The sequence below is a fragment of the Cardiobacteriaceae bacterium TAE3-ERU3 genome (genome assembly GCA_019218315.1).
Taxonomy (GTDB): domain Bacteria; phylum Pseudomonadota; class Gammaproteobacteria; order Cardiobacteriales; family Cardiobacteriaceae; genus JAHUUI01.
Map to the genome: position 1 here is coordinate 115343 of JAHUUI010000003.1, position 344370 is coordinate 459712.

A 344370-nucleotide genomic window follows, 5' to 3' on the forward strand; every position below is an offset into this window, starting at 1 on the left:
CCATCAAAATACCAGATCCAGGCAAAATTAAATAACCCCACGGCGAGCAAAATCAATATGCCCTGCAAGGCAACGCTTCTTTGGAATTTGAAATGCGAATGGGTAATATCGGAGGCTTTACGCACTTTCATCCCGGCCCATACGGCACCAATAATGAAAGCGAGAAAGCCAATCAGCCAGCCGATAAAGTACAAACTATAAATATCGTTTGCAGCTTTATACAGCGCATCTTCATCGTAGCGTTCTTTATTCATCATTTTAATGGGTATTTTTATTAATCAAATCCTGCTTAAGCTGCCAAAGCGGCTGCGACAGATCCACATAGTAACCGTGAGGATTTTCCAGACGCCGTACTTCCGGCCAAATATGGCTCTGCTCGGCCTGTGCATGAGCGCGAACTTCTTCGAGCTCTGGCGATGGAGCTACACGCTCACCATTTTCAATAACTTTATTCAAGCGTGGTTCAGCATAAAAACCACTGATTTCTTTTTGCTTCCAAGGATATTCAGGATCGAACAGCAAATAAGGCTGAGTGGTATCGATCTGTTCGTCACGCAGTGTAATCAGATCTGCAATTGCCATACCTTCTTTGTCATATAAACGATAAACCTGCTTAAACCCTGGCGTCGTTGTCTTAATCACATTTTCGCTAATTTTGATCTTTGGCGTAAACACCCCATTTTGATCCAGTGCGACGATTTTATACACACCGCCAAATACCGGCTCACTGCGCGCCGTAATTAAACGCTCACCAACGCCAAACGCATCAATTTTCGCGCCTTGCTGGACCAAGTCCTTAATAATGTACTCATCAAGCGAGTTGGATGCGGATATTTGCGTATCGTGCATACCGGCCGAGTCGAGCATTTCACGCGCACGGCTGCTCAAGTAGGCCAAATCTCCACTGTCAAGACGAATGCCTTTGAGTTTGTAACCTTTAGGCTCAAGGTATTCCTTATGCACACGAATCGCATTAGGTACCCCCGATTTCAGCGTGTTATAGGTATCAACCAGTAAGATAGTGTTATCAGGGTAAGTTTGTGCATAAGCGAGAAATGCCTCATATTCGCTGTCATGGCTCTGCACAAAACTGTGCGCCATCGTACCCAACGCAGGCACACCAAAACGTTGCTCAGCCAAGGTTGTGGCCGTCCCCGCGACACCGCCAATATACGCTGCTCGCGCCCCGAGTAATGCCGCATCAGCACCATGAGCACGCCTTGCGCCAAACTCTAGGATTTTTTTGCCTTCTGCCACGCTCAGCATACGTGCCGCTTTGGTGGCGATCAAAGACTGGTGATTGAGGCTTAGCAATAAAAAGGTTTCCATCAGCTGACAATCAATCAACGGTGCGTGGACAGTCAACAGTGGCTCAGATGGGAACACCACCGAACCCTCAGCAAAGGCATAGATATCGCCGCTAAAACGGAAGTCGCGCAAATACTGCAAAAAGCCTTTGGAGAACCCACCTTTAGCGCGTAAAAAGGCAATATCTTCATCCGTGAAGCGGAGATTCTGTGCGTAGTCCAGTACCTGCTCCAGCCCAGCGAATACGGCATAACCACCGCCATCTGGTACACGGCGGAAGAAATAATCAAAGCACGCCGACTCACCGGCTCGCCCCTGTTCGTAATAGGCATTGGCCATGGTCAGTTCGTAAAAGTCGACCAGCAAGGCTGTAGATAATTGGGTCATGCAACCGCTCCAGCAAGCAAAACGTGCATCATACCACCAAGCCAACAATAAAATAACGCTAGCTTGGCATTAAGCAAAAGTTAACACCACATCTACAGGCAATCGCGTTTTCTGCACATAACGCGCTATAGTTGGCTGGCAATAGCGACCAACATGACCGGCTGGTACGACGCCGGTAAATCAAAATTCTCCTGATTCAAAGGAAGCGTTCATCACGCGCGAGACCAATCCAAACGACGGTTGCAGTCTGTTGGTCAAGCTGACAGAAAAAGGGTTAAAGGTAGTTGAGGCATGCGTCGCACAGCACATTAAATTAAAGGACAGACTGCTTACAGGCATAAAAAGTGAAGAAGTAGCGCAACTCAATCAGCTAATTAAAGTGCTAGAAACACAACTGCCGCAGACATAAGCTGCGGCAGTTGTGGGTGTCCCGTTATGACAAGCAATAGGACTATGGGTTGATTACAGTGAACCCTCAATCACGGCGACGTGGCTGCTCATCGTGCTCAATAAACTCGCCTTTAATGACTTTGCTTTCACTGCGAGACTGTGACTGGCTGGCTGAATCACTGTCATTAGCTGCCACTTCACCTTCATAGACATTACCACCCTGCTGACGGTAGCCAAAGCGCTGCACCACCACATCAGGACGGAATACTTTCATCAATAAACCACCGAACATGCCACGCAGTGCAGGAATCATGCAGATGATCGCAAATACGTCGCTAATAAAACCAGGCATGAACAGCAAAGTACCGCCCATGACGCGAAACAGGCCGTCTTTCATATTCGTATTACTAAGCGAGACCTGCCCACCACGTCGCATCTGCTCAGCAAAGCGCAAGCGTTCTTGCTTGAGTATCATGATACCGGCAATCATACCGAGCAATAAAAGCCCCAAAGTTGCCATTGCCCCGATCGCACCAGCGACCAAAACAATCACAATCAGCTCAATAATGCCCCATAAAAACAATACATATAACATCGCGATTATCCTCGTTGGTTGTTTATCCACAGTATATGATGGCAAACAATGCAAATTACAAGTTCACAGAAAATAAACTGCCTTGCCAAACATTGAGTATTTTTTCAGGATTGCTGTGCTAGCATGCCGCAATATCAATGAACCAAAGGATTGAATGTGGCGTTAATTAACATAATGATAAGAAAGCTGGGAAGACTTTTACCACTATTGGCATGCGTACTGGTGCTAAATGCTTTTGCTGACCCGATCCCCGTCAAGCAGGCATTCATACCTTCGATTACCACCGCAACCGAGCCAGATGGTGCATTACGCTACGACATCACAATAGATTTCGCACCGCACTATTATCTATATGCTGACAGAACGTCACTCAGTCATGATGGCGAACAGTTGTCCGGTGATGCTACGCCGACCTCGACCAAATCCGATCCGTATTTTGGTGACGTCAAAGTATGGGCGACACCACCGACACTGACCGTCAATAGTGATACGCCACTCGACAGCATCACCTTACGCACACAAGGTTGTGAGGATGGCGTGATTTGCTACCCACCAACTGAGTGGACGCTCACACCACCCACCGCTGCACCGGCCACGCAAAGCAATGCATCCGCCAATTCACAAGGTGGCTCGCTCAACGCCCTGTTTGGCGCAAAACAAGGCACTACGTCAGGCGCAGCCGCCGCCCAGAACCGCGCACCGGTGAGCAGCAATGGTGACGACATTCTGCCTATTGAAGCAGCATTCGTCACGGAGGTCACACCCGACCAGCAAATCAGCATAACCATGCCAGATGGCTATTATGTTTATAAAGATAGCCTCACGCTAAGCAATGCCGGACAAGACCTCACCTCACGCACCCAATTTCCAGCAGCGGAATCACACGAAGACCCTTTCCGTGGTGCGCAAGATGTTTACCATGGCCAACTCATCCTGACCCCACCCGAATTGCCTGAGTACCCTGCTACAATCACTCTATCCCTGCAAGGCTGCGCAGAAGGTAAAATTTGTTACCCACCAGACAGTCGTGAGTTATTACTCAACGCATCAACCCCCATCGCCGGCACCAATGCCGCAGCGGCTACGCCAGCGAATACAGCCAGCACGGCACTTGCCAGCAACAGCGATGACAGCGACATCGCAGCCAAGCTTGCTGCCAATTATTGGACGACCCTACCGCTGATTTTTCTACTTGGTATTGCACTCAGCTTTACTGCATGCATTTATCCATTAATCCCGATCGTCACCAGCCTCGTGGTAGGTAAAAACAGTACAACCGGTCGCAGCTATGGCTTGATTGGAATTTACGTTCTGTTTATGGGGCTGGCCATGGCTGCACTTGGTGCTATCTTTGGCTTGTTCCAAATCAACTTGCAAGTCGTCCTGCAAACGCCGTGGATTACCGCACTCGTTGCCGCGTTTTTTGCTCTGCTCGCATTGTCTCTGTTCGACGTATTCACCCTGCAAGCCCCTGCATGGTTGCAAACACATATCGACAAACTCAATCGCCGCCAACAATCCGGCTCATTCATCGGTGCTGCAGTGATGGGCGCTTTATCAGTGCTTGTAGTCAGCCCTTGCGCGACGCCAGTACTCACCGCACTACTACTGTTCAGCGCTCAAACCACGCCATTTAAAGGCGCATTGGCACTATTTTTGTTTGGCATTGGCACAGGCTTGCCGCTACTGCTATTTGCCGGTGCATTGCGTCGCTTCATGCCGCGTGCTGGTACGTGGATGAACGTCATCAAAAAAGGCTTTGCCTTTGCTCTGCTGGCCATAGCCGTATGGTTGGTAGCGCGCATTTTGCCAACTGGTTGGGCACTGCTGATCTGGGCAGGCTACAGCGTCCTGTTTGCCAGCTTCGTCTTTCCGCTTGAAGGTATAAGCGTACGCTTCGCACGTATGCGCTTTGCACTTGCCAGCGCGGCCTTGATTGCCGCACTACTACTCGGCCAACGCGCCACAAATGATTTACTTGGTAATCCACATAACGCTGCAGCGGTACAAGCTGAGCATGCCAGCTTCACTATGGTGAATGATGCGACTACCGTCAGCGAAATCATTAGCGCGAGTGACAAACCAGTCATTCTCGACTTTTATGCAGACTGGTGTATCGCCTGCAAGGTATGGGAGCGCGATATTTGGACGAACGCTGCATTCGCTACCCCACTTGCTGACTACACCTTACTCAAAGTGGACGTCACCGACTTTACCGACAAACACAAGCAGCTGTTTCAAGAATTAAATCTCGTTGGCCCACCGGCTGTGTTGATCTACCCTCCACACGGTGATTTTACCCAACCGGAACAACGCATTATTGGCGAAATCCCGGCTGATTCATTCATGCAAATTCTAGCCAAAAATGCCAATCCATCTGACTGACATATATATGAACAACGCCGTACCGCTTGCCCTATGCAAAAGCTGCAAGACAGGTGCGGCGCTGTTATTCCGTAGCGCATGGTATATAATGCGCTCCTTTAACCGCATGAAAGACCATGCGGCAGCGCGAAATGCCATCAATAAGCAGGCCCAGTACACTGAATAAAACACTACTGTATGCGCTTGATGGATTTAACGATAACCCAAATTTCCCACAATAACTGATAGCTTTATGCCACAAATTTTTGTCATCAACGGTCCGAACCTTAATTTACTCGGTACCCGCGAGCCTGACCAGTACGGTCACGACACCATTGAAGACCTCGAAAACCGTCTTGTCGAACTTGCCGGGGCCTTTGATCATGAACTCGAATTTATCCAGCACAACCACGAAGGCGCACTGATCGACCTGATCCATGCCGCCGGTGCGCACAAAGTCGACTTCATCATCATTAATCCTGCTGCTTTTACCCATACCAGCATTGCCTTACGTGATGCACTGGCAGCAGTTAAAATCCCGTTTATCGAAGTACACATTTCAAACATCCACGCCCGTGAACCCTTCCGACAGCAATCCTACTTCAGTGATCTGGCTGAAGGAGTTATTTGTGGATTGGGTACTCATGGTTATGAACTGGCGGTGATCGCCGCACACCAATACCTGAACAAACACAACACCTGAGAAAGTGAGGACGCATGGACATTCGCAAAATAAAAAAACTGATTGACCTGCTTGAAGGCACCGACGTCACCGAAATTGAAATCAATGAAGGTGAAGAAACTGTACGCATCAGCCGCCAGCAAAATGCACCGGCAGCCGCACCACAATATTTCAGCGTGCCGCAGCAACAGCAGTACGCACCCCAACCAGCGCAAGAAGCACCTGCTGCGCCCAGTGAACCAGCTGCTGCCAAACCACTCAGTGGTAAAATCATTCGCTCACCGATGGTCGGCACATTTTACGCTGCTGCATCACCTGATGCGGACGATTTCGTATCAGTTGGCCAACAAATCAGCGCTGGCGACACTGTATGTATCATCGAAGCAATGAAAATGTTTAACCGTATCGAAGCTGATTTTGGCGGGCAAGTCGTCGAAATTTTGGTCGAGAACGGACAGCCAGTCGAATACGACGAGCCACTCTTCGTCCTACAATAAGGAGGACGTATGTTTAACAAAGTCCTGATCGCCAACCGCGGCGAAATCGCCCTACGCATCTTGCGCGCATGCAATGAAATGGGGATTGAAACCGTTGCTGTACACTCAAAAGCAGACGCCGACCTCAAGCACGTCTTATTTGCGGATGAATCAGTCTGCATAGGCCCTGCGCCATCGAGCGAAAGCTACCTCAATATGCCGGCGATTATTGCCGCAGCCGAAGTCACCAATGCTGATGCCATCCACCCCGGCTACGGCTTTTTGTCTGAAAATGCCGACTTTGCCGAGCGCGTTGAGCAGTCCGGGTTTACCTTTATCGGCCCACGTGCTGAAACCATCCGCATGATGGGCGATAAGGTAGAAGCGATCAAAGCGATGAAAGCAGCTGGTATTCCTTGCGTTCCTGGCTCAGACGGCCCACTAAACAATGACCCTGAGACCATCAAAGCGACTGCTGAACGTATCGGTTATCCGGTTATCGTCAAAGCAGCTGGCGGTGGTGGCGGGCGCGGTATGCGCGTTGTACGCAGTGCCGAAGAAGTCGTTGATGCTGTACGCCTGACCAAGACCGAAGCACGCCAAGCATTTGGTAATGACATGGTATACATGGAAAAATTCCTTGAAACACCACGCCATATCGAAATTCAAGTACTTTCCGACAAACACGGCAATGCCATCCACCTCGGTGAACGCGATTGCTCACTACAGCGCCGCCACCAGAAGGTTATCGAAGAAGCACCAGCACCCGGCATCACCGAGCAGCAGCGCGCTGAGATCGGCGATATCTGCGTACAGGCATGTAAGCGTATTGGTTACCACGGCGCAGGTACATTTGAATTCCTTTACGAAAAAGGCGAATTTTTCTTTATCGAAATGAACACCCGTGTGCAAGTCGAGCATCCTGTTACTGAAATGATTACCGGGGTCGATATTGTTCGCGAGCAGATCCGTATCGCAGCTGGCTTGCCACTGTCATACACACAAGAAGACATCGTTATTCGCGGCCATGCTATTGAGTGCCGCATCAACGCCGAAGATCCGGAAAAATTCATCCCTTCACCGGGCAAAGTTACTGAATTCCACGCTCCAGGCGGCCTCGGTGTGCGCGTTGAATCCCACCTATACGATGGCTACAAAGTTCCGCCACACTACGACTCAATGATCGGCAAGCTCATTACTTGGGGCGAAGACCGCAACACAGCGATTGCTCGGGGTCGCATGGCACTGTCGGAAATGGTCGTTGAAGGCATCAAAACCAACATTCCATTGCACAAAGACTTACTGGAAGATCCTGTCGTCTGTGAAGGTGGTATGGATATTCACTACCTCGAACACAAACTTGGTCTGTCATGAGCGAACACACACAGCAAACCGACTGGCTGCAAGTAACGCTCAAAGCCGATAACGAAGAAGCCATCGAACGCATCGAAGCCGCTCTTGAAGCGGCTGGTGCAATTGCCGTCACCTATCAAGCCGGCGATGAAAGTGAAATTTATGAGCCACCAATTGGCAGCATGCCACTTTGGGCGGACACAGCCGTCACAGGCCTATTCGCACGTGATTGCGACCCTGAGTACGTCATGAGCACTTTGCGCCAGCAACTAGGTGATGAGATTGCGCTCAACGACCACATCCTCGCTGATAGTGAATGGACGCGAGCTTGGCTTGATCACTTCAAGCCTATCCAGTTCAGCGAGCGCTTTTGGGTTGCTGCCAGTGAGCACGTCATCGACGACCAAGACGCAATCGTACTGCGCCTTGATCCCGGTCTCGCTTTTGGCACTGGCACCCACCCTTCTACAGCAATGTGTATCGACTATCTCGCGCACTGTGAATTAAGCGGTAAAACCGTTTACGACTACGGCTGCGGTTCAGGTATTCTCGGCATTACCGCTGCCTTGCTCGGCGCTGAGCATGTGTGGCAAACGGATATTGATCCGCAAGCGATGACTGCGAGCCGCGACAATGCTACAAAAAACCACGTCAGCGAACAGATCACTTGCTGCGATAATCCTGATGATGCACCGGTTGTTGACCTATTGATCGCTAATATCTTGCTCAAACCACTGTGTGCCTTGCAGCCACAATTTGCACAGCATACTAATACAGATTCAACCTTGATCTTTGCTGGCGTGCTAGCTGAACAAGCCGATATTTTAATCGAACACTATCAAGCTACCCACAATGTGCGCGTCATTAATCAACGCGAAGGCTGGGTGTTGCTCGAAGCACAGCCACACCGCAACGACTAAGGCAATACCATGATCACGCTTGGCCGATTTCATTATCCTGATCCCGTCATCGTCCTAGCACCGATGGCTGGCGTCAGTGATCGCCCATTCCGTGAACTTTGCCAGTACTACGGCGCAGATTTCACTGTAGCGGAAATGATCAGCGCCAAGCCTGACTTAATGGATACTGAATTATCGCGTACCCGACTACAGTTTGGGGACGATGATCGTTACCCAAAAATCATTCAGCTGGTTGGTGGTGATGCTGCATTGATGGCTGAAGCTGCACGCATGATGCAAGCGCGTGGTGCCGACATTCTCGACATCAACATGGGTTGCCCATCAAAAAAAGTGGGCAAATACAGTGCTGGTTCTGCATTGATGGCCGACCCACAACGCGTAGCAGAGATCCTTACTGCGACGGTGCGCGCGGTAGATATTCCTGTGATGCTCAAGACACGCCTAGGCACTGACGACGGCAACCGCAACATCAGCGACATTGCCCATATTGCAGAAGACAGCGGTATTAGCTTACTTACCGTACACGGCCGTACTCGGGCGCAGCGCTTTAAAGGCGAAGCCAGTTACGAGGACATCGCGGAAGTCAAAGCCACACGCAACCTGCCAGTTATCGTCAATGGTGACATCACCAGCGCCACACAAGCTAAAGACCTTATTGACCGCTACGGATTCGATGGCGTCATGATTGGGCGTGGCGCACAGGGAAATCCGTGGTTATTCGCCGAATGCCAACACGCTATTAATCGTCGTCCAATGCCAGCCAATATAGATACCATATCGGACATCTATCGCCACATCGACGGCCTGCACGATCTCTATGGTGAGCACGGCACTTTAATCGCGCGCAAACACCTGCACTGGTACGCGCACGCATTACCCAATTACCGTGACTTGCGCGATGCCATCAATCAAGCACGCAATCGCTCACAACAGCTTTCCCTAATTCAATCCATGACCACAGCCAATATGGCAAGGATGGCATCATGAGCCAACTCATCATCAAACAGGCCATGGATCAAAGTATTGCTGAATATCTCGATCATCTAGATGGCGAAGCTGCTCCCAAGCTCTACAATCTGATGATGGGAGAAGCAGAAGCGGCCTTGATTGCCAATGCTCTGACACGCTGCAACGGCAATCAAACCCATACAGCCAATATGCTCGGTATTTCACGCAACACACTGAAGAAGAAAATGCAGCTGCACGGGCTCGACGAGAGCTGAAATTTGTTGACGTATTCAGCTTAATTAACACGCACTGAATCTAGAGTTTGCCTCTTTCCATATTCTTACAAATCGTCTCTTGCTGGAATAGTTCGCTGGTTTCGAGGCTTCCATGCCCGTTTGAATCGCCTCCATGTATTTGAAGTACAACGCTCTGAATATTGGATACTTAAGGTATACCGTGCAATTGCCGCCCGAATCTCTTGAGTACTACGGTGCTTTTTTTATATATTTCTTCCAAGCCATTTTCGCATATAGACGATAGAATAGGCTGTTCTCATGACTCATACAATCATGATATTTATAGTCAGCACTGGTAAAGGCTGGGCGGTAGCTTTACAAAGTGGCATTTAAAGTATCTATTTACCGCCAGAAAATATAGGCAAAACAACATGACAATACACTTTAAAAAACTGTTGCTTACCTGCTTTTTCGGCGCAATCTTATCTTGCCACGCCAACTCTCCTACGCCACAAACAAAGCTACCAACCATGTGGATTAGCGATGGTGATCGCATCTTGCATGTCCGTATCGCAGCTGATGAACACAGCCGAGCACGTGGGCTAATGTTCAAGCCATATCTACTGCCCAACGAAGGGATGCTGTTTGTGTTTAACCAGCCACGCCCTGTCGCTTTCTGGATGAAAAATACCCTCATTCCCCTCGATATACGTTTCTACGACAGCGCAGGCAATCCTATAGCCTATTATCCTTACGCTACGCCATGTATCACGGCACAATGCTCCACTTATCCGGCACAGGGAGCCGTCCGCTACGTTCTCGAACAACGCCCATCCTCTCTGATACCAAAGTCGATAAAATCGCTTCAAATAATACATCCATAAAAAAGCCCTACAATTAATGTAGGGCTTTGAAGGTCAAGTTCAATAAGATTATTTATTGGACTTATTAAGCTCATCATGTTCGAGAAGGATTTCAGCCAAATTATCTGGCTTAACAAAGCCCGGAATCAACGTGCCATCTTCCAAAATGATCGCCGGAGTACCGTTCACCCCAATACTGATACCCATATTGTATTGATCGCGGACGGGGGCAGCACAGTTTTCAGACTGAACCGTATCACCATTTTTAGCATCAGTCATGGCGCTATTACGGTCATCTGAACACCAAACTGCGACTGCTTTATCGTAGCTTTCAGAGCCGACACCAGCCCGCGGGAACGAAAGGTATCGAATTTCGATGCCATTTTCATTGTATCCATCAATATTCTCATGCAGCATTCTGCAATAGCCACAGTCGATATCAGTAAATACATACACTGCATGCTTTGTGTCGCCACCTGTTGCAGGGAAGATGATCATGTCTTCTTTATCTACACTGTGAAGCAAATCCGCACGGGCTTTTGCGCGGTTATTTTCAGTCAAATTTTCCCTAGTCTGCAAATCAATTAGCTCACCACGGATTAAATAGCGGCCATCGTTACTCAAATAAAAGACTTCCGAGCCAACATTGAATTCATGCAGTCCTTCTACTGGCGATGGGTCAATATGGTCAATCCGATTGCCTTCCATTGCTTGAGTCAGTAGCGTCAAATCCGGTTCAGCCATAGCTGGTAATACAGTCATGAGCGAAACAGTCAACGCAGCACCCACTCGCCGCTTCATATGCAACATAATTCTTCCTGATTCAGTGGTTAAAAATGCACATCATACTCAGGGAAAATAATTCTGCAATGACAAAAGCGCCATTGTTACATCAATTTAGGTTATCTTCAGGCTCGCGGGTGGTGGGCATTGTGTATTGCAGCCAGTCTGGCTTCAGCAATATGGGTATAAATCTGCGTGGTTGATAAATCTGCATGACCCAGTAACATTTGAACAATTCGCAAATCAGTTCCGTGATTGAGCAGGTGCGTTGCAAACGCATGGCGTAGAGTATGCGGTGAAATCGACTGTTCAATACCAGCGAGTTTTGCATAAAATTTAATCCGATACCAAAAGGCCTGCCGCGTCATTGCACCACCTCGAGCCGTCACAAACAATGCATCTGCAGCCTTGCCATCGAGTAGCCTCAGGCGTGCTTGCTGACAGTAGTTCGTCACAGCTTCTGCTGCGATATCACCCATAGGCACAATACGCTCTTTGCTACCTTTTCCCCATACCCGTACGAACCCTTCCGCGACTGATACTGCTGATACTGGCAAACCAACCAACTCACTGACACGCAGACCACAGGCATAAAGTAGCTCAATCATCGCATAATCACGGATGCCAATATCATCTTCAAGATCCGGCGCAGCGAGTAATGATTCAACTTGCTCTTCGTCCAGTACTTCTGGTGAATAACGTGGGGCGCGCGCCTTACCCAGTTGCAGTACAGGATTATCTTCCCGATCCCCTCTATTTAGCACAAACTGATAAAAGCGTTTGAGGCTGGTTCTCAACCTCGCCAACGTTGAAGGTGCGCGACCAGCATCCAGTAAACTGGCAAATAAGTGCTGAATATCTTCAACTGTAGCTGATGACAATAGCTGAGGATGAATTTCTTTTGCTGCTTGGTATAAGTCACTGCGATAAGCAGCAAGCGTCGCATCACTCAAGCCATCCTGCATCCATGCGTGACTTAAAAAATCCTCAATTAATGGAAAATCTGCAATCTCATGTTCCGCCATTCATCCTGCCTCATAAAATTTGCGCCAAGACGCAGCCGATGACGCTACATCCATTTTCCCTTACAATAGCGTTTTTTGCTCGCGACATGAATAACCGCCGATTGTACCATTTACTGCTCTTTATTCTGATCGGCATCTCAGTGCTTCTCGCTGGGTGGTTATCTTTTGTCCATCCGTATAATATCGACTTACGGGACCAGCCTACTTGGCAAATCTCAACAGCACAAGCTGATACATTAAAGACTCTGCCTGATATAACCATAGAAGTATTTGCGACCCGTAACCCACACTTGCGTCGCAGTATTAATGAATTACTTGCCCCGCTGAAATTACACTTACCAACATTACAGGTCATTTTCTACAATCCCGAAACTGAACCGGTATTGGTGCGTAAACGCGGCATTAGTCGAGAAGGACAACTTTACATTCGCGATGATCATGACCGAGGGCAGCTCGTGGCCACGCCAAGCCCAGCTAATATCCTTCAAGCGATTCTCGCCTTACAACCTGAACAAACACGACAAGTTATCCACTTACAAGGTGCAGGCGAGCGTGGCTTTCTCAGTGACGATGCTGGTTCATGGCGTGAGAGTTACCGTCATATGAGGCAAGCTGGCATTACAATTGCCGCTGCTGATCAAGCTTCTATCGCCACTATTCCGACCAATACCAATGTACTGGTCATTGCTGACCCTCAGCCGAATAGCCTGAATAACTCACCATTAATCACGGACTATATCCAGCAAGGAGGCAATCTACTTTACACAACAGATCAGCCACACCCCTATTTACCCAAATGGCTGGCAGAATTAAGTGGACTAACCATTATGCCAGGGTATATAAGCGATCCCGATGGACAACAGTACGGCATCGAAGATCCACAAATGCTATTGATCACCACTCTGGGAGACTCTGAAATCGTCAGTACACTTGGCAATTCACCACTACTCGCACAAGCTGCCGCAATCATGCCTCATGGTGATCCCGCCCCCGGATGGCAACGCCAGCCACTACTCTATACCTCAGAGCAAACTATCGTCCAAAATAACGGCCATAGCGTAAAAGGTACCGTGGTCACTGGCTGGTTACTGGAGCGAACTCATGCTAATCACGTTCAGCGCATCATTATTCTTGGCGACAGTGATTTATTCAGCCAACACTATCGGCAAGTTGCCGGTAATGCAGCATTAACAGACAACATCATTAATGCGCTCTTACCGGATAATAGCGTCCTCGCTGCGGCCAAACCTACCCCCCTCACCGACCAATACATCCAATTGAGCAAGACGTATTTATACGCCCTTGCAGCATTGCTACTATTGGCTTTACCGCTTGGATGGGTACTCTATTACCAATACTATCAGCGGAAACAGCGATGCCGTTATCAATAAAGTGGATTATATTGTGGGGAGTGTTACTCTCAAGTATGGTGATTTATCTCAGTTTTCCATCGGCCTCTCAGCCAAACCCGATCCCTGCAAGTATCACGCAAATTAGCACGACAACGACCAAACTTAATCTGATACTAAATAGCGCAAATCAATGGCAAAGCCCGAATGGCGAGATCAGTGCAGAACAACAAAAACTCATTCATCGCTGGGTAAACGATTTACAAACTGGTTGCAGCAAAAATGCCTACCCCGAACAAAGCATCAAGCCCCATCACCAACAAGATGACTTCTCTTTCCACATCAATGGCAAAGCGTATCGTTTCGGCACATTCAACACTTATGCAGAACAACACTATCTTTACCACAATGGCCAAGCATACCTTTGCCAACCTACCTTACGCCCCCGTCTGGAAAATGCACACCAACTATGGATAACGACTAATGCCTGAATTACCTGAAGTAGAAACTACCCGTCTTGGTTTGACGCCACTAATCGCTGACAAAACCATCACAGATATAAATATCCGACAGGCATCTCTTCGCCGCCCTGTAGACCAGAATGCATTACAGCAGTGCAAAGGCTTATCTTTCACGAAGCTAGAACGCCGCGCCAAATACCTTATGTTACATACATCTGATGCTAAACGAAGCTTGCTCATTCATTTAGGGATGTCCGGCAGCCTACGTGTTAATAACAAAAATGAAACCATCAAAAAACACGATCACATTCTGCTGGAACTGGATAAGGAATATTCATTGCGCTTTCACGACCCTCGCCGCTTCGGTCAATTTGAAGTTATTGATCCTACACAATGGCCAGATTACTTACTGCGCTTAGGCCCTGAGCCACTCGAAGAGAGTTTTAACGGCGATTATCTTTTTGCACGCTCAAGAAAGCGAAAAATTGCTGTTAAAGCATTTATCATGGATCAGCTCATCGTGGTCGGCGTTGGCAATATCTACGCCACAGAAGCACTATTCCATAGTGCCGTTCACCCAGCATCAGTCGCCGGAAAAGTGCCGCGTAAGGCCTATCAATTGTTGGCTGATGAAATAAAAAAGGTGCTTGTAGAAGCAATCAGACAAGGGGGCACAACCTTGCGTGATTTTCTGCACAGTGATGGCCGTGGTGGCTATTTCCAACAAACTCTATCAGTCTACGGAAAAGTAGGCGAAGCATGCCCCAAATGCAACCAAAAACTCGAATCAGCTGTCATTGGCGGACGCAGCAGCGTCTATTGTAGCCACTGCCAGCGCCTCTATCGCTAAGCTGACATCATTTCACACCAAGCAACATATGCTGTGGTAAATGCTCCTCAAAATATCTTTCAATGCCATTGGCAATCCCCTGGGCTAATTTCAGTTGATAAGCAGGAGAAGCCAATAAGCGAGCTTCATCTGGATTGGAAATAAATGCCGTCTCAACCAGCATTGAAGGTATTTCGGGCGAGCGTAAGACGACGAAGTTCGCCCGTTCAACATTGGCTTTATGCACATTCCCGATTCTTGCCAATTCTTTCAGCGTTTGCCGAGCCAATACGTCGCTAGACTCCAAAGTAGCCTCCTGCTGGATATTGAGCAGTGCTTGCTGGATCTCGTTATCGTATTTACTCACATCCACCCCCCACTTCAAGTCGACCGCATTTTCTTTATTTGCAAGATACTTGGCCAGCTGTGATGAGGCACCACGCGTAGAGAGAATGTATACAGATGAACCTTTAGGCGCTGAACTCTCTACTGCATCAGCATGGATAGAAACAAACAAATCTGCACCATGACGACGGGCAATTTCCATTCTCTGGCGCAGAGGAATAAAGATATCACTATCTCGGGTCATAACAGCGCGAAATCCGCGCTTCGCATCAATCTGCTGCTTAAGCTTCAAACCAATTTGCAAAACAGCATCTTTTTCACGTAGCCCTGTCGCTTTACTGTATGCACCCGGATCTTTGCCGCCATGTCCCGGGTCAATTGCGACAATAATATCGCGCTTTGATACTACAGCTTGTGGTGCAGGCATCGTCTTTTGTACCTTTACCTTCCCTGTAGGGCTGACCGCGCGCTCCACGGTTAGAAGATTGGTTTTATCTTCTGGCTTAGCTACAGGGCGAATATGCGATGCACTTGGCAAGGGCTCACCAGCAAAAATAACGTATGGAGATTGTGATGCGCCCGGCAAAGATTCAAGTGTCAATGCTGGGGCAATATTTTGGTCATATACATCGATAACAATACGGTTACCGCGTCCTCCCCCTGGCTTGACAGGGTAGATATTGGCCTTGGCTGGATAATTAAGATCAACGACTACACGTACCTTATTACTGTCCTTATAGCCAGTACGCACTGTACTCACAGCACCTTGATTCACTTTTAGCCCAGCACGCCCAGAGCGCTTACTGTTAGGAAAATCCAACACAATACGCGGAGGATCAGCCAAGCTAAACTGCTCAAACTGGGTCGCTGCACTTATATCGAGAACCACCTGAACCTTGTCTGGTAATCTATTACTACGCACATTTTCCAATGTCACGGCAAAAGCGCTGTTAAAAACGGCAAACAGCGACATAAGAAGAAACAGCAGTACGGTTCTAGTCATTCGGGCGATCCTGATTATTGGCGACTCTCGTGTTAGTTTGCCACAACAGCTTCCGACGATCACCCTCTAAGGACAAATTACAACACATAGTGGGCTCAGGAATATAGCCCTCCCCACGATCAGGCCATTCGATAAGTATTAATCTGGCGTGCTCGCACCATTCACGAGCATCCAGATAAAGCAATTCTTCTGGATCTGAAATACGGTATAGATCAGCATGAATATATCGCCCATTCGGACTTTCGTATTCGTTAAGAATATTATACGTCGGGCTCGGAATCGCTCCACTAACCCCCAAGTACCGTAGCCAATGCTGGGCAAGGGTCGTTTTACCGCAGCCAAGATCGCCAGTTAAATAAACTACAGTACTGGCTTCAACACCTAATGCAGCTGTTAAGTCAACAACGACTTTTTCAAGCTGATTTAGCTGAGTAATATCAAATTCTTTTTTATAAGAGAAATTAACCACAGTTATAACTCACCATACCTAATTAAAATAAATCGGTTAGACAGTCCACCGCCTTCAATGATACATTATAGAGGCCTTTTTACTGGCTATTTTTAAGGAGAAAAATAATGGCAAAATTGGACTTAAGCAGTTTAGAAGATATTGATGGTTTCAAAGCCGCTGCACTGGTTGATTCAGATAGTGGATTAGCACTTGCAACTGTTGGTGGTGGTATCGACTTAGAGCTGGCCGCAGCAGGTAACACAGAAGTATTAAATGCTAAACGTCGTGTAGCAAAAAATCTTGGCCTCAATGATGGCATAGAGGATATTCTCATTTCTCTCTCAACTGGTTACCACTTACTACGCCCATTAGAACGGAACGATCAATTGTTCCTGTATCTTGTACTTGATCGTCAACGCTCAAATTTGGCGATGGCACGTCATCAGCTTCGATCTTTCGAAAAAGAACTTGATTTTTCTTAATCAGAAAGCATTGAGCCGTAGTTTTGTAAGCAAAACTACGGCCCTCATGTTCAGGAAAAATTATGATGCATACAAAAAATATCTGCTTGCTCGGCTTTTCTAAGCAGGCGGAACTGCTCATCAAAAATCAGTTGGAGCAGAAATGCCATGAATTCGATCTTATTTGGGTATCAGCTAATGCCAAAGCACTTGATGGGATTATTATCAATGCACTATTTCTTGATACACCACAAATAGAAAAATATGTGGCTACAGTAAACGCACCTTGTGTATCTATTTACACACAACCATCAGGTCGAGACATTGCTCAAAAACACCATATGCTTACTCTGCCACTCGAAGATAAACTTAACTTCAGCAATGACTGGCTAAATAAATTACTAAGCCTAAACCAAACAGCACTAGACACTGCTCACTCCGATACAGCGAGCCTTTCAAAGGAATACAGCACGCTCATTGAAAGCATCAAAAACAGAGATGCAGTGTACATACAAACATCATGTGATGAAAAAATCGCTTATTTATCTCCAGCTGAACAAAGTGCCTATATCAACTTTGCACGTAGTGATATCCCTGGTATTGAGAATTGGCGATGGAAAAAGATCGAACAAATTCCTCATCCCGAAGCAATGCGAAGAATCAATATTGATCAGTGGCTATTTGAAACACTATGGCAATCTCAAACAGAGACTTTCAGCATCGACCCAGCCATGTTCTATAAATTAATTCGTTGGCCACAGCCTTTTTCACAGCATCGTCGTAGCGAAGCGCTCCGTCTAGCGGCACAGATTAAATTTCATCCTGTCAAAATTGAAGATTTAGTCGAAAAGACTAGATTCGCACCAGAACTGATTGAGCAATTTCTATATGCAACCAATCAGGCTGGGCAGATTGAAGTTATTGAGCCAACTGAAGAAACGGTGCTCGAAAATAAACGCATTGATACACTTAAAAGTGATCCAGACCGAGAAACAAAGAAAAGTTTCATCGGAAGGCTTCGCTCCAAGCTCGGACTCTAACCTAATGGGTAATCATTAATTATGAAAGAGTTTAAAATCATATTTGCGGGCAGCATGGGTGCGGGAAAAACCACTGCGATTGAAGCTTTGTCTGAAAAATCTGTGGTTAAAACAGATGTTGCCAATACAGACCGTCAAGCACACAACAAGCTCCTCACGACAGTTGGCATTGATTATGGGCAAATTATTTTGCCTCCTGATATCAAAATTGGTCTCTACGGCACACCTGGGCAAAAAAGATTTGAATTGGTTTGGCGTATTGTCACTGTAGGGGCTCTAGGTGCTATTATTCTCATCGATGCCTCTGGCAAAGAAGCAAAAGATGAGCTGATTTACTATGTTCAACGCTTTTCGAAAAGTGAACTTGATCATATTGTTATAGGACTAACACACTGCGACATACCAAATTCACTTCAGGCAATGGACTGCTTTGACATTTTAAGCGAGCACAAAATTGATTTTCCTATTTTTGAAATTGATGCACGGGAAAAAGAAGATATTATGCTGATCGTTGAATCATTGATTGCATCAATAGAAGCAGATTTAGCTCGTTAATACAGGATTAAAAAATGAAATCATTAGAAGATTATAGAAAGGTAGAATTTACGTCAGCCTGTGAAAAAGAATTAGAGTCTTTTGCTCAAACTGTTCCAGCTATCCAAAATGTTCTTTTGGCTACACCTGATGGCTTTGATATAGCCTCATATATCACCAATGATAGTCACAGCAAAGATAACCTTGCTGCGGTTGGTAGCTCTCTTTTCGCACTGGCCGTATCTTTAACAAATGAACTGTCACTAGATGATTGTCAATCTATCACCATAGATAGTGAGAAAGGTAAAATCTATATCCGCGCAGTAGAGCACAACGGACACTCGCTAGTATTATTGATCCAAACTTCAAAGAAAGCCATGCTAGCACATGTCTTACATGGCTCGGCTAAGCTTGCTGAAGCAATCAAGACACACCTATAACCCTATGCCCATCATCCTTGCAGCAGAATCCTCATGTGATGAATCTGCAATCGCTATTTATGACACGACTCGTGGCACATTAACAAACCAGGTTTACTCACAAATCCCATTGCATCGCAAGCATGGTGGTGTAGTGCCCGAATTAGCGGCTCGTGATCACATCAAGCGCTTACCCATACTACTGAATTCGGCACTTAAAGAAGCGAAAATAAGCCTTAACAATATAGACGTATTTGCTTATACCGCAGGGCCAGGGCTACTAGGAGCCCTCATGACTGGCGCCTCATTTACAAAAAGTCTGGCTTTTGCCTGTGCAAAACCCACACTGGGTATTCATCACATGGAAGGCCACTTGCTTTCACCAATGCTCGGTGAAGATAAGCCGCAATACCCTTTCATCGCACTCTTGGTCTCTGGAGGGCATACCCAGCTAATGGCTGTCAAAGCCCCCGGAGATTACCAACTACTGGGTCAAACATTGGATGATGCTGTCGGGGAAGCTTTTGACAAAACTGCAAAATTAATGGGACTCCCCTACCCCGGTGGCCCTGAGCTCGCAAAAGTGGCACAGCAAGGTAATGCCCGTCAATTCAAGCTTTCAAAGCCCATGGTAAATCGGCCTGGTATGGATATGAGCTTTAGTGGGCTCAAAACCCAAGTACGCCTGTTGATCGAAGCACAGGGCGAAGCTTCATATCCTGATATTGCCGCTTGCTTTGAACAAACAATAGCTGAGACATTGGTCATAAAATGTAAACGTGCATGGATTGAAACAGGCTACCGTGACTTAGTTGTCGCCGGCGGCGTCAGTGCCAATCAAACATTACGTGAAAAATTGAGTGCCACGGCAAATAAGCTTGGAAAAAAAGCTTATTTCCCTCCGCTAAGCTTATGTGGTGATAATGCGCTAATGATTGCTTATGCAGCAGCACAACGGCTATCAGAAGTACAGCATAGCAGCTTGGCTATTAACGTTAGAGCCCGCTGGCCGCTTAACCAAATTGCAAAAATCAGTCAAAGCTAAATAATCAATTATCTTGCTCATCAAAAATAATATGGTCTGAGAAGACGGCCTCTAGTTGATGGGCATTTTCCACTTATTGCAATCAATCAGTTGACCGTTAGTTAACTTAAACGAGCAACACCTTACCCTCTCCTTTCTTTTACACCCAGCCTATAATTTCTCATCAAATCCAATACGGATATAAATATGGTTTGGCGTAATTTTGGCGTTACTTTACTGTTTGATACAAGGAGTAAGAAATATAAAGAATCGTGCAGAACACAAAATACATACCATAAGTATTTATTATTGTTATAAATATAAAGAAAAATTGGCTTTTATGTATGGTGTCCCCGACAGGAGTTGAACCTGTAACCTTTCCCTTAGGAGGGGAACGCTCTATCCAATTGAGCTACGGGGACGGGTTGAGCGAGCCGATAAGCCGGATTCTGTCGTGGACAATCATTCATCTGCGATGGTTGTTGCCAACCACCTGAAGCAACCTACCCGGAATCACGACGGGCCGCCGCAAAGATTCCCTATTTGGTCTTGCTCTGGGTGGGGTTTACCATGCCACCTGTGTTACCACAGGCGCGGTGCGCTCTTACCGCACCATTTCACCCTTACCTGCAAAGCAGGCGGTATATTTTCTGTGGCACTGGCCGTCAGCTTGCGCTGCCCGGGCGTTACCCGGCACCCTGCCCTATAGAGTCCGGACTTTCCTCCAACTTTTCGTCAGCGATTGTCTGGCTCGCTCGGGGCGAGATTCTAAGCTATAAACAGGCAAAACCCAAGCACTTTAAGGAACATCATAAATTTTATAATTAAATGAGGTGGAAATAGCCACTCCATCAAACATATTGAGCACAACAATTGCTGTTGTACTCAATATGTTTGATGGACTAACTTCCTATTTTATGCACTTATCCACGGCGCAGAATAACATTGATACCAAGTATCACCATTGCCCCTCCAAGCACACGGTCGACCCAATGTGCCGAGCGCTGAAAGCGACGATTGACTACCGGGAGCGATAACAGCATCACCACCGTCGAAAACCATGCCATTTGCAGCACCATCATCCACATACCATAGACACTTAACTGCCATAGTGGTATATCCGGTGACAATACCAGCGTGAACAATGTAACAAAATATACGGGAGCTTTTGGATTAAGGACATTACAGAAAAAACCACGACGAATCACTAATGCAGATATATTACTACGATGCTTCACCGCACCAGTTGCAAAAACTATATCATCAACAACCCGTGGCTGCGCACGCAGGCCATGGATACCAAGATAAATCAGATATGCCCCCCCAACCATTTGATCGCCGTCAATAATGGCTGGGAATGGGCAATCACGGCCGCCAATCCCAGTACTGAATACACGATATGAACTGCCAATCCTAATGTAATACCGAAACTACACAGCAAGCCCATACGCCGACCACGTGCTAACGTCTGTTGCGATACCAGTACAAAATCCGGGCCAGGCTAAGCAACCGCCAATAAATGCACTCCCGTGATTAATAAAAAGCCGTGCCAGAAATCCATACCGCCTCACTTGCATTGATTTATATAAAGCCATTATGCGATAACATTCAGTGACATTAAACACAGCCACAGCAATTTTTATCAAACTCAAAATAAGCTATCTAGCTGAGTATCAGCACCGATTCATTCCCCCTTCTTCGCCATAAATTCTGACATCCTAATATATACTTTAGTTAGCTTTTTATCATAAGGTTAACCAGCCAATATCTGACATAGCAGATATCGAGAGTATAGAATTAACATTGGTTTATCGATCTCAGCGCTTTACAATGTTGCATAAACTAATCGCTTCAACAGGAAAAAATGCGTAAAGGTACAGTCAAATATTGGAATGACCAAAAAGGCTACGGTTTTATTAGTCCAGACGACAATGGACAGGATGTCTTTTTCCATATAAGCAAGTGGGCACTGAATCAGCGGCCAAAGAAAGGACTACGTGTCAGCTTCGACCATCAACTGGAAGGTAACGGCAAACCCAGTGCCACTGAAGTATGCGCAGAACATGACAGCCACAAGAATGCCATCAAAGGCACACCAAATGGCCGCACAATAAGGCGTAGAAAATCAAAAGGACTATTCGGTGGCATAGCCGCATTGGGTCTAATTGCTGCCGGGCTATTCAATGCATGGCCTCAACTCGAACAACAGATTTTTCCACAAGAAACGTCGCAAGTTTCTGTTACAGAGCAGGATAGCACAACCCACCAGATCACTGGCGACCCAAATATTGACCGAACTATCTCCTTAATCAAGCAAGGTGGCCCTTACCCGTACCCACATAAGGATGGTAGTACCTTCGAAAATCGCGAACGCCTATTGCCACAAAAGCCATACGGCTACTACCGCGAATTCACCGTCCCCACACCAGGTTCACAAGACAGAGGCCCCCGCCGCATCGTTACTGGCGGAAAGCCACCCGTCATCTATTACTATACTGCCGACCACTACCGCAGCTTCAAAAAACTGGATGTACCAAAATAACCCGTGCCATAATATTGCATACCAACCGCGATCAGGATTATAGTATCTAAATTTAGGCGGGTGTAGCTCAATGGTAGAGCAGAAGCTTCCCAAGCTTAAGACGAGGGTTCGATTCCCTTCACCCGCTCCAAACTTCCTTTACTCTATTACTTACTTCACTGTAGGTATATCCGACCATTTGGTCGTATAGGCTGGAGAGAGATGATCGCGTGTCATACCCCATCGCTGCTCTATCCCCTGCGCCGCAAGGCGAACAGAGTGGCGCTTTGCTTGATTAAGGTAATCAATGACCGACATCAAGCACCTATCATTACGAATGTCGGATCGCCGAAATAACGATTGCTGAAGGTTATGCGGGCTGACCAGTTCAGACAACATCACACCAGCTTTCTTATATGCTGTACCCTCTTGAAATATTGTACCTATCTGTGACAGTGCGGCTTTGACTAAATCGCGGGTATCACAGGTAGGTTCAGCTAATATCACAGAACGCCCCACATTCCGATATGGCTGCCCGTAGGACTGCCCATAAACATGGATCATTGAACACAGCCTGTCTTCATGGCGCAGCTTTTCAGCGGCACGAGCTGTATATTCAGCTACTGCTTCACTTAAGTCTTCAATTGCGGTCACAGGCCGGCCAAAGCTGCGTGACGCAATGACTTGTTGCTTAGCTGCAGCCATTTCTTCTATGGCAAGGCAAGATTTTCCATTAAGTTCGCATACTGTTTTCTCCAATAACACGGAGAAGCGCTTGCGTATCCATTTTGGATCAGCATTAGCTAAATCCGCTACAGTTCTAATTTTATATTCTCCCAGCTGGATCGATAATTTACGTCCAACGCCCCACACTTCATCCACGGGAAGTAAATGCATGAGGCGCTTTTGCCGAGCTGGATTGGATAGATCAACTACGCCACCTGTTGCTGGCCATTTCTTTGCTGCATGATTGGCTAATTTTGCCAAGGTTTTTGTTGGTGCAAAACCAATACCACAGGTTAGCCCAGTACATTGATTAATAATTGCCCGCCATTCACGACCAACTACGCAAAGATCGCCAATACCGCGAGTATCTGCAAAGCACTCATCAATTGAGTACACTTCAACTTGAGGAGCCAGTTCACGCATAATATGCATCATACGGTTACTCAGATCCGCATAAAGCGCATAATTACTCGAAAAAACCACCACACCATGCTGTCTAAGCTGGTTACGAATTTTAAAGTACGGCTCAGCCATACCAATACCTAGTGCTTTTGCTTCAGCATTCCGGGCAATGATACAGCCATCATTATTCGACAGTACAACAATAGGCTTACCCTGTAAGTCAGGACGAAATACCATCTCACAGGAAACATAGAAACTGTTCGCATCAATCAGAGCAAATGACATTATGGCTACTTCAGCACTTTTGCCCTTGCCAAGGGAAGCGCCCTTCCAGTTCAACTTGTAATGAGAAGCTGAGGATCGTACGAATAAGCACAATTACGCCTAAGATAGCAACTGATTGCAATGTAGGTGCCGTCACGATAGTAGCCATAATATCTGCTGCAATCAGTACTTCCAATCCTAAGAGGATAGATTTACCAAGCGACTGCCGTAATGCGACATAACCAAATTCTTCGGATTTTCTAAGAGAGATCAAGAAGCGGGCTAATGAATATACGATACCTACAAAAATGATCAGCACACCAATCATCTCGACAATACCAGCAATATGATCAATCATCATTTTCATATTTTCCATGGGACTCCCACTCCAAAACGGTTATTACTTTGATCGGCGCTTTATTTTTCGTACCACACTTACGACCACACCAAAAATCACCAACTCAGATTCATTATTAACTTCAATAGTGGGATAGGCATCATTACGTGGAACTAATGCCAATGGTGATAGCGATAGCTCCTTGACTGTAAAATCTCCATCTAACTGAGCAATAACAATATCGCCATCAACAGGCCGAATAAAACGGTCAACGACCAGATAGTCACCTGGATAAATACCGGCATCGATCATGCTATCTGCATCGGTATCAACACGTAAAAAATAAGTAGCAGCAGGATGCTCAATGCACAGCTCATTCAGATCCAGCAGCTGCTCAACATAATCATCTGCGGGTGATGGAAATCCTGCTCGTATCCCCGTTGAGAATAACGGTAATTGTAATTCTCCCGGATCTTCACTAGCCGCAGCAATAATAGTAACTTTATCTTTCATGCCGTCATTATAAGAGATCAGAGCAGCAATAATATTTCAAAAGTATTGCATGGAGACACTTCTAACATTTGTACGCCTCCTACAAAGTAGTCCTTCAAGTATTCAAACGAACACCACATAACCGTGACCCAACAAAGCGATCGCACAATATTATTACTTGGCTACCAGTACGTAGTATCACTTTCCAGTATGGGAAAGTTTTGGCCATAGCTCATGAACAAGAATTGCAGCCAGCACCATTGCCCCACCAAAAAGTTGCATACCAGCTGGTAGCTGGGCAAGAAAAATGAGTCCGAATAATAAGGCAAACACGGGCTCAAGCAGCTCTATTAGCTGCACTGATTGGCTTGAGAGCAAAGTCAAAGCCTTCGTCGTGAACCAAAAGCCACCAATGGTAGGTAAAACCGCAAGGCTTAATAAACCAAGCCATACTTTTGGCTCGGAGGGAATTGTTAGTTCAGCATTCAAAATGACAGGAACAGACAAAAATATACTTGCAAAAATAGTTAGGCTAGCAATGACGACCATACCAGAACCTAAGCGGTAATATTTTGCCAGCACCATAAATAGTCCATAGCCCCCTCCGGCAAGACAGGCTTTAATCAATCCAGCTATAGGTCGACCCGCTATGTTGTGAACTTCTTCTGTATTGGCAAGAAATAAACAGTACATCCCGATAAGAGCAAGAATAATAGAGACGGTTTCTCTAAAACTCAGCCAACGACGCTGAAGCAATGCAGAAATCATAAAAGTAACCAATGTTGCACTGCCGATAAAACAAAAAGCAACTACAGCCACAGGAACGGTCAGATATGCTGCTGTTTCAAAATGATACAGTACAAAAAAACCAAAAAAAGCGCATACTGCACTGAGCAACCATTTTTGACGCAAATAATTTTTGAGTGCTGCACTTTTACCACTCAGTAGAACAATACTAATAGCAACGAAACATGCCAAAATACATTTGAGAAAGGCGACATCTGATGAACTTAGATCTCTGCTAAACAAAAAAACACTCAAGACCCCTACGCTACCATTCACAAAAGCAGCTAAACCTGCAAATAGAATACCGGCTAAAGGTGTTTTTTTAAGCATAAGAAAATGTGTCCGATCATGATAAGCAAATGCGAAAATTCTTGAGATATACCCCGAATCAAGATTGCATATACAGCTATTTTAATTTCTTACCTTTACACTGGACTAGGGAATACAATATTGCCCATGCCCCAACCATACAATTGCTATTGATGGTCATTCAAAACAGTTAAACGGTATAAGAAATACCACGATAAACTCAGAGAAAACTGACGTCATCTAGCTTTAGATGGGCCAATAGGTAAAGGCCAATACAAATAGCGAGGCACTACTCACCTCAATAATACAACAATAAATTATTTAATGATTTTAAGATGAGAAGCTGATTTAGTATTTGCTTTCTTGTCTTTCTGATTAGACTCAAGTAGATCCGCTTTCGGCCCTTCAGCGACATGCTCTTCAACACCGAATTGAATCCCTTCTCCATTTTCCCGCGCAACCAAAGAGTGGATTGCAGGCATTGCAACGCTAACAGAACAGGCCTTGCCCTGAAAACGGGTTTCAAAATAACAGGCATCAGCATCTATGTGCAATGACTGAGTGGCTTGAGGAGAAATATTCAATACCAAAACATCATCTTCCAACAAATGCTGTGGCACACCGCTCACCCACCCCTTTCCAGGATGGGCGATAACCAAGTGCGGTGTGCAATCATTGTCCACAATCCACGCATAGATTGCTTCCAATAAATACGGCTTACGCTCAGTCATGGCGGATGCCGCGCTCATAGCTTGACAGTGCTTCCGTAAAGTAAGGCTGCTTGAAATGATAATCCATATATTTTTGGATAGGCTGAGCAGCTTTTGGAAGCTCTATTTCATAGAGTGGCAAACGCCACAAAATTGGCAAAATACAGCAATCCAGCAAGGAAATTTCATCGCCAACAATAAAGTTTCTGCCTTTAAAGAACGGCGTCAACAACAAAATATTTTCACGCAATGTCTTTTGCATTTTTTTGCGCTTTGCTGCTGCGGGTTTTCCATGCTCAAGAAAGTCAGCATCCGGATACCAATTTTTTTCGATCTCATATGCAAAGAGACGAATTTTCGCTCGCATATTTGCCTCAATCGGCATCAATGCCGGATGAGGAAAGCGCTCATCAAGATACTCACTGATCACGCGCTCATCATAGAGCACAAGATCACGATCAACGAGTACAGGTAAGCGACCATTTGGATTGATCTCCAATAAATCACCCGGAATATTATCCGGGTCAATTTCGAGGTACTCCATTTCCAAATCTTTGCATGATGCAATGATACGGATACGATGGCTGGCTATATGCTTAGGGCTGGCAAATAGCGCCAGCCCCCCTTTTTTTAGATTAATTAGACTCATGGGCAACTCAATGTTTTATATCTCGCCAATATTCTTTCTTCAGTAAGTAGAATATGATGGTCAAAATAAACAAAAACGTCAATACCCAAGGACCAATTCTCATTCTATCCAACGCTGAAGGATCAGAAACATAGGTCAGGAAATTGGTGAGATCAGCCGTAACAGCCTTGTAAGCTTTATCGTTTAACTCACCTTCGGTAATTGACTCAAAGCCACTTAGTACCGATTTTTCTTCACAGTGCTTTTCACCATCAACAGTTTCGCAATGTTCTGTAGTCTCGAATACTGGCTTGCGTAACCCCTGCAGCTGCCAAAGTGGATTCGGCATACTTGCACCAGGAAAAACAGAGTTATTAAATCCAAGTGGACGAGAATCATCTACATAAAAAGCATTCAGGTAGTTGTAGATAAACTGGCTTCCTTTAGCACGTGCTGTTAACGAAAGATCTGGTGGTGCTTTACCAAACCATTGCTGAGCATCTTCAGCATCCATGGCGTTATGCATCTGATCAACAACTCTTGCGCCAGTAAAAATCAGGTTCGCTTCACCTAGATCTTCAGGAATACCAAGATCTCTAAAGGTACGATTATAGCGCTGATACTCTACCGAGTGACACCCAGAACAATAGTTCATGAAGTACTTGGCACCACGCTGTAACGATTCCTGATTGCTGACATCGGCACTATAAGACTCATTAGGAAATGTAGCACCACTGTTTGCTTGGATATGGCCGACTGCAAAAAAACCGGCCAGTAATAATACGGTCTTTTTCATCATTTGGTCACCCGATCCGGAACTGGTTTGGTCTTGTCTAACTTGCTGTAAATAGGCATCAACAGGAAGAAAGCAAAATATACTGCCGTCATGACCTGTGCCCAGAAAGTTACAGCGTCAGTTGGTGGCATTGTGCCAAGTGCCATCAGTACGCAGAAAGCGATAACAAACAATGTCAGAGCCGTTTTAAAGATCCAACCTTTATAACGGATCGATTTAACTGGTGAACGATCAAGCCATGGCAAGATAAATACCATAGCCACCGCACCAAACATCGCAATAACACCCCACAATTTTGCAGGAACTCCGAACCAATCCCATGTCATTGCACGCAGAATGGAATAGAACGTACCAAAGTACCAACTAGGTGCAATGTGTTCAGGAGTTACTTGCTGATTTGCAGGCTCAAAGTTGGCATGCTCAAGGAAGTAGCCCCCAAAATCAGGAATATAGAAAATGATCGCAGTAAAAATCAGCAAGAACACGCCTACACCAACCAAATCTTTGACTGTGTAGTACGGGTGGAATGGGATGCCGTCTAATGGAATACCATTTTCATCTTTCTTGGCCTTGATTTCGATACCATCCGGGTTATTCGAGCCAACTTCATGCAAAGCAATGATGTGTGCTGCGATCAACATGATCAATACCAGCGGAATCAAAATAACGTGCAATGAGAAAAAGCGGTTCAATGTGGCATCTGAAATATAGAAGTCACCTTGAATGAAAGTCACCAAAGGATCACCTATCACCGGTATGGCACTGAACAGCGAGATGATAACTTTTGCACCCCAAAGAGACGTTTGGCCCCACGGTAAAACGTAACCCATGAATGCTTCGGCCATCAGGCATAAGAAAATCAAAGCCCCAAACAGCCATACGAGTTCACGTGGCTTACGGTATGAGCCGTAAAGCAATCCGCGGAACATATGCAGGTACACTACAATGAAGAAGAATGATGCGCCGGTTGAGTGCATGTAGCGAATCAACCAACCAAAATCAACGTCACGCATGATGTATTCAACACTAGCAAAAGCATCGGCTGCGCTTGGCTTGTAAAACATCGCCAGCCAGACACCAGTCAGGATCTGATTAACTAGAACCAGGATGGCGAGTGAGCCGAAGTAATACCAAAAGTTGAAGTTTTTCGGTGCGTAATAACGCGCAAGATGATCGTTCCACAAAACTGTCAGAGGGAAGCGATCATCAATCCAACCGACAAAGCCGGTCGTTTTATAAGGATTAGACTTTATGGCCATACTTAAGCACTCCCTTCACTATCATCACCAACGACAACAACGTCATCCGATGCGAATTTATATGGTGGTACAACCAAGTTGATTGGTGCAGGGACACCTTTGAAAACACGCCCTGCATAATCGAACTTAGAACCATGACATGGGCAGAAAAATCCACCTAACCAACTGGTATCACCACGGACTTCACGACCTTCTTCCTTAGATTGCAGCATTGGTGCACACCCTAGATGTGTACAAATACCCAACATCACCATCACGTCTTCACGCTTGGCACGTGTTGCATTAGCTGCATATTCTGGCTGATCGGACTCCTGCGAATTAGGATCACGCAGTAAATTATCGAGTTCTGGAAGGGATGCCAGCATTTCAGGGGTTCGCCGTAAAATATAGACGAGCTTACCCTGCCACAAAGTGGTTTGTAGCGCACCTGGCTTAAGTTTTGATATGTCAACGCTCACCGGTGCACCAACTGCTTTCGCACGTTCGCTTGGCAGCCACGATGACAAGAATGGTACGGCTACAAAGGCTGCACCCACGGCGCTAACGCCACTGGCCGTTGCTATGAGCATCTTACGACGCCCAAGCTTGTTCGAACCAGCACCGGGCGTAAATGCCGCTCCGGCTATTGTTTCTGCATTGCTCATGATTATTTCTCCGCGCATCGATTGCAATGATCAATACGGCTTTATTGCCTCTATGAGATCCCCGCAAATTCTGTGATTGCAACCTAAAATCATGACCAATTTTAGATCTCATCCAGCATTATTTGCTGAGTCTTGGATTTATTATAAACAGATCGACAACATTATCAAATTTTTATTATCAAGAGACATCAATGATTCTCTTTTCGTAAAGATTAATTTCAAGTAGCTGTTATTTTAATTAATACCAAAATAGTACGCTTTAAATCTAGACATACATTTCAAAGATAATAAACAACAATGATAAATTATTCATGCGAAGATAATCTTAATAAATATGTAGCAAAGTGCGGTCGAGCAAGGAAACCGCTACAATAACGCGCTACTCTAAATAATTTAAGTATGCTACATAAGGATATTTTGTGAAATTACTGTGGTTTATCGGCGGTATAACTGCTTTCATACTTGGCCTAGTTGGTGCTGTATTACCGGTGATGCCTACCGTACCTTTTATGATTCTAGCGGCAATCTGCTTTGCCAAGGGCTCACCTAGATTTCATCAGTACTTACTTAATCACAAAACTTTCGGTCCACCGATCAGAGCATGGGAAGAGCATCGTGCCATCCCGCGTAAAGCTAAAATTCTTGCCACTGCAATGCTTTGCATCTCTCTTCCTATCACAACCTATATCCTTGGTACACATTTGTGGTGGATCAGTGCAACAGTCATTTTAGTGTGCATTGTTGTGATGGTCTGGATATGGCGGTTACCCGATGCATAACTGCAATCAAAGAGATATATGAAACATTTGCTACATCCACATGACAACTTCCCTGACCCTAATCAAGCCGATGAGGATGGATTATTAGCAGTTGGCGGCCTACTGACTCCGGAGAGAATTTTTGAGGCACACTGCAAAGGCATCTTTCCGTGGTATGAAAATGATGCATTACCATTGTGGTGGTCGCCTGCACAACGCGGCGTACTGCCCTGCGACAATATTCATATCAGCCGCAGTTTACATCGGCGTATGCGGCGGCTAACGTTTACATTCAAAATAGATCATGATTTCACTTCCGTGATTCACCATTGTCAAAATAGTCATGGCGAAACCTGGATCACCAATGGTATGCGCCAAGTTTATCAGACACTCCATCACGAAGGTCGCGCGCACAGTTTTGAACTATGGTGCAATGATAAGCTGGTCGGTGGGTTGTATGGTGTCGCATTAGATCGTGTATTTTGCGGTGAATCAATGTTTAGCCATATTCCCGATGCATCAAAAATTATTTTGGTCTTAATGTGCCAAAAATTACCACAGCTTGGATTCAGCCATATTGACTGTCAATTCGTCACTAATCACCTAAAAAGTATGGGGGCAGTGGAAATTAGCCGTAACAAATATCTGGATTTACTTGGCGGGAATCCTGATCGCCTGCGCGGTAATTGGTCAAAGTTACACTAGCGAAACGCTCATTTAATCCAACTAAGTATCAATTTATTAAAATTTAACTCGACGGATTTTTCTATTCCCCAGATGTCTGCAAATTATCCAGTTCACGCAATTTCATCAACTTATCAGCCAGCTTGATTTCAAAGCCGCGGCGATTAGGTTCGTAAAACACCGTTCCAGCAATCTCATCCGGCAAATAAGTCTGCCCAGCCGCATAAGCTTGCGGCTCATTATGGGCGTAGCGATAGGCTTTTCCGTAACCTTCATTACGATGCACTTTAGTCGGTGCATTGCGTAAATGATTGGGGACAGCATAAGCAGGATGCTGCCGAACTAAAGCAAAGGCAGCATTCATTGCCTTATAACTTGCATTGCTTTTTGGCGCCATCGCCAAATAAGTAATTGCTTGAGCCAAAGCCAAATGCCCCTCAGGACTACCCAAGCGCTCATAAGCCATATAAGCATTTAAAGCAATATTGAGTGCCTGAGGATCAGCATTACCAATATCTTCACTCGCGACACACAGCATCCTACGTGCAATGGTGAGAGGATCAGCACCACCTTCAATCATTCGTGCAAACCAATACATTGCACCATCAGCGTTCGATCCCCGCAATGATTTATGGAACGCCGAAAGCATTTCATAAAACCAGTCGCCCTGCTTATCTATCGCCTTAGGCTGCTCGGCAAGCACCTGCTCACGTGCTTCTTCAGGATCAATATTGCGTGACCGCAGTAAAGCCCATTCCTCCAACCACGATAATGCTTTACGTACATCTCCCGCCGCTTGTACAGAAAACGCATCAATTGTTTCTTCATCGACTGTAATACCATCCAGCATCTTTTCCGCATCGCGCAATTTACCTGCAATATCTTCACAGCTTACTGGCTGTAAATGGAAAATACGCAGGCGTGACAGTAATGCATTATTGAGATGGAAAGCAGGATTTTCAGTTGTGGCACCAATTAGGACAATCGTACCATCTTCCACGTAAGGCAAAAAGGCATCTTGCTGCACCTTGTTGAACCGGTGAATTTCATCGATAAACAGAATTGTATCAAGTCCATGATCACGGTCTCTTTGTGCTTTTAAAACAGCTTCTCTAACGTCCTTGACGCCACTAAATACCGCTGAAAGGCGCACAAAATTCGCATCTGCATACTGGGCACAAAGTAAAGCCAGTGTCGTCTTCCCACAGCCCGGCGGTCCCCATAAAAGCATTGAGAGCAGTTTGCCCTGCTCCAGCAAACTAGAAAGAGGCTTCCCCTTACCTAGTAAATGCGCCTGCCCTATATATTCTTCGATAGAATGTGGCCGCAGGCGCTCTGCCAATGGTTTATGTGCTGTACCACCGAATAAAGCTGGTTGATCAGTCACCGATGACATCGACCCCAGCTGGTGGCGTGAAATTAAATGCATTGTTTGCAATATTGGCATTACGCTTTACATCATGCAATACAATCAAGCTTTGCTGGCCAACGCCAGTATCGACATATACGCCAGTAATAACCCCATCAAGCATCACAATCCACACTTGATCTATTTCATCACTGCTATTTTTGGGCTTAAGCTCATAAAACGTCACGCCTGGTTCATCACTACGTAAGCGTGCAGGAGCCTTTGATGCAGGTTGCGCACTGACATCAAAAGACTCTAGCAATTTTTTATCACCAACCAGCAAGTTCATTGCGATATCTCCAGCCAGCTCGCTACGCGGACGGATGGTGATCTGTTCGAGATCTTGGTCATAATGATAAACCTTAGTGCCATTACTAATGATCCGCTGCTCACTAGGCTCAGTGTACTGCCAGTCAAACATTCCTGGTCGCTTTAGACGGAAACTACCACTGCTAACGTCTTCACCACGATTTGAATAAACGATTTGCTCAAATTGACCAGACAAACTCTGCGATCCATCTATATAAGCTGCCAAAGCACTCGCATCACCTACACTACGATCCGATGCATTTACCTCCACAGTGGATTCACTTGTCGACGTGCTATTTGCTCCAGCCATATTGTTAAATAATTGTGCAGAGGCTGGCAGAGTATATAAGCCCAAGCCTGTTGCAGCCATGAGAGACAAAATTTTATATCGCATAATTTTTCCTAATTAGTATTTCAGTACAGCCAAAGACTGCCACGACTATCATTGGTTTGCCATGACAAATCCCTCACGATTTAGTCGGCCATCAAGATAAACTCGTCATGGAGTAGCTTTATTGTTCCATAGTTTCTATTGTAGTTAAAACTCAATCTAGATAAATTATTGCTTGAATAAGTTCAGTATATCTAAACTCGCCAATCAATTTAGATTAAAAACCCTGCGCATATTGCATGAAATAAAATTCACTTTCTATGCACGCGAAAAGGTATGCGACGTAAGCATCGATCGCTTCGGATAGATTAGTGAACCCTTTGGTTTCCATGACATTGGCACGAAACACAGCAACCGGCTACCAACAACAAGAGGGGCTTTTCCGTTCGTTCAAAAGGTGGAAGCACGATAGTGCTGCGTGCTTCCAGTCAATACTTGTTTTATTGCATAAAAGACTGAAAAATAATCATCTTTTAATTTTCTATTTATCTCATCAAATCATACGAAACATTTCCTGTTTCCAAAAACTCTATAAATACTTTTTTACAAATTCAAAGTTTTTGGTTACATTACAAATAGGATATACATCACCCTCAAAAAGTGCCAAATTCTCAAATAATTCAGACTCATCAAGTTCATTAATACCATCAGCTTTCATACGGATAATAGGCTCACCATCCTCGGCATACTCAAACAAATCAAGTTAATATTTTTCTCCATCGCATCTGACTTTGATATATGACACCCCAATATCCGGTTCAGGCTCAACAACTAATCCTGCTGCCCCTGCTTTTCCTCGAAGAATATCTAAAAAATCAGATACCTCTTGTTTTTAAGGATCCATTGTATCAATTAATACATTGTATTTTTTATCTAATCCTCTTCCTTCATATAACGTACAGTAAAAAATTAAGATTCATTTTTCCTTCCTCAGTTTTATTGATCTCATATAAGGATTCACCTGAGCTAACTGTCACTGATCAGCATATTTATATGCACTGACTTTGCGCTCGGCAAGATCAAACAAGCTGTCGGTAAGCATCGCCAGCAAAGCAACAATTGCTGCGCCCTGGATGACGTAGGCAGGGTTACTGTTGACCAGTCCGGCGATGATTGGCGTACCGAGGGTTTGTGCGCCGACGGTTGAGCCGATGGTTGCGGTGCCGATATTGATCAGTACCGAGGTGCGGATACCGGCGAGCATGACCGGAAACGCCAGCGGCATTTCTACCCGCCACAATTGCTGCCCGGCTTTCATCCCCATCCCCCGCGCAGCTTCGCGTACTGCGGAATCGACACCTTTGAATCCACGGATGCTGTTTTCGATAATCGGTAGCAAACCATAAATCACCAGTGCAACCAGCGCGGGCATAAAACCAAAGCCAACCATCGGTACTGCGATTGCCAATACAGCGGCGGGCGGGAACGTCTGCCCAATTGCGCTGACCGAAGCCAGCAAGGGCTGGAAATCGCGCCCGATCGGGCGGGTAACGAAAATGGACAACCCTACACCAATCAATATACACAGCAAAGATGACGCACCAACCAGCAACACATGACTCCCCAGCAATTCAGCAAAGCCTTGCCGGTTATAGAGTGGCGCGCGCAACTTCGGGAACCATTCGGCAAATGTGCTTTGGCTATGCGGCAACCAGTAAATCAACGTGACCAATGCCGCTGCGAGCAATCCCGTCCACAGATACGGCCATTTACGCATGGGCTTTCGGCCTCGCCAGTACTGCGTCAAGCGATATTTCGCCGATCAGACGACCGCTGTCGCTATCGACGACCGGCAAAAACAACGTACGATGCCAGACCATGCGTGACAATGCTTCCTTGAGCGTGGTTTGCTCTGTCACGACAACGGTACCATCCATCACCAGTGCATCACTGTCACCCGGCATTCTGCCACCGACCAACTGCTGTGGTTGTCCGTCTACATCGCATTGCCATTCGTGCCCTTCGCCATCCGCTGCTGTTATCCGTTCACCTACCAAGCGCCTGTCGAGCAGCTTCAAGCCCAAATCCGCCTGCCCGACAAAGTCGCGCACGAAATCATTGGCCGGACGCGTGAGTACGGTAATCGGATCGGCAAATTGATCAATTTTGCCATCGTGCATGATGGCGATTTTATCCGCCAGCATCAGTGCTTCATCCATATCGTGAGTGACGAAAATCACCGTTTTGCCGCTGCGGCGCTGAATACTGCGCAGCATGTGTTGCAAATTGCTGCGCGTCACCGGATCGAGCGCACCAAATGGCTCGTCCATCAGCAGGACATCGGGATCAGCGGCCAGTGCCCGCGCCACACCGACACGCTGTGCCTGCCCGCCGGACAGCTGGTGCGGATGTTTGTCGGCGTAGAGATCGTAATCCATATCCATCGCTGCCATCACTTCGCGTACGCGTGCATCAATCTGCGCTTTGGGCCAGCCGAGCAAGCGCGGCACCGTACCGATATTGCGCGCAACCGTCCAATGCGGGAATAACCCTGTGGACTGGATGACGTAGCCAATGCGGCGGCGCAATTCAGCTGGTTTCATGGCACTCGCTACTTCACCGTTAAACAGCACTTCGCCGCTGTCGGGCTCAATCAAGCGGTTAAACATGCGCAGCAAGGTTGATTTGCCACAGCCCGACGGGCCAATCAGTACCACCAGCTCGCCATTGGCAATATCGAGATTCAAATCATCAATCACCTTGCGTCCGGCAAAGCTTTTGCTCAAGTGACGGCATTCAAGCATGCTGCCTCCCTGTATCGGTTACATTCATCAGCCATTGCAGCAGTGCATCGACCGCCAACGCCAGCAAAATCGTCGGAATCGCGCCGAGTAAGACCAAATCCATCGCGTACTGCCCCAGCCCCTGCCACACAAACGTACCCAGCCCGCCTGCACCAATCAGCCCCGCAACCACGGCAAGACCAATTGCCTGCACCAGCACAATACGCACGCCGGACAAAATCACCGGTAGCGCCAACGGCACATCGACCTTGCACCACACCTGCCACGCCGTCATGCCCATACCGCGCGCGGCTTCGCGCACATCTGCATCAATGCCGTGGAAGGCGGCATAAGTATTGCGCACCAGCGGCAACAGTGTATACAGCACCAACGCAATCACTGCCGGTACCACGCCAATGCCGCCAACGCCCCATTCAGATAACTGCGGATAGCGTTGTGCCAATGCTGCCAGCGGCGCGAGCAACAGCGCAAACAGCGCAATCGAGGGAATGGTTTGAATAATATTGAGCACCGCAAATGATGGCGCGACTGCCCATTGCTTGCGGCTCAGCCACCAGCCAAGCGGAAAACCGAGCAGCGCAACCAGCGCAAAGCTCACCGTTACCAACAGCATATGCTGGCGCAATTCGGCGGCAAAGCGGCTCGCCTGATTGTGGTATTCCTTGATTAACGACACCGTCGACCACTCGCCACTGTAAAGCAACACCGCGGCAAACAGCACCACAGCGAGCAATGCAATACTGCCCGCGCGGCGCTTACCATCACGGCGTACCGCATCAACAATCAGCAATAGCGCACACAAAAGAAGCAGCCAAAAGCTGCTTGATAAGGTTGCCCGTGCCGCTGCACCGGCGCCCTCAGCCAAGCCTTGCGACGTACTGCCAACCTGCCACAAAACCACCATCGCTAACGCGAGCGCTGCCCACAAAGTCAAAGCAGGTACGGCTACACTACCCAGCACCAGCAATAACGCCGCCACGGCTGGCAACCATTGCCAACCGTGTAATGCGTCTTGCCAATAGATTGCTTCACCGGAAAACAGGCGGTTAGGGGCAAAATTGAGCAGCGGCAAACACACCGCCACCAAGACCAGTAGCGCCAAAAAGGCGCGTACCGGATCGATGCGGCGCATCAGTCAATCAAGCCTTTTTCTTTGAGATAATCCGCAGCGACTTGTTGCGCAGAAAGTCCCTCAACCTGAATTTTGCTGTTGAGTTCTTGCAAGGTTTCGTCATCAAGCGTGGCAAATACCGGCTCGATGATTTCCGGCAACTGCGGATACGCTTCCAGCACGCTGGCGCGTACCACGGCTGCCGGCGCATAAACCGACTGTGCGCCCTTCTGGTCTTTCAGCACATGCAGATTGGCCGCGGCAATCGCGCCATCCGTGCCATAAACCATCGCCGCATTCACGCCATTGGTACCCATCGCAGCTGCGCGAATCGTCGCCGCCGTGTTGCCGCCGGAAAGCACCAGCAGCTGGTCATCATTTAGCTCAAAGCCATAAGTATCCTGAAATGCCGGAAGTGCCACCGGACTATCGATAAATTCCGCCGATGCCGCCAGCTTCAATTCGCCACCATCAGCCAAATACTGCTTGAGTGCATCAAAATCGCTCACCCCTTGCTGAAACAGCGCATCATTGACCGCGATGCCCCAAGTATTGTTGGCCGGTGCAGGCTTGAGCCACACCAATTGATGGTCTTTCTCGTCCGCTTCCTTAATAAAGGCATAGCCCTCGTCGGCATTGCGCCAGCGCTGGTCATCCGCAGTCTCGGTGAAAAACGCACCGTTACCAGTGTATTCCGGATAAACATCAATCTCGCCACTGACCAGTGCTTCACGCAGAATATTGGTCGTACCCAGCTCGGTCTTGTCGACCAAATCAACATCATGCGCCTGTAGCGTCTGTACCAAAAACTGACCAAGCAAGCCGCCTTCGGTATCAATCTTCGACGCCACCACAACCGGCTCGGCTGCATAAGCTGCCGTCGCCGCCAAAGCCAATGCTGCACTTAAAATGGATTTTTTCATCTTGCTATCCCCGATTTAAAAAATACAATGTGCGGCATTGTCGCAAAACTCACAACCAATCACAAAGATAGACCCGCAGTTAAACATGTCAAAATTCTCATCTTTTCATTTGCTATAATCTTTTCCTTTGCACGGACATCACATGTCACTGGCCAGTATCCATTCCCGCGCCCCGTTCTCGCTCGATGCCCCACTGGTGCGCGTAGAAGTCCACCTCGCCAATGGCCTGCCACAACTCGCCCTCGTCGGGCTACCGGAAAAAGCAGTCAAGGAAAGTAAAGACCGCGTACGCGCCGCCATCCTCAACAGCGGCTTCGAATTCCCGCAAAAGCGCATCACCATCTCGCTTGCCCCCGCCGACCTGCCCAAAGACGGCGCCCGCTACGACCTCGCCATCGCCCTCGGCATTCTCGCTGCATCAGGCCAAATCCCCGCTACCGGCCTTGAACAATACGAATTTCACGGTGAACTTGCACTCAGCGGCGCTTTACGCCCTGTGCGTGGTGTCCTGCCCTGCGCATTGGCAAGCAGCAATGCCAGGCGCTTTATCGTCGTCCCTGAAGCAAACGTCAGCGAAGCCAAACTGGTCGCCGGTGAGCAGGTACGCGGAGCGCACAGCCTTGCACATATCGCCGCCATCCTGCACGGCCAGCAGGATTGGCTCGCCGACAACACTACAAGCGCTGCGCCAACTATTCCCGACTACCCTGATTTCAGCGACGTCATCGGCCATACCCAAGTCAAACGCGCCCTGCTCATTGCCGCCGCAGGCGGCCACCATATATTAATGAGCGGCCCACCCGGTACCGGCAAATCCATGCTCGCGCAACGTTTTCCCGGCATCCTGCCGCCAATGACCCGCGACGAAGCCATCACCAGCGCCGCTATCCGCTCGATTAGCCAACACGGCTTCGACCCCGACGACTGGCAACGGCGACCATTCCGCGCACCGCATCACAGCAGCTCGGCAACCGCGCTGGTTGGCGGCGGCTCGATTCCGCAGCCCGGCGAAATCTCGCTCGCTCACCACGGCGTACTGTTTCTCGATGAACTGCCCGAATTTGAACGCCGCGTCCTCGAAATGCTGCGCGAACCACTGGAAAATGGTCATATCACCATTTCACGCGCCGCAATGAAAAGCGAATTTCCCGCCCGCTTCCAGCTTATCGCCGCGATGAACCCTTGCCCGTGTGGTTATCATGGTGACGATGAACGCAATTGCACTGATACCCCCGACCAAGTCGCGCGCTACCGCCAGCGCCTGTCCGGCCCGTTACTCGACCGCATCGACCTGCTCGTACACGTCGCGCGTTACACCCCGCAACAATTGCGCGAAGAAAACACCGGCGAGCAACACAGCGCCGAACTGCGCCAGCAAGCCAGCGCCGCCCGTGAACGACAAATTACGCGGCAAAACTGCGCCAATGCACAACTCGACAGCAAAGCACTCAAAGCCCATCTGCACGCCGATGCCGACATCTATCCCCTGCTCGACCGCGCTGCCGCACAACTGCAACTCTCGATGCGCGCCTACCACCGTCTGCTCAAAGTCGCGCGCACCATCGCCGACCTCGACGCCAGCGATAACATCAGCAAAGCACACGCTGCCGAAGCCCTGCAATATCGTGGCTGGAACACATGACCACCATCAGCCGCCTGCACATCAGTGGATTGCGCAATCTCGACGGCCTCGAATTGCACGCCCATCCGCACATCAACCACATTCACGGCGCCAATGGTGCGGGCAAAACCGCTCTGCTCGAAGCCCTGTATATCCTCGGGCGCGGGCGCTCGTTCCGCAGCAGCAAAACCCGCCACATCATCAGCCACGACCACGACTACTACCGTCTCATTGCCCACCTTGAACGCAACGGCGACCAGCACCTGCTCGGCATCGAGCGCCACGCCAACGCGCATCAAATCCGTCTCGACGGCGAAGACCTCAAAAGCCTTGGCGACCTCGCCAGCCTCGTGCCGATTCAAATCATCAATTCCGATCACTTCTCGCTGATTGACCAAGGCCCCGAACACCGCCGCCGATTCATCGACTTTGGCCTGTTCTACCACGACGCCAACTTCCTGCCACAATGGCAGCGCTACCAGCACGCGCTAAAAAGCCGCAATGCCGCCTTGCGCGACGGCTGGGCAAACCAGCATATTCGTCCATGGCACGCCATGCTAGACAGCACTGCCAACCACATTGACCAGATGCGCCACGATTACCTCACACAGCTCGAAGCCGCACTCAACGGCTTCCACGCCAAGCTCGGCGGCCTGCAAACCATCACCATTCACTACCAGCGCGGCTGGCATCAGGACAAAAACCTGCGTGAACTGCTCGACGACAATCTCGACCGCGACCGCCTGCTCAAGCACACCCGCGACGGCATTCACCGCGCCGACCTGCGCTTCCATTCTGACGGCCACGACATTGCCCACCACTACTCGCGTGGTCAGCAGAAAACCCTCATCAGCGCACTGATTCTCGCCCAAGCACGCCTGATTGCCGAAGCCAGCGGTCAGCATCCGATCATGCTCGTCGACGACCTCGCCGCCGAACTCGACCCCGAAAGGCAAAACCTGCTGCTCAACTTCCTCTACGACAGCGGCGCACAGCTCTTCATCACCTCGATCACCCCTGACCTCGACCTCGGCCAGCGCGACCACCACATCCTGCACCTCGACAACGGCCGCATCATCAGCGACGCATCATGAAGCACAGCAAAATCCTCTTTTTTGACCTCGAAACCCATGACCACGACGACATCCTCAAAGTCGGCGCACTCCTTAGGCCTGACCAGCAAGAACTTGAGCGCAATACCAACAGCAAATGACACCTCGACAAACTCGCCCAGCTGGCTCAAAATGCCGATTTCATCGTCGGCCACAATATCTTCCACCATGACCGCCCCATTCTCGCTGCATACCCCACCATGCAGCACCTTTGCACCCAACCGGGCATCGACACCCAGCAACTCTCACCACCGGCGCTCCCACAAAACCCTTATCACCGCCTAATCAAAAACTACAAACTCATCAACGATAGCCTCAATTCCCCATTGGCCAACTGCAAAGCCACTGCGACTCTGTTTGACGACCAAATAGCCGCCTTTAGCACCATGCAGCAGTGCGCCCCACAGCGCCTGCGCATCTACCACGGCCTGCTCGCCACAAACAGCGGCTACGACCAGCTGTTTCGCCACATCCGCCAAAACAACGCCCCCGCCCCTGACACCCTTGTACAAGACATCAAGCACCTACTAGAACAAAACCATATTTACAACCCAATTTCACCTCGAAAAAAGCCATAAATCAGGACCACAGCTATTAAAAAACTTTGTTGAGTGGGATATATAAATAGCTAGTGACGGGAGTATTTTGACTTAAGTTATATCTTTATTTTTTGTAGCCAATCCTGCTATCCGCCCATATCTGCTCAGCTAGATGTGGCAATGGTACGGTTTGGAGCATTCCATCTAAATAAGTGACTACCCTGAGGAGGGAAATAGCAAGTATTTGGGGTACACTTGCCCCGACGCAAGAGAAAATCTGTGATTTTCTGATAACACACCTAGTCGAGCAGGATAACCGCTACTATCAGGGCTAAACCGTATTTTAAGATAACCAATAATTAACTTTACAAATTAATAAAGTAGTTAATTTAGAACTTTTACTGAATTAGCTAAACGTTTTTCTCCTCCAAAAGAAGTAGTATAAAAACGCTCTTGTATACCATATATAAGATTTTTTAAATCAGAATCTGTATTGATTAAAAACTGCCCATTTTTTTTATCATAAGGAAGTCTATCACCACAGTAGCCATTTATATATAAACATATTTCCTGTTTCTCATTAGAAGAGAATTTTGATAGACTATCTATTATTAAACTAATTCTCTTACGATTAGGTTTTGATACGTTCTCTGCTTCATAAGAACCGCCTAACTTAATAAAACTTTCATTTAGAAATTGTATAACTTCAGTTTCTGTAGCTTCTCTATATAAAGTATCTATACCTTCAAAGATGGTATTAATAGTAGCTAAACTTTTAAAGATTAAGGCATCTAAATCTTTAAAGTAAACGGCGTCAGGTATTTCTTTAATTAATAGGCGGTTATTATTTTCCTCTAGTTTAGTGGATTCACCAAAATAGATAAGTGATTTTTGTCGTAAAAAAGTAGATTTGTTAACCTTTTGAAAGTAAAAATTATTATCTTGTACTGAAATAAGGTAAGAAATTTTGTTAAACTCAGACCTTTCTATATCATCATGATCTTTAGAGTCAAAATCATTTTTTAATATATCAATACAAAAACTCTGTGATTTAAAATTATCTATTTTGAACCAAGAGTCTTCATCTAGACTATGATCAGGAGCATAATTAATACAATCTATATCAGACAAATTGAGATTATCAAAAACTATTGTCTCGGATATTAACTTTCGATAAGAGTTTACTCTAAATCTTTTTATTTTTGCAATAAGACAGTTCAAAATTTACTCCTTCAATATATGTGTAGCTATTTATTCTATTAGCTTTAAGTGCTATAGCTTTAGGTTCTCGTAAATCTTTCTTACTAATTAGAAAAAATGACATTCCCTTAACAGTAGTAACATTGTAAAATTTATATCCAAATATAAGAAACAATGGATTAAAATATAAGGCTTGAGAAAAAAAAGTAAATACAAATAATATCATATATATAAATATCAAGGTATTAAAATCATTAATACTAAGTGCTACAAAAAAGTACCCAAGATAACTAGGTAAAAAACTATTATTTGCATATTCTGTATTAACTATTTCACCAGCCTTAAATCTATCAGACCTTAGTTTTGAACTAAGAATGATACTAATACCTGTAAGGCTTACTAATATAAGTATATATAAAGAATAGGATATCCAACCAGAATAATTAATAAACCATTGATACCTATTTAAGTAAGATATTTTTGTATCTAAAGTAACATCTTCTTTCACTAAGTAAATGATTATTAGTAAAAAGGTAGAATTAAAAGTAAGCAAGCCACGAAATAAAAAGTTTAGCATAAGTTAATCTCTACCTACTAGTCTAAGATATTATAGAATCAATTATGCCTAATAGCTAACTAGCTTACAATCTAGATTAGATACTACAAACAAGTAGTGACGCATTACATATATTACTGTATTAAGGAGATATGTATCCCCTCACACCATACCCCGCACCCTCGCCATAATTCCCTTTTTAATCGCCAAGTTAACATAGCTAACTGCTATAATCAGTAACACCGTCAGCAATGCCACACCACCCATCACGAAACTAGCCAACGGCACACTAAAGCGTAAATCAAACCACTGCGTAATCAGCACCCAAGCGGTGATACTCACCCCGACCACGACAATCAGCCCCGCACTGACACCCAATAAACCAATCTCTAAAATATTAATCGCATACAAGTTGCGAGTCTGCATACCGAGCAAGCGAAACGGTGCACTGTCTCGCAGGCGGTCTTGTGACGATGACAACAGCGAGGTAATCAGCACCATCATACCCGTAAGCAAAGTAAACACCTGCACCAATCAGCTCATCTAAACCACAACGCTTTAGATTTGTTTGGCAATCGCCCCACCATCAATACTCGTAATTACAGGGAACTGGCACACGCAAGCTCCACCATCAGCAAAAACAAACGATAATGACTCTGTTTAATTGCCCCAATGGACTCACTCAACGCCGACGAATCGCAGTCGCCCGTTGCCCTAAATCCACAAATGCCTTCACCGACTTAGCAAAGCCATCGCAGACAAAAATAGCACCGTAATCACCAACAACTTCAAAAACCGTAACACATTATCCGATCCTCCCAGCACCGACGTATCTGCACTATCAGCATCACTCATCGTCACATCAGGCTGACTCACCAACATCTCAGCCAACCGAGTCTGCTCAACTCAACGAAGTCTTCATCGACTAAAGCAGCCGGCAAGAGATCAATGCAGCCACCCACCAGTACATCAACCAACTTGCCATCGGTGATCCGCTAACCCTGCGCAGTAGCAACTACGGCTGCAACATCCTCGACAAACATGGCAATACTGTCCTCAAAACCAGCAGAAAATACTATCCCGCCCCCCCGAAAAATCCTCATATCTGCCCACATCGCAGATATTTACATCCGCAAGCAAAGCGGTAATTAGGATGAACGCTACCATGAAAAGCTGTACTGCGAGCAATTCGCCGTAGTCATCCCGAACTGACCCTAAAACGCTAGACATAAAAAAGCCCGGTGAACCGGGCTTTGTAAAAGCAGATAAGGTTTACTTTTTCTGCATTTGATCAAGCATATCTTTCATTTGCTTCATCTGATCTTTAGCAGCGATACATTGTTGCTTAGCTTGCTCGCGCTGCTCTTTACTCAATGTTTTCCATTGTTCACGAGACTGTTCCATCTGCTTCTCAAATTGCTCCATTTGACCCGCAGGTGCATCTTTGCCCATGTCCTTGACCATATCGGCTACTTCTTCACACTCTTTAGGGAAATCAGGTTCGCTTGAGCAACCAGCCATCGCAACACCAGCCGCAGCCATCATAATCATCCAAGATTTCATACTTAATATCCTTAAGGGTTAAAAATAGAGCTAAATACTATCATCAATTAATTTAATTGGTGTAAAAAATTGCTGAGCATAACTTTAGCCCCTTCAGTTGCAAATGATTCCGGATGAAACTGCACGCCTTCAAGTGGATATTCGCGGTGACGAACGCCCATTACCGCTGCATCAGCTTCAGCCAACTGGGCAAAATCATCATCTTCAGTACCAACTACCGCAGTAATTTCAAGGCATTCCGGCAAAGGCTGTGCCGCGCGGAGCGAGTGGTAACGCATGATTTGGACGCCCTGCGGCAAGCCGTGAAATATGCCTTTACCATCGTGCAGAATCGGTGAGGTTTTACCGTGCATTGGTGGATCATCGCGAATAATCTTGCCGCCAAACACATGCACGATTCCCTGCATACCAAGACACACTCCGAGCATCGGGATCTTTGGCGCAAACTCGCGAATCGCATCAGCACAGACGCCAAAATAAGCAGGATCATCCGGTGAACCTGGTCCTGGAGAAATCACGATGCGATCAGGCCGCATCGCAGCAATGTCATCAATGGTTATTTCATCGTTACGGCGCACGATCACTTCGCTGCCAGCCTCTCCTGGATTTTCACTCTGTAAAATCTCACCAATATACTGGTAGAGGTTAAACACAAAAGAATCGTAGTTATCAATCAGAAGCACTTTCATGCGTTGTTCTCCTTTTGCGGCATAAATTCACTCAGTACATTACGCATTGCCGCCAGCTTGCGCTCGATTTCAAGGTATTCATCAGCTGGATTGGAATCGTACACGTTACCGCCACAGGTTTGCGCGTAAGCTTTTTCACCACGCACAAATAGGCTACGGATCGGAATAGCAAAGATACAGTCGCCGTTAAAGCTGAACTGTCCGACTGCACCGCCATATGGCCCGCGACCATCGGGTTCGAGGCGGTTGATGATTTTCATCGCTTCTACTTTAGGCGCGCCAGATAACGTGCCAGCAGGGAAATTGGCCGCCAATGCGGTGAACATGTCTTCTTTTGGTGCAAGGATACCGACGATTTCAGAGGAAATATGCTGCACGTGTGAAAAGCGCTTGATGTCCATCAGGTTACGCACCTTGACCGTGCCAAAGCGTGCTACCCGTCCAATATCATTGCGGTGCAGATCAACCAACATATTATGCTCAGCGATTTCTTTCGGATCGTTGAGCAAGGCGCGAGCGAATTGGCGGTCTTCATCGCTGTCTTTACCGCGTTTAGCCGTACCGGCCAGTGGGAAAGTTTCGAGCTCATCCTGACGCAAACGCAACAGCAGTTCTGGCGACGCACCAATAATCTGCTGTTCGCCAAATTTGACGTAGAACATGTGCGGCGACGGATTGACTTCACGCAGGCGGGCATAGATCGGCATTTTGCTGCCGCGAATACGATAATGCGACTTAAAGCCAACTTCACACTGAAAAATCAGCCCTGCTTTAATATCTTCTTTAACTTGCTCGACTGCTGTTGCATGTTGTTCACGGCTCATACCGTCGCCAAGCCATTCAACCTCAGGGAGTGGATCATCCGGCAATGGCGATTGCAATAAAGACTCAATCAATGCCATGCGGTTTTCATTGTAGTAGAAGTAGTACAACTCGCCAGTCATCTTATCGTAGGTCAGGCCATCGAGATATACGCCAAATTTAAAAGGCTCAAAATCCTCACTGCTTTTAGCACCAACCGTTGGCTCGAAAAAATTGATCGAGTCATAGCCCGCGTAACCGAACAAACCGCCAGTGTGTTGGCGCGCCAAAACATGTTGCGGCGTCATTTCACGCAACAATTGATAAGGATTATTCGTCGGGTAATCAACGGTTTCGCCGCTATCACGGTAAGTAATCGACAGCGTTTTTGCATCTTTGGCAAAAATAATCGCTGCTGGATCAAAGCCAATACCGTGATAACGCGAAATATGGCTTTCCTCACCCAAGGATTCCTGCAAAAAACAAGTATCGAAACGTGCTTCAATACGCTTAAACAGCGCAAAAAAATCGATATCCTCGGTAATCTTACGCAGGTGTGGTTTACCTGCAATATTTAGTATGTCAGGAATCATGATTTATCCTTATCGAGATGCTTTTCGAGGTTAATGTGTTGCAAATGCGGCAATAGCTCTGCAATGCTGTGTTGCTGATAAGCACGTGCACCACGAGACACCGTTGCAATACCTACACCAAGCTGCTCAGCAATTTCACGCTGGGTATAATCCTGCGCCAGCAAAGTAAAAATACGCAGGCGATTAGTCAACTCATGTTGCTCGCTATCAGTCAAAAATGCGGTCAACAGTGCCTGCACTTGTACCGGCGTTTCAGCAGTCACAAATATATCAAGCAGCGCAGCCTGCGCCGCATCTTTAGCATTATTCATGTTACAAATGTTTCAATAAACTAGTACACAAGAATATGGCAAAAAAATGTGTCTGTAAAGCTGCATTTTACAAATCAGGGTTTGCGCGCAACGATCAATACGCGTTTCGGAGGTGGAAGACCTTCTTTTGTCGCCTGATAGTCTGGCTGCATGAAATCATCAAGTGAGAATCGATCCATCCATGCAGTACGTCGCTGTTCCTCAGCAATAGTTGCTACAGGCTCACTACAATATTCAACTTCTAGCCCCAGTCTCGTCAACCATTGGCATAGCGCCGCCGGGCTGGGTAAAAACCATACATTGCCCATACCTGCATAACGATCTGGTGGCATATAGACGGTTCGCTCGTCGCCTTCAACGACCAATGTTTCGACCACCATTTGCCCACCCTTACGCAAGGTTTCACGCAGCTGCCACAAGTGCTGCATTGGGTCACGACGGTGATAGAGTACGCCCATCGACATCGTAATATCCATATCATTGAGCAAAACATCATCAAGGGTTAGCGGCAAATAGACTATACGCTCAGCCTGATAAAGTTTTTGCAAGGCAAGAAACTGGGCAAAGTAGTGCCACGAAGGATCAACGCCAACCGTCAATGCAGCACCATCGCCGAGCATACGCAGCATGAAATAGCCATTGCCACAGCCAACATCCAGCACGTGCTTGCCACTAAAATCAATACCGCTGGCTTTTAGGCGTTCGTATTTGAAATCACTACGCCACTCACAATCAAGATCAATGCCACACGGTGCAAACGGCCCTTTGCGCCACGGCATTAGTATTTGCAGAGTTTGTTGTAATACCTGTTGTTCATCTACAGACAGGTCTTTTTTGAGCAATGGTGCAGCGCAACTTAGGTCTATATCGCCATTCTCACCACTTGGCATATCATCTACTGCAGCCAGCCAGTCGTTAAAATGACCATGACGGCGTTGCCACGCAGTTTCAAGTACCGCTGTAGCTGTATCATCCAATTTTTCGAGGGAAGTTTTTGCCGCGAGCAACTGCTTCCATTGTTGCAAAGCCAGATTATTCATTTAATCGCGACCCAGCCGCAAAATTGCAGCGCCTGAAAATAGCGTTCAACGCGACTAAACCCAGCATTGTACAAGCGTGCTTCACTGGCACTGACGCAATCAGTCTGCATGACGTTTTCCAGCGATTCCCGCTTTTGTGCGATCGCCATATCAGAATAGCCTTGTGCACTTTTGAATGCTTCATGCCACACACGTAAGTCATCGTGTTCGGGGCGGGTTTTCTCACTAAGCAATAATGCACCACCAGATTGCAGTGCTGCGTAAATACGCTTGAGCAGATCATCACGTAAATCTGGCGCGATGAATTGCAAAGTGAAATTCATCATCACCAAATGACACGGCTGCAAATCCAGTTGTAAGATATCACCCTGTGCCACATGGACGTTGCTCATGCCATTACCGGCAACAAACTCACTAAAGCGGTCAACCATTGCTGGCGACAAATCCACTGCATCAATACGCACTTCTTCTGGCAAATGCGGGTAAAGTGCAATGGTCGCACCACCCAGCGAGCAGCCAAGATCATAAACATGACCACCAGCTGGCACAAAGTGCTTACCAACTACCGCCAGCAATTGCAGTAAAGTCGCATAGCCTGGTACGGAACGGTGAATCATATCGGGAAAAACCGCCGCTACCCGCTCATCAAAACGAAAATCGACCACGGACTGTGGTCGATCAAAAATATCGTCACGAATAAAGCCAGCCATTACAGCACCGCTTTCGCCGACATGTCCGCGTGATAAGATGAGCGTACCATAGGGCCTGAGGCAATATGGCTAAAGCCCATTTCCATGCCCTTGACGCGGAAGTCTTCAAATTCTTCCGGGGTGTAGTAACGCTTGACTGGCAAGTGATGCACACTTGGCTGCAAATACTGGCCAATGGTCAGCATATCGACATTATAACGGCGTAAGTCCGCCATCACTTCAAGAATTTCATCGGGCTCTTCGCCAAGCCCTACCATCAAGCCAGACTTGGATAATACTTTCTTACCACAAGCTGCTTTGTAGTCGCGCAACAGTTCCAGTGATTGCTCGTAGTTCGCACCAGGGCGTGCTTCTTCGTAGAGGCGTGGAATGGTTTCCATATTGTGGTTGAACACATCAGGCGGTGTTTCAACAAGAATATCAACCGCTTTAGCGACACGACCACGAAAATCCGGGGTCAAAATTTCAACGGTCATGCGCGGTGCCGCAGCGCGGATTTCGCGAATACAGTCAGCAAAGTGGCTCGCACCACCGTCAATCAGGTCATCGCGGTCAACAGAGGTAATGACAACATGGTGTAAGCCCATCGCAGCAACTGTCTCGGCAAGGTGTCGTGGCTCATCCTTATCTAACGGATTAGGACGCCCATGGCCGACATCACAAAACGGACAACGGCGCGTACAGATATCGCCCATGATCATAAATGATGCCGTACCGTGACGGAAACACTCACCTAAGTTTGGGCAAGAGGCTTCTTCACAGACACTGTGCAGCTTCTGCTCACGCATCACACCCTTGAGGCGCTTAACCTCAGGCCCACCAGGAAACTGTGCACGAATCCAGCTCGGCTTGCGCAGGCGCTCTTCACCAACATGCTCGACATTAACCGCTATTTGACGGATTTTATCTGCGCCCTTTTTTTTGACGCCCATCGATTTCGGCTTAGGCCTCTCGCGCCCCTCTACGCGAACCGGAATAGAACCCAATCCGCCACTTTTCCCTGTGGGACGATCTTTGACTGTGTTATCGCTCATGATTCAGCCTTCAAAATTGTATGTTGCCCATTATAAACATATCCGCAAAAGCATACAGCTGAACATCTATCGATATATACATATCTATTTTCAACAGTATGCTTAAATCAGGCATTTAGTTAGACAGACTTCAACGCTGCAGTAGGGCAAGTAATGCACGTTGCTCGCCGCTATCAAGCTTGCGGAATTTCCCTGGAGCAAGCGGCTTTGGCAGCTCAACAGTGCCATAGCGTGTACGCTTCAAGCGACTAACCTGACAGCCAACAGCTTCCCACAGGCGACGCACTTCACGGTTACGCCCTTCGTTTAAAGTGACGCTGTAATAACGATTGTATTGCGTATCGTCATCGTGTGGCGAAAAGAGTGGGATGACATCGTTAAACTTGGCAAAGCCGTCTTCGAGCTCCATGCCATTGCGCAGTGCTTCGATCATTTCTTCGGTTACTTCACCGGCTACGCGCACCCAATATTCACGCTCAATATTGGCACTCGGATGCATAAGTTTATTCGCAAGCTCACCATCATTGGTGAATAAGATTAGACCAGCCGTATTCATATCCAAACGACCAATACTTACCCAGCGCCCTTGGCGTAACTTTGGCAAGCTGTGAAACACACTGCGCCGCCCCTGTGGGTCTTTACGCGTGCAAATTTCGCCTACTGGTTTGTTATACATAAGAATTTGGCGTGGTGCATCTTGATCCGGCGACACACGCAGCGGGCGGTTATCTAAGCTTAAGCGCTCATGACCATTAATTTTTTGCCCCAATTCAGCGGGCTTGCCATTGACGCGCAAGCGCCCTTCCTTGATCCAGCCTTCAATTTCACGGCGTGAACCGAGACCGCGTGCTGCAAGCCACTTTTGGATGCGTTCGTATTCTTCTTTCATGGTTTTTCCTGTCGCCTACCCGGCAGACGTTTTGTGTAAGAACGCGGCATTATAACGCTTTAGCGCGTTTTAAGCATTAACACAATGCCTATTCAAAAGCCAATAACCCTATTTATCAATACTGTCTAACGCTTCTTTCTGCTTCGCAAGTGCAGCATTGACAGCATCTTCCGCTTTTTTGGTTGTTTCATCCTGCATTTTGAGCAAAGGGTTATCAGCACGCTGCTCGGCAGTTGACTCGGCTTTTGTCACTTTTTCATCGTCGCCACAGGCTGATAATCCCAAAACGACGGCAAGCATCAAAATATATTTCATGGAAACCCATTCCTTTTCTTGATATGACACATCATCGTGTGCTGTTGACAAAGACTTGTCAAGGCATAGAAATGAATGACCTTGTCACTTCATTGAATCAGCTACTTTCGCTCAAAAATCGGATGAACCAACCAATGCACCGAATCAGTGCATTTAATTACCCATATCGCACAACTAACGATCATATTTTGCACATCAGAATAAAAAGATTTTTTAACTCATTTAAAATCAGACTGTTGAAAGATCATTGCATTTGGCACACTGCATGAATAAGAAAGGCACAAAGCTGCGATATGCGCTTTGCCTATCATTACAACCCGGAGTGCCCATGAAACTGATCACCGCCATCATCAAACCGTTCAAGCTCGACGACGTGCGTGAAGCACTCGGCGAACAAGGCATCAACGGCATGACCGTTACCGAAGTTAAAGGCTTTGGACGACAAAAAGGACATACGGAGCTCTACCGTGGCGCTGAGTATGTGGTTGATTTTCTCCCCAAGATCAAGCTTGAAATTGCAGTCAGCGCTGCGCAAGCAGACGAGGTCATTCAGTGTATTCAGCAAGCTGCGTGTAACCATAAAGTTGGTGACGGCAAAATTTTCGTCCAGCAACTCGAGCAAGTCGTGCGTATCCGCACCGGCGAACTCGACGAAGACGCACTCTAAATTAAGGGAACCCATCATGAACGACATTCTTGAACTGCGCTTTGCACTTGATACTTTTTATCTGCTTATTTGTGGCGCTCTGGTGCTGTGGATGGCGGCGGGCTTTACCATGCTCGAAGCCGGTTTGGTACGCGCCAAAAATACCACAGAGATACTGACCAAAAATATTGGGCTATTTTGCATAGCCTGCTTGATGTACTACCTTTCTGGCTATGCCATCATGTACCCTGCTAATGCCAGCAATGCTTATTGGCCCGGATTCGCTACGCTTATTCCGAGCAACCTTGCCAGCGGTGAATGGCTCGCGCAAGCCGAACGCGGTGAAACCAGCCTTTCTTACGCCAATATGGCGGACTTCTTCTTTCAGGTTGTCTTTGTCGCTACTGCGATGTCAGTTGTCTCCGGTGCTGTTGCCGAGCGTATGAAATTATGGGCATTCTTTACCTTTTCAGTTGTCATGTGTGGCTTGATCTACCCTATTCAAGGTTTTTGGAAATGGGGTGGCGGCTTTTTGGATCAAGCCGGATTCGTTGACTTTGCAGGCTCGGGCATTGTGCATCTTTGTGGTGCAAGTGCAGCGCTCGCCGGCATCATCACCCTCGGTCCGCGTATGGGTAAATACAGCAAAAATGGCCGTATCAATGCGATTCCCGGTGCCAATCTGCCGCTGGCTGCATTAGGTACAATCATCCTCTGGTTCGGCTGGCTTGGCTTTAATGGTGGCTCAGAACTGGCCATTTCAAATATTGATGAAGCCAATACAGTCGCACTGGTTTTCGTCAATACAACGCTTGCCGCTGCAGCTGGCGGTATCGCCGCAACCTTGACCGCCCAGCTCGTTTTGAAGAAGCCGGATCTGACCATGTTACTCAACGGGGTACTCGGCGGGTTGGTTTCCATCACTGCGGCACCAGACAGCCCTGCACCATGGCTGGCAATTGTGATTGGGATTATTGGCGGTGTACTGGTGGTCCTGGCTGTACTCGCTATCGACCGCATCAAGCTTGATGATCCTGTCGGTGCATTATCAGTACACGGTGTCTGTGGCATTTGGGGATTGCTTGCCGTTCCACTCAGTCAGGCTGATGCCAGCTTTAGCGTGCAGTTACTCGGTATTGGATCTATTGCTGGATTTGTCTTCTTCACCAGCCTGATTTGCTGGCTGATACTCAAAGTGACTGTCGGTATCCGTGTTGCCGAGCAAGTCGAATACGACGGGCTGGACCTACACGAGTGCGGTATGCATGCTTATCCTGAGTTTATGCACAAAGCTTAAAGTTCAATCTGTACTGTACAAAAGATAACCCGGCACCATGCCGGGTTATCTTTCTAAAATAGAATGATGTGATCAAAAGTCATGACCTCATCAGCCCAAACCTTAATTAACTGGACTGCTTCTCTTTATTCGCCAACTTTGCATCAAGCTCTTTTAAGGTCGCTTCATACTCAGCCATTTTTTTCGCTTTTTCTTCTGCAGAAACCGTGTCGTCATTCTTGAGGTTGCTCATGTCTTTAAACACAGCAAGCTGACGGATTGGAATCAGTTGATCGTTATCTGACGTCTGGAATGGCGCCCACTCCAAGCCCAACAATACTTCTTTTTCCTGTTCGTCTTGCGTGCCGTAGTTGAGGAAGAAGTTTCTGACTTTTTCCTTGGTTTCATCGTCCAGATCTTTATTCCACACAATTGGATCACCAGGAATCAGCGGCGATTTCCATAATACCTTGATCAATTCAGCTTTCTCTGGTGCGGTTGCCTTCAGGCGTGCCAAGCTTTCAGTGTTGTTGGTCGCCACGTCAACTTGCTTGTTGGCAACCGAAAGAAGATTTGCTTCGTGGTTAGCATTCATGCTGCGCTTGAAGTCGGATGGGTCGATGTTGTTGAGTGCAAACACATAATAAGCAGGCACCAAATAACCAGATGTTGAGTTCGGGTCACCGTTACCGAAGGTTAGCTCTGCACGGTGCTCAATCATATCTTCAAGGCTGTTGAGCGGGCTGTCCTTGTGCGCCACGATCAACGACCAGTAGCCTGGCGAACCATCAGCGGCAACCGTCTGGGCAAAAATTTCTCCATTAGCACGGTCGACCGCTTCCATCGCTGATTTGTTGCCATACCACGCGATGTCGACCTTCCCAAAACGCATGCCTTCGATAATACCGGCGTAATCCGTGGCAAAAAATGGCTTTACTTCCATACCGAGCTGCTCGGACATATCCTCAAGAAAAGGCGTCCAAACTGTTTTGAGATTACTGGAAGATTCCGTTGAAATAATGCCGAAATTCAGTTCTTCAGCCGATACTACGCTGCTAAACGTCAATGCCGAAGCGACAACTACCGCCAGTTTTTTAACCATGCTTTTCATAAATAACAACTCCTGAGATAAAACAAAAGTGACTCGATAAAAACACTTCCAGCAGAATCATTTGTGTATTCAATCTACTGTCAGTAACCTAGATAAACCGCTTGCGTAAATACTGCGAGACAAAATCAAGCAAAATGACCGTGACCACAATAAAAATCATGATGGCGCACGTCTGTGCATACTGGAAACTGCGAATGGCTTCATAAAGCACCATGCCAATGCCACCCGCACCGACAATGCCGAGGATCGTTGCTGAGCGCACATTGGACTCAAAGCGATAGAGTGAATAAGACACCCAAAGAGGCATAATCTGCGGAATAACCCCATAAATGATTTCTTCGATCTTGTTTGCACCTGTTGCGCGAATGCCCTCAACCGGTCCGTCCTCAATCGCTTCCACTGCTTCGGAAAACAGCTTGGCCAACACACCGGTAGTATGGATAAAGATCGCCATCACCCCGGCAAATGGCCCTAGCCCAACTGCGACGACAAACAGCATCGCAAAGACGATCTCATTAATCGCACGAAACGCGTCCATCAAGCGGCGTGTTGGCTGCACAACCCACCACGGTGCAATATTTTCCGAACTCATTAAGCCCAGAGGAATAGAAAAGACGATGGCCAAAGCCGTTCCCCACAAAGCCAACTTGATGGTTATAATCATTTCTTCGAGGTAAAGCTTCCAGTAGCGAAAATCAGGGGGAAAAAATTCGCTCAAGTATTCGCCCATATTATTGCGGTCGGTCCACAGCATTGGCAGGCGATTCATTTCCGCTCCGTGCCACGCCCACATCAATGCCACGGCAACCAAACCCAGAGCAAGAAAATCCAACCAGCGCTTTCTTTGCAATTCTGGCGGTAATTTTATGGATTCGTGGGTGAGATTACGTGCGGCTGCGTTAAGCGTCGTCGTTTCGGTAGTCATCAGGTAATCATTCCTGTTCATCGTATTACGCGTAAGCTTTGGCTTGCGCTTTGATCAATGACGTCGGCTCATCTGCTTCTGATATAGCTTCCGGCAAATCATGATTTAATTCCTCGCGCTCAATACGATAGAGCCGCTCGAGGTATTCTGGGGTTAACTCGGAAGATAATCCTTGATAAAAAATAGTCCCTTTTTGTAAGGCAACCACTTTTTCGCAATAGGCCAATGCATGCTCAACTTGATGCAGCGTCACCACCATCGTGATGCCGTCACGCTTACAAATATCCCTCAATATGGTTATCACGATCCGCGATGATTCAGGATCAAGAGAGGCAATTGGTTCATCAGCCAAAATCACCGATGCGCCCTGCATCAACGCGCGTGCAATAGCGACGCGCTGCTGTTGCCCGCCAGATAAAGTCGATACGCGTTGAAAAGCGTAATCTGCCATCCCAACCCGCTTCAGTGCATCCATTGCCTTTAATTTCTGCTGCAAGGTAAAGCGCTTAAAAAACGTACGCCAAAAAGGTGTGGAGCCAAGCGCACCGACCAACACATTTTCCAATGTGGTTAGGCGATTGACCAAATTAAACTGCTGAAAAATAAGCCCTATATGGCAACGCTGCTGGCGGATACGACGGCTGAGACGCCCTTTTTCCTGAACGGTATTGCCTGCAACCGTAATACGGCTCGCGCTACTTGAATCTCCAGTAATCAATCCGCTGAGATGGCGCATCAAAGTTGACTTACCGGAACCTGACGGCCCGAGCAGCGCAACCATATCCCCTTCATGAATCGTCAATTCAGGAATATCCAAAACCTGCTTGCCATTAAAGCTTTTAACAAGGTTCTCGACCCTGACAGCAACGGCACCAGCAGTAGTATGCGTAGCTCGCTCCATCACTCCACCATTAATGCGTTATGAATTTAATAGCGGGCAATGTAACGGTATATTGTTACGACTTTATGTCAGTAGAATCTCACGATACATATAACTATGCATCAAAAAATGTACGCAATATCAATTTCACCATATTGTTTTTACTAAATTAATATTAAGCGTAGAGCTTGATCACAGCAATTCGCTGCTTAGATTAGGCGTCTAGATCATCTGCATTGGGCAAAATAGGCAGTTCATCAGCCGAACGCAGTGAAAAATCCTGTAAAAACCGTTCGGTGGTTGCGAGTAAATCCGGCCTTCCAGGCACTTCGCGCTGCCCGATCACTTCAATCCACTGCACATCAAACAACTGGCGATAAACACCACTGCTGGTCGTCACCCCGCGAACCGCATCAATATCCGCACGGGTGACGGGTTGATTGTAGGCAATATAGGCAAGCGTTTCCCAAAATGCACGTGAATAGCGCACCGGCTGTGCTGCTGCAAGTGCAGCTGCATCGTCAAAATAGGCTTCACGCAACTGCAAGCGCCAACCGCCGCGCACTTCCATAACCACCATCGCGCTGTTTGCGTAAGCAACGGTTAACTCGCCAAGGGCATCACTAACCGCAGCCTCATCTGCAGCCAATACACCAGACAGAGTTTTGAGCGATAACGGCTCATCACGGGTAAAGAGCAGCGCTTCAATCCGACGAAACAATGGCTGTGCCACTACGCCACCTCCGCTCGTGCTTGCATATAGACTGGCGTAAACAGCGCCTCCTGCTGCCACTGCAACTGCTGGCGCTTGTCGAGTTCTAGCATTGCCATCAACGACACCACTAACCCACCACGCCCCTCATCTGCCGTATAAAAATCGTGCAATCCGTGCCATTCATCTTCATTAAGTGTTGCCATCATCATGTCCATACGTGTAGCCAGTGACCAGCGCTCCTTTTCTACAGCATGCGCCTTGCGCAGCGCTTGACGCGACAATAAACGCTGCATCGACAACGCCAGCAAATCCAAATCAGCTGTCGGTGGTTCAGGCGGCGCACTATTAACTGGCACACTGTGTGCCGACAACAACGTTCCATCACCGACAAATGCCATCAAAGACAGCTGCTCTGCCGCTTTACTGTTCTGCGCATATTCAAGCAATTGCGCCGCGAGGTCCGCGCGTGGATCTTGCTCAACATCATCGTCATCACTCATCGGAGGACGTGGCAACATCATGCGTGCCTTGATTTCCGCTAGCGTGGCCGCCATCAGCAAGTATTCTGCAACCACAGTCATGTCGCTTTCCTTCATTGCGTCCACATAAGCAAGATACTGCTCGGTGATCATCGCCACCGGAATGTCGAGAATATCAATATTGTGCTTGCGAATCAGATAGAGCAACAAATCCAGCGGCCCTTCAAACGCGGTCAGCAGGACGCGCAGCGCTTCCGGCGGGATATATAAATCCTTCGGCATACGCTCAAGTGGCTCGCCAAAAACGAGTATTTGTTGTTGCATTTATTTATCCATAGCAGTATTTATAGAATCGATCATTCTCAGCAAGCAAGTGGCTACCCCATGAGATATAATACTGCACTTGTTTTCGCTACCGGCAATATTATGCAACGACACAGCCCTCTTTTCCTCGCAATAATACTGATTGGAAACTTGGCCTTCGCACAAACTCAACTAGATAATGATCTACTCATCCCCTCAGACTCACCCAAGCCTGGTGATAAAGATTTTGTGCCTCCACCAAAACAGCCGAAAGAAGAAAACATCATCGATGAAGCCATGTTACGCAGCAACCCTCTATTGCTTGCTAAACTACTAGATCAAGCTGTCATGACTGGGCAAATCGAAGCTGTCGTCGCACTCTTACCATTATATGAAGAAGTCTCCAATAAAGATGAACAACTGGCGCGTTACGCACGTGCAGCAGTAGCGCAGCGCGATGGTCGCACCAAGGATGCCATCCAGATTTACCGAGAAATGCTCGCTGAAAATGGAGATCTCCCGCCAGTACGACTACAACTCGCAATGGCACTTGCGGCAGATCGACAAGATGGCGCTGCTGAGGATCAATTCATGCGCCTGCGCCATGAAGAGCTGCCAGCCGAAGTGAGCCAACTCATTGACCAACAGCTAACCAGCCTTCAAGAGCGCCGCGAATGGTCATTTAACTTTTCTTCATACTATCAGGCTGATAACAACATCAATAACGCACCGCCACAGCGGCAAATGGCATGGGGAAATGGCACACTAACCTTTGCCGAACCAGTCAAAGCAAAGGGCTTTCATTACTACGTTAGCGCTGACAAGATGATTCCTATTGATGGCGGCGTCTTTGGAGGTATCAATGCCAGCATCAGCGGCGACCATTGGAATAAATCCGACTATAATGATATGAATATCACACTTGGCACGACACTCGGCTGGCGTGATACACGGCGTAACGCTCGTGTAAACCCCTTTGTTCGTCGGCGAATCTTTGCTGGAGAGGCCTATTCAACCAGCGTTGGAGTGAATCTTGGCGGTGATTACTGGGTAACGCCAAACTGGCGTCTATCAACCAATGGTTTACTGAGCAACACCAAGCACGACAAGCGAACATTCCTTGACGGCAACCAATACTACGGTGGCATCAGTGCCCTATACGCACCAACAGCCGGCCGTTACTTTTTCGGCGGTGTAGGTGCTTACCGAAATGCAACCGACGATCCATCCGATACTTATAACCGCCCTAGTATTAACCTAGGCTGGGGAGAAGAGTGGTCACATGGCATATCTACCCGCCTCTCTGGCAGTATCAGCAAACGTAGTTATGCAGGCCCTGATATCTTCAATATCAAACGTGAAGATAGAGAATATAGCGTAAGCTTCAGCATTTGGAAGCGAGACTGGCACTTCTGGGGAATCACCCCCAAGCTCAACCTTGATTGGTCAAAAAGCACCAGCAACCACTTTTACTATGATAATAAACAAAGTAAAAATGCCTATATTGAATTTTCTAAGCTTTTCTAAATAAGGTTTACGCCATGATTACATCTGTTGCTATTAATAACCAGCTGACCATCGCCAACGACCGTCCATTTACATTATTTGGCGGTATGAATGTGCTCGAGAGCCGAGAGCTCGCGCTGAGTATTTGCGAACACTACGTAAAAGTGACTGACAAGCTCGGTATTCCTTATGTATTCAAAGCCTCATTTGATAAAGCCAATCGTTCATCCATTCACTCCTACCGTGGACCTGGTATGGACGAAGGCCTGGAAATTTTCGCCGCAATTAAAAAAGAGTTTGGCGTCGCACTGATCACCGACGTTCACGAACCACACCAAGCTGCACCAGTTGCAGAAGTGGTTGACGTCATTCAGCTGCCCGCTTTCCTCGCACGACAAACTGACCTCGTCGTTGCCATGGCCAAGACAGGCAACGCAATCAACGTCAAAAAACCACAATTTTTGGCAGCACATGAAATGCGCCATATCATCAAGAAATTTGCCGAAGCTGGTAACGAGCGCGTCATGCTCTGTGAGCGCGGCAGCTGCTTCGGCTATAACAACCTCGTCGTCGACATGCTCGGCATGGATGAAATGAAAACACTCGCGCCAGTTGTCTTTGACGCAACCCACGCGCTACAAAAACCCGGTGGTCGTGCAGACAGCGCTGATGGGCGCCGCCAACAAGCAGCTGAACTTGCTCGCTCAGGTATGGCTCTTGGGCTTGGAGGCCTGTTTATTGAAGCACACCCTGACCCTAGCCAAGCCAAATGCGACGGCCCTTGTGCGCTACCGCTCGACCAACTCGAGCCTTACCTGCGCCAAATGCAGGCCATCGATGAGCTGGTCAAGTCCTTTCAACCACTCAACATAAGCTAATCATCATGACTTCATGGCGCATGCTGCTTTCTGCACAAAGAATTGGGCAAGCAGCACAACCCGAAGCTTCTGTACGATCTGAATTTCAGCGCGATGGCGACCGCATTATGTTCTCTGCGGCCTTCCGCCGCATGCAAGACAAAACTCAGGTCTTTCCACTGGAAAAGAATGACTATGTGCGCACTCGCCTGACGCATTCACTGGAGGTTTCATGTGTTGGGCGAAGCCTTGGCAGTAGCGTCGGTACGCAACTATTAAAACGCAATCCTGACCTCAGAGACCACGGTATCCACGCCTCCGATATTGGCGACATTGTCGCCGCTGCCTGTCTTGCACACGATATCGGCAACCCACCATTTGGTCACTTCGGTGAACAAGCCATGCGTGATTACTTCATCAGCGGCAATGGCAAAAATATCATTCCACTGCTAGACAGTGAACAAGAAGCCGCAGATCTGCACGCTATTGAAGGCAATGCACAAGGGTTTCGCATTATTAATCGTCTTGAAAGCCCTGATACCCGTGGAGGACTACGCCTTACCGCCGCGACACTGGCAGCGACCAGTAAATACCCTTGCACAGCCTACGCCCAACGCGAGGTTGGGCTGAAAAAAAATGGTTGCTACCAAGATGACATTGAAGACTTTTCCAGCATTTTCAACTCACTTGGCTTGGCTCAGATACACCCGCAAGCATGGCAACGCCATCCACTTTCTTTTCTCATGGAAGCCGCTGACGACATCTGCTATCTAATTGTTGATATCGAAGATGCCTATCAAGTAGGCCAAATCGACCACCAAACTGCGCTTAAGAAGCTCGAAGCACTTGGAGGGGATCTTGTTGATCCTAGCCGCTATAGCAGCATGAGCAGCAAAAGCGACCAACTCAGTTACTTGCGCGCCAAAGCCATCGGTAAACTCGTGCACGAAACCGTTGATCAATTTTGGGCTGTTGAACCAGGATTGCTGAATGGAAGCCATACAGACGCTCTGCTCAAAAATATTCCTTCCATTAATCAGCTCAGTGAACTACGCACCTACGCAGCAAACTACATTTACGTCTCACGCCCTGTCGTCGAAGTACAAATTGCCGGGCACCGTATTCTCACTGGCCTACTCGATTTCTTTTGTACCGCAACAGTTAACCGACACCGTGAACTGACCACTGGCAAGCGCCATGATGAAATGATACTTGCCCTGCTACCACAGCGTTACAAGCGCTATAACGACAGCCTTTACCAAAAGCTACTCGGCGTCTGTGACTATATCACTGGCATGACTGACTCTTATGCAGTCTCACTGTATAAGAAACTCACCGGCATTTCCTTACCAGTTAACTAAGGACTTTTATGAATAAGCCTACTACCGGCTGGATCATTGGTCATTTTGAACCTCTGCATCAAGGCCACATCAAGCTGATACAACACGCCGTCGGCTTGGTAAACCAGCTTCATATCGTCATATTGAACCATCCGAATCCAAACCCTGATTATCCAGTTACTTTGCAAGACAAAGCCCGCTGGTTACAGCGTGCATTCCGTGCCTTCGACTTTGTACAGCTGCATACTTACGACATGATCAACATTGATCCGAGTGCCAAAGATGCCCAAGCCAAGCTCAAACAGCTACGAGAAGCCTGCGGTATCAGTGCCAAAGCGCGCCTGATCAGTGACGAAAGCCACCCGTGGCGTGAGCACTTACCCCCTGAGCGGCTTATTTTGTTACCACGCCACGACCGCTACGACACAGACACCATCCACAACGACCCAGTCAACCACTGGCACTATATTCACCCTACCGCACGACGCAACTACACACAAACCGTCGTCGTTGCCGGCGGCGAAAGTTCCGGCAAAACCACGCTGGTACACAAACTTGCCAACCGCTTCCTTGCCGACTACGTCCTCGAACTTGGTCGCCTCTATGTCGACTACGACCTCGGCGGCAGCGAACTTGCCCTGCAATACAGCGACTATCAGCGTATCGCCATCGACCATGCCAAAGCAGTCAATAACGCCCTCGAAGCACCCAAAGCTCCGGTCACTATTATCGACACCGATTTCGTCACCACTCAGGCATTTTGTGAAATCTACGAAGGACAAACCGATCCTACCGTTGCAACTTTCATCGATCAAATGCGCTTCAGCCACACCATCCTGCTCAATAACAACACCGTGTGGGTAGATGACGGATTGCGCTCACTCGGCAGTGAGCAACAACGGCAAACGTTCCAAAACAAACTCAAGGAAATCTATACCCGCCACAGCATTAAATGCCATGAAATACACGATAGCGGCTACCACGCTCGCTACGAAAATGCCGTAGATTACATCGTGCAAAATATCTATAACGGCAAATCCTAAACCTTTGCAACCCCATCATGGCAAAACTATTTTTTACGATATTTCTGCTATTTATTGCCACTACCACGTGGGCTGAAGATCCTGCCACGACCCTCTACCTGCTCGGCTACGACATTCCGACCGAGCAGCGTCAGCAAGTAGTTGCGCAAGATGTCGCTGCGATCAAAACCGATATTGCCGAACGTAGCAAAGCCCCATTGTGGCGCATCATTCAAGGCAAAGAAGCACCTCCCTACCCACAACCCAGCCGCGATACCTATCCCAATATCGATCTCCGTCCTTTAACGCTGTGCCGTAAAGTTAATGATTGTCCGCAAGATATTGCACAAAATCCACAATCTTTCCACGATAGCCTTAAGACACTTGCGCCCGTTCTGCGTGATATTGACGACCTACAGCACAGCCCGAGTGCTGCACTGCATACGCCATTTCAGGGCGAACTCGCCACCTTTCACAGCCCTATCCCTGCGTATCAATACCTCATTCAACCACTTGTCACCCGCAACGCCATTATGCTGCAAGATGATCTCGAACAAGGCACTATCCAAGCCTGCATCAGTATCAACTTCGGCAAAAACCTCATTCGCAGCCAAAGCAACCTCGTCCAATCCATCATTGGCGCGACGCTGATCGACTACAACCTCGATCTACTCGCACATTACCCTCAACGTAACTTACCTGAGCAATGCCAAAGTGCATTACAACCACTCGATAGCACTACCATCAGCCTATGCCCACTGATGCAATACGAGACAAACCTGAATACCAACATCATCCATACCTTGCCTAACATTCCTTTCCTGCTCAGTCATAACCACACTATTGCCCTTATGGACGAACAGTATGCACAGTACTGCAGCAATATATGGCAACAAAATATTTCCCTTGATCACATTGCAACCGCAGTGATCACAGACCACACACCACGCAAACAGTGCCTACTCAATACCATTGGCTGTATCTTGAACGACATCGAAAAACCCGATTACAGCGCCTACCAAAACCGCCTGCAAGACAGCAACGCCTACCTGCGCCTTTGGCAAGCTGCACATGACCCTGATTGCCAGCAAGACCCCACTGCCTATATTGCAAAAATTGCCCCCACCTGGGCTGAACAACGCAACCTTCATCTTGACGACAATCGCCTTACAATCAACACATACAACAGGCAACGCCGTAAACACATCAGCGTCGCTTGCCAACCTTAACCCTTTCTTTCTCTGACTCACACAAGGAAACTACGCATGAATATCCTCGATAAAATCACCGGACCTTGGCAACGCCAATGGGCTATTCTTTGGTTCATTTGCGGCGCTATCGCGCTCAGCGCAGGCTTTTGGTACAGCACCGATCACAGCCAGCTTGAAATTATCAAGCTCATCGTTGCGCTGATTGGGCTGGTCTGCGTTGTTGCGCTGGCCTTCCGCCGTAACATTGCCGGTAACGGCCTTGGTATCACCGCCAACGTCGGCGAAATCTTCGTACAGGGTCGCAGCGGCGCAACCGGGCTGATGCTCGCACCCATTTTCTACCTCACCACCCATCTCTACGGCCTCTACTACTGGCATAAAAATGAAGATGGCGACGGCAACATGATTCCACGCAAAGCTAACGCTACCGTGTGGATCATCACCGCCATTTTTATCGCAGCTGGGCTTGCCGTATTCCCTTGGGTCAACGAACAGCTTCAACAATACAGCTTCATTGAAAGTGGTAGTGATACTGCGATCAGCTTTGCTGGCATTAATTTAAGCTGGTATGCAATTAACGTGATTGCATTCGTTCTCGGCGTCACCGCACAAACTACCATGATTCTGCGCTATTCATTTTCATGGGGCATCTGGATACTGGTTAATTGCGTGTGGCTAGCAGTCAATATTGCCAACCACAACACCATTTTTGCCATCCAAACCATCGTCTATCAAATTAATGCATTTATCGGCCTTTACGAATGGTGGCAAAGCAGCCGTAAAACAACTGTGAAGCGCTAAATTTCACGTTTAAAAACATAATGCTATTTTGACAACAAACGGGCATATCCAGTACACGGATATGCCCGTTTTATGCTATAATGCTCCTTTTTGCCGGATAACAAAAATATGAGCTACGATTCGTCCAACATTCGCGTCCTGAAAGGCCTCGAAGCGGTGCGTACGCGCCCAGGCATGTACATCGGTAACACAGACGATGGCACAGGCCTGCACCATATGGTTTTTGAAGTCGTGGACAACTCAATTGACGAAGCATTAGCCGGCTACTGCTCGGAAATCAACGTCATTATCCACCAAGATGAATCAATCACCGTACGTGATAATGGCCGTGGTATCCCAGTCGATCACCATGCCGAGGAAGGCCGCTCTGCAGCCGAAGTCATCATGACTGTCCTGCACGCCGGTGGTAAATTTGACGCCAACTCCTATAAAGTTTCAGGTGGCCTGCACGGCGTTGGTGTTTCTGTCGTTAACGCCCTCTCAGAACGCCTGATTCTGACCATATGGCGCGATGGCAACAAGCATCAGCAGACCTACATTCACGGCGAACCACAAGCACCACTGGCCGTCATTGAAAGTACCGATCAGACTGGTACAGAAATCAATTTCCTGGCCAGTACAGAAACCTTCGGCACCGTACAATTTGACTACGAACAATTAGCCAAGCGTTTACAAGAACTCTCCTTCCTCAATGCCGGTGTCCGTATCGTCCTTACTGACGAACGCACCAGCCAGGAAAAAGTCTTTGAATACGATGGTGGCGTTAAGGCATTCACCGAATACCTCAACCGCAATAAAACCCCAATCCACCCAACAATTTTCTATTGCAGCACTGATAAAGATGATGTCACTGTCGAAATCTCTCTGCAATGGAACGACAGCTTTGCTGAAAACGTCTACTGCTTCACTAACAACATCCCGCAGCGTGACGGCGGCACCCACATGGCTGGCTTCCGCGCCGCCATGACGCGCACCTTAAATGGCTATATTGAAGAAGAAGGGCTCAATAAAAAACATAAGATCAGCACTTCTGGTGATGATGCACGTGAAGGACTGACTGCTATCGTCTCAGTCAAAGTACCCGACCCAAAATTCTCCTCACAAACCAAAGACAAATTGGTTTCTTCTGAAGTCAAAGGTATCGTCGAAAGCGTCCTTTCTGAAAAGCTCAAAGAATTCCTTTACGAACACCCACAAGAAGCCAAAATCATCGTCAATAAAATGGTTGATGCGGCCCGTGCGCGTGAAGCTGCACGCAAAGCACGTGAAATGACAAGACGTAAAGATGTCCTCGACATCGCAGGCCTGCCCGGCAAACTTGCAGACTGCCAGGAAAAAGACCCTGCACTCTCTGAAATATTTATTGTAGAGGGTGATTCGGCAGGTGGCTCGGCCAAGCAAGGTCGCGACCGTAAATTTCAGGCCATTTTGCCGCTTAAAGGCAAGATCCTTAACGTCGAAAAAGCGCGCTTTGATCGCATGCTTGGCTCTGCTGAAATTGGCACGCTCATCACAGCATTAGGTACCAGCATCGGCAAAGAAGACTTCGACCCGGACAAACTGCGCTATCACCGCATCATCATCATGACCGATGCGGACGTCGATGGCGCTCACATCCGCACCCTGCTACTGACCTTCTTCTATCGTCAGATGCCGGAGCTGGTTGAGCGTGGCCATATCTATATTGCCCAGCCGCCACTCTACAAAGTCAGTAAGGGCAAACAGAAGCAATACATCAAAGATGACAATGAACTAAACGAATTGCTGCTCACTCAAGCATTGGACGATGCACGGCTACACGTAAGTGCCGACGCACCTGCAATCAGTAAGGAATCTTTTGAGCAACTCGCGAGAGACTACATTACCCTTGAAACCATGATTAAACGCTTATCGAGCCGCTATGACCAGCGCGCTCTGAAAGCATTGATCGAGACGACGACTTTAACTCGCGAACACTTCAATGATCGCGACGCACTCAATGAATGGCTAGTCAATTTCCAAAGCCATCTTGATCGCTTTGCAGAACCCGGCATCACTCTGAAAGCTGAAATAACCGAAGGTAGCAGCGCTACACCACGTATTCATATTCAGATAGAGCAACACGCCAACCTGATCCACAATTATTTTGACGTCAATTTTGCTGATTCACCCGAATACCGCAAAATTGCTGCGTATGGCCAAGAATTGACTGGGCTACTGCAAGAAGGCGCATACTTTGAAAATAGCAAGAACCGCGTTGAAGTCGCATACTTTAGCGATGTCATTAAAGCGCTATTTGCTGAAGGTAAAAAAGCTTACGACATCCAGCGCTATAAGGGTCTTGGTGAAATGAACCCGGAACAGCTTTGGGAAACCACCCTTGACCCGAACGTACGCCGTATGTTGCAGGTTAAAATCAACGATGCGCGCCTCGCGGATGAACTCTTTACCACACTGATGGGTGAAGAAGTTGAGCCACGTCGCGCCTTCATTGAGGACAACGCCATCAACGCCAGCAATATTGATATTTAAGTTAAAGTATCACACTTGCAAAAAGCCCCCACTTGCCGCAAGCAAGTGGGGGCTTTTTTTGATCTATCTCAAAACAACGTCAAACGCTAGATTAGATACGATCTAGCCCTAGCTAGGATTAGCGTGAACGGGAACGCTTGGCAAATGACGGTGCTTTACGGCGCTTATTAGATGGATCGCGCTGCTTATCGACCGGCTCTTTACGCGCAGATGACGGCTGCGCCAAATTAGGCACTTTACTTGCTAATTCATCAAGAGCCTGCTTGTATACTTTACGCTTGAAATGTACCACTTGATTAGCTGGCGACCAGTAATCCACCCAGCACCAATCATCAAACTCAGGCTTTGAGCAAGCTGCCAAATTCACATCATTATCGCTGGTGCGCAAACGCAGCAAATACCATTTTTGCTTTTGCCCAATACACTGCACCATACCGGGGCGACGCCGACGACGATAACGCACAGGCAAACGATATTTAAGCCAGCTTGACGTCTCAGCAATAATCTCAACATGCTCGCCTTTTAAGCCAGTTTCTTCGTATAGCTCACGCAACATTGCCTGCTCAGCCGATTCACCAGCATTCACACCACCTTGTGGAAATTGCCACGAATCTTGCCCACGACGCTTGCCCCAAAAAGCTTGGCCGTGCTCGTTGACGATAATAATAGCTACATTAAAACGATAGCCCTGCTCGTCAAAAATACTTTCTTCTAGTTGATTATTATCCATGTCGGTATTGTTTCACAAGTACCTGTTTAGCACAATAAGACAGCCCTTAAAGGACGTTATAAATAGGCAAATAGATAGGCCAGGAGAAAGGCATTAAGATTATTTTTATGGTGAAAGTAGTGGCTGCCCAAATAATACGCGCGTAATCAACGACACAATAACCTATAAATTAAAGTAAACATTATCTAACAAGCCATAAACATGACAAATCATCACAATAAAACGGATTAATTCTTTACTTGATTTATACCCAGATCAAAGGTTAGGATGCATCTTTAATTAATAATCCATCCTATTAAGATCATCATCCGGTTTTTCATGTATATCTGCATTTGTCGAAAAATAAGTGACCACGCAATTATCAAAGCCATTGAACATGGCGCGGATAATCGCGTTGCGCTGATTAATGCGCTCGGCGTTGGTACCGGCTGTGGAAAATGTCTGGACGCCGTGGACGAACTAATCAGCGAATACGCTCATCACGGCAAAAACGCCGGCCAGCCTCAAGCCGTACCGACGTTATTCACACCTAAGACAGCAGCGTAATTACAACTGCTATATTTAGCTTGCTGAGGAAACTGCCCTTTGCAGGTAGTTTGGCAAGCTTAGATTTTCAATCAGGTCTTGCTGTGTTTCTAGCCAGTCGACATACTCTTCAACGTCGTCAAACAGCTTTTCGACCAAATCACGCGAGACGTAATCTTCTTCCTTTTCCAAGGTCGTAATCGCATCGCGCAAGCTCTTGTGCTGATCACGCGCAACTTTCAAATCGCATTCGATCGCTTCTTGCACATTCTCACCAATGAATAACTTGCCGAGATCCTGCAGATTAGGCAATCCTTCAAGCAGGAAAATACGCTCAATCAAGTCATCAGCGTTCTTCATCGCCTGAATAGACTGCTTATACATCACTTTACCGAGTGATTCATAGCCAAAGTTCTTCAGCATGCGTGCATGCAGAAAATATTGGTTAATCACCGTCAGTTCGTGGCGTAACAAGCCATTGAGGGTGTCAAGTACTTTATCCGTCGTTTTCATGGCGCAATCCTTACGACTGGCTTTGCAGATAGTTTTGCAAGCCCATATCGTCAATTAGGCGCAACTGCTGCTCAAGCCAGTGTGCGTGATCTTCTTCTGTATCTTTCAATTGAACAACAAGCAGATCACGGGTGACATAGTCCTGATGTTCTTCGCACAACTTGATACCGCGCTTGAGGTTATCGCGTACGCGGTATTCCAACTCAAGGTCTTTTTGCAACATTTCAGGTACGCTGCTGCCAATATCAAGTTTTTCAACCTGCATATTTGGCGTACCTTCAAGCATTAATACACGGCTGATCATGGCGCTGGCATGCTCAGTTTCATGCTCCATTTCGTGGTTATTGGCTTCATACAACTTGGTATAGCCCCACTCCTGATACAGGCGTGAATGGATGAAATACTGATCACGCGCAGCCAGTTCGCCGCCGATCATTTCATTCAAATATGCAATAACTTCTGGATGACCTTTCATGTTTTTTACCTTTACTAATTTAAGTGTGCGGCGAATATGACGCACAAAACAGCAAAGGTCAAAAAAACTTTAAAACTCAATAGTTTCAAAAAAGTCATTATTTATATCCATTTGATTAAAAATGGATTTTAATTCTTATCAAGAACCATTATCTTGTCTATTTCTAATTGCAATAACTTTTACTGAATAAAAATAACTTTTAATTGAGCTTTATTTAACAACCATTCTTATTCTTCAATCCGCCATTCCCATGTCAGCCCGGCCAAGAATGGTACAATTTCACTATCGCCATAAGGTAATGAGTCAGGGAAGGTATTAGCCTGCCTTACCAACGTGACCTCACCTGAGTTATATGGCAAGCCATAAAAGTCGGCACCATAGCGGCTGGCAAAATTTGCTAATTTATCCAGTGCATTCATTTCGTCGAAGACTTGTGCGTACAGTGCCAGAGTCGCATGTGCGGTATAGCAGCCCGCGCAACCACAAGCATTTTCTTTAGCGTGACGCGCATGTGGGGCACTGTCGGTGCCGAGGAAAAAGCGCGCATCGCCACTGGTTGCCGCTTCGCGTAAGGCTTGGCGGTCATCTTCCGTTTTAAGGATCGGTAAACAATAGTAATGAGGTTTCACCCCACCGACCAGCAACGCATTGCGGTTAAACAGCAAATGCTGTGCGGTAATGGTCGCAGCTGTGTTGCCATCTGTTTGTGCCTGAACAAACTCAACTCCGTGCCGTGTAGTGAGGTGTTCAAGTACCATTTTGACGTTCGGGAAACGCGCGCGCAGAGGCGTCAATACGCTGTCAATAAACGTCGCTTCACGGTCAAAAATATCAATATGATCATGCGTCACTTCACCGTGAATCAACAACAAAAGCCCCGCTTGCTCAATTGCTTCAACGATGGGATAAATCGCTTCGACACTCGCCACACCTTGTGCGGAATTGGTGGTTGCGCCTTTGGGATACCACTTCACCGCGACGATGCCGGCATCCTTCGCCGCTCTGATGGTTTCAGGTGTCAAACTATCGCTTAAATACAAGCTCATTAGTGGCGTAAAGTCCGTACCATCAGGCACATGCGCCATGATGCGTTCGCGATAGGCAAGCGCTGCTTCAACTGTATCAACAGCCGGCGTGAGGTTTGGCATCACCAAAGCCCGTGCACATTGCTTTGCAGCATCAGGCACGGTGCGCGACAGTGCATCACCATCGCGCAAGTGAATATGGAAATCGTCTGGGGTAGGAATGGTGATGCGGTTCATGATGATCTATCCTTCAGTCTATCTATAGATGGAGCGTACAAAATGGGTACAGCAATTCATAATGGCTTGGCATTAAGCTACAGTTTAAGTCAGCCATACCCGTTTTGTAGGCGTAACGGTCAATCTGCTTGTTTCAACCAAGCGCGGCGGCGTGCTTGCGTAGCTGCATCAGCTTCGCGTACAGGCTCAATACAGGCTTTGTCTTTCAGCGCGCCTTCAAGCTCAACCGTAAAGTGATGCAAAATGCCGTCTCGGAATACGTGTATATCAGCATCGCGACCTGATTCACTCTCAAGCAGACAGCGGCGCAACATTGCTTCGCTGGCAACAATATTATCAACCGCAACCAACTCATCATCAACGGCAATACCTGCTCTAGCAGCAGATGATCCCTCATCAAGGCGGGTCACGCGCAATTTGCCATGATCATCACGCCAACGGAAGCCCGGCTCACTGCTCGCTGCTTTGCCCTGTACACTATCAGCTTTCATGGAAAGGTGCATGCCGACCGCAGCCAAGCTTTCAGCCAGCGGTAATGGTTCTAGGCTGTGCAAGCCTCGCTGCAAGAATGCGGTAAACTCTCCCTCAACTTCTTTTGGCAACTGACCAGAAACAATCTCAACAAAACGTGCCTCGGTCATGCCCTGTCCATCTTCGCTGTACTGCTGCCAAGCACCGCGCAATACACTGGCAAGGCTGATATCGTCATCACTTTGGGTACGCAAGAACATATCTAGGCAAAATGCAAACAGCGCGCCATGCACGTAGTAATTGGTGCTGCTGTTGAGTGCATCTTCACCGCCGTTGTAGAGCTTCGTCCACGCTTCATAGCTGGAATGAGCCAGCGTTTGATGCTTGTGCCCGCGGCGACGAGTGTGGTTGGTGATGTCATCAGCGAGCAACTGCCAATAGTGCTCTTCTTTAATGACGCCACTTTGCACCAGCAGCAAATTGTCAAAATAGGCGGTAAAGCCTTCGAAGAACCACAGCATTTCGCTCGGCTGTTCTTGGCGCACATCATAAGGCTGGTAATCGGCTGGTTTGAGGTCTTTGACGTTCCAAGTGTGGAAGTATTCATGCGAGAACAAACCGAGCAGACGGATATAGTTCGGGCTAATCGTACCATCGGTACGCGGCAATAATGCGCGCGGTGCCATTAGCATGGTTGAACTGCGGTGCTCCAACCCACCATAGACGTTATCTGTCGCATGCAACATAAAGCAATAATCTTGCGTCGCCTTCGGCCAGCCGCCAAACATGTCGTGTTCCGCGATACAAATTTTGCGCGCATCATCCACTAAACGCTCAAAATCATAATCCCACTTCGCACCACTGACGACCAATTCATGGCGCTTGCCGTACACATCAAATTCTGCGTGTTGCAACGCTGCACCAAGCATCAGTGGCGTGTCAATCAAATGATCGTAGTCATCGCAGCATACGCGACCATTAAGCGCCTCTGCACCATACCATTGCCAACCATCGGCAAGTGCCAATTCGATACGGTGCACCATATCTTCCATGCCTTCCACGGCAATGCACGTGCAGCACGGGTTAATGATACCGCGCTCATGATCGAGATAATTACCACGCACGGAAATATCACGCGCATACACGTTATAGGTCAGTACCAGCTCTTTTGCACCTTGCGGCACAGATACTTGCCATGTACTCGGATTGATCATCTGCCACGGCAAAACTTCACCACCACTTTTTGCCGTCAAGTTGCGTAGGTACTTGGAAAAGTCGCGGCGAGTATAACTACCGGGAATCCATACCGGCAAATATAACGTATATTCTTGCCCGCCACTAACCGGCACACGCTGCTCAACATTAAAACGATGTCCACCGTCAGCTGCTGTAATTAAATAATCAATCATTATTCTGCCTATATGTTTCGCAAAGTGCGCATTCTAACGCAGTTAGAAACGCTAAAACACAGCCAATCAGTAACCGTTCTCAAAAGTCAGTGAACAATATAAAGCCCAATGGCAAGAGCAAAAAGATGGCGTACCACAGCGCAAGGGAATCACCAAAACGCCGCAGCAGAACGAAATATCCCCAAGCGAACAGCCCCTTAACTGCAAATGCAGTCAACGCTGCATTCACGGAAAAAGTACCAGACATCACTAGAGCCAATAATCCCGCCAATACCGCAAATCCTAAAGCCCAATAAAAGGCTGGGGCATCATCCAATTCCCCTTGATAGCGCCCTATCCCCATCATGATCAACATTTCCAGCATATTAAGCGCCTGTATATTGTTTAAACTGATCAGTATTATAGATCAACCCCTAACCTAACACATTGGCAAACATCAAAAGCATGTAGCCGCTTGCAAAGTACAATTTTGCCTCCATAATAAACTGACGATAAAAAGGATTGCATCCATGAGCAAATACCAGACATTTACTGACGCAGAAGCCGATACCCTACTTGACGAACCTGAACTGGAAGAACCACAGCTCTACGATGTACTGCTGCTAAACGACGACTACACCACGATGGACTTCGTGATTGATGTCCTCATGCACTTCTTCCGCAAACCCTACAGCGATGCTGAGCGGATCATGTTCGAAATACACGAGCAAGGATCAGCCATTTGCGCCACGTACTGTCGTGAGATTGCCGAAATGCGCGTCAAGCAGGTCATTGACCACGCTCGCGCGCACGATTTCCCACTGCTTTGTGTGATGCAGCCGCACTGAACCGGAGAACACCATGCTATCAACCGCATTAGAACAAGCCATTGACCGCGCTTTCCGCAGTGCGCAAAGTGCACATCACGAATTTTTAACCCTCGAGCACCTGCTACTTGCCCTGCTCGATGAAGCAAGCGTCACCGATGCCATACTCTCACTTGGTGGCGATTTGGTTGCCCTGCGTGAGGACATCAACCGCTATATCGAAGAACACAGCCCCAAGCTCGACATCAGCGATGGCGAGCGTGCAACCCAGCCGACCATCACCTTTCAGCGCATGATCCAGCGTGCCGTCCTCCATGCGCGCAATGCAGGAAAGAAAGAAGTCAGCTGCCTCAACGCACTAGTTGCGATCATGAGCGAACGCGACTCTTATGCCGCATTTTTTCTACGCAAGCAAAACATCCAGCGCCTCGACCTTATTACTTACGCCACCCACGGCCGCCCACAAGAAAGCAGCGACAGTGAAGAGAGCAGCGAAAATGGCGACGAGAAAGCCAAGCCTCAGCGTAAAAGTGCTTTGGAAGAATTTACGGTCAACCTTAACGCAAAAGCCGAGGCCGGCAATATCGACCCGCTAATTGGCCGCCAAGCCGAAATCGAGCGCACCATCCAAAGCCTGTGCCGCCGCCGCAAGAACAACCCTATCTTGGTCGGTGAGGCAGGTGTGGGTAAAACTGCAATCGCTGAAGGATTGGCCAAAGCCATCGTCGATGGTGACGTACCTGATATTCTCAAAAAAGCCACCATTTACAGCCTCGACATCGGCAGCCTGCTTGCCGGCACCAAATACCGTGGCGACTTTGAAAACCGCATCAAGGCACTACTAACCGAGTTAGCCAAAATCAAAGGTGCAATTTTGTTTATTGATGAAATCCACACCATCATTGGTGCCGGTGCGACTTCGGGCAGCACCATGGATGCATCGAACCTGATCAAGCCGGCACTATCAAATGGTGAGCTGCGCTGCATTGGCGCAACCACTGATCAGGAGTTCCGCCAGATTTTCGAGAAAGATCACGCCCTAGCGCGCCGCTTCCAAAAAGTGGACGTCACCGAACCGAGCATTGACGACGCCATTGCCATCCTGCAAGGGCTCAAGTCGCGCTACGAAGACTTCCATGACATCACCTACCTCGATGAAGCACTCGACGCAGCCGTGCGCCTCTCGAACCGTTATCTCAACGAGCGCCGCCTGCCAGACAAAGCCATCGACCTCATCGACGAAGCCGGTGCACGCACCCATCTCGCGCCTCAAGACGAGCGCGAAAGCGTGATCAATGCGCTTATGATCGAGCAATTGGTCGCTTCAATGGCGCGTATTCCTGAGAAGAGCGTCAGTCAGGATGACCGCAATTTGCTGCGCACCCTTGAGCGCGACCTCAAAACCGTCGTTTTCGGGCAAGACGAAGCAATCGACAATCTCGCCTCAGCAATCAAGCTGTCACGAGCCGGATTGCGCGATCCTGAAAAGCCGATTGGTGCTTTCCTGTTTACCGGCCCGACTGGCGTTGGTAAAACCGAAGTTTGCCGCCAGCTTGCACATGTGCTTGGCATTAAACTCTTGCGTTTTGATATGTCCGAATACATGGAATCGCATACCGTGTCGCGCCTGATTGGTGCACCTCCAGGCTATGTCGGCTTTGAACAGCAAGGTCTGCTTACCGAGCAAATTCTCAAAAACCCGCACGCGGTGCTGTTGCTCGACGAAATTGAAAAAGCACATCCGGACATCATGAACCTGCTGCTGCAAATCATGGACCACGGACGCATCACCGATGCTAACGGCCGCGAAGTGAACTGTCGTCAGTTGATTATCGTGCTGACCAGTAACGTCGGCGCCTTTGAAATGGACAAAAACCGCATCGGCTTTGCGCAAGCCAACAGCAAAGATGCTGCCAACGCGCAATCCGAGGCTGCGATCAAGCGCTATTTCAGTCCGGAATTCCGCAATCGCCTCGATGCAATGATTCGCTTCGCACCACTCGACAGCGACACTATTGTTCACGTTGTTGACAAATTCATCATTGAGCTTGAACAGCAGCTCGAAGAAAAGCGCGTCACCATCAGCCTCAACCCTGAAGCCAAAGACTGGCTTGCCAAGCATGGCTACGATCCCAAAATGGGCGCACGTCCAATGGGTCGCCTGATCCAGAAGCACATCAAGCAGCCACTTGCCGAGCAATTGCTGTTTGGTAGCCTTGCTGAGCACGGTGGGCACGTCGATATTGTGATCAAGGACGACAAACCCGAGCTGGAGTGTCGCGCAAATCGTGGCGAAGAAAATACAGAAGCTGAAGAAACCGATAACCGTTACGTCTAGGAGAAAATCATGCTATTTCTCGTTACCGGCGCCAGCGCAGGCTTTGGTGCTGCAATTACTCGCCGCCTCGTAAGCGATGGGCATCGTGTCATCGCCACTGCTCGTCGCTTGGATAAGCTGCAAGCCCTCGCTGACGAACTCGGTGATGGCGTCCTGCCGTGGCAACTCGACGTCTGTGATTATGACGCCGTCGCAGCACTTCCAAACACGCTACCCGAAGCATGGCGCAATATTGATGTACTGGTCAATAACGCCGGGCTCGCACTCGGTCTCGAACCTGCGCACAAAACAGAGCTTGATGAATGGATGACGATGGTCGATACCAACGTCAAAGGCTTAATTGCCCTCACCAGAGCAATCCTGCCATCGATGGTCGAGTGTAAAAACGGATTGATCATCAATATCGGCTCTATCGCCGGTACATACCCCTATCCCGGCGGCAACGTCTACGGCGCAACCAAAGCCTTTGTCCACCAGTTCAGCCTCAATCTACGTGCCGATTTAAGTGGCACCGGTGTGCGCGTCAGCAATATCGAGCCGGGACTGGTCGGCGGTAGTGAATTTTCCAACGTCCGCTTCCGTGGTGATGACGCAAAAGCCGCTGCGCTCTATGAAGGCGCACATGCCCTGCAACCGGAAGACATTGCCGAAACAGTGGCATGGATTGCTGCCCTGCCCACGCATATGAACGTCAACGCAATCGAGATTATGCCAACCACACAATCCTTTGCACCATTGACTGTTTTCAAAGAAAACACTTAACGGACACTGACAGCTACCTGTAGAGCCCACACCGCGTGACGGATGCCACAAAACACATTATCGGTTTTGAGTGCATCCGTACCATAACTTGGACTTGCTAGCGGGTTAATCAGTGTCTTTCTTTATACCTTGATAATACATCAAATTGATAGATTAACACTTTATTCATAAATATAAGCTCATGCAGATTTATAATATCCGCATGAGCAAAAAATTCCCCTTACATCCATCACAACCAGAAAAGCGCTGTTGGGGCTGTGAACTGTATTGTCCCGCACATGATCTGCAATGTGGTAACGGGCAATCGCGGATGCAACATCCTTGTGAAGCACTCGGTGATGATTGGTATGAACACGGTGATTGGGGCATCGAAATCGACCCAGACGACCCAACCAGCTGCCGCTTTGTTGACCCTAAAACCGCTAATCAGAAATCACGGCATTAACATTGCCGGAGACCTGACAGCATCACTGATGTAAATTCCCTAAAAAAATTCGTAATGCCTCGCTATATCCCGCCATTTCTGGCACTTGCGCATGGATGCAGGCAAAGCCTTCACGCTGTTTGATTTTGGCCGCACTGGCCTTGAGTAGCGCACGCGAATGCCACGGGCGGATCAGCTGATCTTCTTTGGCGTAGAGAATGAGCGTCGGCGCATGGATTTTTTTAATCCGTTTGCCATTTTGTAAATGCCCATTCAGCGTCCACAACAAATCAGCATAGACGCGCAAACCATCCCACATCGGGACTTCCAGTATCAATGCGCGCACCGGATCATGATCAAAAGCCAGTTGTGTGGCGTTACTCGTACCGAGTGAGCGGCCATAGACGACAATCTGCGCCGCACTATAGCCCTGCTCTGCAAGATACTTCCACGCCAATGCACCGTCCTCACGCATATTGGTTAGCGTCGCTTTGCCATCGCTGTAACCATAGCCACGGTATTCATAGGCGAGCACTGGCATGCGAACAATCTCACTCAGCTGTGCCAAGCGCTCGCCAATATCACTCAGTAACTCACCATTGCCGTGCTGATAGAGCAATACGTTGGTACTGTCTGCATAAGTATCACGACCGAACCAGCGCATTTCAATGCACTCACCATTACGGTGCTCTAGACAGAATGTATCCTCAGATAATTGGCGACTGATCAATGGCGGATTAAAGCTCAAGCGTGGTGCCAGAATCCAAAAAGCAAAGCCCCACACCAGCAAATACACGGCAAGTGCGATCAATATCAGCCATACAATCACCATAGCTCTACCCGCTTATGTCCGTTCAGCATTTTTCCAGCTTGGCATACGCCAATACCAGCCATTTTTCCCCGGCATCGCTAAAGTTAACAAGTACCCGCGCATGGTCACCACTGCCTTCGAGCATCATCACAAAGCCTTCACCAAATTTGGGATGGCGCACCGTATCACCGTGACTAAATGGCGCGCTGCTGCCTTGTGGCGTCTCCGAACGTGGTGCTGCATACCGTGCGCTGGTAATGCCGGCAAATACCATTGGGCGTACGGAAATGACCAGTTTGTCGGGAATTTCGTGGATAAAACGCGATGGTTGTGGATAGCTTTCCTGGCCTTGGAAACGGCGACGCTCGGCAAAGCACAAGGTCAGCTTGCGCTCGGCACGAGTCATGCCCACGTAAGCCAAGCGGCGTTCTTCTTCAAGCCGCTGTGGCTCTTCCAATGAACGCGAGCTCGGGAATAATCCTTCCTCAACCCCGACCATAAATACATTGGGAAATTCCAGCCCTTTAGCGCTGTGCAAAGTCATCAACTGTACACTGTCGCTACCTTCTTCGGCCTGTCCGTCACCGGCATCGAGCGCTGCTTCAGCGAGGAAATCCATGATCCGGTCACTGTCCGGATCGGTGCTCGCATCGACGTAGCTACCAGCGTTGATCAATTCATCGAGGTTATCACGGCGCGTTTCGCTTTCTTCTTTACCACTCTCCTCATGCATTGCGTACAGGCCGCTGTCCTGTACCGCTATTTGCAAAGCTCGCTTGAGCGATTTGTCCTGCGCGACTGATTCGGTCATGCGGCGAATCAAATCAACGAAGCCCAATAAGGCATTACGCGCACGACCACTGAAATGACGGCTCAACATCGCGTCATCAGCAATAATTGCCCACATTGACGATCCGGCTTCGCGCGCCAGTTCACGTACTTGCGCGATAGTCTTTGCGCCAATACCGCGCGTCGGTGTATTAATCACCCGCTCCAACGCACCATCATCAGCGGGCTGCATGGTCAGGCGTAAATATGCCAGCGCATCCTTGACTTCGGCACGCTCGAAGAAGCGCAAGCCGCCGTAAACGCGATACGGCAAGCGGTTTTGCAAGAACAGTTCTTCAAAGACGCGTGATTGTGCATTAGAACGATACAGCACGGCACATTCGCTAAAGCTACCGCCATTATTCACCCAATGCTGAATCTGCTCGGTGACATAACGCGCTTCGTCGTACTCGTTGATTGCCGGATAAATGGTGATCTGCTCACCCGACTCGCCATCACTCCACAGCGTTTTGCCGAGTCGCGCGCTATTCTGCGCAATGACGGCATTGGCTGCGTCTAGAATGGTCTGTGTCGAGCGGTAATTCTGCTCAAGGCGGATGGTTTCGAGTTTAGGAAAATCATTTTCAAGGCTCAAGATATTCTCGACCCGCGCACCGCGCCAGCCGTAAATCGACTGATCGTCATCACCAACCACAAACAGCTTTGCCCCGCCCGCACAAAACAACTCAACCAGACGAAACTGCAATGCATTGGTATCCTGAAACTCATCGACCAGCACCGACTGAAAACGGCGCTGATAATCCTTGCGCACGTCTTCATGCTCACTGAGCAACTCAACCGTCAGTAGCAGCAGTTCGGAAAAATCCATCGTCCCTTGTCGGCGACAAACCTGCTCATACTCTTTATACAAGTCGCGGATCGCTATATCCATCGGATGCGAAGAAGCTGGCACGTCATCCGCGCGCAAACCTTCCTCTTTATAGGCATTGATTTGCCATGCCATCTGCTTGGGTTTCATCATCGATTCATCCCAGCTGCGCGCGCGCATCAAGCGCTTAACCATACGCTGCTGATCATCGCTGTCCATCACCACAAACTGCTCCGGCCAGCCCATACGTGGTGCATGGCGGCGCAGAATGCGCAGGCAAATACCGTGGAATGTGCCCATCCACAGCTGCCCCATCGGTCTTGCCAAGGCTTGCTCAAGGCGCTGACGCATCTCACGCGCTGCCTTATTGGTAAAAGTCAGTGCCAACAAGCCGTACGGCGAAATACCATCAACAGCCATCAGCCATTGCATGCGCTGCACCAATACGCGCGTCTTACCACTGCCCGCACCGGCAATCACACGCAACGCTCGTGCCTCACTGGTTACAGCCTGGCGCTGCGCATCATTTAAGCCCTCAAGAATCTCACTAACATCCACTATACTGCCCCGGTCAAATCCAATACGCCATTGTAGCCGATGCACGATATAAGAAAAAATGTAAAAAGCAGTTGACTTGCGCTCACTCACTCGGCATAATGCCGCGCTTTCAAGATGGCTACGTAGCTCAGCTGGTTAGAGCACATCACTCATAATGATGGGGTCCCCTGTTCGAATCAGGGCGTAGCCACCATCTTGAAAATGCCAACAGACATTTCGCATTGCAATATCTTCGCATGCACGTTATATTACCAAGCTGAATAAAAAACACGGTAAATTTATGACGCAATCTCACGAGCATCATCCCGTCACTCATGCAGATTTTGAACACGGTTCAGAATGCCCCTGCTGCTCACGCTCACACCGTCGCACATTCATTAAAACCCTTTCCGTTGCTAGCGCTGGTATTATTTTGCCCAGCGAATGGGTTAAGGCTGCGACAACGCGCGAACGCCTGATCAAGATGCACAACCCTCACACTGGTGAAAACTTGCGTACCATCTATTGGGCGCCAGAATTTGGCTACATTCAGCCGGCCATGAATCAGATCAATAAATTTTTTCGCGACTTCCGTGAGAATGCAATCGTTCCGATCGACATCGACCTGCTGAATATTCTTAACTATATTCAGGTCAACGTTGGTCAGCGTCGCACACTTGAATTACACAGTGGCTACCGCTCCCCAGCGACCAACCGCAAACTCGCCAGCCGTTCGAACAATGTTGGCAAGAAAAGCTACCACATGCGCGCGCAAGCGGCCGACATTTCAGTCAAAGGCCTCAGCTCTCGTGAATTAAAAGCCATTGCCAAGCGTATTAACGGCGGTGGCATTGGTCAATATCGTGGTTCTAATTTTATCCACGTTGACAGTGGCCCAGTTCGTGAATGGTACTATTGATTGCTCGACTAAATACAACCATCAAAAAAGCGCCCGTTTAAAGGCGCTTTTTTTACATCTCAATTTTATTGCTCTAAAGAGCAAGCGCCAGCTTGGCTGGCGCCACCTTCAAGAGATCAATCAACAAATGTCAGCCAGTTATGAGTATCTTCACTACGTCCGTACTGAATATCCATAACTGCATTGCGCAATGCCAAGCTCTTGTCTTGTGCTGAAACATCAATGCTCGCCTCACCGTCAAAGATAAATGACGTCACTGGCGCAATCACTGCGGCAGTTCCAGTAAGCGCTGCTTCCGCGCCATTTTCAATGGCACGGCGCAAATCCCCTACGCTAAATTGTTCTTCGCGGATGTTATAACCCATATCTTGCGCGATAGTCAGTACACTCATTCGAGTCACGCCGTGCAAAAATTCATCGCTCAATGGCTTGGTGATGATGTCATTACCATCAATGAGGATGAAGTTTGAAGCACCAGTTTCCTGAACATCTTCATCAGGGCAAAACAACACTTGCTGCGCACCGTACTCGGCTTTCGCCTGCATTTGCCAATACAGGGCTGAGGCGTAGTTACCACCACTTTTCACGCTACCCATATGTGGCGCACAACGCTGATGACGCGTCTCAACGAGGATTTTCAATGGCGTACCTGGAACAAAGTAGTCCCCAACCGGCGAAGCCAAAACATACAATAATGCGGTATCTGATGGTGTACCAGCTTTACCGATTTGTGGCTCATCACCAATCAGTGTTGGGCGCAGATACAAAGATCCAGGAGCGTCAGGAATGATATCGACCGTACGAGCGACAATATCCAAAATCATACCTTTTAATAATGCAGCGTCAGGCACAGGCAAATATAGACGCTTGGCGCTGTTTTCTATACGCTTAACGTGATCATCAATACGAAACACCGCTGTACGACCACTTTCTTGACGGAATGCCTTCAGACCTTCAAAACACGTACTGCTATAGTGCAATACATGTGCACCAGCATGCAGCGTCAGTGCATTACTCGGCTGCCATTTGGGTGGCTGCCAGCCATCTTCATAACGGCTGATAACCATTTCATCGTAGAAAGTACTGCCAAAAGTTTGGGGGATAACTCGCGCCATGATCCGATCCTGTTTGATAAAAAATAAATTAGACCAAAAATAGCCCACATAAGCAATTAACACCAGCAATCATTACCATACTATACGTTGCCATGCGATATGCCTAATACATAACAATCATCTCATATAAATTCTTATCTTTTTTATCTTCAAAATATTAGCATTGCAATAAACGAACACACTGATAAACCACAAGGTTATACTAAGCAGTAAATAGAGGAGACATCTATGCATGCTTTATCTCTGAATCAGCCACCTTTTGATCTACTTAGCGAGCACGACCGCACATTATTACAACGCCATGGTGAAGTCGTCTATCTCGCTAATGGGGAAACCCTAGCCAAAGACATGTGCCATGATTTTTTTGTCGTCATTAAAGGTTCACTAACCCAACGTTGCCCAGATAAAGACAACCTCTATCACCAAGCAAATGACTGGTTTTTAGGTAATGAGCATGCTGATTTTCACAGCAGTGAAAGCACCCTACTCTACAAAATCGCACGACAGGCAATCAATACAGTTTGCGCCCGCAATGACGGCTTTGCATCACTGTTCAGCCATACCTTGCGTGACCGACGCCACACGCAACAAACAGCCGATGACAATGAAGCACTTATGCTGCGCAAAGTCAAAGAGGCTTACCTACGCAAACCTGTCTTTATTCAGGCTTCTGCCAGCATTGTTGAAGCGACACAGGCAATGCACAAAGCAGGTCAGGGACATGTATTGGTTCACCACCATAAACGCATTGGTATCTTCTCAAACAGTAATCTGTCTGCTGCTGTGATGGCTGGGGTTAACTTACGTGAAACTGAAGTTGGTGAATTTACCCAGTTCCGCCTGATCACCATCGATGAAAACAGCGAGCTGAGCGAAGCATTGCAAAAAATGGTCGCCAACCGCATTCACCGCTTACCTGTAACAGATGAACAAGGGCAAATTATTGCCACACTTGGTCAGACAGACCTGATGAGCTTTTTCACCAACCACTCACACTTAATTGCCCTTGATATTGAACAAGCTGACAGTATTGAGGCACTTCACCGTGCAGCCGGACAAATTGGCCCTTATATCCGGAGCCAATATGAGCGTGGAATCCGTGTCCATATTATTGGATCAATGGTACAAACTCTCAATCTGCAAGTATTCAGCCGCTTGTGGCAACTGATTGCACCAGCCGAAATCATTGCCAATACTTGCGTCTTCGTGATGGGTTCTGAAGGTCGTGGTGAGCAGATTTTGCGTACTGATCAGGACAATGGCCTGATTATTGCTGACGGGTTTGAGCACCCACAGCTCGAATCCTGTGCCAAACAGTTCAACACCCACCTCGCACACATGGGCTACCCTCTTTGCGACGGCAATATCATGATGCAAAATCCACTGTGGCGACAAAATGCAACAGGCTTTTGTGCTTCAATTGACCAATGGCTGTCACTAAGCAGCGGAAAGGATATGATTTATCTCTCTACCTTTACTGATGCGACGTATGTATGTGGGCAAGAGCAGCTACTCAAGCAATTGCGCCAACATCTATATCAACGCCTAGCCCAACAACCAACTGGGCTCATCCGCCAGTGTATGCGCGCAGCTTTGCAATTTGGTGATCCGCAGCATTGGTGGCAAAAATTCTTGCCAGGCGGCGAGCAGAACGATCTAGACTTAAAAAAGGCTGGTATTTTCCCCATCGTTCACGGTATACGTACGCTTGCACTTGAATATGCTATTGAAGCAACATCAACCCAAATGCGACTGCAAATTCTCGCTGAGCAGGAACATCTCGATGCAACTTTGGCACTTAACCTTGGAGAAGCACTTGATTTCTTTATCTCACAGCGCCTAAAAACAACAATTGCAGCCAGCAGTAAATCACAGCGACAAGGCGTTAACCCAACTATGATGAGTGCTATGGAACGAGATATCCTCAAACACAGCTTAAATGTCGTCCGTGAATTCAAAACAGAATTGACCGGACGCTATCATTTAGATCGGATCTGATATGTTTGGTTCATGGCGAAACACGCAGCGCATCAAGCAAAGTCAATACAGTGATGTCTTGCTTGGCAACAAAGTGAAAGATGAGTGGATCTGTATCGACTGTGAAATGACCGGACTCAATCCACGCCATGATTTTCTGCTCAGTGTCGCAGCCATCCCGATCAAAGGGCAACGCATCCTAACCGGTCAAGCTGGTTACTGGATTTGCCGGCCACCAATCATGCCTACAGCTGAAACCATTTGTATCCATGGGCTACGCCCAGAAGACGTTGAAACTGGAATCAGTTATGCCACATTGTTCGATGAATTATTACCGATGATCGCTACGCGCCCGATCGTCGGCTATCACACACCGCTAGACAAAGGCTTTCTCGATAGCCACTGCAGGCAAATTCTTGGCTTTACTCCTCCCAATCGCTGCTTGGACATTGCTACACTATTTGCACAATATGAGCAGCAGCGCAACGGACAACCGTGCAGTAACCTAAAATTTACTCATATTCTTGACTCATTAGGCGTCCCCACCCTACCCGCACACAATGCATTTAATGATGCACTCATGACGGCAATGGCTTTTCAAATGCTCAAGCGAAGCTAAATCAGATAATGATGAACAATAAAAAAGCGCCGACTAGCGGCGCTTTCCATGGTTAACCCATTAAGTGATCAATAAATATCTTCAGAGAAATAGGCATCGTTGATGGTTTTATACTTACCACTCTCACGAATACCCTGAATCGCTTCATTGAGCTCTTCACGCAACTGATCGTCGCCTTTACGCACAGCAATGGAAATACCCTCACCATAGTATTGTGGATCACTGAATACAGGCTCAGCAAATGCATAGTCAGCGCCTTCTTGTTGATCGAGGAAACCGGTCAACATAGCAACCTGATCAGCCAAGGTCAGGTCAACGCGGCCAGCCTGCATATCCAGGTTAACTTCATCTTGAGAGTTATAACGGCGAATTTCTGCCACTTTATCTGCCAACTCAGCTGTCGCAAAACGGTCATGCACAGTCGCACGCTGTACGCCCAATACTTTGCCGCTAAGCGACTCAGCAAGGTTGTCATCATTAATCGCACTTGCTTGACCTGATTTCAATACCAAGCGGCCGTTACTTGAATAATATTTATCGGTAAAATCAACGCTTTTTTTACGCTCATCAGTTGCGCTCATTGAGGCAACGATAGCATCGATCTTGTCTGTTTTTAATGCAGGGATCAAGCCATCCCAGCTGACTTGCACCAATTCGCATTGTTTGTCCATCTGTTCACACAGTGCTTTGGCAATATCAACGTCAAAACCGATCAATTCACCCTCTGGGCTCACTTCACTGAATGGAGGATACTCACCTTCGATACCGATGCGTAGATTATCTGCTGCCAATGCAGGGAAAGACAGCGCGGCCAAAATGGCTAAAGATAATGATTTCATCATGTTCTCCTGGTTGCTAAATGTCGCCCGAGCCTATGCTCAAGCATTTGAAATGTGAATACAATCACCGAAGTAATGATCAAGTACAAAATACCGGCGGTAATAAACGGTACAAATGGTTCGTAGTAAATGGCATAGAGATTACGCGCAACACCGGTAATATCCATAATCGTCACCACAGCAGCAATTGCTGAACCATGCAGCAAGAAAATGACTTCGTTACCATAGGCTGGCAATGCACGCCGCGCGGCATTAGGCAATACAATACGTCGTGCAATTAACCCTTTACTCATACCCATGGCGATCGCGGCTTCTACTTCACCTTTTGGCGTCGTTTCAATCGCACCACGTACAATCTCCGAAGTATAAGCAGCAGTATTCAGAGTAAAGGACAGCAACGCCCAAGGCCAAGCCTGACGCAAGATCGGCCACAGTGAGCTACTACGAATACCTTCAATATCACCAATTTGCTGGCCAAGAGCATAATAGATGAGGTAAAGCTGGACCAACATCGGTGTACCGCGAAATACATAGCTAAATGCCATGGGCAATGCTCTAACCCAAATGGGCAATCGTGATGCGAGAATCATCCCCAATGGCAATGCAATAATTAAACCGAGAAGCAACGATAATCCGACCAGCCATACCGTCGTCCACACACCACCCAATAACTCAGGGACATGATCAGCGACAATCGGCCATTGGTTTTCAACGAACTCAGACCATAATCCTAAAACAGGTTCTGCCATTATGCCCTCCGCTCGGTAAAGCCAACAGAATAACGGCGCTTAAGCCACAGCAGTACGGCAATTGAAATACTGGTCAGTACGAGGAAGCCTAGTGCTGCTGCACCGAAAAACAAAAATGGTTCTCGAGTGCTTTTTGCAGCAAGGTTAGCAAAGCCGACCAAATCCTGTAATCCAATAATTGAGACCAAGGCTGTAGTCTTCAACAATACCAGCCAGTTGTTGCCTAAACCCGGGATAGCGTAGCGCATCATAAGCGGCCAGGTAATTCGCCGGAAAATGGTTCTCGGGGAAAGCCCATAAGCACGTGCTGCTTCTATTTGCCCATGAGGGATGGCAAGAATAGCACCACGGAAAGTTTCCGCCATATATGCACCGAATATAAAGCCAATCGTCAAAATACCACTAATAAATGGACTCATATCAACGTAGCCCCAGCCCATTCTTTTAGCTAGCAGGTTAAGCAAAAATTGCCCACCATAGTAAAAAAGGAATAGCTGCACCAAATCAGGCACACCACGGACTACGGTTGTGTAAAAAGTTGCAGGCCAACGAAAAATCCTCATTTTCGATAAGCGCCCCATACAGGCGACAATACCGATCAACAGAGAAAGCGCCAACCCGGCCAATGAAAGCTCGAGGGTGATCAAAGCACCCTCGAGCAAGTTACTCGAATAGTCGAGTAACAGCGTTATTTGCTCTGAGAGCATAAGCCTTATTGCGCGCTTTGACCGTCAAGGCCGTAGATGTCGTAGTCAAAGTACTTGTCGTTAACTTCTTTGTACGCACCATTTTCGCGAATAGCCTGAATGGCTTGTGAGAATTTGTCAGCCAGTTCTTGCTCATCTTTACGTACAGCAATCGAAATGCCTTCACCAAAGTATTTCTCGTCAGTCAGTTCAGGGCCAAATTGCTCAAAACCTTCGCCAGTGTCACGATTCAAGAAACCGTCTTGCAATACGATCTTGTCTGCAAAAAGCAAATCAAGGCGGCCAGCTTGCGCGTCAAGGTTCGCTTCATCTTGCGAGTTGTAACGCTGAATATCGACCCAGTCACCAAGTTCCTTGGTCGCATAGTCATCAAATACTGATGCACGCAATACGCCAAGTACTTTGCCTTTAAGCCCTTCTTCACTGATTTCGACATCTGTACCTTTCGGACGTACAAATACACCCGGGTTGGTGTAGTAAGGAGCTGAGAAGGTCACACTCTTACGACGCTCATCAGTCGCGTTCATTGAAGCGATAATCGCATCAATTTTATTGGTTTTCAGCGCAGGAATGAGACCATCCCAATCAATTTGTTTGATTTCACATTCAACTTCCATCTGCTCACATAGCGCCATAGCGATGTCGATATCAAAACCACTCATTTCACCATTGCTGCCAAGCTCAGAGAAAGGTGGGTAAGTGCCATCTGTAGCAATGCGCAGAGTTTCGGCGTTAGCAATAGTGAATGCACTTATTGCGGCAATAGTTGTTGTCAGTAGAATTTTTTTCATGTGTTACTCCTTAATGTTGTTCTAAAAAGATAAATGGACATCAGCCTTTTAGGCTATTAGATAAAAACTGTCGGCATCGCTCGGATGTCGCGTGCTGGAAAACCTGCTCGGGCGTGCCTTCTTCTTCCACCATTCCTTGGTGCAAGAAGACAACTTTAGAGGAAACTTCACGCGCAAAACCCATTTCGTGTGTGACTACGATCATGGTGCGCCCTTCAGCCGCAAGATCTTGCATGACGCGCAAAACATCACCGACCAATTCAGGGTCAAGTGCAGAAGTCGGCTCGTCAAAGAGCAGTGCATCAGGCTCCATCGCCAATGCCCGTGCAATCGCTGCGCGCTGCTGCTGACCGCCTGAAAGGTGCGCAGGATAGTAATCTCGGCGATCGTAAAGCCCGACTTTTTGCAATAAGGCATCAGCTCGTTCAATGGCTTCTTTCTTTGGCACGTTAAGGACATGCGTCGGTGCTTCAATCAAATTCTGCAGCACAGTCATGTGCGACCAAAGATTGAAGTTCTGAAATACCATGGATAGCTTGGAGCGAACACGAGCAATCTGCTTAGCGCTGCCAGCAATGCGATCACCACCACGACCTTGCTTGATGTGTACGGTTTCGCCGGCCAGCCTCACTTCACCGTAATCCGGCATCTCAAGAAAGTTCAGGCAACGCAGAAAAGTACTTTTACCTGAGCCAGATGAACCAAGAATAGATACAACATCACCTTTGTTCGCGGTCAGTGATATACCTTTAAGAACTTCATTATTTCCAAATGATTTATGTATATCAATTGCTTGCAGTGCTGGTGTCGTGCTCAAACCCTTACTCCGACTAGATAATAAACAGTGCTTAATTGTACACAAAGTGTGTTGCCTGTCTATCTATTTATTAATCAATGCTATCATACTGCGTTTGCAATCAATATCTACGCATGAACGACAATCCTACTTATTCTTTGCTTATCCAATTACTTGCACGCGCATCACTAACTCCCAATGATGCCGGTTGCCAAGCGCTGATCGCAGACCGCCTGTCTGCTCTCGGTTTTTCCTGCACAACGCACCAAATAAACGAAACCACTAACCTGTGGGCAACTCACGGCAGTGGCCACCCTATTATTGCTTTTGGAGGCCATACCGACGTTGTGCCAGTTGGCAATGAAGCAGACTGGGTTAGCCCACCATTTATTCCAACTGAGCGGGACGGAAACCTTTACGCACGTGGTGCTGCGGATATGAAGGCTGGCGTTGCGGCAATGGTTGTTGCGCTAGAGCGTATCGTCCGTGACTATCCCGATCACCCGGGTACACTAGCCATTTTACTGACCAGTGACGAAGAAGGCGTGGCTGTAGATGGCACCAAAGCCGTCCTGCCCATCCTTGCAGATCAAAGCGTACAAATTGACTACGCCATTGTTGGCGAACCAACCTGCAAAGACGTACTCGGTGATACATCGCGTAATGGGCGCCGTGGCTCGCTGCATTTGCACCTTACGATCAAAGGTCGTGAAGGCCATGTTGCCTATCCAGAGCACATTGCCAACCCCATTCATGCACTCAGCCAAATCGCTGCCGCGATCAGCGCTATAGAATGGGATAAAGGCAACGCACACTTCCCGCCAACTTCTTGCCAAATCAGCAATATTCATGGTGGTACAGGTGCAGATAATGTCGTTCCCGCAACCGCTCAACTGATGATGAACTGGCGCTACAATACCGAGCACAGCGCCGAATCCATAGAGGCGCGAACCAATACCATCATCGACCGGATCGCTACTGAACACGGCGTAGAAGTCATCCGTGAATGGCGCTTATCTGGCGAACCATTTTCTACCGATAATAAAAAACTCACTGCAGCATTAAAGCAGGCAATTGCCACACATTGCGGTATGAACGTCGTCTTTAATACTGCTGGCGGGACATCAGATGCACGCTTTTTTGCCAAGTACGGCGCTGCAACGATTGAGTTTGGCCCATGCAATGCCACCATCCATAAAAACAATGAGTACGTCCGTATCGCAGATCTTGCACCTTTAAGTGATATCTATACCGATACCGTACGTCAACTATTGGGCCTGACTGAATGATGAGCGATTACCAGCAGCAACTAAAAGACAAGCAGTCACGCTTACAAACCTTGTTAGCACCCTTTTTTCAGGGTGACTTAACCCTCTATGCATCACCCGCCGAGTATCACCGATTACGCGCCGAGTTCAGGGTTTGGCATGATAATGGGCAATGTAGCTACGTAATGACCCCACCGGGCGAAAAACCGCGCCCTGATACCATCATCCGCCTTAAGCAATTCCCAACCGCAAACCAGCGCATCAATACGCTGATGCCGCAATTGCTCGATGCTATCCATGCTGACAGCATACTACGCGAGCGCCTGTACCAAGTGGAGTTTCTCAGTACCCTGAATGGTGACGACCTCATCACCATGATTTATCACCGCAAGCTTGATGAAGCATGGCAACAAACCGCACGCCAATTGGAAGAAAGATTGGGCACAGCCATTATTGGCCGCAGCCGCAAGCAAAAAGTCGTCTTAAGCCGAGATTACGTCACTGAGACGCTTAATATAGACGGCATATCATTCCAATATCGTCAGTATGAAGGGAGTTTTACCCAACCTAACGGGCATATTTGTGAGTCGATGCTCAGTTGGGCAACCCAACATAACCACCAGCCACAACGCGACCTGCTTGAGCTCTACTGCGGGAATGGAACATTTACCTTGCCTCTCGCTCACAACTACCGTCGAGTATTGGCAACGGAAATCAGCAAAACGGGCGTTCAAGCATTACGTGACAATATTTTACTCAACGGCATCAGCAATATTGCTGTTGCACGCTTATCTGCACAGGAATTCACCGAAGCCTGGCAAGGAGAACGTGAATTTAACCGACTCAAACAGGATAACATCTCCCTGTCCGACTACGACTTTGCCGCCGTATTCGTCGATCCACCACGCGCAGGCATTGACGACGACACACTAAACTTGCTCAGCAACTTTGAGCAGATCACCTACGTGTCGTGTAACCCTGAGACACTTGCGGCAAACCTGCATCAATTGACCCGTACCCACGACGTAACAGCAGCTGCATTATTCGACCAATTTCCATTCACGCCACATATAGAATCTGGCGTCATTCTGCAAAAGAGGAATGATTAACAATTATTAGCTGACGCCAAAATCATAAAAGCTTACGATGAAGAGGTTGAATAACCAAACTGGAGAATGGAATGACAAAGTTATACGAAACCAATGTACACGTCAGCGGTGGCCGAAATGGCAGCGCCAAGTCTGACGACGGTAAACTGAATGTCAACCTGCAAATGCCCAAAAGCATGGGTGGTAATGGCGAAGGAACAAACCCTGAGCAACTGTTCGCCGCTGGCTATGCAGCGTGTTTTATGGGGGCAACCCAGTTAGTCGCCAAAAATAAAGGCATTGAACTGCCACAAGGCTTCACCATTGACAGCCACGTTGAGCTCGGTAAATGCGACCAAGGCAATCTCGATATTTCCGTCGTCTTTGGTATCAACCTCCCGGGCATGGACGCAGCACAAGCAGAAGAAATTGTCGAAGCTGCTCACGAAGTGTGCCCTTACTCGCGAGCAACCCGCGGTAATATTGATATTGACTTTAATATCAACCTGTAAAGCTACGCACCCAACTAAAAAGGCCGCTTATAAGCGGCCTTTTTATTAGCGGTATTAAGCAAAATTACTTTAAGTACTGCACTGCCGCAGCAGTGTATTTCCACATTGAAAGCAAAGTGAGCACTGCGGCAATAATCAGCAATACTTGACCGATCTGCCAAATGGGAAAGCCGAAAAAATCATCTTGATAAATCAAAAATCCAAGTGAAAACATCTGCGCTGTTGTTTTCCATTTACCAATGTTTGACACAGCCACAACATTGCGCAAATCAAGTGCGGCCATCCACTCACGCAATGAAGAGATCCACACTTCACGCCCAATAATAATCAGTGAACACAGCATTAGCCACCACTCTGGCCTACTTTGCAGTACAACAATCAAAACCGCAGCAACCATCAACTTATCAGCTACCGGATCAAGAAAAGCTCCAAGCGGACTGACTTCTTTATTGATCCGTGCCAAATAACCGTCAAAATAATCAGTGATACACGCTGTAGCGTAAACGATCAATGCCGGCCACTTACCCAAGACTTCGGGGTGAACATAAAACAAAAGAATAAACAGCGGAATCATCCAAATACGTGCTTTGGTCAATTTCATTGCGAGTCCGGCTGTTTGCATAAACTTATCCTTGATCGTGAAGAGTGGCGTAAATATCTCTGGCAAGTGCTTCACTGATGCCCGGCACACGTGTCAGATCATCAATGCTGGCGCGCTCAACCATCGCGAGACCGCCAAAGTATTTTAACAGGGCTTGACGCTTTTTGGCACCAATACCGGGGATTTGTTCGAGAACCGACTTTTGACTACTTTTTGCACGTGCATTACGGTGCCCCGTGATGGCAAATCGGTGCGCCTCGTCGCGAATCTGCACAATCAGCTGCATGGCCTGACTGTCTGACGGCAAGAAACGTGCAATCGACTCTCCGGGAAACCAGAATTGCTCCAGGCCTGCTTTGCGCCCCTGACCTTTAGCAACTCCGATTAGCTGCATATCATCAATGCCCAGCTCGGCAAATACCTCAATCGCCTGGCGCAGCTGCCCCTTACCACCATCGATAAAGACGATATCGGGTCGCTTGCCACTGTGATCTTCGCTACCCTCATCACGCTGCGCCTGCATCTTACTGTAGCGGCGCATAATCACCTGACGCATCGCTGCATAATCATCACCAGGGGTAATACCTTTGATGTTATAGCGACGATAATCACTTTTGACCGCACCACGCTGATCAAAGACAACGCATGATGCAACTGTCTGTTCACCTTGGGTATGGCTGATATCAAAGCACTCCATGCGCTCAGGAATTTTTTCCAGCAAAAACGCCTCGGCCAATGCAGCAAAGCGCTTATGCATCGCCATTTTTGCAGCCAGTTTCAGTGCCAAGCTCTGTTTGGCATTCTCAATCGCCATATCCAGCCATTTACGCCTTGCTTCTCGTGGTTGGCTAGTTATCATAACCTTATGCCCTGACTGCACAGTCAGATAGTCACTCAGTGCCGCTTTCTCGTCCAAATCAGCATTAACCAATACCTGCTTTGGTGCGCGACGTTGGTTGTAAAACTGGGTAATGAAAGCCGTTAAAATATCACCTTCGGATGATTCTTCAGGCAACTTTGGGTAATAGGCCTGCGAAGTCACATTATGACCATCGCGATAAAACATCACCTGAACACACGCTTCTCCATAAGCTGTCGCCACTGCCAATACATCGGCATCAGCCTCACCGGAAACCATATTTTGCTGTGTTGTTACCTTGCGTAACTGAATCAACTGATCACGCAACATCGCCGCTTGTTCATATGCCTGCTTTTCCGCCGCTTCAGTCATTTTTTGCGACAATTCTTCAAGCAAAGTCTCGCTGCGACCACTTAAAAATTCACGCGTATGCCGTACAGTCTCTGCATAGTCTTTTTCGTTGATATAACCTACGCACGGCGCATAGCAACGCTCGATCTGATACTGCAAGCACGGTCGGCTGCGATTGGCGAAGTAGCTATCCTCACATTGCCGCACACGAAAGACCTTTTGCAAAATATCCATCGCATAACGAGCTGCACCAACGCTTGGATAAGGACCAAAATACTCACCCGATTTGCGCGCACCACGGTGAAAAGTAAGCCGTGGAAAAGCATGTTCGGAGAGGTGGATATACGGATAGGATTTATCATCTCGCAGCAGGATGTTGAAGCGTGGGCGATGTGCTTTAATCAAGTTCCCTTCGAGAATCAACGCCTCGGTTTCACTTTGGGTGATGGTGGTGTCGATATCGACCACCTGCTCCATCAGCGCTGCTGTTTTACGGGTTAATCCTGTTTTGCGGAAGTAACTCGATAAGCGCTTGCGCAAATTCTTTGCTTTACCCACATACAGCACTTTGCCATCGCCATCACGCATTTGATAGACGCCCGGCAGCGTCGATACGTGGCTCAGAAAAATGTGATGGTCAAAACGACGCTCAACGCTCATCGCAAAATATAAAAATAGCTGTCATGAGAATAATATGGAGGCGGAATAACAGCAAACAAGCTGCAGCAAGTGAGAATGAATTAATTTGTGCCGCGCAGCACTACTTCTACACGAGCAAGATCTTCTGCACAATCCACGCCTGGTGGTGGTGCTGCATCAATCACGCCAACGGCAATATCAATACCGTGTTCAAGAAAACGCAGCTGTTCCAGCTTTTCTGCCTGCTCTAATGGCGTGCGGGCAAGCTGGGGATATTGGTGCAACACTGCAACCCGGTAGGCATAAATACCAATGTGACGCAAATATGGGTAGTCACCAGCGACGCCATCAGCATCGCGAACATAAGGAATTGGTGAACGGCTAAAATAAAGTGCACGACCACGCTGATCACAAACCACTTTTACTGTGGTTGCCGCAGCTGGACTATGCATACGGTCAAAAGGAGCAGCTAGCGTCGCCACACCAGCCCACGGTGCATCAGCCAAAGCTTGGGCAACGCTGTTAATCAGTTCGGGCGGCAATAGCGGCTCATCACCCTGCACATTAACGACGATAACCTCATCATCCCAGCCTTCGCGCGCAGCAACTTCACCAAGCCGCTCAGTACCGTTATCATGGTCTGGGCGAGTCATGACCACGTTCACATCAAGTCCTTCAAGGGCCACTGCAATGCGCAGATCATCATGAGCCACCCATACCGGCAAACCACTTTTCACAGCCTGCAATGCAGTTCGCCGGATCATCGGCATACCGGCAATATTACGCAGCGGCTTACCGGGCAAGCGACTTGCGGCATAACGCGCCGGAATGACGACAACAGCCTGACTCATGATTCTGCGTTCGGTAGAGTCGGCTCTGTTTTCTGTGCGTCTTCTGGAAGCAACATGGCAATGCCCCCCTGAACAGGGTAGCGATAGCTGCCGTCACTTGTTTGCAAGTATGGCTGCTCGCCATCATGAAAAGTCAGAGGCTGCCCGGTAATCGGGCAGCGTAGTGCTGAAATAACGGCCTTATTCATCGTCAGATTGCTCCTCTGAGGCTGAAGAATCACTCTCTGAATCTACAGATTTTGCTTCAGCAGACTCATTAGCAGCTGGTTGTGCCGCTTCACTTTTCTGCTCTGCTGCACGCAGTGCATCAATCTTCTCTTGCAAAGAATTGAGCAAATCAGCAAATGATGCTTCGAATTGAGCCACACCCTCTTTCTCAAGAGTATCGGTAATCTCATCAACATTAACCCCTGCATCACGTACAGCCTGAATAACCTCACCTGCTTTATCAATATCACGCATCAACGTAACAGACGCTCTGCCGTGATCTTTGAAAGCCGCGTAAGTTGCTGGTGGCACAGTGTTAACCGTATCAGCACCGATCAGCTGATCAACGTAGCGTACATCCGAGTAATTAGGGTTTTTAGTGCCCGTAGATGCCCACAGCAAACGCTGAACTGCAGCGCCCTTTTGCGCCAGCGCAATCCAATCGTCATGGCTGATACGCTCCAAATAATAAGCATAAGCCAACTGCGCATTTGCTATGGCGGCACGGCCACGTAAATCGGCATGCTCATCACTCAATGCATCGTCAATCTTGCTATCAACACGGCTGACGAAGAAGCTGGCTACTGAGCGGATCATATCAATCGACTTACCTGCTGCGACACGCTGCTTGAGGCCTTCGATATAGGCTTCAAGAACTTCCTGATAACGCACAACTGAGAACAACAAAGTAACGTTGATATTCAACCCTTCAGCGGTCAGTTCTGTGATTGCTTTCAAGCCTGCTTTTGTACCCGGCACCTTAATCATCACATTTTCACGGTTGACGCGCTTATGCAATGACAAAGCTTCTGCGATTGTCTTATCAGCGTCGTGTGCGATATCTGGTGAAACTTCCAAAGAAACCATGCCGTCAGTGCCATCAGTTTGCTCGTAAACAGGCTTCATTTGATCGCAAGCTTGCTGAATATCTTCGATAGCTAACGCAAAGAAAGCTTCACGAGGATCATTGCCATTTTCCGATAGCCATTTGTTCAGGCCTGCATCATAGGCATCGCCATCAGTCATCGCTTTTTGGAAAATTGCCGGATTTGACGTCACACCACGCAGATCGTCTGTTTTGATCATCGCCGTGAGTTCACCTTCAGCGAGCATACGACGGTGGATGTTATCAAACCAAATACTTTGACCAAGAGCTGGTAACTGATTCAACGGGCTAGTAGCCTGGGGCTTGGCACTTTCTTCTTCACGCTCAGCCACATCAACTACAGCAGGCTCAGATTTTTTACTGCGCCGCTTAGCTGGTGCTTCAACTGGCTCCTGCTCTACAGCTGTATCAGCAGTATCTGACTTTGCTTCAGCTGCTGTTTCAGCCTTAGCTGAGTCAGCTTGCTTATCAGCTTTTGCTTCCACTTCAGCAGCATTTTGTGCTTTCTTGCTCGATGCTTTGCTGCGCTGGGCTTTTGCTTTTTCACGCTCTGGTGCTTGAGCCTGCTCCACCGCTGTATCGTCTTCTTGCTCTGCCAGCAGTGAAACCATACCTGGTGCATTACTCTGTGCTCCACTTGGCGCTGCAGTGAGTTTTTTACTTTGCTCATCATTCTGCGCTGCTTTGTCATCACGCGGTTCATCCTGACGATCTGCAGCTACATCATTTTCTTGAGATGTATCTTGCACACCATCATAACCGCTATCGCCTTGCTCAGCCGCAGGCTGATAGCCAGCCTTGCCTTGCCCACGCACCGCATGCACATCACGCGGTCGACCTTTGCGTACTTGGCGTCCATCAATTTCACTCGGTGGATTACTCAGTTCTTCAATGCTTTGATTAACATCATCTTGAACAGGTTTCTGCTTGTTATTGCGCTCATTATCTTTGTGCGCTTTCTGCTCATTGCGCTTTTGATCATCGCGATCACGAGATTGCTCACGAGCTTTCTTATCAGCTTGCTGATTGCGCTGCTGATTATCATCGCGAGTTTCCTTGTCATCACGTTGGTTGCGACGGGAATCGTTTTTGTCGTTACGCTGCTGACGCTGCTCATTGCCATCTTCACGTTGATTATCACGATCATCACGGCGCTTACGATCATTTCTAGCGTTCTTGTCTTTGTTGTTACGATCATTATTGTTGCGATCGTTGCCATTGTCGTTACGCTCATTGCGCTCACGACGGCGATCATCATTACTTTCACTGCCTTGCTGACGATCGTCATTATTTCTACGGCGGCGATTGTTCTGACGCTGGTTACGATTACCATTACGACGCTCGGACTGCGCTTCATCATCACTCGAAGGGTTGATGATTGCATCGCGCTTTTCTTTTACTTCATCTTTAAACAACGCAACCACTTTCGAAAACAGAGAAGACAGCCCACTTTTGCTGGTGGCTGCTTTTTCTTCACGCACTTCTTCTGCACGCTGTGGCAATGGTGATTTTGGTACAACGCCCTGCACAGCCGGCTTTTCAATCGAAGCTGGCTCAATGTGCTTTGCATCGACCTCTTCAGCACTTTCAGCAGTAGTCTGTAAGCGATAGCTTGGTGTTTGGCTACCTTCATCACCAACTTCATCGTCACGCAGACGCTCAATTTGGTAATCAGGTGTATGCAAATTGGCATTCGGCACCAATATCACTTCAACCTTATTGCGTTGCTCAATCAGCCGTATTGCCGCACGCTTTTCATTGAGTAAATATGTCGCGATGCTCACAGGCAACTCACCAGTGATACGACTGGTGCGGTCTTTCATCGCCTCTTCTTCAATCAGACGCAACAGCGACAACGCCATTGATTGGATGCCGCGAATACTGCCCTGCCCTTTACAGCGAGGACACACACGGTGGCTTGCTTCATCAATCGATGGACGCAGGCGCTGGCGCGAAAGCTCAAGTAGACCAAAGCGTGAAATACGCCCAATCTGAACGCGTGCACGGTCAATTTGGGTCGCATCGTAGAGACGCTGCTCAACGTCTTTACGGTTGCGTGATGAGCCCATATCGATGAAATCGATAACCAAAAGGCCGCCGAGGTCACGCAGGCGCATTTGGCGCGCAATTTCATCGGCTGCTTCAAGGTTGGTCTGATATGCAGTTTCTTCGATATCACCGCCCTTAGTTGCCTTTGACGAGTTGATATCGATCGAAACCAATGCTTCGGTGTAATCGATCACCAACTCACCACCAGATGGCAACTGCACATTGCGCTGGTATGCAGATTCAATCTGCCCTTCAATCTGATAACGGGTAAAGAGCGGAATATTGTCTTCGTAGAGCTTTAGCTTGCTGACATTGTTTGGCATGACCAAGTTCATGAAATCAGCTGCCTGCTGATAAACACGCTCGTCATCAATCAAAATTTGTGTAATATCAGGGCGCAAATAATCGCGCAACGCGCGAACGATAATGTTGCTTTCCTGATAGATCAGGCGCTGAGGGGTCGCTTTGACGTACTCCTCAGAAATAGCTTCCCAAAGCTGCAACAGAAAATCGAGATCCCACTGTAACTCTTCCTGAGAACGACCAACACCTGCGGTACGCACGATAACGCCCATATCGCTCGGCGCATTGAGTTCGTCAAGCGTTTCACGTAATTCACGGCGTTCATCACCTTGAATACGGCGTGAAACACCACCAGCACGAGGATTATTGGGCATCAAAACCAAAAAACGGCCAGCAAGAGAGATGTAGGTCGTGAGAGCTGCGCCTTTGTTACCGCGCTCTTCCTTATCAATCTGTACCAATACTTCCTGCCCTACTTCAATCATGTCCTTGAAGCTAGGCTGATCATTACTGCTGGCGTTGGTCGAGCCGGTCAGGTATTCCTTACTGATTTCCTTGAATGGCAAAAAGCCATGGCGCTGCGAACCGTAGTCAACAAATACTGCTTCTAGCGATGGCTCGATCCGAGTAATTTTTCCTTTGTAAATATTGGCTTTTTTCTGTGCAGAATAAAGGGTTTCGATATCTAGGTCGTAAAGCTGCTGCCCATCGACGAGCGCTACACGCAGCTCTTCCTGCTGTGTAGCATTGATTAACATTCTTTTCATTATAAGTCTTTCCTTTACCGGTATTGATCAAAGGCATGAAGGCCATGAAAGACAATCCGGACTGTTGTTGTATACAAAAAATAAAACCACCGCCTGCCCAGCTCGCAAGCCGGTCAAGCGATAGCAAAAAATTCAGGATGGTAATGCGTTTTAAATACACGTTATGCATCTTGGCTCTAGGCCTTATATTTGAGGGATGAACTATAGCAATTTGCGCGTCTACTTGCAATGTACGATGACAAGCGCAAGCAATGTAGCTATGCTGTAGCGCCATTATCAGGAATCGGAAATTTACATGCTTGCTTTGTCCATTTACGAACAGCCCCTCAATGAAAGAATGCGCCTAATGATGCGCCTGGAGTCGATGTTTAGCCAAATGCGCCTATTCAATCAGGCCAAAGACTATTATGAAATCCAGCTTTTTCTCGACGCGCTTTTCGATGTATTGGATTTTCTGCACCGTTATGAGATTCGCTCGGAATTAATCAAAGAATTGCAGCGTTACAAAGCCTTGTTAAACCGTGAAGATAGCGAATACCGTCCGACACCCTGTTCATCTGATACGCTAGAATCGGAGATAGAACAGCATTTAGCCTCTATTCACAACATCAATTTCAATTTAATTAGTGCCCTGCGTGAAAATGAATTATTCAACAGCCTCCGCCAACGTAACTTTCACAAAAGTGGCAACTGCTTATTCGAAGTACCGGCTTATCAGTTCTGGCTAGGCCACCGCAACAGCGAAGGCCGCGCCTTTTTAACTGACTGCTATGAGCGCTTTCTGCCCATTGAGCATTGCGTCGAGCTAATTTTACATTTGGTACGCACTGGCAATGAAGAAGTACAAACTTCATGTGACGACGCTATATTCGTCAAAACACTAGATAGCCGCCGCACCAATCAAATGATCCGTATCCACATGCCTGAAGGGGTAGATACATTTCCCCGGGTCAGTGGCGATAAACACCGCTTTGCCATTCGTTTTATGCGCCAAGATTCTCCTATTGACCGCGCCTATCAAATTAACACACCGGTAACATTCGGCTTGCAGATCTGCGCAGCATAATCCGCGGAGTTAGGCCTGCAAATACTGCTCCTTGCCAGCTAGCCAACGCGCAGAAAGTGACTCGACAAATTCAGGCTCAGCAACCAACCACGTTTCGCTGAGCCTGTTAACCAGCGGTAGCAAATCTGCATCGCGCTCCAAATCTGCAACACGCATCATCGCCTCTCCCGTCTGACGTTTACCCAGCAACTCGCCTGCGCCACGGATACGCAAATCTGCCTCTGCAATCACAAACCCATCATTACTCTCGCGCATAATCGATAGTCGCTCTTTCGCCACTGCTCCCAGCGGCGGCTGATACATCAGCAAACAATAGGACTGCAAATCACTGCGCCCGACCCGGCCGCGCAGTTGATGTAATTGCGCCAAGCCAAAGCGCTCCGCATTTTCAATGATCATCAACGTTGCATTGCCAACATCAACGCCCACTTCGATCACAGTTGTCGCCACCAATAGATGCGTCTTTCCAGCGACAAAATCAGCCATCACGGCTTGCCGCTCAGCCGTTGTCATACGTCCATGCAACAGCGCAACATGGAGATCAGGTAGTTCCTGCTGTAGTTGGGCGGCCGTCGCTTCAGCATTTTCACACTCAATGACTTCGGACTCTTCAATCAGAGGACACACCCAATACGCCTGGCGTCCCTCTCGACACACCGCACCTACACGCTGCACAACGTCCATACGTTTAGCATTGCTCACCACTGCAGTCTCAATTGCTTTACGCCCTGCAGGAAGCACATCAATCACTGAGACATCCAATTCACCATACTGACTCATGGCCAAGGTGCGTGGAATCGGCGTTGCGGTCAATACCAATTGATGAACAGCCTGACCATCAACGCCTTTTTGTTGTAAAGCCAGCCGCTGATGCACCCCAAAGCGGTGTTGTTCATCAATAACCACCAGACCGAGGCGATGATAATCTACCTGCTGCTGAAACAACGCATGTGTACCGACGATAATATGCACGTCTCCTTGCGCAATACGCTGTAAAACCTCGCGCTTATTTTTGCTTGCAAGCTTACTAACCAACATACCTATCTGCACGGGAAGGTCGCCGAGTAGTTTACGCAAGCTGGCTGCATGTTGCTCGGCAAGCAGTTCCGTGGGCGCCATTAATACAGCCTGATAACCAGCACTAATGCATTGCAAGCAAGCAAGCAATGCAACCAATGTTTTACCGCTTCCGACATCCCCTTGCACCAAGCGCAACATTGGCTCGGCTTGCTGCAGGTCATCGGCAATCTCTTGGCTGACACGCTGTTGCGCCGTCGTTAATGCAAATGGCAATTGCGCCTTAAGTGCCTCGACCAGCCCAACACCGCCGCCCAATATTGGCGCTGGGGTACTGCGCAAGCGGATACGCGCCTGCTGTATAGACAGCTGATGCGCGCACAACTCTTCAATTTTTAACCGTTTAAATGCAGGATGATGACGCTCCCGCAGATCCTGCGCACTGATCTCGGCATCAGGCTGATGGATTGTACGCAGCGCACGAGGCAAGCTCAGCAATCCTTCTTTGGTTAAAGGGTCTTCAATCGGCAAGAGCTTATCCGCCGCAAGCAGCGCTTTATCCATTAATGCACGCCACCGCGATTGACCAAGGCCTTTAATCGTTGGGTAAATGGCACTCAAGCCCTCACTCAGTACAGGCTCCTCACCGGCAGCAAGCCATTGAATCTCAGGATGATGCACTTCATAGCCATAGGCTGAATAAACAGCTTTACCATAAAACAGACCACGACATGCTGAAGTAAACTGCCGTTGCTGATTAGGATAGAAGCGGAAAAAACGTAAACTGCACTGCCCTCCTTGGTCATCACGTACCGTCACAACTAACAAGCGGCTGCGCTTTTGAATCACTTTGACATCAACGACTTCAGCAACAAATTGCACCATCGCACCATCGCGGAAGTCACTGATCGGAGTTAATTGCGCTCGGTTTTCATAGCGCAATGGCAAATAAAACCATGCCTGCCCCAGAGTCTCAACCCCGGCACGGGCAAAGGCAGCTGCCGCCTTATCGCTGATACCCAGCGTCTTTTCTAACGGTTGATCAGCTGCCGAAGACACATCAATCCAACGAAAGAACGGCTTCCATCTCTACCAATGCCCCTTTAGGCAATGCCGAAACCTCTATCGCTGCACGTGCCGGATACGGCTCAGCAAAGCGTGCGCTCATGATTTCATTGAGTACGTCAAACTGACCAAGATCAGTAAGATAAATATTGAGTTTGGCAATATTGGATAAAGCACCACCAGCAGCAACGCAAACTGCTTCAAGGTTATCAAAGACCTGACGCACTTGCGCTTCAACCCCCTCAACCAACTCCATCGTCTCTGGGTTGAGCGGAATCTGCCCGGAAAGGAAGACTAAATTACCGCAGCGTACAGCTTGCGAATATGGGCCGATAGCTTGAGGTGCTTGGTCAGTATGAATAACAGAACGGGTCATGATTTTTCCTTTCAGCTAAAAATAGAATCGTCAGTACATATACCGACGGCAAAAATACTACAGACGCTTGATCTCGACGACACCACGCTGACTCCGCAATTGACGGACGATTTCAGCCAGGTGATCGCGATCATGCACTTGGAAATAACAGCGCAGAATGCGCATACTCTTGTTGTGATCGGCCGGCTCAATATCCATGCCTGTAATATTGGCATTTGCATCGCCAATAACACTGGTCAAATCAGCCATCATACGGCGACGATCCTCAACCAGAATACTCAACGCAGCATCAAAGAAGCCTTGGGTTTTCTTCGCCCATTCGACCCGGACCCAATCACGCGTATCGGAATTCTGCGCACGCACACAATCCCGGCGGTGAATTTTGACTCCAAGCCGCGGCTTCATATGGCCCAAAATAGGCTCATATGGCAAAGGATAACAGCACTCACCAAAATGTATGGCGCTATCGAGTGCACTACTAACCTCAAGCACTTCTTCCCTATCGTCAACCACCTGTTGACCAATCAAGCTTGAAGCAATCAATAGCGGCTGACGCTTATCGTGGCCAATTTCTGCGAACAACGCATCGCGGCTCAGGTCATGCTCATTTAAATACTTATCAAACGCTTCATCATCAATGCTTTCAAGGCTGCCACCAAGGCGGCGCAGCGCTACATCAAGCAACCGCTTGCCCAGCATAATAGCTTCTTGATCAGCCATATTGCGGATATGGTGGCGAATTGCAGCACGTGCTCGCGCTGTCACGACAAAACGCAACCAGCCGGCTTGCGGCTTACTCTTGCTGTTGCGGATAATCTCCACTGTCTGCCCCGGACCAAGCGGCTGATAAAGTGGCCATTTTTCACCATTAACGCGTGCCGCAACACACTCATCACCAATTTTCGTGTGCAAGGCATACGCAAAATCAACTGGCGTCGCGCCACGTGGCAAATCAATAACCTTACCCTGCGGGGTGTAGGCATGAATATCACCCTGAGCAAGCTCTTTTTTGACCGCATCGTAGAACTCAAGCGGATCATGGGTTATGTTCTGCACATCTTTCAGGCGCAGTAACCAATCACGCATATACTTTTCTGCTTGTAGCGTATGGGCTTGTTTGGTAACGCTACGGTCTTTAATATGCTGATGCCAGACGGCAATAATGCCGGTTTCAGCAAGACTATGCATTTCTTTGGTACGGATCTGAACGTTAAGCACTTCGCTGTTATCGAGCAACACACTCGTGTGCAATGAGCGATAGCCATTACTTTTCGGCGCAGCAATAAAATCTTCAAATTTTCTTGAAACCGGGCGGTATTTACTGTGCAAACAACCGAGAACCCGATAACAGTCGTCCTCAGTCTCAGTAATAATTCTGATCGGAATCGTATGGCACGCAGCAGCAAAATTATTGTGCTTGCGCTTCATGCGCTGATACAAACCCCATAAATGGCGCTGACGTTTATTGATTGACGCTTTAATACCCAACTCTTTGAGTAGCGGATTCAGGTCACTGCGAACACGCTCAAGAATTTCATTGTGAACAAAACGTTCCATATAGCGCTTCTTGAGCACTGCATAACGCCAAGGATAAAGGTGGGAAAAAGCGAGATCTTCAAGCTGAATACGAAAATAAAACAGCCCCAACTTACCAGCAATTGAGGAATAGACATCCAGCGTTTCTTTGGCTTTACGAATACGCTTATCAGGGCGCAATGCGCCAAGTGTCTGCATATTATGTAAGCGATCGGCAAGCTTAATGATAATAACGCGCGGATCATCAGTCGTGGCGACAAACATTTTTTTGAAGCTCTCGGCTTGAACTTCCATCACGCCTTGATCACCAAGCCGCTCAAGCTTACTTACGCCGTCAACCATTGCTGTAACGGCTTTACCAAAAACGGCCTCCATTTCAGCATTGGTTACCGCAGTATCTTCCAATACATCATGCAAAAGTGCGCCTTGCAAAACAGGCAAATCAAAGCGCTGCAATGCCAAAATTCGGCAAACTTCTATCGGGTGCGTGAAGTACGGACCACCAGATTGACGCATTTGGCCTTCATGCGCCCGCGCACCATAAGTTGCGGTCTCACAAAGTACCTTCTGCTCATCTTCATTTAAGTACGCATCTGTGACCTGCCGCAGACGGTCAAAGCTTTCATAAAGCGCCTTTTCGCCAGTCAAGCCCGAGAAATCAAGGCCCTCAGATAAAGCCGAACTGGTAGCTGACTCCGACCCCGTACCCATGTTTTATGCCTTATTCGCTAATACTGTCGCTGTCGCTAGAAAGGATATGACCAATACTGGTCTTCCCGTCTTCAATCTCACGCAATGCAATTACGGTTGGCTTGTCATTTTCCTCGCTGACCATTGGCTGATGCCCCAAGCTGATCTGGCGCGCACGTTTAGAAGCCGCAAGTACTAAGCGAAATCGGTTATTTTCTGTTTTAAGACAATCTTCTACAGTAACTCTTGCCATGATAATTTCCTATTAAAAACACTAAACTATTAGTGTATCAAAATGCAGCAGTACCAGTGCGGCTTTTTTACCCAATGGAAATAAATTTGTTGTCAGCGGCCATCAAGCTGAATAATTCTGAAAACCACTCAGAGATACCAACAAAGCCCTTATCCTAGAGCCCTCACACTATTTTTTGCCAAAAATCCCACCAAAGTTCACATGAAGATTACCCTCATCTTCTTGTGTGATTGCACGACAATTATTGAGCAATACGTTTTCACCATCACTAAGTGAGAACATTACGCCATCTATGCTTGCCCAGCGCAGTGGTGCTAATGTAGCAACAACCCCCTCACTGCCTCGCTCAACCACATCAAGCACTTGCTTGCCGTCTTCCGTCTCAACCGTTGCTGTATAGCGGCCAGCACGATTAGCGTATTCGACCGCGACTTTACCCACCTCACAGTGATAGAGCCAGCGCGACTGCGCACCATCAGCCACCTCAGGAATCCCGCGCAAAGCAACTTGCTGCGCACAGCCAGCAAAAACAAGTACTACGGCGAGCCCCATAGAAATTCTAGTAAACATTAAACCCTTCCTTTTTCCACTCAAAACGCCCAGCTTCAACAGCATGAATCCACTCCATAGTACGCGCAAAGCCGCCCAATGGATAAAAATGCAAGCCGGTAATACGGTGCTGAGGCTCAGCTGCACAAAACCCGGCCAATTGCATGATAATTTCATCCGGCGCTGAGGTAGACATTAAATGCCGTAAGCCTCTATTGTTTTTCAATAAGTAGGACATCGACGGCCCAATACCACAAGCTTTGGCATGCTTAACAAGCGTTGCCACGGTTGCCAAACCTGCAATACCGACACGCAAAGGAAGTGTAACGTTGCGCTCAAACAGTTGGTTTTGCCACGCAATGACTGGCTCTACTGCAAAGCAAAATTGCGTGACAAACCAGTATTTTCTCGGATGCTCTGCAGTATAAAGCTGCTTAAAGATCTCTGCATAGCGCAAATCATCCCTTGCTATATCAGGGCTGCCTTCAGGGTGGCCGGCAAAGCCAATGCCAGTAAAATCATACTCTTCGAGCAAGCCGTCTTGAAGCATTTTTTGCACAGAATAGTAAGGCCCCTTGGACTGACTCAGAGCACCCGCAATCAATAAAATATCCTTTATTTCCAGATCATTGAGCCTACCAAGCACTTTACGCAATTGTGCCTCGCTCTCAATACTGCGCAAAGCCAAATGCGGCACGGGCCGCATTCCCTGCTGTTTTAAAACAGATGCCGTTTCGATCGTATCTTCCACGGAAGATCCGGGTAAAAAGGTCACATAAACTTGCGTAGCGGGTTTCAACCAGCGGTTAAAATCACCAATATCACGTGCGGCTTTAGGAGTTACTTCTATAGAGTAATCTCGCAATAGCGCCTGAATATCTTCTTTACTTGGGTGGTTATTCACTTATTCTCCTCTAAGGCGCCAGCCGGTTAATGAACCAGTCTTTTTCTGATGACAGCTGATAAACGAAACGGTCATGGAGTCTATTCGGCTGCCCTTGCCAAAATTCAATGCTATGTGGACGAATTCGGTATCCTCCCCAAAAGTCCGGTAGCGGAACATCTCCTTCAGCAAATTTTTCTTTCATTTTAGCCCACTGCTGCATCAACAGTGTACGCGAATTAATCACTTGGCTCTGTGGAGAAGCCCATGCCCCCAATTGACTGTCTTTAGGTCGACTTAAAAAATAGCGTAAGCTTTGCGCTCGGCTGACCTTTTCAGCAACGCCTTCTATCTTTACCTGTCGCTGCAGTCCAAACCAAGGGAATAACATGGACACTGCCGCATTTTCAGCAATCTCTTTCGCTTTACGGCTGTGGTAATTAGTGTAAAAAACGAAGCCATCGTGATCAAAATACTTCAGCAGTACCGTACGTTGTGAAGGTCGACCATCGGGGCCGACCGTAGCCAAGACAAACGCATTGGGTTCAGCCATCGCTGAGCCCAATGCCTCATCAAACCACTTGGCAAATTGCACAATAGGATCGTCCGCAAGCTGCTCGCGCTCGAGCGGCTGATGGTCATTAAAATCATGGCGAACGTGCCCGATATCCATTATTCGAGGTTGGCTAGGACGTGGTCAAAGGCGCGTAAAGTCGCCTCGATTTCTTCATCACCATGCGCAGAAGAAACAAACAGCGTCTCAAAGGCTGATGGCGCAAGATAAATGCCTTCTTCAAGCATAGCGTGAAAAAATGCTGCGTAGCGCTTTGTGTCGCACGCCTGAACAGCTGCAAAATTATCAACCTTATCCGCATCGGTAAAGAAGAACCCAAGCATACCGCAAACCTGATTAACCACCATCGGCACACCGTGCTTTTCAGCCGCCTTGCGGATACCGTCAGCCAGTTTTTCCGTAGTCGCATTCAGGCGATCGTAAAAGCCTTGCACATCGGTCAAATTCAAATTAGCGATACCGGCCGCCATAGCGACTGGATTACCCGAGAGCGTACCCGCTTGATAAACGCCACCAATAGGCGCGAGCTTATCCATAATATCTGCACGGCCGCCAAAAGCACCAACTGGCATACCGCCGCCAATGACTTTACCGAACGTACTCAAATCAGGCTTGATACCAAACAACTCTTGCGCACCGGCCTTAGCCACACGGAAGCCCGTCATTACCTCGTCAAAAATCAATACCGTACCGTATTCATCGCACAGAATACGCAAGCGCTGTAAAAACTCTTGTGAAGGCGGCACGCAATTCATATTGCCGGCAATTGGCTCAACAATCACCGTCGCCAATTTATCGCCATGCTCGGCAAAAGCCTGCTCAAGCGCGTCAATATCATTGAAAGCAGCAGTAATCGTGTGCTTGGCATAAGCCGTCGGGACGCCCGGTGAATTAGGTACGCCGAGGGTCAATGCGCCAGAACCAGCAGCGACCAGCAACCCATCCGAATGACCATGATAACAGCCAGCAAATTTCAAAATATCATCTCGGCCAGTGTAAGCGCGCGCCAAACGGATCGCGCTCATGGTTGCTTCTGTGCCTGAGTTACACATCCGCACTTTATCTACCGAAGGTACGCGCGCAACAATCATCTCAGCCATCAGTGTTTCAGCTTCTGTCGGCGCACCAAAACTCAAACCATCCTGAGCAGCATTAATCACCGCCTCACGGACTTTCTCATGGTTATGGCCAGCGATCATTGGGCCAAATGAGCCGACATAGTCAATATAGCGCTTACCATCAATATCAAATATGTATGCACCCTGCGCACGAGCAATGAAGCGCGGCGAACCGCCGACTGATTGAAAAGCCCGCACAGGCGAATTCACACCACCCGGGATGACTTGACTGGCACGTTCAAAGGCCTGTACTGATGACATAAAAAATACACCCTGATCTGAAACTAAAGTTGCTATTTTAATATAAAAAACCTATAAATTTAAGTTTATTATCCAAATGCAGGCATTTCCACCATGATTGACATACGCTGATTTTTCAGGCATTATTCGCGCCCTTAGTGCCCACCAGCATAACCAAAACATCGTCATTAACAACAATATTCTGGCGATTATTTTTTATTTAACAGATTGTTCTAATAGGAGTTTACATTGGCCAATTCCGTCCAAGCGAAAAAGCGCGTCAAGCAGGCTGAGAAAGCCCACGCACGCAATGCCAGCCAGCGCTCAAGCATGCGTAGCGCTGTAAAAAAAGTTCTGCGTTCTATCAATGAGAACGACAAAGATGCAGCACAAAAGAATTACACTTATGCTTGCAGCTTACTTGATCGTGCTGCTGGCAAAGGTCTGATTCACAAGAATAAGGCTTCACGCCTGAAGAGCCGTATCAACGCTAAAGTCAAAGCAATGGCTTAAGCCTTTCGGCAATAGATATAAAACCCGCTTTAGCGGGTTTTTTTCTATCCAACCATATTTTTAATCATAAAAAACAATGGACACCCCAAAGAAACAGGACTACGCCTCAACCCTCAAAGGCAAACACGGCATTAAACGCCTGATTAATGCTATAGGCTATTCTCGTGATGGTATCAAAGCCGCCTTTGAAGAAGCCGGATTTCGAGAGCTACTGCTCCTGCACGCTGTTCTGTTAATTATTCTGTGCTTCGTCCATTTTTCTCTACCCGTCAAAATGATATTGGTCATGGCTTCATTTATGTCGTTGATTGTTGAGCTATTCAATACCGGCATCGAAGCTTCGGTTGACCACACATCACTTGAAAGACACCCTCTTGCCAAGCGCGCCAAAGACGTGGGCTCAGCCGCACAATACACCAGCTTAACCATGATCGCCGTATTGTGGATTATGGCGGCTACACTTGGCTAATTGATCTAATTAGAAAGGCTCGGCACAAGCTTGCTCGATTGCCTGACGTGAGAACATCAGCTGCCATCGACTACCGCCATTTGCGCGCCATAGTGCGACCACGCGCACTGCACACAACAACAGCGCACGCAGCATTTCCACCACATATTGTTGCTGCAAATAATCTGGCGAACCATTAATCATGATCTTTGGCGCAGCCTCACTTGCCGTACGCTGATACAGCCCCGCAATATTGGCAATCACATTTTCATGGGTCAGATTGTAATGCTCATGTTGACGGCGCACATCACCCAGCCCGCGAATCAGAATATCCATCAGCTCGCTATTTTTACTCAATTTCTTTTCAACGTGCATCAGCTGCACGCTATAGCGTACGTAGTCAGTATCAATATCCTGAGCTAACACTTTGAGCAATAGCTCGCGACCGCGATTAAGCGGCTCAATCTCACCAAAATAGCCTTCGATCGACGAACAATCATGGCGAACCAGCGTTGGCAGTAAGGTGTTGACCACCCCACCATCGACCTTACCAGTAGTCGCCAGCTTACGCACCCCATCAATCGCTAGAAATAGTGCAGACAAACACATTGCCTGTGCGCGCAATTCCTCATTCACCACCATCTTGAAACCTCTCTTCAATCACGCCACCGCCAAGACAACGTGCGCCGTCATAAATCACCACATACTGCCCCGGTGTCACGGCGCGCTGTGGCTCATCGAACGTCACCATCATCACATCGCCATCTATCACAACACGGCAAGCCTGATCCTGCTGACGATAGCGCACTTTTGCCGTATAACTGCGGCCAGCTTCAGGGACTTCGTTGAGCCACGACAACTGCCCGGCGCGCAAACGACGGTGATACAGCAATGGATGCTCACCTTGCCCGACGACCAACACATTGCGCGCCAAATCCTTATCCAGTACATACCACGGCTCATCGCTGGCACCGGCAACCCCGCCAATACCCAACCCTTGGCGCTGACCAATCGTGTAATACATCAGCCCCATATGCTCGCCAATCCAGATACCTTCAGCAGTTTCCATTTTGCCCGGTTTGGCTGGCAAATATTGCGCCAAGAACTCACGGAATGGGCGCTCACCAATAAAGCAGATGCCCGTAGAGTCTTTTTTATCAAAAGTAATCAGCCCGGCCTGTTCGGCAATGCGGCGTACTTCACTTTTTTCCATGCCACCGAGTGGGAACAGCGCCTTGGCAAGCTGTGCAGGCGTCATTTGATGCAAGAAATAGCTTTGATCTTTACCGGCGTCCACACCTTTAAATAACGCTGCTTGCCCATCGTGCTGCCCACGCCGTGCATAATGCCCGGTCGCGAGATAATCCGCACCAATTTCTGCCGCATAGTGCGCCAGCTCAGCAAATTTAATCTCACGGTTACACAATACATCCGGATTTGGCGTACGCCCGGCTGCGTATTCATCGAGAAACAGCTTAAACACACGCTCGTGATATTCCTTGACGAAGTTGACCGTGTGCAACTCAATGCCGAGCGTCTCGCACACATCACGCGCGTCTTCAATATCTTCCTCCACCGTGCAATAACCGGCGGAAAAAGACTCCTCCCAATTCTTCATAAAGATCCCGACCACGTGATAGCCTGCTTCTTTGAGCAGATACGCCGTCACCGACGAATCAACTCCGCCGGAAATCCCTACCGCAATTGTTGCCTGCTTGTCAGGTATAAAATCATTCATTGTTGCCTCAATGTGACGCACAAAACGCGCTATTGTAACGTCATCGAGGATTATTTGGCGATTGCCAAGCTTTTATACGCACACTTTTGCAGCCGTCAGCAGGCAATTAATCGTGTCGGTACTGCACAAAACAACCATTGGATAAAGGAAGAGGGTTTTCTGTATCAAATTGATAGCAAGTCAGATAACCACCTTCAAGTGCCGCAGAATAATCCACACAGACCACCTGCTCACTCAATATTGCCGGTTCACCATGCGCCCAATAATGGCCGATAAAAACCGGCTTATCTGTTTTTAATTCAAAGTCGACAACAGGCACCGGTACATCTTCCGGCACTTGCGCCAGATCTGATGGTGCGGCCATGCTGACTTCGCGCAGCGTTTTATCATGCCGATCCATCCACCACTTCATGCGCATGCGGCTACGCGAAATACCATTCTTATCCTTAAAGCGAATACCATCGGGCAGCTGCATTTCAATTCCTTTCAGCACGTTTTCCAGCGCATCGAACGCTGGCGTACGCTTTTGCCCTGTAGCCTGCAGTGCTTGCGGCGTCAGGCAATGTTTTTTGGTTAACAGCGGCTTGAGCACAGCCATACTGTCGCTATCCCAGCAGGCATGAACAAAGCACGCTTCTTCTGTTTCAATCCACAGCGGCAGCTCATAAAAACGCTGCAACCAGAATTGATGTAACTCTGAACCAAATGGTGCTTCACGCAAAAAAGCCTTATGCTGCTTATGGTTACTCTCTTTGTGCTCGCGCAAATAGCTGCCATCATTTGCCACTTTATCCAGCGTGGCATAAGCCAAAGCATTGTATTCATGATTGCCCATCACCGCTTGCGCCACACCAGCATCAAGCATTGCAAAGACGATTTGCAACGTTTCCAGTTCCTTGCCGCCACGATCAATAAAATCGCCAATAAACAACGCTTGATGATTGGCTGGTGGTACAAAATACTGCCCATTATGGCGGTAGCCAAGCTGTTGCAATAATCCCTTGAGTTTATCCGCCTGACCGTGAATATCGCCAATAATGTCGTAAATCATCCGTTTTACCTCTCAATCGATAATGAATAATGAAACACTCCACTTTCACGCTGATAGCCAAGTGATTCGTAGAGCCTTTGTGCAGTGTGGTTATCGGCCGCAGTTTCCAGAACCAAGCGTCGTGCGCCGGTCTGTTTGGCGTATGCTTTAGCGGCATTCATCAATGCGCGCCCAACACCCTGACCACGCGCAGCTTGCACGACAAATAAATCATTGAGCGTCCATACCCGGCAGGCTGATACTGATGAAAAGTTGGGATAAAGTTGGGTGAAGCCAAGCGCATTGTTTTCTTCATCCAAAGCGAGCAATAAAACTGACTCGTTATTATCCATGCGCTCGCCGATAAATGCTTTGGCTAACGGCAAATCTGTTGCCTGCCCGTAGAATACACGATACTGATTGAATAAATTCGCAATTACGTTGATGTCCGCCAGCTCTGCTTGCTTGATGTGTATCATATCCGCCTCTCATTAAGACATAAACCAGCAGGATATAGTCAAGCAGATTTACATTTCACACAAGCCACCAAGCATCCACTAAAAAATATTGCATCTTTTCAGCAAGCTGGTGCAACGCAGCATGAAGTTTGCAAGTAAAGAATAAAGGCGTATCCAAATAGCTCGGGATACGCCTTCAATAGACGGGTTAGCTAGCCAATAAATACATTAGACAGCATGACGCCAATAATACAGGCCGTTACAACACCAACCAAGCCCGGAGCCATAAAGCTATGGTTAAAGTAATATTTGCCGATTTTAGTTGTACCGGAAACATCGAAGTTGATGGTTGCGATATCTGACGGATAGTTCGGAATAAAGAAGTATCCGTAGGTTGCTGGCATCAAGCCAATAAGCAATGGCGCAGGTAACCCAAGCCCAATCCCGACGGGCAATAGCATACGCCCGGTAGCGGCTTGGCTGTTAATCACGACTGATACGGCAAACAATGCAAACGCAAATGCCCATGGATATTGGCTAACCATCTCCATGACGGCACCTTTAAACTGCGGCATCGCATAGCTGAAATAGGTATCACTCATCCACGCAATACCGAAGATGGCGATAGTCGCAACCATACCTGACTTGAACACCACACCATTTGGTACTTTCTGCACATTGGTTCTGGTCGCAAGCAAGATGACGCCGCCAAAGCCCAGCATCATCATCTGAATGATTAGCGTCATGGAAACCGGCTTGTCAGCACCACGAGTTAGGACGACATCAGTCGGCTCAGTTTCGCCTTTTTTGATCAGGCTAACTTGGACGGTCTCACCCGGCTTGACGCGCTCAGGAACGTTAATCGTAAAGATACCATTTTTTTCTGCCACGCTAGCGCCCTCGCCAGTCACACGGAGCGCCCCCTCTTCCAGAGCATAAGCAGGCAGGGAAACGCTGGTTTTACCAGCAGCGACAGCTGGCACAACAGCTGCGTCACTTGAAGCCCACGGTCCTTGCTCTGCATTGAGCGTGCGAATACTCGGTACCATAGCAACGACCACAATAGAAATTAAAGCAAGGATAAACAGCAGCACCGCATTACGCGCTGATGATGGCAGTTTTTCATCAAGTGTGGTGCTGGTGGTATTCATAATGCGTTCACGCCAGGTAGGATCTTGCAAACGACGCTGATATTCAGGGTCATCTTTCAATTCCTTACCACGGCGCAAGCTGTAAAGTGACAATGCAATCACGCCACAAAATGTAGCCGGAATAGTGACAGCGACAATATTGAGCAGCGTCACGTTCTCAAATCCCGGCAAACGAATGATCTCACCAAGATAGTAAATAACTGCAGCTGAAATTGGGCTACCGGTAATACCAAGCTGTGAGGCAACTGAAGCCGCAGCCATTGGGCGCTCTGGGCGTATATCATTTTTCAATGCGATATCGCCAATAATCGGCATCACGGAATAGACTGCATGGCCAGTACCAAGCATCAAAGTCATTAAATAGGTCACAATTGGGCCGAGAATCGTAATCCGCTTTGGATTGCTACGCAGAATGCGTTCTGCAATTTGCAGCATGTACTTCAAGCCTCCAGCAGCTTCAAGAATAGAAGCACAAGTCACAACTGCCAAAATAATCAACATAACGTTAATTGGAGGTGCCGTTGGTGGCATACGCAGAACGAATACCTCGAACAACAAGCCAATGCCCGAGACGACGCCCAAGCCAATTCCCCCAAAACGGCTACCTGCATACAAGAACAGTAGCAGGAGCATAAACTCAAATATAAGCATGGTAACCCCCTGGATTTGATTATCAGAATAGCACCATAATATACCTGCAAATTGATACATTCAAAGAAATATTAAATATCAAATTTATGGTAAATAGAATACAATTAGTCCGGATTAAGTCGTTGATTGTTATTAATATATGAAAAAACCCGATTATTTATTTTCCAACACCAAATTTTACTTTTAATAAAATGAGTTTTCCAAAAGCGATAATTAATTTATTAAAAGATCAAACAAACATTTTATAAAAGCAGTATTTCACCCCACTACCTTAGTAACACTATTACACCTCTGAGCTTGTGCTCAACACAAGGATTACAGCAGTATCAGAAAGCCGAGTATCGGATTCAATACAGGCACTAGCCTATCCCCTGATTATTGCAAGCATTGATGCACTTGCTCCAGAAGCTCCCCCAGCCCAATAAGTACACAGCGCACTGTGCTGAATGTTATGCACAGTCTTCTTGCGCAAGCTTATAGCTTACGGCCAATGCGTTTTTCCACTTCACGGCGTTCCCAATCATCGCCCAAAATCCGCCAAGGCGTAAACAAGGTCACCCCGCGCAGAACGATAGCCAAGCCCCAGCCCAATGCTGGCCATACCACCCACCAATAATCTGGTGAGATCAACCAGTTAACCACCAACAAAAATAACATCACAGCAGCATAGCGCATCAAGCCAATATACCAACCGCGCAAGCGGCGCACCTCTTGTAATGCTCTGGTTTCTTCCTCTGCTAATCGCGTATTTTCTACTGTCGTATTCATGTCGTTTTCTCCTTGCAGGTCACGAATCGTTGTTTCAAACACCGCAGCAAGGGATTTCCACGATTCCAGTCCGGCGCGTTGCCCGTTTTCAATGCGCTGAATGGTGCGCGTACTCAAGCCGGCCATTTCCGCTAGCTGCTCTTGCGACCAGCCGTTGGCTTCACGCATTGCTTTGACTTTGGACTGCATGGATTTCCTCCTCAACTACGATGTGGCGCATCATGCCCAAACACAGGGAAAACAAACACGACACCAGCGCGACGAACACCCGACAGCAAACATAACACACTGCTTTGCAACGAATTATGACAAAGAAAGATAATCAACGCCGCCAATCGCGTCAATAAAATGGCGATCGTGCGACACCACAACCAGCACACCTTTATAGTCGTGCAATGCTTGCTGCAACAGCTCTTTTGACTCGATATCGAGATGGTTATCCGGTTCATCGAGCAGCAACAAAGCTGGTGCCGTCGGCCCACAAAACAAACACGCCAACGCTACTTTTAACTGCTCACCACCACTCAAATAGTGTAACGGTTTGACTGCCGCATCACCGCGCAAACGCAACTGCGCCAATCGGGTGCGATACGCATCATCTGTCCAACCTGCTGCCAAACGGCGAAAATTCTCCAGCGCTGACTGCTGCTGATCGAGAAAAGAAAAATGCTGATTCATCAAGCGGTGCGAAGGCGTAACCGATACATCGCCCGACTTCGCCGCCATTTGACCAGTCATCACACGCAGTAAAGTCGATTTCCCGCAGCCATTATCACCGACCACTGCCAAGCGCTCACCCTTGTTCAAGGTCAGGCTTAACCGCTTGACTGAACCAAAGGGCAATTCCAATGCCGCAAGCTGCAATAGCGGATTATTTGCCGCTTCCGGTTCGGCCGTAACAATCGCTAATGGCGCAACCCGTTCCAGCAATACGCGATCATGCGTCACCAGCAACGCACCGCCAGAAAAGTGACCCAACCAATCAGCAAGCCATTGCCGCCCTGCTGCGTCCTAGTGGTTACTTGGCTCATCAAGAATCAGAAAGCCGCACCCTTGTCGCTTGAGCGCCAATAATTTAACCCGCGTTTGCTCACCGCCGCTCAATGAAGCCATATCGCGCGTCAAAATATCCGCGGCCAAACCACCTTCAGCGAGCAAAGCAGCAATATCCGCTTCCCACGTCCATTTATCGGCCATAAAATCCAGATCAGCCGCACTACCCTCACCAGCCAAAATCCGTGCACTCGCTTGCTGGATAGTGCTCACACCTAACACACCTGCGACACGACCCACCGCGGCATGATCATTTTGCGCCAAATAGCCCACGCTGCAAAAATGCTATACCTTGCCAATACTCGGCGCTAATTGACCGGCTAATACCGCAGCAAGGCACGACTTGCCTGCACCATTGCGCCCGATCAACGCCTGCACACCAGCGGTGAGGAACATATCAATACCGCTGAACAGCGGCGTAGATTCGCCAGGAAATTGCACGCCAAGTTGTCGTGCTTCAATCAGATTTGCATTATGTGACCCCGCTTGAGCATAAATCTTACAGCCTGTAAGCAAATCTATCGCAATAGATAATACAGCTGGATTGGCAAGTTTTTTAACAGTTTATCGAAATGTCGTTTTCATCCTTATTCGAGAATAAAAGCTTGTTAAATGGACGATAGATTGGTACTTTTCAGAAGACTAAGCGCAGTTAATTTTGCTTTATTCGAGGTATTCAATATTGTTTGCACGGCAGAAAAATGAAGTTCGAACTTGAAGAAATCGATGAAAAAGACAAGTGGCCCAATAACCTTCCTGTACGGGATCCCGATTGGTTGTACGAAGAAGGTGGAACTACTGTATCTGACCTCAGCCAAGAAGAGCTGGCTTTCATACCAACCTTACTCCGCAATCAATCCCTGTGGCATAAGATTGCCAAAAGCCGCCTCAAGCCCATCGATTTACGCTACGAACACTATTTTGATGTATATACCAAATTACAAGCCAACCCGCCGCATACAAAATGGATGGAAATATTTGCCCTCCAATATGTATTGCCTGCAATGCTCTTGATGTCCCTGGTTGTGATGCTACCAAATGCCTTTTTATCGTTAGAGTTCTTTGCGCAAGTAACTGCTGCTTTTGGCCTCGAAACGGAGCTGGCACGTACGCACGGCATCGTCTTCTTTTACTACCTGATCTTTTTCATAATGACCGCTCTCATTTTTATTCGGTATGTCAAAAAAATTGGCTTCATGAGCAAATTTGTCAAACCTGAACATCTCTTTTACTTCTATCGTTATCGAATACTTTTCCTGCTGTTACTCATTCCACCCATTTTTTTGACATCTCCACTGGATCCACTACCGTCACGAGGCAGGCTTTGGTTTTCAAATAATGTAGAAACAGAACCGACAATATTGGTTACCAAGATGCTTGGTTTAACGTGTATGAGTTCTATACTTATCATTACATGGATGGATTTTCCCAAAAAATTGATAACAAAATCCTACATGACAATCATTATGAGAAATGTTTTCTACAAGTCGGAATTAATAGAAGAAGTGAAACGTCATGCAAAATAAATTTCCTAATAACAAAACTATACATCAGTGTTGCCAAAAATCCTTAATCACAGCAGCGACAGTTTCTGCGTCGTCCATGTGCACATGATGACCGCCAGCTAGACGCTCGACGCGAATATCGGCGGTGCACTCGTAGCGCCCGGGCATGAAATCCCATTTCGGCAATAGTCCTTCTTCAGCTTCAATCACCAGCACTGGTGCGCTGATGCGCTCAAGAAAGGTCGTCAGCTGTGCTTCGCTGAGAAGTACAGGTTGTGCGACGGTTAGGCGGCGATCGCTGATGAAGCGGAAGCCATCCGGCGTTTCTTCGAGATTGCGGCGCAGCAGTATTTCCGCGGATTCTGGCAACATCTCCCCCGCTTGTCGTCGCGCGCGAATTAGTGGGCGAATGTCGGGATAAACAGTCTCCGAACGGCTACGCATCACATCGAGTTTGGGCAGGCGCTCGGCAAAGCGCTCGGGCAGCGGATGATCGTCGGACACATACGGCACACCATAGCATTCAATAGCCACCAATGAATTGACCTGCTCGGGAAATGAGCCGGCATACAACGTGGCAATCGCTGCTCCCATTGAGTGGCACACAAAATCAAAGCGCTCGATACCGAATTGCGCCAGTGCGAGATAGACGTCGCGCAGGTAGTCGCTGAAATGGTAACCACTGCCCAGCGGGCGGTGATCGCTGTGCCCATGCCCAGCCAAATCAAGCGAGATCAAGCGCGTCTGTTCATCAGCCAGCAACGGCGCAAGTGGCGCAAAGCTCATCGCGTTATCAAGCCAGCCGTGCAGGCAAACAATCGTGCGCTGAGCATGGTCGGCATCTGCGCCCCATGCCACGCCACGCACGACCATATGCGCCAAATCAATCCGAATTGGTTTCATCAAAAGTTCCTGTGATGTCTAACGCACTTTCTCAATATTGATGGCGAGCAGGACGACACCCGCACGCCATCAGCATATACGCCCGATTTATGGACAAGGATTGCTGATTTCAGCGTGTACCGCATCAATCGCTGCAATGGTGTCATCGCTCAATGTGACCTCTGCGCTGGCAATATTTTCCACCAATTGCTCAATGCTGGTCGCACCAATGATGTTGCTGGTCAGGAATTGGCGGCTGTTGACGTAAGCAAGCGCGAGATGAGTCAGAGAAATACCGGCATCGTCGGCGATTTTGGCGTAACGCTCAACTGCTTCTTTGGCTTGTGCGCTGCTGTAGCGCTGGAAACGCTCGAACAAGGTCAGGCGTGCACCTTCCGGTTTGGCGCCGTGGCGATACTTGCCAGACAATACACCAAATGCCAGCGGCGAATATGCAAGCAAGCCGACTTGTTCACGGATGGACATTTCAGCCAAGCCAACTTCATAGCTTCGGTTGAGCAGGTTATATGGATTCTGCACGCTGACCACACGAGGCATACCTTGTTGCTCAGCCAAGCGCAGGCACTGCATCACACCCCACGGTGTCTCATTGGACAGCCCGATATGGCGCACTTTGCCCGCATCGACTAGTTCTTTCAGAGCTGACAGCGTTTCTTCAAAAGCCACGGCTTCGGCGTGATCATTCACTTCACTCAAGCCCAAACGGCCAAAGAAGTTGGTATCGCGCTCTGGCCAATGTAGTTGATACAAATCCAGATAATCAGTTTGTAGGCGCTCAAGGCTGGCATCACAAGCGGCAAGGATGTGTTCACGGGTAAAAGTCGAGCCGCCGCGGATATAATCCGTGCCATTATTGCTGCGCCCCGGGCCAGCAATTTTACTCGCCAATACGATATCGTCACGTTTGCCACGCTTACCCAACCACGAACCGATATACTGCTCTGTTCGCGTATAGGTTTCTTTGGATGGCGGCACCGGATACATCTCTGCCGTATCGATGAAGTTCACGCCGTGCTCAAGTGCGTAATCAAGCTGCGCATGCGCCTCTGCTTCGCTGTTTTGCTCGCCCCACGTCATCGTGCCCAAGCAAATTTTACTCACTTGAACGTCAGTTTGTCCCAGTTGACGAAATTCCATAAAATAGCCCTCCAAAAATTCTGAGCCTCTTATACCATGCACCAGCTAAACCCTCAACAGCGCGAAGCCGTCGCCTATCTCGGCGGTCCCCAACTGGTTATCGCCGGTGCGGGAAGCGGTAAAACTGGTGTCATCACGCAAAAAATTGCTTATTTGGTCAATGAAGCCGGTTACCAGCCGCGCAATATCTACGCCGTCACCTTTACCAACAAAGCCGCGCGCGAAATGAAAGAGCGAGCCGGCAAGCTGCTCGGCAAAAATGGGCGTGGGCTGCGCATCTCCACCTTCCACCGCCTCGGCCTCGACATGCTGCAGCGCGAATTTGCCGCCGTCGGCCTGCGTAAAGGATTTAGCATTTTCGATGCACGCGACACTGGCAGCGTCATTAAAGACATCGCCAAAACCGAAGACGACGCCGACGTGCGCAACCTGCAAGGCATCATCTCCAACTATAAAAATGCCCACATCACCCCAGCTGATGCTGCGCGACTCGCGACCAACGACCAGCTTATCCTCGCCGCGCATGTTTATCAGCATTACAGCGAACGCCTGCGTGCCTACAACGCGGTCGATTTTGACGACCTACTGCTCCTGCCGCTGACCATCCTTAACCAATCGCCGGACATCCGCGCCAAATGGCAAGGCTACGTGCGCTACATGCTGGTTGATGAGTATCAGGACACCAACACCTGCCAGTACGCCCTCTTGCGCCTGCTTACTGGTGCGGGCGCAGCCTTTACCGCAGTTGGCGACGACGACCAATCCATCTACGCATGGCGTGGTGCGCAACCGCAGAACATCGCACAACTGCACGACGACTACCCCAACCTGAAAACGGTCAAGCTCGAGCAAAACTACCGCTGCGACCAGAAAATTCTCTCGGCCGCCAACGCCCTGATTGCCAACAACCCGCATATCGTCGAAAAGCGCCTGTGGTCCACCATCGACACCGGCGATAAAGTGCGCGTCATCAGCGCATCCAACGAAGAAGCTGAAGCCGAGCAAATCGTGCACGACCTCTACAGCGCACAAGTGCGACACAACGCCAAGCCCGAAGACTTTGCCATCCTCTACCGCAGCAACTTTCAAGCGCGCATCCTCGAAGAAAAGCTGCGTGAGCTGAATATTCCGTACAAAATCAGCGGCGGCACCAGCTTCTTTGCGCATAATGAAATCCGCGACCTACTTTCCTACCTGCGCTTGATTAACAATCCCGAAGATGACGCGGCCTTCCTACGCGTCGTTAACGTACCCAAGCGCGAAATCGGCTCGACCACCGTCTCAAAGCTCGGCGAATACGCGGGCAAGCGCCAGCAGTGCCTGACCTACTGCGCAGGTGAAATGGCACTCGCACAAAGCCTCGGGCAAAAAGCCTACGCCAACCTGCAAATGTTCACCCAATGGCTGCACAACCTACGCCGCGAAGCTGAAAGCGCCCTGCCCAGTGAACTGCTTGAAACCATCATCCACGACACCGAATACAACGACCATCTGTTTGAACTACACAAACAACCGGCGAAAGTAGAAAAACGCGTCACCCGCGTCGGCCAGCTCAAAGCGTGGATCAAAAAGCTCGAAGAAGACGAACGCTACCAAACGCTGGACGGACTGATGCAGCACCTCACCCTGCTCGACATCCTTGACCGTCAAGATAGCGAGCAAAGCGCCGTACAGCTCATGACCTTGCACGCAGCCAAAGGTCTGGAGTTTCCACACGTCTATATTGCTGGCGTCGAAGAAGGACTCTTGCCCCACGCCAACAGCTGCGAAACGCCCGAAGGTATCGAAGAAGAACGACGCATCCTCTACGTCGGCATGACCCGCGCGAAATACCGCCTCGTCCTCTCTTATGCCAAAAAGCGCCGTAAAGGCGGTGAATTACAAGCCACCGAGCCAAGCCGCTTCCTCGATGAACTGCCCGTCGATGAAATTGCCTGGGAAGACGGTCGCACCCCGCTCGACCCCAAGCAAGAAGAGCAACAGCGCGACGACATGTTTGCAAGCATGCTCGCCATGCTACGCGGCGACTAACCTAGGCAAAATCATTCTTTCATCTGGTTTTCAAATGCTTGCAAGCGCTTCCGGATAGACACAAGCTCGACAATCGTGCTCCAGGAATGGACCAGGAACTGAAATGCACCTTCAACTCGACCGAATGCACGAACTACCTGTTGCATAAGCCCCAGCGTAATCGTGCCCGCGATTAAGGTCGGGCCCAGCGCAAGGTAAGGAAATAACACGCTGGCTTGGAGATAAGTCCACTTCACCAAATCAAAGTACAAATAATTTATGTATAAGCGAAAATAGTTCTTCTGAACCGCGTCATAAAGGTGACATAATGTCGGAAGCTGCGCTCTATCAGCAAAGTCTTCCCCATAAACCAATTCCTTACGATACGCCGCCTCAACTTTTTGGTTATTGAACTCCAGCCCGGGCAAGCGTATCCCTGCAATAGCCAATAACACCGTTCCCCCAGCCGCCGTAACCAATGCAATCCAAACCAAAGAATGTGGCACTTTAGGACAGCCCTTATTCCCCAATAGCCACACAGTAATACGCAGTTGAATGATCGGATTGCCAAGCAGTATTCGTTGCTTTTTTAGAGAGGTGTAGATTTGCAACGCACACGTCACACAATACCCCTTGAACCACATAATCACATCTGTTAATGTTTCCCTAGGTGGCATTAGCCGCCAATCGTTGCAGCCACACAGGCTGTATTCGCGATAAACAAGGAGTGAACCATGCAATATAATATAACTGGCAAGCATCTCGATATCACCCAGCCTATGCGTGATTATGTAGAGGAGAAGCTCAACCGCATCGAAGGTCATCACGATAAAATCACCAGCGCACAAATCACCCTCAAGACAGATAATCACCAAAAGATTGCCGAGGGTACTTTACACGTCACTTCAGGCAAAACCTTCCACGGCGATGCCGCACATGACGACATGTACGCAGCCATCGACTTACTTGCGGATAAGCTAGACAAGCAGGTTCGCCGCCACAAGCGAAAAATCACCGATCACCGCGAGTAATCAGAACTTGAACCATAAAAAAGCCGCTCAAACGAGCGGCTTTTTGCGTATATATACCAAATCTAGATCACGTGCATCACGGCACGCACAAACTCACGCATTCTACTCGTGCACTTTCTCCCCGGCGCTGATTCAATGCCTGAGCTGACATCTACCGCATACGGTCGGCATTGTTTTATAAGCTCACCAACGTTGTCGCTATGCAGACCACCAGCAATAATCAACGGGCGATCACTTTGCGGCAAGTTCGACCAATCGAAGGTTTTACCACTGCCGCCAGTCTTGCCGCCACCAAACGCATCAAGCAAAAATCCACTGGCATAGGGATATTGCGCCATATAGTGCTGCACCGCAGCCACATCGGCCATTTCATTCATCGGCACCGCTTTGGTAAAACGATAGCCAAACTGCGAGCAATAATCAGGTGATTCACCGCCGTGAAATTGCAGCTCATCGAGTGCAACTTGCGCACATATTTCGCGCACAAACGCCGCATCAGCATCGACAAACAGCCCAACCACACTGACGTAGGCAGGTACAGCTCGGGCAATCTCTGCGGCTTGAGCAATCTCAACTGCGCGCTTGGACGGCGCGTAAAACACCAGCCCAAGCGCATCTGCTCCAGCATTCACCGCAGCTAGCGCATCAGCCACACTGGTGATGCCACACATTTTGATTCTGGTACGCATGATTAAAAACGATAGCTCAGCGTTAGCGCACCAAAAATCTGCGTATGCGCCAAAGGTGATTTAAATTCTTTGCTACGCCAGTTGGCACTGTAGCTGGCGCGCCAATTTTTATAGCTGTATGCCAGACCAAAAGCCAAGTCGTGGACGAAATAATTTTTATCAACGCTGTGGCTGTCTGTAAAGGTATTGCCATCAAGGAAAATATTGCGCGCCATCAAGCGCGTATCCCATCCTGCGTAAACCATCCAGCCGTGATTGCTATCGCTATTTTCAAAGAAGCCACTGCCGGGAATGGCTGGGCGTACGCGCACTGGCTGAGATTGCCAGCGTGAGGCGGTCGGAGTCAGATCGATGGTCGCACCAACGTTAGCGTAAGTATAAATATTGCCGACCGTCACACCGACATGCGGCGCAATACGGGAAAATAAGCGGTTATCCCACTCAGCTGTCACATACTCCGGCCAAACGCGCTCCCACGAAAGAATCACACCCGGCTCATCTTTTAACTGGTGTTCCCAACCTTGCGGAATTGGGCTACCTTTCAGCTTGTGAAAACCGGTCTGGATTTCCTCACCTTGTGCACCTGGGCCTACCCATCCCAACGTCAGCTCAACGTTATCCATATGGCGGTCCGTCACCGTTGAAACGCCAGCCGAACCATAGGCAAATGCAGCATACGGACGATCACGCGGATCAAATTCTGTTCTCGTGATGTCGCTTGGGGAATAGAGATTATGACCAAAGGAGAAATACGAACTGGTGGTTTTATTGGTCTCAAATGCAGGTACTAGCCTGTCAATCCAGTCAACGTAAAATGGCTGATCCGCGCCAACGTTAAAGTAGGTAAAACGCAGACCATTAGTGTACTCGCGATCCACTCCACTGCCGAAAAAATCATTCTCGACGTTGATGGTCAGAAAGCGATCATTACTGGCAAGAATATGTGGCGGTATTTCTTCCTTAAGCGGTTTATCGCTAACCTCAATATCAAGTTTGTTCAGCGCAGGGACGACTAACGCACCATCTTTCTGCTTGACTGATAGAGCATCGTCGCCATCTGCCACAGCAGCAGCGGACATTAATAACAAACCCACAGCGATATATTTCATATATTTCTCCAAATACCGTTCATCACACCAACCTCACCTTTATCATCAATATCTGAAAAAGCCACATGACTTATATCTAAATAATAAAAATAAAACAATGTATTATTTCATCTATCCTATCTATTTTTCTCACAACAGCGGGCTAACCAAGCGCACACAACGCTCAACAAAGTGCTGTACCACATGCCGTTCTTGCCAAGAAGATAAATTAACCGGTTCACTCGCGGCAAGATAAGACTGCTGCAAGCGCCCAATGTTTGCGACTGTTTCACGATCATAGACCGCCAGCGATAGCTCCATGTTTAAGTAAAAGCTGCGCATATCCATGTTCATCGTGCCAAACAGTGCGTATTGGTCATCGATCAGCACCGTCTTGGTATGCAGCAAGCCATCGTTAAACATTGCCAGCGTTACCCCAGCATCAAGCAGCGGCTTGTAATACGTCTTAGAGGCTTGGCGCACTAGCCATGAATCTACTTTCCGCGGCATAATCAAGGTGACGTCAACCCCACGCCAAGCCGCGTGCTCAATTGCTGAGAGCAGTGGTTCGTCAGGCACGAAATAAGGTGTCGTGATCACGACACTGCGCTGCGCATTATAAAGTGCCCCCATTAAGGTATCGTACATGACCGAAGTTTCGCGATCCGGCGCAGATGGAATAACTTGCAATGCCGCATTGCCTGCGCATTCGGGTAAATACAGCTCATTTAATGATGCGTAGCCGCGCAGGCGCGCAAGTGTTGCCTGCAAATTATCGTCATTTTCAACAGCCCAATCACCATAAAACACACCGGATAATTCATAGACAACCGGCCCGCGGCAGCGCACCATCGCATCGCGCCACTCACCAACGCCTGCATCGTGCTTGAAATAAGCCGGGTCAACCAAATTAAAACTACCGGTATAGGCAACGTCGTAATCAACCACCAACAGCTTGCGATGATTGCGCAGATCACTGCGCACAAACAAAGTTTTAAACAAGCCGACCGGCAAAGAGCGCGTCACCAACACACCGGCCTCACGTAGCTTACCCGGCCAAGCACTACGGAAAAAAGCCTTACTACCCACATCGTCGGCAAGTAATTGACAATTAACCCCACGCCGAGCCGCAGCCATCAATGCCTCAAGCAGCTCATCAACCATGCCATGTGCATCGATGATATAAAACATAAGCAAGCACGAATGCTTGGCTGCTTTAATATCAATGATCATATTTTCCACGATCACACCCGCATCGCTATAAAGCACGCATTGATTGCATTCACTGATCGAAAACCGCCCTTTGCGCTCTGCAAGCTGGCTGAGCAAAGTAAAGCGTTTGCTGATGTCCGTCTGTGCTTGTGAGTAATCAGCGGGCACAAAATGATGTTGAAAATCATCATAGAATGCTTCCACTTCTGCGGTACGCCGCGCACGGCGATTACCGAGGCGTGGCTCGCCAATCAGCAAATAGAGCACCGTTCCCGCCAAAGGCAGAGCAAACAGCATTACCAGCCAGCCCAAAGCCGCACTCGCTGCGCGTGGTGAATAAATGACGCGTAAAGCAATCACCAGATTCAGCGCAAAATGCAGTATGACCAACAATTCGGTAACGGTTAATCCGGCAAACATAGATAGAGACAACGCAAAACGGCACAGTATAATTGCACACTGTAAAGAAAACGAGTTAAACAATCGTTTTACATATAAAAAACCACCGTTGGGAAATCAGATATGCGCATTGTCAGTTACAACATCCAAGCCACAATCAACGCATCGAGCTACTTTTCGTACAGTTACCAGTGGCCGCGCCAGTTCCTGCCCTCGCGCGGCAAAGATGCCACCCGTGAACGCATCGCTCTTTTTCTCAAGCAATTCGACGTCGCCTGCTTGCAGGAGATTGACCTCGGTGGCCTGCGCAATGGCTTTAAAAGCCACGTCGATCAGTTTTCCGAACTGACCGGCTTTAAACACTATTGCGCACAAACCAACCGCAAGCTCGGCAAGCTGTCTTTGCACGGCAATATGATCTTGAGCAAACAACCACTCAATCTCGTTTTGGACAGCCCTCTGCCCGGCAAAATCAGCGGCCGCGGCGTGCTTGCTGCTGAAATTGATGGCATCGTCATTGCCAATGTGCACCTCAGCCTCGGTATTGAAGACCAGCTCAAGCAGCTCGAATTTATTGACAACCAGCTCAAGGATCACCCCAATATCGTCCTCTGCGGCGACTTCAACACCACGCCACTCGGCAAGCCTCTACAAGCATTAAAAGAGATGGGCTGGCACTGGTGCCGTGAAGATACACCAACCTTCCCAAGCTGGAAGCCGCAAAAAAACCTCGACCATATTCTGATTAAAGGCAACATCAGCGCCAAAGCTGAAGTCAGTGATTTTGATCAGTCAGACCATTTACCGGTCATAGCAGACGTCCAAACCCAGCAATAATTGGTTACAATGCCTGTGCACGGTTTAAAAGCCGGCATAACATTTGTAACTAACCCTGAGTCATCAAGCGGAATACGCCATGAAAACCCAACACATCAGTACTACTCCTTTCACTGACCAACGCCCTGGCACGTCCGGCCTACGCAAGCCGGTGCAGCATTTTCGCCAGCCCAATTACAGCGAAAATTTCTTGCAAGCCGTATTCGATACCCTAGGGATTCATGGCAAAACTATCGTCATTGGCGGTGACGGACGATTTTTTAACAGCACAGTCATCAAAGCAGCAATTCGCATGGCTGTTGCCCAAGGCGCGCACAAGCTGATCGTCGCACAAAATGGGCTACTATCGACACCTGCCGCCTCACACCTGATTCGCACGCATCAAGCAGACTACGGCATCATCCTTTCAGCCAGCCATAACCCCGGTGGTGAAGACGGCGATTTTGGCATCAAGGTCAACCTGCAAAGCGGCGAACCAGCACCGGAATCCATCACTGAAGCCATTTACCAAACTGCTTGTAAAACTACTGGCTATACGATTTGCGACAGTGAGATCGCAGATATTGCCGATTGCGGACAATACACCCTTGGCATGACTGAAGTATCCATTGTCAGCTCAACCGATGACTACCTCAAGCTGATGCAACAATGCTTCGATTTTCCTGCAATAAAAGCATGGTTAGCGCAGCATGACATGGCTTTTGATGCCCTGCACGCAGTCACCGGTCCTTACGCTACAGCGATATTCTGCGATGCTCTTGGCATCAGCCGTGATCACATTCTCAGCGCTGAACCACAAACCGACTTTGGCGGTCATCACCCTGATCCGGCACCTGATCGCGTCAGTGATCTGCGTCAGCTGATGAAAAGCAACGACCAAATCGTGCTCGGTGCGGCCAGTGATGGTGACGGCGACCGCAACCTCATCTGCGGGCAAAAATACATCATCAACCCTTGCGACAGCCTTGCCATCATCGCAGCCAATCATCAGCATATTCCTTGCCTGCAAAAGCTCACTGGCGTTGCGCGCAGTATGCCGACCAGCCGCGCCATCGACAAAGTCGCCGAGCACCTCGGCGTCAGCTGCTATGAAACCCCAACCGGTTGGAAATTCTTTGCCAGCCTGCTCGACGCAGGGCTCATCCAGCTTTGCGGCGAAGAAAGCTTCGGCACTGGCGGCGCACACATCCGCGAAAAAGACGGCATTTGGGCGATACTGTGCTGGCTGAATATCCTTGCCGCAACCGACAGCACACCGGATCAGCTGCTCGAAGCACATTGGGCGCAATACGGCCGTCATCATTTCAATCGCTATGATTACACCGCACTTGATCGCGACGCAGCGCAAGCCATGCTTGCCAAGCTTGAAAAAGACTTACCGAAATACATCGGCCAGACCCATCACGGCCTGACCATCACTACCGCAGGACAGTTCAATTACACCGACCCAGTAAATGGCGAAAAATCGCCCGGCCAAGGGCTGCAAATCAAGTTTGGGCAACAGGCGCGCATCATCCTGCGCCTCTCCGGCACCGATACCCGCGGTGTTACGCTGCGCATCTATTGCGAATACTGGCAGCAAGATGCCCACAAAACACCTGCGCTGTTCGGCACGACCGCAACCCTTGCCAGCTTTGCCCAAGGGCTACTCAACCTCTCGCACTTCTGCGACCGTACCCAGCCTGACCACATTATCTAGCCCAAAATATTTTAAGCACCGACACGGAAGACAACATGAGCACTATCAACGAACAACTTCAAGACAACGCAGCCAAGCTACAGCACACGCCACTAACTGCACTCTTTGCAGCAGATCCTGAGCGCGTCAACAAGCACACCACGCACGCGGCTGGCCTGTATGTGGACTTCAGCAAGAACCCACTTGACGACCATACCCTGACCTTATGGCAACGCTGGCTGGACGCTCAAAACGTCGAGCAATCACTCGACGCACAATGGCGCGGCGAGCACGTCAACACCGGCGAAGACCGCCCAGCTCTGCACCACCGCTTACGCGCACCAACCGATCAAGCATTTAACGTTGATGGGCAAAACATCAGTGCCGATATCGCAGCCGCTCGCGACAAAATGCGCAAACTGAGCGATGCCGTGCGCAATGGTGAATGGCGTGGCTACAATGATGAAGCGATCACCGACGTCATCCACATCGGCATTGGCGGCTCGGAGCTTGGTCCACGTTTGCTCTGCCAAGCCTTTGACCATCTCGCTGATGGTCCACGCATCCACTTTCTCGCAACGCCTGACCCGATCCGCATTCAGACCTTGCGCCAGCGCCTCAACCCGGCAACGACGCTACTGATCATTGCCTCAAAAACCTTCACAACCGAAGAGACCCTGACCAATGCCAACCTGATGCGCGACTGGCTACGCGAACACGGTGGCGAGAAAGCCGACCAGCAAATGATCGCCGTCAGTGCCAACCTCGAACGCACCGCCGCATTTGGCATCGATAGCGAGCGCGTCCTGCCCTTCTGGGATTGGGTCGGCGGGCGCTTCTCGCTGTGGTCAGCAATCGCCATGCCATTCATCCTGCAAAATGGCTATGAAGCCTACGCGGCACTACTCGACGGCGCACATGCCATGGATAACCACTTCCGCGAAGCCGACACCGCGCACAATATCCCCAAGCGCCTTGCACTGCTCGATGTGTGGTTCAACCACTATTGGCACATAAACAACCGCGCCGTCATTACCTACGCTAACCCACTTGAGCCATTCCCTTCATACCTGCAACAGCTCGACATGGAAAGCCTCGGCAAGCGCAGCCAAGCAAACGGCAAACCACTAACTAAACCTACCGGCATGATCATCTGGGGCGGCACCGGCACGGAATCACAGCACGCCTTTTTCCAGCTGATTCACCAAGGGCAGCGCCAAATTCCACTCGATTTCATCACCATCAAAACCACACCTAAAGGTCTCGAAGAAGCACAACGCATCATCCACGGCCACTGCCTCGCGCAAAGTGAAGCCTTGATGCGCGGTCGTGATGAAAGCGACCTAGGCGATCTGCCAAAAAATGAGCGCTACCAGCGCACTAGCCCTGGCAATCGCCCATCGACTACCGTCATTCTCGACGATCTCACCCCGCAATGCCTCGGCGCTCTGATTGCCGCTTATGAGCATAAAATTACCGTCAGTGCCCTACTCTACGGCATCAACGCCTACGACCAGTGGGGCGTTGAGCTTGGCAAAGTGCTGGCTAAAGGCACAGAATCAAGCTTACGCGGTGAAAATGGCCAGCAGCACGACGCATCAACCACTGCTTTAATACAGCACTTAAGAAAGTAACCAAAAAACAACAACACTGATAATAAATAATACTTAATCGCATGACGACCTGTTCGTCATGCGATTTTCTGTATATTAGTGTGCTTTGAAACCACTTGGAGAGAACTCGATGAAGAAATATATTCTCACTGCAATCGCTGCTGCATTCACTATCTCAGCTGCACATGCTAATGACTATCCGCAAGAATGCATCGACCTCGAAGCACTTGGCACCGAACTCGCCGAGCTGGTACCTGAAATGAAAGCAGAGATCGAAGCAACCGGCACCACGCAAGAAGAACGTGTTGCTGCGGCAAGCGAAGAATGGGCGAAGCTGAGCGATGCTGAAAAAGATCAAGCACGCGCCAGCTGTGAAGCTGCGCTGCCACAGGTCAAAGAAATGATCGAAGCAATCAAAGCACAGCAATAATCGCTGATTAAGCATGTATTATTTGCTTGCTTAGCAAAACCATCGTTGACTAATCAAGCAAAGATTAATGTTTCAAATCCCAAATAACAGGGATATGTAAGCTAATCAAAAAATATCATCCACGGCAAAGATTCGCGTCTTTGCCGTTTTTTATATGGCTGAGCAATTTTAAATGTCATACGAGGCCGGAACGTTCGACAAAATACTGGTGTATTTTCATGGATAGTTGCATTGGCGCAAGCCGTACGGCTAGTGCGATGGTCTCACTAAAAAGCCCGTCGCATCGGAAAAATGCCAGCTATAAGACTTTTCTAAAGCCTAAGATGAAGATAGTCAATTAGAAATTTTGAGGTGTGATCCATTCAATACGCCACCCTAAGACGTCTTCTTTCATTCCATATGCCGCAACTAACGATTTGATTTACCTATACATGCTTCCGCGTTTTGACCTAACGCGGTCAATCGATGTTTCTCGTGCTACTATTTGCAGCATAATGAAGAAAATATATTTGAGGGTATGTAAAAACTATATAGGGGGAAAGATGAACATTAATGACATTTACGAACATAACAAACGCATGGATAACTTGGTAAAGACCGAGGTGCAAAATCTAGCCAAATCAGTAAACAGCATGAGTACAGGTAGAATGGCATTAGCCATGTTTGCCCTTGGATGCCTAACAGTTGCGCTTGCGACTTGGGTGTTTTTATAAGCGGTCAGAGATCAGCATACACGCAGCAAAATTGATTGATCCACTACGTTATGAGTTTGGGAGAATTCACTGACTACGCTTCTAGTTCAGGGCGAAGGTTCAGGCAACGCTAGGCAGTATCACCCCAACAATCCCGTATGATGAAGCCGTCGCAAGCAGCCAGTGGCATTACTACCATCATTGAATACATAGCCGCCAGCCATTGTGAAGTGCAAATAACAGCGCCCCCTTTCAAATAACCCAAAAACCAATACCTTTGGGGCTAGTGGCACAAATAGTGCGCCGCGTACCATGCTCCATGGCTAAGATGATATGGATTATTGGGCAGTAGAGAAGGAATTCGATGCGCTATCCTTGTTCCACAGTGTGGATATTAACCTTTGACGAAGAGCCTAATAATGATGGCAGCACTAATAGAATAAACCTTAATGAAGGCAGGGAAAATGTTGCCGAATTCAGAATGACAAAAAAGGCCTTTTTAAATTCATAAAGTTGATTAATGATGAAACAATCATTTTTTACCCTTCAAAACAAGAATATTTCTTATATATGGCTTTTTAGTATTTGCCTCTATACGGGAATGTGGCTATCAAAGTATTTCCACCCGCTTTTATTTAATGCTCATGATGCATTAAAAAACTTCGGAATAAGCTACTCAGTCATGGCTATGACAGGAGCCTTTTCTTTTTTCTACGGAAAAATTATTGCAAAGCATTCACTTCAAAAAGGGTTGTTTGTAGGCTGTATTCTTTATTCTATTGGCATGTTTCTAAGGATATACACTGACTTAACAGCTTCAATTTTTTCAGGAATGATAGCTGGAATGGGTGCGTCAATATCCCTAATATGCTTATCATCATGGCCATTTTCAGAAACAGCAGAGAATGCGCGAAATAAACTTTTTGAGCATTCACTGCATGCTGCAAATATGGCAAGAGGCCTCATAGTAACTATTGTTGGGGTTATCTTTATCAGCCTTACCGAGCTGATTGATGTAAAGAAAATAATGATCATGGCATCATTATTACCTATTACAGGATTTATTTTGTGCAGAAGCCACATTCCCAACCATCTTCCCAAGAAAATACAGCAAAAAACAGCCAGCATTGATGCTATCAAAAAGACTGGAGTTCTACATTTATGTATTTATTCCGTGATATCGGGTTTTTGTACAAGCTTCATCATTCCTTACTTACCTATACTATTAGAAGAACAGGCCATTTCAGGCGGTCAAATTTTGATAGTACTGGGGGTTAGCTCCCTCATAACTGCTACAACGCAGCCTTATATTGTAAAGCAGATATCCAATAGAAAAATCACCCATTTTTTTCTTATAAGTACGATATTTTTGGGCACTTCCACATTTCTTTTAGTTATCTCTAATTCGGGAATACTACCTTTAGCAATGATAATTACTCTTCGCTTTATTTCAGCTAATGCTGTCTTTTATACGCAGAGAGTTATTGAAATGCGATTAGTTGATAATGATAGAGCGAGCGAAAGAATGGGGCTTATTCAAAGCGCGTTCTTAATTGGAGATATGTTTGGAGGAGGCATAGCAGGAATATTTTGGAGCACGGGGCAAATAAAGTTTATTATCATGGCTATAGGGATATTTATAATAATAAATGGAATTTATTTGCTAAAAGTTTACAAACATTACAAGAAGCATGAAATAAAAGAAGCAACTAGCATTTAAAAAATTTTAGTTTGGATTCCAAAATCAGGTTGAGCTTATCCTACAAACTATTCAATAATTAATTTAATGTCTGTACTGAAATTATCCACAAGAGCACTCCTTGTAGTTAAACCAATCAACCTCCTGTGGCTGACTTTACACCAGCAGTTCTGCTTGCCATAAATTCTCCAGCCATTGCTTTTTACACTCTGCACGCTTTCTATGTGCTTTATAAACGACACATATATCAAATCCAATTTGACCACCTCTTTACAGCATACCTTTTGAAAAACACCACCCTCACATTCGGGTTCTTTGGGCTTTTGAGTGCCGAGGCATCCAGTCCTCCGTATTTTGATTTTCAGCTATAGTAAGTTGTGTTTGCGGCAAATATCTTCACCAGCGCCATTCCAAATAGCGATAATTTGTGCCTCGCTGAACCGTGATATCTCAATACTTCTTCCCCAAATAACCAAAATCTGGTTTACTCAAGTTCGGTTTAGGAATCTCACATGTCTTTCTCAGCTTCATTTATCCAGTCACTATCTATTTATTTGCATAGCTTACGAAGCCTAAAAGCACTTGCTTTTGTTTGCAAGGAGCTCTAATTTCAGAGGAACGGTCGTAAAGCAATCCAAAAATAAACACAAGAACAATGCCTTGTTTTCTACGCTAGAACCATTTTTCTGGAATCCTGTAATAAAAAGTATCGTATAGATACGATTGATAAACATCAATTAGGGGCAATCATCTTAAATCCTCCTTGCACTGCACTTACTATTATTATAAATTGTTTATAAATAATTTTAATGATTCTGGGGAGTTTTTCATGCAACAACCACCTGTTAAGCGCCAGTGGCTCAGTGCACTGGTCATGTCTTTTCTTGCGCTGCCGATTATTTGCGTACTCTTTATCTGCGCCTATGGCTTCATCTTGTGGTTTGGGCAAATGTTGTTTTGGGGCCCGCCAAAATAATTTAGATCACAACTAGCGACATCTCATTGCACCACGACTATGCGCTATTAAGAATAGTGCAAGTCGGTTACATATACATATCGCCGTAAAAATATAAGAAGCGTTGTATCCACCTCTACGCCACCCAACTAAACGGATACAACAAAAAATAACAAGCAAAAAGGAAATATCATCATGAACGCAATCAAGCGCCTGTTCAGCTGGCTCGGTCGGCTATTATTCAAACCATCGACCCAAATCGGCCTCGGCATCCTGATTATTATCGGCTTTGCCGGTGGTGTGTGGTTCTGGTGGGGCTTTAATACTGCACTCGAAGCGACCAACAAGGAAGAGTTCTGCCTCTCCTGCCACACCATGCACGACAACCTCCTCCCTGAATTACAGAAAACCGTTCACTGGAAAAACCGTACAGGCGTACGCGCGCGTTGCCCGGACTGCCACGTACCGCACGATTTCAGCGACAAGATTGCACGCAAAATGCAGGCGTCACGCGAAGTGTGGGGGCAAATTGTCGGCACGATTGATAACCGCGAGCTGTTCAAGGAACACCGCCTGACACTGGCGCAGCGTGAATGGGCGCGCTTCAAAGCGAACAATTCCAAAGAGTGCCGCAACTGCCACGATTACAACAGCATGGATTTCAGCAAGATGCGCGTCACCTCGCAGATGATCATGCGCAGCGCCGCCGAGCGTAACGCTAGCTGTGTTGATTGCCATAAAGGTATCGCGCACCAGTTGCCGGATCTGAGTGGTGCACATAACCCAGCGTTTGATTCCCTGCTTTCTGAAGCAGCAAGCAGCACCATCAGCGTAGGCGAAACCTATTACAACGTCGTACCACAAGATTTGTTCACCGGCGCTGACAAACAAACCAAAGCCGGTAGCATCGAAGTGGCAACACCAGTCAAAGTGCTCGCCCACGAAGACGGCGCAACCCAGATCGAGCTCGAAATGTGGCGCAAGAACAAAGGCTTTGGCCGCGTGTGGTACGGACATTTCGGCCTCAATATTGTTGATGTGGTTATCGAGAAAGACCTCGCCCGCGACGACAGCATCGTCGAAGTATTGGAAAGTCAGGAAGATCCGCTTACCGGCCTTGAGTGGCAAAGAGTGCGCGGCCAGTTCTGGGTTGCCGATGGCGGCCTGATGCCAAGCATCGAACCAGCATGGGATATTGCCCGCCAAAGCTACAGCGACAGTTGCAGCGTCTGTCACCGCCAGCCAAACCCTGCTGGACATGATGCCAACCAGTGGCCGGGCTTGTTCGCAGGCATGGTCGGCTTCACTAACCTCGATAGCGATAGCGCCAACCTCGTCCTCAAGTACCTACAGCTGCATTCGTCCGACTTCACCAGCGGCGAACACGGTGGTGGCTCACCAGAAAATGCCATCCAGGGCGCAAGACCATAATTAAAAAGAGAGATAACCATGAATAGCATTAAACGCAGAAACTTCCTCAAATCCCTTGCGGCACTGTCCGGTTCGGCATTACTACCCAAGCCACTATTGGCAGCTGACGCCGTGGTCACCGCTGCTAATGGCGGCCGCCCTGATACCAGCGGATGGAAAGTATCCGGCGCACACTGGGGCGCATTCCGCGCCAAAATCGAGGGCGACAAACTGGTTGAAGTACAGCCGTTTGAGTTCGACCAATATCCGAGTGATGTGCTGCAAGCCGTACCGGGAGTGCTCTACAGCTCATCGCGGGTACGCTATCCGATGGTACGCCTCGACTGGTACAGAAACCGTAAGGACAGCGACACCAGCCAGCGCGGCGACAACCGCTTTGTCCGCGTCAGTTGGGATACCGCGCTCGATATGGTCTATGACGAACTAGAGCGCATCCAGAACGACTACGGCCCGTGGGCATTGCACACCTCACTGGTCGGCTGGCGCTCGGTCGGGCAAATCCACAGCTGCGGCAATCACATGCTGCGTGCTGTTGCCATGCACGGGCGCAGCGTCGGCACCGCCGGAGACTACTCGACCGGCGCAGGGCAAATGATTTTGCCGTATGTCCTCGGCTCAACGGAAGTTTATTCACAAGGCACATCATGGCCGCTGATTCTCGATAACTCGAAGGTCATCATTTTCTGGTCAAACGACCCGATTAAAAACCTGCAAATGGGCTGGAACACCGAAACCCATGAATCTTACGAATACTTTGAAAAGCTGCGCGACAAAGTGCGCAATGGCGAGATTGAAGTCATCAGTATTGACCCAGTAAAAAGCAAGACGCAAAACTACCTCGGCTGCAAACAGCAATACATCAACCCGCTGACTGACGTCGCCTTCCAGCTCGCACTGGCGCATACCCTCTACACCGAAGAACTTTACGACAAAGACTTCATCAAGACCTACACCCTCGGCTTCGATGAATTTACCCCGTACCTGATGGGTAAAACCGAGGACATGGTCGAGAAAACCCCGGAATGGGCGGCGCCAATCTGCGGCATCGAGCCAGAGCGTATCCGCGAACTCGCGCGCCTGATGGCAAATAACCGTACCCAGCTGATCTTTGGCTGGGCGATCCAGCGTCAGCAACACGGCGAACAGCCTTACTGGATGGGCGCAATTCTCGCCGCCATGCTTGGTCAGATTGGTCTGCCCGGTGGCGGCATCAGCTACTCGCACCACTACAGCTCGGTTGGCGTACCGGCATCGGGTGCATCCATGCCCGGCGCATTCCCGCTCAACCTCGATACCGGCCGCAAGCCTAAATACGACAATGAAGACTTCAACGGCTACAGCTCGGTCATCCCTGTCGCGCGCGCGGTTGATTGCCTGCTCGAACCCGGCAAAGTCATCAACTTCAATGGCCACGAAGTCACCCTGCCGCCGTATAAAATGGTCGTCTTTTCCGGCTGTAACCAGTGGCACCGCCAGCAGCAAAAGAACCGCATGAAAGAAGCCTACCGCAACGTCGAAACCGTCGTCGCTGTGGACTACAACTGGACGGCAACTTGCCGCTTTGCCGACATCGTCCTGCCTGCCTGTACCCCGTACGAACGCAACGACCTCGACGCTTACGGCTCGTACAGCAACCGTGGCGTAATCGCCATGCACAAACTGGTTGACCCGCTCTATCACTCGAAGCCCGACTTCGACATCTGGTACGAATTCTGCAAACGCATGAACCGCGAACAGGAATACAGCCGCGCCATGACCGAAATGCAGTGGTTAGAGCAAATCTATGAAGACTGCCGCGCTGAGAACCTCAAAAAAGACTACTTCATGCCGCCATTTGCCGAATTCTGGAAAAAAGGCTACGTTATCTTCCCAGAGGGCGAACTGTGGACGCGCCACGCGGCATTCCGCGAAGACCCCGAAGTCAACGCACTCGGCACACCATCGGGCTTCATCGAAATCAGCAGCCGCAAAATTGCCAACTACGGCTACCCTGACTGCAAAGGCCATCCGATTTGGATGGAAAAAACCGAACGCTCGCATGGTGGCCCTGGCTCGGACAAATTCCCACTGTGGCTACAATCCGTCCACCCCGACAAACGACTGCACTCGCAAACCTGCGAAGCTGAAGAATGGCGCTCGACCTACACCGTGCAGGGGCGCGAACCCTGCTTCATTAGCCCCGAAGACGCAGCTGCACGCGGCATTGCCGACGGTGACCTGATTCGCGTCTTTAACGACCGCGGGCAAGTATTGGTTGGTGCTGTCATCTCGGACAACTTCCCGCCCGGTGTCGTACGTATTCAGGAAGGTGCATGGTACGCCCCGACCGGTGCAGAAATTGGCGCACTCGATACCTACGGTGACCCCAACACACTCACCATCGACATCGGTACATCGAGCCTCGCGCAAGGCCCAAGCCCCAACACTTGCATCGTGCAAATGGAAAAATGGGTTGGTGAAGCACCGGCAGTCACCGCCTTTGGCGGCCCAACATTCGTCAACCCAGACGGAAGCCCGGCTGAAAAAATCTAACCACTAAAAATAGGCGGCATTGGTTGTGCTCATGGCACAGCCAATGCCGCCTAATCCATAGCGTGATTTGTCACCTTTAGCAAACCATGCCACGATACCCATGAAGAAATACAATTCCCAAAATACCATGAACACAAATGAACAATGGCAAGCAGCCAACACCGCCCGCGCCGCACTCTATCGCTGGTTTGCTGAACTCTTTGCCCACGAACTCACGCCTGCTACTCTCGATCAGTGGCAACACGGCAACGCCTACACCAGCATTCACGAGGCATTTAGCAGCCTAGGATTAGAAGAAGAAAGCCAGCGCGTGCAGAACGCAATTAATGATCTTGAGCAACTGCCCGAAAGTGAGCGCGCGCTCGAACTCGCCGCCGACTTTGCCCAGCTCTTCTTACTCAGCGGCCGAGACAGTGCACCTCCCTACGCCTCGTACTACCTTGAAGATGATCAGCGCCTCTACGGCAAACCGGCCGACGACATGCGCCGCTTCCTTGACCAACATCAGCTCACTCTGCACCCCAACTTCCGTGAGCCAGACGACCACATCAGCGTCTATCTCATTGTCATGAGCCTGTGGATTGGTAATAAGGAACAGGATGCAGCTACCAATGTCCACGAACAAGCTGAATTTCTCGACAACGCCCTACTACCGTGGCTTGCCGACTTCAGCGACCGCTGCCAGACCATCCGCAGCCAAAACGACTTCTACCCCGCCATCACCAGCCTCGCCACGCAGTTCATCCGCTGCGATCGCGCGATTCTTGATGATATTTCGGTATCTGGCTAACTACCAAATATAGGTAAACGATTTTAAATTTCATACAAGACGTAGAATCCCGCGACAAAATACCAGTGTATTTTTCGTAGACTTCCACATCAGTACAGACAGTGCAACACTTTCTGAAGTTGGTAGAGGCCAAGCTTCTTTCCTAATCAAATACAGTTTACAGAAAGCACCAAGAATTACTGAGACAAGTTTAACTATCGATTGCATTTATTAAGGGGAGGCTCGATAACATAAATTATCTAGGATACTCACATGAGAAAGAGTCGTTTGAGCCATTTATAGCAGGTGCAACAGCACGAATAGCAGCCGCTTTAGTTGGTATGAATAAGACGACAGCAGCATATTACGTTCATCGTCTAAGAGAGCTGATCTATCAGCACATCGAACATATGGAAATGCTTTGTGGTGAAGTTGAAACTAATGAATCTTATTTTGGTGGCAAGCGCAAAGGAAAGCGAGGTAGAGGTGCGGCTGGAAGGCATCTATATTTGGATTACTTAAGCATGATGCAAGGTTTATACAATTGCTATAGCAAAACTCACACAGCAACACTATTACCTATTATTCGTGAGCATGTTAAACCTGACAGCATTGTTTATACTGATACCTACCGAAGTTATGGTATGGCTGATGTGAACGAGTTTTATCACTACCGGATAAAATCACAGCAAACCGTTTGCCAACAAGCACAATCACATAAATGGTATAGAGAACCTTTGAAATCAGACTAAACGCTATTTACGCAAATTCAACGGTATACCGAAAGAGTATTTCCAGTACTTTTAAAAGAATGCGAGCGTTGCTTTAATAATAGCGACCTTAAATCCCAACTAACCTTTTTTAAATACTAACTAAAGGGCGTTGAAACTAGTTATCTATGACAGCCCCTTAAGTTTTAATAAATGTGATCTCGAATGCCTTGCATGGGCGATATTGCTGCAGACGATTAGCAAAAGTAAAACTATCCTTCATTTCATATTGCTGGAAAACATCAAGACCACGATCAAGGGAAATTTTCCAACCATGATCGGTGACAATATGTCGGGCATGAATTGTACCGGTAGTATCAAATTCCCAAGTAAAGTCCACACCTGTACTCTTTGCTGACTTTTGTATCTGCTCAAAGTTTTCTTTTTGTTGCTCACCTCTAAAATCATCTTCTACTGTTATCAAGTGCACAGCTACTTCTTCATCTGGCCCCTTATGCTTCACTATAGTCTCAAGAAATTCCATAAAATTTCGTATCTGATAGAACAGACGGATATAAGGATCCGTTACAGTGAATTTAGTCGCTCCTTTGATATAAGGGCCTAGTAATGTATCAAAGGAGAGCCCCTTCTGGTTTTCCTGAAAAGTAAGATGTTTTTCTTTGAGAACAGGTTCATCTGAAACATTATGCGCAGGAGAACCTGGATGCTGGACTGATTGTTCAACTCCCAGTATTTCACTATCTTCTTCCCCTATAATGGTTTTGTGGTAGTAGCTAGGATATTCCTCTTCTTCAAGTGTAGTAACAGGCGTTGCTTTGCCATCAAGAGCCTGATAAGAAAAATAAACATCACCATAAGTTGAATCAATGCGCATTAGTTGATCTTTGACGCGTTTACGGCCTTCAATTGCGAACCGTAAAAGTTCCTCTGTCTCTTCCCTTGTTGCCTCTCCATGCGGGAATAGTATTTTCATCAGACCAGAGAAAGTCTTATGAATACCATCGCGATCCCGTGTAGAGATATCGGAAGATAGAGAGAAGTACTGCTTATAGCGATCCGAGTAATCGTGATTGCGCAGTGAGCGTAGAATCTCGGCCAAGTAATCAACCACAAAACCATAACCACTGGAGAACATTTCACCCCGAATGATATCTACCTCCCAGCCTGGTATATAGAAGTGAATACGATCCAAAAATGCTGAATCGTAGAACTTATCAGGCAATTCGCAAAATAGATCAGAATGCTTAAGCATATAAGGGACGGTGTGCTGTGTGTTCCCCACAAATACCATAGAGGCTTCAGCACCCAAGGTCTCAACGCCTCGGGAGAAAGACTTGTTGGCCATATAGTTTTTCATGATATCAACCAAAGCCTTGTCTACTCTTTTTTGCTTTCCGGCAAACTCATCAAAAGCAACACAGTCCCAGTAGCCAACCAAGCCAATCTTTCCGGATGAATTATTCACAAACAACTTTGGTACTGTTACTTCGCCACCAGAAATCAAAATCCCGTGAGGTGAGAACTCTGAATAAATATGTGATTTGCCGGTTCCCTTAGGACCAAGTTCAATCAGGTTGTAGTTGCGTTCGCAAAAAGGGATCAAGCGAATTAACTGGGTAAGCTTGCTGCGTTTGCCGAACATCTCAGGATTAAAGCCGATACTTTGTATCAGTAAATCAATCCACTCATCAGTAGTAAATTGTTTGCGTGCCTCAACATAAGTATCAAAATCGAAGTGTGAAAGCTGAATTGGCTTGAGAGTTGAAAGTATCCAAGGGCTAGTACCCTTATCTTCAGTAAACTCATATTCCAGATCCGCAATGCACCATACTCCTCCGACCAAAAGTTTGGGATGCTTTTTTACTGTTCCGGAATCGACTAGTATTTCTTTAATACCCAAATTAGAAAAATGTGCTTCATAGACGTCTTTCTTATCATTCAGACTAACGCTGATTTTATCGATAACCTTATAGCGTCCTTTTTCCTTGATATTGGAGCGAACTAATCCTGCTTCATTGCGGTGTACATAATGCCTGGCAAGGATCTCCTTAACCGTCTCAATACCTGTCTGAATAGTTGCTTCATCGCTGGTAGCACAGTATTGGCCAAGCAAATATTCCAGAACATAAGAGGGAACGATGGCATTGCCTTTAACGGCCTTGACGAGGTCTTTGCGTACGACTAGCCCTGGAAAGAGTGAATTTATTTTCTGATCTAGTTTGTTCATCGTTCCCTATCCTTTAAAAATCAAAATCACTGGTAAACGAGCGTTGCATCCGATAGCGGAGTGATTTGTATTCTTTATAATGGGATGTTCCGCCATGCTTTTCTTCGAGCCGAAGAATAACCTCTTGACCATTAACTTCATCAGCTTTGCGCGTTAATACAAATCGAACTTGCAATTCCCGTTCCCGAGCATTGTCCGAACCAAGATCAAAGATTAAATCATGGCTATCAGAGATTAAATCACCCGCTTCGGTATAAATACCGGCTCGTAGAACTCTTGGTTGAACCTTATCTGTCACTGGTGAGGACTGATACATTGTCACAGCCAATTGACCGGATGTTATCACTGAACTTGACCCGCTCAGAATATCAACATCGACAACTGTCACATCACTCTGACGCTTTTTATTGACTTTAAGTACCGGGATAACAACTTCTTGTAAAGATGCGCCACCATGAACGAAGCGACTACCTGCGCCCTGCACGCGTAGACGGTTAATTGATTTAGGAATTTGGATCTCAATTTCGCCAGCAAGACCTATCTGTTCGGCATTGAATTTACGCAGACTTGATACTTCAGCAAGGCCTTCTCCAATAATATAGCGTCTGCTACGAGAAAAGATTTTTTCACCTTGGGGTGCAACCGTAGAAAAATCACTTTCGTCAATAGGGCGATTCTGGTAAATAAAGCCGTGATCTGCAGTAACAAGAATATTATTGGCATTCGCTGCTGTCAGCTTTTTAATTAGTTTAACAATATCGTCTAAAGTTTTTTCGGCAGCCTCAAAAGCCTCTACTTCCGAGTGTTTGTCATCTCCTGTATGGTCTATACGATTGTGATAGATGTAAACTACATCGTTGGCCTTCAGCAATTCTCGACCTGCATCGCGGTTAAGTGCCATAAAGTTTTCCGCAGAAACCGCTGCACCTCGACCATCCAATGCCATTTGTAAAATTTTGTTTCGGTTAGCTGTACCTTGAGAACTTTGATCATCAACCAGTACGGAGCCTAAGTCGTTATCAGTAATAGTCAGTGTTTTATTAGGCAGTAATGCGGCCATGCCAAGCTGAGTGTAGCTGGGCAGCATTGAAAGTACAGACTCCAGCTCAGCACTGTAGCGATCTTCCTTACGTATTAAGCTGAGCAGCTCATCACCAATTTCATAGCGTAAGGCGTCCGAGATAATCACACAAATCTTGTTATCTCTTTGTAAAAAAGGTTTAACCCAGTGCTCAAAAAACTCATTTTGTTTACGTACAGGCAAAGCTTCCCACTTGGGTACATTATCTACAAAACTTTGAAAGCGATCTCCCAGTTTTAACAGATAGTTATTAGAATAGAAATTATCAATCTGCTCGGTTAAACCACTCATCAATTCTGTCGTATTTGACATCCGTACATGGTAAATAAATTTTCGATAAAATTGATCAAGCTGGTACCAGAGGTTGCTATAGCATTGAATGCCTTCTACAAGGCTATTCATTGTTAAATCAACCTCTCCAAGAACATGCATAAACTGTGCTGCATAATCAATTGCTTCATACGAGTACTTATAATCATGATACCAGCGACTTTGACGCCGCTGACGAACCCAGATTGCCACATCTCCCTTTGATACTGTACGGGCTGCCACCGCACGTACAAGATCACTGATTATTTTTAAATCAATCGAGCGGAAATAATCCAACTCCAACAACTCACGAAAATCTCGCTTGATTAAGTCCTGTTCAATATTAAGTGCTTCAGCATACCGACCTGATAGCAATTCGAAACAGTCTTCAAATTGACGGCTGTCCTTCCAGCGTTTAAGGAAAACCAAGGCATCACCAGTTAATTTTGCCTGCCGATCAGTACCCATAAAGTAGCAAGACTTGAACAACTCAATCGCAAAATCTTCGATACCCGCCTCATCGGACTTGTAGCCATAGCAGCGATCCATCTGATCCCACAAGAAATCATTTAAGCCGCATCTATCTATCAGCTTAATTTTATCTTCACGTTCGTCTGATAACTCTTGCAGCAAATTTTCTACAACTGTATCCATGCGCGGCTCACTCCCCGCACAGACAGCCAGCATTTTCAGACGAATTTGTCCAGCCGAGTCATCGGGCTTCAAGAGCTTCTTAAGTGCATCTTTACGTTTGTTTGCTTGAAAAAATGCCGTATGTCGAGTGACTATATCTGCAAATTCCAAACCAAGCTCGAGCTCGGATAGCCAAATGGCTGCTTGATCGGTACGGAGTTCGGCATGAGCAAGCTGCACGTCCAATAACCAGTTGTCAATATCAGCAGGCTCTGGCCCCTCGCGGTAAAGCAAAAATTTTTGTTCTGGCTGTTTGCGCAAAATTCTATATTTGATGCCGTATTCATTATTAGCAAGTTCGAGCTTCTCAATGCCTACCAGATCAAGTACCTCAAAAGCATCCCGCAGCTCCCGTTTCTCGTCGTACCAAAATACAATTCTGTGCCGATTGAAGAGTTTGGTTAATGTATTTGCTATTTGCTGATTCACAAAATTTCCTCTTCAAATATCTCTTCATCAGAATCTTCTGCAGGCGTTTCCTCCAGCATTGATTTAGCAACATACACACGAGAAATTAAACGTTGCTTAAGATTTGCCCGACGGATTTGATAAAAATCTTCAAAGTCAGAAAACTCAAAACTGACATCATCCGCCAATAAATCTCCCCTTGTAATATGAATAGATGGATCATTAAACCACTCATTTAGGCTTCTTGTACCTTTTGACGCATTCTGGGAGTCATTCAATAAATGGAGATTTGCAATCGAATTCCAGTGAGCAGAATCTTTATAGAAATCAAATAATTTTGAATCTACTGATAGAAATGAATGCTTCTTCAATGCTTTTTTATCAAATTCAGATTTAGGATGGAGGTGATCAATATGATAGATCCTATTGGGATCCATTTCAGGAAATAAAAGATGCAAAAGCGCTCTACAGCGCCTTTCTCCGTACTGGATATTAAGCATACTTTCAATATAATCGTCATCAAACCGAAGGTCTTTATTGGTTGCTTTGTAGCGTTCAATAATTGCATCTAGAGGAAATTCCGGCTCATTTATATTCGATCTCAGCACCTCTCGCATACTGGTGAGAATACTATCTGCCTGGCCACCAAAAATACCTTTAAGTAGAACCATATAAAGCCATTGACTAATTTTGGCTCTCTGGTTATCTACTTTTGCAGGATTATTTATTACATTATAAAGTGGTTTTTCATTAAAAATATGCTTATATAAATAATAGCAAATAGGTATAACTGCATTTTTGGAAGTGAGAGATTGTGGATTAATACCGAAACTTTTAATTAAAATAAAAGTTGCTTTGATGCATTCTTGAATTGACGACCATTGATCTTGAATAATGGCGACCTGTTCTGACTTAAAATTCTGGACTTTAAATCTCACGTCAGTATCAGTGAGCATCAGACATGTTTTTAAAATCCAGTCTCTTTCAATATAGAAACCCATATTCACGTTTTGGTGAATATATTTTATCAGACTATCTATTTCTTGCCGGAAATCACCATCCCAGTTTGCTACTGCTATAGACATTAGCAGATCAGCAAAATCAAGCTTTGTTCCGCCACTATTGGTTCGAATAAAAACATCCAACACATGGTCTATCTCTTGGCTGGTTTCTTTAAAATAATGGATAATTTTCTGTATTCTTATGGTGTTATAGACTTTTAGGAGTGTCTTGCGCGCAAAATCATTATCGAGTAGGTTTCGTTTTTCAAGCTCAGGCAAGACAATATCCATAAGAATATCATCCGAACTTGATTTCTCAGCCATGTTTAATACGTCATGCATACAAAACCAATGGTGTGCAGCCGCAGGATCAGATCTCGCCTCCTCATACTGACGCTCTGTTAAAAAGCGGAAGTTATAGTACATTAAGGAGTCATCCTGCTCTCTATCAACAGGTCGCTTCAGATCAAGGTACAACTTTCTGGGCGGGAGAACCTTATTGTCTTGTGTACTTGGCCACCACACCCTTGGTTGCTTATAGGCATAGGTACTACAAAGCCCTATGTAAAGTGAGGTAAGTCGCTGCTGTCCATCAATAACAGCATTAAAATCCTTGGAACTTGCATTGGTTATATAGTGGGGATTTTCCTCTTTGAATCGTTGACAATATGCATTTAAAAACTCGTAAAATTTATATCCTTGTTTGATATGAGAGTTCTTAACTTCCCAAAACATACAGGTATTAATCGGGTAGCCTCGCAAAATAGAATCGAATAACACGCAAATCTGACGAGTACTCCAGACAAACTTACGCTGGATTGCAGGAAGTAAAAGTTCTCGACTATTAATGCTATCGATCGCTTGTTTGATAGTAATGGGTTTTTCGTATTCACCTGCCATGATCAATCCTCTTTTGCTTCAAGACCCACAATTTTCTTCAACGCTGTGCCAAATTTAGGGTAGTTTACTTTCACGCCATCATCGAGATCGATCGCTACTTGTTCAGTCGCTAGTGGGTAGAGTACCTCATGTTCGTATTCTTCCATCTCGGTAATCACCTTGCTGATTTTTTCGATCTCTTTGAGCGCCTTGGTTTTTTCGCTCTTACTGCTATTGGTGTTAATGCTGACCGCTTCGAGATGGCGTTTATGCGATATGAGTTTGCTGTGGAATTCACGTAAATAATTATTGAGCACGACACTAACAGTATCCGGCTGATAACGGTGCATATAAATCAATGCATTGAAATTTCCTTTCGGGCTGGAAAACAGCCAATAAATCGGACGCTTTTTATAGCGCTTGACGTGATCATTGTAAAAATCCTTCTGGAAGTATTTGCGAATATCCTTGCCCAAAGCATTTTCAATAAACGCCAGATTATCAACGTAATGTTCCTCGCCGAAAGTTGTTCGTAAAAATTGACGGAAACGTTCAACGATATCATCAGTAAACCAGTCATTGTCGAGAATTGGGATAACATTATCCTTATCCGGCATAAAGCTTGGCTCTGCATTCTGTGCCAAATAATCCTCTATGCTCTCACCTTGATTGGCCAGTATCAGTCCCGGCTGATCAAGGCTGTAGCGACCGAACATACAACCGACAGCATAGGAAATCAATTCACGTATGGTATCGGCAAGTAACAGTGCTTCTAGTTCCTCGTCTGTTTTATTACCGCCATAACGGTAGTGCGGATTGCAGGTCAAAGTAATCTCATTCAGCGGAACATCTGGCGTCAGTTCATCCTGCAAGCCATAAGCATCAATAAAGATTCGGTTATTCTCTTCTTCTAGACGCAGCATCTCTTGTGTCATTTCATGCCAATGTTGACGCAATGTGTTATATGTTTCTTGTAGGGTATCTTGGCGGTATTCAGGATTAAGCAGTGGTAGTGCGGTGAAATCCCATGAGGCTTCGTAGGCATCCCAGTCTTTAGATGATAGCTTGATAAGGGCTTCTATTATGTTTAAATTTTTTATTTCTTCTTTAAAAGGTAACTTTGAAATGGTTCCTTGTTCAAAATTTAGTGTTTGACTAAGCAAAGATAAAAAAAATGAACATACCTTAGAATTTAAATATTGAGTTACTTTGAGTGTATCAATACGATTATCAGTAGGAACTTTCGATCCTGCATCACTAAAAATAAATCCACTATCAGTATAACGACATGAAAAATTAGAAGATGTAATTTTTCCCCATGTGACACCTGGTTTAAAATAATAGAATGTATTTTTTGCTACGAATTCTGGATTTCCATTTAAATAGGGATATTTTAATACAATAGTATTTTTTATATCTTCTCCATTACATTCCCAGTTAACAATAGATGTATTATTTCCGTACCATTTTCTAAATCCCCCTCCTTTATCCATAGGAAACCACTTCATTTTTGATTCAAGAGCCATTTCACAAGTTTCCATACCAAATCCAATCTTTCTGATTGGAACTTCGAACCAATTTCTAACAAATTTATTATTATCTGTAGTAGTTAATCCCTGTCTTGGCATATATCTTTGAGACAAAGAAATAGTATTTTCAAATGAAATAAAAGCATTTGAGTGAATCCAATATACAACAGGACTTCCAGGAATCTTTTTAAAGTCCGCTGCAGAAGCACGGTAGAACCAGCCACAGTCTGTATTTTGGATTGCCTCAAGTGCGCGTGGAGCCTGATTTTCAGCACCACGGAAATCAGATAAGCGTACGTATCCCCCTTTATATTCTTCGCGATGAGCATTTTCTAAAGTAAAGGTGCAAATTGGTACTGTTGCCCCATCAAATCCTGAATACTCCAGTTGAATAAGTGAAGTAATTGTTTTTTTGTCAATAATAAAGTGGCGCAACTTCTCATAGGAGGAAATAAACATCCATACAAAAGGTGTCATAAATCCTAGTTGCCCTTTGGCCAGAGCTAATTCGCTATTGCGCACAACAAATGCAGCAAATAAATCCGACTTCATATCCTGATAGTGATCTTTTAACCACTTTGCCAATCTCGGATTCATACCTTTCCCCCCCATATACGGTGGGTTAGCAACAACCACATGATATTTAGGGCTTAGGTAATCAACCTGATGCAGGACTTGCAGCACTTTTTTATGTGTATTGCTTAAAAATAGTTGTCCGGAAATATCTTTTGCCCGGAGCATATTGAGTGCTTCATTGACTTCGGTCACTTGCGGGCGAATTAGAGCACCAAAGTTATCGGCCTCTTCGAATTGACTCAGTGTTTTTCTCAGTGGCAAAGTGAGCAAATCTCGCCCAACAAACTCCATATAGGCATCTAACTCGTTATCAGCAAAATGGACGTTTTCCAGTACACAGATGTTGGGTTTGATTTTTTTAGTGAAGAAACGTCGCTGTTTGGCACGTGCTTTCATGGTCAGGGCAAAAGCAGCGAGCTCTCCGGCACGCTCGTCAATCTCGATACCGTACAAGTTATGGGTGAGGATTTTTTCCGGTATGTCACGAGCATCGTAGCCTTCTTCTTCGTAAATGGCGTAGAGCAAGTCAAAGGCATAGGTCAGCATATGACCGGAACCGCATGCGGGATCACAAATTTTGATTTCTTCCGGTTTGGTGATGCGCAAGAAATCATCCTCAGCCTGCTCGGGTTTGATGTAGTAATCCATCTGTTCTGCCAACTTTGAGTTGGGACGATTGAGCAGCCACAAGCGACCAAGAGAGTTTTCAACCAGATAGCGAACAATCCAGTGCGGCGTAAATAATTGGGTTGCAGCGGGAATATTTTCCGGTGTGATTTTTTTATTTTTTTTCAGCCCATCAAATACTTCGTCTTTTTTTTCAGAAATGTAGAACTGGTAGAGCCAGCCGATCACCTCAACATCTTCACAGGCATCACGTGTCATGGCTTCCCGTGTGTTGGCAAGAATGGAGTTGTCCGAAAGTAGATTATCAGGCATCAATAATTCGGTGTAATCATCGATACGCTGGAACAGGAATGGCATAGCTGCGTTCAAGTAGTTACAAACAGCAACTACCAGTAAGCGGTATGCTTCTCCTTGTGGATCGCGGCTGGGTGCTTTACCGCTGAGCAAATCGGTGACATATTGCCGGACATCATCACGAACCATTGTTTCATCTATGTGTCCCATTTTGGCTTCAGCGAGAATTTCTGGCTGGGTTTGCCCTTCAGTCGGCGATACCACACCAATACGGGTATAGTGGTTCACGTCCATAAAACGTAGCGCACAAAATCGGTTGAACCAAATGTATGCTACGCGTTCAATAATTTGTTCCTTGCTGTGCTCTTGAATTGCTTCTTCGAGTTTTTTTACGGCTTCCGCATTTTCGCGTCGGGCGGCACTGTCTTTGATCAGTACCTGTTCCAGTTTGCCCGAAACCTGTTCCAGTAGGCGGCGGCGAGCCGACTGAGCAAATTTTTTAAGTTTAGCTGTTTCCATTATTCATCCTTTGACTCAGGTGCGCGTCAGTTATCAACTTTCTCTGCAATTACCTGTTATTAACTCGAAGCATTGATACAATCCAGCAATCTAGTCCGATTTAGTTCTTCAGAGTCCATCATTGTAATCGAGCTATTTTCTCTATTTACAATTTAAGTTCTGCCAGAGCAAGCACTTAAATTTGAATGCGTTTTCCTTTGCGGATTTCTTCCAACAATGTTTCACGCATGGCATTAAGGTATTGCTCTACGTCTGCTTCATCACTCAACAAAGCTTTACCGAAAGAAACGCTCACATTACGGGCATGCACAATCTCGGTGCTGGCTTTTTGATCCAGACTTTTATCTGCTCTATCGGTTTGGCTGGATTCCGGTACTGTTTCTGATTTTGTCCAAGACTCCATCTTAATAAGCAACTGCCGATATGTGTTTTCTTCAAATCGATTGTGGTTATCACGAATAACTGCAATTAATTTCTCTCCCTCAATAGCTTTATTGAATTCATCAAAGGCATGCATAAGTTGTGCTTGCTGTTCATCTTCCAATGCTTTGAATTCAGGCATACCGCAGAGTCGACTGTTAAGTACGGAAATTGCTTCTTTGGCCTTGTCAATTTCAATCTTAATTTGGTCATCGACCTTCGCCTGTAAAATTTCAACCTGTGCTTTCATCTGCTGTATATGACTGGCTTTGAAGCACTCAGGATCACTCAAGCTATTTTCCAGTTCTTTGCTCTCGTCACTATTAATATAAGGGAAGTTGGATTTTTGCGTTGCAATAAACTCACGAGTACTATCATAGATAGCTTTTTGAGATCCATTCATGAATTTGAGGATGGGATCAATGATGTTTTCCTTCATCTCAAACAGCTCGTCTTCCTCATGGAGAAACTCGCCTAGATACCACGTATAACTTTTTCCGGTCAGCTTATTAAGCTTTTCAAGTACCGGCTTCAGCGTATACAAAAATGGATAGCGGCCTGTTTGTGTTGTGAGCGTATCAAGATGACTTACAAGCTCTTTGAGTTCGGAAGCCGTTTCTTGCCCCAGTGGTTTCGCCTCACTGGATTGAGGAGGCTTGTCAAAAAAGTCCTCGAAAAACGCTTTAAGGGTACGGATCTGTGACGCAGTAAATTCGATTTGCGGCTCGAGTATTATGTTGCTGTGTTCGTTGTTATTGCGTAACGCCTTCTCTAGCTTCTCGTCTTCTAACAGATTGCCGTCAGAGCGAACTTCCACTTTACCTAGCATACATAGCTTTGCCAGTGTACAAAGCACTGCTGCATAGCTCCAACCATAAGGTTTTCGCTCAAATTGCTCTAGTAGTTTCTTAAGTGTTGTACGTTCACCCTTATTCTGATTTCTTTGGATAAACGCCAATATCTCTTGTTCCGGTTCTGGCAAAGCAGAAATGGTATCTTCTCCAAGCAGTTCTCCTTGTGAAGACTTAAGGAGTTTGGCAATGTCACTTTCACTGTAAGCCACGTTACGAAGCATGCGAAGGTTGGGGTAGGCGCTGGCGATCAATCCATTAAATCCACGTACTATTCGCGTTTGCGCATCCCCGGGATTCATATCTATATCACTGCCCTCAACGAATAATTTCGCTTTACCTAGTAAATTCTGAATGCGTTCTTTCAGTTCGGCATGGCGTTGCTGATTTTGTGTACCCTTGTCAGAAAGGATACGTTTTATTGCTTCTTGCTGCGTGATTGAAAAATTCTGGCGAATATATTTATCTGCTCGTTTATACATAAGCAGGTCACTGACGAGTCGATCATCTGCGGGCATAAGAACAAAGAGTTCATCGGCTTTATAGCTGGAATTTATCTTAATTAGTTTCTCGTTATCCGCATGCTCATGGTATGGACTAATAATATGGATAGCCAATTCATATCCACGTCCATACAGTTTTTCATCAATTTTTCTGGAAAATGGATAATCTTGTCCATTTTCGTCATAACGGATCTTTCGAGGCCTGATAACTTGCTCAAAAATGATTTTTTCAAGTTCAGCAATGACATCTGATGTCTCAACGTCCGTATTTTTAATTTCCTGTTCGATGTCTTTCTCTTCATCAGTCAGATATTCGTAGGTTTCACCATTACGCTGAATATATGTCTGTTGCTCGAGAAGATTGAGCGCATCTTCAACTTGTTTGCGTAGTGCTGGCAAATCTTGCTTAAAACTATCCAACATGAGGACGCACAGATTGCGAATAGTTGACTTGAACTCCTTCACGTATTTGACCAGAAACAATGCTTTGAGCAAGCGAATCGCAAAGGGAGCATCGAGATGATTTTCTGCTTGAATGATCGCGCGCTGGATATTTGATTTTAATGTGGTCCGAATACCCTCGAACATCAAGTCAAAAGTAGCCAATTGTCCGATTTGATGCCCTCCAATCTGAATGGCAACTTGCTGAAATACGCCAAGCATTGAGCGCTCACCCACCGAACTGTGCTTTCCTTCGAAAGCATTATGTTCCGACAAGCTCTGAATGGCTGATTGAAATAATGCAAACTGGTAGGGAATAAATGGGTAACTAAGAGTGAAACTATCCAGATCCTGATAGTTACGATAAGTTTGCGAGCCATCCGCAAAATCAAATAGAGTCTTGAAGTTATTGCGCTGCTCATCATAAATACCCGACAGAATCTCTTCACCCTGTTCTGTTTTCATTAACAGGCGCTTTTGAATCACTTCTGATACATCGGCACTGGTTAACTTCATGCGATTGGCGAATCGTGCCTGGATCTTGGAAAAATCGTTACTTTGTTGCTTACCCATTTCACCAACGACCGTATTCATATCTTCTTGAGCCGTCACGATAACCCAGGCACGCCCCCGACATTTTGTTGCTAAGCTCTCGGCAATGGTCTGCAAGTTGGTCATGAGTTTGACATTTTCAGCAATATATTGACCAACTTCATCGACAAAGAAGTTCAAACGGAAGTTAGCTGGTTGTTTCTCGATATAGGCATGCACCTGTTCAGCAAAATCTTCGATTGATACATGATACTGACTGCGGTATTTGTCGAGTATACCCATAGCAGATGTTTCATCATCACCAGTAACCTGAGCATAAGCTTTGGCAATATTTTTTGCTTCAAGCAAAGCTTGTTCACGCCCTTTCTGCCATGTTCTGCCGGCAATGGACTCATAAGCCAACTTAAATTCTTCATACAATCCACGGCTATCAAGTTCGCGCTCAAACTGGGCAATATGCCCTTGTTTACCGTAATAACCACACATCTCATCAAAAACTTTGACGAAAACGGCGAGGAGAGCATCGACCTGTGTCTTGCTAATCACATCAGCTTTTTGATCGATGTTAAAGAGTATGCTTTTTGATGGGAGAGCAACAGCCCGCTTGAGACTAGCACTAAGAAGTGCATTGCCATCACATTTGGGTAGGAAAAGATCAAGTGCAGATGCACCGTCAATTTGCCTGTTTTCCAACAGTAGTGCCAACATTTTCAATAAATGAGATTTACCTGATCCAAAGAATCCCGATACCCACACGCCATTAGCGCCTTCATAGTTGTTATAGGCATCAAGAAAAGACTCCAGCCGTTTTTCAACCTCGTTAGTAAGGACGTACTCTTCAATCTCAAGTCGTAGGCTGGCTTCATCATCGGCTTTAATCACACCTTCGATCGGGCGATTAACTTCTTTTAAAAAAATCTCATTAAGAATCATCATGCTTTCCTTGTCTATGCTTCACAGTGAAAGATATTAAATGCTCGATAGTATTTGTCATCATGCAGTCTTCCAAAGAGATCGAGCGATGCTCCGGAGTCTGGAGAATGCGTATATTCTCCAGGAAAAAACATGACAGTCGGTTTTTCCTTTGCAGTACTTTGCAGATTATTCAGGACATTGTGTGAACGTATATAGGGGAAAACTTCTCCAACACCAGAAAGGAAAAGCACCTCGAAATCGCTGTTTGCCAGCTTGGTGGCAATTGCCGGAACCAAATGAGCCTCAGGATCGAGTACGCCTTGTAATAGCTCTTTGAGTTCTTCTTTAGAAACAGAAGATTCCATTTCCAGTATCTGATCCCAGATGTCACGATCTCTAAGAATTTCTATTGAAAGATCATATAAATTAATTATCAGGGTTTGGATCCCATTCTGCTCAAGGCGATTGGAAAGTTGACGCTGAAGTCGCTCTATTTCAACGGACTCCTTCGGTTGATAAGGGCAAATAAAGAACGGAACTTCGTTACCAAGACCTTGTTTTTTTAGAAAACGCTGACCTGATATGACGCTATAGAGATGTTCCATTCTCTCCGAAATCGGAGCTTTCGCTAAATCGGCAGACACTTTTTCATCTCCTTTACATCAGATTCAAACACAGGGAAAAACAAAATATCACTTTGCCTTATTTGGTTAATCATATCCAGCATTCTTGGGCTTAATAAAGCTGTTTGTATCAAATTATCAGAAGTCAAAAGATCCGTTTCACGTAATATTTTGAAGAGAACTTGCCGAAGTTTAGCTCTGGTTGCAGGAGTAATCTTATCCAGTTCTGGATGCCATTCAGACTTTCGGTTAAAAAAAGCGTCAAAATCTTCGTGGGTTAGGGTGCCCTTTAATGTGATATGACGCTCTCGAAGTACTTCAATAGCGAAATCAGCGACAAATCTATATCTGCGACAAATCGCAAGCCAAAGTATGTAAGACTGCTCTTGATAGCTACAACTAGCTAGGAATTCTATTTCTGTTAACGTCAAGGTCTGCAACCGAGAGCTGGCTTCTCGGTAGATTCTTTGCAGGGTACTTAATGTTCTCGTCTGTAAGGTGTTTTCTACAATAACCTGCGTTCGAACAGAATCCCAGTTGCCAAGGTCAAGATACAATAAAGCTAACTCAACCGACTCACGGTGCAAAATTCCCCCCGTAGTAAATGACATACTGTATCTATCGTTATTCATTTAGATCCAAGTCCCATTAGGTTATCCATGCAAAATCATAGGATTCTACCATTCGTTTTAGATCTCAGATCATCTGGTTATCAAAATTATATTTTTTAAGTCAAGTATGCGGAATCCTAGTAAAGCAAAGCTAGATCAGTTTAAAAGTTAATATCAAAATACCCTTCAATTCATTTTTACTGCCCCAAAAGTCCTTGTCAGCTCCATTTTTATAAATCAATCATAAAAAATGGTATCTATCACCATACATCAAGTAATTTCTAAACTGTATAGATTTTAAGGCAGTAAAATCTGGCTTTGTTATCCGATCTTTTCCGCCAACAATGCTTCCAGTTTTTCCTGATCAACGGCAAATTTGCGGATGCCTTCGGCGAGTTTTTCAACTGCCATTGGGTCGCTGTTGTGTTCCCACAGGAATTCGGCTTCACTCATTGGCTGAGGCTTATCGATCGAAGCGGTTTCCGCATTGAGCTTGCGTGGTAGAGCTTCGTCACTTGCTTGCAGCTGTTCGAGCAATGCCGGTGCGATGGTCAGGCGGTCGCAGCCTGCAAGTTCGGTGATTTCACCGGTATTGCGGAAGCTTGCGCCCATGACGATGGTGTCGTAGCCGTGCTGCTTGTAGTACTGATAAATCTTGCTCACCGACAATACGCCGGGGTCTTCTGCCGCTGCGTACTCGCTTTGCCCGCTGTTGGCTTTGTACCAGTCGAGTATCCGCCCGACGAATGGTGAAATGAGATACACGCCTGCTTCAGCGCACGCACGCGCCTGTGCTTGCGAGAAGAGCAAGGTCAGGTTGCAGTTGATGCCTTCTTTTTCGAGCTGCTCGGCGGCGCGGATACCCTGCCAGGTCGAGGCAATTTTGATCAGGATACGGTCATTTTCAATACCGGCATCGTTATAAAGCGCAATCAGCTTACGTGCTTTGGCAATGGTTTGCTCTGTGTCGTAGGAAAGGCGCGCATCAACTTCGGTAGAGATACGCCCTGGAATAATTTTCAGAATTTCCAGCCCGATATTGACTGCGAGTTTGTCTTGCGCATCAACCAGCTGCTGCGCTTTGTCGTCACTTTGTGCTTGTGCATATGCCACTGCTTCGTCGATCAAGCGCGCGTATTGTGGCAATGAAGCGGCATTTAAGATCAAAGACGGGTTGGTCGTCGCGTCTTGCGGATGGTATTTTTTGATCGCTTCAATGTCACCAGTATCGGCGACGACGACGGTCATTTCGCGCAATGCGTCCAATTGATTCATGGATTTCTCCTGACTGTTACTCATGGTTGATCAGCGCCCATGATAGGCATTTTTGCCACATCAATACAACTCGTCTTTATTGCGTCCTTCTAACCAAAAATAAAGCGACTATATAAGATTCTAGCGCGAGCCCACGGCCGTTCTACGCCACACTGGCAGCCAACGTAGCGCAACGATAATCCACAAGGCGAAAATCCAGCCAAGATCTCCTGCATTGACTATTTTCAATGACCACCAATAATGTATGCCAACCAGTAAAGCTATGGCATAGATACTGCGGTGCAAGGTTAACCAGCGCTTGCCGAGGCGACGCTGCATACCACGCGTTGAGGTAACCGCCAGTGCAAATAGCAGTACCCACGCCGCCATACCAACCAGCATATAAGGGCGCTTGACGATTTCCTGCGCAAGAAATGCGACGTCCCAGCCCAATTCCAGCCAGGCAAAGGCGAGCACATGCGCGCATGCCCAAAAGAACGTCCACAGCCCGAGCAGGCGACGAATTCCGATCAGTGGTGCAAGCTTGCGAAACTGCTTGCGCAGTGGAGTGACGAGCAGTGTTGCCATCAGCAGCAATACCGCGGAGAAGCCCAGCGCATGAATCAGTTCCTTGACCGGATCAAAACCAAGCCGCCCGCTTACGCTCAGCCACACGATATAGCCGAGCGGTGCAATACCGAGCAAATGGCCGCCGATTTTCCACGGCAGCATACGTTTATTGATCTTCATGCTTAGAAATTCCGACGCAGATCCATGCCTTGATACATATGGGCAACTTCTTTTTCGTAGCCATTGAACATCAGCGTATCTTGGCGCTTGACCGACCACAACGAACCACCATCCACAATTCGCTCACTTGCTTGCGACCAGCGCGGATGTGAGACTTCAGGGTTGACGTTGGCATAAAAGCCGTATTCACGCGGTGCGAGATCCATCCAGGTTGTGCGCGGCATATCCTTGACGAAGCTAATCTTGACGATTGACTTAATGCTCTTGAAGCCATATTTCCACGGTACAACCAGACGAATTGGTGCACCATTTTGCTTAGGCATCGGCTTGCCGTACACGCCGACGGCGAGCAGTGTCAGAGGGTTGGTTGCCTCATCGAGGCGCAAGCCTTCTCGGTATGGGAAATCAATGCCGCTAAAGCCGCTTTGTCCCGGCATTTGCTCAGGCGCATAGAGCGTCTCGAATGCGACAAATTTTGCATCAGCAGTCGGGCGCACAGCATCAACCAAAGCAGCCAGTGGAAACCCAACCCATGGAATCACCATTGACCACGCCTCAACGCAGCGGAAGCGATATACGCGCTCTTCTAGCGGAAAGCGCTTGAGAATTTCATCCATTGAAAAGGTCTGTGGATTTTCGACCAAACCACCAACTTCCACCGCCCAAGGCGAAGTTTGCAAGCTGTGCGCATGGCGGGCCGGATCGCCTTTGTCGTAGCCAAACTCGTAGAAATTGTTATAGCCGGTGATGACGTCATACGGGCTTGGCTCAAGCCCGGCACCATATTCCCCATTGCGTGCCACGTTAAATATTTCCGCCTCTTCTGCAGTGAGCGGTAATGAATTTTGCTTGGCATTGAGAATCTGATTAAAGGCCAATCCCCCTGCTGCACCTACTCCTGCGGCACCAGCAAACTTGAGAAATCGGCGGCGGCGTTGAAAAACCACTTCTGGCGTTATTTGACTACGATCTGACATGAATACTCCTTTTAACCTATTGCCGACGCCAAGTGGCTCATGATGGCAATGCTATGGCTGATTGTTTTTAAAATTATGCAGACATAGTTTGCCACGCTTTGCGGTTATTACTAATTGCGTTAATGTTAGAAAAATAACTGTAAGATTTATTATTTTAATCAACTGATTTATTTTAACATGATGTACTAGCGTAAAATTCAATAACAACAGCACATTAAAAATAAAGACCGACCATTATCGTAGAAAAGTGGCCTATTCACGCACTTTAAAATTTATTCAAAGCCGTACAACACAAGCAGCATTTTGGCTGCAAACTAAACAACGGGCTTATTGCGGTAGAACAATAACCCCGGCAATGCCAGCCCAAACACCATCGCGGACAATAAAAATCCAGCCTGTACGAAGTTATCAACCAATGCAGTGAGGCGAAGATCAGAAAAGCCGAATTTCTGGATTTCCAATAAAGCAATCATCGCACGATAAGCATAGACGCCCGGGATCATTGGAATAATTGCTGACACCGTAAACACTTTAGGATGGGCACGATAGCGCCGCCCTAGCCATACGCCAATGAAACCAATCAGTGCAGCAGCAAAAAAAGTCGCAAATACAGTCGTCAGCCCAGCCATTTCCATCGCCGTCCGACTGCCATGGCCAAGTGCGCCGAGAAATGCACAATAGCGCAAAGCATGGCGTGGTACGTGAAACAGCAAGGCAAAGCCGACGGCCGGTATCGCGGCGAGTAACATATCTTGAAAAATCGTCCAAAGAATCATCGCGGCAACACCACCCCACTATCTAGCCCTAGAACAAGCAGCGCAAGCACAATGCCAAGGCAAGCGCCGAGTGTTAGCACCGTCGCCAGCATCCAGCGCCCAACGCCCATATTCATATAACCTTTAAGTGCATCAGATAACGCATTGATCAATGGAAATCCGGGCACAAGCATCAGCACCGAAGCAGCCATCATTTGATGAGGGCTACCATCGACGCCCAACTTCAACGCCAATCCTGCAACGCAGCTTGCACTAAATGCAGTAAGGATAAACACGATCAACACATTGAGCCGATAGCGCGTCAGTTGCTGGCGAACAATCATGCCTACCCATGCCGCAAAAAATGCCACCACACATGACAACCAATCAGCAGAAGCCAATCTGGCAAAGCAGGCACACGATAGCGCCACCATCACCGCAACCAGCCAGCGTGGGTAGGCAGGATACGGTAAGCGACCAAGGATTTTTTCAACTTGACGATAATCAATATGCCCGGCCTCAGCATTCAGCACCATACGCTGGATGGCGGCTACCGTGGTCATATTCACACCGTGCTCGGGAACGCGATGCGCAGTAGTAACGTAATGATGGCCAACCAACACTGACAACACAATTGAGTTAGCTGTCAGCGTACATTCAACCCGGTCAACACCTAAAGCGAGGCCCAAACGCGTCGCCGACGACACAATCAACTCACTTTCAGCGCCATTGGCCAGCAGTAATTGCGCCGTCAGTGCGCAGAGGTGAGTAATTTTATGGTGAGTAATTAAATCCATGATGTCGCAATATGCCTGAAGGTGGTGCGCATGTTGATGGTGCGCAATATTATAATCTCGCGAAATGTTTACATTTCATATTCTGCGCAAGAAACGCCACTTGAGCACGAGTAGTTGCACAAAACATACAAGCGTCACAGTCACGACAAAGTAGCCACACAAGTGCCTTCAATGATTTACCCAAATGGCTTCAATAGTGCGAACAAAGGCTTGCCCATCATTCGCACCTGATGACGTATTAAAGACAATAATCATCAACCACACGCTGCAAGAACGTCTCGCATTGCGTCAATTGTACTTTCTCGATCCATTCATCAGGCTGGTGTGCCTGCTCAATGCTACCCGGGCCAAGAATCAACACTTCAAAGCCATGTTGCTGGAATGTACCTGCCTCAGTTGCATAAGCAACGTATTTAGGCTCGGCATCTTGCGGCAAGTTGCGACTGACCACATCGAGAATATGATCGTTATCGCGGTTTGCAAGCCCGGGCACGGTATGACCAATCATATCGGTTTGCACCCTGAGCTGAGGATACTCGACCTGCAAGCGCGCTATAACTGCATCAACCCGCGCCATGATTGCTTCCATGGTTTGGGTTGGCAAGTGGCGAATTTCCCATTCAAATGAACACTCGCGCGCCTTGACATTGATCGCCGTACCACCGCCAATAATCCCGACGTGCAGCGAACTGAATGGTACGTTAAATCCTTCGTCCACTTCGCCATCTTCGACCAGTGCAGCCATTACTTGCTCGATTTCAGTTACCAGCCGTGCGGCAATGTGTACCGCAGAGACGCCCTGCCCGACCTGGCTGGAATGCGCAGCTTCACCATAGACCGTGGTGCGGAAGCTGGTGATCCCCTTTTGTGCGACCACCGGCTGCATTGAAGTCGGCTCACCGACGATCACCAGCTGCTTTTCATCCCCGCGTGCGTTGAGATAAGCCGCCATTGCCTCAGCGCCGAGGCAGCCAATTTCTTCATCACGGGTAAACGCGAGATAGATCGGGCGGCTTAAAGCTTTCTCCGTCCAAAATGGTACTTGCGCCAACACGCAGGCGATAAAGCCTTTCATATCGCAAGTGCCGCGTCCGTAATAGCGCCCATTTTCTTCGTGCAAGGTAAACGGATCACGCGACCACGGCTGACTGGCGACCGGTACCACGTCTGTATGGCCGGAAAAGACCAACCCGCCTGGACCATCCGGCCCGATACGCGCAATCAAGCTTGCTTTGCCTTCCACTTCATCAATACGCTTGCTCTCTACGCCGTAATCACGCAGATAATCCTCAATCCACGCGAGCAAATTCAGGTTGCTGTTGCTCGATACGGTATCAAAGCCAATCAAGCGTTCGAGGATGGCTTTTGTTCTCAGATTACTCATAGTACTGCACTCCAATTAATTGCAACGGCAACCGCCAAAAATACCCAACTCAGCACATAGGCTTTAACCACCATTGGGAACAAAAAACGTACCCAGCGATCATACGAGACACCAGCCAAGGCCAGCATCGCCAGCGTACCACCTGAGGTTGGCGCGATCATGTTGGTAAAGCCATCACCTACCTGGAATGCCAAAATAGCCGTTTGTCGGGTCATGCCAATAAGGTCGGATAGCGGGATCATGATCGGCATCGTCACCATCGCCTGCCCACTGCCCGACGGAATAAAGACGTTGATGATGCCGTGCACAAGCGTCATCAAAATCGTTGACAGCATCAGTGGTAAATCCGAAATAGACGCTGCCAGTGCGTTAATAATCGTGTCACCTATATTACCCTGCTCAAGTAAAACCTGAATTGCGCGCGCCAAACCAATCAGCAAAGCACCGCCGATCACTGCGGATGCGCCTTCAACAAAATGCTCAGCAATGCGCTTACCACTCATACCCAACAGCAGACCGCTGACTACTGCGATCATCAGGAAAATACCGGCGATTTCGTTGATGTACCAACCGTGAGCGAAAACGCCATACAGCAGCAAAGCCAGTCCGGCGAGGAACGTAATCAACACTTTCCAGTCCTTCGCTTCAATCCGGTACTCGCTGATTGGCTTACCAAGCTTCATCCCTTCGGTAGACAATCCTTTGGTCAGGCTTTTTTCCGGATGCTGCTGGATTTTGTGTAAATAGCGCGAGGTATGGTGTGCCATGAGTGCCAACACCGCTATGGCAAACACGGAGCGCAGCAGTACACCGGAAAAGAGCGGAATTTCAGCAATATCTTGCGACACGCCAACGGTAAACGGGTTGATGGGAGAAGTGGCAAAGCCAAAGCCGATACCGCCAATGGCAATACCCAGCCCGACCATCAAATCACCGCCAATCGCCAGCCCGATCAAGATGGCAATCGGTACCAACGCGATGTTGTTCTCATAGCCAACTGTCACGCCGAGCAAGCCGAATACGTAAGTCATCACCCACACCAGTAGCGTACGGCGCTTTGGCCCGATTTTATTAACCACGGTACCGACCAGATTTTCCAGCGCTCCAGATGCTGAAAGCAAATGGAACAAGCCACCGGCAATCAAGGTAATAAAGACGATATTTGCCGCGGCAACCAACCCTTCAGGGATGGCAAAGAACAGCGCCAAAGGCGAGAGACGCGCTGGCTCAGTGGTATGGAATGAATCTGCGACCACCGCCATACGGCCATTCATTTCAACGCGGTCAAACTCACCGGCTGGAATGATCCACGTCAGTATCCAAACAAACACCAGAATCAGGAAAATAAGCACCATCGGATCAGGGATATAGTGATACCAGCGCTTTTTTGATGAGGTTGCAGATTCATTATTCGCCATAAACTGTTCCTTTGCATCAAGTAGTGAAGGATCACCTATCGCTTTCGGGCATTATTGCTGCATTACGGTCTTACTTTGCCAGCGCAGTAAAAATATTGTGGATGACATACGCACCTCTGCGCCACACCTGCATAAAATGCGAAATTGACCAGCGATCACGATTAGGAAATGAACAAAATTTATTCCCTCTCAGTACAGACTTTACTGAAACCATTTTGGCAAAGCAATTGCAGCTGCACAGATCACCGTAAAAAACGTAACCATATAAAAATAAAGCCGTATATACTCATATATATACGGCTTTAGATTAAAAAATTATAATATAAATTATATATTAGCTGATCATGAAGCCGTCTGTCGGAAGCGGTAAATCACGCTGAAGCGCTGCCAAATCAGAGCGACGACAAACAGTGCAGCTTGAGTCAGAACAATACAGGCGCTGGTCGATGCATCAGCGTGGAAGCTGAGCAATACACCAAATACGCCGGAAAATACCGATACAGCACAGGCAACGATCATCATGCGCCCAAAGCGGCGGCAAACCAACTGCGCGGTAATGCCCGGCGCGATCAGCATCGCCACAACCAACACCACGCCAACAGCCTGAATAGCCGCGACCGAAGTCAGCGCGAGCAAGATCAACAGCCCATAGTGCAGCCATTTAACCGGCAACCCCGCAACGCGTGCATGCGCTTCATCAAAGACGAACAGCATCAGATCACGCCACTTGAGCAAAATCACCGCTGAAACTACTGCCCCAATCACATAAACCTGAATGCGGTCGGCTTTTTCAATGCCGAGGATATTGCCAAACAGGATATGGGTCAGGTGTTGCTCAGTATCGATGTAGGTAAACATCAAAATACCGAGTGCAAACATGCCGGCAAAGACGATACCGAGCGCAGTATCTTCCTTGATGCGGCTGTTACTGCGCACATATCCGGTCGCAAGTGCACACAAAAGCCCCGATACAAATGCACCGATACTGAGCGGCAGACCGGCAATACTGGCAAGTACCACACCGGGCAAAATCGCGTGCGAAATCGCATCCCCCATCAGCGACCAACCTTTAAGCACCAAAAAGCACGACAGCAACGCGCAAACGATACCGACGATGACCGCAATCACCAACGCTTGCTGCATGAACGTGTAATGCAGTGGTGCAGTGAAAAAAGATTGCAACATACTCATACCGCCACCGCCTTACGCAAGCGTATCTTGCGTGGAATCAGTCCGTACTTCGGCGAGAACAGGAAAGCCAAAATGAACAGCGCCGTTTGTAGTACGACAATCAGTGCACCGGTGACGCCATTGACGAAGTAGCTCAGATACGCACCAAAAAAGCTGGTCAGCAAACCGATCAGCATTGCAATCACCAGTACGCGGCCAAAGCGATCGCTGAGCAGGTAGGCGGTCGCACCTGGCGTGATCACCAGTGCAATCACGAGGATCGCACCAACGGCCTGCAACGACGACACCACTGCCGCGCTGAGCATGGCAAAAAAGATGATTTTCCAACGCGTCACGTTAAGCCCTGCGGCGACTGCTTGTGTCTCATCGAAAAACATCAGCATGAAATCGCGCCACTTGAGTGCGAACAGTACCAGTGTGATCGCTGCGATAAACATGATTTGCCACAGGTCGCTATCACTCATGCCGAGAATATTGCCGTAAATAATTGCGGTAATACTTATGGAAGTCGGATTCAGCGATATCAGCAGCAAACCGGCGGCAAAAAATGCCGAGAATACGAAGCCGATGACCGCATCTTGCTTGAGGCGCGCAATCTGGTTCAATCCCAAAATAGCAGTAGCGGCGAGAAAGCCGGTAAAAAATGCGCCCATCGCATAAGGCAAGCCCAGTGCGTATGCACCCGCAACACCCGGCACAACCGCATGCGACAGTGCATCACCAATCAGCGACCATCCCTTGAGCATGAGAAAAACAGACAGCAAGGCGCAAACGGTACCAACCAGCGCACTTGCCGCCATCGCCTTGACCATGTAGTTATAGGTAAACGGTTCGAGTAGCCATTCAATCATTGCGCTTGTCCTCGCCCTTTCCACCATAATTGGCCGGATGATGGCGACCACCGAGAAATACCGCCGGACGTTCGTCGTCTGTCACGATCGTTACAGATTCCGATGGCGAAGTCTGCCCATCGATACTGATGTGCTTCAAGATGCCACCAAAGGTCTTTTCCAGGTTTTCATGGGTATAGACCGTTGCCGTATCACCAGCCGCAATCACCGTGCGGTTGATCATCACCACCTCATTACAGTAATCCGGTACCGTACCGAGGTTATGGGTCGAGACGAGGATCAGATAACCTTCGCGACGCAATTCCTGAAGCAATTCCATGATCGCATGCTCGGTTTTAACGTCCACTCCAGTAAATGGTTCATCAAGCAAAATAATCCTGCTTTCTTGAGCCAGCGCACGCGCGAGGAACACGCGCTTTTTCTGCCCACCGGACAGCTCGCCAATCTGGCGCTCGGCAAGCTGCTCAACGCCGAGGCGCTCCATTGCAGCCTGTACGATTTGATGGTCGCTGCGGTGTGCGATGCGCATAAAGCCCATGTGGCCATAGCGCCCCTGCATCACCACATCGCGCACCAAAATCGGGAATTGCCAGTCGATATTTTCTGATTGCGGCACATACGCGACGCCATTTTGCTTGACCGCTTGCGCAGCCAACAAGCCGCTGAGGCGGATTTCGCCGGTCTGCGGGCGCACAATGCCCATGATTGAATTAAACAGCGTTGATTTACCGCTGCCATTCACCCCGACCAACGCGCATACTGTGCCACCATTTAATGAAAAGCTGACATCGTGAATCGCGGTATAGCCATTGGCATAAGTCACGCGCACTTCCTGCGCGGTAAGAGAGACTTCCTGCATTACTCACTCCTGCTTCTGCTGAAGCATTCGTTGTCAAACAGCAAAAGCGCGGCACTTTTCGTACCACGCCACTTGCAATATTTGACGTTAATTTGAGTTCTGTGTTGCTGCGTCACAGCAGCAACACAGAGCCATTACACAGCCAATTACTTAGCAGCTTTACCAGTCAGGCCCTTGAGTACTGTGCCGGTTGTTACATCAAGCAGGTCGAGGTAAGTTGGTACCGCACCATCTGGCTCAGACAATGAGTCGACGTAAAGCACACCACCATAAGCAGCACCAGTTTCTTTAGCGACCTGACGCGCAGGCTTGTCGGAAATAGTACTTTCACTGAACACCACTGGAATGTTGTTCTCACGAACCTTATCGATCAGCGCACTGACCTGATCCGGAGAACCTTGCTGCTCAGCGTTGATCGGCCACAGATACGCTTCTTTCAGGCCATAATCACGAGCGAGGTAAGAGAACGCGCCTTCACTGGTCACCAGCCAACGCTGCTCTTCTGGTACGGTTTCAAGCTCAGCACGGATGCGCTTGTCCATGTCGTCAATTTTGGCTTTATACGCTTCGGCATTAGCGGCGTATTGCTCAGCGTGCTCAGGGTCATATTCAGCCAGCGCTTTTTCAATGTTATCGACATAAATTTTGGCGCTAGTGGTAGACATCCACGCATGTGGATTCGGCTTGCCATCATATTCACCACCACTGATCGACATTGGCTCAATACCTTCAGTCACAACGACAGAAGGAACACCATCAATATTGGCAAAGAATTTTTCAAACCAACGCTCAAGGTTCATGCCGTTCCAAAGAATCAGATCGGCTTCTTGTGCGCGCACGATGTCTTGGGGAGTCGGCTCGTAGTCGTGAATTTCAGCGCCTGGCTTGGTAATAGAAACCACTTCAGCGCTATCGCCAGCAACGTTTTGCGCCATATCGGCAATGACGGTGAAAGTGGTTGCAACGGTAAACTTGTCATCTTTGGCATAACCAAATGCGCAGACAGCAGAAATAACCACAGCCAAAATAGATTTTGAGGTCACAGACATAATAAAAATGCTCCAAAAAAATTAAACGGAGCGGATACGGTATAAAAAACAATAATGATTGGCAACTACAACTTGGTAAAATTTTTCCAGTAAACTTAACAGACTGCACTTACCCATGTAATTCATTAAAAATATTGAATATTGAACATACTTTTCTGATGCATATAGCGGCCACCTTCATTGTCGTGTCACTCACTCTTCTCCCCCGTAAATACAGTCATTCGATACCAATCAAAAAACTATCGTGCTGCAATGTATATTCATTTGCCATCAATACTTGAGCAGCGCGACATAAATCCGTATCATTCGCCTGTTAAATCATGGTAGTCGGGTAATTCTTTGTTCAAAAACAGACAAGCAGGCATCACAACCATCACACTGGATAGTGATGATCAGGCACTGATGCAAGCACAATTGGAAAATGCTGTAGGCAAAGCCCCCCAAGGCTTTTTCACCAGCATGCCTTTCGTTGCAGACCTAAATCAGGCTGCAATTGACTCAGCAGAACGCTTAATCGCGATCAAAAAGCTGTTTCTCGAATTTGGCTTGACGCTGATCGGCATCAGCAATCACCGCTGTGACGCATCAGTATTACAAGCAGCCGGGCTAGCTGATATACAGCTTGCCCAAACGGCCGAAAAGCGCATGCCAACGGCTAGCGGTCGCGAGAAGGCAAATCAACCAACTCCCGAATACCTCCCAGAGCAACCAGCCGCGTGCAATGCCAAAATCATCCGTCAGCACGTACGTTCAGGGCAACGTGTTTATGCCAAAGGCTGTGATTTGATCGTGATCGGGACGGTTGGTGCTGGCGCAGAAATCATCGCTGATGGACATATTTCTGTTTATGGCAGCTTGCGTGGGCGCGCTTTCGCCGGTGCAAAAGGCGATCACGACTGCATTATTTTCTGTAGTGAACTGGCAGCCGAGCTGGTTTCGATTGCCGGCTGCTATCAAAACATGGAACAACTCGAGCCGTATAAAGGGCAAAAAAATTGCCTGATAACACTCGATTCTGATGAGCTCATGTCCGTGCGCTCACTAATGCCAAAATAAAACCCATTGCTTAAATTAAGGACGTCTACATGAGTAAAGTAATTGTTGTCACATCGGGTAAAGGCGGCGTCGGTAAGACCACGACCAGCGCAAGCCTCTCTGCCGGCCTCGCATTGAAAGGACATAAAACAGCCGTCATCGACTTCGATGTTGGCCTGCGTAACCTCGATTTAATCATGGGCGTTGAGCGCCGTGTGGTCTATGACTTGGTCAACGTCATCAATAACGAATCTACCCTGCACCAGGCGCTCATCCGCGATAAGCGGGTTGAAAACCTCTATATCCTGCCTGCTTCACAGACCCGCGATAAAGACGCACTGACCAAAGAAGGCGTCGCCGCTGTCATTGATGAGCTTAAGGAAATGGGCTTCGAATACATTATTTGCGATTCTCCAGCCGGTATTGAGCGTGGTGCATTGATGGCATTGTATTTTGCTGATGAGGCTATCATTACCACTAACCCTGAAGTCTCATCCGTACGCGACTCAGACCGCATCCTCGGTATTCTTGCCAGCAAATCCAAGCGTGCTGAAGAAGGCCTTGAGCCAGTTAAAGAGCACCTCATCATCACCCGCTACAGCCCAGAGCGAGTCAAGATGGGCGAAATGCTCAGCGTTGAAGACGTCATCGACATTCTTTCTATCGAACTGCTCGGCGTTATTCCTGAATCGGAAGCAGTACTCTCTGCATCAAACCAGGGTGAACCGGTCATCCTGAACAGCGACAGCCATGCCGGCCAAGCTTATTCTGATGCGGTTGAACGTTTACTCGGCAATAGTGCGCTGCCGCATCGCTTCCTCGATGCCAAACGCAAAAGCTTTTTCTCTAAATTGCTGGGAGGCTAAGCATGGGTTTTTTAGATCACCTCTTTCGTCGCCAAAGCAATTCAGCCAAAACTGCTAAAGAGCGCCTGCAAATCATCGTCGCCCATCAGCGCGATGGTCGTAATGGCAACAAGCGCAACGAACCAGCGTTCATGGAAGACATGAAGCGCGAAATTCTCCAAGTAGTGAAAAAGTACGTCAACATTCATCCAGACGATATCGAGGCCAATATTTCCAAAGAAGGCGAAATGGACGTACTTGCTTTGAATATCAATTTACCTGAGAGCACTGACGGAAAGATCACGACCAGTTAACCATGAGTCAAACTGAGCAATCAGTCCGATTAGATCAATGGCTGTGGGCGGCACGTTTTTTCAAAACCCGCCCACTTGCCGTCTCTGCGATCAAAAATGGCCGCGTGGACGTCAATGGCCAACGCGCCAAGCCAGCGCGTAGTATCTCAGCCGGAGACGTCCTCCACATCCGCAAGCAAGCCGAGCTCGAATTTACCGTCACCGTGACAGACGTCAGCAGTAAACGGCTCTCAGCAAAGCTGGCGCAAAACCTTTATGAAGAAAGTGCTGAAAGTATCGCCTTGCGTGCAGCCCTGCGCGAACAGCAGCAAATTGCGCGCAATATGGTTGATTTTCCCGACAAGCGCCCCGATAAACGTGCGAGAAGAGACATCCGCGCGATCAAACATCAGGAGTAATATTTAATGAGCAAAGAATTTGACCTTATCTGCATTGGCGGCGGCTCCGGCGGCATTGCTACCGCACGTCGTGCAGCTGAATACGGTGCAAAAGTCGCCGTCATCGAAGGTGCAAAGCTCGGCGGCACTTGCGTCAACGTCGGTTGCGTGCCAAAGAAGCTGTTTTGGTATGCAGCAAACACCGCGGAAGCGCTCGAAAATGCACCAAAATTCGGTTTTGAAGGCATGGATAAGGCGCATCCATTCAACTGGGCGCAATTCAAGAAAGATCGCGATGCCTATATCGCCCGCCTCAACCACATCTACGCCAACAACCTCGATAAAAGTGAAGTAACTTTAATTGAAGGTTTTGCGCGTTTTAATGGCCAAAATAGCGTCGAAGTCAATGGTGAGACCTACCGTGCCAAGCACATCGTGATTGCCGTTGGTGGCAAGCCGGTCGTTCCTGATATCGAAGGCGCAGAACTCGGCATCACTTCAGATGGATTTTTTGCCCTGGAAGAGCAGCCCAAGCATGCTGTGATCGTTGGCGCTGGCTACATCGCCTGCGAAATTGCCGGCGTCATGCAAGCACTTGGTACACAGTGCGAACTCGCTGTACGCAAAAACCGCGTCTTGCGCACACTTGATGAAGACATCACAGACACTCTTGCAGAAGCCATGGTCGAGCAAGGCATCAAACTGCGCTTTGAAACCCAAATCAGCAAAGTTGAGCAAGTCGCAGACACCTTACACATCCATTACGACAATGGTGACATGGTCGAAACTGATTGCCTGCTATGGGCAACCGGCCGTATCCCACTGACCGCCGAGCTTGGCCTCGAGCAAGCCGGAATCAAAGCCAATGACGATGGCACCATTACGGTGGACGACTACCAAAATACCAGTGTGGATGGCATTTACGCGCTTGGCGACGTCACCGGGCAAATTGACCTGACGCCGGTCGCTATTGCTGCTGGCCGCCGCTTGGCTGCACGCCTGTTCAATGATCAGCCTGATGCCAAACTCGACTACAACAACATCCCAACCGTGATGTTCACCCATCCACCAATTGGTACAGTTGGCCTTGGTGAAGCCGAAGCCATCGAAGCCTTTGGCGAAGAAGAAATCAAAGTTTACCGCGCCAAGTTCACGCCTATGGCTCGAACCTTTGCCGTTCACAAGCCCAAAACGCTGATGAAGCTGGTCTGCCAAGGCAAAGCCGAACGCGTGATTGGTATTCAGATGATCGGTGACGGCGTTGATGAAATGCTGCAAGGCTTCGCAGTAGCGGTCAAAATGGGGGCTGCAAAAGCAGACTTCGATGATACCGTCGCGATCCACCCAACCAGCTCGGAAGAGCTCGTCACCTTGCGCTAACACCAGCATAGAATAGACGCATAATTTGCGGCAAACATATTAGCGGGCAGTCATTTAACGACTGCTCGCGAACCACCCTACAAGCAAGGAATCATCATGCAACAACCTATACCTCACACCTCACAGCCGGAAAAATTTCCCCAAAGCTCACACAGCATCGTCATGGGCTACCTATTATGGATCTTCGGCTTTATTGGTGCGCATCGCTTTTACTACGGCAAAACCATCAGCGGCGTCATTTACTTTTTTACCCTAGGGCTATTTTTCATTGGCTGGATCATCGATTTATTCCTGATTCCAGCGATGGACAAACAAGCTGATAACCGCTTTTTGACCGGCCCAATCAATTACAGCATTGCATGGCTACTGCTGACCTTTCTCGGTGTATTTGGCGTTCACCGCTTCTACATGGGTAAATGGATTACCGGCTTGATCTATCTGTGCAGCGCTGGGCTATTCGGCCTTGGCATTCTCTATGATTTCCTCACCCTCAACGAGCAAATCACCATCAAGCACCGCGAAGCAGGCCTGCGTTAGGTCTTTTTGGCATTGATGTCCGGGGTGCGTATGCAGCGCACCCCGAATCTCATTCTCGCTGCAACCCGGCGGCAATAAGCAGTACAAACAACTGACTGAGATAAGCCGCAGATTTTCATCAAACTGCAATCTGCCCAACGCATTTTTGTACTAAACTCCAGCGTGAAGAGTGCAACAACAAAGAGCCAAGAAGCGAATGATTTTCATCAACTTTTTAAAAAATGTGCATTGTATTTCAAGATAGATATCCTCAAATACAATCAAAATTTTAATTTATCAAAAGTTGTCTTATAATGCCGCACATTCTAAAAAGACAATCATAGAGACCACATGAGTACATGGCAGCGCATCCGCAAATGGGGACACCAATGGGCAAGCCCGGCTGGGTTTGATCGGCTCACCGGCTATATCTTGCCGTGGTTAACGCCGCTAGGCTGGCTCGCGCTCATCGTTGGTATTATTTGGGGGTTGGCTTTTGCGCCTGCTGACTACCAGCAAGGCAACAGCTTCCGCATTATCTATATTCACGTGCCTGCTGCCGCGCTATCGATGTCGATTTACGTCATGATGGCAGTCGCATCTGCGGTTTTCTTCATCTGGCGCGTACGCACTGCCGCGATCTTTGCCCGAGCTGCTGCACCTTATGGTGCGATTATTACCGCACTGGCGCTCATCACCGGAGCGATCTGGGGCAAGCCAACCTGGGGCGCATATTGGACGTGGGACGCACGCCTCACTTCGGAACTCATTCTTCTGTTTCTCTATACCGCCTATATGTTGCTGCAAACCAGCATTCCTGACCGCCAGCAAGCTGACCGCATCTGCGCCATCCTTGCCGTGGTCGGCGTCATCAATATTCCGGTTATCCACTATTCGGTGGTGTGGTGGAATTCGTTGCATCAGGGCGCGACGATTTTCAAGCTAGACACACCGTCAATCAGCAGCAGTATGCTTTGGCCACTGCTGATCTGCCTAGCGGCTTATTACTTGCTGTTCTTCGCTTACGTCCTCAAGAGTATGCAAAATTTGATATTACAGCATCGTATCGACCGCTTACTCGCCCGCCAATAAAATAACGACATAAATAAAATGACACCATGAGGCCAACGCCATGTTTTTTGACAACTTCACCGAATTACTCGCCATGGGGCGACACGCTCCTTATGTTTGGAGTGCTTATGGCATCTCGCTAAGCGTGATCATCATTGCCCATATCGCCGTCCGTGCACGCCACCGCCGCCTGCAACGCACCCTTGAAGCGCTGAAGGTGGCATCATGAAACCGGTAAAAAAGAAGCGTTTGACCTTGATCCTGACCATCTTTGTCGTCGCGGCTACCGGCATTGGGCTGTTGCTCTACGCCATGCAAGAAAACCTCAATCACTACTACTCTCTTGAGGCGCTGGCCAAAAACGAAATGCCAGCAGAGCAGGACGGCATCCGCGTTGGTGGCATGGTTGAAAACGGCTCATTACAACGTGAAGGCGATAGCCTCAGCGTGACGTTCCGCATTACTGACTTCCAGAATCCTCCACTAACCATGCACTACACCGGCATCCTGCCCGACCTGTTCCGCGAAGGCCAGGGTATCATCGCCACAGGCAAGCTTGGGGCAGATGGTGAATTCCGCGCCACCACCATCCTCGCCAAGCACGATGAGAACTACATGCCGCCAGAAGTCGCCGAAGACATGAAACGCAGTGGCTACGACCACAAGCAAGGCCAAAAACAGGGGCAGTATTAATGACAGGCGAAATTGGTCACCTCACCCTGCTGCTCGCAGGCGCGCTCGCTTTTTTACAATGCACTCTGCCGCTGCTCGCAGCGCGTAATCCTCGCGCACAAAGCCTCGTTGTCGCTTGTGCCAAAGGGCAGTTTTACCTGCTCAGCATCAGCTTTATCGCCCTCGGCTACGCCTTTTACGCCAACGACTTCTCACTGATCTACGTCGCAACCAACAGCAATGCACAGCTACCGTGGTACTATCGCCTCTCAGCAGTTTGGGGTGGGCACGAAGGCTCGCTGCTGTTATGGATATACATCCTCAGCATTTGGACGGCAGCAGTCACGTGGCGCAGTGCAGCACTGCCTGCTGACTTCCGCATCCGCGTCTTGTGCGTCCTCGGCTACATCGCACTCGGTTTTATCGCCTTTATTGCCCTGACTTCAAACCCGTTCGACCGCCAATTCCCAATTCCTTTTGACGGCCGCGACCTCAACCCTCTGTTGCAAGACCCCGGCCTCATCTTCCACCCGCCGCTACTTTACGCAGGCTACGTCGGCTTTGCCGTCGCCTTTGCGTTTGTCGTCGCTGGGCTGTGGCAAGGCCGCCTCGACAGCCTGTGGATCAAGCGTGCCCGCCCGTGGACGCTTGCTGCATGGCTCACCCTGACCCTCGGTATCGCACTTGGCAGCTACTGGGCGTATTACGAACTCGGCTGGGGCGGCTGGTGGTTCTGGGATCCGGTCGAAAACGCCTCACTGATGCCATGGCTGATCGGCACTGCACTCATTCACTCGCTCGCCGCCAGTGAACGACGCGGTATCTTCATGATTTGGACCAGCCTGCTCGCTATCCTCGCCTTCTCGCTGAGCCTGGTCGGTACATTCCTCGTGCGCTCAGGTGTCCTCACCTCAGTACACGCCTTCGCATCTGATCCGACCCGCGGTATATTTATTCTCGCGCTACTCGTCGCCATCACTCTGCCGGCATTGGTTCTGCTAATCACCCGTGCCTCAACCCTATCGCGCCACGCACCATATAACCTGTTGTCACGCGAAACAGGGCTGCTCGCCAACAACTGGCTGTTTTCCGGTGCGTGCCTCATCGTCTTGATCGGCACACTCTACCCACTCGCCGCTGACGTACTCAACCTTGGCAAGATCTCGGTCGGCGCACCGTATTTTAATCGCCTCATTGTACCTCTCGCCCTTGTCAGCCTTGCCCTGCTCGGCGTCATGCCGCTGTTGCACTGGCGACGTGACCGCTTGCCGCGCGTCATTCCGCGCATCCTCGGCGGACTTGGCTTTGCTCTGGCTTTCACAATCTTGCTTGCTATCAGCATCATCCCCGACAGTAACCCGATGACCCTTATTGCGGTATTTATCGCTGGTTTTGCCCTTGCCGCCGTACTCATCGACACAGTCGACAGCATCATCAAACAGCGCGGTAACATCCGTCGCAGCCATCTCGGTATGCTCCTTGCACACCTAGGGTTTATTGTCATGGCACTCGCCATCACCGCCACCGGCACTTATTCCAATGAGCAGGATTTGAGTATCCACAAAGATGACCAAGTCAGCATTGCCGACTACCGCATTACCCTGCTCGGCCTGCGCGATGTTGATGGCCCCAACTATCACTCGACCAAAGGTCTGTTCCGCATTGGCAAAACTGATGACGACAGTTTCTTTGAAGTACTCGCCCCGGCCAAGCGCCAATATCATTCCTCGACTATGCCAATGACTGAATCAGCGCGCCTCGTCACGCCAACCCACGATCTCTACATCGCCATGGGTGAACAAATTGGCGACGGCGTTTGGGCGATCCGCCTGCAATACAAACCCTTTATTATCTGGATATGGCTCGGCGGCGTATTGATGGCGCTCGGCGCACTTATCGCCGCCACTGACCGCAAATACCGCCAAGACAAAGGCAGCAAATGAAACGAAGCAGCATTATTCTCACCATCCTCATCGCCGTTACCTTTACCGCTCTGATTGGCTTCTTCGCCCTTGGGCTGGGTAAAAACCCGCAGGAGCTTGATGCCGTGCGCCAAGGCAGCCGCTTTGGCACGGGCGATGGCGACATCCACTTCACCCTGCCCGCGCTCGATAATGATCGCGAGCGCACCGTTGCCGACTTACCCGATGGTTATTTCTTGCTCAACGTCTGGGGCAGCTGGTGCCCGGCATGCCACCAAGAGCATCCTTATCTTATGCAGCTCGGCAAAACCATTCCCATCATCGGGCTCAACTGGCCAGCCGACAACCCCAATGAAGCCCACGATGCCAAGCGCTTTCTGCGCGAACTCGGCAATCCGTACAGCCTCGTCCTCACCGACCCGAAAGGCAGCCTGATTATCGACCTCGGCGTGTACGGTGCACCGGAAACCTTCCTCATTGCACCGGATAAGACCATCCTCTACCGCTACGCCGGCCCAATGAACGCACAAATCTGGCAAAATAACTTTTTGCCTCTGATTAAGGAACATTGATATGACCGACACCATCAACCTCATCCACAACCACCGTTCCATCCGCCGCTTTAAGCCTAAAGCGCTCGACCAAGCAACTGTTGAGCGCCTCGTCGCAGCCGCACAAATGGCGTCTACTTCAAGCTACAAACAAGCCTACAGCATCATCGGCATCACCGATCCGGAGATCAAGCAAGCCCTTTCGGAGATTGCCACCCAGCAGCATGTTCGTGACAACGGCCACCTCTTCGTCTTCGTCGCTGACTACTATCGCCACCACCTCATCTGCCAGGAAGCTGGCTATGAGCACAGCGAAAGCCTCGACACCACTGAAGGCTACAGTGTTGCCGCCATCGACGCGGCACTGGCCGCGCAAAACCTCGTTCTCGCTGCTGAATCATTAGGGCTTGGCGCGTGTTATATCGGCGCACTACGCAACGATCCACAGCGCATCATCGAATTGCTCGACCTTCCCCAATACACTTTGCCGCTGTTCGGCGTCGTCGTTGGTTATCCTGATAGTGAAGGCAGCCAAAAGCCACGCCTCTCGCTTAATGCCGTTTACCACGAAAACCACTATCAGCACGACCCCGCTGTCGTCAAAGCAGCACTCGATGAATACGACCAACGCATCGCCGACTATTATGAGCAGCGCAGCAGTGGTAAACGCCCTGAAAGCTGGCGCCAACTCATGGTCAAAGCACTGCACCCAGTCAAACGCAAAACCCTACACGCCATCGCCAAAGCGCAAGGATTCCTGCAACAATGAAACTGAGCAATACCATGCACACTACTCAGATCACATCAGCACAATCTCGGGGCGTTTACCTGCAAACGCCCCCTAAATTACTTGGCAACATCTTCAAAGCAGCCGCGCTGTTCGTACTCGCACTACTCTCCACAACCTTGTGGGCCGCCATTGACGACGCACCTGAATTCAGCACCCCTGAGCAAGAAGCGCAATACTACGCCTTGATCAAAGAAATTCGCTGCCCGACGTGCCAAAACAACAACGTCGCCGAATCTAACGCACCACTCGCACGCCAGCTGCGCCAGCAAATTGCTGAGCAAATCCAGCAAGGCAAGAACAATAGTGAAATCAGCAGCTATCTCGTTGATCGCTACGGTGATTTCATCACTTACCGCCCACCATTTAACGCACGCACATGGCTATTGTGGCTTGCCCCAGCCGGGCTGATGCTTATCGCGCTCATCGTATGGCTTATCGTGCGCGGTCGCCAACGCCAAATCGCCGCCCTCAGCCCCGAACAACAAGCCGAACTGCGCAAATTACTGATGGAAAATCGCTCGCCATCCAAGGCCACCAACGCAAATCAGACTGAGCAAAACAACAACCAACCGCCACAATAACCAGCGCGAGAATCCCGCATGACCGTCACCATCATCATTGCCACAATCGTCCTCACTGCCGTATGGCTGCTCATTGCCAGCCGTCGCCCACTCACGCCACCTGACCAAAAGCGTGAAGCGCGCGACCTCGTTGCGCTCTACGATGCACAGCCCGAAGCAGCAGATCCGACGCAGCAAAGTGAACGTGACTACCGCCTCTATCATGAACTCAAGCGCCTGCAACAGCATCGCACCAGCCAGCACAGCGGGCGTCTGCCAATATGGATTGTACTGCTCACCATCACTGCACTCGGCGCCGCCGGATACGCATGGTATATGCTCGGCGGTAGCAATACCCTGCAATGGCAAAAGCTCGACAGCACCCTCGACGCACCACTAATCCGCAGCCAATACCTCGGCGAACAAACCCCACAATTGCCCGCTGAAGACCTAAACGCTTACTGCCAGCTTCTACAAACCCGCATCGACCGCAATGACCCCGATCAGCTCGATACCCTTGCACGCTGCTACCTGCAATACAACAACTTCCCTTACGCTGCTGCCGTCTACCACAGCCTTTACCGCTTGCAACCAGATGACGACAAAACTGCGCTCAACTACGCACAAGCAACTCTGTTCGGCAGCCGTAACCGCCCGATGAGCGAAGAAATCGAAACCATCTTGCAGCGCATCATCCACAACGACCCGCAAGACATCATGCCGCAAATTCTGCTCGCTGCGGGCTACCGCCAATCTGACCGCAACAGCGAAGCCCTGCCCATGTGGCAAGCACTTGCCGACAACACTGCCAAAGACCACCCGCTTTACCCGATGATCGAGCAAACTTTGGCCGACACCAAACAAGCCATCGCACAAGATCAAAACGACAGCCTGCCTGTTTCACAAGCACCCGAAGCAGCCAGCACAAGTAGCAATAGCAGTGCCAACGCAGCCTCCACAGCGAATACGGATAGCGCCAATACTGACGCTGCCAAGATCCGTACTGAGATCAGCATCAGCCCCGAACTGCTTGCCCAGATCACACCGCAAGCCAAGCTCTACCTTATTGCCAGCCCGGTCGGTAGCCGTATGCCGCTCGCAGTCAGCCGCCACGACCCGCAAGCACAGCAAACCATCACCCTTAGCGATGAAGACAGCATGAGCGGCGCAACTCTCGGCGACCAACCAAGCATCACTCTGCGCGCCAAACTCAGCCCCGACGGCAACGCCATGAGCCAGCCACTCGCCGAGAGCGAGCAAACCGTCACTCTGCCCGCAGCAGACACCATCCACATCGAGCTGTAACATGGCACAACTCATCAGCGCGACCAATCTCACCATTCTGCGCGGCCACACCCCAATTCTGCGCCAGCACAATATCAGCGTCGAAAAAGGGCAAGCCATTCACCTCAGCGGCGACAACGGCAGCGGCAAAACCACCTTACTACAAGCCCTTGCCGGGCTGCTCACTGCACAAGGCGGCAACATCGAACGCCATAGCGACATGCTCTACCTCGGCCATCGTCCCGGCATCAAAGCATCACTCACTGCACGCGAAAACCTGCAGCTCATCGCCCGCCTTTATCACCGCATGCCACGCCAAAACCTCGACGAACGCATCAGCCATGCACTCGAACAAGTCGGGCTAGAGCGCGTCAGCGATCGCCCTACCCGCCAACTCTCAGCCGGCCAACAGCGCCGCTGCCAACTCGCACGCCTGTGGCTCGACACCCCGCCACTATGGCTACTCGACGAACCCCTAACCGCGCTCGACGTCCACGCCATCGCACGCCTTGGCGAGCACTGCGCCAATCATCTCGACAGCGGCGGCGGCATCATTGTCACCTCGCACCAGCCCTTTCCAATTCCCAATCACACGTTAAGCCAGCACCCTCTAACTTAATTCACGCTCACTGCACGTTATCGATATACTAACGCCAAACTTTTTAGTACCTCATCCTATCAACTATGCTCACCCTACTCATCAAACGCGAATTACTCAGCGCATGGCGCGAACCACATCAGCTGGTTCAGCCAGTGCTCTTTTTCGCACTCACTATTGTTCTGTTTCCCATTGCCTTGGGTAGCGATGAAAATACCTTGCGCGCCAGTGCGCCGGCTGCTTTATGGCTGGCCTTGCTACTCGCAGCATTGCTTGCCGGTGAGCAACTGTTCAGTGAGGATTACCGCGACGGCACGCTCAGCCAAGATCGCGTACATCTGTCCGAATTTTGGTTGTTAGCGCTGGCCAAGCTCGGCGCTGCGTGGCTGCGCTTTTCGCTGCCAATTCTGATTTGCTTACCGCTGCTTGCACTGATGCTGCATATACCGCTGGCGACCCTGCCAGCACTGGCAGCACTGATTGTGCTTGGCAGCCTGTCGTTGCTGCTCATTGCAATGCTTGGCGCTGCGCTGACCGTCAACCAGCAGCAAAGCACTTTTTTGCTGTTTCTGATCGTGGTGCCGTTCTATATTCCTATCCTGATTATCGGCGTCACTGCTGCAAGCAGTATTTTGAACGGGCTAACTTATCAAGGCCACCTTGCCCTGCTCGGTGCATTTGCTCTATTTGCCTTGCTAACTATGCTGCCATTTACTACCTTAGCACTTAAAACCCAATCATTGCCCTAAGCATACGAACGTAAACCATCATAAAAGGAGTAGTAGATCATGGATGAATCTAGCAACTACCTCGATGCCAAAGCATCTGATCCTGTCAATTTTGGCTGGATGCAGGGCTTTCCACCACCCAAAGAGTGCATACTTTCAGCTGTTGACGGCAGCTTTTTCAAATTTCCGGCACTGCGCTATTCCGTATGCCACATGCGCCAGTTCTTCCCGACGGCAGTTGTGCCAGCAGCTACCGAAAAACGTCATGAATTTAGTGAACAACTTGACCCCAATATCGATGCTCTAACCTTCCAGCCACTCGATGGCTCAGCGGAAATGACATGGGCTGATTCACTGTACAAAAACTATACCGATGGCATCGTCATCCTGCACCGTGGCAAGCTCGTTTACGAGCGCTATTTTGCCGCCCTCAAGCCTAATCATGTACACGCAGCGATGTCCGTGAGCAAGACGTTTGCCGGAACACTTGGCGCAACCTTAGTCGCAGAAGGCGTACTTGATGCGCAGCAAACTTGTGCGCACTACATTCCCGAACTCAAAGGCTCCGGCTTTGCTGATGCAACTGTGCACCAAGTGCTCGACATGACCACCGCGCTCAAGTACAGCGAAGACTACGCCAACCCAAAAGCCGAGATCTGGACGTATTCTGCTGCTGGAAATCCATTCCCAAAACCAGCCGACTACCACGGCCCACAGGATTATTGCCAAGCCCTGCAAGGGATTCAAAAAAGTGGCGAACACGGCAAATCTTTCGGCTACCGCACACCCAATGCCGACATGATTGGTTGGCTGATTTCACGCGTATTAAATCAACCGTTGCCACAAGTGCTATCCGAACGTATCTGGCAACCGCTCGGCTGCCACATCGATGCGTATTATCAACTCGACAGCGTCGGCATGGCCTTTGCCGGTGGCGGCTTCAACGCCAATATCCGCGACATGGCGCGCTTTGGCGAGATGATCCGCTGCAAAGGTGCGTTCAATGGCAAGCAGATCTTGCCAGCCAGCGTCAGTGAAGACATTGAGCAAAATGGCGATCCTGAGCTATTTGCGCGTGATCCTGAACACCAAAGCCTCAAGGGCTGGAGCTACCGCAATATGTGGTGGAAAACCAATAACGAACACGGTGCTTTTGCTGCACGTGGTGTATACGGGCAAACCATCTATATTGATCCCGTTGCGGAGATGGTCATTGTGCGCTTTGCCTCCTACCCCATCGCGGCCAATGCGGCCAACGATGCTCATTCCCTACCGGCTTACCACGCTGTTGCAAGATATCTTAAAAGCAAATAAAAGCGGATCATACATACCTATATGATCCACTTGTGCGTACGTTAAGGCTGATTATCTAACGCCGAATAATGTGAGAGGTATGACTGCAAGCAGTACTACTTGTACTGAAAAATGCCCACCATTTTTCAGTGGTCTTGGTAAGGCAGGGTGTTTAGCTATGCCGCTAAACACCCTTCAAATTCATACAAAAACAGCCAAATACCAAAGGTATTTTTTAGGCGCTGCATGGATGTAGCGAAAGCGCTGCTGTATCACAGCCCTTTTGCCAAAGCACGGCAAATATCATCAGCATTTTCCAGCCCGACTGAAAGCCGGACAGTACCATCAGTAATCCCAAGCAATGCTTTGTCTTCAGCACTGACGCGACCATGGGTCGTGGTATCAGGATGGGTGATGATGGTACGCGCATCGCCAAGATTACCGGAAATACTCAGCCAATCGCAGTTGTCGATCAAATGCCACGCAGCATCTTTACCGCCTTCAACGTTAAAAGTCACCATACCGCCGAAGCCATTATGCATATAGCGCTTGGCAAGCTCGTGCTGCGGATGTGATGGCAAGCCGGGATAATAAACGCGCTCAATCTGTGGCTGTGCTTCAAGCCACTTGGCGACATGCAAGGCATTTTCCGAATGGCGTGCCATACGCACCGGCAAGGTTTCAAGGCTCTTGACGAACACCCACGCTTCAAACGCACCCATACTGGTACCGATGGTACGCAGCAAGCGATAAAGTTGATCGCCATCGTCAGCATCACGACAAATCAATGCGCCACCAAGTACGCGCCCCTGCCCATCAATATATTTGGTCGCTGAATGTACGACGATATCTGCACCGTGCTTAAGTGGCTGCTGCAAATACGGTGTTGCGAAACAGTTATCGACGACGAATTTTGCACCTGCCTGATGAGCAATCTCTGCCAGCGCATCGAGGTCAGCAATACTCAGCATCGGATTTGCAGGGCTTTCGAGGAAGAACATTTTGGTACGCGGTGTGCAAGCATTGCGCCATGCATTGAGGTCGTTCAGATCAACCAGCGTCGTTTCAATCCCAAACTTGGATAGAATTTGGTTGAACAAAAACAACGTCGAACCAAAGCTGTTACGCGCACAAACAACGTGGTCGCCCTGCTCTAAAAAAGCCATGCTCATGGCGAGAATAGCGCCCATGCCGGTCGATGCGGCAACGCAACGCGCACCATCTTCAAGCTCGTTCAAGCGTTGCTCAAACATATGTACGGTTGGGTTGCCAAAGCGGCTATAACTGAACGCACTCTTGCGCTCAGCAAATATATCAGCCGCTTCTTCGGCACTTTCAAACATAAATGACGACGTCAGAAACAGCCCTTGAGAATGCTCATTGGCTTGTGATTGCCACCATCCTGAGCGGATAGCACGGGTTTCAAAATCCTGACTGTGGTCTTCATGGTTCATTGCACAGACTCCAATTGCAATGGTGGGGTAGATAGCGCATCATCAGATTGAGGCGCATTCGTAGAAGATTGATCCGGTTGCTCCTGCTGTGCAGGTGGCTGAGGAGATTGTAGCTGCTGATCGGACGCTGACTCATTGCTCAGCGATTCAAGGCGCAGCTCGGCATCACTCATGTCACTGATGGCGTTGCGTTGCTGACCTGAGACGCGCAATCCGGGTCGGTCAGCAGAAGCGCTCTGTCCGGTATGCTCTACGCCAAGCTGATCGGCTGAAATACCAAATTGGTTGCCGGCTTCGGCGACTGTTTCACCACCATTTCGCAGCATGTCGCGTACATTTGGTGGTAATCTTTCCCAGCCCCATGCACCAACGCTTTCAAATCCCGGGGCCAAACGCGATGTCAGCCACCAATTTTCTTTGGTCAGTGGCGTCAGGCCGATCACGAATACCACCAAAGCACCTATCACCAAGCCGCGCGCCAAGCCAAACAGCATACCGAGGAAGCGGTCAAAGCCGCTAAGGCCGGTACTGGTCAGGATCTGGGCAATAATCATATTCAGCAAGCCGACGACAAACAGCGTGACCAAAAACAAAATACCAAATGCTGCGAGATAGCTGATCAGTGCATCATCAATAAATTTACGTATATGATCATTAGCCACTACCTCGGCAAAGCGCCACGCCACATAAATGGCAACGGCCCATGCAATCAGCGATAGTACTTCTTTGACCAATCCTCGAGCCAAGCCAATCAATGCTGACAGGATGACAATTCCCCCCAGCACGACATCAAGATAATTCATATTTTCCATGCTTATTCCTTAGCGGTTAATTTCGCGAGCGCTGATGCCCATCGTATTTAATTTATCCAAATAGCCTTTGACCTGACCACTCGTCAACGGGCCAACATAGACGCGATAAAAGGTTTTCCCTTCAACCACAGCAGGTTCAATCTCGGTTGACCAGCTTTGTGCTTTCAAAACCGCCGCACGCTTTTCGGCATTAGCTCGCTCCCCAAAGCTGCCAGCTTGAAGCCATACATTGGCTCGCTGTGAGTCTGGATTGCTCAATACAGGAATATTCTCAGCCTCTTCCAAAGCTGTTAGACCAATTTTAGGCTGCTCATTGGCGGCTTGATTGGTCTGCGCTGGCTGAGCCTGAGAGGATGGCAAAGCCGGGTTACTCTGCTGAGTATCATCGCTGCCCTCCAATGAAGTCAGGCTCAAAGGCGGAACTTCTGGTGCATCCTGCGGCGGTGCTACATTGCCCTTGTCTCCTTCGGTACGTACATCCACACCGCGCTCAATATACTCAGGAACATCCGGATTGAGAAAACGATCCAAAAACAATAATGCGATCAAGGCGACCACCAATAACCCGGTCAGGCGAAAAACCCATTTACTCATATTCGTTCAACCTCTCCAATACTTCAGCAACTGTCACAAATGATCCCATCACTACCACCAAATCGCCTTGTTCGGCACCATATTCCACAGCCTGCAAAGCAGCAGTACTGTCTGAAACTGTCTGCACTTGCGCTGATGCAATACCTGCATCTCCAGCTGCAATACCAAGCTGCGCCGCGCTATATCCGCGAGGCCCATCAAGGCCACATAAAACCCATTGATCAACCACATCTTTAAGCATTGCGAACACGTCTTGGTGCGCTTTATCACGCAACATACCACACACGCACCACACCTTGCCGTAATGCTGCTTTAATGGCGCAAGAAAGTCGCGCAATACTTCGGCGCTATCCTGATTATGCGCCACATCGAGCAGCCAATCAGCGCCATGTTTCGGATGCTTATACCACATCAACCGCCCCATATGCGCTGTCCGGCGTATTACCTGAGCCACCTTTTCCGGCTCCAGCGTAAACCACTGTGCCAGCACAGCAATACACGCAGCCAGATGACCATGCTGATGAACACCCGGCATCTGCTGCGGCTGTGGCAGCTTGGCGCTAAAACCCGGTACATCCAAGGCAAAGCCATCATCTGTAGCGCGCACTGACAAGACATCGCGGCGCGTCCACAGTTTCGCACCCAGTGCTTTGGCTTGATCAAAAATAGCCTGAGGAGGATGCTGATCTGCCAAAGCGACCGTCTGCCTGGCACGCATCACACCTGCTTTTTCACACGCAATAGTTTCTACGTCTTGCCCAAGCCAATCCTGATGATCCAGCCCGATACGGGTAATGATCGCGGCATCGGCATCAATCAAGTTGGCGGCATCCAATCGCCCACCGAGCCCGACTTCAAGCACTGCCAATTGAGGCTTGCGTTGCACCATCAGGTAAAAAGCAGCCAAAGCGGCCCATTCAAAATAGGTTAGCGTGGTTTCTCCGCGCGCCGTATCAATCGCTTCAAAGGCACTAACCAGCTCATCAGGATCGACGTATTCACCATCAAAGCGAATACGCTCGCGATAGTCGTGTAAATGGGGTGAGGTGAACGTCGCCACGGAAATACCGTGTTCAACCGCCAATGCCTCACACCAGCGCACACACGAGCCTTTGCCGTTGGTCCCGGCAACGATCACAACGTGCTCAGCGATGCTCCGGCCGCCAAGCGCCTGCCATACGCGGCCAATGCGCTCTAGCCCAAGATCCCACGACTTCGGATGGCTCTCTTCCTGCCATCGCAACCATTGCGCCAAATTGCGTGTGCGCTGATCACCCATGAATGCGCCCAGATAAAAAATCAAACAATGCCTGATTAATCCGCTTTCTTTGCATCGCCGTTACCCGAAGCATGCTCTGAAGCGTTATCCGTATGGCTGGTATCAGCGTCAAGCGGCTTGGCCAGGTCAGCGGCTGGTGTTGCTTCTGGAGCGCCTTGTGCTGCGCGCTTTTCTTCGCTTTCAATCATCACCGCTTCCACCACAGCTGCCGGCTCAGGCTTGTGCAGTGGGAAGTCTTGCTTGAGCAGCAAGGCAAATAAACTTGCCAACTCATCACGCATTTGGCGACGGTCAACAATCATGTCAATAGCACCCTTCTCAATCAGGAACTCACTGCGTTGGAAGCCTTCAGGCAGCGTCTCACGAACGGTCTGCTCAATGACGCGAGGGCCGGCAAAACCGATCAAAGCACCTGGCTCGGCAATGATAACGTCGCCCAACATAGCAAATGATGCAGATACGCCACCCATGGTCGGATCTGTCAGTACTGAAATATACGGCAATCCTGCCTCACTCAACTGCGTCAATGCTGCGCTGGTTTTTGCCATCTGCATCAGCGAAGTCAAGCCTTCCTGCATTCGCGCACCACCACTAGCGGCAAAGCAGACGAATGGCGTCTTGTGCTCGATAGCATGGTCAACCGCACGCGCAAAGCGCTCACCGACGACTGAGCCCATCGAGCCGCCCATATAATCAAATTCAAAAGCAGCAGCAGTCAGCGGCCTGCCGTGCAATAAGCCATACATCGCAATCAATGCTTCATTTTCACCACTGCGCTTTTGCGCCTGGGTGATGCGATCTTTGTAGCGCTTGCTGTCTTTAAACTTGAGGAAATCTACCGGTTCAAGCTTCTCGCCAAGTTCATGGCATTCACTACCTTTATCAAATAACTGCTCAAGGCGTTTGCGTGCTTTGATCCGCATGTGGTGTCCGCATTTCGGGCAAACACCCTGATTAAAGGCCAAATCTTCTGCGTAGAGCACTTCATTACAGCCATCGCATTGGCGCCACAAGCCATCTGGTACTTGCTGATTTTTACTTTTGGTTTTGATGCGCGAAGGCATCAAGCTGTCAAACCAACTCATGGTTATCTCCCGTTTCGTTATCTGTTATGCGTCCATCGCTTGGCGAATTTCTGCCACAAAATCCCGTGCGGTGGTCGTCAAATCATCATTACGCTCAGCGCTGTCGTGCAGTTTTGCCACCAATGCCGAGCCAACTACAGCACCATCAGCAATGGCAGCCATTTCTTTGGCCGTCTTGCCATCGCGAATGCCGAAGCCAATGCACACTGGCAAATCGGTTTGGGTTTTCAACTGGCTAACTTCATCGGCAATTGCATCAGCTGCTGCTTGCTGCTTACCGGTGACGCCACGCAGAGAGACGTAGTATATAAAACCTTGTGCTTCACGGGTAATCGCGGCCAAGCGCTCTTGGGAAGTGGTCGGGGCTGCAAGCAAAATTGGTGTAATACCGGCATCATTGAGCGCATTGCGATAATCCGGCAATGCCTCAACCGGGCAATCAACCAAAATCACCGCATCTGCGCCAGCTGAGGCAAGATCATGCACACTACGCGAAAATTCCCGGCGCTCAAAGCTATTCAAATAGCCCATGACGATTAAAGGCGTTGTGTCGTCTTTTTGCCGGAAATCAGCAATCATTTTCAGCACATCGGCAAACGTCACACCGCGCGCAAGCGCTCGCTCATTGGCGAGCTGAATCGTCTCACCATCAGCAGCAGGATCGGAAAACGGAATGCCGAGTTCGAGCAAATCTGCGCCACCTGCGACCAATGCGTGTAGCACATTGACCGTCTGTGCCGGATCAGGATCACCAGCGCTGATATAGGGAATTAATGCCTTACGCCCAGCCTGTCTCAGTGCTGAGAAGCGCTTTTCAATACGTTGTTCGTTATTCACAGTTCTATCCCGTCCATTTTAGCCACGGTATTAATGTCTTTGTCGCCACGACCGGACAAATTCACCACAATGCGCTTGCCTGCACCCAGCTCTTTCGCCAGCTTCATCGCATAAGCCACTGCGTGCGAGCTTTCCAGTGCCGGAATAATGCCCTCAAGGCGGCATAAGTCATGGAATGCCGCCATCGCTTCATCGTCGTTTATTGCGACGTATTTAGCGCGTGATTCGTCTTTTAGCCATGCGTGCTCAGGGCCAACACCAGGATAATCCAAGCCAGCTGAAATTGAGTGGGTGCCGGAAATCTGCCCGTCTTCATCACTCATGACATAGGTCCGGTTACCGTGCAAAACACCCACTGGCGTCTTCTCATCAGAAAGTGGCGCAGCATGTTCGCCGGTTGCCAAGCCATGCCCACCAGCTTCAACGCCATAAAGCGCCACATCATCCTGATAAAACGGGTAGAACATACCGATCGCATTTGAACCGCCGCCGACGCAAGCAACCAACGCATCGGGTAATGCGCCAAATTTATCCAGCGCCTGCGCGCGCGTTTCTTCACCAATCACTTTTTGGAAATCACGTACCAGCATCGGGTAAGGATGCGGTCCGGCGACAGTACCGATAATGTAGAACGTGCTGTCGACATTCGCAACCCAATCACGCAACGCCTCGTTCATTGCATCTTTCAGCGTACGACTACCAGCCGTGACTGGCACAACCTTCGCACCGAGCAATTTCATGCGATAAACATTCGGTGCCTGACGCTCAACATCGTCCGCCCCCATATAAACCACACATTCCAGCCCCAGACGCGCGGCAACCGTTGCCGTTGCAACGCCGTGCTGACCTGCGCCAGTTTCGGCGATCACGCGTGGCTTACCCAAGCGCTCGGCAAGTAACGCTTGACCAACGGTATTATTGACCTTGTGTGCACCGGTGTGATTCAAATCTTCGCGTTTAAGCCAGATTTCTGCACCACCAACTTTCTCACTCAGCCGTGCCGCATGATAAAGCGGCGATGGGCGACCAACGTAATCAGCCAGTTCAGCGCGAAACTGCTGCCAGAACTCAGGCTCATCGCGCGCCTGCTCGTAAGCTTGCTGTAGTTCAAGAACAGCCTGCATTAGCGTTTCCGCTACAAACTGCCCACCGAAGCGACCGTAGTAACCGCGCGTATCGGGAAAAGCGTATAAATCTGCCATGCTGATGATCTCTGCCTTAAACACAAAACAGCGTATTTTAACAGAGCCGCAGCGCTTTTGTTGTTGCGTAAAATCAAATTATTCACGCGCCGGGGCGCTGTATGATATCCCTCTTGAAAACAAGCCTAAAGAAGTGCGGTATGACATATAAAGCCCTATCCTTTTTTGCCCTAACCATCGCGACAAGTGCAGCCCATGCCACGGACATCACCGTATCCGCCGCAGCGAGCCTCACTGATGCATTCAACGATATTGCCCAAGCCTATCAAGCAGAGCATCCTGAAGATACCGTCCACCTCAATTTCGCCGGATCAGGGGCACTCTTACAGCAGCTGCTCAACGGTGCACCAGCAGACGTCTTCGCCTCAGCTGATCAATTACGTATGGATAAAGCCGCCGAAGCAGGGCTGCTGATCGACGATTCACGACGCAATTTTGCAGCCAATCATCTCGTTGCCATCGTGCCCAGCAGTGATGACAGCAGCTACGACAACCTTGCAAACTTCGTTAATGCAAGCAACATCAAGCGCATTGCCATTGCCAACCCTGAGCACGTCCCTGCTGGTCGCTACAGCAAAAACGCACTGGAAGCCGCAGGTTTATGGGCAAGCATCGCCGATAAAAACATCCCGGCACAAAACGTTCGCCAAGCACTCGATTACGTTGCGCGCGGTGAAGTCGACGGCGGCTTTGTCTATCAAACAGATGCAGCACTGATGCCAGAAAAAGTTCGTGTCGTGCTTAACATCCCACTCGATGAACCACTCACCTACCCTATCGCGGCTCTAAATAGTGGCAACGCAGCAGAAGGTGCACAGGCATTCATCAACTTCGTCACTGGCGATGCTGGCCAGGCCATTCTCGCCAATTATGGGTTTGCACCTGCTGCAAATTAATATCAATTGATCCCAAGTGTATTGCCAATACAGCGCTTATCTCATCAATAAGCCCATTACTGCGGCTCAGATAACTGGCCGCTTTTTACCAATAAAGCCTTATTGAGCAATACACCCTTGCCCCTAGACTTAAGCTGCACAAGCTCATCAAAAATATCATTTATGTTGCAGTACACACATTGACGTGCAATATCACACCACTTGGCCAGATCCTCTTCTACACACGATTCAATCACTTCTTTTAGATACCTCATATCGCCATATCTATATGGATTAGAGCAGCAAGTAAACAAGCAAGCTGGTGGAGAATCAATCGTAAACCCTTCATATTTTTGATTAATGGTAAAACGCCCATTTTCAGAAAAGGTCACCGGCAAATAAAAGTGGAATTTGATATCACCATAGCCACTCCGGCAGCAAAAGCTCATAGCCACCCTGATATGTAACTTACTTTCCTCACTATCTGCTGTCGATATCAGCCTTAATCTGAGCGCCCCCTCATCATGCATGCCGCCCAAAATAATATTCCCCAGCTTCGCCTCAGTAATCACCGGTATATTAAAAAACTTAATAAGTTCATCAAGAAATATATAGTCGTCTATACAATCACGTGGATGCGGTGCTTTGTCGAGATGCTCGAAAATATAGCGAATGAGCGCACTATCGCGCTCACTGGCTGGCGTGTAAGAGCCATATCTCATTGCTTAACCTCCTCCACATCAATAACAAACCAACTATCTTTCACTGCTTGGCTTACAGCGGATGCCTTGTCCAAATTGATGTACAACATACCTTCACTTTCCTCATTAACTTTATCCAAAGCCCAATTATAGGCGTGTATCAACAGTTATAGGGAAAACGTCCCTGAACTCCTTATATACTGATTAATAGACAGTTTTAAACTCATTAATTCTTAATTTCGCATCTCAACAGTTAAATATTTGATAGCGATATGCCTCAAACTTGCGGCAGAATCAATCTAAAGCAAAATAGCCAACACACTATTTACGGGGACATACATGGAACTCAGCCAATCTATCCTGCCAATGGCACTGTTTGCCCTCGCCACCTCTGCCACACCCGGCCCGGTCAACCTGATTTCCTCCATGTCTGGCGCACGCTTTGGTGCCCTATGCACCCTGCCGTATGTACTTGGCGCAACCATCTCTTTCGACCTCATTCTGCTACTGATGGGCATCGGCGTTAACTCACTGCTCAAGGTCGTCGAGCAATACTCGCTCGCTTTAATGCTGATTGGCTCTGTCTACATGCTCTATCTCGCCATAAGTATCGCAGCTGACAGTGGCGACATCTCGATCAAAAAAGCGGAAAAACCTTGCCCCGGTTTCATCGCCGGCGTGGTCACACAGGCCACCAACCCCAAAGCGTGGTTCGTCTCTCTTTCTGCGGTCACCATCTACCTCGCACCTTATCCACACTACAGCTGGCGCATGGCACTGTTTGCCACGCTATTTTTCTTTATCTGCTTTGCCTCGCTGACACTTTGGGCGTATATGGGCGAGCGCGTTGCACGCTTCACCGGTAATCTAGCCCTGTTCAACCGCTGCATGGCCGCCCTACTCGCAGCCTCAGTGATTTGGATACTGCTCGAACAGCTGGTTTTGGCATGACATTATGTATGCACTATTTATAAATCTGTACTCATAATAAGCGCTCAAGCCTTGGAATAGCCAAAAAGCGACTACAGAACAGCATTGTTCTTGTTTTAATTTTAGCTCTTCTGTGCCATTTTTCTCGCATAAATATGAAAATTTATAAGTCATAAAAAACCCACCATAAGCTTCATTTTTACAGCGGGTCTTTTATTTATATAGATAGTAAATTACTTGACGATTTCGCCGCGCTTTCCACCCAGTCCTACTGTCCATTTATCATCACTATTAGCCTTGACAGCACCAGCTGCTTCTTCTGCATGTGGTCCATATAAACCAATCATATAACGCCCTACAGTCTGATCAGCAACGGCAACATTCCCTCCAAACATCACTTGAGTTTTATCACCGTTAAGCAAAACACCCTTACTAAAATCTTTAATCGCATCAGCACTAGCGAGCATACCTTGATCTAATGTAACCCGAACGTTATTGAGCGAATACGATCCATGTCCACTCTTTTCACCAAAATCCACAGTGTAGTTAAAATTACCATGCCATGTACCTGCATCATTTGTATTCAGGAAAGCGATCCCTCTATACGTAGCTTTACCTTGTGCTGGAAGTTTATCAAGTGGAGTAGGTAAACCAGTAATAACTCCAATACCAGCCAATTGCTCATCTTGAGAAACCAAGCTGCCATTTTTGTACTCCTCTAACTCTCGAGTTGCAATAACAGTTGAATAAAATTGATTATAAGAGACCACTCTATCCTTAATTTGATAATGATCACCATCATCTTCATCAATTGTGATAAGTGAATCAGTCTCACTTAATCCCGATTTTAATATAGAAAAATCAATGAGGTTTTTATTATCAACCATGTTAAAGCGGTGCCCATTAATTTCGACAATATGATTGATTACCAATTCATCATATTCCCGATCAGGATCATTTAATGTTACAATTATTGTTTTATCAACGATTTCTTGTGGTTTATCACTTTTGTGATCCTGATCTACCATATTATTGCCACCAGAGCCACCACAAGCACTTAGTAACAGCGACAGTGATACTATCGACGATATATATAAAACTTTATTCATTATTTCCTCTTTATCTTAATCAAATAACCCACAAAATCAGCGGATATTGCATGATTATATGGTAAAACAGCATGAACCGTATTGATATCATAACCTGCATAACCATCATCAATGCCACACCTGAGCAGATTTTGTGCTGACGCAAGATTATGCCCAGAATCAAGCATGAGACAAATTCAGCAGTCACTCACGTCCGATCAATCACATACAAGCCGCCGAAAGCGGCATGTATGCGTATGGTGCGCGGCTCGGCAATCTTTGCCCACTTTACCGGCAACTGGCGCTTCGACGGTATTGACGACAAGTGCAGCAAAGTCACCTTCAACTACGATCTCGCTGCCAATCCCCGTTGGCTGAGCTGGTTACTTACTCCAATTATCGCCGCTGCATTTCGCCGCACCACACAAAAGCGCCTAGATGGCCTGAAGGTTTACATCGACGGACAACTAACTAAAAAACAAATACATTCAGAAAAGCATAATATTTAGTAACCTATTCGCGCTATAATTCCGCTGTTTTTTGCTTCCGGATCACGCTCATGCCATTTTCCTTTAAAGAAATCCTCGTCGGCATTCAAATGCTGTTCGTCGCCTTTGGCGCATTGGTACTCGTGCCACTGCTCACCGGCATCAGCCCTGCTGTTGCCCTGCTCTCAGCCGGTATCGGCACCCTACTGTTCCAATGGATAACCGGTCGGCAAGTGCCGATTTTTTTGGGCTCGTCATTCGCCTTTATCGCACCGCTCTCTATCGCCATCGGCCAATGGGGGCTTGCAGCGACTCAAGGCGGTATCATCGCCGTCGCAGGCGTTTATCTCATCTTCGCCTTGCTCATTCGCATCCTCGGTGTCGGCTTTATTCACCGTATTTTCCCGCCAATCGTCATTGCACCAGTAATCATGGTCATCGGTTTATCACTCGCACCAGTCGCAGCCAATATGGCGATGGGGCTGACTGGCGACGGTAGCACCGAGCTGATTGCAAAAAATCCTGCTATGCTCACCGCATTGGTCGCACTGATGACGACCATCATCGTCGCACTTTACACCCGTGGCCTGACCAAATTGCTCGCCGTATTCGCTGGCATCATCGCCGGTTATATTGCGGCATTTGCCTTTGGCATTGCTGACTTTGACGCTGTGCGTGATGCTGCGTGGTTCGCCCTACCGCCAGTGACGATGCCATCATTTAATCTTGAAGCAATGCTGTTCCTGATCCCTATTGCCATTGCACCGGCGATTGAGCACCTTGGTGATGTCGCGGTAATCAGTGAAGTATGTAAAAAGGATTTCTTCAAGAAGCCCGGTCTGCACCGCACCATGGCTGGCGACGGTGTCGCGATAGCCTTTGCCGGGCTGGTCGGCGGCCCGCCGGTCACCACCTACTCAGAGGTAACCGGCGCAGTCTCAATCACTGGTGCCAAGCAGGCTCGCATCATGATTTACGCAGCCTGTGCTGCTATCGTGCTCGCCTTCTGCGGCAAACTCGCAGCTTTCCTCAGCAATATGCCAACCCCGATCATGGGCGGCATCATGATGCTGCTGTTCGGTACGATTGCCGCAATGGGTGCACGTACTTTGCTTGACTCACGCACCGACCTCACCAGCGAACGCAGTGTCGTCATCATCGCGGTAACGCTGGTCGTTGGCTTGGGTAACGTCATCATCCAGCTCGGCCCGATCAATCTGCAAGGTATCGGCCTGTCTGCGGTGACCGCGATTATCCTCAATCTGGTTCTGCCACACAGAAGCAGCGTAAACAAAGCGCAATAACATCTCTATACTGGCGGCATGCTTAACGGCATGCCGCCTACTCTCTTTACGACAAGTTTAAACCTTCCACATTCACACTTCGTGGGACTTGTTATTTCTTTTTTGAAGAAATCAATCCGATTGATTGAGGCCCGCCATAAATGCGCGGTATTTCAGTGCCGCGACAAAGAACGCACCGCCGCAGGCATTGCCGCCGAGCGCAAGGGCAAGAAAGATAAAGTAGTCTGACCAGCCAATAGAATCGCCGGCAAGTAGCCCTGCCGCTACCTCGACATTCCCGACAATACTGTGGTGCAAACCGAGAAAACCAATCCCCGAGGTGATGATAAACACCAGCACAATGCGGCTAATGGTGTCTTTCGCCGAAGTAACCAGCCACGACAGCAATCCCATCAACCAACCGGCAAGTACCGCACTGGTGAATAGCACTAATGGCGGAATATCGGTTGCGTGTTTGGCAAGCGTCGCCATCTCTTGGTGGCTGAACCAGTCCATCTGCGGTGCAAGCCACAATGCGCCAATCGCGAACAGCCAGCCGCCAATCAGGTTACCGGCGATGACGATGCCCCACAGCTTGAGCAAGCTACCGACACTGCGCAGTTTGTTGAGTACTGGCAAGGTCAAAAGTGAGGTTTGCTCGGTGAACAGTAGTGCCTGACCGATGACAACGATGATAAACCCAACCGGATAAAACAGCCCCGAAGCACGGAATGCCCATTCGGCGGGTAGAAAGGTATTCGCGACATGAAATGCCAACATCAGCAGCAAATAGCTGAAGCCGATTTCCAGTCCGGCTGTTAGTGCGCTGGTGAACAAGCCTCTGGTCGAACGGTCAAAGGTATCCTGCGCGTGAAGAATTTGCTCAATCAGAATCTCGCCATGGGTTTTCGGTTCAGTGACCTCACTGCCTTCTTCGTGAATCTTTTGCTTGACCGCTTCTCGGCGTTCTTTACTGTCGCTCATGGGAATACTATCCAAAAGTAAGGTTGTCGATTAAGCGGGTTTTGCCTAGGCGGGCAGCCGCAAGCAAAACGACTGGTGCAGATGCGTCATGTGCCACGCCGAGGTCAGCCTGTGTACGCAGTTCGAGGTATTCAGGGGCAAAGCCTTTGTCACGCAAAATGGTTTGCGCGCGCTCGAGCACCGCCGCGACGGGTTTGCCTTGCTCAATCAATTCACGGCAACGCTGCATGACTTTATAAAGCAGTGGCGCAAGTTTGCGTTCTGCGTCGCTCAAATACTGATTGCGCGAACTGAGTGCAAGTCCATCTTCTGCGCGTACCGTATCACCACTGACAACATCGACCGGGAAATGCAGGTCATCGACCATGCGGCGGATGATCCACTGCTGCTGATAGTCTTTGGCGCCAAATACCGCGTGCTTGGGCTCGACGAGGTGAAACAGGCGTGAAACAACCGCCACTACGCCGTGAAAATGTCCCTGCCGCTGCGCACCACAGAGAATATCGGTATAGCGTGACGGCAAGGTGTAGCCGATGGCATCATCTTTACCAAACGGGTAAATCAGCGCATCGTCGGGCATAAATACCGCTTCGACGCCGAGCTGGTCAAGCTTGTCGATGTCGTCCTGCGGTGTGCGTGGATAGTTGGCGAAGTCTTCATTCGGCCCGAACTGGGTCGGGTTGACGTAGATCGATGCGATAACGCTGTCGGTACGGGTGAATGCCTGTCGCATCAGCGCGAGATGACCGTCGTGCAGGTTGCCCATGGTTGGCACCAGCGTCCACGCACGGCCGGCATCGCGGTGATTGAGTTTCCATTCGGTGAGGCTTTTGATGTCCTTAATCACGCGCATGTTGCTGCTCCGGAAATTGCCCTGCACGCACTGCGTCGCAATAGGCGCGGAAGGCATCAAGGATGCTGGCGTTGCCTTGCAGGAAGTTACGAGAAAAATACGGTAAATGTGGTGAAATGCCGAGCACGTCGTAGCAGACCAATACCTGTCCATCGGTGTCCGCACCGCAGCCAATGCCAATCACGGGAATATCCAGCGCTGTACTGATCTCAGCGGCAAGACCACGCGGGATACATTCGAGCACCAGCATATCTGCACCGGCTTTCTGTACAGCATGGGCTTGCTCACGCAAGGTATCTGCTTCGCCCGCGCGCTTGCCAATCGTGCGGTAGCCGCCGAGTTTATCGACGGTTTGCGGGGTCAGCCCGAGGTGCGCACAAACGGCGATATTTTGTTCACTCAAGGCGCGGATAACGCCAAGCTGAGCCGCTTGCCCGCCTTCGAGCTTGAGCATATTGGCTTGCCCTTGCTGCATGAGCATACGCGCCGTGGTGAGTGCATCGTCAACTGTGGCGTAACTCATGAACGGCATATCGACCACACGCCAACAGTTGGGGGCGCCACGCGCAACTGCGGCGGCATGGTACGCCATGTCGGCAACCGTGACTGCCGTGGTGTTGTGCTGTCCGGCAACAACCATGCCCAGCGAATCACCGACCAATAAGCAATCGACGTCAGCCTGCTGCGCTAAGGCTGCAAAACTGGCGTCGTAGGCGGTGAGCATGGTCAGCTTGTCACCGTCGCGGTATTTCTTTTGTAATGCGGTTAGCGTACTGCCCATCGTGCGTCTTCCACGGTTGGCAAAGGCTCGGCGTGCAATGCGGCAAGACAATCGCATACCGTGCCGTGCTGCGCTATGACCGCATCAGGGTCGATCGCTGCCAACGGCTCAAGCACAAATGCACGCTCGTGCATCGCCGGATGAGGAACGCACAGATCAGGTGTGTCGATTTGCTGCTCGTCATAGAGCAATACGTCGAGGTCGAGGGTGCGCGGACCATTTTTGATCGTGCGTACCCTGCCCTGAGCCTGTTCGGTCGCCATCATCAATGCCAATACATCATGAGGTTTGAGGTCCGTCTGGTAGCGCACCACGGCATTGATGAAATCAGGTTGTTCGGTGATGCCGAATGGCGGCGTACGGTACAGTGGCGAAGCAGCCTGCTCGTCCATTTTTGCAGCAAGCGCGGTACGCGCTTCGACCAGTTGCGCGATGGGATCAGCCTGATTGCTGCCAAACGCAATCCAAACCGACGCACTCACGAACGGCTCCGGCGTTTGCGTCCGCCACGGCGGCGCGGCTTGCCATCGCGATTATTGCCACGGTTATCACGGTTATCACGGTTATTTTGGCCGTGACGGCGATCATTGTGATCGGGAATCATGTCGCTGTTTTCTTGAATATCGGTCCACCACTCGACCATATCACCCAGTGGTTCACCGGCGGCGTGGCGGATAAGCATAAAGTCGTAAGCGGCACGGAAACGCGGATGGCTGAGCAAGCTCTGGATTTTCTTGCTGCTGTTACCAACCAGTTCAAAGCGCGCTTGCAGCGTCCAAATTTCGCGGATCATGCCGCGCAAGCGCACGGGAATGGAAATACGGTCAGCGGCGGCAAGGTGAACGACGTCGACTGCTTCGTGCATTGCGGCGTGCCAGTTATCGTGTTCCTTGAGCAATCCTTGATAGGAAAGCTGATACACCGGCCACAAAATAGCAGCGAGCAAGAAAGCGATAGTAACGGGCTTGCCTTCGGCGAGGCGCTTGTCGGTATTAATCAGTGATTGCGCGACCATACGCTGCGCATAAGCGGCGTAGCTCTTGTTCGGATGGGTAAACACGCGCGCAGCATCCGGGAACAAGGCACTGAACAGGTCGTAGCGTTGTAGCGCAGTAAAGCAGCGCTCACCGTAGCCGCCGAGGAACAACTTTTGCGCTTCATCGAACAGGCGCGCTGCGGGTACGGCTTTCAACCCTTCAGCGCAACGGGCAATCGCCGCTTCGCTGTCGTGATCAATGTCCATGCCGAGCTTGGCGGCAAAACGCGCCGCGCGCAACATGCGCACCGGATCTTCCACATAGCGGGTATCGGGATCACCAATTACGCGAATACGTTTGGCATGAATGTCGTCCATTGCGCCGATGTAGTCGAGAATTTCGCCCGTCTGCACGTCGTAGTACAGCGCGTTAATGGTGAAATCACGGCGCACCACGTCGTCTTCAATCGTGCCGTAGTGGTTGTCTTCAAGCACGTGCCCATGCGGGTCGGTTCGCGTTTCACGGTCCGGCGGGGCGCGGAACGTGGCGACTTCAATGATCTCGCGTCCGTAGTGAATGTGCGCAAGGCGGAAGCGCCGCCCGATCAGGCGACAATTGCGGAACAGCCCGGCGACTTCTTCAGGTCGCGCGTTAGTGGCAATGTCAAAATCTTTCGGCTCTTGTCCGAGTAACAAATCGCGGATACAACCGCCGACCAAATAGGCATCAAAGCCCGCATCGGTCAGCTGGTTAACAATCTTGATCGCACGGCGATCGAATTGGTCGTTGGTGACGCCGTACGCCTTGCCGTCAAGGCGCGTACATTGTGGTTCATTGGCTTGGCTCATGTGCCATCCTCGTCAATGTTCGCAGCCACGCCATAGCCATACCAACCAAACCGATTGGCAGAGTGTTGCAATGTAGGATTCCGTTTATGCAATCTATAGCGTAGTGCGATGGTTGAAATGATGGCAGTGGATGCCGGTTGGCTCGCCCAACCCGCTTCACTGCCTCCTTTGCGTTATTCTGCTGCGCGAAGCCCCATCATGCCATGAGGGGCATCGGTGGGCGCTTATTGCCCACAACCGCAGTATCAAGAATCAGTAAACGTCTCTGACGTAACGCTTTTCTTTCTTCAGTGCCGCGACGTATTCCTTAGCCGCAGCGGCGGACATATTACCATGTTCTGCAATAATGTCATGCAGTGCTTTGTCCACATCTTTCGCCATGCGCTGTGCGTCACCGCAGACGAAGAAATAGCCGCCGCGTTCCAGCCAGTCGTAGAGTTCTGCACCATGACGACGCATCAAATCCTGCACATAGACTTTCTCTTGCTGGTCGCGCGAGAACGCCAATTCAAGGCGGTCGAGTACACCACTTTTCTGCCAATTATCGAGTTCGTCGGCATAGATAAAATCGTGCTCACGGGTACGATCACCGAAGAACAGCCAGTTGTCACCTTCTGCGCCACGCACGCTGCGCTCTTGCAAAAAGGCTCGGAACGGCGCAATACCGGTGCCCGGCCCAACCATAATCATCGGTGCTTTGTCGTCTGACGGTACAGAGAAATGCTTGTTGGCAGCGAAGTAGCAGCGAACCGTATCGCCTTCCTCAACTTCATCAGCGAGCCACGTTGATGCGACCCCGTGGTGCATACGCCCTTCCTGCTCATAGCGCACCGAGCCGATCGTCAAATGCACTTCACCATTGTGGTGATTGTGGCTTGAGGAAATTGAGTAGGCGCGCGGTGCGATCGGCTTGAGCACATCGACCAATGTTTGCGCGGTAAAGCCCGCATCGGGATAGGCGCGCAGGAAATCAACGATATCCTTGCCGTACAAAAATGCGTCGAGTTCTTCGGCCGGGTCCTGATTAAAGCGCTTGTGCAGGTCATCATTTTTCGCAGCAAGCAACAATGCCTCAAAGAAGCCTGATGACGGCATACGGATATCGAGCTGGTCGCGCAGTAACCCGCCGATTTCGTGGTTTTCACCTTGCCAACTGACTACATCAGTCGCATCAGCACCAACCGCAGCCAGTACTTCATCGACCAGATCCTGACGGTTACGCGGCAACAAATGCAGAATGTCGCCTGCTTCGTAGGTTTCACCACTGCCGACCAAATCAATTTCATAGTGGACAATTTGCTTGCCCGAGCCTTCACCACTCAATACGCGCTTGGCCTTGAGCTTGGCTTCGAGCGGATTATTGCGGCTATACCCTTGCGGCTTGGCACTGCTGCTGCCGCCAGCCGGTGCCGCAACGGTTGCAGCATCCTGACTGCCTTTGGCGCTGATCGCGGGCAGAACCGCGTCCATCCACGCTTTTGCCGCATCGTCAAAATCAACGTCGCAATCGACCCGTTCACCAACGCGCTCTGCACCCAGTGCTTCAAGGCGCGCATCCCATTGCTTGCCCGCAAGGCAAAAATGCTCGTAAGCAGTATCGCCGAGCGCCAATACGCTGAAAAAGGTCTTGTCGAGTTTTGGCGCTGCTTCGCCGTTGATGTCTTCCCACAATGCTTCGGCATTATCGGGCATTTCACCCTCGCCATACGTTGAGGTAATGACCAGCAAACGCTCGGTTTCGGCAAGGCTGTCCAGCGAGCAATCATCCATATCGACAACCAGCGCGGCCAAGCCGTGTTCCTTCGCCAAATCCGCACATTGCCACGCCAAATCTTCGGCATTACCGGTCTGTGAGCCGTAAAGAATGGTCAGCGGTTTGCCTGCATTGCCGCCGTCCATGCCATTGGCACGCAGTGCTGCGTAGGCGGTGTTGAGTCCGGTCAGGTAGCCGTCCAGCCACTGCTGCTGCGCACCGTCAAGCGGCAAGTCTTCGGGGAAAAAAGTCGTCAATTTTTGCGTGCTCAATTTCTTTTGGGTCATGGCTATCCTTTTATGCTGCACTGTTGTCTTGCTGGTACATCGCCTCAGCCATCACGCCGGCAAAGGCGACAGACAACACTTCGTTAAGTGGTTGATATTGCTGCTGCGCCAAGCGATTTTCGTGCTGGCGGTGCATAATCCATGCGTACGTACCGAGGGCAAACGAATCGAAGTTGGCGCGCAAAGCCAGTGCGCGGCAATAATCATCGACGCGCTGTCCGGCAAGCAAAGCGGCAAGTGCTTCATCGCTGTAGTCAGCAAGGGCACGCTGTACATCGCGCTGCAAGGCATCGCTCAAGGCACGGTCATCATTCATGACCAGCTTTTTCGCCGCGTGGTCAATGTCAGTGACGCCACGCGCACGCGCCTGTTCCTGCGCACGGAACAGCACACCGGCAGCAACCATGTAGTCAGCAGCCTGAGTGTTGCCCTGCCCTGGCAATTTGCCGTCGAACAGTACCGTGCCGCGCTCGTAGTGTCGTTGCAGGTCGCGCAGCAGTTTGTCCTTGATACCAACCGCCAGTTCGCCAACCATGTCGTTGCGCGCACAATCGGCGGCTACGGCTGTGTGGTCATGCGCGGCGAGCCACGCCTGCGGCAACAGGCAATAGAAGTCTTGCAGCGCATTCGGCCAATCGGCAAGGATGGCTTCGGCAACCGGTGATTCGGTGTAAGCAGCGTGACGGGCGAGATACCAGAACAGCGCTTCATCCTGCCCGCTCAAAGCCGGATCATCACTGTTCATACGGATCGCTTTGACTGAGTCCTTCGAGCATGCTTCAACAATTGTGCCATCAGGGTCGTATTGGTAAGCAACGCCACCACTCATGCCGTTGCCAAAGCCGCGCCCGAAGCTACCGAGGTTAACCACCGCACCGTTGGTCATGTATTCACAACCAAAGTCGCCGACGCCTTCAATCACCGCAACCGCACCAGAGTTACGCACCGCGAAGCGGTCGCCAGCTTCGCCTGCGGCGTAGAGTTCGCCGCCGGTCGCACCAAACAAGGCAAAGTTACCGAGCAGAACGTTATGCCCTGCTTCACTACTGCCGCCACCCGGGTTTTGCACCACGATGCGACCACCGCTCATGCTCTTGCCAACGCCGTCGTTACACGTACCGCGGTGCAGCAAGGTAATGCCGGTGTTGTTAAATGCACCGAAGCTTTGCCCTGCCGAGTTGTGGCTGCTGATTTCAACGCTGCCGTCAGCAAGCACGCGACGACCATCGGTCAAGTTAATGACCTTGGCGTGGTCGTCTTTAAATGAGTAATTGAGGTAGCGCTCGACATCGATGCCGAATTGTCCACCTGCGGTTTTGTGCGTATTGCTCAGGCGGTCAACATCAATCGCGAGGTAGTCGTCTTCACCCATGCCGCTGAATGCTTGCTCGAATTGTTCCCAAACGGCATCGTCGTAGCTGAAATCGGCTTCCAGCGCGATGGCCGGTTTACCAAGGTCAAACTGGACGTGCTGCAACATACCGTCCATGCGGTAACGCCCAATCAGGTTAGGATGGTCAATCAGGTGCAACAGGTCAGCTCGGCCGCGCAATTCCTGTAAGGAGGCAAAACCGAGTTCGGCGAGCAAACGGCGCACGTCGTGCGCAACGTTCATGAAATACTGCGCCAGTGCGCGTGGGTCACCGTCAAATACTTCGTGTGGTGTGGTCAAGCCAACCGGACACTTGATGTTGCAGTTTTTCGCCATCACACATTTGAGCATCATCAGCGCAGTGGTACCAAATTCAAACGAATCACCGCCGAGCATGCACGATTTGATCACGTCGCTGCCGGTCTGGTGCGCACCTGAACAACGCAGTTCGACCTTATCGCGCAGGCCATTGACGGTCAGTGCCTGATGCACTTCGGCAAGGCCGAGTTCGGCGATGCGTCCGCTGTGCTTGAGGCTGGTAACCTGCGCCGCACCGGTACCGCCAGTGTTACCGGCAATATTGATGATGTCCGCACCGGCTTTGGCAACACCGACTGCAATCGTGCCGACGCCTTCCGACGACACCAGCTTAACAATCACCTTGACCCGCGCAGCTTTACAATCGTGAATCAGCTGACCCAAGTCTTCGATGGAATACGTATCATGGTGCGGCGGCGGCGAAACCAGCTCTACGCCCGGAGTACCACCACGTGCTGAGGCAATTTCAACCGTTACTTTCTGCGCTGGTAACTGTCCGCCCTCGCCGGGCTTCGCACCCTGTCCAATTTTGATTTCCAGCTCTTCGAGCATCGGGTCGGCGAGATAACCCGCCCACACGCCGAAACGCCCCGAGGCGATCTGTTTGATTTTACTCGCGCGGATGGTGTTGTAGCGCGATGGATGCTCGCCACCCTCGCCGCTGTTGCTCTTCGCGCCAACCATGTTCGCGCCAATCGCCACCGCCTGATGCGCTTTAAACAGCAATGAACCATGACTCATCGCACCGCCGGTAAATACGGCGGTAATCTCGTGTGCCGGTTGTACGTCATCAAGCGCGATGCTGTCGGGTGCACGGCACAAGGTCGCGAGGAATGTTGCTGCTTCGTGATTACCAGCGCTCAGCTGTACTGCGTCTGCATCGGCACTGATGATTTCAATCGCATCAAGCTTGTCCTGCAACGCTGCGGCCAGTGCTTTGTGGCGTGCTTCGCTGCCATCGTCGAGACGCAAAACAAAGCGTTCACCGTCACGGCTAACATCCAGTCCGCGTACCGCGCTATGGACGCTGGCATCAGTTTTGAATGTTGCCAACGCCGCAGTGAATGCCGCCTGCGAGTCGGCACGGCGAACATCGGCCGGAAAACCGAGAATATCGCGCAAGGCTGATGGGCGCTCGCGGCGTTCTTCGTCCATCGCGTCGATGAATTGCTGATACGCGGGGGTGATTTTGTGTGCGTCAATTTGCGCTGCTGTACGCGGCTGATGGCTCTGGAACAGATAGCTGTCGTCCTGCGGCAAAATGTGCAGGCGTTCGCCTTCAGGCGAAGTGCTGTCGGCAAAGCTGATTGCTTCTTCGGTCATCTCGCCAAAGGTGCGTACGGCAACATGACCGTAGCTGTGTCCTGCGCCGTCGCCACGTTCCTTGAACAAACCGAGCAGCGGTACGTCTTCGCCATCGTGGTGTTTGATGGCGCTGTCGTGCCATTGCCATGCGCTGTAACAAATGTCGCTAAAGCCAACACCGCCTATCGGGGCATGGCTGTTGGGGAAATACGGTGCTAGACGCGGGTCGGCTGTGTCGAGAAACGCCGGTTCAAAGAATGCGCCGCCGCTGTAACTTTCCACCGTACACAGACCAAATTTGCCCATGGTTTTGAGCAGTGCCTTGTGCAACGCTTTTTTAAATGCGTACATCGCTTTGGGTACGTCTGCATCCGCGTAGAGTTCGCGTGCACGGTTATAAACCGTCGCCGGGCACACCGCTGACGCACCCAAGCCGAGAATCAGCGCTGCGTCGTGGGTGCTGGCAATTTGTCCGGTGTGATAAACGATACTGGTGTGGAAGCGGAAGCCGTTTTCAATCAGGTAACGATTGACCGCAGCAATCAGCAATGGTGCAGGCAATGCCGCGCGTTCTTTACTCACGCCGCTGTCGTCGAGAATGATGATGTCGGTGATTTTTTTGCACAGTGTCCAGATTTGTTCGCACACCGCTTTAATGCCTGCTTCAATCGCCGCTTCATTGGCTTCGGAATCGGTATTGAAGTCATAAAGGGTTTCAATTTTACCAACCCGCAGGGTTTCGTTGCGCCCAGCCTGCTCAATAGCAGCCAATTCCTGCGGCAACAGTAACGGGCTTTCCATCACCAACTGCTTGGTGCTGCGCTTGACGAAATGCGGCTTACCGCCAAGGGTCACGCGTAGGGTCATGCCCTCGGTTTCACGGATTGAATCGAGCGGCGGGTTGGTGACTTGCGCAAAACGCTGGGTAAAGTAGCGCGACATGCCACCCTCGATACCGGTCACGGCATTGATCGCCTGACCGTAACCCATCGCCGATACGCGCTCGGCGCCGTTTTCCAGCATCGGATCGAGCAAGAAGCGGAAGCTTTCCTGATTGAGGCTATAGGCAATGTGGCGGCTGGTAAAATCAAGCGGCGAGGCATCTGCAACATCAGTCAAAGCCACGGCATCAAGGCTGGCAAGGCGTACCCGCGCATCGGCAAGTAAGTCACCGTAAGGCTGCTCGGCTGCCATGCGTTCGAGAATATCGGCTTCTCCACTAAGCGTTTTGCTGGCATGGTCGAAGACGAACATACCACCCGCCTTGATACGTCCACGGCTGGTAACGGTTTCCGGCGGGAAATCAATCTGCCCTGCTTCACTCATCGCGGCAATGTAGTCATTGGTTTCAACCGTACGCAACGGGCGCAAACCGAGGCGGTCGAGTGCCGCACCGATTTTGATACCATCGCAGAACACCAAGCCCGCAGGACCGTCGTTCTTTTCTTCCGACAGCGAAAAATAGGCAAGCATGTCGCGCACATCAAGCGGGTAAGCATCCTGCTTGTTTTCCCACGCCGGCGGCATCATCTTAACCATGATGTCGTCAATCGGTTGGCGGTCTTCCCACAGGCGACGGGTCAGGGTCTGGTCAAGGCGTGCAGAGTCCGATTGTCCCGGTGGAAAAGCGAGTTTGTAGCCGGAATGACTGGCAACTGCCAACTCACTGATACGGCTTTTACGATCAGTATTGAGTTCGCCATTGTGTGCCAAATGACGGAACGGCTGAGCAAAAGCTGGATTTGGTGCGGTATTGGTCGAAAAACGGGTATGAAACCACAACATGCTCACTTCGTGCTCAGGGTGACGGAGATCATCGTAATACGGCACAACCTCCCATGAATTGAGCAGGCCTTTATAAACTTGTGTGCGCGAGCTGAGCGACAGCGGATAAAAACCCGGATACTGATTTTCATTGACTGCATTTTCTTCGATTTCCAGCAGCAAACCATTGAGGAAATGCTCGAAGCTGTCCCAATCAGTGCAGCTATCAGGACGACCCAATACCCACTGCACAATCGGCAATTGTGCTTTCTGGCTGGCTTCATTCAGCGCACTGTTACTAACCGGCACATCGCGGCGCAGAATAACCGGTACATCGTACTTGTCGAGCGTTGCCTGCAAATAATCAAGTACGTCGGCACGGATTTTTTCATCACTGGGCAGGAAGAAATTGCCCACTGCAAATTCCCCAGCTGCCAGTTCTTTACCCGTCAAATGGCGATAAAAACGCGGCGAAAGGTCAAACCCAACGCCGCCGCCATCACCAACCCCTTCTGCGTTAAAGCCGCCACGGTGCGGTACTTTGCATAGCGCCTGATTGGCGAGTTCGAGTAATTCATGGGTCTGCACACTGCGCTTATGGGTAATAAAACCTACCCCACAGCTCGATCGTTCATCATTCAGGTCGTACAGCATCTGCCCCATAATCATTACCTCATTTATTGTTTTGCCCAAAACTCATCTGCTTAGAGCATGTACTAAGCAGATGCCGCTCTCATTGCCCTGGCGGCGAACCGTCCTTTATACCGTTATTACTTTTTGTTTACAAGTATTAATAATAAGTTTTTGTGAAATTTTGCATCGGCTTAGCAAATATCGCCCAGAATTATAGATGATAGCGCCGCCATTTTCGCGGGTCTTGCTGATCACCAGGCTTCGACCAAATACCCAGCTTCGCTACTTTAGCTTGTTTCTCAGCTTCATAATATCTTTGTGGTGTATCTCTGCCTCGATAGGCAACCGCCATACCCAACTCAATCATCTGCAAATTAATATCCTGATCACCAGCATACAATGTACCCAAGGTACGCTGATACACATCTTGCCCATGATTTTCTAGTGTAAATACTTTGGGTAAGCGTGCAGCAAGTGCCCGTTTACTGCGCTCCCCCCAAGGCTTTTGCCCCATTTCAGGGGTATCAATCCCCATCAAACGGATTCTCAAATCGTATGCCGCACAGTTGGCAACCACGGTATCTCCATCTGCAATATGCTTCAGCCGACAAGATAGCCTATCAGGCAATATTTCTGGTTGAACCGAACTTTGGTCGAAATGGCCTAGTAATTCATCACTATCGATAAAAATACTGATCAATATCATCAACACACCACTGATCTGCATCACACCAACTTTGCCTGAAAACGAAAACGACGCCTTACGGCGCCGCTTTACTTTGGGTCGTTTACGCGATATCAAATGACATCTACCCGCTCACGCAATTCCTTACCTGCTCGGAAATAAGGAATGGATTTTGCTGGCACTTCGACCGATTCCCCAGTTTTAGGGTTACGACCAACACGCGCTTCACGATAATGCAGAGAAAAGCTGCCAAATCCACGTATTTCTACGCGATCGCCTTTCTCCAGGCTTTGACAGATTTTTTCGATCATGAGCTTAACCGTTTCTTCAACGTCCTGAGCGCGTAACTCTGGGTAACGCATCGCAAGCCGTTCAATCAATTCTGATTTGGTCATTATTCTCTCCTTACCAAACAGTCTACCCGTTGCGATTAAACAACGGGTAGTCAAGCAATCCTTTTAGGATTAATCGTCTGCGTTCAGTTCTTTGAAGATATCACCCAATGAGGTAGCAGCATTGCTGTCCTTACGGGTGTAGTCCTGAATGACGGCTTTTTCTTCCGCAACGTCTTTAGCACGGATAGAAAGGTTCAAGCTCTTGTGCTTGCGGTCAACATTGATGACTTTGGCTTCAACTTCATCACCAACGCTCAGGATTTTGGTCAGATCTTCAACACGCTCAATAGCTGCTTCAGAAGCTTTCAAAGTACCGGTTACGTCGTCAGTAATCTGGATCACTGCCTGACGCTCGTCGACTTCAACGACTTTACCATTGACAACTGAACCACGGCCATTGGCGCTGGCGAATTGTGCAAAGGTGTCTTGAGTGAGCTGCTTAACGCCGAGTGAGATACGCTCGCGCTCTGCATCAATGGCAAGGATGATTGCTTCAACATCCTGGCCCTTCTGGTAGTTACGAACAGCTTCTTCGCCAGCTTCGTCCCAAGAGAGATCAGACAAGTGGATCAAGCCGTCGATGCCGCCATCAAGACCGATGAAGACACCGAAGTCAGTGATTGACTTAATTTGGCCAGTAACGTGGTCGCCTTTGCTGTGGTTCTTGTCAAAGTCTTCCCAAGGGTTAGACTGGCACTGCTTCATGCCCAGTGAAATACGGCGACGCTCTCCATCGATGTCGAGAATCATGACATCAACTTCTTGGCCAACGGCAACGAATTTACGTGGGTTGACGTTCTTATTGGTCCAATCCATTTCAGAAACGTGTACCAAACCTTCAACGCCATCTTCGATTTCAACGAATGCGCCGTAGTCAGCAATGTTGGTAACTTTACCGCTAACTTTGGTATTAACAGGATAACGCTCAGCGATGTCGCCCCATGGATCTGCGCCCAGCTGCTTAAGGCCGAGTGATACACGAGCGCGCTCACGATCAAACTTCAGTACCTTAACTTCAACCTCGTCACCGATATTCACAACTTCTGAAGGATACTTGATGCGCTTCCACGCCATATCAGTAATGTGCAACAGGCCATCTACGCCGCCAAGATCAAGGAACGCACCGTAGTCAGTGAGGTTCTTGACCACAGCCTTGACCACATCACCTTCTTGCAGGTTCTTGAGGATTTCTTCGCGCTCAGCACGGTATTCATGCTCAAGTACTGCGCGACGTGAAATCACGATGTTGTTACGACGCTGATCAAGCTTGATGACCTTGAATTCAATTTCTTTGCCTTCGATGTAAGCCGGATCTTTGACCGGACGAACATCTACCAGAGAACCTGGCAGGAACGCTTTAACACCTTCAACGTCAACGGTGAAACCACCTTTAACGCGACCGGAAACAACACCTTTAACGGTTTCTTCGTCGTTGAACTTCTGCTCAAGCACTTCCCAAGTACGGATGCGCTGTGCTTTTTCGTGCGAAATACGGGTTTCGCCGAAGCCATCTTCAAGTGCTTCAAGCGCAACTTCTACTTCGTCGCCAACTGCTACAGTCAGCTCACCTTGGTCGTTGGTGAATTGCTCAACAGGGATGAAGCCTTCAGACTTGAGGCCTGCATTCAGTACAACGAAGTCTTTACCGACTTCTACGACTTCTGCTTTGATGATTGAACCCGGCTTGAGTTCGGTGTTTTCGATACTTTTTTCAAAAAGTTCTGCAAATGTTTCTGCCATGAATAAAAATCTCTGGTTTAAATATGTTCAATAAATTATGTGCCCGGCAAGCTTTTTGACTTGCTCGAGTACCTCACTGATCGACAACGCACCCGTGTCAATCACCACCGCATCCGAAGCTGGTTTGAGCGGTGCCACCGTACGGGTACTGTCACGTTCATCACGCGCCGCTATCTCAGCAGTCAGGCGCGCTAAATTAACACAATCGCCTTTATCCTTCAACTGCTTATAACGCCGTTCGGCACGTACTTCAGGTGTAGCGGTTAAATATACTTTCAAAGCAGCGTCCGGAAACACAACCGTACCCATATCGCGACCATCAGCGACCAGTGATTGCCCAGCGGCAAAATCGCGCTGTTTATCGAGTAAAGCACTGCGAATAGCTGGCTTCGCAGCCAGTGTTGACGCCATTGCCGCACAGGTTTCGGTGCGCAATTCACTGCTTACGTCTTCACCGTCAAGCAATACCCGTACGCCATCATCGCCAGCGGCAAAAGCAATATCGAGCTTGGCAAGTAATGCCGTTTGTGCCGGTTCATCATTTTCAGCAATACCGTCACGCAAAACAGCCAACGCCAATACGCGATACAGCGCACCACTGTCGAGATAAGCCCAATCCAGCTCACGCGCCAAAGCTTGGCACAACGTGCCTTTACCAACACCACTTGGGCCGTCTACTGTAATGATTTTACGCATCACACACCTCAATACTCATACCAATCTGCGCTGCAAGTTCGCGAAAATTCGGGAATGACGTCGCGACCGTCGCACAATCCTCAATCACGATCGGCTGCTCGGCAACAATACCCGCCACAGCGAAGCTCATCGCAATACGGTGATCGCCAATGCTGTTCACCGTACCACCACCGCGAATACCGCCACCATGAATGGTCAGGCTGGTTTCGCCTTCTTCGCAATCGACGCCGTTGGCGAGCAACCCGCGCGCCATCGTCGCAAGGCGATCACTTTCTTTAACCCTTAATTCACCCAAATCGCTGGCGTAAGTTGTGCCTTCGGCGCACGCCGCAGCAATAAAAATCACCGGAAATTCATCAATCGCAATTGGCACATGCTTCGGATCAATTTCAATACCTTTTAGTTTTGATGCTTTAACGCGCAAGTCTGCTACCGGCTCACCACCACTTTCGCGCTGGTTGAGAACCTCGATCTGCCCACCCATGGCCTGCAAAATATCGATCACTGCGGAACGGGTCGGGTTCATACCGACGTTATTGATCAATACCTCGCCGGCGGGCGCAATCAACGCAGCAACGATAAAAAATGCCGCCGATGACACGTCACCCGGCACAATCACATCAGTCGCGGTCAGGGTCTGCCCACCGTCAATAATGATGGTGTCGCCGTCAATATCGAGTTGTACACCAAAGCCACGCAACATGCGCTCACTGTGATCACGACTGCGACCACAGTTACGCAGCGTGGTTCGCCCTTGCGCGTACAATCCGGCAAGCAACAGGCAAGACTTCAACTGTGCGCTTTCCACTGGTAAAGCGTAATCAATACCGTGCAATTCACTTGGCGCGATATTGAGCGGTGCGGTGCCTGCTTCACTGGCAGTAATATTCGCCCCCATCAGCCTGAGTGGATCAGTGACGCGGCGCATCGGGCGCTTCATCAAAGAATGATCACCCACCAATTCACTGGCAAAATTTTGCCCCACCAGCACACCAGCCATCAAGCGCATACTGGTGCCGGAATTACCGACGTCCAGTGCGTGCTGTGGTGCGGACAATCCATTTAACCCTTTGCCATTAATGGTCACACGTCCCTCACCGTGATGGGTAATCGGCACACCCATCGCCTGGAATGCACGCATGGTAGAAAGGCAATCCTCACCTTCCAAAAAACCACTGACCTCGGTTGTGCCTTCGGCAAGTGCGCCAAGCATAATCGCACGGTGCGAAATGGATTTATCCCCCGGCACGGTAATATTGCCTTGTAACGTATTTGCAGGTGCAGTTTGCCAATGGATGATTGCGGTCATAGTTATCCTTACGAAATGATTTGATAGTGGTTGTCGCGCGCAGTTTTAGCTGACCTGAACAGTGCCTCGATACGCTCACCGTCAGCATCATCGAGCAACTGCTCAAAGGCCACCAACCTGCTGCGGTAATTGGCAATCAATTTTTTTAATACTTTGGGATTGTGCAGGCAAATATCGCGCCACATCACCGGGCTACTTGAAGCGATTCGGGTAAAGTCGCGAAAACCGCCTGCCGCGTAAGAAAAGATTTCCTCATTGTGCAAATCTTTGTTGAGCATTTCTACCAGCAGATAGGCAAGCACATGCGGTAGATGGCTGGTCGCACCCAGCACTTCGTCATGCTCGTCAATTGAAAGAAACGTCACCATCGCGCCAGTTGCATGCCACATACGGCTAACCACACCAAGCGCCGCATCGTCTGTGGACGGCAAAGTGGTCACAATCACTTTATGCTTGTTGAATAAGTCGGCAATTACAGCACCAATACCACTGCGTTCACGCCCAGCTATCGGATGCCCCGGCACGAACCACGACGGCACCTCACCATAAGCTGCTTCCATAGCAGCCAACACTGAACCTTTGGTACTGCCAACATCAGTAACGACTACGCCGTCTTTTAGCGCCAAGTCATGCAATCCCTTGCAAATACTGAACAATGCATCGACTGGTGTTGCCAAAACGATCAAATCGGCACGGGCCAAATCATCCCATTCACCAATTTCATCAATCGCACCCAAGTCGAGTGCCTCATAGAGCGAAGCGCGATTTTGATCAACACCGATCACACTATCTACGACACCAGCCTGCTTAAGCGCAAGTGCCAAAGAGCCGCCGATGAGACCAATACCGACAACTGCGACAATGCCGAGACTCGCCGCATCGCAACTTCTTACTGAACCATCGTTTAATGCTGCTGTTACCAAAAGATCTGCACTCCCAAAATATCAACGCAGTGAGTAACTCGAAAATACGGGACAATTAGAGCCCCATCAAGATATTTATTTCAATACTGCTGTTGGGTATGAACCCAGTACGCGGAATAAACTCGCCTCATCGCGCAATTCTTCAAACAACGCGGTCAGGTGTGCTTCATTCTGATGACCTTCAAGATCAATAAAGAACACGTATTCCCACATACCTTTTCGGCTCGGACGCGACTCAATTCGCGTCATATTGACTCCATGACGCGAAATGGGTTCGAGCAAGCGATACAGCAATCCGGGACGGTTATGCGAGGAAACCAGCACCGTGGTTTTGTCCTTGCCCGATGCTTCAATGGTTTGACGTCCGATAACGAGGAAACGCGTGGTGTTGTTTTCCTCGTCCTCGATTCCGCTGAAGAGGATCGGCATATCGTAGCGCTCTGCGGCCATTTTACCCGCGATTGCGGCCGCTTTCGGGTCAGCTTTGGCAAGCTTTGCGGCCTCGGCATTGCTAGACACCTGAATTTGCTCGGCATGTGACAAGTGCTCATTGAGCCAGCCGCGACACTGGGCAATGGATTGCCCATGTGAGTAAATGCGCTCAATTTGTTCAGGCGACTCAGCCAAAGTCAGTAAATTCTGACTGATCCGCAAATGCACTTCACCACAAATATCGAGGGTTGAAGTCACAAACATATCCAGCGTATGCGTGACCATGCCTTCGGTAGAATTCTCAACCGGCACGATGCCATAATGACAATCGCCATTTTCTACGGCCTTAAATACATCGCCAATACTGCGTTGCGGACGGGTAAGCACACTGTGACCAAACTGTTTAAGCGCGGCCGACTCAGTAAACGTTCCCTCCGGCCCGAGATAAGCGATCTGCAATGGCTGTTCAAGCGCAAGGCAAGCAGACATGATTTCGCGAAACAAACGTACCACTTCTTGCCCAGGTAAAGGCCCTTTATTCAAAGCCTGAATACGCTCCAGCACTTGTCGCTCACGCTCAGGCCGATAAAAAATAATATCATCGCCATCCTGAGCGCGCTTTACCTCACCAACCAATTGCGCACAGCGTGCTCGCTCTGATAAAGCATGCAATATGTCACGATCAAGCTGATCAATTTGCTGGCGCAGTTCCTCTAGCGTGGGCTTATTCGTCACTGCTGTCTTCCGTATCAACACTTCCTACATCCGCAGCATTATCGCTATCGTCATCATCATTAACCACTTTAGCCACTGCAATGAGTTTTTCAGCGTCACTGGTACGGATCAAGCGGACACCTTGGGTATTGCGCCCTGATTGCGAAATACCATCAACACCAGTACGGATCATGGTGCCATTATTAGTGACGAGCATAATTTCTTCTTCCGGTAAGACTTGCATGGCATAAACTGCCTGACCATTACGCTCACTACAAGCAATAGAAATCACGCCTTTGGTACCACGACTCTTGGCTGGATAGTCATCAGAACGGGTACGCTTGCCATAACCATTTTCTGTCACAGTAAGAATATCGCCTTCTTCTTCAAGTACGCACAAAGCGATAACCTGCTGCCCGTCTTCAAGCGACATACCGCGTACGCCACCAGCAGTACGACCCATACTGCGCACCATTTCCTCGTTAAAGCGTACTGCCTTACCAGCATCTGAGAACAGCATAATGTCTTGCTTTCCGTCAGTCAGCGCCACACCGACCAATTCGTCATCATCACGCAGATTAATGGCAATAATACCGTTAGCACGCTGGTTTGAATAATCAGACAATGGTGTTTTCTTCACCGTACCATTACGGGTCGCGAAGAACAGGAACATATCGTCAGGATATTCACGCACCGTACGGATCGCATTCAGACGCTCACCCTTTTCAAATGGCAGCAGGTTAACTACTGGTTTACCCTTAGCATTACGACCAGCTTGAGGTAATTCATAGACCTTGAGCCAGTAAACCTTGCCTTTATTCGAGAAGCACAACATTGTGTCGTGGGTATTGGCAACAAATAGCTGCTCGACAAAATCTTCATCCTTAACCGCTGTCACTGAACGCCCTTTACCACCACGACGCTGCGCTTCATAGTCATCCAAAGGCTGTGCTTTGATATAACCTTCATGAGAAATCGTGATTACACGCTCTTCTTCAGCAATCAAATCTTCAAGACTAAGATTCAAATGCGTATCAAGAATTTGCGTCCGGCGCACATCATTAAACTGCGCTTTAATTTCTTCCAATTCTTCACGTACCACTTCGACCAAACGCTCGGGAATTTGCAGAATATCGAGGTAGCCCTTAATCGCATCAATAATTTCTTGGAATTCTTGAATAATTTTATCTTGTTCAAGGCCCGTTAGGCGATGCAAGCGCAAATCGAGAATTGCCTGAGCCTGCTCTGGAGACAAGTAATATTCGTCCTTATGCATGCCATATTGCTTGGCCAAGCCATCAGGACGGGAGTTTTCTGCGCCAGCACGTGCGAGCATATCGAGCACCTGGCCAGGATTCCAGCCACGCTCAATCAACGCAACTTTTGCTTCAGCCGGCCCACTCGACGCTTTAATCAGTGCAATGACTTCATCAATATTGGCCAGAGCAATCGACAACCCTTCCAAAATATGTGCACGCTCACGTGCTTTGCGTAATTCGTAAATCGTACGGCGTGTCACCACTTCACGGCGATGCGCAATAAAGATACTGAGCAATTCTTTGAGGTTCATCAACTTCGGCTGGCCACCGATCAAGGCTACCATATTGATACCGAACACAGTCTGTAGTTGCGTGAGCTGGAACAAATTATTAAGAATAACCTCAGCCACTTCTCCGCGGCGCAACTCAATCACCATACGGATACCGTCTTTATCAGACTCATCACGCAGCGCTGTAATACCTTCTATCTTCTTTTCTTTGACCAATTCACCAATTTTGACCAACAAATTGGCCTTATTGACCTGATAAGGCAGTTCATCAACGACAATCGCTTGCTTACCGTTACTCTCATCGGTCTCAATATGGGTTTTAGCACGAATATGTACACGGCCACGGCCCGTTTCATAGGCTTCACGAATACCCTTGGCACCATTGATAATCGCACCAGTCGGGAAATCAGGCCCAGGCAAATAATGCATCAAGGCTTCTGTATCAGCATCAGGATTTTCGATCAGATACAAGCAAGCATCTAATGTTTCACCAAGCTGATGTGGAGGAATATTGGTTGCCATACCCACAGCAATCCCTGCTGAGCCATTGAGTAACAGGTTTGGCAAACGAGTAGGCAATACCGTCGGTTCTAACTGTTGACCGTCGTAGTTAGGCACAAAGTTAACCGTTTCTTTCTCTATATCAGTTAGCAGACTGTGCGCAATCTTGGTCATCCGCGCTTCCGTATAACGGTGCGCAGCTGGCGGATCACCATCTATCGAGCCAAAGTTACCTTGACCATCAACGAGTGGATAACGCAATGAAAACGGCTGCGCCATACGCACCAGCGTATCGTAAATAGCACTATCACCATGCGGGTGATAACTACCCATCACGTCCCCGATGATACGTGCAGACTTAACGTACTTTTTATTCCAAGCATTGCCGTTTTTATGCATCGAATAAAGCACACGACGATGAACAGGCTTCAAGCCATCACGTGCATCAGGCAGCGCACGCCCGATGATGACGCTCATTGCGTAATCAAGATAGGAACTACGCATCTCATCAACGAGATTAATCGGCAAAATTTCTTTGGCAAAATCGCTCATTGTCAGCAAACCTTCATGTAAATTTAATTGCGTTACGGACTGTACTCAGCCGCTTTTTTGCAGTCCTACATCATATCATGATGCTATAATTCTGTCGCTTGTATCATTTTCACAACACAAATACCCCCTATTAGTTGCATTTATAATACGCAGCCTTTGCATTTTTACGACAAAGCGCTTATGATAGTTCGTGGATGGGTATTCATACCTATATACGGCATTAAGCTGAATATGGTTGTGGAACTGTCGTACGGACGGATCATCCGTCCACCAACCTGACAATAAACTTGCAAGTTTTGTTAATGGGAGACTTAACTATGAAACTGACTAAAATCCTTGCTGCTGCTATTATCGCAGCTAGCGCATCTTCAGCTTTCGCTTTGACAGCTGACGATGACCTTACTACTAACTACAACATTGTTGTACGTGACAGCTCTGGCAACTGTGTCAAAGTTCTGGGCAACGTTCAAGCTCCTGAGTGTGGCGCTCCAGCTACTGAAGTTGTTCAGCAAGTTGAAGAGATCTCTCTTTCAGCTGATACATTCTTCGCTTTCGACAAGTCTGACCTCAAGCCACAAGGTCAAGAAGTTATTCGCCAGCTCGCAGCTGACGTAAATAGCCGTGGTGCTAACGTACAGAAAATCACTATCGTAGGTAACACTGACTGGGTCGGTACTGAACAGTACAACCAAGGTCTGTCTGAGCGTCGTGCTGCCTCTGTTGCAAACTACATGGTAGAAAATGGCGTTCCACCACAACTGATCGAAGCATACGGCGTTGGCGAGTCTAACCCAATTGCGACAAACGAAACAGCTGAAGGTCGTGCACTTAACCGTCGCGTAGACATCACTATCAATGGTACTATTGAGCGTGAAGTCGTAGAAACTGTCACCACTAATTAATTAACCATTCAAATTTGCCTGCCTAATCCAACCCCGCTCATGCGGGGTTTTTTTATTATACAGACCAATACAGGTACTCTCTCGAAACACATAATTGATGCCGTAAAACATCAGAAGTAGGCAAAACACTTATTTCTTATCAATACCATTTGGTGCAGCATTTCGGCATTTTATCTCTGTTAACGACACTTTTAGTCCTACAAGGTTTTGTAGTACCATAAATAGTACTACAAAATGCGTGGAATGTGGTGTGAATGCTTGTGAAGCCTAGAGACTAAAAAACCCTGCAAGTACTTAGACTTTACAGGGTTTTTGTGACACTGAGTAAATCAGTGAAAAGGTAATCTGGTGGAAGCGGGGGGATTTGAACCCCCGTCCGCGAATCCGCCACTTTCGGTACTACATGCTTAGAGCCATTATTTGGTTTAACATCCATTTCGCCAATGGTCAGGCTAAATAAATGCGAGTCTACTTAGTTTAACTGCTACGCGGCAGACGCGTGCAACAGCGGTTCTGTGAAGTTAACACTCGGTAGAAACCCACAGACAGATCTCAGCGAGTGGCTAGCGGGGATTAAGCCGCTAAAGCGTAGTTGTCGTCGTTTGCAACTATATATTTGACAGGGTTTAACGAAGTTCTGTCATCTTCGGCATGCACCTAGAGCTTTGTGATCCCCGTCGAATCCAGGAACGCTCCCTAAGTGAGGCGCGCATTATACCAATAATCAGCCTTGGCGTCATTAAGTAAAATCAACCACCCAAGAGCTCTATTTACAGGTTTAGCTTATTGTTCTATCAATGCGATGCTTACCTGGCAACCAGTGCTCTAAGGCTTGATAAAAAGCAGTAGTATCTGGCTCGTGGTGTAATTCATGGTATGCGTCTTCAAAACATTGAGCAGTAACCACTTTTTGTGGTGCAGCTTGAACAAACTCAGTACTACCTTGAGGATTGACCAACTGATCGTCTCCTGCGTAGAGTAATAATGTAGGTACTTGCCAAGATTTTGCTCTACTGCGCACCCGCTCACCAGCAAAGAGAATATATTGCGCCAAGCGCGGTGTTATTTTTTCATGCACCAACTCATCTTGTTTATATGCAGCAATTACTTCGCTATTGCGACTTACTCCTGATATTGGCAAGCCATTATTCAGAGCAAGATCCGGCACTACTTTCAGCATAATTGGCAAAAACAAGCCCTTGATACCTGAGCTAACTTTCAATGCTGGTGATAAAGCAATAACACCAGAAATTTCATCGGAGTGGGTCAACGCACAATCCAAAACGAGCAAACCACCCATACTGTGCCCCAACAAATACAGTGGTACATCCTTAAACCGTTCCTTTACTTGCGACACCATCGTGCCAAGATCCTCAAGCAGTTGCATCTCATGCGTCAGCACTCCACGCTTTCCTGGAGAACGGCCATGCCCATACTGGTCATATCCTAAGACAGCATACTCATGTAGTACGAGCCAGGAAACCAGCTCATTATAGCGCTTGCTGTGCTCTCCAAGACCATGGACCAACATAATCACACCCTGCACATCACCCAAGGGAACTTCGATCCACTGCCATAATTTATCAGCCATTTTTATGCCCCATAGCAAAGTTAAGAAGCCTTCTCGTTGGTACCATACGCAACAAAATTTTTATCATTTATGAAAATTGACGGCTTCATAATGCAGCACTTCCGGAAATGGATCATAAAAATGATGCAATAACGCTTTCCATTGCTGATATTCAGGAGAGCCACGAAATCCCTCAGTATGGCTTTTTAAATCACGCCAGCGTACCAGCAAAACATAGCGATGTTCGTCTTCCAAACAACGTTGTAATTCATGTGACAGATAGCCATCCATCCCCATAATGATGTGCTGAGCCTCAGCAAATGCTGCTTCAAACGCAGCACTCTGTCCGGCTTTTATTTGCAAAGGCGCCACTTCTAATATCATTATTTTTCCCCAAATAAAGTAGACAGCGCTACGAGACCTCGTACATCAGCCGCATGAAGGGCTATATGTTGTTGTGGCAAATAGCCAAGGGAGTGTTCAAAGCGATCAAGAATATCTTGCTGGCGATCAGCGCGCTGCTGCCAAAAGCTATCCTGCTGCTTTACAGCCATCACCTGATTGACGAATAACCCAGCGCACGGCATACCACTTTCAGCCAGCTGTGCCACAGCCCTTTCAGTCTCAGCCAAAGGCAAAGCTTCAGGAATCAATACCAGCACGATCGCTGTCTGCGCCGTATCGTGCAATACATCACGTGCATGGGCAAATAACCTACGGCGCTTTTCCAATACATCAACGGCATCAGCCCAGCGGTCTTTACGTGCTGGTGCAAGCGGATTGAGCTTTTGTTTGTCCAGTGCATCTACAGCACCACGCAAACGGCTTTGCCGACGTTGCTGTGCCAATAAGCCATCTGTCCACGCTTGCATCATTTCCGGTAAGCTGAGCAGACGTAAAGTATGACCTGTTGGTGCAGTATCAAAAATCACATGCTGATACCCTTGAACACGTGCACCAAGAAGATGTTGACACAACGCCTCAAGCATCGCAGCTTCTTCCGCACCCGGTGCATGACGAGACAACCGCAAAAAATCGCGCATTTTTGCCATCATTTCCGGCTTAGTATAGCCTTCAAGTGTACGCTCAACCTGCTTGAAATGTTGCTCAAGAATAACCTGGGGATTGAGTTCCAGCGCATCAAGGTTTGCACAAACTGCTTTACTTCGGTGTGACAATGGCTCTCCAAAAGCATCACCAAGACTGTGTGCAGGGTCTGTAGAAATCACCAGTGTTTTCCGCCCAGCATTGGCGAAACGCAGAGCCAGCGCAGCTGCAGACGTCGTTTTACCTACCCCACCTTTTCCACCGACAAACAACACACTTTTTTGTGCCAATGTATCAAGTAACGACATCAGCAACACCCAAAGTGGTCAAGCGGTGAATGCTCCATACCCATACGTGTATGCCAATCATGAAATGCCTCAAGAAAAATAGGCTGCAATTCCAACGCGTAAAATGCCACAGGATTAGGCACACCAAGGCTTTCAGCAAATAACATCGTCATCAGCAAATCCTCCTCATCACGTACTGCACGTGCCATCGTTTGCCGATATGGAGCATGGTAAAACGCATCCAACCCATCAAAAAATGCCTTGAGTTTTTCCTTCCAGTGGCGCAACTCAGTATCACTCATATCTACCCCATAATAGCATCGCCCGAATACAAGACTGTATCCGGGCGACAAACTAGCCAAGCAGTACAATCAAGTTATGCTTTTGCAGCACCCGATTTTGGCCACTCTTTACGCAGTACAAAAGCGCACTCCAAAGACACCAGTATCGCTGCAATCAAGATAACGATATCAAGGAATAATAGCAGCCATTGTTCTTTGCCGTAGAAAGTTCCAAGCTGCATCAATAGTGCAATCACCGTCATCAGCAGCAAGAAGACCATTGGCAGCAATGTGTACCAGCTCTTGATACCACGGCGCAGCAGCATGACTGACACAATCAGCAACGTCAGTCCGGCCATTAATTGGTTGGTTGTGCCGAACAGTGGCCAAATCGTCAAACCACCTTGACCGTCACTACCGCCAGTACCAAAGACCAAGCCAATGCAAATACCGACTGCGGTCAAAGTCGCCACTGTGCCATTCTTCAGGAACGGCAAGTGATAAATTTCACCAACTTCCTGAACAATATAGCGTTGCAAGCGCACACCAGTATCCATCGTTGTACCGGCAAACAACGCAGCCATAACGGTCAGCATGGTCACAGATAGCTCTTTACTCAAGCCTACGCCCTGACTCATGATTTCACCACCACCATTGATAAATGCGCCGATACTACCTTGGCCAAAAGCAGTATAGACAGCTTGCCAATCAGCAAGCGTGGCAAAGCCGGCTGTGGTTGCCAGAATAGCGCCAAGCGCAAGCATGCCCTCGCCCATCGCACCGAAATAACCAACGAAGCGAATGTCGGTTTCTTTGTTAATCTGCTTAGACGTCGTACCAGTGGAGACCAGACCATGGAAACCAGAAATAGCACCACAGGCAATAGTTACAAACAACAGTGGCATAATCGGCGCCGTACCAACCGGTAAGTCATGGTTATACGCTGGTGCAACCACATTTGGCGCAACGATAAAAATAGAGACATACAGTACGCCCAAACCAATGAACAACTGCAAGCCATTAATATAGTCACGCGGTTGCAACAGCATCCATACTGGCAGCAAAGAGGCCACTGCCGCATAAGCAAACAAAATAATAATCCACCAACCAACGCTATTCATGCCCAGCATTTCTGTTGGCAACGCAATTGGCACTTTAGGCCCAAGCCAAATCAAAGCGTATAGCGCGATAACACCCAGCAGAGAAACGATCGGCAGTGATAGTTTAAAGCGGTAGATACACTGCCCGATAATAAACGCAACCACTAAAGCACCCCAGACTGGCAACACAGCCGATGGAGTATTCACCATCATGCGCGCGATAACCGTACCAAATGCAGCATTCACCATTAACAGCAACAGGAAAATAACGACCATCAATAATGCTCGAGCACGTGCGCCAATCACATTACCAACAATCGTACCCATCGACTGACCACGGTTGCGTACACTCGCCCAAATTGCGGACATATCGTGCACACCAGCCATAAAAATCGTACCAAATACGACCCACAAGAATGCAGGTAACCATCCCCAAATAACTGCAATTGCCGGGCCGATAATTGGTGCAGCACCTGCTACAGAAGTGAAGTGATGCCCCCATAAGACGTATTTATTGGTCGGTACATAATCCACGCCATCACGCATAACATTAGCAGGCGTATCGTAATTGGGATCAAGTTTAAAAATTTTGCTCGCAATAAAGCGAGAGTAGAGGAAATAGCCTGCAGCCATACAGCCCAACCCTACCAGCAGCAGCACAACACTATTCATAAATAAGTTTCCTTGAAATTAATCATGGTTAATATTATGCCGTAAAAAAGCCAATTCAAGCAATGGCTTTTATCTCTCCGTCCAACGAAAAATAGCAATGCGATCAAGCATTGCTATTTTGGTTCAGGCAAATATTGATCAGCTTCGCAAAGCGTCTGCGCGATCAGTTTTTTCCCATGTAAAATCATCCAGTTCACGGCCAAAATGACCATATGCTGCTGTTTGCTGGTAAATTGGGCGGACCAAATCGAGCATTTCTATGATGCCGTATGGCGTCAGGTCAAAATTCGCACGAACACGCTTAACGATATCAGCGTCATCAATTTTGCCCGTCCCGAACGTATTGACCCAAATAGAAGTCGGTTCAGCAACGCCAATTGCATAAGAAATTTGCACTTCACAGCGCTCCGCAAGACCAGCCGCCACTACATTCTTGGCCACATAACGCGCAGCATATGCTGCACTGCGGTCAACCTTGGACGGATCTTTACCCGAAAATGCGCCACCACCATGATGCGCTGCGCCACCATAGGTATCAACGATAATCTTGCGCCCGGTCAATCCACAATCCCCTACCGGGCCACCAATAATAAATTGACCGGTTGGATTGATGTGATATTTGGTCTCTTTACTAATCCATTCTTTCGGCAATACTTGCTCGATAATCAACTCTCGCACCGCTTCCTGTAAATCAGCCTGTTTTATATCAGGATCGTGCTGGGTAGATAAAACCACCGTATCAATACTGGCAATTTTGCCATCTTCATAGCGAAATGTGACCTGACTTTTTGCATCAGGACGCAACCAAGGCAATACCTTTTCACGGCGCAATTGCGACTGACGCTCTACCAGACGGTGTGCATAAGTAATTGGTGCCGGCATCAGTGTATTGGTCTCGCGACAAGCGTAGCCAAACATCAAGCCTTGATCACCAGCACCTTGCGAACGTGCCTCTTCACGATCCACACCCTGAGCAATATCCGGCGACTGTTTGCCAATTGCATTGAGAACCGCACAAGTTTCGCCATCAAAACCAACTTGCGAGCTGGTATAGCCAATATCTTTTATTGTCGAGCGAACCAGCTCCTCAAGATCAACCCATGCTTTAGTCGTTACTTCACCGGCAACAACCACCATACCGGTCTTGATCAACGTTTCACACGCCACACGAGCATGCTCATCCTGTGCAATGATTGCATCAAGCACTGCATCTGAAATTTGGTCGGCAATTTTATCCGGGTGACCTTCTGATACCGATTCAGAAGTAAACAAATAACTGGTCATAATTTTTCCTTTAATATCAAAATTCGTAGAAAACAGGTATATAAGCCGTTTGTTCTGGCATCCATAAACAGGAATTTAACGCCAGTTATATCACCGACGGCGGTAGCGTGGTGCCATACATATGGTAGAGATGACGTATACTGCGTTTAGCTACAGCTTCACCGCGCACCTGATTAACTAGTAATGCAATACGGGCACGACAGACGGCTAATCCTGAAGTAGCCAATTCTTTATCAGATTTATTGATTTTAGGTGATTTCGTGCCGTGTTGATCCTTTGCAACAATGCTAACTGCATCGTATGAAGGCACCGAGCGCTTATGCTTCTGCCCTGATATAACCCAAGAGACGAAGCAATGCTTTAGATTTTGCACATAATAAGAAGACATGGTGATTCCTTTCCATACCCTGACTGCTTCATGAAACCACACCAGCAACCTTTCAGGGCTAAAGGAGCTTGCGCTTTACCAGTTTTATTTAACATCGTGCTGGAAGTTGCCGCTGCAACGCGAAACGTTGCACCATTAAACCCACGATGACACTTACATAATTTTATGGCGCAATATTCTACCTACAAATCAACCGCACTGCCAACTCTCCATTTCCACTCGCTTTACTCAAAGCATATATTTGGGCATCATACGCCAAGGGGTGCTGTCATCTTGGCGGCTGAGAACAAACCCTTAAACCTGATGTAGATAATCCTACCGGAGGGAAAATGAAGCACATCATCTTAAGTGCAGCCATCCTTGCTGCCTCACTGAACGTCGCACATGCTGCCGACAAACAACTCAACGTCCTCACCTACAGTTCTTTTGACTCAGACTGGGGGCCAGGCCCCAAAATCACTGCTGAATTTGAAGCACAATGTGACTGCACCATCAACTGGCTCACGGCTGAAGACAGCGTCATGATGCTGCGTCGCCTGCAACTTGAAGGCGACGCACTTGAAGCGGATGTCATTGTCGGGCTCGACAATCAAAGCATTGCCGATGTACTTGATACTGGATTGGTTGCAGACCTCAAAGAACCAATTGCCACCCGCTTTGGCGACGCAAAAGATGCCATCCCGTTTGACTACGGCTATCTTGCCTTTATCAAGCGCAAGGACAGCGACGTTCCGGCACTCAATAGCTTGAACGACCTCGCCAACGCCAGCAACGACCTCACTATCGCTATTGAAGATCCGCGTACCAGTAGCGTTGGTGCATCCATGCTTGCGTGGGCGGAAAGCGAAACAGAAAATCCCGCTGAATTCTGGCGCAACCTTAAGCCGAAATTAAGCGCGATTACCAGCGGATGGTCAGAGGCATACAGCCTGTTTACAGGTGGCAACGTTGACATGGTGCTTTCCTACACTACCTCGCCGATTTACCATCAAATCGTCGAAGACGACAACAACTACGAAGCCATACTTTTCGATCAGCCACACTACGAGCAAATTGAATACGCCGTTGCACTCAAGCACGCCGCCGAGCCACAGCTTGCCGAAGACTTCCTGCACTACCTGATTAAACCTGAAACACAGGAATCCATCGCCCTGACCAACTGGATGTATCCGGTAGTTGATGGAGTCGAACTGCCTGCGGCATTTACTGATGCACCACGTCCTGAAGGGGAAAACCTACCACCAGCTGAAGTCGCCAAAGATATGCCAAAGTGGCTCGACACATGGAAAAGCGTCATTCTTGCAGAATAAAATCATCTTTGCGCAGCGGTGAGCAAGCACCGCTGCATTGCGCCACAAACAGGAACCAATATGATCCGTACACTACGCCTCAGCATTGCAGCCATCGCCTGCACCAGCCTTACAATTGCTCATGCCAGTACATGGACACCGATTGACAAAGATTTAGAGCAACTGATTGCATTAATTAATGACACTTACTCAGGTGAATACCGTGAAGCACGTACTGTGCTCTACCCCGATGACACACACAGCTATGTACTAACCTTCTTTGCCATTGAAGGCTCAGGTGGTGGTAATAACGGCCAAATGTATATGGCGCAATGGTGGCCTAACTGGTCTAAAGAGGACGATATGGCAGGTGAAAACCAACCTGATAAAGTCACTAATTACTCACTCAATGGCTTAATCAATTTCGGCAATTCGTATACGATTGATCCCCAGCAAACACAATTTACTGATGACTATCATATCGTGGTACACGGCACGACCTACGGCCAAGATGATGCTCGATGCTGCCCGTCTGTGCCCATCACACTTACCTATGACATTGAGAAACTGGAATTAGTCGATTCAACCGTTCCTAAAGAGCAGTAGACGAATACATGCGGCTACTCGCCAACATCTTTCGCCTGCTCATCGCAGGCTTTATCCTTATCACCCTATGGCTGGTGTGGGACTACAGCCCCTCGACCACCAGCTTCAGCGACCTGTGGCACGACCCGTGGACGCGCCACATCGTCACTTTCAGTCTTGAGCAAAGCATTCTCTCCACCCTGCTTAGCATTATTTTTGCCATTCCGCTGATTTGGGCGGCATACCGTGGACGCTGGAAAATCCTGCGCCACCTCTTGCCGATCACCACCATCATGCCAACCCTGATATTTATCCTCGCTTTACTGCAAATCAGCGTCACTATTACCAGCTGGTTAGGCAGCAGCTGGCGACTCAACGGCTTTCACGGCATCATCATCGCCCACGTCGCGCTCAACGCACCACTGATTGCCCTGCTCACCTTACCGGCCGTTGATGCCATCCCCGAACACTACCAGCGCCAACGCCGCATTTTGCGTGTATCTGTGCTCACCTACTTTACTCGTGTAGTCATTCCATTAACCCGCCCTGCCCTGATGCACGCCACCGGACTCGTCTTCATGCTCTGCTTTACCAGCTTTACCGTCCTGCTCGTCCTCGGCGGTAGCCCACGTAATGCCAACCTCGAACTCGCCATCTACCAAGCCGTCAAATACGAATTCAACCTGCCGCAAGCCGCACAACTCGCCATTGTGCAAACCGTTATGCTGCTTGCTTTTCTCGCCATTTTGCCCAATAAAAACCCACCTCAACATCACACATCACACGCCACACCGCGTCCCAGCCGACTCGCCAATATTGCTGAACCGCTATTAATTGCGCTCATCTGCCTACCGCTGCTGGTACTCATCATTAACACCATCCACCATTTCAACCCTGACCCACCTACCGCCCTGTGGCAGGCACTTGGCAACAGCCTGTGGCTATGCAGTGGCGTTGCCCTAACTGCCACCAGCCTGCACATCCTCTTTGCAAAAACAGCCACCCTCAACCCACGCATCAGCACCATCAGCCAGCACCTCATCAACGCTATTTATCTCGCGCCCGTCCTCATCCTCTGCCTTGGCCTATTTCTACTCTTGCGCCCCGTCACCAACGCTTTTCGCCACCCGATGACCCTCAATATCCTCATGCTCATCGTCCTCATCCAGCCCTACCTGTACAAACTCGCCTACCCGACATGGGCTGCGCATGCCGCGCGCACCCAACGTCTCGCTCGTACCCTACACCTCAAACCGTGGCAGCAACTCATCCACATTGACCTTCCCGCCCTCGCACCACTGCTCGGAAAAGTATGTGGCTTTGCCGCCATCATCACCCTTGGTGATGTCGCCGTCATCAGCTTCTTTGGCAACAACCGCTTTCAAACCCTCGCCTCCTACCTCGTAGCCGAACTCGGTCACTACCGCCAAGCGCAGGCATGGCAAACCACGGGTATACTGCTTATCACCGGGCTAGCGCTCTTCCTTATCCCACAAATCCTCGTCCGTCTGTGGCAAAAAATACGGTAAAAGCAACATGACTATGCTCACCCTCGACAACCTCACTTACCAACGCGGCGACTTCACCCTGCATGCCGATCTCGCCCTTGAATCCAATAAGCGCTACGTCCTCAGTGCACCCAGTGGCAGCGGCAAAAGCACCCTGCTTGACCTCATCGCCGGATTCATCCAGCCACAACAAGGGCGCATCCTGCTCAACGAACAAGACCTCACGCCCAAACCGGTCGAACGACGCCCTGTCAGCTACCTGTTTCAAAAGCACAACCTCTTTGACCACCTCACAGTACGCAAAAACCTGCGCCTCGCGGCGAAAAAACTGCCGGAAGAAAGCCTGATTGCAGCGCTCGACAACGTCAGCCTGCCCACCAACTATCTTGACAAACTGCCCGACCAACTCTCCGGTGGCGAACAGCAACGTGTCGCACTGGCACGCACCCTGCTCATGAACCGCCCCATCATGCTCCTCGACGAACCCTATTCTGCCCTCGACCTCGACACCCGCATCCACATCACTGACCTCACCCGCCGCCTGCAAGCCGAACACGGCTGGCTGCTGCTCGCCGTCTCACACGATCCCGATGACTGCAAACGCCTTGACGCACAATCACTCACAATTAAAAATCAGTACGTTATCATGCAAGGAAACAGCAAATGATTGGTACAGACCTCACCGATAAACGCCGCATTGCCGCAGCTTACGCTCGTCACGGGCAACGCTTTGCGGAAAAAGTCCTACATCCGGATGAAATCAAGGAACTAGCAGAAAAAAAAGACCCTGTACGCTATCTTTCCATGCGCTGGGCTGCCAAAGAAGCATTCGGCAAGGCACTTGGTAGCGGCTTGCGTGATCCTGTGTTGATGCCCAATATTCGCATCATCAAAAGCGAACTTGGCGCACCATCTTTCGCTTATAGTGACACCATTGAGGCTATCATCAAGCAGCAAGGCTTTACAACCTTACACCTAAGCCTAAGTGATGAAGCCGACTATGCACTTGCGTTCGTTATGGCTGAAAGAAAAAGTAAGTAACTTAAACCCATCACTATTGCTGTACCAATACCATAGTAAGGCCATCAGAGATGGCCTACCAACATAAAGAGTATCTAACGAATACTAGGGCTTTTAAAGTAAAATATACAGAAAGTATCATGTAGAGAAATAAAAAAAACGGCCTGTACAATGCACAGGCCGTTTTGATTTGGCTCCCGGAGACGGGCTCGAACCGCCGACCCAATGATTAACAGTCATTTGCTCTACCGACTGAGCTATCCGGGAATTAATTGTCTATAGTACTTTCATACTATATCTGAAAACTACATTATTATCTGCAGCCTTCTAAAAACTGGCTCCCGGAGACGGGCTCGAACCGCCGACCCAATGATTAACAGTCATTTGCTCTACCGACTGAGCTATCCGGGAATCTCAAAAGAGGCGCGCATTTTAGCCGTCCTTGTGCTGCTCGTCAAGACAAGCATCGTTTCAAGCTAATTTTTTTATTTAAAAATCTATTTTTGCTTATAATTTTCCATAAACTCAGCGAGTTTAAGCAGAGCAACACGCAGATCAGACTGATGCGGTAAAAAGACCAAGCGGAAATGATCTGGCTCTGGCCAGTTAAATGCTCGACCATGGACCAACAACATATGTTTTGCACGCAATAGATCCAACACAAATTGTTCATCATCATGAATATTAAAGCGTGCGGCATCAATTTTCACGAAGCTATATATAGCGCCTCTCGGCTTTACAGCAGACAATCCCTCAATACTTTCGATCAACTCATGTGCAAGGTTGCGCTGCACATATAGGCGGCCTCCCGGGGCAACAAGGTCGTTAATGCTCTGATAGCCGCCAAGAGCCGTCTGGATAGCATATTGCGCTGGCACGTTGGCACATAACCGCATAGATGAGAGCATATTCAATCCCGCAATAAACCCTTCGGCCATCCGCTGATTACCTGAAAGGAACAACCATCCCGCACGGAAACCGGCTGCACGATAGTTCTTGGACAACCCATTAAACGTCACACAAAGTGTATCTTTAACCAATGTCGCCATCGGAATATGCTGTGCGCCGTCATAGACTATTTTGTCATAAATCTCATCAGAAAAGACGACCAAGCCATGCTGTTCAGCCAAGGCTGCGATCTCTCTTAAAATGGCTTCACTGTAGACTGCACCAGTTGGGTTATTTGGATTAATCAACACAATAGCTTTGGTTTTGTTGCTAATTTTACTACGAATATCATCAACATCCGGTTGCCAACCATTTGCTTCATCGCAGTAGTAATGCACTGCACTGCCACCACCCAAATGTGCTGCAGCCGTCCACAGTGGATAGTCAGGCATCGGCACCAATACCTCATCACCATTATTGAGTAAAGCCTGCATGACCATCACAATCAGCTCAGAAACGCCGTTGCCGATAATAATATCGTCAACACTGACACCTTTAATGCCTATACGCTGCGTCTCATGCATAATCGCTTTGCGCGCCGCGAATACACCCTTGGACTCACTATAGCCCTGCGCCTTATTCAAGTTCGCGATCAAGTCTTCACGCATCTCATCAGGCGCGTTAAAGCCAAATGGCTCAGGATTACCTATGTTGAGTTTAAGAATGGAATAGCCTTGGCGCTCAAGGCGATTAGCCTCATCAAGCACTGGACCCCGAATGTCGTAGCAGACATTATCTAACTTATGGGATTTATCAATTTTACGCATAATCGCTGTTCTTTTTCCCTAATAGCACTGAATTTTGTCACAACATATTAGCAGCGATTTATGGCTTGATTCACACTATTTTTGACCGTAATACAAACACAGTTAAGCAGGCATAATAAACACTATGACCACAAAATACCGACAGCATGCCAAATAGTTGAAAGAATTTAGAATCGATACCCGACTGTCGCCATGACGCCTGCTGCAGCAAAAAATTGTGCTTCAGCAAACCAGTGCTGCTTGTAAGACCAGCCCAACGTAGGTAATAAAACTGGTGCGACCCCATACTTATTCAGCGGGATTTTATTTTTGTATTCACCTTTATAGCCATGCAGTAGCCCACCAGTTAGCGACGCATGCATTTGCCAATCCTGATTAGACCACAGCGTCCACTCATACCCTAAATAAGCATACTGCGACGGCTGACCAAAAGAATTTGAATACAAAGCGATACCAACAGACCAGTCATCCTGACGCTGGTACTCCACATTAAGTAGCTTCTGGTGATTATTGTGTTCCGGCTTTGGATTGTAATGACGGGTATACAGGCTTGTGCGCACTTTCCACGATCCATTTGCCCAGCCGGCTTTATTGGTAAAATCAGGAAGTAGAGTGCTATCTGATGCCATAGAATACGGCGTACTGAGCAAAAGAAATGAAAAGGAAATGAGGCGAAGTAATTGCATTGGGAATAAAATAAGGGGTAAGAACCATAATGGCTCTATTTAGAGAGAATACTTAAAACCAAGTGCTATATAGTGTGCTGTATTAACTAGATCATAACACTATATAAAATATAGATATATCAAACTATTTCGCTATGACACCATATTTGAAATGGCGTCCCCAAGGGGATTCGAACCCCTGTTACCGCCGTGAAAGGGCGATGTCCTAGGCCTCTAGACGATGGGGACTTTTAAGTCCATAGTTACACAACACAGCGAGGATAAATTGGCGTCCCCAAGGGGATTCGAACCCCTGTTACCGCCGTGAAAGGGCGATGTCCTAACCGCTAGACGATGGGGACGCTACTTAAACTACTTTGTGGTGGAGCTAAGCGGGATCGAACCGCTGACCTCCTGCATGCCATGCAGGCGCTCTCCCAGCTGAGCTATAGCCCCGTCGCTGTGTGCGAGGCGCGCATTTTATGCAGATGCGCGCCCGCTGTCAACGGTGCGGCGAACAAAAAATAAAACAATTTGTTTATTCTTTGTTTTCTCTAATGTATTTAGATGCCACTTGAAGGCGTTTAATGCTCGATTCAATACCCGGTAGCAAAATAGTAATCGCTAAATCTGGTGATGGCGCGCCCCCCGTGACGGCCAGTCGCGCAGGCTGCCCTACTTTCCCGAAGCCAACCTGATTCTCTTCAACGCAAGCAGCAATAGCGTCATGAACAGCTTGTTCATCAGCCTTATCGAGTGCAGCAAGGCGCTTGGCAAGATCATCGAGCAGCGCAGCAGTTTCTTCGCCTTTAAATGCTTTTTTGGCGGCTTTCTCTGGGTATTCAGTTGGCGCAACGGCAATCCAGTGCATATTTTCCGCCATTTCTTTTAACGTCTTACTGCGCTCCTGATAGTGCGGTATCGCAGCGAGTAGCGCATCATCACTGAGCTCTACGCCAGCCTCAATCAAATGTGGGCGCAGCGGTTCAATCAAGTCGGCGGCGCTGCGCTCTTTCATGTAATGCTGATTGAGCCAACGCAGTTTTTCCGTATTAAATGCCGCTGCAGCACTATGTACATCGTCAATACGGAAATATTTAAGCATTTCTTCTTTGCTAAAGATTTCCTGATCGCCATGCGACCAACCGAGGCGCAACAAGTAATTCAACACAGCTTCTGGCAAATACCCCTGCTTGCGATAATCTAATACGTTGGTCGCGCCATGACGCTTGGATAGGCGCTTACCATCATCACCAAGAATCATTGGCACATGCGCAAAATCCGGTTCTTTATAGCCAAGCGCGCGGTAAATATTGATTTGGCGCGGGGTGTTATTGATGTGATCATCGCCACGAATCACCAGCGATATTTCCTGCTCAGCATCATCGACCACAACACAGAAGTTATATGTCGGCGTACCATCACTGCGACGGATGATAAAGTCATCCAATTCTTTGTTACTGATGGTTATTTTTCCTCGCACTTTGTCATCAAAGCTGACCACACCTTCAAGTGGATTTTTAAAGCGAACCACAGGATTCACACCCTCAACAGGCTCACCACCATTGCGGTATTTACCGTTATAGCGCGGTTTTTCACCTTTGGCTTTTTGCTCTTCACGCATGGCATCAAGTTCTTCTGGCGTACACCAGCAGTGATACGCCAAGCCATCTTCAAGCATTTGATCAATGATCGCGTTATAGCGATCAAAGCGCTTGCTTTGATAAACGATTTCACCATCGTGCTCTAAGCCAAGCCAGCTCATGCCATCCAAAATAACTTGCGTAGATGCTTCAGTTGAGCGGGTTTGGTCAGTGTCTTCGATGCGCAAGCGGAAGATACCGTCGTGCTGGCGTGCATGTAACCAACAAAATAATGCGGTACGTACACCGCCAATATGTAAATCACCAGTCGGGCTGGGTGCAAATCGGGTAATGGTCATAATTCCTCAATCAAATCACGTACAATAAAGCCACATATTGTAACGCAGGAAGGCTTATGCAAACAGAACACCTCAATTTGCCGGCTGGCTCACCCGGCACTCATAGTAGCCTGACAGTTTGGCGCTACGGCCAGCCCGGCGGCAAAAAAGTCTATATTCAAGCCGCACTACATGCTGACGAATGGCCTGGGCTTCTGATGCTCCATCACCTGCACAAGCATTTGGAGCACGCAACGATTAACGGTGAAATCGTGATCGTACCTTATGCCAACCCGCTCGGCATGCGCCAGTTCCTCGGCGGCTACCAGCTCGGACGTTTTGACTTTGATTACAGCGGCAACTTTAACCGTGGCTACCTCAATCTCGGCGAAGCAGCCCTACCTTACCTCGATAAAGAACGCCTGCGCCTCATGGATGACAGTGACGCAGTCATGGCCGTACGTCATGCCATGGGGCAGGCACTTAACGATTGGCAACCACAACTCGAAAGCGAACACCTGCGCAAAACACTCCAACTCCTCAGCTTCGATGCAGATTACGTCATTGATGTGCATTGTGATGCCAATGCCTGCGCCCATGCATTCGTCAATGTTCGCCATCAGCAAACCGGTGAGGCACTGGCACAAGCCATGCAACTTGATGCCCTGATTCTTGAAGATGATCCCGGCTCTATCGCCTTTGACGAAGCGGCATGTAGCCCGTGGTGGAGACTAGAAACCGCACTCGACACAACTCTTCCCTACCCCACCTTTGCAACCACGCTTGAGTTACGCGGCGAACGTGATATCAGTGATGAGATTGCCAGCAATGATGCGGCTAATTTCATGAAATTCCTTGCCCATATTGGCATAGTAGATGGCGAACCTTTACCAGATAGCGATACAGAACTCGGCACCCCGCTTGCTGGTGTCTCGCGCGTCCTCGCACCACACAGTGGACTACTTGATTTTAAAATCGAAGCAGGAGAGCGTGTAGCAGCTGGTGCACTGGTCGCTGAACTGATTAATCTCGACGATCCGTCAGCAACGCGAACCGCATTACACGCACCAATTGATGGCACTGTTTACGCATTGGGTCGCAACCACTTAGTTCGCCCTGGCCATGTCGTTGTCCAAATTGCCGGTAAAGAAGCGATTGGCGACGGCAAGCTTGCTTATTGATCACAACGAGCGCACCATATTGGTGCAAACAAAAAAGCACAACGTGCAAAAACAGGGCAAAACAACCAGACAAAACTGACAACCACTTGAAATAACTTGATATTAATTTTGGCACAAAGTCTGCTAAAAACATATCACAGATTGACATCATTTGAATTTATAAACAGGAGCTCAATATGACCCCGCAATCCATCATCGACCGCATCAAAGAAGAAGAAATCCGCTTTGTAGATATGCGCTTTACCGATACCAAAGGTAAAGAACAACACGTCACCATGCCCGCAGCTGGCGTTGACGAAGACTTCTTTGAAGAAGGCAAAATGTTCGATGGCTCATCTATTGCCGGCTGGAAAGGCATCAATGAGTCAGACATGATCCTGATGCCTGATCCTGAAACTGCGTTCATCGACCCGTTCAGTGAGCACAAAACACTTATCATTACTTGTGACATCATTGAGCCAGACACCCTGCAAGGCTACGTCCGCGACCCGCGTTCACTCGCTAAACGCGCTGAAGCTTACCTCAAGTCATCTGGTATTGCCGATACTGCCCTGTTTGGCCCTGAAAACGAATTCTTTATCTTCGACGGCATCAAATATAAAACCAGCATCAACAAAACCAGCGTTGAAATCCTTTCCGAAGAAGGCTTCTGGAACAGCGACAGCGACTTTGGCGGTACCAATAAAGGCCACCGTCCTGGCCTCAAAGGTGGCTACTTCCCGGTTGCTCCTGTTGACTCACTCAACGACATCCGTGCAGATATGTGCCTCATTCTTGAGCAAGTTGGCCAGACAGTTGAAGTGCACCACCACGAAGTTGCAACCGCAGGTCAGTGCGAAATCGGCGTCAAGTTCCACACCCTGACCCGCAAAGCGGACGAAGTCCAGCAGCTCAAGTATGTGATTCACAACGTTGCAGACGCTTACGGCAAGACCGCAACCTTTATGCCTAAGCCACTCGTTGGCGATAACGGTTCAGGTATGCACGTACACATGTCTCTCGCTAAAGATGGTAAAAACCTCTTTTCAGGCGACGGTTACGGCGGTCTTTCAGAAATGGCGCTGTATTACATTGGCGGCATCATCAAGCACGCCCGCGCGCTGAATGCGTTTACCAACCCGTCAATCAACAGCTACAAGCGCCTCGTTCCGCACTTTGAAGCGCCGGTCATGCTTGCTTATTCTGCGCGTAACCGCTCGGCTTCAATCCGTATTCCATACATTTTCAACCCTAAAGGTCGCCGTATTGAAGTTCGCTTCCCGGATTCGACTGCAAACCCATACCTGTGCTTTGCCGCATTGCTAATGGCTGGTCTTGACGGCATTAAGAACAAGATCCACCCTGGTGACGCCATGGACAAAGACCTCTATGACCTGCCACCAGAAGAAGCTGACAACATCCCACAAGTTGCCTTCTCACTTGAGCAAGCACTTGATGCACTTGAAGCAGATTGCGACTTCCTCAAAGCCGGCGATGTCTTCAGTGAAGATCTGCTCGAAGGCTATATTGCCCTCAAGCGTGAAGAAGTTGAGAAGCTGCGCCTGCAGGTTCACCCACTTGAGTTTGAAATGTACTACAGCTGCTAAACAGCAACGTGATGCACATACAGGCAGCAGCACCCGCTGCTGCCTTTTTATATAGTGCCAAACAAAGCAAGGAGCAACATCTGAGATGAGGTTTTTATTTCTAATTTGCGCAGCAATTCTGATTTATTTTGGTTACCAAAAATATCAAGAGCATCAAACAGAGCAAGAGAATAAATCTTATATTCGCATGGGCGACAAACAGCATTTTTTCCGGCACAGCAATCATCTAAGCAGTCAAAACCGTCACACAATCAACCCTCCACTACAGCAAAATACAAATGCGATGGCCGACAACATTGCTCACAAATGCGTTCATGTGATGAAGCGAAATATTTTATTCGCCATTGCCCCAATACAAAAATGGATGGTGATGGTGATGGCATTCCTTGTGAAAGACAATTGTGTGGGCATTAACCCAATGATGTTAGCTAATAAGTCACATGTCCATCGAACTCACTGACCATCTCACCACCGCCATCATCGTCACCGATGTTCAGGCACGAATTGACAGCCTAAACCCAGCGGCGGAAGACCTCGTTCAGCGCAGTGGTAATGCCTGTTATCAGCATCCACTAGACGAACTCATCTATCACCCCGACGGCTGGCGAACACTGCTCGAGCTTGCTGCATATGAACAGCGCAGTATCGTTGCACGCAATATTGCCATTGACGTCAGCAATACCCGCCAGCGTCACCATGCAGATATTGCAGTCAAACAAATCAACACCAACCAATACCTGATTGAACTCCACACATTCACCCGTGCACACAGCATCATGCACAGTCAAGCTCTACAACACCAAGCTGAGCACAACCGCCTCCTGATCCGCAATCTTGCTCATGAAATCCGCAACCCACTCGCGGGCATTAAAGGAGCCGCACAACGCGTCCGAGATTTGGTAGATGAACGCGCCACCCGCTATCTAGACATCATCATCACCCAAAGCGAACGACTAAACCAATTATTAAAAACCATGACCGGAGAAGGCAAACCAGAGCTGCGTCCGGATAATATCCATCGCACCATCGAGCAAGCCATTGCCGTATTTACCAGTGCACCTGAAAACACAAACATCACTATTCGTCGTACCTACGACCCCAGCATTCCCGATATTCCACTGGACGATAATCAAATCCAGCAAGTCATACTCAATTTGCTCAGCAATGCCACAAAAGCCAGTGATTACCACGGCGACATTACCATCCAAAGTGAAATTGTTCACCAATACACCATTGGTAATATCCGCCACCGCCAAGTCGTCGCCATCCGCATCAGCGATCACGGCTGCGGCATCCCCGAAGCACTACACACTGCAATTTTCCAGCCCATGATCAGCCACTTCCACCAAGGCAGCGGACTCGGGCTTGCGATCGTGCAAAATATCATTCACCAGCATCATGGCGCCGTTGAGCTCGACAGCGAACCTGGCCACACAACCCTATCCATCATCCTGCCGACCACATCATGAACACACACAACTCTGCCATTATTTGGGTCATTGACGACGACGACGCCATCCGCTTTATCATTGAAGACAGCCTGCAAGCCTGGGGCTATCAAACCCGCTGCTGGTCTAATGCACTTGAAGCACTTGATGCCATCGCACAAAGCCACCGCGCCCCTGACCTCGTCATCAGTGACGTACGTATGCCCGGTCTCAGCGGGCTTGAATTACTCGAACACAGCCACCGCCGCTATCCCGACCTACCCTTTATCATCACCACTGCCTATTCAGACCTCGACATCACCGTCAATGCCTACGAACAAGGCGCTTTTGACTACCTCCCCAAGCCCTTTGATTTGGATCAGCTCAAGCATCTCACTGAACAAGCCTTGCGCCCTAAAGCACGGCAAATCAAAACTCCATCACAAACCACAAAAAACAACAACCGCGACATCATTGGCAATAGCCCTGCGATGCAGCCGCTGTTCCGTGCGATTGGGCGCTTGGCAAAAACCACCGTCAATGTCCTCATCAGCGGCGAAACCGGCACCGGTAAAGAACTGATCGCGCGTGCTTTACACAAACACAGCCCCGTTGCCGATGGCCCATTTATCGCACTAAACATGGCGGCCATTCCGCCCGAACTTGCTGAAGCAGAACTCTTTGGGCATGAAAAAGGTGCATTTACCGGCGCAACCAGTACCCGCGCTGGGCGCTTCGCACAAGCCGAAGGTGGCACACTCTTCCTCGATGAAATTGGCGACATGCCTCTTCCACTACAGGCCAAGCTACTGCGTGCGCTAGCTGAAGGTAGCTACTACAGCATTGGCGGGCAGACACTCAAAACCGCCAACGTACGCATCATCGCAGCAAGTCATAAAAACCTTGCCGAACAAGCCGAACTAGGGCGTTTTCGTGCCGATTTATACCACCGCCTGAACGTTATCCACCTGCACCTACCTGCGCTACGTGATCGCCGTGAAGACATCCCCGCACTGATTGACTATCACCTCAGCCAGGCGGCCAAACAACACAATCTACCGCGTAAAAAAATAGACCCCGCCGCACTGCACCAGCTGCAACAGCGCCCATGGCTCGGCAATATTCGTGAACTCGAAAACCTCTGCCATCAGCTCACCATTCTCAGCGCTGGCGACACCATCACCCTCCATGATTTACCAGATGACAACCATAGCAGCAGTAATCTAATCAAGCAGCCGGAAGCACATACAGAAACTGAGCACCAAGATTGGCAAGCCGCGCTCAACCAAGCAGCACGACACGCCCTAAACCATCATGCAGGCCACGCCTACCAGAAATTACTCGACCAATTTGATCAAACCCTCATTGATGCAGCCCTGATCCAAACAGACCACCACATCAGCCACGCAGCAGCACTACTCGGGATCGGGCGTAACACCCTCACACGTAAACGTACGCAAAAAAAATCACAGGCAGATGAATAAATCATTTATATTCAATTAAATTTATACACAAATTCAGCTGACCAAATCTCCATGCAATCTGTGGATATCAATAGCTGTATTCGTGACAAATATTGCAAAACTATCAATAAAATAATATATTTTAAATGAAAAAACAATTAGTTATATTATAAAAATCACATCCTTTACAATTATAAATTTAGCAATTTCTTAGTCAACATAAGTTAAATAAATATCTGCTCACCAAATCTAATAATCTTAGCTATTTAATAACTCATAAGCATAAATTAAACAACATATTATTCAGCTATAGTTTACTCACAAAAAGATTTAGTAACAAAAAAACATTATTATATTGACAATCTATGTTAATTAGATGTATTGTAATAAGCAGAAGCAAATGGTTAACAGTGAATCTTAAACAGAACACTATAATAATTTGCTCCTAAGACACGGAGTACCAATTGGACAAGGATGTCCTTTTGTTACTTAACAAACACAATCATTTAGTGATTTTAGCCCAGAAAACATATAGTTAAATAACTGCTATAACTAAATATTTTGATCCCACTGAAACTCGTGATCTCTATGATCCTGATAATGTGATGTAGTTCATACGAGCCTAACCCCCAATAAAAAAGCAGGTCATATGACCTGCTTTTTTCGTCTGTTGAAAACTTATTTTGACTGCAAGTAATCAATCATTGTATTGACGTCGCTGCACTCAAATGGGTCAGTTTCGCAGTTATCACTGAAGCCATCTTCACAGAAAACCTGCTTGACCACGCCATCTTCGACGTACATTGAATAACGCCAGCTGCGCTCACCAAAGCCGAGGTTTTCTTTCTTGACCAGCATACCCATGCCACGAGTGAAGTCGCCATTGCCATCTGGCAGCATTTTGACTTTCTCAACGCCCTGATGCTTAGCCCACTGGAACATGGTGAATGCATCATTGACGCTCAAGCAATACACCTCATCGACGCCTAAATCTTTAAGCTTGTCGTAATTTTGCTCAAAGCCAGGTAAGTGAGTGCTAGAGCAAGTCGGGGTGAATGCGCCCGGCAATGCAAAGACAACGACCTTGCGACCATCAAAGATTTCATTGCTTTTAACATCCTGCCAACGGAACGGATTTTCACCTTCAACACTTTCATCGCGTACACGCGTCTTAAAAATCATTTCAGGTACTTTTTTGCCAATCATATCGCTCATGACGAACTCCTTTGTTAAGTAAAATGCGCCATCATTATAAGCAAAACTTACTACTGTTCAATAACATTCAATAAAAATGATGACATACCAATACATTAATTTAAATCGTTCAATCGAGCTGTATTTTCCTTATATAAGAGTTTGAATGATCTAAAAATATGTCTATACTACTTCTCCCGACACCTGCTCTCCAGCCCTAATTTCTGTCAGTAAAATTATGTCTACCCTATTCACGCTCATGCCAATCGTTGTCGCTATTTTATGCGGCTTTATGATCGCCCGATTTATTCCGGACAATTGGCAACAGTGGATGGTCAGTATTATTGGACCATTGGTCTGGGTATTGTTATTTTTGATTGGTGCTGATTTTGGTGATTTGTTGGTATCAGCCGAAGCACTCGGTAAAGCATTGCATACAGCACTCTACTTCACCATATTCAGTACCCTGATTCCTGCTGCGATCATTGCATGGATTTATGACCACCACATGGTCAGCAAAAGAAACATCAAGCCCCGCCAAGACGTCTCTCCGACCAGCCTGTGGAAGCCATTGCGCTCTTGCCTGGTTGCCTTATCCATGGTTGCGCTCGGTGCAGCCATGCATTTACTCACCACCTATACCTTGCACATTCATTTGCCATTGCCATCCGTCAACAGCATATTGATTGTGATGGTCTTTCTCGCCGGCATTGACCTCTACCGCCTTGAGCTAAAACGCACCCATTTCGCACCACGCATCTTTATTCTTCCCTTTATGATCATTGCGCTTGGTCTCGCGGGTAGTCAAATTGCTGCTTATATCACCGGTATGGAATGGCATAACGCCATGGCACTGGTCAGCGGCTTTGGCTGGTTTACCTTATCAAGCGTCATGGTCGGTGATGCACTCGGCGCCTATTACGGCACCACCGCATTGCTGATTGACCTAACCCGTGAATTACTCGGCATCATCGTGCTCTATTTGATCGGCATCCGCTACGGCTATATGGCAATGAGCATATCCGGAGCAGGTACGATGGATACCGTCTTACCGATCATCAAAACCAATTGCGGTACCGATAAAGTGCCGCAAGCACTGGTCAGCGGCATTACCTTGAGCCTGCTTGCACCACTCCTGATTGGATTGTTCCTGATCTAATTCAAGATGCTAGGCCGTCTTCCTCAACCAGGCTGCGGATAATATGCCCTGCAATCATCATCCCGAATAGCGCCGGCAAGTAGGAAATCGTGCCGTTTACCGCACGGGCACGACCCGGTTCCGCGCCTTCGATCGGCTGATGCGGTAAAGGCTGACGGCGTGGCTCGTCAGAAAACACCACCGGATAGCGCAGATTACCGCCAAGGTTTTTCAGCGATTTGCGCAGCTCGCGTGCCAATGGGCAACCGCTGGTCTGATTCAACGTTTTTATTTTCACCTTGGTCACATCAAGGCGGTTACCCGCACCCATCGCCGACATCACTGCAATACCGCGCTGCTGTGCGGCGTGAATCAATGCCGCCTTGCACGCAATCGAATCAATACAATCGGCGAGAAAATCAATCTTGCCGAGCGGCTCAAGCAGTGCATCAGCACCATCAGGGCGCAAAAACTGCTGTACCACGACCAGATCAAGATCAGGATTAATATCGCGCAGGCGCGCCGCCATGATGTCCGTTTTGCGTTCGCCAATCGTCGAATGCAGCGCCAGTAACTGGCGATTGAGGTTGGACGGCGACACCACATCGTGGTCAAGAATAATCAAGCGGCCAATACCTGCACGGGCAATTGCTTCTGCGCAGTAACCGCCAACCCCGCCGAGTCCGGCAATCATCACGGTTTTGTCGCGCAATGCGGCTGTGGCTTCAGTGCCTAATAAAATTTCGGTGCGGGCTTGGGCTGTGGGCATGGTGTTACTCTTTAATGGTTAATTGATAGGGCTAAATATTCTTGAATAATCGGCTACAGGGCAAAAAAAACGTCGCGCGTTGTCACTGGTTTGTGCAGCGACCTCATCACGCGATAAAGCGCGCAATTCTGCCACAACACGCGCCACTTCGCCAACGCGCGCCGGTTCGTTGCGCTCGCCCTGATACCCGCAAAGCGGCTGATCAGGCGCATCGGTTTCCAGCAGCACGCGCGAAAAATCCATAGATGACACTTGCCGCCGCAAGCGCTGCGCACGCTCATACGTCACCGTACCACCCACGCCAATATAGCCGCCGAGATCGAGCAATTGCGCCAACTGCTGATCCGAGCCACTGAACGCATGGACGACAAAGCGCACATCAGGATACGTTTTTAACGTTTGTAATACCTGCTCTAGCGCACGGTGCGCATGCAAAATAATTGGCAAATCCAATGATTCTGCCAGCTCAAGCTGCGCCGTAAAATAGCGCTGCTGTAGTTTACGATCTGCATCAATGGCAAAATCCAGCCCTGCTTCACCCACTGCTACCGCGTCGTGATGATCCAGCCAGTCAGCGAGTACATCAATATCCTCTACTGCATGCTGATCGAGAAAATAAGGATGCAAACCATACGCTGCATGGCAACCCGCCACATCCCCGCATAATCTCGCCACATCGGCCCAACTCGCGCGCGACACCGCAGGCACAACAATCTGCGCCACACCCGCTTCACGCGCTCGCTTCAGTACTGCATCGCGATCGGGATCAAACTCGGCAAAGTCCAGATGGCAATGGCTGTCGATTAACATATCAAGCAACTCTGTAAACAAAAGATGCAGTGTACCTTTTGCGCATGAAACACCCAATAACCAAGCGGTAACTCGAATATCTAACTACACTAGTTTAAATTTCATACAAGGCTTATTGCCGTAGCCAATACTTCTAGCACAGCAAGATACGGCAACACCCTATAAAGTTTAGAAAGTGTGTCAATCCAATGGCTGCTGCCCTTTTGGAGAGATAAAATATCCAATGGCCGACATCACGACGAAAGGCATGATCCACCCCAGCCCTAGCTCAGCCAATGGCAGCTTATCGAGTAATGATTGCCACGGTAAAGTAATAGACAAGCTTGAGAGCAGGTCTTGAAAAGCCATCAATACCGTGACACCGACACCCAGTGTATACGTCCAACGGCGGTATCTGATCCATGGATGCAGCATTGAAAGCACAACCAAAGCAATGCTAATAGGGTATAAAAAGACCAGAATCGGAATGGCTATTGCCAGAATACGTTGTAAACCCAAATTTGAAAAAATTGCACCGGTAACGGTAAAGAGCAACACATAATAAGCGTAATCAATTTTTGCATAAAGACGCTTGGCAAAGCTCGCACATGCATTGATCAGGCCGATGCAAGTCGTCAAACAGGCCAGCATAACGATAATTCCAAACACCACGTGCCCCGCTTCTCCCATTAGTTGGGCTGACACGGCTGAGAGCAAGTCTGCACCATTGGCATAACCCGCTGTCTCAGGCACCGTCAGCCCGATCCATGCCAAGCAGAAATAGATGATACCGAGACACAGTGCCGCAACGCATGATGCCTGCACCATGATTGCCACACTATTTGCCCCCTTGCCTTCACGAGCGATCACGGCATTTGCCAACACGGAACCAAAAGCCAGTGCGGCCAAGGCATCCATGGTGAAATATCCTTCGATAATGCCAGCGGTGAAAGGATTTTCCGCAAATTTTGCTGTCGGCTCATGCCCCGATGGTGCTAGCGACATAAACGCCAATACACACAGCAAAGCAATGCTGAGCAACAACAAAGGAGTCAGCATTTTACCAATCAGCTCAACCAAATAACCCGAATGAAGTGCAGCAAAATAGCAAACCGCAAAAAAGACGACTACATAAACAACCAGCCCAATAGAATCAGGCAGATCGGTCAAATGTTTGAAGCCTATTTCATAACCCACATTGGATGCTCGCGGAATGCCATACATTGCCCCGATAGATAAATAAATCAGGATCGCAAATGGCAAAGCAAATATAGGATGCACGCGTCTGCCAACCCCCATCAGTCCGTCAGGTGAGCGCACAATGACAATAACCGTCATCATCGGCAAAGCAATTGCGGTCAAAATAAATCCGGTTACGGCCTGGGGGAACAGGGTTCCTGAATCCATGCCCAACATTGGCGGGAAAATCAGGTTTCCGGCACCAAAGAAGAATGAAAGCAGCATAAATCCATAAAAAACTGGCTGGATATGACGAGAGGTATTCATTAGTAAACTTATGTGTGGATATTTGTTAAAATATTAAAACTATTTTATTTAATTGTCTATATTTTGGTGTTTTAAGTGTATTAACATCAAAAAATCACATCTCAAGCAGTACTTTTAGGAAACCTATAAAATATATAAAACAGAAGTTTATTATTTTAATATCAATTATTTAAACAAGATCAATTCATGTAATATTAGTCATTCTCATCTAACATACAGGAATAACTCTTCAACAGCTATTCATAAGGCTGGAATGAATAATTTATATTGCTTTCTTATTGGTGCATTGAGTTGTTTTGGGCGCAACTGTTAGGTGCGTAGAATCATTACGGCATCGAGCCTTCCAAAGAGCAGCGCAAAATAATACACAACCTATAAAAAGATAATAATTATTTACCCTTAGCATACAAGCAACCAATAGTGGCAACATAACGTACACTGTAAACGCAAATGAAGCCACTTTGGTTTTATTGATGTCTTGGCCAATAATGCAAGCTTTAATTTGCTCGGCAAACCAAAAGAGCTACCGTGGTTGACTATTGAAGTCAAATGCAAGATCAATGTATTTGGTGTTCGAATACAAGCTAGGGGCTGGTCAATGCTTTTACCGTGATAGCAACATCATCAGCCTGTGTAATCGCTGAAATCACCGCAACCCCATCGGCACCGGCACTGCGAACCGCCGCCGCATTTTCCATGCTGATGCCGCCAATACCGACCATCGGCTTATCAATACCTGCTGCACGGATCGCTTCAATCAACCCCGTACCGGCCGGTGCTTTGGCATCGGCTTTCGAGGTTGTTGCATAAATTGCCCCGACACCGAAATAATCAATACCGTCAATATGGCTTGCTGCTTTGGCCTGCTCAAGGGTATTGATGGTCAAACCAATTAACAGCTTTCCCTGGCAACGCGCAATCACGCGCTCGATCGCTTCATCGCCCTGCCCGACGTGCACACCATCCGCGCCAATCGCCAACGCCAAATCGACATCGTCATTGATAAACAACGGCACGCCGTACGCACGACAACGCCGCAAGCACGCTTCAGCCAACTGGCGAATATCATCAGGGTATTGCAACGCCTTTGCGCCCTTCTCGCGCAGCTGAAAGCAGCCAATACCAGCATCAAGCGCACGATCGAGTAAATCGAGTAGCGCAGCCACGCGGTCAGCCGGCTCGCCGACCACATCCTGCGTACCGGCAATAAAATAGACGCTTAAATCATTGAGTGGTGTTTTCATCTCATTACCTCAGCCAAATCGGGCAAGTTTGCATACAAGAATAGCTATCAAAAGCTGTGTTGTGATGCAATTTGAATACTCAACGATACGCCCAGTGGTTGGTCGGGCCGTGCCCATGCCCGATGCCCAGTGGATTGCTGATCGCAGCGGTAATGAAGGCTTTGGCGGTGCGGATCGCTTCCTCGACGCTTCGCCCTTGCGCCAGTTCAGCGGTGATACACGCCGAGAAGGTGCAACCAGTGCCGTGGGTATGTTGGGTGTCGAAGCGCGGTTCGCTGAGGGTAAATTCGCCATCAGGGGTGACGACCAGATCGCTGCTTTGCTCACCACTGCTGTGCCCGCCTTTGATGATGACGGTACGCGCGCCCATATCTTGCAGGATTTTTGCCGCTTTGTGTGCATCGTCCTGATTGGCTATTTTGATGCCGGATAGATGTTCGGCTTCGGGGATGTTCGGCGTAAGTACGTCGGCGCGTGGCAATAGCTGCGTTTTCAGTGCATCAATCGCGTTGTTTTCGAGCAATGGCGCACCGCCTTTGGCGATCATCACCGGATCGAGCACGCACAGGCCGAAGTCGTGCGCCTGCAATGCTGCAGCGACACACTCGATGATTTCTGCATTACCCAACATACCGATTTTGAACGCATCGACGTTGAAATCATCGGCAATGGCGTCGAGTTGTGCGCGGATGGTTTTGGTTGGAATGACGTGAATGTCGTGTACGCCGAGGGTGTTTTGTGCAGTCACCGCGGTGATGGCACTCATGCCAAATACGCCACGTTCCTGAAAGGTTTTCAAGTCGGCTTGAATGCCAGCGCCGCCGCCGCTGTCCGAACCGGCGATGGTGAGTGCTTGAGGGATAGTCATGGTTTGCTCCTTGGATTAAATGATCCGTACTTTTTCTGCTGTGATGCTGCTGGCTTGCAGCTGTGCGAGGCTGTCGAGCAATGCTGTGGTAAAGCTGCCGTTGGCAATGTTATTTTGTGCGGCGTGTTCGCCAGCCGTGGCATAGGCAGCGCAGGCGGTAACGCAAGCGGACAAGGCGTCATCAGCGATGGCAATAAACGCGGCACACACTGCGCCGTGCAGGCAACCCGAGCCGGTAATCAGCGGGAACAGTGACGTGCCGCCGGTAACCTCAATAATCCGTTCACCATCGCTCAGTACATCCACTTCGCCGCTGATAACGGCAACCGTGCGATATTGCCGCGCGACTTGTTTGGCAATGGCGTGTACGTCAGCGCTACCGCTGCCTGCGTCTACGCCTTTACTTTGCCAGTCCACGCCCGCCAGCGTTGCCATTTCACCGGCATTGCCACGAATGGCGGCAAATTGCACGTTGTCGAGCAGATTTTGCACCAGCTCGCGGCGGTAAGCGGTTGCACCAACGCCGACCGGATCAAGCAATAGCGGTTTGCCGTGCCGATTAGCAGCTTTGCCAGCAGCCATCATCGCCGCGACTTGCTCGCTGGTCGGTGTACCAATGTTAATCGCAACAGCGCTAACGATACTGGCCAATTCGTCCATTTCCTGCGGTGCGTTGGACATAATCGGCGATGCACCAATGGCGAGTAAACCATTGGCAACATAATTGGCAACCACGATATTGGTCAGGTTGTGAATCAGCGGATTATCGCTGCGGATGCGGTTGAGTAGTTCGAGTTGTAACATATTTTTTCCTAATCCAAAACCCCGTAAAAACAGGCATTAAAGAGATAATGACAAAATTCAGCATCCTGTTTCCACGGGGAAACCATTAAAACTTGACGTAAAAATACAGCACCAACATGGCAACGAGATACGCCAGTCCCAGCCATGCCCACGCCGACAACCAACGGTTGCCCTTACCGTCGCGGTACAAGGTGAAATTGAGCCACGCGAACATCGGCGCAGAAATAAACGACATGGTCATCGCGAACGGAATCATTTTGCCCACCGAGCTTTGGAAAAAGACGATGATGACAAACGACACGATACTCGCACCGAGCATCCAGTAAAACACTTCGTTGCGCGTGGTGTGCGGGCGCTTGAGCAGCAAATGCACCGCAGTCATGTTGGTGCGCGAATAGCCATCCACAGCGGTCAAAGTCGTACCGTAGATGCAGACAAAGGCGAGCAAGCCGATAAACCAGCGCGTCCATTCGCCAATCGCCTGTGCGTACATATTGACGAACTGCGCGACGTATTTGCCGCCAGCAGCCTGCGGGAAATCCTGCCCGTATTGCATCAATGCACCGAGGGTCATGAACACCAGCGCAAGCACAATGGTCACGCCATAGCCGACGTTGAAATCAAGCATACCGTCACGCAAACTGATTTTGTTCAGGTGCTGCTTTTCCACCACCCACATCGACGTGGCGACACTCAATTCCATCGGCGCGGGCATCCAGCCCATCAGCGCAATCAAGAACGGAATGCTGGCAAACGTCCACGGTGACGGCTCGACAAAGCTGTCCGGCACACGGCTGCCTTCGGTGGCAACGCTCCACACCGCCATCACCAGCGCGATAATGGTAATCACCGTAAGGATTAGCATCAGGTTTTTCGACAGCATGTCGAGAATCGGATATTGCTTTTTCGCCAATATGAGCAAAAAGCTGATTAACACGCCAATGCTCAGCCACGTCAGCGACCAGTCAAACGGCAACAGCGGCGACAACAACGCCGCCGACAATAATGCACCACCGGCAATATTGACCACCGTGGCAATACCGTTGAACAGTAAAAACAGCCACAAATACACATTGCCCTGCGCGGCGTAGCCTTGCAGCACGCTTTGCCCGTTTTGCAGGGCGTAACGATAGGCGAAACGGTAAAACGGATATTTGAGCAGGTTCACTGCGATGATAAATCCGGCTAGTTGCAGGCCGAATTGCGCACCGGCCTGCGTCGAGGCGATGATGTGCGAGCCACCAATCGCCGACGACGCCATAATCAGACCAGGGCCAAACCGGTTGAGGGTTTGTCGTAGCCGCACAGCTTATTCCTGCGGTAATTGCACGGCGTAGTCAGCCAGTGGCTGTACCTTATCAATCATGCCGTTTTCCTTGAGGAACTCTGCCATACGGATGTAGCTGTTATTGTCCAGCGCACGCGGACGCAAGGCCAGACGCGGTAAAGTGTCGCCCCAAGCGCGGCGATTGAGCTCATTGTCGAGATCGTCGGGCTTATACGCCTGAAACGCATCCCACGATTCATCCGGATGATTGAGGGTATAGACGGTCGCTTCTTCAACCGCGGTGAGGAAGCGCTCGAAGCGTTCATCATTGACGTTATTGGCATTGGCGACCAGCACCAGCTCGTCATAAGACGGCACGCCGTGTTCTTCGGGGTAGAATGCCAGCCCCGGATGCCCTTCCAGATCCAATGTGTTCAACTCGAAGTTGCGGTAACCGCCAAATACGGCATCCACCTGACCGGCAATCAGCGAAGGCGCAAGCGAGAAGTTGACGTTAACCCATTTCACGTCGTCCGTAGTCAGACCGGCACTGCGCAGCATGGCACCGAGAAGACTTTGCTCGAAACCGCTGACCGAATAACCGATTGTTTTGCCTTTGAGCTGGGCAATTTCGCTGATACCGCTGCTTTCGAGTACGGTCAGGGTATTGAGTGGTGTGGAAATCAGCGTACCGATGCGCTTGATTGGCAAACCTTCGGCAACCGCCATTTGCAACTGCGGCTGGTAATCGACCGCCAGATCGCCTTGTCCGGCAGCGAGCAACTTGGGTGGCATCGACGGGTCAGCCGGTTCGATAAATTCCACGTCCAGATCGTGCTTGTCGAAAAAGCCCTTTTGCTTGGCAACAATCAGCGCGGCATGGTCGGGATTGACGAACCAGTCGAGCAACACCGTCACTTTATCGGCTGCGAACGACGCGGAGGCTGAAGCAAGTAGTGCTGTGGCGAGGATGGATTTGATAATGGTTTTTTTCATGGTTTAGTCCTTAAGATTGTTCATAAGCATAAGTAAAGAAGTCACGTTCCAACTTGCAACAATGGCGGAACAGCTCTTTGAGGCGCTGCTGCTCCGCTTCCGGCAATTCAGCCATGGCATCGAGTTCACTACGCAACCAGATAACAAACTGCTCGAATTCGGGATTGTTGTGCAAGGTAATCCATTCGTTGAAATAGAACGCTTCAGGCTGATGGTCGCGATAAGTGTCTGCCCACGTCCAGTACGTCCATTCCGCGCACGCCAATGCCACAATACAATCGTAATAGCCCGCTTTTGTTGATTGGGCAATTACATCTGCAAATCCCTGCATTACCGGATTCAAGGCTGGATCAAGGTATTCATCTTCACTAACACCAAGCGCGGCAAACGAGCGCAGGAAGTAGTCATTTTCACCATCGGTGACCACGCTCAAAAAGCCCGACAAACGGTGCATTTGCTCCATGGTTTTGGCGTGAACAATCGCATAAGACACAATGTCTGAAAAATGGCGGAAAAAGGCATAATCCTGAATCAGGTAATACTTGAATGCTTGCTCACTCAAGCGCCCTGTAACCATCTCCTGAATAAAAACGTGATCGGTTGCTTCGCGCCAATAAGGTTCGGCGTGTGCGCGAACGGTTTCCGAAAAAGATTGTTTCGTCATATTTTTGCTCCTTAAGATAAATCCAAACCCATTTGCCAGAACGCCACTTCCATGCGTGTGGCGGTGTCAAAAATATGCTGCAAACGCGCAGCTTGCGTTGGTGATACGTCTTTGGCTAAATCGTCAAACATCTGCCGCGACGCATCGGCGCTGGCAAAAAATTCATCGCTGCTGTACATATCAATCCACGCCTGATAGGGGTTGTCGGCAACCGCGGGCTGTGCGGCGAGTTCGCGCCCGATTTCTGCGTAACCGTAAATGCACGGCAGCAAAGCAGCGTAGAGTTCGGCGAGACCGCCGGTCATGCCACAATCGAGTACATAGCGGGTATAGGCGACGCAGGCCGCAGATTCAGGGACATGTTGTAATTCGGCTTCGCTGATGCCCCATTCGGCGCAGTAATCAATGTGCAGGGCGATTTCCATGTCGAGCATGGCGTTGATACCGGCTTGTCCGGCACGCATTTGCGCAAAGCTGTCGCTTTTATATACCGCCAGCGCCCATGCGCGGGTGAATTGCAGCAGGAACAGATAATCCTGCTTGAGGTAATGCTGGAAACTGGCTTTGGCAAGCGTGCCGTCACCGAGTTGACGCACAAATGCGTGGCGCGTGTAATCCGGCCACGCGGGGCAATTGGCTTTAAGGTCGGCAAAGGTTGTCATGGTTTCTCCTTGGGTTCATTTAGAGATGCTTTTGCCACGGAATCCACTTTTTCAGCAGCGTATCCGTGGTGAAATAGAGAGTCAGGGACATCAGCACCAAAATCAGCAGTGCGGCAAACACCAGCGCCGATTGCATACGTGCATTGGCCTGCAACATCAGGTAACCCAGCCCTTCGGCCGAACCAACCCACTCGCCGACAATCGCGCCAATCGGTGCGCAAGTCACGGCAATGCGCAAACCCGATGCAAGCGATGGCAGCGCGGCAGGTAAGCGGATGCGGGTGAGGATTGCCCAGCGGCTGGCGTGCAAGGTGTGGGCTAGGTCTATCCATTGCGTCGGGGTATTGCGCAGGCCGTCGTAGCACGATGCGGTCACAGGGAAATAAATAATCAACACTGCCATCATCACTTTCGAGCCCATGCCGTAGCCAAACCACAGCACCAGCAACGGCGCGATAGCAAATACCGGTACGGCTTGTGACAACACAAACAGCGGCATCATCACCGCCGACAGGCGCCGCGACAGCATCAGAATCAGCGCCGAACACAAGCCGAGCGAAAAGCCGAACACCAATCCGAGCAGGATTTCGAGCAGCGTGACCTTGGCATTTTTGTATAGCAGAGGCCATTGTTTGACCAGCGTTTGCGCCACGTCCCACGGCGAAGCGACGATATAGCGCGGCAAAGAAAAAACCGTGACCACGAGCTGCCACAGGGCAATCAGCGCTACGGTAATCAAGAGGATTTTGCCGACCTGCTTCATGACAACGCCTCAAGGAGTTTGGCTTGCAACACCGGTTGTGCCGCTTCGGGGGCAAAGCGCGGGCGTGCGCCGTCAGGGATAAATGGCGTACTGATACCGCCTTCGTGCATGACGTAAATCACATCGGCGAGGCGGATGGCTTCGAGCGGGTCGTGGGTAATCAGCAGCACGGTTTTATCGCCGAGCAGGTCAACTGCAAGGCGTTGCAATTCCAAGCGGGTAATTGCATCGACTGCGGAAAACGGCTCGTCCATCAGCACAATGCTCGCTTCAGACATCAAGGTTCGTGCCAGAGCGGCACGCTGCCTCTGACCGCCGGAAAGCTGATACGGTGGCTTGTCAGCGTGTTCGCCAAGTCCGACTTTGTCGAGCATCGCGCGTGCTTGTGTCGCAGTCGTTTTGCTTTGCGAGCCGTGCAGGCGGTGACGCAGTTGCACGTTATCGAGAATGCTTAACCACGGCAATAGCGCATCTTTTTGCGCCATATAGGCAATGCCGTCGTTGTTGTTGAGGGTAATATTGCCTTGTTGGCTTGCGCCGTGGTCGAGCCCGGCAATCGCTTTAATCAGGGTTGATTTACCGCAGCCAGAACGGCCAAGCAATGCAACCCACTGCCCCCGCTCGATATGCAAATCGAGACCGGCAACCAGCGGTTCAGCACCATAGGCGAGTGATAGATTGGATAATTGAATCATCTGGCTTTGCCGGAAAGGCAAAGCAGCGTGTTTTGATAAGACGGCAAGTGGTTCATGCTTGTTTCCTACGTCAGTACTAACTGCTTCAGGTTCACGGGTATGATCTCAGTCCACTCAAGGACACCCCGACAAGTTCACCCTGCTATCGCGCAAGGTGTGCGCATACTCTAACAATCAATGAATCTCAAAATCAAGTACAAACTGTTTTTTATATTCACATTAATAGGTTATCTATGTTATGTCTGTAGGCGAGAAGCCATAAGTTGTGCGGAATACCCTGCTGAAATAGCCACTATCACGATAGCCGACATACCATGCGGTTTCTTGCAGGGTTTTGCCTTCATCGAGCAACAGGCGCATTGCTTCGCGCATACGCAGCTCGCGGACATAAGCGGCGATGGTGCTGCCGGTGCGCTGTTTGAACTGATGTTTGAGATAACATTCATTAAGGCCAACCCGCACAGCAAGCGCACTGATGGTCAAATGGCCGTGGTATTCGCTGTGAATAATGTCAATCACATCATCGATTTTGTTGCTATTGCGGCACTGGTCAGCGGCAAACAATTCACCACACAGATTCAGATACAGGCTTTCGAGCCTGAGCCGGTCGAATAAGGTCGTAGCGGGCTGGGCGATGATTTGCGCGGCCCGTGCCATGGCACGCGGATGACAGGTCAGCTGTGGCAAAGGCTCTAATGGCGCACTGCTACCGCGCTGCAACCATTTTGGCAAAGCAGATTGTTCGTGCCAGCGCTCAAGTAATACTGCGGGGAAATACAATGAGATGGCACGGTTACGGCTGTTGCGCTGCCATGATGCAGTGATGTCGCCCAAGTCACCACGGCAACACCAGATACTGCGATTGTGCACGTCGATATTTTTACCGACAGCGCTGCTATAGAAAGTGTAATCAGCTTCAACCGCAATGTGCAGGCTAAAATGACAGGAAAACGGGATAGCTGGTTCACGTGCCGCGTTACTGGTGTTGATATTAACGCGGCTGAGCAGAGCCCCGTTATCCATCAGATGGTGGTCACCAAATCCCGACCAACCACGCAACAGTGGCTTGACAGTGGTGATGTTGGCGTCGGTTTGTTCGGTTTGCCAATGGGTCGGATCGTAGTGGTTATGTCGTTGACGGCTCATATTTGCAGATGATAATCAATACACAAAATATTGTAGCGCAACGCCACTATTTTCTCACTGCATCAATATCCTCTACAGTCTAATTGCAGAAAAACGGCCACAGAGTAACCAAAAAATAAAAACAAGAACAATGCCTTGTTTTTATGTGCTGTAACCGTTTTTCTGGAGTCCTACTATACTTTGTAGCGCTAAAACGTCACCCCATCAGCAGGATATTACGCAAATGCCTCGAACAATTTTTCATATTGCGGATAGCGCGGTTCGTGCTGCGGGGAAACATCGAGTTGCTCGATATCATCCATTTGCCAATGGCCGGTAAATTCGCGGTGAATTCGGTCGATGTCGTGTTCGGATTCGAGAAAAATTTGCACGGCGCGTTCGTGATTGTCGCAATCCATAACCCCGATGAGGAACAGTTTGCCGTGCTCACGGCCAAGATACCAGACTTCGTGGCGCACGCCTTCACGTTGCAAGGCTGATTTGAGGGTTTGCGGGCAAACAGTCAGGTCATCTACCCACTGGCGAATAATGGTTTCGTCGCACGAAACAGGAATTTTGGCGGCACGGTAGTTCATGTTTGGCGTTCTCCTTTAATCAACAGGATGGCTATAAAGAAGGCGATGATGGAGATCACAATCGCGAGCAGGATGAGTGTGCGATAACCAAAAGCGGCGGCAAGGTTGAGTGCAAGTGCGGAGGCACCGAAGCCGACCAGCATATATACGCTGTATTGCACGGTGAAGATACTGCCGGGGCAATCGCTGGGCGCTGCGTTATCCATCATCAGCGTACTGAGGGTTGCGACGACGCAAGGATAGACAATAAAAAACGCGGTCAATGCGAGGTAGGCGGTTATCGGCGTGACGTGATAGGTAAGCGGCAAGATAGCAACCAGGCCAATAATTTGCACGATAGCAGTGGCCATAATCGCACGATGACGCGCTACGCCGGCAATGATACGACCAGAGGCAAGTGCGGCAATGACGCCTACGATGGCACCATAGCCGTTCATGGCCAAACCGATGTCGGTCAACGCCCAACCGCCGTCAATCAGCATCGGCGTGAGAATACCGTTGGCAAGGCAAAATGCCATTGGCATGGTGATGAGTAACAGCAACCACAACCACTGCTTGCGCCATAACACGAGCTGGGCGATGCCAATTTGGCGGATGGTCGGGCGCACGATGGGTTGCTGTGCCTCCGGTTCACGAAAACAGGCAATTTGCAACCAGCACACGGTCGTCAGTGCGGCGAGGAAGTAAAACACGGTTGCCCAATCACTGACGCTGTAGATAAGCAAAACAAGCCCGCTGCCAATCAGGTTGCCAAGGAAGCCGCCGGCGGTCTGGATGCCGTTGACCATACCGTGCTGCCGGTGCGAGAACAAAATAGTGGCGAGTGCGTCACCGGCGATATCCTGAGTTGCCGAACAGCAGACAAAAATAAATCCGGCGATGGCGATGAGGTGCATATCTTCATCGAGTGACAGTTGGCTGATCCACAGCAAGCAACAAACCATTAAACCTTGCATGAGCAACAGCCAGCTGCGGTAATGCCCGCGCCATGGCAAATTAAAGCGGTCAATCAGCGGCGCCCACAAAAACTTGAAAATCCACGGGAGACCAAGCAGGTAAATCCAGCTCAAATCAGCGAGATCCGCACCACGCTCGCGCATAATGGCGATCAAGGCGATGGAGAGAAACGCCATGCCGAGGCTTTGCGTGATGTAAATACTGGTAATAAGCAGCCAGTGCGCGCGAGGAGCTTTGTGCATGGTCATCTTCAGAAGTGATAGCGGAAGCCGACCCCGACGCTGCGGCCACTGTCCATTGCCCCCATTTTCGCGTCGCGTCCGGTGCCGCCATATTCTGCAGGCAAGGCCGGGAAGTAATAGCCATGCGTTTCGCGGCGTTCGTCGAGCAGGTTATTGCCCCATACATAGAGGTCGAGGTTGGCATTTTCCACGCCAATACGCGCATTGACTTGATGGTGTGCTTTGAGATCAAGCTGATTTTCGATGGTCGCGGCGCGTTTATCGCTGTATTGATAGCTGATGAAGCCAACGAGGTTGCCGTTGCCCATGCCTAATGGCAATGCCATGGGTTGGCGGTATTCAGCGGCGAGCCCGCCCGACCATTTAGGAACATCAGGTACACGGTTGCCAATATCAATCGCCGGCTTGATGCTGTTTTGCGGTTTGCCGCTGATGCGTGCGTCAGTATAGGCAAGGTTGCCGTGCAAGGTCAGGGTGTCGACTGGCTGCCAGCTCAGCGCGAGTTCCATGCCTTTGCTTTTGGTGTCGTAGTTTTCGGTGATGTTGGCGTAGGATACGGTCGGATCAGGGGTGACGAAAACATGGTCGTTTTTGGTGCGGTTATAGAACAACGCAGCACTCGCTTGAATGCGCTGATCAGGGAAGTCGCTTTTCACACCCCACTCAAAGCTATCCACCGTTGCTGGCTTATACGCTGCCGCGGGCTTACCGCTGACGATACCGGTATCCCAGTCGCTGAAGCCGCCGGGTTTGTAACCGTGGGCATAAGTGGCATAGGTGTGTACGTCATCGGTTAAGGCATAGTTCAATGCCACGCGACCGGTGAGGAAGTTATCCCTGAGCTTCTGTGCGTCATGCTGCGTAGTGGCACCCGGAACCGCGTAACCGGCGTTTGGCGTCCAGTCCGCCTGGTAGTCGAGGTTATTCCATGTATAGCGCAGGCCGGTGGTGACATCGAGGCGCTCAGTGAGCGGATAAGTCGCCTCACCGAAGACGGCAAAGCTGTCTGTGGTGTAATGGCGATTGAGTTCGGCAAAAAACGGGTTATAACTGCCCAGCGGATTGTCGTCATAAAGGCCGTGGTAATGGCTCAAGCGCTTGCTGTGATAATAGTTTGCGCCGAGCAGCCAGAAAAATGGCGCATCTTCGTTCGAGCCAAGATGGAATTCCTGAAACCACTGCGTCATGTCACTGTCCAAAACGTTTTTTGAACGGTAGTCCTTGCCGTAAATATGCTCGGAAAGTGTTTTACTGAAATTCGGTGCAATGACCTGATTGCTAAAGTCCCCCCAGCCAGTCGTGCTTTGCAAGTGGAATTGCTGCCAATCATGGCGCCAATTAAGCGAAGCGTTGCTGTGCGTGGCACTGCTATCAACATCACCGGGCTGCAGTTTAGTCACAGCATTGCCGTCAAGCAGGGAAAAGACGGCGGCAGAATCCCGCTGGCGATCGTGTTCTGCACTAAATAATACGTCATCACGTTCGCCCTGCCAGCGCAATGATGCGCGGCCAAACAAAGTATTCGGCTCACTGACAGGTTTACCGGTGAGGCTATTGTGATAAGCGTGGTCATTGTGGGTATAACGCAGGGCAACACGGCCAGCAAGGTTATCGCTCAAGTCATCATTGATTACGGCTTCACCAAGGTAATGCCCTTCCGTACCGATTTCTGCACCGATGTGCCCTTCAAAGCCCGCATGTGGTTTGTTTGGCGTGATGTTGATCACGCCAGCATCACTGTTGCGCCCGTAGAGCGTACCCTGCGGCCCTTTGAGTACCTCAACCTGGGCAATATCCACGGTCGAAGTTGCTGCTTTGTACTGTGGCAAGGGTACACCGTGTTCGTAGAGGATCACCGATGTATCATCAAGGCTGACCTGATTGAACGGGCCAACACCACGAATTTTGATCGCCGTCTGCCACGGCGCACCGGATGCATTTGGTTCAACGCCGGGCGTTTGCCAAAGCAGCTCGTCGAGCTGACCACGATATTGATCTTCCAACTGTCGCTCGGAAATGCTGTTTACAGTAAACGGTACATCGAGCAACGGTTCAGCAGTGTGCCGCGCTGTCACTGTAATTGGATTAAGCACGATGTTTTCCTCGGCTTGTGCGGATAAAACTGTACTGACAGCGATAAATAACACATTACGAGCAAACATCGAGCACCTCCAAAAAATGAAAACACTTATTGTTCCATCTCATGACCATGAATTTTGGGAAAAGGATTGGACAATCGGGAATTTTTTGCGTGTAAGCCTATTCAAGCAGGCAATAAAAAAGCGCCTTCGTGGCGCTTGTGGTTCAGGTGTTTGGCTTTGCGGCTGTATGCCCCTTTGCCCTTCTTGGGTTTAACGACCTGTTTGCGGTATTTGCCGCTGTGTAACAGGTCGCGATTGAGTTGATTTCTGGTCATTCAATGCTCCTGTTCGTTCAATAATGGCCAGTCACTACGGCTGGCTGCCGCGCATCATAGCACAGAATTATGCCTTTTCTGTGGCAAAGCAACCATATACGGCATGATCAACTACCCGCCCCTCTGATAACGCTTCAGCGCGGGTGATGATGCCTTCGAGTGTCATACCAAGGCGTTCGGCAACCGCGCGGCTTGCCTGATTTTCGGCGGCGGCTGAAAGCTGGAATTTTTTCAGGCCGTAGTGGTTAAATGCCCAATCGCGCAAGGTCGCCACTGCATGGGTCGCAATGCCTTTACCACGATATTCACGGCTCAGCCAGTAGCCAACTTCAGCGACGCCCCGCTGATGGTCGATGGTATTCAGGCTAACGTTGCCAACAACTTTCCCCTGATAAATCATCGCACAGGTCAGGCTTTTGCCATCGGCATAATCGTGCAATGAACGGCGCACAAAGTCTTTAAAAAACTGTTCGTCCTTTGCCTTATCCGGCCATGCCAGCCACTGGCGCAAATCATCGCGTTCACTATCCACAATACGCCAATAATCCTTGGCAAATTCTGGCTGTACCAGTGCCAACTTGAGTTCAGGCATATCCGTAGCACCTGCTTCAAAAAGCATCATATATTTTCCTTATTCGACACGAAATTCAATCGGCACGATTGCTTTTGAACGTACTGGTTTGCCATCAGCCAGCCCCGCCTTGAAGCGCATTTTTTTCGTATTGCGCAAGACGTAGCGGTCTATTTCCCGGTTACCGGATGATTCAATAATCTCAGTTGTTTGCGGTACGCCGTCTGCATCCATAATAATTTCGACTTTGGCTTTGAATATATCGCCGGCATTTGCATAGCGCTGCGCACGTTGCGGCATCGTCCACTCAGGTTGAGAAAGTAGCTCAGGCGGCGTCAGTACCGGTTTTGCTGGCGCACAGGCCAATACGGCAAATATTGCCATAATAGGTAGTAAAAATAAGCGTATTTGTTTCATGGTGATCCTCCAATAAAAAAGCCGATCATTCACGATGATCGGCTCACAATCAATCCTAAACCATATTACAAGTCAAATGCTGCATTGATCAGCGTTTGCGTGTATTCGGTTTGTGGATGATAGAAGATTTGCTGCGCACTACCGCGCTCCATCACTTTACCTTTTTGCATGACGATCACTTCGTCACTCATCGCGCGCACGACGGATAAATCGTGGCTGATAAAGATATAGGACAAATCAAACTTCTTCTGCAAGTTTCGCAAAAGCTCGACCACTTTGACTTGAATTGAGCGGTCAAGTGCCGAAGTTGGCTCATCGAGCAGAACAAATTTGGGTTCTAGGATGACCGCACGCGCAATCGCAATTCGCTGACGCTGACCACCAGAAAATTCGTGTGGATAGCGGTTGATCATCAGCGGGCTGAGCGAGACCTCTTCCATCATCGCCGCCACTTTCGCGACGCGGTCTTTCTTGCTTAGCTGCGGCTGATGCACTTGCAAGCCTTCACCGATGATTTCGCCGATGGTCATGCGCGGCGACAGCGAACCAAACGGATCCTGGAAAACGATCTGGCGATCCGCTTTGAGTTTTTGACTCTGCTTGTCGTGTGCTGTAGTGAGCTTCTGCCCTTCAAAGATGATTTCACCTTCATAAGGCAGCATCTGCATGATCGCCTTACCAAGCGTCGATTTACCCGAGCCAGATTCACCAACGATGCCGAGCGTCTGCCCTTTTTGCAGGCTCAGGGAAATATCGTCAACCGCTTTGAACGTCTTGCGCGGCTGACCAAAGAAGCTGCGCTCGATCACGAACTCGACGGTGACGTTATTTGCTTCAAGCAAGACTGGTGCATCAGCAGATACCGGCTCTTTCAAGCCTTTTGGCGTCGCATCAAGCAGCATTTTGGTGTATTCATGCTGTGGGTTATTGAAAATTTCCTTGATATCGCCCTGCTCGACTATCTCACCTTGGCGCATCACACAGACTTTTTCTGCATAGTGCTCAGCAAGGCCGAGGTCGTGGGTGATAAAGATAATTGCCATTCCCATCTCACGCTGCAAATCGTGTAGCAAGTCGAGAATTTCTGCCTGAATGGTAACGTCAAGTGCGGTAGTTGGTTCATCAGCAATCAGCAGATCAGGCTCGTTAATCAGGGCCATTGCGATCATGATGCGCTGCAACTGACCACCGGAAAACTCATGCGGATACGCTTTCATTCGGCGATCAGGCTGATCAATACCGACCTTACCGAGTAAGGTTATCGCGCGCTGGCGAACTTCGCTTTTTGGCGTGTTCGGGTAATGCGCAAGAATTGCTTCACCAAGCTGACGACCGATGTGCATAAATGGGTTAAGTGAGGTCATCGGCTCTTGGAAAATCATCCCAATACGGTTACCACGCACACGGCGCAGTTCTTTTTCAGGCGCATCAAGCAGTGATTTGCCTTCATAAGTAATGGTTGAGTCTGCACCATATTCAGTGATGTTGTCCGGTAACAGGCGCACAACTGCCATCGCAGTGACAGACTTTCCTGAGCCAGACTCTCCAACCAGTGCCAACGTTTGTCCTTTTTCAACGACAAAGCTGGTGCCTTTAACCGCATTCACGGTTTCATGATTGAGCGCGAAATCGACTTTGAGATTATCTACGCGTAATAAAATATCATTCATAATGGCTATTCCTTAGCGGTCTCTCGGGTCGAGGGCATCGCGCAGCCCATCGCCGATAAAGTTAAAGCAGAACAGAATCAAAGCAAGGAAAATTGCCGGGAAAATCAGCGTCCACGGGGTGCTTTCCATTTGCTTCGCACCTTCTGAAATCAGCACACCCAAGCTCGTCATTGGCTCTTGCACACCAAGGCCAAGGAAGCTCAAGAAGCTTTCAGTGAGGATAACGACAGGAATGGTCAACGTGACGTAAACAATCACCGTACCCAACGTATTGGGGATGATGTGGCGGCGAATGATCGCACCATTGGATACACCCATCGCCTCAGCGGCAACGACGAACTCCTTATGGCGCAGCGATAACGCCTGACCGCGCACAATTCGCGCCATGGTCAGCCATTCAATCGCACCGATTGCAGCAAACATCAAGAAGATATTGCGCCCGAAGAACACCATCAGCAGGATGACGAAGAACATGAACGGCATGGAGTACATGACGTCGACAAAGCGCATCATGACGTTATCAACCCGTCCACCAGTGAAGCCGGCAATCGCGCCATACGTCACACCGATCAGCAAGCTAACTGTAGTCGCCGCGAGGCCGACCAATAGCGAGATACGAATACCGTACATGGTGCGCACAAACAAATCGCGACCATTGCCATCGGTACCGAACCAATGTCCGTTTTCGATGCTTGGCGGCATTTGATAATAATCCCAAAAGATTTCATCAATAGCGAACGGGCGAATCATTGGCCCAAAAATTGCCATCAAGGTAATTAGAATAAGAAGAATCAGTGACGTCATCGCGGCCTTGTTTGCACGCAAGCGACGCCATGCGCTTTGCCATAGGCTTTGGCCTTTTGGCGCTTGAACGATCTCAGCCGTTTTTGCAGCATTAATGGTCATGCTTACAACCTCACTTTCGGGTCGAGCCAAGCATAGGCAAGGTCAACCAGCAAATTAAACAGAACAATCAAGGCACCGTAAAACACCACTACGCCCATCACCAAGGTGTAATCGCGGTTCAGCGCGCCTTGCACGAAGTAACGACCAATGCCGGGAATACCGAAAATCTGTTCGATAACGACCGAACCAGTCAAAAGTGCGGCCATCGCCGGGCCGAGGTAACTGATCACCGGCATCAGTGCTGGCTTTAAGCAGTGACGCATAATAACTTTACGCTCAGAAAGCCCTTTAGCACGTGCGGTACGCACATGGTTAGCGCGTAGAACTTCGATCATCGAACCACGCATCAAGCGGGAAATATAGGCAATCTGCGGCAATGCCAGCGTCACGATTGGCAAAATCATTTGCTCCCAACTCGCCCCCCAGCCACCAGCGGGTAACCAGCCTGCATAGACGGCGAGCAACAGGATCAGGATCGGCGCCATGACAAAGTTCGGTATGGTGATACCAGCCATAGCTATCCCCATTACCGAGTAATCTACCGCCGAATTCTGGCGAATAGCGGCAATTGATCCAAGCGTACAACCAACCAATACCGCAATGATCATTGCCAGGCCACCAAGGGTCATAGACACTGGGAAACCATAGCCAATTAGCTCAGTGACACTGCGGTCCTTGTACTGGAATGAAGGGCCAAAGTCGCCCTGAATGATATTGCCGAGATAACGGAAATACTGTTGATAAAGTGGCTCATCCAGATGATACATCGCATTGAGATTGGCCTGAATTTCCGGCGGCAGAGTGCGCTCCATATCAAATGGACCACCCGGCGCAACACGGATCAGGAAAAATGCCAGCGTGATGATGATCAAGAGCGTGGGTATCGCGACCAACAGTCGCTTGAAAATATATCGAATCATAAGTTCTACGCACGACCAAAGTTATATTTTTAACGAATAACATCAACCATTGTCATAAGGTTGATGTCGCCTTGGGGTCAGCAATATACCACAGCATGTACTCATTCATGAGTACGCAGCGCAGAGAAAAACATATTTTTTGGCAAAATCCTGACCGCTGCTTAGATACTCTGAACTAAAAACACTCTCAAAAACAAATAATAAAAATTAAACACATACACTTAACAATAACCATTTCGTAAATAAGTAAGTACAAGCAAACAATGACTGTATGACTTCAAGCATAATCACTCACCAACCACCAAACAAATAAACATTTGTTTTTTAAATATTTATAAAAAATCATGGTTGCAGATGCTGATAATTGCCCATACATACTTATAAATTTCACATAATTCATGCTAATCTGATAAACCGTGGTAACACAACTATGCTAATTCAACAGGAGACAATCTCTATGTCGTTTAAAAAGAAATCCCTGACACTTGCTTTGAGCAGTGCCCTTATTGCCAGTTTCTCTCTTAGCGCCCACGCAGAAATGGTACTCAAACGCGGTAACGGCAGTGAGCCACAAAGCCTTGACCCACAAATTGCCGAAGGTGTGCCTTCATCGCATATTCAGCGTGACCTATTTGAAGGTCTGACTGCTGAAGATCAAGAAGCCAACATCATCCCTGGCATGGCTGAAAGCTGGGATATTTCTGAAGACGGCAAGACCTACACTTTCCACTTACGCGATGCAAAATGGACTGATGGCGCTCCAGTTACAGCCGAAGATTTCGTCTATGCATGGCAGCGCGGTGTTAATCCAGCTACTGGCTCGAACTACGCATTCATCCTTTACCCAATTAAAAATGCCGAAGCGATTGCCGAAGGCAAAATGCAGCCAGAAGAACTTGGCGCCAAAGTAATTGACGACAAAACCATCGAAGTTGAGCTGGAAGGCCCTACCCCATACTTCCTCGGCATGCTTGCCCATAACGTTGCTTACCCTGTACCAAAGCAAACCGTCGAAAAATACGGTGATGACTGGACTCGCCCAGAAAACATCGTTTCAAACGGCGCGTTCAAAATGCAGGAATGGACACCACAATCAAACATCACTCTGGTCAAATCAGACTCTTACTGGGATAAAGATGCCGTCAAGCTAGACAAAGTTATCTTCTACCCAACAGAAGACCAAGGCAGTGAACTCAAGCGTTACCGCGCTGGTGAAATTGATTGGACGTACGAAATTCCTAACGACCAGATCAAATGGATTCAAAGCAACCTTGCTGACGAGCTGCAATCAGCCAACTACCTCGGTACTTATTACTATGGCTTTAACACCAGCAAGCCACCTTTCGACAACAAAGACCTTCGTGAAGCTCTGACTCTCGCTCTTGACCGTGACGTCATTACTGAAAAGGTCACTGGTGCTGGCGAAACTCCTGCCTACAGCATTGTTGTACCAGGCGTAAATAACTACGACGCGTACAAGCCTGAGTGGGCTGACTGGCCACGCGCTGAGCAAATCAAAAAAGCCAAGGAACTGTATGCCAAAGCTGGCTACGGACCTGATAACCCATTGAAAATCGAATTGATTTACAACACCAGCGATAACCACAAAAAAATTGCCATTGCAGCTGCATCTATGTGGAAGCAAATTCTCGGTGTTGAAACCGAGCTGGTTAACCAGGAATGGAAAGTCTTCCTCTCTACCCGTAAGCAAGGCAATACCGAAGCATTCCGCGCTGGCTGGATTGGTGACTACAACGATCCAAACTCATTCCTTGAGCTGTTCGTCAGTAACTCAGGCTTGAACGACGTATTCTTTAAAAATGAAGAATTTGACAGCCTGCTCAAGCAAGCTGCAAGCGAGCAGGATGCAGGCAAGCGCGCTGAAACACTGCGTCAAGCTGAAGAGGTCTTCACCGACAGCTATTCATTAGCACCGATCTACCACTATGTGACCAAGCATATGGTTAAGCCATACGTTAAGGGTTACACCAACAACGTTATGGATCACAACCGCTCGAAGTACATGTATATCGAGAAGTAAATCCCCTCTTCAGGCCCTGTTAAACTCAGGGACTACACTGCAAAAAGATCCAGCCAAATGGCTGGATCTTTTTTTATCACAGTGCAACCAAATGCCCACTACTCTGATCTCATCATAAGGCTAGACGTCCACCACAAAACGCCCACTGCTCAAAATTAACAGCCTATATGCTGCTTAGAGCGTTTAATTGCCTACACATCCTGAAGTAATCCCCCCATTAACCAGTCCTGATACAAACATTAGCAGCTCTACTTCGCCATAAAATTGATGAACTATGTGGCACAAATATTATTTACAAACATTTCGTAAAGTAATTTTTAACACATTTTCACAAAATAAAGTATTATTTTGCATAGAAGTACGCGTGGCACCTTAACAATCTAATCACAACCACGACAACCTTACTTCGCTATGTCAATTGTCATCATAAAGGAAATGTATGAAACGCTTTTTTCCCACCGCATTGGCGCTCGCAATCGCCATTGCAGGATCTGCTCATGCCGCAGGCATGTTACAACGCGATAATGGTGCAGAACCAGCCTCGATTGATCCTCAGCTTGCTTCAGAAGATGCCGGCCACCGCATTTTGATTGACACCTTTGAAGGCCTAACGGCAACAGGCCCTGAAGGCGGCATTATTCCCGGTGTCGCAGAAAGCTGGGAGACGAGTGAAGACGGCAAGACATGGTTATTCCACCTGCGTGATACCACTTGGTCAGACGGCACGCCGCTCACTGCTCATGACTTCGTTTATGGTTGGCAGCGCGCTGTTGACCCAGCTACTGGCTCAACCTATGCCTTCGTGCTGTTTCCCGTTAAGAATGCCGAAGCCATTGCCAATGGTGAGATCAAGGATCTTGATCAGCTAGGTATTAAAGCGCTAGACGATCATACCCTGCAAGTTGAGCTGGAGAATCCGACACCTTATTTTGCGCAATTACTCAACCATTACACCACCTACCCTGCGCCACGCCACGTCATTGAGCAATACGGCAAAGAATGGACTCAGCCTGAACACATCGTCAGTAACGGCGCATTTCACATTACTGATTGGACGCCTCAAGCCAGTATCACCGCAAAAAAATCCGATACCTATTGGGATAAAGACAACGTTAGCTTGGATGGCGTCGTCTATCATTCCATAGAAAATCAAAGCTCTTCTTTAGCCCGCTATCGTGCAGGCGAACTCGATATTGGTTCCGTACCTATCGATCAGCTGGATTGGGTAAGAAATAACCTTGCAGATGAAGTACTCACTTATGATTTCCTTGGTACTTACTTCTACGGCATGAACCTGACTAAGGCACCATTTAAGGATAATCCCAAACTGCGTCGTGCGTTAAGTATGGCGATTGACCGCAACATTCTGATCGACAAAGTAATTCGTGGCGGCCAAACACCAGCCTACAGTATCGTTCCTCCACTGACGGACAACAGCAAGCCTTACCAGCCTGAATGGGCATCATTACCACGTGGCGAACAAATTGCCGAAGCGAAGAAACTATTTGCAGAAGCAGGATACGGCCCAGACAACCCACTTAAGCTGGAGCTGCTCTACAACACCAACGAAGACCACAAGAAAATTGCCATTGCCATTGCCAGTATGTGGAAGCAAATTCTCGGCGTTGAAACAGAGCTACTCAATCAGGAATGGAAAGTCATGCTTTCTACTTTGCGCCAAGGTGACAGCCAAATTTATCGCAGCGCATGGTATGGCGACTACAACGACCCAAATACCTTTCTTGAAGTTTTTACCAGTGGCTCGGAAGAAAATTATGGTCGCTATAGCGATCCACAATTTGATCAGCTGGTCAGCGATGGAGCAAAAGAGCAGGATTTACAAAAGCGCGCACAGATCCTCTACAACGCAGCTAAAACTTTTGCTGATGCTGATGGCATCATCCCTCTCTATCACTACGTCAAAATCAATCTGGTCAAGCCCAATATCAAGGGCGTCAACCCTGATATTATGGGCGTAATCCCAGCACGCTACATTACTAAGGAAGAATAATTTTTTCGCTCAGCCTGCTGCCTTTGCAGCAGGCATCTATCTGATCACAATATTTTCTTGATCTTATCCCCTGATAAATGGGTACAAAGAATAAAATAATTCGTTGTATTATTTTATTCTTTTGTTATTTTCCTTATTCATATTACAGAGAATTACATATGAGTTAACGCATTATTCAGCAAACCAGATAACGCTATTACTATCCTTGGAGTATTTTCCCTCTCAACACCTATAACATAAGAAAAGTTCTCTATGCTATATTAATGCAAGTTCTATTCTGAACTGTTGTTAATCGTACAGGAGTAGCTATGACCCACTCATCACCCAAGGCGGCTGTTATTGCCGTAGGACTAGTAATTCAGATGCTATTTACCCTCCCCGTATTGGCTGAGGATAAAGCAGTATTTCACCGGGCTAATGAATTTGAGCCTGCAACACTTGATCCACATCTAGCTACAGACACCGCCAGCCACACTATTCTGCGTGATACTTTTGAAGGGTTGACCAGCGTCAATGGTGCCGGAGAGGTCATTCCTGGTGTTGCAGAAAGCTGGGATATTTCCGAAGACGGTACAACTTATACTTTCCATCTTCGAGATGATGCACGCTGGTCTGATGGTAATCCTGTGACGGCGACAGATTTTGTCTATGCCTGGCAACGTGCTATCGATCCTGCTACAGCTTCATCTTACAGCTTTATTCTCTATCCAATAAAAAATGCACAGGAAATCAATGAAGGTAAGATGGATAAGAGTGAGCTTGGTATTCAAGCAACCGATGATCATACGCTGATGGTCAACCTCGAAGCACCCACACCTTATTTTCTCGAATTGTTATACCAACCGGCAACTTACCCCGTGGTGCGTAAAAACATAGAGCAGTATGGAGAGAAATGGACACAACCTGATCATATCATCAGCAACGGTCCATTTACTTTAAGCGATATAGTGATGCAGACTACGATCAGTGCAAAAAAATCAAACCAGTACTGGGACAAAGACAATGTAGCCCTAGACGAAGTCGTCTACCACACGGTTGAAAATGCCAATAGTGGCATGCTGCGCTACCGTTCTGGTGAACTAGATATGGTCAACGTCCCACAAGAACAAATAGAGTGGGCTCGTGAAAACCTCCCTGATGATCTACACATATACACACGACTGGGTACTTACTATTTTGGATTTAATCAGGAAAAACCACCATTTAAAGATAACCCTGAACTCCGCCAAGCACTCTCAATGGCCATAGACCGCAATATCATTAGCGAGAAAATATCCCGAGGTGGTCAAGAGCCGGCCTATAGCATTGTTCCACCACAAACAGCACGCCATGAGCCATTTATGCCAGAGTGGGCTAAGCTACCTCGTGACGAACAAATTGCACAGGCCAAAAAACTCTATCAAGCAGCCGGATATGGTCCGGATAACCCGCTCAAGCTGAACTTGACCTACAATACCAGCGAAGATCAAAAACAAAATGCAATTGCCATTGCTTCGATGTGGAAATCAGTTCTTGGCGTTGAAACCTCGCTACAGAACATGGAATGGAAAGTATTGCTCTCACAAGTAAAGAATAAAAATAGTGAAGTATTCCGTATGGGCTGGAGCGCAGATTACAATGATCCGTTTACTTTTTTGGAAATTTTCCGCAGCACCTCTGGTAATAACTATACAGGATTTGCCAATATGCAATACGATGCACTACTTGATGCGGCTGCCCATGAGCCAGACTTAAAAAAACGCACTCAAATACTGCATGAAGCCGAAAAGCAATTTAGTGACGACCACGCAATAATGCCAATTTTCTATTACAACCAAGCTATTCTACTCAAGCCAAATATTGAAGGCTTTACACCAAATGCGGTAAACGTCATCCCATCACGCTTTATTCGCTTTTCAAACCACTAAGCCATAACCAATAGGAACGAACATGACACGACTTCCATTTATTATTCCTCTAGTACTGACCACAGCCATTTCTACTACTATCTCAGCAAATGCCGCAACTGTATTCAATCGCAGTAACGACGCAGAGCCTTCAACACTTGATCCACAGCTCGCTCAGGGCACATCAGAAATGCATATTTTGCGTGATATGTACGAAGGGCTGGTCACAGAAGACCCCGCGGCTGAAATCATTCCTGGTGCTGCCGAAGCATGGGACGTCAGTGACGATGGCAAGGTCTATACATTCAAACTACGAGACGCAAAATGGTCAGACGGCGAACCTGTCACCGCTGACGACTTCGTCTATGCATGGCAGCGAGGTGTTGATCCGGCCGTTGGCAGTAACTACAGCTTCATGCTTTATCCTGTAAAAAATGCGCAAGCTATCGCTAAAGGCGAAGCTGAACCCGATACACTTGGTATTAAAGCAATCGACGACCACACCCTAGAAGTCACCCTCGAAAACCCGACCCCATACTTTATTGGCATGCTCGTTAATGCCGTCGCCTACCCCGTGCCTAAACACATTGTGGAGCAATACGGCGATCAATGGACACGCCCGGAACACAGCGTCAGTAATGGCCCATTTTCTCTTGAAGAATGGACACCGCAATCCACTATTACCCTACAAAAATCCCCAACTTACTGGGATAGTGCAGCAGTCAATTTAGATCACGTCGTTTATCACGTTGCTGAGGACAAAAATGCCGAGCTGCAGCGCTATCGCGCTGGCGAACTCGATTGGACGGCTGATGTACCCGGTGAGCAAATGAAGTGGATTCGCGCCAATCTAGACGACGAACTCAATATCCATAACTATCTCGGTACGTATTACTACGGCTTCAATCTGACCAAAGAACCGTTTAAGGACAACAAGCCACTACGTGAAGCCTTGACGCTCGCTATCGACCGCGACCTGATCGTTGAGAATATCACTGGCGCAGGTGAGACGCCTGCATACAGCTTCGTCGTACCAGGCGTATCAAACTACGATACATTCACCCCTGAATATGCACAAATGAGCGCTGAAGAACGCCACGAGCGTGCCAAAGAGCTCTATGCCGAAGCTGGATATAGTGCAGAAAACCCACTCAAGATCGAACTGCTCTACAATACCAACGACGACAACAAGCGCATCGCTATCGCTATTTCACAAATGTGGAAGCAAATACTTGGTGTTGAGACCGAGCTCGTCAATCAGGAATGGAAGGTTTATCTCAATAACCGCCGCGAGAAAAATACTGAAGTCTTCCGCGCTTCATGGCTAGGCGACTACGATGACCCCAATACCTTCCTCGAACTGTGGACCAGTGGCGGTGGATCAAACAGCATCGGCTACAGCGATCCTGAATACGACAAGCTGCTCAATGACGCCGCAGCCGAGCAGGATATGAGCAAACGCTCAGCACTACTGCGTGAAGCTGAAGAGCGCCTACTTGCCAACTACAGCCTGATCCCGATTTACTTCTACGTATCCAAGCACATGGTTAAGCCATACGTCAGCGGCTATGCCGGTAACGTCATGAACCACTGGCCATCGAAGTACATCACAGTCGATAAGTCAGCAAAATAAACCATTATTGATCCAATGCAAAACGGGAAGCAAAAGCTTCCCGTTTTTTATACGCTGGTTATTTAAGAAAATCCTATTGCACATCAAAACAATAGCGGGTTTGGTGATGATAAGGCTGCTCAGCAGTCGTGCGCACCAACTCAGGATGACGGTTCGCGCTATCCGGCGGTGCTTGCGTTTCTAGTGCAACCCCGGCACATGCTTGATAAGGATTACCATCACAGCCTTTTTCACCGGCCAGCCCTTGCCCTGTATAAAGGTGCAACGCAGGCTGAGTTGTATGGATTACAAGGCGTAAATCGCTATCCACACTTTCGATTACCGCGGCTTGTTGGTCCTCAAGCCAAAAGCTATGGTCATAAATACCTTCGTCAATTGACCGCATTACCTGAAAGTCAAAATGTGTTCCGGCCACAGGCTGACTGTCAGCAGTTGGAATACCAGCCGCATCGACTGCTACATAGCGCTTGGCATTGATTGAAAGCTGCTGAGTCAATGCAGGCTGGCCTACCCCATTGAGGTTGAAATAGGCATGATTGCACAGATTGAATATCGTCGGCTGATCCGTTTGTGCATGATAGTCAATCGTGACGCAGTTATCGTCATCAAGCCGATACGTTGCACGAACAACGACATGACCGGGAAAGCCACCTTCTCCGTCTGATGATTCAATCGCTAAAATCAAAGTATCGGCTGTTTTTTCCAGCAATTGCCAGCGGCGGCGCGAGAGTCCGTCAAAGCCTCCGTGCAAATGATTGGGCGCTTCATTGGCATCAACATCATAGCTGCGCCCGTCCAATGTAAACGTAGCATTGGCAATACGCCCACAATAACGCCCTACCGAGCTACCAAGATAAGCACCACTCTGGCTCATACGCACAGGATCATCGCTACCGAGTAATACTTCCCGCAATGTGCCATCTCTCATGGGAATCTGGCACGACAACCATGCTGCGCCCTGCTCACTGACACCGATGCGCATGCCCTGCTTATTTTCAAGCCAATGCAACATGCCCGCCCTCCACGGCATGGAAGACGTGAACTTCAGCATCAATACCGCCGCTGTGCTTAGGATATTCACGCGCGATCACTGCACGCACGTCATCGACAAGATGCAAAGGCACTAATGCCACCACACAACCACCAAAGCCGCCACCAGTCATGCGCACGCCACCTTGTTCGCCAATGACCCCATCGACCAAACTAACCAGTGCATCAATCGCCGGTACTGTAATTTCAAAATCATCACGCATTGAGGCGTGGCTTTCAGCCATTAGCTTACTGATTTGCGCAACATCGTGATGACGTAATGCGCCGCGCATATTCAGGGTACGCGCGTTTTCGGTAATCACATGACGGGCACGGCGATAATCGACTTCATCAAGCTGATCGCGATGTGCGTCCAATTGCGCCATATCCGCATCACGCAATGCTTTGACGCCGAGTGCTTGCGCTGCACGCTCACATTGTTCACGGCGCAAATTGTATTCACTGCCAACCAAGCCACGCTTGATTTTGGAATCGAGCACCATCACTGCTAGCGCTTCTGGCATCGGCACAGCCTCATGAGCCAGCGAGCGGCAATCTATCAATAAAGCACTGTTCTTTTCACCTAGCGCACTGATAAATTGATCCATGATCCCGCAGCGGCAACCGACAAATTCATTTTCGGCACGCTGAGCAAGCAAAGCGAGATCTTCTCCGCTAATTGTCCAGCCATAAAGTCGGCAGAGTGCCGAGCCTACAGCAATTTCCAGCGAAGCAGATGAGCTCAGGCCGGCACCCGTTGGCACGTTCCCACTGATCACCATTTGAAACCCCTGATCAGGCACGCCAAAGCGCTCAATCAAAAGCCAGACCATGCCACGCACGTAATCAGCCCAGCCATCCGTTTTTGCTGGCCGCGCTGCGGATAGCTCATAGCAATCCTCTCCATCAAAATCAGCTGCCAGAATGCAGTTCTGCTTGTCGTTACTTAGCGAGACACTGACTTCCGTGTAGCAATCAATAGCACAAGGCAAGACGAAACCGTCGTTATAGTCTGTATGCTCACCGATCAAATTAACGCGCCCGGGGGAACGGGTCACAACAACAGCATCTTGTCCGTAATGTTCGCGCAGTAGCGCAGCAGTATCTTTAATCATTATTTTGCTCGCGGTAATGGATATCAGAAAGAGATTGCAGCTTTGCCGCTGCCTGTTCGGGCGTTAAATCACGCTGCACTTCGGCAAGCATTTCATAACCCACCATGAATTTTTTAACACTCGCCGAGCGCAGCAATGGCGGATAAAAATGCGCATGGCATTGCCAGTGTTCCGTTTCATCTGCATCAAAAGGTGCACCGTGAAAGCCCATCGAATAAGGGAATGAGCACTCGAACAAATTATCGTAGCGAATCGTCAGGCGCTTGAGCACAATTGCCAAATCATGCTGCACGGCCGCATCAGCCTCAGTCAAACGTGGCAAAGGCACTTTCGGTAGTAGCAGTATTTCATACGGCCACACAGCCCAGAACGGCACCACAGCGAGCCAATATTCACCTTCCACCACCGTACGCTGCCCATCAGCTTGTTCGCGTTTGGCATAATCAAGCAACATGGCACTGCCGTATTTCCGGTAATAGTTTCGCTGAGTCAGATCAGCTTTAGCTAGCTCATTAGGCAGAAAATCACTCGCCCAAATTTGCCCATGAGGGTGAGGGTTAGAGCAGCCCATGGCCGAGCCTTTGTTTTCAAAAACCTGCACCCAGCGATAACGTGTACCAAGTATATTCATTTGTTCTTGCCACGTACTGATGACCGCCTCAACTTCGGGAATACTCAGCTGCGGCAGCGTTTTGGCATGATCAGGAGAAAAGCAAATTACTCGGCTTTCCCCTTTTACTGACTCAAGGGCAAAAAGTGGATCATCCTTCTGCTGATAAGAAGGCGTATCAGGCAGCAGCGCAGAAAAATCATTGGTAAAGACATAAGGCTGTGAATAATCAGGATTTACCTCTCCGGTAATACGGGTATTGCCAGGGCAAAGATAGCACTCTGGATCATAAGAGGGCTTTACGCTGATATCGGGGGCTTCTTTTTGCCCCTGCCACGGCCGCTTGGCGCGATGCGGCGAGACCAAAACCCAGCTGTCTGTCAGTGGGTTATAACGACGATGAGGATGTTCACTTAGCTCAAACATATCAAGTATCCTGCTAAAAAACTGCTAGCAGTTTAAATCAACCGATGACCATCTTCTAGCGTGAAAAAATCCTTTAACACAAAATTGAGTTTTATAAAAATAAACTTTATTAAAATCAAGATAACTTAAATAAACAATTGCAAAACATAATCAAATCAGTTAAAAATAAACACACCGTGTGCTATTAACTACACACGTTATATTCAACTAGGAATTAGGTGGTTTGAAAATGAAAAAAGTATTGACCAAGACTCTTCTGGCAACTGCTGTCACCGCAACACTCAGCGTCAGCGCACAAGCTGCTGACCGTATTGGTGTCACTATCTACAAGTACGATGACAATTTCATGTCCATCATGCGTAAAGAACTCGAGCAAACTGCTGAAGAGCAAGGATCACTTGAGCTGCTGATGAATGACTCACAGAACAACCAGTCAATGCAGAATGATCAGGTAGACATCATGCTGGCAAAAGGCGTCAAAGGCCTTGCGATCAACCTCGTTGACCCAGCAGCTGGCAGCACTATCATTTCCAAAGCAAAAGGCGCCGACATTCCTGTTGTCTTCTTCAATAAAGATCCAGGCCAAGCAGCCATTGATTCTTACGACAAAGCTTACTTCGTTGGTACTGATCCAGTACAGTCTGGCGTAATCCAAGGCGAACTGATCACCAAGTCATGGCAAGAAAATCCTGAATGGGATTTGAATGGCGACGGAAAAATCCAGTATGCATTACTCAAAGGCGAGCCAGGTCACCCAGATGCTGAAGCCCGTACAGAGTGGGTCATCAAGACGCTGAATGAAAACGGTATTGATACTGACGAACTCTACCTCGATGCAGCTCTTTGGGATACAGCTAAAGCAAAAGACATGGCTCAAGCATGGCTTTCTGGCCCAAATGCAGACAAAATTGAAATGATCATCGCCAACAACGATGCAATGGCAATGGGTGCCAATGAGGCTGCCAAGTCGCAAGACCGCAAATTGCCAATCTTCGGCGTTGATGCACTTCCAGAAGCACTCCAGCTGATCAAGCGTGGTGAAATCACCGGTACTGTCCTCAATGATGCACAAGGTCAGGCACAAGCCATCTACGACATCACTGCGAACCTTGCAGCTGGCAAAGATGCAGTTGAAGGCACTGACTACGAACTCGACAACCACTACTTGCGCGTTCCTTACGTTGGCGTAGATGAGAACAACCTGGATGAATTCTTAAGCAATTAATTTCCATTGCGTTCGCAGAATGCCGTTGTCAGACAACGGCATTTCTGTATTCTGCCAACCTGAGGACATTAATATGCAAACAGCAGCAACAACAACTCCACCCTCGGAGCCTGCGCACGACTCCAGTTATATTCTGGAAATGCGCGATATTCACAAATCCTTCCCCGGCGTCAAAGCGCTTGATGGCGTCAATCTCAACATTCGCCCCCACTCCGTCCACGCACTGATGGGTGAGAATGGTGCAGGTAAATCCACCCTGCTCAAGTGCTTGTTTGGCATTTACCACAAAGATCAGGGCGAAATTCTCTTTAACGGCAAATCCATATCCTTTACGACCTCTAAAGAAGCACTGGAAAATGGTATATCCATGGTGCATCAGGAACTCAACCTCGTTCTTGAAACCACGGTCATGGATAACCTCTGGCTTGGCCGCTTCCCACAGATTGGGCCTTTCGTTGACCATAAAAAAATGTACAACGAAACCAAGCGCATCTTTGATGAACTCGATATCCATATCGACCCCAAACAAAAAGTCAGCAAGCTCTCGGTATCAGAGATGCAGATGATCGAAATTGCCAAGGCTTTTTCGTATAACGCACAAATTGTGATTATGGATGAACCGACTTCTTCTCTGTCCGACAAAGAAGTCAATCACCTCTTCAAGATCATTCGCAAGCTCAAAGAGCGTGGCTGCGGTATCGTCTATATCTCACACAAGATGGATGAAATCTTCCGCATTTGTGATGAAGTAACGGTACTTCGCGATGGCAAATGGATTGATACGGTATCCGTCGACGGCATCACCATCGACGACATCATCACCATGATGGTTGGCCGTGAACTCGGCGAACGATTCCCGGAAAAGAGTAATACTCCCGGCGACGTCATCCTCGAAGTCCGCAATCTCACCGCGAAAAATCAACCTTCGATCAAAGACGTCAGCTTTGACTTGCGACAAGGAGAAATCCTTGGCATTGCAGGCCTCGTCGGCGCACGCCGTACTGATATCGTTGAGACCTTATTCGGCGTACGCGATCAATCAGATGGTGAAGTCATTCTGCATGGCCAGCGTGTGAACAATAAAAACAGCGTTGCAGCAATCAGAAACGGCTTTGCACTGGTTACAGAAGAGCGGCGTTCGACTGGTATCTTTGCCGGGCTTCCCGTGAGCTTCAACTCACTGATTGCCAATATGGAAAGCTATAAAACTTCTATTGGCCTGCTCAGCCCGAAGCAAATGCAAGAAGACACATCATGGGTCATTAAGTCCATGAACGTCAAAACACCGGGGCCACATACCTTTATCAGCTCTCTTTCCGGCGGTAACCAGCAAAAGGTTATCCTCGGCCGTTGGCTACTCACCCAACCTGATGTACTCATGCTCGACGAACCGACACGAGGCATCGACGTTGGTGCTAAATTTGAAATTTATCAGCTGATTATTGATCTGGCGAACAAAAACAAAAGCATCATTATGATCTCTTCGGAAATGCCCGAACTGCTTGGCGTTACAGACCGGATCTTGGTCATGAGTAACGGGCGGGTCGCTGGTATCGTCAATACCAAAGAGACCAACCAAGAAGAAATCATGCAGTTGTCCGCTGCCCACTTGTAAGGAATAACACTATGAACCAACTCAGCGGCCAAAATATGGCCAACTTTTTCAAAGAGAATGCCCTTTACTTCGTACTGGTCATTTTGCTTGCTGTAATCATTATTCAGGACACCAGCTTCCTCAATATCATCAACCTCAGTAACATCCTTACTCAGTCATCTGTGCGCGTTATCATCGCACTTGGTGTCGCAGGCTTGATCATCACCCGCGGTACTGACCTTTCGGTCGGTCGTCAGGTTGGTTTGGCAGCCGTCGTCTCCGCGACGATGTTACAAGCCGCAGACAACGTCAACAAAGTCTTCCCTGAAATGGGGCCAATCTCGATTCCACTCGTCATCCTTTTGGTTTGCGCTATTGGCGCACTGATTGGCTTGATCAACGGCTTGGTGGTTACTTATTTGAACGTAACCCCGTTTATTGCCACCTTGGGCACGATGCTGATCATCTACGGTGTGAACTCTCTTTATTATGATTTTGTCGGTGCTGCACCGGTGTCGGGGTTCGATAACGCCTTCTCGGAGATGGCGCAGGGATTTTTTAGGATAGGCAACTTCAAGCTATCGTATATAACGATATACGCCGCGGTTGCAGCCGTCGTCACTTGGATCATTTGGAATAAAACCCGCTTTGGCAAGAACCTTTATGCGATCGGTGGCAACCCTGAAGCAGCACGCGTTTCTGGCGTTAACGTTACTAAAAATCTACTGATGATCTACATGCTCTCAGGCGTATTCTATGCCTTCGGTGGTATGCTCGAAGCTGGCCGTATCGGATCTGCGACCAACAACCTCGGCTTCATGTACGAACTTGATGCGATTGCTGCCTGTGTTATCGGCGGCGTCTCATTCAGTGGTGGCGTTGGTACAGTTGCCGGCGTCGTTATCGGGGTAATCATCTTTACCTTGATCAACTACGGCCTGACCTATATCGGCGTCAACCCGTACTGGCAATACATTATCAAGGGTTCAATCATTATCTTCGCGGTTGCGATTGACTCCCTCAAGCACGCCAAGAAAAAATAATTCTTCGCGAACCAGTATGCAAAAAGCCCGTGCAATACGGGCTTTTTGCTATGCTCACAGCACGATATTATTCTTAAACGTATACCGAATATGGCATCCGCTATATTTTGATCGCCCTTTTAAGCAAGCCCTATCAAAAACCCCGTCTTAAACCCCATTATAGTTATGAATAAATCTCACCTATAAATGAAATAAACTAATTTCTATTCATTTTTTTATTCGGTTAAGATGCTGGTCAATCGCAACTTTATTGAAATGGATACCATCATGACTACCGCAATCAAAAACAACGAACAAACAAGTGTGAATAATGAATTTACATTCACCGTCAGCAGCATCTCTTTTGATGAACACTACATTCCTTCAGATAAAACACGCACCACGACCAACTTTGCGAACCTCGCACGCGGGGAAAGCCGGCAGGAAAATTTGCGCAATACTCTGAATATGATCAATAATCGCTTTAATGCTTTGGCGCACTGGGATAATCCAAAGGGTGACCGCTACAGCCTTGAGCTTGAGATCATTTCAGTCGATATGGCTTTTGCTAAGGGGAGTGAATCATTCCCATCAATTGAAATCCTGAAAACACATATTTTTGACCGCAAAACCGGCAAATACATTGAAGGCATTGTCGGCAACAACTTTTCCTCTTACGTTCGCGATTATGACTTTAGCGTACTGTTGCCGGAATATAACAAGGATAAGCCGGTGTTCAGCGTGCCTGATAACTTCGGCGAGCTACACGGCAAGCTCTTCCAGTATTTCGTTCGTTCAGAGAGTTATCAGCAGAATTTCAATAAACTTCCGGTGATTTGCCTGAGTGTGTCTGAGAATAAAACCTACCAGCGTACCACTAATCATCACCCTGTTTTGGGCGTGGAATATCAGCCTGACCAATCATCGCTGACCGAGCAATATTTCCAAAAAATGGGCTTGCAGGTGCGCTATTTCATGCCGCCAAACAGCACAGCGCCACTGGCATTCTTCTTCTTTGGTGATTTGCTCAGCGACTACACCAATCTTGAGCTGATCAGCTTGATCAGCACGATGGAAACGTTCCAAAAAATTTATCGTCCTGAAATATATAATGCCAATTCAGTTGCAGGCGAGTATTATCAGCCCAGCTTGAAAAACCAGGATCATTCGCTGACCAAGATCGTTTATGATCGTGAGGAGCGTACGCGCTTAGCGACTGAGCAGGGGCAATATACCGAAGCGCATTTCATCAAGCCCTATCAAGACGTACTTGAGCAGTGGTCCAAGAATTACAGCATTTAATGGATGAACATCATGAATATACTACTTCCTACATCAACCGCCGGCAGCTTGCCTAAGCCGGCTTGGCTTGCGACACCTGAAAAACTGTGGTCGCCCTGGAAATTAGATGCAGAGACCTTGCTCGAAGGCAAGCAGGATGCGCTGCGTGTTATCTTGCAAGAGCAGGACCAAGCGGGCATTGATATCGTCAGCGATGGTGAGCAAACCCGCCAACACTTCGTCACTACCTTCATTGAGCACTTAAGCGGCGTTGATTTTGAAAACCGCAAAACCGTCAAAATCCGTAACCGTTATGACGCGAGCGTCCCAGTTGTCGTTGACGCTGTAGCGCGCACGCAGCCAGTATTCGTTGAAGATGCCAAGTTCTTACGCAAGCTGACTGACAAGCCGATCAAATGGGCATTGCCGGGTCCTATGACGATGGTTGATACGCTTTATGATGACCACTACAAAAGCCGAGAAAAACTCGCTTGGGCGTTTGCTGAAATTCTCAATCAGGAAGCCAAAGCCTTGGCTGCAGCCGGCGTAGATATTATTCAGTTTGATGAACCGGCTTTTAACGTCTTTTTTGATGAAGTACACGATTGGGGTGTCGCTGCACTTGAAAAAGCCATTGAAGGCGTGGAATGCGAAACAGCAGTACACATCTGCTACGGCTACGGCATTAAAGCCAATAATGATTGGAAGAAGACCCTTGGCGATGAGTGGCGCCAATACGAAACCATCTTCCCGATGCTGCAACGCTCAAGCATCGATATCGTCTCTCTTGAGTGCCATAACTCTCGCGTCCCGGTTGATTTGATTGAGCTGATCCGCGGTAAAAAAGTCATGGCTGGGGCGATTGATGTTGCAACCAACAACATTGAAACACCCGAAGAAGTCGCGGAAACCTTGCGCAAGGTCTTGGCATTTGTTGATGCCGACAAGCTTTATCCCAGCACCAACTGCGGCATGGCACCTTTATCGCGCAGTGTTTCAATGGCGAAACTCCAGGCATTAAGCCAAGGCACTGAAATTGTGCGTAAGGAGCTGGCTGGATAAGCATCTCTAGCTCTTTTAGGTTCCGCTTACACTCTGCTCTCAATAAATAGCAATCATCGTAAGCGGAATCGCTGCTTAATTCATCTTCTGAACTTTTAAGCTAATCAACACATCGTTTCTTTACATTCATACAGCCCACTAAAGGTCAGGCGACTTTGGCTGGAGCAGCTTGAGGCAATACTGCTCCGTAGAAACTTTAGCTATAACCATAACGCTACAGCGCAGTAAAGTAGCCCTAACACCACTGCATAATGTACCCCGACCAATGCGCGAGGCCGATTGAGCAAGCGACGCAAACTTTGCCCGCCCGCAGCCCACACACTGACGCATAAAAAATTCAGTGGTACATACACGGCAATTACCGGCCAGTTATCCAGCCACGGTGTTGCACTCGGTATCAGCACATAGCCCGGCAATAATACCGTCTGCAACAATACCTTGGGATTGAGCCACTGAAATACTGCTGCTTGCCACAAACTGAGCGGCGGCAACCATTTATTTTCTGACGCACAAACGGATTCATCTTCTTTGATTCCCAATCCAGTTTGCCAAATATGCCACGTTAACCACAGTAAATACGCGCACCCCAATCCTTTCATCAATAAAAATGCCGCTGGCAAAGTGTGAAACAGTGCTCCCATACCTGCATAGGAACACACAATCATACTCACCGTACCCACTTCAATGCCGATGATGTGCATTATGCAACCACGATACCCCTTACGCAGCCCACCTTGCAGCAACATCAGGTTATTGGGCCCCGGCGTGATTGAATTGATCACGATAAAAACCACCAGCGCTTGCCACATCGAGAAAGTAATGCTTCCCATACATTCATCCTTGTTTTTATAAAATGAATGCTTAATGTAAATATAATTAGCAGTACAATACCGATACAATTAAGAGATCAAATAACAAACTGTACCGGCAATCCCAACATGACAATCAGCATGCAACCAAAGACCACACAAGTCCGCCACTGGCTTAGCCAGCGCATTGCAACGCGCCAATACCCACCCAATAGCCGCGTACCGTCGATTCGTGCACTAGCCAAACAGCTCGGCTTTTCACCCTACACCGTCACCCAGGCCTATGAACAGCTGGTTGCGGAAGGCATATTGCACGCACGCAGCGGTTCTGGATTTTACGTTTGTCCACCCAAAAACCACGTGCGCCTGCCAAACCCAACTCAACACAATATCAACGACAATGTATTCGACAGCGGCTGGCTAATGCGCCATCTCTTCCATGGCTTTTCTTGCCAGCGCGCACCGGGTAGCGGCCTTTTGCCTGACGCTTGGCTTGAGCAGAGGCACCTCGGCAAAATCGTCCGCCAAAATGCTGAACGTGCGGCACAATACAGCTATGGCTATGGTCAATTACACGGCTACATCGGCCTGCGTGAGCAGTTCTGCCGCCAACTTGACAACGTCGGTATTCTCGCCCACCCAGAGCAAATCCTCACTGATAATGGCGTCTCTGCCAGTATCGTCAATATAGCTACCACCCTGCTGCAACCCGGAGATCGCGTCATCGTCGATGATCCGGGGTGGTTCTGGCTAACCGCGTGCCTACAAAATTGCCAATTTGACGTCATCGGCGTACCGCGTGATCAGTACGGCCCAAATATTGACCTCTTTGAAGCGGCACTGCGCGATCACGGTGCTCGCCTTTATATCAGCAACAGCGTTCTACATAACCCTACTTCGCACAACCTGCATCCTGCGCGTGCGCACCAAGTGCTCAATCTGCTGCACCGCTACGACGCATGGCTGGTTGAAGATGATGTCTATGGCGCATTCGATCAACACGCCCTGCGCTATGCCACCCTCGATCAGCTTGATAGAGTATTTTACGTCAGTGGTATTTCTAAAATACTCGGCGGCAGTTGGCGAGTTGGTTGCATCGCAGCCCCGACCAAGCACATCGAAGCCCTGCTACGCCAAAAAATGCTCAGCAACATGACCTGTAGCGAACTCAACGAACGCATCGTTACTGATCTCAGCACGGGTAGCCACTACCGCAAGCACATTCACGATCTGCAACAGCGCCTTGGCGAGGCACACGACAACCTACGCCATTGGCTACACGACAGCCCTTTCCAACTTACAGACAACCAACAACCCGGGCTATTCGTGTGGCTCGATACGGGCATGGACAGCAACGAACTTGCTCTACTCGGCAAAGACGCAAATTGGCTGATCGCACCGGGGTCACTATTTCATCCCGACCAACGCGCCAGCACGTATATTCGCCTCAATATCGCTAATACCAGCCGTGGATTTATTCAGTGGCTGGGCTGCGTGTCAAAAACGTAATCTTTATAAATTAATAGTTTTAAAATAAATCATTGTTATAAATAATATTTAAATACTCATTTAGTGACTTAACATGAAGGTAAAATGACCAATTTATCATCCGTCATATAGATGATTTTTCCTAAAATAATCACAGATTTACTTCTATAACTACGGAGGTTCCCATGGCCAAAACCATTACTAGAGAAACCATCAAGCAGCTCCAGCAACAGCGCAATTACCCAAGTGTTACCCTGACCATGCCGACCCACCGCACTGCACCGGATAACGAAAAAGACCATATCCGCCTGAAAAATCTTGTCAGCGAAGCGGAAACACGCCTACACGACACATTCGGCAAGCGCGAAAGCGAAGCTCTGCTTGAAAAGCTGCACGAACAAGCTGATGCGATTGACCACCAATACAACCGCGACGGCTTGGTCATCTGCGTCAGCAGTGACTTTGCTGAAACCTACAAACTGCCTTACCGCTTACCTGAGCGCGTTGCGATTGACGACAACTTCTTCACTCGTGACTTGGTCCACGCCATGAACCGTGATTACGTGTACTGGCTACTGGTACTCGATGCAGAAGATACCCGCCTCTACATTGGCCGCCGCGAGCATCTGCACCAAGTTGATGAATTTGGCTTCCCATACGCCATCGACGGCGGTGCCCCGGGTGCCAATATCGGTAAAGATGAAACTCAGGCTTACCGCGATGAAATGACCCGTATGCTGCGCGAAGCCGGAGAAGGCCTCAGCAAAGCAATCCGTGAAGTCGATGCGCCATTGGTTGTTGCCGGTATTGAGCGCAACCTCGGCTACTTCAATGAGAGCATTGCCAATGATCACGACGTCATGCTGACCATTGATGGTGGTTACGCAGACCACAGCGCCCACGAACTTGGTGAGCTGGTCTGGCCTAAAGTCAAAGAAGCATTCACCGCCAAGCGTCAGGAAATTTTTGAGCGCATCGGTGCGGCGAAAGGCAACAACCAAATCGTCACCAGCCTCGACGAGTGCTGGCAGGCCGCAATCGACGGTCGCGTTGATACGTTGGTCGTTGAAACCGGCCTCAGTATTCCGGCTGAAGTCAGTGAAGATGGCCGCAGCCTTAAAGTACTCGATGATGCCAATACCGAAGGCGAGCGTGCCTACGCAGACATCATTGACGAAATGATTGAGCACGTCATGGCTGCTGATGGTCATATCGTCTTCGTCGATGAAGGCAAGCTCGACGAATACAATAGCGACAAAGGTTTGGTTGCAATCACTCGCTACTAAGCTCTGAATCACTGATCCTGCTATAGCGAAGCCCGTGGTTTTCCACGGGCTTTCTTATCTATACAGCAAGATCTTTAGCATACCAATACAGTCATTGGTGCAGGTATTGCGTTAGGTTGAATAAGTTGGGTACCCTGTATTTGCTTAACAGGGCAGCTTAATAGCAACCAATGCCCCAAAATACAAAGGATAAACCATGAATATATTTATGCTGAGTAATGGCCAAATGCCAGAATCAACAACCCTACTGGATTATGCCCTCCCCTCACTGAAAGAATCCTTGCGCGAGCATCACGCCAAAAACATCATCGTCATACCATATGCCGTGATTCGCCTGAGCTATGAAGCGCGTGTGGAGAGTGTGCGCGAAGCTTTTGCCGGCTTGGATGTCAATATCAGTGGTATTCATGAGCATACTGATCCCATCGCCGCCATAAATCAGGCCGATGCCATCCTAGTCAGTGGCGGCAATACTTGGTATCTGAATAAAGCTTTGCATGATAACGGCCTGATTGAGCCCATTCGCGAGGCCGTCATGAACCGTGGGAGCACTTATATCGGTTGGAGCGCTGGCTCTGTTATCTGTGCGCCAAATATGTGCACTACCAACGATATGTGCATCGTCGATGCCCCCATCACCGACGCATTGGCTTTCCTGCCTTTCCACATCAACGCTCACTATATCGACGCTGCCATTGAGCACCACATGGGCGAAACCCGGGACGAACGCATAGAAGAGTTTTGTATCCACAACCCACGCAAATCCGTCATTGGCATTCCGGAAGGAACGTGGCTACATCTTGACGATAACGGCCTGAGCTACCACGCGCCGAAAGATAAGCCGCTAACCTATTTCCACTTTGGCGAAGAAAAGCGCACCTTTACAACCAACGACGACATAAATCACTTTATGCAATTATAGTGCCTCTACAAAGCGCTGAAACGGGCATATACGCAGCCTTATTGGCTTAACGCGCTACAGCCAGCATCACGTTCGGCGCTTTGATCACTGCATACACCGTTTGACCTTCAGCAATAGCGAGGTTTTCCGCGCTGCCGTGGGTAATGGTTGCGGCCAGCGTGACACCATGGCCAATATCGACAATCACCTCGTCATTAACCGCACCTTTTTCAATGCGCTGCACCGTTCCAGATAACTGATTGCGCGCTGACAGCACTCCGGCCAGTGACTCGGTTGCGAGCATCACATCCGCAGCATTAATCAGCGCAACTACGTCCATACCCTCACTAAGCACCAAGCGCTCAGCACTGCCTTTGCTGATCATGGCCGTCAGTATTTGCCCCTTCCCGACAGCAAGCTGCACCTCACAGTTCACTGCACCATCCAGTACTGTGACAATCTTGCCGCGCAATTGATTATGTGCACTGGTTTGCCAATAGCTATTCATTAATACCTCACGTTGCTGGCTGGAAAGATGCGCGATAAAGCGCTGCTGTCGCCCTGTGGCTTGCTGATAATTCTCTAACCACTCTTGCCCGGCTGCGCTCACTCGGTAGTTATAATCACCATCATCACTATCGCGCTGCACCAATGCCGTCCCGGCGAAATTATTCAGCGCATCAATACACTGCCGTGCGGTACTTAACGTCATTCCCAGCTTATCCGCCGCCTGCATCAAATCGCCGTATTCTTCCACTGCAGCGAGTAAACGCAGGCGTATATCTGCGCCATCATCATTATCTTGCGCCAAACGCTGCAACGAACCACGCCCATCTTCGCGCACCATCTGCCACACATCATCACCAAATATTTGGGCATCATCAGGATCGTGGGTAATCATCAACAGCGGCAAATTAAGCCGCGCCTGCCACTCTGCAAGCAAGCGACGCATCTGATCGCGCAAGGTCGTATCAAGTGCAGCAAACGGCTCATCGAGTAACAACACTTCCGGCTCAGAGACCAACGCACGCGCCAATGCAGTACGCTGTTGCTGCCCACCCGATAGTTGCGCCGGATATTGCCCGGCCAAATGCTCTATTTCCAGTGCTTCAAGCCAGTAGCGCACCCGCTTATCCTCAATCCGCTGCCGCGGATTCAACCAGCCTTTTTTTGTCGCAAATGCGACCTGCTGCGCAACGGTCAAATGGGGAAACAGTGCATAATCCTGAAACAAATACGCCACGCGCCGCTGCGCCATGTCCAGCCCATCGAGCACACGACCATTGACCTGAATATGCCCTGCATCCGGCGTCATCATGCCCGCAATTGCCTTGAGTAATAATGATTTCCCAGTGCCCGACTGCCCAATAATCACGCAACGCTCAGCGTCGCTCTGCAAACTTGCATCAAGGGTAAATCCCCCCAATGTCTTTTTGACGGTCACACGCCACATCAGCGCAACCCCGAGCGAACAATTTTGCCACCAGCCAGCGCACCGACTGCGAGCAATACCACCACGCACAGCACCGATATCACCAATACCAGCATCACCGCATCGCCATCGCGCCCAGCCTGTACAGCTTCATAAACGGCTGTTGAAAGCGTCTGCGTCTTGCCCGGAATACTGCCGGCCACCATCAGGGTAGCGCCAAATTCACCCAACGCACGCGCAAAAGCGAGCAATACCCCAGCGAGAATGCCACGCCATGCCAGTGGTAACGTCACGCGGCAAAAGGTTGCCATACGCGACAAGCCGAGCAATCGCGCCGCCGCTTCCATATTTGGGTCAACTTGCTCAAATGCTGCACGCGCTGGCTTGAATACCAATGGGAATGACACAATCACCGCGGCAATCACTGCACCCTGCCAAGTGAAAATCAGCTGAATACCGAATACCTCATTGAGCCAGCTTCCCAGTGCACCATTACGCCCAATCAAGACCAGCAAATAATAACCGAGCACCGTTGGCGGCATCACCATCGGCAAAGTCAGCAATGTATCGAGCAGATCCCGCCCCCAAAAGCGCCCACGCGCAAGTACGAATCCGCATGCAATACCAAGCAACAGATTAATACCCACCGCCCACAGCGCAACTTTTAATGACAGTAATAAGGGAACCCAGATATTCATTGCATAACGATTTTCCGAAAAAAGACATATTACCAGCGATAGAGAAAAACACGATCAATGCGCAATAAAAAAGATATCTATATAAGCTTTATTCAGAACACGCCCCAGCCCAGCAATACGCTAATACCAGCGCATTTTATAAAACAAAGAATCCCACACCGCAAAATGATGAAGATAGAGGTTGCCTTCGACATAAGCAAATTTAGTGCAGCGGCAAATTTTGGATAGCTTTACCGACCCTCAACAAAAAGCTAAATAGCGGAAAAATAACAAATTACACTCTTGAAACAAACTGTTAATTATAAATTTTTTACATATTATCATTACTTTATCCACCTGTTAAATTATACCAATCACCCACTCACTTTAACGACAAAAACCCTTTGTTATACTCATTTCAGGACCTAAAAAGCAGCTTTTCTGGTCCACTAGCGTCATTCAAATCTCATAGGAGACACATATGAAACGCTCTACGCTTAGCCTTGCACTTTGTGCGGTATTCACCTCTTCTTTCGCCATTGCGGCTGATAATTCATCCTTACCCGGCATCACCTCGCCAACAGATCCAGAGCAATCGGGCTGGAAATTGCTCTACGAAGAGACCTTTGACGAAGCTGATCCTGCGCTCACCGAAGCACAATGGCAAATTGATCCACTCGGTGAAAATTCTCCCTGGTACGTCGATGAATTTTCTGACGATGGCGAGTACTACAAGATATTGGGTGGTGAGGATTTTGACCGCGTCATGGACTCGCTCAACCTGATGCGTAAACGCGTGGCTATCGGCACGGACGGATGGCTCACCGTAGAACACGCTGCGCAGGATCTCAATAAAGACGGCAAGCCAGACTCAGAGCCAGCACTAATTATCGAAAATGGCGAAGCAACTATTGACGTACCAGCATGGAACGCCGGCTTGGTGCTGACCGCCAGTGAGCCTTTGCCAGCAGAATACCGCATTGAATACGACCTCAAAGCAGTCGATTTTGGTGGTAAACGCGACGGTGAATGGGAATATGACGGCAAATACAATGGTCATAAACCCACAGACACCTGCAAAACCAACTTCCCGTGGGTACGCAAAGGTGACTATAGCCAAGGCGGCAATGCAGAGATTGACCGCTGCGCAGAGCCGTGGGGCGATACCACACGTGAAAACGGCTATTACCTGCTCTCAATCATGGACTACGCAAACCCTGCACCGCACAACAACATTTTCATCCACAGTCACCGCAAAGTTGGTATGGATACATACTCAGTTGATGCATCTTGGGCGAAGAACTACAAATCATGTAACCCCGTTACCGGCGAGGTTTATCCATTCACCGAGTCCAGCGCTAATGGCATTAACCAAATCTTCTTTGATGGTCACTCATTCCGCGACCCGGCCTTTGCCTACAACCAGTTCGTGATGCCAACTCCTTGTGGCTTACGCGTTGGTGACGTACCGGATGCAACCATTGTTTCAGTCGCTGAATTACAGCCGGAACTGATGCCCGGCGAAACCTACAAAGTCGCGATCGAGCGTAACAAAGATGGCTACGCCACCGAGCTGACTGGTAAATTCAAGTACAGTGATGAAGTGATCACCATCCGCAATGAGCGCCCATTTATCTCTGATGACGGCCACTCAATCTGGCACTACAATCAAACCCCAGAAGAGTACGATGGCAGCCTCAATCAAACCCTGACCTTCGAAGGCCCATACGGCTCATTCAGTAAGGAAATGTGGCCGGAAGGATCAGCATACCCAGACAATTTTGCCATCGGTGATCCGCACCTCAACTACTACGAAGGTACAGCGGTGATCGACAATCTGCGCCTCTATGGTAAGTAAAGCGCTAACTTCGTCACACAAAAAAGGCAGTGGTTCTACCACTGCCTTTTGCTTTGCCTTTCAGCGTCAGCACTACGGCGCAAGACCGTATCAATTTAGGTTATTTCGCTTGTGCGTACTGCTCAGCGGCGTACTCCCAATTAACCACTTTCCACCACGCGTCGATGTAATCTGGGCGGCGGTTATTATAGTTCAGGTAGTAGGCGTGCTCCCATACGTCACAACCCAGGAGAGGTGTGCCGCGTTCTTCAACGACATCCATCAACGGATTATCCTGATTGGCCGTGTTGGTGATGGCAAGTTTGCCCGCTTCATCAACAATCAGCCAAGCCCAACCTGAGCCAAATTGACCTGTTGCTGCTTCTTTGAATTTCTCTTTAAACCCATCAAAGCTGCCAAAAGTTTCTTTAATGGCTTCCGCGAGCTCGCCAGTAGGCTCACCGCCACCATTCGGGCTCATGCTGCGCCAGTAAACAACGTGGTTAAAGAAGCCACCACCGTTATTGCGCACTGCGCCACTGGCGCTTGAAATATTGCCAAAGATTTCCTCAAAGCTTTTGTCTTCAAGTTCAGTGCCTTCAATCGCTGCGGTGAACTTGTCGAAGTAGCCCTTGTGGTGCTTGTCGTAATGCAAGTGCATGGTTTCGCTGTCAATGACAGGCTCTAGTGCCGCATAATCATACGGCAGTTCCGGGAATGTAAATGACATGTATTTGCCTCATGTGTTGTTTTTAAATGTCACCACATAAAGTAGTTACCGCGATGACAAATTTCAAGCACATGGCAATGTGTTAATCAGAGATCTTGTCCAATTTATAGCCAACGCCACGGATAGTGGTCAGTGGTAAGTCGTAGCCAGCTTCTTCAAAAGCTTTACGCAAACGGCGAATCGCAACATCCACAGCGCGATCACCAACGTCTGCATACTCGCCCCATACTTTCTCAAGCAATTGCTCACGCTGATGCACTTTGCCCGGCTGTGAGATAAACGTGGTGAGAAGTTGGTACTCACGGCGATGCAATTCAATGGGCTGACCGTTGTAGCATACTTCGTGGCTATCGGTATCAACGGTGATCGCTTCATAAGTCAGGGTGACCGGCTTTCCTTCATTGCTGCGCCTTAGCAAAGCACTGACTCGTGCCTTGAGTTCCGCGACGGAGAATGGCTTGGTCAGGTAATCATCAGCACCATTATCAAGGCCTTTGATGATGTCTTCTTCTGCAGAACGAGCAGTAAGCATGATAATTGGCAATTTGGCCGTGGCTTTACGCTGGCGCAATTCACGCAGCAGTGTAATGCCATTGCCATCGGGCAACATCCAGTCGAGGATAATGAGATCCGGTTTGGCTTCATTCAAAGCGAGATTAGCGCTTTGCAAAGATCTGGCTTCGCTAAACTGATAACCACCTTCCGCAAGCCCAAAGGTGATCAGCTGGCGAATACCACTTTCGTCTTCAACAATGAGAATATGCGCACTCATGATTAGAATCCTGATTATGTACCTGTGAATTATTTACTTGAAAACATGCTGCCGGTAATGGCGTAACTCATCAATGGAATCTTTAATATCGGCCAATGCAACGTGGGTACTCTGCTTTTGATAAAGCTTATCTGGATACCAGCGCTTGACTAGCTCTTTGAGCGTCGACACATCGAGGTTGCGATAATGGAAATAGTGCTCTAAATCAGGCATCAGCCGCGCCATAAAGCGGCGATCTTGGCAGATACTGTTACCGCACATTGGCGATTGACGTTGTGCGACGTGCTGCTTTACGAATTCCAGCGTCTCGGCCTCGGCCTGCGCAGTGCTGTAAGTACTCGCCTTAACGCGATCAATCAAGCCGGACTTACCGTGATAATGGGTATTCCATTCGTCGAGATTGTCCATAATCTCGTCAGGCTGATGAATGGCGATAACGGGACCTTCTGCGAGGATATTGAGCTCACCATCAGTAATGATGGTCGCGATTTCGATAATCTGATCATTCTGGCTGTCGAGGCCGGTCATTTCCAGATCAATCCAGATGAGATTGTGTTTTGCAGACATGAAGTATGGTGTAACTTAAAATAAAACGGCAGTTTATCAGATTCACCAGACAGACATAAGCAAGCTTCCCTACTTATATACGTAAGTGAATTTAATTATAATTTCCGGCATCCCAAATGGGTGCATTGGCCATCACAGTAACAAGAACTTCTCCCACACCTCACCAAAGCCACATAAACAACACACACTATCCGCTATATGTTTTATTTAACCTTTCTCGGCACATCCGCAGGTGTACCCACCAAACAACGCAACGTCTCAGCCTTGGCTGTGGTGTGCTTTGACCCGTATGCGCACCATGCCAAGCGTAAAGCCGCGCAAAAGCATCGTCCGTGGGTGCTAATTGATTGCGGTGAAGGTACACAGCATCAGCTTTTGCGCAGCAAGTTGTCTTTGTTGGACTTACAGGCTATTTGCATTACCCACGTACATGGTGACCATTGCTACGGCCTGCCGGGTTTGCTGGCGAGCATGGCAATGGCCGGGCGCAGTGAACCGCTAACCTTGATTGCACCCAAAGCAATTGGCACTTTACTCGATACCTTACGCCAAGCCACAGAACTATTCTTACCCTACCCCGTCACCTTTCTCGCAATAGAGGATCTACTGACAAATAGCGCAGCACCACATCACCGCCTGAACTTTACTGAGCAACACCATCTCGACATCAGCATCACACCACTATCACACCGTGTTGCGTCATTTGCATTCGCGCTGACCCAGCACACCGACCACCAAAAGCTCGATACCGCAAAGCTCGAACACGCAGGCATCGCTCGTGGTGTAATCTGGGGGCAACTGTTTAAGGGGCTAGATGTCCATACGGAAACCGGTGAGCAGTTACGCGCAGCTGATTACATCAAAGTAGAAACGCATAGTTTGCACATTGTTGTCGCAGGCGATAACGACGATGCCGACTTATTATTGCCATTAATAGATAATGCCAGCTTGCTGGTACATGAAGCGACTTACACCCAAGACGTACACGAACGTATTCAAGCGCGTATCGATAGTGGTCAGCAGCTCGATCCAAAGCATAGCACCGCTGCACAAGTGGCTGCTTTCGCACAAAAAATTCAATTACCAAACCTCATCTTGACCCACTTTTCCGCACGCTATCAGCTATTTGAGGACATCGCACACAAGACGGCAAACATGGCGCATATTCGCGCAGAAGCCGAAGCGCAATATCATGGCAACTTATGGTTGGCTGAGGATTTTGCCCAATTCGAGATTAGCCATGATGGCGAAGTCAAGAGAACAGATATTTCTTAATGGCGCTCTACCAATATTGTTAGGCTTTCGGGAAAATCAAATATCTTGTCTTTCAAAAACAGTAGCCATGAAGGTGCGGCCTCTCACCAATAAGTCATCACACGCTTGCACTAAAAAATACACACACAATTCATGATAATCTTTGCCGCCATCAGCCTCGTGAAAAATGACTGGCTCAGCCATAAAGGGTGCTCAATTTGTGCACTGATGTGAAGATCTTCTTTGAGTTCACGCATGATGGCTGGCTCTGCTGCTTCTCCCATTTGCACACGCCCACCAGGCAAATATAAATAACTGCTTTGGCTATCGCGCATAGCAAGCAGCTTGCCATCAGAGACCATCAGCGCAGCCACGCGGTAATTATTTTTTTGATCACCACTGGCAAATGAAATATCAACCTTGCTTTGTGATTCCATAACTCAATTACCAAGTAATTAAGACACAAAAAAGCCCGCCGAAGCGGGCTTTTTCAGTATTGTTAGCGGATCAGGCAAACCAGCCAACGTAAAGTGTGATCAGCAATGCCGCAACCGCAAAGGCGTAGAACCCCCAGCGGGTTTTACTGCCAACATGGATGTGCATGTCGTGCAGGATATAGTAAAAGCGGTGTACACCATGCCACAGGAAGGTGAATATCAATCCGGCAGCAATGAGGTAAACGAACCAATTGCTCATCCAGCCGTGCGCATTTTGATAGAACGTATCAGGGTTGCCAAGCGTGCCGAGTGGCAACAGAATGCACATAATCAGCACCAGTGGTGCAAGGAACAATGCCGCTGTAGTACCGCCGACCGAGAACAATCCCCAATAAATTGGCTTCATATGTTTGTGTTTCATATCGAACTCCTTATGCCAATAGGATGAAGACGATCAACATCACCACGCTGATACCGGCAAAAGTGACCCAGTTGCCCATAATCATGAGGTTATCAGGGACGAATTTTTCACCCTTCTGAATACGGATCGCTTTTGGCATTGCTTCAAACCATTTCACCGAGTTAAACAGCGCGGCGATGATGGCAATGATGTTAAAGATGATAAACAGCGGACTGGTCTGCAACGCGAGCCAGCTGTGCCAAGCGTCAATAGTTGGCCGTGCCAATGCGGCAATGCCCCAGAACAAGTTGAGCGCGGCAAGCGCGACCGGCACGCTGGTCAGTTCGCGCAGCATGTACACCTTGAAAAAGGTATTTTCCATATACCAGTTAGCTGGCTGCGGCTTTTTATATGGCTTGCGTTTCATGATGTAGCCTCCTCTTCTTCACGGTCAGCCAGCGACATCAGCCAGTGTGGTACGGCTGCGGCTTTCGCTTGCTGGATAGCACCGGCAGGATCGACGTGTTTCGGGCAGACTTCCGAGCAGTAGCCAACAAAGGTGCATGGCCATACGCCATTTTCCTTGTTCAACTCATCAGCCCGGCGCTTATCACCGCCGTCACGGTTATCGAGGTTGTAGCGGTGTGCGAGTGAGATTGCAGCCGGGCCGAGGAAGTCGGCATTAATACCCACCTGCGGGCACGCCTGATAGCAGAGCATACAATTGATGCACATGGTGTATTGCTTGAATTTAGCGAGCTGCTTCGGCGTCTGTTTGTATTCTTTTTCTTCTAAGCTGCGTGCTTTTTTCGGCACGATATAGGGCGTGACTGAAGCAAGCTTTTCAACAAACGGGTTGACGTCGACGATTAGGTCTTTTTCAATCGGCATCTGATCAAGCGGTGCAATGGTGATCTTGCCTTCGTCGACGTAATCGCGCACGAAGGTCGAGCAGGCGAGCTTGGGCACGCCGTTGACGACCATGCCGCACGAGCCGCACACTTCCATACGGCACGACCAGCGATAAGCGAGCTCAGGTTCCATTTCGTCTTTGATCAGCCCCAATGCGTCGAGGATGGACATATCTTGCGTCCATTCAACGTCAAAGCTTTGCGCCCAAGGCTCGTCGTCCTGTTCGGGGCGGTAGCGCATAACTTCTATTTTAATTTTGCTCATGATGTTTCTACCTTATTCGTTCAAATCCATCTTGATAACAGTGCGGCGACACGTTCAATCACAGCGTTTGTACGCAATGAACGTGAACACAGCAGCTATCATTTCTTGTCGCCTGCGGCACCGTATGCCCGCTGCGCCGGCTGTGATTTGGTGATCAGGACATCACTGTAATCAATACGCGGCGCACCATCGGCGCTGTAGAACGCGAGCGAGTGCTTGAGGAAGCGTTCGTCATCACGATCAGGATAGTCGAGGCGCTGATGCGAACCGCGCGACTCAGTACGGTTGGCAGCGCTGTAAATCATTGTTTCGGCAACGTCTAGCAGATAACCAAGCTCAATCGTGGTCAGCCAATCGGTGTTGAAAATGGCGCTATGGTCACTGACGCGAATATTCTGATAACGCGCTTTGAGCTCTGCTATTGCCTTGATTGCGTCTTCGCTGTTTTCCGCGCTGCGGTAGATACCGACGTTGGCTTCCATCATTTCACCCAGTGCATTGCGGATGTCGGCCGGTTTTTCTGTGCCATTGCTGCGGTTGAGCAATTCGCCGTATGGCTGGTACGCCTTTTCAGCGAGCTGTGTAAATTGCTCTTTGCTCATTTCGGCTGAGTGAGCTTTGGCATGCTCCAGCGCGGCTTCACCAGCAACTTTACCGAATACGCACAGTTCAGCAAGCGAGTTCGAGCCAAGGCGGTTCGCGCCGTGCAAACCGACCGACGAACATTCACCTACCGCAAACAGACCATTGATGCGGGTCGCACAACGCTGATTGGTTTCGATGCCGCCCATGGTGTAGTGCGCGGTCGGGCGTACCGGAATCGGATCAGTCACCGGATCGACGCCGACAAATTTCTTCGCCAGCGAGCAAATAAACGGCAGGCGCTCTTCAAGGTAGTCCTTACCGAGATGGCGCAGATCGAGATTGACCACATCACCGCGCGGATTCTGCACGGTGCGGCCTTTCTTCCACTCATGGTAGAACGCTTGCGACAGGCGGTCACGCGGGCCGAGTTCCATATATTTGTTCTTCGGCTCGCCAACCAGCGTTTCAGGGCCAAGGCCGTAGTCTTGCAGATAGCGGTAGCCATCCTTATTAGTGAGGATACCGCCTTCACCACGACAACCTTCGGTCATCAGGATGCCCGAACCCGGCAAGCCGGTCGGGTGATACTGAACAAATTCCATGTCACGCAGCGGTACGCCGTGGCGATACGCAAGCGCCATGCCGTCGCCGGTCACAATACCACCGTTGGTATTAAAGGCATACACGCGCCCTGCACCGCCAGTCGCAATGATCACGCTTTGCGCCTGAACGCCGCGCTTGACGCCGTTTTGCACGTCGTAGCACAGCACACCGGCAACTGCGCCGTCTTCGATGACCAGATCAAGGGCGAAATGCTCGTCAAGGCGGTGAATATTGGGGAACTGCATCGAGGTTTGGAACAGGGTATGCAGCATGTGGAAGCCCGTCTTATCCGCCGCAAACCAGGTGCGCGGAATCTTCATCCCGCCAAAGCGGCGTACGTTGGCGCGACCATCGGGCAAGCGCGACCAAGGGCAACCCCAATGCTCCATCTGAATCATTTCTTCGGTAGCGTGCTCGACGAAGTATTGCACTACGTCCTGCTCGCACAGCCAGTCACCGCCAGAGACAGTATCGTTGAAGTGATTATCGAGTGAGTCGTCATCACGCACAACACCTGCCGAGCCACCCTCAGCGGCGACAGTATGGCTGCGCATTGGATACACTTTAGAAATCAGGGTTACGGTCTTATCCGGTGCAGCGCGCGCAATTTCAATAGCAGCCCTGAGTCCGGCACCCCCGCCACCGATGATGGCGACATCTGTTTGGATAATATCCATATTCGTTGGCCTCATATTGTATTTTTGAGATTATTATAACAAATTACATATACATTTATATAATTATCTACTTACAACAATAGAGATAAGATGCAATATCATTTAGTTGTTTATTAAATATTAACATTATGTTTATAAAGGTTAATCTCATACGATGAAATAAATTTTTCGGATAGAATAAGCAAATAAATAAAATATTTATCATTAAGTCGTTATTATTTTGTAGTAATTTACTTACTGATATCAGAGGTGGGCAATGTGTTGGATGCAATCAATAATTTCGCTATCCATTCATTATTCACGACGTTGCCTATGCAAACGGGATTCATGCAAAGCAGCCAGTAGCGGCTGTTTCAGTGGCCAGCCAAATAAAAGCCACAGCGGTATTGTGACTGCCATCATGCTGCTGTATTTCTTGCCAAGATCACTATCTAACACGCTATTTGGAATCACCACGCTCAGCAACAAAGGAGTAACGCAATGCCTTTTAAACTCATACCAACGCTTGTAGCAATCGCTATCGGGTCATTAATTTGGTTCGTTATTCCAGTACCACAAGGCGTCGATACAAATGCTTGGCACCTACTCGCCATTTTTGTTGCGACCATCGCTGCAATTATCGGCAAAGCACTGCCCATTGGCGCACTCGCCATCATCTCCATGGCTATTGTCGCGGTTACCGGGGTTACGGCTGATAATTCAGCTGACTCGATCAAAAACGTCCTGTCGAGCTTTTCCAGCCCACTAATTTGGCTGATCGGGTTTTCGATTATGATTTCTCGCGGCCTGATCAAAACCGGCCTCGGCGCACGGCTCGGCTATTATTTCATTTCTCTGTTTGGCAAAAAGACCATTGGCATCGCCTACTCGCTCACAGCCGCGGAGCTGGCGATTGCACCGATTACACCGTCCAATACCGCACGCGGCGGTGGCATCATCCATCCCATCATGCGCGCGATTGCAGGCAGCTTCAATTCATCACCCGAAGCAGGCACCAGCGGAAAAATCGGGCGCTACCTCGCACTAGTCAATTTCAACACCAACCCAATCACCTCAGGCATGTTCATTACTGCGACCGCGCCCAACCCACTGGTGGTAAAATTCGTTTCTGAGCTGACGGGTGCGGAAATAGAGCTGACTTGGACGACTTGGGCGCTGGCAATGCTACTCCCCGGCCTCGCCTGCCTGATCCTGATGCCCTTGGTGCTCTATATATTCTTCACCCCTGAAATAAAATCCACACCGGACGCTTCCAAATTTGCCAAAAGCAAACTGAGCGAGCTCGGCAAGATGAAGCGCGACGAATGGATCATGCTTGGGGTATTTGCCATTTTGCTGCTGTTTTGGGCTGATGTACCTGCGCGGATACTTGGTGACGGATTCAAGCTCCACTCTGCAACCACTGCATTGCTCGGCATATCTCTGCTTTTGATCAGTGGCGTTTTGCAATGGGAAGACGTACTCAAGGAAAAATCGGCATGGGACACCATCGTGTGGTTCAGCGCCTTGATCATGATGGCAACCTTCCTCAACAAACTCGGCCTCGTCACTTGGTTTGCCAACAACATGCAGGCTGCTATCGGCTCTTTGGGTCAAGGCTGGGTTGTTGCCGTCGTTATTCTGACAGCCGTCTACCTCTACTCGCATTATTTCTTCGCCAGCACCACCGCGCACATCACAGCAATGTTTGCCGCATTCTACGCAGCCGGCTTAAGCCTTGGCGCACCACCAATGCTATTTGCGCTGATCCTTGCCGCAGTTGGCAACCTGATGATGAGCCTTACCCACTACGCCACCGGGACAGCACCAGTCATCTTCAATTCTGGCTACGCTACACTCGGTCAATGGTGGCGTGCCGGCTTTATCATGAGTGTGGTTAATAGCGCCGTATGGATCGGTACTGGTCTAGTGTGGTGGAAATTACTCGGGTACTACTGAGGCAATACTCATACCACTATTCATATAAATAACGTAAATAATCCATTGCCGCACAATTAATTTGCCGTCATAATAAAAAGTTGTGCGCCGGATATTGGCGCTTTCATATTTTGCCAGCACATCATAATTTTTCGAGGAAAAAGAAACATGTCGATAAACCAACAACACTCCCATGCCCAATGGGGCAGCCGTATGGGCTTCATACTGGCTGCGGTCGGCTCTGCAGTCGGTCTGGGCAATATCTGGAAATTCCCTTACATGGTCGGACAAGGCGGCGGCTCAGCGTTCGTATTCACCTATTTGATCTGCATTGCTGTTGTTGGCTTCCCTATTCTCGTTGCTGAGTGGTTAATCGGCCGTCGCGGACAAAGTAACCCGATTGCTGCGATGAGCAGTGCTGCAGAAGATAACCTTCGCCCCAAAGCATGGGCTGTTTTTGGGGTCAGCGGTGTACTTGGTGCATTTTTGATTTTATCTTTTTACAGCGTTATCGGCGGCTGGGCATTGAACTACATCATGCAAGTTGGCTCAGGTCACTTTAACGGTATGAACAGCGAAATGGTTGGTAATTCATTTGGCGCCATGCTCGCCAGCCCACAAGAGTTGCTGACTTGGCACAGCGCATTTATGGCACTAACCATTATTATCGTTGCCATGGGTGTCTCAGGTGGCCTTGAGCGTGCTGCTAAATTCCTGATGCCCCTGCTCGGCATCTGCCTGCTGATTTTAGTCGGCTATGGCTTCTTCAGTGGCGGCATGGGACAAGCCGTAGATTATCTCTTCACGCCAAACTGGGGGGCGATCCAAAAAGACACCATCCTCTCGGCACTTGGTCACGCCTTCTTTACCCTCTCGCTCGGTATGGGCATCATGATGAGTTACGGCTCTTACCTTGGCCGCGAAGTCAACTTGCTGCGTACCGCTTCAGTGGTCATCATCATGGATACCGTCATCGCGCTGATTGCCGGCCTTGCCATCTTCCCAATCGTCTTTGCCAATGGCCTGCCTACCAATGAAGGCCCAGGGCTGATCTTTACTACTTTGCCAATTGCCTTTGGCAACATCAGTGGCGGCCTTATTCTCGGCATGCTGTTCTTCGTCCTGCTGACCTTCGCTGCACTGACATCAGCCATTTCTTTAATGGAACCAGTCGTTGAAATGCTTGAAGAAAAAACCCCGCTCAATCGTGTCGCAGCTACTATCGTAGGCGGCCTCGGAACATGGGCTCTGGGTATTGCAGCATTGCTGTCATTCAACCGCTGGTCAGAAATCAAACTTTTCGACCTCAATATCTTTGATCTACTCGATACCGTCACTGCTAAATTTATGCTGCCAATCACCGGCCTCGGTATCATCATCTTCTTTGGCTGGTTCATGCGCCAGCAAAGCATCAAAGATGAATTGCAATTGCGCGGCTTTGCATGGGCTCTATGGATATTTGTTGTCCGCTTTGTTGCACCAATTGCCGTACTCGCGATCTTTGCCAACCAGCTGGGCTGGCTTGATTGGCTGTGGGCAATGCTAGATAGCTCAACGGCTACTGCATAACCTTGACACACCTCACAAAAAACCGGCGTTTATCGCCGGTTTTTTATTGCTTTTTTAGTAATGGACAAGCTATAGCGTGCCACTAAATTGATATGCCGCGCCGGGATGCCACATCACAACGTGTGTCACAACCTTTCCTTGAGAACAAGTTGCACGTCGTAGTACCAGCGCCGGATTATCTACGCCAATATTGAGCAGATGCGCAATATCAGGCGGTGCAGTTAGCGCCTCAACGGTATAACGACCACTTTCAAGTGGAACATGCTCAATAAGCCAAGCACTGGTATTAACGGCGGTAAAATCCTGTTCGATAAACGTTGGAGCAATGGCTGGATTGACCCAGCGCTGCTCAAGTTGCAATGCCTCACCGTTATCGTAGTGCACGATAAATACCTCAGCCAAAGCAGCGCCCTTTGCCACATCAAAAATCTGCGCCAGTTCATCATCGGCTTCGATCATACGCTGTGTGACCACTTCAGCACGATAAGCATGCCCTCGCTGGATGATTTCTTCAGCCAAATTGTGTATTTCAATCAGCGTAGTATTGAATTTTTGTCGAGCAACAAATGTACCTGAACCCTGTATTCGTTCGAGCACACGCTCTGAGACCAACTCCTGAATAGCACGATTAACCGTCATCCGCGAGACATCAAAATCCGCAGCCAGTTTCAGCTCCGTCGGGATCTGCTCACCAGACTTCCAGTGCCCATTATGGATATGCATCAAAATATGCGCCTTGATCTGTTGGTAAACTGGTGTGCGATGGGTGTTTTTTTTCATATCTAGGGTTGCGTGTACGGGGCAATCAGTCACAATAGCACTTTTTTGCGCCCAAGGAGAAAGTGCCATGACACTCTCGAAAAAATTAACCCATGCCATGCGTTATATGTTCCAGCGCAACATGGTCATATACTGGGTCGGTTCAGGTATTGCCGTTTTCCTCCTTCAGCATTTCATACTCAGCGAGGCGGCCCAAGTATTACTGCAACAATCATCGACTATTTCGGCTGCCAATGAGGCATTACTGGAGCAGCTCAACGCCGTGAGCGGCGAACTAAGCCTGTACGTTATATTGTCTCTAATGGTTACCGTACTGATCGTCGCCAAATCCCTCGACAGTGCCAAGCGCATTAGCGAAGGTGATATGACGACTGACAGCCTGCACCCGGTTGGGCGTATCGGCTGGGGTGGCATTGGCAAATTTATCGGTGGATCAATTGTGATCAGCCTGGTTCTCACCATGATCATCATTACTTTGATGATATTTATCAGCATGCTCGCCACTATGCTCGGTGCAAGTGTTGCCATATTGCTGAACTCCTTGTTCATGCTGGTCGCCATTGTCGCGGTGTGTTACGCCATGTATGCATCAACGCTCGTCTTTCTTGAGACGCTCAGTTACCGCGCAATGATTCGCCCAAAAAACTGGCTACAAAAAATCAAATTACTGGGCAAATGGGAGCTGGCAAAGATCATCTTGTTGCTATTCGTCATTGGTTTTGTTTTTGGCCTGATAGCAACATTGTTTGACGCACTCTTTGGCCAACTCTCCACAGTTGCCGTTATCTTTACTTTGATTGGTGGGCAATTTTTGACCATGTTTGGTTTTGTCTGGCTTGGATATTTTGTCGAAAGCGACGTAGCAGAAAATACCGCTGCAAACGAACATGTTGCTCGCCTGCTCTATGATGCCGACACCCGCGACATGAGTAATAGTGAAAAAGAGCGCCTTGCTCATGACCTGCATCAGGCTGATAGCCACTGGGCACGGCGTGAATACGATCAGGCAATTGCCTTGCTTGAGCCATATACGCGCTCGGAAACCCACGCGCCGCGCTATTTCCCTGCTTACCAGCGACTTTACAACTGGTACCCACAAAATGGCGAACAAGGAAAATTCTCAGCTTTGCAAGCACGCATTATTCATATTGCAGCCCAAGGTCACGAACGCTTTTATCAGCTCGTTGACGAGGCGCTATTCGAGCTCGCAAGTGAAAACAACGCGCAAATTGCCGCCAACGACATCTACCCTTTGGCCGCACAAGCACTCGCGCACAAGCAACCGGATACGGTATTGGCACTGGCCAAGGATTTCCGCAAGCGTCAAGATGATCATCCGGATGTGGTGAAAATTTACGGCTGTGTAATTCAGGCACTGATGCTCAAGGGCAATTATGATATTGCCAGAGAAGTGACGGCCACAATGATACAACAATATCCCGATCATCCTGATATTGAAATCATTCGCGAACTTTCATCCAAGCGAGATTAATCCTGATATTTCATCATGCATAGTACCCCTGTTACTTACCGCCGTATCGTCGCGATTGCCTTACTGGTCATCGCGGCAAATATTTTGCTGCCTCTACAAGGTTTGGTCGATACGGCGATCATGGGGCACTTTCCGGATCCAGCCTACCTCAGTGCATTAGGCTTATCTGCAGCGGCCTTCGCCCTACTCTATGCAAGCCTCAATTTCCTGCAATACGCCACATCGGGCCTCAGTGCGCAAGCACTCGGCAATGGCGACCACGGCAAAATTCAGCGTATTCTGTGGCGTGCACTGATCATTGCCGCCCTGCTTGCGGGCATCATTATTGCCGCACAAGCCCCCATCGTCCGCCTTGCACAGTGGTATTTCAATGCCAATCAACACACAGGAGAACTGATCGCCGAGTATATGCACACCCGCATGTGGGGCGCAGCCTTTGAGCTCGGCATTTATTGCACCATTGGCTGGTTTGCAGGGCAATCAAAAACCGTATACCTGCTCATTCAGCAAGCCATTCTTACCAGTGCCAATATTGTGCTGAGCCTGTTGCTGGTTTATGGCTTCGATCTCGGTATTAAAGGCGTTGCACTCGGTACCGTTTTTGCCAATACGCTGGCATTCAGTGCCGGTATTGTCATGGTCGTGCGCCATCAACGACAACATCAATATCACTTCCTTCGCCCCGACTGGGCGCGCATCTTCCGCTGGACGGAAATCCGCGCTGTACTTGGGCTTAACCGCGACCTGTTCATCCGCACGACCATGCTCGTTTTGTGCATGAGCTGGTTCCAGCGCATGGGCAATCAGCTTGGTGAAACGATACTCGCAGCCAACGTCATTTTGCTGTGGTTGCTCACCATTGCCTCTTATGCGCTCGACGGCATCGCCGTTGCTGCGGAAAGCCTCACCGGGCAAAGCATCGGCGCAAACGACCGCCAGCAACTGCGCAACGTCATTCGCCGCACCACAATTGCCAGCATCACTGCAGCCAGCCTACTGACGATTATTTACGCTTTGGCATTTCCACACTATTTACACCTGATGACCGATATTCGCGATGTTGCCAGAATTGCTGTTGAATACCGATGGTGGGCGATTTTGCTCCCTCTTGCCGGCGTCGGCGGTTACCTGACTGACGGCTACTACTTCGGCGCTACCGCAGCCGCCCCACTACGAAATGCCATGCTCATCATTGCCATGATTACCTTGCCACTGACATGGCTACTGACCCACCAATTCGGCAACGACGGTCTGTGGCTCGCGATCTACGTTTTCTTGCTGCTGCGCCCGATCATACTTGCCCCACGCCTCAAGCACCACCTTTACCCCTAGCGCACCATGCTCAGGCTCAGCCTCTTAATTACTGTTACTACTAAAATATTTACCACTTCCACACTCAGGAATTTATCAAATAATAGCTAAATAATCACTAATTACTCTTTGGCTTCTATCCCCCACATATCTCGTTCCCATGAGCAGCAAATACGCTATTTGCTTAAATATGGATTTCCTACTTTCATAAGCTGACTGCGCCTCTATAGAAACCAATTTTTCTATTATTGTTGTATAGCGCATGACTATCAGGCACCTTGTCATACACTCTATCTATACTTAAAAAATATGGGAAATTAGAGCCTAAGCCTGGGGATTTACATGGTCTCAAGATTATTTTCATTGATAAAAACTCAAAAATTGCTGATTGTGATCATCAACTGTAAATTGCATAATGCAACCAATCAGATTAATTAAGGAGAGCTCATGATCTGGATTGTTTTACATATCGCCTGTGTTGCAGCATTAACCCTTCGCCTGCTTTTACGCCGTGATATCGCTGCTGATGCACGTATGGCATGGTTTATGGTTTTAATTTTGGTCCCTATTGCTGGCTATATTGCCTACTTTTTATTTGGCGAAGCACGAATGGACAAACGTGCACGCCAGCGCCATGCCACTATCTTTACCCGTTTACGCGAAGCTGCACCACAAGTATTTAGCAGCAAAAACGACAGTATCGACCAACTTATTACAAAACAATGGCGAAATGCCTTCCGCTACAGCAGGTCCATCAATCAATTTATCCCCCTTGATGGCAATAATGGAGAATTGATGGCTGATGGCGCAACTGCTCGTGCACGTATGCTCGAAGACATGCGCAATGCAACAAAAGAAATTAACGTCCTGTACTACATTTGGCTCAACGATAAAACGGGTACTGATATTGCTGAAGCAATGATTGATGCAGCAAAACGCGGTGTTACGTGTCGAGCCATGGTAGATGGCTTAGGCTCTCGCGCCTTCATTCATTCGCCTCAATGGCAAGCAATGAAAGATGCCGGTGTGATCACCGAAATTGCGCTGCCATTCCATGACTTTTTCCGCACACTTCTACGCCGCCGTATCGACCTGCGCAATCACCGAAAAATCACCATTATTGATGATGAAATCGTCTATTGTGGCAGCCAAAATTGTGCTGATGAGGCCTTTGCTGTCAAAGCAAAATTCGCCCCATGGGTCGATATACTTTTGCGTTGTAGCGGGCCACTTGTCGCACAAAGCAAATTGCTGTTTGCCAGCGATTGGCTTCTCTATCATGATGAGCCAATAGAGAATTTCGTCATACCGATCAAAGAGCAGAGCGATGGGTTCCCTGCTGCTGTCATGGGCTTCGGGCCAACCGAACGCCAACGAGCCACACCACAGCTGTTAATGACCCTGATTGACAGTGCAAAACACACCCTCACCATTTCTACACCTTATTTTGTTCCTGATGCACTATTACTAAATGCACTTTGCTCAGCAGCTTTACGCGGTGTCAACGTCACCCTGATCTTTCCTGAGCGCAACGACTCCTGGATTGTTGCAGCAGTCAGCCGCAGTCATTATTACAACCTACTGAGTAGTGGCATTACCATTCACGAATATCAGGGAGGACTACTGCACGCAAAAACCCTAACCATTGACGATCAAGTCACCCTCATCGGCTCTACTAACCTCGACTTGCGCAGCTTTGACTTGAATTATGAGAACAATATTCTGCTACAAGATGAAACAGTGACCCATGATGTACTGGAACGTCAGCAATATTACATTTCAAAATCACAGCCTGTCACTTTCACAGAAGTACAGCAGTGGTCATACTTCAAGCGCATGTGGCACAACGCCATGGGCGCAATCGGGCCACTACTTTAAGGATAAAAAAATGCCCTTGTGCACACAGCACAAGGGCTTTCCATACTATTTCCCAGGTCAATAACAATCAAGGGCGATAAACTTCTGGGGATTGCCCTTCATCAGCTGCTTCAACCTTTAAAGGTGCATTTTCCTGCTCACAAACTTCTGTACAGCCACAAGCGCGCTCAACGCCAACGTTGTTCAAGCCGCCACAACTACCTTTAATTGGCGCACGACCAAAGATAACCCCAACAGCCATAATGACTACAGTCAACATCATGACTGAAAAAACCACAATAAATACTGTAAACATTGCCTATCCTCCGAATCGTTCTCGCCACGCGGTACTTTGCACGACTTCAAAGCCCTCGCCAGCCTCTTTAGCTGCATAGATAAACAATACTGCAAGATGCTCTTTTTCTGCGAAAGCTTCAGCACCATCTGCACCAATTGCCATCATCGCCGTGGCATAACCATCAGCATACATGCAATCATCGGCAATAACGGTTACCGAGAGTAAACGCGACTGACTACTATGCCCAGTGCGGGGATCAATGGTATGTACCGCATGAGTGCCCTCGTAGTCGACAAAATTGCGATAATTGCCAGATGTGGCCAATGCAGTTTGCCCACCTTGGCCGTCATTAAGCTCAATGACCTGCTGCACATGACGCCCATCGACAGGCTGCTCAATTGCCACGCGCCACGGATCACCTTTTTTATTCCCTCGCGCTAACAGCTCACCACCAATATCAACAAGATAATTTTGGTAATTCAAATCAGCAAGTCGTTGCCCTACTGCATCAACGCCATAACCTTTGGCGATTGATGACAAATCAATCTTCATATCCGGGTTTGCTTTAGCAATCGTGCCAGCCTGCTCATCAATCAATAGCTGCTGATAGCCTACTTTGGCCAATGCCTCGTCAATTTGCGCTTGTGTTGGCGCGACCGCTACCTTATCAGGGCCAAAGCCCCATAAATTAACCAACGGTCCAACCGTAATATCGTAGCTACCGTCACTCGCTTCGCTGATTTCACGAGCAGCGAGCACGTTTGCCATAAATCCCGCGCTAATCTTCTGTGCTGCACTGTCATTGCGCTGGTTAAATGTACTGATTGCAGAATCAGGAATGTAAGTGGACATATCCTGATTCACCTCTAGCAATACATCTTCAATCTGGCGCTGAACTTCTTCTCCGTCTGCAACCGGATCGGCAATGCTAACCTGCCAATAAGTGCCCATCGTTTCGCCATGGAGCTTGGTAACAACAGCATCATCTTGATGTTGTGCAATTTGAGAGCCTTTTTTTTGCGCATTCTGATCATCACAAGCCGCACAAAATAATGCCACTGCACAAAGCAGTGGCATAAAGGCTGTTTGTTTTAGAGCAAACATTTAGCCTCCAAAATCATCCAGAAGGATATTTTCATCTTCAACACCAAGATTATGCAACATCTCGATAACAGACTTGTTCATAATTGGCGGACCACACATATAGTATTCGCAGTCTTCCGGTGCAGGATGGTTTTTCAAGTGGTTCTCATACACAACGTTGTGAATGAAGCCCGTGTAACCATCCCAGTTATCTTCCGGCAATGGGTCAGAAAGTGCGACGTGCCACTCAAAGTTATCGTGTTCTTCAGCAAGCTTGTCGAAATCTTCAACATAGAACATTTCGCGCTTCGAGCGAGCACCATACCAGAATGTGATCTTGCGCTTGCTATTGAGTCGCTTCAACTGATCGAAAATATGCGAGCGCATTGGCGCCATACCGGCACCGCCTCCGATGAAGACCATTTCTGCATCAGTATCTTTGGCAAAGAACTCACCAAACGGACCTGAAATAGTTACCTTGTCACCTGGCTTGAGGTTAAAGATGAAGGAAGACATCTTACCCGCAGGAACATTAGGGTTGCCTGGCGGTGGTGATGCGATACGGACGTTAAGCATGATAATCCCCTTCTCGTCCGGATAGTTCGCCATAGAATAAGCACGTACAACATCTTCGTTGTTGACAGCATTAATCTTGAACAGGCCAAATTTCTCCCAGTCCTCACGGTACTCATCTGCAACATCGTAATCGCTGTAGTTGATGTCATACGGGCCACACTCGATCTGAATGTAACCACCAGCGCGGAAAGGTACAGATTCACCATCAGGAATTTTAAGCTTCAGTTCCTTGATAAAGGTCGCTACGTTGTCATTGGAAATGACTTCACATTCCCATTTTTTAACCCCGAATACTGCTTCATCAACTTCAACTTTCATGTCGCCCTTGACGGCCACCTGACAAGACAGACGCTCACCTTCTCGCGCTTCACGCTTGGAAATATGGTTGAGCTCAGTTGGCAGGATTTCACCGCCGCCTTCATGTACTTTAACCGTACACTGGCCGCAGCTACCGCCACCACCACAGGCAGAGGAAACATAAAGGCCACCTTCGGCCAACGCACCAAGAAGCTTACCGCCAGCCGGCACCTTAATTTCTTTTTCGTCATTGACGGTGATAGTGACATCACCTTCAGGTACAAGCCATTTTCGTGCTGCAAGGATAATCGCTGCAAGAATTAAAATCAGTAGAGTAAAGACGACTACGCCATAGAGTATTTCCACAGTTGTCTCCCCTTAAAGTTGTACACCGGAGAACGACATAAAGCCGATCGCCATCAGGCCAGCTGAAATAAATGTGATGCCCAATCCCTCAAGACCTTTAGGGATATCGGCATAGCGCATTTTTTCACGAACACCTGCAAGTAAAATAATCGCCAATGCCCAGCCGGCGCCGCTACCTACGCCGTAGACGACAGATTCAGGGAAATTGTAGTTACGCTCAACCATGAACAGTGATCCACCGAGGATTGCACAGTTAACCGTAATCAATGGCAAAAACACACCCAAAGCTGCGTAAAGTGCAGGAACGTATTTATCCAAAAACATTTCAAGAATCTGCACCAACGCGGCGATTACACCAATATAGGCAATCAATCCCAAAAAGCTGAGGTTGACGTCAATGTTCAGCCACTGCCACAAAATAGCGTTGTCTTTAAGCAAAAACTGATAAAGCAAGTTATTGGCTGGAACTGTGATTGCCTGTACGACAACGACAGCTACACCCAAACCAATTGCCGTCGGGATTTTCTTGGATACAGCGAGGAATGTACACATGCCCAAAAAGAAGGACAGTGCCATATTCTCGATAAATATCGATTTAACAAATAAGCTAATGTAATGTTCCATGTCGCCCCCTTATTGATGCGCCGGGTGACCGCCAACAAGTGGCTTGGTCGCTTTAGCTGGCTGATAATCACGCTCTTCTTCCTGCTCAGGCTTCCATGTACGCAATGCCCAAATCAACAGACCAATGAGGAAGAACGCACTAGGTGGCAACAACATGAGGCCATTTGGATAATACCAACCACCGTCTTGCACTGTAGGCAAAACAGTCAGCCCAAACCAAGTGCCGCTACCGGTGATTTCACGAATCGTACCGACAACCAGCAAAAGTACGCTGTAGCCAAGTCCGTTACCAATACCATCCAAGAAGCTTGGCAATGGAGGATTAGACATCGCATAAGCTTCCAAACGACCCATAACAATACAGTTGGTGATAATGAGACCAACGAATACTGAAAGCTGCTTGGATAATTCAAATGCAAATGCCTTAAGCATTTGGTCAACCAAAATAACCAGCGATGCGACGACTGTCATCTGCACGATAATACGGATATTGTTCGGGATCTGCTTGCGAATCATACTGACAAACAAATTCGAAAATGCCGTTACCGTAGTCAATGCCAAAGACATCAAAAAGGCTGTCTTCATATTACCCGTGACTGCCAATGCCGAACAAATACCCAGCACTTGCAGCCCAATTGGGTTCTTATCGAATATCGGGGTCAGCAATATCCGACGATAGTTATACTCTTTGCTACTCATAGTTATTCCTCACGATGATATCGTTTAAGAGCGATTCCCAGCTTCTTTGACCGTCTCTGCAGTGATTTCACCTTCTTGGATACGGTGCAAGAAAGGCTCATAGCCTTGCTCACCCAACCAGAAGTTCATCAAGTTCTGTACGCCACGGCTGGTCAGGGTTGCTCCTGAAATAGCATCAACCTGCCAATCTTTATCTGGGCTGGCATTCTTGACTACTTCAACTCTTGGCTTACCTTGATCGTCATAAGGGCTAACGCCATCCCACTCTGCCTGCCAAGCAGGCTCAGTAATGCGAGCGCCCAGTCCTGGTGTTTCACCTTGTTGGTAGAAAGTCAGGCCTTTAATCGTTGCATGATCGCCCTCATCTTCATAGCTCAATGCAGTAAATCCATACATGGTTGACCACAGACCATAACCTTGCACCGGCAAAATCACACGAGCAATTTTGTCATCTTCGATTAGCAGGTAAGCCGAACCATCTTCTGCAATGCGCTTGATGTTGGCCGGGTCATTCGTTAACGCTTTGCCTTCATCTTTAGATTCTGCAGCCTGATACATATCGTAAGTTGCAGGGTCTTTATCTGAAACCAACTCACCAGATTTAAGATTAACTACGACTGGAGTGATTTTTTCAAAGCGCTCCTCGATTTCTTTAGCAGTCATTTTTTTGCCCGCTTCCGCGAGCCCCGCTGCGATCAAGATATTGATGCGCTTTTCGTTCAGTGCATTCTTTTCCTGAATGCTACGCAAAGACACTGCTGCTGCAGAAACGACCAGCGAACATACCAGGCAGATAATTGCGGCGAAACGAAATACCGCAAAGTTTGAATTAGCTTGTTTTGACATGGGTTCTCACCTTGCGACGTTTGATGTTCGCATTCATCACAAAATAGTCAATGATCGGAGCAAAAATGTTCGCAAACAAAATTGCCAACATAATGCCTTCAGGGAATGCCGGGTTAACCACGCGGATCAATACCGTCATCGCACCAATCAAGAAACCAAAGATATAGCGTCCTTTGTTGGTCACCGATGCAGAAACTGGATCAGTCGCCATAAATACTGCACCGAAGGCAAAGCCCCCAAGGACGAAGTGCCACCAGAATGGCATTTCAAACATCAGGTTGGTATCGCTGCCAATAGCATTAAACAATAATGCCGTTGCTGCGCCACCTGCGAAGACACTTACGATGATCCGCCAAGATGCAACGCCAGTCGCTACGATAATGAATGCGCCCAACAAAATTGCCAATGTAGAAGTCTCACCAATTGAGCCTGGGATATTGCCAATGAATGCATCCCACCAGCTCCACTGCTCAGTAACTCCTTTCATACCGTCACTTGCAGCCTTGGAGAGTGCTGTCGCACCTGAATAGCCATCGACGGCTACCCAAACTTGGTCACCTGAGATTTGTGCAGGATATGCGAAATACAAGAATGCACGCCCAGTCAGTGCTGGGTTGACGAAGTTACGGCCAGTACCACCAAAAATTTCTTTACCAATAATGACGCCGAAAGAGATACCCAAGGCAACCTGCCATAGCGGTATAGAGGCTGGCAAAATCAACGAAAATAGAATAGAGGTAACAAAGAAGCCCTCACTGATTTCATGTTTTCGGATCAGCGCAAACAACACTTCCCAAAATCCCCCGACAGCAAACGCCACGAGGTAGATAGGTAATTGCAGTTTTGCTCCATACCAAAAGGTATTCCAAATACTCCACTCGACATTCAGCGCTTGCTGCGCCTGTAAGCCGACAAAATACCAACCAAAAATCATCGCTGGGATAGCTGCAGCCCAGACGATAATCATCACTCTCTTGAAGTCAATCGGATCACGGACATGCGAAGGACGCGCTGTCTTGTAATCAGGACTATAGAAAATGGTTGCTGCTGCCTCATACAGCGGATAGAAATATTCTAGCTTGCCGCCCTTCTCAAAGGTCGGAGCCATTTTTTCCAATATTTTATATAATGACATTTGTTAGCCTTCCTGCTCAATCTGCGTCAGGTTTTCGCGCAAAATCGCTCCAAAATCATTTTTACCCGGATCGACATAGGTCAAAAGCGCAATATCTTCTTCATCGAGTTCCAAAGCACCCAGTTTAACTGCCGAGTCAGTATCCTTAACGGCTAAAGCCTTAAGTAACAAAACTGGCAAAATATCAATTGGAGTGACATCTTCATGGATACCGTAAGGAAGAATTGCCCGTGGCGAACCTTGTACAGCCGTGGTAAAAGGCAGTTTTTTGCCTTTCAAAAAATGACCTAAATAGGCGCGTGTCCGCGAGTAGCTGTTAAGTCCGGGACGAACGAATTCAAGAAACTCGACATTACCACTTTCAGGCAGCACTGAGATCTGCTGATCATAGCCACCCAAAAAGTAAGTTTGTTCTTCGAGCTTACGTCCGGCAAAGACAGAACCAGAGATAACGCGCTGCTCGCCTTCTTTTAAATTGCCTTCGAGTAAAGCGTGCGCATCAGTACCACGAATGACTCGAATGAGTTTTGGTTCGCGAACACCAGGGCCTGCGATGGCAACAATACGGCGATTATCAACCACACCCTCACGGAATAACTTGCCTACTGCGAGCAAATCCTGCAGTTTGATATGCCAGACATGCTTTTCCATGCTGACTGGATCAATAAAGTGAATATGCGTGCCAACCAGCCCAGCCGGATGAATACCACCAAAGGCATGCTGTTGTACGCGTTCGAGATTTGCATCTGGCAATTGTACGCCAGGCTTATGGCATACATGCACAGCGCCATCAGTCAGATGCTGAAGGACCTTCAACCCTGCAATATAGTCATCACTTCTTCCTTCTAGCGCAATAAGCGGATCAAAGGAAAGAGGATTAGAATCCATGGTATTGACGAAAATAGAATGCGGTTTTGCATCAAGTGCAGGTGTCTTACTGAATGGTCGTGAACGTAGTACTGGCCACATTCCTGCGAGTCGCAAACGCTCAACGACATCTTCACGCTTGATGCTGGCCAGCGCCTGATCATCAAATGCGTCAAATGTTTTCAAACCGTCATTACCGTCGGGCTTGATCACGACTGAGAGCAATCTACGGCGCTCACCACGCTCGATGGCTTCAACTGTGCCAGAAATTGGTGCACAGAGAATTACGCCAGGATTTTTCTTGTCTTCAAAAAGAGTATCACCCACATCGACATGATCACCTTCAGCGACATTCATCGTGGGTTTTAAACCGATGAAATCATCACCTAGAACGGCTACATTGGCGGGGGACGTGAATTCGTGAATTTCGGTGTTTTCGACGGTTCCTGATATAGGAAGGTCGATACCTTTTTTTATGGATATCATGCTTATAATACCTTACCTCAGACGTAACAAAGTTGTTATCGTGTTGGTGCCGACGGCGAGACTCGAACTCGCACGAGCTATGCTCACTACCCCCTCAAGATAGCGTGTCTACCAATTCCACCACGTCGGCTAAACGTTTTATTTTTGCTCCGCAGGCAAGCTTGGCGCTGGCCCAGGAACTTCGGTATTCGAAGCAGGTGCGCTATTATCCGTACTCGGAGGGGGTACGTCAACAGTTGCTTCAACTTTTTTTTCAGCAGCAGCATTATTAACAAAAATGCTGTCCTGATTGGCTGCTTTATTTTGCAAATAACCCAAGCTTAACGCACTGACAAAAAACAATGCTGCCAAAACGCGGGTCATTTTATAAAGAAATGACCCGGAGCCTTTTGCACCAAATACCGTACCGGAAGCACCAGAGCCAAAAGAAGCCCCCATGCCCGCACCTTTTGACTGCTGCAGGAGGATAATCACCCCTAGCGCAATCGCTACAACCAAAAATATTACTTGAGCGATGGTGACACTCATAACATTGCCTCAATAATTCCAGTGAATGACTGCGTATCCAAAGAAGCACCACCAACCAAAAATCCATCGATATCTTCAGCCGCAATTAATGCGGCAGCGTTATCGGGTTTGACGCTGCCTCCGTACAGAACACGCAAGGAATTCGCTATTTTAGCATGTTTTTCAGCGACAATCTGACGAATTTCTTGGTGTGCTTTTTGAGCGTACTCAGGCGTTGCAGCCTTGCCAGTACCAATGGCCCATACTGGCTCGTATGCAACCACCGTATGCTCATCAAGCAAATCTGCTTCAAGAATTGGTTCCAACTGTGCTCTTAATACAGCTGCAGTTTCACCGTTATCATGAGCTGATTCTGATTCACCGATACAGTAAATCACGCCAAGCCCCGCCGCTTTTAATTGACGCCATTTTTCAATCAACAGCGCTTCGTCTTCACCGTGATCACTACGGCGTTCCGAGTGCCCGATAATGGCGTATGCGCACCCTGCTTCTTTCAGCATCGCAGCAGAAAGCTCACCAGTATGCGCGCCAGACTCATGTGCACTGACGTCTTGGCCTGCAAGCTTGCCCAAGCCTTTCTCGTGCGCCAAGCTAAGCAGCGTTGCGGGCAATCCAAAGACCACTTCAACTCCGTCGCGTTGCCAGTTTTCATCAGCAAACTTTTGTACCAGTTCGCGATTACCATTCATTTTCCAATTAGCCGCAGCCATTACCTTACGCATTACTATCCTCCTGCTGAATTACCGCAGCGAGCTTTTCCGCAACACTGCGCATCAAATCTTCATCATCCCCTTCCGCCATCACCCTTACTTTGGGTTCAGTACCTGAAGGCCTTACCAATATTCTTCCCTTATCACCCAGCTCAGCCGTTGCTTTGTCAACAGCTTCTTTCACTGCAGGTTTATCCATCACTGTTGCCCGGTTCGCTACGTGGATATTTTTCATCACTTGGGCCGTAAGGTGCAGATCAGACGTCAGCTCAACGAGCGACTTATTCATCTCAAGCATCGCTGCCAGCACCTGCAGTGCCGCAACAATACCATCACCGGTTGAGTTACGATCCAAACAAATAATATGACCAGAGTTCTCACCGCCAATTCGTGCATCAAGCTCATTAAGCTTTTCCAAAACGTAGCGGTCACCAACCTTGGTTCGGTGCAGCGTGATACCCATCTTGGCAAATGCTTTTTCGAGACCAAGATTCGTCATCAAGGTGCCTACAACATTATTGAGCGGCTCTTTCTTCCACGCACGATACTTGGCAATAATATAGAGAATGACGTCGCCATCGAGCACTTGACCACGGCTATCAGTCATAATGACTCGGTCACCATCGCCATCAAATGCCATACCTGCATCTGCTTGCTCTTCGCGAACCTTGCGCTGCAGGGACTCAGGATGTGTAGAGCCAGCACCCGCATTGATGTTACAACCATCTGGATGGTTATTGATGACAACGACTTTTGCGCCTAGCTCACGAAAAACATCCGGGGCGATGGCATAAGTAGCGCCATTCGCACAATCGACAACGATCTTCAAGCCTTCAAAAGGCAGCCCCGTCGGGATGGCGTTTTTACAGAATTCAATATACCGCTCACGCGCGCCATCAATCCGGTAGGCTTTACCAAGCTGTGCTGATGGAACAACTTTCACCGGCTGCTCCAGATAGCGCTCAATCTCCCGCTCAGCATCATCATTGAGCTTATAGCCGCCACGGGCAAAAACCTTCACACCATTATCGTGATAAGGGTTGTGTGAAGCACTGATGACGATACCAGCAGCCGCATGAAATGTCTTAGTGAAATAAGCGATCCCCGGGGTTGGCATCACGCCGAGCAGATGCGCGTCCATTCCGGCCGCTGACAGCCCTGATACAATCGCATTTTCAAACATATAACTTGAAATACGGGTATCTTTACCGATAATAACTTTTTCACCGCCATAGCCTTGGTCGTTTAATACTTTACCGACCGCCCAAGCAAGGTGCATGACCCACTCTGGCGTCATCGGCAATTCACCGACTTTTCCGCGCACGCCATCAGTACCGAAATACTGCCTTGATCCTGCCATACTCTAGCCCCCTATTTTATTGTTAACATTCGGGCCACCAGCAACAAATCGCAGCCAAATATAACCCAGCACGCCCATTGCCATTGATGCGAACAAAATGGCAATTTTGGCTTCATTCAGTACATCACTCTGGCCACTAAAGGCCAGCTCGGCGATAAAGATCGACATCGTAAAACCAATCCCGGCCAACATACCGATCCCGACCACATGTCGGTAGTTCATTCCTTCCGGTAACTTGGCGACCCCAGATTTGGCACAAAGTGTAATCGCCAATGAGACGCCCAGCGTTTTACCCATCATCAGGCCGCAGATAATGCCTAGTGGCACACCGTTTTGGAACACATCACCGATTTCATCTACCGCTATCGGCACACCCGCATTGAAGAAGGCGAACAGCGGAATAATCAAAAAATAAACAATATGCTGTAAACCATGCTCAAGGCGTTGCAACGGTGTCTCTGCCTTGTGGATACCAACCGACAGCGTGTGCAACACACTATTGAGATTATCTGCCGAAACAAATGCCCGTTCACGCTGACGATAAACATCGAATTTATCCAGCAATTTACGTGCATCACGGCTGAACTCATCAGGGTTGTACACAGAATTAACCGGAATTGCCAGCGCCGCCAGCACCCCGGCAATCGTCGCGTGGACGCCGGAAAAGAGCATGAAAAACCACATAATGACCGCAATAAAACCATACGTCCACGCCTGGCGGATACCCGAGCGGTTCATAACCATCATGAAGACAAAGCAGCCCAGTGCTGCAATCAGCATCGACCAGTCCAGTGAATCGGTATAGAACAGCGCAATAACCAGTACCGCGCCAAGGTCATCGACAATCGCCAACGCGACAAGAATCGTCATCAATGCTGCGGGGACGCGATTACCGAGCAGCACCAATACTGCAATGGCAAAAGCAATATCCGTCGCCATCGGTACGCCCCAACCATTAATGCCCTCGCCACCAAGATTGAGCAGAACATAAATCAGCGCCGGTACGACCATCCCCCCCATTGCTGCAGCAATAGGCAACAGTGCCTGCCGGAAAGAGGACAGCTCACCGACCATCATTTCGTGCTTGATTTCCAGCCCAACAAGAAAGAAAAACACCGCCATCAGACCATCATTAACCCAATGGTGCAAAGTCAGCGACACTTCATGTGTACCGAACGTCAGGGTCAATTTTTCATGCAGCAAATGCTGGTACGGCCCAAACAATGGTGAGTTGGCAACAATCAGCGCCAGCGTCGTACATGCAATCAGCAGCAAACCACTCCCTGAGCTGCTTTGCACAAAGCTTTCAAACGGTGTCATCAGACGCCCGAAAGTACGCTCCCAGGAATTTGCATCCTCACTGCGGTATTTTTTACGTTGAAAAGGCTTGGCCATGAATATCCTCAAAATAATCGAACTATGATACCGACAATACCCTGCAGCTTCAATTTATTCACCGCGTCGGCTTGTCGTCCTGATGGCGCAAAAAACGCGCCACCTGCTTGTGATCACGCTGTGCAATCAATCCCTTACCTGCAACTGCCGCCCGCGCCAACATATGCGACGCAACCGGTAAAGTCAGTAGCATGAACACCACAATCAACAACAGGCGCAGCGACCAACCCCACGATGCCGCCATCACACCAGCACCCAATGCAGTAACAATCACTGCCAACGTTGCCGCCATCGTTGCTGCATGTTGCCGCGACAGTGCATCGGGCAAGACATGCAGCCCTAGCGCCGCCGCAAGCAACACCAGCGCACCTAACAACAGCAATAAAGCGGCCAATACCGTCATCATGACTGCGCCTCCTCGTCACGCGCGTTGCGCCGTGCATTTTTTTCCAAAATCAGTGCCCAGCCGACTGTGCCAATAAATGCCACCAATGCCAACCCCACTGCCACATCGACAAACACGCCGCGCCCACTCATCAAACCAGCCAGTACACACAGCATCACCGCTGCGGCCAGCAAAACATCCAGCGCAATCACGCGGTCAATATCCCGCGGCCCCAGCACCACGCGCACCACCGCACACAGCATGGCTGCTAAAATCACCACTACTGCTACCGCATAAACTATCGTCATGACTCCCTCCCTGTACCGCACAGCACTGCCAGAGGCGCCTCAAAATCTCGGCGAATATCGGCAACCGTCTGCGCCAAATCACGCGCATCGAGTACATGAATCAATAACTCGTGATGCTCCATATCAATATGGATTGTGGTCGTGCCCGGTGTCAGCGTAATCATCGCCGCCATCATCACCGCACCGCGCTCGCTCATCGGCGTGATTTCAAGGCGTACAAAAGCCGTTTCCGGCAAAGCATCACGCCGCCGCCAGTAGCGCAGAATAATCAACAGCGTACCAACGCCAGAAGCCAGCAAAACCTGTACAAAACGCAGCAACAACAGCACTGCGGCATAACTTTTACCCATCACGGCCCTCCTGCCAATGCTTCGGCGGCCGCCTGTGCAAAGCCATACAGAGCTTGTGGCCACACACTGATCCACAGCGTCAATCCTGCCAGTATCACCACCGCCAATACCGCAGGCGCAGGGCGCGACACTGCGCGCGGTTGCCACAAACCTTCTTCAGCCGCATTTGGATGCGCCTTAACGAATGCTTCCAGCCAGATTTTCATCATCGAGTACATCGTCAATACACTCACGAGCAGTGCTGCCACCGTCCACCACACATGGCCAGTGGCAATCGTCTCGCGCAACAGCAGTAGTTTCGCCCAAAAACCGGACATTGGCGGAATCCCCACCAACGACAGCGCTGGCACCGCAAACAGCAGCGCCAACCACGGCTTCGCGTTGTACAGCCCGCCAATCTTGCGCAAATCATGACTACCGGCATAAGCGCAAATCAGCCCCGCGATCAGGAACAAATTGGCCTTGACGATAATATGGTGAACGATATAAAAAATTCCCGCCGCGTCAGCCAGCACCCCGCCAAGCGCCACCGCAAGCAAAATGTAGCCGATCTGCGAAATAATATGGAACGCGAGAATCCGGCGCATGTCCCAGTGATACGCTGCACCGATCACACCAAACACCATCGTCGCCACCGCCAGCCAACCAAGCACCTCTTGCACCAGGGCAATATCTGGCTGAAATACCTCACCCAGAATACGCAGCAGTGCATAAGCACCGACCTTGGTCAGCAGCGCGGCAAACAGCGCCAGCAGCGGCACCGGCAAAGTATGGTAGGACGCAGGCAACCACGCAAACACCGGAAAAGCCCCGGCTTTAACCAAAAATGCGATCACCAGCAGCGCCAGCAGCCACATCCCCGTTCCCTGCGGCAACGGCGCCTGCGCCTCGTGCAGCGCAGCAAAATTGAGCTGCCCGGTCGCACCATAGACCATCGCCACCGCAAACAGCATCAGCAGCGTGCCCGGCAAATTCAGTGCCATGTATTTAAACGCCGCGTCGAGCTGCGCACCGCGTTGCCCGATCGCCAGTAGCCCCAGCGAACAAATCAGCATCACCTCGAACCACACGTACCAGTTAAAAATATCAGCGGTGAGAAATGCGCCATTCACGCCGGCAATCATGCCAAACAGCAACGACAGCAACAGCGGATGGCGCGGCGCATCGCCAAGATCAGCGCACATATACACCAACGTGACCAATGTCATCAGTGCAGTCACAGCCAACATCACCGCGCTGAGGCGATCAACCGCGAACACGATCCCGTACGGTGCTGGCCATTCACCGAATGCTACCTGTGGCGCAGCATCGGCATGCGACAGCAACACCACCGCAACCAGCAACATAGCCACAGCCGCTACCAGCGACACCGCCATTTGCATACTGGCGCGATTGCGCAGTAGCACCAGTAGCGCCGCTGTCAGCAATGGCAACAGTACTGGCATCACCAACCACAGCATCATGACTCACCCCGCTGCGGCGAACAGTCGCGCGCCAGCACAGGCTCATGCGCCGCTTCGCTGTGCGGCTCAGCCTCGCGCCAACGATCCACATCATCACTGCGCTGGCGCTTGATCAATTCAATCATCAGCACCACGGCAAAGCAGGTCAACGCAAAGCCGATCACAATCGCGGTCAGCACCAGCGCCTGTGGCAATGGATTTGCTGCCGATGGCGATAAAACTTCTGCCCCCGCTTCCATCACTGCCGGTTCGAGTAAAGTCAGGCGACCAGCAAGTAACAGCGCAAAATTGACCGCATTACCGAACAGCATCAAGCCAATCACCACGCGCAGCGCTTCACGGCACAGCATCAGATACGCCGCTGCGACCAGCGTGATCCAAAATGCAAACACCAATAGCAGCGTCATAGCTCGCCTCCTTCGCGCCCAAGGTCAATCAGCGCCAGCGCATAGCCGCTCACCGCACCCCACACGCACAAAAACACACCCGCATCGAACAGCAACACCGTCGAAATCGCATAATCGGTGAAGCCAAGCGGCAACGTGCCCCAATAATGGAACAAAAACGCCTTGCCCAACACCAGCGCAGGCAAACCGGCTGTTGCCGCACACAAAAGCCCCACCGCTGCCAGCTTGAGTGGACTGCCAAGCGGCAAACGCCGCTGTGCTGCGGCCGCAGAAAAGGCCAGCGCCCACAAAATACTCGCAGACGCCGCCAGCAAACCACCAATAAAGCCGCCGCCCGGAGCATTATGACCGCGCAACAGCACCACCAGCGCCATCAGCAATACCAGCCAATACAGCGGACGGGCAATCGTTTCCAGCAACACAATCCGTTCATGATTACGCATCAATTCGCCTCCTGCCTAGCTTGCACCCGGGCGCGTAGCCCCGCGAGCAATGGCCACGCCGCCAATAACGACAGCAACAGCACACTCACTTCACCAAAAGTATCCATTGCGCGGAAATCGACCAAAATAACGTTGACCACATTGAGGCCGTGCGCAGCCGTATAGCTCTGTTCAGCAAAAAAGTCCGACAACTGCGTATCAAACGGCAATGCCAGCATCAGCAGCAATGCCAACGTCATCACCGATGCAAAACACAGCGCCAGCAGCAAAGTCAGCGGCCGCTTCTCGGCGCGACGGCGCTCGTGGTAATAATCAACGCCGCTACGCTGCAACAACATCAGGATCGACACCATCACAATCACCAAAATCGTTTCAACCACAAACTGGGTCAGCGCCACATCAGGCGCCCCGAGAAACAAAAACAGCAGCGCCGAGCCATAACCAACCAGCCCCGACGCCAACAGCAGCAAAACCGGGCGACTCGCCACCATCGTCAGCACTGCACCGCAAGTGAGCAACGCTACCGCAGCAGCCACACCAGCATCCGGCTGCACCAACAACGACGACCACGACGGCAACACCAGCCCACGCCCGTACCACGCCGTCCACAGCAGCGCCGTCCCCAATGCCAGCGTAGTAAAGCCCACCAGCCACAGCGTATAGTCCGACAGCGCCCCATGCTGTAAACGCCGCGTCACAGCCGCACTCCAGCGTGGAATCCGCACCACAATGCGCTGATAAACCGCCGCACCGCCCCAATTTGGCAACCAATGCAACACACGCTCGAATCCGTTATGCAAGCGATCCCAGCCATAAAATACCGCTGCGCCAAGCAGCAGCGTCATCACCACCGTTCCCGCAGCGGAACGCAAGACTTCAGCGTCAAATCGCACGCTTGCGAACACCGTATCTAGCGGCTGAATTGCCTGCGCGGCGGCCTGCAAATGTGAGGTAATCCATTGCGGGAACATCCCGAGCAGTAAACCCAGTAGCGCAATAACCAGCGGCGCAATCCGCATCGGCCAAGCTACCTCGTGCGCCGTCGCAGGCGTCACATTCTCGCCCGGATGCTGCCAGAAAATCCGCACTGCCGCGACGCCTGCCACAGCCACCGCAATCGCGCTGAACACCGTGTTCGCAGCCACAGTCAGGAAGAGCGTATCCTGCACCGCCTTCGCCGTACCCAGCACATCTTTCGCGACAAACCCCAAAGACAACGGCACACCCGCCATCGACAGACCGGCCAGCATTGCCACCAGCGCCGTCCACGGCATCTTGCGCTGCAGCTTGCCAAGGCGATCAATCACCCGCGTCCCCGAGCCGTGATCGACGTTACCGGCAACAAAAAACAACGGTGCCTTATATAAGGCATGCGCCACAAGCAGCGTCACCACACCGAGCGCAGCATACGTACCCGGCAAGCCGATCATCACCACCATCGTGCCCAGCGTCGCCACTGTTGACCACGCCAAAATTCGCTTCAAATCGCGCTCACGCAGCGCCAGCATCATGCCCCAGCCGGCCGTCAGCGAGCCAATCGCCTCCAGTGAAAACTGCCAGAACGTCCAGCTATCCAGCCCTGCATCAAAGCGCGCCAGTAAATACACCCCGAGCTTGACCATCGTCGCCGAGTGCAAATATGCCGATACAGGCGTCGGTGCAGACATCGCATTAGGTAACCAAAACTGAAACGGAAACTGTGCACTCTTGGTAAACGCCCCGAGCATCACCAGCAGCACCGCCCATTTGAGCAACGGCATATCAAGCATCGTCGGTAACACTTCTGCCAACTCACTGAGGCGTGCCGTCCCCGCCAATTGCCACAGCCACAATCCGCCGCCAAGCAAGCACAAACCGCCCGCACCAGTCACCAGCATCGCCTGCCGTGCCGACTGCCGCGCCTGCTTATTGAAGCCGTCAAAGCTGACCAATAAAAACGACAGCACACTGGTCAATTCCCAAAACACAAACAGCAGCAGCAAATGATCAGCCAGTACGCAGCCGGTCATCGCCAGTGCAAATGCGGTGAGCAAAACGTACAAACGCCGCAACTGCGGATGCCCATCGAGATACGCACCCGCATAAACGAACACCGCCAACCCCACGCCGTAAATTAAGGACAGCATCAGCAGCGCCAGCCCGTCCACGCGCAGTACCAGCGGCAAATCAATCGCCGTAAACCACGAATAACTCAGCGTATAAGCAGATTCGTAGCCCGACCACAGCCATAGCACCACTGCCAGCCCACACAGCGGAAACATGCACCACAACCACTTTTCCGGCGCCGATAAAGGCGAGCCATATAAACGGGAATCCACTGTTGCCACGGGTCAACCTCTCTGTTACAAACAAGCTGCACGACTAAAATGCCAACAAAAAACAATCATTTTTTAAACGCGGATTGTATTCAACATACAGCTACTTACCGCCACATCCGCTTGGCTTTATTATGAAAAATGATAAAAAGGGGCGCATGATAACAGCCATTGCATCACGGTAACCTTACCTTTCGATTAAGGTCTACCAGCAATAACCGCCACAACAACTTATGATAGCCACGCCGCAAAATATCAACTCCCCCGATACAACGCACCAGCACAGCAGCCAAAAAACAAGCAGTACTATATAATGCCGCCCTTTGAACACCATTATGGGCAAACACATGGAACTGAAAAACTTTATCGAACAAGCCTTTGACAACCGCACTGAGATCACCCCGGACAACGCAGACGCCAAGCTGCGCGACGCCGTCAACGATACTCTCGCACAACTCGAATCTGGTGAACTGCGTGTCGCCGAGCCAACAGCTGATGGCTGGCAAGTGAATGAATGGGCAAAGAAAGCCGTACTGCTTTCTTTCCGCTTGAACGACAACGACATCATCGAGCACGGCTACACCAACTACTTCGACAAAGTCGACAGCCGCTTCGTCAACCACAGCGAAGAAGACTTCCGCCGCGAGGGCATCCGCGTCGTTCCGCCGGCAGTCGCACGCCGTGGCAGCTTCATCGGCAAAGGCGTGGTAATGATGCCGTCATACGTCAACATCGGCGCTTATGTCGGCGAAGGCACAATGGTCGATACATGGGCAACCGTCGGCTCATGCGCGCAAATCGGTAAAAACGTACACCTTTCCGGCGGCGTTGGCATTGGTGGCGTGCTTGAGCCACTGCAAGCTGCGCCAACCATCATTGAAGATAACTGCTTCATCGGTGCGCGTTCAGAAATCGTCGAAGGCGTTATCGTCGAAGAAGGTGCTGTCATTTCAATGGGCGTTTACATCGGCCAAAGCACCAAAATCTACAACCGCGAAACCGGTGAGATCACTCGCGGTCGCGTACCGGCCGGCGCCGTCGTCGTACCAGGCAGCTTACCTGCTGCAGACGGCTCGCACAGCCTCTACTGCGCCGTCATCATCAAACAAGTCGACGCCCAAACCCGCGCCAAAACCAGCATCAACGAACTGCTACGCGGCGCCTGATTCACATCAAAACCCGCAAACAAACGGCCACCGCATACCAGTACGGTGGCCGTTTTCATTTGACTTAATTAAAAAAAGCGCTATGATGCGCCGCCCCGTGGTTCGCAATGCCGCCCACATAAAAAAACTAGGTACCCCAATGACAAATAAATACCAATTCACTGCCGCCCAGCGGCAAAAAGCCCTATTGTGGCTCTCTTTCTGGCACATCACCGTAATTGCTGCCAGCAACTTCCTCGTCCAGTTTCCGGTGGAAGTCTTCGGCCTGCAAACCACATGGGGCACGTTTACGTTCCCATTCATCTTCCTCACCACCGACCTCACCGTACGCATCTTTGGCGCACCACTGGCACGCAAAATCATCTTTTTTGTCATGTTCCCGGCGCTGATCATTTCCTACGTCGTCTCGGTGCTGTTCCAAAACGGCAGCTTCACTGATCTCTCGTCTTTGACCACGCTCAATACTTTCGTTGCGCGTATCGCCATTGCCAGCTTTGCCGCCTACATCACTGGTCAGTTACTCGATATCGGCGTCTTTAACCGCTTGCGCCAAAATCGCCGTTGGTGGGTCGCCCCAACCGCCTCAACCGTGATCGGCAATGCCGTGGATACCGCTGTGTTCTACCTCATCGCGTTTTACCAAAGCAGTGACCCGTTCATGGCTGCAAACTGGGTAGAAATTGGCGTCGTGGATTACATGTGGAAGCTGATTATTTGCGCTCTGTTCTTCCTACCTGCCTACGGCCTACTGCTGCGCTACCTCACCCGCCGCCTCACCGCATTGGAAGCGGCAGCACCGAAGCAGCAATACGTCACGCAGTCCTGATTACCTTTTGCTGGGATGGCTGCATTGCCACAGCCATCTCACGGCTACGCGCCAACAGCACAAATACTGGCTCGGGTACGCAGCCGTGCATTTGCTGATACGCCAGCGCATTGCCATGATCGGCAAACAAATGCACAAAGCGGCAAAACGCACTACGCAGCGCTGCGCCGCTGTTCTTCTGCACCGGAAAACTTGCCCATAATGCCCCTTCTACTTGCCAACGACCGGCCACAAACTGCGCTGACAGCGACTGCTGACTAACCGGATCAACCGTTTCAATTAGCGCATCTTCGCCCAGTGCTTCGGCAATAAAAAAAGCGTCCCAAATGCACCACGTATAACGGCGTACCCCATTTATGGTCAACTGGTGCGCACACGGGCGGCGATCAAGCCCGAAAATCGCCATCACCTGCCCCGCCTCACACACCACGTACGGCAACGCTGCGGCCAATTCCGCTATTTCTTCCTGCGCCATCACCCTGTCGCTAAACAAGCACCGATAACCATCAAGCAGCATCTGCTTATGCCCGTCATCCAGCGCCGCCACCTCATCAATCAACATTCGGTACATAAATCACCTTTCAAAACGTTATATCATAACATCTAGATTGCGTAAAAAGCCATTGGGCAGTATTGTCTGTAACTTACTCACAGATGGATCAAGAAATGAGCCTGCCCGTTTTCAAAGATATTGACGCAGCACTCGCAGCATTAAGTGGCATTGAGCAGCCACAATATAAACGCACTACCGCCAGTGGCGGCTGCATTCACGACAGCGCCGTATATACCCTTGAAGACGGCCAGCGATTTTTCATCAAACAAAATACCGCGGACCGTTTCGATAGCTTCAGTAACGAAGCCGCCGGCCTGCAAGCACTCGCTGCCGGTAACGTCATACCTGTCGCCGAACCGCTGGCTTTGGGCAAAAATGACACATCTGCATTTCTCGTCTTGAAATACATCGCCAGCGGCCAACCGCACCGCGACACATGGGCACAATTCGGTGCGCGGCTCGCCACCCTGCATTTAGAACACAGCGCAATACAATACGGCTGGGAAACTGGCAATCAAATTGGCGACAACCCACAAAGTAACCAATGGCACGACGACTGGATCACCTTTTTTGCCGAACAGCGCCTGCAACCAAAACTCGATAAAGCCCGCACTGCGCTTGATGCGGAAACACACCGCAAAGGCGAACAACTTATCGCCACCTTGGAGCGCTACATCACCCCACCACCACGCCCGCAACTGATTCACGGCGATTTGTGGTCAGGCAATGCAATGATTAATGCAGACGGTGACGGTGTACTTATCGACCCTGCCGCCTACTATGGCCACGGCGAAGCCGACCTCGCCATGACGCAACTATTCGGCGGCTTTCCGCAGGACTTTTACCGCGGTTATCACAGCATCAACCCAATCACTGACGGCTTTGAGCAACGCGCCACAGTCTATAACCTCTATCACCTGCTCAATCATTTGAACCTGTTTGGTCGTGGTTATCTCGGTGCGGTCAGAAATGCGATTCACAGCCTCGTTTAGAACAAGTATTAAGCCATCATACTATCGAGTTGTTGCACCAGTGCCTCACCCAAGCGCTGATGTGCTTCCGGCTCGAAATGGATACCGTCCACAGTCGATACTTCTATTACTGAACCAGCGTCAAAAAATGCCAAGCCGCGGCGTTCGGCAATCGCAGCATACAGTGCAGCGAGATGGCGTGATTTTTCCGCACCACCTTTGAATGCCGATTCTTCTGCGCCGATTTCCAGAATTGGCGGTGGCGCGACCAGCAAGATCTTCGGTTGTTTACCGTCTCTGCCAATTTGTGCCTCGGTGATACCGTCGAGCAAGGTTTCAATACCTGCGGTAATGTCTTCGGGGCTACGCGCAAAGTGCGCTTTGAGGTCGTTGGTACCGAGCATCAGTACAATGATGTCAATCGGGAAATGGCTGTCGAGGCATGGGCGCAGATAAGTGAGTCCGTTTTTTGGCGCACCTTTGATAGGGTCATCCACGCAAGTTGTACGCCCCGGCAAACCCTCTTCGATGATGGCAACCGCATCGTCCAGCAGCTTTTGCACCACACCCGGCCAGCGTACATCACGACCATAACGACCACGCACCGGCGCAAGTGCATCGGCAATTGGCGTCATGCCGTGGGTATTGCTATCGCCGTAGCATAAAATGACTTTCTGATTCATCGTATTCTCCAAGCACTATAGCCAAACTTATATCGCAAGATTAATGAGCTATCAAAAATAACCATATCATCACTAAGAAACTGAGATATTTTACGAATCCTCAAGGAAATTCTTTAAAATGTTAGAAATATAATTTCCACGTCTTCTATCCAAACTAGATGTAACAAGCGTTATTGGACACTTAATATAAGCACCTAGTCTTATAATAGGGATATTATAATAAGCATTATCTGTATCATCTAATTCAATAGTCCATTTTGTAGGTTCTATTTTAGTTAGAGACTTTGCTACTTTTCTAAAAGTTTCACCCACATAAATTGCGTATCCATTTATTATATCAGGTGGTTCTTGGTCAATTTCATCAATGCTAGCATACTGACTGAGCAGATACGCTTCTAAAATATCCAATGATTCAATAGAATAATCAAGCCGATTTTTGACTTCTGCCGGCAGTCTATCCATCATTCTTTCTTTCGCATCAGGCATATCCATAAGCCAATACTGAAATAAATCAAATGCTTCTTCTTTATCTACCATCTTCTTGCTCATACTGTTTTCCTGATTATCAATAAATTTGTACGGTAAGTGAAATAAGAACCATCAAGCCCTATGAATAGTTTTAAGTAGGCAATAAATAATAGAATTTAAATCAGCTTAAGCGAAAGTTAAATCACGTATTTTGTGCTCTCTTGAGAAAATTCTTTAAAACAGTAGAAATATAGTCACCACGTCTTCTATCTAAACTGGCAGTGACAAGTCCCATTGGGAAGTTAGTATAAGCACCTATTTCTATAACAGGTAAATTATAAAAAACATCGTCTGTATCATCTAATTCAATACTCCATATAATAGGCTCTCTTTTAGTTAGATACTTTGCTACTTTTCTAAAAGTTTCACCCACATAAATAGCGTAACCATTTAGTATATCAGGTGGTTCTTGTTTGATTTCATTAATGCTAGCATACTGACTTAGTAGATACGCTTCCAAAACATCCAATGATTCAACAGAATAATCAAGCTGTTTTTTTACTTCTGCTGGTAGTCTATTCATCATTCTTTCTTTTGCATCAGGCATGTCCATAAGCCAATACTGAAATAAGTCAAATGCTTCTTCTTTATCTACCATCTTCTTGCTCATACTGTTTTCCTGATTATCAATAATTTTTAAGGTATGTTTGTATTCTCAAGTGCGTCAAGCAAAGGTGTAGATGCAGCCCGTCAAATATCCATTAGAAACTAACAAGATTTACTATGATTATTTTTTAGAGATTAGTACCAATATAAGTATTTGATGGCCAGCTAATTTCAGACACTGGCTTTATGTACCAGCAACTCGCCTTTACCAACCGGTACCAGCGACACCGTCAAATCAGGCTGTTTTTCTATCCACGCAATAAATAGCTGTAGTTCATCGCGGTGCGATACAGCGTTATCACACACCAGCAGACCGCCTTGAGCCAACAAAGCAAAAATTTGTTCTGCCAAAGGCAAGTATTGACTGCGGTCGGCATCGAGAAAAATAAAGTCATAAGTTTGCTGCAAGGTTGGTAAGCATGCAGCAACATCGCCCTCAAGTTGCACGATGAACTCTTTCAATCCGGCACGTTCAAAATTGATCCGCGCCGCATCAAGTTTGCGCGCATCACATTCGATCGTGGTCACTTTGCCATTCGATGGCAATGCAGACGCCAGCCATAAGGTTGAATAACCATTGGACGTGCCAATTTCCAGAATGTGTTGTGCTTTACACGCTTGGACCAATACGGCGAGAAACTCACCCGTATCACGGGTGATATTGAGGTATTTTTCAGCCTTGTTTAGCGCACGGGCATCATTTTCACTGCCCTGCGCTTCCAGTTCACGCAATAGCGATGCGAAATCATGACTTACATCAGTCACTGATTTCACCATTACACACGCGCTGTACCAGCGGGTTAAAACCAATCATGTACGAGAGGTCAGCCGGGCGGTCGATTTGCCAGATGGCAAAGTCGGCGTCGTAGCCGGGGGCGATGATGCCTTTGTGTTCACCCAAGCCCAAGGCGTGCGCGGCGTGGACGGTCGTGCCTTGCAGTGCTTCGAGTGGCGTCATGCGGAACAGGGTGCAGCCCATGTTCATGGTCAACAGCAGCGAGGTCAGTGGTGAGGTGCCGGGGTTGCAGTCGGTCGCCAGTGCAATACGTAGTCCGGCGGCACGCATGGCGTCTAGTGGCGGATATTGTGTTTCGCGCAGGGTATAAAACGCGCCCGGCGACAGTACCGCTACGGTGTCGTGCTTTGCCATAGCGGCAATGCCGTCGTCACTGAGGTATTCGAGGTGGTCGGCGGACAGTCCGTGGTAGGTGGCGACGAGTTCCGCACCGCCCTGGTCGCTGAGCTGTTCGGCGTGTAGCTTGACCGGTAAACCCAATGCTTTTGCTGCGTCAAAAACGCGCTGCATTTGTGCCGCAGAAAAGGCAAGGTGTTCGCAAAAGCCGTCCACAGCATCAATCAAGCCTTCGGCGGCGAGTGGCTGCATCCATTCGCATACTGCATCGACGTAATCATCGGCACGGTCTTTGTATTCAGTGGGCAAGGCGTGTGCGGCGAGGTAAGTGGTACGCACGTTGACCGGCAATTCCTGCTCGATACGCCGCGCGACGCGCAACATTTTGTGTTCACTTTCCAAATCCAGTCCGTAGCCGGATTTTATTTCCAAAGTGGTCACGCCTTCGGCAAGCAGGCTTTGCACGCGCGGCAAGGCTTGCGCAAACAGTTCGTCCTCGCTCGCGTTACGGGTGGCATTAACGGTTGCGAGGATACCGCCGCCATTGGCGGCAATTTCGGCATAATCGACGCCATTCAGCCGCGCTTCAAATTCATTGCTACGGTTGCCGCCATAAACAATGTGGGTATGGCAATCAATCAGCCCCGGCGTCAGCCATTTTCCGCTACAATCATGCACCATTTGCGCCTGATAGTAATCGCCGAGGTCGGCGCTGCGCCCTACCCATGCGATTTTGCCGTCACGCACCGCAACCGCGCCATCTTCGATGATGCCGTATTCTTCTCCATACATGGTGGCAATGTTGGCATGTACCCAAAGTGCGTCCCATTGCGCCATGCCGCTGTCGATAATGATGCTCATCTGCTTACCTCAAATATAGTGGAACTCCAGAAAAACGGTTACAGCACATAAAAACAAGGCATTGTTCTTGTTTTTATTTTTTGGTTACCCTGTGACTGTTTTTCTGGAATTTGACTGTAGTGCTTCAATCGCGGTTGCCAGCAAACGTGCGGCAACCCGTGCGCCGCGCGTGTCGATGTCGAAGCGTGGATTGTATTCGGCGACGTCCATCATACGCACTTTGCCACTGGCAATAATCTCGCGCAACAGCCAGTCAATCACGGCAACCTCAACGCCATACGCCGCCGGTGCACTGACCGCTGGCATAGCCGCAGCGGGCAATACGTCCAAATCAAGGGTCAGGTAAATCACGTCCTTGTCGGCAATAAAGTCAGCGACAAATTGCGCCATTGCTGTGCGGTTACCCAAATGACAATCGCGGTCTTCAAGCCACTGCACGCCGAGTTCGTCAGCGCGGTCAAACAGCGAGACGGTGTTGGCGTAGCGGCTGACGCCAATACAGGCGTAGTGAAAATCCCAACCGCGAGCGGCACAGTCTTCCGCCATTTGCCGGAATGGTGTGCCGGAACTGGGGCGGTGGTCGATGCGGATGTCGAGATGCGCGTCAAGGTTGATGATACCAATACGCGGCGGCGCATCTTGTGCAGCAGCAAAGTCGCGTACACCGCTAAAGCTGGCGTAGGCAATTTCATGGCCGCCGCCAAGTCCGATGACGGTTTTGCCCGCCTTTAACCGTGTGCAAACGGCGTCACCAAAGCGCTCTTGTGCTGCTTCCAAATCGTCATCGCCACTGCATACCACGTCGCCAGCGTCAGCAAGGGTTTGCTGTGGCAAGGCAGGCAACCCTGCCAATGCACGGCGCAATAATGGCGGCGACGCTGCCGCACCGATGCGCCCCTGATTGCGCGCGACACCGGCATCGCAGGCAAAACCGAGCAATACCAGCGGCTGCGAACCGTCGTCGGCGCATACTTGTTGATGCCAGCGCTGCCCGCGTTCGCCTTCTTCGGCGTCGATACGCCCCTGCCAATTATCCGGCGTAAACGGCCTCATGACACGGCGTACCAATCTTGGCGGATGGCTTGCCAGTTGGCGGCGAGTTTGCCGCTCAACACCAGTTGTTTGGCGGCTTCGATGTCGGGGGCGAACAGGCGGTCGCAGTGGTAATGCTCGACCTGTTCGCGTAATAAGGCGTGTACTTGTTGCAGCGGTTCGGCGGTGGTGAGTGGTGCGTGGAAATCAACGCCCTGCACTGCTGCCAAATATTCAATCGCAACGATGGCGGCGGTGTTCTGCGCCATGTCGTAGAGGCGGCGGCCGGCGTAGGTCGCCATTGATACATGGTCTTCCTGATTGGCCGAGGTCGGCAAGCTGTCAACGCTCGACGGATGCGCCAGTCCTTTGTTTTCCGAAGCAAGTGCAGCGGCGGTGACGTGAGCAATCATGAAGCCGGAATTGACGCCGGCATTTTTGACCAGAAATGCCGGCAAGCCGGATAAGGTAGCGTCAATCAACAGGGCAATGCGGCGCTCGGATTGTGCGCCAATTTCGGCAATCGCCAGCGCGAGGGTATCGGCAGCAAAGGCAACCGGTTCGGCGTGGAAATTCCCGCCCGACAGTGCAACTGCGCCGTCTTCATCAAAAATGAGCGGGTTATCGGTAACGGCATTGGCTTCAATCAATAAGGTGCGCCCTGCCTGATTAATCAGGTCGAGACACGCGCCCATGACTTGCGGCTGGCAGCGCAGGCTATATGGGTCTTGCACGCGGTCGCAGCAGTCATTTTGGTGCGAGGCACGGATGGCGCTGCCTTTGAGCAGATCGCGGTAGGCTTGCGCAAGCTGGATTTGCCCGTGGTGTCCGCGCACGGCATGGATACGCGGATCAAACGGCGCATCACTGCCCTTCGCAGCGTCAATCGACAATGCGCCGATGGCGGTGGTCGCTTCGAGCAGGTCGCAAGCGAGGAACCAGCCTTGCAATGCCAATGCGGTACTGACTTGTGTGCCGTTAATCAACGCCAGTCCTTCTTTGGCGGCAAGCGTGACCGGCTCAAGCCCGACCGAACCCAGCGCTTCGGTCGCTGGCTTGATCTCGCCATTGACACGCACGTTGCCTTCGCCAATCAGTGCCAGCGTCATGTGCGAGAGCGGCGCGAGGTCGCCCGATGCGCCAACCGAACCTTTCGCGGGTATCAATGGCATGATGCCATGATTGAGCAGCGCCAGTAGCCCGTCAATGACCACACGGCGCACGCCGGAATATCCGCGTGCGAGGCTCGCCGCTTTCATGGCGATAATCAGGCGTACAACATTGTCGTCAAGATAATCCCCCGTACCGACCGAGTGCGACAAAATCAGGTTGCGTTGCAGCAGTTCGAGCTGGTCGGCACTGATGCGCGTTTTGGCAAGCAGACCAAAGCCGGTATTGATGCCGTACGCACTTTTGTCGCGCCCGATGATTTCAGCCAGCACAGCGTGCGAGGCGTCGATAGCGTCATAAGCAGCAGCATCGAGCTCAACTTGTTGTGGTGCTTGCCAAATAGCGCGCAGCTGCGCCAGCGTCAGTTGTTCGGGTACGAGAGTTATCATGTCATCTCCTAAAAAATAATATGCGTTGCGAGCGCAACCAGCGGAATGCCGATCAGTGTGCGCAACAAGAAAATTACCAGTAAGTCGATTAGTTTGAGTGGAATGCTTGATTCAAGCATCGCATTAGCACTTTCAGTGAAGAAAATGATTTGCACGGTAGTCAGGGTACAGACGAAAAACGCTGCCATTTGCGAGGCTTCACTACCGGCAATCAGCACCGCTGGCAAGAGGATTTCCGAGATTGAGATCAGCACCGTAGGCGCAATTGCTTCCGGATTAGGCAGTTGCATTAAGGCAATGTATGGCTCAACGATTTTTCCGAGGTAGTTAAAGGTTTCGGTATAAGTGGCGATCAATAGCGCAATGGTTGCAATCGATACGACATAAGCAACGATTTTGACGCCAAAGCCCAATGCATCCGCACCACCGCGCCACATGTCTTTCATCTGGACTTTTGCACCACGTGCGGCGGCAGCTTTGCAAGCACGGACAAAAATATGGTCGTGGTGTTCTTCGCGCTGGCTTAAATCCTGTTTGCTGCCATCAATATAAATATCCTTTTTACGCGACAGTGGCGGGATGCGCACCATAATCGCGGCAAGCAGGAAGTTGACGATGAACGACACGATAATCATGTACGGCAGGTAGTCGATGATATTGGCAGTGTCGGCAAGTACGGCGAAAAAGCCAAGGCTGCAAATACTGAAACTACTCGCTACCGCTGCCGCTTCACGCTGAGTATAAGTGCCGCGTTCATACAATCGATTGGTAAAGAAGATACCCACCGCTGCAGCTGAAACAAACGAGGTAATCGCATCGACCGCCGAGTTCCCCGGCAAACGATAAAGCGGACGCATCAGCGGCTCAAGCAGCGTACCAAGAAATTCGAGGAAGCCGAACTCGGTCAGGAAAACGACGAAGAAACCAGCGATGGTCACAGTCAGTAACACGCTACCACTCAAATACAGCACCAACCCGCCAACATCTTTATTCAGCAGCCAGTCCGGCCCGATATTAAAGACCAGCAGAATGTCGATAAACAAGGCAATGATAAACAGCGTACCGACCAACCAGTTGTCCTTACGGTGGAACTTCTGCAGACGCTCGGGTTGCTTGCGCAAGAACAGCAGCCAACTGACGCAAAGCAAAAATAAAATCAGCAGTACCACATACGGCAATACGCCACTGACCGCCCCTTTCACCGCCCCGATAATAGATACCAGCGGAATTTTGCTACCGCCATCTCCAGTCGGTAAAGGAATAAAAAAGACCAATATGCCGATGAGGCTACCGATGATCGCCTTGATCGCGCCACTGCGATTGATGGTTGTGTGCTCACTCATGCTGGTTTCCCCTTGATGATTGCCTAAAGGGATAGATTGTAGCGGATAATATTAACAATACATAATATACCTATAGCCAAAATCTACCCACTACATACAATCAGTCAATCATTGGTAATTTGAGGCCAAATTTTTGCGCCGTCTCAACCGCCAATTCATAGCCGGCATCCGCATGGCGCATCACGCCACTACCACAATCGTTCACCAGTACGCGAGCGAGGCGCAGCTCCGCTTCATCGCTACCATCAGCCACAATAACCATGCCGCTGTGCTGCGAGTAACCCATGCCAACCCCGCCACCGTGATGCAAAGAGACCCACGTTGCGCCGCCTGCAGTATTGAGCAAGGCATTGAGCAGTGGCCAATCCGATACCGCGTCAGTACCATCGTGCATGGATTCGGTTTCACGGTTAGGGCTGGCGACTGAACCGGTATCGAGGTGATCGCGACCAATCACAATCGGCGCTTTCAGCTCGCCATTTTTGACCATCTCGTTAAATGCCATACCGGCAAGGTGACGTTCACCCAAGCCGAGCCAGCAAATACGCGACGGCAAGCCTTGGAAGCTAATGCGCTCTTTTGCCATATCCAGCCAGCGATGGACGTGCTCATTTTCAGGGAACAATTCTTTGATCTTTTGGTCAGTTTTGTAGATGTCTTCCGGGTCGCCAGAAAGTGCAACCCAGCGGAATGGCCCTTTACCCTGACAGAACAACGGGCGAATGTAGGCTGGCACGAAGCCGGGGAAATCAAAGGCATTACTGATGCCCTCGTCATAAGCGACCTGACGAATATTGTTGCCATAATCAACTGCTTTTGCACCCATCGCCTGCAAATCAAGCATTGCCTGAACGTGCTGCGCACACGATTTTGCCGCGTCTTGGGTCAATTTGTCGTGCTGTGACTCATCAGCCTGTGCCGCTTTCCACTGCTCGACCGTCCAGCCAATCGGCAAGTAACCATTAATTAAGTCGTGCGCGGAAGTTTGGTCGGTGACCAAATCCGGCATCAAGCCACCAGCCTTGGCGCGCTTGACGATTTCCGGCAATACCTCAGCCGCATTACCGAGCAAAGCAATCGACACTGCCTCACCCTTGTCGCAATATTCTTTGACCAGTTTCAGCGCATGATCAAGATCATCGGCCTGCATATCGACGTAACGAGTGCGCAAGCGGAAATCAATGCTCGACTGCTGGCATTCAATATTAAGCGATACCGCACCGGCAAAGGTCGCTGCAAGCGGCTGTGCGCCGCCCATGCCACCCAAACCTGCGGTTAGAATCCACTTGCCAGACCAGTCGCCACCAAAATGCTGTCTCCCTGCTTCAGCAAATGTCTCGTAAGTCCCCTGAACAATGCCCTGCGAACCGATATAAATCCAGCTACCAGCGGTCATCTGCCCGTACATGAACAAGCCCTTGCGGTCCAGCTCATTAAAGTGCGACCAGTTCGCCCATTTCGGTACGAGGTTGGAATTGGCAATCAGTACCCGTGGTGCATCCGTGTGGGTTTTGAATACGCCAACCGGCTTACCAGACTGCACCAGCAAGCTTTCGTCTTCCTCAAGATTTTCCAGTGATTCCAAAATCCGGTCAAAGCACTGCCAATTACGCGCCGCACGACCGATACCGCCGTACACGACCAAATGCTGCGGATTTTCCGCCACTTCATCATCAAGATTATTCTGAATCATGCGGTAAGCTGCTTCGATCAGCCAGTTTTTGCAGGTCAGCTCACTGCCACGCGGTGCTTTAATCACACGGCTTTCATCAATACGGGGATTATTACCGGACATCATCTTCACCTTGAGTTATTAAATTTGTATAGACAAATATAAACCCAATAGTAAGTGAGTGCAACTATTATTTGACTCAGATAGTTGTGAATCAATCTAAATATGAGAGGAATAACATAGGCGCAACCACGCTCTGCCAGCAAATAACGTGCACCACTTATTTTGCCAATACACTCAGGCTAAATGCGACGTTAGAGAAAAGGTGATTTACAACGAGAAGACAACGTTAGCTGTGTACACGTAATGTTACAAAGCAAAAAAAATTGCGACAGATGCAAGAGTCTATAGTGATAAAAGCTTTTGGTGCGATTTTTTGGGCTGAAGCCAGAGAGAATGATGGTGCCCGGAGCCGGACTCGAACCGGCACGGAGGTTAATCCGAGGGATTTTAAGTCCCTTGCGTCTACCAATTTCGCCATCCGGGCAGGATGTGAAGCGGGGCATAATAGCGATAAGGATCGAATACGTCAATCCTTATCGCAAAAAGCTGTTGTCAGCTTCAGATAACAACAGCTTTTCCAGTGAAGTTATTTACTCAGTAGTGGTCACATTCAAGCGCTTGAGTAGCTCAGCTTGTACATGCGGTGGCAACTCATCGTAGTTCAACGCATCCAGCAGCTTGCGCGTCGGCGCATCAAAACCACCACTTACCGGTGCACGAGGTGCTTCTCGCAGGCTGATCGCACGCAGCTCTTGCCACTGACGATGCTGCTCAGTAAATGGCTGACCCAGTGCAGCCAACGGCAGCAGCAGATTGTCATACGTTTCGGTAGAGAGTGTGTGCGGCTCGGCGGTGATGACACGCTGCTCTAACTGCGTAAGGGTTGCTATCGCATTGTCCGCTGCTTGTTCATCAAAAGGCTTACCCAGCGCTTGATCGGCGTAAAGCACTTTCAATTGTGCGGCTGCAACGTTCACGTCCTGCTCAAGCCCCGGCTTTGCTTGATAACGCTCAGCCAGCGCTTTTAGCGCCTGAACTTGTGCGCTAAGTGCCGCGCTATTTTCTCGAACATTTTGGCTCAAGTCGTCATTAATCTGGCTACCAAGCTGTAGTAGTGCACCCAAATAAGGTGCGGCCTGACCCAGTTCTTGTTTCAACTCCTCACTTCTCGCGGCATCAACCAATTCATCAATGACACGCTGATTGAGCAGTTCTTGTGGATTGTCTCCGGGCGATAATCCATTGAGCGCACGCAGTGCTTGAGCAAAGTCGTAGCTAACTGAGCCTTGGTTCTCACTTTGCAAGCGGTTCAAAAAACGGCCAAGCTCCCGGATATCAATCTCACCATCCGCTTTGACCATCTTCTGTAGCTCACTTTGGTAACGAACCAGCGTATTTTCCAAAGGCTGCAAATCTTTACGGTCAATGGTTTCTACGGTTGTGCCACTGTTTTCAGCAGCAGCTTTGGCCGCGCCGTTATATGCACCGACCAAAATATTGAGCGCATCGCTGATATTTTTTGGTGCTTGATCCGCCGCTAAACCATAACTACTAACCGCCAGTGAGACGGCCAATACTGCACCACGAAAAATCTTTTTACACATAGTGTTACCCATTTCTCAGCAGCTGCTTGAGGTCAGTAATCGCGGCATTCGCACGTGAAAGATACGATGCCATGACCAACGAATGGTTAGCGGTAAAGCCAAACCCACGACCGTTGAGAATAATCGGGCTCCAAACCGGTTTTTGTGCTTTTTCCAACTCAGCGATGATTTGATCTAGCGAGGCCAAAGCGTTTTTGCTTTTCAGCGTCTTGGCAAAATCAATACGGATCGCTTTCAGCTCAAGCAACAAGGCCCAGCTGTAACCACGCGCTTCGTAGAAGATATTATCGAGCTGCATCCACGGCGTCCGTGCGTTCTGCGCAACCGGTGCTTTGGTCGAAGCATCGGTGTCGTCACTTTGCTGATCGATATCCATGACTACATCACCAACACTCGCCCCAAGGCGCTGAGTGAGATCACCCATGGTCTTGTTAGCTAAATCGAGGTAACTGACCAAGTTGTCGGCGCGGGCATAGAATTGTGCCTGACTGTTTTTCAAATCAGCGATACCTTGGCCGTATTGCTTGAGTAAGTCGCGCGCTTCGCTGTATTTGCTTTCGGGGCTAGGCAAGATCCACTTGCTGGCATCATTGCGCAGATTACTTTCGGCTGTTTCCAGCGCTTTCATTTGTGCTGACTGTGACTGCGAACGGCTGAAATCATTGCGCATCGCAAATGTGACTTCGCGCAATTGCTTGAGCACGCCCCACTCCCACGAAGGGATGTTATCCATCAGCAATCCGGGCGGTAATTTATCGTTCATGGTAAAGCCGCCGGGCTTATCGAGCAGGGTATCAATGATGGCAATAGTCGTGCCCGTAACCGCAGACCCAACAACCGGCTCCTGCCCTTCAGCAAGGTACGCAGTACGTGCTTCCTGGACATCAAATTGCTTCGGCTCGCTGCTCCACCAAAACATCAATAAGCCAATGATGATGCCGAGCGTGAACAGCAGCATGAATATGCGCCATCCCCAGCCTTTATTGCGCCATGTGCTTGGTTTATAAGCATCGACGACTTTTTTCGCACCAATTTTGGAGCGTGAGGCGACTGTCATGGATTTTCTCCTAATCTGAATATTGTATTTTAAGGTTTAGCCAGAAACGCTAAAACTGGTACCGCAGCCGCAAGTCGCGGTTGCCTGTGGATTATTGAAGGCAAAAAACTCATTCAATCCCTGTTTTTTAACTGCCAATTCCAAGCCTTCGAGCAAGGCGATATCTTCTTTATCAACCACAACTTGAAAACCGTCCTGCGCAAAGGCCAACTGATCTTCACCAATGCTATCAATAAAGTCAATATGATAAGAATAGCCTGAGCATCCCGATCTCACGACGTCCACATGTACGCCGATGCCTTCACCACGCTTGGTGAGGTGCTTTTTTACCCGGGCAACGGCTTCCGGTGTTAAATGTATCATTGCTGCCCTTCCAATTTAGTGAGGAAATCAATCAGCCTAGCGAGTTCAGCGGAGCTGGTCAAATGTGAGAGTGTAATGCGCACACTTTGGCTTGCTCGCTCACCGAGCCCCATTGCCTGCAAAACGTGCGAACCTTCGCCGCCTGATGAACACGCTGACCCAGCAGACAGTGCCAAACCAGCAGCGTCTGCCAATGCCAAGACTTGGGCAACGGGTAAGCCGGTATGAATATTGATAATGTGTGGTACGCAAGGTGCATCGCTGTTCAGCGCCATTGGAGGCGGCAATTGATCAATCAATTGCTTGTGCAGGGTTTCGACTACGGCATTACGCGCTTCACGCTCTGCAACGGCCAGCTTCATTGCTTCAGCAAAAGCCAAAATCAGCGCGATGGGTAGAGTCCCGGAACGCATACCGCGCTCCTGACCACCACCATGCATCTGCGCTTGCAAGCGCATTTTTGGCAAACGCCGCACATACAGCGCGCCAATGCCCTGTGGGCCAAAAATTTTCTGCGCTGCAAAGCTGACCATATCAGCTTGCCAATCCTGCATATTCACTGCAATGCGCCCTGGTGCTTGTGCAGCATCGACGTGCAATTTAGCTCCCGCTGCATGAACGCGCTCGGCTATCTCGGCAATTGGCTGTATCACCCCGGTTTCATTATTCACCGCCATGATACTGACCAACGTGGTCGGCTTTTCAGCCAGTGCCGCATCGAGCGCAGCCATATCAACCAAACCATTGCGCAAAGGCGGTAATACAACTACTTCAACGCCCTGCTTGGCCATAATAGCCGCTGGGTCAAGAATTGCCTTGTGCTCAGTTTGCATGGTGATCAGGCGTGGATTTTTGGCGCCGTGGTAAGTCAACGCACCTTTGATGGCAAGGTTATCGGCCTCACTGGCGCCACTGGTAAAAACGATCTCACGCGGATCAGCACCAATCGCAGTGGCAAATTCTTCTCGCGCATGGTTAATCCGTGCTCGCGCTGCTAGCCCACGCTGATGCGTCGCACCAGCATTACCAACCGGCATTTGCTCAAAAGCCTCACGCAGAACGCCAGCAACCCGAGGATCAACCGGCGTCATCGCAGCGTAATCAAAGTAAGCAATATCAGTCATTTTTATGTTCCGATTGATCGGTCAGACGCGCTTTTTTCAGCCGTGTATTTTCATCTTCAAGAATGCAAATACGTTCATTGAGCTGATTGAGCAAGTTCATGATTGGGTCAGCAATATCACTGCTTTGTGCATAAGCCTCAAAACGATCACAATCGGCTCGGCGCTGTGATGGCTCACGCGCAGCTTTATCCTCACCGACCACTTTTGCCGGAATCCCGACCACAGTGCTACGCTCGGGCACGTCTTTAACTACCACAGCATTCGAGCCGACTCGGGCATGATTGGCGACAAAAATCGCACCGATCACCTTAGCGCCTGCACCAATAATGACGTCGTTGCCAATCGTCGGATGGCGCTTGTGTTGCGCCCAGGACGTGCCACCAAGCGTTACACCCTGATAGATACTGACGTCATCGCCTAATTCAGACGTCTCTCCAATCACAATACCCATGCCATGGTCAATAAACAGCCTTCGCCCTGCTTTTACAGCAGGATGCAATTCAACGCCAGTCAGCCAGCGCGACAAATTGGCGAGAAACCGTGCCAGCCAGCGCCAGCCGCTGTGCCATAACGCATGCTGCAAGCGATAGCTTGCCACCGCCCAAAAACCGGTATGTAGCGTCAAAATTGCCCATGCACTCTGCGTCGCGGGGTCGCGTTCGCGCACCACTGCAAAGTCTTCCTTAATGTATTGATACCATTTCATGCCATATTGTCCAACGTAGCCAGGTCCAAAGTTATGGCGTCAAACAGGCACAATCTCAAGAGCTCAGTTAGGCTCACTTCTTATAATCCTTTTTCACAAACGGCAATGGCGCAATCGAAACTTTGATTGCCTTGTTGCGCACCATCGCAAACAATTCTTCAGGATTGGCTTCTGCCACATCACGATCAAGGTAACCCATAGCAACAGGCCCATTAACCGTCGCACCAAAGCCACCACTGGTTACTTCACCAACGGTCTTACCATCAAGATCCTCTATTTTTGCGCCAGCACGTACCGGTACACGTCCATCAATACGCAACCCCACGCGCTTGCGCGGCGCACCATGCTCGATCTGCTCAGCGATAACATCCGCACCGGTATACCCACCTGCGCGCTCGCCCCCCGGACGACGTACTTTTTGAATCGCCCATAGAAGTCCGGCCTCGACAGGAGTCGTCGTCGTATCAATATCATTGCCGTACAGACACAGCCCTGCTTCAAGGCGCAAACTGTCGCGCGCGCCCAAGCCAATCGGCTTCACCCTTTCATCAGCGAGTAATTGATCAGCAAGCTTTGCCGCAATCTCGTTAGGCACCGACAACTCAAAGCCGTCCTCGCCTGTATAACCCGAACGACTTACCCAACAAGGCTTGCCAAGCAAGTCAAACTCACCACCGCGCATAAAGCCCAGCTCAGCCACTGCAGGATTCAGCTCACTCAGCACAGCAACAGCCTCAGGACCTTGCAGCGCGAGCAAGGCGCGATCCGCCCACCACTGCACATCGCAACCCTGCAAACCATCGCGCAGTTTCGCAAAATCATTATCTTTACACGCAGCATTCACCACCAAATAAAAGTCATCGGTGCGGCGGGTGACCATTAGATCGTCATCAATAGTGCCTTGTGCATTGGTCAAGAGTGCATAACGCTGCTGGCCTACTGCCAAGCCCAGTGCATCAATTGGTAACAGCTTTTCCAGCGCCTCAGCGACAGCATCACCTGTAACGAGAATTTGCCCCATGTGTGAGACATCAAAAAGCCCTGCGTGTTCGCGCGTCCATTGGTGCTCTTTGACGATACCCTCAGCATACTGCACAGGCATCGCATAGCCTGCAAAACCAACCATCTTCGCACCATGTGCCACGTGCCAGTCATATAATGCTGTTTTCGCTAGATCAGACATTCAATCACTCCTTATTTTTCATTGTGCATAGCCTATCATGGTTTATGTTGTGCGGCATATGGTCAGAAAATCAGCATTACCTTGAATACTGCGCTGCAAGTTGTTAAAATCGCGCCGTTTTATCTAACTTTAAACAGGAATACATGTCCAAAGAAGAAAATATTGAGATGATGGGCACCGTCATCGAAACCCTACCTAACACCATGTTTCGCGTCGAATTGGAAAATGGTCATCAGATTAACGCTCATATCTCTGGCAGAATGCGTAAACACTACATCCGCATCCTCACTGGTGATAAAGTCAAAGTTGAAATGACCCCTTATGACTTAACCAAAGGACGTATTGTTTTCCGCGAAAAATAAATTCTAACGTTACAGTTTAGATCTCAAGCAGCCATACGGCTGCTTTTTTATTATCGAAAAGTCACGCTTTTTGGTTGCATCCCACTCAATAAAGCCTATAATAAACCAACAATTCAACACATGTTGTAATGATGAAACTAGAACAACCTGATTGCCAAGCTGATGAACACAACATCAATACACTAAGCAGCATTAATGATGACGTCCTTGAAAATACCGTCACCATCCTTAGTGCTATGGCTGATACGGCTAGACTAAGCATACTTATACTCTTGCACGAAGGTGGCGAAAGCTGTGTTTCAGCACTCGCTAAACGCCTTGGTGATAAAACAAATACTGTTTCGATGCGCCTTAAAAAGCTCCACGATGCAGGGCTGGTCAACAAACGACGCGATGCCAAACATATTTTTTACAGTTTAAAAGACGACCATATCGTTACGATTGTGCGCAACGCTATAGAGCACGCACAGCACTACAGTCAATAATCCAAAATACTTCAGGAGCATAAACATGAGCTGCAATACCCACGATAATCATCCTCACACTCACGGCAAAGATTGCGAGCACACTGCGATCAAGCACAATGACCACATCGACTACCTGCACGACGGCCACCTTCATCACCCACATGCCGACCATGTAGACGAGCATAAGCTCGAAGTCGACAGCACTAATCCAGCAGATTGCACCCAGCCCAAGGCTTGTGGCTGTGTCGCTGGTTGTGATTGCGACTGCAGCAACGATTGCAGCTGCGACTGCGCAGAAGACAACGCTCAAGGCTGCCATACAGCTGACCATACTCATGGTCCGGATTGCGGTCATGAAGCCGTCCCACATGGTGACCACGTTGACTACCTCGTCAATGGCCGCCTTCACCACCCACATGGTGACCACTGTGATGACCATGGCCCGGTGGAAGTAGTGAGCTAAACTACGCAACTCTATTGATATAGATATGCAAAAAGCCCGATTATTCGGGCTTTTTGCATTTTGTAAGTCAGTTTTTATAAATTGGGTACGGCTGGCACGGAAAAATGCAGCACCACATGATGCCTAAAAACTTGATAACTATCACACGCTTCTAAACACCACTATCCTCACCAAGATACCCGCCAGTCTGCCTCGCCCACAGCTGCGCATAAACGCCGCCCTGTTTGAGCAGTTCAGCATGTGTACCCATTTCAATAATCCGCCCACTATCCATCACCACCAACCTATCCATCGCCGCAATCGTTGATAAACGGTGAGCGATGGCAATGACGGTTTTACCCTGCATCAAACGGTTCAAGCTCGACTGTATCGCTGCTTCTACTTCACTATCAAGTGCTGAGGTTGCTTCGTCCAAAATCAGAATAGGGGCATTCTTTAATAAGACCCGTGCTATTGCGATTCGCTGCCGCTGGCCGCCCGAAAGCTTGACTCCGCGTTCACCAACTTGAGCATCCAGGCCTTTATTTCCCTGTGGATCAGTTAAGTGATCAATAAAATCATGTGCCTCAGCATCGCGTAGAGCTTGCTGCAATTCAGCCTCACTGGCATCAGGTCGCCCGTAAAGAATATTGTCTCGCACAGAGCGATGCAATAAGGAAGTATCTTGGGTCACCATCGCAATATGACGACGCAGACTTTCCTGCGTCACATCGGCAATATTCTGCCCGTCTATGCTAATTTTCCCGGATTGAATATCGTAGAAACGCAGCAGTAAATTGACCAAAGTGGATTTACCGGCGCCACTGCGCCCGACCAAGCCAATCTTCTCCCCCGCCTTAATACTCAAAGATAGATTATCAAGCACTGCAGGTGGTTTACGTTCTTCGCTATGAGCGCCATGGTAATGAAAGCTGACTTGCTCGAAATCTATCGTACCTTTTGTCACCTCAAGTGCTTTGGCATCTTTCTTATCTTGGACCAAAGTCGGCTGCGACAAAGTCTGCATGCCATCCATCGCTGTGCCAAGGTTTTCAAATAGCCCGCTAATTTCCCACAGAACCCAGTGCGACATACTATTGATCCGTAGTGCCATTGCCACAGCTACAGCCAATGCGCCAACACTCAATGATTCATTAATCCACAATGCAATCCCCAGTGCGGCAATACTGAACGTCAGTAAGTAATTGATGAAGTCAATACAGAAATCCAGCCCTGTGACGAGGCGAAATTGACGGTAAACGGTGTGCAAAAATGACGACATCGAACGCTGCGCATAATCAGCTTCTCGCTCAGTATGGGCAAATAATTTGACTGTCGCAATATTGGTATACGCATCGACGATACGCCCTGTCATCGTAGAACGCGCATCAGCCTGAAGCTGTGAGACGCGCTTGAGGCGAGGGACGAAATAGCATTGGATAGATACATAAAGTACGAACCAAATGACGATCGGAATCATCAGCAGCCAATTCATCTGCGCCAGTAACAGCAACATAGTCAGAAAATAGACGCTGATATAAACAAACAAATCGGCTGCTTTAAGCAACAACTCTCGCACTGCAAGCGCTGTTTGCATAACTTTGGTCGCGACGCGCCCCGCAAATTCATCCTGATAGAATGCCATGCTTTGCCTGAGCAAGTGGCGATGCATACGCCAGCGTATAGCCATCGGGAAATTGCCCATCAAAGACTGATGCCGCAATACTGAGCTTGCAAGTGTTAGAAGTGGCAAAGCGACCAATACGACCAAGCCCATTTTCCACAAGGTTGCGGACTCTTGCGCAAGAAAAGTATCGCGATCATATCCACTGAGCCAATTAACGATATCGCCCATAAAGGAAAACAGCATTACTTCGAGTGCACCTTGCATGGCACTGATCACAGTCAAAACCGCAATGAAACGCTTAAAGCCTTTTGTGTAATGCAAACAAAAAGCGAGCAACCGGTTTGGCGGTTGCTCGTCATGAATAGGCGGGAATGGTCGCGTCAGACGCTCAAAAAATCGCAACATGAGTTATTACTCTTGAATTGACTCCAGCTGTAACGGTAATGGTGTGACCGGGAGAATTTCTGTCGTCGCAGGCACGCCCCCGGCATTAGTTTCAATAGATTCCAGCTCAATCGATGACTGATCAGGATTTAAAATTGCAACTGGATCTGGCGCTAACCCAGGCACATCAGGTAAGCTTGCCAGCTCACTATCGGGCAATACGAAATACGTTTCATTTTGCCCGATCATGCCATAATCTTCACGCGCCTTTTCTTCGTACGCAAAATACGCATCTGGTGAGCGGAGGTTTTCCACTTCGACCAACAAGGCATCATTACGATCAGCTAGCGATTTATTTTCTGACTGATGCAATTGGATCTGAGTCTGCAAACCTTCAATACTCTGCTTTTTTTCATGCTGTGTGACCCACAAATAATAGTTGAGCCACACCAGCGCAGCAATGATCAACAGCATCAGACCATATAGCACCGCTCGTTTCATTCGTACTTACTTAATCTTGCCAAGTAAACCGGCTTTACCCGCGTAGCGTGCCTTGTCACCAAGTTCTGCTTCGATAGTCAGGAGGCGGTTATACTTTGCAACACGATCTGAACGGCACAGTGAACCAGTCTTGATTTGCGTCGCGGTTGTTGCAACAGCAATATCAGCAATTGTGGTATCTTCGGTTTCACCAGAGCGGTGTGAGACGATTGCAGCATAGCCAGCGTCATCAGCCATCTTGATCGCATCAAGGGTTTCACTCAATGAGCCAATCTGGTTAGGCTTGATCAGAATGGCATTAGCAATGCCCTTATCAATACCTTCTTTGAAAATACGGGTGTTGGTCACATAAAGATCGTCACCAACCAACTGGATTTTGTCGCCAAGCTTTTCAGTCAAAACTTTCCAGCCATCCCAGTCACTTTCATCAAGGCCGTCTTCAATTGAGACAATCGGATAACGGTCAGACAAGTCTGCTAAGTAATCAACAAATTCTTCGCTGGTATAGCTCTTGTTTTCTGAGGCAAGAACGTACTTACCATCTTTATAGAATTCAGAAGCTGCAGCATCAAGTGCGAGGAATACTTGCTCGCCAGCCTTGTAGCCTGCTTTATCGATGGCTTCCATGATGATCTCCAACGCAGCTTCGTTAGATGGCAGATCAGGTGCGAAACCACCTTCATCACCAACTGCAGTCGCCAAACCACGATCATTGAGCACTTTTTTCAGTGCATGGAAAATTTCAGCACCAGCACGCAGTGCATCATGGAAAGAATCAAAACCGGCCGGCATGATCATAAACTCCTGAATATCTACAGAGTTATCAGCATGCTCACCGCCGTTGATGATGTTCATCATGGGGACTGGCAAGGTGTGGCTGTCACCAAGAATTTCATACAAGCCCTTACCTTCAGCATTTGCTTTCGCATGCGCAAGTGCCAAAGATACACCCAAAATAGCGTTTGCACCGAGGACGTCCTTATTCTCACTGCCATCAAGATCAATCATAACCTTATCAAGGCTGCGTAGATCATCAATTGACTTACCTTTCAGTGCTGGTGCAATTTTTTCATTGACGTGTGCAACTGCTTTGGTCACACCTTTGCCGCCAAATCGCGCCTTATCACCATCACGCAATTCAAGTGCTTCACGTGAACCAGTTGATGCACCTGAAGGCACACCTGCAATACCTTTGCTGCCATCAGTTAATACGGCAATGACCTGTAAGGTCGGATTACCGCGTGAATCGAGAATTTCCAGCGCCTGGATACGTTCGATAGTGTTACTCATGGTTAGACTCCTTGAATTAAAGGCACGGTGAATTATTCGCCAAGCCTGTGTTGATACTCTATTGCAGCATTGACAAATGAGCGGAATAACGGATGTCCGTCACGCGGTGTCGATGTGAACTCTGGATGTGATTGACATGCGATGAACCACGGATGGTCTGGAAGCTCAACTATTTCCACGAGCCCGTTATCTTCCGAACGACCTGAAATCCGCAAACCAGCAGCTTCAAGCCGCTTTTCATAATTACTGTTCACTTCATAGCGATGACGGTGACGCTCATTAATAATTTCAGCACCATAAATCTGCGCTACGCGGCTGCCTGACTTCAAGCGGGCAGGCAACGCGCCAAGGCGCATCGTGCCACCAAGATCGCTATTTTCACTGCGCTCTTCTTTTTCACCGCGCTCATTCACCCATTCATTGACCAATGCAATCACGGGCTCTTCGACCTTGTTATCCCACTCAGTACTACCGGCACCTTCAATGCCCAGCACATTACGTGCATACTCAATGACAGCAATTTGCATACCCAAGCAAATGCCGAGATATGGAATTTTGTTTTCTCGGGCGTAGCGTACAGCAAGCAATTTGCCATCAATACCACGGTTACCAAAGCCACCTGGTACAACGATACCGTCCACACCTTCAAGCATTGATACGCCCTGGCGATATAAATCTTCTGAGTCAATGAAACGAATTTTCACTGCTTTACCACAGTGAATAGCAGCATGGTAAAGTGCTTCGTTAAGCGACTTATAAGCATCTGTCAAGTCGACATATTTGCCGACCATCGCAATGGTCACCTCACCATCGAAGTTCTCGATAGCATGCATGACCCTCTCCCACTGGGAAAGGTCAGCTGGTTTTGCATCCAAGCCAAAGTGATCCATCACCAACTGGTCAACGCCCTGGCGGTGATAGAGCAATGGAATTTCATAGATATTTTTGACATCCAAACCAGCAACCACAGCTTCAGCCGGTACATTGGTAAACAAAGCTATTTTACGGCGTTCTTCTTCGGGAATATCGCGGTCAGCACGGCAAATCAACATATCAGGTTGAATACCGATTGAACGCAGCTCTTTGACTGAGTGCTGAGTCGGCTTGGTTTTCAGTTCACCTGCAGCTGGAATATAAGGCAGTAATGTCAAGTGAATAAACATACTGCGCTTGCGGCCTAGCTGAGTACCTAACTGGCGAATAGACTCCATAAATGGTAAGGACTCTATATCACCAACGGTACCACCGATCTCAACCATTGCGATATCTGATCCTTCTGCAGCACGAAGTACATAGGATTTAATTGCATCGGTAATATGTGGAATTACCTGTACTGTAGCCCCCAGGTAATCACCTCGGCGCTCCTTGCGGATGACTTCGGAATAAATCCGCCCTGTCGTACAGTTGTTGAATCTGGTCGCGCGCATGCGCACAAAACGTTCATAATGCCCAAGATCCAAATCAGTTTCTGCTCCATCATGGGTAACAAATACTTCACCATGTTGGAAAGGGCTCATCGTGCCCGGGTCAACGTTGATATAAGGATCGAGTTTGATCATTGTCACGCGGAAACCGCGTGATTCTAAGATTGCTCCCAAAGAAGCTGCGGCGATGCCTTTTCCCAATGAGGAAACGACACCGCCGGTCACGAAAATAAACTTGGTCATGGTCAGTCCGAGGCCTGTAAAGTAGGCGCGATATTAGCAGAAAATGGTATTTTTTGCCAGTCAATCACCAACCCTTGAAATTTATCTGCAACGCCAATACCGCCCACCCAAGCCAGCTCACCATTGCACCATAACAATGGTGTACGCCTACGTATTAAAGGTGGAATACCAGCTTTCTGAAACCAATCTTTCAGTGGCTTACGATGGCTAGCCCCATCTGGCTGAAAATTTGCACCAGGTGGATACAAAGACCACCGCCACTGTTGGTAATCCATCCCTTCTCCCATCTGGACAACTAACCGGCCAATACCTTTCCAGTCAGTATTATTGCTAAATTCCGGTGCTGCTTCAGGTTCAATGTGATCAATAACAGCTAACTTATCCCGGTAGTAAAAAAGCACAACGCCATCGTACACCAATTCAGCATAGCCACTACCCTCGGTGATTTGACGCAACAATTCTTCTAGACGTAGGTGCCCTGGCACACGCAAACCCTGCCGCTGCAACCAACGCCTTATCACCGTTTTCTGCCACTCAGCACTGATCTTCTTTACTTTATCCCAATCCAATGCAGCAAATAGATCATTTTCCAGATAAGCATCCGCAGCCTCATCAAGTAAGACTTTTGTCTCAGCCAACCAATTAGTACTACGTGCAATTTGATGCGCAGCATTAGGAAATCCTTCGCTAATGACCGGCATTACCTTATGACGCAAAAAGTTTCTTTTGTAGCGGATATCTGCATTACTAGGGTCATCTATCCAGCGCAGGTCATTTTTTATAGCATAGGCATGCAAGTTTTCACGAGAATACGGTAAAAGAGGACGCCAGTGCTCACCTTGCCCAAATACCTTACGGCTTGGCATGGCCGCCAATCCAGCTACGCCAGCACCACGCAACAATTGCAAAAGGAACGTTTCAGCTTGATCATCCTCATGGTGTGCCGTGAGTAAAACACCGCGCAAACGCAGTCTCTTTCTCAAGGCGTCATAGCGTGCAAGTCTTGCTTGAGCCTCACGCCCACTATCAGATTGAGCTGATAAATCCAAGTGAACCAAAGAAAAGGGAATACTGTGATGAGCGCATAGATTTGAGCAAAAAATTACCCAATGATCCGCTTCTTCTGCCCACCCATGATTCACATGGCAAACCCCAATTGGCGCAGTTAGCTTTTCTTTCTCTTGAATAAGTAAATGCAATAGGACGACACTATCTAACCCTCCACTGAGTGCAAGCAGGTAGTGAGAAGGACAGAAAGCCTCTTGCCAATCCCAAAAATCATCATCCAAAGTAAGCATTGCTTAATTAACTATCCAACTGTAAAAGTGCAGCATACAGTACTGTTCAAACTACCTATACGCAATATTTAAAATAAAACTAATTAGCTTTAGAACGCATTGGCTTTGTATTGTATTTCACTCCCGCTAACTAGAAGTTGCAATTTTAAGCGTAAGGCACTTATACGGTCAGTTTTGTATGTGTTCCAAATAGAGCCATCACTAGTAAAACAATACTTTAAATTCTTCACTTGTGGAGCATAACCAACCTCAGTTCCATTTTAACTTTCATCTAGGGTATTAGCGAAGCCTGCATAGTCTGGTAGAGCAAACGATGTCATACAGGGAATCCCAAAAGTGTTTGGGTATGTATGTCTGGCTTGAACCTGCTACACGTAAACGTA

General features: G+C 48.9%; 329 protein-coding genes, 10 tRNA genes, 2 other RNA genes, 2 pseudogenes and 2 riboswitches (1 of these 345 running past the window's edge). Of the genes and pseudogenes, 119 read left to right on the forward strand and 224 right to left on the reverse strand.

Translation table 11 applies throughout. The features are described from left to right. The 3 genes from KRX19_06760 to KRX19_06770 form a co-directional block, all read right to left on the reverse strand. A protein-coding gene (locus KRX19_06760) for a hypothetical protein (protein ID MBV7434727.1) crosses the window boundary here: on the reverse strand, nt 1-257 show its 5' portion. The gene continues 175 nt to the left of window position 1, outside the view; 257 of the gene's 432 nt are visible here — the first part of the coding sequence; the start codon lies at nt 255-257; its stop codon lies off the left edge, out of view. Between the two features lies 1 nt (nt 258). Further along, nucleotides 259-1695, reverse strand: a complete 1437-nt coding sequence (locus KRX19_06765; GenBank protein ID MBV7434728.1) for a nicotinate phosphoribosyltransferase — start codon at nt 1693-1695, stop codon at nt 259-261. Nucleotides 1696-2170: 475 nt separating this feature from the next. Continuing rightward, on the reverse strand, nt 2171-2680 hold the full coding sequence (locus KRX19_06770; GenBank protein MBV7434729.1) for an FxsA family protein: 510 nt from the start codon (nt 2678-2680) through the stop codon (nt 2171-2173). A 174-nt stretch (nt 2681-2854) separates the two neighbouring features. Between KRX19_06770 and dsbD the strand changes: the two genes are divergently transcribed. From dsbD to KRX19_06810, 8 genes are all read left to right on the forward strand, one after another. Then, nucleotides 2855-5065: a protein-disulfide reductase DsbD gene (gene dsbD / locus KRX19_06775; GenBank protein ID MBV7434730.1), complete on the forward strand. Its 2211-nt coding sequence runs from the start codon at nt 2855-2857 to the stop codon at nt 5063-5065. 232 nt (nt 5066-5297) lie between these two features. Beyond that, complete coding sequence (aroQ, locus tag KRX19_06780) at nt 5298-5747, forward strand: type II 3-dehydroquinate dehydratase (protein MBV7434731.1); 450 nt, start codon at nt 5298-5300, stop codon at nt 5745-5747. 14 nt (nt 5748-5761) lie between these two features. Further along, nucleotides 5762-6223 carry an acetyl-CoA carboxylase biotin carboxyl carrier protein gene (gene accB / locus KRX19_06785; GenBank protein ID MBV7434732.1) on the forward strand — a complete coding sequence of 154 codons (462 nt, stop codon included), beginning with the start codon at nt 5762-5764 and terminating at the stop codon, nt 6221-6223. 9 nt (nt 6224-6232) lie between these two features. After that, entirely contained in the window at nt 6233-7576 is a 1344-nt protein-coding gene (accC, locus tag KRX19_06790) for an acetyl-CoA carboxylase biotin carboxylase subunit (protein ID MBV7434733.1), read from the forward strand. Then, nucleotides 7573-8475 (forward strand): 50S ribosomal protein L11 methyltransferase, encoded by a 903-nt coding sequence (prmA, locus tag KRX19_06795; protein ID MBV7434734.1) that lies wholly within the window; start codon nt 7573-7575, stop codon nt 8473-8475. Before accC ends, prmA begins: the two co-directional genes overlap by 4 nt. 9 nt (nt 8476-8484) lie before the next feature. After that, nucleotides 8485-9462 (forward strand): tRNA dihydrouridine synthase DusB, encoded by a 978-nt coding sequence (gene dusB / locus KRX19_06800; protein ID MBV7434735.1) that lies wholly within the window; start codon nt 8485-8487, stop codon nt 9460-9462. Continuing rightward, entirely contained in the window at nt 9459-9698 is a 240-nt protein-coding gene (locus tag KRX19_06805) for a Fis family transcriptional regulator (GenBank protein MBV7434736.1), read from the forward strand. Before dusB ends, KRX19_06805 begins: the two co-directional genes overlap by 4 nt. Nucleotides 9699-10090: 392 nt before the next feature. After that, nucleotides 10091-10543, forward strand: a complete 453-nt coding sequence (locus KRX19_06810; GenBank protein ID MBV7434737.1) for a DUF192 domain-containing protein — start codon at nt 10091-10093, stop codon at nt 10541-10543. Between the two features lie 48 nt (nt 10544-10591). Here the strand turns inward: KRX19_06810 and KRX19_06815 are convergent, their stop codons facing one another. Both KRX19_06815 and xerD read right to left on the reverse strand, forming a co-directional pair. Then, entirely contained in the window at nt 10592-11332 is a 741-nt protein-coding gene (locus KRX19_06815; protein MBV7434738.1) for a DsbC family protein, read from the reverse strand. Between the two features lie 98 nt (nt 11333-11430). After that, the gene (gene xerD, locus KRX19_06820; GenBank protein MBV7434739.1) at nt 11431-12330 is read right to left on the reverse strand and encodes a site-specific tyrosine recombinase XerD; all 900 of its coding nucleotides are present in this window, start codon (nt 12328-12330) and stop codon (nt 11431-11433) included. Nucleotides 12331-12368: 38 nt separating this feature from the next. Between xerD and KRX19_06825 the strand changes: the two genes are divergently transcribed. From KRX19_06825 to mutM, 3 genes are read left to right on the forward strand one after another with little or no spacing between them, the layout of a single operon-like run. Further along, complete coding sequence (locus KRX19_06825) at nt 12369-13721, forward strand: GldG family protein (protein MBV7434740.1); 1353 nt, start codon at nt 12369-12371, stop codon at nt 13719-13721. Further along, the gene (locus tag KRX19_06830) at nt 13706-14170 is read left to right on the forward strand and encodes a hypothetical protein (GenBank protein ID MBV7434741.1); all 465 of its coding nucleotides are present in this window, start codon (nt 13706-13708) and stop codon (nt 14168-14170) included. The genes KRX19_06825 and KRX19_06830 overlap by 16 nt, the downstream gene beginning before the upstream one ends. Further along, nucleotides 14163-14990: a bifunctional DNA-formamidopyrimidine glycosylase/DNA-(apurinic or apyrimidinic site) lyase gene (mutM, locus tag KRX19_06835; GenBank protein ID MBV7434742.1), complete on the forward strand. Its 828-nt coding sequence runs from the start codon at nt 14163-14165 to the stop codon at nt 14988-14990. The genes KRX19_06830 and mutM overlap by 8 nt, the downstream gene beginning before the upstream one ends. Nucleotides 14991-14997: 7 nt before the next feature. On the opposite strand, the gene KRX19_06840 is transcribed toward mutM, so the two are convergent. Further along, nucleotides 14998-16317, reverse strand: a complete 1320-nt coding sequence (locus KRX19_06840; protein ID MBV7434743.1) for an N-acetylmuramoyl-L-alanine amidase — start codon at nt 16315-16317, stop codon at nt 14998-15000. Then, entirely contained in the window at nt 16310-16786 is a 477-nt protein-coding gene (tsaE, locus tag KRX19_06845) for a tRNA (adenosine(37)-N6)-threonylcarbamoyltransferase complex ATPase subunit type 1 TsaE (protein MBV7434744.1), read from the reverse strand. The genes KRX19_06840 and tsaE overlap by 8 nt, the downstream gene beginning before the upstream one ends. 107 nt (nt 16787-16893) lie before the next feature. Here tsaE and KRX19_06850 point away from each other — a divergent pair, with 107 nt between their 5' ends. The 5 genes from KRX19_06850 to tsaD all read left to right on the forward strand — a co-directional run bounded on the left by KRX19_06850 (nt 16894) and on the right by tsaD (nt 20267). Beyond that, entirely contained in the window at nt 16894-17250 is a 357-nt protein-coding gene (locus KRX19_06850) for a roadblock/LC7 domain-containing protein (protein ID MBV7434745.1), read from the forward strand. Between the two features lie 62 nt (nt 17251-17312). Further along, on the forward strand, nt 17313-18269 hold the full coding sequence (locus KRX19_06855; GenBank protein MBV7434746.1) for a hypothetical protein: 957 nt from the start codon (nt 17313-17315) through the stop codon (nt 18267-18269). A gap of 21 nt (nt 18270-18290) precedes the next feature. Continuing rightward, nucleotides 18291-18824, forward strand: coding sequence for a GTP-binding protein (locus KRX19_06860; protein MBV7434747.1), 534 nt, complete (start codon nt 18291-18293; stop codon nt 18822-18824). Between the two features lie 14 nt (nt 18825-18838). Next, nucleotides 18839-19243, forward strand: a complete 405-nt coding sequence (locus KRX19_06865) for a roadblock/LC7 domain-containing protein (GenBank protein MBV7434748.1) — start codon at nt 18839-18841, stop codon at nt 19241-19243. Nucleotides 19244-19247: 4 nt separating this feature from the next. After that, the gene (gene tsaD / locus KRX19_06870; protein MBV7434749.1) at nt 19248-20267 is read left to right on the forward strand and encodes a tRNA (adenosine(37)-N6)-threonylcarbamoyltransferase complex transferase subunit TsaD; all 1020 of its coding nucleotides are present in this window, start codon (nt 19248-19250) and stop codon (nt 20265-20267) included. A gap of 324 nt (nt 20268-20591) precedes the next feature. Here tsaD and KRX19_06875 read toward each other — a convergent pair. The 4 genes from KRX19_06875 to KRX19_06890 form a co-directional block, all read right to left on the reverse strand. After that, nucleotides 20592-20668, reverse strand: a tRNA-Arg gene (locus KRX19_06875). After that, an RNA gene (gene rnpB / locus KRX19_06880) (RNase P RNA component class A) lies at nt 20669-21004 on the reverse strand. 165 nt (nt 21005-21169) lie between these two features. After that, the gene (locus KRX19_06885; protein ID MBV7434750.1) at nt 21170-21577 is read right to left on the reverse strand and encodes a LysE family transporter; all 408 of its coding nucleotides are present in this window, start codon (nt 21575-21577) and stop codon (nt 21170-21172) included. Beyond that, a complete protein-coding gene (locus KRX19_06890; protein MBV7434751.1) occupies nt 21556-21729 on the reverse strand; it encodes a LysE family transporter in 174 nt (57 codons plus the stop codon). The genes KRX19_06885 and KRX19_06890 overlap by 22 nt, the downstream gene beginning before the upstream one ends. Nucleotides 21730-22110: 381 nt before the next feature. Here KRX19_06890 and KRX19_06895 point away from each other — a divergent pair, with 381 nt between their 5' ends. Further along, nucleotides 22111-22788, forward strand: coding sequence for a cold shock domain-containing protein (locus tag KRX19_06895; protein MBV7434752.1), 678 nt, complete (start codon nt 22111-22113; stop codon nt 22786-22788). A 56-nt stretch (nt 22789-22844) separates the two neighbouring features. Continuing rightward, a tRNA-Gly gene (locus tag KRX19_06900) sits at nt 22845-22918 on the forward strand. 20 nt (nt 22919-22938) lie between these two features. Here the strand turns inward: KRX19_06900 and umuC are convergent. The 9 genes from umuC to petA form a co-directional block, all read right to left on the reverse strand. Continuing rightward, nucleotides 22939-24180: a translesion error-prone DNA polymerase V subunit UmuC gene (umuC, locus tag KRX19_06905; GenBank protein MBV7434753.1), complete on the reverse strand. Its 1242-nt coding sequence runs from the start codon at nt 24178-24180 to the stop codon at nt 22939-22941. A 10-nt stretch (nt 24181-24190) separates the two neighbouring features. Then, complete coding sequence (locus KRX19_06910; GenBank protein MBV7434754.1) at nt 24191-24535, reverse strand: DUF1622 domain-containing protein; 345 nt, start codon at nt 24533-24535, stop codon at nt 24191-24193. 24 nt (nt 24536-24559) lie between these two features. Then, nucleotides 24560-25009 (reverse strand): translesion error-prone DNA polymerase V autoproteolytic subunit, encoded by a 450-nt coding sequence (gene umuD, locus KRX19_06915; GenBank protein MBV7434755.1) that lies wholly within the window; start codon nt 25007-25009, stop codon nt 24560-24562. A gap of 177 nt (nt 25010-25186) precedes the next feature. Next, nucleotides 25187-26104, reverse strand: a complete 918-nt coding sequence (locus KRX19_06920) for a DMT family transporter (GenBank protein ID MBV7434756.1) — start codon at nt 26102-26104, stop codon at nt 25187-25189. A gap of 296 nt (nt 26105-26400) precedes the next feature. Next, on the reverse strand, nt 26401-26832 hold the full coding sequence (locus KRX19_06925; protein ID MBV7434757.1) for a starvation protein B: 432 nt from the start codon (nt 26830-26832) through the stop codon (nt 26401-26403). Next, complete coding sequence (locus KRX19_06930; protein ID MBV7434758.1) at nt 26807-27442, reverse strand: glutathione S-transferase N-terminal domain-containing protein; 636 nt, start codon at nt 27440-27442, stop codon at nt 26807-26809. The genes KRX19_06925 and KRX19_06930 overlap by 26 nt, the downstream gene beginning before the upstream one ends. 7 nt (nt 27443-27449) lie before the next feature. After that, entirely contained in the window at nt 27450-28220 is a 771-nt protein-coding gene (locus KRX19_06935) for a cytochrome c1 (protein MBV7434759.1), read from the reverse strand. Further along, the gene (locus tag KRX19_06940) at nt 28217-29476 is read right to left on the reverse strand and encodes a cytochrome bc complex cytochrome b subunit (protein ID MBV7434760.1); all 1260 of its coding nucleotides are present in this window, start codon (nt 29474-29476) and stop codon (nt 28217-28219) included. Before KRX19_06940 ends, KRX19_06935 begins: the two co-directional genes overlap by 4 nt. A 2-nt stretch (nt 29477-29478) precedes the next feature. Then, the gene (gene petA / locus KRX19_06945) at nt 29479-30120 is read right to left on the reverse strand and encodes a ubiquinol-cytochrome c reductase iron-sulfur subunit (protein MBV7434761.1); all 642 of its coding nucleotides are present in this window, start codon (nt 30118-30120) and stop codon (nt 29479-29481) included. 419 nt (nt 30121-30539) lie between these two features. Here petA and KRX19_06950 point away from each other — a divergent pair, with 419 nt between their 5' ends. Together KRX19_06950 and aat are read left to right on the forward strand one after the other, a co-directional pair. Continuing rightward, on the forward strand, nt 30540-30899 hold the full coding sequence (locus KRX19_06950) for a YbaN family protein (GenBank protein MBV7434762.1): 360 nt from the start codon (nt 30540-30542) through the stop codon (nt 30897-30899). 18 nt (nt 30900-30917) lie between these two features. Then, the gene (aat, locus tag KRX19_06955; protein ID MBV7434763.1) at nt 30918-31583 is read left to right on the forward strand and encodes a leucyl/phenylalanyl-tRNA--protein transferase; all 666 of its coding nucleotides are present in this window, start codon (nt 30918-30920) and stop codon (nt 31581-31583) included. 61 nt (nt 31584-31644) lie between these two features. On the opposite strand, the gene KRX19_06960 is transcribed toward aat, so the two are convergent. The 6 genes from KRX19_06960 to KRX19_06985 form a co-directional block, all read right to left on the reverse strand. Beyond that, on the reverse strand, nt 31645-32958 hold the full coding sequence (locus tag KRX19_06960) for a replication-associated recombination protein A (protein MBV7434764.1): 1314 nt from the start codon (nt 32956-32958) through the stop codon (nt 31645-31647). Then, nucleotides 32942-33673, reverse strand: a complete 732-nt coding sequence (gene lolA / locus KRX19_06965; GenBank protein MBV7434765.1) for an outer membrane lipoprotein chaperone LolA — start codon at nt 33671-33673, stop codon at nt 32942-32944. The genes KRX19_06960 and lolA overlap by 17 nt, the downstream gene beginning before the upstream one ends. Nucleotides 33674-34643: 970 nt before the next feature. Next, nucleotides 34644-35387, reverse strand: coding sequence for an ABC transporter permease (locus tag KRX19_06970; GenBank protein MBV7434766.1), 744 nt, complete (start codon nt 35385-35387; stop codon nt 34644-34646). Beyond that, nucleotides 35380-36414 (reverse strand): ABC transporter ATP-binding protein, encoded by a 1035-nt coding sequence (locus KRX19_06975; GenBank protein ID MBV7434767.1) that lies wholly within the window; start codon nt 36412-36414, stop codon nt 35380-35382. Before KRX19_06975 ends, KRX19_06970 begins: the two co-directional genes overlap by 8 nt. Further along, the gene (locus KRX19_06980) at nt 36407-37546 is read right to left on the reverse strand and encodes an ABC transporter permease (GenBank protein ID MBV7434768.1); all 1140 of its coding nucleotides are present in this window, start codon (nt 37544-37546) and stop codon (nt 36407-36409) included. The genes KRX19_06975 and KRX19_06980 overlap by 8 nt, the downstream gene beginning before the upstream one ends. Continuing rightward, complete coding sequence (locus tag KRX19_06985; GenBank protein MBV7434769.1) at nt 37546-38448, reverse strand: hypothetical protein; 903 nt, start codon at nt 38446-38448, stop codon at nt 37546-37548. The genes KRX19_06980 and KRX19_06985 overlap by 1 nt, the downstream gene beginning before the upstream one ends. 142 nt (nt 38449-38590) lie before the next feature. Between KRX19_06985 and KRX19_06990 the strand changes: the two genes are divergently transcribed. The 3 genes from KRX19_06990 to KRX19_07000 all read left to right on the forward strand — a co-directional run bounded on the left by KRX19_06990 (nt 38591) and on the right by KRX19_07000 (nt 41759). After that, nucleotides 38591-40090, forward strand: coding sequence for a YifB family Mg chelatase-like AAA ATPase (locus tag KRX19_06990; GenBank protein ID MBV7434770.1), 1500 nt, complete (start codon nt 38591-38593; stop codon nt 40088-40090). Then, nucleotides 40087-41163, forward strand: coding sequence for a DNA replication/repair protein RecF (gene recF, locus KRX19_06995; protein ID MBV7434771.1), 1077 nt, complete (start codon nt 40087-40089; stop codon nt 41161-41163). Before KRX19_06990 ends, recF begins: the two co-directional genes overlap by 4 nt. 218 nt (nt 41164-41381) lie before the next feature. Next, a complete protein-coding gene (locus tag KRX19_07000; protein ID MBV7434772.1) occupies nt 41382-41759 on the forward strand; it encodes a hypothetical protein in 378 nt (125 codons plus the stop codon). A 345-nt stretch (nt 41760-42104) separates the two neighbouring features. Here KRX19_07000 and KRX19_07005 read toward each other — a convergent pair whose 3' ends face one another. The 12 genes from KRX19_07005 to KRX19_07060 all read right to left on the reverse strand — a co-directional run bounded on the left by KRX19_07005 (nt 42105) and on the right by KRX19_07060 (nt 51421). Then, complete coding sequence (locus tag KRX19_07005; protein ID MBV7434773.1) at nt 42105-42941, reverse strand: ATP F0F1 synthase synthase; 837 nt, start codon at nt 42939-42941, stop codon at nt 42105-42107. Then, nucleotides 42907-43497 (reverse strand): hypothetical protein, encoded by a 591-nt coding sequence (locus KRX19_07010; GenBank protein MBV7434774.1) that lies wholly within the window; start codon nt 43495-43497, stop codon nt 42907-42909. Before KRX19_07010 ends, KRX19_07005 begins: the two co-directional genes overlap by 35 nt. Nucleotides 43498-43638: 141 nt before the next feature. Further along, nucleotides 43639-43992 (reverse strand): hypothetical protein, encoded by a 354-nt coding sequence (locus KRX19_07015; protein MBV7434775.1) that lies wholly within the window; start codon nt 43990-43992, stop codon nt 43639-43641. A 756-nt stretch (nt 43993-44748) separates the two neighbouring features. Next, entirely contained in the window at nt 44749-45039 is a 291-nt protein-coding gene (locus KRX19_07020) for a hypothetical protein (protein MBV7434776.1), read from the reverse strand. Between the two features lie 47 nt (nt 45040-45086). Further along, nucleotides 45087-45728, reverse strand: coding sequence for an aminodeoxychorismate/anthranilate synthase component II (locus KRX19_07025; GenBank protein MBV7434777.1), 642 nt, complete (start codon nt 45726-45728; stop codon nt 45087-45089). Further along, nucleotides 45725-47122, reverse strand: coding sequence for an anthranilate synthase component I family protein (locus KRX19_07030; GenBank protein ID MBV7434778.1), 1398 nt, complete (start codon nt 47120-47122; stop codon nt 45725-45727). The genes KRX19_07025 and KRX19_07030 overlap by 4 nt, the downstream gene beginning before the upstream one ends. Then, entirely contained in the window at nt 47119-47433 is a 315-nt protein-coding gene (locus KRX19_07035; protein MBV7434779.1) for a helix-turn-helix domain-containing protein, read from the reverse strand. Before KRX19_07035 ends, KRX19_07030 begins: the two co-directional genes overlap by 4 nt. Nucleotides 47434-47507: 74 nt before the next feature. Then, nucleotides 47508-48473 carry a tRNA 5-methoxyuridine(34)/uridine 5-oxyacetic acid(34) synthase CmoB gene (gene cmoB / locus KRX19_07040; GenBank protein MBV7434780.1) on the reverse strand — a complete coding sequence of 322 codons (966 nt, stop codon included), beginning with the start codon at nt 48471-48473 and terminating at the stop codon, nt 47508-47510. Next, a complete protein-coding gene (gene cmoA, locus KRX19_07045) occupies nt 48470-49183 on the reverse strand; it encodes a carboxy-S-adenosyl-L-methionine synthase CmoA (GenBank protein ID MBV7434781.1) in 714 nt (237 codons plus the stop codon). The genes cmoB and cmoA overlap by 4 nt, the downstream gene beginning before the upstream one ends. Further along, nucleotides 49183-50217, reverse strand: coding sequence for a lipoyl synthase (gene lipA, locus KRX19_07050; GenBank protein ID MBV7434782.1), 1035 nt, complete (start codon nt 50215-50217; stop codon nt 49183-49185). Before lipA ends, cmoA begins: the two co-directional genes overlap by 1 nt. 130 nt (nt 50218-50347) lie before the next feature. After that, on the reverse strand, nt 50348-51106 hold the full coding sequence (locus KRX19_07055) for an rRNA pseudouridine synthase (protein MBV7434783.1): 759 nt from the start codon (nt 51104-51106) through the stop codon (nt 50348-50350). A 108-nt stretch (nt 51107-51214) separates the two neighbouring features. Beyond that, nucleotides 51215-51421, reverse strand: a complete 207-nt coding sequence (locus KRX19_07060; GenBank protein ID MBV7434784.1) for a hypothetical protein — start codon at nt 51419-51421, stop codon at nt 51215-51217. Nucleotides 51422-51749: 328 nt separating this feature from the next. Here KRX19_07060 and KRX19_07065 point away from each other — a divergent pair, with 328 nt between their 5' ends. Together KRX19_07065 and KRX19_07070 are read left to right on the forward strand one after the other, a co-directional pair. Further along, complete coding sequence (locus KRX19_07065; protein MBV7434785.1) at nt 51750-52088, forward strand: P-II family nitrogen regulator; 339 nt, start codon at nt 51750-51752, stop codon at nt 52086-52088. Between the two features lie 16 nt (nt 52089-52104). Further along, entirely contained in the window at nt 52105-53364 is a 1260-nt protein-coding gene (locus KRX19_07070) for an ammonium transporter (GenBank protein MBV7434786.1), read from the forward strand. A 106-nt stretch (nt 53365-53470) separates the two neighbouring features. Here the strand turns inward: KRX19_07070 and phnD are convergent, their stop codons facing one another. The 5 genes from phnD to KRX19_07095 form a co-directional block, all read right to left on the reverse strand. Beyond that, on the reverse strand, nt 53471-54454 hold the full coding sequence (gene phnD, locus KRX19_07075; GenBank protein ID MBV7434787.1) for a phosphonate ABC transporter substrate-binding protein: 984 nt from the start codon (nt 54452-54454) through the stop codon (nt 53471-53473). 88 nt (nt 54455-54542) lie between these two features. Continuing rightward, a complete protein-coding gene (gene phnE, locus KRX19_07080) occupies nt 54543-55379 on the reverse strand; it encodes a phosphonate ABC transporter, permease protein PhnE (protein MBV7434788.1) in 837 nt (278 codons plus the stop codon). A 25-nt stretch (nt 55380-55404) separates the two neighbouring features. Further along, nucleotides 55405-56280 (reverse strand): phosphonate ABC transporter ATP-binding protein, encoded by an 876-nt coding sequence (gene phnC / locus KRX19_07085; GenBank protein MBV7434789.1) that lies wholly within the window; start codon nt 56278-56280, stop codon nt 55405-55407. A 193-nt stretch (nt 56281-56473) separates the two neighbouring features. Further along, nucleotides 56474-56980: an SMC-Scp complex subunit ScpB gene (locus KRX19_07090; GenBank protein ID MBV7434790.1), complete on the reverse strand. Its 507-nt coding sequence runs from the start codon at nt 56978-56980 to the stop codon at nt 56474-56476. 11 nt (nt 56981-56991) lie between these two features. Beyond that, nucleotides 56992-57777 (reverse strand): segregation/condensation protein A, encoded by a 786-nt coding sequence (locus KRX19_07095; GenBank protein ID MBV7434791.1) that lies wholly within the window; start codon nt 57775-57777, stop codon nt 56992-56994. A gap of 102 nt (nt 57778-57879) precedes the next feature. On the opposite strand from KRX19_07095, the gene KRX19_07100 reads away from it, so the two are divergent. From KRX19_07100 to gyrB, 7 genes are all read left to right on the forward strand, one after another. Next, nucleotides 57880-59283, forward strand: coding sequence for a DUF560 domain-containing protein (locus KRX19_07100; protein MBV7434792.1), 1404 nt, complete (start codon nt 57880-57882; stop codon nt 59281-59283). A gap of 14 nt (nt 59284-59297) precedes the next feature. Then, nucleotides 59298-60140 (forward strand): 3-deoxy-8-phosphooctulonate synthase, encoded by an 843-nt coding sequence (gene kdsA, locus KRX19_07105; GenBank protein ID MBV7434793.1) that lies wholly within the window; start codon nt 59298-59300, stop codon nt 60138-60140. 20 nt (nt 60141-60160) lie between these two features. Then, a complete protein-coding gene (locus KRX19_07110) occupies nt 60161-61480 on the forward strand; it encodes a deoxyguanosinetriphosphate triphosphohydrolase (protein ID MBV7434794.1) in 1320 nt (439 codons plus the stop codon). Nucleotides 61481-61488: 8 nt separating this feature from the next. Next, the gene (gene nadR, locus KRX19_07115; protein MBV7434795.1) at nt 61489-62502 is read left to right on the forward strand and encodes a multifunctional transcriptional regulator/nicotinamide-nucleotide adenylyltransferase/ribosylnicotinamide kinase NadR; all 1014 of its coding nucleotides are present in this window, start codon (nt 61489-61491) and stop codon (nt 62500-62502) included. A gap of 17 nt (nt 62503-62519) precedes the next feature. Continuing rightward, nucleotides 62520-63710: a hypothetical protein gene (locus KRX19_07120; protein ID MBV7434796.1), complete on the forward strand. Its 1191-nt coding sequence runs from the start codon at nt 62520-62522 to the stop codon at nt 63708-63710. A 36-nt stretch (nt 63711-63746) separates the two neighbouring features. Continuing rightward, complete coding sequence (gene pnuC, locus KRX19_07125; protein ID MBV7434797.1) at nt 63747-64493, forward strand: nicotinamide riboside transporter PnuC; 747 nt, start codon at nt 63747-63749, stop codon at nt 64491-64493. Nucleotides 64494-64601: 108 nt separating this feature from the next. After that, entirely contained in the window at nt 64602-67004 is a 2403-nt protein-coding gene (gene gyrB, locus KRX19_07130; protein MBV7434798.1) for a DNA topoisomerase (ATP-hydrolyzing) subunit B, read from the forward strand. A 118-nt stretch (nt 67005-67122) separates the two neighbouring features. Here the strand turns inward: gyrB and KRX19_07135 are convergent, their stop codons facing one another. After that, nucleotides 67123-67707, reverse strand: a complete 585-nt coding sequence (locus KRX19_07135; GenBank protein ID MBV7434799.1) for an RNA pyrophosphohydrolase — start codon at nt 67705-67707, stop codon at nt 67123-67125. Between the two features lie 345 nt (nt 67708-68052). Between KRX19_07135 and KRX19_07140 the strand changes: the two genes are divergently transcribed. Beyond that, nucleotides 68053-68280: a (2Fe-2S)-binding protein gene (locus tag KRX19_07140; protein MBV7434800.1), complete on the forward strand. Its 228-nt coding sequence runs from the start codon at nt 68053-68055 to the stop codon at nt 68278-68280. Between the two features lie 15 nt (nt 68281-68295). Here the strand turns inward: KRX19_07140 and bfr (KRX19_07145) are convergent, their stop codons facing one another. The 5 genes from bfr (KRX19_07145) to KRX19_07165 all read right to left on the reverse strand — a co-directional run bounded on the left by bfr (KRX19_07145) (nt 68296) and on the right by KRX19_07165 (nt 72753). Then, the gene (gene bfr, locus KRX19_07145) at nt 68296-68772 is read right to left on the reverse strand and encodes a bacterioferritin (protein ID MBV7434801.1); all 477 of its coding nucleotides are present in this window, start codon (nt 68770-68772) and stop codon (nt 68296-68298) included. Between the two features lie 10 nt (nt 68773-68782). Continuing rightward, on the reverse strand, nt 68783-69247 hold the full coding sequence (gene bfr, locus KRX19_07150) for a bacterioferritin (protein ID MBV7434802.1): 465 nt from the start codon (nt 69245-69247) through the stop codon (nt 68783-68785). Nucleotides 69248-69474: 227 nt separating this feature from the next. Beyond that, the gene (gene pyrC, locus KRX19_07155) at nt 69475-70509 is read right to left on the reverse strand and encodes a dihydroorotase (GenBank protein ID MBV7434803.1); all 1035 of its coding nucleotides are present in this window, start codon (nt 70507-70509) and stop codon (nt 69475-69477) included. 119 nt (nt 70510-70628) lie between these two features. Further along, the gene (locus tag KRX19_07160; GenBank protein ID MBV7434804.1) at nt 70629-72389 is read right to left on the reverse strand and encodes a PDZ domain-containing protein; all 1761 of its coding nucleotides are present in this window, start codon (nt 72387-72389) and stop codon (nt 70629-70631) included. Nucleotides 72390-72468: 79 nt separating this feature from the next. Continuing rightward, nucleotides 72469-72753 (reverse strand): hypothetical protein, encoded by a 285-nt coding sequence (locus tag KRX19_07165; protein ID MBV7434805.1) that lies wholly within the window; start codon nt 72751-72753, stop codon nt 72469-72471. Between the two features lie 145 nt (nt 72754-72898). Here KRX19_07165 and KRX19_07170 point away from each other — a divergent pair, with 145 nt between their 5' ends. From KRX19_07170 to KRX19_07185, 4 genes are all read left to right on the forward strand, one after another. Further along, entirely contained in the window at nt 72899-73216 is a 318-nt protein-coding gene (locus tag KRX19_07170) for an ATP-dependent Clp protease adaptor ClpS (protein ID MBV7434806.1), read from the forward strand. Between the two features lie 13 nt (nt 73217-73229). Beyond that, a complete protein-coding gene (gene clpA, locus KRX19_07175) occupies nt 73230-75533 on the forward strand; it encodes an ATP-dependent Clp protease ATP-binding subunit ClpA (protein MBV7434807.1) in 2304 nt (767 codons plus the stop codon). A 9-nt stretch (nt 75534-75542) separates the two neighbouring features. Beyond that, on the forward strand, nt 75543-76295 hold the full coding sequence (locus KRX19_07180; GenBank protein ID MBV7434808.1) for an SDR family NAD(P)-dependent oxidoreductase: 753 nt from the start codon (nt 75543-75545) through the stop codon (nt 76293-76295). 202 nt (nt 76296-76497) lie between these two features. Further along, nucleotides 76498-76740 (forward strand): DUF3079 domain-containing protein, encoded by a 243-nt coding sequence (locus tag KRX19_07185; protein ID MBV7434809.1) that lies wholly within the window; start codon nt 76498-76500, stop codon nt 76738-76740. Between the two features lie 22 nt (nt 76741-76762). On the opposite strand, the gene KRX19_07190 is transcribed toward KRX19_07185, so the two are convergent. After that, nucleotides 76763-77551: an alpha/beta hydrolase gene (locus KRX19_07190; protein ID MBV7434810.1), complete on the reverse strand. Its 789-nt coding sequence runs from the start codon at nt 77549-77551 to the stop codon at nt 76763-76765. Nucleotides 77552-77573: 22 nt separating this feature from the next. After that, on the reverse strand, nt 77574-79745 hold the full coding sequence (uvrD, locus tag KRX19_07195) for a DNA helicase II (GenBank protein ID MBV7434811.1): 2172 nt from the start codon (nt 79743-79745) through the stop codon (nt 77574-77576). Nucleotides 79746-79861: 116 nt separating this feature from the next. On the opposite strand from uvrD, the gene KRX19_07200 reads away from it, so the two are divergent. After that, a tRNA-Met gene (locus KRX19_07200) sits at nt 79862-79938 on the forward strand. An 87-nt stretch (nt 79939-80025) separates the two neighbouring features. Next, a complete protein-coding gene (locus tag KRX19_07205) occupies nt 80026-80643 on the forward strand; it encodes a DUF882 domain-containing protein (protein MBV7434812.1) in 618 nt (205 codons plus the stop codon). A gap of 116 nt (nt 80644-80759) precedes the next feature. Here KRX19_07205 and ilvE read toward each other — a convergent pair whose 3' ends face one another. Then, a complete protein-coding gene (gene ilvE, locus KRX19_07210) occupies nt 80760-81758 on the reverse strand; it encodes a branched-chain-amino-acid transaminase (GenBank protein ID MBV7434813.1) in 999 nt (332 codons plus the stop codon). 228 nt (nt 81759-81986) lie between these two features. On the opposite strand from ilvE, the gene KRX19_07215 reads away from it, so the two are divergent. Next, nucleotides 81987-83756, forward strand: a complete 1770-nt coding sequence (locus KRX19_07215) for a CBS domain-containing protein (GenBank protein MBV7434814.1) — start codon at nt 81987-81989, stop codon at nt 83754-83756. A gap of 1 nt (nt 83757) precedes the next feature. After that, the gene (locus tag KRX19_07220; GenBank protein ID MBV7434815.1) at nt 83758-84354 is read left to right on the forward strand and encodes a 3'-5' exonuclease; all 597 of its coding nucleotides are present in this window, start codon (nt 83758-83760) and stop codon (nt 84352-84354) included. 68 nt (nt 84355-84422) lie between these two features. On the opposite strand, the gene KRX19_07225 is transcribed toward KRX19_07220, so the two are convergent. From KRX19_07225 to KRX19_07245, 5 genes are read right to left on the reverse strand one after another with little or no spacing between them, the layout of a single operon-like run. Then, entirely contained in the window at nt 84423-85196 is a 774-nt protein-coding gene (locus KRX19_07225; GenBank protein MBV7434816.1) for a transporter substrate-binding domain-containing protein, read from the reverse strand. After that, nucleotides 85193-85942: an ABC transporter permease subunit gene (locus KRX19_07230; protein ID MBV7434817.1), complete on the reverse strand. Its 750-nt coding sequence runs from the start codon at nt 85940-85942 to the stop codon at nt 85193-85195. The genes KRX19_07225 and KRX19_07230 overlap by 4 nt, the downstream gene beginning before the upstream one ends. Continuing rightward, on the reverse strand, nt 85942-86628 hold the full coding sequence (locus KRX19_07235) for an ABC transporter permease (GenBank protein MBV7434818.1): 687 nt from the start codon (nt 86626-86628) through the stop codon (nt 85942-85944). Before KRX19_07235 ends, KRX19_07230 begins: the two co-directional genes overlap by 1 nt. Nucleotides 86629-86654: 26 nt before the next feature. After that, on the reverse strand, nt 86655-87440 hold the full coding sequence (locus KRX19_07240) for a transporter substrate-binding domain-containing protein (protein ID MBV7434819.1): 786 nt from the start codon (nt 87438-87440) through the stop codon (nt 86655-86657). A 40-nt stretch (nt 87441-87480) separates the two neighbouring features. Continuing rightward, a complete protein-coding gene (locus KRX19_07245) occupies nt 87481-88257 on the reverse strand; it encodes an ABC transporter ATP-binding protein (GenBank protein MBV7434820.1) in 777 nt (258 codons plus the stop codon). Nucleotides 88258-88370: 113 nt separating this feature from the next. On the opposite strand from KRX19_07245, the gene dapE reads away from it, so the two are divergent. From dapE to KRX19_07260, 3 genes are all read left to right on the forward strand, one after another. Further along, the gene (gene dapE / locus KRX19_07250) at nt 88371-89525 is read left to right on the forward strand and encodes a succinyl-diaminopimelate desuccinylase (GenBank protein MBV7434821.1); all 1155 of its coding nucleotides are present in this window, start codon (nt 88371-88373) and stop codon (nt 89523-89525) included. Next, complete coding sequence (trmA, locus tag KRX19_07255) at nt 89525-90613, forward strand: tRNA (uridine(54)-C5)-methyltransferase TrmA (protein MBV7434822.1); 1089 nt, start codon at nt 89525-89527, stop codon at nt 90611-90613. The genes dapE and trmA overlap by 1 nt, the downstream gene beginning before the upstream one ends. Nucleotides 90614-90684: 71 nt before the next feature. Further along, nucleotides 90685-91104, forward strand: a complete 420-nt coding sequence (locus tag KRX19_07260; GenBank protein ID MBV7434823.1) for an organic hydroperoxide resistance protein — start codon at nt 90685-90687, stop codon at nt 91102-91104. A gap of 64 nt (nt 91105-91168) precedes the next feature. Here KRX19_07260 and pgsA read toward each other — a convergent pair whose 3' ends face one another. The 5 genes from pgsA to tal (KRX19_07285) all read right to left on the reverse strand — a co-directional run bounded on the left by pgsA (nt 91169) and on the right by tal (KRX19_07285) (nt 96877). Continuing rightward, on the reverse strand, nt 91169-91726 hold the full coding sequence (pgsA, locus tag KRX19_07265) for a CDP-diacylglycerol--glycerol-3-phosphate 3-phosphatidyltransferase (protein MBV7434824.1): 558 nt from the start codon (nt 91724-91726) through the stop codon (nt 91169-91171). A 4-nt stretch (nt 91727-91730) separates the two neighbouring features. Next, the gene (gene uvrC / locus KRX19_07270; GenBank protein ID MBV7434825.1) at nt 91731-93575 is read right to left on the reverse strand and encodes an excinuclease ABC subunit UvrC; all 1845 of its coding nucleotides are present in this window, start codon (nt 93573-93575) and stop codon (nt 91731-91733) included. 80 nt (nt 93576-93655) lie between these two features. Further along, entirely contained in the window at nt 93656-94405 is a 750-nt protein-coding gene (gene kdsB / locus KRX19_07275) for a 3-deoxy-manno-octulosonate cytidylyltransferase (GenBank protein MBV7434826.1), read from the reverse strand. After that, nucleotides 94402-94593: a hypothetical protein gene (locus KRX19_07280; GenBank protein MBV7434827.1), complete on the reverse strand. Its 192-nt coding sequence runs from the start codon at nt 94591-94593 to the stop codon at nt 94402-94404. The genes kdsB and KRX19_07280 overlap by 4 nt, the downstream gene beginning before the upstream one ends. Then, nucleotides 94586-96877: a transaldolase gene (gene tal / locus KRX19_07285; protein MBV7434828.1), complete on the reverse strand. Its 2292-nt coding sequence runs from the start codon at nt 96875-96877 to the stop codon at nt 94586-94588. Before tal (KRX19_07285) ends, KRX19_07280 begins: the two co-directional genes overlap by 8 nt. Nucleotides 96878-98912: 2035 nt before the next feature. On the opposite strand from tal (KRX19_07285), the gene KRX19_07290 reads away from it, so the two are divergent. Then, a complete protein-coding gene (locus KRX19_07290; GenBank protein ID MBV7434829.1) occupies nt 98913-99683 on the forward strand; it encodes a cell division protein ZapD in 771 nt (256 codons plus the stop codon). A 9-nt stretch (nt 99684-99692) separates the two neighbouring features. Here KRX19_07290 and recG read toward each other — a convergent pair whose 3' ends face one another. The 8 genes from recG to hemL all read right to left on the reverse strand — a co-directional run bounded on the left by recG (nt 99693) and on the right by hemL (nt 108005). Then, nucleotides 99693-101759, reverse strand: coding sequence for an ATP-dependent DNA helicase RecG (gene recG / locus KRX19_07295; protein ID MBV7434830.1), 2067 nt, complete (start codon nt 101757-101759; stop codon nt 99693-99695). Nucleotide 101760: 1 nt separating this feature from the next. Further along, complete coding sequence (locus KRX19_07300; protein ID MBV7434831.1) at nt 101761-102141, reverse strand: RidA family protein; 381 nt, start codon at nt 102139-102141, stop codon at nt 101761-101763. Nucleotides 102142-102198: 57 nt separating this feature from the next. After that, entirely contained in the window at nt 102199-104388 is a 2190-nt protein-coding gene (locus tag KRX19_07305; protein MBV7434832.1) for a RelA/SpoT family protein, read from the reverse strand. A gap of 10 nt (nt 104389-104398) precedes the next feature. Beyond that, nucleotides 104399-104620, reverse strand: a complete 222-nt coding sequence (rpoZ, locus tag KRX19_07310; GenBank protein MBV7434833.1) for a DNA-directed RNA polymerase subunit omega — start codon at nt 104618-104620, stop codon at nt 104399-104401. Between the two features lie 168 nt (nt 104621-104788). After that, nucleotides 104789-105190: a hypothetical protein gene (locus tag KRX19_07315; protein MBV7434834.1), complete on the reverse strand. Its 402-nt coding sequence runs from the start codon at nt 105188-105190 to the stop codon at nt 104789-104791. Next, entirely contained in the window at nt 105180-106073 is an 894-nt protein-coding gene (locus KRX19_07320; protein MBV7434835.1) for a methylenetetrahydrofolate reductase, read from the reverse strand. The genes KRX19_07315 and KRX19_07320 overlap by 11 nt, the downstream gene beginning before the upstream one ends. Before the next feature lie 10 nt (nt 106074-106083). After that, nucleotides 106084-106725 carry a pyridoxamine 5'-phosphate oxidase gene (pdxH, locus tag KRX19_07325; GenBank protein ID MBV7434836.1) on the reverse strand — a complete coding sequence of 214 codons (642 nt, stop codon included), beginning with the start codon at nt 106723-106725 and terminating at the stop codon, nt 106084-106086. Further along, nucleotides 106725-108005, reverse strand: a complete 1281-nt coding sequence (gene hemL, locus KRX19_07330) for a glutamate-1-semialdehyde 2,1-aminomutase (protein ID MBV7434837.1) — start codon at nt 108003-108005, stop codon at nt 106725-106727. The genes pdxH and hemL overlap by 1 nt, the downstream gene beginning before the upstream one ends. A 228-nt stretch (nt 108006-108233) precedes the next feature. On the opposite strand from hemL, the gene rpsT reads away from it, so the two are divergent. Both rpsT and KRX19_07340 read left to right on the forward strand, forming a co-directional pair. Further along, entirely contained in the window at nt 108234-108497 is a 264-nt protein-coding gene (rpsT, locus tag KRX19_07335) for a 30S ribosomal protein S20 (protein MBV7434838.1), read from the forward strand. Nucleotides 108498-108573: 76 nt separating this feature from the next. Then, nucleotides 108574-108966 (forward strand): diacylglycerol kinase, encoded by a 393-nt coding sequence (locus tag KRX19_07340; GenBank protein ID MBV7434839.1) that lies wholly within the window; start codon nt 108574-108576, stop codon nt 108964-108966. Nucleotides 108967-108975: 9 nt separating this feature from the next. Here KRX19_07340 and hflD read toward each other — a convergent pair whose 3' ends face one another. The 9 genes from hflD to KRX19_07385 all read right to left on the reverse strand — a co-directional run bounded on the left by hflD (nt 108976) and on the right by KRX19_07385 (nt 116310). Beyond that, entirely contained in the window at nt 108976-109587 is a 612-nt protein-coding gene (gene hflD, locus KRX19_07345) for a high frequency lysogenization protein HflD (GenBank protein MBV7434840.1), read from the reverse strand. Further along, the gene (mnmA, locus tag KRX19_07350) at nt 109574-110683 is read right to left on the reverse strand and encodes a tRNA 2-thiouridine(34) synthase MnmA (GenBank protein MBV7434841.1); all 1110 of its coding nucleotides are present in this window, start codon (nt 110681-110683) and stop codon (nt 109574-109576) included. The genes hflD and mnmA overlap by 14 nt, the downstream gene beginning before the upstream one ends. 106 nt (nt 110684-110789) lie before the next feature. Further along, nucleotides 110790-111734: a metallophosphoesterase gene (locus KRX19_07355; GenBank protein MBV7434842.1), complete on the reverse strand. Its 945-nt coding sequence runs from the start codon at nt 111732-111734 to the stop codon at nt 110790-110792. Between the two features lie 5 nt (nt 111735-111739). Continuing rightward, nucleotides 111740-112192, reverse strand: coding sequence for a GNAT family N-acetyltransferase (locus tag KRX19_07360; protein ID MBV7434843.1), 453 nt, complete (start codon nt 112190-112192; stop codon nt 111740-111742). A 191-nt stretch (nt 112193-112383) separates the two neighbouring features. After that, nucleotides 112384-113973, reverse strand: coding sequence for an anaerobic C4-dicarboxylate transporter (locus KRX19_07365; GenBank protein ID MBV7434844.1), 1590 nt, complete (start codon nt 113971-113973; stop codon nt 112384-112386). A 474-nt stretch (nt 113974-114447) separates the two neighbouring features. Further along, nucleotides 114448-114930 (reverse strand): helix-turn-helix domain-containing protein, encoded by a 483-nt coding sequence (locus KRX19_07370; protein ID MBV7434845.1) that lies wholly within the window; start codon nt 114928-114930, stop codon nt 114448-114450. A 114-nt stretch (nt 114931-115044) separates the two neighbouring features. Next, entirely contained in the window at nt 115045-115719 is a 675-nt protein-coding gene (locus tag KRX19_07375) for an ATP-binding cassette domain-containing protein (protein ID MBV7434846.1), read from the reverse strand. 33 nt (nt 115720-115752) lie between these two features. After that, nucleotides 115753-116007: an ATP-binding cassette domain-containing protein gene (locus KRX19_07380; protein ID MBV7434847.1), complete on the reverse strand. Its 255-nt coding sequence runs from the start codon at nt 116005-116007 to the stop codon at nt 115753-115755. 72 nt (nt 116008-116079) lie between these two features. Beyond that, nucleotides 116080-116310 (reverse strand): ATP-binding cassette domain-containing protein, encoded by a 231-nt coding sequence (locus KRX19_07385; protein ID MBV7434848.1) that lies wholly within the window; start codon nt 116308-116310, stop codon nt 116080-116082. Nucleotides 116311-116495: 185 nt separating this feature from the next. Here KRX19_07385 and KRX19_07390 point away from each other — a divergent pair, with 185 nt between their 5' ends. Further along, the gene (locus tag KRX19_07390) at nt 116496-117320 is read left to right on the forward strand and encodes a hypothetical protein (protein ID MBV7434849.1); all 825 of its coding nucleotides are present in this window, start codon (nt 116496-116498) and stop codon (nt 117318-117320) included. 24 nt (nt 117321-117344) lie between these two features. Here the strand turns inward: KRX19_07390 and KRX19_07395 are convergent, their stop codons facing one another. Together KRX19_07395 and KRX19_07400 are read right to left on the reverse strand one after the other, a co-directional pair. Beyond that, nucleotides 117345-118202, reverse strand: a complete 858-nt coding sequence (locus KRX19_07395) for an alpha/beta hydrolase (protein MBV7434850.1) — start codon at nt 118200-118202, stop codon at nt 117345-117347. Nucleotides 118203-118289: 87 nt separating this feature from the next. Continuing rightward, nucleotides 118290-119339 carry an NADP(H)-dependent aldo-keto reductase gene (locus tag KRX19_07400; GenBank protein ID MBV7434851.1) on the reverse strand — a complete coding sequence of 350 codons (1050 nt, stop codon included), beginning with the start codon at nt 119337-119339 and terminating at the stop codon, nt 118290-118292. Between the two features lie 36 nt (nt 119340-119375). Between KRX19_07400 and KRX19_07405 the strand changes: the two genes are divergently transcribed. Next, nucleotides 119376-121370 carry a UvrD-helicase domain-containing protein gene (locus KRX19_07405; GenBank protein ID MBV7434852.1) on the forward strand — a complete coding sequence of 665 codons (1995 nt, stop codon included), beginning with the start codon at nt 119376-119378 and terminating at the stop codon, nt 121368-121370. 11 nt (nt 121371-121381) lie between these two features. Here the strand turns inward: KRX19_07405 and KRX19_07410 are convergent, their stop codons facing one another. Then, a complete protein-coding gene (locus tag KRX19_07410) occupies nt 121382-121972 on the reverse strand; it encodes a hypothetical protein (protein MBV7434853.1) in 591 nt (196 codons plus the stop codon). Nucleotides 121973-122083: 111 nt separating this feature from the next. On the opposite strand from KRX19_07410, the gene raiA reads away from it, so the two are divergent. Then, entirely contained in the window at nt 122084-122380 is a 297-nt protein-coding gene (gene raiA, locus KRX19_07415; protein MBV7434854.1) for a ribosome-associated translation inhibitor RaiA, read from the forward strand. 62 nt (nt 122381-122442) lie between these two features. Here raiA and KRX19_07420 read toward each other — a convergent pair whose 3' ends face one another. From KRX19_07420 to cls (KRX19_07430), 3 genes are all read right to left on the reverse strand, one after another. Beyond that, entirely contained in the window at nt 122443-123069 is a 627-nt protein-coding gene (locus KRX19_07420; protein ID MBV7434855.1) for a phosphoribosylanthranilate isomerase, read from the reverse strand. A gap of 2 nt (nt 123070-123071) precedes the next feature. Next, nucleotides 123072-124178 carry a lipid A deacylase LpxR family protein gene (locus KRX19_07425; GenBank protein MBV7434856.1) on the reverse strand — a complete coding sequence of 369 codons (1107 nt, stop codon included), beginning with the start codon at nt 124176-124178 and terminating at the stop codon, nt 123072-123074. A 129-nt stretch (nt 124179-124307) separates the two neighbouring features. Next, complete coding sequence (gene cls / locus KRX19_07430) at nt 124308-125789, reverse strand: cardiolipin synthase (GenBank protein MBV7434857.1); 1482 nt, start codon at nt 125787-125789, stop codon at nt 124308-124310. 102 nt (nt 125790-125891) lie between these two features. Between cls (KRX19_07430) and KRX19_07435 the strand changes: the two genes are divergently transcribed. The 11 genes and pseudogenes from KRX19_07435 to KRX19_07485 all read left to right on the forward strand — a co-directional run bounded on the left by KRX19_07435 (nt 125892) and on the right by KRX19_07485 (nt 139276). Continuing rightward, nucleotides 125892-126605: an endonuclease/exonuclease/phosphatase family protein gene (locus tag KRX19_07435; GenBank protein MBV7434858.1), complete on the forward strand. Its 714-nt coding sequence runs from the start codon at nt 125892-125894 to the stop codon at nt 126603-126605. A gap of 79 nt (nt 126606-126684) precedes the next feature. Further along, nucleotides 126685-128304 carry an alpha-D-glucose phosphate-specific phosphoglucomutase gene (locus KRX19_07440; protein MBV7434859.1) on the forward strand — a complete coding sequence of 540 codons (1620 nt, stop codon included), beginning with the start codon at nt 126685-126687 and terminating at the stop codon, nt 128302-128304. 35 nt (nt 128305-128339) lie between these two features. Continuing rightward, nucleotides 128340-129917, forward strand: a complete 1578-nt coding sequence (gene pgi, locus KRX19_07445; GenBank protein MBV7434860.1) for a glucose-6-phosphate isomerase — start codon at nt 128340-128342, stop codon at nt 129915-129917. Nucleotides 129918-130026: 109 nt separating this feature from the next. Continuing rightward, nucleotides 130027-130326: a hypothetical protein gene (locus KRX19_07450; GenBank protein MBV7434861.1), complete on the forward strand. Its 300-nt coding sequence runs from the start codon at nt 130027-130029 to the stop codon at nt 130324-130326. Nucleotides 130327-130868: 542 nt separating this feature from the next. Continuing rightward, nucleotides 130869-131039, forward strand: a complete 171-nt coding sequence (locus KRX19_07455) for a hypothetical protein (protein MBV7434862.1) — start codon at nt 130869-130871, stop codon at nt 131037-131039. A 499-nt stretch (nt 131040-131538) separates the two neighbouring features. Next, complete coding sequence (locus tag KRX19_07460) at nt 131539-132738, forward strand: MFS transporter (protein ID MBV7434863.1); 1200 nt, start codon at nt 131539-131541, stop codon at nt 132736-132738. Between the two features lie 808 nt (nt 132739-133546). Continuing rightward, entirely contained in the window at nt 133547-133693 is a 147-nt protein-coding gene (locus tag KRX19_07465) for a hypothetical protein (GenBank protein MBV7434864.1), read from the forward strand. Nucleotides 133694-133867: 174 nt separating this feature from the next. Continuing rightward, nucleotides 133868-135103, forward strand: coding sequence for a pentaheme c-type cytochrome TorC (torC, locus tag KRX19_07470; protein MBV7434865.1), 1236 nt, complete (start codon nt 133868-133870; stop codon nt 135101-135103). An 18-nt stretch (nt 135104-135121) separates the two neighbouring features. Further along, the gene (gene torA / locus KRX19_07475) at nt 135122-137635 is read left to right on the forward strand and encodes a trimethylamine-N-oxide reductase TorA (GenBank protein ID MBV7434866.1); all 2514 of its coding nucleotides are present in this window, start codon (nt 135122-135124) and stop codon (nt 137633-137635) included. 127 nt (nt 137636-137762) lie between these two features. Beyond that, the gene (gene torD, locus KRX19_07480; GenBank protein MBV7434867.1) at nt 137763-138425 is read left to right on the forward strand and encodes a molecular chaperone TorD; all 663 of its coding nucleotides are present in this window, start codon (nt 137763-137765) and stop codon (nt 138423-138425) included. 230 nt (nt 138426-138655) lie between these two features. After that, nucleotides 138656-139276 (forward strand): annotated as a pseudogene (locus KRX19_07485) (IS1595 family transposase). A 37-nt stretch (nt 139277-139313) separates the two neighbouring features. Here the strand turns inward: KRX19_07485 and brxL are convergent. The 18 genes from brxL to KRX19_07575 form a co-directional block, all read right to left on the reverse strand. After that, entirely contained in the window at nt 139314-141362 is a 2049-nt protein-coding gene (gene brxL / locus KRX19_07490) for a BREX system Lon protease-like protein BrxL (GenBank protein MBV7434868.1), read from the reverse strand. 13 nt (nt 141363-141375) lie between these two features. Beyond that, nucleotides 141376-143874: a BREX-1 system phosphatase PglZ type A gene (gene pglZ / locus KRX19_07495; GenBank protein MBV7434869.1), complete on the reverse strand. Its 2499-nt coding sequence runs from the start codon at nt 143872-143874 to the stop codon at nt 141376-141378. Next, the gene (locus tag KRX19_07500) at nt 143871-145754 is read right to left on the reverse strand and encodes a DUF262 domain-containing protein (protein ID MBV7434870.1); all 1884 of its coding nucleotides are present in this window, start codon (nt 145752-145754) and stop codon (nt 143871-143873) included. Before KRX19_07500 ends, pglZ begins: the two co-directional genes overlap by 4 nt. A 2-nt stretch (nt 145755-145756) precedes the next feature. Next, nucleotides 145757-149278, reverse strand: a complete 3522-nt coding sequence (gene pglX, locus KRX19_07505; GenBank protein ID MBV7434871.1) for a BREX-1 system adenine-specific DNA-methyltransferase PglX — start codon at nt 149276-149278, stop codon at nt 145757-145759. A 175-nt stretch (nt 149279-149453) separates the two neighbouring features. Next, on the reverse strand, nt 149454-152981 hold the full coding sequence (brxC, locus tag KRX19_07510; GenBank protein ID MBV7434872.1) for a BREX system P-loop protein BrxC: 3528 nt from the start codon (nt 152979-152981) through the stop codon (nt 149454-149456). A gap of 11 nt (nt 152982-152992) precedes the next feature. Further along, nucleotides 152993-153565, reverse strand: a complete 573-nt coding sequence (locus tag KRX19_07515; protein ID MBV7434873.1) for a DUF1788 domain-containing protein — start codon at nt 153563-153565, stop codon at nt 152993-152995. Between the two features lie 23 nt (nt 153566-153588). Next, a complete protein-coding gene (locus KRX19_07520) occupies nt 153589-154215 on the reverse strand; it encodes a DUF1819 family protein (protein ID MBV7434874.1) in 627 nt (208 codons plus the stop codon). 300 nt (nt 154216-154515) lie between these two features. Beyond that, the gene (gene tal / locus KRX19_07525; GenBank protein MBV7434875.1) at nt 154516-155469 is read right to left on the reverse strand and encodes a transaldolase; all 954 of its coding nucleotides are present in this window, start codon (nt 155467-155469) and stop codon (nt 154516-154518) included. Nucleotides 155470-155589: 120 nt separating this feature from the next. After that, the gene (locus KRX19_07530; GenBank protein ID MBV7434876.1) at nt 155590-156198 is read right to left on the reverse strand and encodes a sulfoxide reductase heme-binding subunit YedZ; all 609 of its coding nucleotides are present in this window, start codon (nt 156196-156198) and stop codon (nt 155590-155592) included. Between the two features lie 2 nt (nt 156199-156200). Further along, complete coding sequence (gene msrP, locus KRX19_07535) at nt 156201-157175, reverse strand: protein-methionine-sulfoxide reductase catalytic subunit MsrP (protein MBV7434877.1); 975 nt, start codon at nt 157173-157175, stop codon at nt 156201-156203. A 314-nt stretch (nt 157176-157489) separates the two neighbouring features. Next, the gene (locus KRX19_07540; GenBank protein MBV7434878.1) at nt 157490-157951 is read right to left on the reverse strand and encodes a threonine/serine exporter family protein; all 462 of its coding nucleotides are present in this window, start codon (nt 157949-157951) and stop codon (nt 157490-157492) included. Beyond that, on the reverse strand, nt 157948-158727 hold the full coding sequence (locus KRX19_07545; GenBank protein ID MBV7434879.1) for a threonine/serine exporter family protein: 780 nt from the start codon (nt 158725-158727) through the stop codon (nt 157948-157950). Before KRX19_07545 ends, KRX19_07540 begins: the two co-directional genes overlap by 4 nt. Before the next feature lie 238 nt (nt 158728-158965). Then, on the reverse strand, nt 158966-160111 hold the full coding sequence (gene argE, locus KRX19_07550; protein MBV7434880.1) for an acetylornithine deacetylase: 1146 nt from the start codon (nt 160109-160111) through the stop codon (nt 158966-158968). Beyond that, entirely contained in the window at nt 160108-161529 is a 1422-nt protein-coding gene (locus KRX19_07555; protein ID MBV7434881.1) for a TIGR00366 family protein, read from the reverse strand. Before KRX19_07555 ends, argE begins: the two co-directional genes overlap by 4 nt. A gap of 342 nt (nt 161530-161871) precedes the next feature. After that, the gene (locus KRX19_07560; GenBank protein ID MBV7434882.1) at nt 161872-162720 is read right to left on the reverse strand and encodes a metal ABC transporter permease; all 849 of its coding nucleotides are present in this window, start codon (nt 162718-162720) and stop codon (nt 161872-161874) included. Next, nucleotides 162717-163571, reverse strand: a complete 855-nt coding sequence (locus KRX19_07565; GenBank protein MBV7434883.1) for a metal ABC transporter permease — start codon at nt 163569-163571, stop codon at nt 162717-162719. The genes KRX19_07560 and KRX19_07565 overlap by 4 nt, the downstream gene beginning before the upstream one ends. Further along, nucleotides 163564-164430: an ATP-binding cassette domain-containing protein gene (locus KRX19_07570; protein ID MBV7434884.1), complete on the reverse strand. Its 867-nt coding sequence runs from the start codon at nt 164428-164430 to the stop codon at nt 163564-163566. The genes KRX19_07565 and KRX19_07570 overlap by 8 nt, the downstream gene beginning before the upstream one ends. 146 nt (nt 164431-164576) lie before the next feature. Next, nucleotides 164577-165479, reverse strand: coding sequence for a metal ABC transporter substrate-binding protein (locus KRX19_07575; GenBank protein ID MBV7434885.1), 903 nt, complete (start codon nt 165477-165479; stop codon nt 164577-164579). Nucleotides 165480-165818: 339 nt separating this feature from the next. On the opposite strand from KRX19_07575, the gene minC reads away from it, so the two are divergent. The 17 genes from minC to KRX19_07660 all read left to right on the forward strand — a co-directional run bounded on the left by minC (nt 165819) and on the right by KRX19_07660 (nt 179436). Further along, nucleotides 165819-166535 carry a septum site-determining protein MinC gene (minC, locus tag KRX19_07580; protein ID MBV7434886.1) on the forward strand — a complete coding sequence of 239 codons (717 nt, stop codon included), beginning with the start codon at nt 165819-165821 and terminating at the stop codon, nt 166533-166535. Nucleotides 166536-166564: 29 nt separating this feature from the next. Continuing rightward, nucleotides 166565-167380, forward strand: a complete 816-nt coding sequence (minD, locus tag KRX19_07585) for a septum site-determining protein MinD (protein MBV7434887.1) — start codon at nt 166565-166567, stop codon at nt 167378-167380. 2 nt (nt 167381-167382) lie between these two features. Then, complete coding sequence (minE, locus tag KRX19_07590) at nt 167383-167673, forward strand: cell division topological specificity factor MinE (protein ID MBV7434888.1); 291 nt, start codon at nt 167383-167385, stop codon at nt 167671-167673. A 2-nt stretch (nt 167674-167675) separates the two neighbouring features. Beyond that, entirely contained in the window at nt 167676-168071 is a 396-nt protein-coding gene (locus KRX19_07595; protein MBV7434889.1) for a heat-shock protein, read from the forward strand. Between the two features lie 6 nt (nt 168072-168077). Further along, nucleotides 168078-169430, forward strand: coding sequence for a glutathione-disulfide reductase (gene gor / locus KRX19_07600; protein MBV7434890.1), 1353 nt, complete (start codon nt 168078-168080; stop codon nt 169428-169430). A gap of 96 nt (nt 169431-169526) precedes the next feature. After that, on the forward strand, nt 169527-169967 hold the full coding sequence (locus tag KRX19_07605; GenBank protein ID MBV7434891.1) for a TM2 domain-containing protein: 441 nt from the start codon (nt 169527-169529) through the stop codon (nt 169965-169967). Nucleotides 169968-170297: 330 nt separating this feature from the next. Next, nucleotides 170298-171038: a heme ABC transporter permease CcmC gene (ccmC, locus tag KRX19_07610; GenBank protein MBV7434892.1), complete on the forward strand. Its 741-nt coding sequence runs from the start codon at nt 170298-170300 to the stop codon at nt 171036-171038. Nucleotides 171039-171078: 40 nt separating this feature from the next. After that, nucleotides 171079-171246 carry a heme exporter protein CcmD gene (ccmD, locus tag KRX19_07615; protein ID MBV7434893.1) on the forward strand — a complete coding sequence of 56 codons (168 nt, stop codon included), beginning with the start codon at nt 171079-171081 and terminating at the stop codon, nt 171244-171246. Next, nucleotides 171243-171710, forward strand: coding sequence for a cytochrome c maturation protein CcmE (ccmE, locus tag KRX19_07620; GenBank protein MBV7434894.1), 468 nt, complete (start codon nt 171243-171245; stop codon nt 171708-171710). Before ccmD ends, ccmE begins: the two co-directional genes overlap by 4 nt. After that, nucleotides 171710-173632 carry a heme lyase CcmF/NrfE family subunit gene (locus KRX19_07625; GenBank protein ID MBV7434895.1) on the forward strand — a complete coding sequence of 641 codons (1923 nt, stop codon included), beginning with the start codon at nt 171710-171712 and terminating at the stop codon, nt 173630-173632. Before ccmE ends, KRX19_07625 begins: the two co-directional genes overlap by 1 nt. Further along, a complete protein-coding gene (locus tag KRX19_07630; protein MBV7434896.1) occupies nt 173629-174183 on the forward strand; it encodes a DsbE family thiol:disulfide interchange protein in 555 nt (184 codons plus the stop codon). Before KRX19_07625 ends, KRX19_07630 begins: the two co-directional genes overlap by 4 nt. Nucleotide 174184: 1 nt before the next feature. Beyond that, nucleotides 174185-174931 (forward strand): oxygen-insensitive NADPH nitroreductase, encoded by a 747-nt coding sequence (gene nfsA, locus KRX19_07635; protein MBV7434897.1) that lies wholly within the window; start codon nt 174185-174187, stop codon nt 174929-174931. 14 nt (nt 174932-174945) lie between these two features. After that, on the forward strand, nt 174946-175533 hold the full coding sequence (locus KRX19_07640) for a cytochrome c-type biogenesis protein CcmH (protein ID MBV7434898.1): 588 nt from the start codon (nt 174946-174948) through the stop codon (nt 175531-175533). 18 nt (nt 175534-175551) lie between these two features. Continuing rightward, the gene (locus KRX19_07645) at nt 175552-176817 is read left to right on the forward strand and encodes a hypothetical protein (protein MBV7434899.1); all 1266 of its coding nucleotides are present in this window, start codon (nt 175552-175554) and stop codon (nt 176815-176817) included. Nucleotide 176818: 1 nt separating this feature from the next. After that, on the forward strand, nt 176819-177415 hold the full coding sequence (gene ccmA / locus KRX19_07650; GenBank protein MBV7434900.1) for a heme ABC exporter ATP-binding protein CcmA: 597 nt from the start codon (nt 176819-176821) through the stop codon (nt 177413-177415). A gap of 65 nt (nt 177416-177480) precedes the next feature. Further along, nucleotides 177481-178143 carry a heme exporter protein CcmB gene (locus tag KRX19_07655; protein MBV7434901.1) on the forward strand — a complete coding sequence of 221 codons (663 nt, stop codon included), beginning with the start codon at nt 177481-177483 and terminating at the stop codon, nt 178141-178143. Between the two features lie 39 nt (nt 178144-178182). Then, nucleotides 178183-179436, forward strand: coding sequence for a beta-lactamase family protein (locus tag KRX19_07660; protein ID MBV7434902.1), 1254 nt, complete (start codon nt 178183-178185; stop codon nt 179434-179436). Between the two features lie 251 nt (nt 179437-179687). Here KRX19_07660 and KRX19_07665 read toward each other — a convergent pair whose 3' ends face one another. From KRX19_07665 to trpB, 7 genes and pseudogenes are all read right to left on the reverse strand, one after another. Beyond that, a complete protein-coding gene (locus KRX19_07665; protein ID MBV7434903.1) occupies nt 179688-180869 on the reverse strand; it encodes an O-succinylhomoserine sulfhydrylase in 1182 nt (393 codons plus the stop codon). Continuing rightward, nucleotides 180866-181681 (reverse strand): CvpA family protein, encoded by an 816-nt coding sequence (locus tag KRX19_07670; protein ID MBV7434904.1) that lies wholly within the window; start codon nt 181679-181681, stop codon nt 180866-180868. Before KRX19_07670 ends, KRX19_07665 begins: the two co-directional genes overlap by 4 nt. Nucleotides 181682-181690: 9 nt before the next feature. Next, on the reverse strand, nt 181691-182275 hold the full coding sequence (locus KRX19_07675; GenBank protein MBV7434905.1) for an SPOR domain-containing protein: 585 nt from the start codon (nt 182273-182275) through the stop codon (nt 181691-181693). Continuing rightward, nucleotides 182268-183554 carry a bifunctional folylpolyglutamate synthase/dihydrofolate synthase gene (locus tag KRX19_07680; GenBank protein ID MBV7434906.1) on the reverse strand — a complete coding sequence of 429 codons (1287 nt, stop codon included), beginning with the start codon at nt 183552-183554 and terminating at the stop codon, nt 182268-182270. Before KRX19_07680 ends, KRX19_07675 begins: the two co-directional genes overlap by 8 nt. 227 nt (nt 183555-183781) lie before the next feature. Further along, nucleotides 183782-184639 (reverse strand): annotated as a pseudogene (gene accD / locus KRX19_07685) (acetyl-CoA carboxylase, carboxyltransferase subunit beta). 24 nt (nt 184640-184663) lie between these two features. Continuing rightward, nucleotides 184664-185476 carry a tryptophan synthase subunit alpha gene (trpA, locus tag KRX19_07690; protein ID MBV7434907.1) on the reverse strand — a complete coding sequence of 271 codons (813 nt, stop codon included), beginning with the start codon at nt 185474-185476 and terminating at the stop codon, nt 184664-184666. Further along, the gene (trpB, locus tag KRX19_07695) at nt 185473-186678 is read right to left on the reverse strand and encodes a tryptophan synthase subunit beta (GenBank protein ID MBV7434908.1); all 1206 of its coding nucleotides are present in this window, start codon (nt 186676-186678) and stop codon (nt 185473-185475) included. Before trpB ends, trpA begins: the two co-directional genes overlap by 4 nt. Nucleotides 186679-186818: 140 nt before the next feature. Here trpB and modA point away from each other — a divergent pair, with 140 nt between their 5' ends. Further along, entirely contained in the window at nt 186819-187574 is a 756-nt protein-coding gene (gene modA / locus KRX19_07700; protein MBV7434909.1) for a molybdate ABC transporter substrate-binding protein, read from the forward strand. A 56-nt stretch (nt 187575-187630) separates the two neighbouring features. On the opposite strand, the gene KRX19_07705 is transcribed toward modA, so the two are convergent. Beyond that, the gene (locus KRX19_07705; GenBank protein MBV7434910.1) at nt 187631-188275 is read right to left on the reverse strand and encodes a hypothetical protein; all 645 of its coding nucleotides are present in this window, start codon (nt 188273-188275) and stop codon (nt 187631-187633) included. A 318-nt stretch (nt 188276-188593) separates the two neighbouring features. Here KRX19_07705 and KRX19_07710 point away from each other — a divergent pair, with 318 nt between their 5' ends. Continuing rightward, nucleotides 188594-189205: a LysE family translocator gene (locus KRX19_07710; protein MBV7434911.1), complete on the forward strand. Its 612-nt coding sequence runs from the start codon at nt 188594-188596 to the stop codon at nt 189203-189205. Between the two features lie 212 nt (nt 189206-189417). Here the strand turns inward: KRX19_07710 and KRX19_07715 are convergent, their stop codons facing one another. Continuing rightward, nucleotides 189418-190293 carry a factor H binding family protein gene (locus KRX19_07715; protein MBV7434912.1) on the reverse strand — a complete coding sequence of 292 codons (876 nt, stop codon included), beginning with the start codon at nt 190291-190293 and terminating at the stop codon, nt 189418-189420. A gap of 230 nt (nt 190294-190523) precedes the next feature. Between KRX19_07715 and KRX19_07720 the strand changes: the two genes are divergently transcribed. Then, a complete protein-coding gene (locus tag KRX19_07720) occupies nt 190524-190781 on the forward strand; it encodes an SRPBCC family protein (GenBank protein ID MBV7434913.1) in 258 nt (85 codons plus the stop codon). A 50-nt stretch (nt 190782-190831) separates the two neighbouring features. Further along, a complete protein-coding gene (locus tag KRX19_07725; GenBank protein MBV7434914.1) occupies nt 190832-192064 on the forward strand; it encodes a uracil-xanthine permease family protein in 1233 nt (410 codons plus the stop codon). Between the two features lie 111 nt (nt 192065-192175). On the opposite strand, the gene KRX19_07730 is transcribed toward KRX19_07725, so the two are convergent. The 15 genes from KRX19_07730 to gyrA all read right to left on the reverse strand — a co-directional run bounded on the left by KRX19_07730 (nt 192176) and on the right by gyrA (nt 213414). Next, entirely contained in the window at nt 192176-193027 is an 852-nt protein-coding gene (locus KRX19_07730; protein MBV7434915.1) for a formate/nitrite transporter family protein, read from the reverse strand. A gap of 7 nt (nt 193028-193034) precedes the next feature. Beyond that, complete coding sequence (gene panC / locus KRX19_07735) at nt 193035-193880, reverse strand: pantoate--beta-alanine ligase (protein MBV7434916.1); 846 nt, start codon at nt 193878-193880, stop codon at nt 193035-193037. After that, entirely contained in the window at nt 193867-194718 is an 852-nt protein-coding gene (gene panB, locus KRX19_07740; GenBank protein ID MBV7434917.1) for a 3-methyl-2-oxobutanoate hydroxymethyltransferase, read from the reverse strand. The genes panC and panB overlap by 14 nt, the downstream gene beginning before the upstream one ends. Beyond that, entirely contained in the window at nt 194646-195143 is a 498-nt protein-coding gene (gene folK, locus KRX19_07745) for a 2-amino-4-hydroxy-6-hydroxymethyldihydropteridine diphosphokinase (protein ID MBV7434918.1), read from the reverse strand. Before folK ends, panB begins: the two co-directional genes overlap by 73 nt. Continuing rightward, entirely contained in the window at nt 195140-196486 is a 1347-nt protein-coding gene (gene pcnB, locus KRX19_07750) for a polynucleotide adenylyltransferase PcnB (protein MBV7434919.1), read from the reverse strand. Before pcnB ends, folK begins: the two co-directional genes overlap by 4 nt. A 252-nt stretch (nt 196487-196738) precedes the next feature. Further along, a complete protein-coding gene (locus tag KRX19_07755; protein ID MBV7434920.1) occupies nt 196739-198526 on the reverse strand; it encodes a sulfite reductase subunit alpha in 1788 nt (595 codons plus the stop codon). A 10-nt stretch (nt 198527-198536) separates the two neighbouring features. After that, the gene (locus KRX19_07760) at nt 198537-203948 is read right to left on the reverse strand and encodes a hypothetical protein (protein ID MBV7434921.1); all 5412 of its coding nucleotides are present in this window, start codon (nt 203946-203948) and stop codon (nt 198537-198539) included. Nucleotides 203949-204129: 181 nt separating this feature from the next. Continuing rightward, nucleotides 204130-204648 (reverse strand): thermonuclease family protein, encoded by a 519-nt coding sequence (locus tag KRX19_07765; GenBank protein MBV7434922.1) that lies wholly within the window; start codon nt 204646-204648, stop codon nt 204130-204132. Nucleotides 204649-204716: 68 nt separating this feature from the next. Beyond that, entirely contained in the window at nt 204717-204998 is a 282-nt protein-coding gene (locus KRX19_07770; protein MBV7434923.1) for an integration host factor subunit beta, read from the reverse strand. A 69-nt stretch (nt 204999-205067) separates the two neighbouring features. Beyond that, nucleotides 205068-206738, reverse strand: coding sequence for a 30S ribosomal protein S1 (gene rpsA / locus KRX19_07775; protein ID MBV7434924.1), 1671 nt, complete (start codon nt 206736-206738; stop codon nt 205068-205070). 27 nt (nt 206739-206765) lie between these two features. Next, nucleotides 206766-207434 (reverse strand): (d)CMP kinase, encoded by a 669-nt coding sequence (gene cmk / locus KRX19_07780; GenBank protein MBV7434925.1) that lies wholly within the window; start codon nt 207432-207434, stop codon nt 206766-206768. Next, a complete protein-coding gene (gene aroA, locus KRX19_07785; GenBank protein ID MBV7434926.1) occupies nt 207427-208743 on the reverse strand; it encodes a 3-phosphoshikimate 1-carboxyvinyltransferase in 1317 nt (438 codons plus the stop codon). The genes cmk and aroA overlap by 8 nt, the downstream gene beginning before the upstream one ends. 8 nt (nt 208744-208751) lie before the next feature. Next, nucleotides 208752-209666, reverse strand: coding sequence for a prephenate dehydrogenase/arogenate dehydrogenase family protein (locus KRX19_07790; GenBank protein ID MBV7434927.1), 915 nt, complete (start codon nt 209664-209666; stop codon nt 208752-208754). Nucleotides 209667-209741: 75 nt separating this feature from the next. After that, nucleotides 209742-210833, reverse strand: a complete 1092-nt coding sequence (pheA, locus tag KRX19_07795; protein ID MBV7434928.1) for a prephenate dehydratase — start codon at nt 210831-210833, stop codon at nt 209742-209744. Next, the gene (gyrA, locus tag KRX19_07800) at nt 210823-213414 is read right to left on the reverse strand and encodes a DNA gyrase subunit A (protein ID MBV7434929.1); all 2592 of its coding nucleotides are present in this window, start codon (nt 213412-213414) and stop codon (nt 210823-210825) included. The genes pheA and gyrA overlap by 11 nt, the downstream gene beginning before the upstream one ends. Before the next feature lie 317 nt (nt 213415-213731). Between gyrA and KRX19_07805 the strand changes: the two genes are divergently transcribed. Further along, a complete protein-coding gene (locus tag KRX19_07805; protein ID MBV7434930.1) occupies nt 213732-214316 on the forward strand; it encodes an OmpA family protein in 585 nt (194 codons plus the stop codon). A gap of 346 nt (nt 214317-214662) precedes the next feature. Here the strand turns inward: KRX19_07805 and ssrA are convergent. The 8 genes from ssrA to KRX19_07845 form a co-directional block, all read right to left on the reverse strand. Then, nucleotides 214663-215013: a transfer-messenger RNA gene (ssrA, locus tag KRX19_07810) on the reverse strand. Nucleotides 215014-215094: 81 nt separating this feature from the next. Then, nucleotides 215095-215907, reverse strand: a complete 813-nt coding sequence (locus KRX19_07815; GenBank protein MBV7434931.1) for a lysophospholipase — start codon at nt 215905-215907, stop codon at nt 215095-215097. A 63-nt stretch (nt 215908-215970) separates the two neighbouring features. After that, on the reverse strand, nt 215971-216270 hold the full coding sequence (locus KRX19_07820; protein ID MBV7434932.1) for an antibiotic biosynthesis monooxygenase: 300 nt from the start codon (nt 216268-216270) through the stop codon (nt 215971-215973). Beyond that, nucleotides 216270-217241 (reverse strand): ArsA family ATPase, encoded by a 972-nt coding sequence (locus tag KRX19_07825; GenBank protein ID MBV7434933.1) that lies wholly within the window; start codon nt 217239-217241, stop codon nt 216270-216272. The genes KRX19_07820 and KRX19_07825 overlap by 1 nt, the downstream gene beginning before the upstream one ends. After that, entirely contained in the window at nt 217241-217522 is a 282-nt protein-coding gene (locus KRX19_07830) for a hypothetical protein (GenBank protein MBV7434934.1), read from the reverse strand. Before KRX19_07830 ends, KRX19_07825 begins: the two co-directional genes overlap by 1 nt. Nucleotides 217523-217596: 74 nt before the next feature. Beyond that, nucleotides 217597-219273 (reverse strand): carbon starvation protein A, encoded by a 1677-nt coding sequence (locus tag KRX19_07835; GenBank protein MBV7434935.1) that lies wholly within the window; start codon nt 219271-219273, stop codon nt 217597-217599. A gap of 138 nt (nt 219274-219411) precedes the next feature. Continuing rightward, a complete protein-coding gene (metK, locus tag KRX19_07840) occupies nt 219412-220557 on the reverse strand; it encodes a methionine adenosyltransferase (protein MBV7434936.1) in 1146 nt (381 codons plus the stop codon). Between the two features lie 85 nt (nt 220558-220642). Beyond that, entirely contained in the window at nt 220643-220945 is a 303-nt protein-coding gene (locus KRX19_07845; protein ID MBV7434937.1) for a hypothetical protein, read from the reverse strand. 248 nt (nt 220946-221193) lie between these two features. Beyond that, nucleotides 221194-221289, forward strand: a riboswitch (TPP riboswitch). Here KRX19_07845 and KRX19_07850 point away from each other — a divergent pair. From KRX19_07850 to acpS, 5 genes are all read left to right on the forward strand, one after another. Next, nucleotides 221275-222255, forward strand: a complete 981-nt coding sequence (locus KRX19_07850) for a thiamine ABC transporter substrate-binding protein (GenBank protein MBV7434938.1) — start codon at nt 221275-221277, stop codon at nt 222253-222255. Its footprint overlaps the riboswitch before it by 15 nt. 60 nt (nt 222256-222315) lie before the next feature. Next, a complete protein-coding gene (locus tag KRX19_07855) occupies nt 222316-222840 on the forward strand; it encodes a hypothetical protein (GenBank protein ID MBV7434939.1) in 525 nt (174 codons plus the stop codon). 8 nt (nt 222841-222848) lie between these two features. Beyond that, a complete protein-coding gene (locus tag KRX19_07860) occupies nt 222849-224348 on the forward strand; it encodes an ABC transporter permease subunit (protein ID MBV7434940.1) in 1500 nt (499 codons plus the stop codon). Between the two features lie 7 nt (nt 224349-224355). After that, complete coding sequence (locus tag KRX19_07865) at nt 224356-224994, forward strand: ATP-binding cassette domain-containing protein (protein ID MBV7434941.1); 639 nt, start codon at nt 224356-224358, stop codon at nt 224992-224994. Beyond that, nucleotides 224991-225368 carry a holo-ACP synthase gene (gene acpS / locus KRX19_07870; protein ID MBV7434942.1) on the forward strand — a complete coding sequence of 126 codons (378 nt, stop codon included), beginning with the start codon at nt 224991-224993 and terminating at the stop codon, nt 225366-225368. The genes KRX19_07865 and acpS overlap by 4 nt, the downstream gene beginning before the upstream one ends. 170 nt (nt 225369-225538) lie before the next feature. Here the strand turns inward: acpS and KRX19_07875 are convergent. The 8 genes from KRX19_07875 to gltX form a co-directional block, all read right to left on the reverse strand. Beyond that, nucleotides 225539-225614, reverse strand: a tRNA-Asn gene (locus KRX19_07875). 68 nt (nt 225615-225682) lie between these two features. Continuing rightward, nucleotides 225683-225758, reverse strand: a tRNA-Asn gene (locus tag KRX19_07880). 86 nt (nt 225759-225844) lie between these two features. Beyond that, a complete protein-coding gene (locus KRX19_07885) occupies nt 225845-227062 on the reverse strand; it encodes a pyridoxal phosphate-dependent aminotransferase (protein MBV7434943.1) in 1218 nt (405 codons plus the stop codon). 167 nt (nt 227063-227229) lie between these two features. Then, nucleotides 227230-227691, reverse strand: a complete 462-nt coding sequence (locus KRX19_07890) for a hypothetical protein (GenBank protein ID MBV7434944.1) — start codon at nt 227689-227691, stop codon at nt 227230-227232. 209 nt (nt 227692-227900) lie between these two features. Further along, nucleotides 227901-227976, reverse strand: a tRNA-Glu gene (locus KRX19_07895). A gap of 38 nt (nt 227977-228014) precedes the next feature. Further along, a tRNA-Glu gene (locus KRX19_07900) sits at nt 228015-228089 on the reverse strand. 18 nt (nt 228090-228107) lie between these two features. Next, nucleotides 228108-228183: transfer RNA gene (locus KRX19_07905), tRNA-Ala, on the reverse strand. 82 nt (nt 228184-228265) lie between these two features. After that, nucleotides 228266-229669, reverse strand: a complete 1404-nt coding sequence (gene gltX, locus KRX19_07910; GenBank protein ID MBV7434945.1) for a glutamate--tRNA ligase — start codon at nt 229667-229669, stop codon at nt 228266-228268. Nucleotides 229670-229725: 56 nt separating this feature from the next. Between gltX and KRX19_07915 the strand changes: the two genes are divergently transcribed. Then, nucleotides 229726-230829, forward strand: a complete 1104-nt coding sequence (locus KRX19_07915; protein ID MBV7434946.1) for a succinylglutamate desuccinylase/aspartoacylase family protein — start codon at nt 229726-229728, stop codon at nt 230827-230829. A gap of 176 nt (nt 230830-231005) precedes the next feature. Further along, nucleotides 231006-232415: a glutamate--ammonia ligase gene (gene glnA, locus KRX19_07920; protein ID MBV7434947.1), complete on the forward strand. Its 1410-nt coding sequence runs from the start codon at nt 231006-231008 to the stop codon at nt 232413-232415. Between the two features lie 47 nt (nt 232416-232462). Here glnA and KRX19_07925 read toward each other — a convergent pair whose 3' ends face one another. Then, a complete protein-coding gene (locus tag KRX19_07925; GenBank protein ID MBV7434948.1) occupies nt 232463-232666 on the reverse strand; it encodes a hypothetical protein in 204 nt (67 codons plus the stop codon). Nucleotides 232667-232721: 55 nt separating this feature from the next. Between KRX19_07925 and KRX19_07930 the strand changes: the two genes are divergently transcribed. The 3 genes from KRX19_07930 to ntrC are packed head-to-tail and all read left to right on the forward strand — an operon-like array spanning nt 232722 to nt 235326. Then, nucleotides 232722-232829: an excalibur calcium-binding domain-containing protein gene (locus tag KRX19_07930; protein ID MBV7434949.1), complete on the forward strand. Its 108-nt coding sequence runs from the start codon at nt 232722-232724 to the stop codon at nt 232827-232829. 26 nt (nt 232830-232855) lie between these two features. Then, entirely contained in the window at nt 232856-233884 is a 1029-nt protein-coding gene (locus KRX19_07935) for a hypothetical protein (protein MBV7434950.1), read from the forward strand. Further along, the gene (gene ntrC, locus KRX19_07940) at nt 233881-235326 is read left to right on the forward strand and encodes a nitrogen regulation protein NR(I) (GenBank protein ID MBV7434951.1); all 1446 of its coding nucleotides are present in this window, start codon (nt 233881-233883) and stop codon (nt 235324-235326) included. Before KRX19_07935 ends, ntrC begins: the two co-directional genes overlap by 4 nt. 657 nt (nt 235327-235983) lie before the next feature. Here the strand turns inward: ntrC and KRX19_07945 are convergent. Continuing rightward, nucleotides 235984-236520 carry a peroxiredoxin gene (locus KRX19_07945; GenBank protein MBV7434952.1) on the reverse strand — a complete coding sequence of 179 codons (537 nt, stop codon included), beginning with the start codon at nt 236518-236520 and terminating at the stop codon, nt 235984-235986. Between the two features lie 217 nt (nt 236521-236737). Here KRX19_07945 and KRX19_07950 point away from each other — a divergent pair, with 217 nt between their 5' ends. Further along, nucleotides 236738-237658 carry a lysine exporter LysO family protein gene (locus KRX19_07950; protein ID MBV7434953.1) on the forward strand — a complete coding sequence of 307 codons (921 nt, stop codon included), beginning with the start codon at nt 236738-236740 and terminating at the stop codon, nt 237656-237658. Between the two features lies 1 nt (nt 237659). Here KRX19_07950 and KRX19_07955 read toward each other — a convergent pair whose 3' ends face one another. The 22 genes from KRX19_07955 to oppB form a co-directional block, all read right to left on the reverse strand. Beyond that, the gene (locus KRX19_07955) at nt 237660-238406 is read right to left on the reverse strand and encodes a tRNA threonylcarbamoyladenosine dehydratase (protein ID MBV7434954.1); all 747 of its coding nucleotides are present in this window, start codon (nt 238404-238406) and stop codon (nt 237660-237662) included. Between the two features lie 18 nt (nt 238407-238424). Beyond that, nucleotides 238425-239216: a TatD family hydrolase gene (locus KRX19_07960; GenBank protein ID MBV7434955.1), complete on the reverse strand. Its 792-nt coding sequence runs from the start codon at nt 239214-239216 to the stop codon at nt 238425-238427. 180 nt (nt 239217-239396) lie between these two features. After that, entirely contained in the window at nt 239397-240701 is a 1305-nt protein-coding gene (brnQ, locus tag KRX19_07965; GenBank protein MBV7434956.1) for a branched-chain amino acid transport system II carrier protein, read from the reverse strand. A 584-nt stretch (nt 240702-241285) separates the two neighbouring features. Then, nucleotides 241286-241945 (reverse strand): thiamine phosphate synthase, encoded by a 660-nt coding sequence (gene thiE, locus KRX19_07970; GenBank protein ID MBV7434957.1) that lies wholly within the window; start codon nt 241943-241945, stop codon nt 241286-241288. A 79-nt stretch (nt 241946-242024) separates the two neighbouring features. After that, a complete protein-coding gene (thiD, locus tag KRX19_07975) occupies nt 242025-242813 on the reverse strand; it encodes a bifunctional hydroxymethylpyrimidine kinase/phosphomethylpyrimidine kinase (GenBank protein MBV7434958.1) in 789 nt (262 codons plus the stop codon). 15 nt (nt 242814-242828) lie between these two features. Beyond that, on the reverse strand, nt 242829-243617 hold the full coding sequence (gene thiM, locus KRX19_07980) for a hydroxyethylthiazole kinase (GenBank protein MBV7434959.1): 789 nt from the start codon (nt 243615-243617) through the stop codon (nt 242829-242831). Nucleotides 243618-243702: 85 nt separating this feature from the next. After that, nucleotides 243703-244923: a divalent metal cation transporter gene (locus KRX19_07985; protein MBV7434960.1), complete on the reverse strand. Its 1221-nt coding sequence runs from the start codon at nt 244921-244923 to the stop codon at nt 243703-243705. Between the two features lie 3 nt (nt 244924-244926). Beyond that, complete coding sequence (locus tag KRX19_07990; GenBank protein ID MBV7434961.1) at nt 244927-245880, reverse strand: ABC transporter substrate-binding protein; 954 nt, start codon at nt 245878-245880, stop codon at nt 244927-244929. Nucleotides 245881-245890: 10 nt separating this feature from the next. Further along, complete coding sequence (locus KRX19_07995) at nt 245891-246544, reverse strand: TenA family protein (protein MBV7434962.1); 654 nt, start codon at nt 246542-246544, stop codon at nt 245891-245893. Between the two features lie 11 nt (nt 246545-246555). Continuing rightward, the gene (gene tenA / locus KRX19_08000) at nt 246556-247206 is read right to left on the reverse strand and encodes a thiaminase II (GenBank protein ID MBV7434963.1); all 651 of its coding nucleotides are present in this window, start codon (nt 247204-247206) and stop codon (nt 246556-246558) included. Nucleotides 247207-247225: 19 nt separating this feature from the next. After that, nucleotides 247226-247969, reverse strand: coding sequence for an ABC transporter permease (locus tag KRX19_08005; protein MBV7434964.1), 744 nt, complete (start codon nt 247967-247969; stop codon nt 247226-247228). Further along, the gene (locus KRX19_08010; GenBank protein MBV7434965.1) at nt 247966-248664 is read right to left on the reverse strand and encodes an ABC transporter ATP-binding protein; all 699 of its coding nucleotides are present in this window, start codon (nt 248662-248664) and stop codon (nt 247966-247968) included. The genes KRX19_08005 and KRX19_08010 overlap by 4 nt, the downstream gene beginning before the upstream one ends. 45 nt (nt 248665-248709) lie before the next feature. Beyond that, nucleotides 248710-248802: riboswitch (TPP riboswitch) on the reverse strand. A 93-nt stretch (nt 248803-248895) separates the two neighbouring features. Next, a complete protein-coding gene (locus KRX19_08015; GenBank protein ID MBV7434966.1) occupies nt 248896-249810 on the reverse strand; it encodes an AraC family transcriptional regulator in 915 nt (304 codons plus the stop codon). Nucleotides 249811-250025: 215 nt separating this feature from the next. Next, on the reverse strand, nt 250026-250385 hold the full coding sequence (locus tag KRX19_08020; GenBank protein MBV7434967.1) for a hypothetical protein: 360 nt from the start codon (nt 250383-250385) through the stop codon (nt 250026-250028). Next, nucleotides 250382-251584, reverse strand: a complete 1203-nt coding sequence (locus KRX19_08025) for an MFS transporter (protein ID MBV7434968.1) — start codon at nt 251582-251584, stop codon at nt 250382-250384. Before KRX19_08025 ends, KRX19_08020 begins: the two co-directional genes overlap by 4 nt. Nucleotides 251585-251592: 8 nt before the next feature. Then, a complete protein-coding gene (locus KRX19_08030; protein MBV7434969.1) occupies nt 251593-253746 on the reverse strand; it encodes a TonB-dependent receptor in 2154 nt (717 codons plus the stop codon). A 101-nt stretch (nt 253747-253847) separates the two neighbouring features. Beyond that, entirely contained in the window at nt 253848-254000 is a 153-nt protein-coding gene (locus KRX19_08035) for a ribosome alternative rescue factor ArfA (GenBank protein MBV7434970.1), read from the reverse strand. Between the two features lie 67 nt (nt 254001-254067). Beyond that, a complete protein-coding gene (locus KRX19_08040; protein MBV7434971.1) occupies nt 254068-254592 on the reverse strand; it encodes a GNAT family N-acetyltransferase in 525 nt (174 codons plus the stop codon). Nucleotides 254593-254631: 39 nt separating this feature from the next. Further along, nucleotides 254632-254988 carry an energy transducer TonB gene (locus tag KRX19_08045; GenBank protein ID MBV7434972.1) on the reverse strand — a complete coding sequence of 119 codons (357 nt, stop codon included), beginning with the start codon at nt 254986-254988 and terminating at the stop codon, nt 254632-254634. Nucleotides 254989-255053: 65 nt separating this feature from the next. Further along, complete coding sequence (locus KRX19_08050; protein MBV7434973.1) at nt 255054-256658, reverse strand: ABC transporter ATP-binding protein; 1605 nt, start codon at nt 256656-256658, stop codon at nt 255054-255056. A 12-nt stretch (nt 256659-256670) separates the two neighbouring features. Further along, complete coding sequence (locus KRX19_08055) at nt 256671-257564, reverse strand: ABC transporter permease subunit (GenBank protein ID MBV7434974.1); 894 nt, start codon at nt 257562-257564, stop codon at nt 256671-256673. Nucleotides 257565-257566: 2 nt separating this feature from the next. Beyond that, nucleotides 257567-258484, reverse strand: coding sequence for an oligopeptide ABC transporter permease OppB (gene oppB, locus KRX19_08060; protein MBV7434975.1), 918 nt, complete (start codon nt 258482-258484; stop codon nt 257567-257569). Nucleotides 258485-258941: 457 nt separating this feature from the next. Here oppB and KRX19_08065 point away from each other — a divergent pair, with 457 nt between their 5' ends. The 4 genes from KRX19_08065 to KRX19_08080 all read left to right on the forward strand — a co-directional run bounded on the left by KRX19_08065 (nt 258942) and on the right by KRX19_08080 (nt 266055). Further along, the gene (locus KRX19_08065; protein ID MBV7434976.1) at nt 258942-260525 is read left to right on the forward strand and encodes a peptide ABC transporter substrate-binding protein; all 1584 of its coding nucleotides are present in this window, start codon (nt 258942-258944) and stop codon (nt 260523-260525) included. A 439-nt stretch (nt 260526-260964) separates the two neighbouring features. Continuing rightward, entirely contained in the window at nt 260965-262536 is a 1572-nt protein-coding gene (locus tag KRX19_08070; GenBank protein MBV7434977.1) for a peptide ABC transporter substrate-binding protein, read from the forward strand. A 362-nt stretch (nt 262537-262898) separates the two neighbouring features. Further along, nucleotides 262899-264443, forward strand: a complete 1545-nt coding sequence (locus tag KRX19_08075) for a peptide ABC transporter substrate-binding protein (protein MBV7434978.1) — start codon at nt 262899-262901, stop codon at nt 264441-264443. A gap of 22 nt (nt 264444-264465) precedes the next feature. Next, on the forward strand, nt 264466-266055 hold the full coding sequence (locus KRX19_08080) for a peptide ABC transporter substrate-binding protein (GenBank protein ID MBV7434979.1): 1590 nt from the start codon (nt 264466-264468) through the stop codon (nt 266053-266055). Nucleotides 266056-266128: 73 nt separating this feature from the next. On the opposite strand, the gene KRX19_08085 is transcribed toward KRX19_08080, so the two are convergent. The 3 genes from KRX19_08085 to galT are packed head-to-tail and all read right to left on the reverse strand — an operon-like array spanning nt 266129 to nt 269235. After that, on the reverse strand, nt 266129-267067 hold the full coding sequence (locus tag KRX19_08085; protein MBV7434980.1) for a galactose mutarotase: 939 nt from the start codon (nt 267065-267067) through the stop codon (nt 266129-266131). Continuing rightward, complete coding sequence (gene galK, locus KRX19_08090) at nt 267051-268199, reverse strand: galactokinase (GenBank protein MBV7434981.1); 1149 nt, start codon at nt 268197-268199, stop codon at nt 267051-267053. The genes KRX19_08085 and galK overlap by 17 nt, the downstream gene beginning before the upstream one ends. Beyond that, entirely contained in the window at nt 268192-269235 is a 1044-nt protein-coding gene (gene galT, locus KRX19_08095) for a galactose-1-phosphate uridylyltransferase (protein MBV7434982.1), read from the reverse strand. Before galT ends, galK begins: the two co-directional genes overlap by 8 nt. A 229-nt stretch (nt 269236-269464) precedes the next feature. On the opposite strand from galT, the gene mglB reads away from it, so the two are divergent. From mglB to KRX19_08120, 5 genes are all read left to right on the forward strand, one after another. Continuing rightward, nucleotides 269465-270460 carry a galactose/glucose ABC transporter substrate-binding protein MglB gene (mglB, locus tag KRX19_08100; protein ID MBV7434983.1) on the forward strand — a complete coding sequence of 332 codons (996 nt, stop codon included), beginning with the start codon at nt 269465-269467 and terminating at the stop codon, nt 270458-270460. A 73-nt stretch (nt 270461-270533) separates the two neighbouring features. Beyond that, on the forward strand, nt 270534-272075 hold the full coding sequence (gene mglA / locus KRX19_08105) for a galactose/methyl galactoside ABC transporter ATP-binding protein MglA (protein ID MBV7434984.1): 1542 nt from the start codon (nt 270534-270536) through the stop codon (nt 272073-272075). 11 nt (nt 272076-272086) lie between these two features. Next, nucleotides 272087-273097 (forward strand): galactose/methyl galactoside ABC transporter permease MglC, encoded by a 1011-nt coding sequence (mglC, locus tag KRX19_08110; protein ID MBV7434985.1) that lies wholly within the window; start codon nt 272087-272089, stop codon nt 273095-273097. Nucleotides 273098-273364: 267 nt separating this feature from the next. Then, entirely contained in the window at nt 273365-274378 is a 1014-nt protein-coding gene (locus KRX19_08115; protein ID MBV7434986.1) for a DUF1852 domain-containing protein, read from the forward strand. Nucleotides 274379-274381: 3 nt separating this feature from the next. Next, nucleotides 274382-275419: a methionine synthase gene (locus KRX19_08120; GenBank protein MBV7434987.1), complete on the forward strand. Its 1038-nt coding sequence runs from the start codon at nt 274382-274384 to the stop codon at nt 275417-275419. Between the two features lie 200 nt (nt 275420-275619). Here KRX19_08120 and KRX19_08125 read toward each other — a convergent pair whose 3' ends face one another. Beyond that, the gene (locus KRX19_08125) at nt 275620-276249 is read right to left on the reverse strand and encodes a LysE family translocator (protein ID MBV7434988.1); all 630 of its coding nucleotides are present in this window, start codon (nt 276247-276249) and stop codon (nt 275620-275622) included. A 108-nt stretch (nt 276250-276357) separates the two neighbouring features. Between KRX19_08125 and KRX19_08130 the strand changes: the two genes are divergently transcribed. From KRX19_08130 to pepE, 3 genes are all read left to right on the forward strand, one after another. Continuing rightward, on the forward strand, nt 276358-277737 hold the full coding sequence (locus KRX19_08130; protein ID MBV7434989.1) for a PLP-dependent aminotransferase family protein: 1380 nt from the start codon (nt 276358-276360) through the stop codon (nt 277735-277737). Nucleotides 277738-277901: 164 nt separating this feature from the next. Next, nucleotides 277902-279002 carry a hypothetical protein gene (locus KRX19_08135; protein MBV7434990.1) on the forward strand — a complete coding sequence of 367 codons (1101 nt, stop codon included), beginning with the start codon at nt 277902-277904 and terminating at the stop codon, nt 279000-279002. Between the two features lie 196 nt (nt 279003-279198). Continuing rightward, nucleotides 279199-279924 (forward strand): dipeptidase PepE, encoded by a 726-nt coding sequence (pepE, locus tag KRX19_08140; GenBank protein ID MBV7434991.1) that lies wholly within the window; start codon nt 279199-279201, stop codon nt 279922-279924. A 46-nt stretch (nt 279925-279970) separates the two neighbouring features. Here the strand turns inward: pepE and KRX19_08145 are convergent, their stop codons facing one another. Both KRX19_08145 and modB read right to left on the reverse strand, forming a co-directional pair. After that, the gene (locus KRX19_08145) at nt 279971-281356 is read right to left on the reverse strand and encodes a TOBE domain-containing protein (protein ID MBV7434992.1); all 1386 of its coding nucleotides are present in this window, start codon (nt 281354-281356) and stop codon (nt 279971-279973) included. Continuing rightward, nucleotides 281356-282033 carry a molybdate ABC transporter permease subunit gene (gene modB, locus KRX19_08150; protein ID MBV7434993.1) on the reverse strand — a complete coding sequence of 226 codons (678 nt, stop codon included), beginning with the start codon at nt 282031-282033 and terminating at the stop codon, nt 281356-281358. The genes KRX19_08145 and modB overlap by 1 nt, the downstream gene beginning before the upstream one ends. Before the next feature lie 460 nt (nt 282034-282493). Between modB and KRX19_08155 the strand changes: the two genes are divergently transcribed. After that, the gene (locus tag KRX19_08155; protein ID MBV7434994.1) at nt 282494-283870 is read left to right on the forward strand and encodes a hypothetical protein; all 1377 of its coding nucleotides are present in this window, start codon (nt 282494-282496) and stop codon (nt 283868-283870) included. A gap of 100 nt (nt 283871-283970) precedes the next feature. Here KRX19_08155 and KRX19_08160 read toward each other — a convergent pair whose 3' ends face one another. The 3 genes from KRX19_08160 to orn all read right to left on the reverse strand — a co-directional run bounded on the left by KRX19_08160 (nt 283971) and on the right by orn (nt 285918). Next, entirely contained in the window at nt 283971-284579 is a 609-nt protein-coding gene (locus KRX19_08160; protein ID MBV7434995.1) for a superoxide dismutase, read from the reverse strand. 82 nt (nt 284580-284661) lie between these two features. After that, complete coding sequence (locus tag KRX19_08165) at nt 284662-285351, reverse strand: response regulator (GenBank protein ID MBV7434996.1); 690 nt, start codon at nt 285349-285351, stop codon at nt 284662-284664. A gap of 33 nt (nt 285352-285384) precedes the next feature. Continuing rightward, on the reverse strand, nt 285385-285918 hold the full coding sequence (gene orn, locus KRX19_08170; GenBank protein MBV7434997.1) for an oligoribonuclease: 534 nt from the start codon (nt 285916-285918) through the stop codon (nt 285385-285387). A 198-nt stretch (nt 285919-286116) separates the two neighbouring features. Here orn and KRX19_08175 point away from each other — a divergent pair, with 198 nt between their 5' ends. Then, nucleotides 286117-287193, forward strand: coding sequence for a ribonuclease Z (locus tag KRX19_08175; GenBank protein MBV7434998.1), 1077 nt, complete (start codon nt 286117-286119; stop codon nt 287191-287193). A 110-nt stretch (nt 287194-287303) separates the two neighbouring features. Here KRX19_08175 and KRX19_08180 read toward each other — a convergent pair whose 3' ends face one another. The 5 genes from KRX19_08180 to frdA all read right to left on the reverse strand — a co-directional run bounded on the left by KRX19_08180 (nt 287304) and on the right by frdA (nt 291050). Beyond that, complete coding sequence (locus tag KRX19_08180) at nt 287304-287609, reverse strand: NUDIX domain-containing protein (protein ID MBV7434999.1); 306 nt, start codon at nt 287607-287609, stop codon at nt 287304-287306. Between the two features lie 70 nt (nt 287610-287679). Beyond that, on the reverse strand, nt 287680-288030 hold the full coding sequence (locus tag KRX19_08185) for a fumarate reductase subunit D (protein MBV7435000.1): 351 nt from the start codon (nt 288028-288030) through the stop codon (nt 287680-287682). A 10-nt stretch (nt 288031-288040) separates the two neighbouring features. Next, nucleotides 288041-288436: a fumarate reductase subunit C gene (locus KRX19_08190; protein ID MBV7435001.1), complete on the reverse strand. Its 396-nt coding sequence runs from the start codon at nt 288434-288436 to the stop codon at nt 288041-288043. Beyond that, nucleotides 288433-289185 carry a succinate dehydrogenase/fumarate reductase iron-sulfur subunit gene (locus KRX19_08195; GenBank protein ID MBV7435002.1) on the reverse strand — a complete coding sequence of 251 codons (753 nt, stop codon included), beginning with the start codon at nt 289183-289185 and terminating at the stop codon, nt 288433-288435. Before KRX19_08195 ends, KRX19_08190 begins: the two co-directional genes overlap by 4 nt. Nucleotides 289186-289283: 98 nt before the next feature. Next, nucleotides 289284-291050 (reverse strand): fumarate reductase (quinol) flavoprotein subunit, encoded by a 1767-nt coding sequence (gene frdA, locus KRX19_08200; GenBank protein ID MBV7435003.1) that lies wholly within the window; start codon nt 291048-291050, stop codon nt 289284-289286. Between the two features lie 480 nt (nt 291051-291530). Here frdA and KRX19_08205 point away from each other — a divergent pair, with 480 nt between their 5' ends. Together KRX19_08205 and KRX19_08210 are read left to right on the forward strand one after the other, a co-directional pair. Continuing rightward, nucleotides 291531-292988 (forward strand): anion permease, encoded by a 1458-nt coding sequence (locus KRX19_08205; protein ID MBV7435004.1) that lies wholly within the window; start codon nt 291531-291533, stop codon nt 292986-292988. A 147-nt stretch (nt 292989-293135) separates the two neighbouring features. Then, nucleotides 293136-294536: a sodium-dependent transporter gene (locus KRX19_08210; GenBank protein ID MBV7435005.1), complete on the forward strand. Its 1401-nt coding sequence runs from the start codon at nt 293136-293138 to the stop codon at nt 294534-294536. A gap of 69 nt (nt 294537-294605) precedes the next feature. Here KRX19_08210 and hutC read toward each other — a convergent pair whose 3' ends face one another. Then, nucleotides 294606-295385, reverse strand: coding sequence for a histidine utilization repressor (gene hutC, locus KRX19_08215; protein ID MBV7435006.1), 780 nt, complete (start codon nt 295383-295385; stop codon nt 294606-294608). Between hutC and KRX19_08220 the strand changes: the two genes are divergently transcribed. The 3 genes from KRX19_08220 (at nt 295384) to cls (KRX19_08230) (ending at nt 299997) form a co-directional block, all read left to right on the forward strand. Beyond that, nucleotides 295384-296808 (forward strand): hypothetical protein, encoded by a 1425-nt coding sequence (locus tag KRX19_08220; GenBank protein ID MBV7435007.1) that lies wholly within the window; start codon nt 295384-295386, stop codon nt 296806-296808. The genes hutC and KRX19_08220 overlap by 2 nt on opposite strands. 15 nt (nt 296809-296823) lie before the next feature. Beyond that, on the forward strand, nt 296824-298140 hold the full coding sequence (locus tag KRX19_08225) for an MATE family efflux transporter (protein MBV7435008.1): 1317 nt from the start codon (nt 296824-296826) through the stop codon (nt 298138-298140). Nucleotides 298141-298566: 426 nt separating this feature from the next. Next, nucleotides 298567-299997 carry a cardiolipin synthase gene (cls, locus tag KRX19_08230; GenBank protein MBV7435009.1) on the forward strand — a complete coding sequence of 477 codons (1431 nt, stop codon included), beginning with the start codon at nt 298567-298569 and terminating at the stop codon, nt 299995-299997. Between the two features lie 67 nt (nt 299998-300064). On the opposite strand, the gene nqrM is transcribed toward cls (KRX19_08230), so the two are convergent. The 20 genes from nqrM to KRX19_08330 form a co-directional block, all read right to left on the reverse strand. Continuing rightward, nucleotides 300065-300292, reverse strand: coding sequence for a (Na+)-NQR maturation NqrM (gene nqrM / locus KRX19_08235; GenBank protein ID MBV7435010.1), 228 nt, complete (start codon nt 300290-300292; stop codon nt 300065-300067). Between the two features lie 3 nt (nt 300293-300295). Then, a complete protein-coding gene (locus tag KRX19_08240) occupies nt 300296-301378 on the reverse strand; it encodes an FAD:protein FMN transferase (protein MBV7435011.1) in 1083 nt (360 codons plus the stop codon). Further along, on the reverse strand, nt 301379-302596 hold the full coding sequence (nqrF, locus tag KRX19_08245) for an NADH:ubiquinone reductase (Na(+)-transporting) subunit F (GenBank protein MBV7435012.1): 1218 nt from the start codon (nt 302594-302596) through the stop codon (nt 301379-301381). A gap of 12 nt (nt 302597-302608) precedes the next feature. Next, entirely contained in the window at nt 302609-303220 is a 612-nt protein-coding gene (gene nqrE, locus KRX19_08250) for an NADH:ubiquinone reductase (Na(+)-transporting) subunit E (protein ID MBV7435013.1), read from the reverse strand. 9 nt (nt 303221-303229) lie between these two features. Then, on the reverse strand, nt 303230-303919 hold the full coding sequence (locus tag KRX19_08255) for an NADH:ubiquinone reductase (Na(+)-transporting) subunit D (protein ID MBV7435014.1): 690 nt from the start codon (nt 303917-303919) through the stop codon (nt 303230-303232). A gap of 24 nt (nt 303920-303943) precedes the next feature. Then, nucleotides 303944-304765 carry a Na(+)-translocating NADH-quinone reductase subunit C gene (locus KRX19_08260; GenBank protein ID MBV7435015.1) on the reverse strand — a complete coding sequence of 274 codons (822 nt, stop codon included), beginning with the start codon at nt 304763-304765 and terminating at the stop codon, nt 303944-303946. Then, complete coding sequence (locus KRX19_08265; protein MBV7435016.1) at nt 304749-305900, reverse strand: NADH:ubiquinone reductase (Na(+)-transporting) subunit B; 1152 nt, start codon at nt 305898-305900, stop codon at nt 304749-304751. Before KRX19_08265 ends, KRX19_08260 begins: the two co-directional genes overlap by 17 nt. Nucleotides 305901-305903: 3 nt before the next feature. Further along, on the reverse strand, nt 305904-307253 hold the full coding sequence (locus KRX19_08270) for a Na(+)-translocating NADH-quinone reductase subunit A (protein MBV7435017.1): 1350 nt from the start codon (nt 307251-307253) through the stop codon (nt 305904-305906). A 44-nt stretch (nt 307254-307297) separates the two neighbouring features. Further along, a tRNA-Leu gene (locus KRX19_08275) sits at nt 307298-307383 on the reverse strand. A gap of 8 nt (nt 307384-307391) precedes the next feature. After that, the gene (gene secG / locus KRX19_08280; GenBank protein ID MBV7435018.1) at nt 307392-307781 is read right to left on the reverse strand and encodes a preprotein translocase subunit SecG; all 390 of its coding nucleotides are present in this window, start codon (nt 307779-307781) and stop codon (nt 307392-307394) included. Further along, nucleotides 307778-308503: a triose-phosphate isomerase gene (gene tpiA, locus KRX19_08285; GenBank protein MBV7435019.1), complete on the reverse strand. Its 726-nt coding sequence runs from the start codon at nt 308501-308503 to the stop codon at nt 307778-307780. Before tpiA ends, secG begins: the two co-directional genes overlap by 4 nt. Then, nucleotides 308496-309851 carry a phosphoglucosamine mutase gene (gene glmM, locus KRX19_08290; GenBank protein ID MBV7435020.1) on the reverse strand — a complete coding sequence of 452 codons (1356 nt, stop codon included), beginning with the start codon at nt 309849-309851 and terminating at the stop codon, nt 308496-308498. The genes tpiA and glmM overlap by 8 nt, the downstream gene beginning before the upstream one ends. Before the next feature lie 3 nt (nt 309852-309854). After that, on the reverse strand, nt 309855-311246 hold the full coding sequence (nhaA, locus tag KRX19_08295; protein MBV7435021.1) for a Na+/H+ antiporter NhaA: 1392 nt from the start codon (nt 311244-311246) through the stop codon (nt 309855-309857). Between the two features lie 58 nt (nt 311247-311304). Beyond that, nucleotides 311305-311652, reverse strand: a complete 348-nt coding sequence (gene mnhG, locus KRX19_08300) for a monovalent cation/H(+) antiporter subunit G (GenBank protein MBV7435022.1) — start codon at nt 311650-311652, stop codon at nt 311305-311307. Beyond that, the gene (locus KRX19_08305; GenBank protein ID MBV7435023.1) at nt 311649-311939 is read right to left on the reverse strand and encodes a hypothetical protein; all 291 of its coding nucleotides are present in this window, start codon (nt 311937-311939) and stop codon (nt 311649-311651) included. Before KRX19_08305 ends, mnhG begins: the two co-directional genes overlap by 4 nt. Further along, nucleotides 311936-312289, reverse strand: coding sequence for a Na+/H+ antiporter subunit E (locus KRX19_08310; protein ID MBV7435024.1), 354 nt, complete (start codon nt 312287-312289; stop codon nt 311936-311938). Before KRX19_08310 ends, KRX19_08305 begins: the two co-directional genes overlap by 4 nt. Next, nucleotides 312289-313752, reverse strand: coding sequence for a hypothetical protein (locus KRX19_08315; protein ID MBV7435025.1), 1464 nt, complete (start codon nt 313750-313752; stop codon nt 312289-312291). Before KRX19_08315 ends, KRX19_08310 begins: the two co-directional genes overlap by 1 nt. Beyond that, nucleotides 313749-314159 carry an NADH-quinone oxidoreductase subunit K gene (locus KRX19_08320; GenBank protein ID MBV7435026.1) on the reverse strand — a complete coding sequence of 137 codons (411 nt, stop codon included), beginning with the start codon at nt 314157-314159 and terminating at the stop codon, nt 313749-313751. Before KRX19_08320 ends, KRX19_08315 begins: the two co-directional genes overlap by 4 nt. Next, the gene (locus tag KRX19_08325; protein ID MBV7435027.1) at nt 314156-314602 is read right to left on the reverse strand and encodes a Na(+)/H(+) antiporter subunit B; all 447 of its coding nucleotides are present in this window, start codon (nt 314600-314602) and stop codon (nt 314156-314158) included. The genes KRX19_08320 and KRX19_08325 overlap by 4 nt, the downstream gene beginning before the upstream one ends. Then, nucleotides 314602-316929 carry a DUF4040 domain-containing protein gene (locus KRX19_08330; GenBank protein MBV7435028.1) on the reverse strand — a complete coding sequence of 776 codons (2328 nt, stop codon included), beginning with the start codon at nt 316927-316929 and terminating at the stop codon, nt 314602-314604. Before KRX19_08330 ends, KRX19_08325 begins: the two co-directional genes overlap by 1 nt. Nucleotides 316930-317264: 335 nt before the next feature. Between KRX19_08330 and dapD the strand changes: the two genes are divergently transcribed. Next, nucleotides 317265-318083 (forward strand): 2,3,4,5-tetrahydropyridine-2,6-dicarboxylate N-succinyltransferase, encoded by an 819-nt coding sequence (dapD, locus tag KRX19_08335; protein MBV7435029.1) that lies wholly within the window; start codon nt 317265-317267, stop codon nt 318081-318083. Nucleotides 318084-318222: 139 nt separating this feature from the next. Continuing rightward, nucleotides 318223-318909, forward strand: coding sequence for a 7-cyano-7-deazaguanine/7-aminomethyl-7-deazaguanine transporter (locus tag KRX19_08340; protein MBV7435030.1), 687 nt, complete (start codon nt 318223-318225; stop codon nt 318907-318909). On the opposite strand, the gene KRX19_08345 is transcribed toward KRX19_08340, so the two are convergent. Next, the gene (locus tag KRX19_08345; GenBank protein MBV7435031.1) at nt 318896-319480 is read right to left on the reverse strand and encodes an alkylmercury lyase family protein; all 585 of its coding nucleotides are present in this window, start codon (nt 319478-319480) and stop codon (nt 318896-318898) included. The two genes, KRX19_08340 and KRX19_08345, sit on opposite strands and share 14 nt — an antisense overlap. A 95-nt stretch (nt 319481-319575) precedes the next feature. Here KRX19_08345 and KRX19_08350 point away from each other — a divergent pair, with 95 nt between their 5' ends. After that, nucleotides 319576-320454 (forward strand): fructosamine kinase family protein, encoded by an 879-nt coding sequence (locus KRX19_08350; GenBank protein MBV7435032.1) that lies wholly within the window; start codon nt 319576-319578, stop codon nt 320452-320454. Between the two features lie 8 nt (nt 320455-320462). Here the strand turns inward: KRX19_08350 and KRX19_08355 are convergent, their stop codons facing one another. From KRX19_08355 to gcvT, 16 genes are all read right to left on the reverse strand, one after another. After that, entirely contained in the window at nt 320463-321116 is a 654-nt protein-coding gene (locus tag KRX19_08355) for an SGNH/GDSL hydrolase family protein (GenBank protein ID MBV7435033.1), read from the reverse strand. Between the two features lie 90 nt (nt 321117-321206). After that, complete coding sequence (locus tag KRX19_08360; protein MBV7435034.1) at nt 321207-321665, reverse strand: hypothetical protein; 459 nt, start codon at nt 321663-321665, stop codon at nt 321207-321209. A 121-nt stretch (nt 321666-321786) separates the two neighbouring features. Beyond that, nucleotides 321787-322254, reverse strand: a complete 468-nt coding sequence (locus KRX19_08365) for a hypothetical protein (GenBank protein ID MBV7435035.1) — start codon at nt 322252-322254, stop codon at nt 321787-321789. Between the two features lie 167 nt (nt 322255-322421). Beyond that, a complete protein-coding gene (locus tag KRX19_08370; GenBank protein ID MBV7435036.1) occupies nt 322422-323015 on the reverse strand; it encodes an O-methyltransferase in 594 nt (197 codons plus the stop codon). Further along, nucleotides 323008-324243: an imidazolonepropionase gene (hutI, locus tag KRX19_08375; GenBank protein MBV7435037.1), complete on the reverse strand. Its 1236-nt coding sequence runs from the start codon at nt 324241-324243 to the stop codon at nt 323008-323010. The genes KRX19_08370 and hutI overlap by 8 nt, the downstream gene beginning before the upstream one ends. Before the next feature lie 84 nt (nt 324244-324327). Then, nucleotides 324328-325296, reverse strand: a complete 969-nt coding sequence (hutG, locus tag KRX19_08380; GenBank protein MBV7435038.1) for a formimidoylglutamase — start codon at nt 325294-325296, stop codon at nt 324328-324330. Then, complete coding sequence (gene hutH / locus KRX19_08385; protein MBV7435039.1) at nt 325293-326834, reverse strand: histidine ammonia-lyase; 1542 nt, start codon at nt 326832-326834, stop codon at nt 325293-325295. Before hutH ends, hutG begins: the two co-directional genes overlap by 4 nt. Before the next feature lie 8 nt (nt 326835-326842). Then, a complete protein-coding gene (locus tag KRX19_08390; GenBank protein MBV7435040.1) occupies nt 326843-328177 on the reverse strand; it encodes a hypothetical protein in 1335 nt (444 codons plus the stop codon). A gap of 100 nt (nt 328178-328277) precedes the next feature. Beyond that, nucleotides 328278-329972 carry a urocanate hydratase gene (locus tag KRX19_08395; GenBank protein MBV7435041.1) on the reverse strand — a complete coding sequence of 565 codons (1695 nt, stop codon included), beginning with the start codon at nt 329970-329972 and terminating at the stop codon, nt 328278-328280. Nucleotides 329973-330309: 337 nt separating this feature from the next. Beyond that, nucleotides 330310-330396 (reverse strand) — tRNA-Leu (locus KRX19_08400). 106 nt (nt 330397-330502) lie between these two features. Next, entirely contained in the window at nt 330503-331516 is a 1014-nt protein-coding gene (locus KRX19_08405) for a hypothetical protein (GenBank protein MBV7435042.1), read from the reverse strand. A gap of 4 nt (nt 331517-331520) precedes the next feature. Further along, the gene (locus KRX19_08410; GenBank protein ID MBV7435043.1) at nt 331521-332573 is read right to left on the reverse strand and encodes a DUF2333 family protein; all 1053 of its coding nucleotides are present in this window, start codon (nt 332571-332573) and stop codon (nt 331521-331523) included. Nucleotides 332574-332609: 36 nt separating this feature from the next. Next, complete coding sequence (locus KRX19_08415; protein ID MBV7435044.1) at nt 332610-332936, reverse strand: iron-sulfur cluster assembly accessory protein; 327 nt, start codon at nt 332934-332936, stop codon at nt 332610-332612. Further along, the gene (locus tag KRX19_08420; protein ID MBV7435045.1) at nt 332933-334060 is read right to left on the reverse strand and encodes a cysteine desulfurase; all 1128 of its coding nucleotides are present in this window, start codon (nt 334058-334060) and stop codon (nt 332933-332935) included. The genes KRX19_08415 and KRX19_08420 overlap by 4 nt, the downstream gene beginning before the upstream one ends. Next, on the reverse strand, nt 334053-334766 hold the full coding sequence (cysE, locus tag KRX19_08425; GenBank protein MBV7435046.1) for a serine O-acetyltransferase: 714 nt from the start codon (nt 334764-334766) through the stop codon (nt 334053-334055). Before cysE ends, KRX19_08420 begins: the two co-directional genes overlap by 8 nt. A gap of 73 nt (nt 334767-334839) precedes the next feature. Beyond that, the gene (gene gcvT / locus KRX19_08430) at nt 334840-335949 is read right to left on the reverse strand and encodes a glycine cleavage system aminomethyltransferase GcvT (GenBank protein ID MBV7435047.1); all 1110 of its coding nucleotides are present in this window, start codon (nt 335947-335949) and stop codon (nt 334840-334842) included. Between the two features lie 143 nt (nt 335950-336092). Here gcvT and infA point away from each other — a divergent pair, with 143 nt between their 5' ends. The 3 genes from infA (at nt 336093) to KRX19_08445 (ending at nt 337241) form a co-directional block, all read left to right on the forward strand. Beyond that, the gene (gene infA / locus KRX19_08435; protein MBV7435048.1) at nt 336093-336311 is read left to right on the forward strand and encodes a translation initiation factor IF-1; all 219 of its coding nucleotides are present in this window, start codon (nt 336093-336095) and stop codon (nt 336309-336311) included. Between the two features lie 128 nt (nt 336312-336439). Beyond that, nucleotides 336440-336796: a metalloregulator ArsR/SmtB family transcription factor gene (locus KRX19_08440; protein MBV7435049.1), complete on the forward strand. Its 357-nt coding sequence runs from the start codon at nt 336440-336442 to the stop codon at nt 336794-336796. A gap of 25 nt (nt 336797-336821) precedes the next feature. After that, the gene (locus KRX19_08445; GenBank protein MBV7435050.1) at nt 336822-337241 is read left to right on the forward strand and encodes a hypothetical protein; all 420 of its coding nucleotides are present in this window, start codon (nt 336822-336824) and stop codon (nt 337239-337241) included. A gap of 151 nt (nt 337242-337392) precedes the next feature. Here the strand turns inward: KRX19_08445 and KRX19_08450 are convergent, their stop codons facing one another. Genes KRX19_08450 through tilS form a run of 5 tightly spaced genes read right to left on the reverse strand, consistent with a single transcriptional unit; the run spans nt 337393 to nt 343987 of the window. Then, a complete protein-coding gene (locus tag KRX19_08450; protein MBV7435051.1) occupies nt 337393-339252 on the reverse strand; it encodes an ABC transporter ATP-binding protein/permease in 1860 nt (619 codons plus the stop codon). Between the two features lie 6 nt (nt 339253-339258). Beyond that, nucleotides 339259-339732: a septum formation initiator family protein gene (locus KRX19_08455; protein MBV7435052.1), complete on the reverse strand. Its 474-nt coding sequence runs from the start codon at nt 339730-339732 to the stop codon at nt 339259-339261. A 6-nt stretch (nt 339733-339738) separates the two neighbouring features. After that, the gene (eno, locus tag KRX19_08460) at nt 339739-341022 is read right to left on the reverse strand and encodes a phosphopyruvate hydratase (protein ID MBV7435053.1); all 1284 of its coding nucleotides are present in this window, start codon (nt 341020-341022) and stop codon (nt 339739-339741) included. A gap of 32 nt (nt 341023-341054) precedes the next feature. After that, nucleotides 341055-342689 (reverse strand): CTP synthase, encoded by a 1635-nt coding sequence (locus KRX19_08465; GenBank protein MBV7435054.1) that lies wholly within the window; start codon nt 342687-342689, stop codon nt 341055-341057. Nucleotides 342690-342691: 2 nt separating this feature from the next. Then, the gene (gene tilS, locus KRX19_08470) at nt 342692-343987 is read right to left on the reverse strand and encodes a tRNA lysidine(34) synthetase TilS (protein MBV7435055.1); all 1296 of its coding nucleotides are present in this window, start codon (nt 343985-343987) and stop codon (nt 342692-342694) included. Between the last annotated feature and the right edge of the window lie 383 nt (nt 343988-344370).

Bases quoted from the DNA above. Each gene is read 5' to 3' on its own strand.
- KRX19_06765 (MBV7434728.1), bottom strand. From the start codon at position 1,695: ATGACCCAATTATCTACAGCCTTGCTGGTCGACTTTTACGAACTGACC.
- KRX19_06770 (MBV7434729.1), bottom strand. From the start codon at position 2,680: ATGTTATATGTATTGTTTTTATGGGGCATTATTGAGCTGATTGTGATT.
- dsbD (MBV7434730.1), top strand. From the start codon at position 2,855: ATGATAAGAAAGCTGGGAAGACTTTTACCACTATTGGCATGCGTACTG.
- aroQ (MBV7434731.1), top strand. From the start codon at position 5,298: ATGCCACAAATTTTTGTCATCAACGGTCCGAACCTTAATTTACTCGGT.
- accB (MBV7434732.1), top strand. From the start codon at position 5,762: ATGGACATTCGCAAAATAAAAAAACTGATTGACCTGCTTGAAGGCACC.
- accC (MBV7434733.1), top strand. From the start codon at position 6,233: ATGTTTAACAAAGTCCTGATCGCCAACCGCGGCGAAATCGCCCTACGC.
- prmA (MBV7434734.1), top strand. From the start codon at position 7,573: ATGAGCGAACACACACAGCAAACCGACTGGCTGCAAGTAACGCTCAAA.
- dusB (MBV7434735.1), top strand. From the start codon at position 8,485: ATGATCACGCTTGGCCGATTTCATTATCCTGATCCCGTCATCGTCCTA.
- KRX19_06805 (MBV7434736.1), top strand. From the start codon at position 9,459: ATGAGCCAACTCATCATCAAACAGGCCATGGATCAAAGTATTGCTGAA.
- KRX19_06810 (MBV7434737.1), top strand. From the start codon at position 10,091: ATGACAATACACTTTAAAAAACTGTTGCTTACCTGCTTTTTCGGCGCA.
- KRX19_06815 (MBV7434738.1), bottom strand. From the start codon at position 11,332: ATGTTGCATATGAAGCGGCGAGTGGGTGCTGCGTTGACTGTTTCGCTC.
- xerD (MBV7434739.1), bottom strand. From the start codon at position 12,330: ATGGCGGAACATGAGATTGCAGATTTTCCATTAATTGAGGATTTTTTA.
- KRX19_06825 (MBV7434740.1), top strand. From the start codon at position 12,369: ATGACGCTACATCCATTTTCCCTTACAATAGCGTTTTTTGCTCGCGAC.
- KRX19_06830 (MBV7434741.1), top strand. From the start codon at position 13,706: ATGCCGTTATCAATAAAGTGGATTATATTGTGGGGAGTGTTACTCTCA.
- mutM (MBV7434742.1), top strand. From the start codon at position 14,163: ATGCCTGAATTACCTGAAGTAGAAACTACCCGTCTTGGTTTGACGCCA.
- KRX19_06840 (MBV7434743.1), bottom strand. From the start codon at position 16,317: ATGACTAGAACCGTACTGCTGTTTCTTCTTATGTCGCTGTTTGCCGTT.
- KRX19_06850 (MBV7434745.1), top strand. From the start codon at position 16,894: ATGGCAAAATTGGACTTAAGCAGTTTAGAAGATATTGATGGTTTCAAA.
- KRX19_06855 (MBV7434746.1), top strand. From the start codon at position 17,313: ATGATGCATACAAAAAATATCTGCTTGCTCGGCTTTTCTAAGCAGGCG.
- KRX19_06860 (MBV7434747.1), top strand. From the start codon at position 18,291: ATGAAAGAGTTTAAAATCATATTTGCGGGCAGCATGGGTGCGGGAAAA.
- KRX19_06865 (MBV7434748.1), top strand. From the start codon at position 18,839: ATGAAATCATTAGAAGATTATAGAAAGGTAGAATTTACGTCAGCCTGT.
- tsaD (MBV7434749.1), top strand. From the start codon at position 19,248: ATGCCCATCATCCTTGCAGCAGAATCCTCATGTGATGAATCTGCAATC.
- KRX19_06885 (MBV7434750.1), bottom strand. From the start codon at position 21,577: ATGGTTGGGGGGGCATATCTGATTTATCTTGGTATCCATGGCCTGCGT.
- KRX19_06895 (MBV7434752.1), top strand. From the start codon at position 22,111: ATGCGTAAAGGTACAGTCAAATATTGGAATGACCAAAAAGGCTACGGT.
- umuC (MBV7434753.1), bottom strand. From the start codon at position 24,180: ATGTCATTTGCTCTGATTGATGCGAACAGTTTCTATGTTTCCTGTGAG.
- KRX19_06910 (MBV7434754.1), bottom strand. From the start codon at position 24,535: ATGGAAAATATGAAAATGATGATTGATCATATTGCTGGTATTGTCGAG.
- umuD (MBV7434755.1), bottom strand. From the start codon at position 25,009: ATGAAAGATAAAGTTACTATTATTGCTGCGGCTAGTGAAGATCCGGGA.
- KRX19_06920 (MBV7434756.1), bottom strand. From the start codon at position 26,104: ATGCTTAAAAAAACACCTTTAGCCGGTATTCTATTTGCAGGTTTAGCT.
- KRX19_06925 (MBV7434757.1), bottom strand. From the start codon at position 26,832: ATGAGCGCGGCATCCGCCATGACTGAGCGTAAGCCGTATTTATTGGAA.
- KRX19_06930 (MBV7434758.1), bottom strand. From the start codon at position 27,442: ATGAGTCTAATTAATCTAAAAAAAGGGGGGCTGGCGCTATTTGCCAGC.
- KRX19_06935 (MBV7434759.1), bottom strand. From the start codon at position 28,220: ATGATGAAAAAGACCGTATTATTACTGGCCGGTTTTTTTGCAGTCGGC.
- KRX19_06940 (MBV7434760.1), bottom strand. From the start codon at position 29,476: ATGGCCATAAAGTCTAATCCTTATAAAACGACCGGCTTTGTCGGTTGG.
- petA (MBV7434761.1), bottom strand. From the start codon at position 30,120: ATGAGCAATGCAGAAACAATAGCCGGAGCGGCATTTACGCCCGGTGCT.
- aat (MBV7434763.1), top strand. From the start codon at position 30,918: ATGAAACATTTGCTACATCCACATGACAACTTCCCTGACCCTAATCAA.
- KRX19_06960 (MBV7434764.1), bottom strand. From the start codon at position 32,958: ATGTCATCGGTGACTGATCAACCAGCTTTATTCGGTGGTACAGCACAT.
- lolA (MBV7434765.1), bottom strand. From the start codon at position 33,673: ATGCGATATAAAATTTTGTCTCTCATGGCTGCAACAGGCTTGGGCTTA.
- KRX19_06970 (MBV7434766.1), bottom strand. From the start codon at position 35,387: ATGCGTAAATGGCCGTATCTGTGGACGGGATTGCTCGCAGCGGCATTG.
- KRX19_06975 (MBV7434767.1), bottom strand. From the start codon at position 36,414: ATGCTTGAATGCCGTCACTTGAGCAAAAGCTTTGCCGGACGCAAGGTG.
- KRX19_06980 (MBV7434768.1), bottom strand. From the start codon at position 37,546: ATGCGCCGCATCGATCCGGTACGCGCCTTTTTGGCGCTACTGGTCTTG.
- KRX19_06985 (MBV7434769.1), bottom strand. From the start codon at position 38,448: ATGAAAAAATCCATTTTAAGTGCAGCATTGGCTTTGGCGGCGACGGCA.
- KRX19_06990 (MBV7434770.1), top strand. From the start codon at position 38,591: ATGTCACTGGCCAGTATCCATTCCCGCGCCCCGTTCTCGCTCGATGCC.
- recF (MBV7434771.1), top strand. From the start codon at position 40,087: ATGACCACCATCAGCCGCCTGCACATCAGTGGATTGCGCAATCTCGAC.
- KRX19_07000 (MBV7434772.1), top strand. From the start codon at position 41,382: ATGCAGCACCTTTGCACCCAACCGGGCATCGACACCCAGCAACTCTCA.
- KRX19_07010 (MBV7434774.1), bottom strand. From the start codon at position 43,497: ATGCTAAACTTTTTATTTCGTGGCTTGCTTACTTTTAATTCTACCTTT.
- KRX19_07020 (MBV7434776.1), bottom strand. From the start codon at position 45,039: ATGAAATCTTGGATGATTATGATGGCTGCGGCTGGTGTTGCGATGGCT.
- KRX19_07025 (MBV7434777.1), bottom strand. From the start codon at position 45,728: ATGAAAGTGCTTCTGATTGATAACTACGATTCTTTTGTGTTTAACCTC.
- KRX19_07030 (MBV7434778.1), bottom strand. From the start codon at position 47,122: ATGATTCCTGACATACTAAATATTGCAGGTAAACCACACCTGCGTAAG.
- KRX19_07035 (MBV7434779.1), bottom strand. From the start codon at position 47,433: ATGAATAATGCTAAAGATGCGGCGCAGGCTGCGCTGCTTGATATATTT.
- cmoB (MBV7434780.1), bottom strand. From the start codon at position 48,473: ATGAATAATCTGGCTTTGCAACAATGGAAGCAGTTGCTCGCGGCAAAA.
- cmoA (MBV7434781.1), bottom strand. From the start codon at position 49,183: ATGGCTGGCTTTATTCGTGACGATATTTTTGATCGACCACAGTCCGTG.
- lipA (MBV7434782.1), bottom strand. From the start codon at position 50,217: ATGAGCGATAACACAGTCAAAGATCGTCCCACAGGGAAAAGTGGCGGA.
- KRX19_07055 (MBV7434783.1), bottom strand. From the start codon at position 51,106: ATGAAAGAAGAATACGAACGCATCCAAAAGTGGCTTGCAGCACGCGGT.
- KRX19_07060 (MBV7434784.1), bottom strand. From the start codon at position 51,421: ATGAAATATATTTTGATGCTTGCCGTCGTTTTGGGATTATCAGCCTGT.
- KRX19_07065 (MBV7434785.1), top strand. From the start codon at position 51,750: ATGAAACTGATCACCGCCATCATCAAACCGTTCAAGCTCGACGACGTG.
- KRX19_07070 (MBV7434786.1), top strand. From the start codon at position 52,105: ATGAACGACATTCTTGAACTGCGCTTTGCACTTGATACTTTTTATCTG.
- phnD (MBV7434787.1), bottom strand. From the start codon at position 54,454: ATGAAAAGCATGGTTAAAAAACTGGCGGTAGTTGTCGCTTCGGCATTG.
- phnE (MBV7434788.1), bottom strand. From the start codon at position 55,379: ATGACTACCGAAACGACGACGCTTAACGCAGCCGCACGTAATCTCACC.
- phnC (MBV7434789.1), bottom strand. From the start codon at position 56,280: ATGGAGCGAGCTACGCATACTACTGCTGGTGCCGTTGCTGTCAGGGTC.
- KRX19_07095 (MBV7434791.1), bottom strand. From the start codon at position 57,777: ATGCAACAACAAATACTCGTTTTTGGCGAGCCACTTGAGCGTATGCCG.
- KRX19_07100 (MBV7434792.1), top strand. From the start codon at position 57,880: ATGCAACGACACAGCCCTCTTTTCCTCGCAATAATACTGATTGGAAAC.
- kdsA (MBV7434793.1), top strand. From the start codon at position 59,298: ATGATTACATCTGTTGCTATTAATAACCAGCTGACCATCGCCAACGAC.
- KRX19_07110 (MBV7434794.1), top strand. From the start codon at position 60,161: ATGCTGCTTTCTGCACAAAGAATTGGGCAAGCAGCACAACCCGAAGCT.
- nadR (MBV7434795.1), top strand. From the start codon at position 61,489: ATGAATAAGCCTACTACCGGCTGGATCATTGGTCATTTTGAACCTCTG.
- KRX19_07120 (MBV7434796.1), top strand. From the start codon at position 62,520: ATGGCAAAACTATTTTTTACGATATTTCTGCTATTTATTGCCACTACC.
- pnuC (MBV7434797.1), top strand. From the start codon at position 63,747: ATGAATATCCTCGATAAAATCACCGGACCTTGGCAACGCCAATGGGCT.
- gyrB (MBV7434798.1), top strand. From the start codon at position 64,602: ATGAGCTACGATTCGTCCAACATTCGCGTCCTGAAAGGCCTCGAAGCG.
- KRX19_07140 (MBV7434800.1), top strand. From the start codon at position 68,053: ATGTATATCTGCATTTGTCGAAAAATAAGTGACCACGCAATTATCAAA.
- bfr (MBV7434801.1), bottom strand. From the start codon at position 68,772: ATGAAAACGACGGATAAAGTACTTGACACCCTCAATGGCTTGTTACGC.
- bfr (MBV7434802.1), bottom strand. From the start codon at position 69,247: ATGAAAGGTCATCCAGAAGTTATTGCATATTTGAATGAAATGATCGGC.
- pyrC (MBV7434803.1), bottom strand. From the start codon at position 70,509: ATGAACCGCATCACCATTCCTACCCCAGACGATTTCCATATTCACTTG.
- KRX19_07160 (MBV7434804.1), bottom strand. From the start codon at position 72,389: ATGATTGATTATTTAATTACAGCAGCTGACGGTGGACATCGTTTTAAT.
- KRX19_07165 (MBV7434805.1), bottom strand. From the start codon at position 72,753: ATGCTGGAAATGTTGATCATGATGGGGATAGGGCGCTATCAAGGGGAA.
- KRX19_07170 (MBV7434806.1), top strand. From the start codon at position 72,899: ATGAGCAAATACCAGACATTTACTGACGCAGAAGCCGATACCCTACTT.
- clpA (MBV7434807.1), top strand. From the start codon at position 73,230: ATGCTATCAACCGCATTAGAACAAGCCATTGACCGCGCTTTCCGCAGT.
- KRX19_07180 (MBV7434808.1), top strand. From the start codon at position 75,543: ATGCTATTTCTCGTTACCGGCGCCAGCGCAGGCTTTGGTGCTGCAATT.
- KRX19_07185 (MBV7434809.1), top strand. From the start codon at position 76,498: ATGAGCAAAAAATTCCCCTTACATCCATCACAACCAGAAAAGCGCTGT.
- KRX19_07190 (MBV7434810.1), bottom strand. From the start codon at position 77,551: ATGGTGATTGTATGGCTGATATTGATCGCACTTGCCGTGTATTTGCTG.
- KRX19_07205 (MBV7434812.1), top strand. From the start codon at position 80,026: ATGACGCAATCTCACGAGCATCATCCCGTCACTCATGCAGATTTTGAA.
- ilvE (MBV7434813.1), bottom strand. From the start codon at position 81,758: ATGGCGCGAGTTATCCCCCAAACTTTTGGCAGTACTTTCTACGATGAA.
- KRX19_07215 (MBV7434814.1), top strand. From the start codon at position 81,987: ATGCATGCTTTATCTCTGAATCAGCCACCTTTTGATCTACTTAGCGAG.
- KRX19_07220 (MBV7434815.1), top strand. From the start codon at position 83,758: ATGTTTGGTTCATGGCGAAACACGCAGCGCATCAAGCAAAGTCAATAC.
- KRX19_07225 (MBV7434816.1), bottom strand. From the start codon at position 85,196: ATGATGAAATCATTATCTTTAGCCATTTTGGCCGCGCTGTCTTTCCCT.
- KRX19_07230 (MBV7434817.1), bottom strand. From the start codon at position 85,942: ATGGCAGAACCTGTTTTAGGATTATGGTCTGAGTTCGTTGAAAACCAA.
- KRX19_07240 (MBV7434819.1), bottom strand. From the start codon at position 87,440: ATGAAAAAAATTCTACTGACAACAACTATTGCCGCAATAAGTGCATTC.
- dapE (MBV7434821.1), top strand. From the start codon at position 88,371: ATGAACGACAATCCTACTTATTCTTTGCTTATCCAATTACTTGCACGC.
- trmA (MBV7434822.1), top strand. From the start codon at position 89,525: ATGAGCGATTACCAGCAGCAACTAAAAGACAAGCAGTCACGCTTACAA.
- KRX19_07260 (MBV7434823.1), top strand. From the start codon at position 90,685: ATGACAAAGTTATACGAAACCAATGTACACGTCAGCGGTGGCCGAAAT.
- pgsA (MBV7434824.1), bottom strand. From the start codon at position 91,726: ATGCAAACAGCCGGACTCGCAATGAAATTGACCAAAGCACGTATTTGG.
- uvrC (MBV7434825.1), bottom strand. From the start codon at position 93,575: ATGAGCGTTGAGCGTCGTTTTGACCATCACATTTTTCTGAGCCACGTA.
- kdsB (MBV7434826.1), bottom strand. From the start codon at position 94,405: ATGAGTCAGGCTGTTGTCGTCATTCCGGCGCGTTATGCCGCAAGTCGC.
- KRX19_07280 (MBV7434827.1), bottom strand. From the start codon at position 94,593: ATGAATAAGGCCGTTATTTCAGCACTACGCTGCCCGATTACCGGGCAG.
- KRX19_07290 (MBV7434829.1), top strand. From the start codon at position 98,913: ATGCTTGCTTTGTCCATTTACGAACAGCCCCTCAATGAAAGAATGCGC.
- KRX19_07300 (MBV7434831.1), bottom strand. From the start codon at position 102,141: ATGACCCGTTCTGTTATTCATACTGACCAAGCACCTCAAGCTATCGGC.
- KRX19_07305 (MBV7434832.1), bottom strand. From the start codon at position 104,388: ATGGGTACGGGGTCGGAGTCAGCTACCAGTTCGGCTTTATCTGAGGGC.
- rpoZ (MBV7434833.1), bottom strand. From the start codon at position 104,620: ATGGCAAGAGTTACTGTAGAAGATTGTCTTAAAACAGAAAATAACCGA.
- KRX19_07315 (MBV7434834.1), bottom strand. From the start codon at position 105,190: ATGTTTACTAGAATTTCTATGGGGCTCGCCGTAGTACTTGTTTTTGCT.
- pdxH (MBV7434836.1), bottom strand. From the start codon at position 106,725: ATGGATATCGGGCACGTTCGCCATGATTTTAATGACCATCAGCCGCTC.
- hemL (MBV7434837.1), bottom strand. From the start codon at position 108,005: ATGTCATCAGTACAGGCCTTTGAACGTGCCAGTCAAGTCATCCCGGGT.
- KRX19_07340 (MBV7434839.1), top strand. From the start codon at position 108,574: ATGGACACCCCAAAGAAACAGGACTACGCCTCAACCCTCAAAGGCAAA.
- hflD (MBV7434840.1), bottom strand. From the start codon at position 109,587: ATGGTGGTGAATGAGGAATTGCGCGCACAGGCAATGTGTTTGTCTGCA.
- mnmA (MBV7434841.1), bottom strand. From the start codon at position 110,683: ATGAATGATTTTATACCTGACAAGCAGGCAACAATTGCGGTAGGGATT.
- KRX19_07355 (MBV7434842.1), bottom strand. From the start codon at position 111,734: ATGATTTACGACATTATTGGCGATATTCACGGTCAGGCGGATAAACTC.
- KRX19_07360 (MBV7434843.1), bottom strand. From the start codon at position 112,192: ATGATACACATCAAGCAAGCAGAGCTGGCGGACATCAACGTAATTGCG.
- KRX19_07365 (MBV7434844.1), bottom strand. From the start codon at position 113,973: ATGCTTATATTTGAGTTTATGCTCCTGCTACTGTTCTTGTATGCAGGT.
- KRX19_07370 (MBV7434845.1), bottom strand. From the start codon at position 114,930: ATGCAGTCCAAAGTCAAAGCAATGCGTGAAGCCAACGGCTGGTCGCAA.
- KRX19_07390 (MBV7434849.1), top strand. From the start codon at position 116,496: ATGAAGTTCGAACTTGAAGAAATCGATGAAAAAGACAAGTGGCCCAAT.
- KRX19_07395 (MBV7434850.1), bottom strand. From the start codon at position 118,202: ATGAAACCAATTCGGATTGATTTGGCGCATATGGTCGTGCGTGGCGTG.
- KRX19_07400 (MBV7434851.1), bottom strand. From the start codon at position 119,339: ATGGAATTTCGTCAACTGGGACAAACTGACGTTCAAGTGAGTAAAATT.
- KRX19_07405 (MBV7434852.1), top strand. From the start codon at position 119,376: ATGCACCAGCTAAACCCTCAACAGCGCGAAGCCGTCGCCTATCTCGGC.
- raiA (MBV7434854.1), top strand. From the start codon at position 122,084: ATGCAATATAATATAACTGGCAAGCATCTCGATATCACCCAGCCTATG.
- KRX19_07420 (MBV7434855.1), bottom strand. From the start codon at position 123,069: ATGCGTACCAGAATCAAAATGTGTGGCATCACCAGTGTGGCTGATGCG.
- KRX19_07425 (MBV7434856.1), bottom strand. From the start codon at position 124,178: ATGAAATATATCGCTGTGGGTTTGTTATTAATGTCCGCTGCTGCTGTG.
- cls (MBV7434857.1), bottom strand. From the start codon at position 125,789: ATGTTTGCCGGATTAACCGTTACCGAATTGTTGGTCATACTGCATTTT.
- KRX19_07435 (MBV7434858.1), top strand. From the start codon at position 125,892: ATGCGCATTGTCAGTTACAACATCCAAGCCACAATCAACGCATCGAGC.
- KRX19_07440 (MBV7434859.1), top strand. From the start codon at position 126,685: ATGAAAACCCAACACATCAGTACTACTCCTTTCACTGACCAACGCCCT.
- pgi (MBV7434860.1), top strand. From the start codon at position 128,340: ATGAGCACTATCAACGAACAACTTCAAGACAACGCAGCCAAGCTACAG.
- KRX19_07450 (MBV7434861.1), top strand. From the start codon at position 130,027: ATGAAGAAATATATTCTCACTGCAATCGCTGCTGCATTCACTATCTCA.
- KRX19_07455 (MBV7434862.1), top strand. From the start codon at position 130,869: ATGAACATTAATGACATTTACGAACATAACAAACGCATGGATAACTTG.
- KRX19_07460 (MBV7434863.1), top strand. From the start codon at position 131,539: ATGATGAAACAATCATTTTTTACCCTTCAAAACAAGAATATTTCTTAT.
- KRX19_07465 (MBV7434864.1), top strand. From the start codon at position 133,547: ATGCAACAACCACCTGTTAAGCGCCAGTGGCTCAGTGCACTGGTCATG.
- torC (MBV7434865.1), top strand. From the start codon at position 133,868: ATGAACGCAATCAAGCGCCTGTTCAGCTGGCTCGGTCGGCTATTATTC.
- torA (MBV7434866.1), top strand. From the start codon at position 135,122: ATGAATAGCATTAAACGCAGAAACTTCCTCAAATCCCTTGCGGCACTG.
- torD (MBV7434867.1), top strand. From the start codon at position 137,763: ATGAACACAAATGAACAATGGCAAGCAGCCAACACCGCCCGCGCCGCA.
- brxL (MBV7434868.1), bottom strand. From the start codon at position 141,362: ATGAACAAACTAGATCAGAAAATAAATTCACTCTTTCCAGGGCTAGTC.
- KRX19_07500 (MBV7434870.1), bottom strand. From the start codon at position 145,754: ATGGCAGGTGAATACGAAAAACCCATTACTATCAAACAAGCGATCGAT.
- pglX (MBV7434871.1), bottom strand. From the start codon at position 149,278: ATGGAAACAGCTAAACTTAAAAAATTTGCTCAGTCGGCTCGCCGCCGC.
- brxC (MBV7434872.1), bottom strand. From the start codon at position 152,981: ATGATGATTCTTAATGAGATTTTTTTAAAAGAAGTTAATCGCCCGATC.
- KRX19_07515 (MBV7434873.1), bottom strand. From the start codon at position 153,565: ATGGAACATCTCTATAGCGTCATATCAGGTCAGCGTTTTCTAAAAAAA.
- KRX19_07520 (MBV7434874.1), bottom strand. From the start codon at position 154,215: ATGAATAACGATAGATACAGTATGTCATTTACTACGGGGGGAATTTTG.
- tal (MBV7434875.1), bottom strand. From the start codon at position 155,469: ATGAATCAATTGGACGCATTGCGCGAAATGACCGTCGTCGTCGCCGAT.
- KRX19_07530 (MBV7434876.1), bottom strand. From the start codon at position 156,198: ATGAAGATCAATAAACGTATGCTGCCGTGGAAAATCGGCGGCCATTTG.
- msrP (MBV7434877.1), bottom strand. From the start codon at position 157,175: ATGTCAGATCGTAGTCAAATAACGCCAGAAGTGGTTTTTCAACGCCGC.
- KRX19_07540 (MBV7434878.1), bottom strand. From the start codon at position 157,951: ATGATTCTTTGGACGATTTTTCAAGATATGTTACTCGCCGCGATACCG.
- KRX19_07545 (MBV7434879.1), bottom strand. From the start codon at position 158,727: ATGGATTTAATTACTCACCATAAAATTACTCACCTCTGCGCACTGACG.
- argE (MBV7434880.1), bottom strand. From the start codon at position 160,111: ATGAGTAATCTGAGAACAAAAGCCATCCTCGAACGCTTGATTGGCTTT.
- KRX19_07555 (MBV7434881.1), bottom strand. From the start codon at position 161,529: ATGGCGAATAATGAATCTGCAACCTCATCAAAAAAGCGCTGGTATCAC.
- KRX19_07560 (MBV7434882.1), bottom strand. From the start codon at position 162,720: ATGAGTATGTTGCAATCTTTTTTCACTGCACCACTGCATTACACGTTC.
- KRX19_07565 (MBV7434883.1), bottom strand. From the start codon at position 163,571: ATGATTGAATGGCTACTCGAACCGTTTACCTATAACTACATGGTCAAG.
- KRX19_07570 (MBV7434884.1), bottom strand. From the start codon at position 164,430: ATGCAGGAAGTCTCTCTTACCGCGCAGGAAGTGCGCGTGACTTATGCC.
- KRX19_07575 (MBV7434885.1), bottom strand. From the start codon at position 165,479: ATGTCTGTGACCTCAAAATCTATTTTGGCTGTGGTTATTTCTGCTGTC.
- minD (MBV7434887.1), top strand. From the start codon at position 166,565: ATGAGTAAAGTAATTGTTGTCACATCGGGTAAAGGCGGCGTCGGTAAG.
- minE (MBV7434888.1), top strand. From the start codon at position 167,383: ATGGGTTTTTTAGATCACCTCTTTCGTCGCCAAAGCAATTCAGCCAAA.
- KRX19_07595 (MBV7434889.1), top strand. From the start codon at position 167,676: ATGAGTCAAACTGAGCAATCAGTCCGATTAGATCAATGGCTGTGGGCG.
- gor (MBV7434890.1), top strand. From the start codon at position 168,078: ATGAGCAAAGAATTTGACCTTATCTGCATTGGCGGCGGCTCCGGCGGC.
- KRX19_07605 (MBV7434891.1), top strand. From the start codon at position 169,527: ATGCAACAACCTATACCTCACACCTCACAGCCGGAAAAATTTCCCCAA.
- ccmC (MBV7434892.1), top strand. From the start codon at position 170,298: ATGAGTACATGGCAGCGCATCCGCAAATGGGGACACCAATGGGCAAGC.
- ccmD (MBV7434893.1), top strand. From the start codon at position 171,079: ATGTTTTTTGACAACTTCACCGAATTACTCGCCATGGGGCGACACGCT.
- ccmE (MBV7434894.1), top strand. From the start codon at position 171,243: ATGAAACCGGTAAAAAAGAAGCGTTTGACCTTGATCCTGACCATCTTT.
- KRX19_07625 (MBV7434895.1), top strand. From the start codon at position 171,710: ATGACAGGCGAAATTGGTCACCTCACCCTGCTGCTCGCAGGCGCGCTC.
- KRX19_07630 (MBV7434896.1), top strand. From the start codon at position 173,629: ATGAAACGAAGCAGCATTATTCTCACCATCCTCATCGCCGTTACCTTT.
- nfsA (MBV7434897.1), top strand. From the start codon at position 174,185: ATGACCGACACCATCAACCTCATCCACAACCACCGTTCCATCCGCCGC.
- KRX19_07640 (MBV7434898.1), top strand. From the start codon at position 174,946: ATGCACACTACTCAGATCACATCAGCACAATCTCGGGGCGTTTACCTG.
- KRX19_07645 (MBV7434899.1), top strand. From the start codon at position 175,552: ATGACCGTCACCATCATCATTGCCACAATCGTCCTCACTGCCGTATGG.
- ccmA (MBV7434900.1), top strand. From the start codon at position 176,819: ATGGCACAACTCATCAGCGCGACCAATCTCACCATTCTGCGCGGCCAC.
- KRX19_07655 (MBV7434901.1), top strand. From the start codon at position 177,481: ATGCTCACCCTACTCATCAAACGCGAATTACTCAGCGCATGGCGCGAA.
- KRX19_07660 (MBV7434902.1), top strand. From the start codon at position 178,183: ATGGATGAATCTAGCAACTACCTCGATGCCAAAGCATCTGATCCTGTC.
- KRX19_07665 (MBV7434903.1), bottom strand. From the start codon at position 180,869: ATGAACCATGAAGACCACAGTCAGGATTTTGAAACCCGTGCTATCCGC.
- KRX19_07670 (MBV7434904.1), bottom strand. From the start codon at position 181,681: ATGGAAAATATGAATTATCTTGATGTCGTGCTGGGGGGAATTGTCATC.
- KRX19_07675 (MBV7434905.1), bottom strand. From the start codon at position 182,275: ATGAGTAAATGGGTTTTTCGCCTGACCGGGTTATTGGTGGTCGCCTTG.
- KRX19_07680 (MBV7434906.1), bottom strand. From the start codon at position 183,554: ATGGGTGATCAGCGCACACGCAATTTGGCGCAATGGTTGCGATGGCAG.
- trpB (MBV7434908.1), bottom strand. From the start codon at position 186,678: ATGGCAGATTTATACGCTTTTCCCGATACGCGCGGTTACTACGGTCGC.
- modA (MBV7434909.1), top strand. From the start codon at position 186,819: ATGACATATAAAGCCCTATCCTTTTTTGCCCTAACCATCGCGACAAGT.
- KRX19_07705 (MBV7434910.1), bottom strand. From the start codon at position 188,275: ATGAGATATGGCTCTTACACGCCAGCCAGTGAGCGCGATAGTGCGCTC.
- KRX19_07710 (MBV7434911.1), top strand. From the start codon at position 188,594: ATGGAACTCAGCCAATCTATCCTGCCAATGGCACTGTTTGCCCTCGCC.
- KRX19_07715 (MBV7434912.1), bottom strand. From the start codon at position 190,293: ATGAATAAAGTTTTATATATATCGTCGATAGTATCACTGTCGCTGTTA.
- KRX19_07720 (MBV7434913.1), top strand. From the start codon at position 190,524: ATGCGTATGGTGCGCGGCTCGGCAATCTTTGCCCACTTTACCGGCAAC.
- KRX19_07725 (MBV7434914.1), top strand. From the start codon at position 190,832: ATGCCATTTTCCTTTAAAGAAATCCTCGTCGGCATTCAAATGCTGTTC.
- KRX19_07730 (MBV7434915.1), bottom strand. From the start codon at position 193,027: ATGAGCGACAGTAAAGAACGCCGAGAAGCGGTCAAGCAAAAGATTCAC.
- panC (MBV7434916.1), bottom strand. From the start codon at position 193,880: ATGCGCGTGATTAAGGACATCAAAAGCCTCACCGAATGGAAACTCAAT.
- panB (MBV7434917.1), bottom strand. From the start codon at position 194,718: ATGCGATTGTCTTGCCGCATTGCACGCCGAGCCTTTGCCAACCGTGGA.
- pcnB (MBV7434919.1), bottom strand. From the start codon at position 196,486: ATGAGCCAAGCCAATGAACCACAATGTACGCGCCTTGACGGCAAGGCG.
- KRX19_07755 (MBV7434920.1), bottom strand. From the start codon at position 198,526: ATGACCCAAAAGAAATTGAGCACGCAAAAATTGACGACTTTTTTCCCC.
- KRX19_07760 (MBV7434921.1), bottom strand. From the start codon at position 203,948: ATGGGGCAGATGCTGTACGACCTGAATGATGAACGATCGAGCTGTGGG.
- KRX19_07770 (MBV7434923.1), bottom strand. From the start codon at position 204,998: ATGACCAAATCAGAATTGATTGAACGGCTTGCGATGCGTTACCCAGAG.
- rpsA (MBV7434924.1), bottom strand. From the start codon at position 206,738: ATGGCAGAAACATTTGCAGAACTTTTTGAAAAAAGTATCGAAAACACC.
- cmk (MBV7434925.1), bottom strand. From the start codon at position 207,434: ATGCGTAAAATCATTACAGTAGACGGCCCAAGTGGTGTTGGTAAAGGC.
- aroA (MBV7434926.1), bottom strand. From the start codon at position 208,743: ATGACCGCAATCATCCATTGGCAAACTGCACCTGCAAATACGTTACAA.
- gyrA (MBV7434929.1), bottom strand. From the start codon at position 213,414: ATGAGCGATTTTGCCAAAGAAATTTTGCCGATTAATCTCGTTGATGAG.
- KRX19_07805 (MBV7434930.1), top strand. From the start codon at position 213,732: ATGAAACTGACTAAAATCCTTGCTGCTGCTATTATCGCAGCTAGCGCA.
- KRX19_07815 (MBV7434931.1), bottom strand. From the start codon at position 215,907: ATGGCTGATAAATTATGGCAGTGGATCGAAGTTCCCTTGGGTGATGTG.
- KRX19_07820 (MBV7434932.1), bottom strand. From the start codon at position 216,270: ATGATATTAGAAGTGGCGCCTTTGCAAATAAAAGCCGGACAGAGTGCT.
- KRX19_07825 (MBV7434933.1), bottom strand. From the start codon at position 217,241: ATGTCGTTACTTGATACATTGGCACAAAAAAGTGTGTTGTTTGTCGGT.
- KRX19_07830 (MBV7434934.1), bottom strand. From the start codon at position 217,522: ATGAGTGATACTGAGTTGCGCCACTGGAAGGAAAAACTCAAGGCATTT.
- KRX19_07835 (MBV7434935.1), bottom strand. From the start codon at position 219,273: ATGAATAGTGTTGTGCTGCTGCTGGTAGGGTTGGGCTGTATGGCTGCA.
- metK (MBV7434936.1), bottom strand. From the start codon at position 220,557: ATGACCAGTTATTTGTTTACTTCTGAATCGGTATCAGAAGGTCACCCG.
- KRX19_07845 (MBV7434937.1), bottom strand. From the start codon at position 220,945: ATGTCTTCTTATTATGTGCAAAATCTAAAGCATTGCTTCGTCTCTTGG.
- KRX19_07850 (MBV7434938.1), top strand. From the start codon at position 221,275: ATGAAGCACATCATCTTAAGTGCAGCCATCCTTGCTGCCTCACTGAAC.
- KRX19_07855 (MBV7434939.1), top strand. From the start codon at position 222,316: ATGATCCGTACACTACGCCTCAGCATTGCAGCCATCGCCTGCACCAGC.
- KRX19_07860 (MBV7434940.1), top strand. From the start codon at position 222,849: ATGCGGCTACTCGCCAACATCTTTCGCCTGCTCATCGCAGGCTTTATC.
- KRX19_07865 (MBV7434941.1), top strand. From the start codon at position 224,356: ATGACTATGCTCACCCTCGACAACCTCACTTACCAACGCGGCGACTTC.
- acpS (MBV7434942.1), top strand. From the start codon at position 224,991: ATGATTGGTACAGACCTCACCGATAAACGCCGCATTGCCGCAGCTTAC.
- KRX19_07885 (MBV7434943.1), bottom strand. From the start codon at position 227,062: ATGCGTAAAATTGATAAATCCCATAAGTTAGATAATGTCTGCTACGAC.
- KRX19_07890 (MBV7434944.1), bottom strand. From the start codon at position 227,691: ATGGCATCAGATAGCACTCTACTTCCTGATTTTACCAATAAAGCCGGC.
- gltX (MBV7434945.1), bottom strand. From the start codon at position 229,669: ATGACCATTACCCGATTTGCACCCAGCCCGACTGGTGATTTACATATT.
- KRX19_07915 (MBV7434946.1), top strand. From the start codon at position 229,726: ATGCAAACAGAACACCTCAATTTGCCGGCTGGCTCACCCGGCACTCAT.
- glnA (MBV7434947.1), top strand. From the start codon at position 231,006: ATGACCCCGCAATCCATCATCGACCGCATCAAAGAAGAAGAAATCCGC.
- KRX19_07930 (MBV7434949.1), top strand. From the start codon at position 232,722: ATGCGTTCATGTGATGAAGCGAAATATTTTATTCGCCATTGCCCCAAT.
- KRX19_07935 (MBV7434950.1), top strand. From the start codon at position 232,856: ATGTCCATCGAACTCACTGACCATCTCACCACCGCCATCATCGTCACC.
- ntrC (MBV7434951.1), top strand. From the start codon at position 233,881: ATGAACACACACAACTCTGCCATTATTTGGGTCATTGACGACGACGAC.
- KRX19_07945 (MBV7434952.1), bottom strand. From the start codon at position 236,520: ATGAGCGATATGATTGGCAAAAAAGTACCTGAAATGATTTTTAAGACG.
- KRX19_07950 (MBV7434953.1), top strand. From the start codon at position 236,738: ATGTCTACCCTATTCACGCTCATGCCAATCGTTGTCGCTATTTTATGC.
- KRX19_07955 (MBV7434954.1), bottom strand. From the start codon at position 238,406: ATGCCCACAGCCCAAGCCCGCACCGAAATTTTATTAGGCACTGAAGCC.
- KRX19_07960 (MBV7434955.1), bottom strand. From the start codon at position 239,216: ATGTTAATCGACAGCCATTGCCATCTGGACTTTGCCGAGTTTGATCCC.
- brnQ (MBV7434956.1), bottom strand. From the start codon at position 240,701: ATGAATACCTCTCGTCATATCCAGCCAGTTTTTTATGGATTTATGCTG.
- thiE (MBV7434957.1), bottom strand. From the start codon at position 241,945: ATGAAAACACCACTCAATGATTTAAGCGTCTATTTTATTGCCGGTACG.
- thiD (MBV7434958.1), bottom strand. From the start codon at position 242,813: ATGACTATCCCTCAAGCACTCACCATCGCCGGTTCGGACAGCGGCGGC.
- thiM (MBV7434959.1), bottom strand. From the start codon at position 243,617: ATGTTACAACTCGAACTACTCAACCGCATCCGCAGCGATAATCCGCTG.
- KRX19_07990 (MBV7434961.1), bottom strand. From the start codon at position 245,880: ATGAAAAAAACCATTATCAAATCCATCCTCGCCACAGCACTACTTGCT.
- KRX19_07995 (MBV7434962.1), bottom strand. From the start codon at position 246,544: ATGACGAAACAATCTTTTTCGGAAACCGTTCGCGCACACGCCGAACCT.
- tenA (MBV7434963.1), bottom strand. From the start codon at position 247,206: ATGACAACCTTTGCCGACCTTAAAGCCAATTGCCCCGCGTGGCCGGAT.
- KRX19_08005 (MBV7434964.1), bottom strand. From the start codon at position 247,969: ATGAAGCAGGTCGGCAAAATCCTCTTGATTACCGTAGCGCTGATTGCC.
- KRX19_08010 (MBV7434965.1), bottom strand. From the start codon at position 248,664: ATGATTCAATTATCCAATCTATCACTCGCCTATGGTGCTGAACCGCTG.
- KRX19_08015 (MBV7434966.1), bottom strand. From the start codon at position 249,810: ATGAGCCGTCAACGACATAACCACTACGATCCGACCCATTGGCAAACC.
- KRX19_08020 (MBV7434967.1), bottom strand. From the start codon at position 250,385: ATGAACTACCGTGCCGCCAAAATTCCTGTTTCGTGCGACGAAACCATT.
- KRX19_08025 (MBV7434968.1), bottom strand. From the start codon at position 251,584: ATGCACAAAGCTCCTCGCGCGCACTGGCTGCTTATTACCAGTATTTAC.
- KRX19_08030 (MBV7434969.1), bottom strand. From the start codon at position 253,746: ATGTTTGCTCGTAATGTGTTATTTATCGCTGTCAGTACAGTTTTATCC.
- KRX19_08035 (MBV7434970.1), bottom strand. From the start codon at position 254,000: ATGACCAGAAATCAACTCAATCGCGACCTGTTACACAGCGGCAAATAC.
- KRX19_08040 (MBV7434971.1), bottom strand. From the start codon at position 254,592: ATGCCTGAACTCAAGTTGGCACTGGTACAGCCAGAATTTGCCAAGGAT.
- KRX19_08045 (MBV7434972.1), bottom strand. From the start codon at position 254,988: ATGAAACAAATACGCTTATTTTTACTACCTATTATGGCAATATTTGCC.
- KRX19_08050 (MBV7434973.1), bottom strand. From the start codon at position 256,658: ATGAATGATATTTTATTACGCGTAGATAATCTCAAAGTCGATTTCGCG.
- KRX19_08055 (MBV7434974.1), bottom strand. From the start codon at position 257,564: ATGACCATTAATGCTGCAAAAACGGCTGAGATCGTTCAAGCGCCAAAA.
- oppB (MBV7434975.1), bottom strand. From the start codon at position 258,484: ATGATTCGATATATTTTCAAGCGACTGTTGGTCGCGATACCCACGCTC.
- KRX19_08065 (MBV7434976.1), top strand. From the start codon at position 258,942: ATGTCGTTTAAAAAGAAATCCCTGACACTTGCTTTGAGCAGTGCCCTT.
- KRX19_08070 (MBV7434977.1), top strand. From the start codon at position 260,965: ATGAAACGCTTTTTTCCCACCGCATTGGCGCTCGCAATCGCCATTGCA.
- KRX19_08075 (MBV7434978.1), top strand. From the start codon at position 262,899: ATGCTATTTACCCTCCCCGTATTGGCTGAGGATAAAGCAGTATTTCAC.
- KRX19_08080 (MBV7434979.1), top strand. From the start codon at position 264,466: ATGACACGACTTCCATTTATTATTCCTCTAGTACTGACCACAGCCATT.
- KRX19_08085 (MBV7434980.1), bottom strand. From the start codon at position 267,067: ATGTTGCATTGGCTTGAAAATAAGCAGGGCATGCGCATCGGTGTCAGT.
- galK (MBV7434981.1), bottom strand. From the start codon at position 268,199: ATGATTAAAGATACTGCTGCGCTACTGCGCGAACATTACGGACAAGAT.
- galT (MBV7434982.1), bottom strand. From the start codon at position 269,235: ATGTTTGAGCTAAGTGAACATCCTCATCGTCGTTATAACCCACTGACA.
- mglB (MBV7434983.1), top strand. From the start codon at position 269,465: ATGAAAAAAGTATTGACCAAGACTCTTCTGGCAACTGCTGTCACCGCA.
- mglA (MBV7434984.1), top strand. From the start codon at position 270,534: ATGCAAACAGCAGCAACAACAACTCCACCCTCGGAGCCTGCGCACGAC.
- mglC (MBV7434985.1), top strand. From the start codon at position 272,087: ATGAACCAACTCAGCGGCCAAAATATGGCCAACTTTTTCAAAGAGAAT.
- KRX19_08115 (MBV7434986.1), top strand. From the start codon at position 273,365: ATGACTACCGCAATCAAAAACAACGAACAAACAAGTGTGAATAATGAA.
- KRX19_08120 (MBV7434987.1), top strand. From the start codon at position 274,382: ATGAACATCATGAATATACTACTTCCTACATCAACCGCCGGCAGCTTG.
- KRX19_08125 (MBV7434988.1), bottom strand. From the start codon at position 276,249: ATGGGAAGCATTACTTTCTCGATGTGGCAAGCGCTGGTGGTTTTTATC.
- KRX19_08130 (MBV7434989.1), top strand. From the start codon at position 276,358: ATGACAATCAGCATGCAACCAAAGACCACACAAGTCCGCCACTGGCTT.
- KRX19_08135 (MBV7434990.1), top strand. From the start codon at position 277,902: ATGGCCAAAACCATTACTAGAGAAACCATCAAGCAGCTCCAGCAACAG.
- pepE (MBV7434991.1), top strand. From the start codon at position 279,199: ATGAATATATTTATGCTGAGTAATGGCCAAATGCCAGAATCAACAACC.
- KRX19_08145 (MBV7434992.1), bottom strand. From the start codon at position 281,356: ATGTGGCGTGTGACCGTCAAAAAGACATTGGGGGGATTTACCCTTGAT.
- modB (MBV7434993.1), bottom strand. From the start codon at position 282,033: ATGAATATCTGGGTTCCCTTATTACTGTCATTAAAAGTTGCGCTGTGG.
- KRX19_08155 (MBV7434994.1), top strand. From the start codon at position 282,494: ATGAAACGCTCTACGCTTAGCCTTGCACTTTGTGCGGTATTCACCTCT.
- KRX19_08160 (MBV7434995.1), bottom strand. From the start codon at position 284,579: ATGTCATTTACATTCCCGGAACTGCCGTATGATTATGCGGCACTAGAG.
- KRX19_08165 (MBV7434996.1), bottom strand. From the start codon at position 285,351: ATGAGTGCGCATATTCTCATTGTTGAAGACGAAAGTGGTATTCGCCAG.
- orn (MBV7434997.1), bottom strand. From the start codon at position 285,918: ATGTCTGCAAAACACAATCTCATCTGGATTGATCTGGAAATGACCGGC.
- KRX19_08175 (MBV7434998.1), top strand. From the start codon at position 286,117: ATGTTTTATTTAACCTTTCTCGGCACATCCGCAGGTGTACCCACCAAA.
- KRX19_08180 (MBV7434999.1), bottom strand. From the start codon at position 287,609: ATGGAATCACAAAGCAAGGTTGATATTTCATTTGCCAGTGGTGATCAA.
- KRX19_08185 (MBV7435000.1), bottom strand. From the start codon at position 288,030: ATGAAACACAAACATATGAAGCCAATTTATTGGGGATTGTTCTCGGTC.
- KRX19_08190 (MBV7435001.1), bottom strand. From the start codon at position 288,436: ATGAAACGCAAGCCATATAAAAAGCCGCAGCCAGCTAACTGGTATATG.
- KRX19_08195 (MBV7435002.1), bottom strand. From the start codon at position 289,185: ATGAGCAAAATTAAAATAGAAGTTATGCGCTACCGCCCCGAACAGGAC.
- frdA (MBV7435003.1), bottom strand. From the start codon at position 291,050: ATGGATATTATCCAAACAGATGTCGCCATCATCGGTGGCGGGGGTGCC.
- KRX19_08205 (MBV7435004.1), top strand. From the start codon at position 291,531: ATGCCTTTTAAACTCATACCAACGCTTGTAGCAATCGCTATCGGGTCA.
- KRX19_08210 (MBV7435005.1), top strand. From the start codon at position 293,136: ATGTCGATAAACCAACAACACTCCCATGCCCAATGGGGCAGCCGTATG.
- KRX19_08220 (MBV7435007.1), top strand. From the start codon at position 295,384: ATGACACTCTCGAAAAAATTAACCCATGCCATGCGTTATATGTTCCAG.
- hutC (MBV7435006.1), bottom strand. From the start codon at position 295,385: ATGGCACTTTCTCCTTGGGCGCAAAAAAGTGCTATTGTGACTGATTGC.
- KRX19_08225 (MBV7435008.1), top strand. From the start codon at position 296,824: ATGCATAGTACCCCTGTTACTTACCGCCGTATCGTCGCGATTGCCTTA.
- cls (MBV7435009.1), top strand. From the start codon at position 298,567: ATGATCTGGATTGTTTTACATATCGCCTGTGTTGCAGCATTAACCCTT.
- nqrM (MBV7435010.1), bottom strand. From the start codon at position 300,292: ATGTTTACAGTATTTATTGTGGTTTTTTCAGTCATGATGTTGACTGTA.
- KRX19_08240 (MBV7435011.1), bottom strand. From the start codon at position 301,378: ATGTTTGCTCTAAAACAAACAGCCTTTATGCCACTGCTTTGTGCAGTG.
- nqrE (MBV7435013.1), bottom strand. From the start codon at position 303,220: ATGGAACATTACATTAGCTTATTTGTTAAATCGATATTTATCGAGAAT.
- KRX19_08255 (MBV7435014.1), bottom strand. From the start codon at position 303,919: ATGAGTAGCAAAGAGTATAACTATCGTCGGATATTGCTGACCCCGATA.
- KRX19_08260 (MBV7435015.1), bottom strand. From the start codon at position 304,765: ATGTCAAAACAAGCTAATTCAAACTTTGCGGTATTTCGTTTCGCCGCA.
- KRX19_08265 (MBV7435016.1), bottom strand. From the start codon at position 305,900: ATGTCATTATATAAAATATTGGAAAAAATGGCTCCGACCTTTGAGAAG.
- KRX19_08270 (MBV7435017.1), bottom strand. From the start codon at position 307,253: ATGATATCCATAAAAAAAGGTATCGACCTTCCTATATCAGGAACCGTC.
- secG (MBV7435018.1), bottom strand. From the start codon at position 307,781: ATGAGTGTCACCATCGCTCAAGTAATATTTTTGGTTGTAGCGATTGCG.
- tpiA (MBV7435019.1), bottom strand. From the start codon at position 308,503: ATGCGTAAGGTAATGGCTGCGGCTAATTGGAAAATGAATGGTAATCGC.
- glmM (MBV7435020.1), bottom strand. From the start codon at position 309,851: ATGGCAGGATCAAGGCAGTATTTCGGTACTGATGGCGTGCGCGGAAAA.
- nhaA (MBV7435021.1), bottom strand. From the start codon at position 311,246: ATGGCCAAGCCTTTTCAACGTAAAAAATACCGCAGTGAGGATGCAAAT.
- mnhG (MBV7435022.1), bottom strand. From the start codon at position 311,652: ATGATGACGGTATTGGCCGCTTTATTGCTGTTGTTAGGTGCGCTGGTG.
- KRX19_08305 (MBV7435023.1), bottom strand. From the start codon at position 311,939: ATGACGATAGTTTATGCGGTAGCAGTAGTGGTGATTTTAGCAGCCATG.
- KRX19_08310 (MBV7435024.1), bottom strand. From the start codon at position 312,289: ATGGGTAAAAGTTATGCCGCAGTGCTGTTGTTGCTGCGTTTTGTACAG.
- KRX19_08315 (MBV7435025.1), bottom strand. From the start codon at position 313,752: ATGATGCTGTGGTTGGTGATGCCAGTACTGTTGCCATTGCTGACAGCG.
- KRX19_08320 (MBV7435026.1), bottom strand. From the start codon at position 314,159: ATGACGCTGCTATTGGTGTTTGCATTTTGGATCACGCTGGTCGCAGCG.
- KRX19_08325 (MBV7435027.1), bottom strand. From the start codon at position 314,602: ATGCGTAATCATGAACGGATTGTGTTGCTGGAAACGATTGCCCGTCCG.
- dapD (MBV7435029.1), top strand. From the start codon at position 317,265: ATGGAACTGAAAAACTTTATCGAACAAGCCTTTGACAACCGCACTGAG.
- KRX19_08340 (MBV7435030.1), top strand. From the start codon at position 318,223: ATGACAAATAAATACCAATTCACTGCCGCCCAGCGGCAAAAAGCCCTA.
- KRX19_08345 (MBV7435031.1), bottom strand. From the start codon at position 319,480: ATGTACCGAATGTTGATTGATGAGGTGGCGGCGCTGGATGACGGGCAT.
- KRX19_08350 (MBV7435032.1), top strand. From the start codon at position 319,576: ATGAGCCTGCCCGTTTTCAAAGATATTGACGCAGCACTCGCAGCATTA.
- KRX19_08355 (MBV7435033.1), bottom strand. From the start codon at position 321,116: ATGAATCAGAAAGTCATTTTATGCTACGGCGATAGCAATACCCACGGC.
- KRX19_08360 (MBV7435034.1), bottom strand. From the start codon at position 321,665: ATGAGCAAGAAGATGGTAGATAAAGAAGAAGCATTTGATTTATTTCAG.
- KRX19_08365 (MBV7435035.1), bottom strand. From the start codon at position 322,254: ATGAGCAAGAAGATGGTAGATAAAGAAGAAGCATTTGACTTATTTCAG.
- hutI (MBV7435037.1), bottom strand. From the start codon at position 324,243: ATGAGCATCATTATCGACAGCGGCATGGCGCAATGGGACGCACTTTGG.
- hutG (MBV7435038.1), bottom strand. From the start codon at position 325,296: ATGAGGCCGTTTACGCCGGATAATTGGCAGGGGCGTATCGACGCCGAA.
- hutH (MBV7435039.1), bottom strand. From the start codon at position 326,834: ATGATAACTCTCGTACCCGAACAACTGACGCTGGCGCAGCTGCGCGCT.
- KRX19_08390 (MBV7435040.1), bottom strand. From the start codon at position 328,177: ATGAGTGAGCACACAACCATCAATCGCAGTGGCGCGATCAAGGCGATC.
- KRX19_08395 (MBV7435041.1), bottom strand. From the start codon at position 329,972: ATGTCCGGTAATAATCCCCGTATTGATGAAAGCCGTGTGATTAAAGCA.
- KRX19_08405 (MBV7435042.1), bottom strand. From the start codon at position 331,516: ATGTGTAAAAAGATTTTTCGTGGTGCAGTATTGGCCGTCTCACTGGCG.
- KRX19_08410 (MBV7435043.1), bottom strand. From the start codon at position 332,573: ATGACAGTCGCCTCACGCTCCAAAATTGGTGCGAAAAAAGTCGTCGAT.
- KRX19_08415 (MBV7435044.1), bottom strand. From the start codon at position 332,936: ATGATACATTTAACACCGGAAGCCGTTGCCCGGGTAAAAAAGCACCTC.
- KRX19_08420 (MBV7435045.1), bottom strand. From the start codon at position 334,060: ATGACTGATATTGCTTACTTTGATTACGCTGCGATGACGCCGGTTGAT.
- cysE (MBV7435046.1), bottom strand. From the start codon at position 334,766: ATGAAATGGTATCAATACATTAAGGAAGACTTTGCAGTGGTGCGCGAA.
- gcvT (MBV7435047.1), bottom strand. From the start codon at position 335,949: ATGTCTGATCTAGCGAAAACAGCATTATATGACTGGCACGTGGCACAT.
- infA (MBV7435048.1), top strand. From the start codon at position 336,093: ATGTCCAAAGAAGAAAATATTGAGATGATGGGCACCGTCATCGAAACC.
- KRX19_08440 (MBV7435049.1), top strand. From the start codon at position 336,440: ATGATGAAACTAGAACAACCTGATTGCCAAGCTGATGAACACAACATC.
- KRX19_08445 (MBV7435050.1), top strand. From the start codon at position 336,822: ATGAGCTGCAATACCCACGATAATCATCCTCACACTCACGGCAAAGAT.
- KRX19_08450 (MBV7435051.1), bottom strand. From the start codon at position 339,252: ATGTTGCGATTTTTTGAGCGTCTGACGCGACCATTCCCGCCTATTCAT.
- KRX19_08455 (MBV7435052.1), bottom strand. From the start codon at position 339,732: ATGAAACGAGCGGTGCTATATGGTCTGATGCTGTTGATCATTGCTGCG.
- eno (MBV7435053.1), bottom strand. From the start codon at position 341,022: ATGAGTAACACTATCGAACGTATCCAGGCGCTGGAAATTCTCGATTCA.
- KRX19_08465 (MBV7435054.1), bottom strand. From the start codon at position 342,689: ATGACCAAGTTTATTTTCGTGACCGGCGGTGTCGTTTCCTCATTGGGA.
- tilS (MBV7435055.1), bottom strand. From the start codon at position 343,987: ATGCTTACTTTGGATGATGATTTTTGGGATTGGCAAGAGGCTTTCTGT.